The 461,373-nt window shown below is 35.0% G+C and carries 400 protein-coding genes, 2 tRNA genes, 3 rRNA genes, 6 pseudogenes and 6 riboswitches (1 of these 417 only partly in view); of the genes and pseudogenes, 349 read left to right on the plus strand and 62 right to left on the minus strand.

From position 1 onward, the window contains the following. The 19 genes from ACZ42G_RS02605 to hisIE all read left to right on the plus strand — a co-directional run. On the plus strand, positions 1-956 hold the 3' portion of the coding sequence (locus tag ACZ42G_RS02605) for a Gfo/Idh/MocA family protein (protein WP_085113563.1). It extends 169 nt beyond the left edge of the window; only the last 956 of its 1,125 coding nucleotides appear in the window; its start codon lies beyond the left edge, outside the window; it ends in the stop codon at positions 954-956. Positions 957-1,234: 278 nt separating this feature from the next. Then, positions 1,235-2,746, plus strand: a 16S ribosomal RNA gene (locus tag ACZ42G_RS02610). A gap of 333 nt (positions 2,747-3,079) precedes the next feature. Then, positions 3,080-6,302 (plus strand): 23S ribosomal RNA (locus ACZ42G_RS02615). 272 nt (positions 6,303-6,574) lie between these two features. Then, positions 6,575-6,683: ribosomal RNA gene (gene rrf / locus ACZ42G_RS02620) — 5S ribosomal RNA — on the plus strand. The 16S, 23S and 5S rRNA genes sit together here, the layout of an rRNA operon. A 126-nt stretch (positions 6,684-6,809) precedes the next feature. Further along, positions 6,810-8,171: an RsmF rRNA methyltransferase first C-terminal domain-containing protein gene (locus ACZ42G_RS02625; protein WP_274894136.1), complete on the plus strand. Its 1,362-nt coding sequence runs from the start codon at positions 6,810-6,812 to the stop codon at positions 8,169-8,171. Positions 8,172-8,398: 227 nt separating this feature from the next. Further along, the gene (locus ACZ42G_RS02630) at positions 8,399-16,966 is read left to right on the plus strand and encodes a glycoside hydrolase family 94 protein (protein ID WP_464851242.1); all 8,568 of its coding nucleotides are present in this window, start codon (positions 8,399-8,401) and stop codon (positions 16,964-16,966) included. A gap of 120 nt (positions 16,967-17,086) precedes the next feature. After that, entirely contained in the window at positions 17,087-17,467 is a 381-nt protein-coding gene (locus tag ACZ42G_RS02635; RefSeq protein WP_464851244.1) for a GntR family transcriptional regulator, read from the plus strand. A 12-nt stretch (positions 17,468-17,479) separates the two neighbouring features. After that, positions 17,480-18,568, plus strand: coding sequence for a DUF1648 domain-containing protein (locus tag ACZ42G_RS02640; protein ID WP_464851245.1), 1,089 nt, complete (start codon positions 17,480-17,482; stop codon positions 18,566-18,568). 126 nt (positions 18,569-18,694) lie between these two features. Beyond that, complete coding sequence (locus ACZ42G_RS02645; protein WP_464851247.1) at positions 18,695-19,654, plus strand: slipin family protein; 960 nt, start codon at positions 18,695-18,697, stop codon at positions 19,652-19,654. Between the two features lie 114 nt (positions 19,655-19,768). Further along, positions 19,769-20,449 carry an endonuclease/exonuclease/phosphatase family protein gene (locus ACZ42G_RS02650; RefSeq protein ID WP_464851249.1) on the plus strand — a complete coding sequence of 227 codons (681 nt, stop codon included), beginning with the start codon at positions 19,769-19,771 and terminating at the stop codon, positions 20,447-20,449. Between the two features lie 103 nt (positions 20,450-20,552). After that, positions 20,553-21,713 carry an ATP phosphoribosyltransferase regulatory subunit gene (hisZ, locus tag ACZ42G_RS02655; RefSeq protein ID WP_464851251.1) on the plus strand — a complete coding sequence of 387 codons (1,161 nt, stop codon included), beginning with the start codon at positions 20,553-20,555 and terminating at the stop codon, positions 21,711-21,713. Then, positions 21,706-22,350, plus strand: coding sequence for an ATP phosphoribosyltransferase (gene hisG / locus ACZ42G_RS02660; RefSeq protein WP_464851252.1), 645 nt, complete (start codon positions 21,706-21,708; stop codon positions 22,348-22,350). Before hisZ ends, hisG begins: the two co-directional genes overlap by 8 nt. Before the next feature lie 25 nt (positions 22,351-22,375). Continuing rightward, positions 22,376-23,659, plus strand: coding sequence for a histidinol dehydrogenase (gene hisD, locus ACZ42G_RS02665; protein ID WP_464852088.1), 1,284 nt, complete (start codon positions 22,376-22,378; stop codon positions 23,657-23,659). Next, positions 23,659-24,714, plus strand: a complete 1,056-nt coding sequence (hisC, locus tag ACZ42G_RS02670) for a histidinol-phosphate transaminase (RefSeq protein ID WP_464851253.1) — start codon at positions 23,659-23,661, stop codon at positions 24,712-24,714. Before hisD ends, hisC begins: the two co-directional genes overlap by 1 nt. Continuing rightward, the gene (hisB, locus tag ACZ42G_RS02675) at positions 24,711-25,295 is read left to right on the plus strand and encodes an imidazoleglycerol-phosphate dehydratase HisB (protein WP_464851254.1); all 585 of its coding nucleotides are present in this window, start codon (positions 24,711-24,713) and stop codon (positions 25,293-25,295) included. Before hisC ends, hisB begins: the two co-directional genes overlap by 4 nt. Positions 25,296-25,311: 16 nt before the next feature. Beyond that, on the plus strand, positions 25,312-25,914 hold the full coding sequence (gene hisH, locus ACZ42G_RS02680) for an imidazole glycerol phosphate synthase subunit HisH (protein WP_464851256.1): 603 nt from the start codon (positions 25,312-25,314) through the stop codon (positions 25,912-25,914). Between the two features lie 22 nt (positions 25,915-25,936). Further along, positions 25,937-26,644, plus strand: coding sequence for a 1-(5-phosphoribosyl)-5-[(5-phosphoribosylamino)methylideneamino]imidazole-4-carboxamide isomerase (gene hisA, locus ACZ42G_RS02685; RefSeq protein WP_464851258.1), 708 nt, complete (start codon positions 25,937-25,939; stop codon positions 26,642-26,644). Then, entirely contained in the window at positions 26,644-27,408 is a 765-nt protein-coding gene (hisF, locus tag ACZ42G_RS02690; protein WP_464851260.1) for an imidazole glycerol phosphate synthase subunit HisF, read from the plus strand. Before hisA ends, hisF begins: the two co-directional genes overlap by 1 nt. Next, a complete protein-coding gene (hisIE, locus tag ACZ42G_RS02695) occupies positions 27,408-28,088 on the plus strand; it encodes a bifunctional phosphoribosyl-AMP cyclohydrolase/phosphoribosyl-ATP diphosphatase HisIE (RefSeq protein WP_464851261.1) in 681 nt (226 codons plus the stop codon). Before hisF ends, hisIE begins: the two co-directional genes overlap by 1 nt. 20 nt (positions 28,089-28,108) lie before the next feature. Here hisIE and ACZ42G_RS02700 read toward each other — a convergent pair whose 3' ends face one another. After that, positions 28,109-29,533 (minus strand): PIG-L deacetylase family protein, encoded by a 1,425-nt coding sequence (locus tag ACZ42G_RS02700; RefSeq protein ID WP_464851263.1) that lies wholly within the window; start codon positions 29,531-29,533, stop codon positions 28,109-28,111. A gap of 148 nt (positions 29,534-29,681) precedes the next feature. Here ACZ42G_RS02700 and ACZ42G_RS02705 point away from each other — a divergent pair, with 148 nt between their 5' ends. Then, on the plus strand, positions 29,682-30,617 hold the full coding sequence (locus ACZ42G_RS02705; RefSeq protein WP_464851265.1) for a dipeptidase: 936 nt from the start codon (positions 29,682-29,684) through the stop codon (positions 30,615-30,617). 273 nt (positions 30,618-30,890) lie between these two features. Next, positions 30,891-32,123 carry a serine hydroxymethyltransferase gene (locus tag ACZ42G_RS02710; protein WP_464851266.1) on the plus strand — a complete coding sequence of 411 codons (1,233 nt, stop codon included), beginning with the start codon at positions 30,891-30,893 and terminating at the stop codon, positions 32,121-32,123. Positions 32,124-32,137: 14 nt separating this feature from the next. On the opposite strand, the gene ACZ42G_RS02715 is transcribed toward ACZ42G_RS02710, so the two are convergent. Together ACZ42G_RS02715 and ACZ42G_RS02720 are read right to left on the minus strand one after the other, a co-directional pair. Then, positions 32,138-33,232: a GerAB/ArcD/ProY family transporter gene (locus tag ACZ42G_RS02715; RefSeq protein WP_085112355.1), complete on the minus strand. Its 1,095-nt coding sequence runs from the start codon at positions 33,230-33,232 to the stop codon at positions 32,138-32,140. A 61-nt stretch (positions 33,233-33,293) separates the two neighbouring features. After that, positions 33,294-34,226 carry a Na/Pi cotransporter family protein gene (locus ACZ42G_RS02720; protein ID WP_464851267.1) on the minus strand — a complete coding sequence of 311 codons (933 nt, stop codon included), beginning with the start codon at positions 34,224-34,226 and terminating at the stop codon, positions 33,294-33,296. A gap of 129 nt (positions 34,227-34,355) precedes the next feature. Between ACZ42G_RS02720 and ACZ42G_RS02725 the strand changes: the two genes are divergently transcribed. From ACZ42G_RS02725 to ACZ42G_RS02775, 11 genes are all read left to right on the plus strand, one after another. Beyond that, complete coding sequence (locus ACZ42G_RS02725; protein WP_085112353.1) at positions 34,356-36,701, plus strand: sugar phosphate nucleotidyltransferase; 2,346 nt, start codon at positions 34,356-34,358, stop codon at positions 36,699-36,701. A 105-nt stretch (positions 36,702-36,806) separates the two neighbouring features. Continuing rightward, on the plus strand, positions 36,807-37,076 hold the full coding sequence (locus tag ACZ42G_RS02730; protein WP_085112352.1) for a hypothetical protein: 270 nt from the start codon (positions 36,807-36,809) through the stop codon (positions 37,074-37,076). Then, positions 37,073-37,645 carry a CRISPR-associated protein Cas4 gene (gene cas4 / locus ACZ42G_RS02735; protein WP_464851269.1) on the plus strand — a complete coding sequence of 191 codons (573 nt, stop codon included), beginning with the start codon at positions 37,073-37,075 and terminating at the stop codon, positions 37,643-37,645. Before ACZ42G_RS02730 ends, cas4 begins: the two co-directional genes overlap by 4 nt. 66 nt (positions 37,646-37,711) lie before the next feature. Beyond that, positions 37,712-38,677 (plus strand): delta-lactam-biosynthetic de-N-acetylase, encoded by a 966-nt coding sequence (gene pdaA / locus ACZ42G_RS02740; protein ID WP_464851271.1) that lies wholly within the window; start codon positions 37,712-37,714, stop codon positions 38,675-38,677. A 15-nt stretch (positions 38,678-38,692) separates the two neighbouring features. Next, a complete protein-coding gene (locus ACZ42G_RS02745) occupies positions 38,693-39,727 on the plus strand; it encodes a lysylphosphatidylglycerol synthase transmembrane domain-containing protein (RefSeq protein WP_464851272.1) in 1,035 nt (344 codons plus the stop codon). An 84-nt stretch (positions 39,728-39,811) separates the two neighbouring features. Beyond that, on the plus strand, positions 39,812-40,096 hold the full coding sequence (locus tag ACZ42G_RS02750) for an ArsR/SmtB family transcription factor (RefSeq protein ID WP_464851273.1): 285 nt from the start codon (positions 39,812-39,814) through the stop codon (positions 40,094-40,096). A gap of 149 nt (positions 40,097-40,245) precedes the next feature. After that, the gene (locus ACZ42G_RS02755; RefSeq protein WP_014758088.1) at positions 40,246-40,452 is read left to right on the plus strand and encodes a 4Fe-4S dicluster domain-containing protein; all 207 of its coding nucleotides are present in this window, start codon (positions 40,246-40,248) and stop codon (positions 40,450-40,452) included. 64 nt (positions 40,453-40,516) lie between these two features. Continuing rightward, complete coding sequence (locus ACZ42G_RS02760; protein ID WP_274894113.1) at positions 40,517-40,873, plus strand: heterodisulfide reductase subunit A-like protein; 357 nt, start codon at positions 40,517-40,519, stop codon at positions 40,871-40,873. Positions 40,874-41,021: 148 nt separating this feature from the next. Then, complete coding sequence (locus ACZ42G_RS02765) at positions 41,022-41,936, plus strand: cation diffusion facilitator family transporter (protein ID WP_085112346.1); 915 nt, start codon at positions 41,022-41,024, stop codon at positions 41,934-41,936. 42 nt (positions 41,937-41,978) lie between these two features. Then, positions 41,979-43,064 carry a glycosyltransferase family 2 protein gene (locus ACZ42G_RS02770; RefSeq protein WP_464851276.1) on the plus strand — a complete coding sequence of 362 codons (1,086 nt, stop codon included), beginning with the start codon at positions 41,979-41,981 and terminating at the stop codon, positions 43,062-43,064. Positions 43,065-43,082: 18 nt separating this feature from the next. Then, complete coding sequence (locus ACZ42G_RS02775; RefSeq protein WP_464852089.1) at positions 43,083-43,712, plus strand: glycerol-3-phosphate acyltransferase; 630 nt, start codon at positions 43,083-43,085, stop codon at positions 43,710-43,712. 45 nt (positions 43,713-43,757) lie between these two features. Here the strand turns inward: ACZ42G_RS02775 and ACZ42G_RS02780 are convergent, their stop codons facing one another. Beyond that, positions 43,758-44,168 carry an arsenate reductase ArsC gene (locus tag ACZ42G_RS02780; protein WP_464851277.1) on the minus strand — a complete coding sequence of 137 codons (411 nt, stop codon included), beginning with the start codon at positions 44,166-44,168 and terminating at the stop codon, positions 43,758-43,760. A gap of 253 nt (positions 44,169-44,421) precedes the next feature. Here ACZ42G_RS02780 and ACZ42G_RS02785 point away from each other — a divergent pair, with 253 nt between their 5' ends. From ACZ42G_RS02785 to ACZ42G_RS02860, 16 genes are all read left to right on the plus strand, one after another. Then, positions 44,422-44,991 (plus strand): glycerol-3-phosphate responsive antiterminator, encoded by a 570-nt coding sequence (locus ACZ42G_RS02785; RefSeq protein ID WP_464851278.1) that lies wholly within the window; start codon positions 44,422-44,424, stop codon positions 44,989-44,991. A gap of 73 nt (positions 44,992-45,064) precedes the next feature. Beyond that, positions 45,065-45,799 carry an MIP/aquaporin family protein gene (locus ACZ42G_RS02790; protein ID WP_085112339.1) on the plus strand — a complete coding sequence of 245 codons (735 nt, stop codon included), beginning with the start codon at positions 45,065-45,067 and terminating at the stop codon, positions 45,797-45,799. Between the two features lie 42 nt (positions 45,800-45,841). Next, on the plus strand, positions 45,842-47,332 hold the full coding sequence (gene glpK / locus ACZ42G_RS02795) for a glycerol kinase GlpK (protein WP_085112338.1): 1,491 nt from the start codon (positions 45,842-45,844) through the stop codon (positions 47,330-47,332). A gap of 145 nt (positions 47,333-47,477) precedes the next feature. After that, positions 47,478-48,959: an NAD(P)/FAD-dependent oxidoreductase gene (locus ACZ42G_RS02800; RefSeq protein WP_274894138.1), complete on the plus strand. Its 1,482-nt coding sequence runs from the start codon at positions 47,478-47,480 to the stop codon at positions 48,957-48,959. A gap of 3 nt (positions 48,960-48,962) precedes the next feature. Beyond that, a complete protein-coding gene (locus ACZ42G_RS02805; protein WP_464851281.1) occupies positions 48,963-50,231 on the plus strand; it encodes an NAD(P)/FAD-dependent oxidoreductase in 1,269 nt (422 codons plus the stop codon). 1 nt (position 50,232) lies between these two features. Beyond that, complete coding sequence (locus ACZ42G_RS02810) at positions 50,233-50,598, plus strand: DUF1667 domain-containing protein (RefSeq protein WP_085112336.1); 366 nt, start codon at positions 50,233-50,235, stop codon at positions 50,596-50,598. 53 nt (positions 50,599-50,651) lie between these two features. Beyond that, positions 50,652-52,283 carry a sigma 54-interacting transcriptional regulator gene (locus ACZ42G_RS02815; RefSeq protein WP_085112379.1) on the plus strand — a complete coding sequence of 544 codons (1,632 nt, stop codon included), beginning with the start codon at positions 50,652-50,654 and terminating at the stop codon, positions 52,281-52,283. Positions 52,284-52,445: 162 nt separating this feature from the next. Beyond that, positions 52,446-53,444, plus strand: coding sequence for a dihydroxyacetone kinase subunit DhaK (dhaK, locus tag ACZ42G_RS02820; protein WP_464851282.1), 999 nt, complete (start codon positions 52,446-52,448; stop codon positions 53,442-53,444). A 26-nt stretch (positions 53,445-53,470) separates the two neighbouring features. Beyond that, on the plus strand, positions 53,471-54,112 hold the full coding sequence (gene dhaL / locus ACZ42G_RS02825) for a dihydroxyacetone kinase subunit DhaL (RefSeq protein ID WP_464852090.1): 642 nt from the start codon (positions 53,471-53,473) through the stop codon (positions 54,110-54,112). A 17-nt stretch (positions 54,113-54,129) separates the two neighbouring features. Then, entirely contained in the window at positions 54,130-54,522 is a 393-nt protein-coding gene (gene dhaM / locus ACZ42G_RS02830) for a dihydroxyacetone kinase phosphoryl donor subunit DhaM (protein ID WP_085112333.1), read from the plus strand. 79 nt (positions 54,523-54,601) lie between these two features. Beyond that, a complete protein-coding gene (locus ACZ42G_RS02835) occupies positions 54,602-56,545 on the plus strand; it encodes an MBL fold metallo-hydrolase (RefSeq protein WP_085112332.1) in 1,944 nt (647 codons plus the stop codon). 43 nt (positions 56,546-56,588) lie between these two features. After that, positions 56,589-58,208 (plus strand): Hsp70 family protein, encoded by a 1,620-nt coding sequence (locus tag ACZ42G_RS02840; RefSeq protein WP_464851283.1) that lies wholly within the window; start codon positions 56,589-56,591, stop codon positions 58,206-58,208. Next, a complete protein-coding gene (locus ACZ42G_RS02845) occupies positions 58,195-59,775 on the plus strand; it encodes a HEAT repeat domain-containing protein (RefSeq protein ID WP_464851285.1) in 1,581 nt (526 codons plus the stop codon). The genes ACZ42G_RS02840 and ACZ42G_RS02845 overlap by 14 nt, the downstream gene beginning before the upstream one ends. Further along, positions 59,772-60,752, plus strand: coding sequence for a zinc ribbon domain-containing protein (locus tag ACZ42G_RS02850; protein ID WP_464851287.1), 981 nt, complete (start codon positions 59,772-59,774; stop codon positions 60,750-60,752). Before ACZ42G_RS02845 ends, ACZ42G_RS02850 begins: the two co-directional genes overlap by 4 nt. Before the next feature lie 15 nt (positions 60,753-60,767). Further along, a complete protein-coding gene (locus ACZ42G_RS02855) occupies positions 60,768-62,258 on the plus strand; it encodes a hypothetical protein (protein ID WP_274892305.1) in 1,491 nt (496 codons plus the stop codon). A gap of 3 nt (positions 62,259-62,261) precedes the next feature. Continuing rightward, positions 62,262-62,942, plus strand: a complete 681-nt coding sequence (locus ACZ42G_RS02860; RefSeq protein ID WP_274892306.1) for a TIGR01906 family membrane protein — start codon at positions 62,262-62,264, stop codon at positions 62,940-62,942. A gap of 12 nt (positions 62,943-62,954) precedes the next feature. Here ACZ42G_RS02860 and ACZ42G_RS02865 read toward each other — a convergent pair whose 3' ends face one another. Further along, positions 62,955-64,475, minus strand: coding sequence for an ATP-dependent metallopeptidase FtsH/Yme1/Tma family protein (locus ACZ42G_RS02865; protein WP_045409132.1), 1,521 nt, complete (start codon positions 64,473-64,475; stop codon positions 62,955-62,957). 129 nt (positions 64,476-64,604) lie between these two features. Between ACZ42G_RS02865 and ACZ42G_RS02870 the strand changes: the two genes are divergently transcribed. Then, positions 64,605-65,591, plus strand: coding sequence for an acyl-CoA dehydratase activase (locus ACZ42G_RS02870; RefSeq protein ID WP_464851290.1), 987 nt, complete (start codon positions 64,605-64,607; stop codon positions 65,589-65,591). A 39-nt stretch (positions 65,592-65,630) separates the two neighbouring features. Here the strand turns inward: ACZ42G_RS02870 and ACZ42G_RS02875 are convergent, their stop codons facing one another. From ACZ42G_RS02875 to ACZ42G_RS02905, 7 genes are all read right to left on the minus strand, one after another. Continuing rightward, entirely contained in the window at positions 65,631-67,385 is a 1,755-nt protein-coding gene (locus tag ACZ42G_RS02875; RefSeq protein ID WP_464851292.1) for a cell division FtsA domain-containing protein, read from the minus strand. Between the two features lie 171 nt (positions 67,386-67,556). Further along, positions 67,557-68,450 (minus strand): DUF4340 domain-containing protein, encoded by an 894-nt coding sequence (locus tag ACZ42G_RS02880; protein WP_464851294.1) that lies wholly within the window; start codon positions 68,448-68,450, stop codon positions 67,557-67,559. Continuing rightward, the gene (locus ACZ42G_RS02885) at positions 68,447-69,829 is read right to left on the minus strand and encodes a GldG family protein (RefSeq protein ID WP_464851296.1); all 1,383 of its coding nucleotides are present in this window, start codon (positions 69,827-69,829) and stop codon (positions 68,447-68,449) included. Before ACZ42G_RS02885 ends, ACZ42G_RS02880 begins: the two co-directional genes overlap by 4 nt. A gap of 12 nt (positions 69,830-69,841) precedes the next feature. Then, positions 69,842-70,549 (minus strand): ABC transporter permease, encoded by a 708-nt coding sequence (locus ACZ42G_RS02890; protein WP_464851298.1) that lies wholly within the window; start codon positions 70,547-70,549, stop codon positions 69,842-69,844. Continuing rightward, positions 70,515-71,498: an ABC transporter ATP-binding protein gene (locus ACZ42G_RS02895; protein WP_464851300.1), complete on the minus strand. Its 984-nt coding sequence runs from the start codon at positions 71,496-71,498 to the stop codon at positions 70,515-70,517. Before ACZ42G_RS02895 ends, ACZ42G_RS02890 begins: the two co-directional genes overlap by 35 nt. A 118-nt stretch (positions 71,499-71,616) precedes the next feature. Then, entirely contained in the window at positions 71,617-71,973 is a 357-nt protein-coding gene (locus ACZ42G_RS02900; RefSeq protein WP_464851302.1) for a hypothetical protein, read from the minus strand. 97 nt (positions 71,974-72,070) lie between these two features. Next, positions 72,071-72,460: a YmaF family protein gene (locus ACZ42G_RS02905; protein WP_464851304.1), complete on the minus strand. Its 390-nt coding sequence runs from the start codon at positions 72,458-72,460 to the stop codon at positions 72,071-72,073. 197 nt (positions 72,461-72,657) lie between these two features. On the opposite strand from ACZ42G_RS02905, the gene ACZ42G_RS02910 reads away from it, so the two are divergent. Next, a complete protein-coding gene (locus ACZ42G_RS02910; protein ID WP_085112318.1) occupies positions 72,658-72,840 on the plus strand; it encodes a type II toxin-antitoxin system HicA family toxin in 183 nt (60 codons plus the stop codon). A 58-nt stretch (positions 72,841-72,898) separates the two neighbouring features. Further along, positions 72,899-73,315 carry a type II toxin-antitoxin system HicB family antitoxin gene (locus tag ACZ42G_RS02915; protein ID WP_464851306.1) on the plus strand — a complete coding sequence of 139 codons (417 nt, stop codon included), beginning with the start codon at positions 72,899-72,901 and terminating at the stop codon, positions 73,313-73,315. 142 nt (positions 73,316-73,457) lie between these two features. Here ACZ42G_RS02915 and ACZ42G_RS02920 read toward each other — a convergent pair. After that, positions 73,458-73,533, minus strand: a tRNA-Arg gene (locus ACZ42G_RS02920). Between the two features lie 137 nt (positions 73,534-73,670). On the opposite strand from ACZ42G_RS02920, the gene ACZ42G_RS02925 reads away from it, so the two are divergent. Then, positions 73,671-74,270, plus strand: a complete 600-nt coding sequence (locus tag ACZ42G_RS02925; protein ID WP_464851308.1) for a 50S ribosomal protein L25/general stress protein Ctc — start codon at positions 73,671-73,673, stop codon at positions 74,268-74,270. Positions 74,271-74,317: 47 nt separating this feature from the next. On the opposite strand, the gene lysA is transcribed toward ACZ42G_RS02925, so the two are convergent. After that, positions 74,318-75,640, minus strand: coding sequence for a diaminopimelate decarboxylase (lysA, locus tag ACZ42G_RS02930; RefSeq protein ID WP_464852092.1), 1,323 nt, complete (start codon positions 75,638-75,640; stop codon positions 74,318-74,320). 131 nt (positions 75,641-75,771) lie between these two features. Further along, a riboswitch (Lysine riboswitch) is annotated at positions 75,772-75,964 on the minus strand. Positions 75,965-76,087: 123 nt separating this feature from the next. Between lysA and ACZ42G_RS02935 the strand changes: the two genes are divergently transcribed. Together ACZ42G_RS02935 and ACZ42G_RS02940 are read left to right on the plus strand one after the other, a co-directional pair. After that, complete coding sequence (locus tag ACZ42G_RS02935; protein WP_464851310.1) at positions 76,088-76,543, plus strand: CBO0543 family protein; 456 nt, start codon at positions 76,088-76,090, stop codon at positions 76,541-76,543. A 224-nt stretch (positions 76,544-76,767) separates the two neighbouring features. After that, a complete protein-coding gene (locus ACZ42G_RS02940; protein ID WP_013787311.1) occupies positions 76,768-77,883 on the plus strand; it encodes an ABC transporter ATP-binding protein in 1,116 nt (371 codons plus the stop codon). Positions 77,884-77,928: 45 nt separating this feature from the next. On the opposite strand, the gene ACZ42G_RS02945 is transcribed toward ACZ42G_RS02940, so the two are convergent. The 5 genes from ACZ42G_RS02945 to ACZ42G_RS02965 form a co-directional block, all read right to left on the minus strand. Then, the gene (locus ACZ42G_RS02945; protein ID WP_274892315.1) at positions 77,929-78,660 is read right to left on the minus strand and encodes a GltB/FmdC/FwdC-like GXGXG domain-containing protein; all 732 of its coding nucleotides are present in this window, start codon (positions 78,658-78,660) and stop codon (positions 77,929-77,931) included. Position 78,661: 1 nt separating this feature from the next. Beyond that, positions 78,662-79,927: an NAD(P)/FAD-dependent oxidoreductase gene (locus ACZ42G_RS02950; protein WP_464851312.1), complete on the minus strand. Its 1,266-nt coding sequence runs from the start codon at positions 79,925-79,927 to the stop codon at positions 78,662-78,664. Then, on the minus strand, positions 79,928-80,368 hold the full coding sequence (locus ACZ42G_RS02955; RefSeq protein ID WP_014758125.1) for a 4Fe-4S dicluster domain-containing protein: 441 nt from the start codon (positions 80,366-80,368) through the stop codon (positions 79,928-79,930). A 63-nt stretch (positions 80,369-80,431) separates the two neighbouring features. Continuing rightward, positions 80,432-81,937, minus strand: coding sequence for a glutamate synthase-related protein (locus ACZ42G_RS02960; RefSeq protein WP_013787315.1), 1,506 nt, complete (start codon positions 81,935-81,937; stop codon positions 80,432-80,434). Then, the gene (locus tag ACZ42G_RS02965; protein ID WP_013787316.1) at positions 81,934-83,058 is read right to left on the minus strand and encodes a class II glutamine amidotransferase; all 1,125 of its coding nucleotides are present in this window, start codon (positions 83,056-83,058) and stop codon (positions 81,934-81,936) included. The genes ACZ42G_RS02960 and ACZ42G_RS02965 overlap by 4 nt, the downstream gene beginning before the upstream one ends. Positions 83,059-83,370: 312 nt before the next feature. On the opposite strand from ACZ42G_RS02965, the gene ACZ42G_RS02970 reads away from it, so the two are divergent. The 13 genes from ACZ42G_RS02970 to uvrC all read left to right on the plus strand — a co-directional run bounded on the left by ACZ42G_RS02970 (position 83,371) and on the right by uvrC (position 100,326). Continuing rightward, on the plus strand, positions 83,371-84,420 hold the full coding sequence (locus ACZ42G_RS02970; protein ID WP_464851315.1) for a PucR family transcriptional regulator: 1,050 nt from the start codon (positions 83,371-83,373) through the stop codon (positions 84,418-84,420). Positions 84,421-84,452: 32 nt separating this feature from the next. After that, positions 84,453-85,139, plus strand: a complete 687-nt coding sequence (gene ftsE / locus ACZ42G_RS02975; protein ID WP_013787318.1) for a cell division ATP-binding protein FtsE — start codon at positions 84,453-84,455, stop codon at positions 85,137-85,139. Continuing rightward, positions 85,129-86,016, plus strand: a complete 888-nt coding sequence (ftsX, locus tag ACZ42G_RS02980; protein WP_274892319.1) for a permease-like cell division protein FtsX — start codon at positions 85,129-85,131, stop codon at positions 86,014-86,016. The genes ftsE and ftsX overlap by 11 nt, the downstream gene beginning before the upstream one ends. Positions 86,017-86,028: 12 nt before the next feature. After that, the gene (locus ACZ42G_RS02985) at positions 86,029-87,168 is read left to right on the plus strand and encodes a peptidoglycan DD-metalloendopeptidase family protein (RefSeq protein WP_464851318.1); all 1,140 of its coding nucleotides are present in this window, start codon (positions 86,029-86,031) and stop codon (positions 87,166-87,168) included. A gap of 123 nt (positions 87,169-87,291) precedes the next feature. Beyond that, positions 87,292-88,491 (plus strand): S41 family peptidase, encoded by a 1,200-nt coding sequence (locus tag ACZ42G_RS02990; protein WP_085112308.1) that lies wholly within the window; start codon positions 87,292-87,294, stop codon positions 88,489-88,491. Between the two features lie 9 nt (positions 88,492-88,500). Continuing rightward, positions 88,501-89,733, plus strand: coding sequence for a PDZ domain-containing protein (locus tag ACZ42G_RS02995; protein ID WP_274892320.1), 1,233 nt, complete (start codon positions 88,501-88,503; stop codon positions 89,731-89,733). A gap of 12 nt (positions 89,734-89,745) precedes the next feature. Next, on the plus strand, positions 89,746-90,462 hold the full coding sequence (locus ACZ42G_RS03000; protein ID WP_274892321.1) for a 2-phosphosulfolactate phosphatase family protein: 717 nt from the start codon (positions 89,746-89,748) through the stop codon (positions 90,460-90,462). 100 nt (positions 90,463-90,562) lie between these two features. Continuing rightward, positions 90,563-92,548: an excinuclease ABC subunit UvrB gene (gene uvrB, locus ACZ42G_RS03005; RefSeq protein ID WP_464851320.1), complete on the plus strand. Its 1,986-nt coding sequence runs from the start codon at positions 90,563-90,565 to the stop codon at positions 92,546-92,548. A gap of 42 nt (positions 92,549-92,590) precedes the next feature. Continuing rightward, positions 92,591-95,371: an excinuclease ABC subunit UvrA gene (gene uvrA, locus ACZ42G_RS03010; protein WP_464852095.1), complete on the plus strand. Its 2,781-nt coding sequence runs from the start codon at positions 92,591-92,593 to the stop codon at positions 95,369-95,371. Positions 95,372-95,383: 12 nt separating this feature from the next. After that, positions 95,384-95,785 (plus strand): FHA domain-containing protein, encoded by a 402-nt coding sequence (locus tag ACZ42G_RS03015; protein ID WP_014758136.1) that lies wholly within the window; start codon positions 95,384-95,386, stop codon positions 95,783-95,785. Between the two features lie 11 nt (positions 95,786-95,796). Next, complete coding sequence (locus ACZ42G_RS03020; protein WP_464851321.1) at positions 95,797-97,041, plus strand: FtsW/RodA/SpoVE family cell cycle protein; 1,245 nt, start codon at positions 95,797-95,799, stop codon at positions 97,039-97,041. After that, entirely contained in the window at positions 97,013-98,440 is a 1,428-nt protein-coding gene (locus tag ACZ42G_RS03025) for a peptidoglycan D,D-transpeptidase FtsI family protein (protein WP_464851322.1), read from the plus strand. The genes ACZ42G_RS03020 and ACZ42G_RS03025 overlap by 29 nt, the downstream gene beginning before the upstream one ends. Positions 98,441-98,475: 35 nt before the next feature. Beyond that, the gene (gene uvrC, locus ACZ42G_RS03030) at positions 98,476-100,326 is read left to right on the plus strand and encodes an excinuclease ABC subunit UvrC (RefSeq protein ID WP_464852096.1); all 1,851 of its coding nucleotides are present in this window, start codon (positions 98,476-98,478) and stop codon (positions 100,324-100,326) included. A 210-nt stretch (positions 100,327-100,536) separates the two neighbouring features. Here uvrC and ACZ42G_RS03035 read toward each other — a convergent pair whose 3' ends face one another. Further along, complete coding sequence (locus ACZ42G_RS03035; protein ID WP_464851324.1) at positions 100,537-101,913, minus strand: RNA-guided endonuclease TnpB family protein; 1,377 nt, start codon at positions 101,911-101,913, stop codon at positions 100,537-100,539. 185 nt (positions 101,914-102,098) lie between these two features. After that, a complete protein-coding gene (locus ACZ42G_RS03040) occupies positions 102,099-103,079 on the minus strand; it encodes a biotin--[acetyl-CoA-carboxylase] ligase (RefSeq protein WP_464851326.1) in 981 nt (326 codons plus the stop codon). Between the two features lie 154 nt (positions 103,080-103,233). On the opposite strand from ACZ42G_RS03040, the gene hprK reads away from it, so the two are divergent. From hprK to ACZ42G_RS03180, 28 genes and pseudogenes are all read left to right on the plus strand, one after another. Next, on the plus strand, positions 103,234-104,148 hold the full coding sequence (gene hprK, locus ACZ42G_RS03045; RefSeq protein ID WP_014758144.1) for an HPr(Ser) kinase/phosphatase: 915 nt from the start codon (positions 103,234-103,236) through the stop codon (positions 104,146-104,148). A gap of 59 nt (positions 104,149-104,207) precedes the next feature. Further along, entirely contained in the window at positions 104,208-104,930 is a 723-nt protein-coding gene (locus tag ACZ42G_RS03050; protein WP_464851327.1) for a PHP domain-containing protein, read from the plus strand. Between the two features lie 21 nt (positions 104,931-104,951). After that, complete coding sequence (locus ACZ42G_RS03055) at positions 104,952-105,887, plus strand: ROK family protein (protein WP_464851328.1); 936 nt, start codon at positions 104,952-104,954, stop codon at positions 105,885-105,887. Positions 105,888-105,903: 16 nt separating this feature from the next. Further along, positions 105,904-107,376 carry a long-chain-fatty-acid--CoA ligase gene (locus tag ACZ42G_RS03060; protein ID WP_464851329.1) on the plus strand — a complete coding sequence of 491 codons (1,473 nt, stop codon included), beginning with the start codon at positions 105,904-105,906 and terminating at the stop codon, positions 107,374-107,376. Between the two features lie 600 nt (positions 107,377-107,976). Further along, positions 107,977-109,680 (plus strand): response regulator transcription factor, encoded by a 1,704-nt coding sequence (locus ACZ42G_RS03065; protein ID WP_464851331.1) that lies wholly within the window; start codon positions 107,977-107,979, stop codon positions 109,678-109,680. Positions 109,681-109,686: 6 nt separating this feature from the next. Then, on the plus strand, positions 109,687-110,466 hold the full coding sequence (locus ACZ42G_RS03070) for a sensor histidine kinase (RefSeq protein WP_464851333.1): 780 nt from the start codon (positions 109,687-109,689) through the stop codon (positions 110,464-110,466). Continuing rightward, on the plus strand, positions 110,463-111,932 hold the full coding sequence (locus ACZ42G_RS03075) for an ATP-binding cassette domain-containing protein (RefSeq protein WP_464851335.1): 1,470 nt from the start codon (positions 110,463-110,465) through the stop codon (positions 111,930-111,932). The genes ACZ42G_RS03070 and ACZ42G_RS03075 overlap by 4 nt, the downstream gene beginning before the upstream one ends. A gap of 396 nt (positions 111,933-112,328) precedes the next feature. Then, entirely contained in the window at positions 112,329-113,594 is a 1,266-nt protein-coding gene (locus tag ACZ42G_RS03080; protein ID WP_464851337.1) for a substrate-binding domain-containing protein, read from the plus strand. A gap of 102 nt (positions 113,595-113,696) precedes the next feature. After that, positions 113,697-115,175: a sugar ABC transporter ATP-binding protein gene (locus tag ACZ42G_RS03085; protein WP_464851339.1), complete on the plus strand. Its 1,479-nt coding sequence runs from the start codon at positions 113,697-113,699 to the stop codon at positions 115,173-115,175. Positions 115,176-115,198: 23 nt separating this feature from the next. Continuing rightward, complete coding sequence (locus ACZ42G_RS03090; protein WP_464851341.1) at positions 115,199-116,188, plus strand: ABC transporter permease; 990 nt, start codon at positions 115,199-115,201, stop codon at positions 116,186-116,188. A gap of 28 nt (positions 116,189-116,216) precedes the next feature. Then, a complete protein-coding gene (locus ACZ42G_RS03095) occupies positions 116,217-117,329 on the plus strand; it encodes a Gfo/Idh/MocA family protein (protein ID WP_464851343.1) in 1,113 nt (370 codons plus the stop codon). A 12-nt stretch (positions 117,330-117,341) separates the two neighbouring features. Next, on the plus strand, positions 117,342-118,403 hold the full coding sequence (locus tag ACZ42G_RS03100; protein ID WP_464851345.1) for a Gfo/Idh/MocA family protein: 1,062 nt from the start codon (positions 117,342-117,344) through the stop codon (positions 118,401-118,403). 48 nt (positions 118,404-118,451) lie between these two features. Next, a complete protein-coding gene (locus ACZ42G_RS03105; RefSeq protein ID WP_464851347.1) occupies positions 118,452-119,366 on the plus strand; it encodes a sugar phosphate isomerase/epimerase family protein in 915 nt (304 codons plus the stop codon). 80 nt (positions 119,367-119,446) lie between these two features. Next, complete coding sequence (locus ACZ42G_RS03110) at positions 119,447-119,917, plus strand: C-glycoside deglycosidase beta subunit domain-containing protein (RefSeq protein WP_464851349.1); 471 nt, start codon at positions 119,447-119,449, stop codon at positions 119,915-119,917. Beyond that, positions 119,917-121,047, plus strand: a complete 1,131-nt coding sequence (locus tag ACZ42G_RS03115; protein WP_464851351.1) for a sugar phosphate isomerase/epimerase family protein — start codon at positions 119,917-119,919, stop codon at positions 121,045-121,047. The genes ACZ42G_RS03110 and ACZ42G_RS03115 overlap by 1 nt, the downstream gene beginning before the upstream one ends. A gap of 264 nt (positions 121,048-121,311) precedes the next feature. Further along, entirely contained in the window at positions 121,312-122,061 is a 750-nt protein-coding gene (locus ACZ42G_RS03120) for an amidohydrolase family protein (RefSeq protein ID WP_464851353.1), read from the plus strand. Between the two features lie 302 nt (positions 122,062-122,363). After that, positions 122,364-123,417: pseudogene (locus ACZ42G_RS03125) on the plus strand (transposase). 302 nt (positions 123,418-123,719) lie between these two features. Continuing rightward, positions 123,720-124,925, plus strand: coding sequence for a benzoate/H(+) symporter BenE family transporter (locus ACZ42G_RS03130; RefSeq protein ID WP_464851355.1), 1,206 nt, complete (start codon positions 123,720-123,722; stop codon positions 124,923-124,925). Positions 124,926-125,006: 81 nt separating this feature from the next. Next, positions 125,007-125,942 carry an ROK family protein gene (locus tag ACZ42G_RS03135; protein ID WP_464851357.1) on the plus strand — a complete coding sequence of 312 codons (936 nt, stop codon included), beginning with the start codon at positions 125,007-125,009 and terminating at the stop codon, positions 125,940-125,942. A gap of 126 nt (positions 125,943-126,068) precedes the next feature. Beyond that, a pseudogene (locus tag ACZ42G_RS03140) lies at positions 126,069-126,218 on the plus strand (AMP-binding enzyme); the annotation flags it as partial. A 930-nt stretch (positions 126,219-127,148) separates the two neighbouring features. Then, positions 127,149-127,892 carry a GH39 family glycosyl hydrolase gene (locus ACZ42G_RS03145; RefSeq protein ID WP_464852098.1) on the plus strand — a complete coding sequence of 248 codons (744 nt, stop codon included), beginning with the start codon at positions 127,149-127,151 and terminating at the stop codon, positions 127,890-127,892. 353 nt (positions 127,893-128,245) lie between these two features. Then, entirely contained in the window at positions 128,246-129,238 is a 993-nt protein-coding gene (locus ACZ42G_RS03150) for a LacI family DNA-binding transcriptional regulator (RefSeq protein WP_014758148.1), read from the plus strand. 14 nt (positions 129,239-129,252) lie between these two features. Beyond that, complete coding sequence (locus ACZ42G_RS03155; RefSeq protein WP_464851359.1) at positions 129,253-130,344, plus strand: Gfo/Idh/MocA family protein; 1,092 nt, start codon at positions 129,253-129,255, stop codon at positions 130,342-130,344. 5 nt (positions 130,345-130,349) lie between these two features. Further along, entirely contained in the window at positions 130,350-131,078 is a 729-nt protein-coding gene (locus ACZ42G_RS03160; protein WP_464851361.1) for a sugar phosphate isomerase/epimerase family protein, read from the plus strand. Between the two features lie 13 nt (positions 131,079-131,091). Beyond that, the gene (locus ACZ42G_RS03165) at positions 131,092-132,012 is read left to right on the plus strand and encodes a sugar phosphate isomerase/epimerase family protein (RefSeq protein WP_464851363.1); all 921 of its coding nucleotides are present in this window, start codon (positions 131,092-131,094) and stop codon (positions 132,010-132,012) included. 76 nt (positions 132,013-132,088) lie between these two features. Continuing rightward, positions 132,089-133,132 carry a Gfo/Idh/MocA family protein gene (locus ACZ42G_RS03170; RefSeq protein WP_464851365.1) on the plus strand — a complete coding sequence of 348 codons (1,044 nt, stop codon included), beginning with the start codon at positions 132,089-132,091 and terminating at the stop codon, positions 133,130-133,132. 158 nt (positions 133,133-133,290) lie between these two features. Next, positions 133,291-133,545, plus strand: coding sequence for a DUF2281 domain-containing protein (locus ACZ42G_RS03175; RefSeq protein ID WP_464851367.1), 255 nt, complete (start codon positions 133,291-133,293; stop codon positions 133,543-133,545). Beyond that, positions 133,538-133,957: a putative toxin-antitoxin system toxin component, PIN family gene (locus ACZ42G_RS03180; protein ID WP_464851368.1), complete on the plus strand. Its 420-nt coding sequence runs from the start codon at positions 133,538-133,540 to the stop codon at positions 133,955-133,957. Before ACZ42G_RS03175 ends, ACZ42G_RS03180 begins: the two co-directional genes overlap by 8 nt. Positions 133,958-134,080: 123 nt before the next feature. Here ACZ42G_RS03180 and ACZ42G_RS03185 read toward each other — a convergent pair whose 3' ends face one another. After that, positions 134,081-136,780, minus strand: a complete 2,700-nt coding sequence (locus tag ACZ42G_RS03185; RefSeq protein WP_464851370.1) for a sigma 54-interacting transcriptional regulator — start codon at positions 136,778-136,780, stop codon at positions 134,081-134,083. A 300-nt stretch (positions 136,781-137,080) separates the two neighbouring features. Here ACZ42G_RS03185 and ACZ42G_RS03190 point away from each other — a divergent pair, with 300 nt between their 5' ends. The 21 genes from ACZ42G_RS03190 to ACZ42G_RS03290 all read left to right on the plus strand — a co-directional run bounded on the left by ACZ42G_RS03190 (position 137,081) and on the right by ACZ42G_RS03290 (position 166,240). After that, positions 137,081-137,413, plus strand: a complete 333-nt coding sequence (locus ACZ42G_RS03190; RefSeq protein WP_013787345.1) for a PTS lactose/cellobiose transporter subunit IIA — start codon at positions 137,081-137,083, stop codon at positions 137,411-137,413. 29 nt (positions 137,414-137,442) lie between these two features. Continuing rightward, on the plus strand, positions 137,443-137,973 hold the full coding sequence (locus ACZ42G_RS03195) for a glycine/betaine/sarcosine/D-proline family reductase selenoprotein B (protein ID WP_014758155.1): 531 nt from the start codon (positions 137,443-137,445) through the stop codon (positions 137,971-137,973). A gap of 168 nt (positions 137,974-138,141) precedes the next feature. Continuing rightward, entirely contained in the window at positions 138,142-138,450 is a 309-nt protein-coding gene (locus ACZ42G_RS03200; protein WP_303264028.1) for a PTS sugar transporter subunit IIB, read from the plus strand. A gap of 59 nt (positions 138,451-138,509) precedes the next feature. Next, positions 138,510-139,835: a PTS cellobiose transporter subunit IIC gene (celB, locus tag ACZ42G_RS03205; protein ID WP_014758157.1), complete on the plus strand. Its 1,326-nt coding sequence runs from the start codon at positions 138,510-138,512 to the stop codon at positions 139,833-139,835. A gap of 79 nt (positions 139,836-139,914) precedes the next feature. Next, positions 139,915-140,424, plus strand: a complete 510-nt coding sequence (locus ACZ42G_RS03210; RefSeq protein WP_464851373.1) for a hypothetical protein — start codon at positions 139,915-139,917, stop codon at positions 140,422-140,424. After that, positions 140,408-141,802 carry a glycoside hydrolase family 1 protein gene (locus ACZ42G_RS03215; RefSeq protein ID WP_464851375.1) on the plus strand — a complete coding sequence of 465 codons (1,395 nt, stop codon included), beginning with the start codon at positions 140,408-140,410 and terminating at the stop codon, positions 141,800-141,802. Before ACZ42G_RS03210 ends, ACZ42G_RS03215 begins: the two co-directional genes overlap by 17 nt. 229 nt (positions 141,803-142,031) lie before the next feature. After that, the gene (locus ACZ42G_RS03220; RefSeq protein WP_274892340.1) at positions 142,032-143,042 is read left to right on the plus strand and encodes a LacI family DNA-binding transcriptional regulator; all 1,011 of its coding nucleotides are present in this window, start codon (positions 142,032-142,034) and stop codon (positions 143,040-143,042) included. Positions 143,043-143,066: 24 nt separating this feature from the next. After that, positions 143,067-144,545, plus strand: coding sequence for an ABC transporter permease (locus ACZ42G_RS03225; RefSeq protein WP_274892341.1), 1,479 nt, complete (start codon positions 143,067-143,069; stop codon positions 144,543-144,545). Positions 144,546-144,556: 11 nt separating this feature from the next. Then, complete coding sequence (locus tag ACZ42G_RS03230) at positions 144,557-145,516, plus strand: carbohydrate ABC transporter permease (RefSeq protein ID WP_464851377.1); 960 nt, start codon at positions 144,557-144,559, stop codon at positions 145,514-145,516. A gap of 79 nt (positions 145,517-145,595) precedes the next feature. Continuing rightward, positions 145,596-147,344 carry a type 2 periplasmic-binding domain-containing protein gene (locus ACZ42G_RS03235; RefSeq protein WP_014758163.1) on the plus strand — a complete coding sequence of 583 codons (1,749 nt, stop codon included), beginning with the start codon at positions 145,596-145,598 and terminating at the stop codon, positions 147,342-147,344. Positions 147,345-147,422: 78 nt separating this feature from the next. Continuing rightward, positions 147,423-149,189: a hypothetical protein gene (locus tag ACZ42G_RS03240; RefSeq protein ID WP_014758164.1), complete on the plus strand. Its 1,767-nt coding sequence runs from the start codon at positions 147,423-147,425 to the stop codon at positions 149,187-149,189. Positions 149,190-149,242: 53 nt separating this feature from the next. After that, positions 149,243-150,514 (plus strand): alpha-L-fucosidase, encoded by a 1,272-nt coding sequence (locus ACZ42G_RS03245; RefSeq protein WP_464851380.1) that lies wholly within the window; start codon positions 149,243-149,245, stop codon positions 150,512-150,514. 51 nt (positions 150,515-150,565) lie between these two features. Beyond that, positions 150,566-152,644: a beta-galactosidase gene (locus ACZ42G_RS03250; RefSeq protein ID WP_464851382.1), complete on the plus strand. Its 2,079-nt coding sequence runs from the start codon at positions 150,566-150,568 to the stop codon at positions 152,642-152,644. After that, entirely contained in the window at positions 152,644-154,968 is a 2,325-nt protein-coding gene (yicI, locus tag ACZ42G_RS03255; RefSeq protein ID WP_464851383.1) for an alpha-xylosidase, read from the plus strand. Before ACZ42G_RS03250 ends, yicI begins: the two co-directional genes overlap by 1 nt. A 390-nt stretch (positions 154,969-155,358) precedes the next feature. Continuing rightward, positions 155,359-156,843, plus strand: coding sequence for an alpha-N-arabinofuranosidase (locus ACZ42G_RS03260; protein ID WP_464851384.1), 1,485 nt, complete (start codon positions 155,359-155,361; stop codon positions 156,841-156,843). Positions 156,844-157,253: 410 nt separating this feature from the next. Further along, entirely contained in the window at positions 157,254-158,933 is a 1,680-nt protein-coding gene (locus ACZ42G_RS03265) for an ABC transporter substrate-binding protein (protein ID WP_464851385.1), read from the plus strand. A 93-nt stretch (positions 158,934-159,026) separates the two neighbouring features. Next, complete coding sequence (locus ACZ42G_RS03270) at positions 159,027-160,004, plus strand: ABC transporter permease (RefSeq protein WP_143588989.1); 978 nt, start codon at positions 159,027-159,029, stop codon at positions 160,002-160,004. 31 nt (positions 160,005-160,035) lie between these two features. Further along, positions 160,036-160,941 carry a carbohydrate ABC transporter permease gene (locus ACZ42G_RS03275; RefSeq protein WP_085113010.1) on the plus strand — a complete coding sequence of 302 codons (906 nt, stop codon included), beginning with the start codon at positions 160,036-160,038 and terminating at the stop codon, positions 160,939-160,941. 44 nt (positions 160,942-160,985) lie between these two features. Then, positions 160,986-162,158 (plus strand): serine hydrolase domain-containing protein, encoded by a 1,173-nt coding sequence (locus tag ACZ42G_RS03280; RefSeq protein ID WP_274892349.1) that lies wholly within the window; start codon positions 160,986-160,988, stop codon positions 162,156-162,158. 114 nt (positions 162,159-162,272) lie between these two features. Next, the gene (locus ACZ42G_RS03285; RefSeq protein WP_464851386.1) at positions 162,273-164,510 is read left to right on the plus strand and encodes a glycoside hydrolase family 95 protein; all 2,238 of its coding nucleotides are present in this window, start codon (positions 162,273-162,275) and stop codon (positions 164,508-164,510) included. Between the two features lie 296 nt (positions 164,511-164,806). Further along, positions 164,807-166,240 (plus strand): GH39 family glycosyl hydrolase, encoded by a 1,434-nt coding sequence (locus tag ACZ42G_RS03290; RefSeq protein WP_274892351.1) that lies wholly within the window; start codon positions 164,807-164,809, stop codon positions 166,238-166,240. A 242-nt stretch (positions 166,241-166,482) separates the two neighbouring features. Here ACZ42G_RS03290 and ACZ42G_RS03295 read toward each other — a convergent pair whose 3' ends face one another. Beyond that, the gene (locus ACZ42G_RS03295; protein ID WP_274892352.1) at positions 166,483-166,881 is read right to left on the minus strand and encodes a transposase; all 399 of its coding nucleotides are present in this window, start codon (positions 166,879-166,881) and stop codon (positions 166,483-166,485) included. A 294-nt stretch (positions 166,882-167,175) separates the two neighbouring features. Between ACZ42G_RS03295 and ACZ42G_RS03300 the strand changes: the two genes are divergently transcribed. From ACZ42G_RS03300 to ACZ42G_RS03350, 11 genes are all read left to right on the plus strand, one after another. After that, on the plus strand, positions 167,176-168,450 hold the full coding sequence (locus ACZ42G_RS03300; protein ID WP_274892353.1) for a glycoside hydrolase family 27 protein: 1,275 nt from the start codon (positions 167,176-167,178) through the stop codon (positions 168,448-168,450). Positions 168,451-168,514: 64 nt separating this feature from the next. Continuing rightward, positions 168,515-168,658: a hypothetical protein gene (locus ACZ42G_RS03305; protein ID WP_274892354.1), complete on the plus strand. Its 144-nt coding sequence runs from the start codon at positions 168,515-168,517 to the stop codon at positions 168,656-168,658. Then, positions 168,618-168,773 (plus strand): hypothetical protein, encoded by a 156-nt coding sequence (locus ACZ42G_RS03310; RefSeq protein WP_274892355.1) that lies wholly within the window; start codon positions 168,618-168,620, stop codon positions 168,771-168,773. Before ACZ42G_RS03305 ends, ACZ42G_RS03310 begins: the two co-directional genes overlap by 41 nt. Beyond that, positions 168,722-169,126, plus strand: a complete 405-nt coding sequence (locus ACZ42G_RS03315) for an alpha-L-arabinofuranosidase C-terminal domain-containing protein (protein ID WP_274894018.1) — start codon at positions 168,722-168,724, stop codon at positions 169,124-169,126. The genes ACZ42G_RS03310 and ACZ42G_RS03315 overlap by 52 nt, the downstream gene beginning before the upstream one ends. Before the next feature lie 77 nt (positions 169,127-169,203). Next, complete coding sequence (locus tag ACZ42G_RS03320) at positions 169,204-171,144, plus strand: glycoside hydrolase family 127 protein (protein ID WP_274892356.1); 1,941 nt, start codon at positions 169,204-169,206, stop codon at positions 171,142-171,144. A 133-nt stretch (positions 171,145-171,277) separates the two neighbouring features. Then, complete coding sequence (locus ACZ42G_RS03325) at positions 171,278-172,675, plus strand: L-fucose/L-arabinose isomerase family protein (RefSeq protein ID WP_274892357.1); 1,398 nt, start codon at positions 171,278-171,280, stop codon at positions 172,673-172,675. A gap of 13 nt (positions 172,676-172,688) precedes the next feature. After that, positions 172,689-174,383, plus strand: coding sequence for a ribulokinase (locus tag ACZ42G_RS03330; protein ID WP_274892358.1), 1,695 nt, complete (start codon positions 172,689-172,691; stop codon positions 174,381-174,383). After that, positions 174,352-174,993, plus strand: a complete 642-nt coding sequence (locus ACZ42G_RS03335; RefSeq protein WP_464851389.1) for an L-ribulose-5-phosphate 4-epimerase — start codon at positions 174,352-174,354, stop codon at positions 174,991-174,993. Before ACZ42G_RS03330 ends, ACZ42G_RS03335 begins: the two co-directional genes overlap by 32 nt. A gap of 36 nt (positions 174,994-175,029) precedes the next feature. Then, positions 175,030-176,511 carry an L-fucose/L-arabinose isomerase family protein gene (locus tag ACZ42G_RS03340; RefSeq protein ID WP_464851391.1) on the plus strand — a complete coding sequence of 494 codons (1,482 nt, stop codon included), beginning with the start codon at positions 175,030-175,032 and terminating at the stop codon, positions 176,509-176,511. A gap of 185 nt (positions 176,512-176,696) precedes the next feature. Then, positions 176,697-177,809, plus strand: a complete 1,113-nt coding sequence (locus ACZ42G_RS03345) for a GntR family transcriptional regulator (protein WP_013787360.1) — start codon at positions 176,697-176,699, stop codon at positions 177,807-177,809. Then, entirely contained in the window at positions 177,806-179,092 is a 1,287-nt protein-coding gene (locus ACZ42G_RS03350; protein WP_464851393.1) for a sn-glycerol-1-phosphate dehydrogenase, read from the plus strand. The genes ACZ42G_RS03345 and ACZ42G_RS03350 overlap by 4 nt, the downstream gene beginning before the upstream one ends. Before the next feature lie 23 nt (positions 179,093-179,115). Here the strand turns inward: ACZ42G_RS03350 and ACZ42G_RS03355 are convergent, their stop codons facing one another. Next, positions 179,116-181,977, minus strand: coding sequence for a cation-translocating P-type ATPase (locus ACZ42G_RS03355; protein ID WP_464851395.1), 2,862 nt, complete (start codon positions 181,975-181,977; stop codon positions 179,116-179,118). Between the two features lie 160 nt (positions 181,978-182,137). On the opposite strand from ACZ42G_RS03355, the gene ACZ42G_RS03360 reads away from it, so the two are divergent. From ACZ42G_RS03360 to ACZ42G_RS03410, 11 genes are all read left to right on the plus strand, one after another. Then, positions 182,138-182,374, plus strand: coding sequence for a hypothetical protein (locus ACZ42G_RS03360; RefSeq protein ID WP_013787363.1), 237 nt, complete (start codon positions 182,138-182,140; stop codon positions 182,372-182,374). A 32-nt stretch (positions 182,375-182,406) separates the two neighbouring features. Continuing rightward, positions 182,407-184,602 (plus strand): heavy metal translocating P-type ATPase, encoded by a 2,196-nt coding sequence (locus tag ACZ42G_RS03365; protein ID WP_464851397.1) that lies wholly within the window; start codon positions 182,407-182,409, stop codon positions 184,600-184,602. Beyond that, positions 184,544-184,771, plus strand: a complete 228-nt coding sequence (locus tag ACZ42G_RS03370; protein ID WP_464851399.1) for a hypothetical protein — start codon at positions 184,544-184,546, stop codon at positions 184,769-184,771. Before ACZ42G_RS03365 ends, ACZ42G_RS03370 begins: the two co-directional genes overlap by 59 nt. A gap of 65 nt (positions 184,772-184,836) precedes the next feature. Then, entirely contained in the window at positions 184,837-185,196 is a 360-nt protein-coding gene (locus tag ACZ42G_RS03375; RefSeq protein ID WP_464851401.1) for a hypothetical protein, read from the plus strand. Positions 185,197-185,322: 126 nt separating this feature from the next. Next, complete coding sequence (galT, locus tag ACZ42G_RS03380; RefSeq protein WP_464852100.1) at positions 185,323-186,882, plus strand: UDP-glucose--hexose-1-phosphate uridylyltransferase; 1,560 nt, start codon at positions 185,323-185,325, stop codon at positions 186,880-186,882. A 17-nt stretch (positions 186,883-186,899) separates the two neighbouring features. Beyond that, positions 186,900-188,057 carry a galactokinase gene (locus ACZ42G_RS03385; protein WP_464851403.1) on the plus strand — a complete coding sequence of 386 codons (1,158 nt, stop codon included), beginning with the start codon at positions 186,900-186,902 and terminating at the stop codon, positions 188,055-188,057. Positions 188,058-188,074: 17 nt separating this feature from the next. Beyond that, complete coding sequence (galE, locus tag ACZ42G_RS03390; RefSeq protein WP_464851405.1) at positions 188,075-189,064, plus strand: UDP-glucose 4-epimerase GalE; 990 nt, start codon at positions 188,075-188,077, stop codon at positions 189,062-189,064. Between the two features lie 11 nt (positions 189,065-189,075). Then, a complete protein-coding gene (locus ACZ42G_RS03395; RefSeq protein ID WP_464851407.1) occupies positions 189,076-190,266 on the plus strand; it encodes an ROK family transcriptional regulator in 1,191 nt (396 codons plus the stop codon). 84 nt (positions 190,267-190,350) lie between these two features. Further along, entirely contained in the window at positions 190,351-191,076 is a 726-nt protein-coding gene (locus tag ACZ42G_RS03400) for a YesL family protein (RefSeq protein ID WP_085112255.1), read from the plus strand. A 78-nt stretch (positions 191,077-191,154) separates the two neighbouring features. Continuing rightward, positions 191,155-191,790 carry a ferritin family protein gene (locus tag ACZ42G_RS03405; protein ID WP_464851408.1) on the plus strand — a complete coding sequence of 212 codons (636 nt, stop codon included), beginning with the start codon at positions 191,155-191,157 and terminating at the stop codon, positions 191,788-191,790. A 46-nt stretch (positions 191,791-191,836) separates the two neighbouring features. Then, entirely contained in the window at positions 191,837-193,120 is a 1,284-nt protein-coding gene (locus ACZ42G_RS03410; RefSeq protein WP_464851410.1) for an ABC transporter substrate-binding protein, read from the plus strand. Here the strand turns inward: ACZ42G_RS03410 and ACZ42G_RS03415 are convergent. Both ACZ42G_RS03415 and ACZ42G_RS03420 read right to left on the minus strand, forming a co-directional pair. Further along, positions 193,117-193,662 (minus strand): YkoP family protein, encoded by a 546-nt coding sequence (locus ACZ42G_RS03415; protein WP_274892371.1) that lies wholly within the window; start codon positions 193,660-193,662, stop codon positions 193,117-193,119. The two genes, ACZ42G_RS03410 and ACZ42G_RS03415, sit on opposite strands and share 4 nt — an antisense overlap. Before the next feature lie 14 nt (positions 193,663-193,676). After that, positions 193,677-194,387 carry a polysaccharide deacetylase family protein gene (locus ACZ42G_RS03420; protein ID WP_085112251.1) on the minus strand — a complete coding sequence of 237 codons (711 nt, stop codon included), beginning with the start codon at positions 194,385-194,387 and terminating at the stop codon, positions 193,677-193,679. 164 nt (positions 194,388-194,551) lie between these two features. Here ACZ42G_RS03420 and ACZ42G_RS03425 point away from each other — a divergent pair, with 164 nt between their 5' ends. Both ACZ42G_RS03425 and ACZ42G_RS03430 read left to right on the plus strand, forming a co-directional pair. Next, entirely contained in the window at positions 194,552-195,601 is a 1,050-nt protein-coding gene (locus ACZ42G_RS03425) for an FAD:protein FMN transferase (protein ID WP_085112373.1), read from the plus strand. Next, positions 195,588-195,956 (plus strand): NusG domain II-containing protein, encoded by a 369-nt coding sequence (locus ACZ42G_RS03430; RefSeq protein WP_085112250.1) that lies wholly within the window; start codon positions 195,588-195,590, stop codon positions 195,954-195,956. Before ACZ42G_RS03425 ends, ACZ42G_RS03430 begins: the two co-directional genes overlap by 14 nt. Positions 195,957-195,982: 26 nt before the next feature. Here ACZ42G_RS03430 and ACZ42G_RS03435 read toward each other — a convergent pair whose 3' ends face one another. From ACZ42G_RS03435 to ku, 3 genes are all read right to left on the minus strand, one after another. Next, on the minus strand, positions 195,983-197,644 hold the full coding sequence (locus tag ACZ42G_RS03435) for a peptidoglycan D,D-transpeptidase FtsI family protein (protein ID WP_464851412.1): 1,662 nt from the start codon (positions 197,642-197,644) through the stop codon (positions 195,983-195,985). Positions 197,645-197,711: 67 nt separating this feature from the next. Continuing rightward, positions 197,712-198,635 (minus strand): ATP-dependent DNA ligase, encoded by a 924-nt coding sequence (locus tag ACZ42G_RS03440; protein WP_464851414.1) that lies wholly within the window; start codon positions 198,633-198,635, stop codon positions 197,712-197,714. Between the two features lie 2 nt (positions 198,636-198,637). Continuing rightward, complete coding sequence (gene ku, locus ACZ42G_RS03445; RefSeq protein WP_085112247.1) at positions 198,638-199,447, minus strand: non-homologous end joining protein Ku; 810 nt, start codon at positions 199,445-199,447, stop codon at positions 198,638-198,640. Positions 199,448-199,604: 157 nt separating this feature from the next. Next, positions 199,605-199,722: riboswitch (cyclic di-AMP (ydaO/yuaA leader) on the plus strand. Between ku and ACZ42G_RS03450 the strand changes: the two genes are divergently transcribed. From ACZ42G_RS03450 to ACZ42G_RS03470, 5 genes are all read left to right on the plus strand, one after another. Then, positions 199,719-200,408 (plus strand): C40 family peptidase, encoded by a 690-nt coding sequence (locus ACZ42G_RS03450; RefSeq protein WP_464851416.1) that lies wholly within the window; start codon positions 199,719-199,721, stop codon positions 200,406-200,408. It overlaps the preceding riboswitch by 4 nt. Before the next feature lie 265 nt (positions 200,409-200,673). Then, positions 200,674-201,240, plus strand: coding sequence for a sigma-70 family RNA polymerase sigma factor (locus tag ACZ42G_RS03455; RefSeq protein WP_464851418.1), 567 nt, complete (start codon positions 200,674-200,676; stop codon positions 201,238-201,240). A 25-nt stretch (positions 201,241-201,265) separates the two neighbouring features. Then, on the plus strand, positions 201,266-201,688 hold the full coding sequence (locus tag ACZ42G_RS03460) for a PaaI family thioesterase (protein ID WP_085112244.1): 423 nt from the start codon (positions 201,266-201,268) through the stop codon (positions 201,686-201,688). A 40-nt stretch (positions 201,689-201,728) separates the two neighbouring features. Further along, positions 201,729-202,475, plus strand: coding sequence for a cysteine hydrolase family protein (locus ACZ42G_RS03465; RefSeq protein ID WP_085112243.1), 747 nt, complete (start codon positions 201,729-201,731; stop codon positions 202,473-202,475). Between the two features lie 213 nt (positions 202,476-202,688). Continuing rightward, on the plus strand, positions 202,689-204,596 hold the full coding sequence (locus tag ACZ42G_RS03470) for an acyltransferase family protein (protein WP_464851421.1): 1,908 nt from the start codon (positions 202,689-202,691) through the stop codon (positions 204,594-204,596). A 35-nt stretch (positions 204,597-204,631) separates the two neighbouring features. Here the strand turns inward: ACZ42G_RS03470 and ACZ42G_RS03475 are convergent, their stop codons facing one another. After that, positions 204,632-205,984 carry an APC family permease gene (locus ACZ42G_RS03475; RefSeq protein ID WP_274892381.1) on the minus strand — a complete coding sequence of 451 codons (1,353 nt, stop codon included), beginning with the start codon at positions 205,982-205,984 and terminating at the stop codon, positions 204,632-204,634. A 144-nt stretch (positions 205,985-206,128) separates the two neighbouring features. Continuing rightward, complete coding sequence (gene metA, locus ACZ42G_RS03480) at positions 206,129-207,046, minus strand: homoserine O-acetyltransferase MetA (protein ID WP_085112240.1); 918 nt, start codon at positions 207,044-207,046, stop codon at positions 206,129-206,131. Between the two features lie 63 nt (positions 207,047-207,109). Further along, positions 207,110-207,217: riboswitch (SAM riboswitch) on the minus strand. A gap of 188 nt (positions 207,218-207,405) precedes the next feature. Between metA and ACZ42G_RS03485 the strand changes: the two genes are divergently transcribed. From ACZ42G_RS03485 to ACZ42G_RS03530, 10 genes are all read left to right on the plus strand, one after another. After that, on the plus strand, positions 207,406-208,551 hold the full coding sequence (locus tag ACZ42G_RS03485) for a geranylgeranyl reductase family protein (protein WP_464851423.1): 1,146 nt from the start codon (positions 207,406-207,408) through the stop codon (positions 208,549-208,551). A 93-nt stretch (positions 208,552-208,644) separates the two neighbouring features. Further along, the gene (gene copZ, locus ACZ42G_RS03490) at positions 208,645-208,869 is read left to right on the plus strand and encodes a copper chaperone CopZ (RefSeq protein WP_464851425.1); all 225 of its coding nucleotides are present in this window, start codon (positions 208,645-208,647) and stop codon (positions 208,867-208,869) included. A gap of 157 nt (positions 208,870-209,026) precedes the next feature. Continuing rightward, entirely contained in the window at positions 209,027-209,959 is a 933-nt protein-coding gene (gene cysK / locus ACZ42G_RS03495) for a cysteine synthase A (RefSeq protein WP_464851427.1), read from the plus strand. A 313-nt stretch (positions 209,960-210,272) separates the two neighbouring features. Further along, on the plus strand, positions 210,273-210,662 hold the full coding sequence (mntA, locus tag ACZ42G_RS03500; protein ID WP_303264097.1) for a type VII toxin-antitoxin system MntA family adenylyltransferase antitoxin: 390 nt from the start codon (positions 210,273-210,275) through the stop codon (positions 210,660-210,662). After that, the gene (gene hepT / locus ACZ42G_RS03505; protein WP_464851429.1) at positions 210,655-211,083 is read left to right on the plus strand and encodes a type VII toxin-antitoxin system HepT family RNase toxin; all 429 of its coding nucleotides are present in this window, start codon (positions 210,655-210,657) and stop codon (positions 211,081-211,083) included. Before mntA ends, hepT begins: the two co-directional genes overlap by 8 nt. A 5-nt stretch (positions 211,084-211,088) precedes the next feature. Next, positions 211,089-212,795, plus strand: a complete 1,707-nt coding sequence (gene polX, locus ACZ42G_RS03510; RefSeq protein ID WP_464851431.1) for a DNA polymerase/3'-5' exonuclease PolX — start codon at positions 211,089-211,091, stop codon at positions 212,793-212,795. Positions 212,796-212,868: 73 nt separating this feature from the next. Continuing rightward, positions 212,869-212,971: riboswitch (SAM riboswitch) on the plus strand. Between the two features lie 133 nt (positions 212,972-213,104). Beyond that, a complete protein-coding gene (locus ACZ42G_RS03515) occupies positions 213,105-214,397 on the plus strand; it encodes a homocysteine synthase (RefSeq protein WP_464851433.1) in 1,293 nt (430 codons plus the stop codon). A gap of 125 nt (positions 214,398-214,522) precedes the next feature. Continuing rightward, positions 214,523-215,242, plus strand: a complete 720-nt coding sequence (locus ACZ42G_RS03520) for a PspA/IM30 family protein (protein WP_464851435.1) — start codon at positions 214,523-214,525, stop codon at positions 215,240-215,242. A 6-nt stretch (positions 215,243-215,248) separates the two neighbouring features. Continuing rightward, complete coding sequence (locus ACZ42G_RS03525) at positions 215,249-215,899, plus strand: coiled-coil domain-containing protein (RefSeq protein WP_464851437.1); 651 nt, start codon at positions 215,249-215,251, stop codon at positions 215,897-215,899. Positions 215,900-216,059: 160 nt separating this feature from the next. Then, the gene (locus ACZ42G_RS03530) at positions 216,060-217,331 is read left to right on the plus strand and encodes an Nramp family divalent metal transporter (RefSeq protein WP_464851439.1); all 1,272 of its coding nucleotides are present in this window, start codon (positions 216,060-216,062) and stop codon (positions 217,329-217,331) included. Between the two features lie 49 nt (positions 217,332-217,380). Here ACZ42G_RS03530 and ACZ42G_RS03535 read toward each other — a convergent pair whose 3' ends face one another. Together ACZ42G_RS03535 and ACZ42G_RS03540 are read right to left on the minus strand one after the other, a co-directional pair. After that, positions 217,381-217,671 carry a hypothetical protein gene (locus ACZ42G_RS03535; RefSeq protein ID WP_464851441.1) on the minus strand — a complete coding sequence of 97 codons (291 nt, stop codon included), beginning with the start codon at positions 217,669-217,671 and terminating at the stop codon, positions 217,381-217,383. Positions 217,672-217,763: 92 nt separating this feature from the next. Then, positions 217,764-218,390, minus strand: coding sequence for a class I SAM-dependent methyltransferase (locus tag ACZ42G_RS03540; RefSeq protein ID WP_464851442.1), 627 nt, complete (start codon positions 218,388-218,390; stop codon positions 217,764-217,766). A gap of 118 nt (positions 218,391-218,508) precedes the next feature. Between ACZ42G_RS03540 and sigY the strand changes: the two genes are divergently transcribed. The 6 genes from sigY (at position 218,509) to ACZ42G_RS03570 (ending at position 221,734) form a co-directional block, all read left to right on the plus strand. Further along, entirely contained in the window at positions 218,509-219,039 is a 531-nt protein-coding gene (gene sigY, locus ACZ42G_RS03545; protein ID WP_464851443.1) for an RNA polymerase sigma factor SigY, read from the plus strand. Then, positions 219,036-219,401, plus strand: a complete 366-nt coding sequence (locus ACZ42G_RS03550; RefSeq protein ID WP_464851444.1) for a hypothetical protein — start codon at positions 219,036-219,038, stop codon at positions 219,399-219,401. Before sigY ends, ACZ42G_RS03550 begins: the two co-directional genes overlap by 4 nt. An 8-nt stretch (positions 219,402-219,409) precedes the next feature. Continuing rightward, on the plus strand, positions 219,410-219,745 hold the full coding sequence (locus ACZ42G_RS03555) for a zinc ribbon domain-containing protein (protein ID WP_464851445.1): 336 nt from the start codon (positions 219,410-219,412) through the stop codon (positions 219,743-219,745). Positions 219,746-219,748: 3 nt separating this feature from the next. Beyond that, on the plus strand, positions 219,749-219,955 hold the full coding sequence (locus tag ACZ42G_RS03560) for a PLDc N-terminal domain-containing protein (protein ID WP_464851446.1): 207 nt from the start codon (positions 219,749-219,751) through the stop codon (positions 219,953-219,955). A 119-nt stretch (positions 219,956-220,074) separates the two neighbouring features. Further along, positions 220,075-220,995, plus strand: coding sequence for an ABC transporter ATP-binding protein (locus ACZ42G_RS03565; protein ID WP_464851447.1), 921 nt, complete (start codon positions 220,075-220,077; stop codon positions 220,993-220,995). Further along, positions 220,982-221,734 carry an ABC transporter permease gene (locus ACZ42G_RS03570; protein WP_464851448.1) on the plus strand — a complete coding sequence of 251 codons (753 nt, stop codon included), beginning with the start codon at positions 220,982-220,984 and terminating at the stop codon, positions 221,732-221,734. The genes ACZ42G_RS03565 and ACZ42G_RS03570 overlap by 14 nt, the downstream gene beginning before the upstream one ends. Positions 221,735-221,912: 178 nt before the next feature. Here ACZ42G_RS03570 and ACZ42G_RS03575 read toward each other — a convergent pair whose 3' ends face one another. Beyond that, positions 221,913-222,065 carry a DUF1540 domain-containing protein gene (locus tag ACZ42G_RS03575; RefSeq protein WP_464851449.1) on the minus strand — a complete coding sequence of 51 codons (153 nt, stop codon included), beginning with the start codon at positions 222,063-222,065 and terminating at the stop codon, positions 221,913-221,915. A 174-nt stretch (positions 222,066-222,239) separates the two neighbouring features. Here ACZ42G_RS03575 and ACZ42G_RS03580 point away from each other — a divergent pair, with 174 nt between their 5' ends. The 10 genes from ACZ42G_RS03580 (at position 222,240) to ACZ42G_RS03625 (ending at position 238,240) form a co-directional block, all read left to right on the plus strand. Continuing rightward, entirely contained in the window at positions 222,240-222,554 is a 315-nt protein-coding gene (locus ACZ42G_RS03580) for a DF family (seleno)protein (RefSeq protein ID WP_464851450.1), read from the plus strand. Positions 222,555-222,571: 17 nt separating this feature from the next. Further along, the gene (locus ACZ42G_RS03585) at positions 222,572-224,968 is read left to right on the plus strand and encodes a heavy metal translocating P-type ATPase (protein ID WP_464851451.1); all 2,397 of its coding nucleotides are present in this window, start codon (positions 222,572-222,574) and stop codon (positions 224,966-224,968) included. Between the two features lie 341 nt (positions 224,969-225,309). Then, positions 225,310-226,215, plus strand: coding sequence for a UDP-N-acetylmuramate dehydrogenase (gene murB / locus ACZ42G_RS03590; protein ID WP_464851453.1), 906 nt, complete (start codon positions 225,310-225,312; stop codon positions 226,213-226,215). A gap of 7 nt (positions 226,216-226,222) precedes the next feature. Continuing rightward, on the plus strand, positions 226,223-226,954 hold the full coding sequence (locus ACZ42G_RS03595) for a PHP domain-containing protein (protein ID WP_464852102.1): 732 nt from the start codon (positions 226,223-226,225) through the stop codon (positions 226,952-226,954). Between the two features lie 5 nt (positions 226,955-226,959). Beyond that, complete coding sequence (gene rapZ / locus ACZ42G_RS03600; protein WP_014758223.1) at positions 226,960-227,814, plus strand: RNase adapter RapZ; 855 nt, start codon at positions 226,960-226,962, stop codon at positions 227,812-227,814. A 44-nt stretch (positions 227,815-227,858) separates the two neighbouring features. Further along, the gene (locus tag ACZ42G_RS03605; RefSeq protein ID WP_464851454.1) at positions 227,859-228,830 is read left to right on the plus strand and encodes a YvcK family protein; all 972 of its coding nucleotides are present in this window, start codon (positions 227,859-227,861) and stop codon (positions 228,828-228,830) included. Positions 228,831-229,153: 323 nt separating this feature from the next. Continuing rightward, positions 229,154-234,733 (plus strand): alpha amylase N-terminal ig-like domain-containing protein, encoded by a 5,580-nt coding sequence (locus tag ACZ42G_RS03610; protein ID WP_464851455.1) that lies wholly within the window; start codon positions 229,154-229,156, stop codon positions 234,731-234,733. A gap of 390 nt (positions 234,734-235,123) precedes the next feature. Beyond that, positions 235,124-236,464: an ABC transporter substrate-binding protein gene (locus tag ACZ42G_RS03615; RefSeq protein WP_014758226.1), complete on the plus strand. Its 1,341-nt coding sequence runs from the start codon at positions 235,124-235,126 to the stop codon at positions 236,462-236,464. 73 nt (positions 236,465-236,537) lie between these two features. After that, positions 236,538-237,416, plus strand: coding sequence for a carbohydrate ABC transporter permease (locus tag ACZ42G_RS03620; RefSeq protein WP_464851456.1), 879 nt, complete (start codon positions 236,538-236,540; stop codon positions 237,414-237,416). Further along, a complete protein-coding gene (locus tag ACZ42G_RS03625) occupies positions 237,416-238,240 on the plus strand; it encodes a carbohydrate ABC transporter permease (protein WP_274894024.1) in 825 nt (274 codons plus the stop codon). The genes ACZ42G_RS03620 and ACZ42G_RS03625 overlap by 1 nt, the downstream gene beginning before the upstream one ends. A gap of 138 nt (positions 238,241-238,378) precedes the next feature. On the opposite strand, the gene ACZ42G_RS03630 is transcribed toward ACZ42G_RS03625, so the two are convergent. Further along, complete coding sequence (locus ACZ42G_RS03630; RefSeq protein WP_464851457.1) at positions 238,379-240,472, minus strand: methyl-accepting chemotaxis protein; 2,094 nt, start codon at positions 240,470-240,472, stop codon at positions 238,379-238,381. A 926-nt stretch (positions 240,473-241,398) separates the two neighbouring features. Here ACZ42G_RS03630 and ACZ42G_RS03635 point away from each other — a divergent pair. The 7 genes from ACZ42G_RS03635 to ACZ42G_RS03665 all read left to right on the plus strand — a co-directional run bounded on the left by ACZ42G_RS03635 (position 241,399) and on the right by ACZ42G_RS03665 (position 249,357). Further along, the gene (locus ACZ42G_RS03635) at positions 241,399-242,661 is read left to right on the plus strand and encodes a sugar ABC transporter substrate-binding protein (RefSeq protein ID WP_464851458.1); all 1,263 of its coding nucleotides are present in this window, start codon (positions 241,399-241,401) and stop codon (positions 242,659-242,661) included. Positions 242,662-242,710: 49 nt separating this feature from the next. Continuing rightward, a complete protein-coding gene (locus ACZ42G_RS03640) occupies positions 242,711-243,631 on the plus strand; it encodes a carbohydrate ABC transporter permease (RefSeq protein WP_013787422.1) in 921 nt (306 codons plus the stop codon). Positions 243,632-243,635: 4 nt separating this feature from the next. Then, the gene (locus ACZ42G_RS03645) at positions 243,636-244,517 is read left to right on the plus strand and encodes a sugar ABC transporter permease (RefSeq protein ID WP_464852104.1); all 882 of its coding nucleotides are present in this window, start codon (positions 243,636-243,638) and stop codon (positions 244,515-244,517) included. A gap of 119 nt (positions 244,518-244,636) precedes the next feature. Beyond that, entirely contained in the window at positions 244,637-245,620 is a 984-nt protein-coding gene (locus tag ACZ42G_RS03650; protein WP_464851459.1) for an acyl-CoA dehydratase activase-related protein, read from the plus strand. After that, positions 245,617-246,687: a hypothetical protein gene (locus tag ACZ42G_RS03655; RefSeq protein ID WP_464851460.1), complete on the plus strand. Its 1,071-nt coding sequence runs from the start codon at positions 245,617-245,619 to the stop codon at positions 246,685-246,687. The genes ACZ42G_RS03650 and ACZ42G_RS03655 overlap by 4 nt, the downstream gene beginning before the upstream one ends. Positions 246,688-246,799: 112 nt before the next feature. Next, on the plus strand, positions 246,800-247,618 hold the full coding sequence (locus ACZ42G_RS03660) for a helix-turn-helix domain-containing protein (protein ID WP_464851461.1): 819 nt from the start codon (positions 246,800-246,802) through the stop codon (positions 247,616-247,618). 14 nt (positions 247,619-247,632) lie between these two features. Continuing rightward, entirely contained in the window at positions 247,633-249,357 is a 1,725-nt protein-coding gene (locus ACZ42G_RS03665; protein ID WP_464851462.1) for a glycoside hydrolase family 13 protein, read from the plus strand. A gap of 62 nt (positions 249,358-249,419) precedes the next feature. On the opposite strand, the gene glgP is transcribed toward ACZ42G_RS03665, so the two are convergent. Further along, the gene (glgP, locus tag ACZ42G_RS03670; RefSeq protein ID WP_464851463.1) at positions 249,420-251,039 is read right to left on the minus strand and encodes an alpha-glucan family phosphorylase; all 1,620 of its coding nucleotides are present in this window, start codon (positions 251,037-251,039) and stop codon (positions 249,420-249,422) included. 185 nt (positions 251,040-251,224) lie between these two features. Between glgP and ACZ42G_RS03675 the strand changes: the two genes are divergently transcribed. The 30 genes and pseudogenes from ACZ42G_RS03675 (at position 251,225) to ppsA (ending at position 280,563) form a co-directional block, all read left to right on the plus strand. Continuing rightward, on the plus strand, positions 251,225-251,461 hold the full coding sequence (locus ACZ42G_RS03675; RefSeq protein WP_333510435.1) for a hypothetical protein: 237 nt from the start codon (positions 251,225-251,227) through the stop codon (positions 251,459-251,461). An 88-nt stretch (positions 251,462-251,549) separates the two neighbouring features. Beyond that, the gene (whiA, locus tag ACZ42G_RS03680; protein WP_333510434.1) at positions 251,550-252,515 is read left to right on the plus strand and encodes a DNA-binding protein WhiA; all 966 of its coding nucleotides are present in this window, start codon (positions 251,550-251,552) and stop codon (positions 252,513-252,515) included. Then, positions 252,508-252,774: an HPr family phosphocarrier protein gene (locus ACZ42G_RS03685; RefSeq protein WP_014758240.1), complete on the plus strand. Its 267-nt coding sequence runs from the start codon at positions 252,508-252,510 to the stop codon at positions 252,772-252,774. The genes whiA and ACZ42G_RS03685 overlap by 8 nt, the downstream gene beginning before the upstream one ends. Before the next feature lie 50 nt (positions 252,775-252,824). Next, positions 252,825-254,132, plus strand: a complete 1,308-nt coding sequence (locus tag ACZ42G_RS03690) for a DRTGG domain-containing protein (protein ID WP_464851464.1) — start codon at positions 252,825-252,827, stop codon at positions 254,130-254,132. A 10-nt stretch (positions 254,133-254,142) separates the two neighbouring features. Then, positions 254,143-257,577 carry a DNA polymerase III subunit alpha gene (locus ACZ42G_RS03695; protein ID WP_464851465.1) on the plus strand — a complete coding sequence of 1,145 codons (3,435 nt, stop codon included), beginning with the start codon at positions 254,143-254,145 and terminating at the stop codon, positions 257,575-257,577. Between the two features lie 73 nt (positions 257,578-257,650). Continuing rightward, positions 257,651-257,848: a hypothetical protein gene (locus ACZ42G_RS03700; protein ID WP_013787433.1), complete on the plus strand. Its 198-nt coding sequence runs from the start codon at positions 257,651-257,653 to the stop codon at positions 257,846-257,848. A 70-nt stretch (positions 257,849-257,918) separates the two neighbouring features. Next, on the plus strand, positions 257,919-258,884 hold the full coding sequence (gene pfkA, locus ACZ42G_RS03705; protein ID WP_274892416.1) for a 6-phosphofructokinase: 966 nt from the start codon (positions 257,919-257,921) through the stop codon (positions 258,882-258,884). Between the two features lie 11 nt (positions 258,885-258,895). Beyond that, positions 258,896-260,647 (plus strand): pyruvate kinase, encoded by a 1,752-nt coding sequence (gene pyk / locus ACZ42G_RS03710; protein ID WP_274892417.1) that lies wholly within the window; start codon positions 258,896-258,898, stop codon positions 260,645-260,647. A gap of 45 nt (positions 260,648-260,692) precedes the next feature. Beyond that, positions 260,693-261,115 carry an acyl-CoA thioesterase gene (locus ACZ42G_RS03715; protein ID WP_464851466.1) on the plus strand — a complete coding sequence of 141 codons (423 nt, stop codon included), beginning with the start codon at positions 260,693-260,695 and terminating at the stop codon, positions 261,113-261,115. A gap of 149 nt (positions 261,116-261,264) precedes the next feature. Next, positions 261,265-263,376, plus strand: coding sequence for a glucan 1,4-alpha-glucosidase (locus ACZ42G_RS03720; protein WP_464851467.1), 2,112 nt, complete (start codon positions 261,265-261,267; stop codon positions 263,374-263,376). 101 nt (positions 263,377-263,477) lie between these two features. After that, positions 263,478-264,842 carry a 23S rRNA (uracil(1939)-C(5))-methyltransferase RlmD gene (gene rlmD / locus ACZ42G_RS03725; RefSeq protein WP_464851468.1) on the plus strand — a complete coding sequence of 455 codons (1,365 nt, stop codon included), beginning with the start codon at positions 263,478-263,480 and terminating at the stop codon, positions 264,840-264,842. Positions 264,843-265,178: 336 nt separating this feature from the next. Further along, complete coding sequence (locus ACZ42G_RS03730) at positions 265,179-266,021, plus strand: Hsp33 family molecular chaperone HslO (protein WP_464851469.1); 843 nt, start codon at positions 265,179-265,181, stop codon at positions 266,019-266,021. Then, the gene (locus ACZ42G_RS03735; RefSeq protein WP_464851470.1) at positions 266,014-266,727 is read left to right on the plus strand and encodes a MerR family transcriptional regulator; all 714 of its coding nucleotides are present in this window, start codon (positions 266,014-266,016) and stop codon (positions 266,725-266,727) included. The genes ACZ42G_RS03730 and ACZ42G_RS03735 overlap by 8 nt, the downstream gene beginning before the upstream one ends. A 510-nt stretch (positions 266,728-267,237) precedes the next feature. Beyond that, positions 267,238-267,600: pseudogene (locus tag ACZ42G_RS03740) on the plus strand (BlaI/MecI/CopY family transcriptional regulator). Beyond that, on the plus strand, positions 267,590-267,808 hold the full coding sequence (locus tag ACZ42G_RS03745) for a PadR family transcriptional regulator (RefSeq protein WP_464851471.1): 219 nt from the start codon (positions 267,590-267,592) through the stop codon (positions 267,806-267,808). Before ACZ42G_RS03740 ends, ACZ42G_RS03745 begins: the two are co-directional and overlap by 11 nt. A gap of 63 nt (positions 267,809-267,871) precedes the next feature. Then, complete coding sequence (locus tag ACZ42G_RS03750; protein WP_464851473.1) at positions 267,872-268,048, plus strand: hypothetical protein; 177 nt, start codon at positions 267,872-267,874, stop codon at positions 268,046-268,048. A gap of 192 nt (positions 268,049-268,240) precedes the next feature. Then, positions 268,241-269,294: pseudogene (locus tag ACZ42G_RS03755) on the plus strand (transposase). Between the two features lie 77 nt (positions 269,295-269,371). Continuing rightward, positions 269,372-270,598 (plus strand): MFS transporter, encoded by a 1,227-nt coding sequence (locus ACZ42G_RS03760; RefSeq protein WP_464851475.1) that lies wholly within the window; start codon positions 269,372-269,374, stop codon positions 270,596-270,598. A gap of 137 nt (positions 270,599-270,735) precedes the next feature. Further along, positions 270,736-271,395, plus strand: coding sequence for a response regulator transcription factor (locus ACZ42G_RS03765; protein ID WP_464851476.1), 660 nt, complete (start codon positions 270,736-270,738; stop codon positions 271,393-271,395). Further along, positions 271,392-272,423, plus strand: a complete 1,032-nt coding sequence (locus ACZ42G_RS03770) for a HAMP domain-containing sensor histidine kinase (protein WP_464851478.1) — start codon at positions 271,392-271,394, stop codon at positions 272,421-272,423. The genes ACZ42G_RS03765 and ACZ42G_RS03770 overlap by 4 nt, the downstream gene beginning before the upstream one ends. Before the next feature lie 64 nt (positions 272,424-272,487). Then, positions 272,488-273,447: an ATP-binding cassette domain-containing protein gene (locus ACZ42G_RS03775; RefSeq protein ID WP_464851480.1), complete on the plus strand. Its 960-nt coding sequence runs from the start codon at positions 272,488-272,490 to the stop codon at positions 273,445-273,447. Continuing rightward, positions 273,425-274,261, plus strand: coding sequence for an ABC transporter permease (locus ACZ42G_RS03780; protein ID WP_464851481.1), 837 nt, complete (start codon positions 273,425-273,427; stop codon positions 274,259-274,261). Before ACZ42G_RS03775 ends, ACZ42G_RS03780 begins: the two co-directional genes overlap by 23 nt. Positions 274,262-274,350: 89 nt before the next feature. Further along, positions 274,351-274,473 carry a hypothetical protein gene (locus tag ACZ42G_RS03785; RefSeq protein WP_464851483.1) on the plus strand — a complete coding sequence of 41 codons (123 nt, stop codon included), beginning with the start codon at positions 274,351-274,353 and terminating at the stop codon, positions 274,471-274,473. 244 nt (positions 274,474-274,717) lie between these two features. Next, entirely contained in the window at positions 274,718-274,951 is a 234-nt protein-coding gene (locus tag ACZ42G_RS03790) for an SWIM zinc finger family protein (RefSeq protein ID WP_464851484.1), read from the plus strand. Beyond that, positions 274,952-275,239 (plus strand): hypothetical protein, encoded by a 288-nt coding sequence (locus ACZ42G_RS03795; RefSeq protein ID WP_464851486.1) that lies wholly within the window; start codon positions 274,952-274,954, stop codon positions 275,237-275,239. Positions 275,240-275,276: 37 nt separating this feature from the next. After that, positions 275,277-275,933 carry a hypothetical protein gene (locus tag ACZ42G_RS03800; RefSeq protein WP_464851487.1) on the plus strand — a complete coding sequence of 219 codons (657 nt, stop codon included), beginning with the start codon at positions 275,277-275,279 and terminating at the stop codon, positions 275,931-275,933. Between the two features lie 89 nt (positions 275,934-276,022). After that, entirely contained in the window at positions 276,023-276,292 is a 270-nt protein-coding gene (locus tag ACZ42G_RS03805) for a hypothetical protein (protein ID WP_464851488.1), read from the plus strand. A gap of 119 nt (positions 276,293-276,411) precedes the next feature. Further along, positions 276,412-276,990, plus strand: coding sequence for a methyltransferase family protein (locus tag ACZ42G_RS03810; protein ID WP_464851489.1), 579 nt, complete (start codon positions 276,412-276,414; stop codon positions 276,988-276,990). 289 nt (positions 276,991-277,279) lie between these two features. Next, positions 277,280-277,894 carry a TetR/AcrR family transcriptional regulator gene (locus tag ACZ42G_RS03815; protein ID WP_464851490.1) on the plus strand — a complete coding sequence of 205 codons (615 nt, stop codon included), beginning with the start codon at positions 277,280-277,282 and terminating at the stop codon, positions 277,892-277,894. Between the two features lie 53 nt (positions 277,895-277,947). After that, positions 277,948-280,563 (plus strand): phosphoenolpyruvate synthase, encoded by a 2,616-nt coding sequence (gene ppsA, locus ACZ42G_RS03820; protein WP_464851491.1) that lies wholly within the window; start codon positions 277,948-277,950, stop codon positions 280,561-280,563. 83 nt (positions 280,564-280,646) lie between these two features. On the opposite strand, the gene ACZ42G_RS03825 is transcribed toward ppsA, so the two are convergent. Next, entirely contained in the window at positions 280,647-281,522 is an 876-nt protein-coding gene (locus ACZ42G_RS03825) for a nitroreductase family protein (protein ID WP_464851493.1), read from the minus strand. A gap of 293 nt (positions 281,523-281,815) precedes the next feature. On the opposite strand from ACZ42G_RS03825, the gene ACZ42G_RS03830 reads away from it, so the two are divergent. After that, positions 281,816-282,715 (plus strand): DUF1848 domain-containing protein, encoded by a 900-nt coding sequence (locus tag ACZ42G_RS03830; protein WP_464851495.1) that lies wholly within the window; start codon positions 281,816-281,818, stop codon positions 282,713-282,715. A 23-nt stretch (positions 282,716-282,738) separates the two neighbouring features. Here the strand turns inward: ACZ42G_RS03830 and ACZ42G_RS03835 are convergent, their stop codons facing one another. Continuing rightward, positions 282,739-283,701, minus strand: a complete 963-nt coding sequence (locus ACZ42G_RS03835; RefSeq protein WP_464852105.1) for a small ribosomal subunit Rsm22 family protein — start codon at positions 283,699-283,701, stop codon at positions 282,739-282,741. 52 nt (positions 283,702-283,753) lie between these two features. On the opposite strand from ACZ42G_RS03835, the gene ACZ42G_RS03840 reads away from it, so the two are divergent. Genes ACZ42G_RS03840 through ACZ42G_RS03850 form a run of 3 tightly spaced genes read left to right on the plus strand, consistent with a single transcriptional unit; the run spans position 283,754 to position 287,640 of the window. Continuing rightward, on the plus strand, positions 283,754-286,162 hold the full coding sequence (locus ACZ42G_RS03840) for a helicase C-terminal domain-containing protein (protein ID WP_464851496.1): 2,409 nt from the start codon (positions 283,754-283,756) through the stop codon (positions 286,160-286,162). Beyond that, a complete protein-coding gene (locus ACZ42G_RS03845; RefSeq protein WP_464851498.1) occupies positions 286,162-286,830 on the plus strand; it encodes a 4'-phosphopantetheinyl transferase family protein in 669 nt (222 codons plus the stop codon). The genes ACZ42G_RS03840 and ACZ42G_RS03845 overlap by 1 nt, the downstream gene beginning before the upstream one ends. A gap of 36 nt (positions 286,831-286,866) precedes the next feature. Continuing rightward, positions 286,867-287,640 carry an alpha/beta hydrolase gene (locus tag ACZ42G_RS03850; protein ID WP_085112876.1) on the plus strand — a complete coding sequence of 258 codons (774 nt, stop codon included), beginning with the start codon at positions 286,867-286,869 and terminating at the stop codon, positions 287,638-287,640. Positions 287,641-287,666: 26 nt separating this feature from the next. Here the strand turns inward: ACZ42G_RS03850 and pepT are convergent, their stop codons facing one another. Together pepT and ACZ42G_RS03860 are read right to left on the minus strand one after the other, a co-directional pair. Further along, complete coding sequence (pepT, locus tag ACZ42G_RS03855; protein WP_464852106.1) at positions 287,667-288,893, minus strand: peptidase T; 1,227 nt, start codon at positions 288,891-288,893, stop codon at positions 287,667-287,669. Positions 288,894-289,013: 120 nt separating this feature from the next. Continuing rightward, entirely contained in the window at positions 289,014-289,511 is a 498-nt protein-coding gene (locus tag ACZ42G_RS03860; RefSeq protein WP_274892442.1) for a nitroreductase family protein, read from the minus strand. Between the two features lie 121 nt (positions 289,512-289,632). Between ACZ42G_RS03860 and ACZ42G_RS03865 the strand changes: the two genes are divergently transcribed. The 4 genes from ACZ42G_RS03865 to ACZ42G_RS03880 all read left to right on the plus strand — a co-directional run bounded on the left by ACZ42G_RS03865 (position 289,633) and on the right by ACZ42G_RS03880 (position 292,975). Then, positions 289,633-290,133 carry a hypothetical protein gene (locus ACZ42G_RS03865; protein WP_464851500.1) on the plus strand — a complete coding sequence of 167 codons (501 nt, stop codon included), beginning with the start codon at positions 289,633-289,635 and terminating at the stop codon, positions 290,131-290,133. A gap of 33 nt (positions 290,134-290,166) precedes the next feature. Beyond that, positions 290,167-290,664, plus strand: coding sequence for an HD domain-containing protein (locus tag ACZ42G_RS03870; RefSeq protein ID WP_464851502.1), 498 nt, complete (start codon positions 290,167-290,169; stop codon positions 290,662-290,664). 64 nt (positions 290,665-290,728) lie between these two features. Next, complete coding sequence (locus tag ACZ42G_RS03875; protein ID WP_085112871.1) at positions 290,729-292,084, plus strand: glucose-6-phosphate isomerase; 1,356 nt, start codon at positions 290,729-290,731, stop codon at positions 292,082-292,084. Between the two features lie 78 nt (positions 292,085-292,162). Beyond that, positions 292,163-292,975, plus strand: coding sequence for a sugar phosphate isomerase/epimerase family protein (locus tag ACZ42G_RS03880; RefSeq protein WP_464851504.1), 813 nt, complete (start codon positions 292,163-292,165; stop codon positions 292,973-292,975). Between the two features lie 25 nt (positions 292,976-293,000). Here ACZ42G_RS03880 and ACZ42G_RS03885 read toward each other — a convergent pair whose 3' ends face one another. Then, positions 293,001-293,930 carry a DUF362 domain-containing protein gene (locus tag ACZ42G_RS03885; protein ID WP_464851505.1) on the minus strand — a complete coding sequence of 310 codons (930 nt, stop codon included), beginning with the start codon at positions 293,928-293,930 and terminating at the stop codon, positions 293,001-293,003. Positions 293,931-294,079: 149 nt separating this feature from the next. Further along, positions 294,080-294,174, plus strand: a riboswitch (SAM riboswitch). Between the two features lie 54 nt (positions 294,175-294,228). On the opposite strand from ACZ42G_RS03885, the gene ACZ42G_RS03890 reads away from it, so the two are divergent. Then, positions 294,229-295,107 (plus strand): methylenetetrahydrofolate reductase, encoded by an 879-nt coding sequence (locus ACZ42G_RS03890; protein WP_464851506.1) that lies wholly within the window; start codon positions 294,229-294,231, stop codon positions 295,105-295,107. 37 nt (positions 295,108-295,144) lie between these two features. Further along, the gene (locus tag ACZ42G_RS03895; RefSeq protein WP_464851507.1) at positions 295,145-297,553 is read left to right on the plus strand and encodes a homocysteine S-methyltransferase family protein; all 2,409 of its coding nucleotides are present in this window, start codon (positions 295,145-295,147) and stop codon (positions 297,551-297,553) included. An 18-nt stretch (positions 297,554-297,571) separates the two neighbouring features. Here the strand turns inward: ACZ42G_RS03895 and ACZ42G_RS03900 are convergent, their stop codons facing one another. From ACZ42G_RS03900 to ACZ42G_RS03910, 3 genes are read right to left on the minus strand one after another with little or no spacing between them, the layout of a single operon-like run. Further along, complete coding sequence (locus ACZ42G_RS03900) at positions 297,572-298,144, minus strand: manganese catalase family protein (RefSeq protein ID WP_464851508.1); 573 nt, start codon at positions 298,142-298,144, stop codon at positions 297,572-297,574. A 12-nt stretch (positions 298,145-298,156) separates the two neighbouring features. Next, positions 298,157-298,417, minus strand: coding sequence for a spore coat protein CotJB (locus ACZ42G_RS03905; protein WP_464851509.1), 261 nt, complete (start codon positions 298,415-298,417; stop codon positions 298,157-298,159). A 2-nt stretch (positions 298,418-298,419) separates the two neighbouring features. Then, entirely contained in the window at positions 298,420-298,602 is a 183-nt protein-coding gene (locus tag ACZ42G_RS03910) for a spore coat associated protein CotJA (protein ID WP_085112864.1), read from the minus strand. Between the two features lie 144 nt (positions 298,603-298,746). Between ACZ42G_RS03910 and rlmD (ACZ42G_RS03915) the strand changes: the two genes are divergently transcribed. The 3 genes from rlmD (ACZ42G_RS03915) to ACZ42G_RS03925 all read left to right on the plus strand — a co-directional run bounded on the left by rlmD (ACZ42G_RS03915) (position 298,747) and on the right by ACZ42G_RS03925 (position 301,589). Next, positions 298,747-300,108 carry a 23S rRNA (uracil(1939)-C(5))-methyltransferase RlmD gene (gene rlmD / locus ACZ42G_RS03915; protein WP_464851510.1) on the plus strand — a complete coding sequence of 454 codons (1,362 nt, stop codon included), beginning with the start codon at positions 298,747-298,749 and terminating at the stop codon, positions 300,106-300,108. A gap of 263 nt (positions 300,109-300,371) precedes the next feature. Beyond that, the gene (locus ACZ42G_RS03920) at positions 300,372-300,782 is read left to right on the plus strand and encodes a type II toxin-antitoxin system HicB family antitoxin (protein ID WP_274892451.1); all 411 of its coding nucleotides are present in this window, start codon (positions 300,372-300,374) and stop codon (positions 300,780-300,782) included. A 384-nt stretch (positions 300,783-301,166) separates the two neighbouring features. Continuing rightward, on the plus strand, positions 301,167-301,589 hold the full coding sequence (locus ACZ42G_RS03925) for a cupin domain-containing protein (RefSeq protein ID WP_464851511.1): 423 nt from the start codon (positions 301,167-301,169) through the stop codon (positions 301,587-301,589). A gap of 128 nt (positions 301,590-301,717) precedes the next feature. On the opposite strand, the gene ACZ42G_RS03930 is transcribed toward ACZ42G_RS03925, so the two are convergent. Both ACZ42G_RS03930 and ACZ42G_RS03935 read right to left on the minus strand, forming a co-directional pair. Beyond that, a complete protein-coding gene (locus tag ACZ42G_RS03930; protein ID WP_464851512.1) occupies positions 301,718-302,128 on the minus strand; it encodes a PIN domain-containing protein in 411 nt (136 codons plus the stop codon). Next, positions 302,112-302,339 (minus strand): type II toxin-antitoxin system Phd/YefM family antitoxin, encoded by a 228-nt coding sequence (locus ACZ42G_RS03935; RefSeq protein WP_013297379.1) that lies wholly within the window; start codon positions 302,337-302,339, stop codon positions 302,112-302,114. The genes ACZ42G_RS03930 and ACZ42G_RS03935 overlap by 17 nt, the downstream gene beginning before the upstream one ends. A gap of 328 nt (positions 302,340-302,667) precedes the next feature. Here ACZ42G_RS03935 and ACZ42G_RS03940 point away from each other — a divergent pair, with 328 nt between their 5' ends. The 26 genes and pseudogenes from ACZ42G_RS03940 (at position 302,668) to ACZ42G_RS04065 (ending at position 324,739) form a co-directional block, all read left to right on the plus strand. After that, entirely contained in the window at positions 302,668-303,219 is a 552-nt protein-coding gene (locus tag ACZ42G_RS03940) for a flavodoxin (RefSeq protein ID WP_464851514.1), read from the plus strand. 61 nt (positions 303,220-303,280) lie between these two features. Continuing rightward, positions 303,281-304,184, plus strand: a pseudogene (locus tag ACZ42G_RS03945) (aldo/keto reductase). Positions 304,185-304,224: 40 nt separating this feature from the next. Continuing rightward, positions 304,225-305,070 (plus strand): aldo/keto reductase, encoded by an 846-nt coding sequence (locus ACZ42G_RS03950; RefSeq protein ID WP_464851515.1) that lies wholly within the window; start codon positions 304,225-304,227, stop codon positions 305,068-305,070. Positions 305,071-305,161: 91 nt separating this feature from the next. Continuing rightward, positions 305,162-305,641: a flavodoxin family protein gene (locus tag ACZ42G_RS03955; protein WP_464851517.1), complete on the plus strand. Its 480-nt coding sequence runs from the start codon at positions 305,162-305,164 to the stop codon at positions 305,639-305,641. A 254-nt stretch (positions 305,642-305,895) separates the two neighbouring features. Beyond that, positions 305,896-306,180: a hypothetical protein gene (locus ACZ42G_RS03960; protein WP_464852108.1), complete on the plus strand. Its 285-nt coding sequence runs from the start codon at positions 305,896-305,898 to the stop codon at positions 306,178-306,180. Between the two features lie 118 nt (positions 306,181-306,298). Then, positions 306,299-306,451, plus strand: coding sequence for a hypothetical protein (locus tag ACZ42G_RS03965; RefSeq protein WP_464852188.1), 153 nt, complete (start codon positions 306,299-306,301; stop codon positions 306,449-306,451). Then, complete coding sequence (locus tag ACZ42G_RS03970) at positions 306,411-306,557, plus strand: hypothetical protein (protein ID WP_464851519.1); 147 nt, start codon at positions 306,411-306,413, stop codon at positions 306,555-306,557. Before ACZ42G_RS03965 ends, ACZ42G_RS03970 begins: the two co-directional genes overlap by 41 nt. After that, a complete protein-coding gene (locus ACZ42G_RS03975; RefSeq protein WP_464851520.1) occupies positions 306,538-306,912 on the plus strand; it encodes a flavodoxin in 375 nt (124 codons plus the stop codon). The genes ACZ42G_RS03970 and ACZ42G_RS03975 overlap by 20 nt, the downstream gene beginning before the upstream one ends. A 307-nt stretch (positions 306,913-307,219) precedes the next feature. Further along, positions 307,220-307,603, plus strand: a complete 384-nt coding sequence (locus ACZ42G_RS03980) for a MerR family transcriptional regulator (RefSeq protein ID WP_464851521.1) — start codon at positions 307,220-307,222, stop codon at positions 307,601-307,603. Between the two features lie 121 nt (positions 307,604-307,724). Further along, on the plus strand, positions 307,725-308,558 hold the full coding sequence (locus ACZ42G_RS03985) for a deoxyribonuclease IV (RefSeq protein ID WP_464851523.1): 834 nt from the start codon (positions 307,725-307,727) through the stop codon (positions 308,556-308,558). 57 nt (positions 308,559-308,615) lie between these two features. Beyond that, positions 308,616-309,491, plus strand: a complete 876-nt coding sequence (locus ACZ42G_RS03990; protein ID WP_464852109.1) for a ribonuclease Z — start codon at positions 308,616-308,618, stop codon at positions 309,489-309,491. 121 nt (positions 309,492-309,612) lie between these two features. Continuing rightward, a complete protein-coding gene (gene tig / locus ACZ42G_RS03995) occupies positions 309,613-310,911 on the plus strand; it encodes a trigger factor (RefSeq protein ID WP_014758294.1) in 1,299 nt (432 codons plus the stop codon). 4 nt (positions 310,912-310,915) lie between these two features. Further along, positions 310,916-311,500, plus strand: a complete 585-nt coding sequence (clpP, locus tag ACZ42G_RS04000; protein ID WP_014758295.1) for an ATP-dependent Clp endopeptidase proteolytic subunit ClpP — start codon at positions 310,916-310,918, stop codon at positions 311,498-311,500. 20 nt (positions 311,501-311,520) lie between these two features. Continuing rightward, entirely contained in the window at positions 311,521-312,795 is a 1,275-nt protein-coding gene (gene clpX, locus ACZ42G_RS04005) for an ATP-dependent Clp protease ATP-binding subunit ClpX (RefSeq protein WP_013788585.1), read from the plus strand. Between the two features lie 61 nt (positions 312,796-312,856). Next, complete coding sequence (locus ACZ42G_RS04010) at positions 312,857-313,717, plus strand: sigma 54-interacting transcriptional regulator (protein WP_464851525.1); 861 nt, start codon at positions 312,857-312,859, stop codon at positions 313,715-313,717. 70 nt (positions 313,718-313,787) lie between these two features. Then, positions 313,788-316,112 carry an endopeptidase La gene (lon, locus tag ACZ42G_RS04015; RefSeq protein WP_464851526.1) on the plus strand — a complete coding sequence of 775 codons (2,325 nt, stop codon included), beginning with the start codon at positions 313,788-313,790 and terminating at the stop codon, positions 316,110-316,112. Then, a complete protein-coding gene (gene yihA, locus ACZ42G_RS04020) occupies positions 316,109-316,708 on the plus strand; it encodes a ribosome biogenesis GTP-binding protein YihA/YsxC (RefSeq protein WP_464851527.1) in 600 nt (199 codons plus the stop codon). The genes lon and yihA overlap by 4 nt, the downstream gene beginning before the upstream one ends. Before the next feature lie 242 nt (positions 316,709-316,950). Then, complete coding sequence (locus ACZ42G_RS04025) at positions 316,951-317,607, plus strand: F0F1 ATP synthase subunit A (RefSeq protein ID WP_464851528.1); 657 nt, start codon at positions 316,951-316,953, stop codon at positions 317,605-317,607. A gap of 82 nt (positions 317,608-317,689) precedes the next feature. Then, entirely contained in the window at positions 317,690-317,914 is a 225-nt protein-coding gene (gene atpE, locus ACZ42G_RS04030) for an ATP synthase F0 subunit C (protein ID WP_013788580.1), read from the plus strand. 22 nt (positions 317,915-317,936) lie between these two features. Next, on the plus strand, positions 317,937-318,425 hold the full coding sequence (atpF, locus tag ACZ42G_RS04035; RefSeq protein WP_013788579.1) for a F0F1 ATP synthase subunit B: 489 nt from the start codon (positions 317,937-317,939) through the stop codon (positions 318,423-318,425). Then, positions 318,413-318,946, plus strand: coding sequence for an ATP synthase F1 subunit delta (gene atpH, locus ACZ42G_RS04040; RefSeq protein WP_464851530.1), 534 nt, complete (start codon positions 318,413-318,415; stop codon positions 318,944-318,946). The genes atpF and atpH overlap by 13 nt, the downstream gene beginning before the upstream one ends. A 28-nt stretch (positions 318,947-318,974) precedes the next feature. After that, complete coding sequence (gene atpA / locus ACZ42G_RS04045; RefSeq protein ID WP_014758301.1) at positions 318,975-320,495, plus strand: F0F1 ATP synthase subunit alpha; 1,521 nt, start codon at positions 318,975-318,977, stop codon at positions 320,493-320,495. Beyond that, on the plus strand, positions 320,495-321,352 hold the full coding sequence (atpG, locus tag ACZ42G_RS04050) for an ATP synthase F1 subunit gamma (RefSeq protein WP_014758302.1): 858 nt from the start codon (positions 320,495-320,497) through the stop codon (positions 321,350-321,352). The genes atpA and atpG overlap by 1 nt, the downstream gene beginning before the upstream one ends. 38 nt (positions 321,353-321,390) lie before the next feature. Beyond that, a complete protein-coding gene (gene atpD, locus ACZ42G_RS04055) occupies positions 321,391-322,776 on the plus strand; it encodes a F0F1 ATP synthase subunit beta (protein WP_014758303.1) in 1,386 nt (461 codons plus the stop codon). Between the two features lie 10 nt (positions 322,777-322,786). Then, on the plus strand, positions 322,787-323,200 hold the full coding sequence (locus tag ACZ42G_RS04060; protein WP_464851532.1) for a F0F1 ATP synthase subunit epsilon: 414 nt from the start codon (positions 322,787-322,789) through the stop codon (positions 323,198-323,200). A gap of 81 nt (positions 323,201-323,281) precedes the next feature. After that, the gene (locus ACZ42G_RS04065) at positions 323,282-324,739 is read left to right on the plus strand and encodes a PepSY1/2 domain-containing protein (RefSeq protein WP_464851533.1); all 1,458 of its coding nucleotides are present in this window, start codon (positions 323,282-323,284) and stop codon (positions 324,737-324,739) included. Positions 324,740-324,750: 11 nt separating this feature from the next. Here the strand turns inward: ACZ42G_RS04065 and ACZ42G_RS04070 are convergent, their stop codons facing one another. The 5 genes from ACZ42G_RS04070 to ACZ42G_RS04090 all read right to left on the minus strand — a co-directional run bounded on the left by ACZ42G_RS04070 (position 324,751) and on the right by ACZ42G_RS04090 (position 329,994). Beyond that, complete coding sequence (locus ACZ42G_RS04070; RefSeq protein ID WP_014758306.1) at positions 324,751-325,617, minus strand: DMT family transporter; 867 nt, start codon at positions 325,615-325,617, stop codon at positions 324,751-324,753. Positions 325,618-325,636: 19 nt separating this feature from the next. Further along, complete coding sequence (locus ACZ42G_RS04075) at positions 325,637-327,274, minus strand: NAD+ synthase (RefSeq protein ID WP_464851535.1); 1,638 nt, start codon at positions 327,272-327,274, stop codon at positions 325,637-325,639. Positions 327,275-327,361: 87 nt separating this feature from the next. Then, positions 327,362-328,171, minus strand: coding sequence for an ABC transporter permease (locus tag ACZ42G_RS04080; RefSeq protein WP_464851536.1), 810 nt, complete (start codon positions 328,169-328,171; stop codon positions 327,362-327,364). Continuing rightward, positions 328,164-328,910, minus strand: a complete 747-nt coding sequence (locus ACZ42G_RS04085) for an ABC transporter ATP-binding protein (RefSeq protein ID WP_464851537.1) — start codon at positions 328,908-328,910, stop codon at positions 328,164-328,166. Before ACZ42G_RS04085 ends, ACZ42G_RS04080 begins: the two co-directional genes overlap by 8 nt. A 67-nt stretch (positions 328,911-328,977) precedes the next feature. Beyond that, positions 328,978-329,994 carry an ABC transporter substrate-binding protein gene (locus ACZ42G_RS04090; protein WP_464851538.1) on the minus strand — a complete coding sequence of 339 codons (1,017 nt, stop codon included), beginning with the start codon at positions 329,992-329,994 and terminating at the stop codon, positions 328,978-328,980. A gap of 186 nt (positions 329,995-330,180) precedes the next feature. On the opposite strand from ACZ42G_RS04090, the gene ACZ42G_RS04095 reads away from it, so the two are divergent. The 40 genes and pseudogenes from ACZ42G_RS04095 to ACZ42G_RS04290 all read left to right on the plus strand — a co-directional run bounded on the left by ACZ42G_RS04095 (position 330,181) and on the right by ACZ42G_RS04290 (position 375,490). Next, positions 330,181-332,688, plus strand: coding sequence for an O-antigen ligase family protein (locus ACZ42G_RS04095; RefSeq protein ID WP_464851540.1), 2,508 nt, complete (start codon positions 330,181-330,183; stop codon positions 332,686-332,688). A gap of 155 nt (positions 332,689-332,843) precedes the next feature. Further along, entirely contained in the window at positions 332,844-334,010 is a 1,167-nt protein-coding gene (locus tag ACZ42G_RS04100) for an RNA-binding domain-containing protein (protein WP_464851542.1), read from the plus strand. A gap of 114 nt (positions 334,011-334,124) precedes the next feature. Beyond that, on the plus strand, positions 334,125-334,529 hold the full coding sequence (tnpA, locus tag ACZ42G_RS04105; protein ID WP_464851544.1) for an IS200/IS605 family transposase: 405 nt from the start codon (positions 334,125-334,127) through the stop codon (positions 334,527-334,529). Then, entirely contained in the window at positions 334,526-335,623 is a 1,098-nt protein-coding gene (locus ACZ42G_RS04110) for an RNA-guided endonuclease InsQ/TnpB family protein (protein ID WP_464851546.1), read from the plus strand. Before tnpA ends, ACZ42G_RS04110 begins: the two co-directional genes overlap by 4 nt. A gap of 288 nt (positions 335,624-335,911) precedes the next feature. Next, positions 335,912-336,790: a pyridoxal 5'-phosphate synthase lyase subunit PdxS gene (gene pdxS, locus ACZ42G_RS04115; RefSeq protein WP_085112832.1), complete on the plus strand. Its 879-nt coding sequence runs from the start codon at positions 335,912-335,914 to the stop codon at positions 336,788-336,790. A 1-nt stretch (position 336,791) separates the two neighbouring features. Further along, positions 336,792-337,358 (plus strand): pyridoxal 5'-phosphate synthase glutaminase subunit PdxT, encoded by a 567-nt coding sequence (gene pdxT, locus ACZ42G_RS04120; RefSeq protein WP_274892476.1) that lies wholly within the window; start codon positions 336,792-336,794, stop codon positions 337,356-337,358. Between the two features lie 300 nt (positions 337,359-337,658). Then, a complete protein-coding gene (locus ACZ42G_RS04125; protein ID WP_464851548.1) occupies positions 337,659-338,255 on the plus strand; it encodes a DUF4351 domain-containing protein in 597 nt (198 codons plus the stop codon). Positions 338,256-338,280: 25 nt separating this feature from the next. Further along, positions 338,281-339,183 carry a DUF4351 domain-containing protein gene (locus ACZ42G_RS04130; RefSeq protein WP_274892478.1) on the plus strand — a complete coding sequence of 301 codons (903 nt, stop codon included), beginning with the start codon at positions 338,281-338,283 and terminating at the stop codon, positions 339,181-339,183. A 346-nt stretch (positions 339,184-339,529) separates the two neighbouring features. Continuing rightward, the gene (locus ACZ42G_RS04135) at positions 339,530-340,492 is read left to right on the plus strand and encodes a DUF4351 domain-containing protein (protein ID WP_274892479.1); all 963 of its coding nucleotides are present in this window, start codon (positions 339,530-339,532) and stop codon (positions 340,490-340,492) included. Between the two features lie 25 nt (positions 340,493-340,517). Next, entirely contained in the window at positions 340,518-341,432 is a 915-nt protein-coding gene (locus ACZ42G_RS04140; protein WP_464851550.1) for a DUF4351 domain-containing protein, read from the plus strand. Between the two features lie 651 nt (positions 341,433-342,083). Further along, complete coding sequence (locus tag ACZ42G_RS04145; protein ID WP_464851551.1) at positions 342,084-343,190, plus strand: hypothetical protein; 1,107 nt, start codon at positions 342,084-342,086, stop codon at positions 343,188-343,190. Then, the gene (glf, locus tag ACZ42G_RS04150; RefSeq protein ID WP_464851553.1) at positions 343,180-344,286 is read left to right on the plus strand and encodes a UDP-galactopyranose mutase; all 1,107 of its coding nucleotides are present in this window, start codon (positions 343,180-343,182) and stop codon (positions 344,284-344,286) included. The genes ACZ42G_RS04145 and glf overlap by 11 nt, the downstream gene beginning before the upstream one ends. 121 nt (positions 344,287-344,407) lie before the next feature. Then, positions 344,408-345,544: a glycosyltransferase gene (locus tag ACZ42G_RS04155; RefSeq protein ID WP_464851554.1), complete on the plus strand. Its 1,137-nt coding sequence runs from the start codon at positions 344,408-344,410 to the stop codon at positions 345,542-345,544. Then, positions 345,519-346,991 carry an O-antigen polymerase gene (locus ACZ42G_RS04160; RefSeq protein WP_464851555.1) on the plus strand — a complete coding sequence of 491 codons (1,473 nt, stop codon included), beginning with the start codon at positions 345,519-345,521 and terminating at the stop codon, positions 346,989-346,991. Before ACZ42G_RS04155 ends, ACZ42G_RS04160 begins: the two co-directional genes overlap by 26 nt. Continuing rightward, positions 346,988-348,067: a glycosyltransferase gene (locus tag ACZ42G_RS04165; protein ID WP_464851556.1), complete on the plus strand. Its 1,080-nt coding sequence runs from the start codon at positions 346,988-346,990 to the stop codon at positions 348,065-348,067. Before ACZ42G_RS04160 ends, ACZ42G_RS04165 begins: the two co-directional genes overlap by 4 nt. A 78-nt stretch (positions 348,068-348,145) precedes the next feature. After that, positions 348,146-349,270: a glycosyltransferase family 4 protein gene (locus ACZ42G_RS04170; protein ID WP_464851558.1), complete on the plus strand. Its 1,125-nt coding sequence runs from the start codon at positions 348,146-348,148 to the stop codon at positions 349,268-349,270. Then, positions 349,263-349,787 carry a hypothetical protein gene (locus ACZ42G_RS04175; protein ID WP_464851560.1) on the plus strand — a complete coding sequence of 175 codons (525 nt, stop codon included), beginning with the start codon at positions 349,263-349,265 and terminating at the stop codon, positions 349,785-349,787. The genes ACZ42G_RS04170 and ACZ42G_RS04175 overlap by 8 nt, the downstream gene beginning before the upstream one ends. A gap of 176 nt (positions 349,788-349,963) precedes the next feature. Beyond that, complete coding sequence (locus tag ACZ42G_RS04180) at positions 349,964-351,379, plus strand: sugar transferase (RefSeq protein ID WP_464851561.1); 1,416 nt, start codon at positions 349,964-349,966, stop codon at positions 351,377-351,379. Between the two features lie 11 nt (positions 351,380-351,390). Then, the gene (locus ACZ42G_RS04185; RefSeq protein ID WP_464851562.1) at positions 351,391-352,341 is read left to right on the plus strand and encodes an SDR family oxidoreductase; all 951 of its coding nucleotides are present in this window, start codon (positions 351,391-351,393) and stop codon (positions 352,339-352,341) included. Positions 352,342-352,359: 18 nt separating this feature from the next. Beyond that, positions 352,360-353,433 carry a mannose-1-phosphate guanylyltransferase gene (locus ACZ42G_RS04190; RefSeq protein WP_464851563.1) on the plus strand — a complete coding sequence of 358 codons (1,074 nt, stop codon included), beginning with the start codon at positions 352,360-352,362 and terminating at the stop codon, positions 353,431-353,433. Between the two features lie 116 nt (positions 353,434-353,549). Further along, a complete protein-coding gene (locus ACZ42G_RS04195) occupies positions 353,550-354,158 on the plus strand; it encodes an RAMP superfamily CRISPR-associated protein (RefSeq protein ID WP_430350335.1) in 609 nt (202 codons plus the stop codon). Between the two features lie 11 nt (positions 354,159-354,169). Then, positions 354,170-354,580, plus strand: coding sequence for a protein-export chaperone SecB (locus tag ACZ42G_RS04200; protein WP_430350336.1), 411 nt, complete (start codon positions 354,170-354,172; stop codon positions 354,578-354,580). Between the two features lie 8 nt (positions 354,581-354,588). Then, positions 354,589-355,287: a hypothetical protein gene (locus tag ACZ42G_RS04205; RefSeq protein WP_464851564.1), complete on the plus strand. Its 699-nt coding sequence runs from the start codon at positions 354,589-354,591 to the stop codon at positions 355,285-355,287. A gap of 86 nt (positions 355,288-355,373) precedes the next feature. After that, entirely contained in the window at positions 355,374-357,005 is a 1,632-nt protein-coding gene (locus ACZ42G_RS04210; RefSeq protein ID WP_464851565.1) for a MotA/TolQ/ExbB proton channel family protein, read from the plus strand. Beyond that, on the plus strand, positions 356,995-357,687 hold the full coding sequence (locus tag ACZ42G_RS04215; protein ID WP_464851566.1) for an OmpA family protein: 693 nt from the start codon (positions 356,995-356,997) through the stop codon (positions 357,685-357,687). The genes ACZ42G_RS04210 and ACZ42G_RS04215 overlap by 11 nt, the downstream gene beginning before the upstream one ends. Next, positions 357,684-358,862, plus strand: a complete 1,179-nt coding sequence (locus ACZ42G_RS04220; protein ID WP_464851568.1) for a hypothetical protein — start codon at positions 357,684-357,686, stop codon at positions 358,860-358,862. The genes ACZ42G_RS04215 and ACZ42G_RS04220 overlap by 4 nt, the downstream gene beginning before the upstream one ends. Further along, positions 358,859-361,651 (plus strand): DEAD/DEAH box helicase, encoded by a 2,793-nt coding sequence (locus ACZ42G_RS04225; protein WP_464851570.1) that lies wholly within the window; start codon positions 358,859-358,861, stop codon positions 361,649-361,651. Before ACZ42G_RS04220 ends, ACZ42G_RS04225 begins: the two co-directional genes overlap by 4 nt. Positions 361,652-362,368: 717 nt before the next feature. Beyond that, a complete protein-coding gene (locus ACZ42G_RS04230; protein ID WP_464851572.1) occupies positions 362,369-363,289 on the plus strand; it encodes a hypothetical protein in 921 nt (306 codons plus the stop codon). A 216-nt stretch (positions 363,290-363,505) separates the two neighbouring features. Then, positions 363,506-363,757, plus strand: coding sequence for a hypothetical protein (locus ACZ42G_RS04235; RefSeq protein ID WP_464851574.1), 252 nt, complete (start codon positions 363,506-363,508; stop codon positions 363,755-363,757). A 322-nt stretch (positions 363,758-364,079) separates the two neighbouring features. Further along, positions 364,080-364,625 carry a YwgA family protein gene (locus ACZ42G_RS04240; RefSeq protein ID WP_464851575.1) on the plus strand — a complete coding sequence of 182 codons (546 nt, stop codon included), beginning with the start codon at positions 364,080-364,082 and terminating at the stop codon, positions 364,623-364,625. A 122-nt stretch (positions 364,626-364,747) separates the two neighbouring features. Further along, positions 364,748-366,616 carry an AbiA family abortive infection protein gene (locus ACZ42G_RS04245; RefSeq protein ID WP_464851577.1) on the plus strand — a complete coding sequence of 623 codons (1,869 nt, stop codon included), beginning with the start codon at positions 364,748-364,750 and terminating at the stop codon, positions 366,614-366,616. 82 nt (positions 366,617-366,698) lie between these two features. Beyond that, positions 366,699-366,878, plus strand: a pseudogene (locus tag ACZ42G_RS04250) (mannose-1-phosphate guanylyltransferase); the annotation flags it as partial. A gap of 86 nt (positions 366,879-366,964) precedes the next feature. After that, on the plus strand, positions 366,965-368,902 hold the full coding sequence (locus ACZ42G_RS04255) for a TerB N-terminal domain-containing protein (RefSeq protein ID WP_464851578.1): 1,938 nt from the start codon (positions 366,965-366,967) through the stop codon (positions 368,900-368,902). Continuing rightward, on the plus strand, positions 368,899-370,230 hold the full coding sequence (locus tag ACZ42G_RS04260) for an ATP-binding protein (RefSeq protein ID WP_464851580.1): 1,332 nt from the start codon (positions 368,899-368,901) through the stop codon (positions 370,228-370,230). The genes ACZ42G_RS04255 and ACZ42G_RS04260 overlap by 4 nt, the downstream gene beginning before the upstream one ends. Positions 370,231-370,302: 72 nt before the next feature. Next, positions 370,303-372,438, plus strand: coding sequence for a DEAD/DEAH box helicase (locus tag ACZ42G_RS04265; RefSeq protein ID WP_464851581.1), 2,136 nt, complete (start codon positions 370,303-370,305; stop codon positions 372,436-372,438). 110 nt (positions 372,439-372,548) lie between these two features. Continuing rightward, positions 372,549-372,860 carry a helix-turn-helix domain-containing protein gene (locus ACZ42G_RS04270; protein WP_464851582.1) on the plus strand — a complete coding sequence of 104 codons (312 nt, stop codon included), beginning with the start codon at positions 372,549-372,551 and terminating at the stop codon, positions 372,858-372,860. A 20-nt stretch (positions 372,861-372,880) separates the two neighbouring features. After that, on the plus strand, positions 372,881-373,042 hold the full coding sequence (locus tag ACZ42G_RS04275; protein WP_430348590.1) for a hypothetical protein: 162 nt from the start codon (positions 372,881-372,883) through the stop codon (positions 373,040-373,042). A gap of 80 nt (positions 373,043-373,122) precedes the next feature. Next, positions 373,123-373,602, plus strand: coding sequence for an N-acetyltransferase family protein (locus ACZ42G_RS04280; RefSeq protein ID WP_464851583.1), 480 nt, complete (start codon positions 373,123-373,125; stop codon positions 373,600-373,602). Between the two features lie 77 nt (positions 373,603-373,679). Beyond that, entirely contained in the window at positions 373,680-374,267 is a 588-nt protein-coding gene (locus ACZ42G_RS04285; RefSeq protein WP_464851584.1) for a YdcF family protein, read from the plus strand. Between the two features lie 56 nt (positions 374,268-374,323). Next, entirely contained in the window at positions 374,324-375,490 is a 1,167-nt protein-coding gene (locus tag ACZ42G_RS04290) for an RNA-binding domain-containing protein (RefSeq protein ID WP_303264321.1), read from the plus strand. A 68-nt stretch (positions 375,491-375,558) separates the two neighbouring features. On the opposite strand, the gene ACZ42G_RS04295 is transcribed toward ACZ42G_RS04290, so the two are convergent. Next, positions 375,559-375,939: a carboxymuconolactone decarboxylase family protein gene (locus ACZ42G_RS04295; protein ID WP_464851586.1), complete on the minus strand. Its 381-nt coding sequence runs from the start codon at positions 375,937-375,939 to the stop codon at positions 375,559-375,561. A gap of 260 nt (positions 375,940-376,199) precedes the next feature. Between ACZ42G_RS04295 and asrA the strand changes: the two genes are divergently transcribed. The 18 genes from asrA to ACZ42G_RS04385 all read left to right on the plus strand — a co-directional run bounded on the left by asrA (position 376,200) and on the right by ACZ42G_RS04385 (position 397,352). After that, entirely contained in the window at positions 376,200-377,246 is a 1,047-nt protein-coding gene (gene asrA, locus ACZ42G_RS04300; RefSeq protein WP_464851588.1) for an anaerobic sulfite reductase subunit AsrA, read from the plus strand. Beyond that, the gene (gene asrB, locus ACZ42G_RS04305; protein ID WP_464851589.1) at positions 377,239-378,027 is read left to right on the plus strand and encodes an anaerobic sulfite reductase subunit AsrB; all 789 of its coding nucleotides are present in this window, start codon (positions 377,239-377,241) and stop codon (positions 378,025-378,027) included. Before asrA ends, asrB begins: the two co-directional genes overlap by 8 nt. 17 nt (positions 378,028-378,044) lie before the next feature. Then, positions 378,045-379,058, plus strand: a complete 1,014-nt coding sequence (gene asrC / locus ACZ42G_RS04310) for a sulfite reductase subunit C (RefSeq protein WP_464851590.1) — start codon at positions 378,045-378,047, stop codon at positions 379,056-379,058. Between the two features lie 80 nt (positions 379,059-379,138). Continuing rightward, positions 379,139-379,238, plus strand: a riboswitch (TPP riboswitch). Between the two features lie 112 nt (positions 379,239-379,350). Continuing rightward, positions 379,351-380,655, plus strand: a complete 1,305-nt coding sequence (gene thiC / locus ACZ42G_RS04315; RefSeq protein ID WP_464851592.1) for a phosphomethylpyrimidine synthase ThiC — start codon at positions 379,351-379,353, stop codon at positions 380,653-380,655. Positions 380,656-380,682: 27 nt separating this feature from the next. Next, positions 380,683-381,165, plus strand: a complete 483-nt coding sequence (gene thiW / locus ACZ42G_RS04320) for an energy coupling factor transporter S component ThiW (RefSeq protein ID WP_085113025.1) — start codon at positions 380,683-380,685, stop codon at positions 381,163-381,165. A gap of 89 nt (positions 381,166-381,254) precedes the next feature. After that, a complete protein-coding gene (locus tag ACZ42G_RS04325) occupies positions 381,255-381,557 on the plus strand; it encodes a ferritin family protein (protein WP_013297471.1) in 303 nt (100 codons plus the stop codon). Positions 381,558-381,766: 209 nt separating this feature from the next. Then, complete coding sequence (locus ACZ42G_RS04330; RefSeq protein ID WP_464851593.1) at positions 381,767-382,339, plus strand: Uma2 family endonuclease; 573 nt, start codon at positions 381,767-381,769, stop codon at positions 382,337-382,339. 351 nt (positions 382,340-382,690) lie between these two features. Beyond that, on the plus strand, positions 382,691-383,377 hold the full coding sequence (locus ACZ42G_RS04335; protein ID WP_464851594.1) for a GntR family transcriptional regulator: 687 nt from the start codon (positions 382,691-382,693) through the stop codon (positions 383,375-383,377). Between the two features lie 41 nt (positions 383,378-383,418). Further along, positions 383,419-384,492: a mannonate dehydratase gene (gene uxuA / locus ACZ42G_RS04340; RefSeq protein WP_464851596.1), complete on the plus strand. Its 1,074-nt coding sequence runs from the start codon at positions 383,419-383,421 to the stop codon at positions 384,490-384,492. A gap of 81 nt (positions 384,493-384,573) precedes the next feature. Next, positions 384,574-385,542, plus strand: coding sequence for an ABC transporter permease (locus ACZ42G_RS04345; RefSeq protein ID WP_085113021.1), 969 nt, complete (start codon positions 384,574-384,576; stop codon positions 385,540-385,542). Between the two features lie 15 nt (positions 385,543-385,557). Then, positions 385,558-386,430, plus strand: coding sequence for a carbohydrate ABC transporter permease (locus ACZ42G_RS04350; protein WP_014758324.1), 873 nt, complete (start codon positions 385,558-385,560; stop codon positions 386,428-386,430). A gap of 133 nt (positions 386,431-386,563) precedes the next feature. Then, a complete protein-coding gene (locus ACZ42G_RS04355; protein ID WP_274892527.1) occupies positions 386,564-388,231 on the plus strand; it encodes an ABC transporter substrate-binding protein in 1,668 nt (555 codons plus the stop codon). Between the two features lie 117 nt (positions 388,232-388,348). Next, complete coding sequence (locus ACZ42G_RS04360; protein ID WP_464851597.1) at positions 388,349-390,436, plus strand: alpha-glucuronidase family glycosyl hydrolase; 2,088 nt, start codon at positions 388,349-388,351, stop codon at positions 390,434-390,436. Positions 390,437-390,525: 89 nt separating this feature from the next. After that, positions 390,526-391,686 (plus strand): Gfo/Idh/MocA family protein, encoded by a 1,161-nt coding sequence (locus tag ACZ42G_RS04365; protein WP_274892529.1) that lies wholly within the window; start codon positions 390,526-390,528, stop codon positions 391,684-391,686. 18 nt (positions 391,687-391,704) lie between these two features. After that, the gene (locus ACZ42G_RS04370; protein ID WP_464851598.1) at positions 391,705-392,775 is read left to right on the plus strand and encodes a Gfo/Idh/MocA family protein; all 1,071 of its coding nucleotides are present in this window, start codon (positions 391,705-391,707) and stop codon (positions 392,773-392,775) included. Between the two features lie 30 nt (positions 392,776-392,805). Continuing rightward, positions 392,806-394,848 (plus strand): glycoside hydrolase family 52 protein, encoded by a 2,043-nt coding sequence (locus ACZ42G_RS04375; RefSeq protein ID WP_464851599.1) that lies wholly within the window; start codon positions 392,806-392,808, stop codon positions 394,846-394,848. 17 nt (positions 394,849-394,865) lie between these two features. Then, positions 394,866-396,368 (plus strand): GH39 family glycosyl hydrolase, encoded by a 1,503-nt coding sequence (locus ACZ42G_RS04380; protein ID WP_464851600.1) that lies wholly within the window; start codon positions 394,866-394,868, stop codon positions 396,366-396,368. Between the two features lie 21 nt (positions 396,369-396,389). After that, positions 396,390-397,352 (plus strand): acetylxylan esterase, encoded by a 963-nt coding sequence (locus ACZ42G_RS04385; protein WP_464851601.1) that lies wholly within the window; start codon positions 396,390-396,392, stop codon positions 397,350-397,352. A gap of 20 nt (positions 397,353-397,372) precedes the next feature. Here the strand turns inward: ACZ42G_RS04385 and ACZ42G_RS04390 are convergent, their stop codons facing one another. Beyond that, positions 397,373-398,980, minus strand: a complete 1,608-nt coding sequence (locus ACZ42G_RS04390) for a response regulator (RefSeq protein WP_085113013.1) — start codon at positions 398,978-398,980, stop codon at positions 397,373-397,375. Between the two features lies 1 nt (position 398,981). Beyond that, positions 398,982-400,730, minus strand: coding sequence for a sensor histidine kinase (locus tag ACZ42G_RS04395; protein WP_464851602.1), 1,749 nt, complete (start codon positions 400,728-400,730; stop codon positions 398,982-398,984). Positions 400,731-401,269: 539 nt separating this feature from the next. Here ACZ42G_RS04395 and ACZ42G_RS04400 point away from each other — a divergent pair. The 4 genes from ACZ42G_RS04400 (at position 401,270) to ACZ42G_RS04415 (ending at position 408,363) form a co-directional block, all read left to right on the plus strand. Further along, on the plus strand, positions 401,270-402,949 hold the full coding sequence (locus ACZ42G_RS04400; RefSeq protein ID WP_274892534.1) for an ABC transporter substrate-binding protein: 1,680 nt from the start codon (positions 401,270-401,272) through the stop codon (positions 402,947-402,949). A gap of 93 nt (positions 402,950-403,042) precedes the next feature. Then, positions 403,043-404,020 carry an ABC transporter permease gene (locus ACZ42G_RS04405; protein ID WP_464851603.1) on the plus strand — a complete coding sequence of 326 codons (978 nt, stop codon included), beginning with the start codon at positions 403,043-403,045 and terminating at the stop codon, positions 404,018-404,020. A 31-nt stretch (positions 404,021-404,051) separates the two neighbouring features. Further along, complete coding sequence (locus ACZ42G_RS04410; protein WP_085113010.1) at positions 404,052-404,957, plus strand: carbohydrate ABC transporter permease; 906 nt, start codon at positions 404,052-404,054, stop codon at positions 404,955-404,957. A gap of 130 nt (positions 404,958-405,087) precedes the next feature. Next, complete coding sequence (locus ACZ42G_RS04415; protein WP_464851605.1) at positions 405,088-408,363, plus strand: endo-1,4-beta-xylanase; 3,276 nt, start codon at positions 405,088-405,090, stop codon at positions 408,361-408,363. Between the two features lie 52 nt (positions 408,364-408,415). Here the strand turns inward: ACZ42G_RS04415 and ACZ42G_RS04420 are convergent, their stop codons facing one another. Further along, positions 408,416-409,657 carry an endo-1,4-beta-xylanase gene (locus ACZ42G_RS04420; protein ID WP_274892535.1) on the minus strand — a complete coding sequence of 414 codons (1,242 nt, stop codon included), beginning with the start codon at positions 409,655-409,657 and terminating at the stop codon, positions 408,416-408,418. Between the two features lie 258 nt (positions 409,658-409,915). Here ACZ42G_RS04420 and ACZ42G_RS04425 point away from each other — a divergent pair, with 258 nt between their 5' ends. The 21 genes from ACZ42G_RS04425 (at position 409,916) to ACZ42G_RS04525 (ending at position 438,437) form a co-directional block, all read left to right on the plus strand. Then, on the plus strand, positions 409,916-411,238 hold the full coding sequence (locus ACZ42G_RS04425; RefSeq protein ID WP_085113007.1) for an extracellular solute-binding protein: 1,323 nt from the start codon (positions 409,916-409,918) through the stop codon (positions 411,236-411,238). 185 nt (positions 411,239-411,423) lie between these two features. Continuing rightward, entirely contained in the window at positions 411,424-412,740 is a 1,317-nt protein-coding gene (locus ACZ42G_RS04430) for an extracellular solute-binding protein (RefSeq protein ID WP_464851607.1), read from the plus strand. Between the two features lie 110 nt (positions 412,741-412,850). After that, a complete protein-coding gene (locus ACZ42G_RS04435; protein ID WP_085113005.1) occupies positions 412,851-413,735 on the plus strand; it encodes a carbohydrate ABC transporter permease in 885 nt (294 codons plus the stop codon). Positions 413,736-413,748: 13 nt separating this feature from the next. Beyond that, positions 413,749-414,609, plus strand: coding sequence for a carbohydrate ABC transporter permease (locus ACZ42G_RS04440; RefSeq protein WP_085113004.1), 861 nt, complete (start codon positions 413,749-413,751; stop codon positions 414,607-414,609). Positions 414,610-414,656: 47 nt separating this feature from the next. Beyond that, positions 414,657-415,463, plus strand: a complete 807-nt coding sequence (locus ACZ42G_RS04445) for a polysaccharide deacetylase family protein (protein ID WP_464851609.1) — start codon at positions 414,657-414,659, stop codon at positions 415,461-415,463. Positions 415,464-415,576: 113 nt separating this feature from the next. After that, positions 415,577-416,227, plus strand: coding sequence for a copper amine oxidase N-terminal domain-containing protein (locus ACZ42G_RS04450; RefSeq protein ID WP_464851611.1), 651 nt, complete (start codon positions 415,577-415,579; stop codon positions 416,225-416,227). Between the two features lie 154 nt (positions 416,228-416,381). Next, complete coding sequence (locus ACZ42G_RS04455) at positions 416,382-416,984, plus strand: TetR/AcrR family transcriptional regulator (RefSeq protein ID WP_464851613.1); 603 nt, start codon at positions 416,382-416,384, stop codon at positions 416,982-416,984. Between the two features lie 122 nt (positions 416,985-417,106). Continuing rightward, entirely contained in the window at positions 417,107-417,811 is a 705-nt protein-coding gene (locus tag ACZ42G_RS04460) for an ABC transporter ATP-binding protein (RefSeq protein WP_464851615.1), read from the plus strand. Then, entirely contained in the window at positions 417,812-421,063 is a 3,252-nt protein-coding gene (locus ACZ42G_RS04465; protein ID WP_464851616.1) for an FtsX-like permease family protein, read from the plus strand. It abuts the gene before it with no gap. Between the two features lie 137 nt (positions 421,064-421,200). Beyond that, entirely contained in the window at positions 421,201-421,551 is a 351-nt protein-coding gene (locus tag ACZ42G_RS04470) for a phenylpyruvate tautomerase MIF-related protein (RefSeq protein ID WP_274892540.1), read from the plus strand. A gap of 12 nt (positions 421,552-421,563) precedes the next feature. Then, complete coding sequence (locus tag ACZ42G_RS04475; protein ID WP_464851618.1) at positions 421,564-423,048, plus strand: TIGR02677 family protein; 1,485 nt, start codon at positions 421,564-421,566, stop codon at positions 423,046-423,048. 17 nt (positions 423,049-423,065) lie between these two features. Beyond that, positions 423,066-424,202 carry a TIGR02678 family protein gene (locus ACZ42G_RS04480; protein WP_464851620.1) on the plus strand — a complete coding sequence of 379 codons (1,137 nt, stop codon included), beginning with the start codon at positions 423,066-423,068 and terminating at the stop codon, positions 424,200-424,202. Then, a complete protein-coding gene (locus ACZ42G_RS04485; protein ID WP_464851622.1) occupies positions 424,195-428,367 on the plus strand; it encodes a TIGR02680 family protein in 4,173 nt (1,390 codons plus the stop codon). The genes ACZ42G_RS04480 and ACZ42G_RS04485 overlap by 8 nt, the downstream gene beginning before the upstream one ends. Continuing rightward, positions 428,368-429,645, plus strand: coding sequence for a TIGR02679 family protein (locus ACZ42G_RS04490; protein ID WP_464851624.1), 1,278 nt, complete (start codon positions 428,368-428,370; stop codon positions 429,643-429,645). Positions 429,646-429,759: 114 nt separating this feature from the next. Further along, the gene (locus ACZ42G_RS04495) at positions 429,760-431,130 is read left to right on the plus strand and encodes a phosphomannomutase/phosphoglucomutase (RefSeq protein WP_085112994.1); all 1,371 of its coding nucleotides are present in this window, start codon (positions 429,760-429,762) and stop codon (positions 431,128-431,130) included. 98 nt (positions 431,131-431,228) lie between these two features. After that, positions 431,229-431,840 carry an antiterminator LoaP gene (gene loaP, locus ACZ42G_RS04500; RefSeq protein WP_240495856.1) on the plus strand — a complete coding sequence of 204 codons (612 nt, stop codon included), beginning with the start codon at positions 431,229-431,231 and terminating at the stop codon, positions 431,838-431,840. Positions 431,841-431,858: 18 nt separating this feature from the next. Then, positions 431,859-432,755: a UTP--glucose-1-phosphate uridylyltransferase GalU gene (gene galU / locus ACZ42G_RS04505; RefSeq protein WP_274892545.1), complete on the plus strand. Its 897-nt coding sequence runs from the start codon at positions 431,859-431,861 to the stop codon at positions 432,753-432,755. Positions 432,756-432,777: 22 nt separating this feature from the next. Then, the gene (locus tag ACZ42G_RS04510; protein ID WP_464851626.1) at positions 432,778-433,716 is read left to right on the plus strand and encodes a YveK family protein; all 939 of its coding nucleotides are present in this window, start codon (positions 432,778-432,780) and stop codon (positions 433,714-433,716) included. Positions 433,717-433,872: 156 nt separating this feature from the next. Next, the gene (locus ACZ42G_RS04515) at positions 433,873-434,922 is read left to right on the plus strand and encodes a YkvI family membrane protein (RefSeq protein WP_464851628.1); all 1,050 of its coding nucleotides are present in this window, start codon (positions 433,873-433,875) and stop codon (positions 434,920-434,922) included. A gap of 97 nt (positions 434,923-435,019) precedes the next feature. Next, positions 435,020-435,673, plus strand: a complete 654-nt coding sequence (locus tag ACZ42G_RS04520; protein WP_274894029.1) for a DUF2225 domain-containing protein — start codon at positions 435,020-435,022, stop codon at positions 435,671-435,673. A gap of 64 nt (positions 435,674-435,737) precedes the next feature. Continuing rightward, on the plus strand, positions 435,738-438,437 hold the full coding sequence (locus ACZ42G_RS04525) for a calcium-translocating P-type ATPase, SERCA-type (protein ID WP_464851630.1): 2,700 nt from the start codon (positions 435,738-435,740) through the stop codon (positions 438,435-438,437). A gap of 1 nt (position 438,438) precedes the next feature. On the opposite strand, the gene ACZ42G_RS04530 is transcribed toward ACZ42G_RS04525, so the two are convergent. The 3 genes from ACZ42G_RS04530 to ACZ42G_RS04540 are packed head-to-tail and all read right to left on the minus strand — an operon-like array spanning position 438,439 to position 440,649. Then, complete coding sequence (locus ACZ42G_RS04530) at positions 438,439-438,771, minus strand: hypothetical protein (RefSeq protein ID WP_085112988.1); 333 nt, start codon at positions 438,769-438,771, stop codon at positions 438,439-438,441. Positions 438,772-438,822: 51 nt separating this feature from the next. Continuing rightward, positions 438,823-439,239 carry a nucleoside-diphosphate kinase gene (gene ndk / locus ACZ42G_RS04535; RefSeq protein ID WP_085112987.1) on the minus strand — a complete coding sequence of 139 codons (417 nt, stop codon included), beginning with the start codon at positions 439,237-439,239 and terminating at the stop codon, positions 438,823-438,825. Then, entirely contained in the window at positions 439,240-440,649 is a 1,410-nt protein-coding gene (locus ACZ42G_RS04540) for an MFS transporter (RefSeq protein ID WP_085112986.1), read from the minus strand. A gap of 174 nt (positions 440,650-440,823) precedes the next feature. Between ACZ42G_RS04540 and ACZ42G_RS04545 the strand changes: the two genes are divergently transcribed. From ACZ42G_RS04545 to ACZ42G_RS04560, 4 genes are all read left to right on the plus strand, one after another. Next, positions 440,824-441,633, plus strand: coding sequence for a lipid II flippase Amj family protein (locus tag ACZ42G_RS04545; protein WP_085112985.1), 810 nt, complete (start codon positions 440,824-440,826; stop codon positions 441,631-441,633). An 82-nt stretch (positions 441,634-441,715) separates the two neighbouring features. Further along, complete coding sequence (locus tag ACZ42G_RS04550; RefSeq protein WP_038069401.1) at positions 441,716-442,192, plus strand: ribonuclease H-like YkuK family protein; 477 nt, start codon at positions 441,716-441,718, stop codon at positions 442,190-442,192. A 171-nt stretch (positions 442,193-442,363) separates the two neighbouring features. After that, positions 442,364-443,551 (plus strand): FprA family A-type flavoprotein, encoded by a 1,188-nt coding sequence (locus ACZ42G_RS04555; RefSeq protein ID WP_085112984.1) that lies wholly within the window; start codon positions 442,364-442,366, stop codon positions 443,549-443,551. A 67-nt stretch (positions 443,552-443,618) separates the two neighbouring features. Further along, on the plus strand, positions 443,619-444,809 hold the full coding sequence (locus ACZ42G_RS04560; RefSeq protein WP_464851633.1) for an NAD(P)/FAD-dependent oxidoreductase: 1,191 nt from the start codon (positions 443,619-443,621) through the stop codon (positions 444,807-444,809). 18 nt (positions 444,810-444,827) lie between these two features. Here the strand turns inward: ACZ42G_RS04560 and ACZ42G_RS04565 are convergent, their stop codons facing one another. Continuing rightward, on the minus strand, positions 444,828-445,691 hold the full coding sequence (locus ACZ42G_RS04565) for a phosphatase PAP2 family protein (RefSeq protein ID WP_464851635.1): 864 nt from the start codon (positions 445,689-445,691) through the stop codon (positions 444,828-444,830). A 165-nt stretch (positions 445,692-445,856) separates the two neighbouring features. On the opposite strand from ACZ42G_RS04565, the gene ACZ42G_RS04570 reads away from it, so the two are divergent. The 6 genes from ACZ42G_RS04570 (at position 445,857) to larC2 (ending at position 449,731) form a co-directional block, all read left to right on the plus strand. After that, the gene (locus ACZ42G_RS04570) at positions 445,857-446,327 is read left to right on the plus strand and encodes a hypothetical protein (protein WP_085112981.1); all 471 of its coding nucleotides are present in this window, start codon (positions 445,857-445,859) and stop codon (positions 446,325-446,327) included. 82 nt (positions 446,328-446,409) lie between these two features. Further along, a complete protein-coding gene (locus ACZ42G_RS04575) occupies positions 446,410-446,925 on the plus strand; it encodes a CDP-alcohol phosphatidyltransferase family protein (RefSeq protein ID WP_464851637.1) in 516 nt (171 codons plus the stop codon). A 68-nt stretch (positions 446,926-446,993) separates the two neighbouring features. Further along, a complete protein-coding gene (larE, locus tag ACZ42G_RS04580) occupies positions 446,994-447,821 on the plus strand; it encodes an ATP-dependent sacrificial sulfur transferase LarE (protein ID WP_464851639.1) in 828 nt (275 codons plus the stop codon). Then, a complete protein-coding gene (larB, locus tag ACZ42G_RS04585; protein ID WP_464851641.1) occupies positions 447,808-448,563 on the plus strand; it encodes a nickel pincer cofactor biosynthesis protein LarB in 756 nt (251 codons plus the stop codon). Before larE ends, larB begins: the two co-directional genes overlap by 14 nt. Positions 448,564-448,568: 5 nt before the next feature. Then, complete coding sequence (gene larC / locus ACZ42G_RS04590) at positions 448,569-449,300, plus strand: nickel pincer cofactor biosynthesis protein LarC (protein WP_274892557.1); 732 nt, start codon at positions 448,569-448,571, stop codon at positions 449,298-449,300. A gap of 35 nt (positions 449,301-449,335) precedes the next feature. Then, positions 449,336-449,731 carry a nickel pincer cofactor biosynthesis protein LarC2 gene (gene larC2, locus ACZ42G_RS04595; protein ID WP_464851643.1) on the plus strand — a complete coding sequence of 132 codons (396 nt, stop codon included), beginning with the start codon at positions 449,336-449,338 and terminating at the stop codon, positions 449,729-449,731. Between the two features lie 19 nt (positions 449,732-449,750). Here larC2 and ACZ42G_RS04600 read toward each other — a convergent pair whose 3' ends face one another. Beyond that, a complete protein-coding gene (locus ACZ42G_RS04600) occupies positions 449,751-450,296 on the minus strand; it encodes a biotin transporter BioY (RefSeq protein ID WP_464851645.1) in 546 nt (181 codons plus the stop codon). 385 nt (positions 450,297-450,681) lie between these two features. Between ACZ42G_RS04600 and ACZ42G_RS04605 the strand changes: the two genes are divergently transcribed. From ACZ42G_RS04605 to ACZ42G_RS04630, 6 genes are all read left to right on the plus strand, one after another. Further along, positions 450,682-453,318, plus strand: a complete 2,637-nt coding sequence (locus ACZ42G_RS04605; RefSeq protein ID WP_464851647.1) for a valine--tRNA ligase — start codon at positions 450,682-450,684, stop codon at positions 453,316-453,318. Positions 453,319-453,346: 28 nt separating this feature from the next. After that, a complete protein-coding gene (locus tag ACZ42G_RS04610; RefSeq protein ID WP_085112974.1) occupies positions 453,347-453,883 on the plus strand; it encodes a GNAT family N-acetyltransferase in 537 nt (178 codons plus the stop codon). Positions 453,884-453,940: 57 nt separating this feature from the next. Then, positions 453,941-455,218 carry a bifunctional folylpolyglutamate synthase/dihydrofolate synthase gene (locus tag ACZ42G_RS04615; protein ID WP_464851649.1) on the plus strand — a complete coding sequence of 426 codons (1,278 nt, stop codon included), beginning with the start codon at positions 453,941-453,943 and terminating at the stop codon, positions 455,216-455,218. Between the two features lie 50 nt (positions 455,219-455,268). Continuing rightward, positions 455,269-455,502 carry a hypothetical protein gene (locus tag ACZ42G_RS04620; RefSeq protein WP_013788445.1) on the plus strand — a complete coding sequence of 78 codons (234 nt, stop codon included), beginning with the start codon at positions 455,269-455,271 and terminating at the stop codon, positions 455,500-455,502. Between the two features lie 71 nt (positions 455,503-455,573). After that, positions 455,574-455,648 (plus strand) — tRNA-Pro (locus tag ACZ42G_RS04625). A gap of 63 nt (positions 455,649-455,711) precedes the next feature. After that, positions 455,712-456,623, plus strand: a complete 912-nt coding sequence (locus ACZ42G_RS04630; protein WP_464851652.1) for a YncE family protein — start codon at positions 455,712-455,714, stop codon at positions 456,621-456,623. On the opposite strand, the gene ACZ42G_RS04635 is transcribed toward ACZ42G_RS04630, so the two are convergent. Further along, entirely contained in the window at positions 456,607-457,125 is a 519-nt protein-coding gene (locus ACZ42G_RS04635; protein WP_274892563.1) for a DUF4364 family protein, read from the minus strand. The genes ACZ42G_RS04630 and ACZ42G_RS04635 overlap by 17 nt on opposite strands. Positions 457,126-457,219: 94 nt before the next feature. Further along, complete coding sequence (locus tag ACZ42G_RS04640) at positions 457,220-457,516, minus strand: alpha/beta-type small acid-soluble spore protein (RefSeq protein ID WP_085112970.1); 297 nt, start codon at positions 457,514-457,516, stop codon at positions 457,220-457,222. 123 nt (positions 457,517-457,639) lie between these two features. Between ACZ42G_RS04640 and ACZ42G_RS04645 the strand changes: the two genes are divergently transcribed. From ACZ42G_RS04645 to ACZ42G_RS04655, 3 genes are all read left to right on the plus strand, one after another. Beyond that, positions 457,640-458,317, plus strand: coding sequence for a 4Fe-4S double cluster binding domain-containing protein (locus ACZ42G_RS04645; protein ID WP_464851654.1), 678 nt, complete (start codon positions 457,640-457,642; stop codon positions 458,315-458,317). A 72-nt stretch (positions 458,318-458,389) separates the two neighbouring features. Further along, entirely contained in the window at positions 458,390-460,207 is a 1,818-nt protein-coding gene (locus ACZ42G_RS04650) for a WD40/YVTN/BNR-like repeat-containing protein (RefSeq protein WP_464851656.1), read from the plus strand. A gap of 151 nt (positions 460,208-460,358) precedes the next feature. Beyond that, positions 460,359-461,369 carry a LacI family DNA-binding transcriptional regulator gene (locus tag ACZ42G_RS04655; protein WP_464851658.1) on the plus strand — a complete coding sequence of 337 codons (1,011 nt, stop codon included), beginning with the start codon at positions 460,359-460,361 and terminating at the stop codon, positions 461,367-461,369. Positions 461,370-461,373: the final 4 nt, after the last annotated feature.

Below are 461,373 nucleotides of genomic sequence, written 5' to 3' on the forward strand. Positions count from 1 at the left end.
GTGTAAAAACCGTTGACGAATTGTTAGAAGATAAAAACTTAAATGCTGTTGATATATGTACTCCTAATTTCTTACACAAACAACAAGCCATCGAAGTAATGAAAAGAAATTTGAATGTGTACCTTGAAAAACCTATTGGATTAAATGGTGAAGAAGCGTTAGAGCTGGCAAACATGGCAAATGATAAAAATATAATAAATCAAGCAGCTTTGATGTACAGATTTATGCCTGCAATAAACCAAGCAAGGGATATGATTAAAAATGGTGAAATAGGAGATGTGCTTAATTTTAAAGCTTTAATGTTGCACTCCGGATATTTGGACCCGAAAAGACCTATGTCGTGGAAAATGCGCTTTGATACATCTGGTGGCGGTTCAATAATAGATCTGGGCATACATCTTATTGATGCTGTTCGATTTATGTTAGGAGAAGTAGATGAAGTTCGAGCAAACTCAAAGACGTATTTTAAAGAAAGGCCTGTATCGAAGACTGTAGGCGATTACGAAGAAGTAGACGTAGACGATTGGACAGAAGTGCGAATAACCATGAAAAATGGTGCTTGGGGTACTGTTGAGACATCGAGGATATCTGCAGAAATTGAGGAAGAAACACAATTTTTAATATATGGTACAAAAGGTTCAATAAAAATATCTACAAAGGAGCCCAGATATGCTCATCTATATGTAAAAAATGAAAATCAATATACGATTGGCGCTTATAAAAATAAAAGTATATTTTCAAAATACTTAGAAACTATATATCCAGATCCTAAGTATTCATTGGGATTTATGGTAGACATGCATTTAGCAAGCCTTATGAATTTCTTCTTAAACATTGTAGAGGGGAAAATAGTACATAAAGAAACACCAACTTTTGATGAAGCTTATAAAAGTCAGTTAGTGATAGACAAAATAATAGAATCCGCGAAAGATGACGGTTCTTTGATAAAACTTTAAGTCGTAAAAAGGAGAATAGACGAGAAAATTGCGGTAATTTCTGCATTATCTCGTCTATTTTGATTTATATAGACATATTTTAATGTTGATATATTTTTTTAGAAGTGGTATATTAACATACGTCGCTTCTTTGAGGAGCGAATAAAGACACCACAAAATACCAGACAGAAAGCAGTTGACAGAGAGAAGATAATGTGGTAAGATAGACGATGTCGCGATAAGCGGCGAGGGAGACGAACCTTGAAAACCGAACAGTGAGATATAAGAGCAAAGGATATAAACATGAGAGTTTGATCCTGGCTCAGGACGAACGCTGGCGGCGTGCCTAACACATGCAAGTCGAGCGAAGGGAGTACTACGGTACGAACTTAGCGGCGGACGGGTGAGTAACGCGTGGACAATCTACCCTGTAGACTGGGATAACACCTCGAAAGGGGTGCTAATACCGGATAATGTCAAATGATGGCATCATCATTTGAAGAAAGGAGAAATCCGCTATAGGATGAGTCCGCGTCCCATTAGCTAGTTGGTGGGGTAAAAGCCCACCAAGGCGACGATGGGTAGCCGGCCTGAGAGGGTGAACGGCCACACTGGAACTGAGACACGGTCCAGACTCCTACGGGAGGCAGCAGTGGGGAATATTGTGCAATGGGGGAAACCCTGACACAGCGACGCCGCGTGAGCGAAGAAGGCCTTCGGGTCGTAAAGCTCAATAGTATGGGAAGATAATGACGGTACCATACGAAAGCCCCGGCTAACTACGTGCCAGCAGCCGCGGTAATACGTAGGGGGCGAGCGTTGTCCGGAATTACTGGGCGTAAAGAGCACGTAGGCGGCTATAAAAGTCAGATGTGAAAAACCTGGGCTCAACCGAGGGTATGCATCTGAAACTAAATAGCTTGAGTCAAGGAGAGGAGAGCGGAATTCCTGGTGTAGCGGTGAAATGCGTAGAGATCAGGAAGAATACCAGTGGCGAAAGCGGCTCTCTGGACTTGAACTGACGCTGAGGTGCGAAAGCGTGGGGAGCAAACAGGATTAGATACCCTGGTAGTCCACGCCGTAAACGATGGATACTAGGTGTGGGTGAGGAATCATCCGTGCCGGAGTTAACGCAATAAGTATCCCGCCTGGGGAGTACGGCCGCAAGGTTGAAACTCAAAGGAATTGACGGGGGCCCGCACAAGCAGCGGAGCATGTGGTTTAATTCGAAGCAACGCGAAGAACCTTACCAGGGCTTGACATCCACAGAATCTGGTAGAAATACCGGAGTGCCTCGCAAGAGGAGCTGTGAGACAGGTGGTGCATGGTTGTCGTCAGCTCGTGTCGTGAGATGTTGGGTTAAGTCCCGCAACGAGCGCAACCCCTGTTGGTAGTTACCAGCGTAAAGACGGGGACTCTACCGAGACTGCCGTGGAAAACACGGAGGAAGGCGGGGATGACGTCAAATCATCATGCCCTTTATGCCCTGGGCTACACACGTGCTACAATGGCCTGAACAGAGGGCAGCGAAGGAGCGATCCGGAGCGAATCCCAGAAAACAGGTCCCAGTTCAGATTGCAGGCTGCAACCCGCCTGCATGAAGACGGAGTTGCTAGTAATCGCGGATCAGCATGCCGCGGTGAATACGTTCCCGGGCCTTGTACACACCGCCCGTCACACCACGAGAGTTTACAACACCCGAAGTCAGTGACCTAACCGCAAGGGAGGAGCTGCCGAAGGTGGGGTAAATGATTGGGGTGAAGTCGTAACAAGGTAGCCGTATCGGAAGGTGCGGCTGGATCACCTCCTTTCTAAGGAGCAATCCTTACATTAAGGAAAAAAAGAGTATTTATTTTAAGAGCGAACGCATAGCGAAGTGTTCGAAATGTGTCCGATGAATGAAGCGAGTGAAGCGTGCGAGCGTGAAGGACCACGCGAGAGGCACTACGACAGGACGTCGTTAAGTGCCGTTAGCGAAACGAGCTGAAAGAATCGAAGACACATAGAACACGGAGCCTATGTGAGCGATAAAATAAATACGAATATCTCACTGTTCAGTTTTGAGGGTTTAGACCCTCAGGAAAGTGAACCTTGAAAACTGCACAATGCAAATATGGGTAACGAAGAAAAACGAGGAAACAATAGGTCAAGTTAGAAAGGGCGTATGGTGGATGCCCAGGCACTTAGAGCCGAAGAAGGACGCAGCAAGCGGCGAAACGCTCCGGGGAGTCGCAAGCAGACGCAGATCCGGAGATCTCCGAATGGGGAAACCCGCTTAAGGTAATACTTAAGCATCCCATGGTGAACACATAGCCATGAGGAAGGGACACCGCGTGAACTGAAACATCTAAGTAGCGCGAGGAAAAGAAAGAAAAAATCGATTTCCTGAGTAGTGGCGAGCGAAAAGGAAAGAGCCCAAACCCGGCACTCAATTAGAATTGTTAAAAAAGCAAAAATAGAGAAATAGCAGTTCTAATTGAGTGCCGGGGGTTTAGGACCACAAGAAGGTATGAAAAGCGAAGCCGAACAGACCTGGGAAGGCAGGCCAAAGAAGGTGAAAGCCCTGTAGGCGTAGGCTTTAAATACCGAGTGGGATCCAGAGTACCACAGGATAGGCAACCCGGTGGGAAGACGGGAGGACCATCTCCCAAGGCTAAATACTCCTAAGTGACCGATAGCGCATAGTACCGTGAGGGAAAGGTGAAAAGAACCCCGGGAGGGGAGTGAAAGAGAACCTGAAACCATATGTCCACAAGCAGTGGAAGCGAAAGCGACCACGTACTTTTTGTAGAACGGACCGGCGAGTTATAGATATGCAGCGAGGTTAAGCGAAAGCGGAGCCGAAGCGAAAGCGAGTCTTAAAAGGGCGAAAGTTGCATATCATAGACCCGAAACCGTGCGACCTACCCATGATCAGGGTGAAGCCGGAGTAAGATCTGGTGGAGGCCCGAACCACGTTGACGTTGAAAAGTCATGGGATGAATTGTGGGTAGCGGAGAAATTCCAATCGAGCTCGGAGATAGCTGGTTCTCCCCGAAATAGCTTTAGGGCTAGCCTCAGGGGGAAGGAAATATGGAGGTAGAGCACTGAATGGACTAGGGGCCAAAGAGGTTACCGAACCCTATCAAACTCCGAATGCCATATTGAGACCCTGGGAGTCAGACTACGAGTGATAAGATCCGTGGTCAAAAGGGAAAGAGCCCAGACCGACAGCTAAGGTCCCAAAGAGCATGTTAAGTGGAAAAGGAAGTAGGATTTCCAAGACAACCAGGATGTTGGCTTAGAAGCAGCCATACATTCAAAGAGTGCGTAATAGCTCACTGGTCGAGAAATCCCGCGCCGAAAATAAACGGGGCTAAAACATGCCACCGAAGCTACGGATTCTAGAAAGAATGGTAGGGGAGCGTACTGTACAGGACGAAGGATAAGCGAAAGCGAATCTGGACAGTACAGTAGAGAGAATGCCGGTATAAGTAACGAGAGTAAGGCGAGAAACCTTACCGTCGAAAGCCTAAGGATTCCTGGGGAAGGATAATCCGCCCAGGGTAAGTCGGGACCTAAGCCGAGGCGAAAGCGTAGGCGATGGAGAACCGGTAATAAATCCGGTACCACCGAAATCCGCTAAAAGAGAAGCAAGGACGCAGCGAGATAAGAAAAGCGTGCGGTTGGTAGAGCACGTCCAAGCAGCGACGAAAAGAGCTTTGAGTGAAGTACCAAAGCTCATAAGAGCTGTGACGGGGAGCCGAAAGGCGAAGTTTCGAAGGGGCTGCCAAGAAAAGTTGCTATCGAGGATGAGGTGCCCGTACCACAAACCGACACAGGTAGGCGAGGAGAGAATCCAAAGACGAGCGGGAGAACCCTCATTAAGGAACTCGGCAAAAAGACTCCGTAACTTCGGGAGAAGGAGTGCCGAAAGGCCGCAGAGAAGAGGCCCAAGCGACTGTTTACCAAAAACACAGGTTTCTGCTAAGTCGAAAGACGAAGTATAGGAGCTGACGCCTGCCCGGTGCTGGAAGGTTAAGGGGAAGGGTCATCCGGCACTCAACTATACCTATTAGGAGTGAAAAAAATGTATTATGTCTATATAATAAAGAATGAAAAAGGAGGCATATATACAGGCTATTCAGAGAATATAAAGGGAAGAGTAGAAGCTCATAATAAAGGACTAAACAAATACACAAAAGGGCATAAATGGGAACTAATATACTATGAAGCATATAAAGCAAAAGAAGATGCCCAAAAGAGAGAAAAGCAATTAAAAAAATCTCATAATGCAAGAAGATGGTTAAAAGAAAGAATAGCCAAAAGCATAAACTCTTAGTAGATAGAGTTGAGTGCCGGAGAAGCTCTGAACTTAAGCCCCAGTAAACGGCGGCCGTAACTATAACGGTCCTAAGGTAGCGAAATTCCTTGTCGGGTAAGTTCCGACCTGCACGAAAGGCGTAACGACTTGGGCGCTGTCTTGAAGGGGGACCCGGTGAAATTGTAGTACTCGTGAAGATGCGAGTTACCCGCGACAGGACAGAAAGACCCCATGGAGCTTTACTGCAGCTTGTCACTGAATTTTAGTAATATCTGTACAGGATAGGTGGGAGGCTAAGATGTATGGGCGCCAGCCTATATGGAGCCGACGTTGGGATACCACCCTGATATTACCGAAATTCTAACATAGGAGCCGTAAACCGGCATATGGACACTGACAGGCGGGCAGTTTGACTGGGGCGGTCGCCTCCTAAAAAGTAACGGAGGCGTCCAAAGGTTACCTCAGCGCGGAAGGAAATCGCGCGAAAGAGTGCAAAGGCAGAAGGTAGCCTAACTGCGAGAAAGACAATTCGAGCAGGGACGAAAGTCGGGCTTAGTGATCCGGCGGTAGAGAATGGGATTGCCGTCGCTCAACGGATAAAAGCTACCCTGGGGATAACAGGCTGATCTCCCCCAAGAGTCCACATCGACGGGGAGGTTTGGCACCTCGATGTCGGCTCATCGCATCCTGGGGCTGAAGTAGGTCCCAAGGGTTGGGCTGTTCGCCCATTAAAGCGGTACGCGAGCTGGGTTCAGAACGTCGTGAGACAGTTCGGTCCCTATCCGTCGCGGGCGCAGGAAATTTGAGAGGATCTGCCCTTAGTACGAGAGGACCGGGGTGGACAAACCGATGGTGTACCAGTTGCAAAGCCTTTTGCACAGCTGGGTAGCCAAGTTTGGAAGGGATAAACGCTGAAAGCATCTAAGCGTGAAACCCACCTCAAGATAAGATTTCCCATCCGAAAGGAGTAAGACACCTTGAAGAAGACGAGGTAGATAGGCCGGAGGTGTAAGAGTAGAAATACTTTCAGCTGACCGGTACTAATAAGTCGAGGACTTGACCTTTAGCATTGTGCAGTATTCAAAGTTCATTTAGAAGCATATATGTGAAGAATCCAAAGAAGAAAATATTATTGTAGAGAGCGATTAATTGCGTTTTCGTAATATACTCGGCGAACGGAGTGAAGTGAGGCGTAAAAAGCCGTCACAACGCATAGACGGCTTTAGCCGAACAAACGAAGAGAGCCGAAAGTATATAGAAAACACAATTTGCGAACGGAAATAATATTTTCAAAGAGAAGAATCAGCATATATGCAAAGAAAATGAACGAAAGATTTCCGGTGGCAATAGCGGAGGTTAAAAACCCGTTCCCATACCGAACACGGAAGTGAAGCCCTCCAGCGCCGATGGTACTGATTACTCGGGAGAGTAGGTCGCTGCCGGTAAAAATTTATAAAAGAGGTAGTCTGTTTTAAATGGACTATCTCTTTTTTGATTTTTATGATTATTAAAGGACATGTGTAAGGGATTAGGGTATAATAATATTAAAGTATTGTGATTAAGGTGATGAAATGGTTATAAAGATTAAGGAAGAATTCGCAAAAAAGATGAAGCTCCTTTTAAAGGATGATTTTGAGAAGTTTATGAAGGAATATGAAAACGAGCCATATAAAGCACTTAGAGTCAATACGTTAAAGATTTCAGTTGAAGAGTTCTTAAAAATATCGCCATTTAATTTATCTCCAGTGCCATGGTGTGATTCTGGTTTTTACTATTCTAACGATGATAAGCCAGGAAAGCACTATTACCATGATGTTGGTTTGTATTATATTCAAGAACCAAGTGCTATGGCGGTAGTAGAAGCCTTGAATCCTGTGCCAGGTGATATGGTATTAGATTTAAGCGCGGCCCCAGGCGGTAAGTCTACACACATAGCTTCAAAGCTCAATGGGGAAGGCTTATTAGTATCTAATGAGATAAATTCCAAAAGAGTAAAAGTTCTTGCAGAAAATATCGAGAGAATGGGTATAAGAAATGTCGTAATTTTAAATGAATCACCTGAAAGATTAGAAAATAAATTTTCAGGATTTTTTGATAAAATACTCGTTGATGCTCCGTGTTCAGGTGAAGGTATGTTCAGAAAAGATGAAACAGCTATAGACGAATGGTCTTTGGAAAATGTATTAAGCTGCTCACTTAGACAGAAGAAGATATTAGATAGTGCAGCAAACATGCTAAAGTCAGACGGAATTATTGTATATTCAACATGCACATTTTCGCCGGAAGAAAACGAAGGTGTAATCGACCATTTTCTAAAAAATCACTGTGATTTCGAATTAATAGAAATTTATAACTATGAGGGATTTGATAATGGTCATCCTGAATGGGTCAATGGATGCAGCGATTTAAAAAAATGTGTCCGCCTTTGGCCACATTCAATTAAAGGGGAAGGACATTTTATAGCTAAATTGAGAAAGAAAGGGAGTTTTAACGATGGTAACAAAGCAAGTAAGAAGCTTAACATAAAAAAAATTGCAGCAAAAGATCTTTTTTATGATTTTTCAAAAAAGTACCTTAAAGCAAGATTAGATGATTTAAACTTACACCAAATTGGTCAGCATGTGTATCATGTTCCTTATGAAATGAACTTATCAGGCTTGAAGGTTTATAAACCAGGATTTGATTTGGGACAATTTAAAAAGGAAAGATTCGAACCGTCCCATTGGTTGGCTATGTCATTAAAAAAAGACGATGTAAATATGATTTATAATTTAAAAGATGAAGAAATAGAGAGGTACATTCACGGTGAAACATTAAATGATGATGTTGACGATGGATGGGTACTTTTGACGGTAAATGGTTATTCTATAGGTTGGGGAAAAGCTGTAAAAGGAGTTATAAAGAATTTTTATCCTAAATCTTTAAGAAAATAAAAAAATTTTATTTTTGTATAAGGTGATGCATATAACTTTGCATCATCTTTTTTTGTGTAATATTATTGCCTATGATTTTGAGTTTTTTATTTCTGATGAGAAAAAATAATGTGAAATTGGGAATAATAATTTTGTAAGTATTTTGGGATAAAGGAGATGTGTTTTTCTTGGAGTTGACTACTTTTTTACACATGCTAATTGGAGCTTTGTTTACGCTTTTTTTACTTATGATTTATGATAAATTGAAAAGTAAAAGTAATCATTATGATGAAGAAGTAAATTTACACGATATTTTATTAAATCAGGATGAGCTTAAAAAACACGCCCAAGAATTAGCACAAAACCACTACATAATGAGAGATACTAAGTTAAATTACATGCTTATACCTCGCATGAATAAAAGTTATAATTACATAAAATCCGTATACAAAAATATCAACATGGCAGAAAGGACGCAGTCTATATCGCAAGATGCCGAATGGCTTTTAGACAATTTTTACATAATCGAAGAACAAGTTAAAGAAATAAGAAAGAGCCTATCAAAAGGCTATTATTCAGGGCTTCCTGGACTTAAGAATAGCATATTGAAGGGTTATCCGAGAGTGTACGCTATTGCCATGGAATTAGTGTCCCATACAGACGGGAAAATTGATGAAGACACAATTATAGATTTTATCACTGCTTATCAATCCAAGTCCCTATTGTCAAGCGGTGAATTATGGGCTCTTGGACTTATGATAAAAATTGCTTTAATAGAAAACATAAAAAAGAGCTCTGAGAAAATAACCATAACTCAGAAACAGTGGAGCAAAGCAGATGAAGTAGCAAATATAATATTTTCAAATAAAAATATGGCATTTGACGATATTAAAAAGTTAATACATGATAAAGTCATGACTATTGGGAAGATTCCTACGTCTTTTTTTGAAAGATTGCTTCAAAGGATTAGGATGGAAGGCGATGATTCAACGGTAATTGTCCAGTACATCGATAGGATTCTTCAAGAATATGATACAAATATTACAGACATTGTTGAATTAGATCATCAGATATTAGCCGCAAGACAAGTTTCAATTGGCAATGCAATAACAAGCCTTAAATACGTATCGACTTTGGATTGGTCTCAAATATTTGAGAAGCTTAGCAGTGTTGAACAGATTTTGCGGCAAGACCCTGATGGTACGTATGAAATGATGGATTTTGAATCAAGAGATTATTACAGACATCAGATTGAGGAAATAGCCAAAAGGTATAAAACATCTGAGACATTTGTAGCAAGGAAGGCTTTAGAGTGTGCGAAAGAAGTTCTAAATGACAATAGCAAGCCGGAGTATATAAATCATGTAGGATTTTATATAATTGGCAAAGGTAGAAGCATATTGGAAAGCAAGATAGGACATAAGAAAAATTTTGTGAAAGTAAGTCGTGTCGTAAAAAGCAATATGGCTATTCTTTATATAGCATCTATAGTTGCTTTGACACTTTTTGCGTCTGTTGCTTTATGGGCTTTGTTAATATTTAATGGTTTGGCAGCTATATATGCATTTATCTTGGCAGCTATTTCGATAATTCCTATAAGCGAGTTTGTGGTGCAGGCAGTAAACTGGGCGATAATACACATTAAAAGACCTACGATAATACCTAAAATTGAATTAAAAAGTGGAATACCTAAAGAAGCCGCTACAATGGTTATAGTTCCTGTACTTTTGACAAGTGTAAAAAGAGTTAAAGAGCTTTTAGCACAATTAGAAGTAACATATATCTCAAATAAGGAGGACAACCTTTATTTTGCTATCGTAGGCGATTTTAAAGACACAAACAAGGAGAAAATGGAGGATGACGAAGAAATAGTAAATACTGCTCTTGGTGGAATAAGAGAGCTTAATGAAAAATACGGTGGAGGAAAAGACATATTTTTCTATTTTCACAGAAAACGTGTATATTGTCAGACACAAAATGCTTACATGGGCTGGGAGAGAAAAAGAGGTGCTATAGTAGAGTTTAACGAACTATTAATGGGTTCAAAAGATACCAGCTTCTACATAAAAAGCGCCAATATCGATGACCTGCCAATGATAAAATACGTCATAACACTTGATGCGGATACAAATTTGATCATGGATACAGCAAAACGGCTTATTGGTACAATGATGCATCCGCTAAACAAGGCAGTTGTTGATAATGAGAAAAATGTAGTTGTTGAAGGATATGGGCTTTTGCAACCAAGGATAGGAGTCGATATTTTGTCTTCGTCAGCTACTGTGTTTTCTTCTATTTTTGCTGGCAATGGTGGCATTGACCCATATACAACAGCTGTATCTGATGTTTACCAAGATCTATTTGGAGAAGGCATTTTTACTGGAAAAGGTATTTACGATGTAGAAGTATTTAGAACTATACTTAAAGATTTAATACCTGATAATTCTATCTTAAGCCATGACCTTTTAGAAGGTTCTTTTGTAAGGGCTGGACTTGTGACTGACATACTGCTTATTGACGGTTTTCCGTCGAAATACAACTCATATATGATGAGAATGCACAGGTGGGTTAGAGGGGACTGGCAGCTTTTGCCGTATCTTTCAAAAAGAATTAAGACGAGACAAGGCAACTATATTGAAAATCCTCTTTCTATTATTTCAAAATGGAAGATAATTGATAATCTAAGGAGAAGCCTTGTTGCTCCATTTGCTTTGGCTTTGCTTCTTTTAAGTAACCTTGTGCCTTCTAAAAGCATCATCATGTACGGAGTGGTGATATTAGCTTTATTTGAACCATTTATGGCGGCAGCAATTGATGCAGTTTTGGAAAAATCAAAAGAGATGAGTAACCACAGCATTTTGCTTGCAAATAGCTTGAAAAACACATTTTACGCAAGTTTGTTGCAGTTTGCTTTTTTGCCTTATCAAGGCTACTTAATGATAGATGCAGTGGTTAGAACTATCTACAGAGTTTATGTATCAAGAAAAAAACTATTAGAATGGGTTACTGCGGCTGATATGGAAAGGCAACTTAAAAATGATTTTATCAGTTTCTTAAAAAGAATGTGGGTGTCTATCCCTATTGGCGCTATTTTAATCTTGGTGAGCATGTACTTTAAACGTGATATGCTGCCATACTCAATCTTGATTTCTCTAATATGGTTTGCGTCGCCGTACATTGCGTATCGGATAAGCAGTCCTATTGTTGAACATGAGTTTGTGATAGAAGAAAATGACATTAAAGAGCTAAGAAAGCTGTCCAGGAAAATTTGGAGGTATTTTGAGGATTTTGTAACTGGAAATGACAATTATCTGCCTCCTGATAATTTCCAGTTAGATCCGTATGCGGGTATTGCCAGAAGGACTTCGCCTACCAACATAGGCTTATACTTGACTTCTACAATATCAGCAAGAGACTTTGGATATATCACTACTTCAGAAATGGTTGATAGAATAGATAAAACGGTCAGCACTATTGAAAAGATGGAAAAATGGCATGGACATCTTTACAACTGGTACAAGACAGATGACTTAGAGCCATTAAAGCCGTACTATATTTCTACGGTAGATAGCGGAAATCTCGTTGGGTACATGATAGCGCTTAAAGAAGGCCTTAAAAAAGTTCCAGACACACCACTAACTGAGAAATTGCCAGCAGGTTTATCAGACTTAATTGAGATCGTGAATGATGAATTAAAAAGTAAAAAGATAAAATATGAGATGCTTGAAGGAGATTACACCATTGAAGACTGGCATAGAAGCTTGAAACAACTTAAAGACAGCTTAAGCAGTATTAAATATAGTGATGATGATGGATGGTATATGAAAATTGTCGATACAATTGATTCTGATATAAAAGAATTGGAGGATCTTGTGCCAATTTATGATTATGACGAATATGAACAAATGCTTAAGTCAAACAAAGATATTACGCTAAATAATTTGAAGGCAATGTATGAAAAAATTTTAGAAATGCCGTCATCTGATAAAGAAAAGTTTATAAAGCCTTACGAAAATGTGAAGCATTTAATAGAAAAAGTAGAAGATTTGATAATTAGATTAAATATTCTTATAGAGAAAACAGAGTTTAGGCCATTGTTTGATGAGAAAAGGCAGCTTTTTTCAATAGGTTACAATATAGAAGATGAAAAATTGACTAAATCGTATTACGATTTATTTGCCTCTGAAGCAAGACAAGCCAGTTTTATAGCTATAGCAAAGAAGGAAGTAGACGCAAAACATTGGTTTAGAATGGGGAGAATGGTGACAGGAGAAAATGCTCACAGAGGGTTAATTTCGTGGTCTGGTACAATGTTTGAATATTTTATGCCGCTTTTGATAATGAAAAATTTTAAAAATACTATTTTGGATCAGACGTACAAATTTGTCGTAATGATGCAAAAAAAGTATGCAAAAAAATACAGGATTCCATGGGGAATATCGGAGTCAGGCTTTTACTCGTTTGACATTAAGCTTAATTACCAGTACAAAGCTTTTGGTGTTCCTTGGCTGGGGCTTAAGAGGGGACTATCTCGAGATGTTGTCATAGCGCCTTATGGTGCTATTCTATCACTTAGGGTAGATCCGAAATCTGTTGTTGAAAATATTAAAAGATTGAAAGACCTTGGAGTTGAGGGTAAGTATGGGCTTTATGAGGCTGTTGACTTTACGCCAGAAAGAATTCCTTATGGGAAAAAGTATGCTATAGTGAAAAGCTTCATGTCCCACCATTTAGGCATGAGCATGCTTGCACTAAACAATTTTATAAATAAAAACGTGATGCAGGAAAGATTTCACTCAGATCCATATATAAAATCTGTGGAAATATTGCTGCAGGAGAAAGTACCCAGTGGTCCAATGATTCTTAGAGAGGAAGTAGAGGCGCAAAAGGAGTTTGAAGAGCAGAAAAAAGAAGAAGTAAAAGCTGTAAGGATTGTAGAAGAGATAGATGACATTCTTCCTCAGGTGCATATTTTGTCAAACGGAGATTATTCTGTTGTTTTGACGGATAGAGGAACAGGTTACAGCAAAAAGGAAGGAATAAACATAACCAGGTGGAAAAATGCTTTAGATGAAATTCATGGGACATTTATATTTGTACAGAATGTAAACTCAAATACCACTTGGTCTGCAACTTATGCTCCACTTTTTACAAAAGATGAAAAATATAAGGTTGTATTTAAGCAGGATATGGCTAAATTCATCAAAAAAGTCGGGAATATCGATACAGAAACGGAAGTCATTGTATCACCGGAAGATGACGTTGAGATAAGGCGTGTTACGTTAAAAAATCACAGCGATCATGATAGAGTGCTGGAAGTTACAAGTTATTTCGAACCGGTCTTAAGTGACATTAATGCAGATATTGCACATCCTGCTTTTAACAAGCTATTTATCAAAACAGAGATTTTGTTTGACAGCGACATGATAGTCGCAAACAGAAGACCCAGAGATTTAAAAAAGCCATATTTATGGATTGCTCATGCTGTATACGTAGATGGTGGCGAGATTATAGGCGATACTCAGTTTGAGACAGACAGGGCTAAATTCATTGGCAGAGGACGGACATTAAGAAATCCTGTTGCTTTAGAGACGGATAGACCGTTGTCAAATTCAGATGGCTCTGTTTTGGATCCTATCATGTCATTGAGAAAGAGGATTAAGTTGAATCCAAATGAGACGGTGAAGGTCGTATACTTAACGGCTGTGGCAGAATCAAAGGCAGAAGCAGTGAAATTGGCGAATAAGTACAAAAATGCCAGTGCGACGGAAAGAGCCTTCGAAATGTCAATATCCAGAGGCAAAGTCGAATTAGACTATCTAAACCTTAAATCAGATGAATTAGGGCTTTTCCAAAGGATGCTTCCACATATAGTATTTTCAAGCCCTGTCAGGATAGCAAAAAAGGATACAATATTAAAAAACCAAAAAGGTCAATCTGGGCTGTGGGCATATGGAATATCTGGAGATATACCGATAGTGCTTTTGGAAATATGCAAAAAAGAGGAATTGCCTGTATTAAAAAAGCTTCTTAAGGCTCATGAATATTGGAGGATGAAAGGATTATACGTAGATTTAGTGATTTTAAACAATGACAAAGGTGGATATATTGATGCATTGGGCGATAAAATCAAAGACGTAATAAATGGAAGTTTTGCATATAACATAATGGGGCAGTTTGGTGGAGTGTTTTTGGTAAACAGAAGCAGTTTAAAAGATGAAGATTACATTTTGCTAAATACAGTTGCAAAATTATCTCTTACTGCTGATATGCCTATTGAGAAGCAAATTGAATATGATGAAGCAAAAAATAATCAAAAAGCTAAATTGCTTAATATAGAGGAAAGCAACACAAGAAAGGCGTATCCAGTTCCACTTAGAGAGAATTTGCAATTGCATTACAGCAATGGATATGGTGGATTTTCTTTAGATGGACATAAATACGTTATAAATTTAGATGACGACAAGGTAACGCCTATGCCTTGGATAAATGTTGTATCAAACTATAAATTTGGATTTCAAGTTTCAGAATCAGGAAGCGGTTTTACATGGGCAGAAAACAGCAGAGAATATAAAATTACTCCATGGTCAAACGATCCTGTTCTGGATGAAGGTGGGGAGATTCTGTACTTAAGAGATGACTTTACAGGTGAATATTGGACGATAACGCCAAAGCCACTAAGGGATAAGGGACAATATGTGATTGAGCATGGATTCGGATATTCTTCATTTAAACATGGATGTTCGGGGATTAACCATGAGATGTTAGAGTTTGTGCCTATGAACGATACCGTCAAAATATCGCTTGTAAAATTAAAAAACGTAAGTGGAGAGAAAAGAAGGTTGAGCTTGTATTATTTCATAAAACCTGTATTAGGCGTTTCAGAAAGCATAACATCCCCTTATGTGGTTACAGAGATGAATGAAGAAATCGATGGGCTCCTAATAAGAAATGTGTACAACGAAGATTTTAAGGACAGGATTTCCTTTATAAGCTCATCTGTCAAAGTTCAGTCATATACAGGAAACTTGTCGGAATTTCTGGGATCTGATTTTGACACTAAACGACCTGAAGCATTAAAAATGGAAGCCCTATCGAATAATGTAGGAATTGGTTTAAGTCCATGTGCCGCGATTCAAGTTGTTGTCGAATTAGAAGAAAACGAAGAAAAAGAGCTGTCATTTTTGTTGGGAACAGGAATCTCTTTAGATGATGTCAGACGGATTGTAAGTTATTACAAGAATGTCAATAATGTAAAAGAGGCATTGAATTACGTCAATACGTTCTGGAACAACTTTGTCGGCACAATAAACGTAGCAACACCTGACAAATCTTTCGATTTGCTTTTAAATGGCTGGCTATTGTATCAGACTATATCGTGTAGGATTTGGGCCAGGTCTGCATTTTATCAGTCGGGTGGCGCATACGGATTTAGAGATCAACTACAGGATACTATGAATGTTGTGTACGTTGCACCAGAGCTTACGAGAGCGCAAATATTAAACGCTTGTGCACATCAGTTTAAAGAAGGTGACGTACTCCATTGGTGGCATCCTGGCACTGACAAAGGAATACGCACGAAGTACTCAGATGACCTTTTATGGCTGCCATACGCTGTAGCGGATTACATTGATGTAACAGGTGATGCAGAAATATTAGATATACAAATTCCGTTTTTAGACGAGGAACCTTTAAAAGACGATGAAGATGAAAGGTATGGCAAACCCAGAGTATCAGATGAAACAGCCACAGTTTATGAACACTGCATAAGGGCCATAGAGCATTCACTGAAATTTGGACAGCATGGAATACCGCTGATGGGATCTGGAGACTGGAACGATGGTATGAATATGGTAGGCAACAAAGGAAAAGGTGAAAGCGTGTGGCTTGGTTGGTTTATGCATGTAACACTAAAGAAATTTTCTAAGATATGCATTGAGAAAAATGACCATGAAAGGTGTGAAAAATATGAAGGAGTTGCCAATGACATAATAAAATCAATTGAAGAATATGGCTGGGATGGAAGCTGGTATAGGAGGGCATATTTCGATAATGGAATTCCGCTTGGTTCAAGTCAGAATAATGAGTGCAAAATAGATTCTATAGCGCAATCATGGGCTGCAATTTCAGGAGCAGCCAAATGGGATAGAGTGAAAGAAGCACTTGATGCACTTGAAAATTACTTGATTGACTACGACAATGCCATAATTAAGCTTCTATCGCCGCCATTCGATAAAGGAGATTTGAATCCTGGCTATATAAAAGGGTATGTGCCTGGTGTAAGGGAAAATGGCGGTCAGTACACACACGCTGCAATATGGGCTATAATGGCCTATGCAATGATTGGCGATGGTGACAAGGCTTATAGGCTTTACTCTATGATAAATCCTATAAACCATTCAAGGACGCCTATAGAAAACTCCAGGTACAAAGTAGAGCCTTATGTTATGGCAGCCGATGTATATGCCGTAGAGCCAAACACAGGCAGGGGAGGTTGGACGTGGTATACAGGTTCCTCTGGATGGATGTACAGAGTTGGCATTCAGCATATTTTAGGGTTTGAGAAAGAAGGTGACACGATTGTCATCAATCCATGTATTCCAAAAGATTGGGCAAAGTATAAAATAGAGTACACGTACAAGAATGGCACGAAGTATGTAATCGAGGTAGAAAATCCTGAAATGGTAAACAAAGGCGTCCGTGAAATTTCTGTAGATGGGAATACAATTGATGACAATAGAATCACTTTAAAAGATGACGGGCAGGTACATCGTGTTTTCGTGGTTATGGGTTCGAAAGTGCCTGTAAAGGCATAAAAATCAGCAGATGAAACATATCTGCTGATTTTTCGTTGATTTAATAAAGGCGATTGACTTTTTGTGACACTTGTTATATTATATATATAACAGATATTACAGTGGAGGTGAAGGTGGACATTGCTATTAAAGATAGAATTTGAGTCAGATGTTCCCATATACACGCAAATAAAAAATCAAATAATAGAAGGCATAGCTTTAGGATTGCTTAAAGAGGGGGATGAGATGCCATCAATACGGCAATTGGCAAGTGACTTTGGCATAAATCTTCATACGGTGAAAAAGGCTTACGATCTTTTGAAAGACGAAGGATTTCTAAAAGTTCATAGAAGGAAAGGCTATGTCGTAACTAAAAATGCTTTTGCCGATGATAATTTTATAGAGAAATTGGAGAAAGATCTTCAGCCAATATTGGCAAATGCGTATTCCAGAGGGATGATGCAAGATGAAATATTGAAGATATGTGAAAATATACTGCATAAATTTAAAAACAAAGAATAGGAGGTCTTTTAAGTGAAGGGATTGTATTTTATCAATCTTTTGATGCCATATTTCATATTAATCATAATGGGTGTCATTACGCCATTCATTACTCGCAAGACTATTGTATTTGGTGTCCATGTTCCTAAAGATTTTTTAAATGATAAAGAACTTCAGAGGATTAAAACTTCTTATATAATAAATTTTTTGACTATAAGCTTAGTCTTTTTGATTCTTGTCGTCATCAGAATGAGAAATATAAGTTTTGCCGTTGGTGGTATTTTTGTTGAGGTAATCATAATGCTTGCAATGTATATGAAAGCTCACCATGAAGTGGCTGCATTGAAATCAAAAAAAGAGTGGAGCAAAGGGAAAAAAGAAGTAGCAGTTGTAGACATAGATTTCAGAAAGGAAAAGATAGTTGTATCGCCTTTATGGTTTTTATTGCCTGCGGCAATAGTAATTTTGACATTAGTTGTAGGCATTTATATGTATCCAAAGATACCGCAAAGAATACCTATGCATTTCAATTTTCGAGGTGAGGCTGATTCATTCGCAGACAAGTCAATTTTGTCAGTATTTTCAGTATGCATAGTACAGACAGTTATGACAGTTTTGATGTTTTTCGCATACAAGATGATTGAATTAGCTAAACAGCAGATAGATCCTTCAGATCCAGAGATTTCGAAGGAAAAGAACTTAAGGTTTAGGAGAATATGGTCAGGCTTTATTGTGTTTACATCTATCTTAATTAACGCTATGTTGATGGCAACGGCATTTATTATGTACGGAGTAGGTAAGGGTTGGCAAAATATTATGGCTGTGTTTTCACTGGTACTGTCATTGATCATATTGATTATTGTGATAGCCTTATCTATAAAGACGGGTCAGGGAGGTGAAAGGATAAAAATAGGCAAAGAAAATGATAAGCTGACATCAGTTGACAGAGATGATGATAAATATTGGAAGGGAGGCCTCATTTATTACAATCCTGATGATCCAGCGTTGTTTGTAGAAAAACGATTTGGCGTAGGCTGGACTTTCAATTTTGCAAGGCCAGCAGCGTGGCTATTTATATTATTTGTCATATTGATAATTTTAGTGACAGCATTAATAAAATGATTTACAATTTGTTCCATATGAAACAATTAAAAATTAATGTAAAATTTATATTTTAGCGCTTGAAATTGAAAATTAATTGGGTAATATTAGAATTGAAGATGATTTTTAGAAAGGAGATGCAATAGTATGGATGCATCGGTAATCTCAATTTTAAGCACTGTCTTTATTGGTGTTTTTGCTATTGAAGGTATTTGGTGGATTGTATGGATGGCAATAGCAGCATCAAGAAAGATCATGGCAAATTTCTACTTCATGCTGGTGACGTTTGTAATTTGGTGTGGCCTGGATATATATGCGGTAATAAATATGAACGTCAATTTTGCAGTGATTGGCATTGTATTAGTCATCGTACCGTTTATAATACTGCCTGGCATGGTGAAAATAATTACGGAGTACCAAAGGGGAGTCCTGTTTCGATTTGGAAAATTGTCTGGACTCTTAGGACCTGGATTTAATGTTATATTTCCATTTGGGATAGATAGAGTAATAAAAGTAGATTTAAGGACTTTTACAATCGATGTTGCAAAGCAGGAAGTCATTACAAAAGACAATGTTCCTGTAAATGTTGATGCTGTTGTTTACTTTAATGTGTTTGATCCTATATTGGCTATCACGAAAGTTGCAAATTACACTCAAAGCACTACACTCCTTGGGCAAACAATATTGCGCTCAATACTTGGTCAGCATGAACTTGATGAAATGCTGGCAAAGAGAGCAGAGCTTAACGAAAAGCTTAGAGAATTGTTGGATGAAGCTACGGATCCTTGGGGAATCAAGGTTACGGCAGTTGAAATAAAGAGCATTGAACTTCCTGACACGATGAAAAGAGCTATGGCAAAACAGGCGGAGGCAGAAAGGGAGAGACGGGCGAAAGTCATTTTTGCGGATGGCGAGTTTCAAGCATCTCAAAAACTTAAAGAAGCTGCCGCCGTCATATCCACAGAACCTGCGGCATTGCAGTTGAGATACCTTCAGACACTTCCTGAAATAGCTGCTGAAAAAAATTCTACTATATTGTTCCCTATACCAATAGAGCTTTTTAACGTTTTTACGAAACTTGTTGAGGATAAGAAAGAAAAGCAATAAATATGATGATAAAGCGGAATCTCGAGAGAGGTTCTGCTTTGTTTATTTATTAAAGCATATAATATTATTGGAACTAATTTAGTGAAATGAAGGGATATTATGGTCATTAACGTTATGACATACAATATTCATGGTGGAAAGGATATAGAAGGAAATTTGACATTGTACGGGATTTCTAATTTGATAAAAGAAACAGGTGCTGACATTATCGGCTTGCAGGAGATTGACGTGTTTTTAAAGCGTTCATATTTTTTAAATGAGATTAAGTATCTGGCAAACAGGCTTAAGATGCATTATGTTTTTGGGCCGAATTTAAGAATGGGGTTTGGATCGTTTGGCAATGGAATTCTTTCCAGGTACCCTATTGCAAAGAAAAAGAATTATCACATTTACTCAGTAGGTGAAAGAAGGGGTGTATTGACAGCGCTGATACAGCTAAACGAAAACAAAAAAATATGGTTTTTGACTACTCATTTAGGACTTAATCGTAAAGAGAGGCTGACGCAATCACAGGAAATATTGAAGATCGTTTCGAACTTGGAATATCCGGTGATTATGACTGGGGATTTTAATGAGGCACCGGGAGAAGAAGCTTATTCCACCATAAGCAGAGTGCTTAAAGATGCTGCAAATGCTCAAAATTCCGTTTTTCACACTTATGTAGATGGTTGTGAAAATGTCAGAATAGACTATATAATGCATTCGAAAGGTGTGTGGGCTGAATCGATAAAGGCCATTGACTCTACTTTATCAGATCATTTGCCGGTAGTAGCTTCTTTAAGGTGTGATTTTTAAAAATGTACTTGACACATAGACAAAAATAAATTATTATTTAAATAACAAGTTATTACTTTATCACTTTACAAAGACAAAGTAAAGTAATAGAAGAGGTGCTTTGATGAAGAATCTACCTGATGGAGTACAGGATTTTTTGCCTGATGAGTTGAGGTTCAAGCGAAACATAGAAAATATATTGAGGAATACATTTGAATTATCTGGGTACGAAGAGATAATGCCGCCTACATTTGAGTACATTGACAACTTTTCCGTCACATCGGGAATCTTTTTCGATGAAAACAATATTTACAGGTTTTTTGATAAAAAGGGAGATCTTCTGGCATTAAGGCCTGATGTTACGACACAAGTGGCGAGAATAGCATCTACAAAGTACCACGAATATCCGCTTAAATTTTCATACATTGCTAATGTTTTTAGATATGATAATCCGCAAGTAGGCAGGATGAGGGAATTTACGCAGGCAGGAATAGAGCTTATAGGGAGAAATCATGAGTATTCTGACGCAGAGTGTATATCTGTTGCGATTGAAGCTCTTAAAAATATTGGGATAAAAGATTTTAAAGTAGATATTGGTCAAGCAGAATTTTTTAAATCGATACTTTATGAGTTGAGGCTGACTAATGAGGAAGAAGACATTTTAAAAGGGCTTCTTAAAGACAAGAATCAGTCAGAGATCGAATATTTTTTAAAATACAACAATATTACAGGGCGTAACTATGAATTGGTAGCTAATTTGCCACTTTTCTTTGGTGGTATAGATGTCGTAGAAGACGCTAAGCGCGTATACGGATTTGAAAGTGCCATGAAAGCTTTAAGCTATCTTGAGAGAGTTTATGACATTTTAAAAGATTTTGGCATGGATAGTTACATTACATTTGATTTAGGCATGGTTCAAAGTATCGATTACTACACTGGACTAATATTTAGAGTATTTGTAAAAGACCTTGGTTATGCAATTTGCGCAGGCGGCAGATATGACAACTTGTTGAAAAATTACGGCAAAGATTTGCCGGCTACTGGTTTTGCCATAAGCGTTGAAAGAGCCATGTTAGCAGTTCAAAGCCAAAGCGGCATAACCACTAAAAGGCCTAAGAGGGTGGCAGTGGTTTTTGATGAAAGAAACAGAAAAGTTGCATACGATATTGCAGTGAGACTGAGAAGGCAAGGGAATATAGCTGAACTTGTAAATATGGACAACAGCGAATATGCTAACAGAGGAAAATTTGATGAGATTATCAAGGCAGGTGTGCAAAATGGATAGCATAACAGTAGCACTGCCTAAAGGGAGATTGGCAGAAAAGTCTTTTGAAGTATTTGCATCGTGTGGCATAACTACAAACATTCAAAATGAAATATCGAGAAAACTATTTATATACGATAATGAAAATAATCTCGATTTTATACTTGTAAAGCCATCTGATGTGCCCACTTATGTAGAGCATGGTGCTGCAGATCTGGGCGTTTGCGGAAAAGATGTGCTTTTGGAATTGAAAAGAGACTGTTACGAGGTTCTTGATCTGGGATTTGGCAGATGTAAAATGGTCGTTGCAGGCCCTCTAAATAGGAAAGATAATTTTTTAAGCAACAAGAGGGTTGCGACGAAATTCCCAGCTATAGCTGAAGAATTTTACAAAAAAAAAGGAGAAAATGTGGAAATCATAAAATTAAATGGCTCTGTAGAATTGGCTCCATTAGTAGGGCTGTCTGAAGTCATAGTGGATATTGTAGAGACTGGCACAACCCTAAAGGAAAATGGCCTTACAGTGTATGAGGAGATATTTTCTTCCAGTGCGAGGCTTATCGTAAATAAAGCCAGCATGAAGACAAAAAGCGAAAGGATAAAGGAAATAATATACAAATTAAAAAGCGCTGTAGAAAGCGATGTGTTTAAGGGTTAGTATTGATTTGAAGGAGCTGATGATGGTGATAGAAATTTACGATTTTAGAAGCTCAATTGATTACAAAGTCATAGAAAAGTTGACTAATAGATCAAAATTAGAAGATAAAAAGATAGAGGACACAGTTTATGAAATAATTCAAAATGTAAAGATGAATAAAGATAAGGCTTTGTTTGACTACACATTGAAATACGATGGCGTTGAAATAGACGAGAGCACCGTAATGGTATCACAAGAAGAAATAGATGATGCCTACAGCAAAGTAGATGGCGATTTTTTATCGTCTTTGAGGAAAGCCATAAAAAATATTGAAGATTATCACAAGAATCAAAAACAAAAGACGTGGATGGATTTTAAAGATGGTATAGTATACGGTCAGAAAATCAGACCTTTAGAAAGAGTAGGTATTTATGTGCCTGGTGGAACTGCTTCTTATCCATCTTCTGTCATCATGAACAGCATTCCGGCAAAAGTTGCTGGAGTTGAGGAGATTATTATGGTTACGCCCATAAAGGTGGGGATAAGTCCATTCGTGTTGGTTGCTGCTAATGAAGTGGGAATTAAAAAAATATATAAAATCGGTGGAGCTCAGGCAATTGCGGCATTGGCATTTGGAACAGAATCTGTGCCAAAGGTGGATAAAATAGTCGGACCAGGAAATATATTTGTCGCGATGGCTAAGAAAGCTGTTTATGGATTTGTAGACATCGACATGGTGGCAGGACCAAGTGAAGTCTTAATATTGGCGGATGAAAGTGGCAATCCCTCCTATCTTGCGGCAGATCTTTTGTCGCAAGCAGAGCACGATGTTATGGCATCTGCGGTTTTAATCACTACTTCGATTGAGGTTGCAGAGAGTGTAAAGATGGAGATAGAAAGACAAATTCAGTATCTTGAAAGAAAGGAAATAATAGAAAAATCAATAAATGATTATGGAGCCATAATCGTCGTTGATGACTTAGATGTGGCATTAAGCATAGCAAATGAAATAGCACCTGAGCACTTAGAACTTGTTTTAGAAAATTCATTTGAGATGATAGGAAAAGTAAAAAATGCAGGTGCGGTTTTCTTAGGAGAAAATTCGCCAGAGCCTTTAGGAGACTATATGGCAGGTCCTAACCATGTGCTTCCTACCAGTGGAACATCGAAGTTTTTTTCGCCGCTTTCCGTTGATGATTTCATTAAAAAGATGAGCATCCTCTACTATGACAGAAAATCGCTGATGAAAGTAGCAGATGACATAGTAAGGCTTGCAGAATCAGAAGGGCTTACTGCCCATGCTAATTCCATAAAAGTGAGGTACAGATAATGATATACGATTTGATTAGGGATGAGATAAAGGGTTTTAAGAATTATGATGTCCCCACAATAGAATGTATGTATAAAATGGACGCAAATGAGACCCCTTTTGGCCTTCCTGAAGCTACTATGAATAATCTTCAGGAAATAGTAAAAAGTGCGAATGTCAATAGGTATCCGGACCCTGTAAGCTTAAAATTGAGAGATAAATTAGCGGAATACTGTGGCACAACCAGAGAAAATATCTTTGTAGGGAATGGTTCTGATGAGATAATTCATATATTGATGAATGCTTTTGTCTCAAAGAATGATTGTGTCGTATACCCCGTACCATCTTTTAGCATGTACAAAGTGTATTCTCAAATAGCTGGTGCAAGAAATGTAGAAGTGGCTTTGAAGGATGATTACAGTTACAATGTGGATGAAATCATAAATACAATAAATAGATTTAAGCCTAAGATGGTCATTCTATGCAATCCCAACAATCCCACAGGCACTACATTGGATAAAGACGACATAGTAAAAATACTGGAAGTCAATGATGGAATTACAGTTGTTGATGAAGCTTACTATGAATTTTATGGAGAGACAGTGGTTGATTTGATCGGAAAATATGAAAGGCTTATTGTCTTACGAACCCTTTCAAAAGCGTATGGACTTGCAGGGTTGAGAGTTGGATATGCAGCATCAAATTCTGATGTGGTTAATTGCCTTAATATGGTCAAATCACCCTACAATGTAAACAGCATATCGCAAGCAATTGCATTAAGTGTTTTAGAAGAAGGACGAGTTGACGAAAAGGTTGATTACATCAAAAATGAGAGGAAATTTTTACAGGACGGATTGAAAGAAATAGGCGGTCTAAAAGTGTACGATTCAAAGGCTAATTTTTTGCTTATAGAATTTGAGGATGCTTACTATGTTTACAATAAACTATTAGAAAAAGGCATACTTGTTAGAAATTTTTCGGGAGACAAAAATCTCTCTAATGCACTTCGCGTGACGATTGGGACGAGAGAGGCAAATAGCTATTTTTTAAAATGCCTTAAGGAGATATTAGTATGAGAGAAGCGGAAATTAGAAGAAAAACAAATGAAACAGATGTATATGTAAAAATAAATATTGATGGGAAAGGAATTGCATCTGTTGACACTGGAATAGGTTTTTTAGATCATATGCTAACTCTTTTTTCGAAGCATGGTCTTTTCGACTTGCAAGTGGTTGCAAAAGGCGATTTGCACGTTGATACCCATCATACTGTTGAAGATGTAGGCATAACGCTGGGACAGGCTTTCTCAAAAGCTTTAGGCGACAAGATGTCGATTAAGCGTTATGGTGTTTCATACGTTCCTATGGATGAGGCACTTTTGAGAACGGTGGTTGACATAAGTGGAAGGCCATACCTTTATTACAAAGTGAAGCTTAACTCTACTTTCATTGGGAACTTTGAAACAGAGACTGTAGAAGATTTTTTCAGAGCATTTGCATTTAATTCTTTGATTACGCTTCATGTGGAAATGCTGCATGGAAGAAATGCGCATCACATAATAGAAGGGGCTTTTAAATCGTTAGGACGTGCATTAGATGAAGCAACAAAAATAGATGATAGAGTAGATGGAGTACCATCAACGAAAGGTTCATTATAATTAAGGCGGTGTTTAAATGATAGGCATTGTAGATTATGGAATGGGGAATTTAAGAAGCGTAGAAAAAGCATTCCAATATATGGGATATGATGCAAAAATCATTGATGATATAAAAGACATCAAAGATGCTGCAGCACTGGTATTGCCTGGGGTAGGAGCTTTTCCGGATGCTACGGAGATATTGAATAAAAGAGGAATTTCAAATGCCATAAAAGAAGAAGTAAAAAAGGGGAAGATGCTGTTAGGTATATGCCTTGGCATGCAGCTTTTGTTTGATAGAAGCTTTGAAGTCATGGAGACTGAAGGATTGCACATATTGAAAGGCGAAATATCTGAGATTAAGACGGATTTAAAAGTGCCACATATAGGATGGAATTCTCTTATCATAAAAAAGGATAATCAGCTTTTAAATGGGGTAAGGGATGGAGACAGCGTATATTTTGTCCATTCGTATTACCTTTCAAATGGAGATTTAGATGATATATGCGCAACAGTTGATTATGGAATTTCAATACCTGCCGTTGTATGCAAAGACAATGTGTTTTCTTGTCAATTTCATCCTGAAAAAAGCGGTGATGTTGGACTTAAGATATTAAAGAATTTTGCAGAGATGATATGATTTTGGTTTTTGGAGGGATTTGATGCTTATTATACCTGCTATAGATATAATAGATGGTAAATGTGTAAGGCTAACAATGGGCGATTATGAGAAAAGCACAGTGTACTATGAAAAGCCTGATGATGCAGCAAAGGCTTGGAAGGATCATGGTGCTAAGAGAATTCATGTGGTGGATTTAGAAGGGGCGAAGGAAGGACGCCTTGTAAATCTGCCGTCTATAGAGAAAATAAGAAAAGTATTCGATAAAGAGATAGAAGTCGGTGGCGGAATAAGAAACATTGAAACTGTTTCAGAGCTTTTTAATGTAGGTGTTGATTACATTATTTTAGGCAGTGTAGCAGTACACGATAGGCGTTTGCTATTAGAGATTGCTGAAAAATATAAAGATAAAATCATAGTAGGAATTGATGCAAAAGACGGATATGTTGCTACGAAGGGATGGCTTGAAAAAAGCCACATAAAAGATGATGAACTTGCAAAAGAGATTAAGGATATGGGTCTTAGTACGGTCATATACACAGACATTAAAAAAGACGGAATGATGAAGGGGCCTAATTTTGGCGCAATAAGAAATATCGTCAATACACAGTTGAATGTCATTGCTTCTGGAGGCATTGCCACTTTGGATGACATACTGAGACTAAAAGACATTGGAGCATTTGGGGCTATAATAGGCAAAGCTCTTTATACAGGCAGAATAAGTTTAAAGGACGCATTGGAGGTCGTATAATGATTTCAAAAAGGATTATACCTTGTCTTGATGTAAAAGATGGGCGAGTCGTTAAAGGCGTGAATTTTGTGAATTTAAAAGATGCCGGAGATCCTGTAGACATAGCGGAGGAATACAATAAGGCTGGTGCTGATGAGATAGTCTTTTTAGATATTACGGCGTCTTATGAAAAGCGCGATATAATGATAGATGTAGTTAAGAGAACATCGGAGAAAGTATTCATACCCCTTACTGTAGGTGGAGGAATAAGGACTGTAGATGATTTCAGGCGGATACTGAAGGCAGGTGCTGATAAAATTTCAATAAATTCTGAAGCGGTTAAGAATCCAGACCTTATAAGAGATGCTGCAAAGAAGTTTGGCAGCCAATGCGTCGTTGTTGCAATAGATGCCAAGAGAAAAAGCGATGGCAAAGGTTTTGACGTGTATATAAATGGAGGACGTGTTAATACAGGGTACGATGTATTGGAATGGGCAAAAAAGGTAGAAAGCTTGGGAGCTGGTGAGATTTTGCTTACAAGCATGGATGCAGATGGGACGAAAAACGGCTATGATATTGAATTAACGCGAATGGTTGCTGAAAATGTAAGGATACCTGTTATAGCATCAGGCGGTGCAGGTTGCAAAGAACACTTTAAAGAGGTTTTTTTAGAGGCAAAAGCCGATGCAGCATTGGCAGCTTCCCTATTTCACTATGGAGAGCTTGAGATAAATAGCCTTAAAAGCTATCTTAAAGATAACAACATACCAGTCAGGATGATTTGATGGAAAGGATCGTGCTTATGTACATTGATGAATTGAAATTTGATGACAATGGGTTGATACCTGCAATTGTCCAAGACTACAAGACAAAAGAAGTTCTTATGATGGCTTACATGAACAGAGAAAGCCTTGAGAAAAGTTTAGAAACTAAGGAAACGTATTTTTTTTCAAGAAGCAGGCAGTGTTTATGGCATAAAGGCGAGACATCCGGCAATATTCAACATATTAAATCCATCAGATATGATTGCGATGGCGATTCGATACTCATAGAAGTTGAAGCAGATGGACCTGCTTGCCATACAGGCAATAGAAGCTGCTTTTACAGAAGCATTTTAGATCTTTCAGAGGATGAAAATGAATCAATTTTAGATAATCTCTACAGAAGGATAGAAGGCAGAAAAGAAAAACCTGTAGATGGGTCTTATACAAATTACCTTTTTTCCAAAGGCTTGAATAAGATTTTGAAAAAGATCGGGGAAGAAAATGCGGAGATATTGATCGCATCAAAAGAAGGTGACAAGGAAGAAATAATATATGAAATAGCTGATTATATTTATCACTTGTTGGTTTTGATGGTAGAAAAAGAAATAGGTCTTAAAGATGTGTATGATGAACTTTCAAGAAGGTATTACAAAACAAATGAATTTCAAGAACAACACAAAATGAGAAAAGAGACAAAATAAAGATGCATCGCAAACTTCCATTAAGTAGTTTGCGATGCATCTTTATTTTCGATTTTGTAGACGTTCCAAGGAATCTTGTCTATCAATTTGTTTTTGTATATTGAATCAGCTCCCATAAATATATAATTCAAATTTTGCGTATTTGGAATGTCAATCTTAATCCAGACTACATTTTTGTTAAAGACTGGATTTGAAATTGGGACATTGTAGATGGAGTTTTTAGCCTTTCTGTACTCGTAAAGTTTTCCGCCTATCAATCCTATATCTATTCTTTTTATATCACCGTTGTAAAATAGCCTCATTTCCAAATGATAAGCTACTTTTTTTGATATAGGTGCCAATGATTTCATTCCTACGTAAAGCTCATTTCCTTTGTAGCAAAATGATGCCATCTCAGTGAGGTCTGCGCTTCTGTATATCTCTTGATTTAATACGCCTCCTGCAGGAACTTTAAACAATGTGTACGGCATTTTCGGCTGATTTAAGTTTGGCAGCGTGCTGACATCCTTTATATTTATTACAGGTTTCGTGCCAAAAAGCTCGTTTTGCCTTACAAATCCCATTAAAAATGGTTCCATCACAGCGATTTGAGATTTGTATTTCTTAAGTGCAACTTCCTTCTTCTGGATTTCGCTCGGCGTCAATTTAAACACCTGCCATTTTGTATTGCTGTCAGCCATATCAACAGGTGGAAGAAGCGGTCTGTTTGGCTCTAAAAGCCATGGGACAGGCCATTGTGGATGATGAATCAAAAACATATGCTCTCGTACATTTAAGTTCATGGCTACGATGGCATATCTTACAAAATTGCTTACAGCCCAATGATCAGGGTGTACGTCATCTGCCATTGGATAATAAATATCTGTAGGATTGAAAGATTTTATGATTTCTTGTATACAATTTTCAAGATTGTTTCCTGTATATGCTATGCCAGGTTTATACACATTTTTATAGGGGGAAACTGCGGATTTTGTTCCGCCACTGATTCTGGGAATGTTATTGTCCCAAAAATCGCTCCATAAAAAACGAGTGCTACCATCAGCAAAACCCAAAAATACTACATCATTTTTTGGAAGACCAAGTTCTGCCATTGCAGCTATGCTTTCACTCTGTCTTTGAAGGCCAAGCTTATAAAAATCTGATGGCGTAGGATTTACATGACCGGTAAGTACGGCAGCAGCCTTTTTGTAGCTATCTCCATTTGTAACTATGACTACTTTTACCGGAATGTTTTGGCTTATTGCTCGCTGTATGACTCCTGCCATCCCTAAAGATTCATCGTCAGGGTGTGGTACAATAACAAGTATCCGTTGCCCAGGATTTTTAAATTCCGGCTCCGGCTTTTTTTCCGTAAGATTTGCGAAGGTGGTCTTTAAATTCATAACATATGATACCAATAGCAATAATACAATTATAGTAATTATTAAATATTTCTTCACCTTCATCGTTTCACACCTCCAATTATGTCATAATTGTAGCATATATTTATTAATAATTTGTTAAAAAATTGAGATTTTATGTGAAAAATTTTTTGTAATGTATAACCATAAGCGTAAAATATTATTTGAAAGAAAATTTTTAGGAGGCATTGGCATGATAGTTGATTTTCATTGTGACACGCTGTACTTGGCTGAAAAATACGGAAGAGATATGACGATAAAAAATACTGATGGGCATGTTGACTTAGTCAGATTAGAAGAAGGATTGGTACATCTTCAAGTATTTGCCACTTTTGTTGAACCAGAATTTATGAAAAAAGATGCTGCAGCAAAAACGTTAAAGATGATCGATAAACTGTATCAAGCCATAGAAAAAAGCGACAGAATCAAATTAATTTTAAGTGGTGATGATATTGACGAAGCAAAAAATAAAAACAAATTAGGCGCATTATTGTCAATAGAAGGCGGTGAAGCAATAGAAGGAGATTTGTCCCTTTTAAGGATGTTTTATAGACTGGGTGTGAGAGCTATGACGCTTACTTGGAGCCTAAGAAATGACATAGGTGATGGCGTATTAGGATGCAAAGATTGCGGCATCACGCAATTCGGCGAAAGGGTCGTAAAAGAAATGAACAGGTTAGGAATGATCGTAGATGTATCACATCTAAATGAAAGAGGATTTTGGGATGTTGTAGATTTGTGTGATAAGCCATTTATAGCGTCCCATTCTGACTGTAAAGCTCTTTGCAATCATCCGAGAAATCTAAGTGATAAGCAGATAAAGGCTATTGCTGATAAAAATGGCGTCATAGGAATTAATTTGTGCCCTGATTTCTTAAGAGAAGATGGCAATGCTACAATAGAAGACGTACTTGATCATGTGGAATATATTGCGGAATTAATAGGTGCAGAGTATGTTGGATTTGGCTCAGACTTTGATGGCATAGAAAAAACACCTGTTGGGCTTCATGATGTATCGTGCTTTCCCAAGGTACTTGAAGGACTCAAAAAAAGAGGCTTTAACGATGACGAAATAGATTTAATATCACACGGCAATTTCGAAAGAATAATAAAAGAAATCTTACATTGATTATTTTTACAATAAAAAATAGCCCCGATGATTTAATTGGGGCTTGCATATGTTAAAGGGGGAGTCATTGTTTTGACCAAGAATACATTATACATATAATTCAAATAAAAATCAAGAGGTTATTAAAAAATTATTTGATAAATAAATTTTCAGAAGATTATATTTTAGTGTCAACTTTTATACTTTTTTGTTGAACAATTTAGCTTCAGTAATTATAATAAAAATATAGCACTTTATTGCTGTATAGTGAAAATAAAAATTGGAGGTAAGACAATGAATATCGATATTATAAGAGAAGTAGATCCTGAAGTGGCTGATGCAATTTCTAATGAGATCAAAAGGCAGAAAAATAAAATTGAACTGATCGCATCGGAGAATTTTGTAAGCCCTGCAGTCATGGAAGCGATGGGTTCACCGCTTACAAACAAGTATGCTGAGGGGTATCCTGGAAAGCGGTATTACGGAGGTTGCGAGTACGTCGATGTAGTTGAGGAGCTGGCAAGAGAGAGGCTTAAAAAGCTTTTTGGAGCAGAGCATGCAAATGTACAGCCTCATTCTGGCGCTCAAGCCAACATGGCAGCTTATTTTGCATTGATAAATCCAGGTGATACAGTATTAGGCATGAATTTGGCACATGGCGGACATTTAACACATGGCAGCAAAGTAAATTTTTCTGGCAAGTTGTACAACATCATACCTTATGGAGTAAGGGAAGACACAGGCTATATAGACTACGATGAGGTAGAAAGGTTAGCAAAAGAGTACAAGCCAAAGCTTATTGTAGCTGGTGCAAGCGCGTATCCCAGGATAATAGATTTTAAGAGGTTTAGAGAAATTGCAGATTCAGTTGGAGCATATTTAATGGTAGACATGGCACACATTGCAGGACTTGTAGCGGCGGGACTTCATCCTAATCCTGTAGAGTATTCAGACGTTGTAACATCTACAACACATAAGACTTTAAGAGGGCCAAGAGGCGGCATAATCTTATCTAAAGAGGTTCACGCAAAGGCCATCGATAAATCTGTTTTTCCAGGAGTACAGGGTGGTCCACTGATGCACGTAATCGCTGCAAAAGCGGTATGCTTTAATGAAGCATTAAAGCCAGAATTTAAAGAATATCAAAAGAAGATCGTGAGAAATGCAAAAGCCTTGGCAGATAGCCTTATGGACAGAAAAGTGAACTTAGTTTCAGGTGGTACAGACAATCATTTGATGTTATTGGACTTAAGAGGGACTGGCGTCACAGGCAAGGAATTAGAAAAAAGGCTTGACTATGTAGGAATAACGGCAAATAAAAATGCCATACCAAACGATCCATTAGGTCCTAATGTCACTTCTGGTCTAAGGCTTGGCACACCGGCGGTTACTACGAGAGGCATGAATGAAAGTGACATGGATGTGATTGCTGATATAATCTATAATGTTTTAAAAGATGAAAATTACGTTGATGTAGCTAAAAAGAGAGTAAGTGAACTTCTTGACAAATATCCACTTTATGAATAAGCCTGCAGTTAGGCTTATTTATTTTTACGTGTTTTAGGATTTCTTATGAATGATAGTATCAATGCTATAAGCGGTATGATTATTTGCAGCGGCACATGAATATAAAGCGTCGTCAATTTAAGGCCAATCAGAATGTGAAGTGGGTATGAATCAGCTATTAATATAGATAAGGCGTATACGATAGTGCCCACAGGTATTAGCAAAAATTTATACTCTTTTAAGTTGAAGATCGTCTGTATTGTCTTTATGGCTGCATATGTAAAGACAGTTATTTTTATGACACCTCCTATAACAGTTACTATTGCATAAAATGGGTCAAGATTTCTAAAAGTTCCAAATTTCATTATAAGTGCAAGCTCATAAAATGGGAAATTTGCCCTTGTGGCTTCTGCAACTCCAAGGACTGAAAATATTTCCACTGTGTTTAATGCAAGCCAAAGACCTGTTACTATAACCAATGTAAAGCAGTATTTAGTCAATTTATTTGTGTTAAACTTGAATTCTGGGAACACCATCATAAATGTGATAAGTTCCCCGTATGGAAATGTAAGTATATTTGGGAAAGCAGCTTTTACAACAGGCATAAATCCATTTCCTAAAATGGGGAATATTTTTTTTATAGTTACACAATTTACGCTGAATACGCCAATGAATTGAAAAAATGCCATGATGATAAAAGTAGGCAAAAGGGCGTGTGACGATTTTATCATAACGCTTATGTCGAACATAAGGTAGTAGATGACTACAACTAAAATTGCAATTGAAAAGGCCGATACAGGTGCTTGCTTGTATATGGTGCCTATATTAAGCTCGGCAAAATCTCTTGTGACGCGGGCAGCTATGTACAAGAAGTAAAAGGCGTAAATGGCAGAAAGAACTTTGCCAAATGCCTTTCCAAATGCGGCTTCCAAAATTTGAGGAAGATTTCCATCGTGCATTTTATAAAGGGTTACGTATAAGTAGACCAGTGGCAGTGCAGCGACAGTTGCCAGCAATATGGATATCCATGCGTCTTGCTTTGCAGATGCGCCTAATACAAATAATACAGCACTTCCTAATTCAAATACCAGCATTGCAGAAAAAAGTTCCTTGTACGTTATTTTATTCATTAGTTTCACATCCTAATCTGATATTCTTGCTATTATGTTGTGAACAATTTTGTATTTTTACTCACTTAGTACCATTTTCAAACATAATTTCTATAAAATAAAACAGGTATTTTATTATAGGTATTACCAGCAATGTTGAAACAATGTTAAAAAACATATGACTATTTGAAATTTGCAAAGATACATTGCCTGGAGTAATAAATTTCAAAAATTTATAGTAATAGTGTGTCAAAGGGAGAAACACGATTGTTCCTATTAGATTAAAAAGCACGTTAAAAATGGCTATTTTCTTTCCTTCTTTGTTTGTGGCTATGCTCATCAATAAAGCTTCAGAACACGTACCTATATTAAGTCCATACACGATGTAGATGGCATTGTACACAGGCATTATTTTAACATTTGCAAGAACTTGAAGCATTGCGATGCAAAATGTGCTAGACTGCATGATAAGTGCCATGATAATTCCAGTTATTATGCCATAAAATGGGTTTTCTGTCATGGCGACAAAATTCTTTATGGCAGAAAAATTTCTAAGTGGTGAAACGGCTATATCGATTATTTTTAGCCCTGCAAAGATGATTCCAAAGCCTAAAAGTATATTGCCTATGAACTTAAGGGTCTTTTGTTTTTGAAATCTGAAAATGGAGCCTAAAAATATCAAGTAAGGTACAGCACTATAAAGGTCAAATGCGTAAAGTTGAACGGCAATTGTTGTTCCGATATTTGCTCCCATTATTATGCCTGCTGCGCTGTACAAGTTTAAAAGTCCCGCATCAGCCATACTGACAGATACTATTGTAATCATGCTGCTGCTTTGCATCATTATAGCCAGAATGAATCCAATAAATATTGATACATATATATTCCCTGTGTATTTTTCAATAAGTGTCTTAACTCTGTGCTTTGAAATGATTTTTAACGATGAAGTTAAGAATAAAAGTCCGAGAAGAAAAACTGCGATGCCTAAAGCTATAAGAAAGATCGTATTTACCATTTCGACCTCCAGCGTTTTTTTAATACATATTTACTTTGATTTTGAAATATTACTACTAAATATGACTTTGTATAAAATGAATTTTTTTCTGGATACTAATTAGTAGTAATAATCATAGAAGGTGATGATATGAAAGCGATAATAATGGCTGGTGGTGAGGGTAGCAGGTTAAGGCCATTGACATGTGGAATTCCTAAGCCTATGGTACCTATGGCTGGGAAGCCAGCTATTTGGCATATTATAAACCATGTTCAAAAGCATGGCATAAATGATGTGGGTGTAACCCTTTTTTATTTGCCTCACAAGATAAAAGATTATTTGTATGAACAATACGGTGACTTGATAAAGTACTATATAGAAGATAAACCTCTTGGGACAGCAGGCAGCGTAAAAAATGCTGCTGAATTTCTTGATGATACATTTGTGGTAATAAGCGGCGATGTGATAACAGATATAGATCTAAAAAAAGCTTATGAATTTCACAAAAACAAGGGTTCGAAAGTGACATTGGTGCTTACAAAAGTAGATATTCCATTGGAATATGGCGTTGTAATAACAGATAATGAGGGAAAGATCGTGAAGTTTTTAGAAAAACCATCATGGGGAGAGGTGTTTAGCGATACTGTAAATACAGGTATTTACATCATAGAGCCTGAGATACTAAATTTCATACCTGAAAACAAGCAATTTGACTTTAGCAAGGATTTGTTTCCAATGCTGCTTGAAAAAAATGTTCCTGTGTACGGATACATCAGCAACGATTACTGGTGCGACATAGGGAATGGGGTTCAATACCTTAAAAGCCACCTTGATCTCCTAAGTGGGAATATCGATCTTGGATTTAAAGATAAGATAATCAAAGATGGGATGATTTTTGGTAAAAATGTGTTTGTATCTCAGAGTGCCAAGCTTGTTCCACCTTTAATAATAGGCGACAGTGTTATTATAGATGATGGTGCAGTAATTGGGCCAAATGTAATAATTGGAAGTGGAAGCTATGTAGGACCTATGTCAACATTAAAAAACAGCGTACTTTGGGACAATGTAAAGATTGGCAGAAACAACGAAATCAGAGGAACTGTATTTTGCAGTGGAGCAATTACCGAAAATAACGTCAGGACTTTTGATAATTCAATAATAGGTGAAAAATCTAAGCTTCAATCATTTTGTGAGATTAAACCAAACACGAAAATATGGCCCAATAGAATTATATCAACAGGGAATATAGTGGAAAGAGATGTTGTGTGGGGAAATAATGATGAAGCATCATTGTTTGGAGATAGAGGGATAAAGGGGAACTTGTATGATAATCTTGTGCCTGACAATTTGGTAAGATTAGGTGAAGTAATAGGCAGCGTATTTGATGGAGATATACTTGTGGGATGTGTGGATGATTCTTATGCAAGATTGGCTTTAAATCTTTTAAAAGATGGGATAATATCAGCGGGAAGAAAGGTGTACAATGCTCATTCTACCATATTGCCTGCCATGAGGTATTCTATCAAAAAAAATGGATATAAAGCAGGCGTATTTGTAAAAAAATTAGATGAAAAAGCGGTAAATATTATTTTAATAGATGAGAATGGGTGTGATGTTGACAGAAATGTAGAAAAAAAGGTATTGAATAAATACAAGATCAACGATTATAGTATAGCCCATGTTATAAATGACGAAGTTATAGTAGATGTAAACAAGGAGTACGCTGAAAGTTTATCTTTAAATGGCGATTCATTTGAAAATTTAAATGTAAATTTTATTGGTCAGGCCACAAAAAGTTTATTAAGTGTGTTGAATCAAAATCGCAGTTATGAAAAAGCTGTGGCAAATTATGATATAGGCATTAAGATTTCAGATGATGGGGAAAATGTTGAAATTTATGATGATGAAGGATATTTGCTTGATGAAGATGAATTGGATTATTTGAGGATACTTGTCGGTAAGGAAAATGGGAAAAGTAAGTTTATAATACCATTCAATAGCTCTCAGTTTTTAAGTGAAATGTCAAAAGAGCTTGGCATCGAGACGAAGTTTAGTAAAATCTCTCAGAGCGAAAAGATGAAAAGAATGTTTGAGATTGAAAGCAATAATAGTGATGAGAATTCTCAGTTTAACCTTAGTTTTGACGGCATAAATTTTACATTGAGATTAGTTGAATATTTAAGCAAAAACAAGCTTAAATTGTCTGATTTAAAGAAGTCTATACCACAGAGGGTGAAACTAAATAAAGTGATAAACTGCGATTGGAAGGACAAGGGCTTGATAATAAGAAAGTTTTACGAAAAAAAGGATGAAAAATCGATGTTTTTAGATGGGATAAGATTTAATTATGGCGATGCTTGGGTTTTGTTAGTTCCAGATTCAGAGCTGCCTGCATGCAGAATATATTCAGAGGCTCCCACAAAGGAAAAAGCAGAGTCACTTTTAAACAAGTATGTGGAATGTGTGAATGAAATAATAAAGTCTAAAGACAGTTAATAAAAAATTAATGTCTAAAACATTGCAGATGAACCTAAAAATTGATATAGTTAATATTGTGGAATGATCTGCAATGTTTTTATTTTTGCTTAGAATGGTGATAATATGTCAAACAAATACATATCTGCTTCTGAGATAAATCAATACTTGTATTGCCCATATCAGTGGTACTATGAGAAAAAGTACGGACATAAATATATAAATGAATTGAGAGAAAAAAACGGCATAAGGTATGAAGATAGCAACTTTAAAAAAGGCATTGAGTATCATGAGAAATACTATAGAGATATTGTAAGGTTAAAATACAAGAAAATAGCCATTGCCATATTGATTCTCTTGGCTTTGGTAGCTATTGTAATAGGGTTTTTGAAATGATAGTGTTAAATTTTGTCTTTACACTTTTAATACTTTACGTCATCTTGAAGGAGATTGCAGAAAAAAGACCTCCTTATAAGGAGATGAAAAGGACAATCGGTTTCAAAAGAGGAAAGCTTATATACATAGATAAGCAGGAAGAGGTAAAAAAGGACGGCGTTATGTACAGCAAGCTTTTAAAATCTCCAAAATATGGCATAAGTGGAAAGCCAGATTATATTTACGATGTTGGGAATGAATTGATACCGTTGGAGCTAAAAAGTTCAAAAGCCGAAGGACATTCCCCATTTTTGAAAGATGTCATGCAATTGACTGCTTATTTTTTGATAATAGAAGAAGAATTTGATAAAAAAGTAAGACGGGGTAGAATCGTCTATCAAAATACGATGTTTGAAGTATATAATACGAAAAGTCTTAGAAGAGAACTTATTAAAATTATAAAAGAGATGAGACTCTTAGAAGAAGAAAAGTTTTTCCCTGATGTGGAAGGGGATTTTCTAAAGTGCAGATTTTGCCCATGTAGAGACACTGTGTGCGAGATATATAAAGGAAGCAAAGTAAAAATCTGATAAGAATACAAAACATCTGAATGCAAAAAATACATAAGAAGATATTTTTGAAATGAGGATGATAAAATGTTAAAAAAGTTAGGTGTTTTATTTTTTGTCATAGTAGTGGCTTTATCGACAGTATCTTGCAGCTTTTTAAAAACCAAGAATCCAACAAACGTGGAAAAGAAGTCTGTTCAAAAGCCAAGTGTGAATGTGAAGACAAATAGCAGTGTGGCAAGCAATAATGGGAAAGAAAATTCAGTTAAAAATACTTCTAACGATGTTAGTAATGCTAAGACTGCGGAAAACAACACCGTGAATAACGATGTGTACAGTAATTCTTTGATAAATACACAAGGCCTTGATAATACATTGTACGGATGGGGTATGAGGGTGTTACCTGATCACAAGACGCCTGAGATTACATCGAAAGCTATGAGTCTTATAAAAAAATACGATGGAATATTTACAGGCGACACAACAAAAAAATACGTGTACTTGACATTCGATGAAGGATATGAAAACGGATATACACCAAAAATTCTTGATATATTAAAGGCAAATAATGTAAAAGCGGCTTTTTTTGTAACGGGTCCGTATATTAAAGAGCATGGTGATCTTGTAAAGAGAATGGTGGCTGAGGGACATATAGTAGGCAATCATACGGTAAATCACCCTAGTCTTCCTAAGCTTTCAGATGAAAAAGTTAAAACCGAGATAACTGGTCTTGCTGAAATGTTTAAAGAGCTTACGGGAAAAGATATGCATTATTTGAGGCCACCTATGGGTGAGTACAGCGAAAGGACATTGTATATAGCAAAGTCTTTAGGGTATAAGACGGTGTTTTGGAGTCTTGCTCTTGCTGATTGGCAGCCACTGCCAGGAGGTCCTGATGAAAGCTACAATACCGTTATGGCCAGAATTCATCCAGGAGCAGTAATACTGCTTCATGCTGTCTCAAAAGATGATACGATGGCTCTTGATAGGATATTAAAAGATATAAAAGCGCAGGGATATGTATTTAAGACTTTAGATGATATAAGCGAATAAAGCGAGGGGATAATTTTGAATCATATATTAGAGAGGAAGAATTTTTACATGATGGCTGTTGCGTTCATTTTAAGCTTTGGCGCTATAGCCATCATAATGAAATTTTCGGGGTATCAGGGCTTAAAAGATGTTATGAATATAAATCCTATATACATTGGCATCATGCTGCTTTTTATTTTTTTAAGCTTGATGGTTGATACTTATAGGATAAGGGACTTACTTTTGGCGTTAGGAGAAGATCTAAGCGTTGGATATCTATTTAAGTTCAATTTGGCTACTTTTTTCTTCAGTTATATAACTCCATTTGGTTCAGGTGCACTTCCAATAACTATTTACCTTTTAAACAAAAAAAAGATACCACCAAATAAAAGTCTTATGATTTTTACAGCCAAGATTTTGTTTTCAGGTATTTTTTTCGGCACCATACCTCCTATTCTGCTGATTTTCTTTAGAAAGCAGTTGGAGCTTACACATGCTTTGTCTATATTTGCTATATTGGTTTCATTTATACTTTTGCTTTTATTGATAGCTCTTGTCTATATAATATTGAGGCCAGCTTTTTTGATCTCTGTAGTGAATTTGATTGCTGGCATAAGGTTTTTTTCAGGTGAAAGGTATAAAAAGTTTTTTGAAAATACAAAAACTGAAATTATTGAATACAATCACAGGTTTAATGAACTTTTCATGGTAAGTTCGGGAGGAAAGCTTTTAATATCACAGCTTTTGTACGCTATGCTTTTCTGGACTTTGTTTTACAGCATTGCACCAATTTTGATGGTGGCCATGAACATAAAGTTTAACATTTTAGCTGTCATATCAAGGCAAATTATATTTTACGATATTCTTGCTTATAATGTGATACCAAGTGGGGCAGGATTTGTTGAAGTTGGCTTTGCCAGCATATTTTCAAATATCGTGCCACATCATTTGTTAGGAGTATTCATAGGCATATGGAGGTTTTTCACATACTATGTATACTTGATTGCATCAGGAATAGGATTTTTCTTAATGATGAGAAAAGACACAGACAAGCCGTTAGGCGCTGAATGATTGTTTTAAATCATTGCGCCTTAAAAAATCTTTTATTGACTTTATTCGAAAAAACGAATATAATTAGTTGGGAAGGGTGATAACATGGTAACAATTGATTTGTACGACAAGACGGCTGAGTACTTTAAAGCATTGTCACATCCGACAAGAATCAAAATTATTGAACTTCTAAGCAGAAATGAGATGTGCGTTTGTGAAATGATGGCTGTTTTGAATCTTGACCAATCCCATATTTCAAGACATCTTATGGTGTTAAGAGCAAATGGGATAGTAAAAGATTCAAGGGAAGGGACGAAGATTTACTATACTCTTAAAAACAAGGACATCGTTAAAATCATAGATGAAGTTAAGAAAATAATTAAGGAGTAGGCAAATATTTATCCGATATATTCGAATAACCGAATAAAGAAATAAAATTTATTTATACGTTTGGAGTCAAATTAGTTATTTTTTTATCGGTTTAATCTGAAAAACCGAATAAACAGATGAAAATAGTGATATGAGAGGAGGTGAAAAGCATGGCTAAAAATTGGTATCCAATCATTGACCATGATAAATGCATACAATGCTACCAGTGTGTTAATTTTTGCAAACACGATGTTTACACAATAGGTGATGATGGTTTTCCGCTTGTCATAAATCCTGATAATTGTGTAGAGTTTTGCAGAGGTTGCCAGAAGATATGCGATAACGATGCTATATCTTATTTTGGCGATAATAAGTAAGCTTAATTCATAATCTCGCATAAGGATTTAAAAAATTATAAATTTAATTGGAGGGAATGATAAAATGAGTAAAAAAGGATTGCTTTTATGCGTATGCCAAGGCACATGTCCTTCATTTCAGGATATGGACACATTTGAAGTTTTAAACACATTAAGAAGAGAAAATATATTTGAGTGGGTAGGATTGCATCCACAGCTTTGTGCAGAAGATGGGGATAGGTATTTGCGTGAACTTTTGAAAGGTGCAGATATAGATGAGTTATACGTTGCTGCATGCGATCCAGTGATGCAGAGAAAAATGTACAGAGATGCTTTTGATGCCGTAGGATTCGACAGAGAAAAGCATATTGGCATAGAAATAAGAAATATGAACACAGAGCAAGTAATCAATGAGATTAAAAAGGCTGTTAAAGAAAAATGAGTTGTAAAAAATAAGTTATATGTAAAAAAGTGCTGCAGGATTTTTAGATGCAGCATTTTATTTTTTAAGATAATGTAAAGTGAAAGTAGTATGCTATAATATAAAACAAAGATTTTAATATAGTTTAAAAAATTGGGAGGTTGTTAAAATGGCTCATCATCATGAACATGAAGTTAAAACTAAGAAAAGCTTAATAACAACGATGTTTTTGAATTTTTCAATAACAGCAGCAGAAATTATTGGAGGGTTATTTTCAGGAAGTCTATCCCTCATATCAGATGCGCTGCACAATTTTAGCGATGCTATATCTATTATAATTAGTTATTTTGCTATGTTAATATCACAAAGGGAAAATAATGAAAGAATGACGTTTGGATATAAGAGAGCGGAGATTCTTGCAGCTCTTTTCAATTCAGTTGTTTTAGTTGTAATATCTGTATTCTTGTTTAAGGAGGCTTATATAAAGTTTTTCAATCCAGAGCCTATCAATGGAGCTATAATGATTGTAGTCGCACTAATAGGTCTTTTGGCAAATGCACTATCAGTATTTCTGCTTAAAGAAAATGCAGAAGAAAATCTCAACATTCGTTCTGCCTATGTACATCTTCTGTCAGATGCATTGTCTTCTGTAGGAGTGGTCATTGGAGGAATATGTATATATTTTTTTAAAATTTATTGGATAGATCCGCTATTGACGGTTTTAATTGGCATATATATAATTAAAGAAAGCTTTGAAATAATCAACGAATCCGTAAGCATACTTATGCAAGGCACACCTGAAAACATAAATTTAGAAATCGTAAAAAGAGAAATTGAGAAATTACCAAATGTAAAAAATATTCACCATGTTCATGTTTGGCAGACAAATGACGACGATGTACATTTTGAATGCCATGTAAATTTAAAAGATGATGTTAAAGTAAGTCAATCAAAAGAGGTGATGGAACAGATTGAAATTGTTTTAGATGAATTGTTTGACATACACCATGTTACATTGCAGATGGAGTACGAATGTTGTGAAGATGTGGGATTGATAAAAAAGGTTGATGATACTATTAATTAATCCATTTCTGCAATTCAAAGTGGGAGAGGAATGTGATGCGAAATGATAGTCAGTGCTTTTTTGTTTTTAGGCATTATTTCTGGTTTTGTTTTATTTAGAAATTTGAAGGTGCCGTATGACAATCAGCCTCTTGAAAAGCAGTATAAAATTTCTGTCATAATCCCTGCAAGAAATGAAGAAAAAAATCTTCCTTATATACTCGATTCTTTAAAAAATCAGACGTATAAGCCTTATGAAATAATTGTAGTTGATGACTTTTCCTCAGATAGGACTTTTGAAATCGCTGAAAGTTATGGTGTAAAAGTGATGAAAAATACTGAAATGCCTGATGGCTGGACTGGGAAGACGTGGGCTTTGTGGAATGGATACAAAAATTCTACAGGTGATGTACTTGCATTTATCGATGCGGATGTTAGGCTATTACCTCATGCTTTAGAATCATTGGTGAAGGCAAAAGATAAGGCAAATGGAGCAATATCTGTCGTTCCATATCATCGCCCTGAAAAATTTTATGAAAAGCTTTCATTGATACCATATATTTTGGGGATTTTTGCCTTTACATCACCGTTTGAAAAATATAATCCGCGAAAAGGAATGTATGGATCTTGCATTATTGTGTCTCGCACAGATTATGAAAAGGTAAACGGCCACTACAGCATAAAAGGAGAACTTTTGGATGACTTGAATTTAGGAGAAAAATTTACATCAAGCGGTATAAATGTTCAGAATTTTATAGGATACAATCTTGTATCATTTAGGATGTACCCATACGGTGTAAGAAGTGAAATAGAAGGATTTGGGAAAGGGGCGGTATTAAGCACATCCAAATTAGAAGTTATGACGACAATTTTTATTGCGCTATGGCTTATAGGCTTATTGGCGGTAGAGTTTATTACTCCATTTCTTGCATTTTATAAAAGTGATTTGTTTGGTTTGTTTTTGGTGCTTTACATTATGTACACATTGCAGATAATTTATATAGACAACTGGACAGGGCGTTATGGCATCATAGTTCCTTTATTTCATATATTATCATCGCTATTTTTTATATACATCATGTTTTACTCATTGTACCAAGTTTTCTTTTTAGGATATGTCACATGGAAGGGGAGAAGAATTAAGGTTTAAGGGGGGATTGCGTTGATAATGCTTTTTGTCTTAATAGGATTTCTAAGCGGTTCAATGATGTTTTCGTACTGGTTAGGATTATTGGCTTTAAAAGATATACGTCATTACGGTGATGGAAATCCCGGTGCTTTTAACTTGTGGCATGCGGCTGGATATAAATTTGGTATTTTAGGAGTTGTCCTTGACTTTTTAAAGGGGTACTTTCCATTGTCATTCATGATGGCAAAGGGATACATTAGTGGTACCGAAATAGTTCCTGTGGCTGTCGCTACTATATTAGGTCATGTTTTTTCTCCTTTTCTAAAATGGCGTGGTGGTAAGGGAATAGCTGTTACGTTTGGCGTATGGAGTGCTTTAACATCGTTTAGAGTGTCTATTGCATACGCCGTCATATTGGCGATATTGTATGTCATAGCCGTCATTTTAAACAAGGGAAAAGCTACATCATCTGAACTAGATGGATTGATGGCTGTGGTTGGGATGTTGACTTTGGTATTATTTCTTTATTACAAATCATACCAGATGTATATTTATGATATATGGTTTGCTAATCTTCTCATCATTACATATACAAATAAGGAAAAGCTCTATAAGCTTTATAAAGATTTTTACGAGAAACGTCATGAAAAAAACGCTGTTACGAGATAAGCCAGCAAGAAAACTTGCTGGCTTAAATAGAATTGTGGATATGCGTTAATTTAAGTTTATTTCATTATTTTTAATTCTTTTGATGAGTTCTTTAACTTTTGATTCGATTATGTCTCTTGTCTTTCTAAACTCATCTATTGGTTTCCCATCGGGATCATCTAAGCCCCAGTCTTCTTTTAACTTGCAAGGTATATACGGGCATTCTACATTGCATCCCATAGTAATCAAGATGTCCACTTTTGGCGGTATCTCATCTAAAAGTTTTGGATTGTGATTACTTATGTCGATGCCTACTTCTTTCATGACTTCAACCGCATTTGGATTTACCCTTTCAGCAAGTTTTGTGCCAGCGCTATAGGCTTCTAATATATCTGACCCTAAATGTTTTGCAAAACCTTCTGCCATTTGACTTCTGCATGAATTTGCTACACAGATGAAAGCTACTTTTACTTTCATAATTTTGTCCTCCTGTTTAGAACTTTATAATCGTAATTTTCATATAGTCATGTTTGATAATATTCATATTATAATTTATAATGTTTACTACGTCAATTTTAGAAAACAAAGAACTTTGAAAAATTGATATTAAATACCATGTAAAAGCATAAAATTGATAATATATATCAACTTATTAATTCCGTATATGCTAAAATAAATGAAGATGTGTTGGCATACAATTTGCATTTATAAAATGATAGGAGGAATTGAAGTGGAGAATTTTATTATCGAAAGGATCAAAAATTTTCCCATTATCGCAGCCATAAGAAATTTAGAGGATTTAAAAGATGTTTACTCATCTAACTGTGAAGTAATATTTTTGTTGACAAGTAATATATTGATATTGAAAGATGCAATTGACGACATTAAATCACATGAGAAAACAGCATTCATTCATTTTGATTTAGTAGAAGGGCTTGGTAAAGATTATAAGGCGGTGGAGTATCTTAAGGAAGTAGTAAAACCAGATGGCATAATTTCTACGCGTACTAATATACTTACATATGCTAAGGAGTTGAATATTCCTTGTATTGAGCGCATTTTTCTACTGGATACGCAAGCGCTAAAAACAGGTTTAAATTCAATTAAGCAGATTGAACCAACTGCAATAGAAGTGATGCCAGGTGTTGCACATGATGTGACGAAAAAGCTTACTACGGAAGTGTATCAACCTATCATTGCAGGCGGTTTAGTTAAAACAAAAGAAGATGTGATAAATGCTCTTTCTTCTGGTGCAGTAGCAGTTTCTACAAGCGAAAAAAGTCTTTGGTTTGTCGACTGACAAGGAGGTGGTGGTATTGAGAGCATAGATCAGATTTTAGGAAAAATTTAAAAATTTAAACGGAGGGGTTTTTATGGAAATATCATTGTTTGGCAAGATTTTGTCCGAGTTTTTTGGTACCATGATACTCATTCTCCTTGGTGACGGCGTTGTTGCAAACGTTGTACTAAATAAGACAAAAGGTCAAAATAGTGGTTGGATAGTCATAACAGCAGGATGGGCTTTTGCAGTTGCTGTACCTGTGTATATTACGGGATGGATAGGTGGAGCTCATTTTAATCCAGCAGTTACAATATCATTGGCAGTTTTAGGTAAATTCCCTTGGTCGCAAGTTCCGGGATATATTGTGGCTCAATTTTTAGGAGCATTTGTAGGAGCTTTGCTTGTATATGTGGCATATAGAGATCACTTCCATGCTACAGAAGACAAGAATTCAAAACTTGGTGTTTTTTGCACAATTCCAGCCATCAGAAATCTGTTTTACAATTTCTTGACAGAGGTCATTGGAACTGCAATGCTATTAGTTGGAATACTGGGTATAACAAATGAGCACAATCAAGTTGGGGCATTAGGTGCATTCTTAGTAGGTATTTTAATTTGGGTTATTGGTCTTACACTTGGTGGTCCAACAGGTTATGCTATAAACCCAGCGAGAGATTTAGGACCAAGGCTTGCACATGCTGTATTGCCGATACCAGGCAAGAGAGATTCTGATTGGGGATATGGTCTTATTGTTCCGTTATTTGGACCTATAGTAGGAGGTATTTTAGGAGCTTTGATATATCAGGCATTCATAAATATGTTGTAAAATTTATAAAGGATGAAATATAGAATATAGGGGGAACGTAGCATGTCAAAGTATATAATGGCATTAGATCAAGGCACCACAAGCTCAAGGGCAATAATCTTTGATCACAGTGGAAACATAGTTGCATCACAAAACAAGGAGTTTACGCAGATTTACCCTAATCCGGGATGGGTTGAACACGACCCTATGGAGATTTTGGATTCTCAGATAGAAGTGGCTAAGGCGGTGCTTGAGAAAACTGGGATTAAAGCAGAAGACATTGCAGCAATCGGCATAACAAATCAAAGAGAGACGACTGTGGTTTGGGATAAAAATACAGGCAAACCGGTGTACAATGCGATAGTCTGGCAGTGTAGGAGGACTGCACCTATCTGCGATGAAATCAAAAATAGTGGGTTTGACAAAGAAATTCTAAAAAAGACAGGTCTTGTAGTTGATGCTTATTTTTCAGGTACGAAGATAAAATGGATACTTGATAATGTAGAAGGCGCAAGGGAGAAAGCAGAAAATGGCGATCTTTACTTTGGAAATATTGATAGCTGGTTAATTTGGAATTTGACTGGTGGAAAGGCACATGTGACAGACTATTCTAATGCTTCTCGTACGATGCTTTTCAACATATACGAATTGAAGTGGGATAAGGACATATTAGAATATCTTGGCATTCCAGAATCGATGCTTCCTGATGTTAAACCGTCCAGCTATGTATACGGATACACGGACAAAAACATATTTGGCGTTGAAATACCTATAGCAGGTGATGCAGGTGACCAACAAGCAGCACTATTTGGTCAGACCTGCTATGACAAAGGAATGGCTAAGAATACTTATGGAACCGGATGCTTTATGCTTATGAATACAGGTGAAAAGGCTGTACCGTCTAAGAATGGGTTGCTTACCACGATAGCATGGGGCATCGACGATAAAGTTGAATATGCCTTAGAAGGAAGTATATTCATAGCTGGTGCTGCTATACAGTGGCTAAGAGATGAGCTTAAGATAATTGACAATTCACCGCAAAGTGAAGAATACGCTCAAAGGGTCAGTGACACAAATGGAGTATACGTAGTGCCGGCATTTGTGGGATTAGGTGCACCATACTGGGATATGTATGCGAGAGGCGCGATTTTGGGATTGACAAGAGGTGTGAAAAGAGAGCACATAATAAGAGCAACGTTAGAATCTTTGGCGTATCAGACAAGAGACGTCTTAGAGGCTATGCAGGATGATTCTGGCATAAAGCTAAGTGCATTAAAAGTTGACGGAGGAGCATCAGCAAATAACTTCTTGATGCAATTCCAGGCAGACATACTTGGCGTGCCTGTAGATAGACCTACTGTCATAGAGACGACTGCATTAGGCGCATCATATCTTGCGGGTATTGCTACAGGCTTCTGGAGCGGCAGAGAAGAAGTAGCAAAGAATTGGGGCGTTGACAGACATTTCGAGCCTAATATGGACGATGAAACAAGAGAAAAACTTTATGCGGGATGGAAAAAAGCCGTAGAAAGGTCTATGAATTGGGCTAATTAAGTGGTATAATTAAATTGATAAACAAAAGATACAATTGAATATTAGGATGGCGGAGAATAGGAGAGCCATATATAACCGGAGAGCCGGCTATATATGGCTTTGTCTTTTTTTAAGATTAATTTTGGTAGCTGAAAGGGATGGTAAAATGTACGATGTCATAATAATTGGCGGCGGTGTAGTAGGTTCATCAATTGCCAGAGAATTATCTAAATACGACATTAAAGTTCTGCTTATAGAAAAAGAAGATGATGTTGCGTCAGGTGGTGCATCAAAAGCCAATAGTGCCATACTTCATGCTGGATACGACCCAGTGCCTGGCACATTGAAAGCCAAGCTAAATGTAAGAGGAAACGAAATGTTTGATGAGCTTTGCAAAGATTTGGATGTTCCAATGAAAAGAGTTGGTTCACTTGTTGCCGCATTTTCACAAGATGAAGTAGATAGCCTTTATAAATTGTATGATAGAGGGCTAAAGAATGGCGTCAAGAATATGTCTATTATATCTTCAGATATGGTTAAGGAAATTGAACCAAACATAAACGACACAATTGTTGCTGCTTTATATGCAAAGACAGCAGGCATTATATGTCCTTACGGTTTTGTAATAGCTTTGGCTGAAAACGCTGCACAAAACGGCGTCGAATTTGTATTTAATCAAGAAGTCGTATCTATAGATAGAGAAGACGATGTTTTTAGGGTAAAAACGCAAGACAGTGAGTATTTTAGCAAATACGTAGTAAATGCGGCGGGGCTTTATGCAGATGTGATAAACAACATGGTAAGCGATAAACATTTCTCGATTCATCCAAGAAAAGGCGAATATTTGATTTTAGATAAAGAAGAAGGTTATTTGGCAAATACAGTTATATTTCAGGTTCCTACAAAGATGGGGAAAGGAATACTGGTGTCGCCAACTGTTGATGGAAATTTGCTTATAGGGCCTACATCTGAGGATATAATCAATAAGGAATTTCGAAAGACTACTTACAAAGGATTGGAGAAGGCCATAAAAGGTGCCAAAAAAAGCGTTGAAAAATTTAACGAAAGGAAGACGATAACACAATTTACTGGCGTAAGAGCTGTGCCAGATGTGGATGGGGAAGATTTTATTATAGGCGAATCAGATGTTAAAGGGTTTATAAATGTAGCAGGCATTGAATCACCTGGTTTCACATCATCACCAGCAATTGCGGAGATGGTAAGAGAAATTCTTAAAGATGCAGGACTTAAAATGGCTGAAAAAGATAATTTTAATCCCAAGAGAAAGCCTGTCATACGCTTTAATGAATTGACAGATGAAGAAAGAAATGAACTGATAAAGAGAGAGCCTGCTTATGGAAAGATCATTTGCAGATGTGAAACAGTTACTGAAGGTGAAATAATCGATGTCATAAGAAGACCTGTTGGAGCAAAAAGCATTGATGGTGTAAAGAGGCGTGTTAGAGCTGGCATGGGCAGATGTCAAGGTGGATTTTGCAGTCCCAGAGTGTTAGAGATTCTGTCAAGAGAGCTTAATGTAGATCCCCTTAGTGTCACAAAGTTTGGCGGCAATTCAAATATTTTAACAGCCAAAGCGAAAGAATACGTCGCAAATTTGTACAAAGAACTATTAAAAAGCGAGGTGTAGATGATGATGGAATACGATATAGTAATAATTGGTGCAGGTCCTGCAGGACTTGGAGCAGCAGTTGAAGCATATGAAAAAGGTGTAAAAGACATTTTGATAATTGAAAGAGACAGCTATCCAGGAGGAATACTTCAGCAGTGTATACACAATGGATTTGGACTTATCGAATTCAAAGAAGAATTATCTGGTCCGGAATACGCAGAAAGATTTATAGAAAAGGTAAATAAATATGGGATAAAGATTATGCTTAATACGATGGTATTAAACATATCAAGCGATAAAGTAGTTAAAGCAGTAAATCAAGAAAATGGCGTCATGGAGATTAAAGCTAAGGCGATAATACTTGCGATGGGCTGTAGAGAAAGGCCAAGAGGGGCAATCAGCATACCTGGCACAAGACCCGCAGGGATATTTACGGCTGGGACGGCACAAAGGTATGTAAATATGGAAGGATACATGCCTGGCAGAGAAATTGTAATATTGGGTTCTGGCGATATCGGACTTATAATGGCCAGAAGGTTTACACTTGAAGGTGCTACAGTAAAAGCCGTTGTTGAACTTATGCCTTATTCCAGTGGACTTACCAGAAACATTGTTCAGTGTTTAGATGATTTTGGCATACCGCTTCTTTTAAGTCATACTGTGATAGAAATACGCGGCAAAGAAAGAGTTGAAGGCGTGACGATAGCACAGGTAGATGAAAACAAGAGGCCAATATTAAACACTGCTAAATACTTAAGTTGTGATACTTTAATATTGTCTGTAGGTTTGATTCCTGAGAATGAACTGTCAAAAAGCGCAGGCATAATATTAGATCCCGTTACTGGGGGACCGCTTGTAAATGAAAGCATGGAGACGAATGTGGAAGGGATATTTGCCTGTGGCAATGTGTTGCAAGTGCACGATCTTGTGGACAATGTTACAAAAGAAGCAAGGCTGGCGGCTGATTCTGCAGTAAAGTACATTAATAATATGTTAATAAAAGAAGGCCGATATATCGTCGCGAAAGCTGGTTCAGGCATTAGATATGTGGTGCCGCAAATAGTAAATTATGAGAATATAGATGCAAAAGTTAAATTTCACATGAGGCCTACTGATGTGTATAAAAACGCTTATATCGCTGTGAAATCAGGTGGCAGAGATATAGTCAGGAAAAAAATGCAGAGGCTAACACCAGGAGAGATGATATTAATAGATGTGCCAAAAGAGAAATTTTTAAGAGATGATCTATCTCCAGCAGATGAAATCACATTCGAAGTAGAGGTGGTGTAAAATGATAAAAAAGGAGTTAACATGTATTGTCTGTCCCAATGGTTGTCGCTTGGTTGTGGAAATAGAAGGAAAGGAAATTGTAAATATCACAGGATATGAGTGCAAAAGGGGATTAAAGTATGCTGAAGATGAGATAGTTGCACCCAAAAGGACTCTGACTACAATAGTAAAGGCTGAAATGGGTCATCTTCCAGTAGTTTCTGTCAGGACTAAAGAGCCAATTCCAAAAGAGCTTATCGGCAAAGCCGTATTGGAGCTATCTAAAATAACTTTAAAGCCACCGATTAATGTAGGAGATGTCGTTGTCAAAAACATCTTAAATACTGGTGTAGATGTTATTGCAACGAGAAATCTTTACAGCAAATAATTGTTTTTGGTTTATCAATTATGACACATTTTAATGAGGAAGGAATGCAAAGTATGGAGAAAATTTGTGAGAGAATAAAGTCTCCAATTAATATACACTCGCAAATATCTGCAATGATAGTCAGGAGAGTAAATGACGTATGCAAAAAGGACAATGTCAAAGTTATGCTTAAAAAAGCTGAAAGCGCAAGGCTTGTGCCTGCCAATAGCATGCTTTCCATGATAACTTTTTTTGCATCAGAAGGCGATGATATCGATATAATCGTAGAAGGAGATAACTGCATTTCTTCAATGGAAGAGATTAAAAAGATTTTTTTAGTGGATTTAAAAAAGGTAAATGACGAGAGTGGAACATATGAGCTTTTAAAGAATACGTCTATTGCGTACGAAGAAATATTTAACTCCATTGCAGTTGGCATAATTGCTACGGACGATAATGGAATCATAACTATATTTAATAAGGCGTCTGAAAAAATAACAGGCTTTAGCCTTGATAAAGCAATTGGCAAAAATATAAGTGAGGTTATGACAGATATAGATGTAAGTCAAGTCTTAAAATATGGAAGTGAGTTTTTAAACAAAAAATACGTCATAGGTGAAAAGACGCTTTTTTTAAACATGACTCCTATTTATGCTGGAGGCAACATTACTGGATCATTGGTGGTATTTCAAGATTTTCCGCAAATCGAGTACCTTGAAGGAGAACTTAAAAGAAGCAGAAAACTTGATAAAGCCTTTGACATAATAGTAGGTAACAGTGGAAAATTGAAAGATGCATTGACGGTGGCATCTAAAGCGGCAGAAACGGATTCTAACGTCATAATACGTGGTGAAAGCGGGACAGGAAAAGAATTAGTTGCTAATGCGATACATTATTCAAGCAAAAGACACGATAAACCTTTTATAAGGGTAAATTGCGCTGCTATACCAAGCACACTTTTAGAAAGTGAGCTTTTTGGTCACGAAAAAGGAGCGTTTACTGGCGCAATAATGCAGAAAATAGGGAAGTTTGAACTTGCTGACGGAGGGACGATCTTCCTGGATGAAATAGGAGATATTCCAATTGAAATTCAAGCAAAACTTTTAAGGGTTCTTCAAGATAAAGAGTTTGAACGAGTTGGCGGGATAAGGACTATAAAAGTAGACGTAAGGATAATTGCGGCAACAAACAAAAATCTTGAAGAAGCCATGAAAAATGGCACATTTAGGGAAGACCTCTATTACCGGTTAAATGTTATACCTGTATTTTTGCCAGCCTTAAGGGATAGAAAAGAAGACATTCCCGTTTTGGTAGAGCATTTTATAAGAAAGATGAACAAAAAACTTGGAAGAAATGTTCAGTTTATTACAAATACAGCCATAAAAGCCTTGATAAAGTACGATTGGCCGGGAAATATAAGAGAGCTGGAAAATCTCATTGAAAGATGTATTACATTAAGCGATAAAGAGTACATTGACTTCGATGATCTTCCATCGTATATAAAAAATGTGAAAGACAGCAAAGACGATGAGGTAATATATTTAGGCGACAATTACGATATTGAAAAGATGGAAAATTATGAGTATAAAATAATCAAAGCCGCATTATCCAGGTATAAAAGTTTTAACAAAGCTGGAAAAGCTTTAGGATTGACACATAAAACTGTAGCTGCAAAGGCAAGGAAATTTCATTTGGTTGAAAATTAATATCAAAATGTATTTATGATTGATACTTTTTACCAAGAAAAACAAAAAATCTTTTCAGTTAAGTGGTCATATGCTGATATTTTCATCTGCATATGACCTTTTTTATTGGCATAGAATTTGCAATAGATATAAAAAAATAAAAAAAATATGGGGGTTAATATCATGAAAAAGCTCATTAACAATCCTGAAGAAGTTGTAAAGGAAATGGTGTCAGGACTTCTTTACGCATATCCAACTTACTTGAGAAAGCTTGATAATGTAGATGTAGTAGTAAGGAAGTCATCTCCTGTTGAAGGGAAAGTCGGGCTTGTAAGCGGTGGTGGCAGTGGACATGAGCCTGCACATGCAGGGTATGTGGGGAAAGGTATGTTGGATGCGGCTTGTTTAGGTGCTGTTTTTACGTCGCCAACGCCTGATCAAATCTATGAAGCTATAAAAGCTGTAGATGGAGGAAAAGGTGTTTTGCTCATAATCAAAAACTATACAGGCGATGTAATGAATTTTGAGATGGCAAAAGAGATGGCTGAGATGGATGGCATAAAGGTTTCAGAAGTGATTGTAAATGATGATGTGGCTGTTGAAAACAGCACATATACGCAGGGAAGGAGAGGTATTGCTGGCACTGTTTTCGTTCATAAAATAGCGGGAGCTAAAGCTGAAAAAGGGGCTGAACTTGAAGAAGTCAAAGAAGTTGCGGAAAAGGTCATAAAGAATTTAAGGTCTATGGGAATGGCATTTACACCATGCATTGTGCCTGCAGCAGGAAAGCCAAGCTTTACGCTTGATGAAGATGAAATTGAGATAGGAATTGGAATACACGGTGAACCTGGCACACATAGGGAGAATATAAAGAATGCGAAAGAGATAGTTGCAGAACTTATGGACAAAATTGTTTCTGATTTGCCGTTTAACGACGGTGATGAAGTAGCATTGATGGTAAATGGCCTTGGTGCTACACCTATTTCAGAGCTTTTCATAGCAAACAAAGAAGTGAATGAATACCTTATGGGAAAAAATATCAACATTTATAAGACTTTCGTTGGTGAATACATGACATCCCTTGAGATGAGCGGATTTTCAATAACACTTTTAAAACTTGATGATGAGCTTAAAGCGCTTTTAGATGCATCAGCCGATACACCTGCATTTAAGCAATTATAGGATATAAGCTGAAAGGGATGATGATATTGTTGTTGACAAAAAGTGATGTAGTAAACATTTTAGATGACATAGTAAAGATAGTAGAGGACAATAGACAATACCTTACGGAATTGGATGCTGCAATAGGAGATGCTGATCACGGCATAAACCTTGATAGAGGGTTTAAAGCGGTGCGAGATAAGATGCCACAATTTTCAGACAAAGACATAGGCGCAATACTTAAAAATGTTGGCATGGTCTTAGTTTCTACTGTAGGTGGAGCATCTGGACCGCTTTATGGAACATTCTTTATGAGAATGGGCAATGTAGTATCAGGTAAAAACACATTAGATGAAAATGATATTGTCGCGATGTTTGAGGCTGGCCTTTCTGGAATAAAAGAAAGAGGAAAAGCGCAAGCTGGAGACAAGACTATGATCGACGCGATGGAACCTGCCTTGAATGAGTTAAAGAGTACATTAAGTGAAGGACGCGGTTTAAAAGAAGCTATAGAAGCGGCGGCAAATGATGCATACAATGGTGTTCTAATGACTAAAGACATTGCTGCCAAAAAAGGCAGAGCAAGTTATCTTGGCGAAAGAAGCATTGGACACCAGGATCCTGGAGCGACATCGGCTTATTTAATGATAAAAACTGTTGCTGATTATGTAGATAAGTTGCAACAATGAGGAAAGGATTGGATCTAATGGTAGGTATAGTTATTGTGTCTCATTCAAAGAAGGTGGCGGATGGCTTGTACGAATTGGCTGACCAGATGACAGGAGGAAAAATTAGAATAGGTAGATCTGGAGGCACCAAAGATGGGCGATTAGGCACAAATGTAGACGAAATCGTAGAAGAAATAAAAAAGTGCGAAAGCGGTGACGGCGTTTTAATTTTAGTTGATTTAGGAAGTTCTGTCATGAGTGCTCAAATGGCGTTAGAATTTCTTGACGAAGAATACGCGGGAAAAGTTGAGATAGCAGATGCGCCTCTTGTTGAAGGAACGATTGCGGCAAGCGTAGAAGCTTCAATAGGCAGTGACATATTAAAAGTTAAAGAAGTGGCAGAAGCAGCTAAGAATCTTGTTAAGATTTAATTGCCTGGATGAAACCAGGCTTTATTTTTTTGTAGAAATTTTTATAAAAAAATATTAAAATATATAATATACAGAGGGGGTGAAGCCAATTTACGATCATATAGTTTCTGAATACGATACCAAGCTTAAAGCATACGTAGAAGAAAGGAGGTATATGGATGCGTATAAATACATTTTCAAACAAAAGAATCTTGTCAGCGATCTCGATAGAAGTATTTACTTATACTTAATTTTATGGCAAGTTAAAGTTGAAATTTATCTCGGTATTATTGAAGATGCGAAAGAGCACTTTTTGAACATTTTTGATAATATTATTTTATCTAAGAATAACATACCATTATTTATTGAATGTGTGCTACTGCTTGACATGTTTGAATTGTCGTTAAAAAAAGATGGCATATATGAGCAATTGATAAACTATGATGAAGAAAATAATTGGATAAATTTATATATTTTTATATTAAGTTTTAAAAATAAAAGCAGGAATTATTCAATTGAGGACGAACTACTATATATGGCAGAAAAAAATACTGACAGATTTTTTCGGTCGTTAATACATACTGTATTGGCAGAGGCATATAAAGATGATGATGATGCGAGATGGCGCATTGAATTGAGGAAGGCTTATGAGCTTAATCACGACAATTTGAGAATGATTAGGCTTATGATACAATGGGGCGTCAAAGGAGATGATGAGCTTAGAAAGGTTAAATATTTTAGGTATTTTCCTGAAAATAAATTTATTTTAAAGAAGTATTACCAGCTTTACAGCGAAGTAGATGGTAAAGGTCGTGATTTTAATCTGTTTAAATTTAATTTATTAGAAGGTGGTGGTACAGGTGGCAGTAGTTACTTAATAACGTACGATGGTGTCAATGTATTATTAGATTGTGGCATTAACTTTAAAGATGATAACGTATATTATGATAATTTAAAAAAAATTGGCGTTGATATTAAAGATATTGATTTGCTTGTTATTACCCATTGTCATCTTGATCATTGTGGAGGAATTGTAAACCTTATAAAAAGCGGATTAAGCTGCCCTGTAATTATGTCTTATGAGACAAAGTATATATTGAACGGATTTTTTTCTAAAAACAGCAATATGCAGGATTTGAACCTAAATGATGCTGATTATAAGTTGCTGAATAAAATAAACAGCATGACATTGACCGATTGCCTTTTTGACGAATCTGTGAAAGGCAGAAAAGTCTTAGTGAAACTTATGCCGTCTGGGCATATATTGGGAGCTTGCGGGGCTTATGTAGAAATCGACGGTTTTTCGGTGTTTTATACAGGTGATTTTACTGTAAAAGATGTTGAGACAAATAGTGGTCTTACGATTCCAGATGGAATGCACGCTGATGTGCTGATTACTGAAGCTACGTTTGGATATACGTCAAGCTTTAGCGTATACGATAAGGCAATTCAAGATAAGTTGATTCTGGAAGTGATAAGGGAATTAGCCAATCATGGCGTTGGCTTTATACCTGCATTTGCTGTAGGAAAAGCTCAGGATCTATTGATTCTTATGAAGAAAAACTTTGAATACATGCCGTACAATGTGTATGTAGATGGAGCATTGTCACATATAACCATGCTATATGAAAAATTAATGGGCCCCATTTACGGAAATGGCGTGTTAAATGCAAACGACATAAAATTGTATGATAGCAAAAGGGAATTCATACGAAAAGAAATTTCTCTTGGAAATTGTCTGGTAATGACCAGCTCGGACAATCTAACCGAAGGCAGCACTTCTTTTGTGTACGGACGGGAGTTGATGTCATTTGACAATGCGATTTTGCTTAACATAAGCAACAACATAAAGAAACCTATATCTATGTTGCAGGAGAATATTCCTATTATAAATCATGGGATACTGCAGGATATTTTAGAAGTATTTTTGAAATTGACGCCTAAAAAGGTTTATATTGTTCACAGAGGAGCAAAGACAAATAGTACATTTAATATTGAGGAGATTTTGAATTTGTTTGATGATGTAGACGTTGTGGCTCCTTAGTGTGTCTAAATTTATTTTACCATGAGGGAGTAAAGGAGGAAAAATGAAACCATATATTGGCATTGACCTTGGGACTACTAATACAGTTGTAGCGTGTGCTGATTATATAGAAGATGGCAATGTGAAGATTGATATTTTAGATATAGAGCAAATTTCCGATAAGAACGGCAGTATAACAACAAAAAAAACGTTGCCATCCTGCATTTATGTGGATGATAATGGGAATGAATTTATAGGCCAATTGGCTAAGAATATGAAAAACATTGAATATGATCGCGTAATCTACAATAGCAAGAATTACATTGGTAATAGGAATCATGTTTGGCAAATTGACAGCAAAAAATACACTCCAGAAGATGTGGCGGAAAAAATTTTGTCTGTTGCTAAGGCAAGCGTTGAAAGATTTTATGGTGAAAGAGTAGACGGTGCTGTCATAACAGTTCCGGCGTCTTTTAATCATGATCAAATTGAGTCTACTAAAAATGCAGCTAAATCGGCAGGATTTTTAGAGGATCGGCTTATCTTTATATCAGAGCCTACAGCGGCATTATTGGATCTAATTTATGAAGAAAAATTAAGCGATAAACGATACGCTATCCACGATTTTAGCAAGCCAAAAAAAGTTTTGGTATTTGATTTAGGTGGAGGTACTTGTGACGTATCCATAATGAATGTGGAAATAAATGGTGATGATTATAAAGTTGAAGAATTGGCAATATCTCCACACACACAGCTTGGAGGCGTTGACTTTGATGTATGTGGTGTTTTGTATTTATTGCACAAGTATTCTATTTTAAACGATATCGACCATAAGCGAATGCCGCATCATGTTGATGTAAAGCGATATATATTTAGCGTATTGTCGCTGGAGATTGAGAAAGCCAGAATCATGTTTTCAACTATAGGCAGTGGTTTAACAGGTGAAGAATACGGCGATGTAGTGTATAAGAATAGTTTGAAAAATTTCTATAGTGGGCAGTCATTTGAATTTGAAATAAGTAAAAAAGAATATGATGAGTGTATAAAGCCTTTACTTACAAAAGGAGGCAATTTAGGATTCAATATAATAGATCCCATAATTGATACTCTCAATAAAGCTAATTTAGGCAAAGAAGATATTGACGAAGTCTTCTTAGTTGGAGGCATGACGGCTTACAGCACTGTTAGGGAAACGATAGAGAACTTTTTTGGCAAAAAAACTATAAGCTACTTAGATCCTATGTATTCGGTAGCAAAAGGTGCTGCATTGTATAATTATTACAACGAAAACAAAAAGAAAATTGAAAAAGGGAAAATCATCATATATCCCGTGGTAGCAGAGAATATTTACCTTGATGTGAAAAATAATTTGCCAGTTCTATTAGTAGGACAAGGAACGAAAGCACCTTATGAAAAAGTGTATGAAGGCATTGTGAAAGTAGACAATGCTACAGGAATAAAGCTTGACATTTTATCAGGGAAAAGCATTTACGATCCAAAGATGAAAAGGCTTAAATCAGTTCAATTGACGTTTACTGACATTATAAAGCCAGGTACGCCTATTTCTATAAAAGTGACTTTTGACAAAAACAGGATATTGCATTTAGAAGCATGGGTTACTGGAAATTTTAAGCAGAGAATAGATGTCACATTTGATAAAGAGGTGTTGTATGATGGCTGTTAATTGGAGAGCTTTGCTTCAAGAAAACAGAGATTTGTTTTTTAATATACACAATGAAGAAATCAAAGAAGGCAAAGGATATTTAGGAGCTGCTACAAATGCTGAAAAAGTGGAATCAGTTAAAGAACAGGTTTTTGAATACTATATATCTGATGTAAATGCACGGCTTATCTATGAAAAAACGCTTAAATTAGGTGCAACAAGCGAAAAAGGAGTGAATTTAATAGAAGTTGAAATCATAGATTTATTTAAAAGCATATTAGAGGAAGGGCAGAACCCTATCGAAATGTTTTTATACTGCACTAAAGCACTGAATTTAAATGATAGGAATATTTACCAATCTATATTGAGGATCTTAGTATCTGTGTGCAATTTAAGCAAGGCAGGGAGAGATGCTCTTATAAGCGTATTAAAGAGTTGGTCATGGGATATTCAGATGAAAATAGCAATAGAAGTCATAAGAACTATTAAGGAGAAGTCTGCTTTTGATACGCTTTTGCTTTTGTTTGACAATGAAAGTTTAAAAATCGAAGCTGCGGAATGTCTTTTGGACATTGGTGATGAAAGATGTGTAAGGCCTATTTTAAACATGGTGAATAAATTCAATGGGTTCAGTGTGAATGAAAGAAATGTGGCATTTAGACTCATAGATAGACTTTCGCGATTTGGAGAAGATGCACTGTCTGAAATTTTGAAGTGCTACATGAACAACGAGAATAAAAGCCTCAACACAGTCTATTCAAATGTTATATCTCGTTCAAAGGAGATGGCGATAGAAAGCTTGTCGAAGATGCTTTACAATGATGAGTACAATCAAAAAGCCGCTATAACATTAGGAAAGATGAGGATTGAAAGTGCAACAGATAGGCTTATTGAGGCATTGGAATCTCCTTTGATAGAAGATAAAATAAATATCATCATAGGTTTAGGATATACAAAGGACAAAAAGGCTGTAAAATATTTAATGAACATGTTGGAGAATGAGAATTTCAAAAGTGATGTTAAGGCTTGTATCATAACGTCATTGGCAAATTTGGAAGCTTTTGAGGCAAAGGACATAATCAAAAAGTATATGAATGACAAGGAGCTTAGAATAAATACTATGTCTGCATTAGTGCAGTTAGGAGAGTTAAAATACTTGGGAGGATTATTTGAGTATTTAATATCTTCAAGTAATTCTTACAACGATATATCATGCGCAATCAAAGAGCTTAAAAGGCTTAAGGGTTTTAAAGACAGCAAGATAAGCAAGGAAATAACCAATGGCGTCAGATACTTAATAAGAAATAATGACGGCTTTGCATGCCTAAATGCATTAAGGATTTTAGACACCAACATTGATGATAGCATGGCTGAAGAGTTGATTTTAAAGCTCAAGACAACAAAGAAAGAGGAGATTCAATACACAATTTACAAAATTTTAGGCAAGAACACAGGTTTATTAAGTAATATCATAAATGAGAGGATTTTTATTGATGCGTCATTTAACGATAGCACCAGAATCAGATATCTTGCACAAAAGATTATTGAGAGGAATTACAAAGGAAAAGATAAACTTATAAAAGCATGAAGGGAAGATGTGCCTTGTTAGACAAAAATGGAATAGATATTGCCAAATGTTTAGATATATTTTTGTATTCTTTACCATACAACGTATTGATAAAACCCTTTAATAAGGACAAAAATCTCCAGAAGAAGCTTGCTGGATTTAGACTAAACGAAAAATCCAGCCCTCCATCAAAAATCGTTCCTATACTAAGGCAAGAAATATTAAAAGGAAATTTTAACTATGATGAGTTGATAGATGCATGGAAGGTTCTAAAAAAAGATCTTTATGAGAAGATAAGCCAGATGGATGTCGACGAAATAGGAGAAAACATCGTTGAGTTATGCCGCAATTATGGACGTGAAAATGTCGTTTCTGCACTTCTTATTGACAATAGGTGGGAACTTGGTGATATAATTAATAAAGCCATGGAGCTAAATGTGGATGTGGCTGATGAAAAATTGGTAGAAGACGATGATAGAATAGTGAATCAAAAAGATAGCGTAGACTTACTCAAAAAGGTCAAAAAACTTGAAAGAGAAGTAGAAAAATTGCAGGACAAATTGATAAAAGAAGAAAAAAAGAATATAATTGAGGTGGACAATTTAAAAAAGGCGTTGGAAAATAAGGACAAGGAAATAGCATCTTTAAACAAAAGATTGGAGGATTTAAGACAGGAAAAAAGGCATTTGGAAATGACTCTGGAGCATATAGGTGTAGAATTCGATAAACACGTAGTAAAACTCATTAATGAAAGCATGGCTAAGGAGAAAAAAAGTGAAAATTTAAAGGTTTCTTTAAATAAAATATTGATGGATTTACAACAAGACAATCAGGAAATAAAGAAAAACTTCTCTGAAATCAAGGAATTGATATTTAACATTGAGAAGAAGATTGCATCTAACTATGGAGGAACCGCTCACTTGCAATCGGCAGTAAGTTTAGAAGACGATGATTACTCTTTGTTGGACGATCTATCAAAAATGCTTAAAAATTCATAATTGCGAGGTGTAACAATGCATCATGATGAGATTCAAAAACTTAAAAAGATACTAATTGAAGATAACAATGATGAAACTAATATTTCGAGAGCTCTTAAAGAAGTATTTAAAAGGCAAAAAAGCATAATCATGACAATTTGCGTCTTAGAACTTATATATGAATCTGTATATCTATATGACATCATTTTAAAGAGAAGTGGTGTTTTAAAGTTTATAAAAAGTGTAGATAACCAACTGTACGTTACTGTTGAAAGTTACAGAGATATTGTCAGTAGGATTAGGCATTATAGACAGATAGACATGAAGATTAAAGATAACATCATAAAAACGCTTCAAGAGGAAAAGGATAAGTTAGAAGCAGATCTTGAAGTGCTATTTGGGTATTTTGTGGAAGCAAGGTATTGCAGTGATGTGTTTAATGACAAATTAAAGATTTTTAATCAGAATGAAATTAATATAAGCATTGATGAGTTTTACGATAAAATTAAAGAGTTTGTATTTGAAAATGAAGATGAGAAATTTGAGAGGATTCAGGAAGTCATATCAGCTATACCTTTTGCCCTTTCCAGAAAGAGGTTTTTTGATTACATGAAAAGTGGTTTGATCCATGAATACACTGGCTACGAGAAACTTTTAGAGAGCATTTTTGAGATAGAGGAAAATTTTTATGGAAAATTGGTAGAAGGTTATGGGGATAAATTTGCAGAGATAGCCAACAAGATAGATGAGCTTCAGACATTGGACTTAAAGAATGCTGCAAAAGATGATTTGGAGATGTATTTAAAAGATACAATCTTGCTTTTAAGCAAGATACAGGATGTAAGAGAAATAGTTTATTCGCTCATTAGGATCGTAAATAGACTTTTAATATTTTATAAATCAGACAAAAAGATAGAAGATATTATGCATGAGGAACCTAAAATAAAAATCTTTTTTGACATTTACAGCAGTATATACGAAGAAAGATATACAAAAAAGAAAGTCAAAGACTTTTTAAAGATGTTGAACGAAAATATTTCTAATTGGTATTTTGAGCTTTACAATTACAATAGACTGTTAAGTGATGTGAATTATCTTGAAAATGAGATAGATACATTGATAGATGAAGATATACTGAATGATATAGAAATTTTAGCTGAGTACGAAAATCTGATGAATGATGACAGCGACGAATTTGACGATATCACAGGCGATATAATAGATGGAAGCATTGTTGAAGACGAAATAAATAACCTTGTTTCCATGATAGATGATATAATAAAGTTCATGAATCCTGATTACAGAAAGGTGCGCATGAGGCGACTTTTAGGAATTATACCTGTTCCTGGGAATTTTGAAAATGAGTTTTTAAACTATTTAAAAAGCTCTTTGGAGTTTGAGACGACGTCAAATGTTAAGGCTGCCATAATGGAAAGTGTCGACAAAAGGATAAAGTTGTACAAGGACATGAAAAACAGCAAGCTTTTGTATGAAGCTCTTTTAAAAAACGTCAAGGAAGGATTGTAGTGAATGAAAGTTACAAATAAAACTGTATCTATAATTATGACTGTGCTTTTATTTTTGATTGTCTTACTTTCGAATTTGCAGTACTTGGCGTTTAATTTGAATTTCTATATAAATGAATTTGACAAATACGGTGTTAAGTACGTTACAGGTATGGATAAATCGCAATTAAGCAAAGTTGCATTAAGAATTCAAGATTATCTTTATGGGAAATCTGAAAACCTTCAAATAGACGCTGTAATAGATGGACAAAATCAGAAGGTTTTTAACGATAGGGAATTGGAACATATGAGAGATGTCAGAAAGCTTTTTGAGAATGGCTTTTTGATTAGAAACTTAATGATATTTATTTATATTTTGGCTTTTTTGTTTCTGTATTTTAGAAAAGAGGATGTTTTTTATCATACATATCGAGGTATGCTTTTTGTGATATTGTTTTTATTCGTTACAGGAGCCATAGTTTCATTGGATTTTAACAGATGGTTTATATATTTTCATCACATTTTTTTTGACAACAATTTATGGCAATTAGATGTAACTCGAGATAGGTTAATTCAGATGCTTCCAGAAGGTTTTTTCAGTGATATATCGTATTTGACTTTCAGGAATTCAATCATTACATACATTATAATTGGATTTGTATCTTTTTTATTAAAAGGGAAGAAAGACAGTAAAATAGGCCTATAATGAAGGCCTATTTTATATGCACATTTGTTTTTCGTCTTTCATCAATTCGTCTATTTCTTCTCTCGTTATCGTCTCGTTAGACAGTAATCTATCTGCAATCAAGATTATCTTGTCTTTTTTCTCTAAGAGGATTTTCTTTGCATTAGTGTAGCAGCTATTGATTATTTTATTTACTTCAGCGTCAATTTTATCCGTTGTTTTTGTCATTCTAATGTCATATATTCTGTGACCTAATTCGCTCATGCCGTAATTGCAAACCATTTGATATGAAATATTTGTAGCTTCCTTTAGGTCGTTTTCTGCACCAGTTGATACTTCATTAAACATTATCTCCTCAGCGGCACGGCCACCTAAAAGCATGGTTATCTTATTTTTTAAATCTGTCTTTGTCATCAAGAAGGCATCGTCTTTTGGGAAATTTAAGACGTATCCTAAGGCTTCTCCTCGAGGCACGATGGATATTTTTTCTACTGTGCTGGAGTTTAATATTTTTCCGATTATGGCATGACCTGCTTCATGGTGTGCCGCAATTTTGCGCTCTTTCTCCAATACTTCTGGATTTTTCTTTTGAAGGCCTGCGACGACCCTCTCTATTGCTTCATCAAATTCTTCTCTTCCTATTCTCTGCTTGTGCCTTATTACAGCGAGAATGGCAGCCTCATTGCATATAGACGATAAGTGTGCACCTGTCATGCCGTGAGTTTTTTTAGCAATTTCATCTAACGATATGTCAGTGTCTAAAGGCTTATTTCTCGTATGTACTTTCAGTATTTCCAATCTGGCTTTTACGTTTGGATTTCCTATGTGAATAGTCCTGTCAAATCTTCCTGGCCTTAAAAGGGCTTCATCCAGCATGTCCAGCCTGTTTGTAGCACCTATTACGATTATCCCGTCATTGCTGTTGAACCCATCCATTTCAACTAATAGCTGATTCAATGTTTGATCTTTTTCAGAATTGTTGTCGTTATTTCGCTTGCTTCCTACTGCATCGATTTCGTCTATGAAGATAATGCTTGGTGTTGATTTTTTAGCTCTTGCAAACAACGCTCTTATGCGGCTGGCTCCAACGCCTACGTATTTTTCAACAAATTCTGAACCTGATGCAGATATGAATGTAGAATTTGTTTCACCTGCTAAAGCAGTTGCCAGCAAGGTTTTGCCTGTGCCTGGCGGACCGTAAAAAAGTATTCCCTTTGGTATTTTAGCACCCATCCTGTCATACTTTTCAGTGTTGTTTATAAAATCGATGATGATTTTAAGCTCGTCAATAACCTCGTCAAGTCCTGCTACATCTCTGAATGTAATATTGATCTTTTTGCTGGATTCCTTTTCTTTAGGTGGGAATTCATTTTTTAGGTTTACAGGCATCATTTCAGATACTTTGTTTTTGTAAAGCATGTACCCTATAAGCAAAAGGGTCAGCATTGAAATTATTATAAGCGCTGAATTTCCATTTTTGCCATGCAACATGCCTAAAACAATGTTTATTAACAGTGATAGTGTCAATAATATTATATATAAGTTTTTTTTCATAGCCATCGCCCCCAGTGATTTACTAACAATAGTTTTTGCCCACAATTGTAAATTATGCGTAAATAATAATTATAAAGATTGAGGGTAATTTTGGATATATAGTAAATTGTTGCAAAGGAGGTAATTTAAATGGATGTATACATGGGAATTGACGTCGGATCTGTCAGTACAGATGTGGCATTGATTGACGCAAACAATGAGGTTATTGATTATGTTTATATTAGAACACAAGGACAGCCGATTAAAGCAGTTCAAAAGGCTTTGATGGAAATTAGAGACAGGCTTTATGGTGATGTAGATGTAAAGGGAGTCGGTACGACTGGAAGTGGAAGACAGTTGACAGGTCTTATGGTAGGTGCAGATATCATCAAGAATGAGATTACTGCTCATGCAATTGCGTCATCCAGCTTGATACCAGACGTTCATACGATTTTTGAGATAGGTGGTCAAGATTCTAAGATAATTATTTTAAGGGATGGTATTGTAGTCGATTTTGCCATGAATACTGTTTGTGCCGCAGGTACAGGTTCGTTTCTGGACCAACAGGCGTACAGGCTTAACATACCAATAGAAAGATTTGGAGATTTGGCGTTGGAGTCAAAAAATCCTGTAAGGATAGCAGGCAGATGCGGAGTGTTTGCCGAGTCTGACATGATACATAAGCAACAGATGGGATATCCGCTTAACGATATAATAAACGGTTTGTGCGAAGCATTAGTTAGAAATTATTTAAACAATGTAGGGAAAGGGAAGGATATAAAAGAACCGATTGTATTTCAGGGAGGTGTAGCGGCCAACAAAGGCATAAAGGCTGCCTTTGAAAAAGCTTTAGGCATGAAAGTATACGTGCCAAAATATTATGGAGTGATGGGTGCAATAGGTGCTGCGATACTTGCCAAAGAAGCTGTAAAGAAAAAAGGATATACACAGTTTAATGGATTTGAAATTGCCGATTTTGATTATAAGGCGCAGGGGTTTATATGTTCTGGATGTTCAAACAATTGTGAAGTTGTTGAGTTTATAAAAGACGAAGAAGTCGTATCACGCTGGGGAGACAGGTGTGGCAAATGGTCAAATTCAACAAACAAAAATATCTTTTCACAAAGTGTATCGTGATGCTTATTATAATATAAGGGCCGAATTTGGCCCTTATTATCAAACAAGTATTTCTATTTTATCTCCTTTTTTTAAGATGTCCGTATACGATGCTTTTTTGCCATTTAAGGTCATCTGAGGAATTTTGTTTTTAGGCATTTCAAAGTCTACAGTGTTAAATATATCCACAAAAATATATTGTTGTTTACCTGTGAGAATTTTTTTATCGCCATTTATGTATACGTAAAAGCAATCTTCTTCATCTATGATTGTTTTAATTGCGTCCCCATCTTTTACCATATAATCGTCATCTACAATTTTATCATTGACAGTGACTTTAGATGCGTTGTACTTTTCTTTTATTTCTCGAATCGAGATAGATGCATCACTGCCATTTATGCCACTTTCGACGACTATTTTGTCTCCGTTTTCAACTTTAGATTTAAGATTTGCGACTTTGCCATTTTTTAAGATTTTAGCTGGTATTCCTATTTGACCTTTTATGATTATATTTTCACCGTTAAGGGAAAATGACAAATTTTTACCTGGCTTTGCGATTAATCTTTTTGAATCAAAGTTGGTTTTTAAAAGTACGTCCATTATTGTCATTTCTTTCAGGTTTAATAATTCTAATTTTTCGTCGTTGAAGTAAACTGTTATGAAATCTTTTTTTCTGTCCATCATGGTGGAGTATGCTATGCCTATAGGTGTTATGTACTCTGGGCCCTTTAATTTTTTGCATTTGTAATCCACTACAGTTATGGTGCTGGCATCTCTTACTGAAACTCTCTCTATCGGTATAGATAGATTTTTTGCTATTTCCTCTGCTATGTTGGGAAGATTGCTGCTGCCTCCGACTAAAAATACAGCAGATGGACTTTTTCCATTGTACTTTACGATTTCATCGCAGATTTTCTTTGCGAGATTTTTGACAACAGGCGATATTAAATCTAAAACATCTAAGCGGGATATTTGGTGCTGCAGCCCTATGACGTCTTTGAATTTTATATCTTTTTTAGATGTGGTTTTGATTTTTTCTGCTGTATTAAAGTCAGTAAGGTAATGTTGCTGTATGGTTTCAGTTACTTCATCGCCTGCAAATGGAACCATTGAGTATGATATGATATTCCCGTCTTTTGAAATGGCTATGTCAGATGTACCTGCTCCAATATCTACAAGCGCTATGTTAAGCATTCTAATTTGTGGCATTATTGCAACGCCGATTGCGGCAATCGGCTCCAATGTAAGATACGATACTTCTAATCCTGCTTTTTTTGCCACTGAGTATAAGCTTTCTACTACATCGTACGGCAAGAATGTGGCTATTATCTCTACAGAGATTTCCTTGCCTGTGTGGTCTTTTAGGTTTGTTATAGGCAGGCCATCTAAGTAAAAGCTTTTTATGGAGTATCCTACCATGTGGTACTTTAAAGTGTGGTTTTCTCGAGATATTTCTTCTTTTGCTGTGTTCAATGCAGACAGTACTAGGTTATCTATGTCGCTGTCTTTCACTATGTAGTTTTCTTCAATGTTTTTTTCGACTCTTACTATTTTAGTTTTCAGCGATCTTCCTGCCGCAGCAAGGCTAACGCTTTTAAGTGTTATTCCAAGCTTTTTTTCCAGTTTTTCTTTTATCTTGATTGCGACAGATGCCACCTTGTCGATGTCGTGAACTTGGCCGTCAAACATAACTCTATCTGTATGCTCCATTTGTTCGACAGCTAAGACTTTCAGCTTATCATTTTCTGGCACGCCTACTATACCTACAACAATTCTTGTACCTATGTCAAGTGAAAAAATCAAATTATCGTTCATCAAAATTCCCCCGACAAATATATCGTAAAACAAAAATATATTTTAAATAATCATATTATACATTATACAATTTTTTTATTTACCTTAAAAGTAAATTTTATGGAGAAACAGATAATACGATTAAAGAAGATGACATTTAAGTGGCAAAGAAATAAGGAGTACAACGACTCCTTATTTTATCACTTTTTTTATATCGCTTAATAAACTACTTAATTGGTCTTTTGATATATACAATCCAATCTGAGTTGAATTCTTTTGCAAATAATATGTGGCATTGTCATCAGTCAAAAATTTTACTTCTTCACTTTTATTTCCGTCAGATATTGTCAGTGTAAAACTTGAATTGTTTCCAACAATTTTTTTGTTTGGATCGATGCCTGTCGGACTCAACAAAACAATGTCATTAAGGAGAGCTTCTGAATTATCGCTGCTTATTTCTTTGCCATTGTAAACCCATTTTCCACTTTTGTTTTTTTCTATATCGTAAGTTCCAGTAGAATCTGTGTATATTATCTTTGAAATCTTGTCTTTTGATATTGTGTACACGTCTTTGTCCAAGTAATTAAACAAAGTGTCGTTGCTGGTTATTTGCAAATTTTCTATTGAGCTGGCATCTACAACGTATATATAATTAGAATTTTTAAGCTTCGCGTAATACGAATTTCCCACAGGCGATTTGTTTCCTACAATCAAATCTTCCTTTTTTCCATCATTAGATGATACTGATATTATAAAAACAGATTTATCTAAACCGTATTTTTTTACATCAGTATCTGTAAATTTTCTGCTGTATTTAAGGCCTGAAATCGAATTAAACAGGTCGTCTGTGCTGGTGCTATCTGCCTTATAACTGACAGGCTTTGTGACATTATAAGTGCTGCCATTTTTTTTAATAGCCAATTCATTGCCTGCATCTTTTATGTCTACATAAGATATTTTGCTTTTGCTTATGCTTATTATATTTGTAGACGGCGCAGGCTTTTTTGTAGATTTTGCGTAGTAATAGTATCCTGCAAGTACGCCGAGAATTAAAAGCATTATTATAGTGTTTCTAAAAGTCTTCATAAAGCTCTCCTCCTGAAGAAGACGTAGCCGCCTATGATCCAGATAACTAAAGGTATAACTATAACTGTGACTATGAACATGTAATCAGCTTGTTTTCCGGTCATAAACACTGTTGCGTAGTCGAGAGATTTAGGACTTATGGAAATCTGCACTGTCTTATTTGTAAGCCAGTTTGCGCTGTTCATAAGGAGATCTCTATTGCCTTCTAAACCTATAACTCTATCTGTAGCCATAAGGTCGTTTCCCAACACTACTATCTTCATACCTGTTTTGCTGTCAGAGATGGTAACGCCTAATGTCAAAGGTCCTTTTATGTCGTTTTTGTCGTAAGATGCCTGCTTGCTGTTGAAATTCGTTTCTCCCCACGCTTTATCGCTGGTGGTCAAGAATGATTGAATCGAGATATTGCTGCTACTTGACGCTTTGTAAGTAATACTTCTGGAGCTTGGAGCAACAGTTGCTAAATTAGCTGATTCCAGTTTGTCAGTGATGTCATGGTATCCATATTCTGGTACAGGCGATAAAGCGTCCATAAAATAGTTTCTTGAAGGATCCACAACTATGTCATTGTCAATTTTCACATTCCAATTTGACAAAATATCATTGATTGATTTTTCAGTAAGAGGGCCATTTTCAGCTCCCATCATGATGAAGGCCTTTCCGCCTTTTTTCAGATAATCCATTATAGCATTCATTTCTTGCTGAGTGTAATCTGATTTTGGATTGGCAATGATTATAAGCCCTGCATCTTTTGGTATGCCACCAGCTTGACCAATATTAAGGTCGTTTACGCTGTAGCCTTCACCTTGCAATGCCGACTTAAACGTAGTAAGTGAATCTGTGCTGTTTACTTCATTATGGCCTTGGATGATGTAAGCATTTGTCTTGTTGACTTCGGTGACATTGATTATTGCTTGAGTAAATTGTTGCTCACCGCTGAAGATATTCTGGCCGGTTTCTTGAGATTGTGTGAAAATGTCGTATGAATTTACGATCTGCCTCTTGCTGTCATCTTTGCTGTTTAAAAACAACGTTGTATCGTAATCTGTAATTCCGTACTTTTGCGCCAGCGATGGATTTTTGTCAGGATCGATGAATTGCACTTTTATCCTTTTTGACAATGCTGTGTATTCATCTAAAAGATTTTGAACTTGTGTCTTTGCACTGTCGTTTTGGAAAAATGCGTAGACTGTCACATCTGTCTTTAGATTTTTCAATACTTGTTTCGTCTTATCAGAAAGGGTATACTGTTTTGACTTAGTGAGATCCCATTTTACAGGTTTTTGAGCCAATACTAAATTGCCAAAGATCAATATGCCAAGTAAAATAACAATAGATAAAACCATGTTGCTTCCGTATTTTAATCTAAGTTTGTTCAATAGAATTACCTCCTAACTCCAGCGTCTTTTGTCGACTACCATTATAGTGACAAATACAAAGAATATTATCACACTCAAGTAGAAGACAACGTCGTTTAAGCTTAAAACACCGTTTTGAAAGTTAGTGAATCTTTGCAGAAGTGAAATGTTGTCTACAATGTTTTTTGCTGTTCCCTGAAAAACATCTCCCAGCCAGCTAACGATCCAAAAGAGCAGTAATATTGAAAAACCTATGACGCCTGCAATTAGCTGATTTTCGGTTAAAGATGAAGCAAAAATGCCTATTGCGATAAATGCTGCACCCATCAAAAATGTCCCAATGTATCCTGTCAAAATTGGGCCAAAGTCAGGTGTGCTGTATATTTTAAGGTACAAAGGATATATTAAAGAAATCACCAAAGATAATGTATAAACAGTCAATGCAGCAAAGTATTTTCCTAAAACCATGTCGGTTATCCTAAGAGGTGATGTCATAAGTAGTTGATCTGTGCCATTTTTCATTTCTTCCGATATTAGCCTCATGGTCAAAATAGGGCTTACAAACATGAATACAAACACCATATTTCCAAAAACTGGTGACATTAAGGCGTATTGCGTTGAAAGGACAAATGTTGCAAAGAAATATCCAGATATAAGCAGCAAAAAGCCTACCAGTACATACGCAAGAGGCGAAAGAAAGTAGGACTTAAGCTCCCTTTTGTATATTGTCAGTATTTTCATTATCATTTACCTCCTCATCTGTTGTAAGCTGTAGGAAGACTTCTTCTAAGCTGTAGTTTACAGGCCTAAATTCAATGATAGGCAAACTTTGGTTTGCAAAGGAAAAGAAAATCTCTTTTCTTAGGTCATGGTCTACATCTGTTTCAACATCTACGTCGATGCAATTTTCTTTAGAATCCACTTTTGATTTAAAGTTTTTAATTCCATTTATTCCTCTTAAAGTAGTCGATATTTTTTCTACAGAACCTATTACTTTTATGAAATATCTTTTTGATTTTCCTATGGTGTCTGTCAAATTTTCAGTTGAATCTACCGCTACAATCTTGCCTTTGTTTATGATTATAACTCTATCGCATATCATGCTTACTTCTGGCAAAATATGCGTACTTAGAATTATTGTATGTTTTTTTCCTAATTCTTTTATGATATCTCTTATTTCTTTGATTTGTTTTGGATCTAAACCTACCGTTGGCTCATCCAGTACCAATACATCTGGATCTCCTACGATTGCTTGTGCAAGACCTACTCTTTGCTTATAACCTTTTGAAAGGTTTTTAATGATCCTTTTTCTTACGTCTGACAAACCAACTTCACCTATGACTTTATCTACTGTAGCTTTTTTCTTGTCATTTGGGACTTCTTTCAATTCGCAGACAAAGGCCAGATATGCTTCAACAGTCATATCCAGGTACAATGGTGGAACTTCTGGAAGATAGCCAATATGTTTTTTGGCTTTTATAGAATCTTCTATAATATCGTATCCAGCAATTTTTATTGTGCCTGATGTTGGCGGCATAAAACCAGTTATCATTTTCATCGTTGAGCTTTTTCCAGCTCCATTTGGGCCTAAGAACCCTACGATTTCTCCGCTATCAACAGAAAAGCTTATGTTGTCAACGGCTTTGCGGCTTCCGTAAACTTTGGTAACGTTGTTTACTTCAATCATCATACGCGGCTAAACCTCCTTTTTGTATATACTACTTAATTATAACCAACTTTTATTAACAAATTGTTAATAAAATGTAAGAGAATTTTAAAATAAAAAAATCATAGAGCTTTAAAAAGCCCTATGTTAAGCCGCCAAAAGAACTGATAACTTTTACTACATCGTTTATCTTATCATCACTGACTTCTACATTAAGCTGTATATTTGCATCGGCAGTTTCATCGTAATAGCCCATTTCGCTTATCATGGGATCTGACATCAACATAGGACTTTTTCTTATGTCGAAAGTGTGTCCTGATTTTAAGACAAGAGATGCCAGTGTAGGTCCTGTTTCTGTGCCAGCTATATTTTGCTTGTCATTATAAGTATCTGCATATTTGTCGATAATGTCGATGTACGCCTTATATCCCATACTTTTTAAATAGGCAGAAGCTTTATTGGCCTTTTCTAAACTGTAAAAATATCCATTTATTTTCATAAAATCACCCAAATATATTTTGGGCTTAATTAAGATAAATATGTATTATGAAAAAATACCCGGTTTTACCGGGTACATTAAAATCTCGATTCAAAACTTAACAATGTTTATGCTTTGAAATCGGATCTTCTATCAAAGTTGCAAAGACGAATTTATGATAGTGGTCGTCATCCACAGTAGTCTTGCCTTCTACAAAATGAACATGCTTACCCTCACCGACGTCAATAGCTGGCCCTGTTATTACACCAATTTCGTGATGATGATCTTCATAAAAATCCGTGCTTACTAAGATTGCATGGACATGACTATCACCATCTTTTATCACTTGGCTTGTGACACCAGCAAATCTGTGATTGTGCTCTTCTTCTTCGTGTTCACCTGCTAACATGGTACTTCCTAAAAATTCGTGGTTATGAGTTTGACCTTCATCTTTTTTATTGTTATAAAGATCAAAATAGTTTTTAATTTCTTCAATTGATAATTCCATAAATTCAACCTCCAAAAATTATTGAGTAATGACAATGATATAATATGCAAATGTAATATAATATGTGCTTAAAAAGTCATTTTAGAAGGTTTAATATTTATAAAAAAATATAATGCTAAGGTTTTTACAATTTTTACAAAGTATATTGACACGTGTGATATGCACGTGCTATAATATAATTGTCAGGAGTGAGGGAAATGAAACCCAAGGAATTAATAAAAATGCTTCAGAAAGAAGGATGGATAATAAAAAATCAGAGAGGCTCTCATGTACATATGATACATTCTTCAAAACCAGGCAAAATTCAAATTCCATATCACAACAAAGACTTAAAGCCTAAAACATTGAATTCAATCCTAAAGCAAGCAGGGTTAAAATAAAAAATTCTGTTTGCATAAAAGGCTAACATAAAATAAAAATATAAAAGGAGGTTTTGTTATGGATAGATATATTTTCCCAGCTGTATTTGAGTCTGATGGAAACGGCGGTTATACTGTAACTTTTCCAGATTTGCCAGGGTGCATAACTGAAGGTGATACACTTGATGAAGCATTATACATGGCTAAGGATGCTTTAGAGCTTTATATATACAATTTGGAAGAGGATAACGAAACAATTCCAATACCAACAGCTCCAGAAAAGATAAAAGTTCCTGAAGGTGCTTTTGTAAATCTTATCGAGGTTTACATGCCTCCTGTTCGTGATGAAATGGCCAATAAAAGTGTAAATAAAACAGTAACAATCCCACGATGGTTAAATGAGGCAGCAGAAAATGCAAACATAAACTTTTCACAAGTACTTCAATATGCACTAAAAGAACAATTAAAAATAACAGATAGATATAAAGCACTCTAAAATGGGTGCTTTATTTCATGACAATCCAAGACAATCTTTTTATGTTTCTAATCTAATTTTTATTTTTAGTGTGGGAAAAGTGTGGGAATAAAAGAAAAATGAAAATCATATATTGCTTAAAATCCAGTATTTTCAAACATTATGGTGCGCCTGACAGGAATCGAACCTGCGACCTCCCGGTTCGGAGCCGAACGCTCTATCCACTGAGCTACAGGCGCACAAACTTCATATTACATTATATCCTTTTTAAAAGGCATAAGTCAACCGTATTAGCCGACATAAATTTGATATTTCTGCTGCATAGTGCTATAATTAATTAAAAATTGAATAAAATAAATACGAAGGAGGAGAGACAATGCAAAATGTCGAACTTGAAGCTGTATTGAGAACACCGGGTAAGAATGCGGCCCGCAGGCTGAAGGAAAAAGGCTACATTCCTGCCATACTATACGGGAAAGGCATGGAGAGCATTCCACTAGCTGTTGAAACCGGTAAGCTTCGCACAATAGTACAAAAACACGGCAGGAATGTCCTCCTCAATTTGATAGTTAACGGTGCTACACATCAAGCAATACTGAAAGATGAACAAAAGGATGAGTTGACTGGAAAGCTGATACATATAGATTTTCAGCGAGTATCTATGAATGAGAAGGTTGAAGCAGCTGTACCGCTTAAATTTGAAGGTGTAGGCGTTATTGAAAGCAAAGGTCTTTTAGTGCAGCATCAGAAGTGGGAGCTTAATGTTGAGGCTCTGCCAACGGTTATTCCAGAAGAGATTGTAGTAGATGTATCTAATTTAGGAATAGGAGATACGATACTTGTAAAAGATGTAGTTGTCCCTGAAGGTGTTGAGAAGGTAGATGATTCTGACGAAGTCATATTGACAATAGTAGCGCCAAAGAATGCTGATGTGGAAGTAGAAGAGTCTACGGAAACGGCTTCTGGAAATGAATAAGAATATTTGAGAAAAATTAAAAGGAGCATTTTGCTCCTTTTAATTTTTCAATAGTTTATGATCTTTTTCTTTTCACTTAAAAGTCTTTCTGGTATTACATCATTTTTGATTAAGTCATCATATGTTTCCCTGGCTACTATTAAATCTGATTCGCCATTATTTAGAAGTACAGCAGCAGGGCGGGGAAGGCGATTGTAATTGCTTGCCATTGAGTAATTGTAAGCGCCTGTACATGTGACAGCTATTATATCGCCACTTTCAAGTTGTGGCAAATCTATGTCCCATATAAGCATGTCACCAGATTCACAACATTTTCCTGCAATAGAAACTTTCTCAAGATTTATTTTGCGAGCTTTATTAGCCACAATTGCATTGTATTTAGCACCGTACAAAGCTGTCCGTATATTGTCAGCCATACCGCCGTCAACTGAAACGTACTTTCTTACGCCAGGGATGTTTTTTATTGCTCCAACAGTGTAAAGCGTAGTGCCTGCATTGCCAATTATAGAGCGACCTGGCTCTACGATTATGTGAGGCCTTTTTATATTTAATTCTTTTGAAAATTCTTCAACTGTCTTCAATATCTCGCTTGCTATTAACTCTATAGGTTGTGGGTCATCTTCTTCAACGTAAGCTATTCCAAATCCGCCACCTAAATCCAGATTTTCGACTTCCCAACCTGTAGTATCTTTTACTTTTTTGAGGAAGTTCATCATTATATCTATTTCTGCCTTATACGAATCATAGCTAAAAATCTGTGAACCTATATGGCAGTGTAAACCGGTTAGATTTACATTATCCAGCGTCAAAGCGTACTTTATTGCATCGAGAGCATCCCCGTTAAAAAGAGGGAATCCAAACTTAGAGTCTATTTGACCAGTTTTAATGTATTCGTGGGTATGGGCTTCTACACCGGGTGAAATTCTCAAGTATATATTGGGTTTTTTGCCCATCTTTAAAGCCAGTTCGTTTAGCATATTGAGTTCAAACCAATTGTCGACTATAATGCAGCCTATGTTGTATTCCAATGCCATTGTTAGCTCATCCATTGATTTGTTGTTACCGTGGAAATATATATTTTGAACAGGAAAATCGGCTTTTAGCGCTGTATAGAGTTCACCACCGGATACTACGTCTAATCCTAAATTTTCTTCTTCTATGATTTTACATATAGCTGTTGTCATAAATGCCTTGCTGGCATAAATCACTTCATTTCCTGGATAATTTTTCTTAAAACCGTTGTAGAAGGAACGGCAATTTTCTCTTAGTAGTTCTTCATCTATGACGTAAAGGGGAGTACCGTATTGCTTTGCTATCTTTACAGTATCACACCCAGCAATTTCTAAATGACCTTTTGAATTTATACGCATGTTCTTTTGAAACACAAAACCATCTCCATCACTTTATTAATTTAAAATATCAAAATCAATGTATAAATAAAAACAGCTAAGGTATTTTCTTTAGCTGTGCGTCAATAGACATAGAAATACCTCCTTTCCCTTAGCGAGATAGCTCATCACAAATAGTCCGGGTTAACTACTTGTGACAGTCCTATACATCTTATGCATAGGCCCAGCTATGTAGATATTAAGGTATCTACATGCTTCGGCGGATTTATCCCTTTCACATGCAATCATCGGTTCCTTAAAACCTATTGCATGTTACTCTTGATGCTCCGCTCCTCTACCTCACCTTCAAGGAAGATGAGGTACATAGTATTTATTTTTTAATATGATATCATTAAAAACTGAATGTGTCAACATATTTATAAATCATTGAGGGAATAATCAATAATGAGACTTTGAAGGGGTGATGTTATGCAGTGGTTGATGACTTTTATAGCATCTTGGTTAATTTTCATCTTGCTTATTGATTTTAAACAGATAAAATATACGATATGGGCAGGAGTCATGGCTTCTATTTGCCAGTTAATAATTGACAATATGGCATTTCACTTAGAATTATATGATTTTAGGTACGATATTTTAAAAATTTTCAATTCATCATTCTTTTTTACATTTGGTGCGCCATTTACGATAGGCATATTATACGCACAGACTTATCCGGAGAATAGAATATTGAGGCTTATAAATGTTTTTGTATCTACTGCTTTGTTTTTTGGATTAGAGTACGCATTAAAGCTGTCTGATGCTCTTAAATACGTGCATTGGCATTACTTTTACAGCATTACGATAGATGTCTTGGCATTGATGTCTTTAGGCAATCTGATTACAATATTTAGATTGGCACCGTGGATGAGAAATGAAAGATAATTGAATGGAGGATAAGCGTGCTTAAATTTATCTTAATTGTTTCTATAGATTCAATACTTGTTTACATGTGGTTTAGATACTTAGATGGCTTGAGAAAAAACAGATGATTAATAATGTACAAAAAAAAGATGTAAATATCATAGGTATTGTATATTTGAAATACTGAAAAATAATATTATAATATAAGTATCAAACGTTTACCATTTTAAGGGGGATATCGAAAGATGGCTGATGTTATTCTTAAGCATGTATACAAAACATATCAGGGTGGAGTGACGGCTGTTAAAGATTTCAACTTGGAGATTAAAGACAAAGAATTTATAGTCTTAGTTGGACCATCTGGATGCGGAAAATCTACTACATTAAGGATGGTTGCTGGTCTTGAGGAGATAAGTCAAGGAGAGTTATATATTGACGGGAAATTAGTAAATGATGTGCCACCAAAGGACAGGGATATAGCGATGGTGTTCCAGAACTATGCTCTGTACCCGCACATGACAGTCTATGACAACATGGCTTTCGGCTTAAAGCTTAGAAAAGTGCCAAGGGCAGAGATAGATCAAAAAGTAAAGGAAGCAGCCAGGATACTTGGCATAGAAGATTATTTAAAGAGAAAGCCAAAGGCATTGTCAGGAGGACAAAGGCAGAGGGTTGCTTTAGGACGTGCTATAGTTCGTAATCCTAAGGTGTTCCTCATGGATGAGCCTCTTTCAAACTTGGATGCAAAGCTTAGGGTTCAGATGAGGACAGAGATTGCAAAGCTTCATGACAGATTACAGACGACATTTATATATGTAACACACGATCAGACAGAGGCTATGACGATGGGATCAAGAATAGTAGTCATGAAAGATGGCGTTATACAGCAGGTAGATAAGCCGCAAGTAATATATGAGCATCCTGATAATTTGTTTGTTGCAGGTTTTATTGGAAGCCCACAGATGAATTTCATAGATGCAAGGCTTGAAAGTGAAAACGGAAAAGTTTATGCATCTTTCAAAGGCTTTAAAGTTGTGGTTCCAGATGGAATCGTAAAGAGGTTAAAAGATGAAAGCTATATAGGTAAAGAAGTTGTATTGGGCATAAGACCAGAAGATCTGCATGACGAGGAAGTTTTCCTTGAAGCATATCCAGATAGCGTTATTGAGACTAAAGTAGATGTTACAGAGCTTATGGGTTCTGAAACATATCTCTACCTTGATTTGCAAGGACAGCCGCTTACAGCGAGAGTTGATCCAAGATCGACAGCAAAGGCTGGCGATATAATCAAAATCGGTCTTGATACAAATAAACTCCATCTGTTTGACAAGCAGACAGAGCAGACGATATTAAATAGATAAAGCAATAAAACCCATAGGAGAGATTATTCTTCCTATGGGTTTTATTTATGCATACAGTTTTCCGTACGGTCTATGACCTGCAGGATGCAGCTTTATAAACTTGTGGTTCATGATTTTATCGTAGTCGTACTTGAAATACGATGAAAAATTTTTGATGTATTTGCTTATTTCCTTTAAATCTTCTTCTGTCGCTTCTTCTTTTATTACTTCTTTTCCAAGCTTGTAATCTTCTACGTCGTTGCACCTTAAATATATGACACCGCCGTGCATTCCTGTTCCGCAGTATTCACCGACGATATCTTTCTTGTTGCTTAAATTTAACACTATCATGCATCCACCTGCCATGTATTCACCAAAGAAGTCTCCCGGCGTTCCACCTATTACGACTACTGGAACTTTGTCTTTGTACTGCTTCATGTGGATACCTACTCTGTATCCGGCATCGTTTTTTATATACATGGAACCGCCTCTCATGCCGTATCCAACAACATCTCCAACGTGACCGTGGACTATTATGCTTCCGTCGTTCATGGTGTTTCCGATGGCGTCTTGGCCATTGCCAAACACTTCAATCGTCAATCCGTCCATAAATGCGGCTAAGTCATTTCCTGGCGTACCTTCTATGTTTATTTTTGTACTGCCATTTAAGTTATCTCCTATATACCTTTGTCCGTTTACGTTTTTTAAGTTTATTACATCTTCTCCTGCATTGACTAGTTCTTTTATCATTTCGTTTAAGTCTTTGTAATGCATATCTTTTGCATCGATTGTCTTCACATTAATGCACCTCCAGATCCAACATTTTTGACTTTCTTAAGTCTTTAGGGAAATACACGTATCCGAAATCATCTTTCATAAGATGATCTTTAAATGGCGAAACATCGATTTTATCTCTTATTAGTCCGGTGTATATTCCTGCTCTATCAACATCGTTTATCAGTATGAAGCCTACAATATTGTTACCTTTAAGCACAATTTTTTTATAAGAGTTTTTGTCATAATCAGCTTTTGTTATCACATCGTAAGAGCTATCTGGAGGATTTATGATTCCGGCTGTAATGATGTAGGTATCTTTGTATCCTATGGAATTCATAGGGAATGTACCTTTTGTGGTACTTTCAACGCCTACCATGTTTAGACCAGCTATCTCTCCTTGCATGTATGCACTGGGCCATATGGGCACGACTCTATTTGAATCGATAAGCATATCGTATCCTTCAGCGACATCTCCAGCAGCGTATACATCGTCAAGATTAGTCTTCATATTTTTGTCTACCAATATACCCCGGTTGACTTTTATAGCTGTTCCTTTTACGATGTCTGCATTTGGAGTTACGCCTATTGCAAATATGAGATGGTCGGCAGGCAATGTTTCACCATTTTTTAGATGGACTTCTTTTACATAGTCGTCACCTATGATTTCATCTACTGTTGTGTTTAACTTGATCTTTATACCGTCGCCTGTAAGCCTCTTTGTTACTATAGACGCAGATTCATTGTCAAGGATAGTGCTTAAAATTCTATCGGCAAGCTCGACGATAGTGACGTCTGCTCCTAATTCATGAAGTCCTTCTGCAGCCTTGAATCCTATAAGTCCGCCTCCGACGATGACCACTTTTGAGTTTGGTTTGACGCTGGATTTTAAGCTTTTTGCTTCGTCAAGTTTTATAAATGTCTGGATGTTCTTCTTTTCAAGGCCGTTTATCGGAGGGACGAAAGGTTTGCCACCTGTTGCTATAAGCAATTTATCGTACGATACAAAATCGCCATTTTCAAGCATGACATTTTTTTTATTCTCATCAATAGATACTGCTTTTACACCAAGAATGGCTTTCACATTGTTTTTTTGGTAAAAATCCTTGTCTCTGTAAGCCATTTTTTCTTCTGTAACTGTTCCCGCAAGATAGTACGATATTAAAGGTCTGGAATACACGTGGTATTTTTCATCAGATATGACGGTTATATTTGACGTTTTGTCGTACTTTCTGATGGCTTCCACTGCTCCAACCATTGCAGCGGAGTTTCCGATTATTACTATATTCATCTATATACCTCCTTCATAGACGAGAGCTTCGTTAGGACAGTTTTTTACACAGGCAGGCTCACCAGCTTCTGCACACAGATCGCACTTTGAAGCAATTTTATTGTTTGTGTCTCTTACGATTGCTCCAAATCCACAGACGAGGACACATGTCCAGCATCCTACACACTTATCGGTATCGCAAGTTACAACACCTGTTACAGGATCTTTTTGCATTGCACCTGTTATACAAGCCTTTACACATGGAGCATCATCACAGTGTCTGCATTGCAGCGAGAAGGATAATGGACGATTTTCTTCTACAACGATTCTTGGAGCTGGACGGTTGCTGTCGAGTTTGTATGCCTTCAAAACATCTTTATACTTGGAGTGGGATGTTATACAGTATACCTCGCAAAGTTTGCATCCGACGCAAACTTCTTCCTTGGCATAAACCTTCTTCATATATTTCAATCCTTTCATTCAATATGATAGATTAATAGTTGATAAATGTAATATTAAAAGATTTTATTCTCCGGCTGCCAGTATGCCTAATACATCCAGTTCTTTCTGTGTCATGCCTATTCCTCTTAGCATAAGCCTGTTGCCTTTTAGGCTTTCAATGTCGTTTATACCCATACCGCCAAGCATCTCCTGTATCTCATGGCCCCAAGCTGTAATGAGGTTTATAAGCCTTTTGTATCCTATTTCAGGGTTTAATCTTTTTACGAGATTAGGATCTTGAGTAGCTATTCCCCAATTGCACTTTCCGGTGTAGCATTGTTGGCACATGTGACAACCAAGTGCGATGAGTGCCGCAGAACCTATATAGACTGCATCAGCGCCTAACGCAATAGCTTTTATTATGTCAGCACTGCTTCTTATGCTGCCTGCTGCGATGAGGGAGATGGTGTGTCTTATACCTTCTGAGCGAAGCCTTGAATCTACTGATGCTATGGCAAACTCGATGGGAATGCCTACATTATCCCTTATGCGCTTTGGAGCCGCACCTGTACCGCCTCTAAAACCATCTATAGCGATGTAGTCAGCACCAGCCCTTGCGATGCCAGATGCTATGGCTGCCACGTTGTTGACTGCAGCTATTTTCACACCGACAGGCTTTTTGTAGTCTGTTGCTTCTTTTAGCGAATATATCAACTGACTTAAATCTTCAATTGAGTAGATGTCATGGTGTGGTGCAGGTGATATGGCGTCGCTGCCTACAGGTATCATTCTTGTCTCGGAAATGTCTTCGCTTACTTTTTCACCAGGCAAATGACCGCCAATTCCGGGTTTTGCCCCTTGACCAATCTTTATCTCAACTGCCGCAGCAGTTTTTAAGTATTCCCTATCAACTCCAAATCTACCTGATGCCACTTGAACGATTGTATTAGGACCGTATTTTCTAAAATCCTTATGAAGACCGCCTTCACCAGTATTATAGTATATTCCTAATTCTTTTGCTGCTCTTGCCAGTGATGCGTGAGCGTTGTAACTTATTGAACCATACGACATGGCGGAAAACATTATAGGGTAATTTAATGTTAGCTGTGGAGGCATTTTTGTCTTCACGTTTAAATTTTCGTCTAATTCTATTTTATCTGGCTTTCTCCCTATGAAAATTTTTAACTCCATTGGCTCTCTTAATGGGTCTATAGAAGGGTTCGTAACCTGACTTGCATTAATCACCATCTTGTCCCAGTAAATAGGGTATGGCCTGTCGTTTCCCATGGCTGACAGAAGAACTCCTCCTGTTTCTGCTTGCCTGTATATATCTCTTATGGCATCGTAAGTCCAATTGGCGTTTTCTCTGAAAACTTGAGGATGTTTTACTATTGTTAAAGCATGTGTAGGACACATTACGACGCATCTTTGGCAATTTACGCATTTATAATCGTCAGCTACCATTTTGCCTAAATCTTCATCGTAGCTGTGTACTTCATTTGCGCATTGTCTCATGCAGACTTTGCAGTTTATGCATTTATCGTAATCTCTTATCACTTTAAATTCTGGTGTAAGGTAATTAAGGCTCATGCAGTAACCTCCTTTTTATTGAAAATCTCAGAGACGTTTTGCTGATCCATCTCTGCAATTACAGGCTCTCCACCTTTAGGTATCCATACTCTATCAGGATTTTTGCAGACTTGCCTTATAGCTGATTCTTCGCTTGCGACGTAAATTACATCACCGTGGCTTGCGGCTGTTAATGGTCTTAATTTTATCCTGTCATTGATGGCGATGAAGCCATTATCGTATGTTACGATGAGTGAGAAAGGACCATTCAATAAAGCTTTGCTGTATATCATTTTGAGACTGTGATAAAGTTCCCTTTCCTTTTGAGGCATGCGTTCAACTTGATTCCACAGAGGTGACGCTACGACTTTTGCCGCCAAAGACACAGGTAGATTGTGCTTTCTTAACAGTAGATCGAAGATGTACGCAGCGACTTCGGTATCTGTCTGAAGTGTGCAAGAATATCCGAATTCTTCTAAATACTTTCTGTTTGTGTCATAAGAAGAAAGCTCTCCATTGTGTACTACTGATATGTTTAAGAGATTGAAAGGATGTGCACCGCCCCACCATCCAGGAGTATTAGTAGGAAATCTGCCGTGAGCTGTCCACATGTAGCCATTGTAAGTTTCTAATTTGTAAAACTCAGCTACGTCTTCTGGATAACCAACTGCTTTAAAGACACCCATGTTTTTGCCGCTGGAGAAAATATACGCTCCATCCACGTTTTTATTTACATTGAAGATAAATTTAACGACGAAATCTTCATCGGTAATTTCATTGGCATTTAACACTTCAAGTTTAGGCAATGCAAAGTATCTGTAGATAAGAGGAGCATTTTTTATGCTTTCTGTTTTTCTTGTAGGTATTTTTTCCTCGTAAGCTATGACGAAATTTGCTTTAAGCAATTCTTCAGTTTCCTGTTTTGCCTTTGTGTTGTCGTAAAACATGTGGAATGCGTAATGCTCTTTAAACTCAGGATAAATGCCATAGGCAGCGAAACCACCACCAAGGCCGTTTGATCTATCATGCATCGTTGCAATCGAATCGGCAATTATCTGGCCAGAAAAAACCGCTCCAGATCTATCTATTATGCCGCTAATAGCGCACCCAGAAGGTATCCTTATATTTCCTTCTTTCAACATTTTATAACCCCCTTAAAATTTTTTATGTGCAATATTTTTTTTGTAAACTGCAATTTTTAGAAAAAGTTTACTGCAGCATATTCTTACAGTAAACCGTTTGAAGCCAAATTTTTAGCTCGATAAGAGTGTTATCAATATTATATTACATTTTTTGAAAATTGCAATACAAAAATGTAGAAATTCATAAAGTAGTTTTGTCAAAAATCGCTTGTGACATTTTACGGCAAAATTTTGTTAATTTCTACAATACCTATTTTTTCTACTACAAAATATTGTATAATTATTATATACTTTATATTAAGGTGGTATTGTATGAGTATTTACGATAATATTAAAAAAGCCGTTAGAGATTTTCAAAGATATGTAGATGTTCCAATATATCTCATCGATAAAGATGGCAAGTTGATCTTTTCAGGTGAAGAAAATTCTTTAAAAAAAGAAGGAATTTTTGTCGTAAATAGAGAATTTATAGATAAAAAGGATGTATACGAATGTCAAGCCATGACTTTCTACAACATATTTGTAAACGGATGGCGTTTTTTGACTGTCGGCGTTAAAGGTACTGGCGAGAAGGCTCGAAACATTGTCATGCTGTTGTCAATGAGCTTTGAACACATGTCAAATCAGTTGTCGAAAGATGACTTGCTTTTAAAGCTTCTTTTAGGTGATTTAAAAGGCGATGAGATGGAGTATTACTTTCAAAAATTTAAAATTGAGGAAAAAGAACTTTATAGAGTTATAATAATTGAGTCAAGTGAGCAGATTTATGATGCCTATAAAATGGTGGGGCACATATTTGAAAAGAACAGCTATCAAACCATCATTCTAAGTGAAAATAGATTTGCCGTTTTGCTTGTAGAGACAGCTTTAACAGATATTGATATGGCTGCAAAAACTTTAAAGGATACAATAGAATCCGAAATATATATTAGGATAGATATGGGTGTTTCAAACAAAGCCTACAATTTTAAAGAGATAAGCAAAGGCTATGATGAAGCGTCTACAGCATTGAAATTTGGGAAAAAAATTGATAACAATGAGAAGGGGATTTACTTTTACAGAAACTATGCCTTAGAGGAGCTGTTATTGAAGCTTTCAGATGATGAGATTAAGAGGTTTCTCTTGGCTTTTACAGATAGCAATTTGGATTATTTCAATGACGATGAACTTGTTACGACTCTCAATGCTTTTTTCAGGAATAGTTTGAATTTAAGCGAGACATCAAGAGATTTGTACATCCATAGAAACACTTTAGTTTATAGATTAGATAAAATACATAAGTTGACAGGATTTGATCCTAAACAGTTTAATGATGCCGTAATACTTAAGGTTTTAATGACGTTTGCGAAATTTTTGCCATAGTAAAAATAATTTCGAAAGGAATGTTGCAGGAAATGATTAAATTTGTTGGGGTTTCAAAGAAGTACAAAAATGACATTATCGCTGTTTCAAATATCAATTTTACGATTGACAATGGCGAGTTTGTCTTTTTGGTGGGGCCAAGTGGTGCGGGGAAATCTACGATATTAAAGCTTCTTTTGAGAGAAGAAATTCCTACTACAGGAAGTATCTTTGTAGATAAAAAAGATATAACAAAGTTGAAAAGAAAAGAAGTGCCGTATTTAAGGAGAAATATTGGCGTAGTGTTTCAGGATTTTAAACTTTTGCCGAATAAAACAGTGTATGAGAATATTGCATTTGCACTGCAGATTGTGGAAGCTGAGCCTAAGTATATAAGAAGAAGGGTACCGATGGTTTTGTCTTTAGTTGGATTAAGCGAAAGAGCCAATTCATATCCGCAGCAATTGTCTGGTGGCGAACAGCAGAGGGTGTCAATTGCAAGGGCGATTGTAAATGAGCCTTCGATTCTTGTGGCTGATGAACCTACGGGTAATTTAGATCCTGATACGTCTTGGGAGATAGTAAAGTTGCTGTCTGAAATCAATAAAAGGGGAACAACTGTAATAATGTCTACACATGCGAAAGATATTGTTGATTCGATGAAGAAAAGGGTCATTGCTCTTGAAAAAGGGAATATAGTAAGAGATGAGATGAGAGGTGTTTACGGATATGAAGCTTAATACTGCAGCATATTACATAAAAGAAGGTCTTACGAATGTCAAAAGAAACAGAGCGATGACAGTTGCATCTATTACTTCTGTTACGGCGGCACTGCTGATATTAGGGCTGTTTTTGATAATCATACTTAACGTGGATTCTATGGCCATCCAAGTTGAATCGCAATTGGAGCTTAAAGCATTCATAAATGATAATTATGATGCTGCTAAAGTGGCAAAAGTGGGTGAGGAGATAAAGGCAATAAGCGGTGTAAAATCCATAACGTTTGAGTCTAAAAAAGACGCTCTTAATAATTTTAAAAAACAGTTGGGCGACAAAAGCTATTTAGTAAATGGCTTGGAAAATGACAACCCGATGCCGCAGTCTTTTATAGTCAAAGTGACAGATGCAAACATGATGAAGCAAGTTTCAGAAGAGATAAAAAAGATTGACGGTGTAACGCAGGTAAGCTATGGACAAGATGTGGTAGATAAACTGCTGGGAATTATAAAAATAATAAGGATTGTTGGCCTCTTTGTGATACTTATTCTCTTTATAATTTCAGTTGTAATAATTTCAAACACAATTAAATTGGGAGTGTTTGCACGCCGCAGAGAGATTAACATCATGAAGTATATTGGCGCTACAGATTGGTTTATCAGGTGGCCATTCCTTGTAGAAGGCATTGTGTTAGGGCTTGTCGGTTCAGTGCTGGCTATAGCTATATTGGGCTTTATATACGGATATGCTTCAGACCTTGTGAACAACAAATTGATTATATTTACGCTTCTTCCTGCAGGTGTCGTGATAAAGCAATCACTTGTGTACTTTTTGGCTATGGGTTCTTTAATAGGTGCCATTGGCAGTGGCATATCTATAAAGAGATTTTTAAATGTCTGAGGAGGTATATTATTGAGGAAAGGAAAATGGAGGAAGATAATTTTTACATTATTAATTTCAGTGATGCTTCTTACGACATCATTTCCCAGAGCTGACCAACTGCAAGACGCAAAAAACAAATTAAACAATGTTCAAAGCGCTATAAGTCAAAACAAGGCTAAGCAGAACCAGATTGCAAGTCAAAAGCAGGATATACAAAAGGAAATACAAGATCTCGATATGAAATTGAACGATACTACGAAACAGCTTAACGATGCAGAGGCGAAATTAAATGATGCGATAGTAAAATTAAATAAAGCACAGCAAGAGCTTGATACGGCCAAAAAGACGGAAGAAAGTCAAAGGGATGTATTGAAAGAAAGAGTAAGGGCCATGTACATAAGCGGTGGAGAAACAGGTTATCTTGATGTGCTTTTAAGTGCAAAAAGCTTTGCTGACTTTGTAACAAGGCTTGATTTAGTAGAAAGGCTTGTTGGGTTTGATGTCAATCTCCTAAATTCGTATCAGCAGCAGAGAAAGACTGTTGAGGAAAAGACGAAGCAATTAGCTATAGCAAAGCAGGATGCAGAAAATTATAAAAATCAGGTAGAGGCCAGAAAAAGAGATATTCAAGTTGCCTTGTCATCAAGGGAAGGATTCATGAGAGATTTAGAGAGGCAACAAGAGCTATATGAGGAGCAAGAAAAGGCTCTTTTAGAGCAGTCAAAGCAATTGGAGAGCACCATAGCCAAATTGCAGTCATCTAACACTGTTTATACAGGTGGAAAGCTTGGATGGCCTGTTCCCAGCAGTTCAACAATAACATCGCCATTTGGGACAAGATATCATCCTATTTTGCATGAGTATATAATGCATACAGGGATTGATATAGCTGCATCATATGGAGCCGCCATAGTTGCTGCAGCAGATGGCAAAGTCATATATGCAGGATACTATGGTGGATACGGAAACGCAGTTATAATTGACCATGGCGGCGGCATAACCACTTTATACGGTCATAATTCTGAACTTTTAGTTACAGTCGGTGAAACGGTGAAAAGAGGCCAACAGATAGCGAAAGCCGGTAGCACTGGGCTGTCAACAGGGCCTCATTGCCATTTTGAAGTAAGGAAAAATGGAGTGCCCGTAAATCCTTTAGACTGGTTAAAATAACCAGTCTATTTTTTTTGTCACCATATTATTGTATAATAAGATGTAACATCATATAATTTAGAGAACTGTTTTGATGCTTGGCAGTTTAATATTTTGGCTTTAAAGAAAGGAATGGATAAATATATGAACAAAAAAAGAATGGTTGCTGGCGCGATTTTACTTGTATTTGTAAGCAGCATAATGACTTTCTACCTTACAAGGCTTATTCCACTTGCGTACGGCGGTTCGGTGATTGTGCCGAGAGAAGAGTACAACCTTATTAAGCAGTACAGCAAGCTTTTTCAAGTTGAGAACATACTGACAAATGATTATGTTGATAAGATAGATCAATCTAAACTTGTTGATGGCTCAATAAAGGGCCTTGCCAGTTCTCTTGGAGATCCATATACGGTTTACATGGATAAAAAAGATTACCAAGATTTCACTACACAGACGACAGGCTCTTATGCAGGTGTTGGCATCGTGGTTTCAGTTGACAAAGATGGGCATATCGTAGTTGTCTCGCCAATGAAAGGAACGCCGGGAGAGAAAGCCGGAATAAAATCTGGCGACATAATAGTATCTGTAGACAATGTCAAGGTTAATGGAAATAATTTAGATAAAGCTGTTTCTTTGATGAAAGGGCCTCAAGGCACGAAAGTATCACTTGTTTTGATGAGAGACAATAAGCTTATTACTAAGACTCTGACGCGAGAGATAATCAAACTGCAGACGGTAAGCAGCACTATGCTGCCAGGCAACATAGGTTACATTAAGATGACGATGTTTGATGAAAACACATCTGCTGATTTTACAAAAGCTCTCGATGGTCTTAAATCACAGGGCTTAAAAGGACTTATCATAGATTTAAGAGACAATCCAGGCGGCATATTGGAACAGTGTGTAAATATTGCTAATGAACTTTTGCCAAAGGGGCTTATAGTATCTACAAAAGGCAGACAAAGCAAGGACAATCAAGTGATATATGCAAAAGGGCCAGGGTTGCAAAAGCCGATAGCTGTCCTTGTTAATGGCGGAAGTGCCAGTGCTTCTGAAATACTGTCAGGCGCAATAAAAGACAGAAAGGTTGGAGTGCTTGTGGGCACAAAGACATTTGGCAAAGGTTTGGTACAGTCTGTCATAGATTTTGGCGATGGTACTGCTCTTAAGTACACATCTGCAAGGTACTACACGCCAAGCGGTGTAAACATCCAAGGGAAGGGCATTGAGCCAAACTACGTTGTTGAGCTTCCAAAAAACTATGTCGTGACGGACACACCAGATTTGAAAGGCGATACACAGCTTATAAAAGCATACGACATAGTAAAATCAGAGATCAAATAAGGTGTTTATATGATATATATTAATTTAATATGGCTTATAATTAAATCTATTGCGTTGATGATCTTAAACCCTTTCGTGTGGCTTGTCGTCGCTTTTATCTACTTTCAGTACAAGAGGAATGTAGAGATTGAAAGGCAGATGGTGGGAAAAGAGCAAACATCCCTTAAAGATCAGGTTTTGGATTCTGTCATATATGGCTTTTTGATAGGCATTTTGGGTAGCATAGTGATAGTTTTTTTAGGAATAACAATAGATAATATTGGCATAGAGTACGTATTTCCGCTTGCAATACTGCTTATGCTGATAAATCCGAGGTATATATGCTTTTCTTACGCTGGTGGGATTGTATCACTTATTAGCTTGATGATTGGATATCCAAACGTAAATGTATCGGGGCTTATGGCTATAGTAGGCATTCTCCATCTCATGGAAAGCATACTCATTTACCTGGATGGTTCAGCAAACAGCATACCTGTGTTTGTAAGGCTAAAAAACGGCAATGTTGCCGGTGGATATACGATGCAGAAATTTTGGCCTATACCTTTTATTGCCTTGTCAACGACGACAGCCATATTAGGTGGTGCATCATCCATAAACATGCCTGATTGGTGGCCTCTATTAGGGCCTTCTTCGAATCTGAAAAATATCGTATTTATCATGATGCCTGTAGTTGCTGCACTCGGATATGGAGATATAGCTCTTACAGAGATGCCTAAGAAAAGAGCCCATAGATCGTCCATAAGGCTTCTGGGCTTTAGCTTAATATTAATAGGCTTATCTCTTTTAAGCATTAAAATATATATTTTCAAATGGATTGCGGCTATCTTTGGACCATTGGCGCACGAGTTAATCATTATAATTGGGCAGAGGGAAGAAAAGACGAAAAAACCGCTTTTTGAATACCAAGATACTGGTTTGATGGTGCTGTCTGTAGTAAAAAATTCTCCTGCTGAACAAATTGGGATAAAGCCAGGCGATGTAGTTTTAAAGATAAATGATATTCAGATTAACAGTGAAGATGACATTAAAAGACTGCTTTCAACAAATCCAACCATATTGTTTATTACAGTAAGAGAGACTGATGGCAGTTTTGTCAGATATGAATACAGAAATTGTAAAGGGATAAATTGGCTTGGACTGCTTATCGTACCGCAGTATCCGGATAATTTATACAGCATAAGTGAGATGGAAAATGGAGGTTTGATAAAAAGCTTGTTGCGGAAGTTTACGAAAAAGCATTAGGAGGTAAAGCGGATGTTTGTAGAAACTTATGAAACATACAATGCTGTTTCTGATAAAACATTGAAAGGTAAATTGGTGGTTGTGATAGATACGCTTAGGGCTACCAGTGTCATAACGACAGCCCTTGTCAATGGTTCAAAAGAGGTCATACCAGTAGCAGATATTGAAGAAGCTGTAAACCTGTCTTACAATTTTGACAAAGATGAAATATTATTAGGTGGGGAGAGAAATGCCGTCAAAATCGATGGGTTTGATCTTTCCAACTCGCCTTTGGAATATTCAAAAGATGTTGTAGAAGGAAAAACTATCATATTGACGACTACTAATGGTACGAGGGCTTTAAAAAAAGCTTCTTCATCAGATGATGTCGTTGTTGGGTGCCTTTTAAATGTTTCATCTATTGCAGAATACATCCAAAGAGAAGATAAAGATGTAGTAATCATCTGCGCTGGCACCGAGGGAAAATTCTCTATCGATGATATTATAACTGCTGGCGCTATTTTGCATAAGCTTAAAGAACTAAAGCCGTATGAAAGCGATGATTTGTCAAAGGCGTCATATTTTCTATATGAATCATTTAAAGACAATGTTTTAGACATAATGAAATACGGTTATCATTTAAACAGGATAGAAAAATTAGGTTATCATGATGATGTGGAGTTTTGCACAACGATAGATATGTTTTCAATTGTTCCCAAATACATAAATGGTGTAGTAAAGATATGTTGAAAGCCGGCCCGTGCCGGCTAAAAACATATGTTTGTGTTGATTTTTTATATATGGTATAATATTATAAAATGCTTGGGAATGTTTATAGAAGGTGTTTGTAATGAGTGAGTTCAAACTTGTATCAGATTATAAGCCTACAGGTGATCAGCCGGAGGCAATAAGAAAATTGACAGAAGGCGTAAACATGGGCCTTAAGTGTCAGACGCTATTGGGGGTCACCGGTTCTGGCAAGACATACACTATGGCAAATATCATAAAGAATGTCAATAAACCTACACTTGTAATTGCACATAATAAGACGTTAGCGGCTCAGCTTTGCGCAGAGTTTAAAGAATTCTTTCCAGAGAATGCTGTAGAATACTTTGTAAGTTACTATGACTACTATCAACCAGAGGCTTATGTTCCACAGACAGATACTTACATTGAAAAAGATGCGTCCATAAATGAAGAAATTGATAAACTGAGGCATTCAGCTACTGCAGCGCTTTTTGAGAGAAGAGATGTTATTATCGTTGCCAGCGTTTCATGTATATACGGATTGGGTGATCCGGAGGATTATGAGGAGCTTATGCTTTCTTTAAGGCCTGGCATGATAAAAGATAGAGATGAAATTTTGAAGAAACTTGTTGACATCCAATATGAACGAAATGACATCAATTTTGTGAGAGGCAAGTTTAGAGTAAGAGGTGATGTGATAGAGGTTTTTCCAGCATCATCATCTGACAAAGCAATAAGGATCGAGCTTTTTGGCGATGAGATCGATAGAATCACAGAAATAGATGTATTGACTGGAGAGATAATCGGCGAAAGAAGCCATGTGGCTATCTTTCCAGCATCACACTATGCTACATCGAAAGAAAAGTTGAAAAAAGCCATAGAAAGCATAGAAAAAGAGCTGGAAGAAAGGTATAAAGAGCTTAAAGATCAAGGGAAAATTTTAGAAGCTGAAAGGCTTAAACAGAGGACTAATTACGACATCGAGATGCTTCAAGAAGTTGGCTATTGTTCCGGTATAGAAAATTATTCGAGGCACATATCAGGCAGGGCTGCTGGAAGCCCACCTTATACGCTGTTAGATTATTTCCCTGATGATTTTTTGATGTTCATCGATGAATCCCATGTTACAATACCGCAGATTAGAGGCATGTACAATGGTGATAGAGCAAGAAAAGAGTCTTTAGTAGATTTTGGATTTAGGCTTCCGTCTGCATTTGACAATAGGCCTCTGAAATTTGAGGAATTTGAAGAAAGGATAAATCAGCTTATATGTGTTTCTGCTACGCCAGGGCCATATGAATTAGAGCACTCTGAGAGGGTTGTTGAGCAAATAATAAGGCCAACAGGGCTTGTAGACCCAGAAGTAGTTGTTAAACCTGTTAAAGGGCAAGTAGATGATCTGCTAAGCGAGATAAAAATGACTGTTGAAAAAGGATACAGGGTATTAGTCACGACTTTGACGAAAAAGATGGCTGAAGACTTGACAGATTATTTTAGGGACATGGGCGTAAAAGTGAAATACCTCCATTCGGATATTGAGACGATAGAGAGAATGGAGATAATAAGGGATTTGAGGCTTGGCAAGTTTGACGTCTTAATCGGAATAAATCTATTGAGAGAAGGCTTGGATTTGCCTGAAGTGGCTTTGGTTGCCATTCTCGATGCAGATAAAGAAGGATTTTTGCGATCTGAAACTTCACTTATACAGACTATAGGCCGTGCTGCGAGAAATGCCGATGGTAGAGTCATCATGTATGCGGACACTGTAACAGAATCTATGAAAAACGCCATAAACGAAACCAACAGAAGAAGAGCCATACAGATGGAATACAACAAAAAGCACGGCATTACGCCAAAGACGATTGTAAAAGGCATAAGAGATGTGATAGAGGCTACAAAGGTAGCTGAAGATAATGGCACTTATAAAGTGAAGAAGGCAGAAGTAATAGATAAGGTGTCTATTGAGAAAATGATAAGTGAGCTTGAAAAAGAGATGAAAAAAGCTGCAAGAGACCTTGAATTTGAAAAAGCCGCAAAACTCAGAGATAAGATATTTGAACTTCAAAAGATGATGAAAAATGCTATATGATTGCTATTGCAATTTTTCACACACATGAAAGGAAGAAGCAAATTGACAATAGATAAAATCGTAATTAAAGGTGCAAAAGTCCACAATTTAAAAAATATAGATGTTGAAATACCGCGTGACAAGTTTGTCGTCATAACAGGGCTTTCTGGTTCAGGGAAATCGTCGCTGGCATTTGACACGATATATGCGGAAGGACAGCGTAGATATGTAGAGTCTTTGTCAGCCTACGCGAGACAATTTTTAGGCCAGATGGACAAACCAGATGTGGAGTACATCGAAGGTTTATCGCCTGCAATATCAATAGATCAGAAGACTACCAACAGAAATCCTCGCTCTACAGTAGGGACGGTTACAGAAATATACGATTATTTGAGGCTATTGTACGCAAGGATAGGTATACCACATTGCCCTAAATGCGGCAGAGAGATCTCCATGCAGACAGTTGATCAGATGGTAGACAGAATAATGAAGTTGGATGAAGGCACCAGGATACAAGTCCTTTCGCCTATCATAAGAGGACGTAAAGGCGAGTACCAGAAGCTCATGGAAGATATTAAAAAAAGTGGATACGTCAGAATGAGAATAGATGGAATAATGTACGATTTAAGCGAAGACATAAAATTAGAAAAAAACAAAAAACACACCATAGAGGTTGTTGTAGATAGAATAATTGTAAAGCCACATATCGAGTCAAGGCTTACAGATTCAATAGAATCTGCACTAAAGCTGTCAGATGGAATCGTCACAATTGACGTCATAGGTCAAGAAAGCTTTACAATGTCTGAGAAGTATTCATGCCCTGACTGCAACATAAGCATTGAAGAGCTTTCTCCAAGGATGTTTTCTTTTAATAGCCCTTACGGTGCTTGCCCTACGTGTGCTGGTTTAGGAGAATTTATGAGAATCGATCCAGAGTTGCTTATAAGGGATAGAAGCAAGTCGTTAAAAGATGGAGTGTTTTCTGGATTTATCGTATCACAGGAAAGTTACACGTATCAAAATATTTTAAACCTTGTAGAAAGCTATGGATATAGTGAGAATACTCCATTAGAAGAGTACAGTGACGATTTGATAAATGTGCTGCTGTATGGGAAAGATAAAAACGGCAAGAGGCATGGATTTGAGGGAATAGTAAATAATTTGGAGAGACGGTATAATTCCACTAATTCAAGCTTTATGCGGGAAGAAATAGAAAAGTACATGAGGCCAATCGTATGTCCTGACTGCCACGGCGCTCGCCTAAAACCAGAAGTGTTGGCTGTCACTGTAGGCGGCATACCTATAAACAAGATGACAGATTTTTCTGTGACAGAACTTCTCCAATTTATGGATGAGCTTAAATTGACAGAAAGGGAGGAGTTTATTGCATATCAAATAATTAAAGAGATTAAAGCAAGGCTTAATTTCTTAAAAGACGTAGGGCTTGATTACCTTACTCTTTCAAGGAATGCAGGCACATTGTCAGGCGGAGAGTCTCAGAGGATAAGGCTTGCCAGCCAGATAGGCTCAGGGTTAGTAGGGGTCACTTATATACTTGACGAACCCAGCATAGGGCTTCACCAAAGAGATAATGAACGGCTTTTAAATTCACTTAAAAAGTTGAAAGACCAAGGGAATACGTTGATTGTGGTTGAGCACGACGAGGATACCATGTTTGCTGCAGATTACATCGTCGACGTAGGGCCAGGGCCCGGAGAGCACGGCGGTAAAATCGTTGCTGCGGGAACAGTGGAAGACATCATGGCATGTGAAGAATCTCTTACTGGTCAATACTTGAGTGGGAAGAAAAAAATCGATGTTCCTAAGACGAGGAGAAAGCCCAATGGCAACTACTTGACAATTCGCGGTGCGGCTGAAAACAACTTGAAAAATATAGACGTCACGTTTCCGCTTGGCATACTTATATGTATAACGGGTGTGTCTGGATCAGGCAAAAGTACCCTTATAAACGAAATTCTCTACAAAGCGTTGGCACAAAAATTGTACAAAGCAAAAGACTTGCCTGGGAAATATGATGCATTAGAAGGAATCGAGAATATAGACAAAGTCATAAACATTGATCAGTCACCTATAGGAAGAACCCCCAGATCAAATCCAGCTACGTATACTGGTGTATTTGATCCTATTAGAGAGCTGTTTTCAAATACGCCAGATGCCAAGATGAGAGGTTATAAACCTGGCCGCTTTAGCTTCAACGTCAAAGGTGGAAGGTGCGAGGCTTGCAGTGGTGATGGCATAATAAAGATTGAGATGAATTTCCTCCCGGATGTATATGTGCCATGTGAAGTATGCAAAGGCAACAGGTATAATAGAGAAACTTTGGATATAAAATACAAAGGTAAGAATATATCTGATGTTTTAAATATGACAGTGGAAGAAGCATTGGAGTTTTTTGCCAATATACCCAGGATAAAAAGTAAGTTAGAGACATTGAATGATGTCGGATTAGGTTATATTAAGTTAGGGCAGCCTTCTACGCAGCTTTCTGGTGGTGAGGCACAAAGGGTAAAACTGGCGACTGAATTATCAAGGCGTTCTACAGGCAAGACGGTGTATATACTTGATGAGCCTACTACAGGTCTTCACTTTGCAGATGTCGATAGGCTTTTGGATGTGCTAAACAGACTTGTAGATGGCGGCAATACCGTAATTGTGATAGAGCACAATCTTGACGTCATTAAATCTGCTGATTACATCATCGACATGGGGCCTGAAGGCGGAGACAGAGGAGGAACTATTGTGGCTACTGGAACACCAGAGGAAGTGGCTGAAAACAGCCTGTCGTATACAGGGCAATTTTTGAAAAAAATTCTTGCCAGATAATGAGGTGTTTTTATGTATCAACTGGCAGCAAACATATTAAAATATGTATTATTACTGCTTATATATCTTTTTTTGTACAGAGTTTTTAAGATTATTTACCTTGACATTAAGGGTGTAAGAAAAGAAAGAGAGATTACAAAGGCAAAGTTGGTTTCTCTTTCAGGCATGGGCAGTTTTAATCTTTTTGAAGTGACGACAATTGGCAGAGCCGATGATTGTGATATAGTCGTTGATAATCCTTATGTATCCAGCAAACATGCCATGATCAGAAAAAAGGGCAAAAAATACATCATACAAGATCTAAATAGCACAAACGGGACATTTGTAAATGGTAGGCGCGTAAAAAACATCGCCAGATTGAAAAATGAAGATGTAATAAAATTGGGGAATGAAGAGTACAGATTTTTGATTTAAGGTGGTATTTGATGGAAGAGTATGTTAAGACTGGCTCGAAGGCTATGAAAGATATTTTTTTGATATTTGTAATTGCGTTTATGTTGCTTTTTATATATCATAAACCTAAAGGGTTTGACACGATTTACTTCACGTTAGCCTTTTTGCCGCTTATTTACATCGTTTATTATTTGCACGTGAGGCTTTTTCCGATGGGAGAAATTCAACTTATCATATTAAGCTCTTTTTTGGCAGAGATGGGCCTCATAATGATATACAGAGTAGCACCTGATTTGATATTGAAGCAAATTGCCTGGATATTTATAGGCTTTATTTTGTACTTCGCCTCATCATACGCTTCTCTGCATTATGATTTTTTTTACAAAGTTAAGTACGGCGACTACGTGTATTTAGCAATATCCTTTATTTTGCTTTTTTCTACGTTTATATTTGGAAAGGAAATAGGTGGCTCTAAAAACTGGCTTACGTTTGGTTCCGTTTCAGTACAGCCGTCTGAAGTGGTAAAGATAATTTATATCATATACCTTGCAAGGTATTTAAAAGACCATAAGACTACAAATGACATAATAAAAATAGGCGCAATAACAATTTTAATTGTAGGAGTTTTAGTGATTGAAAAAGACCTTGGCACTGCGCTATTATTTTACCTTACAACGATGTTTATGATATTTGTGGCAACTTCAAGCGTGCTTTACACAGGCGTGGGGACAGCTTTTTTAGGAATTGGAGGCGTCATTTCATATTTTCTTTTTAACCATGTTCGAGTAAGGATACAGGCATGGCTAAATCCGTGGATGGATGTTCCTGGTAAAACATACCAAATTGCCCAGTCTCTCTTTGCAATAGGTGCAGGTGGCTTTTTTGGTACGGGTCTTGGCATGGGGCATCCCGAATATATTCCGGTTGTGGCCAGCGATTTTATTTTTTCAGCCATCAGTGAAGAGTTTGGAATGTTGGGAGCTGTCGCTATAATCTTGGTCTACTTTGTGATAATGTATAGAGGCATAAAAGTCGCTCTCGATGCCAAAGATGAATTTGGTGCTTTGATCGCCATAGGACTTATCAGTATATTCAGTTTACAGGTGTTTACAATAATAGGCGGCGTCATAAAATTCATACCACTGACAGGCGTAACACTTCCTTTTGTAAGCTACGGCGGAAGTTCAATGGTAATGAGCTTTATAACATTGGGCATGTTAAACGGCATCGCAGTAAGAGAGGATGAGGATGTTGAACAGTATGAACCGCAACATTAAAATACTTTTTGCCGTCTTTTCAATTCTTTTTTTTAGCCTCATAGCGTACCTTTCGTACTTTCAATTGTATGAAAAGAATAAACTTATTACAAGCTCATACAGTGTATATAACAAAAGGCTGATTGAACAGGAAAAAAAGATTTTAAGGGGAAGCATTTACGATAGAAATGGCAATGTCCTGGCAAAAAGCACTATCGTGAATGGTGAACAAATTAGGCAGTATCTCGATGGCGTGCCTTTTGCAGATATAATCGGCTACAGCAGGAGGATATATCAACAAGGCAGTACAGGCATAGAAAACACGTACGACAGAGAACTGTTGGGAATGATCAATACAGATCCTATGACTTTTTTAAGAGAGACTGTATTAGGTAAAAGTCAGGTTGGGGATGATGTGGTACTGACTGTAGATAAAAGACTGCAGGATTTGGCGTATAGCCTTTTAGGTGGAAGAAAAGGTGCTGTGGTGGCTTTAGATCCGAAGACAGGCGCGGTGTTGGCGTTAGCATCGTCCCCATCCTACGACCCAAATTCTTTAGGCGAAAACTGGAGCAGCGTGATGAACAGCCCTGATCACGTCGTCTTAAACAGAGCCACGCAGGGATTGTACCCTCCAGGTTCAATATTTAAAATTATAACGGCCTCTGCTGCTTTGACGTACAAACCTGACATTTACAATCAAACATTTAATGATATAGGGTATGTAACAGTTGATGGGAATAAGATCACAAACTATGACAACATAGCGTATGGGACTATAGGGTTTCAAAAGGCATTTTACGTTTCTTCCAATACCTCTTTTGTAAAGATAGGACTTCAACTGGGACGTTCGAATTTAGAAGCGATGGCTAACAAGTATGGACTGAATGACAGCGTTCCATTTGACATACCTGTTGAAAAAAATCAGTTTCCATCAATTCCGCTGATAAACGGCAAGGTTCAATTAGCAGAAAGCTCCATTGGTCAAGGCAAGATTTTAGTCACGCCGTTGACGATGGCTTTGATGGCTTCGGCACCTGCGAATGGCGGAGTTATCATGAAACCATATCTTATGGATTACGTCAAAAATCCAGTCACTGGGGAGATATTAGAAAAGACGACACCCGAAAAATATCTAAATCCGATAACAAAAGATGTAGCTGATAAGATAAAACAGCTTATGATAGGGGTTGTACAGCAAGGTACAGGTACGGCGGCGCAGATACCAGGCATTACTGTCGCAGGCAAAACAGGTACTGCAGAAAATCCGCATGGGCAAGCACATGCTTGGTTTGTAGGATTTGCACCTGCTGACGATCCAAAGATCGTCGTCTCAGTAATCATAGAAAATGGCGGCGCTGGTGGAGCTACTGCTGCGCCTATTGCCAGAGAAGTCATTAAGGCGTATTTAGGCTATTGATATAGTGTAAATATACCATTTAAGGTGATGATATGATAAACATTGAAGAAAAATTAAAATTGTTGCCTGACAAACCAGGCGTCTATATAATGAAAGACTCAAGCGGCAAGATAATTTACGTTGGAAAAGCTGTCATCTTAAAAAATCGCGTAAGGCAGTATTTTCAAAATCAGTCAAATCAGCTTCCAAAAGTCAGAACAATGGTAAAGCATGTTGCAGATTTTGAGTACATTGTGACAGATACAGAATTGGAAGCCCTAATATTGGAATGCAACTTAATAAAAAAGTATAAGCCTAAGTACAACATATTGCTTAAAGATGATAAAAACTACCCCTATATAAAGATAACTGTAAATGAAGACTATCCAAGGATTGTATTCACCAGAAGAGTTGAAATGGACGGTGCTAAGTATTTTGGACCTTACAGCAGCGCATTTGCGGTAAGGGAGACGATAAAACTTTTAAGACATATGTTTCCTTTAAGGTCATGCAACAGAAACATAGAGAGAGATATGGGCAAAGGCAGAGAATGTCTGTATTATCACATTGGATTGTGTTCAGCACCGTGTACAGGCCGTATAACAAAAGAGGAATACAGAAAACTGACAGATGATGCCTTGATGTTCTTAGAAGGCAAGCGGGATGTGCTGCTTAAAAAGCTAAAGGAAGAGATGGAAAAGGCAGCGGAAAACATGGAATTTGAGAAGGCTGCAAAATTAAGAGATCAAATATACGGAATCGAGAAGACATCAGAGAAGCAGAAAATAGTTTCTGCATCTTTAGATGATCAAGATGTAATATCTATGGCAAGAAGCGCAGAGGATGCTTGTATTCAAGTGTTTTTTATAAGAGATGGAAAAGTAAGCGGAAGAGAACATTATTTTATGAAAAATACTGATGACATGGATAGAAGCGATATTATGGCGTCTTTTATAAAGCAATTTTACGACAGTGCACCTTATGTACCAAAAGAGATCATATTGGATGTAGACATGGAAGAAAAGGATGTTTTGATGGAATGGCTTTCTGAAAAGCGTGGAAACAAGGTGTCTATCGTCGTTCCATCAAGGGGTAAGAAGAAAGAGCTGGTAGATATGGTATATGAGAACGCCCTTGAAGCTTTAAAAAATGACGTAAACTTAAAGATGGAGAGGCATAAAAACGATGCTGTATCAGAATTATCTAACCTTGTAGGAATTGACTATGCCGAGAGAATTGAGGCTTTTGACATATCAAACATAAGGGGAACCGATAATGTAGCGTCGATGGTCGTATTTGTAGATGGAAAACCTCATAAATCGTCGTACAGAAAGTTCATCATAAAGACGGTTGAGGGGCAAGATGATTACGGCAGCATGAGAGAAGTCATCTCAAGAAGAATATCTCACGGGCTTAAGGAACAAAAACAGATTGAGACTGGTGAGCTTAAAGAGGAGAAGGCTAAGTTTCACATTATGCCAGATCTCATTCTTGTTGACGGTGGACTGGGGCATGTCAAGACAGCAATAGAAGCGTTGCAGCAATTAAATGTTGACATTCCTGTGTATGGAATGGTAAAGGATTCAAAGCACAGGACGAGAGGATTAGTTTCGCCTGATGGAGAAATAGATATGCCTATGACTGGTAGGGCTTTTAGGCTTGTGGCTGAAATTCAAGATGAAGCCCACAGATTTGCCATCACATTTCACAAAGATACAAAAAGCAAGAAGCTAAGAAGCGATCTTTTAAATATACCAGGAATTGGTGAGAAGCGGATGAAAGCGCTGTATGAGGCTTTTAAAACAATCGATGGCATTAAAAATGCTACAGTCGATGAGCTTAAAAAAGTTGAAGGAATGAATGAGAAAGCTGCTAATGCTGTATATGATTATTTTAGAAGTCATTGATAAACGGAATTAAAAAGCATTGATAATTTTCCATAATCATTAGCAAAAATTATCTATTCTATGGAAAAGGCGATAAATAACTTTTACTTTATGTTAGTGAAGCCTCTCCATCTAAACACAAAGTGTTATAGATGGAGCTTCCTACTGCATTAACAGTAGAACTACCTGTCATAAATACAGTCTAATCACGTAATATAACCACAAATGTGATTATATAACTTTAACTAGACTAATTAATGTAGACAGGGTCTGCTGACTTCCCGCTGCAATCTCAGGAACTTTTGCCTGATATTGCAACCTCTCCTTTTCAGAAAGAGGTTTTAATATTTCTCTTATGAAATATCTTGCACCTATGTTGTATGATGCATTTAAATCCGCATGATATTTTTTACCTGTTGCAAATTCACATATGTCTTTTTTATCATTTCTTGTTACTTTTCCTGTACCATCAAACGCTAATGCTGATGAGTTTTTAGGATTGATCCACGATACTCTTATTCCATAACTGTGTGCTATGTCACAGACTTTCTCTTGTATTTTTTGCTTTGCCCAATATTGCAGTTTTATCCTCATTCTTCGTGCATAATTGCCTTTTGATTTTAATTTTCCTAAATGCTCAAATACTATTACATCGGCTTTATTGTCTACTGCAAATTTTATTATTTGATGGACAGTATCATTGACGATCTGATTTTTTATGTTGTTTATTTTTCTCCACAGGTTAGGCTTTCTGCCAATGCCTGATATTCTTTGTGCTTTTGCTAGCTTGTTGATTTTATGATACAGACGGTCTTTTTCTATAGGCTGGTTTATGAATATCCTTCCTATGACAGTTCCGTCATATTTCATTGCACTGCATACGGCAGAATTGGTTAATCCTAAATCTACTGATATTATTGTTCTGTCTTTAAGTGGAACATTGTTTAATTTAACTGTCTTTTTATATGTGAAATAAAGATAATATTTCCTTCCGCTTTTTACTAATGTCGGATTCATTTCTTTGAAGTTTGTCATGTCTCTATGATTAAGATTTTTTGTATTGAATTCTATATAATTCCATACCCAGTCATTGTTTTTGTAAACTTTAATTTTTGCTGTATTGTTTCCTGTACGCTCAAACATATTGTCTTTATAAAACACTGGATATGAATATCTTTTTGTTCCTAATACAGGCATTTTGTCTTTTAGTATTTTTCCTTTTGCCTCATAGTCAGCTTTTTTCTTAAGGTAGTTTTCTAAATTTGAATAATAGCTTTTTACTGCACCAAGTGATTCGGCTGTAGCTGCTCTTCTTAAGTATGAAGGAAACTTGTAAAATCTATCGTCAAAATCATATTTTGCTTTGTTTTTCTTTGTGTTGTGTATTAATTTTTCTATAAAGTTTAATTGTTTTTCTACAGTCGCCAGTGTTGATATGGCATTCCATTCAGCATTTATTATACCGATTATATACGACAGTGCTTGATTGTATATGACTATAGTATCATTAAATGATTTGTCTGTTATTTTGATTTTAAATTTTACTGTTTTAATGCATTCCATATCAACACCATCTTTACAAATTCTTCTTATTATCAATAATATCATAAATTTATTTTGAAAAACAAATGATTTAGTACTTTGTTAGTCTAAACTTTTGTTATAAGTGGAAAATAGGGTTACTGCTTATATATTCAATAAACAAATAAATAAAAGGTTCTATCAAATGTTAATAAATTCGACTAAAAAAAATTGATTCTTCAGTGTGTAGTGCGTATATTTGAAAGTATATATTATACGTAATCAATTAGACCTCTTATCGACACTTCACCAGATGTTATCGCTTTTTTTTCGCCATTTTTGAATGCGACGATGAGACTGCCATCATCGCCTATGTCAACAGCTTGCCCTACATATTCTTTATTGTTCATGATGACTTTTACATCATTCCCCAATGTCAATGAGTATTTTTTGCACAGATTTCTAATGCTGAAAAATCCCTCATCAAGGAATGTACGATAATACCTTTCAAAATTGTTTAACATAGACGCCGTTAAAAGCTTTCTGTCTATTTTTTTCGAAGCCTCAATGGAAAGGGATGTGGCCTTATCCTGCAAACCAACTGGAAAACTGTCAATATTGACATTTACTCCTATGCCCACCACTATAAAATTTATCTTGTCTATTTCGCCATTCATTTCTGTCAGGATTCCACAAGCTTTTTTGCCATTCACGATAATATCATTTGGCCATTTTATGTAAGACGTCAAATTTGTCGTTTCTCTTATTGCGTCTACCAATGATACTGCTGCGACTTGCGTCAGTTTAACTGCATCATTAGGTGCTATATTCGGTTTGAGTATAATGGACATCCATATGCCTTGTTTTTTGTAAGAAACCCACTGCCTTCCCATGCGACCTCTTCCAGATGTCTGTTCTTCTGCAACAATCGTCGTCCCGTCAGGAGAGTCTAAAGCTATTTCTTTTGCATAGTCATTTGTGGATGATATGCTGTCAAAGTACAGATAGCTTCTTCCTATAAAATCAGTTTTTAGATGTGGAGATATTTCGGTGTAGTTTATTACGTCAGGTTCTTCTATCAGAATATATCCTGATTTGTGCTTGGAGTCTATGATGTAACCATCTGACTTCAACTCATTTATGCACTTCCACACTGCTGTCCTTGAAACATTTAACTTGTCGCACAGCTCTTGACCTGATGTATATTTTCCTTTATTTGATTTCAAAATCAACAAAACATCATTTCTTAGCAACATTGCTCACCCTTAATTTTAGATTCAAGTCTATTATACAAGAAAAATAATTAGCGACAAATAGTTTATTAAATAAGGTAATTTATTTACATATTTGATATAAAATAATATAATTAATGTAAAGGTCAGCAGTGCCGGTTAGGAGGTAATAGATTTGTTAAGTGTTTCTGTTGAGGATTTAATTAAAGATCTGAACTTAGAAGTCATAGTAGAAGCTAAGGAAAAGATCGATATAACCACAAGTGATGTAAATAGACCGGGTCTTCAATTTTCGGGATTTTATGAGCATTTTGCTAAAGAGAGAGTTCAAGTCATAGGGATGGTGGAAACGGCTTTTATAGACGAAATGCCTCTCGATTTGTTAGCCGAAAGGGCTGATAAATTTTTTGAATACCCTGTGCCTTGCGTAATCGTCACAAGGGGATTGAATATTAAAAGAGAAATCGTAGATGCGGCACAAAAGCATGGCCGTTATCTGTTAAGGACAAAGGAATCATCTACAAAATTCATAAGCAGACTTATTAATTATTTGGAAGAAAAATTGGCACCGCAGATTACTATTCATGGAGATCTTGTAGATGTATATGGCGTTGGTGTGCTTTTATTGGGAGAAAGCGGCATAGGTAAAAGCGAGACAGCCCTTGAGCTTATAAAAAGAGGTCACAGGCTTGTGGCTGATGATGCAACAGAGATCAGGAAAATCAGTGATTACGTCTTGCAAGGAAGTTCACCCGATATAATACGACATTATATAGAGATAAGGGGAATAGGAATACTTGATATAAAGACGCTTTACGGTGTTGGCTCAGTCAGGGATAACATGAACATCGATTTAGTGATACAATTAGAGGAATGGGATGAAGACAAGTACTATGATAGGCTGGGACTTGATGACGATTACATAAAGTTTTTAGACATAAAAGTTCCAAAATTAACTATACCTGTAAGGCCAGGGCGAAATCTTGCCATAATAGTTGAAGTCGCGGCCATGAATCATAGGCAGAAACAAATGGGTTACAACGCTGCCCATGAGCTTAATAAAAAATTGTTGAAACAGATTTCCACATAAAATATAATTGTTGTAGTGATTGTTTTAAATTTTTATATTCGAAAGGGATGCAAAGTCTGATGAATCTTTTACTTGATACACATACACATACAGTGGCAAGTGGACATGCGTACAGCACGATAATGGAAAATGCCAAAGCAGCATCTGAAAAAGGTCTTAAGCTTATCTGCATGACTGATCATGGGCCAAAAATGCCTGGTGGGCCACATATCTTTCACTTTGGCAATTTAAAAGTCATGCCAAGAGAGATATATGGCGTTGAAATATTAAGAGGTGTTGAAGCAAATATAATGGATAGAGATGGAAGTCTCGATGTTCCAGATGAAATCTTAAAAAAGATGGATGTCGTCATTGCCAGCCTTCATGATGTGTGTTTTCCTTACAGGGATGTAGAATCAAATACTGAAGCCATCATTAATGCGATGAAAAATCCATATGTAGATATCATCGGTCATCCCGGCAATCCTTTGTTTGAGATCGATGTTGACAAAGTATTAGAAGCGGCATTGGAACATGATACGTGTATAGAGATAAACAACAGTTCTTTTGTATCTTCCAGAGTCGGAAGCTATGATAATTGCCTTTTGATAGCCAAAAAGGCTTCAATGAAAAATGTAAAGATTTGTGTCGGAAGCGATGCGCATATATCGTTTGATGTAGGAAGATTTGACAAGGCTTTAGAAGTAATCGAAAGCGCAAATATTGAAGATGAATATATTTTGAATACAGATGTAGGCAAATTTAAAGATTATTTAAAATCGAAGGGGAAACTTAGATATTGAGTTAAAGAGGAGGAGTGTAATATGAGGATTGGTGTTGATATAGGAGGGACAAACATAGCTGTTGGATTAGTCGACAAAGACGGTAAGATAGTAGCCACAGGATCAAGGCCTACAGAGCCTAAGAGAGGATATGCCGCCATTGCTAAAGATATTGCTGAAATTTCATTGGAGCTTGTGAAAAGATGTGGGCTTGATGTATCTCAAATTGAGGCTATGGGAATTGGTGTTCCAGGTGTTGCTGATAATGAAAAAGGCATTGTTTTAAGAGCTGTAAATCTCTATTGGACGAAGGTGCCGTTAGTAAAGGAGATACATAAATACATCGATGTGCCTATAAACATGGATAACGATGCAAATGTAGCTGCACTTGCAGAAGGCATATTTGGAGCTGGAAAAGGTACAAATTCGTCTGTCACCATAACATTAGGCACAGGTGTAGGCTCTGGATATATATTAAATGGCAAGGTGTTTAACGGGTCGCACCATTTTGCTCCTGAGCTGGGTCACATTGTGATTGGCGACAATGGGGTTTTGTGCAATTGCGGCAAGGTTGGCTGTCTTGAGACTTTTGCTTCTGCGACGGCTTTAATCAGAGAAGGCAAAAAAGCCGTCATGAAAAACAGCGATTCGCTTATACTTAAATTGGCTGGCGGTGAGATTGAATCCATAACGGCTAAAAATGTAATTGACGCTGCAAGACAATTTGACGAAACGGCAATGCTCATATTTGATGACTACGTAAAGCATCTTGCCATAGGAATCGTTAATATCATAAACATACTTGATCCAGAAGTTGTCATCATAGGCGGCGGCGTTGCCAATGCTGGTGATTTCCTTCTAAAGCCACTTAAAGAAGAAGTAAGCAAAAATATACTTTTCAAAGATCTGCCGTATGCTGACATCAGAAAGGCAGAGCTTGGAAATGATGCAGGAATAATAGGTGCGGCAATTCTCTAAGAAAAGGGGTTTTAATGTGAAGATTTATGAATTTTATGAAAAAAACGCAAATTTAAAGGATCACGTTGCCATAAAGTTTAAAGGTGAGACAATAACATACGGCGATTTGCCTAAATACGTAAATAGCTATGCATCCTATCTTCAATATTTAGGTGTCAAAAAAGGCGATAGAGTCATACTCAGTATGCCAAACTGCCCTGAATTTGTTTTTGCGTATTTAGGTTCCGCTAAGGCTGGAGCTATCACAATTCCTTTAAACCTCATGTACACTATGGAAGAAATCCAGTACGTCGTCAAAGAGTCTGGAGCGGATACGATTATAGTGCATCCAGTTGTACTTAAAAATGTGGATGTATCAGCTTTCGGCAAGCTAAATTTAAAAAACATAGTAGTCTTAAATGATGAAACAAAGCAAAAGATAATGAAACATGACGATTTTAAGCAAGTTGAGATAAATGATGATGAGGTCTGCACATACCTATACACATCTGGGACAACTGGTAAGCCAAAAGGCGCTATGCTTACGCATAGAAATTTTGAAGCTGATGTGGTAGCTATGGATGAAATATCTGATTTAGGTCCAGATGACAACTTTTTGTGTGTGCTGCCGCTTTTCCACAGCTTTTCATGGACGGTAAATGTACTGCTGGCACTGTACCTTGGAAGCACAGTTACTATCAAAGACAGCTTCATGCCGAAGGATACGTTGGAGACGCTTTTAAATGAAGATATAACGGTATTTTGCGGTGTTCCATCTATTTTTGCATTTTTGATTAGGATGGTGGAAAAAGGACAGTTTAAAGCATTAAGGCTTGCTATCTCAGGCGGTGCGCCGTTAGCGCCAGAAGTGCAAAGGGGATTTGAGGAAAAGTTTAATTTCCCTTTGGTTGAAGGATACGGATTGTCAGAAGCTGCGCCGGTGGCTTTGCTGAATCCGCTTGGAGCTGATGAAATAAGAAAGCCAGGCTCCATAGGACTTCCCCTTCCATGCAATGAAGCTAAAATAGTAGATGAGAATGACAATGAAGTGCCAGTTGGTGAGGTGGGAGAGCTTATTTTAAAAGGTTCCAACATAATGGTGGGATATCACAACATGCCTGAGGAAACAGCGAAAACCTTGCGAAATGGATGGCTTCATACAGGCGATCTTGCAAAAAAAGACGAAGATGGCTATTATTACATAGTTGATAGATTGAAAGACATGATCATCTTGGGAGGATTTAATGTATATCCAAGAGAAGTAGAAGAAGCCCTTATGGAGCACCCTGCAGTAAGAGAAGCTGCGGTCATTGGAGTTGGCGATAAATACAAAGGAGAGGAAGTAAAGGCGTTTATCGTGTTGGAGGATGGAAAGACTGCAGACAGAAAAGAGCTGCAAAGCTTCTTACACGACAAATTGGCAAAATATAAGATACCTAAGATATTTGAATTTGTCAATGAACTTCCTAAGAGCCCAACAGGAAAAGTGCTAAAGAAGTTGCTTAAATGATAAAAGCCACGTCATGAGCGTGGCTTTTTTTAGGACAAGTTTCAATTACGCAAAAATGGAAGCAAATAAAAGTTATTTGAAGGTAGATACGTCAAATTGCTGGAAATACAAAATTGGAAACAGCTATTGAAATTGACATGATGGAAAACTTGATTTATGATATTGATGTAATCCGTTACGTAAAATAGTTTTAGCAAGAGTTATTAATGGATTAAAATCAAGGAAATTTCACCAAAAATTATAGTAATCAATTACGAAGGAGCTGCCATGATAACGATAAAAGATGTTGCGCATAAGGTAAGAGGCGTTTAAAATGGCCATGTTATATAAATTATTGTTAAAAATATTATCAAAAATAAGGGTATAAACTTATTTATCTTTTTAAATTATTTCTGTTGATCTGTTGAAAAGAAGAGATATTTCATAAATAGTTTTGAATATTTATATAATAGTAAATGAAATGGTTTTATCTTGACAAGCTTAGTAATGTAATATATACTTTAATATATATTTATTACTAAATTACTAATATAAAATCTAACAAAAAATTTAAAAGGTTGATAAATAAATTCAGTTAATATATTATATTTCCTATAAAAAATGGCTATAATAATATACGCTTTTAAGAAATTAATTTCCTCATTAATGCTTAATCAAAAAATGTTATTTTTGAGGAGTGAAAATGAAGTTATGGATGATAAGTTGAAAATTGTAATTGCTGATGACGAACCTATGGTATGTGTGGTAATTCAAGATTCGATTGATTTTGATAAAATAGGTCTTGAACTAATAGGAGTAGCGTACGATGGGTTAAGTCTTTTAGACATTATTGTTCAACAAAAGCCAGACATTGTTATTACAGACATATGTATGCCTGGTATGGATGGACTTGATCTGATTGAAGAAGTTTCCAAAAAAAAGATTGAATGTAAATTTATTATAATAAGTGGTTACTCAGAATTTGATTATGCACATAAAGCTGTGAAATATAAAGTTGAAGATTATTTATTAAAGCCTATAAATGAGAACGAATTAAATGAAACACTTATAAATTTAAGAAATTCTATCATAGTACAACGTGAGCATCAAAACGCTGATTTATGGCTAGTAGAAGATAACAAGAAAAATAAAGAAGCACTTAAAAAATTGCTTATTTCCAATATTATCAATAACCGTAATTTTTCAAAAGACTTAGATTTAATTTCAAACGAATATGGGGTTTCAGCTTATGGTGGTATTTTCCAAGGTGTGATTGTAAAACTAGATATTTTAGAAAATACTTTGGAAAATGGAGTTGGTTTTGAAACATTACAATCTAAAATAGTAAAAATTTTTAATCAAATTTTCGGTTCGTATTGTTACGAGATTTTTGATTTGGTTGATAATAGTATCCTTTATCTTGCTATTAATTATGACATTAAGTTACAAAAAACTATATTTGAGGCTTATAAAGAGTTTTTTAATTATGCAAAGAACATAACTGATATTTTTAAAGGTTTGAAGATCACATTGGGAATAGGAAACCCTTATTCTGATATTTTAGATTTAAAAAAATCATTTGAAGAAGCAAAAAAGACAATCTATTATCGTATTACAATGGGTCTTGATCGAATTATATATTATTCACAAATACATTTCAAATCAAATTGTCTTGATATTCATGAAAGAACTATGCTTTTAGAGCGTGTTCGAAAGAGCTTTGAATCAATAAATATTGATGAATATGAAAAATGTATTACTAAGTTGTTTAATGATGCGTCATCAAATGTAGAAGAGATTGTTGAATTGTGCTTTGAAATTGTATCAATGTTTTTTGATATAAATCAGAGTTTAGGGAATGAAATAGAGAAAATAGAATACCAACGGTCTTTAATGCATCAAGGGATTATAAATTCTGTTTCGCTAATTCAGTTACGGAAACATATGATAAATGAAATTAAGAATTTAATGCTAAAATTATTAGATGATGTAAGAGAGAAAAATTCTAAACCGGTACGCGAGACTATTCGTTTCATTAAAGAACATTATCATGAAGATCTTGATCTTGAAAGTGTTTCTAAAGCTATTTATTTCAATCCAGTATATATTTCAAATATTTTCAAAAAAGAAACTGGTGAAAATTTTATTGACTTTCTTAATAAATATCGCATTGAGGTTGCAAAGGAAATGCTCCGTACTAGCAATTATAATATTAACGAAGTATCAAAAGCGGTGGGATTCAATGATTCTAAGTATTTTTCAAAGTTATTTCGAAAATTTGTAGGTTTGAAACCATCAGAGTATCGTAGAATTTATGGTGGGTGATTGATAATGGGTAAAATATATATTCTAACTGAAAAAAAATTAAAAAAAATAATTTCTGAAGAAATTGAGAAAAGCAATCAACAGTATGCAACTGATTTACAGAGAAATCTTGCAAACAAACAGATAAGTTTAGCAAGTTTGCAAAGTCAAATAAATCCACATTTTTTGTACAATGCTTTAGAATGTGTCAGAGGACGTGCGATTATTGATAGAGCTCCTGTAGTTGCAGATATGGTACAAGCTTTAGCAAGATATTTTCGATATAGTATCAATTCAAAGAACAATATTGTAACTATTGAAGAAGAGCTAGATAGTATTAAAAATTATGTAAAAATTCAGCAATTTAGATTTAATAATCGTTTTTATATTGACATTACTTATGACCCAGAGGATAATGTTCTTGAGGCAATAATTCCAAAATTAACGCTTCAACCTATTGTTGAAAATTCCATTCTTCATGGCTTTAAAAAAAAGATTGGTGATGCCCATATTAAGATTGAAATTGTTGCAACAAGAAAAAATATTAATATTGTAATTTCAGATGATGGTATTGGTATTAGTAAAGATAAACTTAAAATGTTAAATGAAAAAATATATCAATATAACATTTTAGAACAAGACAATAATCATGTTGGGATTGCGCTGCCAAATATTGATAAACGATTAAAGCTTTTTTTTGGTAATGAATATGGAATATATATATCAAGTATTGAAGGTGTTGGAACTGATGTTGAGGTTCATATACCTTATATCTTAAACTATGAAAAGGATGACGATAATATATGAAAAAAGAGATTCTTCGGGTTCAAAAGTTAAGCAAATCTAATCAAGGAAAGTATATTCTAAACAATTTTCACATGAATCTGTACGAAGGTGAGATACTTGGAATGATTGGTTTAAATGATTCAGGAAAGTCTCTCCTTCTGAATATTCTAAGTGGTAAAGAGCCTTGGGATAGTGGGATGATATTTTATGATGAGGAACCAATATCATGGTTGCAATTAAATAAAATAAATAAAATTCAATTGATTGATGATCAAGCTATATTAGTTCCAACGCTATCTGTGTTAGAAAATATTTTTATAATTCAAAAACATGCACATAAAAAGATTTTTATACGTTGGGGATTGTTAAAAAAACAATTCATTTATTATCTTGTTGAAGACTTAGGTATTAACATAGACTTAAAAAGAATTGTATCAACTTTATCAAATGCTGAACAACTTATGGTTAAAATAGTTAAAGCATATATTCTTGGCGCAAAAATTATAATAATTGAAAATATGATAGATTTTTTAACAAACGAGGAACAAAAAAAATTTCAATTTTTAATTAATAGGCTTAAGCAAAAAAAAATTTCATTTATTATAACAGGATATTATCTTGCTTTACTACGAAAATATGCAGATAGAATTTTATTTATTGATAAAGGTTCGAATGTGAAAATTTTTAAAAAGGTTGATATTGGAAATTTTGATGAGGATTTAATACTTTTAGGTGATACATCTCCAGAAAGTAAGCATTTTATAAAGAATACAAAAAAAAGGTTTGATGAAATAATATTTGAAGCATGTCATATTTCTACATGTCCTGAAGAAGATATTTCTTTTCAAATAAAACGTGGTGAAATAACAGTCATTTTAGATCTACATCATTCAACTAATGTTAATATAATAAATGCAATTTTAGGGAAAATAGAATACGATGGAAATTTTTGTTTTAATGGTAAAGTCACTTATAATATTGCTAAAAAACGGTCTTCAATAGTCATTGTTGATAATAAATTACGTGAGATTGAAGTTAAGAGTCTTGATTTAAAAGACAATTTATGTTTGTCTGCATTTCCTAGAATTTCGCGGTTTGGTTTTATTAATTTCAGACAAAGGAAACAAATTATGAATGATTTTTTAAAGATATATCGTGAACATGGCTTTCAATACGAGTTTGATATTCATAGTTTAACCCAATCTGAAGCGGTTGCTATATATATATATAGGATTCTAATACAAAAATGGAAATTACTTTTATGCACAGCTCCTGAATTACTGTTTAGCTATGAAACAATGAATTTAGTTAACGAGCAACTTCGCCTTATGACTGAAAATGGGCGGGCGATTTGCATTTTTGCATCTTCGATTGAACCATATATAAACTTGGCTGATTATTTTTACATTATTCAAAACGGTAAAGTTCAAGGGAAATATTCTTACGATGAATGTCAGCGGATTTTATTGTCTTCATTCAACAAATAAAAAATATTATCATATTTAAATAGTATTAGTATTTAGAAATTTTAATTTGTTACTTATAGACATTTGATGTGCTGTATACATTTCTCTAGTCTTTTGATGTAAATTCACGTCGATAATCATACCCTTCAATTTCCTGTAAAATTTATCTTGTATAATAAATTTTACAGTTTTTTTGTGAAAAGTGGATTACTTTTTCGTTAATACAGAACCACTTTTTAGCTCACTTTTATATTATTAACATATATTATTTTACTGTTTGTTTATATTATATCATAATAAATCTTTAATTTGGACACCTATTCTGTAAATAGATACCTTGTTGTGGAGAACAGTTTTGATAAAATAAAGGTGTCAAGTGAAATTAATCAAATTATTATTAAAGGAGGGAGCCAATGAATGAAAAGGATTTTTTCCTTAATAGTTGTGTGTTTTATGATTTTAGGACTTGTTACTGGATGTGCTTCTGGTACAAACAAAACAAATAATAAAACGAGCACTTCTTCAGAAAACAATTCCAAAAACTCCGGAACATCGACTAATGGTAAGATTGACGTTGCTGTATCTTTAGCTGATGCGAGCGACTACTACATTGGAACAATGGTGGGTGCAAAAGTTGTTGATGCGTTTAAAAAAGCAGGTGCAAATGTTGATGTACTTGACGCTGCGTCTCAAGTGACAACTCAGTTACAACAAATCCAGAATGCTGTTACTAAAGGTGCAAAAATTATCTATGTGTTTCCGGCTGGCAATGGGGAAGCGTACACAGATACATTACGTAAGGCTCGTGAAGCCGGTGTGAAAGTAATGGTAAGCAACAATAAACCTGGCGATGGTTCTTATGATGTTTATGTTGGTAGCGAGGAATTTTACATGGGTGCAATGCAGGCAGCTATGGTTACTCAATGGATAAACAATACTATGCCACAAGCTAAAGAAGTTAAGGCATTAATTTTAGAAGCCCATTTAAATCAAACTATGGCCCGTCGCTGTCTTGGTATGAGATTGATCAGCGAAAAGTTTTTGAGGAAAGCAGATCTTACAAATATGAGGTTTGTAAAGACTCAGGGGCCAACTGTGTATTATAAAGATTCCGATGGAACTGTGAAAAAAGTTGATGAACCTACAGGTGGTCTTATACTTGATAAGAATGGTTATGCAATTCTAAATCCTTTCTACGATCCGCGCGTTAAATTAATAGAGACAGCTAACAGAACGTCTGTTGGTTATACTGCAACTGAAGCACAGGCAGCATTAGATAATGCTGTTACTAATGGAAATAATGATATACAAGTAATTATGGCTTATGGAAATATAGGAATTCCTTTAAGTGATAAAGTTATTCAAATGAGCAAAGCAGGTAGATTTAAGTATGACTTAAGCAAGATGGCAGTATTTTGCTCTGATGCTACGGATGCAAATTTGAAAGCTATTTCTCAAAGTTCTAATAATACTACAGTCTTGCGTGGTGTAATGGCTTCGGGTGATTTGGTGAAAACCTTATGCGATTATGCGGCAAAGCTAGTTAAAGGTCAACCTGTTCTGAGAATAACTATGGAGCCTCTAAGCTATGTGATGGCTGATTCTACAGGCCAAGTAAAAACTGTATACTATCATGATCAGTTGACACCTTATATTGAGCAAATATTTGGTCAAAGTAACTAATCATTAAAAAGACTACTAATATAGTTGATGAAAATCCTGCTGTATAATGATTGTTAAGTTTTTACGATTGTTATGCAGCAGGAAAGTAAAAAGGGGGTAACTATGAAGAAAAAAGTATTATCTTTAAAGAATATTAGAAAAGAATTTGGAGGTGTTATTGCTCTTGATGATTTCTCGATCGATTTTTATGCAGGTGAAGTACATGCTTTATTAGGAGAAAATGGTGCTGGTAAGTCAACTTTAATTAAGATAATTGCTGGAGCTATTGCTCCTGATGGTGGAACTATTGAGTTCACAGATGGGATTATTCACAGTGCTCTTGATCCATTTATGGCTAAAAAATATGGAGTGGAAGTAGTTTATCAAGAATTTAATTTAGTTAATTGTCTTTCGGTAGCAGAGAATATATGTTTTGGAGAAAGACATGGAAAATTTGTTGATTATCAATATATGAATAAGGTGGCTCAAAAGGCATTTGAATTATTTGAAGTCGATATTGATCCGAGTGAATATGTATATGAACTTCCATCTTCAAAGCAGCAGATTGTGGAGATTTCGAAAGCTATATTTCGGAACGCAAAGATATTAATTTTAGATGAACCTTCGGCCCCCCTTACGAATGCAGAAGTTGAAAAAATGTTCAAAGCTGTTAGACAACTCAAAGAAGAAGGTGTATGTATAATTTATATAACTCACCGTATGGAAGAGCTGTTTCAGATTGCAGATAAGGTAACTATAATGAGAGATGGTAAATATATTGCTACTGTTTCTACTGAGAATACAAGCCGTGAGGAACTTGTTAAATACATGGTTGGTAGAGAATTAAAGGAGTGTTTTCCACAAAGATCTATACCTTCTGAAGAAGTGGTTTTAAAGGTAGAAAATATGAGTGGAAATGGGTTTGAAAATGTATCTTTTGAGCTTCATAAAGGTGAAATTTTAGGAGTGGCAGGATTAGTAGGTGCAGGTAGGAGTGAATTAGCAAGAGCAATATATGGGGCTGATAAAAAAAGATCTGGTAAAGTGTATGTTAAGGGGAAACTTCTTAATATATCTTCGCCTAATAAAGCAATAAATTATGGAGTTGGGATGATTCCTGAAGATAGAAAGCGTCATGGGTGTTTGTTAACGAGGAGTGTCTTAACTAACGTTTCATTATCAGTTCTAAAGAAAATAAGTAGATTAGGTTTTGTTAATAAAAAGAAAGAAAAGGCGATTGTTGAGAAATACGTTAGAGAACTCAATATCAAAACACCTAGTTTAGAACAAAATGTAGGAAATCTTTCGGGAGGTAATCAACAGAAAGTAGTTTTAGCTAAAGTGCTGGCAACAGATTGTTCAATTATCATTTTTGATGAGCCAACACGTGGCATTGATGTAGGAGCAAAGCAGGAAATATATAGATTAATGGCAGAGATCGTAGCAGAAGGAAAAGCTATTTTAATGATAACTTCTGAAATGGAGGAACTTATTGGGATGAGTGATAGAATTTTAGTGCTTTATGAGGGGAAAATGCAGGGTATACTTGATAAAAATGAATTTAGCCAAGAGAGGATTCTTGAAATGGCTTCAGGTATTTAATTTAGAAAAGTGAGGGAGAGCTTGTGAATAAAAGTGCATTAATGGGTTATTTTAATAAGTTTGTGAAAAAGTATGCATTATTGTTTAGTTTCATATTTATAATAATTATTTTTGGTATTGTAAATCCGAGATTTATGTCTTGGATGAATATCAGTAATGTTATTATACAATATACTTATATAATGGTAATTGCTGTAGGTATATCATTTGTTATGATGGGCGGTTCACTGGACCTTTCTGTTGGGTATCAGATTTCAGTAATAGGTGTTTTAACTGGACGCTTAATGACAGCATTAAATATGCCTGTATGGGTTGCTGTTATTGTTGGTATTCTTGCAGGTATGGCAATGGGATTATTTAATGGTGGAGTTGCAGTAATGCTAAAAATTGATCCTTTGGTTGTTACAATTGCATCAATGTCGATATTTAAAGGTATTTCCAATTTAATTTCTTTAGGTTTATCTTATAACAATTTTCCTAGTTCTTTCAGATTAATAACTGAAGGAGTGTTTTTAGGGATCCCTTTTGATGTATGGACCGCTATTATTGCTGTGGCTATTGCGAGTATAGTTTTTAACTTTACGTATTTTGGCAGATATGTTAAAGCGGTAGGCGGAAATATTGAAGCAACAAGACTTTCAGGTGTTAATGTAAATAAAGTTAGGATTTTAACTTTTATGATAAGTGGTTTCTTTGTTGCGATTGCTTCCTTCATATACATGTCAAAATTATCAACAATGAATTCTTCGTATGGACCTGGTAATGAAATGACGGCAATAACTGCAGCGATTTTAGGTGGTATTTCGTTTAATAGTGGTGAAGGTAAAATATGGGGCTTGGTAGTTGGTGTCTTTATGCTTGCAGTTATTGAAAATGGCATGCAGTTAGCTGGCTGGAATCAATATATTCAATATATATTAGAAGGGCTAATTCTTATTATAGCAATTGGTTTTGATATATATCAACGTAGTACTCAAAAAACAAAAAAAATAAGAGTAAAAAATAATAAATAAAAATAAAAAAAATTAAAATTTGGAGGTTATGATTATGAGAAAGGTTAAAATTGGAATCATTGGATGTGGTGGAATAGCAAACCATAAACACATGCCTTCTCTTGTAAAATGCGGTGATATGTGTGAAATAATTGCATTTTGTGACATTATTGAAGAAAGGGCTGTTAAAGCAGCAAAAGAGTTTGGTGGACCTGATGCAAAAGTTTATACTGATTACCGAGAATTGTTAGAAAATAAAGAAATTGAGGTAGTCCATGTATGTACGCCTAATGTATCACACAGCCAGATAACAGTCGATGCTTTTGCTGCTGGAAAACATGTATTGTGTGAAAAGCCAATGGCACATAATACTGAAGATGCTCGAAAAATGATTGAAGCATGGAAAAGGTCTGGTAAAAAATTTACTATTGGGTATCAAAACAGATTTAGACCAGAAGTTCAAATGTTGAAAAAATGTGTTGATAATGGAGATTTAGGAGAAATATACTATGGAAAAGCACATGCTATTAGAAGAAGAGCAGTTCCTAATTGGGGAGTATTTCTTGACAAAGAAAAGCAAGGTGGAGGTCCTCTTATTGATATTGGCACACATGCATTAGATCTTACACTCTGGATGATGAATAATTATGAACCTGTGAGTGTTTCTGGAACTGTATTTTATAAATTAGGTACTATGGCTGAAGCGACTGAGGGAAATTTGTGGGGACCCTGGGATTACACGAAATATAATGTTGAAGATTCTGCGTTTGGCTTTGTTAAAATGAAAGATGGTTCACTTGTTAATATTGAAGCATCTTGGGCATTAAATGTACTTGACTCTAGAGAAGCTTCTACAACTTTATGTGGTACAAAAGCAGGTGCAGAAATTCGCTCAGGAATGAGTTATCCTACGGATACGGTAATATTTAATAGAAGTAGAGCTGGAATGCTAGTAGAGGAGACACTAAGTCCAAAAGGTAATGTTGCTTATTTTGAAGGAATAAATTTACCGCCTGGAATTGCAGAGGCAAAACAATGGCTTGAAGCAATTATATATGATAAAGAACCATTGGTTAAGCCGGAGGAGGCATTTGTAGTTACTCAAGTTTTAGATGCAGTTTATAAATCAGCAAAGGATGGAAAAGAAATTATTTTAAGATAAGGGTTGATATTTATGAAAATGAGATTAGGTGTTGTTGGTCATGGCTTTGTTGGTTCGAGACATGTTACATTGATTAATAGTTTTGATGAATTAGAGTGTGTTGCAGTTTGCGATGTGGATTTTTCTAGACTTGATGGACTGGATAAAAAAATCAAGCGTTATACTGATATTGATTCATTGTTAGCAGATGATTCAATAGATGGAGTTGTTATAGCTACTCCTAATAAATTTCATAAAGAACATGTAATTAAAGCAGCAAATGCTGGAAAGCATATTATATGTGAAAAGCCTGTCGCTCTTTCTGTATCAGATTTTGATGAAATGATGAGAGCTGTAAAAAGTAATGGTGTTATGTTTACGGCTCATCAGCAACGTAGGCTTGATGCGGATTTTCAAACTGTGAAGCGAATTTATGATAATGGACTTCTTGGAGATGTTTATCTTATCAAGAGTACTCTGTATGGGTTTTATGGATACATGCATGATTGGCATGTATATAAATCTGAAGGTGGTGGTATGCTGCTTGATTGGGGTGTACATTTAATTGATCAAATATTATATATGATTAATAGTCCTCTTAAGACAGTCTTTGCAGATATTCGCAATATAATTAACTTTGAGGTAGATGATTATTTTAAAATCATATTAAGATTTGAAAATATGGTAACAGCCGAAATTGAACTTGGAACATATATGCTTTCAGACAAAGAAGGGTGGTTTCCAAGGCACTGGTATATGTGTGGAAATAAAGGCTGTTTGTATGTTGACAAATTTATTCCACAAGGTCGTATAGTACGTACTTCAAGGCTTTTGACTGATATACGCGATGAAGCTGGTAGATACTGTGGACCAACTCGTTCATTTGGTGAGCCGGAGGAAGGGGTAATTATTACTGAGGAGATTCCAGAGGTAAAAACAGATCCTATGAGAGATTTCTACGTCAATTATATCAAGGCTGTTAAAGGCGAAGAAGATTTTCTTATCAAACCTAATGAATTACGAAGAGTATTAAAAGTTATGGAAGCTGTTAGAGAGTCTGCTGCTACAATGAGTAGTGTTGCTTTTGACGAGTAGCTTATTCAATGAAAGATTATCATTTTATAAAAATGTAGGGGGATGGCTATGAAATTAGGATTTGTTAGTGCGATTTTTAGCTTGTATACATTTGAGGAAGTAATTGACTTTGCAGCTGATAATGCCTTTGAGTGTGTTGAAATAGCATGTTGGCCTAAAGGAAAAGCAGAGAGAAGATATGCGGGTGTATCACACATTGATGTAGATGAAATTGACGAACAAAAGGTTGAGTATATTAAAGATTATTGCCGAAGGAAAAATGTAAAAATTTCTTCTCTGGCGTATTATCCTAATATAATGGATTCGAACCTTGAGAAAAGAGCATTATCTATTGATCATCTAAAGAAAGTTATTTTAGCTAGTGCCAAATTGAATGTAAATATGGTTACGACGTTCATTGGAAGAGATCAGAATAAAAGTGTAGAAGAGAATTTAGAATTATTTAAAGAAATTTGGCCTCAGATTATTAAATTAGCAGAAGAAAACAAAGTAAAAATTGCAATTGAAAACTGCCCAATGCTATTTGGGCGTGACCAATGGCCTGGAGGACAGAATCTGGCAACGACTCCAAGGATATGGCGAGAGATGTTTGACGTAATTCGAAGTGACTATTTTGGTTTAAATTATGATCCATCCCACTTTGTATGGCAGATGATGGATTACACAAAACCGATTTACGAATTTAAAGATAAGATTTTTCATGTTCATTTTAAAGATATTAAAGTGTATAAAGATAAATTGAATGATGTGGGAATAATGTCATATCCTTTAGATTTTATGACACCGAAGATACCAGGATTAGGTGATGTCAATTGGAGCAAGTTTGTAAGTACACTTACTGATATTGGTTATAATGGTTATGCGTGTATAGAAATTGAAGATAAGGCATTTGAAGGAAGTGATGAAAGAATTAGAGATTCTCTTATTTTAAGCCAGAGGTATTTGAAGCAGTTTGTTATTTAGTCACGAGAGATATGAGCCAGAATTAGAAAGTTGAGTAAAAACATGAACGAAAATATTACTATAAATAGGAGGGAAAGATTTTGTTTGATAATTATCTTGTGAGGCGTGATAGCCTTGAGAACGTATATGATGAAAATGGCAGAGCGGTTGGTTTCAAATTTGCAGTTAGAAATGCAAATTATAGAGGTGTTTTTCTTTCATTGCATAATGGTTATTATATAAAAATGGATGGAATTTTATATCCTAGAGAAAAACAGAAATTTGAGATAAATGGAAAGCCTCCTCGCGATTTTGAGGAGATAAAGAAGGCAGTTTATGAACATTGGGATTTTGATGATGAAGGAATAGTTTATGTTGAAAAGGATGGAGGGTTAGCTCCTGGGAAACATATATTAGAAATTCAACAATCTGTTCTGGCTGCTTATGGATATATGCCTACAGATGAAGAATGGGTTAAAAATCCACCGATTCCTGGATCTGGGGCAGGTTCAGATAAAACTGTATCTATTGTAACTTTTGAATTGGAATTAAAAGAAGGAGGTGGTAAATGATGAGTCAAATAAAAAGAGGAGTATCTTTTTATAGCTATCAACAAACGCAATTTTTCAAACAGTTGAATTTAGAAGGAATGATTAGGGAAGTTTCGGAGAACCTTTATGGTGCAGATGGGATTGAAATTCTTGATGAAATGTCTATTAGAAAATATCCAACTCCTACCGAAGAATTTATTGAACAATGGCATTCATGGCTTGAAAAATATAAGGTAGTTCCTGTTACAATGGATGTTTTTATGGATGTTTTACAGTTTCGTGATCATGTAATGACATATCATGAGTGTGCAGAGAGGCTGAAAGGAGATATTCGCCTTGCTAAAAGGCTTGGATTTAAAAATGTAAGAACTTTAGCAGTTGTTCCTATTGAAATACTGATTGAAGCGTTACCAGTTGCTGAAGAATGTGATATTAAAATCGGAAAAGAAATACACAATCCTATTCCATTAAACGGTAAATATGTACAAGAAATTGTCGAATTTGTTAATAAAACAGGGACAAAACATTTAGGAATAGTTCCTGACATGGGAATTTTTCAACATCAACCATCGGATGTTAAATTAGATTGGATGATACGCCATGGTGCAAGTAGAGAATCTGTAGATGTAGTTATGGAGGTATGTGAAGATATTCGTGCAAATAAGGGACCTTTAAGTGGCATTGATTTATCATTTGAATCTGCAGGAAATATTGAAGTGAATTTTCATAGATACTTAAAAACAGGTGAGGTAGGAAAAGACTTTAAAGAAGCTTTTGAGGCTGTTAAGGCATTAACGGATTCTAAAATAATCAGTCCGACAGAAATGGATTATGAAGTTGTGTTCCAATCATTGTTATTTTCTCGTACTAAGCCTGAAGATCTAAAACCGTTAGTACCGTATGTAGTAAGCATACATGGTAAATTCTATCACATGACCGAAATTCCTGGTCAACCTGGAGAATACGAAGACAAATCCATTGACTATGATGGGCCAATATCTGTTCTAAAAAGCGCAGGTTATAATGGATATATAAATTCGGAATATGAGGGACAACGTTGGTTTCAAGATTTGCCTTTTGAACAACTTGCGAATGAAGTAGATGAAGTACGTAAGCATCAGAAAATGTTAAAAAGATTGCTTGGAGAATAATTGACATAAAATTGTGTAGTAAAATTTTAAAAGCAATGAATATAAAATTTTAAGATAAAAATAATAGTCAATTATGGGATTTCCTCTTTTAATGTCTGATGATGTTATAATAAAAGATTTCGCATTAAAAGCGGGAAATCCTATATATCAGCAAAATTGTATGGTTATAACAAAAATATATATCTTAAAATAATTTTAATCAAGGTTTAGAAACATACATAGGTTTAATGCTTTATAGATGAAGATGAAAGGAGGAAAAGTTAAATGGTTATTGATGCTCATGTTCATATGTCTACAAGAAAAGAAGGAAAGGGACAAACTTCTAATCCAATTTCACAAGTTGAAAATATGATAAAAAAAATGAATGAAAATAAAATAGACAAAGCTATTGTATTTCCATTTGCAGGAGAATTAGAAGAAAATAAACTTCTTGCAAATATAATTAAACCTTATGCAGATCGATTTATTCCATTTGCTTTTATTTCTCCAAAGCAAAAAGATGCAAAAAATCAGTTTTTATACTGTATTAATGAGTTGGGATTTAGGGGATTAAAACTTCATCCGTGGTTTGGAGATTTTCATGTTGATGACATTGAATTATTGGGACCGATACTTGAAATTTGTAATGAAAATAAACTCCATGTAATTATTCATTGTACTTCAGATGATCATCGCATGCATCCTTTTCGAATAGAAACAATTGCCAGAATTTTTCCTAAAGCGACATTTCAGATAGCGCATATGGGGACAATGTGGGCTACTGAGCAAGCTATAGCTGTAGCCAAAAGAAATCATAATGTTTATGTAGATACTGCTGCTGTGTCTTTTGAAGAAGTGAGGACTGCTTTGTTGCAGATTCCAGATAAAGTGTTAATGGGAAGTGATTTTCCGTTTTACATGTTTGAAATGGAAAAATTAAAACTAGAATTAGCTGCTAAGGCTATAGGAAATCAAGAAGCATTAGAAAAAGCTGTGGGGAAAAATGTTGCACGTATATTAAACATAGAACAATAATATATATATTTTTTTTGATAAATAAAAGAAGATTGAATTTATTATTTGCTTAATATATTGAGTAATTTTGTTTTTCTAATATATTTGATATATTAAGAATTTGTATTTTTGCGTTTTTAGGTATTAACAATAAGTATACGAAATTTTAAAAATTAACTATAGATGAGAAAATTCACTGACATAAACTACCATAATAAACTTACATGAAAAAATTTAATAAAAAATAGAGACAAATGCTCACTTCTATGGTGTTAATATATTGTTGTCACACTATAACAATATTAATCATAGGAGTGGAGCAAATGTCTCATAATAATAGAATAACAGAAAATTCATCAATAATCCAGTACTTAATGAAATTAAATTTTGCATTATATTTTACTAAACCTGTTATTCGTCATATTTTAGAATTTATAATTGCTGCCACTCAAAAGGGCTATAGTGGTACTGTTACTGACATAATTAATTTAAGCCTTGCTAATTGCCATAGAACTACCTTTGGCAAATTCTTAAGCCAAGGTGTTTGGAATATAGAGTATGCATGGATTCCATCAATCGCATTTAAAAGGGAAACAAGTTTGGGGACATCAGCTTCTTACCATGATGCTATCCTGCGGCAAAGTAGTATTACCTTACTGTATTGAACGCTATGAAAAAGGCAGCAAAAGCAAAATCGAAAGAATATGCGAAATGGTATCTATGCTTCCAATATCTAAAGGAGCAGTATATGGTTTATCTGATTCATGGTACATAAACAAAAAAGTAATAGAAGCACATTTTGAAAGAGGATACCATCTCATAGGAGCACTAAAGACTAACAGAATTATCTATCCACAAGGCATCAGAATACAGATAAAAGACTTTGTCCAATATATTGAAAAGAACGAAGTTTGCCTCGTTACAGTAAACGGTTCCAGATACTGGGCATATCGTTATGAAGGAGCCTTAAATGGCATAGATAATGCTGTAGTAGTATTGTGCTGGCCTGAGAAAGCTTTTAAAAATGAAAATGCTCTACATGCATTTATCTGTACTGATACTGAATTAGATACCGAGACAATTCTAAATTATTACAGTCAGAGATGGCCTATAGAAATATTCTTTAGGCAGACAAAGAATAATCTTGGACTAAATACGTATCAAGTCCGCTCAACAAAATCAATAGACAGATTATTATGGCTTATATCATTGACATACCTGTATTGTACGACTTTGGGCGATGAATATTGCAAATTTGGGCAAGGAATAAAAATGGTACGCAAAGAGGTACAAAGACAGCGTATTCAATGGATATATGAACAAGCTGATAGCAATGTGTCTATCGATGAAATTTTAAAACAATTACAATTAGCATAGGTGTAGTGTATCTACTCTATGGTAATATTTGTTATCAATTTTTCTCATCTATAGAAATTGACAAAATAAAACTTTGCCAAATTGGCTGAAATTTTTATTATTTTGATGAAAAAAATAAATAAAAATTTTTCAAAATAAGTTCACTTTTATTATAATAATTGGATTATTATTTATAAACTTTAGATTTAATGTGAACTTATTTTTTATTACTACTAAAGCAAAGAATATAAATCTTGAATTACTTAGCATATAATACAACATTAAAATTTTCAAAATATAATAGGTGAATGGAGGACTTATATATGAAAAGATTATTCAAGATGTGTTTTAGGTTAAAAGAGATATTTCGTGAGTTTGAAGTTAATATTTCTAATATCACTGCATTTATAGCAGCTTGTGTTTTTCACATAACAGGGGCATTGATTATTTTTGCTAGTGTTGCAGCAAATGCCAACTTAACTACTAATCAAGCAGTTTCATGGATTATGATGGGTTCTGTATTTGGAGCAATTACGACTATTTTTCTTTGTGTATTTTATAAACAGCCCATTGTTATAATGCCATCATTAGCTGCATTATTAGTTATGGGACCAATGTTTAAAATGTTCGGGATAAGTGAAATGGTAGCAGGTTATATTCTGGCAGCAATCATCATATTTTTCATTGGTTTTTTTAGGATCATTGAAAAAATCGGCAGCGTACTACCTATTCCAATTATTATGGGAATGATTGCAGGTGTTTTTATGAATTATGGGTTGCAAATGGTGGATGCTGTAAAAAAACAACCAATAATTGGAGGCTTGACTATTCTTGCCTTTTTAATTGCACATGTTCTATTTAAAAAAATTCCTCCATTGCTTATCGCTTTAATCACAGTGATCGTTTTGACATTATTATTTGTACCTTATAACATCAAAAGTTTATCATTTCATTTATATTTTCCTGTATTTGTGATTCCTAAATTTAACTTTAGAATATTTTTTTCAGTTACAATTCCATTGGTTTTGCTTTCTTTGGCTGATATATTGAAAGGATATGGAGTTCTTAATGCAAATGGGTACAAAGTGCCATTAAATACTTCTACTCAAGTGGCAGGAATTATTTCGATTGTAGCAGCTCTTTTTCTTTCCCATCCTATAGTGATGGCGGGACCTATAACAGCAATTGTTGGTGGTAGCAGTGCTGGAACGAAAGAAAATCGTTATGTTTCAGGTGTACTTTATGGTTTTGCAATGATATTTATAGGAATTTTATCTGGAATCATACTAGTTTTAGTAAAAGCCATACCGCTGGAAATTAGTCACATTATTGCGGGTTTGGCAATGCTAGGACTATTTACAAGCTCTCTAGAATTGGCGTTTGGCTCAAAAAAGTATCAAATAGGAGCTTTTACAGCTTTTATCGTTGGGATGTCAGGTATTTATATTTTGGGTATTGGAGCGCCATTATGGGCAATATTAATAGGAATTACGGTATCGCTTTTTATTGAGCCTAAATATTCATTTTAAATTATATTTTCAATATTTTGTTAATTCATGAGTTATGTATCTGTAATTTACCATATTTGCAAAATGAAGGAGGAGTGTAATATGAGGATTGGTGTTGATATAGGAGGGACAAACATAGCTGTTGGGTTAGTCGACAAAGATGGCAAGATAGTAGTCACAGGATCAAGGCCTACAGAGCCTAAGAGAAGATATGCCGCCATTGCTAAAGATATTGCTGAAATTTCATTGGAGCTTGTGAAAAGATGTGGGCTTGATGTATCTCGAATTGAGGCTATGGGAATTGGTGTTCCAGGTGTTGCTGATAATGAAAAAGGCATTGTTTTAAGAGCTGTAAATCTCTATTGGACAAAGGTGCCGTTAGTAAAGGAAATACATAAATACATCGATGTGCCTATAAACATGGATAACGATGCAAATGTAGCTGCACTTGCAGAAGGCATATTTGGAGCTGGAAAAGGTACAAATTCGTCTGTCACCATAACTCTAGGAACAGGTGTAGGTTCTGGATATATATTAAATGGCAAGGTGTTTAACGGTTCGCACCATTTTGCTCCTGAGCTGGGTCACATTGTGATTGGCGACAATGGGGTTTTGTGCAATTGCGGCAAGATTGGCTGTCTTGAGACTTTTGCTTCTGCGACGGCTTTAATCAGAGAAGGCAAAAAAGCCGTCATGAAAAACAGCGATTCGCTTATACTTAAATTGGCTGGCGGTGAGATTGAATCCATAACGGCTAAAAATGTAATTGATGCTGCAAGACAATTTGACGAAACGGCAATGCTCATATTTGATGACTACGTAAAGCATCTTGCCATAGGAATCGTTAATATCATAAACATACTTGATCCAGAAGTTGTCATCATAGGCGGCGGCGTTGCCAATGCTGGTGATTTCCTTCTAAAGCCACTTAAAGAAGAAGTAAGCAAAAATATACTTTTTAAAGATCTGCCGTATGCTGACATCAGAAAGGCAGAGCTTGGAAATGATGCAGGAATAATAGGTGCGGCAATTCTCTAAGAAAAGGGGTTTTAATGTGAAGATTTATCAATTTTATGAGAAAAACGCAAATTTAAAGGATCACGTTGCCATAAAGTTTAAAGGCGAAACAATAACATACGGCGATTTGCCTAAATACGTAAATAGCTGGAGGATGGAAAGACTGCAGACAGAAAAGAGCTGCAAAGCTTCTTGCACGACAAATTGGCAAAATACAAAATTCCTAAGATATTTGAATTTGTCAATGAACTTCCTAAGAGCCCAACAGGAAAAGTCATGAAAAAACTTCTCAAATAAATTAATAGAAAACTTGAAAGTCATGCTTAATACGGCGTGGCTTTTCTTTTTTAGATAAGATTGGTATTAAAATAAATATAGATAGAATATTTTAAAATTAATTCGATGATATATCAGTTTGAATCAAATATTTAGATAAATTATTTAGGATAAACATATGTAAAATTTGTTTTAATTTTATCACAAGACTATTTAATCTAGTAATTTTTCGATTTTGGAGTAAATCAATTTGAAAAGTTACATTAAAAAAACATATTTAAAATTTAATTTTTCTTTTTTTTAATATGAAATAAAATTGGAAAGTTTTAAAATTTCATATTAAATCGTTTAAAAAATTTATATTTTAAAAAAGAAATTTATCTTATTATTTTAATAGACATTATATTTAGCTTATTAAAAATATTATAAAATGAAGCAAATAAAGTTATAAAACTCAATTCAAAAATTCGAAGATTGACAAAGAGAGCCGGAATTGTCAGATTGGTAATTTCACCATAAGGGCTTAAGACCCAGCAATGGAGCATAACTGACATCCACTTCATGTAAGGCAAAACGAAGGAATTAAGGACAAAGATCCTGTGAGACATGGGAGGGTATGCCACATGAGCTTAAGTGGGATCCATAGGCTAAAATATGGAAAAAACAACAGAAGCTTATTTGGGTTACCTATCACATGTAAAATTCATGAATAAATAGCATTGATATACATGAGGGCTTCTTTGAAGATCGTGAAAATCTGAGAATGAGTGAGATATTAAAAGAAAATCAAAGATTATAGAGGGGGGTGAATATGAAGTTCATCCGGATTTCTTTTCCGTAGTTTTATATCCTTATCAACTAGTTGATGAGAAAAAATCCGATATAGATGATAGGTCATTGAGACTCATACCTTCAATAAACAAAGATTTTAATAAATATTATTTGAATAAAGTGTGTAAAATTTTAAAGACTTTAGGAAGTCATATTCCAGAGGTTCATGTTACAGAATGGAATTCCACGATTTCACATCGACATCCAGCTAATGATACTACATTTAAAGCTGCATATATAGTAAAAAATATTATTGACAATTTAGATAATTCTAATAGCTTTGGGTATTGGTATTGTTCAGATCTTTCTGGTGAATTAAATGATTCTAAAGCATTACTTTATGGAGATATGGGCCTTATAAGTAGAGATGGCATAAGAAAACCTGGATTTTTCGCTTATTGGATGTTATCAAGATTAGGAAATATGTTAATAAAAAAAGGAGAAAGTTATATTATAACAAAAAAATCAGACTATAAATATGTGATTATAACATATAACTATAAGCATTTTGACTATTTTTATTGTTTAAATGAAGATACTATAATAAGTATGAATGAGTATTACGATATTTTTGAAGATAACAAAAAATTAGTTTTAAACATTAGTATGAAAGGTGTAAAAGATGGGCGTTACCGTGTAAAAAAATATATTCTCAATAGAAAACATGGAAGCATTTTAGATGAATGGATAAAAATGAATGCGATTTACAATCTTAAAAATGATGAAATTAATTATTTAAAACAAATTTGTATTCCGAAACAAACAATTTTTTACTTAGATTGTAAAGATGAACTTAGAATAAATAGTATACTTGAACCACATGAAATAAATTTATATGAAATAGAATATGATTATGAGTCTTGAACCCTGAACTGTTTGCTGCATTTATTTACATTACCCATTTGACATTTCCATCATTTCATTTTTACTAATGAGCCCTGACCGGCAACTACAAAAATCGGTCAGGGTTATTTTTGAATCAATAAAATTTAATGAGCAACATTGCTTTTTAATAATTTCTTTTCGGCAAATTCAACAAATTTTCTGCTTTATAATTTGTTGAATAAATATCTAATTGCAAATTGACATGATGGAAAACTTGATTTATGATATTTATGTAATCCGTTACGTAAAATGGTTTTAGCAAGAGTTATTAATGGGTTAAAATCAAGGAAATTTCATCTAAAATTATAGTAATCAATTACGAAGGAGCTGCCATGATAACGATAAAAGATGTTGCGAAAGAAGCTGGTGTTTCAGTTGCTACAATATCGAGGGTTTTGAATAACAGTCCTGGCGTCTCGGATGAGACGAGAGAAAGAGTCTTATCTGTCATAAAAAGGCTAAACTACAATCCTAATCTTTTAGGCAGAAATCTCCGCAGGATGGAGACCAAGATGGTTCTGGTATTGCTTCCTACAATATCAAATCCATTTTACGCAAGAATAGTAAAAGGCATAGAGGATGTGGCCCAAAAGAATGGGTATGGTGTGATGCTTTGCAATACAGATTCCAACATTGAAAGAGAAAAGATGTACCTGGAGCTTTTAAAGAACAGGTTGTCTGACGGCGTAATCTTCATGGCGCCTGAGATGGATAAGGATGAGCTTAACGAGATAGGAGAAAGATACGCTGTTGTGCAGTGCTGCGAGTACAAAGAAGGTGCAAATGTCTCACACGTCTCTATAGATAACTACAAAGCATCGTACAAGGCGGTAAAGCATCTGATTGGATTAGGGCATAAGCACATCGGACTTATTAGCTGCAAAAATAATTTTTTGTCCACAAAACACAGAGAAGAAGGATATAAAAGTGCTTTAGAGGATTCAGGAATTCCTTTTAATCCCGACTACATAAGGTACGGCGATTATTCATTTAAAAGCGGCTTCAGGGCAGCACAAGGTCTCTTAAATGATCACAAAGAGATTACAGCAATATTTGCCATATCAGACATAATGGCTATTGGAGCAATTAAATCATGTTGTGAAAATGGTTTGAAGGTACCTGATGACATTGGCATTGTTGGATTTGACAATATAAGTTTTGCTCCCATGTACAATCCGTCTCTTACAACGGTGTCTCAGCCAAAGTACGATATAGGTTGTACTGCGATGGAGCTACTCATAAAGCAAATAGAAAATAAAGGAGGTAATAAAGAAAACATAGTTTTAGAACATGAATTGATAATAAGGCATTCTACTGTAAAATGAAGGAGGAAATTTTTATGGGAGAGAAGATAAGAGTTGGAATAATAGGTTGTGGAGGCATAGCAAATGGCAAGCACATGCCATCCCTATCAAAGCTTGACAATGTAGAAATGGTTGCTTTTTGCGATGTAAAAGAGGAGAAAGCATTAAAGGCTGCAAAAGATTATGGTGTAGATGGTGCTAAAACGTATAATGACTACAGAAAGCTTTTAGAGGATAAAAGCATTGATGTGGTGCACGTGTGTACACCAAATAAATCACATTCAGATATAACAGTTGAAGCATTAGAAGCTGGAAAGCACGTCATGTGCGAAAAACCTATGGCGAAGACTGCTAATGATGCTAAAAAGATGCTGGATGCTGCAAAAAGAACTGGAAAGAAGTTGACAATAGGGTATCAAAACCGCTTTAGACCGGACTCTCAGTATCTGCACAAATTATGCCAAGACGGCGTCTTAGGTGAGATATACTTTGCAAAGGCACATGCCATAAGGCGGCGTGCTGTTCCTACATGGGGAGTATTTTTAAACGAAGAAGAACAAGGCGGAGGACCTCTTATAGATATTGGCACACATGCACTTGATTTGACCCTTTGGATGATGAACAATTACAAACCTAAATACGTTGTCGGAAATACATACCGTAAATTAGCTGAAAAAAGAAATGCAGCGAATGCTTGGGGACCATGGGATCCTGATAAATTTACGGTGGAAGATTCGGCCTTTGGCTTTATAACAATGGAAAATGGTGCAACGATCGTTTTAGAATCCAGTTGGGCCTTAAATTCTCTCGATGTGGATGAAGCCAAGACCACATTGTGCGGGACAGAAGGTGGAGCTGACATGAAAGATGGGCTTAGGATCAATGGAGAGATGAATGGGCGATTGTACACTACAAAAATCGATTTAAGTTCAGGCGGCGTAGCATTTTACGAAGGAAAGGCAGAAGATGCTGCTGACTTAGAGGCAAGGTTGTGGATAGAAAGTATTATAAACGATACGGAACCTGTTGTAAGGCCAGAGGAAGCATACGTAGTATCACAGATATTAGAGGCAATATATACATCTTCAAAAACTGGTAAGCCAGTATATTTTAATGAAATCAGGTGATTTATATGGATTTGCCGTTGTCATTACAGCTATACACTGTAAGAAATGAATTGAAAGACGATTTCGTAGGTACTTTGGAAAAAGTGGCTGAGATAGGGTACAAAGGCGTAGAATTTGCAGGATACGGTGGCTTAAAGGCAAATGAAATGAGAAGACATTTAGAACGGCTTGGATTGACTCCGACTGGAAGTCACATAAGTTTAGATGCGCTAAAAAGCAATCTCGACAAGGAAATAGAGTACAACCTTGAAATAGGAAACAAATACATTGTATGCCCTTGGAACAAATACGAGGCGAAAGAGGATTTCATTGAAACTGCAAAACTTTTTAATGAAATCGGAGAGAAGTGTGCAGAAAAAGGATTGATTTTTTGTTATCACAATCATAATCATGAATTCGTTAACTTTGACGGAAAATACGGATTGGATCTGATCTATGAAAATTCAAATTTTTTGAAGGCGGAGATAGACATGTATTGGGTCAAATATGCTGGAGAAGATCCTGTAAGTTACATTAAAAAGTACAGTGGTCGTGTGCCCTTGGTACATCTAAAGGACATGAATGGGGCAACAAAGGATTTTGCTGAGATTGGCGAAGGCATTATGAATATTAAGGATATTATAGACGCTTCACTCGAGGCAGGTGTCAAATGGTTTATAGTTGAACAAGATGTTTGCAAAAGACCGCCCCTTGAAAGTGTCAAGATAAGCTTTCATAATATAAACAAAATGTGAGGAGAGATAGATTATGCATCTTGGATTTTTAACAGTTTGTTTAGGAAATATGCCACTTTTGGATAAGGCAAAGTGGGCATCAGAGAATGGTTTTAAATCATTAGAGATCGCTTGCTGGCCACAGCTAAACGACAGAGACTATTCCAGTTGTGACATAGATGTAGAGACGCTGACAGAAGAAGAAGCTCAAAAGATAAAAGAATACATGAGCGATTTAGGTCTTTCCATATCATCTTTGGCATACTACGATAATAATTTACATCCTAATCCTGAAAAGAGGGCATTTATAAACAATCACACCAAAAAGTGCATAGATGCTGCAGCAATGTTAGGCACATCTATGGTTGGAACCTTTATAGGGAGAAATCCCGAGAAAAACTTAAAAGAAAACTTTGACGAATTTGAAGAAGTCTTTGGCGATATAGTAAGCTATGCGGAAAGCAAAGGTGTAAAAGTCATAATCGAAAATTGTCCAATGGAAGGTTGGCAGAGAGAAGGACTTCCTGGTACAATATCATTTACTCCAGAGCTTTGGGAGGAAATGTTTAGGCGAATACCGTCTATGAATTTTGGACTTAATTTAGATCCGTCCCATCTTTTATTTCAGCTAATTGATTATGTAAAAGTTGTGCCAGCATTTAAGGATAGAATTTTCCACGTACATGCAAAAGACGCTGAAATCTTCAAAGATAAGCTTGAATGGTATGGCGTATTTAACAGGCAATTTCATAAAAAAGGCGAAACAGGCTATTGGAGGTTTAGGATGCCTGGCCTTGGCCAAGTTGATTGGAATAAGTTCATAAAAGCCTTAAAAGATGTAGGATACGATGGAGTTATAAGCATCGAGCATGAAGACCTACTGTATGAAGGCAGCGAGGAAAAAGTAAAAGAGGGATTGAAATTAGGGTTTGATCATTTGAAACAATTCATATAAATACTTCACATAGGCAAGTAGTCGAGTCTACTTGTCTATAAAATGTTTTTATTTAATCACAACAGGAGGTAGAAAGATGCCAATAAAACTTGGAATAATAGGCTATGGTGGCATGGGAATGTGGCATCATAAAAATGCCCCAAAGGTTAAAGGTGTTGATGCAGTAGCGGCGTACGATATTGATACATATCAAGTCGATGTAGCGAAAAAGGCTGGACTTAGAGGATATGATAATTTGGATAAATTTTTAAAGGATGATGAAGTAAATACTGTATTAATCGCAACTCCCAACGATGTGCATAAGGATCTTGCAGTTGCATCAGCCAATGCTGGAAAGAATGTCATAGTTGAAAAGCCTGTTGCAATGTCGATGAAGGAAATAGATGAAATAATAGAGGCTGCAGAAAAGAATAATGTAGTATTTACAGTACATCAAAACCGCAGATGGGACAAAGACTTTAATAAAGTGAAAAAAGCCGTAGAATTAGGCATGATTGGCGATGTCTATACGATCGAAAGCAGAGTACACGGTGCAGGTGGATTGATTTACGGTTGGAGGAATAAAAAAGAGTGCGGCGGTGGGATGCTTTTAGATTGGGGTGTCCACCTTATAGACCAAATTTTATATATGATTCCCAATAAAGTAGTTAGAGTATACGCTGAACTATTTAGCGTATTAAACAAAGATGTAGACGACTATTTCAAGCTATTGATGAAATTTGACAATGGGTTATCTGCACAGATAGAAGTTGGAACATTTTGTTTAAAGCCGTTGCCGAGATGGTTTGTTGGTGGAGACAAAGGGACATTGGTAGTAGATGATTTTGAAGGGCATGGCGAAATTGTCAAGTTAAATAAGCTTGCAGACAAATTTGATGCGGAAATAGTAGAGACAACAGCAGGACCGACCCGTACATTTGCGCCGAGGCCAGAAGAAGTAAAAGATCATTTTGAGCTTCCAGATGTAGATACAGAGTGGATAGAGTTTTATGCAAATGTCCGCGATACGATCGAAGGAAAAGCGGAGCTTATAGTAAAACCAGATGAAGTAAAAAGAGTTTATTCGATAATAGAAGCTGCATTTAAATCAAGCGAAACAGGAAAAGCTGTTGAACTATAAAATAAAATATATCGAGGGAAGCGATGATAATTGATCACAAAGCTTTTGTTTTAAACAAGATTAACTAGATGGCAATGTATGTGTTTTGCAATGTTTTTGCTGTACACATACCTTTTTATATTTTTAAAAAATGATATAATTAAAGAAGGGAATAATAAATGGTGGTGATAAAAATGTCAAACTCAATCAATGACAAATTAGATAATATAATATATGAGAAAGTAAAAGCAATGCCTAAAGATGAACAGAAAGAAGTTTTAGATTTTGTAGAGTATCTAATACAAAAGAGGTTAAAGATTGTAAGAGATATGTTTGAAACGACGAAGGAAACTAAAAAGATATTAGAAGGATACGGTTATTCAGAAGAAAATATTTCTGATTTGGTAAAAGAAATAAGGTATACAAATGATTAGAGCTGTAATTGACACTAATATATTTGTATCAATATTGTTTAGTAGTCCCACCATGGAAGAACTTTTTGAAAACTGTGCAATGCACAAATTCACGTGGGTAATATCTGAGAATATATATTATGAATATAGAAAAGTTGTGGAATATAAAAAATTTCATTTTCGTAAGGAAATCAAAGAAAAAATGTTTTATTTTATTGAAAATCTTGCAGAATTTGTACATGTAACAAGCAATGTATCGGTATGTCGGGATAAAGATGATGACAAATTCATTAACTGTGCAATTGATGGTGATTGCAATTATATAATATCTGGAGATAAAGATTTGCTAGAAATAAAAGAATATAAAGGAATACGCATTGTAACAGTTAAAGAATTTTTACAAATTATAAACAATATGTACAATAAGCACTGAAGATTAAAACAATGGCATAAATGGTGTGATAATTTTATCTATAATGATTTTTTAGAAGAAATTAAAATCAATATAAAAATTAATTGAAATAAAATCCCCTATGCACAATGCACAGGGGATTGTTCATATCATATTGAAAAGAGCATCTTTTTCCTGGAAAAATCTCATTATATAGCATATTTCATCATCTGGTATTATTATAGAATATTTTGTGTTTAAATGCGTCAATGCTTTCTTTACTGCGTTGTACAATGATTTGTTGTTTTTAATATATTCTTCTTTTCCTATATATTCAATGCTTTTTTCTCCTTTTTTGATTCTGCTTACCATAAAAGCAAAGTGAAGTATTATGCCAAGCAGCATGTCATCATCAAAGCAAATCGACAGCGTGTCGCAAAGCTTCATTATAGTGTTTTGTATATCGATGTAGAGTTCCTCGCCATCGATGTTATGGATGTTTTCTTTCAATACATTGCCCATCTTGATAAGGGTTGTCTTAATATCCACTATCTCCTGCAATTCTTTCATGACTTTTAAGCTTAAGACGTCATTCATGCTGTACTGTTTAATATTAGTATCCAATGGAAAAGACGATACGATAAAAGCTATTTCCATGTTTTCCTGGATTTCATTTATTTTCTTCATTGTCATGTGTTTATCAAGGCTGTCAATTGGTATTATCTCAAATAAATCTTTGTCGTACTTTAAGTTGTTTTTTAAGAAACTTTTGATTGCAACAGAGGCACCTTCCCCAGTGAGACATGCTGTTATAATTGCGATTTTCTTTTTGTCGCTTATCAGTGGAGCAAAATCCATGTTGTTCTCCATGTACGAATTTATCGACTGTACGCTCATGTAAATATTGTTAAGAGGCATGCCTAACAGCGCTTTTCTGGTAGCTTCGATGACGTGGAGAGTGGAAATAAGCGGTATAACTTTTACTGGCACATTAAACTCTTTTTCAATCGTTTCGCCAAATGTTGTAAGGGAGCCCATGTCTACTAAGAGAAGGTATCCTGCCTGATTCATATCATTCCTCACGTAGTCTTTCAAACTTTCTAATACTTCAAGAGGACTTTTGTCAAGATGGGCGTCTAAGCCTATTGCATAATTTTCACCCAACAATTTATTGGCCACATCTGCCATGGATGTAGCAGTAGAATTGCCATGGGCAATTATTATCACCTTGACTTTCTCGCTTTGCTTATTGATGTATTCCTTATCGGACATGAGAAATATTGCGATAAATCCAGCTTCATCTTCTGGAATCGAAACATTCAAATATCTCTCTATGATTTTTTTGGCTTCAATAGCAACTTCAAATTCCCTTGGGTATAATTGCTTTATTTTTGATAGTTGAGGATTTACAATAGGCTTATTTTTATTGACCCTTTCAATAAGCGTGTTTAAGTGCAAAGCAAGTGCAGTATAGCTGTTTTGACTGAGATCTTTTCCCAGTAGTTCGGATGCCAGTTCTGCAATCCTATCTGTAATGCTTATTATGTCTTCTCCTAAGATGTGAATCAAGTTTTGCTTGTTTTTCTCCTCAGTTATACCATATATCTGCTTGTGGAAGTACTTTGCTATGTCTTTTTCCAAAATTGATTCAATGTCTATATCAGATATACCTTTTGCTTTAAGCTGCCTTAGCCTATCATTTATTATCTCGTAAATGCTGTTATCATTAGAGGCAGTTGGAATCTCCTCTATTTCATTTGTAGGAGAAAACTTAAAGAACTCTATATCATCACCTATGACTTCATTCCACAGCATTCTATGCTGTTTATCTGTGTATAATCCCTTCTTTATATAATCAGGCAAGTCTCTGCTACAGATCCTTATGTCGTTTTTCTTGTTAGTCAAAAATTCTGAATAGACCTTTGCGCATATAAGCTTGACATCACTTTCTAATTGACCGATGTTGTTTGGACAGTCATATGAACAAAACGCTCTCATGGAATTAAGCGACACGAATATATCCCTGTTTAGCTTTATGCTTTCGTGCTTAAAGAACCTTTTTAAAAGGTAAAACCTTTCTTCCAAAGTCCTTTCTCTAAGTGGCGGTATTTTAATTATCATCGGTATTCTTCTGGTAAATGTATTTAAAAGAGATGAAGAAGGATCTTCAGTTGTAGCCGATATGATTAGTACGTCAGATGTCCTGTTTTCCACATCGCCAACTCTTCTAAAATACCCAGTATCGAGGAAAGTGAATAAGATCTCCTGTCCTTCAGGCGGCAAGCGATGGACTTCATCAAGGAATAAGATTCCTCCATTTGCCTTCTCGATTAACCCTTCTTTATCTGTATCAGCGCCTGTGTAAGCACCTTTTTTAACCCCAAATAGCTGCGCTGTCAAAAGCTGAGGATTGTTGCTATAATCTGCGCAGTTAAAAGCTATAAATGGAGCGTCAGGCTTTTTTACCCCCATATCTATGGCATACTTGTGCATTATTCGTGCAAAAGTGGATTTTCCTACACCTGTTTCACCTAATATTAAACAGTGGATTCCCTTGGGAGGATATAAAATAGCAGCTTTTGCCTGTTCGCCAGCCTGTTTTAGGCTTATATTGTTTTTAATAAGCATGTCCAACTCATACAATTTGCTGTCGCTGGAATCGCTTTTGACGCTTTCAAACACAGGTGAAAACATCACTGGCCTGCCATCTGATTTTACGACTTTTCCCTCTTTACACAAAAGATTTAACTCATGACTAACGTTTGCTCGCGACATATTTAGCTCATTTGCCAATGTCATGGCATCTACGCCGTTTCCTCTATTTAGCTCTATCAACTTTTTTAAAATTAATTCTTTTCTTTTCAACTTAAAGATCCCCTTTACCACAAATAACTTTCTCTACCTATATCTTATTATATATTTCGCAATAAGTTTTTCAATAGTGATTTAATGGATTAAACACTATTGAAACATTAAAACACTAATAAAAAACAATAAAACGATATGCAGATTTTTATTAAACACTAAGAAACACTATTTGTTTTAAAGCATCTGGACAGCATAAATTGCGGCTTTTTTATGTAGTTTAGTGTTTTGGCATGGTTTTTGCATATATTATTTAGTGAACCCCAAAATAGATAAAACCAATTCAAGGAGGAAAATAATATGGATTTGCAGCAAATAGTTATGGAAATCATTATACAATCAGGTGAAGCAAGGGCATATGCACACGAAGCGCTTAGAAAGGCGTATGACGGCGAATTTGAAGAAGCTGAAAAACTTATGTCCCAGGCTAATGAGGCTATAGAAAAAGCACATAATGTTCAGACCAGCATGTTGCAAAAAGAAGCATCAGGTGAAAAATTAGATTTTTCTATATTATTTGTGCATTCACAAGATCATCTTATGACTGCTATATCAGAGAAAAATCTCATATCAGAGATTATTGAGCTTAGGAAGATGTTGGAACCAGTTCTTCATACATGTGTTACAAAATAAAAAAATTAAACACTAATTAGGAGGATAAAATGATTAAAGCGGTACAATTTTTAAATCAAGTTCAAGCAGGATACGGAACAGATGAGAAAATGAATATGGAACCTCAATCTCAGTTTGGTGCTATAGGATTGGGTATGCTTTTGAAAAACACCATGATGAGAAACGGCGGTGACATAATTGGCACCGTAATTTGTGGTGATAACTATTTTCTTGAAAATAAGGATGAAGCTATTGAAAAATTATTAAGCATGATAAAGGCGTTTAATCCAGATGTTGTTATATGCGGCCCTGCATTAAACTACAAAAGATACGGTGATTGCTGTGGATATTTGACAGAAGCTGTCATAGAGAAATTAAATATTCCTGCGTTTGCGGCTATGTCAAAAGACAACACAGGCACAGAATTGTTCAGAAAAAAGATATATATCATAGAGACTCCAAACAGGGGCGGTATAGGACTAAACGATTCATTAAGAAAGATATCAAAGTTTGCAGTAAAGTTGGCTCAAGGGCAGCCTATAGGATCTCCTGAAGAGGAAGGATATTTTCCGCAAGATTAAGGGGTGATGCCGATGTTTTTGGATTGATTACTTTTGCTTTCAAGGGATTTCCCTCTTTTTAAGATGTTTTAATAGTTCTTGTCTTGATATGTAGTAGGGAAATCCTTGAAGATAAAATGAAAAATTGCTTTTACAAACAAAGTTTTTTTGAAAGGAGGGAAAACGTTAATGCTTAAGATTATTCTATTTTGCTCTTCAGGTTCATCCACAAGCATGTTGATTGGAAAAATTGAAGAAGCAGCAAAAGCGAGAGGCATAGAAGTTGCTGTCGATGCATACCCTGAGGCACAGATGGAAAAATACGTAGAAGAAGCTGATGTGGTTCTCTTGGGCCCACAGGTAAAATTCATCTTGCCAAAAGCAAAGAAAATATGCAGTGAAAAAGGTGTGCCTGTAGATGTGATAAATCCAGTCGTCTACGGCATGATGGATGGGGAAAAAGTGTTAGACCAAGCTTTAAGCATGGCTAATAAATAGTTCTCATTTATAAGTTTTAAAACCAAAAATCTAAATTTAAGATAAGGAGTGTTATAAAAATGAGTAAGTTTACAGATTCGCTTGAAGAAAAATTGATGCCTATAGCAGGCAAAATCTCCGAAAATAGGTACTTGACATCAATTCGTGATGGCTTTATGCTTGCTGTTCCACTCATTACAATAGGTGCTGTTTTCTTGTTGCTGGCGTTTTTGCCCATACCTGGATACTCTGATTTTATGGCAAAGGCTTTTGGACCAAACTGGAATACATTCTTTATGAGGCCCTTTGAGGCTACAATGTCAATAATGAGTATATTTGTAGTATTTGGCATTGCGTATAGCCTCGCAGGGCATTATAAGATTGATGGTTTAAACACGGCTGCAACTGCACTCGTTGCATTTTTGATATTTACACCGTTTATAGTTAATTATACACCTGAAGGAGCTAAAAAAGCAATTCAAGTAAGTGGTGGCATACCAGTTGATTGGATGGGCTCAAAAGGTCTATTTGTAGGTATTTTGACGGCGATACTGTCAGTAGAAATCGTAAGATTTGTTATAAAAAGAGGCTGGGTAATTAAGATGCCAAAAGGTGTTCCACCTGCAGTTGAAAGAGCTTTCTCTGCATTGATACCTGCGGCTATAGTTGCTATCATCATCGATGTTATAAGAATGCTGTTTGCTATGACATCTTACGGTACAATACATCAATTTATCTACACAGTATTGCAGATACCTTTGACAAGACTTGGAGATACACTGCCTGCTACGCTGATTGCTAACTTCTTCGAAGGACTTTTCTGGTCATTTGGTATACATGGTGCAAACGTAGTTGGATCTGTTATGGGACCAATATGGCTGGCACTCGCAGCAGAGAACTTGCAGGCATTCCAAGCTGGTCATCCAGTTCCACACATCATAACACAGCAGTTCCATGACATGTACATGCTGGTAGGTGGCTCAGGCAGCACATTAGGACTTGTACTTGCTATGCTTTTCTTCTCAAAATCAAGACAGGTTAAGACTGTTGGAAAACTTGCTATAGTCCCTGGTTTATTCAATATCAATGAACCTGTAATATTCGGACTTCCAATCGTTTTAAATCCAATAATGGTAATACCCTTCATATTGACACCGATGATTTTGGCTACTTTGACTTACATCGTCATGTCAATAGGTCTTGTTGGGCACCCGACAGGTGTTGTAATACCATGGACTACACCACCTATTATCGGAGGACTTTTGGTATCAGGCTTTAGCGGTGCTGTATGGCAGATAATTGAATTAGTGATTTCGTTCTTCATATACTTGCCGTTCTTAAGAGTCGTAGATAGACAGTACCTTGAGCAAGAGCAAGCAATGGCTGTTGAAAGCCAAAAAGGCTGATATAATTGCAATTAGGCGGTTACAGTCGTAATCGTCTAATTGCTTTAAACATTTTAAAAGGTGTAAGGAGATAAAATTTATGGGTGTTTTGGAAGAACTAAAAATAAGCCTGTTTATGCCTCAAAACTACAAAAGATTAAAAGGCGAATCTATAGTTAAACTTCTCAGGTTTGACCTTATCTTGACGATTTTTGGAGTTGTCTATTTAACACTTATTAAACTTATAATATCATTGTTTACAGGCAATTTTTCAGTGTTTTTAAATAGCTATTTAAAACTATCAATAAAAAATATTGCATCCTCATTACTATTTCTGTACATTGGTTTGATAGCGTCGTCGCTTGTGCTATCACTTGTCTTTTATGTTGTGGCACTTATAAAGAAGCAAAGAGAATTGAACTATTACGACTTGATAGTTTATGCGACGCATGCACTGGCGATATGTATTGTATTAGAAGAATTCTTCGGTCCATTAGTGATAATATTTTCCGTAGGATATTTTCTAATATCATTAGGTGGGGAAAAATTTATTGCAAGCTATGTGACTAACAAAACAAGAGGAGGAAAGAAAAATGGCAAAAGAGTATAAATTTCCAGAAGGTTTTTGGTGGGGTTCTGCCACATCTGCAACACAGATAGAAGGTGCTGCAAGCGAAGACGGGAAAGGAATGAATGTATGGGATTATTGGTACAAGCAAGTGCCAAACCGCTTTTTTAATGGTGTAGGACCTGAAGTGACATCTGATTTTTATCATAGATATAAAGAAGACATAAAATTGATGAAAGAAATAGGACACAATTCATTTAGATTCTCTATATCATGGTCAAGATTGATTCCAGGCGGAGTAGGAGAAGTAAACAAAAAGGCAGTAGATTTCTACAATAACGTCATAAATGAGCTTTTAGAAAATGGTATTATGCCTATAGCTACTTTGTTTCACTTTGATATGCCTATTGAAATGCAGCACATAGGAGGATTTGAAAGCCGTCAAGTCTTGGAGAATTATAAAAACTATGCCAAGACATGCTTTGAGCTTTTTGGAGATAGGGTAAAAAGATGGATTACTTTCAATGAACCTATAGTTCCAGCAGAGGGAGGATACCTTTATAACTTTCATTATCCTGATATCGTGGATTTTAAGAAAGCTATACAGGTATGTTTCAATACAGTTTTGGCAAGCGCAATGGCAATAAACGAGTTTAAAAAGTTAGACATAAAAGATGGAAAAATCGGGATTGTATTAAACCTTACTCCATCATATCCTCGAAGCAATCATCCTGCAGATCTTAAGGCGGCAGAAATAGCTGATCTTCTTTTCAATAGAAGCTTTTTAGATCCATGTGTCAAAGGAGAATATCCTGAGAAACTTGTAGAGCTTTTAAAGAGTTACAATCATTTACCGGTGTATACTGAGGATGATCTTGAGCTCATAAAGAATAATACGGTTGACTATCTTGGAGTAAATTACTATCAGCCAAGAAGGGTTAAAGCAAAGGAAAACATGCCAAATCCTTATGGAGTATTTACACCTGATTGGTTTTTTGATGAATATGTAATGCCAGGAAGAAGGATGAATCCGTACAGAGGATGGGAGATATACGAAAAAGGAATATATGACATTTTGATAAATGTAAGGGACAACTATGGAAACATTGAATCGTATATTTCAGAAAACGGCATGGGCGTGGAAGGAGAAGAACGCTTCATAAAAGACGGTATAATTCAAGATGACTACAGAATAGATTTCATCAAAGGTCATTTAATATGGCTTCATAAGGCTATTGAAGAAGGGTGCAATGTAAAAGGCTATCATCTTTGGTCTTTCATGGACAATTGGTCATTCTTAAATGCGTATAAAAACCGCTATGGGCTCGTATCGGTTGACATATCAACACAAAAGAGGACCATCAAGAAAAGTGGATATTGGTATAAAGAATTAGCAAAAAACAATGGGTTTAGCGAGTAAAATGTTCCCTCTTTATGAGGGATTTTTTTATTTATTATAGAAATTGTTATCTATAAAATTATTTTCTTAACAAATGTTTCAAAATAAAGGCAATAATGATGATACGGTTAATCTGCGATTTGCTACGTTTTTAAAGATAAAAAATTTTTTTGTAACAAAGCAGGAATTTTTAAATTTTTGTAGAATAAATATTATAGTATAGAAATTGATTACTATGGAGGTATTTGATTTGGAAAATGTAACGATAAAAGATGTTGCAAAGCATGCACAAGTGTCAATAGCAACTGTCTCAAGAGTTCTAAACGAAAATTATCCTGTCAGTAAAGAGACTAAGGAAAAAGTTTTAAAAGCAATGAATGAGTTAAATTTCAAACCTAATAGTATAGCCAGAAGTTTAAAGAGCAATATTACTCATTTAATTGGTGTAGTTCTCCCTGACATTTCTAATTCGTTTTTTATGGAAATAATAAAAGGGATCGATAGTGTTGTCAGTAAAGAAGAATACAGTTTAATTCTATCATACACAGATGAAAATTTTGAGAGAGAGTTAAATGTTCTTAAAAGATTGTCACAAAAACGTGTTGATGCAATAATTTTGGCATCTTCAAATACGGATAATAAATATGTTGATGATCTAATTAAGGAGAATATTCCTGTTGTATTGATAGATAGAAAGATTAAAAACAGCAATGTGGACGTTATTGCAAGTGATGATTTTGGAAGTGCTTATACATTGACTAAATATTTAATAGAAATGGGACATAAGGATATTTGCATTGTAAATGGCAATTTAAATGTTAGCACTGGTATAGAAAGGTATGAAGGGTTTAAAGCTGCAATGATGGATCACAATATTGAGATTAAAGATGATTTTATCCTCAATGGGTATTATTCTTGGGAAAAAGCATATGAAGAAGTAAAAAAGTTGATTGTGGATAAAAAGATTGTACCATCAGCTATTTTTGCAGCTAATAATAGGATGGCAGAGGGTACGATGCTAGTGTTAAAAGAGAATCATTTAAAAATTCCTGATGATGTTTCACTTGTGACTTTTGAAGAAATTGAAAATCAGAAGCTGATAGAACCAAAACTTACTTGTATTAAACAAAATGCTTTGTTAATGGGGAAAAAAGCCGGACAAATGATTTTAGAGAGAATAAAGGATAAAGAAGCGAATCCTAAAGAAATAGTTGTAGTGTCTGATCTCGTTATTAATGGTTCTGTCAAAAAAATAAATTAAATTAAACTATAGGTGGTGAATATAATGCCTGGAACAAATAGCATTTTAGTGGTATCAAAAAATCAGCTTAACAAAATCAACACTTGGATGTTTTTGCTACGTGGATGTGCGATTCTGATTTTGATATCAACATTTATTCCTGCATTGAACCCAGCGATGGTCAGTGGTTTGATTGATAAGAATTCTGCTTTATTTACTATGGCAGTGTCTTATAGTTCGCTTGTAGAAGGATTTACAAGAGCAATAAACAGAGGATGGGTTAATAGTGGTACAGTGCTAAATATATATATTTCTTCTCTTCTAACCTTTCTTAGTGTTACTGCAATTGTGGCAGGTTGTTGCATGACGCTGGGTAAGTTGAAATTGCAAAGATTAGGTATAAAAATTATTATTATAGGGTGTGGAGCAGCTATAATTTCTTTGCTTCTTTTGTTTCCGGCGTATTATGCTCTTTGCGGAAGTGCTAACCTTAACGCAGTTCAACCTATTATATCATATTCATATTTGATTTTTGATATTTTTTTAATCGTTTGTGCTATATTAGGGTTTGTTAATATAAAATTACTGCCCAAACCTTCGGAAAACGATAAGTATGAAATGGAAGCAAAGTACAAGTTGTTTTTAATGGCGCTTCCGTTTGTAATCCTTTGCTTTTTGTTCTCGTATTTGCCTCTTTGGGGATGGCGTTATGCATTCTTTGATTATACTCCAGGACTTGGATTAAGCTGGAATAACTTTGTTGGGCTTAAATGGTTTGAATTTTTGTTTAAAAATGCGGCTAGTAGAGCTGATATCATAAGGGTTATGACAAATACTCTTGCGATGAGTGGAATTGGCATCGCAACGTCATTCTTACCAATGGCTTTCGCAATTTGCCTTACAGAAATCAGATCACTAAAATTGAGAAAATCAATTCAGGTTGTTACAACGATACCGAATTTTATCAGTTGGGTCCTGGTGTACAGTTTGGCTTTTGCTATGTTTTCTACGGAAGGATTTGTCAACACAGTTTTGATAAAATTAGGATTGGAAAAAACGGCCACTAATTTTCTAATGAGTGGAAGTCATATTTGGCTTAAGATGTGGTTATGGGGGACATGGAAAGGTCTTGGATGGAGTGCAATCATATACATAGCAGCCATCTCAGGTATAGATCAGCAACTTTATGAAGCAGCTACTGTGGATGGTGCAGGACGATTTAAGAAGATATGGCATATTACTATACCGGGTCTTATGCCAACATTTTATGTGTTGCTTCTCTTGAGCATTGCAGGCATTCTTTCAAATGGAATGGACCAATATTATGTATTCAGGAATGCGGCAAATCAAAATTCAATTGAAGTGTTAGATTTATACGTGTATTTATTGGGGCTTGGCAGTGGTGGAACTGGAAATATACCGTTGGCAACGGTCGTTGGCATGTTGAAATCTGTAATCAGTATTACGTTATTAATGGCTGCAAATTGGTTTTCCAAATTGTTACGTGGTGAAAGTATAATTTAGGGGGATTAATAATGAATGCAGATAGTGTAAATAAGACTAATTTGCCATCAAAAAAATTTAAGATATTTAAGGTCAGAAGTGATAGAGGTCTAGGTGATATAATTTTTGATTTCTTTAATCATGTGTTTTTCATATTGTTTAGTTTAATTTGCTTATTCCCATTTTATTATCTTTTTATAAACACTATAAGTGATAATAATTTAGTAAGCTCAGGACAGATATTATGGTATCCTAAAGGAATTCATTTTGATAATTACTTAGCTCTGCTACAAGTACATGATCTTGCAACTGCAACATTTGTATCTGTAGCCAGGACTATTTTAGGAACGGCTTTAATGGTATTGGCATCGGCTTTTGTTGGATATTTAGTGACAAAACAAAAAATGTATGGTCGTAAGTTCATTTATCGCTTTATAGTAATTACCATGTATTTTAATGCTGGTTTAATTCCATGGTATTTGAATATGTCCATGCTTGGCTTAACTAATAATTTTTGGGGTTATATAATTCCTGGAATAGTATCGCCATTTAATATTATATTAGTAAAAACATATATTGAGTCAATACCACCAGATCTTGAAGAAAGTGCCGAAATTGATGGAGCGGGATATTTTACTATATTTTGGAAAATTATTTTGCCGCTATCTAAGCCCATTTTAGCTACTATTGCCATATTTGGTGCTGTTGGCAATTGGAATAGTTTTACCGATTCTATGATATTAATGTCTGGGAATCCATCATTATATACATTACAGTATAGGTTGTATATATATTTGACAAGTACATCAGATTTAGCGACTCTCATGAATTCAGGCGGTTCAGTTTCTCAAAATGTCATAAATTCAGTCATGAATATGAGGACGATGAGAATGACTGTAGCGATGGTTACTCTTATTCCAATTTTGCTGGTATATCCATTTATGCAGCGATACTTTGAGAAAGGAATTATGATTGGTGCTGTTAAAGGATGAGATGTTTGGATAAGTTAAAAATTAATATTTTAAAAATATTAATTTTTATAAATATCATAATTTTAAAGGAGGTTTTAATGTGAAAATCAGGAAATTTGTAGCCGTTTTAGCAGCCAGTTTCATGGTATTATTTACGTTGGCTGGCTGCACACCTAAAGTAACTCAAACAAAATCAAATAATTCAAATGCTGTTTCAGCTAATTCAAAAGAAGGCGACATAGCATCAATCAGACCTATGAACCCTATAACACTTACTGTCTATAGCCAGCTGGCGAATTTTCAAGGTGAACAAACAGGATGGTTTGCGAAGGTCCTTTTGGACAAATTCAATGTAAAATTGAATATAGTTAAGGATGGCGACGGTGTCTTTGCTACAAGGCTGGAATCAGGCAATCTTGGTGATATAGTGGTATTTGGAAATGACTCTACAGATTACCAGACAGCAGTGAAAGCAGGCGCATTGCTTGATTGGAATAAAGACAATTTACTTGATGATTACGGTCCTTATATTAAAGCACATATGCAAATGGCATTGGAAAAGAATAAATCCATTTCTGGAGGACATATATATGGTTTTGGACACGATGTAGGCAGTAGTGCTACAGAACATTCAGCTCCATTTTATGGTCCGTTTATTAGATGGGATTTGTATAAACAGTTAGGATATCCAAAGATAAATACATTAGAAGATTTTATTCCTCTTTTAGAAAAAATGCAGCAATTAGCGCCAACATCTGATACAGGGAAGAAAACATATGGAGTCTCTTTATTTAAAGACTGGGATGGAAATATGGTTATGTTTGTAAAAGCAACGGCAGCTCTATACGGTTGGGATGAATTTGGATTTGGATTGTATAATGTGAATACAGGAGAGTATCAAGATGCACTAAAGCCAGGCGGAGAGTACTTAAGGATGTTAAAGTTCTACAATACTTTATATCAAAAAGGGTTACTTGATCCAAACTCCATGACGCAGACTTTTGACGATGTAACACAGACTTACAAAACAGGTGGTGCATTCTTTAATATATTTGACTTTATGAGCAGTGCAATATACAATACACCAGATCATCTGAAAGCAGGAAAGGCCATGATGCCTTTAGTAGCTTCTGATCAAAAAAATGTAGCTTACGGTTTAAATATGTATGGAGGAAATCGTGTCTGGACTATTGGTGCAAAAACACAATATCCTGAATTATGTATGGCTATTATAAATTGGCTATCGACACCTGAAGGTGTAATGACAAACAACTATGGACCGAAAGGAGTGACTTGGGATTACGATAAGGAAGGCAGACCGATTTTGACACAATTAGGTGAAAAAGCCATGAGTGATGGCAATACAGAGCTTCCCGCTCCATACTCGGGAAAATTCAGCGATGGTGTTGATGAAATAAATAACACTACTTGGGCAATAGATTCGAAAAATCCAGATGCGAAAAATGGAGATACTTACAACTATAAATTCTGGGAAACTCGACAATCATTGCCTGTAAGTTCAATTGAACAGGATTGGAGAGACAAAATGGGCGTTCCTAACTTGGATCAATATTTGGTGAAAAACAATCAATTAGCAATTTCCCTTGGAACTACTTATTCTGCTACACCTATGTCTAATGAATTAACTACTACCTGGAACCAAGTAAAGCAAATAATTGTAAATGGTTCTTGGAAAGCAATATATGCAAAATCAGATGCAGAATTTGACTCCATTGTAAAAGATATGACGAATCAAGCATATGCACATGGATATGAGGATTGTATAAAGTATCAACAGCATGAAGCACAGATACGTAAGTCATTAGATGACAAAGTGAGAAATAAATAAGCAGTATTGGGGTCTTACGCTTATTTGGTAAGATCCCAATTTTTCAATCAATTTAAACGAAAGGAGCATTTATCAATCATGAACATTGAAGGAAACAACCATTCTTCAGATAAAGAATTTGGTACGAAAAGTTATAACAATTTTAAAGCTGCAATATACTGCCCTGTCGGCGATTTAATAGGCATTACAGATATAGAGCTATTTGCAAAAAAATTTGAATGGATTGAGAAACATATAAACATAGGAAAAGTCTACTTGGAAACATATCGGCAAGGTGTTACTATTTCTAATGAACAAATCATAAAGTTAATAAACTTTTTTAAAGAAAAAGGAATTGAGACTGCAGGAGGGATTACGACTGACAATGCTCAAAATGGGGAAGGAGGTTTTAATCCACTATGCTATACCAATCCTGATACAGTTCAATTTCTAAAAGATGTGGTGGAATTTACGGCTTCACTATTTGATGAAATAATTTTAGATGATTTTTATTTTACAAATTGTAGATGTTCATCATGTATCGAAGCAAAAGGGAATAGATCGTGGAAAGATTTTAGATTAGAGTTGATGAAAGAAATCTCTGAGAAAATAATAGTCGGTGCAGCTAAAGCGGTAAATCCAAATGTAAAGATGATTATAAAATATCCAAATTGGTATGAACATTATCAGGAGACAGGATATAATCTTGAAGAGGAACCTAAGATTTTTGATGGAATTTATACAGGCACAGAAACGCGAAATCCTACATATACTCAACAGCATTTGCCAAAGTATCTAAGCTATTTTAATTTGCGTTATATGGAGAACGTAGCACCTAAGCGGAATGGTGGCGGTTGGTATGACCCATTTGAGTGTTCATACAATCTTACATCATACGCAGAGCAAGCTTACTTGACGTTGTTTGCAAAAGCAAAAGAGGTGATGATGTTTAGTTTAGGGTCATTATTGAATCCAGAGTTTTCGCTATGTGTGCCTGTAAATGGCCAAATTTTTACGGATTTGGATTCTTATTTAGGAGATATAGGTGAACCGATTGGTATTGCTACGTACTTGCCATATCATAGCCATGGGGAAGACTATTTGCATGACTATATAGGTATGTTGGGAATTCCACTTGAGCCATATCCTAAGTATCCCGAAAATGCCAAAACAATATTTTTAACAAAAACTGCAGCTATGGATAAAGATATTGTCTTTAAAGTAGCTAAAAGCTTAGAAAATGGTGCAGATGTTATAGTTACTTCTGGTTTTCTTGAAGCAGCTACAAATCTTGGATTTCAGAATGTATTGGCAAATGTTACAATAACAAATAGAAAGACAAGTATTAACAGTTACGCTTACTCAAATGATGGAGGAATTACATTTGGTGGCTGTGAAGAATCGTCAAAATCAATCGAAATACCACAAATAGAATTTCAGACTAATGATACTTGGGAACTTATTGCAGGCCTTGGACAGGATAATAACTTTCCTATATTGTTAAAAACAGTTTATGGGAAAGGACATCTATATATACTTACTATACCTGAAGATTATGGGGATTTATACAATTATCCCAGAAAAATTCTCTATATAATTCGAACTGTATTTTTGAAAAATAGTCCCGTAATGTTAGATTCTGTTTCAAAGATAGGATTGTTTCTTTATGATAATGACTGCTTTATTTTACATTCTTTTATACCTTGGTACGATGAAGTTTGCTTGATATTAAAAAATGGGTATACATCTGTAAAGGATTTGGTGAATAAAAAGATTTTAAAGGCGGAAATTGAGAAAGGAAATTATGTTATAAGACTTCGTGTTTCTCCAGGAATAAATAAAGCATTTAAGCTTATAAAAGAATGAATAATGTCTAACTGTGGTTTTAAATTCAAAGTTAACGAAAAGGAGGTTTTGTTATGATACCAAAAAAAGCGAAATCTATTAACTGGTTTACAAATGCCCGTTTTGGTATGTTTATACATTGGGGATTGTATGCAATTCCTGCACGAGGCGAATGGGTACGCAGTCAAGAAAGAATATCTAACGAAGACTATGAAATATATTTTAGAGAATTCAATCCTACAAATTATGATCCTCAGAAATGGGCTAAATTGGCTAAATATGCAGGCATGAAATATGCTGTAATGACTGCGAAGCATCATGACGGATTTTGTTTATTTGACAGCAAATTAACTGATTATAAGTCCACAAATACGCCTGTTAAAAAAGATTTAATAAAAGATTACTTAGATGCTTTTCGAAAGGAGAATTTGCGCGTTGGATTATACTATTCGTTGCTTGATTGGCATCATGATGAATATCCTGCATATAATGATCCCTATCATCCCATGAGAGGAAATGAATTATTTAGAAACAAGGAGTATGATTTTTCTAAGTATGTAGATTACATGCACAGTCAGGTGAGAGAGCTTACAACAAATTACGGTAAGTTAGATATTATGTGGTTTGACTTTTCTTATGATGACAAAACAGGGGATGCATGGGGAGCATCAGAGCTTGTCAAAATGGTTCGTTATAATCAACCGGAAATATTAATAAACAGTAGATTAGGTGGCAATTTAAAGTCAATAGATCCCGAAGTATATGCAGGTGATTTTGCAACACCTGAGCAGATGATTCCAGCAGAAGGTGTTTTTGATGAATTGGGCAATCCTGTGCCATGGGAAGCATGTATAACAATGAATGATCATTGGGGGTATTGTGCAATAGATAAAAATTTTAAATCTGCAAAACAAATTATAAGACTTTTGGTAGAATGTGTGAGTAAAGATGGCAATTTGCTTTTAAATGTTGGCCCAAATGCAAAAGGGGAAATACCAGAAGAATCTGTAGAGGTGCTTTTGCAAATAGGCAAATGGATGAATAAAAATAGCGATAGTATTTACGATTGTGGGTCATCTGAACTGCCAAAACCAGAATGGGGAAGGTACACGAAAAACGGAAAAAAACTATATGCACATATTTTTGAAAGAAGTTTAGGACCGATAGTGTTGAAGGGATTAAAAGGGAAAATAAATAAAGCCAGATTGCTATCTGATCTTTCAGAAATTAAAGTTACTGATTACTGGCATAACAATTTAGATGATCAAGATAGTGCATTTCTTGACGTTCAATGGGCAGGACTCCCGGACGAAATTGATACTGTAATCGAGTTGGAACTAAAATAATGAAAATACATCTTAATATATGATTATATATAGTTAAATGGAGGTAATTTTATGGGGAAATATAAACCAATAAGCGGGAAATATCCACATTTTCTCCATGGAGGTGATTATAATCCAGATCAATGGTTATATTATCCTAAAATTTTAGATGAAGACATAAGATTGATGAAATTAGCTAATTGGAATGTGGTAAGTCTAGGCATATTTGCTTGGGCCGCTTTAGAACCAGAAGAAGGAAATTATCAATTTAAATGGTTGGACAGTATAATGGACAAGTTGTATGACAATGGAATATATGTCATACTTGCAACACCTAGTGCTGCACCTCCTGCATGGCTTCTTGAAAAGTATCCAGAAGTAGCGAGGGTTGATTCAAATAGAATAAGACATCTTTTTGGAGGGAGGCAGAACCATTGTTTTACATCTCCAATATACAGAGAAAAAGTGAGAAATATCAATAGAAAACTTGCAGAGAGATATAAGGACCATCCAGCTTTGATTGCTTGGCATGTATCAAATGAATACGGAAATGATTGTCATTGCAATTTATGTCAAGAAGCATTCAGAAATTGGCTTAAGAAAAAATACGATAATGATATAAAAAAATTAAATCATGAATGGTGGAGCTACTTTTGGAGCCATACATTTACAGATTGGTCACAGATACAAACGCCATCACCAATTGGCGAAACAACTATACATGGATTAAACTTGGATTACAAGAGATTTGTAACAGATCAGACTATAGATTTTATTGAAAATGAGATTGCACCTTTAAAAGAGCTAACACCAAATATCCCTGTAACAACTAATTTTATGGGGACTTTTCCGGGACTTAACTATTGGAAATTTGCAAAACATCTTGATGTCATATCATGGGACAGTTATCCAACTTGGCATGGAAATGAAGAAGATTGGGTAGTTGCATATAAAACAGCATTTGTTCATGACATAAATCGCTCCCTTAAAAGTGGGCAGCCATTCATGCTGATGGAAAGCACACCAAGTGTTACAAATTGGCAGCCTGTCTCAAAATTAAAAAGACCAGGAATGCATGTTTTATCATCAATACAGGCAGTTGCCCATGGAGCAGATACTGTTCAGTATTTTCAATGGAGAAAAAGCAGGGGAGGATTTGAAAAATTTCATGGTGCAGTAGTAAATCACTGTGGACATGAGAACACAAGAGTATTTAAAGATGTTAAAGAAGTGGGAGAAATACTAAAAAAGTTAGATCCGATTATAGGTACAACTGTAGAACCAGAGGTGGCTATAATTTACGATTGGGAGAATAACTGGGCGATAGAAGATGCAAAAGGCCCAAGGCAAGAAAAAAAAGATTACCTTTTGACGTGTCAATCACATTATAGGCCATTTTGGAGTAAAGGTGTTCCGGTAGATGTGATCGACATGGAAAGCGATTTTAATAGATACAAGCTGTTGATAGCTCCAATGCTTTACATGATAAAAGAAGGTGTAACTGAAAAAATAAAACAATTCGTAAAAAGTGGTGGAACTTTTGTAACGACGTATTTAAGTGGCATAGCAAACGAAAATGATCTTTGTTATCTAGGTGGTTTTCCAGGACCGCTAAAAGAGGTATTGGGGATTTGGAGCGAAGAAATAGATGCATTGCACGATAAAGATGAAAATTATGTAGTTTTTAATGAAACTAATGAATTAGGTATTAAAGGTGAATATAAGGCGAAAGAGCTTTGCGAAATTATTCATCTTGAAGGAGCAAGAGATTTAGCCAAGTATAAAGGAGACTTTTATGCAGGTTATCCTGCTGTGACAGTTAATAATTATGGCAATGGAAAGGCATATTATATAGCATTTAGAAATAATGATGATTTTGTGGATGATTTCTATGACAAAATAATAGAACTTTTAAATATAAAAAGAACGATAGATATTGATTTGCCAATGGGAGTTACTGCTCAATTACGAACAGATGGAAATAGAGAATTTATATTCTTGTTAAACTTCACATATGAAGAAAAGAAATTAGATCTAAAAGACATTGAATATATAGATATAGTAGATAATAGCATGTTAGACGGAAAAGTTATGTTGCCGCCTTATGGATTTAAGATTATAGAAAATAGAAAACAAGGGGTTGATAGATAATGAAATTTACAGATGGAAATTGGCTTGTTAGAGAAGAATACAAGATTTATGGAGCCACTGAAGTAAATGATTATGAGATTAGTGATAATAGTGTAATTTTATATGTACCTACGTTTCATGTAAACAGTAGAGGAGATACATTAGGCGGTCCTCTTCTGACTGTAGAAATAAGTTCGCCTATGGAAGATGTGATTAGTGTTAAATTATATCATTTTAAAGGTAAAGCAAATAAGAGCCCTAAATTTGAGATAAACAGAAAAGATGACATAGAAGTAGGTATCAAACAAGATGATAGTCATATTACTTTTACAAGCGGAAATCTTACGGCTAAGATAAAAACTAAAGGAGATTGGTCAATTGACTTTTTTATAGGCGATAGACGAATTACTGGTACAGGTTTTAAAAACATGGCATATATAACATCGCAAAATGGAAAAAATTATTTAAGAGAGCAATTAGACTTGGGTGTTGATGAATATATATATGGCTTAGGAGAGAGGTTTACGCCTTTTATTAAAAATGGTCAACAGGTAGATATATGGAATAGGGATGGTGGTACCAGCAGTGAGCAAGCGTATAAAAATATACCACTTTATGTAACAAACAAAGGATATGGTGTTTTTGTAAATGATACTGGACTCGTATCATACGAGATAGCTTCTGAGAGAGTTTCAAAAGTGCAGTTTAGTGTAATGGATGAAGAGATGGAATATTTTATAATCGGCGGAGGAACCATAAAAAACGTACTTATAAATTATACTTCTCTAACAGGTAAGCCATCATTGCCTCCTGCGTGGTCATTTGGATTGTGGCTTACAACATCATTTTTAACAAATTATGATGAGAAGACGGTTAGCTTTTTTATAGATGAAATGCTAAGGAGGGACATACCACTTAGTGTATTTCACTTTGATTGTTTTTGGATGAAGGAATTTCAGTGGTGTGATTTTGAATGGGACTCAAGATACTTTCCTGATCCTGAAAATATGTTAAAGAGGTTAAAGGAAAAGGGTGTTAAGATATCTGTTTGGATAAATCCATATATAGCTCAAAAGTCGAAACTATTTGCTGAAGCAGCAAAAAACAGCTATCTCCTGAAAAAGGCAAATGGGGATGTATGGCAATGGGATCTATGGCAGCCTGGAATGGGAATAGTTGATTTCACAAATCCTTATGCGTGCCAATGGTTTTCATCAAAATTAGAAAAACTTGTTGACATGGGCGTAGATTGCTTTAAGACAGACTTTGGTGAGAGAATCCCAACAGATGTTGTTTACTATGATGGCTCTGATCCTGAAAAAATGCACAACTATTATACATTTTTATACAACAAAGTAGTTTATAATACACTTGCTAAAAAATTTGGGAAAGATAAAGCGATTGTTTTTGCAAGGTCAGCTACAGTAGGTAGTCAACAGTTCCCAGTTCATTGGGGTGGAGACTGCAATGCTACATATGAATCAATGGCAGAAACCTTACGTGGTGGTTTGTCATTAAGCATGTCTGGATTTGCTTTTTGGAGTCATGATATAGCAGGATTTGAAAGTACAGCCACGCCAGATATATATAAAAGATGGACGGCTTTTGGACTTTTGTCATCACATAGTAGACTTCACGGTAATGCAGCATATAAAGTGCCATGGGTATACGATGAAGAAGCAGTTGATGTATTAAGGCATTTTACAAGATTGAAAAACAAATTGATGCCTTACCTTTATTCAAAAGCTTATGAAGCATCAATTACTGGCATACCAATAATGAGGACAATGGTTATGGAATTTCAAGATGATCCAACTTGTGCGTACATTGATAGACAATATATGCTTGGAGATTCTCTATTAGTTGCTCCAATATTTAACGAAGAAGGAATTGCAAAATACTATTTGCCAAATGGGAAATGGACTAATTATTTAAATGGCGTGGTCATAGATGGTCAACAATGGATTCAAGAGAAACATGGCTACATGAGCATACCTCTTATGGTTAGACCAAATACGATTATCGCAACAGGAAATATTGACAGTAGACCTGACTATGATTATTTGGACAATGTAACTTTTGAGATATTCCAGTTAGAAGATGGTTTAGAGACATCTACAATAGTTTATGGAATGAACGGAGAAGATAAAGTGACCGTAATTGCTAAAAAAGAAAGAAATTCAATTGAAGTGAATGTAGATGGTGCCCAAAAACCTTGGACTATATTGCTGAGAGGAATTTATAATGTAAATGAAGTAGTAGGCGATTCATATGATAATTGTGAGTTTGGCGTAAGGATAATACCTGAGAAAGATAGTTCAAAAATAAATATCATATTGTTATGAAATATTATCAATAAACAAAAGGTTTCCATTAATAAACTTATAATGTGGAAACCTTTTATTTTATTTTCATAAAAAATTTTTAAAATCAAAGAAGGAATTTTAAAAATGACGTCGAATATAATATATTAAGATGTACGTACAATAATAAAATCACATACAATTTATAAGCACGTAAAAAGAATTGCCTTAAAATGACTGATAATCTAAGGGAATATGTTAGCATAAAAATTTTTTTAAAAAAATTTTAAAATAGAAGGAGGAATTTTAAAAAACATGTAGAATATATATTAATATGAGATGTACGTATAAATCAAAATCATAATGTCAAATGTATAGATAAGTATTGCGGTTATTCGATAAAAGTAAACTTTATATTAAAGGAGCATTTATATGTTAGCCAAAATCGTTATCAATGCGGATAATAAAAAAGGCAAGATCAGTAAAAATATTTACGGCCATTTTGCAGAGCATTTAGGAAGATGTATTTATGGTGGATTTTGGGTTGGAAAAGATTCAGAGATACCCAATATAGATGGAATCAGAAAAGACGTCGTTGAAGCATTAAAGAAGATTAAAATACCTGTGTTGAGATGGCCTGGTGGATGTTTTGCGGATGAATACCATTGGAAAGATGGCATAGGACCTTACGAATCAAGACCAAAGATGATCAATGTACATTGGGGCGGTGTAATCGAAAACAATCATTTTGGTACACATGAGTTTTTTGAATTATGCGATCTTTTGAATGCAGAGCCATATATTTGCGGTAATGTAGGCAGTGGTACAGTCCAAGAGATGAGAGAATGGATAGAATACATGACATTTGATGGAGAGTCGCCAATGGCAAATTTGAGAGCTTCAAATGGTAGAAAAGAACCGTGGAAGCTTAAATACTTCGGTGTTGGCAATGAAAGCTGGGGCTGCGGTGGTAATATGCGTCCAGAATATTATGCTGATGTATATAGAAGATATTCCACATATGTAAGGAATTTTGGCAGCAATAAGATATTTAAGATTGCTTGTGGACCCAATACAAACGATTATAATTGGACAGAAGTGTTGATGAGAGAAGCTGGAAAGTTTATGGATGGTCTTAGCTTGCATTACTATACAGTACCAGGCACATGGGAAAGAAAAGGATCAGCTACTAATTTTGACGAAGAAGAATGGTTTATCACCATGAAGAAAGCGTTGTACATGGATGAATTAATAACAAAACACTCTACGATAATGGATAAATATGATTTTGAAAAAAGTGTTGCGTTAGTTGTAGATGAATGGGGCACATGGTACGATGTAGAGCCTGGTACAAACCCTGGGTTCTTGTATCAACAAAATACAATGAGAGATGCTCTAGTTGCAGGCATTCACTTTAACATATTTAATAAGCATTGCGATAGAGTCAAAATGGCTAATATAGCACAGACCGTAAATGTTTTACAAGCCGTTATTCTTACAGATGGGCCTCAAATGGTACTCACACCGACATATCATGTATTTGACATGTATAAGGTTCATCAAGATGCAGAATTATTAGATTTTAATATTGATACACCTGAATATATGGTAGATTCAGAAGAAAGCATACCTCAAGTGACAGCAACTGTTTCTACTGATGATAGTGGGAAAATTCATATTTCTCTGTGCAATCTAAGTCCTAAAGAATCAATAACAGTGGAGTGTGAACTTAGAGGAGCAAATGTAAACAAAGTAACAGGGACAATATTAACTGCTGATGAAATGAATGCACATAATACTTTTGACAATCCTAATAAAGTTGTACCCAAAGAATTTGACGGTATTAAAATTGCTGAAAATAAGATAGTCGTAACAATGCCTAAGATGGCGATTGTAGGGGTAGAAATTGATGGGTAATGGAAAATTTGAAATTGAAATATTGTAAAAGCTATAAAAACATAAGCGATGAAAATCCATACAAAGTAAAATTTTTGAGGATATTAACATAAATTTACGTTAAAAACTAAAAACATAAAGTTAAATTAATTTAATCTGATAAAGACAAAAATAATATTAAAAACTTGTTGATGCTGATATATGTAGGGTTTAATGCTTAATAATGTTATCAAGATACTAATTTGACATAGAAAGCATGGAATCCTACATATCAGATAAAAATTTACGGTGATCAGAAAAAAGCATATCTTAAAAATAGCCTAAATCAAAGCTATTGAGATGTGCACAAGTCTAAAACTTATTAAAAAGAGAGGTGATTGTTTTAAAAAAAATTTTAAGATATTAAATTTATTTTGTTAGGAGGGGAAATGATGAAAGGGAAAAAATTATTTATTTTAATTCTGACGATTGTAATGGTTATCTCAGCTCTTTTGACAGGCTGCAGTAACACAAAAACAACCAGCAATAATACAAGCAAAAACACATCTAGCAATAATACTAAAGAAAAGAAGACATTCACACTTTTCTACGATACATCAACAGCTACGCCATATGACTATACAAAAACACCTGTCTGGAAAAAGCTTTCTGATTTAACAGGTGTTAATTTACAAGTAAGTTATCTTGTTGGTACAGATGAAACATCAAAAGCGACACTTATGATAAGTGGTGGCGATTTGCCTGATTTAATTGTGGCAAGTAATAACACATTTGAACTTTTTAGAGAAGCTAATGATCTAGTGCCTCTTGATGATTTGATCGACAAATACGGAACAAACATTAAAAGATGGTATTCTCAAGAAGATTTAAACAAGATGAGAGACCCAAAAGATGGACATATTTATTATTTGACACCGGCAAGAAAAGCACAATACCTATATCCATATTCTGGTTTCTATCTTCCATTAGAGGTTTTAAGAGATGCTGGATGGCCTAAGAAATTAACGCTTGATCAGTATTTTAATATAATCGAAGATTATGTTAAAAAGCATCCGACATATAATGGACAGCCAGTAATAGGATTTACTGCTCTTACTGACAGTTGGAAGATATTTACGTTAACTGGTGTTCCGAGTTACTTAGCTGGAAATGCAAATACAGGCGATGTATGGGTTGATGAAAACAATAAAGCACATCCATTTGCAATAAGCCAATGGGCACATGATTACTACAAGAAGTTGAACGAAGAATGGAACAAAGGCATACTTGACAAGCAGATGTTTACTAGAAATTATGATTCATATCTATCTTTGATTTCATCAGGAAGAGTTTTAGGATTTTACGATCAACGTTGGGATATCCAAAATGCAATTAATTCACTCGAACAGCAAAAACTTTATGACAGAGTACCTTTTGCTTTGCCTGTTACCTTCGATGGTGTTACAAAAGAAGACTATAATAGCATGAATATGACAGGAAATAGTGCAGGCATTGTTATAACAAAGAGCTGCAAAGATCCTGTTGCTGCATTCAAATTCTTAGATGCTATGTGCAGCGATGAAGCTTTGAAGCTTGAAAACTGGGGCATCGAAGGCAAAGATTATTCAGTAAAAGACGGAAAGATGTACATGACACCAGACCAATTAACTCAATATAAAGATAGCAATTATACTAAACAAGAAGGAATCGGACAATATTGGTATTTCCCACATCCAAATGACGGTGAAAAACTTGCAGATGGAAATTTTGCATCACCGCAAGATACTCCAGAATATATAGCAAGTTCATACAAACCATACGAACAAGAAGTATTAAAAGCATATAATATAACCAATTTGTCGCAAATGATGGCACCACCAATTGAAACACCTTATGGCTTTGTATACGATATAAGCATACCGGATAGTGAACAGCAGATTAAGATTGCAAACCAAAAAGCATCTGACCTTACAAGAAAATATGTAGCACAAATGATACCAGCAAAACCAGATCAGTTTGAAAGCATTTGGAAAGAGTACGTTTCTGAAATGCAGAAAGCCAATTACGATCTTGAAGTGCCATATATCCAGAAGCAAATTGATTGGAGAATACAGCATTGGGGCGCGAAATAATAAATCAATATAATTAAAATAATTAAAAAATCTTGTAATGAAGTACGATTTTCGTACTTCATTACGCTTAAAATATTATTTGGAGGATTGAACATGGCTGTTACAGATGCTAGAGTAGAAGTTTTATCAGAAGAAAAGATGGTAAATGATAAAAAAGACAAGAGAAAGAAGTTTTTTAGAAAATTAGCTCAGCAAAAGGAACTGGTATTGATTGTAATACCGTTTCTTGTATTGCTGATTATATTTAGCTATGTGCCGTTGTGGGGATGGATAATAGCATTTAAAAATTTTAATCCAGCTGTTGGAATAAACCAATCTCCTTGGGTCGGACTTGAAAATTTCAAAATGTTGTTTGAAGATCCAACTTTTTATCAATCAATACGAAATACGTTAGGAATTAGTATTTTAAAATATTTTCTTGGATTTTTTTCTTCAATAACATTGGCGATTCTGATAAATGAAGTTAGAAATGTGAAATTCAAAAAGACGGTGCAAACTATATCATATTTGCCTCATTTCGTTTCATGGGTTGTTGCAGCAAGTATCGTCCTTGATGTCTTATCACCAGATGGAGTTATAAATCAACTACTTCTAAAATTTCACATTATAAAGCAGTCTATAAACTTTATAGGAGTTCCACATCTTTTCTGGCCCTTGATGGCGCTTTCAGATATGTGGAAAGAAGTTGGATGGAATTCAATAATTTACCTGGCGGCAATGACTGCCATAGACAGTGAGTTATATGAGGCGGCAAGTATAGATGGAGCAGGCAGAATAAGAAGGATTTTCTCCATAACATTACCATCAATAGTGCCAACCATAAAAATACTTTTAATATTAAATGCAGGATGGATATTAAACGCAGGATTTGAACAAGTATTTCTATTATCAAATCCGATGGTTATAGACTACTCACAGACATTGGAATTGTATGTATACAATTATGGTATACCAATGGGGAGATTTTCATTTGCGACAGCAGCCGGTATATTTAACTCAGTTGTTTCTTTAGCAATGGTTACATTAGCAAATAGAATATCGAAGGCACTTAGTGGTGAAAGTGCATTTTAATCTAATTTACAAAATTTCAGGAGGTTATAAAGTGGCTAGAAATAATAGAATAAGGTTGAGTACAGAAGACATTGTATTTGACACAATCAATTACATTATTCTCACGATTGTAATAATAGTCACCCTGTATCCATTTGTACATGTATTAGCAGTTTCATTTAACGATGCTATAGATACAGTGAGAGGTGGAATTTATCTGTTTCCAAGGAAATTTACGACTTTTAATTACGTTTCAATTTTAAATGATTCTGAGATTTACAATGCAACGATAATCTCTGCATTAAGAGCTATCATAGGTTCTGTTTTAAATGTTATTGCAAGCATAATAGTCGCATATGCCATAAGCAGAAGGGATTTTGTTTTAAGAGGAATCGTTTCGAAAATTTTTACTTATTCAATGTATTTTACAAGTGGCTTAATTCCATATTACTTGTTGATCAGAGACTTACATCTTATGAACAATTTTTGGGTTTACATCTTGCCAGGGATAGTAAGTGCATGGAATATAATGGTTGTAAGAAGCTATATTGATGGTTTACCAGCTAGTCTTGTAGAATCAGCGAAATTAGATGGTGCAAGCGAACTAAGAATAATATTTTCTATCATATTTCCACTTAGTGTACCAGTATTAGCGACGATAACGCTTTTTGTTGCAGTTGGACAATGGAATTCATGGTTTGATACAATGCTTTTTTGTTCAATGAATCCAAATTTAAGCACATTACAGTATGAATTGCAGAAAGTTTTGCAGTCGACTCAGCAGTTTACACAGCAAGCATCATTTGATATGGGACTAAGAAACAATTCCAATACAGTTACCCCAGAAAGCATAAGAGCAGCTATGACGATAGTAGCGGTTGTTCCAATTATGATGGTTTATCCATTCTTGCAGAAGTATTTTGTGAAGGGTTTAACTATTGGCAGTGTTAAGGGTTAATATGTTTTTGATTTATATAAATCCTGAAAGGGTGAAAAAATGTTATGGCCAAATTTGATGATTTATCTAATCTGTTAAAAAAATTTGTAGATGATGGACTTCCAGGATGTGGTTGTGCAATTGCAAAGGATGGAAAAATTTTGTATGAAGGATATTTTGGGTATTCTGATTTAGATAAGAAAACACATATAACTGAAGACAGTGTTTTCCGTATTTTTTCTATGACTAAGGTAATAATCTGTACTGCTGCTTTGATACTTTTTGAAAGAGGAAAGTTCTTATTACATGAGCCAATTTACGAATATTTTCCAGAGTACAAAGATACTAAGGTATTTGTTACAGATTCTAATGGGAATGTGCATGTGGAGAGAGCAAAGAATCCTATGTTAATCAAGCATGCTTTTACTATGGCGGTAGGAATGCCGTATCCATTTTTAGATGATTCACCGACGGCAAATGAAATGAGAAGAATAAAAAAAGAGTTAAGCGAGAAGTATGGGAAATATGATATTGTAACAGAAGTTAAAGCGATGGGTTCAGTCCCAATTGCTTTCGAGCCAGGTACTCATTGGCTATATGGATATGGACATGATATAATTGCGGGGTTAATTCAAGTAATATCTGGGAAATCTGTAGGAAAGTTTTTATATGATGAGATATTTGGTCCCTTGGGTATGGATAGTACAGGATACCGTTTCCACGATGACATTGAAGAAAGAATGGTTTCTTGCTATAAGAAGAATGAAGATGGAACATTAGAGAAGGCTTCGGGGATATTTGATGAGTATCATCAGCCTGATGCTATTTATGAATCTGGAGGTGCGGGTCTTTATTCTACAGTAAGGGACTATTTAAAGTTTTCACAAATGCTTGCAAATGATGGATGCTACAATGGACAAAGGATCATCGGTAGAAAAACTATAGATTTGATGAGGGCAAACCAGTTAAATGAACGACAGCTAAAAGACTTTAATTTTAATAATCCTTATTTGGCTGGATATGGATATGGTTTGGGAGTTAGAACTTTAATGAATCCTGCTGAAGGCAATTCTAATGGTTCAATTGGAGAATTTGGGTGGACTGGAGCACTTGGGACTTATGTCACAATCGATCCAAGCGAAAGATTTTCAATGGTTTATATGCATCAAATGATTCCTAATATGGAAGTGTACCATCATTTACGTGTAAGAGCAGTTGCAAATGGTTGCTTGGTATAATGTGACGGAATATATTGAAACAATAGAGATGTTTACCAACTGAAAAATGGAAAAACGCATAGGACGGAAGGATAAAAATTTAATTTTGTTAGAAGCGTGATGATATTGAGAAGATTGTGGTACAGAAATCCTGCAAGGGATTGGAATGAGGCAATTCCTATTGGTAATGGGCGCTTGGGTGCCATGGTTTTCGGAACAATTGAAAAAGAACACTTTCAATTGAATGAGGATAGCATTTGGTATGGGGAACCTATTGATAGGAATAATCCTGATGCCATTAAATATTTACCTAAGATAAGGGAATTGATATTTAGTGGTAAGATTTCTGAGGCAGAAAAGTTGGCAAAGCTTGCACTTTCTGGTACACCCGAAAGCCAGCGCCCATATCAAACTATGGGGGATCTTTATCTTTACTTTACCCATCCAGACGAAGAAGTAAAAGAATATGTACGAGAACTCGATTTGCAGAATGCTGTTGCAAAAGTACGATATACTTTAGGTTCTGCAAATTATATTCGCGAATACTTTGCTAGTGCAGTCGATCAAGTTATAGTTGTGAGAATCACATCGGATACGCATGGCGGTATCTCATTTACCGCATGTTTGCGCAGAGGTAGGTATCTCGATGCAGTTGGGCGATTGTCTTCAGATACTATTTTTATGGATGTAAGTTGCGGTGGTGGTAAAGCTGTTCGCTTTCGTACATTGGTTCGTGCAGTGGCTGAAGGAGGTACTACTTATACAATAGGGGAGAATCTTATTGTTGAAAAAGCAGATGCTGTTACGATATTTATTGCTTGTGCAACATCATTTAGACATGAAGATTATCAAGTGATGTGTTTGCAGCAATTGGCGAATGCGTCCCAGAAACCATATGCTGAATTGTTAGAAAATCATATAAAGGACTACTCATCATTTTTTAATAGGGTAGAGCTAAAACTTTGCTGCACGGAACAAGAGTGTGAATTTGATAAGATTCCTATCGACGAGCGTCTGGAACGGTTAAAAGCTGGTTTCGAAGATTTGGGGTTGATCAGTATTTACTTTCAATTTGGACGTTATCTGCTTCTCTCTTGTAGCAGGCCAGGGACATTGCCTGCAAATTTGCAAGGCATTTGGTGCAAGGACATGACGCCGCCGTGGGATAGCAAGTATACGATTAATATTAACACACAGATGAATTATTGGCCTGCCGAGGTATGCAACCTGGCCGAATGCCATTTGCCGTTATTTGACCATATTGAACGTATGAGAGTATCAGGACGAAAGACCGCCAGAGAGATGTATGGTTGTCGAGGGTTTACTGCTCACCATAATACCGACATCTGGGCTGACACCGCGCCGCAGGATATCTTTGTTCCTGCGACATATTGGCCAATAGGAGCAGCCTGGCTCTGTTTGCATCTGTGGGATCATTATGAGTTTAGTCAGGATGTTGAATTCCTGCAAAAAGTTTATCCCACAATGAAAGAAGCTGCGGAGTTTTTTGTTGATTTCCTCGTGGAAGATTCGAAGGGCATACTTGTTACATGCCCTTCAGTGTCGCCTGAAAATACTTATATCCTTCCAACCGGAGAAAAAGGATCTCTCTGTGCTGGTCCTTCAATGGACAGCCAAATTTTGCAACTTCTTTTTGCTTGCTGTATTAAAGCAGCTAATATTCTGGGTATTTCAGATGAATTTACCGATACCATTAGGACAATGTTGAGAAAACTTCCAGCACTACAGATCGGAAAATTCGGCCAGATTATGGAATGGTTAGAGGATTACGAGGAAGCTGAGCCAGGGCATCGACATATTTCACATTTGTTTGCATTATATCCTGGTAATCTTATTACAAATACGACTACACCTGAACTTGCTCAAGCGGCAAAGGTTACATTAGAGAGGCGGCTTGCCCATGGCAGCGGGTATACCGGCTGGAGCAGGGCGTGGATTATTAATCTGTGGGCGAGGTTGGATGATGGTCAAAAGGCGTATGAAAATTTACTTGAGCTATTGAAAAGTTCTACATTACCTAACCTTTTCTGCAATCACCCTCCATTCCAGATTGATGGGAATTTCGGAGGTACAGCTGGGATTGCCGAGATGCTATTGCAAAGTCATGCGGGATGGATAAGCCTTCTTCCTGCATTACCATCGGCGTGGTCAGATGGGTATGTAAAAGGTTTACGTGCTCGAGGAGGAATAGAGGTGGACATTGAATGGGAGCAAGGGAAGCTTACTAAGGCACGATTGAAGGCGTCTTGTTCGGGAAAATATACCATACGGTATAGAAATTTAAAAACATTAGTTGATATTGAAGCTAATAGTTTTGTTGTCATTGATGATCAGCTTCATGAAATTTATTGAAGAAGAATGTTGCTTTTAGAAATGATTAGAAAATATTTTACAAATAAATTGATGGAAAGAATTCTTTAAATACTAATTGCTAGTTTACTTATTATATCAACAAATATGGCTTTGCAAAGTTAGAGAACTAAAAGGTAAATATTAGTTACTAAATGTTGGTGGGATAAAAAAATTATTATAATACATTGCTTATGGCTTTTGATGTGAACTCAAACCTATTATATGTGCTTTATATCATATAGCGGAGTATTTTGAAAAATAGGAAATATAGAAATAAAGAAAGGGTGTTCTTAAGCATGAAAAAATTTATTGTTGATTTAAATAGTGATAAAATTGACTTTCCACATTATTTTGAAGAGTGTGTTGGAAGTTGCCATGCGGCAACAGCACTTAGAGAGGATTGGAGAATTCAATTAAGAAAAGTTAAAGAAGAGTTGGGATTTAAATATGTGAGGTTTCACGGATTATTAAATGATGATATGAGTGTATGCTCAAAAGAAGATGGTAAGTATATTTATTCATTTTTTAATATAGATTCAATATTTGATTTTCTTTTAAGTATTGATATGAAGCCATTAGTTGAATTGAGCTTTATGCCTGAAGCATTGGCATCTGGTGAAGAAACAGTTTTTCATTATAAAGGCAATATAACACCCCCCAAAGATTACAAGGAATGGGGAAATTTAATAGAAGCACTGGCTAGACATCTTGTAGACAGATATGGCATTGAAGAAGTTGAAAAATGGTATTTTGAAGTTTGGAACGAACCTAATCTTAAAATGTTTTGGTCCGGTACGAAGGAAGAATACTTTAAGTTGTATAAGACAACTGCACATGCTATTAAAAAAGTTTACAAGAATTTGAAGGTAGGTGGACCGGCCACAGCCTGTGATGAATGGATACCAGACTTAATTAATTTTTGCAGTACCGAAAATGTTCCATTAGATTTTATATCCACACATCATTATCCAACCGATGAACCTTTAGGACATGGTCTTAATATGGAAGAGGCATTGGCTAAAGCTCCTCGTGGGATTACTAAAATAAGGGCTGAAAAAGCCAGAAAAGAAGCTGGAGATTATCCTTTGTTTTATACTGAGTGGAATAGTTCTCCAAGTTGCAGAGATATTTATCACGATGAGCCTTTTGCAGCTGCCTTTGTAGTTAAGTCAATATTTGATAATGTTGGGCTTGTAGATATATATTCTTTTTGGACATTTTCAGACATCTTTGAAGAATTGCCTCAATCTTCAATGCCTTATCATGGTGGATTTGGCCTTTTAAACATTTATGGCATACCAAAACCGACATATAGGGCTTTTGAACTTTTACATCGAACGGGAAATAAATTGCTTACTGTAAATCAAGAAAAAGATTCTCTTGTTGAGCTTTCTGCTGTAATTGATGATAAAAAGCTTATGTTATTTATATATAACCATAATATGCCATTAAATCCTATAGAAGATGTGGAGGTTAGTATAGAAATCAGAGGTTTGGATAGATGGAAGTGCGCATATGCAGAAAGGATAGATGAAGATCATGCAAATCCAAAGAAAGAGTGGATTAAAATGGGTTCACTTGAGTATCTAGATCAGGATATGATTAAAAAACTTATTAATAAGTCGAAGTTGGAAAAAGAATGCGTGGGAATTTCTAACGAAGGAGACAAAAAAATTATAAAACTTTTTCAGCCTAAACATGGTGTTACTGCAATTACTATTGAGTTTTAAAATAAATCTTGAGTTTATTGAAAATTTCATATAATTTATGATAAAAGTTACTATTTTTTAAAGAATAATTTATTTGCTGCAAGTAAGAAAACTAGACGGACAAAAATGCAAAAATAAGTTGGAATATAGTTATGAATAAAAGAAGAAATTTTACACCAGAACAAAGAGCATAAATTGTATTATAGGTATAGAGAAGAAAAAACGTTTAATGAAATCGCTGCTGAATATGAAATAAGTAGTAGTTACTTCAGCAATAGGAAGACCAGACAAACAATCAATAATAATGTGATTTTTATATCCTCAATAAAACTCATAATTTTTATTAGAAGAATCATTAGAAACAGTATGAACACAAAGTTTACAATCCTTTTAGTAATATCAAAGCCGCATAGATGAGCAATAATAAGATTATTACTAAGATAATCAATGAGATCAGAGATTTCGCCGAATTTTTCAGCTTTTATAACAATGATGGCTCTAAAGAGAGCGTGACGAGAATAATCCGTAGGACCAAATTTAGAAGGCGGGAATTCAGGAATAGAAGATAGATCAAGATTACTAAATAAAGAAGTATAAAAATCAATTTTAAGCTTAGAAGTAAAAGGGTCAATAATGTTCAAAACTTGTTGAAGCTGGTACATATAGGGTTTCCTCCTTTAATGTTTAATGATGTTAATAATACAGTAGTTCGACATAAAAGTAATGAAATCCCACATATCAGATAAAAATTTTTAGGGTGATAAGAAAAAAGCATATCTTAAAAATAGCTTAAATCAAGGCTTTTGAGATATGCACAAGTCTATATATTAATTCAATAAAAGCGGGGGAAAGCCTTTGAAAATATAATGCGAAACATCAATATTTTAGAGTTTTTTGGGGTTTGGCAATAGTCTAAAAAAATATAGGGGGTATTAAAAATTAATGATAAAGTTGCTATGACACCGCCAATGGGCTGGAATAGTTGGGATTGTTATGGCGCAAGTGTTACAGAAGATGAGGTAAAAGGGAATGCTGAATATATGGCAAATCATATGAAAGAATGTGGATGGGAGTATGTTGTCGTTGACATACAATGGTATGAGCCAGGAGCAAAGAATTCAATTTATAGACCTTTTGTTCCATTACAAATGGATGAATATTCGCGTTTAATTCCTGCTCCCAACAGATTTCCTAGTTCAAAAAATGGGAAAGGTTTTAAACCATTAGCAGACTATATTCATGATCTTGGACTAAAGTTTGGCATACATATAATGAGAGGTATTCCAAGACAAGCTGTTCATGCTAATACACCGATATATGGGACAGAAGTAAAAGCAAGGGAAATTGCACATATGAATTCTATTTGTTCATGGAATACAGATATGTATGGAGTTGATCCTACTAAGGAAGGTGCACAACAATATTATGACTCTCTTTTTAAATTGTATGCTGATTGGGGAGTAGATTATGTTAAAGTTGATGATATAGCTTATTCAGATATAGGGTATGAGCAATATCATAGTGGAGAAGTAGAACTAATTCGAAATGCTATAGATAAATGTGGTAGAGAAATGGTATTAAGTTTATCACCAGGTCCAGCGTTATTAGAATATGCTGATCATTTAAAGCAGTATGCTAATATGTGGAGAATATCAGGAGACTTTTGGGATAGATGGGATGATTTGTATAATACATTTGAAAGATGTAACCAATGGAGCAAATATGTGGGACCAGGACATTGGCCAGATGCTGATATGTTGCCAATAGGGCATATAGGCATTAGATCATGTGAGCATGGCTTAGGTGATCGATGGACTCGCTTTACAAAAGATGAACAAATGACATTAATGACATTATGGTGTATATTCCGTTCTCCACTTATGGTTGGCTGTGAGTTGAGAGATAACGATGAATGGACTCTTTCTATATTAACTAATGAAGAAGTACTTAGGGCACTTAAACATTCTCATTCAGGACGTCAAGTTTTGCGTTATGGACAATATATTGTATGGTCAGCATTGGATGAAGATGGTAGTTATTATCTTGCAATTTTTAATATTGGACCAATTATAAGCAATTTAGTTTTCCAATTAAATAAAGCAGATATTCCATCAGGTGATTACTTAGTTAGAGATTTATGGAGGCATCAGGTTATTGGAATAGTAAATCAAAACATGAATTTAGAAATTCCATCCCATGGAGTGAGACTTCTTAAGCTTATAAAGAAATAAATTAAAAATGATTATTTTTGATTATCATTTTAAAGTAACAATTAATAAACAGGAGGAGATTTGAATGCAGAAGAAAGCAAAAATGATTTTGGATAAAGATTTTAAAATAAGTAAGGTGGATAAACGTATCTATGGATCGTTCATTGAGCATTTAGGACGTGCAGTTTATGATGGAATTTATGAACCAGATCATAAAAAAAGCGGATGAAATGGGTTTTCGAAAAGATGTAATAGAATTAGTTAAAGAATTAAAAGTTCATGGCGCCAAACAATTTACTATCCTTATTTACATGCTTCTACTTATGGCAGAGGGGAAGTATTAGCATCTGTTATCGACTCTCCCAAATATGATAGTAAAGATTTCAGCGATGTACCATTTTTAGAATCTACTGCCGTAACAAATGATGAAAATGATGAAATTACAATATTTGCTGTAAATAGAGACAAAGATGATTCGATGCTTTTTGAATGTGAATTAAAAGGTTTTGAAAACTATAGATCTATCGAGCATATAGTACTTGAAAATAATGATATAAAAGCAACTAATACAAAAGAAAATCCAGACAATGTTGTTCCTCATAGTAAAAATGATGTTGTAATTGAAGATGGATTGGTAAAGGTGATTTTGCCTAGATTATCATGGAATGTTATTCGGTTGGGAAAAGTTAAAAAATAATTTTTTATGGATAACCAAAATAATAATGTTTTTGGTTATCCATAAACTAAAGTTTGTAAAAAGGTATGGTGGCGACAATGATTAATAATCAAAATTTCATATCATTGAAACAGATTTCAATTAATAAAGGTTTTTGGTCATATTATATAAAACTGATAAAAGATGCGATGATACCATATCAATGGGAAGCATTAAATGATCGTGTTCCTAATGCTGAACCTAGCCATGTTATTAAAAATTTCAAGATAGCAGCAGGTGAAATACAAGGTGAATTTGCTGGAATGGTATTTCAAGATAGTGACTTGTATAAATGGCTTGAAGCAGTTAGCTATAGTTTAATTGTATTTCCGGATACGGAATTAGAAAAAACTGCTGATGAAGTTATCGATTTGATTGCAAAAGTGCAACAAAGTGATGGCTATTTAAATACTTATTTTACAATTAAAGAACCTGACAAAAAATGGACGAATTTAAGAGATTGTCATGAGCTGTATTGTGCTGGACATTTGATAGAAGCAGCAGTTGCTTATTATGAGGCTACAGGAAAGAAAAAATTGCTTGACGTAGCTTGTCGTTTTGCCGATCATATAGATTCAGTCTTTGGACCGGAACCAAATAAGAAAAAAGGTTATCCTGGACATGAAGAGATTGAATTAGCATTAATTAAATTATATAGAGTAACTAACAATGTAAAGTATTTAAACTTAAGCAAATATTTTATTGATGAACGAGGTAAAAGGCCACTCTATTTTGAAATTGAAGCAAAAGAGAGAGGAAACACAAATTTCTTTGATTTATGGGATAAATTAGGACCTAAATATTTTCAAGTGCATTTACCTGTGAAAGAACAAACTACTGCTGAAGGACATGCTGTTAGAGCTGTTTACTTATACTCAGGTATGGCTGATGTTGCATTAGAGACAGGGGATCAATGCCTAATTGATGCTTGTAAAAGATTATGGGACAATTTAACGAAGAAGAGAATGTATATTACAGGAAGTATTGGCTCTATGTCGATAGGGGAGTCTTTAACTTTTGATTATGATCTTCCTAATGATACTAATTATTCAGAGACATGTGCATCCGTAGGGCTTGTGTTTTTTGCATATAGGATGTTACAGATTGATGCTGATAGACAATATTCTGATGTAATGGAGAGAGCTTTGTATAATACAGTTATAAGTGGAATGTCATTAGATGGTAAGAAATTCTTTTATGTAAATCCACTTGAAGTATGGCCGGAAGCTTGTGAAAAGAATAAAGTTAAATCGCATGTGAAATATACAAGACAACCATGGTTTGGATGTGCATGTTGTCCACCTAATATTGCGAGATTGCTGACATCGTTAGGTAAATATATATATTCTAAGAAAGACAAAGAGGTATTTGCTCATTTATATGTTGATAGTGAATTAAAAGAAAAGATTTCAGAAAGTCAAGTAAGTATTAAACAGAGCACCCAATATCCATGGGATGAGAAGATAGATATAGAGGTTGTTTGTGAGAAAGAAACAGAATTTACATTGTCTTTGAGAATACCTGGTTGGTGCAAAGAGGCTAAAATCAAAGTTAATAATGAAGAAATTGATTTAAATAATGTTATGATAAAAGGATATGCAAAAATCAATCGCATATGGAAACATGATAAGGTAGAAGTATATCTTTCAATGCCTGTTATGAGGATAAAAGCTAATCCTAATGTAAGGGAAGATGAGGGTAAAGTTGCTATTCAAAGAGGACCGATTGTATATTGTCTTGAAGAAGTTGATAATGGTAAAAATCTAAATAATATCGTATTACCAACTGATAGTAAGTTTGAAATAAAAAAAGATAAAGATTTAAATGATGTATGCGTTATTGAAACGGATGCTTTTAGAGAGAAATATGATGATTGGAATGATGAACTGTACAAATCTGACGTAAAAGTTTCTTATGAAAAAACAAGAATAAGATTTGTGCCATATTTTGTATGGGCAAATCGTACACCTGGTGAAATGGAAGTTTGGGTACGAGAATGATAAGAAGTTTTTTAATTAGCAGGAATTTTGGATGTGATGTAGAATATAAATATTATAAATGTACGTACATTTATAATAATGGATAGATATATCCGAATGTATGACATTATTTTAATCCAAAGGAGTGATTATTGTGTACAAAGATGAAAAGCCCAGGATAGGCTTTCTAGGTATTATGCAGGAGTTATACGATGATATGTTACCGGGTATCACCGAAAGGCAAGAGATGTATGCACAACAGGTTATAGGCAGATTAGGTGATATTGCGGATTTTTATTTCCCGGGCGCTGCAAAAAACAGAAATGATATAGAAAGGATAGTTAAAGAATTCAATGATAAAGATCTTGACGGAATAATGATCGTGATGCTGACATACGGGCCAGCCACGAATCTTGTGAATGCTTTAAGAAATAATAGGCTTCCAATTATGCTGGCAAATATACAGCCAGAAAGCACTGTGACAGACGATTGGGATATGGGGGACTTGACATACAATCAAGGTGTTCATGGTGCGCAGGATACTTCAAATATTATCCTGAGAATGGGCATAACTTGTCCTGTTATAACAGAGGATTGGCATTCTGATGCATTTAAAGATTTTGTGAATGATTGGGCTAAAACTGTAAAGACAGTAAAAGCTTTGAGGAATATGAAGATAGCACAATTTGGAAGAATGCATGGCATGTATGACATAATGGGTGATGATGCAGCTTTTACAAGAAAATTGGGGCCGCAAATAAATCAAGAGTATATTGGCCAAGTTTTTAGATACATGGAAGAAGCTACCGATGAAGAAATCGACAAAGTCATAGAGGAAAACAAGAAGAATTTCTATATAGATCCTAAATTAAGTGATGAGAGCCACAGATATGCTGCAAGGCTTCAAATAGGATTTAAGAAATTGCTTGAGGAGAAAGGATACGCTGGCTTTAGCGCCCATTTTGATGTGTTTAAAGGCGATGGAAGGTTTAAACAGATACACATGATGGCGGCATCAAACTTGATGGCAGAAGGATATGGCTATGCGGCAGAAGGCGATGTAGTTACGGCAAGCCTGGTGGCAGCAGGTCATGTTTTGATAGGCGATGCACACTTTACTGAGATGTATGCGATGGATTTTAAGAGAGATTCAATTTTGATGAGCCACATGGGAGAGGGCAATTGGAAGATAGCCAGAAAAGATAGACCTATAAAATTAGTCGATCGAGAGCTTGGAATAGGAAAGCTTGATAATCCTCCAACAGTGGTGTTTATGGCTCAACCAGGTATTGCGACACTGGCATCGTTGGTGTCATTGGAAGGCGAAAAATATAGACTTGTTGTTTCAAAGGGAGAAATTTTAGATACAGAAGAAGCAAAGAATATAGAGATGCCGTATTTCCACTTTAAACCTGAAAGTGGAGTTAGAGGATGCTTAAACGGTTGGCTTAAAAATGGTGGTACGCATCATCAGTGCTTGACATTAGGTGATGCTACTAAAAGATGGAAGCTTTTATGCGAGTTATTAGATATCGAGTATGTTGAAGTGTAAAGGGGTTGGTAACATGGCAAAATTTTCAATAGGTATCGATTACGGCACAGAATCTGCAAGAGCATTGCTTTTAAATCTTGATACGGCAGAGGAAGTAGCTTCTTCAACGATGAACTATCCACACGGAGTTATGGATGAGAGACTTCCAGATGGGACAGTATTACCACAGGATTGGGCATTAGAGCATCCAGATGATTATATTGAAGTTCTAAAAAAGATAATTCCAGATGTGATAATAAAGTCTGGTATAAATAAAGATGATGTTGTTGGAATTGGCATAGATTTTACAGCATGTACGATGCTTCCCATAAAAAAAGACGGGACGCCTTTGTGCGATTTACCAGAATATAAATCAAATCCCCATGCGTATGTCAAACTGTGGAAGCATCATGCAGCACAGCCTGAGGCAAATATGTTAAATAAAATTGCATCTGAAAGAGGAGAGGATTTCTTAGCAAGATACGGTGGGAAGATTTCCTCCGAATGGCTGATACCGAAGATATGGCAGATTTTAAATGAGGCTCCAGATATCTATGAAGAAGCAGATAAATTCATAGAAGCGACTGATTGGGTGATATTGAAGCTTACTGGCAATGAAAGGAGAAATAGCTGTACTGCAGGCTATAAAGCGATTTGGCACAAAAGAAAAGGATACCCTTCAAAGGAATTTTTTAAAGCATTAGATGAAAGGCTTGAAAATGTAGTAGATGAAAAGCTGTCAAGAGACATATATCCGTTAGGTACAAAAGCAGGTGAATTAACTGAGGAAATGGCTAATACGATCGGCTTAAACCCTGGTGTTGCTGTTGCGGTAGGCAATGTCGATGCACATGTTTCGCTGCCGGCAGTAGGTGTAGCATCCCCGGGAAAGATGGTTATGATAATGGGCACGTCTATATGCCATGTAGTCTTAGGCGACAAAGAAGTTGAAGTTCCTGGTATGTGTGGAGTGGTTGAAGACGGCATTGTGCCAGGATTTTATGGATATGAAGCTGGACAGTCAGCGGTAGGGGATATATTTGCGTGGTTTGTAGATAATTGTGTTCCAGATGATTACAAAAAAGAAGCCGAAGAAAGAGGCATATCTGTACATCAGCTTTTGACAGAAAAAGCTTCAAAGTTAAAACCGGGGGAAAGCGGACTTCTTGCACTGGATTGGCTTAATGGAAACAGGTCTGTCCTGGTTGATGCGGATCTTACCGGTTTGATTTTAGGATTGACACTTAGGACGAAACCTGAAGAGATATACAGAGCTTTGATAGAGTCAACAGCATATGGTACACGTATGATAATAGATACATTCAATGAGTATGGCATAAAGATAGATGAGCTTTACGCATGTGGCGGACTTCCTGAAAAAAATCCGATGCTTATGCAGATATACGCTGATGTGACAAACTTAGAGATTAAAGTTTCCAAGTCCAATCAGACGCCTGCATTAGGTGCAGCAATGTTTGGTGCAGTGGCGGCAGGAAGGGAAAATGGAGGATTTGACAGCATATTTGAAGCAGCTAAAGTCATACCAAAGTTAAAAGATGAGACGTTCAAGCCTATTTCTGAAAATGTCGAAATTTACGAGAAACTCTTCCAGGAGTACAAACTGCTTCATGATTACTTCGGGAGAGGAGCAAATGATGTGATGAAGAGGCTTAAAAACATAAAAGAGGTGGTTTCAGATGTTAGAGAACCTAAAACAACGTGTATATAAAATGAACATGATGCTTCCTAAAAACAATTTGGTCACAATGACAAGCGGCAATGTCAGCGGAAGAGACCCTGAGACAAATCTTGTAGTCATAAAGCCCAGTGGAGTTTTGTATGATGAAATGACGCCAGAAGACATGGTAGTCGTGGATTTGGATGGCAATGTTGTTGAAGGTAAGCTAAAACCATCTGTTGATACTGCTACGCATCTTTACGTCTACAGACATAGAAGTGACGTAAATGGAATTGTCCATACACACTCACCGTATGCTACAAGTTTTGCAGCACTTGGCCGGTCAATTCCAGTTTATCTTACAGCCATTGCAGACGAGTTTGGATGTGCAATTCCTGTAGGGCCCTATGCCAAGATTGGCGGAGAAGAGATAGGGAAGGCTATCGTAGATTATATAGGGGAAAGTCCTGCAATACTTATGAAAAATCACGGCGTTTTTACCATTGGCAATTCACCTGAGGCAGCTTTAAAAGCCGCTGTTATGGTAGAAGATACAGCTAAGACAGTGCACTTATCACTGCTTTTAGGCACACCTGATGTGATACCAGATGAAGAAGTGAAAAGAGCACATGAGAGATATATGACGAAATATGGTCAATGAAAAATATGATGTCAGTTTAATGAAGGAGGATTTTGCATGATAAACATACCAGAAGTTAAAGTAGGAGTTGTAGCTACCAGCAGGGATTGTTTTCCCATCACTTTAAGTGAGAAAAGAAGAGATGCGGTAGTAAAAGCATGTATTGAAAAAGGCATATCTATAAGTGAAATCACCAAAACTGTAGAAAATGAAATAGATGCGATGAATGCACTGAAAGAAGCTTACGATTTAGGCGTAAATGCGCTTGTCGTATACCTTGGGAATTTTGGCCCTGAAGGACCAGAGACGATGCTTGCCCAAAAGTTTGATGGTCCAGTGATGTTCGTAGCCGCAGCGGAGGAGACGAAGGACAATCTTTACGATGGGCGTGGAGATGCATATTGCGGAATGCTTAATGCATCATATAACCTGAATTTGAGAAATTTGAGGGTTTATATACCAGAATATCCAGTAGGATATGCAGATGAAATAGCTGATATGATATCCGATTTTAAAGATATTGCGAGAGTGGTACTTGGACTTAAGAAGCTAAAAATAATGAGCTTTGGTCCAAGACCGCAGGATTTCCTCGCTTGCAATGCCCCCATAAAGCCTTTGTATGACTTGGGGATAGAGATAATGGAGAACTCAGAATTGGACCTCTTTGAGGCTTACAATAATCATAAAGATGACAAAAGGATTCCAGATGTCATAAAAGATATGGAAAAGGAATTAGGTTCTGGCAATATGTTTGGTGGGATATTGCCGAAGCTCGCCCAGTATGAACTTACATTAAAAGATTGGGTAGAAAAAAATATAGGTGCATCGGAGTACGTTGTGTTTGCAAACAAGTGTTGGCCAGCGTTTCAGACACAGTTTGGATTTGTGCCATGTTTTGTGAATTCAAGGCTTGCAGCAAATGGCATACCTGTGGCTTGTGAGACAGACATCTATGGAGCACTTAGCGAGTACATCATAACATGTGCTACAGACTTACCAGCTACGCTTCTTGACATAAACAATACAGTGCCCAAAGATATGTACGAAAGCAATAAGGAAATCATAGGCGATTATAAAAATAGCGATCTTTTTATGGGATTTCATTGCGGCAATACCAGCAGTTGCATGATGAAAAATTTCTCTATGAAGTATCAGAGAATAATGCACAGATTGTTAGAACCTGATAAAGAGCCTGATATAACGAGAGGAACATTGGAAGGCACTATAAGGCCTGGCGATATAACTCTGTTTAGGTTGCAAAGCACTGCAGATACTAAGCTTAGAAGTTACGTGGCCGAAGGTGAAGTGCTGGATATAGATCCTATGTCTTTTGGAAGCATTGGAGTATTTGCAGTTAAAGAGATGGCTCGCTTCTACAGGCATGTATTGATAGAAAAGAATTTTCCGCATCATGTTGGAGTCGCATTTAAACATGCAGGTAAAGTCTTGTACGCTGCTATGAAGCTATTAGGCGTGGATGATGTTTCATTTAATCAACCAGCTTCAATGTTGTACAAAAGCGAGAATCCATTTAAATAAGATGTTTTAAAATTATCACCTGTTAAGATGATTTCAGGTGATAATTTTATTACCTTACTTAAAAAAATAAACTAATTGTGACGAATATTTAATAAATATTTTGTCAGATTTGAAATTTAGTTATATTCTAAGTAAGCGATATAATTATATATAGATGGATATGATGTGAGGGAGGATGTTCTATTTTGGAAGAAAATGTGCCAAAATATCAAATAGTAAAAGACTATATTACCAATTTAATAATAAAAAACAATATAAACATAGATGATCCACTGCCGACGGAAAGCGAATTAATGGAAATATTCGGTGTAAGCAGACATACTATTAGGAAAGCTCTTGATGACCTTGAAAATGAAGGGTGGCTTTACAGGAAGCAAGGTTTGGGGACTTTTTGTGCTGATAGAAATTCTGTGAAAAGCTATGATAATAAAAATATTGCAGTTATAACAACGTATATAAATGACTATATATTTCCTAGGATCATAAAAGGAATTGATCAAATATTAGCCAAAAACGGATACTCTATATTGCTTTTCAATACGAATAACCGCATTGAAACTGAAATGGACATATTGGAGAACGTCTTGACGAAGGACATTAGAGGACTGATCATCGAGCCTACAAAGAGCGCACTGCCCCATATCAATCTAAATTATTTTGATGAGTTAAAAAACAAAGGGATACCGTACATTTTTATCAATAGCTTTTATGAAGAATTAAATCCATCTTACATCATTCAAGATGATGAAGGTGGAGGATACATGGCAACAGACCATCTTATAAAGCTTGGACACAAAAACATAATAGGCATATTTAAAAGCGACGATAACCAGGGGCTTAATAGGTACAAAGGATATGTTAAAGCCTTAAGGGAACACAATATTAAAATCAAAGAGGACAACATAATCTTTTACACGACAGAGGAAATGAAGACAAAGCCAAGGGAAAAAATATACGAGATATACTCGAAGTGGGTCAATAAACCGACGGCTATTGTCAGCTACAATGATCAAATTGCCATGTGGATATTGGATCCAATAAGAGAATTGGGCTACAGTGTGCCTGATGACATTTCAATCGTAAGCTTTGATGATTCTGATTATGCAGAGCTTTCCAATGTAAAGCTTACGTCCATCATACATCCTAAAGAAGAGATGGGAAGGCTTGCTGCTTCAACACTATTCGACCTTATAAAAAAAGGGAAAAAGGCTTTTGCAAATCCTGTTAATATTCGCATAAAGCCTGAAATAAGGATTAGGAATTCTACTAAAGAGATCGAATTGGAGGAAGTGCGATGAATGATGGCACAAAGATAAAGGAGATAGAAATCTGCAGTGGTGCCTTGTATGATGTTCCGAATATATTGAATAAAGTAGGTATAAATTCTAAAGTATTGCTCGTATGCGATAAAAATACTTACGAAGCGGCAGGATTGACTCTAAAAGATGTATTAAAAGATAAAAAGTACGATGTATTGTTGTGCAATCTGAATAGAAGTGGAAATTTAGTGCCTGATGAAAAAGCAGTAGGTGAAATGCTGATACATCTTAAAGATGATATCGAGGCTATGATTGCTGTTGGAGCAGGCACAATAAACGATGTTGTGAAATTTGTAAGCAGCAAGATAAAGATACCTTACGGAATAGTTGCGACAGCCCCATCGATGGATGGTTATGCGTCATCTGTGTCGCCTCTTATCGTAAATGGCTTTAAAAGGACTTACGATGCTACGTATCCCATATTTATTGTGGGTGATACTAAAGTGCTTAAAGATGCACCATATGACATGATTGCATCAGGATTTGGAGATATAATCGGTAAATTCACCTCATTAGCAGATTGGTATATAGGTAGCATCATAACGGGAGAGGACTACTCTGAAGAAATCGCAGATGATGTAAAAAAGTCCCTTTATAAATGTGTGGATGTCAGCAAAAGCTTAAAAAGCAAAGATGAAAGTGCTGTAAGCAAGCTTATGGATGCGCTAATTTTGTCAGGCATATCGATGCTTAAGTTTGGAAATTCCAGGCCTGCATCAGGTGCTGAGCACCATTTGTCACACTTCATCGAGATGAAAGAACTTTCAAACGGAGAAATTCGTCACTCCCATGGTGCAAAGGTAGGCATCATGACGAAAATTGTTGTCAAACTTTACAATACTGTATTTTCTTTTGACAAAGATGATATTATTGAAATGATGAAGGAAAGAAAAAGTGAATCAAAGGAAGAGTTTGAATTTAGGATAAATAAAAATTTTGGAAACTTATCATCGGAGATTTTTGACGATATAGGTTATTACTATTTGGATGAAAATGATAGAAAGACGAGACAGGAAAGGATTTTGGACAACTGGGATAATATGCGGAAGTGGGTATCAGAAAATGTGCCGACGGTGGAGTATGTTGATGAGCTTTTAAATGATGCCGGTGCACCAAATGATATCACCTATCTTGAGCTTAAATATGATGAACTTAAAGATGTTTTATTGAATGCAAAAGAGGTAAGAAAGAGGTACACCATATTAAGGCTTGCTGAAGATATAAATATTGACAAGATATTTGACATAGCGATAAAGAATTGAGGCCAAAAGCTCTCAATTCTTTATTAAATTCTGCTAATTATGCCGGAGCTTACAAGTACGATGAGCCAATCCATAAGGCTAAGCCTTGCATTTCCAAATATATTTGCAATAGGGTTTACGTATATGGTTGCCAATAGCGTTGCAATAGATACTGCCACAGATGGCACCAATAATTTATTTTGTGAAATCGGTGTAGCCATTTCTGTACGTCTTGCGTCAAATACATTGAACATCTGTGCCATGACTAAGTTTAAGTATGCCATAGTTTTGGCGATGGCTGGATTTCTAAATGCTTCACCGTATTTAAACGCAAATAGCGTCGTAAATCCTATTAAGGAGCCTCTTTTGAGTATGTAGTTGTATAGTTTGCTGTCAAGCAGTTGTGCATTTTCATTTTTTTTAAGTTTTAATGATGATGGTTCTACGCCTAATGCCAGTGCAGGTATTCCTTCAGTGACGAGATTTATGCTTAAAATCTGGCTTGATGTCAGTGGCATCTCCATGCCTGTCATGGATGCCATGGCTAAAGCTATTATTTCGCCAACATTTCCTGACAAAACGTATCTTAGAAATTTTTTTATGTTTTCGTTGATGCCGCGACCTTCTTTTATAGCAATGACAATTGTAGTGAAATTGTCATCAGCCAGTGTTATATCAGAGGCATTTCTTGTAACATCTGTTCCGCCTTTACCCATTGCAATGCCGATATTTGCTTCTTTTACCGCTGGTGCATCGTTGATGCCATCTCCTGTCATGGCAACGATGTACCCTTTTTTTCTCAAAGCTCTGACGATCTTTAGCTTGTGATGGGGTGAAGTTCTGTAAAATATGTTTACATCATCTATAAGGTTTATTAACTCATCGTCATCCATTTTATCAAGCTCCTGACCTGAAATTGCTTTTTTGTCCTTTAAAAGTCCGATTCTCTTTCCTATTGACATAGCAGTGTTTTTTTGGTCTCCTGTTATCATGACGACGTTAATTCCACTCCTAAGGCATTCTTCAATAGTCTGACTGACTTCATCTTTTGGCGGATCTTCCATGCCTATAAGACCGGCAAATATAAAATCACTGTCAACGTTATTGTCTTCATCGTTTAAAATCTTGTAAGAAACAGCTAAGACTCTTAATGCTTTGTTAGACATTTCATCGTTTTGCTTGATGATCTTGTTTTTGTTTATTTTTCCTAATTTTATAGCTTTGCCTGACCTTAAAAAGTAGCTGCATTTATTTAAGATCACATCAGGAGCCCCTTTTGATATGACCAATTTGTATGAAACAGCATCGACTACGACAGTCATGAATTTGTTTGATGAGTCAAAGGGTATCTCATCAATTTTTTCGTATTCCTCACTTTCAATGCCAGCTTTTGAAGCTGCAACAATTATAGCACCTTCTGTTGGATCACCAGATACTGTCCAATCATTTCCTTTTTTTATTAATTTTGCATTGCAGCACATAGCACCGTATTGCAAGATTGAATATAGGTCTTCATCATCTTTTGGGTTTATCTTGACATTGTCACGATAAAAACTACCTAATGGCGAATACCCAATTCCTGAGACGGTCCATACTTTGTCAAGTGTTCGTATTTCTTTTACGGTCATCTCGTTTTTTGTAAGTGTACCAGTTTTATCGGTGCATATTACATTTGCTACTCCCAATGTTTCTACAGAATTAAGTTTTCTCACTATAGCATTTCTTTTTGCCATTCGCTGTACACCGTAAGCTAAAGCTATTGTCACGATAGTAGATAAGCCTTCCGGTATGGCTCCTATTGCAAGGCTTATGCCTATTCCAAGCATCTGTGAAAAAGATTTGCCTCTTATTATGCCGCTTAAAAAAATACTGAAGCTGATCGTTACGATTGCTACTGTTATGTTTTTTCCTAAAACATCAAGGCTTTTATTAAGCGGCGATAAAGCATTTCTTTCTTCGTTTAGCATTTTTGCAATTTTGCCTATTTCTGTTGACATTCCGGTTGAGACTATGATAAGTTTGCCGTATCCTTTAGTTATGCTTGTTCCCATGTAAGCCATGTTTTTTCGTTCAGCTAATGGAATATCATCTTTTAGTATTACCAAATCGTGTTTTGACGATGGATGGGACTCACCTGTCAAACAGCTTTCATCAGCTTCAAGATTTTTACATTCAACGATGCGGGCATCGGCAGGGACAATGTCGCCTGGATTTACGATCACTACATCTCCTGGTACAAGTTCTGATGAGCTTAACAATGATATTTTACCGTCTCTTAAAACAGATGATCGGGGCGATGTCAACTTGTGCAGCGATTCTAAAGATTTTTCTGCATTGTACTCTTGAAGTACTCCAAGGCTTGATTCTATTACGACAATCGATATTATCACGATAGAATCAGCTACATCTCCAATCAAAAAAGAAATACCGCCTGCAAAAAGAAGTATCTTAAATAGATAATTGTTTACCTGATTTAGCATCATTTTAAAGAAGGATGGTTTATTTCCGCTTATCAGTTGGTTTAAACCGTATGTATTCAATCTTTTTTTAGCTTCAACTGTTGACAGTCCACTGTCAATGTCAGTGTTTAGGACTTTCTCTATTTGCTTTTTTGTCATGATGTGCCAAGGATATTGAGCTTGCTGTTTCACAGGAAAATTATCTTTTGTGTCCCTTATATTGAATTTTATCTTGTATATTTCTTTCTTGATATCTTCGGCTTTTAAACTGCTGTCAAAGGAAATGATGATGTTTCCTGTCATTGGGCTTGCTGTTACACTTAGTATTCCGCTTTTGAGGGATAGATTTTTTTCCAGCCTTTTCGCCAACAATTCATTTCTGTATAGGCCGTTTACGGAGAATCTTATTCGCTTTGTATGTGGTGCATATTTTCTTATGAGTTCCATCTTCATACCTCCAGAACGTCTTATAATAAAAATATTTTGTCCAAAATTTTTTATTTCACAGAAGGAAAAATTATGAATGATGAAAGCTTTCGATGACTTTTATTAATATTATTTGTAAATGCCGGTTAAAATAAATAAAAATAGACAGGAGGTTTTTAAGATGAGCAAAGAATTTTGGATTGGTGTAGGAGCATTGGGAATAGCACTTTTATTGGCGAAGCCGGCAAAGAAATTAGCGGTAGGGCTTGTAGGCACTGCCATGATTCTTGCCGATAAAGGCAAAGAATTGGCTATAAATGTGAAAGAAGAAGTAGAAGACATAATAGCCGAAGCCCAGTATCAACATACTCAATCAAAAATAAAGACACAGCCTGAAACAGCAGATAATCCCTCATAAGAGGGATTATGCATGTATTTGGAGGATTTGACATGATAAGAGAGATTTTTTCGCTGCCTGGATTAGCACGATTAAGCTTTGATGCACTTTACAAAGACAAAGTCATTGAGAAGAAGATTAATCATTATTTAAAAAGCTCTAAAGGGATCAAATATATAAGTGCCAACAGTGTTACTGGAAAAGTACTTGTCAAATACGAAGGTAAGACAATAGAAGAAATAAAAAGAGAAATCATAAATGCGATTTTTAAAGATGATGTAGATGATAATGTAAAGCCGTATGAGCCAGAAGATCTGCCGCTTAAGACTCAATTTGTGATGGTATCTATGCCATTGGCTGCTACGATTTACACCGCATTAAAGCGCATATTCGCTGGTAAATCGCCGTTAAGCGGTCATTATGGGTTATTAAGCATGTCATCAATTGTGTCGATTGTGGCTGGATATCCAATATTTAGAAGCGGCATAAATACACTGTTTAAAGAACACAAAATAAATGGCGATTTGATGATAACAATTGCCACTACCATAATGCTTTTTATAAGAGAAAGTATATTAGGGCTTGTGGTAATTTTTCTCGTCAATTTGAGTGTCCTTATTCACTCGTTAAACATACACTATAATAAAAAAGCACTTGAAAGCTTTCTTAAGTTAAAACCGGGGAAAGTATGGATGGCATTAGAAGGTAAAGAAATAGAAGTGCCTGTAGAGGAGCTTAATGAAGGCGATGTGATTTCGCTTAAAAAAGGTGATGTGGCGCCGTATGAATGCGAAATAGTTGAAGGTAGTGCAATTGTAGATGAAAAGTATATACGAGGAAAAGTAAAGTACGTCCAAAAGCAAAAAGGCGATAAAATAATAGAATCGTCTTTGATTGTTGATGGAGAAGTAAAGGCCAGAATAACTGACATTGAGGCAAATGAAAGCATAGAAGATCTGTACAAGATTGTGGAATTGGAATCAAAGGAGAAGTATATTACAAATACTGCTGATGTATATATTAACAAAATTATACCGCTATCTTTTATCATTACAGGTCTTGTGTCACTTTATACAAAGGATATATTGAAGGGAATATCATCAATGCTTGTTTTATGTCCATGTACTTTTGCACACGGTTCTACTGGTGTCTATGGTATGGCTGTCAAAAATGCGGCAAAAAGAGGTATTTTGATAAAAAGTTCTTCTGCAATCGAAAATATGTCAAAAGCTGACGTGCTGATTTTTGACAAGACGGGAACTCTTACGGAAGGTAGGCCTATTGTAAGCGAAATTTTGCCGTCATCAAATACTGACAAGAATCATATATTAAAGATAGCTGCGTCTGCAGAATACGGTGTCGTACATCCTGTAGCATTGTCTATAATTAAAAAAGCGGACGATATGGGAATAAAAGTAGAGGATTTTTCTCATGGCAAAGAAGTCAAAAGCATGGGTGCTTTTGCTTGCGTAGATGGGAAACAATTGTATGTTGGCAATGAGAGATTTATGGAGATAAACAATATTGACTTACATGATGTAGATGATCTCAGCAATGTTTTAAAAAACCTAAATAGAGGTGTGATATACGTTGCTGTTGATGGGAATGCTATTGGAGTCATCGGAATGAAAGACGTGCTTAAGAAGAAAAGCAAAGCTGCAGTAGAACTTGCTCGATCGTTAGGCTTTAACGACGATAGCATTTATATTTTATCAGGCGATGATAAGGAGCCTACAGATAGAGTTGCTTATGAGTTAGGCATAGCAAATGCGTTTAGCAGTGTTTCGCCTGATGAGAAAAAGAATTTTGTAAAAAGGCAAAAAGACGATGGTAAAACTGTCGTAATGGTCGGCGATGGGCTAAATGATGTGAAGGCGATGAAAAGCGCCGATGTTGGAATTATCTTAGGAAGGCCCATAAGTAAAAAAATATTAAAAGTGCTTGATGTAGCGGTAATCGACGAAAATCCTTTAAAAATACCGTATTTGATAGAACTATCAAGGTATTCAAAAGAAGTAATAAATCAAAATCATGTTATAGCATCAATGATGAGTTATATAGAATACGTAATGACGCTTTTTGGTAAGGTGAGTCCATTTACGGCAGCAATGTTACACAGCATGAATCAGATGATCGTGCTGGCGAATTCGCTTAAAGTCTATAAATATTCATCAAGGAGGATTATTTCTGATGGAAGAAATGAAAAAGAGATTCGAAGAAGCCTCGAAAGTTTTAAGACAGACGGTTGACATATCTTTTGCGGAGTATGCAAAGGATAAATCAACTAAAAACGAAATTGTAAAATTATGGCAAGAAACAATTAACGATTTTTTACAGTATGCGGTAAAGATGAGCGAAAAACATCAGGCTAAAGAATTGTACAAATCGATTGCAAGGGCACTCATTTTTGGAAAATAGCGATTTAATAATATATTTTTTTCGGGATAAAATAATAGAAGAACCTATGAAGGGAGGAAACTTCAATGGGTATCGCTAAAACTTTAGGAAGTAGAAGCTTTTTCTGGGGAATTGGTGTTGCTGCATTAAGTTATATTTTATTTCCAAAAGCAAAAGAGAAAGTGAAGCCAGTTCTAATAAATGGTGTAAAAAGCACTTATGATATGGCTGATAAGGCATCTTCAGTAATCAATAAAGGCAAAGACAGAATAGCAAAAATGTTTAACGACAATGAGAGAAACGGCGTTGAAGGTGAAAACTTGTATCAAAGTGAAATAGACAGCTTAGAAGAAGAGAGAGAAAAGGCTATAAAAGAAGTAAATGAGCTTAAAAGCAGGATAGAGATGTTAGAAAGTGAATTAAGTAGATTAAAAACTGCTGAATGATTAAAAAACCCAACTAAACGTTGGGCTTTTTTTAGTGTAAATTAACTTTATTAAAATATTGAAAAAAGTTAAAGAATGTAGTATCATGTTATTAAGATGACAATGAATATGAAAGGAATGTGTACTATGGATGCTAATACAGCTTCGCTAAAAATCGAAGAACTGCTTTTATATGCTTTGAAGCATGGCATGATAGAAGGTACAGATTATATCCAATGTCGCAATTCATTGATGGATTTGTTTGAGATACAGGAGCCATACAATGGCATTGTAGATGATATAGATTTAGACGATCCACACGATATTCTCGATTCTCTTTTAGATTATGCATACGAAAAAGGTTTTTTTAAGGAAAATACGATTACAAATAGAGATCTTTTTGATACGAGGATTATGGGTTTATTGATGCCGAGACAGTCTGAAGTTATAAGAAAGTTTAATGACATAAAAAGATCATGGGGTATTGAAAGAGCCACAGACTATTTTTACAGCTTATCAAAAGATTCATATTATATACGGATGGATAGAATTGCAAAAAATAAATACTGGAGGACAGATACAGAGTACGGCAGTTTAGAGATTACAATCAACCTTTCAAAGCCGGAAAAAGATCCAAAAGACATAGCGGCGGCTAAAGCATTAAAAGAGACAAATTATCCTAAGTGCCTTTTATGCCTGGAAAATGTAGGCTTTAGCGGTAACCTAAATCATCCAGCAAGACAAAATCACAGGGTAATACCAGTAAAGGTTGCAGATGAGCAGTGGTATTTTCAGTATTCGCCTTATGTTTACTACAATGAGCATTGCATATTGTTTTACGAAAAGCATGTGCCGATGCAAATATCAGAAAAGACGTTTATAAGGTTATTGGATTTTATAGATCAGTTTCCACACTATTTTATAGGTTCTAATGCTGATTTGCCGATAGTAGGTGGCTCCATCTTATCCCATGAGCACTTTCAAGGTGGGCGCCATGTATTTCCTATGGAGGAAGCAAAGGTAGAAGAGTGGTATAAAAGTGAAATGTTTAAAGATGTAGATGTGGGAATCTTGAAGTGGCCTCTATCAGTAATAAGGCTTTCAAGCAAAAACAGAGATGGATTGCTGAAGGCGTCATCCATGATTTTAAGAGAGTGGAGAAATTACAGCGATCCATCTGTTGATATAATAGCTTATAGCACAGTTGGTAGTGAGAAGGTACCACATAATACAATAACACCTATTGCGAGGAAAAATGGTGATAGCGCGTATGAGATGGATTTAGTCTTGAGAAACAACCGCACTACTGATGAGTACCCTTATGGTATTTTTCATCCACATGAGGAACTTCACCATGTAAAGAAGGAAAATATAGGGCTTATTGAAGTTATGGGGCTTGCTGTGCTTCCTGGAAGGCTAAAAAAAGAACTTGATGAGATAGAAATGATATTATCCGGTGACAGAAAATACGACAAAAAAGAGATTTCTGCAGATGATCCGCTTTTTAAGCATGTACCATGGATTGATGAGCTTGTAAATAAATACGGTGTGAATCTTAAGAGGGAAGAGGCAGAAGTAATAGTAAAAGACGAGGTAGGTGAAATTTTCTTAAAAGTGCTGCTGGATGCAGGCGTATTTAAGCGTGATGAGAAGGGGAAAGCGGCATTTGATAAGTTTTTAGATAGCATACATTTTAAAAAAATTTAATAAAGGAGAGGAATTAAATGGCAACAAAAATTGTGGAAGAATTTAAAAGAATCTACGGCAGTAACGAAGGAGTAAGGCTATTCTATTCGCCAGGCAGGGTAAATTTAATAGGGGAGCACACAGATTACAATGGTGGATATGTATTCCCATGCGCTCTTGACTTTGGAACGTTTATGGCCATAAGAATGAGGGATGATGGAAAGGTACGCCTTTCTTCACTAAACTTCGATCTTAAAGTCGAAGTGGACATAAACGAATTAATCTATGATAAAAAAGATGATTGGGCAAATTATCCAAAAGGTGTATTAAAAGTTTTGCAAGATGAAGGTTATAAGCTAAGAGGGTTTGAAGCGCTATACGAAGGGAACATACCAAATGGAGCAGGACTTTCTTCTTCTGCATCCATAGAACTTGTGACTGGTGTGGCTATGAATGAAATTTTAAATTTGGGAATTGATAGAGTTGAATTAGTTAAAATGTGTCAAAAAGCTGAAAATAATTTTGTCGGCGTCAATTGCGGTATAATGGATCAATTTGCTGTAGGAATGGGCAAAGCTGACTATGCTATATTTTTAAAATGTGATACAATTGATTATAAATACGTTCCACTTAAATTAGATGGCTATAGGATAGTTATATCGAATACAAATAAGCGAAGGGGGCTTCAAGATTCTAAGTACAACGAGAGAAGGAGTCAGTGTGAGGCTGCATTAAGCTACCTTAAGAAAGAATTGGATGTAGACAATCTTGGGCAGGTTACACTGGAAGAATTCGATAAGTACAAATACTTGATACCGGATGATGTGTTAGTAAAGAGGGCAAGACACATTGTGACAGAAGATGAGAGAGTTTTAGATGCTGTTGAAGCGTTAAAAAATAATGACATTAAAAGGTTTGGTCAACTGATGGTACAATCTCACAATTCGTTAAGGGATGACTATGAAGTTACCGGCAAGGAATTGGATGCTTTAGTCGATGAAGCGCTTAAATTAGATTACGTTTTAGGCTCAAGAATGACAGGCGCAGGATTTGGTGGATGTACCGTCAGCATTGTCAAAGAAGAATTTGTAGAAGACTTCATTAGAGAAGTGACGAAAGGATACAAAGAAAGAATAGGTTATGAGCCATCAATGTATGTGACGGGTGTAGGAGACGGAGCAAAAGAAATAAAATAGAAAGGGGTATATATTGTATGTCTATTTTAGTGTGCGGTGGCGCTGGATATATTGGCAGTCATACTGCCTATGAGCTTTTTAAAAGAGGAGAAGATGTAATAGTTGTTGACAATCTCATAACAGGCCATGAAAAAGCGGTAATTGGAGGTAAGCTTTACGTTGGCGATCTTAGAGATAGCGAATTTTTGGACAAAGTTTTTGAAGAAAATGATATAGAAGCTGTCATAGATTTTGCGGCATTTTCTCTGGTGGGAGAAAGCGTCGGTAAACCTCTGGACTATTATGAAAACAATGTGTATGGGACGATGTGCTTATTAAAAAAAATGGTTAAATACGGCGTTAGGAAGATAGTTTTTTCATCAACTGCTGCCACATATGGAGAGCCTGAAAGAATACCGATAAAAGAAGATGACAAGACATTTCCTACGAATCCTTATGGCGAAACTAAATTGGCTGTGGAAAAGATGCTAAAGTGGTGTGACAATGCTTATGGGATAAAGCATGTTGTGCTTAGGTATTTTAATGTGGCTGGCGCCGATGAAAGTGGAGTCATAGGAGAAGATCATAATCCTGAAACACATCTTATACCGCTAATATTGCGAGTGCCATTAGGGAAAAGAGAGTTCATAGAAATCTACGGGGATGACTACGACACAAAAGATGGTACTTGTGTAAGAGATTATATACACGTTACAGACCTTGCTGATGCCCACATCTTGGCATTAGATAAGCTAAGAAGGGATAGCAGTAGTGCAATATACAACCTGGGAAATGGAGAAGGGTTTACAGTCAAGGAAGTGGTTGAAACAGCAAGAAAGGTGACCGGACATCCTATACCAGCGAAAATTGCCGCAAGGCGACCGGGAGATCCTGCAAAATTGGTAGCATCATCGGAAAAGATTATAAATGAGTTAGGCTGGAATCCTAAGCACAATTCACTTGAGGAGATTATAGAGTCTGCGTGGAAATGGCATAAATCAAATCCTTATGGATTTGGCGATAAATAGAGGTGGTAATTTTGGCAGATTTGATTCCAGTAAGTTACAAATTATTAAAGGGCATGAATGAAAGTCTCATATTGAATGTGATACGTCACAACAAATACGTATCAAGGTCTGAAATAGCAAAGATAACGAATTTGACGCCACCTACAGTTACGAATATCATAAACAAGCTTTTAGAGGACGGACTTGTGAAAGAAGACAAATTAGGAGAATCCAGCGGTGGAAGGCCGCCTGTCATATTGAAGATAAACAATGAAGCTTTTGATATAATCGTTATAATAATCGGGACAGATATAATGGAAGAGTACCTGTTGGACGCTGAACTTACCACAAAAGAATCAAAAGTTGACAACATAAAAAAGGAAGATTCGGAAAGCATATTCAAGCTTTTATTCGATAGAATAAGGCATTTAAAAGATATTTCAAAGAAAGAGATAGCTGGGATCGGCATAGTAGTTAGAGGTCCTGTAAAGTCAAGCGAAGGTATATCCGTATTTTCTCCTAATATAGGGTGGAGAAATGTGCCTATAAAGGACATGATAGAAAAAGAATTTGGAATTCCTACGTTTGTTGAAAATGACGTCAGAGCCATGGCTTTAGGGGAATTCTACAACGGAATTGCTAAAAATGTCGGCAATGTTGTGTTTTTAAAAGTAGGACATGGAATAGGTTCAACAATAATATTGGATGGCAAAATATACAGAGGAATTAACGACATGGCTGGTGAGATAGGACATACTACAATCGACGTTGCCGGTCCTAAATGCAGTTGCGGCAATTACGGATGTTTTGAAGCTTTGGCATCTGAGAAAGCATTGGTAAACAATGTGGTAAAAAGAATAAAAGAGGGATCTTATTCTCTTGTGTCTGAATACGTCAACGGAGACTTGGAAAATATAACAACCAGATTTGTGTACAAAGCCGCGGAAGAAGGGGATGAAGTTGCTTTATCTGAGTTAAACAAAATCGCTATTTACTTAGGCATAGGCATTGCGAATATAGTTAATGTCTTTAGCCCAGAGTTGGTGCTCATATCAGGTGGAATAGTGAGAGGTCGAAAGTTTATAGAAGACGTTGTATTGGAGACTATTAAAAAGAGATCTTTTGAAGCAAATTATTCATCCTGCAGCATTGCCTTTTCAAATCCAGATTATAATACAGCCTTGATGGGTATATCAAATATAATATTAGATAGTATTTTGTAATGCTATCTAATATTTTTTTGTCATTGAAAATTCTCAGCATACCATTTATAATTGAAGTATAGACTGATATAGGAGAGGTAAACGATGTTTGGAAATTTTTTTAATAGAATGTACTATGGCGATCCACATAGACCCGATTTAAAAGCTGATGATATTCCTAAGAAGGGTATGTCTTTGTTTCTTGACATTTTAAAAAACAACTTCTGGCAACTTATAAGCCTTAATCTTTTATTGATTGTGTCGTGCATACCTATCGTGACGATAGGACCTGCTTTGGCTGGATTCAATAATGTGCTTAGGAATCATGCACTTAATAGAAATGTATGGCTTTGGAATGATTTCAAAGACGGGTTTGTTAAGAATTTCAAGCAAAGCTTTATAATTACGTTGATAAACGCTTTAGCAGCTTTTATATTAATCAATAATTACAAAATTTATTCTTCATACAGTACAGGCTTTATAAAAATTGCGGGCAGCTATATTACCATATTTATTGGCTTTATACTTGTTCTCATGAATGTGTATATTTATCCTTTGATGGTTACGTATGATTTAAAGATAAAGCATATATATAAAAATGCTTTGATATTTTCAATCATAAAGTTGCCTCAGACGATAGGCATAGTGCTATTAAGCTTATTATTGTTTGGACTTTGCATTTTATTTGCGTTCATTCCGCTTATTGTCATCGGATTTAGCTTAGTTGGGCTTGCCATAAACGTATATGATAGAGGTGTGTTTGAGAAGTACATTGACAGCAGAGTCAACCAAGAAAACAAAAAAATGGAAGATGAACCTGAAGATCAGTAGGATGTATAAAATCTTCCATAATGGATAATATAACTAACGTTAGCTTATATTACACGTTATGGAAGGAGCAAAATATATATGGAAAATAAGGAAAGCTTAATGAAAGTTTTATCAAATGGCATAAGCAGTGAATCGCTGGCGATTGAACAGTACATGGCTGATTTAGACAAGATTCGCAATCCTTACGTGAGAAATATCTTTAAGAAAATCTTGTCTGATGAGAAATCACATCAAAATAGCTTTAAGAGAGCTTATGATTTTTTTGGTAAGACTCGCAACAATGAGCTTACATGGCAAGACAATGTATTGATGAGATTTAAAATGTTAGGCAATTTTATGGGTACAAATACTACAAAAGGTTTTTTATTGGGGATAAGTGCTGCTTTTATACTTGCATCTATAGGTCCAAATATAAAAAGGGCTTTGAAGCCAGTAGCTGTTGGTGCTGTCTCTGGTGCAATGACATTGTCTGAAAAGATGAAGAATTTAGCAGATGCAGCGAAACAGAACATCGATGGCATAGCAAAAGATGCTGTAAAATACAAAGACGAGCAGTTGTCAAAAATGAGAAGTGATAGCGATGAGATTGCAAAAAGCATCATAGAAGAGCTGCAGAATCAAAGGGATGCAGCCTTAAAAGAAGCACAAGATTTAAAAGCCAGGATGGATGCATTAGAAAAAGAAATAAGTGAACTTAGTAAAAATAAAGAGTGATATGGAATGTTTAATGTGAATATAGATAGAGTAAGAGGTGAATCTTATGAAAAAGCCTTTTGCTCTTTTTTTAATTTTATTGATTGTTGTTTTTTTAGTCACATGGCCATATTACATGTACTTGTATGAAACAGGCAAAATAAACTTTACACAGACAGATGATGAAGATTACAGGGGGATAATTACATTTTGCGATTTTCCCCATTGGTCAACCGATGATCCTATTGGTTTTAATTTTATAAAGAAAAAGATACAGGATTTCGAATATTTGCATCCAGGGATTATAATTGAATTTGAGCCAATTAGAAATGGAAATTTTTATTATGATGTCAATGATATAATTGGCACGGATAAACCTGATATAATCCCTATAACTTCAGACAGTCCATTTATTTACAATGATAAATTAGAGCCACTTGACAAATTTTTTGGTAAAAGTTATAAGAATTCATTAAAAGAAGATGTCCTCAATGGATTTATGTATAATAATAGTGTTTATGGCATTCCTTTAGGGATGTACACAAGTGTCCTTTACATAAACAGTGATTTGTTCAGCAAAAAAGAAGTGGAAGTTCCTCAAAATGGAGAGTGGAGCTACGAAGAGTTTCTAGATGATATGGCTAAGCTTACATATCAAGAAGGCAAAAAAGAAAAAAAGGATTTCTATGGAATAACTATGTATATGGAAAGAAGCTATAATCTTTGGGGGTTTTTGATGGCAGACGGTTTAAATATAATCAACGATAAAGGGACAGTTTCCTTTAAGGGGCTGCAGGCGGAGTCTGGCATTAAAAAATTGATAGAATTGTACGCAAAAAGTGCGATAGATCCTGTGTCTTTTGGTGGTGATTACAGCAAAGTGTGGGATAGTTTTACAGTCAATAAAGAAAGCGCTGTCTTGGTCGATGAAAGTTACAAAGTCCAATACCTCAAATATCTTGAAAATAAGAATAAACTTTTTCAGTTTGATATTGCGTTGTATCCAGAAGGAGATGGCGATGTGCCTATCACAATATCTCCAAAAATTTACGGTTATGGCATCACAAAGCAGAGCGACAAAAAGAAATTGGATATGGCGTTTAGATTTGTAAAATTTATTGCAGATTCTCAAGAAAGCGTAGAGAAAATAGGGTTTATACCAGTCAAAAAGGATGTACCTATAACCGACGAAATTATGAAAAAAATTGACATGGCAGTGAAATACACTGATAATATACCGAAGAATTGGCATGACAAAAATATCATGTTTAATAAAGCATTAATAGATGGATTAAAAAATAAAGAAAGCGAGAAAATGATTTTGGAAAAAATCCAAAAAGCATTAAATTAGTAGCGGCTGTTTATCGTCTTTTTCGTAATCAAAACCATCTTTGCCGTGAATTTATTGTTGCGAAGCCGCTTAAATCCTTCAGGGTGAAATATGCCCAAAAGAAAGCTTTCATAATGGGTTATTATGAATCTTTCAAGAGGTGATTTCATGTCCATTACTTCAAAGCCAAGCATTTCCACACCTTGATTGAAAAGTGTGTATCCCATAAATACATTTACATCTTCGAAATCATGATTTTCATTGATGTAAGCTTTTAATGCTTTTAAAGATTTTTTAAACCTTTTTAGTGCTATGATGCCAATAGCAATAGGTGAACTGCTGCTGGAGGTTATTTCTGTAAGGACTTTATTGTTTAAGTGAAGCTCAGCAAATTTATCGCCTCTATCTAAAACTGTGCCATCTTTCAGCACGATCCTCTTACCTCTGTATTTTTTTAATGCGATTCTTATTTCAGAGTCGTCTCCACCTACTGTATGGATATTATTTAATTTTGCAAATACAAGTTCCCACAAAGACCAAATATACATAAAAATCTTCTTCATAATGATTACCCCGTTTACGAAAAGATAAATTTATTTATGTCTACAATCTCTAAGTTCTTCTCTTTTATTCCACTTATTATCTTATCAAGAGCTATAAGCATTGTCTCAGGAGCTTCTTTGTCTGACCCTATGTTGTCGCTGCTGTCGTGAAATATTAAAATGTTTCCGCCCTTTACTTTGTTTAATACGCGATTTACTATCAGATTTGGGTCTTTTACTTTCCAATCCCAGCTCATGTAACTCCATAAAATTATTTTGATGCCTAATTTTTTTGAGTACCGGTAGATAAAAGTTGTAAACAATCCCCATGGTGGTCTATAATATGAAGGATACTTTCCGGTAATCTGAGAGATAATTTCAACCGATTTTAATAATTCCTTGTACGTAGCAATAGGTCCTAAAAACCAGTTTATGTGATGCTTATAACCGTGTATGCCTATCTCATGACCTCTATTTACGATTTCTTTGGCTAAATCTGGATACTTCTCAACTTTGTCTGCCAACAAAAAAAAGCACGCTTTAACATTGTATTTATCCAGAAGGGACAAAAGTGTAGGCGTGTATTCGGGATCTGGACCGTCATCAAAAGTAATCGCTATCCATGGCACTTTCTTTTTTCTGCTTGTATAGATTACATTGTAATGGAAAATACGGCCCAGCATGGTAGGAAGCAGTGCTACTAAGACTAAGTAAAGTATGTAAATTTTTATCATGAATTTTATCATTCCGCTAATTTCCCCCTTACAATAAGATTATATACGTAAAAAATGAATCTTACAAGTTTATAGAGCTTGAAATGAATGCTAATGCTATTTTGCTTGAAGAATTTAGAAAAAAAATTTATAATAAAAGAGGCGAATTTAACTTAATTGAGAGGATTGTTTAGATGATGAATCATTTTATAAAAAAATTTGTAGCAATTATTGTGACAATGCTTATCTCTGTATCCGTTGTAGGGTGTGGCAACAACGATCAACAGTATACACGTACTGATTTTATGATGGATACTGTCATGCAAGTTACTGCATACGGCAGAAATGCCAAAAAAGCAGTTGACGAGTCCATGAACAAATTGAAAGAAATCGACAACCTTATGAGCAGCCAGAAAAGCGGTAGCGACATACAAAAGATAAACGACAATGCTGGTGTAAAGTATGTGAAAGTAAATCCAGAGACATTTTACGTCATAAAGACGGCTTTAAAGTACAGCAAAATAAGTGGTGGATATTTCGATATAACTATCGCTCCGTTGGTGAATTTATGGGGTATCGGCACTGATCATGCCCATGTTCCGACGGAAAGCCAAATTAAGGATGCCATGAAATACATAAACTACAAAGACGTCTTGCTGGACGAAAAGAACGATGAAGTTAAATTAAGCAGAAAAGGCATGGCAATCGATTTGGGAGGAATTGCTAAAGGCTTTGCTGCTGATGAACTGGAAAATATCATGAAAGAAAATGGTGTAAAGCACGCGCTTATAAATTTAGGCGGCAGCAGCGTATACCTTTATGGTTCAAAGCCAGATGGCTCCAATTGGAATATAGGAATACAGAATCCTTTTGGAGATAAGGGTACGTATTTCGCCATTGTTTCAGGCAAAGATATGCTTATTGACACATCTGGCAATTATGAAAGATATTTTATTCAAAACGGAAAAAGATACCATCACATATTAAATCCTTTTACAGGGTATCCTGCAGAAAGCGGCGTCGTCAGTACAACAATAGTTTCTACTAATATTAAATCTATTGATGCTGATGCGTTATCTACAATCACCTTTATTTTAGGTGTTGATAAAGGGATGAAATTGATAGAGAGTATGCCTGGTGTTGATGCGATTTTTGTTACACCGGACTATAAGGTATATGCAACATCAGGACTTAAAGGCAAATTAAAGATAACAGATTCGAGGTTTAAGCTGTATGAAAATAGGTGATAAGATTTTAATAGGAGTGCTTTTGATTATTTCTTTTGCTTCTGCCTATTTTACTTATGACAAGGCGCTATCAAGAACTGGCACAGATGTTGTAATTGAAGTAAATGGTTCTAAGTACCAAGAATTGCCTTTAAATGTTGATAAAACAGTGACAATTCACAATGGCCAGCATTTAAATGTGGTTGAGATAAAAGATGGTAAGGTAAGAATGGAAGAAGCCAATTGTCCAGATCAGATATGTGTCAAAACAGGCTGGATAGAAAAAGAAGGCCAGCAGATAGTATGTCTCCCTAATAGAGTAGTGGTGAGAGTTACAGGTGGCAAAAAAGGAGAAGTAGACGACGTAGTATATTAAATAGCCGCACACTTTAAGATGTACGGCTATTTTTTTATCATTAGATATCTTAATGTGTTTGAGAGTATGTCTTTTACAACAGGTGCTGCAATTTCGCCACCCATATGGCCATTTTTAGTAGGATTTCTTATGACTACTAAGACGGCTACTTGAGGGTTGTCCACAGGTGCAAATGCAGCGAAAGATGCTGTGTATTTACCGGGTGAGTAATTTTCAGTTGTGCCTGATTTTCCTCCTACAGTAAAGCCAGGTATTTGACATGCTGTTCCTGTACCCTCATCGACGACTTTTTTAAGCAGTTCTTTCATTGTGTTTGACGTGTCCTGCGATATAACTTGCCTTATGACTTGAGGTTTAAATTCTTTTATGACTTTATCACCTGATTTTATTTCTTTTACTATATTTGGCTTCATCAAGTATCCACCATTTATAGTTGCTGAAAAAGCATCTATCATTTGAAGTGGTGTTACTGCTATGCCTTGTCCAAAAGACATGGATGCAAGGTCTACAGGATGAACGTTTTTCTCTGGTATTATCATGCCAGACGCTTCCCCCGGAAGCTGTATTCCGGTTGGGCTTCCAAATCCAAAGGCATTTATGTACTTGTACAATGTATTTAATTTAAGCCGTTCTACGATTATCTTCATGAATACTGTATCGCTGGACATTGCAACTGCTTGTGAAAAATCGATATTTCCTAATTTTGTCCAGCTATTTATCCTGTGGCCTGATACTATGTAGTAACCTGGATCGTAAAATTGCTCATTTGGCGTGACTAAAGATTCTTCTAATGCAGCAGATGCTGTTACTACTTTAAATACTGATCCTGGTTCGTACAGATAAGACACAGCAGGATTTGACCATGTGTCGATGGAGCTGACCTTATTTGGCTCGTTTGGATCAAAATCAGGAATATTTGCCATGGCTAAGATATCGCCCGTCTTCGGATTCATCACGATTGCTGAAATGCCGTTAGCTGGACTGTAAGTTTCATAAGCTTTTTCTATGGCCGTTTCTGCATATCCTTGAATAACCGAATCGACAGTAAGGACTAAGTCATCGCCTTTTTCTGGTTCGTACAATTTTTCGGGAAGTCCTATTACATGACCTATTTCATCAGTTGTGGCTACTTCTAATCCCGATGTTCCTTTTAAATATTTATCAAATGAGTATTCTAAACCGTATAGACCATTTCCGTCTACACCAGTGAATCCTAATGTCTGTGACAATAGACTGCCGTCAGGATAGCTTCTAATGCTGGTATCTTCTACGTATATGCCTGCAAGGTTTAACTTTTTTATCTTGTTTACATTGTCCAGTGATACATTTTTTTTAAGGACAGTCCACTCAGAATTTTTATTGCTTAGAAGCTTATACAGTGAATCTTTTTTCATGCCTAATAAGCTGTACAATTTGTCTGCGACTGCATCTGGGTGTGTTATATTTTTAGGCGCAGCATATACATCGCCGCCGCTTACATTAGTGGCCAGGATATTTCCATTTGCATCGTAAATAATTCCTCTTTCTGGCTTTAGTACTATCTTGGATGTGGTTTGATTTTTGACGGCCAGTGAATATTTTGGAGCCATTACAATCTGTAGCCATATTAATCTTGCTACAAGACATGCGATTAAAAATAAAAATGTAATTAGTACCAGCAAAATGCGCTTTTTGTTTATTGATGCCAATTGAAAGTATCCCCCTTGTACGTTTATAATTTTATTTTAAATCAATAATGTGCACATTTCAATTAGTTTACATGAATCTGCATTCGATTGGTTTTACATCTAAAGCAAATTCTAAGAAAGATGGCGCTCTCATTTTGAAATTTTCTGACCATTCCATGAATTTAACCTTACATACAATAAAAGGCATTATCCATTGAACATTGTTAATGGCAAGACCGTAAAATTCAGGGTTGACCTTCAGATCATTGGCAACCTCTAAGAACGATGATAATTCTTTTTGCGATATTCCAGATTCTACATTTCCAATGTGCACAAGTTTGTCATCATCGTTGTAAAGGCCCAAGACTAACGCCGTTTTATCTACCTTATAACCCAATATTACAGCGTTTAGTACTATGTGATGTTTGAATTTTTGCCATAGATTACTTCTTTTTCCTAAGTAATATTTTGAGTCTGCCTTTTTAGCCATTACTCCTTCCAGTTGTTTTTTACCAGTTTCCGCAAATAAAGTTTTGCCGTGTTCAAAAATATAATCAGATATCCTTATTAGATTGCTTTCACTGACGATTTTACTTAAGATTTCTTTGCGCTTAATAAGTGGGTAGTTTAATAGTTCTTTTCCATCAACATATATTACATCCCATGTTATAAATATTGCGGGATTGGATTTACTTAAAAGTTCGATTTTTAGTTTGTTTTGCTGGTGTTTTCGCATCATTATGTTTCTGTAGCTTGGTTTATTGTCTTTTATAACGATTAGTTCGCCGTCAAGTATGGCTTCATTTGATTTTAGACATTTATTTACATCTATAAGTTCTGGGAATTGGTGGCTTATATCTACAAGCCTTCGGTCTTGAAGTTTTGTATAAGATGAAAGAAATGCTATTGTCCTTGAACCATCCCATTTGATTTCATATACCCAATTTGGATCGTCAAATACATTTCCTGATACAGCCAGCATAGGAGGGATTTTTTCATCCATCAGGGACATCTTTATGCACCTTTTTTCTTTTTTGATTTTTTTGCCGTGTTTTCTTCTTTTACTGATTCGATGCTGGCTTTTAATGCGCTTACAAGGTCCAGGACATTTTCTTCCTTTGGCGATTCAGGTATTTCAATTTTTCTATCTTGAATTTTCGACTCGATTATTTCGATCAGGGCTTTTCTGTAGTTGTCATCGTACTTTTCGGGAGAAAAATCAGATGTCAGAGTATCTACAAGCTTTATAGCCATTTTCACCTCATTTTCGTGAAGATCTACATTGCGGATAGGTGGAAGTTCGTTTGTGCTTCTTATTTCATCAGGGAAGTGCATTGTTTCCATTACCATATAGTTGTCATTGAAAACTCTTATGCAGGCTAAATCTTGTCTTGATCGTATGACGACTCTTGCAACTGCTACACGGTTTAATTTCTTCATAGAATCTCTTAAAAGTACGTATGGTTTTGCACCTATTTCATCTGGTGCGATGTAGTATGTCTTATCGAAATATATGGGATCTATTTGACTTAAATCTGTAAAATCGATAATATCTATCGTTTTAACTGTTGACTTTGGAATTCTCTCTAAGTCTTCTTCATCTATGATGACAAATTTTCCTGGTTCATATTCGTAACCTTTTACGATTTCTTCATCAGAAACTTCTTTATTGCAAACAGGGCAGATCTTCTCGTATTTTATGGGTGATTTGCAGTCTTTGTGAAGCTGTCTAAAATGTATAGAGTTGTCTTCTGTGGCTGCATACAGTTTTATGGGGATGCTGACAAGGCCGAAACTAATGGCACCTTTCCACATTGAACGCATTTTTTCACCTTCTTTCGATATTCATTAATTAGTATAACCATGAGAAACTCACAATCTTCAGGTAATTTATGGAATGTGGTTGACTTTGATACAATTTGCCTATATAATATTAATTAATTATTAAAAATATAAATTTTTTATTAAATTTATTAAAATAAAATAAAACATGCCTAATCGAAAGAGCGGGGGATATCTTTGGGGTGAATCCGCGTATGCGGTAGGGTTGCTCTTTACCGAACCCGTCAACTAACCTCGTAGGCATAAAGAGAGGATGAATGAGTTGAATTACAAAAAAATAGTTGCAACAGCAGTAGTGTCAATAACACTTATGCAAGCGCCAAGTGCATTTGCAATGGAGCTTTTGAAATACGGTTCAAGAGGACAAGCGGTGGTTAGCTTGCAGCAAACGTTAAACAGGCTTGGCTATAGCACAGGTGGTATTGACGGAATATTTGGCCGTATGACAAAGAATGCAGTGATTGCACTGCAGAGAAGGTACGGACTATCTCCGGATGGAATTGTAGGACCAGCTACAGAGGCTGTATTAAATAGGACGACTGTAACTGGCGTTTCATCAAGGGGTGGCTATGAGCGCCCATCAAATTTTGACGTAGTAAGCATTGCAGAAAGATATCTTGGAGTGCCCTATGTTTTTGGTGGTACTACACCTGCAGGTTTTGATTGCTCTGGATTTGTTCAATACGTGTTTAGGCAGGCTGGAAAAAGCATTGGTAGAACTACGTATGACCAGTATGCAGGTGGTAGAGTTGTAAGCTTATCTGAACTTCAGCCAGGCGATATATTGTTTTTCTCTACATCAGGCGGTGGTCCTACGCACGAAGGTATATACATAGGTGATAACCGCTTAATACACATGAGCGATTCACTTGGTAAGGCTGCTATTGCGGATTTTAGCGGTTGGTTTAGGACGTACTATATTGGTGCAAGAAGGTATTATTAAGGTTAAAAGAGAGCATCTATATAGAGGCGTATATGTTTTTTGATTTAACATATGCGCCTCTTTTATTTTTAGAAGTTCAATAAAGTCTTAAATGGAAATCTTTGCTTTGCTGACAAGTAATGCCACAAATAACTGATTATTATAAATTTTCTGCGATGACTTTTTATAACTCGCAATTACCAAAACGTTTGTTCGTTTAATATAATTAAGGCACAGTGCTGCACTGAAAGGGACCGGTCCTCACTTTATGTGAGGTGTGTAGTAGATGATAAGTTATAATGAACTGTGCTTTAAGGCTAAAAGTGGTGATAAAGATTCTGTCTATGAGATTTTAAAAAAGTTTCATCCTCTTTTGATAAAATTAGCAAAAAAGTTTCCATACGACAGTTTTGATGATATGCTTCAGGACGGAAGAGAAGTGCTTATTGCTGCTATCTATCAGTTTGATGAGAAAAAAGGCAAAGAATTCATAGCATATGGAAGTATGCAGCTTAAATTTTACTTTTTAAATGCCTACAGGAAGAAAAAATCTTTTCTTTCTTTGAATGCAAAGGCAGATGATGATGAAGATGAAATCATCGATTTGATGGTAGCCGATGAACTTACTCCGGAAGAAAAATTTTTTAATGATGTCATGAGAAATGATTTAAAGGAAGCTTTGAATAGACTTACTGCAAAGCAGAAAAACATAATAATGCTTTACTTTTTCGAAAGGAAGACACTTGTTGAAATATCAAAAGAATTGGGAGTAGGTTACCAGAGTGTTGTTAAACTTAAAGACAGGGCTTTAGATAGATTAAGATTTTTGATAAAAAATGATATAATTATGTAAAACGGCTTGAAAGGATGATGTATACTTGGAAGCTAAAAATCTCGGCATAAATGAAGAATTATTCAAAGAAATAATCGAGTTGAATCAAAAAGCCCAGTTTCACAATCTAATCGGCATGGAGATTGCTGAGCTTGGCAGTGGTAGAGTGACGATGGAAATGACGATTTCCGAGAAACATCTAAATATCTTTGAGATTGCTCACGGCGGTGTACTTTTTTCTCTCATGGATACAGCTATGGGAATTGCCGCAAAGACGATGGGGAAAAACATGGTGACTCTGGAGATGAATATAAACTATATAAAGCCCTTAAAAGCCAAAGACAGAATCAAGGCAATAGGGAAGATCATCCACATGGGCAAGACGACTGCTGTTGCAGTATGTGATGCATACAATCAGGATGGCAAGCTTGTGGGATCTTCCCGCGAGACATTTTACTGCATAGATTAAATGGTATACAATAAAAATAAGATGAAAGGAGGCTGTGAAAATGAATTTTGATAGCTTTTTGTACAATACAAGACCTTTTTTAAATTATCTGTTTGATTTTTATAGCAATTTAGATGACATGAAGTTAAGCACCGTCATAAAAGATGCTGGAAATGCTGACAATGTGTCGATTATCGTCGTTGACATGATAAACGGTTTTTGCAAAAGTGGGGCTTTGTCAAGTCCTCGAATAGGAGGGATTATAGAACATATAAAGAGCCTCATTAAAGCTTCGTACAGGATGGGCATAAAGAATGTGATGTTTGTAAATGATGCCCATGCGAAAGGTGCAACAGAATTTGCTGCTTATCCAGAGCACTGTATCAAAGGAACAGATGAAAGCCGTATCGTAGAGGAGCTTTTAGAGGTAGTCAAAGACAAGCCAAATGTGTACGAGAAAAATTCGTTAAATGTGTTTTTCGGCGGAGAAGATGGTGATGGAAATAAGTTCTTGAGAAAGATATTTGATATGATAAAAGGAGGCAAATCTACATTTATTATCGTAGGCAATTGCACTGATTTGTGTGTATATCAGACAGCGATTTCTATAAAGATGATTGCAAACGCCAATAATTTAAGCGCCAATGTGATTGTGCCTGAAAATTGTGTTGAGACTTACGATATAAGCGTGAAGACAGCGGAAAGGCTTAAAATAGTTCCACACGATGGTGACTTAACGCATACTATGTTTCTATACCACATGAAGCTTAATGGCATAAATATCGTAAAAGAACTGCTGGAAGAATAAAATAAAAAGTTTTAAAGAGCTCTTTAACGTATAAAGGGCTCTTTTTATTAATAAATATTTATAAGATATTTATATTTTATTTATCAGTTGTAATGCTTTTGTAATATTGATAATATATAATGGATTTATAGAAAAATGGCTGTTTTAGATGAATGATGAAGAATTTTGTTGCAAATTGCTTTTTATTGTGAGGGATCTTAGGAGGGGATTTCAGTGCCAAAACCTTTAAACGAAAACGCAAGATACATGGCAGGACTTGACGGACTACGTGCTTTAGCTGTGCTTGCTGTCATTGGATATCATCTTAATCTGACTTTTTTGCAGGGTGGTTTTTTTGGCGTCAGCATATTTTTTGTGTTGTCAGGGTACTTGATAACAAATATAATTGCATCAGAATGGGAGAAAAACAATAAAGTTGATTTAAAAAATTTTTGGAAGCGCAGAATGTTGAGGTTGTTTCCAGCTCTTTTTATTATGGTAATTGTAGTCGTCTCTTATGTTACGCTTTTCGATGCTTCAAGGCTTTCATCTATTAAAGGCGATGCTATAACAAGTTTGCTTTATGTCAACAATTGGTGGCTTATATTTCATAAAATATCTTACTTTGCTAAGTTTGGACCACAATCGACGTTTGGCAATCTATGGTCACTGGCTGTTGAAGGACAGTTTTACCTTATTTGGCCGTTAGCATTGATTGTGGCATTTAAGTATATAAAGAAGAAAAAGTATATCTTTGTTATCACTTTGCTGCTTTCTGCGCTTTCTGCTTTAGCAATGGGTATGATGTACATTCCAGGAATGGATCCCAGCCGTGTATATTATGGCACTGATACGCGCGCTTTTGGGCTTCTTTTAGGTTCAGCTTTAGCGTTGATTCTGCCCAGCAACAAATTTTCCAACAATGAAGCTAAAAGAAAAGTATTGATTTATGATATGATTGGCTTTTTGGCAATAGTTTCGATTTTTGCTATGCTTATGTACGTCAATCAATACGATCCGTTTGTATATAGAGGTGGCATGTATTTGCTATCTGTAATAACTGCTGTGGTGGTAGCTGTGTCAGCACATCCTAAAAGCTTGTTGGGGAAAATATTAGGATGCGCTCCATTAAGATGGTTGGGGGCAAGATCGTACGGAGTATATCTTTGGTACTTTCCGGTGCTTATTTTGACGACACCAACTGTGGACACGAAAGGCTTTGATCCTATTCGGGCGCTGCTGCAGGTATTTATGATCATTGTTATTTCTGCCTTTTCATGGAAATACGTGGAGGATCCAATAAGACACGGCGCACTTAAAAAAATCATAAACGACTTAAAATCATTGAGGTTTGAAAAAGGGAAAATACTACCTACACTTAAAACATCTGCTTTAGTTTCATTATCCGTATGCTTAATGGGCACTTTTATTGCAGGTATGAGTGGAATCATACCTGCCAGCGCATCAGTTGCATTAAATTCAGGTTCATCAAATATTGCATCAGATTCACCATCTTATGTAGGAAGTAGTAGCAATATTGGCAGTGATGTGCAGGACTACAATGATAATTTGCCAGATAATAGGAGAGATATTAAGTACTATCCGTATAAAGGCGGAAATTCAAACTCAGCAGTATCAAATAGCGGTGATTCCACAACCAGCAATGTGCAGGATGGAAAGGGTATAGCCATAATAGGTGACTCAATATTGATAGATACAAAGCCTTACTTGGAAGAGATGTTGCCGGGAATCACGATTGATGGCAAAGTAGGAAGACAAATGTATCAAGCAAAAGATGTCGTGAAAAACCTCAAAGCGAAAGGAAAAATAGACACATTGATAGTTGAGTTGGGGACAAATGGGCCTTTCACTGAAGACCAGCTTTTATCGCTTTTAAAGAGCGCAGAACCTGTAAAACGCGTAATATTGGTAAATGTCCGCGTCCCACGCCCTTGGGAAAGCATCGTCAATGAGACGTTGTCAAAAGTGTCTTCAGAATATCCCCACACTACTTTAATTGATTGGTATAAAGCCAGCTATGGACATGATTCATTCTTTTCACCCGATGCGGTTCACTTAGAGCCCAGTGGTGCGAAGTATTTTGCTTCACTTATAGCAAATGCGGTAAAAGAAGAAAATTAAAACGATGTAAAAAGGCTGCATTTTGCAGCCTGTAATTATTCTAAGACTTTTCGAATCTCGTTTAGCTTTGAGTTATTTTTGTACTTCATGTATATATAGAAGGGTATGCCGCACATAAGCATTATAAATCCGTACATGACAGTCTCGGCTCCAGACCCGTATATTGTCCACATGGCGTATGCAAAGCCTAAAAGTGGAATAATGGAATTCTTTATAAAGCCTAATACGCTGACGTTTTTGTCTCTTTTTATAAGAAGCATCATTTCAGATGCGGCTGTAAAAGCGTACACAGGTAGGAAAGACAAAGTTGCCAGCAGTATTATAAAATTAAACGCAGAAACCAGAGATTTTGTATAGTTCATCAGCAATAGCAGATTTACAAGCACCGATCCTATGATCAATGATACGTGAGGAGTCTTGTATTTAGGATGTACTTTTGAAAAAATCTCTGGAAATAGACTGTCTTTACCAGCCGCATAAGCCACACGAGCTGTAGATAAAAGCCATCCGACAGTTGTGCCAAGCACACTTACGACAGAGCCTACTATTATGACATTCGCAATGTTTTTTCCTAAAAACTGTTTGAGGATGTCGGCTATTGGAGAAGCACTTTTTGCAAGCTGGCTTTGTGGCATTGCACCCATTGCCGAAAGGTTTATGGCAAGGTACATCACTACAGCTATTAATATTCCGAATATGGTGCTTAACTTTACGTTTCTTTCAGGGTTTTTAATTTCTTCAGCGGTTATTGACGCAGTTTCAAGTCCTACAAACGCCCACAGCGTTGAAGTTGCTGCTGCAGACAAAGTATTCATGCCTTTTCCTGCAGGGAACAATGGCATTACATTGCTTGACTTGAAATGTACTGCTGATACGATTATGAAGAATAAAAAAAGACATACTTCAAACACAGTTATTGTTGTTTGAGTTGAGCCAGCCTTTTTTACACCTATTATATTGATTATCGTAAAAATCCATAAGATTCCACTGGTGTACAGAAAAGCGGCTAAATGATTTTGCGATAAAATCGGGAATAAAGCGCTTGAGTAACTGGCAACTGCAATGACAACGGCAGCGTTTCCGATCCATGAACCATTCCAGTATAACCACGCATTGATAAAACCTATAAAGTCTCCAAAAGCTAATTTTGAGTATTCATACGGGCCACCGGCTTTTGGAATCCTTGAACCTAAATTTGCAAATGATAATGCCAACAATATTGATCCGATGCCTGTAACAAGCCATGCCAGTATTGTTGCGCCAGGACCTGATTTAGATGCAAGTGTAGCAGGAAGCATGAATATGCCGGAACCCATCATGTTACCTGTCACAAGTGCTGTGGCGATAAATAGGCCAATGTCTTTTTTGAGCTTTTGTGTTTTGTCCATATAGTACAATTCCTTTCTATAAATTTTTGAAATAGCATAATTAAATTAGCACAGGAAAGTGAAAAAGTCAATGAATAATTTTGCAAAAATGATATAAAAAATGCAGGATATAAAATCAAGTTTTATAACCTGCATAAATCATATTTATTCAATTGAATTCACATCGTATGGTGTTTTTTGGTATACATAGTAATTTAACCAGTTAGAAAACAATAGATTTGCATGGCTTCTCCATTTTACAATTGGCTCATTGTTAGGGTCATCTCCCGGGAAATAGTGTTTTGGTATTTTTATAGGAATGCCTTTTTTTAAATCTCTTTCGTATTCAGATTTTAGAGTCAAAGGATCGTATTCAGAGTGACCTGTCACAAATATCTGCCTGCCAGATTTTGATGCAACTATGTATACGCCTGCCTCATCTGATTCAGAAAGTATTTCAAGGTCATCTACAAGCTCTATATCTTCTTTTCTGACTTCCGTGTATCTTGAATGGGGCGCATAAAATTCGTCGTCAAATCCCCTTAATAAGTCGACATTTTTTTTGGAAACCTTATGCAAAAATACGCCAAACATTTTTTCTTTCAGTGGGTATTTAGGAATCCTATAATGGTAATAAAGACCAGCTTGAGCACCCCAGCAAATGTGAAATGTTGAAAATACATTGTGTTTGCTCCATTCCATTATTTCTTCAAGCTCATGCCAATAATCAACATCTGAAAAGTCCAAAGTTTCCACTGGTGCTCCGGTTATTATGAGACCGTCAAATTTTTCATGTTTTACGTCATCAAATGTTTTGTAAAAAGCTTCTAAATACTCTGGCGCAGTGTTTTTAGATTTGTGTGATGCTGCATAGAGAAATTTTAGATCGATTTGCAGTGGATTGTTGCTAAGTAGCCTTAATAGCTGTGTTTCTGTCACACTTTTTGTAGGCATCAAGTTTAAGATGGCGATCTTAAGAGGGCGTATATCTTGATGAATTGCCCTTTCTTCAGCCATTACGAATATATTTTCTTTAGCTAAAATATCGATGGCAGGTAGGCCATTTGGTATATTGATGGGCATTTGCAAACCTCCTTCAATGTAAAAAATAAAACGCCTCAGAGATGAGGCGTAGATAATCACATCTACTCATCTCCCAAAGCTATAAGCTTTGCAGGAATTAGCACCATTTTCATAAAATATGACGGTTGCCGGGTTTCACAGGGCCAGTCCCTCCACCACTCTTGATGAGTTTTGATTTACGATATTAAATTGTTAAAATAATTATATATTTATTGAAGTTTGATGTCAATAATATGAAGGACACTTTTCGCTAATTCTTATATTGACAACTGTTTGTTTATGAATAGCTTAAAATAATCCAATTTGTGGCTTTTATTTAGTATGTTTTGCAATTATAATTGAATTTAGAGGTGAAAAAAATGTATGATGCAATAATAATAGGTGGAGGACCTGCAGGATCCACATTAGGAAGAAAGCTGTCTAAAGAAGGATATAAGGCATTGTTGATAGAAAAGCATGTTTTTCCAAGGTACAAAGCTTGCGGTGGTGGAATAACGAAAAGGTGTTATAAGTTATTAGATATTGATATAAGCCAATATGTAGAAGATATTACCAATGAAATTGTCTTTAAATTTCCAAACGGCAAACAGACTGTTTTACAAACCGATGAACCTATAATATATCAGGTAGACAGGGTTAAATTTGACAAATATTTGATCGATATGGCAGCTTATTACGGGTGTGAAATACATGATGGGGAAACATTTTATGATTTTTATGATAATGGCAAAAGTCTTGTTGTGATGACAGACAAAGGCGAGTATGAAACGAAGATTTTAGTAGGTGCAGATGGGATAAACAGCAATGTGGCTTATAAAACAAGATTAATAAACGGTAAAAAAGGTATAGCACTTGAAGGCGAAGTATATGTCGATAGTAGCTTAATAGATGGATTAAAAGGAAAAGTTGTGGTGGATTTTAATGCGATAAAATATGGATATGGATGGGTATTTCCTAAAGGTGATAGATTGTCTATTGGTGTCGGGACTTTTTTAAATAAGATTTCAAATATAAAGGAAATACTGTCTAAAATGATAGAGGGAAATGTGGACGAAAATATAAAAGACTGTAAAATTTACGGTCATCAATTGTCGTTTCCTGATGGAAGCGATGGAGTATTTAATGATGATAAAATAATACTAATTGGAGATGCTACAAGGCTTGCCGATCCATTTACAGGTGAAGGGATATACAATGCTTTGCTTACCGCAGACATCTCTTTTGACGTTATAAAAAAGCATTTCGATGGAGAATGTGGATTGGACGAATATACATATAGGATAAACAGAGAAATTGTGCCAGATGTCGGTTGGGCGTACAGATTAGCGCAATTCACATACAATAATATGGACTTCATAGAGAAATCTGTAAGGCATTTTCCTAATGTGCTATCATACTTTGTAGATATTATGATGGGTGATAATACATATAAGAATTTTAAAGTAAAAGTTCCAATGTATTCACTGCGCATAATGAACTCTAAGACGAAAATCAAAGTAGAATGAGATGCTATCAGAAAATAATTGACTTTCATGTTCAGGTAAATTAAACTATGTATAGGTAATACCCCTTATGAGTATAGAAAGGAGAGTTTAAACATGAGTTTATTTGGTCCAAAAGGTGAAACTGTGACGATCGATGTAAGAGGTATGTCGTGCAATCATTGTAAAATGACTGTAGAAAAAGCATTAAAAGGCCTTGATGGAGTGTCAAAAGCGACAGTAGATTTAGATAAGGCCAATGTCACCGTAACATACGATCCTAAAAAAGTTACTATAGATGACATGAAAAAAGCGATAAATGATGCAGGATATGAAGCTTAATATTTTATTATATGATTAATTAACCGCTAATGCGGTTATTTTTTTATGTTTAATGTATAATAAAATTGAAAAATGCTGTTTACAAAAAGCTTCATTTGATATATAATAATTACATAAAATCCAATCGGAATAGTATATTTTAAAAGGAGAGGATACAATGTCAAAGATTGCAAAAAATCTAACGGATTTAATAGGCAATACGCCGCTATTAGAATTGTCAAACTACAATAAAGAAAATAACCTTGAAGCAAGGCTTATAGCAAAATTAGAGTATTTTAATCCGTTAAGCAGTGTGAAGGACAGAATCGGATATGCTATGATAAAGGATGCAGAAGAAAAAGGGCTTATAAATAAAGACACTGTTATAATTGAGCCAACAAGCGGCAATACAGGAATAGCATTGGCTTTTGTTGCAGCGGCTAAAAAATACAGATTAATATTGACTATGCCTGAAACCATGAGCATTGAAAGAAGAAATTTGCTTAAAGCGCTTGGCGCTGAAATAGTGTTGACACCTGGTCCAGAAGGCATGTCTGGAGCTGTAAGAAAAGCTGAAGAGTTGGCTAAACAGTATGGCAATGCATTTATACCGCAACAGTTTAAAAATCCCGTCAATCCAGAGATACACAGAAAGACGACAGCAGAAGAAATATGGAGAGACACTGATGGCAATGTAGACATATTTGTTGCAGGCATTGGCACAGGTGGGACAATAACAGGCGTTGGTGAAGTTTTAAAATCAAGAAAACCTGATGTAAAGATTGTAGCAGTTGAGCCTGCTGATTCTCCAGTTTTATCTGGTGGAAAACCTGGACCACATAAGATACAAGGAATAGGAGCTGGATTTGTGCCTGATGTTTTGAATAGAGAGATCATTGATGAAATATACCAAGTCAAGAACAATGAAGCATTTGAAACTTCAAGGGCATTGGCAAAATCTGAAGGCTTATTAGTTGGCATATCATCAGGTGCAGCCGCATTTGCAGCGACTCAGATTGCAAAGAGGCCAGAAAACAAAGGCAAGACGATAGTCGTATTGCTTCCTGATACAGGAGAAAGATACCTTTCCACATCATTGTACCAAGATTGAACAAAATACTTTAACATAGAGAAATAAAATGGTATAATATCCTGACTTTTATAGCAAAACTCAAAAATCTAAATGAGAACTTTTGGGCTTTCTGATTTTGCTAATAATGCAAGACAATGTCAAGGTTGTAAATGATGGAGTATGCTCAATATTAGCTGTAATTTTTATAACTATCTTTAGAATAGAAAAGTAAACAAACTATAAATCAAAGTATGGTTTACACATGAACCATACTTTATTGTTTTTGTTTTACAGTTAAAATGATATAATATATTAAGAATACATTGGCAATTATTTAGGTTGGGTGATATTTATGAATTATTTATCAATACTCAAAGAATTTTTCAAAGATAGAGAAGATATTATTATGGCTTTTTTATTTGGCTCTGTTGCAAAAGGAAAGAGCATGAAAGAGTCTGATATAGATATTGCGGTATATTTTAAAAATTATGATGAAAAGTTGGTATTTAAGTTGTGGAACGATTTAGAAGATTTGCTCAAAAAAGATGTCGATCTCGTAGTGCTAAACATTGCAAATGCTACAATCGCATGGGAAGCATTAAGAGGTAAAAAGATAGTAGTAAACGATGAAAATTTTTATTTAAATTATATGCTTAACGTATCTATGGAAGCCGAAGATTTTAGAGAAGTAGTTTTAGACATATATAAAATAAGGCAAGAAAGAAGGAAAATAAATGCTTAATGAATCAGATAAATTGAATATATTGAAAAGAATAGATTTTATACAAATAGAGTTAAATGATTTAGATGAATACAAAAAATTAACATACGAAGTGTACAATACTGACAGAATTACCAGAAGGAATGTGGAAAGAATAATCGAAAATATATCAAATGCTTTAATAGATATTTCAAAAATAATAATTGCAAATGAAAATATCCATATACCTAATTCTTATAGAGAAATTATTTTAAAGCTCGGTGAAATAGAAACAATAGATGAAGAACTTGCAAAATCGATTGCCGAAATAGCCAGGTTACGTAATGTACTTGCACATCAATATCTTGACATTAAATGGAGTTATGTAAAGACATTTATAACAGATAAAATAAATGATGTCTATAAATTTATCGACGCAGTAAATAAATATATAGAGATGTGATGTATGTGGATAAAAAAACTGTTGTCAATATACTAAATGAAATAGGGCTTTTATTAGAATTAAAAGGTGAAAATCCTTTTAAGTCGAGAGCGTATTATAATGCTGCTCGTACAATAGAAGTCCTTGATGACGATATTGAAAAATTAATAAAAGAAGATAGATTAAAAGATGTAAAGGGTATAGGTGATGCGCTTAATAAAAAGCTTACTGAGCTTGTTACTACAGGTAGACTTGAATACTACGAAAATCTTAAAGCATCGATACCTGAGGGCCTCATTGAGATGTTAAAAATACCAGGTCTTGGACCTAAAAAGATAAAAACATTGTATGACAAACTTGATATAAAGACGGTTGGTGAGCTGGAATATGCCTGCATTGAAAATAGACTAGTTGAATTACCTGGATTTGGTGAAAAGACGCAGAAAAAAATCTTGGAAGGCATACAATTTATAAAACAGTTTAGTGGTAAGCATCTGTTTATGGATGCATATATAGAGGCTACATCATTAAAACAATACCTTGTTGATAGTGGATTGACAATAAGATGCGAGATTGCTGGAAGTTTAAGGCGGAGAAAAGAGATAGTTAAAGACATAGATATTCTTGCTACGTGTGATAATCCTGAGAGGCTTATGGATGTATTTACAAGGTATGAAAGTATAAGGGATATTGTAGCTAAGGGTGAAACCAAGACCAGCATAACATTGAGATCTGGCATAAATGTAGACTTAAGGGTTGTCAAAGATGAAGAATTTCCATATGCATTGCACCATTTTACAGGCAGCAAAGAGCACAATACAGCTATGAGGCATAGGGCAAAGCAAATGGGAATAAAGATGAACGAATACGGTCTATTTAAAGATGAACTGCTTATTAAATGCCGTGATGAAGAAGAGATATTTAATAATCTCAATTTATCGTATATTCCTCCAGAACTTCGTGAAAATATGGGTGAAATTGAAGCAGCAGAAAAAGGGCTACTTCCAGTATTAATAGAGGAAAAAGACATCAAAGGGGTTTTTCATGTACATACGATATACAGCGATGGTGCAAATACACTTTCTGAGATGGTGAATGCGGCAAGAGATCGCGGTTATAAAATCATTGGTATCACAGATCACAGTAAATCTGCATTTTATGCGAATGGACTTAAAGAAGAAGATGTTTTAAGGCAATTGGATGAAATAGATGAATTGAATAGCAAATACAGTGATATAAAGATATTAAAAGGCATAGAATCTGATATATTAAAAGACGGTTCGCTTGATTATGACGAAGATATTTTGAGAAGATTTGACTTTGTCATTGCGTCTGTTCATTCCAACTTTAAAATGAGCAAAGACGACATGACAGAGAGAATAATAAAAGCTATAAAAAATAGATACACAAAAATCATTGGACACATGACAGGGAGACTACTTCTTGCAAGAGATGGTTATGACATCGATGTGCATAAAGTTATAGATAGTGCTGCTGAATATGGCAAAATAATTGAAATAAATTCGAGCCCTTATAGACTGGATATTGATTGGAGATACATAAAATATGCAAAAGAAAAAGGTGTAAAATTTGCAATCTGTCCAGATGCACATAGGATAGAAGGGCTTGATGACGTAAAATATGGTATAGGCATTGCTCGTAAGGGTTGGCTTGAAGCGAAAGATGTGATAAATACGTATGATTTTGATGAATTAAAAATGGTTTTAAAATAAAATTCCAAGAAAACATATTGACATTAATGATTTAAAGTGTTAATATAAATAAAAATAAAATAGAATATGAAACCTCTTATCAAGAGTGGTGGAGGGACTGGCCCGATGAAACCCGGCAACCGGCATATATTATGCGTTTGGTGCCAAATCCTGCAGGGAAACCTGAGAGATGAGAGGAGCGGCGTAAATTTAGCCCTCTTCTACATCGAAGAGGGCTTTTTAATATTCTAAAAAAGTGAAGAGGGGTGAATTGTAAAGAAAGAATATTTTAATTTTTTAAAATTAAATTAAAATAGAGGAGAGATTTAGATGAGTGAAGAAAGAAAGTTAAAATTTGACACATTGCAGGTACATGCGGGACAAGAACCAGATCCAACTACAGGTGCAGTGGCAGTGCCAATTTATCAAACATCGTCGTATATATTTAAAGATACTGAACATGCCGCTTCTTTATTTAGCCTTAAAGAACCAGGTAATATTTACACACGAATTATGAATCCAACTAATGATGTATTTGAAAAGAGAATAGCAGCCTTAGAAGGCGGTGTTGGTGCTGTTGCGACAGCTTCTGGCTCTGCTGCTATAACATACGCTATTTTAAATATAGCAGGTGCAGGCGATGAAATAGTATCTGCCAGCACATTATACGGTGGAACATACAATCTATTTGCTTTGACACTGCCTAAACTTGGCATTAAAACGACGTTTGTAGATCCAGATGATCCAGAAAATTTTAGAAGAGCAATAACAGACAGAACAAAGGCATTGTATATAGAGACAATAGGAAATCCCGGGATAAATATACCTGATTTCGAGGTTATCGCGAAAATAGCTCATGAGAATAAAATCCCACTTATCGTAGATAATACATTTGCAACACCATATCTCTTCCGTCCGTTTGAATACGGAGCAGATATAGTAGTACATTCAGCTACAAAATTTATAGGAGGCCACGGGACATCAATAGGCGGAGTAATAGTAGATTCAGGAAAATTTGATTGGGCAGGAAGCGGAAGATTCCCTGAATTTGTAGAACCAGACCCCAGCTACCATGGACTTAAATACGTTGAATCATTTGGACCGGCCGCATATATTACAAAGTTAAGGGTACAGCTTTTAAGAGACACTGGTGCATCATTAAGCCCGTTCAATGCATTTTTGTTTTTACAAGGATTAGAGACTTTGTCATTAAGAGTTCAAAGGCATGTAGAAAATGCACAAAAAGTAGCAGAATTCTTGGCAAAAAATCCAAATGTGACGTGGGTAAACTATCCTGGGCTTAAAGAAAACAAATACCATGAACTTGCAAAGAAATACTTGCCGAAAGGCGCTGGAGCGATATTGACATTTGGAATAAAAGGTGGAATAAATGCTGGAATCAAATTCATAAACAGTCTTGAATTATTCTCATTGCTGGCTAATGTTGGTGACGCAAAGTCTTTGGTAATTCATCCAGCAAGCACGACACATTCGCAATTAAGCGAGGAAGAATTGGCATTAGCAGGTGTAACTCCTGACCAAATAAGACTTTCGATAGGCATAGAAGACATCGACGACATATTGTATGACCTTGACCAAGCACTTAAAAAAGCAGCAGAATAGTCATTATGGAGCCCTTTTCGTAGAAGAGGGCTCTTGATATTTTTTAGCAAAATAGATATTTTTCACAAGATCTTCACATTTTTAAGGTAATATTAAAATATAAAATTGTAAAGGAGAGATTAATTATGAGTTTAGTAAAACGCATATCTAATATTTTTAGAGCTAAAGCAAATGACATAGTAGAAAAGATGGAGGATCCTGAAGACACTTTAAATTACTCATTAGTAGAGATGAGAGAAAATTTATCTAAAATAAAAAAATCTATGATAGATGTGGCAACATTAAAGAAAAAATTAGAAAATGAATTAAGTGACATCAATATTAAAATATCAGAATACGGTAAAAATGCTGAATTAGCTTTAGAAAGCGGTAGAGAGGATTTAGCAAAAGCGTCAATACAAAATAAAAATGATTTAATAGAAAAAAAGACAAACCTTGAATCACAGATAAAAAGCATAGAGGAGCAGCTTAAGAATATAGAAAAAAGTAAGGAACAAATGGAAGACAATTTAATAAAATTACAGAGCAAAAAAGAAGAACTTATCACTATGAAAAAAGTATCGGATGCACAGGTAATGATAAAAGAAACGCTGACAGGTATTGCAAATGATACAAGTGATTTAGGTGAAAGAATAAGAAATGCAGAAGAAAAAATTAAAGAAAAATATGCAAAATCACAAGCCATTGATTATATGGTTGATGCAGGCATGCTTGATAACATATTAGATGATGAAGATAATGTAGAAAAAGAATTAAAAGAAATTGAAAAGCAAAAAAGAGCTGAAGAAGAATTTGAAGAACTTAAAAAGAGAGTAGCTGCAAAGAATCAAGCAATTAAGGAGTGAGCTATAGTGGGATGCGGCGGAAGAGGTTTTTATAGGTTCTTTGACTTAATTGATGATTTTGGATGCTGCGGAAATAGAGGATTCTACCATGAAAGACATTACGAATACGACAAATACGATGAGATGATAACTGTAATAGATAGATTGTACGCAGAGGGTAAAATAGATACTGAATACTACCAAAGATTGAGGAAAGAAGCTGCTATTGGCAATCTAACGATGGACGATTTAATGAGAATTGAGATTAATAGCCAAAAGAAATTAAACCGTGAATACAAAGATATAGAGCCAGAATTAAACAAATATTATGATAAGTTGAATCGAATTGATAAGGCCAAAGAAGAATCAGAGAAGATAAAAAATGATTTATTATCAGAGATTGAGAATTTGAAAAGAAGATCTGAAAGATTAGAGAAAGCTGCAGAAACGATGATTTCTGTAGACGAGGCTTCAACAAAAGATTATATTAAAGAAAAAATAGAAATTGAGAGTAGAATATCGACTCTTGAAAAGAGAAAACAAGATCTTGAAAAAGATATTTCTGATATAGACGAACTTAAAAATGAATTAAACCTTAAAATCCTTGAATTAAAATCATTAAAGCAAAGAGAAAGGCTAAATGACTTAAAATTTGATATAAAGGATATGAATAAATAAATAGAACTCTAAAAGGGTTCTATTTATTATTGCAGTATAGGGAAATATATTGTATAATCTAATTGAGAATGAATTTCAAAATCAAAGAATTGTAAAAATAAGTTTACATTTCTTATGCTTTATTGAATTCATAAAAAACTTATGTATAAGGGGTGCTTAAATGTCTTTAAACGAAAACGAACTTACACTATCTCATGAATTTGAAGGATCAAAAAAGAAAAAATCTGCTATTTTATTACTACTTGCAACAATAGGTCCAGGGCTTACTGTCATGTTAGCAGATACTGATGCAGGATCTATTATAACATCGGCGCAATCTGGTGCAAGATGGGGTTATAGTTTGTTGTGGCTGCAATTTTTACTTATCCCGATTTTGTATTTTGTGCAGGAGCTTACAACGCGTATTGGAATAACAACTGGTAAAGGGCATGGTGAATTGATCAAAGAAAAGTTTGGTGCAGGTTGGGCATGGTTTTCAGTTTTAACACTTGTGGTTTCTGCTATAGGTGCTTTAGTCACAGAATTTTCCGGTATTGCCAGTGTTGGCTTATTGTTTGGCATACCAAAGTGGATAAGCATATCACTTGCATCAATCTCCTTAATATTAATAACAGGCTTTGGACGTTATACTATTGTTGAACGCATAGCTATATTTATTGGACTATTTGAACTAAGCTTTATACCAGCGGTTGTACTTGCACATCCCGATACTTCGTCAATAATAAATGGGATTATCGGACAGAAGCCTTTCTACGATGAATCTTATAGGCTTCTTATAGCAGCAAATGTTGGAGCGGTAATAATGCCTTGGATGATATTTTACCAACAAGGCGCTGTGATAGACAAAAAATTAACAGAAAAATCCATAAGGTTTAGCCGCATTGACACTGCTGCCGGATCAGTCGTGACTCAGGTAATCATGGCGGTTGTACTTGTATTAACGGCTGCCACTATTGGACGGATAAATCCAAATGTTTCACTTACGAATATTCAGCAGATTGCTGATTCACTTATACCATTTGTAGGTCAGGTTGGTGGCAAAATCTTATTTTCAGCAGGTATTATTGGTGCTTCCTTGATAGCAGCTGTCGTTGTTTCATTGGCAACTTCATGGTCGTTAGGTGAAGTTATGGATTTTAAACGAAGTCTTAATTCATCATGGAAAGAAGCTCCAATATTTTATGGATTATATGCTGCAGGGATTGTCATTTCCGCCATTATCGTCTTATCAGGAGTACCCCTTGTAACATTGACAATTTCAGTTGAAATAATGAATTCGTTGCTTTTGCCAATTGTCCTTGGTTTTTTGATAGCACTGGGATGGAAGGCATTACCTGAAAAATATAAATTAAAAAATTGGGAAAAAATCGTGCTTGCGATAATATACGTACTTGTATGTTCTTTAGGAATTCTTACATTGTTTCAGATATGATTTTAAATATGAATTAACTGTGTAAAAAAGGAGCCATTTGGCTCCTAAATTACTTTTGCTGTTCATTGATTTCATTCTTTAGCGCATTTGTGCATGCATTTAACATATTTTGCGCATCTTTTTCATCTATATTTCCACCCATCATATTTTGCACATCTTTTGCTGTCAGTCCTTTCATGTAGTTGTACATGGCACTATAGTTGAAATTTGAACCCATCATGTTAAACCCATAGCCGTTATTAATTGTATCGGCTTTTGCTCTTAATGCAGGTATTTGCGTAAATGCTATAGCACCTATTATTAGCACGCCTGCGAATATAGCTATAACTTTCTTTCTCATTTAAGATTCCTCCTTGTTTTTTATTGTGATTTTATTATACAATGCAATTATAAAGATCTTATGAAGATTGAGAAACTTTTTATAGAACTTTTTTATTTGCCTGCAATTATAAGTTTCATTATGTCAAGAGCCAGGTTTTCTTCTTTGAGTATTTTAAATCCTGAAATCTTCAAATTTTTTACAGTATCTCTATTTATGTTTGCACCCCATGTGTTTACTGTAAGAGGATTGAGGATATCCATTAGTGTACCTAAGATTAGTTTTTTGCTTCTTACGTGCTCAAGCATAAAAAGCTTCCCATCATTTTTTAATACTCTTTTAAGTTCTTTTAATCCTTTTATAGGATCCGGCACAGAACAAAACACACAGCTTGTTACGACAGCATCAAATGTATTATCATTAAACTCAAGGCTTTCTATATCCATTACTCTAATATCGACATCTTTGCCATATCTTTTGGCTTTATCTTTTGCTATTTCTACCATTTTAGGTGAAAAATCAATACCATAAATATTTTTACCTTCAGGATAATATAAAATATTACTGCCAGTGCCAATACCTGCTTCAAGTATGGCGTTTCCTGAAACCTCGGACCAAAGCATATTTCTCCACCTTTTACCACCTGAAGACTCCATAAGGCTTTCCATCAGATCATAATATTTTGCAATTCTTTCATATCTTCTTTTAATAATTTCAGTTCTATTCGTTGAGCTTCCCATATTGAATCAACTCCTTCATGCAATATTATACCTAAATCTATTTTTCTGATAAATCTGTTAAAATAAATGTGAACTTTTTTAAAATTTATGCGTTACATTTATGAGAGGTGGGCATGTGATGGATGAGAGCAAACTTATAAATGATGCAAAAAACGGCGATAAATATGCATTAAATCTGCTTATAACTGAAAATTATAATATTGTTCTCGGGTACTGTATTAAAATGACAGGAAATATATCACTTGCCCAGGACATAGCACAGGAGGCTATGTTGAAAGCTGTATTAAATATTAATAAGTTTACACCGGATTTTAAATTTTCTTCTTGGTTAATAAGAATTGCCATCAATGTTTACAAAGATTTTTTAAGAAAAAACAGAATAACTGAATGTATAGATGATATAGATATATTTTATGAAAATAATGTAGAAGATGATATTATAACCAAGGTCCATTATAAGGAAGTTATGAAAATATTGTTAAACCTTCCATATGAAAAAAGGGCGGTATTTATATTGAAACACTATTATGGATATAAATACGAAGAAATTTCTAAAATAATGAATTGCCCAGTTGGAACGGTGCGTTCAAGGTTGCACTACTGCATTAAGTATATTATGAATGAGATGGAAAGAAGGAAATGGATATGAAGAAATATCATAATGATATAGACCCTAAGCTTATAGATTCTTTTTATAATGAGTCAGATAATAAAAACATAGATAATGATGCATTTAATAAACTCAACAAAATTTCAGATATGTTTGATATTTTTAATGAACCTAACGTAAAAATTAATACATTTGAATTTATCCAAAAAGCTAATGAAATACGTAATAAAAAAAGAAATAGAAAAGAGCTTGCAATCTTCATACTTGTTTCAATTACGTTTATAGTATTTTTGATTTTAGCTGCATCTAAAAATTTTAAGTTAATAATCATTTGGCAAATTATAATTTATATATCTTTGCCATTGACTGTTGTGCCACTATTAAAATTTAGAGAGGAGTAGAGGCTAAAATGAAGTATCTATTATTTGTTCTATTGATTATATTACTTGTATTACAGGCGACATGGATATTTATAGATGCAAAAAAAAGAGGCGAAAAATATTATTGGCTTTGGGGTTTGTTTGGACTTTTAAATGTGCCATCATCGTTAATAATCTATATTTTAGTGACACGCTATGAAGTTTCCAAATGTCTGAAATGCGGTGCGTTGATAAAAAAAAGTTACAAGTATTGTCCATACTGCGGCGATATGTTAAAGACTTCATTATGTCCGCATTGTGGCAGGGAGATTAAAGATGAATGGGTATATTGCCCTAATTGCTCAAAAAAATTGAGGGAGGAATAAATTATGTTTGATAATTTAAATACATCTGAAATAATAAGACTTTTTGCTCCATTAATAATTATTCAATTAGGTCTTATGATTTTCTCAATATATCGTCTTACCAAGGATAAAGTCAGATTTTTGCCGAAATGGGTCTGGCTTATAATTATAGTGTTTGGAGAAATTTTAGGACCGCTTATGTTTCTCATCATCGGAAGGGAAAAAGAGTAGACAATTTGTCAATCAATCTATCTATCATATTATTCTGATTCCAAATGCAAATAGGTGAAGAATATTTGACCACAATGAATGTAGAAGTTATAAATTGATTAGAGAGGAATGTTTTTTATATGATTGAAGTAAATAATTTAACTAAAAGCTATGGAAATAACACAGTTTTGAAACAAATATCTTTCAAAATCGATAGAGGCTCAATTTATGGTTTTTTAGGGAAAAATGGTGCTGGTAAGACAACAACAATGAATATTCTTACAGGTTTTACCAGATATGATAGTGGCGAAATATATATTGATGGTCTAAAATTTAGTGAAAATAAAAGAAAACTATTAAAAAAAATCGGTTATCTGCCTGAAAATCCCGAGTTTTATAACTATATGAACTCAGAAGAATACTTAAACTTCATAGGTGAATTAAGCAATATGAAAAGCAAAGATAAACGTATTGAGACCATTCTTGAAAGTGTAAATCTAAAATATGCAAAAAAAAAGAAAATTGGGGAATATTCGAGGGGTATGAAGCAGAGACTTGGTATAGCTGCAGCATTGTTGAATGATCCAGAGATAATATTTCTCGATGAACCAACATCTGCACTTGACCCAGAAGGCAGAATTGATGTATTGGAAATAATAGCTGAATTGAAAAAACGAGGGAAAACAGTGTTTTTATCAACACATATTTTAAATGATGCTGAAAGAGTTTGTGATTATATAAGTATACTGGATAAAGGTGAAATCATCATATCTCAAAATCTGAATGAGCTTAAAAAGAAATATATCCAGCCTATTTATGACATTGAATTTGAAAATCCATGTGGTGATTTAAGTAATAGATTTGCTGATATAAAGTGGATTGATAGCATAATAATAAATAAAAATACTGTAAGTATATATGTAAATGACATTTATGAAGCAAAGACAAAACTGATAAGAGAAATCGCAAAACTTGATAATCCTGTAATCTCATATAAAATCCGTGAAGCAAGTTTAGAAGATATATTTATAAGGATGGTGAAGCAAAATGCCAACATTTAATGCATATTTTAAGAAGGAAATAATTGAGTCAATAAGACAATATAAATACCTTATTCTTGCCATTGGTATAATACTTTTTGCGATGCTCGACCCTATCATGTTAAAGGTGTTACCATTGATGCTTAAGAATAAGATTCCAGGTGATATCAGTGCATTAATAAAAATAAACTTTAGTACTGCTATTCAAAACTATATAAAGGATTTAAGCCAAATATCTTTTCTAATCGTAATATTGACATTGATGGGGATATTAAGTGATGAGATATCATCGCATAAATTACTTTTTCCATATTCAAAGGGCTTGAATCCTGCTGCAATGGTCGCATCAAAAATATTGCATTATTCAATTGTATTGATAATATTCATATTTTTGGGATTCTCCATTAACTATTATTATGCAGATACTTTATTTAAAGATAATACAATACCTTTTAGTAAAATCATGTTTTCTGCAACATTGATATCACTTTTTTATATCTATACAGTAATATTGCTTACATTTTTGAGCAGTCTTTTTAAGAAATCAATCGCTGCAGCTGTCGCATTGTTGATTATAAATTTTGCGGCTTCAGCACTAATGAATATTGAAAAATTATCCGTATATATACCAAATAAGCTTATTGCATTAGCAAGTACATTTAATACATCAGATATTATAAAACCGCTAATATCTACTTTAATGTTAAGCATAGTATTTTATATCATTTCTATAATTAGAATGAACAAAATTGAAATATAAAAAATCATTGTTTACTTCCCAAACAAAATAGTCGTATCATTTAGTAAAAGAAATACTGATGTCAATGATGTAGTGTATTAATGCGATAAACTGACAATGGGATGATTTTAAAAAATTAAGCGAACAAAAGAAAGCGTTGTATATACGCTTTCTTTTAACACTAAAAATAGACTATTTTTTATCTTGACCTGAATGTGGTACATTCGGTTTCTGCGCTGGTCTTTGCTGTGGGGGTCTTTGGATTTACTTCTATCGATTGTGCATGGCATTTCATATCTTTCCAATATGTGCATGTGTTAACACCGCATTTTACTACGCTTTCTGCATTCATTAAAAACACCTCCAAATAATTTTAATCAAAATTATTATCTGCATGTATGATGTAGTTATGCATAAACTACTAAAAAGCCACTAAAATAATATTGACATAAACATATCGGAATTATATAATAAAATTGCAATACCCGTAAGGGGTATAAAACGGTTAAACAGGAGAGTGTTGTTAATGCAAATTCGTTTTTTATATTTTGAAGGATGTCCTAACTCAGAGCCAGCTTTAAATCTTTTGAAAGATGTTTTGAACGAAAAAGGTATTAAAAATGATATTGAAATAATAGAAATAAAATCTGAAGAGGATTCTCATAAGTACAACTTTTTAGGTTCGCCATCGATTCATATAAATGGAAAAGATATTGAAAAAGAGAGAAGGAATGATGAACCATTTTATGGTTGTAGGATATATAAAGTAAATGGACATAATTCGGGTGTGCCACCTAAAGAAATGATTTTAAAAGCTATTGATGAAGCATTAGGAATATAATTAAGGGGATGACTTATATGCCTGAAAAAGCTACTTTAAAAATTACCGGCATGACATGTGCATCTTGTGCTGCACGTATAGAAAAAGGTCTTAAAAATTTAGAAGGAATTGATGATGCAAATGTCAACTTGGCAGTCGAGAAGGCAACAGTTGTGTACGATCCAGAAAAAGTTGACATAGATGATATGACAAGAAAAATTGAAGATTTAGGATATGGCGTAGTAAGAGATAAAGCTGATCTTGTATTGATTGGCATGTCATGTGCTTCATGTGCTACTAAAATAGAAAAGACTTTGAATAAATTGCCTGGAGTATATAAAGCAAACGTTAATTTTGCTACAGAGGAGGCATCTGTGGAATATAATTCAGACGCTATAAGTGTAGAACAGATGACAAAAGCCATAAGAGATATCGGCTATGATGCGAAACAAAAAAAAGATAGTGCATTAGACTATGAAAAAAATGAGAGAGAAGCCGAGATAAAAAAGACAAAAGCTATGGTAATTATATCTTCGATTTTGACTTTTCCACTTCTTCTTGCTATGGTATTAAAAGTTTTTAAATTACCTGCAGGCATTTTGGAAATGCCGTGGTTTCAAATACTTTTAGCTACACCAGTCCAATTTATTATTGGATATAGGTACTATAAAGGCGCTTGGCATAATTTAAAAAACTTGTCTGCTAACATGGATACATTAGTTGCTCTCGGTACATCTGCTGCATATTTTTATAGCTTGTACAATGTATTTACCAAGCCTATGTCAGAAATACACAATTACTTGTATTTTGAAGCGTCGGCTGTTGTAATCACTCTTATTACATTAGGGAAAATGCTTGAAGCTATAGCAAAAGGCAAAACATCTGAAGCAATAAAGAAACTTATGGGACTTCAGGCGAAAACTGCAAGAGTCATAAGAAATGGAGAAGAAATAGATATACCGATTGAAGAAGTAAAAGTAGGAGATATAGTTGTAGTAAGGCCTGGTGAAAAAATACCTGTAGACGGTGTAATTGTAGAGGGAAGTACTGCTGTAGATGAATCAATGATAACAGGAGAATCCATTCCTGTTGATAAAAATGTCAGTAACGAAGTAATAGGTGCAACAATAAATAAGACAGGTACTTTCAAATTTAAAGCGACAAAAGTCGGAAAAGATACGGTACTATCACAGATAATAAAGATGGTTGAGGATGCACAGGGATCTAAAGCACCTATCCAAGAGATTGCTGATAAGGTGTCAGGAGTTTTTGTACCTGTAGTGATTGGAATAGCAGTTATCACATTTTTAATATGGTACCTTATTTTAGGGAATCTTAACGCAGGTATAATCAGTGCAGTATCTGTTCTTGTCATTGCATGTCCTTGTGCATTAGGTCTTGCAACGCCCACATCTGTTATGGTAGGTACAGGTAAAGGTGCAGAAAATGGGATACTTATAAAAGGTGGCGAATATTTACAAAAGGCCAAAGAGATTAATGCAATTGTGTTGGATAAAACTGGTACTATCACAAAAGGAGAACCAGTAGTCACTGATGTCATATCATTTAGCGAATTAAGGGAAGATGATTTGTTGTATATTGCTGGAATAGCTGAAAAAAATTCTGAGCATCCGCTTGGTAAAGCAATTGTGAATAAATCAAAGGAAAGCTGCGAAAAATTGCCAGATCCGAGCAAATTTGAGACTATACCAGGCTACGGTATTTGTGCTATAATTAACGAAAAAGAATATTATATTGGGAATAGAAGGTTGATGGACAGGCAAAATGTAGATATATCTGACATAAAATCTTCTTTAGAAGAGCTTGAGAATGAAGGCAAAACCGTTATGATTTTATCATCTGAAGGTAAAGCCTTGGGTGTAATAGCGGTTGCCGATGTGCCTAAGGAAGATTCAGCAAAGGCTATACAAGAATTAAAAGCTTTAAACATAGATGTATACATGATAACTGGTGACAACGCAAAAACTGCTGAGGCCATTGCAAAGCAAGTAGGTATTGCACACGTGTTAGCAGAAGTTTTGCCAGAAAAAAAGGCGGAAGAAGTCATAAAATTACAAAAACAGGGTAAAATAGTTGCAATGGTTGGAGATGGCATAAACGATGCTCCAGCGTTAGCACAATCAGATTTAGGTATTGCCATAGGCACAGGAACAGACGTAGCGATTGAGACGTCAGACATTACGCTTATAAGCGGTAGTCTAATGAGTTTGGTGACAGCGATAAAATTAAGCAGAGCTACTATGAGAAATATTTATCAGAATCTGTTTTGGGCTTTTATTTACAATACAATAGGAATTCCATTTGCTGCAGCAGGTCTTTTAAATCCAGCTATTGCAGGGGGTGCAATGGCATTTAGTTCAGTATCAGTTGTGTCAAACGCCTTAAGGCTGAGGAGGTTCAGATCAGCTAATTAGTGAGGTGAGTTATATGGAATGCCCAAATTGCAAAAGCACTAATGTGGGTAAGATAGGCAATAACCTATATTTTTGCAGGGATTGCAATTGCGAGATTAAGATCAAAAAGTGTACGGCTGTTGTTAGTGTTTATGACTCTGAGGGCTGCATTAGTAAAAGATTTAAAGTATGTTACAATGTTTGAAGAAGGTTTAAAAGGCCTTCTATTTTTTTATCTTTTTTATGCCTAAAAAAAGTGCTATACTCTTAAGGGGAAAACAAAATGGAATTAAACATGTTAATAGTTGATAAAATATTACTGAATGAAGGTTTCCTGTAAATACATGTAGGGAGTTGATATATTGGAAAAGATTGTAGAAATGTTAAAGAAAGTAATTTCAGATGAAAATATATACATAAAAGAGCCTATGTGGAGACATACATCTTTTAGGATTGGCGGTCCGGCTGACGTGCTGATTATACCTCAAAGTGTGGATGAGCTGATAAAAGTTATGAATTTAATTAAATCAGAAAACATACCTTACTTTATACTGGGAAATGGAACAAACGTCATAGTCTCAGATAAGGGAATAAGAGGCGTAGTGATAAAACTGACCGCTATTAGAAAAATTTCAGTAGATGGCGAGGTAATAGTATCGGAAGCTGGTGCATTGCTTTCGTCGATTGCAAATACAGCATTGGATAATGAACTTACAGGGTTTGAATTTGCCAGCGGGATACCGGGAACATTAGGTGGTGCAATAACAATGAATGCTGGCGCGTACGGTCCTGAAATAAAAGATGTAGTTGAGAAAGTAGAGGTTATCGATAGAAACGGTTCTATATATGAAGTAAAAAATGGCAATATGAGATTTGGGTATAGAAGTAGTTTAATACAGTCAGATAATTTGATTGCACTAAGAGCATGGATTCATTTAAAAAAAGGAAATTATAAAGATATAAAAGCTAAAATGGATGAATTAAATGGATTGAGGAAAATGAAGCAACCGCTGGAGTATCCAAGTGCTGGAAGCGTATTTAAAAGGCCAGAAGGATTTTATGCAGGAAAATTGATTCAAGATGCTGGACTTAGTGGATTTACAATCGGTGGTGCGCAAGTGTCGAAAAAACATTGTGGTTTTATCATAAACAAAGGCAATGCAACTGCAGATGATGTTTTAAATCTAATTGCATACATTAAAAAAACAGTCAAAGACAAATTTGGCGTAGATCTGGAGACGGAAGTAAAAATAATTGGTGAAGGGTAATTTGATGATGGAAATTTTTGCTGATTATCACACACATACTGTATTTAGCCATGGAAAAGGCACAATTGAAGACAATGTAAAGGCCGCAATTAAAAAAGGACTTAAAGAAATTGCTATTACTGATCATGGACCAATGCATATATTTTTTGGCATAAGAAGCCGTAATTACAGGAAAATCAGAGACGAAATAGATAGAATGAACGATAAATTTCCTGATATAAAGGTTTTAATGGGAGTAGAAACAAATCTTATAAGTTTAAATGGTGATATTGATGTCGATGATGAGCTTCTAAAATATATAGATATACTGCTTATGGGTTATCACACAGGTGTTTCGCCATTTGATTTCTATAACCTTGTCAATTTGTTTGGGAAAAATACAGCCAGCAAATATTTTATATCTTTAAAACCCATCGTTAGAGAACAGAACACAGATGCGATGATAAAAGCCATAAATAAATACGATATAAATATAATTACACATCCTGGAGCAAAAGTCGATATAGATACTAAAAGACTTGCTTTGGCGGCTAAAGCAAGAGGAACGGCTCTTGAGATAAACTCAAGCCACGGATACATGACTGTAGAATACGTAAAAATAGCAAAATCTGTTGGTGCAAAATTCGTAATTGACAGCGATGCACATACACCATCGAGAGTTGGCGATTTTGCGAGAGGAATCGAAATTGCGAAAAAAGCAGGACTTACAACAAATGATATAATAAATGCTAAGGAGTGATACAAATGAGATTTGTAATAATTACCGGCCTTTCAGGTGCAGGGAAAAGCCAAGCATTGAAATCTATGGAGGACATCGGATTCTTTTGCATTGACAATTTTCCTCCAGCGTTGATACCGAAGTTGGCTGATCTCTTTTATGGTTCTAAAGACATAGATAAAGTGGCGCTCGGTATGGATCTTAGAGGTGGACAACTATTTAAAGATATTTTTTCTGCTATAGACTATTTAAAGAAAAATAAGTACGATTATGAAATAATCTTTTTAGAGGCTTCAGATGAAGCTTTGATAAAGAGATTTAAGGAAACAAGGAGACGACATCCACTTACAGATGGTGGCTCAATAATAAACGGAATAAAAGACGAAAGGCAAAAACTTGCGGAAATAAGAAAAATGGCAAACAGCATCATTGACACGACGAATTTAACTGCAGCTCAGCTTAAACAAGAATTGTACAATATTTTCATCGAAGGAAGAAAATTCAAAGGTTTAATCGTAAATGTAATGTCATTTGGATTTAAATACGGTATACCACTTGATGCCGATCTTGTATTCGATGTGAGGTTTTTGCCGAATCCTTATTATATAGATGAACTTAGACCACTTACAGGAAATGATAAAAAAGTAATGGATTATGTCATGAAGTGGGAAGAAGCAAAACAATTTTTGAACAAATTGGAAGACATGATAGAGTTTTTACTGCCATTTTATATAAGGGAAGGCAAATCACAGCTTGTAATAGCTGTTGGGTGCACAGGCGGTAAGCATAGATCTGTGACTATTGCAAATGCACTGTACGATCTGCTTAGAAAAAGGGATTACACAGCTATAATAAATCATAGGGATATTAGAGAAGAATAAGTGATATTTTCATTTATATGACTTATTGCAAAGGGGTTGCTCGTATGAAGAATTTTGCTTACTTAAATGGACCAAAAGTCGTGGTTATTGGCGGTGGTACAGGATTATCAACAATGCTTAGAGGACTTAAGAAGTACACCCACAACATTACTGCAATCGTAACAGTTGCAGATGATGGAGGAGGTTCTGGTGTATTAAGAGAGGATTTAGGCATGTTGCCGCCTGGTGATATAAGAAACTGTATACTGGCGTTAGCAAATACTGAACCTACAATGGAAAAGCTTTTACAATACAGGTTTACTGATGGTATGCTTAAAGGGCAAAGCTTTGGAAATCTTTTTTTAGCTGCTATGAATGGCATATCAAATAGTTTTGAAGAAGCTGTAAAGAAAATGAGTGAAGTTTTAGCTGTGTCAGGAAAGGTTTTGCCTGTCACATTGGATGATGTCAAACTAAAAGCTAAGTTAAAAAACGGTATAGTCATAGATGGAGAATCTTTAATACCGAAACTTCAAATGAAAGAAAAAAGCCCGATAGAAAGAATATTTTTGGAGCCGAAAGATGCAAAACCAGTAAAAGAAGCCTTAATAGATATCATAGATGCTGATGAAATTATATTAGGTCCTGGGAGTTTATACACCAGTATAATACCAAATCTATTAGTCAATGATGTGTGTGAAGCAATAGAAGATTCAAAAGCAATTAAGGTATATGTGTGCAATATAATGACACAGCCTGGTGAGACAATTGGCTACGATGCCAATGCACACGTTGATGCGCTTTTTCTGCATGGGTTAAAATCTCTTGACTATGTCATCGTAAATAATGGTGAAATTCCTTATGAGTACAAAGATAGATATAAAGAAGACATGTCGCAACCTGTAAGTTATGATGTAGAAAGCTTTAAGCAAAAGGGAATAAAAGTCATCGAAAAAGATGTGTTAGCAATAAGAAACAATTATATAAGGCATGATGAGCAAAAGCTTGCAGAGATACTAATGGGACTACTTGAGTGATTTATTCAAGGTCCTTTTTTTTAACAATAAAAATGATAATAAATTTATTCTTATAAAAAGGGTATGAATAGAGTTTGAAAATTATTAAATACTTCACGCATTAAAATTTGATTGACATTATTGACATTCTTTAGTAAAGATAATATAATATTACTCAAAGGAAAACCGGTTGCGCAAATTTTTTGCACATTCATTTCGTTACAGCAATCTCAAACTATTTTGTTCTAATTTCAGTGGATAAACGATTTTGAAAGGAGGTCGATTGTAGGACAATACGTTAATTTAAATTTGTTTCAATTCAAAAAATAATGGGAGGCTTTGATATGAATAAAAAGCTTTTTACCAACAGATTCATAAGCTTTAATATGTCGCTTTTATTAGTATTGACAGCGGTATTTTCTTCAATACCACTTCACAGTGTACATGCTGCTGATAATGCAAGCGTTGTAGCAAATATCGTAGGGGAATTTCAAGATCAACTGGGTGATTCTAACTGGAATATTGATAGTAACATTACCATAATGCAATATATGGGAAATGGACTGTATGAATTTACTACGCCAACTCAACTAAAAGCTGGTAGCTATCAGTATAAAGTTGCATTAAACCATTCATGGGATGGTGGAGGTGTCCCATCTCAAGGAAATCTAACGCTGAACTTAGCAAATGATTCATATGTTACATTTTGGTTTGACTATAATACACAATCTGTAACTGATTCTACTAAATATACTCCAATAGCTAATGACAAATTGCCCAGATTAGTTGGAACAATTCAATCGGCCATTGGGGCAGGTAATGATTGGAAGCCTGAAACATCTACAGCAATAATGACAGATGATAATTTTGACAACGTTTATTCATATACTGCGCATGTCCCAAAGGGTGACTATCAATACAAGGTGACATTAGGAAATACATGGGATGAAAATTATGGTGCAAATGGTGTGAAAGATGGTTCAAATATACAAATAAATGTCACAAACGATGCCGATATAACGTTTTATTATGATGCAAATACTCATAATATTTGGACCAATTATAGTCCCATCCTCACTGGTTTAGATAACAACATATATTATGATGACCTAAAGCATGATACACATGATTCGTTTTTTAGGAATCCTTTTGGCGCTGTAAAAGTAGACCAAACTGTCACATTAAGAATTCAAGCAAAAAATCATGATCTCGAGTCTGCCAGAATATCGTATTGGGACGATATAAATAAGATTAGGACAGAATTACCTATGACAAGAATAGGTGAAAGTCCTGATGGTAATTTTGAATATTGGGAAATAAAGTTGAGTTTTGATCATCCAACGAGAATTTGGTATTACTTTATATTAAAAGATGGAACTAAAACAGCTTATTATGGCGACAATGATGATCAACTTGGTGGTGTTGGAAAAGCAACAGATACTGTAAATAAGGATTTTGAATTAACTGTATATGATAAAAATTTTGATACGCCTGATTGGATGAAAGGCGCTGTCATGTATCAAATTTTCCCTGACAGGTTTTATAATGGCGATACATCTAATGATCATGCAAAGACATTAAGCCGTGGCAATGATCCAATAGAGTTCCATAATAATTGGAATGATCTGCCGGATAACCCTAATAATGCTGGAACTCCAGGTTATACTGGCGATGGTATTTGGTCAAACGACTTTTTTGGTGGTGATTTAAAAGGAATCGATGATAAACTTGATTATCTGAAAGGACTTGGAGTATCTGTAATTTACTTAAATCCAATATTTGAATCACCTTCAAATCATAAGTATGATACTGCTGATTATACAAAGATTGATGAGATGTTTGGTACTACACAAGATTTTGAAAAGTTAATGAGTGATGCACATGCTAAAGGTATAAAAATAATTCTTGATGGTGTATTCAATCACACCAGTGATGATAGTATATATTTTAATAGATACGGCAAGTATCCGGGATTAGGTGCATATCAAGCTTGGAAAGAAGGAAATCAGTCTTTATCGCCGTATGGTGATTGGTATACTATAAATTCCGACGGTACTTACGAGTGCTGGTGGGGTTATGACAGTTTGCCTGTCATAAAATCATTAAATGGCAGTGAATATAACGTTACAAGTTGGGCCAACTTTATAATAAACGATGAAAATGCCATTTCCAAGTATTGGCTAAATCCAGATGGGAATTTAAATGATGGTGCTGATGGTTGGCGTTTGGATGTGGAAAATGAAGTTGCACATGATTTCTGGACACATTTTAGGAATGCTATTAATACCGTAAAATTTGAAGCGCCAATGATAGCAGAAAATTGGGGAGATGCGTCCCTTGATTTACTTGGCGATTCTTTTAATTCAGTTATGAATTATCAGTTTAGAAATGACATCATAGATTTTTTGATTGGGCAATCTTTCGATGATGGAAATGGTCAACACAATCCTATAGATGCAGCAAAACTTGACCAAAGGCTGATGAGCATATATGAAAGATATCCGTTGCCTGCTTTTTATTCAACGATGAATTTGCTTGGTTCTCATGATACAATGAGAATATTAACAGTGTTTGGATATAACTCTGCAGATCCTAACGAAAACTCAGACGCTGCTAAACAACTGGCAGAACAAAAGCTAAAATTAGCAACAATTTTGCAGATGGGATATCCTGGTATGGCGGATATTTACTATGGCGATGAAGCAGGAGTTTCTGGCGGTAAAGATCCAGATGATAGAAGAACATTCCCGTGGGGAAATGAAGATACGACATTACAAGATTTCTTTAAAAATATATCAAGCATAAGAAATAACAATCAAGTATTAAAAACTGGTGATTTGGAAACTTTATATGCACAAAATGATGTTTATGCCATTGGTAGGAGAATTATAAATGGTAAAGATGCTTTTGGCACTTCATACCCTGATAGCGCTGCAATTGTTGCAATAAATAGAAGCAAGTCAGATAAACAAATAGCTATTGATACTACAAAGTTTTTAAGAGATGGAGTTACTTTTAAAGATTTAATTAACAACAATGTATCGTATTCAATAAGTAATGGACAGATAGTTATAGATGTACCTGCTATGAGCGGTGTAATGCTTATATCAGATGATGGGCAAGATTTAACTGCTCCACAAGCTCCTTCAAATGTTGTTGTTACTTCCGGCAATGGTAAAGTTGATTTATCGTGGTCGCAATCTGATGGTGCAACAGGATACAATATATATCGTTCGTCAGTAGAAGGTGGTTTATATGAAAAAATAGCATCAAATGTAACTGAAACAACGTTTGAAGATGCCAATGTTACAAATGGATTAAAATATGTATATGCAATATCAGCAATTGATGAATTAGGCAATGAAAGCGGAATTAGTAATGATGCAGTAGCATATCCAGCGTATCCTATAGGGTGGGTAGGAAATCTTACACAAGTATCTGATAATCATATAATAGGTGTTGATAAACCAACAGAAGATATTTATGCGGAAGTTTGGGCAGATGGACTTACAAATAGCACTGGTCAAGGTCCAAATATGATAGCGCAATTAGGATATAAATATGTTAGTGGAACTGTTTATGATTCAGTATATGGAAGTGTATATAACAGCGTATATGGCGTAGATGATAGTGGCTTTACCTGGGTAAATGCTCAATATGTAGGAGACATAGGAAATAATGATCAGTACAAAGCAAGTTTTACACCTGATAAAATAGGTCAATGGGAATATTTGATGAGATTTTCCGACAATCAAGGGCAAGACTGGATTACCACAAGCACATTATCATTTTATGTTGTTCCTTCTGACGATTTAATAAAGCCAACTGCACCTTATTTGAATCAGCCAGGTACAGAATCATCGAGAGTCTCGCTTACATGGAATCCATCTACCGACAATGTCGGTATATACGATTATGAAATTTATAGGTCCGATGGTGGAACATTTAATAAAATAGCTACTGTATCAAATGAAGTTTATAATTATATTGATACGAGCGTAATTAATGGTGTAACTTACAATTATAAAGTTGTTGCTGTTGATCTATCATTTAATAGGACAGAATCTAATGTGGTTACAATAAAACCAGATGTAGTACCCATAAAAGTTACTTTTAGTGTAACTGTACCTGATTATACACCAGATGCTGTTAATTTGGCAGGAACATTCCCTAATGCTACTTGGGATCCATCAGCACAACAGATGACAAAAATAGATAATAATACTTATAGCATTACACTTACGCTTGATGAAGGAACACAAATAGAATACAAATATGCCAGAGGTAGTTGGGATAAGGTTGAAAAAGACGAATACGGAAATGAGCTTGCATCAAACAGAAAAGTAACGATTGTAAATCAAGGCAACAATGAAATGACGATAAATGATACAGTTTATAGATGGAGAGATATTCCAATATTTATATATTCTCCAAGTAGCAATATGACAGTTGATTCTAATATAAGTACAATGGAAGTCAAAGGTAATACGTATAAAGGTGCTAAAGTTACAATAAATGGTGATAGTTTTGTTCAAGATAAAAATGGGGTATTTACTAAAGATGTTTCTTTAAATTATGGGGTAAATAAGATTAAGATACATGTTGAACCAAATGATGGTAGTGTTTATGGTAACGATCAAGGCAGAATAACTGAACTTACAAAGGATATTGAGATTGATGTAATTAGACAAGAGAATAATAGTGGAAGCGGAACAGGAAATAATAATACGAGTACAAGTGGGAGCAATTCAAGCAGCACAGGCAGTGGTAGTACTGGAAGTACAAGTATAACAAGTAATATCAGCAATACAAGTAATACAATAGGTGTAATCACAAAGAATGGCAACGTTATTACATTGACGCTTGATGCGGGAAAAGCTAAAGACATTATAGTAAATTCAAAAGACAAGAAAGTCGTATTTGACATAACAACAATAGGTGAGGGACATCAGAAAGTTGTACAGATTTCTAAGGACATTTTAGACACAAGTGCTGCCAACGGCAAAGACATCGTCATAAAATCAGACAATGCATCGATAGCACTTACGAAAGATGCACTTAATCAAAACCAGATACAAAACGGTGTCAATGTATCAATAAAAGACAATGGAAAGCCTAATGTGACAAATTATGTGTCGCTTTCTAATGTAGTAGACATAACAATAAGCGGTAGCAGTGGGAATGTAGCATTGGCAAAACCAGTAGAGGTAACATTAAATATATCAAAAGCTAACGATCCAAGAAAAGTAGCAGTTTACTACTACAACCCAACGACAAACCAATGGGAGTACGTAGGGGGTAAAGTAGACGCATCATCTGGAACAATAACATTCAATGCAACGCACTTCTCACAATATGCGGCATTTGAGTATGACAAGACATTTAATGACATAAAAGACAATTGGGCGAAAGACGTAATAGAAGTATTAGCGTCAAGGCACATAGTAGAAGGGATGACAGATACACAGTATGAACCAAACAAGACAGTGACGAGAGCAGAATTCACAGCAATGATACTGAGGCTTCTAAACATAAAAGAAGAAGCATACAGCGGAGAATTTAGCGATGTAAAAAGTGGAGACTGGTATGCAAACGCGATAGAAGCAGCATACAAAGCAGGGATAATCGAAGGTGACGGAAAGAACGCAAGGCCAAATGACAACATAACAAGAGAAGAGATGACAGCAATAGCCATGAGGGCATACGAGATGATGACACAGTACAAAGAAGAGAATATAGGTGCGACAACATTTAGCGACGACAAATCCATAAGCGATTGGGCAAGAAATGTAGTGGCAAATGCAGCGAAATTAGGAATAGTAAATGGTGAGCCAAATAACGTATTTGCACCTAAAGGAAATGCCACGAGAGCAGAAGCAGCAGCTATCATATACGGCTCATTAGAAAAAAGCGGAAACATATAAAATTGTATAAATTAGTTATGATGAGAAAGATATGATTTTAATTGTTTACTTTTATATCTTTCTCAAAATATAATTTAAGATAACCTTTTTAAATTTTTTTGATTTAATAAATAAGTCTATTGACTTTTGTAATCAAAGGATATAAAATATAATTAAGCAAAGCGCAACCGGTTGCAAATATTCTATGAAATACTATGATAAGGAGGGATGTCTGTTAACTTTAAATTAAATTACATGAAAACGCTTATATATGTAGATAAAAAGAAAAAATAAAAGATTGATAAGATTCATTAAACATTTTTTATCAATATGGAACTGCATAAATTTTATAATTAAAAATCACATAAGTCAATGGAAAAAATTGGCTTATTGAAGAGGAGGATTTTGATTATGAGGAAAACCTCAAAAGTAATTGCGCTGCTTTTAGTGCTTTTAATGGCATTTTCAGTGCTTATAACAGGATGCGGAAATAGTACAAAATCTGATCAAAGCAAAACTTCAGAAAATAGTTCAACTCAAAATAAGACTGAGACTACAAGCCAACCTGTAACATTAGACATTTTCCAATTTAAAGTTGAAATAAAAGATGCCCTCCAAAATGCTATAAATACTTACATGAAAGAAAACCCTAATGTTAAAATCAATTTAGAAACTGTAGGCGGAGGACAAGATTACGGTGCTGCATTAAAAGCTAAATTCAATTCAGGTTCAGAGCCAGCAATATACAATGTAGGTGGACCACAGGATGTTGCTACATGGAAGCCAAAATTGGCTGATCTGTCAGATACAAAAGCTGCAAAAGCCGCTCTTCCTGGTACTCTTACTGGTGTGACGCAGGACGGTAAAATTTATGGTTTACCATTTGATTTAGAGGGATATGGATTAATCTACAACAAACAGATATTCAGCAAAGCAGGTATTGATCCATCCAGCATTAAAACTTTTGATGCATTGGTGAATGCTGTAAAGACTTTGGATTCAAAGAAGAAAGAGTTAGGCATCGAAGCTGTTTTCGCATTCCCGGCAAAAGAAACTTGGGTTACTGGACTCCATCTATCTAATGCATTCTTGTCACCAGAATTTGATGGAGATGTCATGAAAGCATTTAATTCTAAGACAGTAGACTTCAAATATGGTGATGCAATGAAGCAGATGATTGATCTTCAGAATAAGTATTCAGTACAACCTACAGCAAGTCTTGACTACAGCACGCAAGTTGAAAAGCTTTTTGGAACTGGAAAAGTTGCGATGATTCAACAAGGTAACTGGGTATATCCTACATTAGAGTCACTTGATAAGAACTTTGCACAAAATGATATTGGCATGTTGCCATACCCTGTTCCAGGATATAAAGAAGACTCATATCCCGAAGGTGTCCCAATGTATTGGGCAGTTAACAGCGACAAACCAGCGGATGTTCAAAAAGCTGCTAAAGATTTCTTAGATTGGTTGTATACATCAGATGAAGGAAAACAGATAGTTACTCAGCAGTTTAAGTTTGTCCCAGCATATACTGGGTACAATTCAAATAGCATATCTGATCCGCTTGGAATGCAGCTTTTTGTGGCAGCAAGTCAAGGCAAGACATATGGATGGGTATTCATGGGGTATCCAAACAATTGGGGTCAAAATGTCCTTGGTGCTGATATACAGCTTTATGTGAATGGTTCATTAAGTTGGGATAAAGTGATTTCACATGCTAAACAGGCTTGGGCAGATGCGAGAAAATAATTAAAAATTGTAGTGGGAGAGTATAATTGTATTCTCCCACTTTGCAAATATGAACAAGAAGGAAGGTAATACAATGGCAAAAAAAACGAAATTTTTTAAAAACGGGATTTGGTATTGGCTTTTTATAGCTCCAACACTATTGTCACTTATTATTGTCGTATTAATACCATTTATTATAGGAATATATTATTCATTTACAGATTGGAATGGAATAAATCAACCTGTATTTATTGGATTAAAAAATTTCATGACACTTAGAGACGATGCTGAGTTTTGGAATTCAATAATTTTTACAGCTAAATTTGCAGTCGCGTGTATCGTGATTATAAATGTGGTAGGCTTGAGTCTTGCCATGCTTGTAACAAGAAAAATATTTGCCAGAAATTTCATGCGTACAGCATTTTATTTGCCTAATCTAATAGGTGGACTCATATTAGGATTTATATGGAATTTCATTTTTGTGGATGTGTTTCAAACAATTTCAGACGCTACACATATTAAATGGCTTGGAGGCTGGTTATCCACAACTAATACTGGCTTTTGGGGGCTTGTGATTGTGACATCATGGCAAATGATAGGCTATGTTATGGTGATTTATATAGCATATATTGAAAGCATTCCTACTGATTTAATAGAAGCTTCAAAGATTGATGGCGCAAATTCATGGCAACAATTTAGGAATGTCGTATTTCCGCTTATAGCGCCAGCGTTTACAGTGAGTTTATTTATTACGCTTTCAAATTCATTTAAACTATTTGATCAAAACTTATCATTAACTGCTGGAGCGCCTGGCAATACCACACAAATGATAACACTTAATATATACCAAACGGCTTTTTCAGCTCAGGAAATGGCTGTGGGACAGGCAAAAGCGGTAATAATGTTCTTAATAATTGCTGTTATTTCTGTCATTCAAGTTTACTTGACACAGAAAAGAGAGGTTGAGATGTGATGAGAAAAGTTCATGTTCAAAAATATTTATTGACATTTTTAGGAATTGTGCTTTCGCTTTTATGGATATCTCCTTTTTATATAATACTTGTCAACTCTTTTAAGACAAAATTAGAGCTGTTTACAAATACATTGTCACTTCCAAAGAGTTTGATGCTGGATAATTATAAAACGGCAGCCGCAAACTTAAATTTAAGTGAAGCATTTTCAAATACATTAATAATAACGGTTTTTAGCATATTGATTATTGCAATATTTTCATCTATGACGGCATATGCACTTCAAAGGGTAAAAAGAAAAAGCAGTGTAATTATATATATGATTTTTACAGTGGCTATGCTGATTCCGTTTCAATCAGTCATGATTCCTTTGGTAGCGGAATTTGGCAAATTTCATTTTCTTACAAGGTCAGGGCTTGTATTTATGTACTTGGGATTTGGATCAAGTTTAGGCGTGTTTTTATACTATGGTGCATTAAAAGGAATACCGACATCTTTAGATGAAGCAGCTTTAATAGATGGTTGTAGCAGATTTAGAATTTACTGGAATATCATATTGCCCTTATTAAATCCTACTACGATCACTTTGGCTGTATTGGATATCATGTGGATATGGAATGACTACTTATTGCCATCTTTAGTCATAAACAAAGTGGGTTCCAGGACTCTCCCATTAATGATTTTTTACTTCTTTAGTCAATACACAAAGCAATGGAATCTCGGTATGGCAGGGCTAACTATAGCAATTTTACCCGTTGTAATTTTCTACTTCTTGGCGCAGAGAAAATTGGTTACAGCCATAATAGCTGGTGCTGTTAAACAGTAAGCAATAAAATCACCATACTTATACAGTTCCATCATCTGGTACAGGTACTGTAATTGTAAACTGGCAACAATAGATTAAAATAATAAGGGTCAAGAGATCTAATCGTTATGATTTCTTGACCCTTAATTTACTTTTAATTTATTTACTTATCTTAAAATTGTTAACAGCAGCCATTAATGTATTAGCAATAGTATTTAAATCTCTTGCATATTTTGATATTTCATCTATTGCTTCTTTTTGAGTTTCAGCAGATGAAGAAATCTCCTCAGTAGATGCTGCTGTTTCTTCAGTTACAGATGCTATATTTTCAATAGATGTTATCATATTAGTTTTACTTTGCGATATCCTTTCCATCGAATCGTTTAATTTTTTTAGTTCACTGACAATACAATTTACAGCTGACTGAATATCATGGAAAGTATGTATGGTTTTGTCCAATGCTTTATTTTGTTCTTCTATTGATGATGTAGCATCTTCAACAATTTTATATGTTGTATCTATGTTAGCTTGTATCTCTCTTATTATCTGTTCTATGGTATTAGCTGCTTTTGATGACTGACTTGCGAGTTTTCTGACTTCATCGGCAACAACAGCAAATCCTTTTCCGCTTTCACCGGCTCTTGCTGCTTCTATAGCAGCATTTAGTGATAGAAGATTAGTTTGATCTGCAATTGAAGTAATTGTTTCTACTATATTGCCAATCTCTATTGATTTTTTCTTAAGGTATGAAGTCGATTCTTTTACTTTATTCTGCATTAAATCAGTTAATTTAGATTTTTCACTTAAATCTTTTATATTTTCAATCCCTTGATTAGTAGCGCAAATTACATTATTTGTTTCATTATTTATGTTTTCCGAATTCTTAATTGCAATGTCTACATGTTTACTTAATTCATCCGTAAGTGACGCACTGTTTTCAGCATCTTTAGCTTGTTCTTGAGCTCCTTTTGCAATTTCTTTCATTGCAATAGCGACTTCATTTGTTATTATTTCGGCTTTTTGTGATGAAGAAGTTAATTTTTCGGAATACAAATTAACATTGTTTGCGGCATTAAATACTTCCATTATGAGATTTTTAATGCCATCAATCATTTCATTAAAACCATTTGCAAGTAATCCAATTTCATCTTTTGCTTTTATATTTATTTTTTGAGTTATGTTTCCTTTTGAAGCTTCATTCATGATTTGCATGATCTTCTTTATATTGGATGTAATGCCTTTTGAGAAAAAATATGCTATTAGAAGCCCTATCAGGAGGCATATTAAGCTAAACAAAATTATATTGTATTTTATTTGTGCCACACTATCATTAAGTTCTGAAGAATTCATATCAACAACTGCTTTCCAACCGAAGTTGCTGAGATTTTTTATAGTTGCAAATTTTACTATTCCGTTATCAGTATATTGAAAGGTGGTATCATTTGAAGAAATCATCTTTTTGCCATAATCTCTTTTGGTTATATATGTAAAAAGGCTATTTTTATCTTTACTTGCTAATATGATACCATCATTTGATAGAATATATACATTTCCAGTTTTACCTATCGCAATTGATGAAATCATATTGGAAAGGGAATCAAGGTTAATGTCAAAGGCTAAAACACCTATTACATCAGATGAAGCAGATGTTAATGAACTTTTAATAGCTTTTGAGACAGTGAAAACTGCACCGTTTGTGCCATTGTTGCTGTAGGGCCCTGTCCACATTATTGAGTCAGGATTTTCTATTGCATCTTTGTACCATTTTTGTGCGGTTGGGTCATAATTTGAATCAAGAGGCAAATCTGGCGATTGAATCATTTTTTTGTCAGGTGTTGCAAAATAAATTATTGATATTTTACTATTCTTTGCATTTAAAATATTTGTAAATAGATCTTGAAGATTTTGCTTATCTGTTGTGAAATCTGCTTTGCCGTAATTTAATAATTGACTGTTGTCAGATAGAATGGTAAGCTGAGTTTCTACATCATTTTTAAAAAGATTTACGTAATTATTTATAAGCCCAAGAGTATCCTTGTTAGAAACGTCGATACGAGCTTTTAGAATTTGAGTAGATTTGTTTGAAGACATATAACCTGTAAATGTAAGTGGCAAAATTATAATTAAAGCGATAAAAATCATTAACTTAGTAAAAATGCTTTTGTTATTTATTACAAGTTTTTGAAAATTTGGTTTAACTAAAGTTGATTTTTGCTTATGAGTGGTTTGAGGTGTTAACAACTTTTTCTTCATAATTACTCCTCCCTCCAAGTTAAATAAGCAAAGAACACAAACGATTGCATAATAATATTATAGCATTAATATATAAAATTGCAAATGAAATATATAGAATAGTTTGAACTTAATATCATTTTGATCGAGCATAATAAGATTTAATTAAAATCGTAATTGTAAAAATTTAACTGTATTTTTATAATGGTATTAATTGTATATTTAAAATATATTGTTTGAAAATTGCGTAAAAATTAAGATAGAAGTTTTGATGTGGCTGATGAAAATTAATCTAAAATTTTAAAAAGACAGTTATAAAATTTGCTCTTGATATGCCTGCATATATGGCTGTTGGAACTGGTATACACTTTAGGTGGACCTATAATTCATACGGGACGTTGTAGAAGATAGACTGACAGAAACCAACTTTTAATATAAATGGATTATTGTTGTTACATTAATTGATATGTTAATTTATAAATTGGAAATGTTGAGCAACCTTTATAAAACAAAAACAATATTTTTATAAAAAGCATATTGACAATTTTTGAATCTGGATATACAATTATATTAAAGGTGGCGCAAGCGATTGCAAATTTTATTTGCAGTTAAGCGCTTTTAAAAATAGCGCCAAAGAAAGCGATTGCTGTAATTTAATAGTAATCACTAAGGGGATGATACTAGTAAAAGATTATGATTATGAAGTTTGTCTTCAGCATTTTTAGTTAATATACATCAATTTGTTATTATGTTGGAGAAAAATAAAATGCATTATTGTTTTATTTGGTTGTAAAACTGATATGGAGAAAATCGATGCAGGGCGATGCTATATATACAATAACTATATATGTAAACATTGTAGCAAGAGCTTAGATTGAGGTTTGAAATAAAATTTTGGGATATACCCAAAAAAATCATAAAAATTTTATTTTGTGAGGAGGATTTACATGAAAAAGTACACAAAAATTTTTGCAATACTTACTGCCATGGTATTGCTATTATCAGTTGCTTTAACAGGCTGTGGAAGCAGCAAGACAAATGAATCAAAGTCTTCAGATAATAGTTCTAATAACACTTCTCAGACACAGCAAAAAAAGGAACCAGTTGAATTGACGGTATGGTCACATTTGACAGATCCTGAAATAGCCAAGGTGCAAGAAATCGCTAACAAATGGGCTCAAGAGACAGGCAATAAAGTAAAAGTATTGGCTGATCAAAGCGACTTCCAGGCGTTTTCTACGGCAGCTCAGAGCGGTAAAGGGCCGGATATTATGTTTGGATTGCCGCATGATAATCTTGGAACATTCCAAAAGGCTGGGCTTTTAGCAGAAGTACCTGATGGAGTTATTAATAAATCTGATTATGTCCCGATGAGCATAGATGCAGTTTCATATGATGGGAAGATGTATGCAATACCATTATCAATGGAGACATACGGACTTTTCTACAATACAAGCAAAGTTCAAACTCCTCCAGCTACACTTGATGACTTGATTAAGGTTGGGCAGCAAGTTGGATTCCAATATGATATAAATAATTTCTACTACAGCTTTGCATTTATGGCTGCTTATGGTGGTTATGTATTTAAAAATAATGGAGGCGCTCTCGATCCAAATGACATAGGTTTAAATAATGATGGCGCAAAAAAAGGTTTGTCTTTGATAAGAGATTTTGTAAAAACTTATAAGTTTATGACTGCTGATATTAAAGGTGATATAGCTAAAGGCAATTTCCAAAATGGAAAGATAGGCCTTTATATAAGTGGTCCATGGGATGTTGATGGATTTAAGAAAGCAAATGTTCCTTTTAAAGTGGCTCCACTTCCAGCAGTTGATGGGAAGCCGATGCCTTCATTTGCTGGTGTACAGGCAGCTTTTGTAAGTGCTAATTCTAAACATCAACAAGAAGCATGGGATTTATTAAAATATCTTGCTCAAAATACGGCATTGCCTCTTTTTGAAACAGGCAATAGAATTCCGGTTCTCAATTCTGTGTTAAACAATGATGAAGTTAAAAACAACGATATTTTGAATGCATTTGCTGAGCAAGCTAAGAATGCTATTCCTATGCCAAACATTCCTGCCATGACAGCAGTTTGGACACCGGCTGGTAATGCACTGCAGCTTGTAACATCAGGTAAAGCAACTCCTGATAAGGCAGCAGATGATATGGTCAATCAGATAAAGCAGGGTATTGCTACTCAGCAATAAATAAAGGGGCAAAGTGCCCCTTTCCAATTATTTTAGAGGAGGACATTTTATGAAGACAGGAACAAAAATCAGAGACAAATTGACACCATATGCGTTTTTGTCACCTGCAATATTATCAATGACGGTGTTAAGTTTTTTACCTATTGCATATACCATATATATTGCGTTTACCAATTTTAGCCTGAATCACTTTAAACAATATCAATTTGTAGGATTTAAAAACTTTATCGATATTATCAATGGTCCGTTAAGAACGGTTTTTTTGCCAGTGCTTTTATGGACGGTTGTTTTTGCAGCGATAGCAACATTGGCTAATTATGTTATAGGTTTATTTTTGGCGGTTTTACTCAATAACAAAAATATGTGGGAAACGAATATTTATAGAGCCATACTCATAATTCCATGGGCATTGCCATCAACAATTGCAATATTAGCTTGGCAGGGTCTATACAATCAAGATTATGGTGGAATAAATACTTTGCTAAGTTACTTGCATATTTCAAAAATACCTTGGCTTACGGATCCATTCTGGGCAAGAGTGGGAATAATAATTGCCAGTGCGTGGATGGGATATCCTTTTATGATGAATGCATCTTTAGGGGGATTACAAGCTATACCACCAGAGTTATATGAAGTAGCAGATTTGGATGGTGCTACTTGGTTTCAAAAGTTAAGGCTTATAACACTTCCTATGCTTATGTCATCAGCGCTGCCACTTATTATATCATCATTTGCTTTTAATTTTAATAATTTTGGTTCTGTGTTTTTGATAACTGGTGGAGGCCCTCCAAGAACAGATACAGCTTTTGCTGGTACTACAGATTTACTCGTAAGTGCAGCTTACAAAATGACAATGCAATTTAATAGATACGATTTGGCGTCAGCATTGTCAATAATTATATTTTTGATAATTGGAACATTAAGCTATGTGAATATGAGAATGACGCATGCATTTGAGGAGGTGGACTAAAGTGATGACGTCAGCTAATGCAAATATGAATAAAAGCAAATTAAAAGAAGATCGAAAAATGCGTCCAAACGAGAAAGTAACTTTGTGGGTTAGCAGAGTTATAATTTGGATTTTCATTATAATAATTCTTTTTCCTGTGGCATGGGTTGTAGGTGCTTCCTTGGGGACAGGTGATGCTTTCTTTTCCGGTACAATTTTTCCAAAGCATATAAGCTTTCAAAATTATATAGACTTGTTTCAAAAAACACAGCTATTAACATGGATAAAAAACAGTATGATCTTGTGTTTTGGAGTGGCTATCATACAATCTATTTTAACATCTACTTCCTCATATGCATTTAGCAGAATGAAATTCGTCGGAAGAAAAAATGGATTAATGACTCTTTTGATTTTACAGATGTTTCCAACATTTATGTCTTTGCCAGCGATATACGGAATTTTGGCAAAATTAGATTTGCTTGATAATTTATATGTATTTGTTTTGGTGCTTGCAGGTGGTAGTGCTTTTAATATATGGCTTTTAAAAGGGTATATAGATGGATTGCCAAAAGAACTTGATGAAGCGGCATTGGTTGATGGCGCGTCATATTGGCAAATATTTATTAGAATAATATTGCCACTTACTGCACCTATGCTTGTTGTAATATTTTTGTTTAGCTTTATAGGGACATATAGCGAATTTATATTGTCAAGTGCTGTACTAAAATCACCTGAAAGTTATACTGTGGCACTTGGACTTCAAAGATTTATTACAAATCAATTTTCAGCCCATTGGACATTATTTGCGGCAGCGTCTGTTGTAGCTTCATTGCCACTTGTAATTATATTTATGGCATTGCAAAGGTATTTGCAACAAGGGCTTGCAGCTGGTGCTGTAAAAGGATAAAATGTTGCACATGGAACAAATTGTAAACACTGGAATACATTCCAGTGTTTTTTGTATATTATGGTCGTTTAATGTTAAAAATAATATTGTTTTATTATTAAATTATTTGGAGGTAAGAGATGAGTAAAAAGGTTGGTATTCCAAAAGGGCTTTTATACTACAACTTTTATCCTATGTGGAAAGCATTTTTTGAAGAACTGGGCGCTGAAGTGGTTACTTCCAGTGATACATGCAAAAAAATAATTGATGATGGTGTCAAGACTTGTGTTGATGAAACGTGTCTTCCTGTAAAGACATTTATGGGCCATGTGATTGATTTGAAGGAAAAAGGTGTTGATTATATTTTTGTTCCCAGAGTCATAAGCGTAGAAAGACATAGATATCTCTGCTCAAAATTTTTGGGGTTGCCTGACTTAGTGAGAAATCTTGTTTCTGATTTGCCACCAATAATAGACATGAAGATTGATTTTTATCGTGGCGATGATTTTATGAAAAGAGAAATATTGAGAGTTGGTAAATTGTTCATCAACGATGTCAGTAAAATTAAATACGCATACGAAAAATCTTTAAAAATGCAAAGGACTTTTGAATGCATCGTTCGAGAAGGTTTTTCAAATACAGAAGCAATAAAGATTATGGAAGGGAAAAAATTAGATGCAAATGCAAAAGGGGATTTAAAAATAGCTTTATTAGCCCATCCCTACGATATAATGGATGATTATTTATCTATGGGGTTGATAAATAGACTTAAGAATATGGGAGCTTATGTGCTTACTACAAATATGATAGAAAGAGATAAAATTGAAAAAGGTGCCGGTAAACTTCAAAAAGATTTGTTTTGGACTTATGGAAGGGATATTTTAGGTGCAGGTAAATATTTTATTGAAAGTGAAGACATAGATGGTGTAATATCTGTTTCAGCATTTGGATGTGGACCAGACTCTATCACTGAAGATCTTTTAGAAAGGGATTATAAAAGAGATGGTAGGATTCCATTTATGTCAATAACTATTGATGAGCATACTGGTGAGGCTGGTCTAAATACCAGATTAGAAGCATTTATTGATTTATTAAGATGGCGCAAAGGAGAGATTATGGCATGAAAATAACATATCCACATATGGGTTCATTAAATATGATATTAAAGACGATGTTTGAAGGAATCAATGTAGAAGTTGTGGAGCCACCACCTGTTACTAATAAGACTCTATCAATTGGAGTAAAATATTCACCTGAGTTTGTCTGTCTTCCGTATAAGATAAATCTGGGAAATTTTATAGAAGCACTTGAAAATGGTGCTGATACTATAATAATGTTGGGTGGTATAGGCCCTTGCAGATTTGGCTATTATGGACAAGCACAAAAAGAAACATTGATAGATTTAGGGTATAAGTTTAATATGATAATATTAGATCCGCCTCATGGAAGGCTAGTTGACTTTTTAAAAGAACTTTCATCGTATTTTCCAGACGTATATTGGAAAGATGCTTTGAAGGCTTTTATTTTTGCTGTTCAAAAAATGATAATTGCTGATAAATTCGAAAAGAAGCTTTTGATTTTAAGAGCACATGAAAATAGAGCAGGAGTTACGACTAAAATCTTTGAAGACTACATGAAAAAAATAAAAAATGCGAAAAACAAAAAAGAGTTAGATAGCATTTACAAAGAAGGCTTGGAAAAGTTAAGACAAAATGCAACTACAAAAAGGGAAATTCAGCTTAAAGTTGCTTTAGTCGGAGAAATCTACCTTATGCTGGAGCCTTTTTCTAATTTGGATATTTGCAGATCATTGAATGAATTAGGCATAGAAGTCACTAAAACTGATTTTCTCTCGGATTATTTGATAAACAGCGCTTTTAAATTGCCTCAGAGAATGGAATTTAAAAAATATGCACATGGATATTTAGAAAGGGATATTGGCGGTCATGGCTTAAATACTGTTGCAAACACTGTAAAATATGCAGAAAAAAATTACGATGGCATAATACAGATTTTTCCTTTTACTTGTACACCTGAAATTGTCGCACAGGGAATAATCGCCAAAGTAAGCAGAGATAAAAATATACCGGTTATGTCATTAAGCTACGATGAAAAAACCGGTGAAGCTGGCTATCAGACGAGATTAGAAGCGTTTAAAGATTTATTGGAGAGGCGGAGATTGAAAATATAAAAAAATATTAAATTTTTTATCTGGATATCGAAAAAAATATAAATTATTGGTATACTTATATTTGTATATAAATAGATTATTTTTTATGGAAGATCGACGATGAGGTGATTTTATGAATGAACTTGGTGATATACTTAAAAATGCGCGATTAAAAAAAGGCATGACACTTGACGATCTTCAGGAGATTACTAAAATTCGCACAAGATATTTGAAAGCCATAGAAGATGGTGATTTTAATGTTATCCCAGCTTTAGTGTATGCAAAGGGCTTTGTGAAGAGCTATGCAGAGGCCGTAGGTTTAGATGCGGGTGAACTGTTAAAAAAGTATAGTTATCTTTTTGAGGAACCCAAAGAAAAGGATGATGTAGTGCAACATGTAAATGCACCTGTAGAGAAAGAAAGTTCTTTTGATTTATCAGCACTCCTTAAAAGACTTATAAAGCCATTTATAGGGGTTTTGGTGGTATGCCTTTTTGCATTTGGCGTATATTATATGATAAATCAAATAAATAAAGGATTGGCGCCTCTTCCAAGTACAGAGCAAAGCGCGAATAACACTACTAATAAATCGCAAAATCAAAATAAGGATAATACTACTTCAAATGATGTATATAGCAATAATCAAAAAACGACTACGTTTAACTTGGTAAACAGCACAAAAAGCGAAGTTGATTATAAAGTTTCACCTGTTGCTGATTCATACAAAGTCGATCTATCTATACCTGGAGAGAAATGCTGGGTTAGTGTGAAGGTGGATGGTGTCAATACCTATCAGTATTTGATGACATCAGGAATGGTAAAAACATTTGATGTCAAAAATGACATAGAAATCTTGATGGGAAATCCGCCAGATGCTAAAATAACAGTAGATGGCAAAGAAATACCACACATTGATATTCCAGCACCAGTAACTGTAAAACTTGAAAAATGAGAGAGGGGTATTGTATGATAAGACAAGCTATATATCACAAAAGTGATGTTCCGTTTGCATATCCTTTAAATAAGGATGAGCTTCATATAGTCTTAAGGACTGCTTCTACAGATATAAAAAGATGTTACATTTTTTATCGTGACAGATATGATTGGATGGGTAAGTTCAAAGTAAAAGAAATGTTTTTAACTCAATCAAATGAGTTATTCGATTATTATGAAACGACACTTAAATTAAACAAAAAATTTGTATACTTTTTTTACTTAATATCTATGAAGGATGAAAGAGTCTACTATACGGAATCAGGTTTTTATGAGGAGAAGCCAGAGAATAGCTTTCATGGTTTTTTTCAGTTTCCTTATATATGCGATATGGATGTTTTTTTTGCACCAAAATGGACAAGCGATTGCATTGTATATCAAATATTCCCTGATAGGTTCAACAATGGAGATAAATCAAATGATCCAGAGAATGTGAGACCTTGGGGTGAGAGACCTGGACCAACTACATTTTTTGGGGGAGATATTCAGGGGATTATTGATAAAATTGAATATCTTAAGGAACTTGGAATTAATGCAATATATATGACGCCAATATTTTTGTCACCGTCTACACATAAATACAATACAACAGATTATTATAAAATAGATCCTCATTTTGGTGATACACAAAAGGCAAAAGAATTAATAGATAAATGCCATAAAAATGAGATAAGAGTGATTTTTGATGCTGTCTTCAATCATTGTGGCTATGACTTTTTCGCATTTCAAGACGTAATTAAGAATGGGAAAGATTCAAAATATTGGGATTGGTTTAACGTATATGAATGGCCTATAAAAACAACACCTCTTCCATCATATGAGGCTTTTGCGGATCATGAATGGAGAATGCCGAAGCTTATGACTAAAAATCCTGATGTGCAAGAGTACTTGCTTAATGTTGCTGAATATTGGATTAAAGAAGTAGGCATTGATGGTTGGAGGCTTGATGTTGCAAATGAAATAGATCATCATTTTTGGAGAAAATTTAGGGAGATTGTGAAAAAAGCGAAGCATGATGCTATAATTGTCGGTGAGGTTATGCATGATGCATCACCTTGGCTTTATGGTGATCAGTTTGATAGTGTCATGAATTATCCTTTTAAGAATGCTCTTGTTGACTTTTTTGCAAAGAGAAGCATAGATGCAAAGCGATTTAACACTATTATGACTGAACAATTGATGAGGCACATGGACGGTGTTAATAGAGCTATGTTAAATCTAATAGGGAGCCATGATACTGAAAGATTTTTGACAATGTGCAATGGCATGGTAGTGCGAATGAAGCTGGCGTTGGTTTTTCAATTTACATATATTGGAGTTCCGTATATATATTATGGGGATGAAGTTGGCATGGTTGGTGGATATGACCCTGATTGCAGAAGATGTATGATTTGGGACGAAGAAAAACAAAACTTGAAGTTATTCAATTTTTATAAAAGGCTTATTTCTTTGAGAAAGGAAAATGAAGAACTAAGATATGGAACATATAAAACACTATATGCAAAAGATGGAGTTATAAGTTTCAAAAGGGAATACAAAGGTAAATCGATTATTGTGATAATAAATAATAGCAGCAAAGAGAACTCAATATTGTTAAATGGCGTACAAGGAAAGGCAGATATTTTAGGAATGGGCAAGATAAAGATAAGGGGTAAAATTATATCATTAGAGCCAAACTGTGCCTATATTCTAAAATAAATTAGTGTTATCCTTTATATGACTTAAGCCGGACTATTTGTCCGGCTTAAAACATGGAAATTTTAACGTTTTGTATACATTAATTCGTAGTATTCTTTAAGCATTCTATTTGCAGAAAAGGCATCATAGGTTGTTCTAACGCTTTCTCTCATCATATTTTCCCATTTTTCTTTATCGTTATAATATGTTGGTACCACTTTATTTAACAGTACATCGTACAATGCTTCAAGGTCGTGCTTGTCTAAAATTTCTACATCATCAGATTCAAATCCATCGCCAAATTGCCAGCCATTTACACCGTCAATGCAAGCTTCAGGCCACCAACCGTCTAAAATACTTAAGTTTAATACACCGTTCATAGCAGCTTTCATGCCAGATGTACCGCTTGCTTCCTTTGGCCTTCGAGGATTGTTAAGCCAAACATCGGAACCTCTTGTCAACATTTTACCTATTGTCATATCATAATCTGGAAGAAATACGACGCTTTCTGGGTATTTTTTGGTCATCTCAATTAACTTTGCTACGATTTTTTTTCCAACATCATCTAAAGGATGTCCTTTTCCCGAAAATACCATTTGTATTTTTCTTGATTTTAAGTATTCACCTATAACTTCATCATTTGTGAAAATAAGGTCACTTCTCTTGTAAGGGGCAGCTCTTCTTGAAAAACCTATTAGCAATTTGTCTGAATCAAGCTTTACACCAGTGCGTTCATATACAAAATCAATTAATTCTTGTTTTATTACATTATGTGTTTTCAGGAGATTTTCACCTTTATTGTATGCTTCCGTGATTCTACTGTCTACCCATGTTTTTCTGTCAATACCGTTTGTAATTGATATGATTGGAGCAGCATTATCAACATGTGCCCACATTTTATTTGCAGTCTGTCCGTGCAATTTTGCGACACCGTTTGCAATTCGTGAAAGTCTTAGCCCTGCAACAGTCATATTAAATGGAACTCCGCCTATTTGAGCCATTTGCTCAATTGTTAGACCGTTGTTTGCGCCCATGTACATGAGAAGCTCTATGTTGTGAGATTCGTTCCCTTCAATTACAGGTGTATGTGTTGTAAAGACAACTTCTTGTCGTGTTGCATTCCATGCTTCATCGAACGTCATATTTTTATTTTCCATTTTTTCTCGTATAAGTTCCAATGCTGCTAATGCGGCATGGCCTTCATTAAAGTGATAGACATCGATGTCGATTCCCAATGCTCTTAAAGCTCTTACACCACCGATGCCAAGCACGATTTCCTGTGCAACTCTTTCTTCGCCAAACCATCCGTAAAGTTGTCCTGTTATCCATCTATCTCCATTTTCAGGTATATCCGTATCTAAAAGGTACAGTGGTGCATTGTCAAAACTATCTACGAGCCAGACTTTGCAGTATACATCTTGATTTCTAATTTTAACTTTTACTTTCACACCTGTATCTTTTAGAAAATCGTACTTGTAGTTATGATATGCGTCATAAGGATAACCGTCTTCGCCTATATGTTGTTCTGTATAACCTTGTTTCCATAGGATGCCGATGCCTACAAGAGGCATGCCAAGTTCTTTCGCGGCTTTCAAATGATCACCTGCTAAGATTCCAAGGCCTCCAGCGTAAAGCTTAAAATCCGAATGAAGTCCGTATTCCATGCAAAAGTATGCCACTCTTGGAAGTTTTTCTCTGTCCATTTTATACCTCCTTATAAAACTTTTAAGTATATTATAATATTAAAAAATCAACAATGCAATGGGTTGCACAAAATTTCATAACCGATGTACGCTAAGTAACCTTATTTGAGATTTGTGAATATTATGCAGTATATATCAAAATATGGCTAAATGCCATCTTTCCATATTGTAATTGGGGTGAGATTATGGAGGCAAATGGGAGATACGGAAGAGATTATCACTACTATAAAGAATACGAAAAGCTGTATGGAAGCCTTGATATTTTTAGATTTTTAGCTGCAAAAAGATTAAATGAACTTGGTGAATACGAAGAGTGGAAAGATTACAAAGAGTTTAAAGATTGGCTTTCATCAAAAGAAATATCTGATTGGAAAACTTCGAAAGATTATTTAGAGTGGGAAAGAAAAAAGTTAGATTTTTAAATTATTTTTAGACTCCTATAAAAAATTTATAGGAGTTTTTTTAAAATTATGTAGTATAATAGATATAGGACCCGGCGAGGTGATTTGTATGTCCTTTTCGTCTATTACAAAAAACGAGTTATCAAGAATATACCCCGATGATAGCTGTTGCAAATTAGCTGAACTTGCTGCTTTGATAAGAACCATAGGTTCAATATCTATATATGGTCATCAGAGAATCAGCTTAAGCCTTGTAACTGAAAATGCTTCTGTGGCAAGATTAGTATTTAAGCTTTTAAAAGATATATTCAATGTCGTAGCAGAGGTGATGGTTAGAAGAAATAGCCAACTAAAAAAATCTTTAAGCTATTTAATTTTAGTGTCTGACAAGACTGCAGCCGAGAATATATTGAGAGAAGTGGGACTTTTAAAGTACGATGGTGAAGGCATAAAGCTTAATTATGGCATCGATAAAAGTATTGTCAGCAAAAAGTGTTGTAAGAAAGCCTATATTAGGGGGGCTTTTCTTGGAGGTGGTTCGATCAGCGATCCAGAAAAGGCTTACCATTTAGAGTTTATAACACACAATTTAGATCATGCTAAGGACTTAAGCAAGTTAATAAATAATTATCATTTGCATTCAAAAATTATTGCAAGAAAAAATAATTATGTAGTATACTTAAAAGAGGGAGAACAAATAGTAGATGTCCTAAACATAATGGGAGCACATAATTCCTTATTGAACTTAGAAAATATACGCGTATATAAAGATATAAGGAATAATGTAAATAGGCTTGTTAATTGTGAAACTGCTAATCTTACAAAGACTATCAATGCATCATTGAGGCAGATAGAGAATATAAATTATATAAAAGATAACGTAGGGCTTAATTATCTCCCGGATAATTTAAAAGAGATTGCAGAAAAAAGGCTTAAATATCCAGATATAAGCCTTAAAGAATTGGGTCAGATGCTAGATCCTCCTGTTGGAAAATCAGGAGTAAATCATAGATTAAGAAAAATTGAAGAAATAGTATCAAAATTAAAAGAGAGGAGAGTCAACAATTATGACTGAAAAGACAGTAGAAATTAAAAATAAGACAGGTCTTCATGCGAGACCAGCAGCTTTGTTTGTACAAGCGGCTAGCAAATTTTCATCACAGATTTGGGTGGAAAAAGAAAATAAAAAGGTAAATGCAAAAAGCATCATGGGCATTATGTCATTAGGTGTTGCACAGGGAAATACAGTGAAACTTATCGCTGATGGCAGCGACGAGCAAGAAGCAATTAAGACACTTGTTGATTTAATTGATTCAAAATTTGGAGAAGAATAATCTAAAAAGGTTTCTTAGGAAACCTTTTTTGCATGAAGGATGATTTTTTTATGACTAAAAATGAGAGGGTGCTGGAGTATCTTAAAAGTCTGCCAGAAGGAACCAAAATATCAGTAAGGAGTTTAGCACAGGCTTTAAAGATAAGCGAAGGCACTGCGTATAAAGCCATAAAAGATGCAGAAAGCATGTACATTGTGACAACTATTCCGAGAGCAGGTACCATACGAACAAAGCCTAAAAACAAGTTATTTGATAGGCTAACATACGAGGAAATAAAGAATGTTGTCGATGGAATAGTTTTAGGTGGAGAAAATGGGCTCAATATAGAGCTTAACAAGTTTTTGATAGGTGCCATGACAACCGAAGAAATGGTAAAGTACATTCAACCTGGTGATCTTATAATTCTTGGAAATAGAGACAATGCACAGATGGCAGCATTAAAAGCAGGTGCTGCCGTGCTCATAACAGGTGGATTTGATGCTAAAATAGAAGTTAAAACTTTGGCAGATCAACTTTCATTGCCTTTGATATCAACTACTTATGATACTTTTACCGTGGCAACCTTAATAAACAAAGCAATCAATGAGAGAATGACAAAGAAAAGGATACTGCTTGTAAGCAATATTATGTCATCTAATCCCATCTACATGACGACAAAGCAGACAGTAAATGATTGGAAGGTGTTGTTGAATAAGACAAGCCATACCAGGTATCCTGTTGTGGATGAAAGCGGTGCTTTAGTTGGAATAGTTACATCCAGGGAAATAGCTAAAGCTGACGATGAAGATAAAATAGGAGATATAATGGCCAGAAATCCAATATACGTCACTGAAACTACGACTGTAGCGTTTGCGGCCCATCTAATGATATGGTGGAATATAGAGGTATTGCCTGTTACTAATAATAAAGAACTTGTTGGCATCATAAGTAGAGAAGACGTGATAAAAGCCCTTCAATACATGGCAAAACAGCCTCAGATCGAAGAAACTATCAATGACACATTGTTAAAAGACTTTCATGCTGAGAAAACACAAGATGGAATGAAATTTTATGGAACGATACCGCAAAACATGGTAAATCAATTAGGAACGGTCAGTAGCAGCGCCCTCATGATGCTTATGAGCGAATGCGGCATATCGTCAGTGACGAGAAATAAAAGATTTGATGCTGTTGTAGATAATTTTTTAGTTTATTTTATAAGGCCTCTACAGACAGAAAAGACGATTGAAGTAAATACTGCTATCATAGATTATAGCGGCAATTTCTGCAAAGTTGAGATATCAGTTTTATACGAAGAAACAATGATTGCAAAAGCACTGATGTCTTTGAGGCTTTTAAAGAACAAAAAACTTTTTTAAGGTGATTGTAATGTTTGTACATTTGCACGTTCACAGCGAATACAGCCTTCTCGATGGTTCATGTAGGATAAAAGAGCTTATAAAGAGGACGAAAGAGCTTGGAATGAATTCCATAGCTATTACGGACCACGGCGTCATGTACGGTGCCATAGATTTTTACAAAGAGGCCGTATCTTATGGTGTAAAACCTATAATTGGGTGTGAAATTTACGTTTCTCCAAGGTCTTTGTACGATAAAGAATACGGCATAGATAATTTGAATTATCATCTGATTTTGCTGTGCAAAAACATGACTGGATATGAAAATTTGATGAAAATTGTCTCAAAGGCATCTATCGATGGTTTTTACTATAAGCCGAGGGTTGATCATCAATACTTAAAAGAACACAGCGAAGGATTAATAGCGCTTAGCTCATGTCTTGGCGGTGAAATACCATCGTATCTCCTTTCTGATGAATATGAAAAAGCTAAAGAGACTGCTATTTTTTATAACTCCATTTTTGGGACAGGCAATTTTTATCTTGAGCTTCAATACCATGGTTTAAGCCAGCAGGAAAAAGTAAATGCGGAATTGATAAAACTTTCAAAAGAGCTAAACATACCTCTTGTGGCCACAAATGATGTTCATTATCTTAATAAAGAGGATCATTTGGCACATGAAGTCCTTTTGTGCATTCAGACAGGCAAAAACATGGATGATGCTGATAGGATGTCATTTCCAACAGATCAGTTTTATCTAAAGTCCCCTGATGAGATGTATGAGATGTTTTCATATTGCAAGGAAGCCTTAGAAAACACTGTAAAAATTGCTGATATGTGCAATCTTGAATTTGAATTTAATAAAACGAAGCTTCCTAAGTATGAAGTGCCAGATGGCATGAAATCAGATGAATACTTGAGAAAGCTTTGCATCGATGGATTATATAAAAGATATCCAAATCCAAGTGATGAAGTAATCGAAAGGCTAAACTACGAGCTTTCTGTGATAGAAAAAATGGGGTATGTTGATTACTTCTTAATCGTTTGGGATTTTATAAAGTTTGCCCGCGACAATGGTATAATGACTGGCCCTGGGAGGGGTTCGGCTGCTGGAAGTCTTGTGGCATACTGTCTCGGAATAACAAAGATTGATCCTATAAAGTACAATCTTCTTTTTGAAAGATTTTTGAACCCTGAAAGAGTAAGTATGCCAGATATAGACTCTGATTTTTGTTATGAGAGAAGACAAGAAGTAATTGATTATGTGGTCAAAAAGTATGGGGAAAATAGAGTGGCGCAGATAATAACGTTTGGTACAATGGCTGCTAGGGCTGCCATAAGAGATGTAGGCCGTGCTTTGAACTTCCCGTACGCTGAAGTTGACGCTATTGCCAAAATGATACCTTTCGAACTCGGTATGACTATAGATAAAGCAATTGAATTAAATCCAGAGCTAAAAGATAAGTACGAAAATGACGAAAAGATTAGGCGGTTAATTGATATATCAAGATCTCTTGAAGGTCTTCCGAGGCATGCTTCTACACATGCTGCTGGCGTAGTTATATCCAGTGAACCACTGGTGAAATACGTGCCGTTGCAAAAAAATGAAGGCTCTATTGTTACACAGTTTACGATGACGACTTTGGAAGAATTAGGCCTTTTAAAGATGGATTTTTTAGGTTTAAGGACACTTACTGTCATAAGAGATACTTTGAATATCATAAAAGAAACTAAGGGAATTGATGTTGACATAGACAATATTGACTTTGAAGATAAAGAAGTTTATGCACTAATAAGCAAAGGTGATACTGAAGGTGTATTTCAATTAGAGTCATCTGGAATGAAACAGTTTATGACAGAACTAAGGCCAGAAAAGTTGGAAGATGTAATAGCAGGTATATCGCTGTATAGACCGGGGCCGATGGATCAAATACCCAGATACATAGAAAATAAAAATAACCCTGAAAATATAAAGTATGAACATCCACTTCTTAAACCAATTCTTGATGTCACTTATGGTTGCATGGTTTATCAGGAGCAAGTTATGCAGATAGTGAGGGATTTGGCAGGGTACTCGTTGGGAAGGTCTGACTTGGTTCGCCGTGCGATGGCGAAGAAAAAAATGAAAGTCATGGAGGAAGAGAGAAAAAACTTCATTTATGGAATCAAGGATGAAAATGGAAATTACATTGTACCGGGAGCTGTAAATAGAGGCGTCGATGAAGCTACAGCCAACAGGCTTTTTGATGAAATGATAGATTTTGCTAATTATGCATTCAATAAATCTCATGCTGCGGCTTATGCTGTTGTGGCATTTCAAACGGCATATTTAAAACGGTATTATCCCGTTGAATTTATGGCTGCATTGCTTAATAGCTTTGTTGACAATACAGATAAAGTGGCTTTTTATGTACAAGTTCTAAAAAAGATGGGCATACAGATTTTACCGCCAGACATAAATGAAAGTTATTCCTATTTTTCTGTCGTCAATGGCAAAATTAGATTTGGCCTTGCTGCTGTTAAGAATGTTGGATTAAACGCTACTTTAGAGATTGTGGAAGACAGAAGGAAAAATGGCAGATATACGTCTATCATAGACTTTTTTGAGAGAATAGACGAAATGCAATTAAACAAAAAAGCTGTTGAAAGCTTAATAAAAGCCGGTGCATTTGATTCATTTGGCGTCTACAGATCTCAATTATTAGCAGTTTACGAAGGCATAATGGAAAGCATCCATAGAAGCAGAGAGAGGAATATAAAAGGGCAGATATCATTATTTGAAAGCGATGCGGAAAGCTATAAAATCGATTATTCGCTTCCAGACATCAAAGAATTTTCTAAAGACGTAATACTTTCTATGGAAAAAGAAACTATGGGGCTTTATATTAGCGGACATCCACTTGATGAATATCAAGACGATATACGAAGAATAGCAAATTGTACAACGAGGGACTTGAAAAATAGCGATGACTCATTTGCAAAAAAAACGGCCTTTGATGATCAAGATGTTGTTTTGGTAGGGATTGTAGAAAGCAAGAAAATAAAGTTTACAAAAAACAATAATATGATGGCTTTTGTAAATCTTGCAGATCTGTACGGTACCATCGAAGTCATCGTATTTCCTGCTGTGTACGAAAGATACTCAAAATTTTTAAGTGAAGATTTGCCTGTTGTAGTAAAAGGCAAAGTAAGTTTAAGGGAAGATGAAGAGCCAAAGATTTTATGCGATGAAGTTAAGCCGCTTACACACATGATACGAGAAAAACTGTGGCTTAATGTGAAGGAACAAAAGGATGTGGAAAAGATTAAAGGAATTTTAGTCAAATACAGAGGAAACATTCCTGTTTTTATAAGATATGCAAATAAAAATCTGGCAGCTCAAAAAGATCTTTGGGTAAATGGTGCAAATGAGCTTTTGGACGAACTTGCAAGTGTACTGGGAGAAGAAAATGTTAAAATTGTATAACGTGTAAATATATATTGATATTATACAAAAAATAAATTAAAATAGTAGTTAGAATATTCAAGGAGGCCTTTTTATGTGGACTGTTATATATATGGCGCACAGCATGGAAGTTGCAGAAAAGGTCAAAGATGTGCTGACAAAAGAAGGCTTTTTAGTGAAATTAAAACCATTGAAAAAAAATGTAGACAATAACGACGGCTACTGTGAAGTTATGGTTCCTAATTCAGAAGCTCAGGATGCACAGAATATTATTATTGAATATGGTCTTTAATTACCCCTTATAAGGGGGACTTTTAATAAAATGGGACATATAATGACCCGGTTGGTAAGGAGGATATATTATGAGAACAATAGGAGTTTTAACAAGTGGTGGAGATGCACCAGGCATGAATGCTGCCATAAGGGCAGTGGTAAGATGCGGCATATATAACGGGCTGACAGTAAAAGGCATCATGAGAGGCTATCAGGGGCTTATAGACGACGAGATAGAAGACATGACATTGTCATCAGTAGGTGACATAATTCAAAGAGGCGGTACAATACTTCGTACAGCCAGAAGTGCAGAATTTAAGACAAAAGAAGGAAGAGCCAAGGCTGCAGAGGTATTGAGAAAGCACAATATTGAGGGGCTTGTGGTCATAGGCGGAGATGGCTCTTTTAGAGGTGCACAGCTTTTAAGCAATGAACATGGTGTTAATACGATCGGTATTCCAGGCACTATCGACAATGACATACCGTGTACAGATTATACAATCGGTTTTGATACAGCCTGCAATACGGCTATAGATGCCATCAACAAGATTAGAGACACGGCAACGTCACATGAAAGAGCAAATATCATAGAGGTAATGGGAAGAAATGCTGGGTACATAGCGCTTTATGCAGGACTTGCTGGAGGAGCAGAGATTATAATAATACCGGAAGTCAAGTTTGACATAGATGAAGTGTGCGAAAAAATTTCGTACGGCATAAAGAGGGGCAAGCTGCATCACATAATTGTACTGGCAGAAGGTGTAATGAGCGGTCTGGAGTTATCAAAGATGATTCAAGAGAGACTTCCTAAGCTTGATTTAAGGCATACGACTTTGGGCCACATACAAAGGGGTGGCGCGCCTACTGTCATGGACAGAGTTATCGCAAGCCAAATGGGATCAAGAGCTGTAGAGCTTCTGTTAGAAAACAAATCTCAAAGGATAATAAGCATAAGAAATAACCAGATTGTGGATGATGATATTGACACTGCTTTGGCAATGAAAAAAGAGTTTAATTTAAAGCTTTATGAACTCAGCAAAATATTATCAATTTAAGGAGTGAAGATATGCGTAGAACTAAGATAATATGCACGATTGGTCCTGCCAGTGAAAAATATGAGATATTGAAAGAGCTTATAGAAAGCGGTCTTAATATTTGCAGGTTGAATTTTTCACATGGGGATCATGAAGAGCATGGAAGCAGAATAGACAATATTATAAAGATTAGAGAAGAACTTAAGCTGCCCATTGCAATTATGCTTGATACAAAAGGGCCTGAAATAAGGACTGGCAAATTTAAAGGCGGTGTTGCAGAGCTTAAAGAAGGCCAGACATTTACGATAACATCAAGGGAAATTGAAGGAGATAACACTATTTGTTCTGTTTCATACAAGGGGCTTCCTCAAGATGTGGAGAGAGGTTCTCGCATATTGATTGATGACGGATTAGTATCATTGAAAGTCAATGACGTAAAAGGTGAAGATATAGTATGCACTGTGGAGAATTCTGGTACAATAGGTGATCACAAAGGTGTAAATGTGCCTGGTACAAAGCTTAATTTGCCTGCCATAACGCAAAAAGACGTGGATGACATAGAGTTTGGAATAAAAAAAGGAATCGACATGATTGCAGCGTCTTTTGTCAGAAAAGCAGCAGATGTAATTGCCATAAGGAGATTGTTAGAAGACAATGACGCTGGCCATATACTTATCATATCAAAAATTGAAAATCGCGAAGGCGTAGAAAATATTGACGAAATAATCAAAGTCTCTGATGGCATAATGGTTGCCCGAGGCGATTTGGGTGTCGAAATTCCTATAGAGGAGATACCTATCGTTCAGAAAAGGATAATTGAAAAATGCAACAAAGCAGGTAAACCAGTAGTTACTGCTACACAGATGCTTGACTCTATGATAAGAAATCCAAGGCCAACAAGGGCAGAAGTAACAGATGTAGCCAATGCTATATTGGATGGCACTGATGCAATAATGTTGTCTGGTGAAACAGCGCAAGGCAAATATCCTGTAGAGGCTTTTAAGACGATGTCAAAGATAGCTGAAAAGATTGAGACGTATATAAATTACAAAGAAAATTTAGATAAAAATGTGGATTACAATATTTCTATGACAAATGCCATAAGCCATGCTACGTGCACTACCGCGAGAGATATAGGCGCAACTGCCATTATTACATCTACAATATCAGGTTATACTGCGAGAATGGTGTCTAAGTATAGACCGTCAGCACCTATAATAGCAGTGACGCCAAACAAAGATGTGGCGAGAAGGCTTAGCATCGTGTGGGGTGTTCATCCATTGATATCACAGGAAGTCAATTCTACAGATGAAATGATAGAAGTATCAGTAAATACGGCTTTAAATGAAGGATTAATTCGAAATGGCGATATTGTAGTAATATCGGCAGGAATACCTGTCGCGACTACAGGCACAACAAATATGTTGAAGGTTCATATTGTGGGAGATGTAATAGTAAAAGGCACAGGCATAGGCACTAAATCCATAAGTGGTGTTGTTTCCATCATAAGAGATCCATACAAGGACAAAGATAAGTTCAGAGAAGGAGACATCATCGTTGCTCAAAAAACTGAAAGGGATTATATGCCTATAATTGAGAAGGCTTCAGCTATCATAACAGAAGAAGGTGGACTAACGTCCCATGCTGCAATAGTTGGATTGAACTATGGATTACCTGTCATTGTAGGCTGTGAAGGAGTAACTTCAAAGCTTAAAGATGGAATGACGGTAACTCTCGATACTGCCAGAGGATTGGTCTACAAAGGCATAGTGAATATAAAATAGGACAGGAAGTCATCTTCTTGTCTTTATTTTTTGAGGTGATAATACATGTATACTTACGACGTAAAAGTAAGGGTCAGATATGGCGAAACAGATAAGATGGGCATAGTGTATCATGCGAATTATTTAAACTGGTTTGAAATAGGCAGGACAGAATTTTTCAGATCTTTAGGCATGACTTATCGAGAATTAGAACAGAACAATATCATGCTTCCGGTGATAGAAGCCAATTGCAAATACTTTTGGCCTGCAGAATATGATGATGTAATAATTATAAAGACAAAAATAGGTTTATTGAAAGGCTCAAGGATAAGATTTGAGTACGATATAATGAAAGAAGATGGAAATAAGCTTTTGGCACAAGGCATGACAGAACACCCATTTACGACACTTGACAGGAAACCTGTAAATATAAAGAAGGCTTTGCCACATGTTTATGAAATGCTGAATAAATGCTTTGAAGGTGTATGAAGTTTGAATATAATTCAATAAATTGGTTATAATGGTATTGGTAACCGATTATATCAATGGGCGGCATTCGCCCTATTTTTTTTGCCTTTATATAAAATCGGTTGCACAAACCTCAGATATAATGTAAAATAGTATTGGAGGCGATGAAATTGAATAGAAAACTTATAAAATACCTACCTGTATTATTTCTTGCATCCAGTGTGCTAAGCGGATGTGGAAACAATAATATATCAAGTATGAAAATTGAAAGATTAAATAATGTGCAAGCAATAAATGGCCCGGGAGAGGCCGATACATGGGCAAAAGCCCAGAAACAAGGTGTAGGTACTGCAAACAACTATACTTCCAAAGTGTGGTTTACACTTGCAGACGGAGCGATATCTGAGGTTTACTATCCCACTATAGATACTGCTGATGTAAAAGATATTAAATTTTTTGTGACAGATGGAAAAACGTTTGTCTCTGACGAGACAAAAGACACAATGACCAAAGTAGAAAAGTTCACTGAAAAATCGTTAGGTTATAAAATCATTAACACAGATAAAGATGGGAGATATAAGATAACTAAAGAAGTATTTACTGATGTAAAGCGAAATTCTCTCATAATTAAGACGAAATTTGAAGCTTTAAAAGGCAATGTTGATGATTACAGACTTTATGTAATGTGTGATCCTCATGTAAAAAATCAGGGCAAATACAATGAAGGATACGCAGTTAAGGCAAATGGCAATGTTGCGCTAATTGCTGAAAGAGATGGGATTTATACTGCATTGTCGTCTGATGTAGGCTGGAAAAAGTATTCGATAGGTTATTATAAAGTAAATGATATTGAGACCGATCTTTATAAAAACATGCAAATGACTTACAATTACAATAGTGCAAAAGGCAACATCATAGAAGGTGCTGAGATAGATCTTAAGAAAAATACTCAATTTGAAATCGTATTGTCTTTCGGACAAAGTGAAAATGAAGCGGTAAGGACAAACATGGAAACTTTAAATGATGATTATGGTAGTTTAAAGAAGGCGTATATAGACGAATGGGAGAAGTATTGCAATAGCCTTAATGATTTTGGCGGAAAAGCAAATTCACTGTATTTCAATAGCATGATGATATTAAAAGCCAGTGAAGACAAGACAAACAAGGGTGCTTATATAGCATCGCTATCAATCCCATGGGGTGATGGCCAAGAAGATGACAATATCGGTGGTTACCATCTTGTATGGTCACGAGATCTGTACCATGTAGCAAATGCATTTATAGTTGCTGGCGATACTGATTCGGCAAACAGAGCGTTGGATTATTTAGTCAAAGTAGTAAAAGACAATGGAATGATTCCACAAAATACATGGATAAATGGAAAGCCTTATTGGACAGGCATACAGCTTGATGAGCAGGCAGACCCAATAATATTAAGCTACAGGCTTAAAAGATACGATCTCTATGAAAGCCTTGTTAAGCCTTTGGCGGATTTCATCGTGAAAATAGGCCCTAAGACGGGACAGGAAAGATGGGAAGAAATAGGAGGATATTCACCAGCGACGCTGGCTTCAGAAGTAGCAGGACTTACATGTGCTGCGTATATAGCTGAACAAAACAAGGATTTTGAATCTGCTAAAAAGTATCAAGAAAAGGCGGACAACTGGCAAAGGCTTATTGACAGCCTAACTTACACAGAAAAAGGTCCTTTGGGAAATGGTCAATACTATATAAGGATAGCAGGACTTCCAGATCCAAATGCTGATTTCATGATAAGCATAGCGAATGGCGGTGGTGTATACGACCAAAAAGAAATCGTGGATCCAAGTTTTCTGGAGCTTGTAAGGCTTGGAGTAAAATCAGCAGATGACCCTAAAATACTAAATACACTGAAAGTCGTAGATGAAACAATAAAAGTCGATACTCCGAAAGGACCGTCGTGGTACAGGTATAATCATGATGGATATGGCGAGATGTCTAAGACAGAACTATATCATGGGACAGGGAAGGGAAGATTGTGGCCACTGCTTACAGGTGAGAGAGGCATGTACGAGATTGCTGCAGGAAAAGATGCGACATCTTATGTAAAAGCCATGGAGAACTTTGCAAATGAAAGCGGCATAATATCTGAGCAAGTATGGGAAGATACTGGGCTTCCTACAGATTCAGCATCACCGCTTAATTGGGCACATGCCGAATACGTAATATTGTTTGCATCGAATATAGAACATAAAGTGCTTGACATGCCAGACATAGTTTATAAAAGGTATGCTTCGAAGTGATACACAGATTTTCCGGGTGACTATATCCGGGAAATCTGTTTTTCATTGTTTAAATAGAGTATAATTGTGTATGTGAAAATATTAATTTGGAGTGATAATTCTTGCAAAATTTAAACATTGGCGATATATACGAAGTATTCATTGACAATATGGCGCATGAGGGCCAGGGCGTCGGAAGATTAGATGGAATTGCTGTTTTTGTAAAAGGCGCTTTAAAAGGAGAGAAGGTCTTAGCCAAAATTGATGAAAAACATAAAAATTATTTAAATGCACATGTAGAAGAAATATTAGAGCCATCACAGGAAAGAATTATGCCTAAATGCCAATATGCTGATAAATGTGGGGGCTGTACGCTTCAACATTTAACATACAGCGGACAGTTAGAATTTAAAAAACATGTTGTTGAAGAAAGCTTGAAAAGAATTGGGGAAATTGATGCTTTTGTATTTGATACGATAGGCATGTATGACCCACTGCATTACAGGGATAAAGCGGAATATCCATTGAGCTTTAGAGATGGTATGGTAGAAGGTGGATTTTATGCATCTAAATCACATGAAGTGATTGGCATAGATTCCTGCATGATTCAAAATAGCGTCAGCGTCAAAGCGATGAAAACCGTTGTAGAATGGGCAAACGACTATAAGATTACAGTTTACGACAAAAAAACTGGGAAAGGGCTTTTAAGGCATGTGATAACTAAAGTTGGTTTTGCAACAAAAGAAGTCATGGTTATCATTGTGGCAAATGGCAGAGACGTTCCACACAAAAAAGAACTTGTAAGCCGGCTTAAAGGAAATATTGAAAACTTAAAAAGCGTTGTTTTAAATGTAAATAGAAGCAGCGGAAAACAAGTCATGGGTAACGAAAATATTGTCATATATGGTGATGATTATATTACTGATTTTATTGGAGATAAAAAATTTGAAATATCTCCTTTGTCGTTCTTTCAAGTAAATCCTGTTCAGACTAAAGTATTGTATGAGAAAGCGTTGGAATATGCAGATTTAAAAGGTGATGAAACCGTCTTTGATGTGTACTGTGGCATAGGAACGATATCGATATTTTTTGCAGAACATGCAAGAAAAGTCTATGGGATAGAGGTAATACCAGATGCTGTAGAAGACGCGAAGCGAAATGCAACCATAAACGGAATATATAATGCAGGATTCATTGCTGGAAAAGCAGAAGATGTCATGAAAAAGCTTTTCGGCAAAGGTCTAAATCCTGATGTCATAGTGTTTGACCCACCAAGAAAAGGCCTGGATAAAGATGTTGTGAAAACATCCATAGAGATGAATCCTGAAAAAATAATTTACGTCTCCTGCAACCCGACTACACTGGCAAGGGATTTAAGGATTTTTGAAGATAATGGATATAAAACAAAGAAAATACAACCAATAGATATGTTTCCGTACACTTATCATGTTGAGTGCGTAACATTGATGTCAAGGGTTGAGAAATAAAGAGCTGAAAAGCTTGTAAATAAAGGGTTTCCAGACATTTAGCTTTTCTCCAGGCTGCTTTGCCGGATGTGGCAATGTCAGGAAACCCTTATTTTTATTGATTGCGGGAACATATCAACTACCCTTAAAGTGATAGGGTTGAGTTGACAGGTTAGATATATTAACAGGGTTGAGGAGATGGGATAGATTAGTTGTAAAATACTTATCTCTAACGTCAATCAGGAGATACTTTTTCTTGGTTGACGGTTTTTAAATTATATAAGAATTTTATTCAAAAAAAACACTTGAAACTCACGTTACGTTATGTTATATAATGCGTGTATGGAGGTAATGGATATGAGAAAAAATTTAGTAAAACTATTAACGAAAGATAAGGAAATCAGACTTTTTATTATTGATGCAACAAATATTCTGGAGGGTAGCAATTTAAAAAATATGAAGACAGATTTTGCAAGGCAGCTTTATACAAACATATTTATCGATTGTTGTCTATTACGTGGCTTTTTAACCGAAGTCGAACAGCGTATAAGTGTAAGTGTTCGGTTTAAGCCAGCAGGACATACAGCTCACTGTGATGTAGATGGTTACGGTAATGTTAATTGTACTTTTTCTTCCCGGTTAGCAGCTTTTAATGGCAATTTTGCCGATTTAGTCGGAGAAGGGACATCTCTCTCTATTACTAGAGGGAGTTGGACAGGAGGAATGTTTACTGGAACGGTAGAATTAAAGTCTGATTCTATAAATTCGTGCTTTTCATATTTCTATTATAAAAGTGAGCAGACAAAAACAATTTTTCGAACATGGATTGAAAACGGAATTGCAAGAGGTTGTTTGATACAACCACTGCCTTTCTATAATATTAATCATTTAAAATTTGTGACGGATAGTATTGATAGTGCAGAGAAATACATGGTCACAGAGCAATGGGGAGAACTGCCTTTGAAGGTTTTTCCATATGCAACAGTAGTAGATGAATATATGGTACAAAGCGAATGCAATTGTTCAAAAGATATGTTTTTTGGTATTCTAATGTCGATTGAAACCGATGAACTAAAAAATTCAATTAAAGCAGGGAGAAATGAAGAACTGGAATGTGGTATATGCGGTAAGAGGTATATATTTAGTATAAATGATTTAGAGACTATTGTTAAAATGAGGGAAAGTGAACAAGATGGATAGATTGCTTAAGATTGGGGAATTAGCGAGTATGACAGGCATAACTGTTAGAACATTGCATTATTATGATGAAATAGGTTTATTAAAACCATCTAAGATTACTGAAACAGGGCATAGATTATATGACATACAGAGTGTTACAACATTATATCAAATAATTTCTTTGAAAGACATGGGATTTAACCTTGATGAGATAAAGGATCTGATTCATGATAGATATATAGATATTCGAAAATTCGTTGAGATCCAAATTTCAAAAGTTCAAGAGGAAATTGCCCAGAAGCAGTTACTTTTCAGTAAGCTATTAAAACTAAAACAGGAGCTTAAAGATAATAAGAATATCTCATTAGATGATTTTAAAGCAATCGTCCCATTTATTAATTCCTCAGCAGACAAATATATTACTAAAGAACAGTTAGATAAAATAAAAAATAACTTAGAAAGAGATAAAGCAGAATCAGAAGGAGCAACAGAATGGCTGGAATTCATTTCAAAACTTAATTATTGTTACAAGAACAAATTGCCTAATACAGATTTAAATGCAATTGAATGCATTAATTACTGGAAAGATTTTATGAACAAGTCAATAGGTGAAGATGAGAAACTTAAGAATTCCATATTCTCATTTCATGCTTCTTTGGATAATTCCCAGCTTAGATATGGACTTACTGATGATCTATACAAATATCTAATGGAGTTAATGAAATAAATAAAGGTTTTGATCGACATTTTCTAATTTACCCTTAGTGTAAAAACTATCGTGGATATGTTTCCTATGACTGACAGTTCGAAAAACATTCATTCTATCCTCTTGCCCCACGTTGAGTGCGTGGTGCTGATGACAAATGTAAAAAACAAATAAGCGCCTGAAAAACGGCTTGAATACAAGGTTTTCCGGTGATTTGCCATCTGCCGAAAATGTGGTTTTGGGTGGCGGTTGAGATGCCGGGAAACCCTGTATTTTTATGTGCGTGTTTGTTTGCAGAAACACATTTACAGCCTTTCGGGGCGAATTATGGCGACAGGGGTTGTGTTGGCGGAAAAGACGGGGTTTGACTGCTTGAGGAAATATGTTTATAACTTGAATCTTTTTGTGATTTAGCAAGCTCAATATGATCTGCAGAAATGTAATCAACTCATAATTTGCTATTGACATATCAGGTCTACCGTGATAGACGTTGATTAAGTCTATTAAAACAAACCAAAGGAGCACAATTGCATGGGAAAATATAAGCTGTTTGATACGGAATACAAATTTGTTAGCATTATCTGGGACAATGAGCCGATAAATTCCACTGAGCTTGTAAAACTATACGGGGATAAACTCGGCTGGAAAAAGTCCACTACATACACTATATTAAAAAAGCTTTGTGAACGCGGTATCCTGTAAAACAGGAACGCGACTGTTACTGCATTGGTTAAACGCGAAGATGTGCAGAGATATGAAAGCAGGGCTGTGTTGGAAAAAACATTTGACGGGTCGCTGCCGAAATTTCTGACTGCCTTCCTGAGCGGTCGCAAGCTTTCCGAACAAGAGGCTGAGGAACTGAAGCGTATTATAGAGGAGCTTATTGGGCTTTGATGAGATTGCAGAAGCGACGATTTACGCATTACTATTAAGGCTTGAAAAAAACAAGCTGGTTAACATAACAAAAAAACCTTCGGAAATAGATCCGACAAGGAAATTTTATACGCTAAACGAGCGAGGGCTTGAAAAACTATCTTCTTTTTGGGCAAGATGGGATTTTCTAAGCGAGCGTATCGAAATTATAAGAAAGATAGATTTGTAAAATAATTATAAGAATTATGATCTAGCTGATTATGAGGTCATCGGTCTATTTGATGCAGGATTCATGTTTCTTGGACTTTCCATTGGTGCACTTTCAGGATTTATCATAAGTGGTGGACTGGAGATATTCTTCTCAGGAGGATGGATAGATACACTGGTTAGTGGCATAGCTGGTGTTATAATTGGATTGGGAATAGGGCAAATCAGTCATGCAATTATTGTATTAAAGAAAAGAAGATGAAATAAGGAGTGATTGTATGTCAAATGTTATTTAAATTGTAAGATTAAGACTATAGATGAGAAAATTCACTGACATAAACTACCATAATAAACTTACATGAAAAAATTTAATAAAAAATAGAGACAAATGCTCGCTTCTATGATATTAATATGTTGTTACACTATAACAATATTAACCTTAGGAGTGGAGCAAATGTCTCATAATAATAGAATAACAGAAAATTCATCAATAATCCAGTACTTAATGAAATTAAATTTTGCATTATATTTTACTAAACCTGTTATTCACCATATTGTAGAATTTATAATTGCTGCCACTCAAAAGGGTTATAGTGGTACTGTCACTGACATAGTTAATTTAAGCCTTGCTAATTGCCATAGAACTACCTTTGGCAAATTCTTAAACCAAGGTGTTTGGAATATAGAGTATGCATGGATTCCATCAATCGCATTTAAAAAGGAAACAAGTTTGGGAACATCAGCTTCTTACCATGATGCTATCCTGCGGCAAGGTAGTATTACCTTACTGTATTGAACGCTATGAAAAAGGTGGCAAAAGCAAAATCGAAAGAATATGTGAAATGGTATCTATGCTTTCAATATCTAAAGGAGCAGTATATGGTTTATCTGATTCATGGTACATAAACAAAAAAGTAATAGAAGCACATTTTGAAAGAGGATACCATCTCATAGGAGCGCTAAAGACTAACAGAATTATCTATCCAAAAGGCATCAGAATACAGATAAAAGACTTTGCCCAATATATTGAAAAGAACGAAGTTCACCTCGTTACAGTGAACGGTTCTAATTACTGGGTATATCGCTATGAAGGAGCCTTAAATGGAATAGACAATGCTGTAGTAATATTGTGCTGGCCTGAGAAAGCTTTTAAAAATGAAAATGCTCTACATGCATTTATCTGTATTGATACTGAATTAGATACCGAGACAATTCTAAATTATTACAGTCAGAGATGGCCTATAGAAATATTCTTTAGACAAACAAAGAATAATCTTGGGTTAAATACGTATCAAGTACGCTCAACAAAATCAATAGATAGATTATTATGGCTTATATCATTGACATACCTATATTGTACGACTTCGGGCGATGAATATTGCAAATTTGGGCAGGGAATAAAAATAGTTCGCAAAGAAATACAAAAGCAGCGTGTTCAATGGATATATGAACAAGCTAATAATAAAGTACCTATTGATGAAATTTTAGAACAACTACAGTTAGCATAGGTGTAGTGTATCTATTTGATGGTAATATTTGTTATCAATTTTTCTCATCTATAGTATAGTTATTTAAAAAAGATTTTATGCTTCTTGTGTTAGGCCAAATTATTTCTATATTTGGTAATCAGATATTAAGATATGCTCTGCCGCTTTACCTGCTAAATCAGACAGGCTCATCTGTTTTATTTGGAACAATTTTGGCGTCTTCTTTTATTCCTATGCTTTTACTGTTTCCGATAGGCGGAGTAATTGCTGACCGGGTAAATAAGAGAAATATTATGGTGATTTTGGATTTTAGCACAGCAATACTTATTTCTCTATTTTATATACTGGTAGGTAAAATAAATATAGTTCCACTTATGGCAATTACAATGATTATTTTGTATGGCATACAAGGTGCTTATCAGCCAGCGGTTAAAGCAAGCGTACCTGTGCTAGTAGAATCGGAATATATTATGAAAGCAAACTCGGTTGTTGATATGATTAGCTCTCTTGCCAGTATGGTTGGACCGGTAATCGGAGGTTTTCTATTCTCTGTTTTGGGATTAACACCTATTTTATACGCAAGTATTAGCTGTTTTTTCGCGGCCGCTGTGATGGAGATTTTTATTCATATTCCATTTAAAAAGAAGAAGACAATCGGGAATATATTTACTATCGGGTTTAGCGACATTAAAGAAAGTTTCGGCTTTATGTTTATGGAACGGCCTGTACTCTGGAAAATATCCTTAATATTCGGTTCTTCTAATTTATTATTGATTTCATTGATTATGATTGCGCTTCCTGTATTAATTACGCAGCGTTTAGGTTTTGCTTTGGACACTGCTAACCGATTATATGGCTATTCGCAAGGTGTAGTAGCTACAGGTGCTGTCTTAGGTGGACTACTTGCCGGAGTTTTATCAAAAAAATTAAAAGCAAAGACTAGTCCACTTCTTTTAATCGGTTGTGCTTTATCTATATTTTTAGAAGGTATTGCTCTACATACGCTGAGGACATCTATGGTAATTTACATTATTTTACTAATTAATTCAGGACTGTTATTGATGTTACAAACATTATTTCAAATTCAGATGTTGACATATATGCAACTTTTAACGCCAAAAGATTTAATAGGAAAAGTTATTTCATGTTTTATGTGTATTGTTATAGGTACAATTCCATTAGGGCAATTTATCTATGGATTTGTTTTTGAACATATAGGAAATTTTACGTATATTCCTTTTTATATAGCCGCATTTATAATGATAGCAATTAGTATCTTTACCCGTCGCATTTTCTATGAAATTGAGTATCTTATAGAACAATAAAAAGTACATGAAGAGAAATTTGACTTTTCGAGGTTACCATGCCATGAAAAAGAAAGCTCTATGTATAGGAAGCTGACATTGTTCAATTTAAATTTTGTTTACATTTAAAAGATATAATAAATTCGAGGTGGTGAATGATGACGAAAATTCTCATCGTAGATGATGACCCGTTTATCAGGGAGCTGGTGGGAAAAATATTGCAAAACGGCGGATTTGAAGCTATTGAAGCCTCTGACGGGCGGGAGGCGCTTGAAAAAATCAACGGTTGTGACTGTGCCATCGTTGACATAATGATGCCAAAAATTGATGGATATCAACTTGTTGAGAAGATACGCAAATACTATGAAAACTTACCCGTGCTTATGCTGACAGCAAAGAGCAGTTTAACCGATAAGGCCAGAGGCTTTGAACTAGGCGTGGACGATTATCTCACAAAGCCATTCGAAGGCGAAGAACTGTTAATGCGCATCAAAGCGCTGTTGCGTCGTTATAAAATTGCATCGTCTCAGATTATTACAATTGGAAGGTTGGCGATCGACCGCAATGGATTTAGCGCAAATGGTGAAACTATTCCCATGAAAGAGTTTGAATTGCTGTTCAAATTGGCCAGTTCCCCTGGCCGGACATTTTCAAGAGACAAGTTGATAGAAGATATTTGGGGATATGATTTCGACGGCAACGAGCGGACGCTTGATGTTCATATTGGGCGGCTTCGCGAGCGCTTTCCAGAGGAGAAATACGGCTTTAAAATCACGACCGTACGAGGCATTGGATATAAAATCGAGGTGACGGTATGAATAATGGAGAAAGCAGAAAGCCCGGCAAAATCAGCGTAGTTTTTGGATTTTTGGTGTTTTTTATTGTGTTCTGTGTGTTTATAGCATTGGCATATATTATCGTTAGATACGCAGAACTTTCCGAATTTGCGACGGTGATGTTATCGGGAATAGGCGGATTAATATTTTTTTGTGTGTTTGTCGTGCTTATTAACTTTATCCGGATGCAGCGCTTTAAGCATACCGGACGTTTTCCACATGATATTTTGCTTGACGCTTTTGAACAAGTTTCACATGGAAATTTTAACATATTTGTTGAATCAAATCCTAACGATCCGCACTCGGAAATAGCGGATGCATTTAACGAAATGGTGAAAAACCTTGGCTCCATAGAAACTATGCGACAGGATTTTATCAGCAACGTCAGCCACGAAATCCAGTCGCCTCTTACGTCGATAAAAGGTTTTGCTGCGATGCTTAAAAACGATGATTTGCTGCCGGAGGAACGCCGGCGATATGCAGAGATTATAGAAATAGAAAGCCAGAGACTTTCAAGTTTGAGCGATAACCTATTGAAACTCTCCGTCCTTGATAGCGAAAAGAAACCGCTAAACATCCACAAATATAGGCTTGACTTGCAGCTTCAATCTGTTGCACTAATGCTTGAACCGCAGTGGTCAGCGAAAAATATCACGCTTGAGGCAGATTTAGAGAAAGTAACAATCGATGGTGATGAGGAGCTTTTATTACAAGTATGGGTTAATCTCCTGCACAACGCGATTAAATTCACGCCTGATGGCGGCTCAATAAAAGTCACCGCAGGTAATGAAAAAGTTACTATCAGTGATACAGGCTGCGGCATAAGAAAAGAAGACTTGCCTCATATTTTTGAACGGTTTTACAAAGCCGACAAAGCTCGTGACCGTTCACTTGGTGGAAATGGATTAGGACTTGCACTTGTTAAAAAAATTATTGATCTGCATGGATTTTCGATTGATGTGAAAAGTGAAGAAAATAAAGGTACTCGGTTTACAATCCGTTTAATTTGAGTTTAACCTCCGTTTAAGTGGCAGTTATAAGATATGACTGTAAAGAAAAAACGGAGGTGTTTTTATGGACAAAGTAAAAAATAGTGAATACGCAGTCGAAGTTGTGGAACTAGTAAAGATGTTTGACAAAAAGAAAGCTGTAGATGGAATAAGCTTTACAATTCGGACCGGGACAATCTGTGGCCTACTTGGTCCTAACGGTGCTGGAAAGACAACCACCATTAATATGCTTGCAACGCTCATTAAGCCCGATGGAGGAACAGCAAAAATTTTCGGATATGATGTGAAGAAAGATGTGCAGAAGGTGCGAAAACTTATCGGCTTGACGGGTCAATACGCCACATTAGATGAAAGTCTGACAGCGATGGAGAACTTAAAAATATTTGCTCGTCTATTAGGTTTTTCACGCATTGATGCAAAACGCAAAGCCGAAGAATTGTTGGAGGAGTTTTCATTGACAGAAGCGGCAAACCGCAAAGTTTCCATGTTTTCCGGTGGTATGCGTCGACGGCTTGATATTGCGGTCAGCTTGTTGTCTAATCCGCCGCTTATTTTCCTTGACGAGCCGACGACGGGGCTTGATCCCCGCACAAGAACACAGATGTGGCAGACTATTCGAACACTCGTCAAAAATGGCTCTACCATTTTACTGACAACACAGTATCTTGATGAAGCTGACCAACTTGCCGACGATATTGTTGTTATCGATAAAGGCAAAGTTGTTGCTCACGATACCCCAACTGGGTTGAAACGCTCTATAAGTGCCTCAAGTCTGCAATTAACAGTAAAAAATCCCGATTACGCTCCTAAAGCCGCTCAAATCGTGGAAAAAGTTCTTGGAGGCAAGACACAAATATCGGAAGCGGCGGAAATCACCATACCACTTGCGGATACTGCCAAACTTGTGGATGTTTTGAACAAATTAAAAGAAATGGAAATCGACTTAGCCGCCATAAATGTCCGCGAACCGTCGCTTGACGAAGTTTTCTTTACTCTTACAGGTGACAAAAAGGAGGCTGTTTAAAATGAAAAAAACTGCTATTATCCCTGCTAACGAGTGCGATTTAAAAAACCGCGTAAGTTTAGATATAGCTATTGAAAACACGTTCACTTTTGCATACAGGACACTTCTTAAAACTGTGCACAATCCTGAAAGCCTTTTGGATGTTACGATTATGCCAATACTGTTCACGCTGATGTTCACATATTTGTTTGGCGGCGCGATTTCGGGCGACATCACAAGCTATCTTCCGATTATAATTCCGGGAATTTTAATCCAGACTTGTATCACGTCCTGCGGCAACGCTGGATCACAACTGAGGGAGGACATTGATAAGAGCATATTTAACCGTTTCAAATCCATGCCAATCGCAAGGATATCACCTCTGGCTGGTGTACTGACTGCCGATCTTTTGCGCTATGTCATAGCGGGCGCGATTGTGTTCACAGTCGGTGCAATTATCGGATATAGACCAAGCTTTTTGAAGGTTGTAATTTCCATCGAATTTATGATGTTTGTCGGTTGGTGCTTAAGTTGGCTGTTTGCGTTTGTGGCTTTGACGGCAAAATCCGTATCATCTGCATCAATGTACGCAATGCTTATCATGTTTCCACTGACGTTTCTGTCAAATGCCTTTGTTCCAACAAAAACTATGCCTAAAGTAGTTCGCTACTTTGCCGAACATATCAATCCTGTATCCAAAGCAATAACGGCTGTGCGAGAGATATTGGGAAATGGAACAATCGGCACGGATTTTTGGATTGCACTAATAGGTACTTTTACAATCTTCATAGTATCTGTACCGCTTACGCTGTGGGCATATAATCGGAACATGTAAGGATTTTTAAGAGAGCAACATATGAAGTGGAATAATTCAAATAAAAATACAAATGAACAGCACCATAGCTTGTCTTCAGGCGAGCTGTGGTGCTGTTAAGACTTAATTCAAGGATACCGACATCTGTTGAAATAGATGATTGGATTGATGAGACTTGGATGAAACATCAGGTAAATCTTCTTGCTTTTGCTTGTCGTCTCGTGTTACATTGATGCAGAAAGCAGGACTGAAATTTTCTGTTGGGAATATCGAATATGACTAAATAGAAATGTTATTTACATAATATTGCTTATAAATTGCATTATGCAATACAATCGCATATAATATTCTATAAAAGAAGGCATTTTAATATAGAAAGGATAGCGAATATATTTGTTCTTGTTAAACCTGAAATCGCAAAATTCCTTTTAATATGAAACTAAGTTGCCATTTTAGAAAGAAAGCGAGGAACTATAAGTGAATATAAACAATTTTGAAAATCATGTTGACAAAACTATTTTAGATAGAGGATATGATTATTATATTAGTGACAATATAGTTGAAGTCTATAAACGCGGAGATAACGAATATGTATTTCAAATACAGGGAAGTGATGATTATGAGGTAATAGTAAAGATAGATAACGATGGAGAAATTATTTATTCAGAATGTGATTGCTCCTATGATTTTGGGCCAATATGTAAACATTAAGTGGCGGCATATTTTAAGCTATTTGAGATAATAAATAACAAAAACAATATAATACATATAAAGGAAAATGCGATAAATCAGTTTTCGATTAGAGAAGTACTAAATAATCTTTCTAAAAAAGAATTGATTAAAATAATAATGGACATAACCGAAAATGATGAAGCTTTAAGAAACAGTCTCATTGTAAGATATTCAAAAGGTAGTTACGAACAAGAACTTGAAAAATGCAAAAAGCTTATTAATTCCATTGTGAAAAAATATAGGCAGAGAAGGCTTTATATCGTATAAAAAAACTTACAGCTTTGTAAATGATATGGAAGATATATTGCGGAAATCAAGAAATACCGATAATATATTATTAGCTCTGGATGTTGCATTTCTTCTGCTTAACGAGTCTATAAGAGCTTTTCAATACGCCGATGATTCCAATGGCGATATAGGTTTCCTCGTATCTGAAACTATAGACTTAATAGGAGATATAGTAACAGATGGTAGTTATTTAGATGATGATTTAAAAGAGGAGATATTTAATAAATTGCTTACGCAAATTGACAATGAAATTTTAGACGAATGGAATGATTATAAAATTGATCTTCTTAGACTATGTATTGAGTTTGCAGATGTTGAAAAGCTAAGGAATGAGCTTATAGCGAAAATAAAGTCTATTATTACTATGAATTCAGGTGATGAGTATAAAAGATACAGCAATGAGAAGATGTTGCAAATATTGTTTGAAATAATTGACACTTATGGTACTGATGAAGAAGCTTTAGAATTTATAGAAAAAAACTTAAATTATACCTCATTTAGGGAGTTACTTATAAGTAAGTTCATGAAAGAAAAAAATTTTAATAAAGTTATAGAATTAGCTTTAGAAGGCGAAAAGAAAGATAAACAATATGCAGGATTGGCATTGAAATGGAAGAAAATAAGATATGAAGCCTATAAAAAACTCTCTCTAAAAGAAGAACAAAAAAATTAGCCAAAGAACTTCTTTTTGAAGGTAACTTTGAATATTACAATGAACTTAAAGAACTAATTACAGGTGATAAGACAGAATTTTACAATAACTTGAAACAAGAATTAAAAAAGAATGAGGGATGGGTCAGCAGGAATATTTATCTTAAGTTTATAGTAGAAGAAAAAGATCTTGATGAGATAATGGAATTTGTGAAAGAAAATCCAAGTATCATAGAAGGATATGCCGAAATGTTGCAAGAAAAATTTAAAGATGAGGTGATTGAGGTATATAAAAAGCATATAATGGCAGTTGCAAATTATCATCTAATAGAAAAGAGTATAAAAAAGTATGTGAAGTTGTTAAAAAGTATAAAAAGATAGCAGGCAATAAAAATATGGAGGAAATAGTTGATAAGCTAATTGCTTTATACAAAAATAAGCCAGCATTTGTAGATGAACTAAATAAAATTAAATAGATCGAAAAAAAGGAGTGGGTCACTTTGATAATTATTTATCTACTTGTGTACGCATTTATCATTTTCTTTTTTTTTATTGAAAGAAGACTTCGCAAAGATAATGATGCTAAGACACTTGAAAAATCTAAGTACGATAAAAGAACTACTAACGTTATAGGACTTTCTTTTCTCGTGGCAATATTGTTATTAATAATTACACCATTATTCAACTATTATAAAATTGGAATTGTTAATTCTGGCTTACGATTTAATTTCGTTGGCCTTGTTATTATCCTTACAGGTCTTATCATAAGGATAACGGCTGCCATTACACTTGGAAGATTCTACACAAGGACATTGAAAATAACTGAAAACCATGTAGTTGTATCAAATGGGATTTACAAATATATTAGGCATCCTGGATATTTAGGAACTATTTTGTTCTTTATTGGTGCGGGTATTTTTATGGGTAATACTATTAGTATCATAATAATTTCTGCATGTATTTTACCGGCATATATTTATAGAATAAAGATAGAGGAAGAAATGTTAATTGAAGCATTTGGCGATAGATATAAGATTTATGCTAAAAAGACAAAAAAGTTAATACCTTTCATTTGGTAATATATTTTATTGTAGTGGAGATACATATAGGCTCTGTATTGTTTTATAAACTATGTGTATTTAAACCTGCTTTTTAGAGGCAGGTTTTTTTATATTGTTATGAGAAATGTTATTAAATCAGGTGATTAACTTTAAGAACTTTGATTGAAGTAATTTGATGGATACCGTCATCTAAGTGATTCTCATAAAAATTGTGTTATATGAGTGACTTTATATTGTTGACCAAATCGGTTAGTAATGTTACAATATTATTAACCGATTTGGTTAATATATTTGTGAGGTGATGCTTTTGGATAAATTATTAAATTTACATGCGAAAAAACGAAAAAAAATAATCGATGCTGCCATGACATGTTTTGCTGTTAACGGATACAAAAAGACATCAATAAATGACATTGCTAATGTTGCTAAAGTTTCAAAAGCATTGATATTTCATTATTTTGGATCGAAAAAAGCCTTATACTTATATTTGATAGAATTATGTGGCAATATCTTCCTGAATGAAATAAATGAAAAGTTTGATGTCAGTGTTACTGATTTTTTTGACAGAATTAAGCATGTTACAGAAATAGAAATTTCTATTTTAAAAAAATATCCTTCGATGCCTTCTTTTTTAAAGAGCGCATATTTTGAAAATGATGACGAAGTAAAAGACGATATAAAGGCTATTTTATCTAATAAAGAACTTGAAAATTTGAGAAATAAAATTGCTTTTGGCGTCGATACTTCAAAATTTAAAGATGGTATTGATCCAAAAATGATTATGAAAATATTCACATTGTTAACAGATGGATATTTAAGTAAATTACCTACAATTGAGATTGATCTTGATGCATTATGTCATGAATTTTATGGATATATAGACCTCTTTAAAAAGAATTTCTATAAAGAGGAATATACCTGATTTATTAGCAATGATTTATAAAACAAAATATCTATGTAGAAAGGAGAAAATGTATGAATCCATATATCATTAGTTTTCATGAAATTGATAATACCAAACTTGCACTTGTCGGTGGCAAAGGAGCAAACCTTGGAGAACTATCAAGAATTGAGGTGATACATGTACCAGAGGGCTTTTGTGTTACTACAGAAGCGTATAAAGAAATTATTAAGGCTAACAAGGAGCTTAGTTCACTGCTGGATCAATTGTCACTTCTAACAGCAGACGACAGGGAATACATTGCTGAAGTCAGTGCCAAAATACGAAATATCATCGAAGAAATATCTATACCCGAAAACATTGAGGGTGAGATTATTTATTACATTGCAAAACTTGGTGAACAAAATGCTTATGCTGTACGTTCCAGCGCCACGGCGGAGGATCTGCCGACAGCCTCATTTGCAGGTCAGCAAGATACGTATTTAAATATTATTGGGAAGGAAGATATTATTAAGCATATTTGCAAATGCTGGGCATCGCTGTTTACAGATCGTGCTGTGACTTATCGTATTCGAAATGGTTTTGATCATCGTAAGGTTTATCTAGCTGTGATCATCCAGAAGATGGTTTTTCCAGAGGCGTCTGGGATCATGTTTACTGCTGATCCTATTACTGGAAATAGAAAAGTTTTATCTATCGATGCAAGTTTTGGGCTTGGTGAAGCGCTGGTTTCTGGGTTGGTAAATGCAGATAACTATAAAGTACGGGAAAGCAGGATAGTTGATAGGAAAATTTCAATCAAGAAATTGGTTGTTTATCCTATAAAAGATGGAGATACAGAAAAACATCAGATCGAGACCGAACGACAGAATATGCAGACGCTTACAGACGAACAAATATTACAACTTGAAAAAATTGGCAGAGCAATTGAGGCTTATTTTGGTTGTCCACAGGATATCGAATGGTGCCTGAGTGAAAATAAATTCTTTATTGTCCAGAGCCGTCCCATAACCACTTTATACCCTATTCCAGACGTACAGGATGGGAAAAACCATGTGTATATGTCTTTTGGTCATCAGCAGATGATGACTGATGCTATGAAACCATTGGGATTATCCCTTTTTAAGATATTGTCCGACGAGTTTCCACTGATTGAAATCGGAGGGAGGCTGTACTTCGATATCGCGCCCGATTTGGCTTCCTTCACGGGACGAAAGACCGTGGTCGCAGCCACGCGCGGTATGGATCCTCTCATGCACAGTGCGATCATGAATATAATAAAGCGAAAAGAATTCATGAAATCATTGGCACATGGTGTAAAGGCCTTTAGTATGAAGGGGTATTTCTCATGGTCGATACCCATTCAGTTTATCAAGCTGTATCGCAGCAACGACGTGTCCATTGTTCGAACCCTGATGTCCCGGAATGAGGCAGTAGTTAGAGAGCTACAGCAAAGGATCTCAAACCTGCCCGTAGACGAACTGTTTGACTTCATTTTAAAGGCGATTAAACAAATAAAAGAAGTCATGTCGCAAGGTATGGGCGTGGTTTTTGTCGGAATATATGCAACTAGTTGGATTAACAAGAAAATGGAAAAATGGCTGGGTGAAAAAAAGGCGGCAGATTCACTTTCTCGATCGGTAGCCAACAACGTTACCTCTGAAATGGGACTGGATCTGCTTGATGTAGCAGATGTTGTTCGAAAATATCCTGAGGTGATGAAGTACTTAGAGCATGCCAATGACGAGACTTTTTTTGAAGATTTGAACAGCCTGGAAGGTGGCGATTCTGTTAGTAAATCAATACAAGCTTATCTTCAAAAATACGGTATACGCTGTCCTGGTGAGATAGATATCACCAGCCCTCGCCTTAATGAAAAACCGACTGCCCTTGTCCCTATAATTCTTAGCAACATCAAGAACTTTGAGCCGGGTGCTCATAAAGCTATATTTGAACAGGGCCTAATGGAAGCAGAACAGAAGGAACAAGAACTCTTGACTCGTTTAGAAAAATTGCCTGGTGGGAAACAAAAGGCAAAAAAGACAAAGAAGATGATAAGCATTTTGCGTAATTTTATTGGATATCGGGAGTACCCGAAGCACTTGATGATGAAGTATTTCTGGATCATTAAGCAAGCTTTGCTGAGGGAGGGCGCCCAGCTCGTGCAAAATGGAGTTATCCGTGAGAAGGAAGATATTTATTATCTGTCTTTTGATGAACTCTGGGAAACCGTTCGTACAAATCGTTTTGATTACAATATCATAGAGAAGAGAAAAGAGGAATACAAAATTTATGAAAAACTGACGCCACCAAGGATAATGACCTCTGAAGGTGAGGTTATATCAGGTGAATATGATACTGCTAAAATTCCTAAAAATGCACTGGCCGGTATACCAGCTTCATCTGGTATCGTTGAGGGTCGAGCGCGTGTTATTTTAAAAATGGAAGATGCTGATCTAAAGGAAGGAGATATTTTGGTCACTGCTTACACTGATCCAAGTTGGACGCCAGTATTTGTATCTATAAAAGGCTTGGTAACAGAAGTAGGTGGAATGATGACCCACGGTTCTGTTATTGCAAGAGAATACGGTTTACCTGCTGTTGTAGGCGTAGAAAATGCTACGAGGCTTATAAAAGATGGGCAAAGAATACGAGTAAATGGAACAGATGGATACGTAGAAATTTTATAGTGGGGAAGATGTTTTCTTCTCCACCATTTGAAATGAAGTAGATTAATATATTGAAAATAAGATACTATAATAGAAGAATGTAATTATTTCACATCCAGCCTATTAATGTGAAATGTTTCATCTAGAAAATCAAAGCCTTGTTCTTTGAAAAAATTCCATATCCATTGATTCATACCTATCATTTGTATTGGGTTGTAATGAAAGCCAAACAATTTTTGTGCTGGATTTATGTAGCCGTTTTTTTCAACATTTGTTTTCACTTTGTCTGCAAAGTCTTTTCCACTAACTGCTGAAGCGATATTGTAAAGTTCATCTATCAAATAGTTATTTTTGTCATTTATGAACGTGTTGCTGTTTTGATATTTTTCTCCATAATATCTTTCAATTTCCTCATCGCTTAATTTCTTGTACTTCTCATCAAAAACGACTGCATCTTTTTGAAGCTTTTTTCTGGAATTCAGTGTACCTTTTATATTTCCGAGGCACATAGCGAGAATGGGTATAGTAAGTTCTGGTAATTCTAAAAGTTCTTTTATTTCCTCATAACGTAGATTTGGCGTACCTAAATAAACACTGCCTATACCTTTTAAAGTACATGCACATTCAATGCTTTGAGCAACACACATTACATCTTCTAATGAGATAATAAATTCTAAAAAAGATCTGTTTCGCCCGTAAGGCGCTGCATTTATTTCGCACCATCTTTTTTGCTTGTAAAAATCCAAAAGAAATACTAAGACGGTATCAGATTTTTCGATAAAATTTTGTCCAAAAAGATCTTTAAGTTTTGATTTTCTATCTTTGTCTCTTATCTTAATTATAGTACATGGTTGAGTATTTCCTCCGCTGGCGGCATTTAAACCAACCTCAAGAATGTCGTTCAAAACTTTATCGTCTATTGGGACATCAGAAAAGTTTCTGCAACTTCTTCTATTTTTCAATAATTCGATTGCATCCATTTGGCGATCCTCCTATTATCTTTGTTAAATGGAAATTATCCTACCATACTGTACTTACCATATAGTATTATATTAACACTAAAGTCAAGTATTTTCTTTAATAAGTTTTTATAGACTAACGGTCGGTAAGAAAGATAACTATTTAAAGACTGACTTATTACATGGATTTCATGATTTGAGAAGATATTTTAAATTGACAAAGATCATAATGAAAAGTATAATTTTTGTACAAGATAAAAACACAAGTTTGTACGCAATTTGTTAGTGGTCTTTATAAAAAGGATGGATAATACATGATAATAAGTGTCAGTAGAAGGACAGACATACCTGCATTTTATAGTGATTGGTTTTACAGTAGAGTCAAAGAAGGTTATGTTTTAGTCAGAAACCCATTTAATTATCGTCAAGTAAGTAAGGTACCTTTAACACTTGACGCTGTAGATTGTTTTGTGTTTTGGAGCAAAAATCCTGCAAATATGATTGATAATCTTCAAATTATTGATAGATATCCGTACTATTTTCAGTTTACATTGAATCCTTATGATGATAAGATTGAGAAAAATGTCCCAAAGAAATCAAGAATAATCGATACATTTAAAAAATTGTCAGACAAAATAGGACCAAATAGGGTCATCTGGAGGTATGACCCCATCATCATAACCAAAGCTGTTAACGAGGAGTACCACTATAAATATTTTGAAGTATTATCATCGAAGCTTCAAGGTTACACATCAAAGTGTATCATAAGCTTTGTGGATTTTTACCCTAAAGCAAAGAAAGGCCTTGAGAAGATAGGCGCTTTTGAGATTAGCGATGAAGATAAAGTAAGGATAGGCAGGAGGCTTGGAGAAATTGCGGAGGCATATTCTCTCAAAATTGAAACGTGCGCAGAAGAAATAGATTTGTCTCAATTTGGAATAGAGCATGGAAGATGCATCGATCCCCATTTGATTGAGGAAATTTCCGGTCGCAAAATCAAAGATGGAAAAGACAAAAATCAAAGAAAAGCATGTGGTTGTGCTGCTAGTGCAGATATAGGAGCTTATAATACGTGTATGCATGGGTGCGTTTATTGCTATGCAAATTACAGTAGTAGTGTCGTCAATGGCAATATGACTTTATATGATGTCAATTCTCCATTATTGTGCAGCAGTATAACAGATGAGGACGCAATAACGGGAAAAAACAGTTAGTTATTTGACACCAAGCCTAAAATTCATTCAAAAACAGAACCCCATTTCATATTTCTGGCTTTCTTATAAATATCTCCATCGCTTTTTTTGACTGTGACTTTCTTGATGCCATCATTTGTGCACAAATCCAGTATTATGTGGCCTTTTCTTATCTGTGGGTGCCTTATGATTCTGCCTTTTATCGTTTTGCAAGGCTTTTTTGACACACAGATGTATGAGAATTTTTCATCTTCATACGAAAGTTGTCCGTTTTTGACTTTTCTGTGTATGCTTGTCCGTTGTATGCGGGATGAAAAGTGACACCAGTCATCATCATTTATTGGACATCCATTAGCGTGAGAACACGGGGATATTACATGGGCACCAAAGGATACTAAAATTTCCCGTGCTCTTTTTATATTAGAAAAACCGATTTTAGTTCCTGGCTCTATGATGATCAGCATGTCATTAGCGCTTTCCCAAAGCTTTTTTATTATTTCACCCTGCACATCGTCATTTAGCTCACCGATGGAATACGACGCAATTACAATATCATGTTTAGGCAGTTCAGATAAATTTTCTAAGTCAGCTTCCATCCAAATAGAATTCTTAATAGAGCTATTGTTTGAGTTTGCTGACAGCTTTTTGCCGATTTTTATCATGTTTATATTTCTCTCTAAAAGCGTTATCTTATCTAAACCATTCCATATAGAAGTTGCTGCCCATATTGCAGTACCTGGTCCAGCCCCTACATCTAAAATCGATTTTGGTTTTAAATCATCACCACATATATCTTTTACATCTTTCAAAACTGTGTAGATGGCTTCGAATGTAGCAGGCATCCTGTATGAAATGTATGCAACGGCTTCTTCGTATGTAGAAATGTATTTGTCATCAGTATTTCTGTATCGATTAGAAATGTCAGAAACTAAAGAAATCAATCTATTTACGGGTATTCTGCTTGATTCTTCTTCTATGCCATTTAAAAGCTCTGCTGGTATTTCCATCAAAAGAACAGCCCTTTCTATGCGTATTTACTCATATATTATACCATCTTAAATGAATTTATGTTATAATTCAATTCGAGAAATTTTCTACTTCCATAGATGTGTTAAAGGACTTGATGCGATGGTTAAGGAAAAGATAAAGATTTCGGTCAGAGATTTGGTTGAATTTATATTGAGGTGTGGAGATTTAAACAATGAGTTTTTAGGCAGCAGCAATTTAAGGGCATTGGAAGGGACAAAAATTCACAAGAAAATTCAAAGTTCCAAAGGCGAGAATTACAAAAAGGAAGTAACGTTAAGGTATGAAAGAGAATTTGATGAGTTTATCATTGCTATAGAGGGTCGTGCGGATGGCATCATTGTAGATGACGACAATGTGGTAATTGATGAGATAAAGACTACGAGTGCTAATTTAGATGAAATAGATGAAGGCTATAATCCTTTGCATTTAGCACAGGCAAAATGTTATGCATACATTTATTCAGTTCAAAATGGCTTGAATACCATAGGCGTTCAACTTACGTATTATCAAGTCGACAATGATGAGATTAAATATTTTAGATATACATATTCTATAGATGAGTTAAAAACTTTTTTTGATGACCTTGTTAAGAAGTATTGCAATTGGGCAAGCATGTCATACAATTGGATAAAGGAAAGAAACAGCTCTATAGAAAAAATTGATTTTCCATATAAAGATTTCCGAAAAGGGCAAAAAAAACTTATGGCATCTGTCTACAAATCGATTGAAAGTGGGAAAAAACTTTTTGTTCAAGCTCCAACAGGGATAGGGAAAACCATATCTACAATTTTCCCATCTTTGAAGGCGATGAAAAAAGGGTTAACTCCAAAGATATTTTATCTTACAGCAAAGACGATAGCCAGAACGGTGGCAGAGGAGACATTCAATACGCTGAGAGGCAAAGGGCTTAAAGTAAAGACATTGGTTTTAACTGCTAAGGAGAAAATATGCTTTAATGAAAAAAACGAATGTACGCCTGAAGCATGTGTGTATGCAAAAGGTCACTTTGATAGGATAAACGATGCTATAATGGATATATTTTTAAATGAAGACAATTTTAATCGTGCAAAAATTGAGGAATACGCCCAAAAACATATTGTATGCCCCTTTGAGCTATCACTTGATTTGTCTTTGTGGGCAGATGTCGTAATCTGTGATTACAATTATGTCTTTGATCCAAACGTTGGACTTAAAAGGTTCTTTCAAGACAAAACTGATTTTACACTTCTTGTGGATGAAGCCCACAATTTAGTGGATAGATCAAGGGAGATGTTTTCAGCGGAATTATACAAAAAAGATTTTTTGTCGTTAAAGAAGGAGATTAAAGGTAAAAGCATCAAGGTTGAAAGGGCATTGTCAAAAATCAATTCAGCGTTTCTCAAATTGAAGAAGCAGTGTAACGAAAATAGCTATCTTGTGACTAATGAGATGTTTAGCGATCTAAATGGATATTTAAGACAGTTTATAGGGGAAGCGGAGTTGTTTCTTTTAAATGAAATAAAGCCGATTGTTAAAGATGCAATCATTGATCTGTATTTTGAAGTGATTAGATACTTGAAGGTTTCTGATATGTATGATGAGTCATATACGACTTATGTTGAGAAAAAAGGCGATGATGTGAAAGTCAAATTATTTTGCTTAGATCCTTCCAAGTTGCTTAGTGAAATACTTGAAAAAGTGCGAAGTACTGTGTTTTTTTCTGCAACGCTTATTCCTATAACGTATTATATGTCTTTATTAGGTGGTAGTCGAGAGGACTATGGTGTTTGCCTTGATTCGCCATTTGATACTAAAAATAGGATGGTACTTATTGCGAATGATGTGTCTACAAAATACAAGGATAGAAAGAAAACTTTGGAAGAAATAGTTGAGTACATACATACAGCAGTATCAAAGAGAAGCGGAAATTATATTGTGTATTTTCCATCTTATGAATATTTAAACATGGCGTACGAGATTTACAAAGAGAGGGCTACTGGCTATTTACTTAAACAGGAAAGTACAATGAAAGAAGACGAGAAAGATGATTTTTTGAGAATGTTTGAAGACAGTCAAAATGATGTTTTGGCCTTTTGTGTACTGGGTGGAGTTTTTTCGGAAGGCATTGATTTAACAAAAGACCGCTTGATAGGTGTTATAATAATTGGTGTAGGCATACCGCAGATATGCCTTGAAAGGGATATTATTAGAGAGTATTTTGAAAGGAAATATGGACTGGGCTATGAATTTGCTTACCTTTATCCTGGTTTTAACAAAGTCATGCAGTCAGCAGGGCGTGTCATAAGAACTGAGGAAGATAAAGGCATAATTTTACTTATAGATGAAAGATTTTTGCAAAAAAATTACATTAGGATATTTCCTAAAGAATGGTTTCCATATACAAAGGTGAATAAATGCAATTTGGGATTTCATCTTGATAGTTTCTGGAGGAATTTTTAATGGTAGATGTATACGCTGTAAAAGTAACGAGAGATATCGAAGATGGTGAATACAGTAAATTGTTAGCTTTTGTCTCAGAAGAAAAGAGACGAAGGGTAAGCAAGATTAAAAAGCGTGAAGATGCTGTAAGGACGCTTTTGGCAAATGTAATGCTTAAGATTATATTGATTGAAAAATTTGGATTAAATAATGAGGATATTGTAATTTATAATAATGAATATGGGAAGCCTTTTTTGAAAGACAAAAACATATTTTTCAGCATATCCCATTCATGCCAATGGGTATCTGTAGCCGTTGATAGAAAAAACCTTGGCTTAGACATTGAAAAAATTAGAGATGTCAACTTGAATGTGGCTAAACGGTTTTTTTCCTGCGATGAGTTTGAAGACATGTTGAGGGCACCGGATAAAATAGACTATTTTTTTACTCTTTGGACTTTAAAGGAAAGCTATGTAAAGATGTTAGGAGTGGGGCTTCATATACCGTTAAGTTCTTTCACTATAAAGATTGGCGATGAAATTAAGCTTTTAAGCGAGAAAGATAACAAATATCATTTTAAACAGTTTTGCGTAGATGATGACTATAAAATGGCTGTATGTGCTGAAAGTGATTTGTTTTGCAATGAAGTTAACATTGTAAGCATTGATGAAATTTTAAATTTTATATAATTTATGGTATAATTTAGAAAAAAGAGAGGTGATATTATGCAAAAGTCAGTTGAGCTTACGTATGGATCTAAGACATTGAGAGGTATGATGCACATTCCTGATAGTGCAAGCGGAAAAGTACCAATGGTAGCTATATTTCACGGCTTTACTGGCAACAAAGTAGAGTCCCATTTCATATTTGTAAAATTGTCGAGAGAGCTGGAAAAGGTAGGCATTGGCAGCGTCAGATTTGATTTTTATGGTTCTGGAGAAAGTGACGGAGATTTTATGGATATGACATTCAGCGGTGAAGTAGAAGATGCAAGGCATATCTTAGAATTTGTCAAAAATCACCCGGCTACAGATGTTGATAATATAGGAATATTAGGACTTAGCATGGGTGGTGCGATAGCTGCGATTATTGCAAATGAGCGCAAAGACATCGTCAAGTCATTAGTGTTATGGGCCCCTGCTTTCAACATGAGAGATATAATTATACTCCAATCTCAAAGCGAAGCCGGAAATTTGCTTAGCCAACATGGATTTGTGGACATAGGAGGTCTTGCCTTAGGGAAGGGATTCGTATCCGATATAATTGACATCGATATTTTCCAATCTGCAAGAGGATATGACAAAGATGTACTTATAATTCATGGGACTAAAGATGAAGCTGTTCCATACACCGTATCTGAGGAAATTTTAAAGACGGTTTACAAAGAAAAAGGTCATAGAGTATCAATAGATGGTTCAGACCATACGTTTAATAGGCTTGATTGGGAGAAAAGAGCCATAGATGAGTCTGTAGCTTTTTTAAAAGAGAAATTAAGCTAAAAGGGCCAGTTATTGGCCCTTTAAAATTATACTTCCGCTACAAGTTTTACAATATTCAATATTACCTCCACAGCTTTTTCGATAGCAAAAGCAGGTATGTATTCGTATCTGCCATGGAAATTGTGACCGCCAGTGAAGATATTGGGAGTAGGAAGGCACATGTATGAAAGCCTTGCACCGTCTGTTCCTCCTCTTATTGGGGAAATATTAGGCTTAACATCAGATAGTTCCATGGCCTTTACTGCAATATCGACTACCCTCATATCTTTTTCTATTATTTCTCTCATGTTGTAGTATTGATCTTTTAAATCTATTTCAACAGTATTTTCGCCGTATTTTTCATTTAAGTTGTTGATCAAATTTATCAGATAATTTTTTCGGTTTTCAAAGTTTTCTTTGTCGAAATCCCTTATTATGTATTGCATGTGGCTTTCTTCTACGTTTCCATCAAAATTGGTCAGATGATAGAAGCCTTCATATCCTTCCGTATTAGCAGGTGTTTCCTCAAGTGGAAGCATGGAAGCAAGTTCTACCCCAATCAATACTGAATTTTTCATCTTACCCTTTGCCATACCTGGATGGACGTTTCTACCGTGTATTGTTATTTTGGCTGAAGCAGCGTTAAAATTCTCGTACTCTAACTGTCCAATGCTTTCACCATCGATTGTATATGCAAAATCTGCTCCAAATTTTTCTACATTGAATTTATCAGCACCTCTTCCAATTTCCTCGTCTGGCGTAAAGCATATTTTTATCGTGCCATGTTTTATTTCAGGGTGCGAAATAAGATATTCACAAGCTGTGATGATCTCTGCAATGCCTGCTTTGTCATCAGCGCCTAATAGAGTCGTCCCATCTGTTGTAATCAAAGTTTTTCCTATGTACTGCTTTAATTCAGGGAAATCATTTGGCGACAAAACTACATTAAGATCTCTATTTAGGACTATATCATTTCCATCATAGCTTTCTATAATCTGAGGATTTACATTTTTTCCTGACATATCAGGACTTGTATCCATGTGTGCTATAAATCCCACAACAGGCACATTTTTATCAATGTTTGATGGTATCACGCCCATTACATAGCCATTTTCATCAACAGAAACGTCTTCAAGCCCTATGAATTTCAATTCGTCAGATAAGACTTTTGCAAAAACCATCTGGCCTTCCGTGCTTGGACATTTCGAAGAGTTTTCATCAGATGTCGTTTCATATTTTACGTACCTTAAAAACCGTTCAACTGCAGTTTCCAATATTACCCCTTCTTTCACAAAATATTCTACAATTTAATTTTATCACTTATAAAAAAATTTTAAAAGAATTAAAGCCTGGGCTGTTACCAGGCTTTAATAAAATTATACAGAAGTTAAACATCAAAACTTCTCCCAATGGATTACATCTTGCAATGATTTTTTGTTTCTTGGGGCTGGATTGTCTTGACTGTATCCTAATGGAATGATAGAAATCATCCTTAGATTAGAAGGAACGTTTAGCCGCTCATTAATGTCATTTTCGTAACTGCGGTCATATCCAGCGACCCAGCATGAAGAAATGCCGTGTGCCTTTGCTGCTAACATTATGTTTTCTGTTGCAGCTGCTCCGTCTTCCAGATGATGTCTATTGTCTTTCTCGCAGTATACTACGACACATGCTGCCGCATCTTTTATAAATTTACCGTATGTAGCCTTCTCTGATATAAACTTTAGAGTCTCTTTATCAGTGACAACCACAAAATGCCATGGTTGAGCGTTGTTTCCTGACGGAGCCAATCTTCCGCAATCGATTATGTCCTCTAAAATATTTTTTGGTATTGGCTTATCTTCAAAAGTTCTGACAGCTCTTCTTTGTTTTAATACTTCTATTGCATCCATTTAAAACACCTCCATCTATATTATAACCACAATAAATTTGATTTCAAAATTTATAAAATATTTATTGACGTAAAACTATCATTATGCAAAAATAATAGTAAAGATAAGGGGGAGATATGTGATGGGTAGCATTGAAGGCAGAATCGGCGGTGTATTTGCAGGATATGACATATATGCGCTGTTAGAAGATGGAAATGTTAATGGAAGAATTGGAGGTTCTGTCATTGGTGATGATATAAACATAAAGTATTCTTTGACTGATGGTACTATCAATGGCAGATTTGGGGGAGCGATTTTTGGAAAAGACATATCTGGCAATATCGGAAGTGATTTTGTAGATGCCAGGATTGGCGGTAGTATTGATGGGCATGACCTGAAACTGAAACATGAAGGGAATACAGTTTATGGCAGATGCGGAGGCATTGTTGATGGATTTGACGTTCTCATAAATTTTCGAGGGTCTACCGCAACAGGTAGATTAGGCGGCACATTCGATGGTTTTGACGTTGAGTGCCAGTGTGTAGATATAGAGCCAATAGTGTCAGCTGTGATAATTGCATCAGCATATTATCTTTACAAGAAAAAACAGAATCACGGTTCTGCAGGTGTAAATACTAATTAATTGAATTCAATTAAATTTATGGGAGATGATTTTATGTCGAGGCTTAAATACATCATTGAGCTTAAAGAATACTATGGCACTGACTTAAAGAGGATAAATCACGCGTTGAAAGTGCTTAACTACGCTGACAGGATTGTTTACGGTGAGAATATTGCAGATGAAAAGATGAAAAAGGTCATATACATAAGTGCAATTTTGCACGATATTGGCATCAAAAAGGCTGAGGAGAAGTATGGCAGCTCATCTGGCAAATATCAGGAGATAGAAGGACCACCGATTGCAAGAGAAATAATGCTAAAAAATAATGAAGATGAGGATATTATAGATAGAGTTGCATACATTATAGGTGGACACCATACGGCGTCTAAAAATGATGGAATCGATTTTCAGATAATATGGGAATCAGATCTTTTAGTCAACATCGAAGAAGACGAATTGTACAAGGATAAAGAAAATGTGGCAAGTATTATTGAGAAAAATTTTAAGACACAGACAGGCAAGATGATTGCAAACGATATGTTTCTAAGCTAAAGCTTGATAATATGTATCATATGGTATAAAATATGAGATGTAAAAAAAGATTGGAGGTTTACATATGACAAATGTATTAAACTTTGATTATTCAAATGCGCTAAACTTTGTCAATGAGCACGAAATATCATATCTTGAGAAGCAAGCGCTTCTATCATTAGATATGGTGCTTAACAAGACAGCTCAGGGAAGCGATTTCCTTGGATGGGTTGATTTGCCTAAAGATTATGATAAGGAAGAATTTGCTCGCATTAAAAAAGCTGCAGAGAAGATAAAATCAGATTCAGATGTACTTGTGGTTATCGGTATTGGTGGTTCATATTTAGGTGCAAGAGCAGCGATTGAGATGCTTACACACTCGTTTTACAATGTTTTACCGCAATCTGTTAGAAAAGCACCAGAGATATACTTTGCAGGAAACAGCATAAGCTCTACATATCTTCAAGATTTATTAGAAATATTAGAAGGAAAAGATGTTTCTATAAATGTAATATCGAAATCTGGCACTACTACAGAACCAGCTATAGCTTTTAGAGTTTTCAGAGATTTCCTGGAGAAAAAATACGGAAAAGAAGAAGCAAAGTCAAGGATATATGTTACGACAGACAGGCAAAAAGGTGCCCTTAAAAAACTGGCTGACGAAGAAGGATACGAGACTTTTGTGATTCCTGACGATGTAGGTGGAAGATACTCGGTTTTGACGGCTGTAGGTCTGCTTCCTATAGCGGCTGCAGGAATAAATATCGATGAAATGATGAAAGGTGCATACGATGCATCTATAGTCTTCAAAAAGCCGGACATCAAAGAAAATTTAAGTATGCAGTATGCTATTGTAAGAAATGCTCTTTACAGGAAAGGAAAATCAGTTGAAATTTTAGTCAACTATGAGCCAAGGCTTCACTATTTTTCAGAGTGGTGGAAACAGCTTTTTGGTGAAAGTGAAGGAAAAGATCACAAAGGAATATATCCTGCTTCAGTTGATTTTTCTACAGATTTGCACTCAATGGGACAATTCATTCAAGATGGCAGCAGGATAATGTTTGAGACTGTCATAAATGTTGAAAGACCACTTAAAGAAATAACTATAAATGAAGATAAAGATAACATTGACGGGCTTAATTTCTTGACAGGCAAGACAGTTGATTTCGTAAACAAGAAAGCTTTTGAAGGTACGGTGCTTGCTCACAATGACGGCGGAGTGCCTAACCTGATTGTGAATGTGCCTGAGATATCGGCTTACAATTTTGGATACCTTGTATACTTCTTTGAGATGGCTTGTGGCATAAGCGGTTATTTAAATGGCGTTAATCCGTTTGATCAACCAGGCGTTGAAGCGTACAAGAAAAACATGTTTGCACTTTTAGGCAAACCAGGTTATGAAAAAGAGAAAGAGGAATTGGAAAAGAGGCTAAAGAGATAGTTATGAAAGATATGCCGATTGGCATATCTTTTTTTGTCAGAATGATTTCATGTATAATATTATATATGAGAATTGTTTTTGGATGGTGATGAAATGGAAGTTGGCATATCGACGGCTTGTTTTTATCCTGACTATCTTACAGAGGAAACGATTCCTATAATAGCTAAAATGGGCATAAAGAGTGTGGAAGTTTTTTTGGAATCTTACAGCGAATATGATGAAGATTATTGCAAAGCTATGAGGGATGATTTAGATAGATACGGCATTGAAGTTAATTCAATACATGCTATAGGCACTCAGTTTGAACCGCAGCTTTTTTCAGCAACTGAAAGGCAAAGGAACGATGCCTCAAAGATGCTTATTAAAGTCTTGAAAGCGGCAGAGATACTTAAGGCAAAGATTTACGTTTTTCACGGACCTGCTGTTAAAAAAGATACGACGCCTAATATTGATTTTGACAAGATTGCGAAATATGTAGATTATATAGCTGATACATCAGGAGAATATGGGGTTAAATTTTCTTGGGAAAATGTCTATTGGTGTTGGTTTGCATATCCAGAATTTGCTACATTCATAAGACAGTCTGTGAAAAGCAGAAATGTTTATTTTACATTGGATATAAAGCAGGCGATGAAAAGCAAGAAAGATCCATTTGGATACTTAAAATCAATGGGAGATAAACTCGTCAATGTCCATTTATGCGATTACGATGATTGCGGCAGTTTGTACCTTCCAGGCAGAGGAAGTTTTGACTTTGCAAAGCTTAATAGAGAGTTAAAAAAATTGGATTACAATGGATCTATCATAATGGAAGTCTACAGAAACAACTATAAGGATATTGATGATTTAAAAGAAGGCATTGAATACCTAAAAAGCATCTTTGAAAAATAAAGATAAGGGAAGTAAACCCTTATCTTTAGACTTTTCCTGGCACCATCTGCTTTATTCCGCTTGAATCTAAGGCGATGCCATAGCCATACGCCTGCGTAGAGAAATTCAGTTCAGCTTGTTGCAATGGTATGCCTTTGATAGTGACATTTTTAAGCTCACCTGTGCCTATACCTCTTTTAGCACATTGAAACAAGTAGTTGACGCCTTGAGGCATAAGTCCAAACATTCTGGCACCTACTGTATCTGTTGCTACAGGATCTGTTCCTGCTATTATCATGTTTGCATTGATAGGCTTTCCTTCTGATGGCCCTGTGCCTATCATCGCTTCTTGACCGCTTAATATCGTAAGATCTATAGATATTTTTTCAGCCATAGCCCTTATGAAATTGTGAAGGTCATCGTGTATGCCTAAATTTTTTTTGGGAAATCCGTGTATTTCTGCGGGAGGCCAGCTTAAAGCTATGTTTTTTATTCCAAGCGATACTGTAGCTTCTTCGTGTATTTTCATTTGAGTGAATGAAATTAGTACATCCATTTTTTCATAAAGTTCATTTACTTTTGTTGATTTTAAAAGACAGTCGTCCAGCAGCAATTCTACGTAAGGACCGTAATTTAGATCTACAAATTCTACGCCTTCTTCTGAAATGACTTTATCAAATCCATTGTCAGATAAAACTTTAGGCGTAGGATCTCCACCAGAGCCGGCGGCAATCACAATCCTGCCAGGATTTTTAGACTTTACGTATCTTATAAGGGCTCTCAATGTATCTGGTCCTACTATCGTACCGCTTTGAGGAGGCTTGCTTTTAACGAAATTTGGCGTTATTACAACGGTATTACCCGTTTCGATTAGATTTTGCAAAGGTAATAAGTTTAAAGCGGTATTTAAGTTTTGTATCTCATCAGGGCCAGATGCTATTGCTACTACTGGTTCTACAATTTTTCTGTACCTCATAAAATCACCTCATATATATGATTTGCATTTTATCAAAAATTAAAATATCTAAGCAAAAAGCCTAAGTAATTTTAACATTTCAACAAATATTTCATTGACAATTGTACCAGAGGACGGTATCATATAATTTAATAAATTAATATAGTAAACTCTTATCAAGAGCAGCGGAGGGACTGGCCCTATGAAGCTCGGCAACCGGATATCACGGTGCCAATTCCAGCAGCATATCGCTGAAAGATGGGAGCAAAAATATCTCTTCTTTTGGCGAAGAGTTTTTTTATTTTAAGGAGGGGTCGTTTTGCGAAATTCTGAAAATTTGTGCCAGAAACTTAAAAATAAGCAATTTGTCATAACCGTGGAGATATCGACGCCAAAAGGAGCTGATATTTCGAATTCTATTGAAGAAGCAAAAAAATTATATGGAATAGCAGATGCTTTAAATATAACTGATTGTCCTATGGCAAATATGAGAATGAGCCCTATTGCATTGGCACATCTTTTGCAAAATCATCTAAATATAGAAACCATATTTCACTTAACGTGTAGGGACAGAAATCTTATTGGCCTTCAAGCAGAGCTTTTGGGTGCGTATGCTCTTGGAGTCAGAAATATCCTTGCACTTACAGGAGATGATCCAAAACGAGGTGATGTGCCACAGGCAACAGGCGTGTACGACGTAGATTCTGTAGGTCTTGTGAAGATAGCAAAGTCGCTAAATGATGGCTTTGACTACAACGGAAATAAATTAGAATCATCTACAAATTTCTGCATAGGGACAACAGCAAATCCAAATGATTTAAGACCTGAATCAATAGAAAAATTAAGGACGAAAATAGAATGTGGAGCATCTTTCATACAGACTCAGCCTGTCTACGATGATGAGATTTTATACAGATTTCTTGATGCCGTAGAGCAATTTGATATTCCGGTTTTAGTAGGGGTGCTACCCCTTAAAAGCTATAAGATGGCTGTTAACTTGAACGAAAAGGTGCCTGGCATCGAGATACCTGAGAAAATAATAGACAGGTTGAAAAACGGTGAAAAAGGTGAAGGGACAAAAATTGCAATAGAATTTATAAACAAGATAAAAGATAAAGTGGGTGGTGTTCATATCATGCCACTTGGCAAGACAGATATAGTTGTTGACATTGTAAATGGCGTAAAGAACATGAGATAAAATGATATAGAAGAAGTATTGTAGTCATCATAAGGAGATGTTGCAATTGGATATTTTTAAGAATTTAAAGAATAGCATAATCGTCTTTGACGGAGCAATGGGCACTATGCTTCAGAAAAAAGGACTTAAATCAGGAGAATGCCCTGAATATTACAATCTCTTACATCCGGATATTGTGTACGAAATCCACAAGTCGTATATTGATGCAGGGGCAGATGTTATTGAGACAAATACATTTGGCGCCAATAGGATAAAATTAAAATCTTACAATCTTTCAGATAAATTGCCTGAAATAGTCAAAAGCGCAGTACAGATAGCCAGAAAAGCTGCTGGTGATAAAGCTGTTGCTCTTTCTATAGGGCCTATTGGCGAATTGATGGAACCTTTTGGCAAGCTGACATTTGACGAGGCTTATAGTGCCTTTGCAGAGGTTGCTGTAGAAGGGGAAAAAGCCGGTGCTGATTTGGCACTTATTGAGACTATGTCAGATATATTAGAAGCGAAGGCGGCTATTCTTGCTGTAAAGGAGAATACTAATTTAAAGGTAATTTGTACCATGACGTTTCAAGAAGATGGAAGGACGCTTATGGGGACAGACCCTGTTACAGCAGTAGTAAGTCTTCAAGGGCTTGGCCTTGATGCCATAGGTGTCAATTGCTCTACGGGACCTGACATGATGGCAGACATAGTGAAGAAGATGGCTGAAGTTTCAAGGATACCAATTTTGGCGCAGCCAAATGCAGGAATGCCTCATTTAGAGGATGGATTGACTCTTTACGACATTACGAAAGAGAAATTTGCCGTCGAGACAAAAAAGCTTTTAGAATGCGGGGCATCTATTGTTGGTGGTTGTTGTGGGACGACTCCAGAATTTATTAAGCTTTTGAAAGCTGAGATACATGATACAGAGAAAAAAACTGCCGTGAAAGAATACACAGCAGTTTCATCAAATACAAAGACTGTTTTCATAGGCAGCGATTATCCTGTGTGTGTAATCGGCGAAAGGATAAATCCTACAGGAAAGAAGAAATTGAGTGCAGCTATCAAAGAAGGCAATTATAATCTGATCTACGACGAAGCTGTATCGCAGGAAAAGCTTGGGGCAAGCGTACTTGACGTGAATATTGGTGTGCCTGGCATAAATGAAGAGGAATTGATGCCTAGAATCGTTTCGCAGGTACAGAACATCGTCAATGTGCCATTGCAGATAGATAGTAGCAATGTAAAGGCAATTGAAAAAGCAGTAAGGATAGTAAGAGGTAAGCCTATTATAAATTCTGTTAGTGCAAAAGAGAAAAGTTTACAAGAAATATTGCCTATTGTCAAAAAATACGGCACAAGTGTTATAGGACTTACAATAAGTGATGACGGTCTTCCTAAAAATGCAGATGAAAGGCTTAGAAACGCTGAAAAGATTGTAAAAGCTGCTTTAGAGTATGGAATACCAAAAGAAGATATAATAATTGACTGTATCGCACTTACAGTGTCATCTGAGCAGACAGCAGCAATGGAAACATTAAAAGCCATCAATCTTGTTAAGTCTAAGCTTGGAGTAAGTACGGTCATAGGACTTAGCAACGTATCTTATGGATTGCCTGAGCGGCAACTTATAAATACTGCATTTCTTGCGATGGCGATATCATACGGCTTAGATGCTGTTATAGTCAATCCAAATGATAAGATAACAATGGATATATTGAACGCTTCGATGGTCTTATCATCAAGGGATAAAAGATGCGAAAGATACATAAATACATATAAGAAAGATGATGGGATAAATAAGACGCAAGTATTATCTGTAGGGAAAAAAACAGATAGTAATGCAAGCGAGATGCTTTACAGAAATATATTAGATGGCAAAAAGGCTGATATAGATAGATTAGTGATGGAAATACTTAATGAAGGATTAGAACCATTAAGCATAGTAGATAATACGATAATACCTGCGCTTAAAGATGTAGGAGATAAGTATGACAAAGGGATATATTTTCTTCCACAGCTTTTAAATTCTGCTGAAGTTGTGGAAAGCGCTTTTAAGGTTTTAAAGGAAAAAATGCCTAAAGGGATGGGCTCTAAAGGGAAAATAATACTGGCAACAGTTGAAGGCGATATACACGATATAGGGAAAAATATAGTAAAAGTGCTGCTTGAAAATTATGGCTATGAAGTCATAGATCTTGGTAGAGATGTCAAACCATCTATAATTGTAGATGAAGTAAAGAGGACAAATGCAAAACTGGTAGGGCTTAGCGCCCTGATGACAACTACGCTAAATAATATGGAAAAGACCATTAAAATATTAAGAGAAAAATATGATATAAAAATAATGGTAGGCGGTGCCGTACTTACAAAAGATTATGCTATGAAAATCGGAGCTGATTACTACGGCGCAAACGCACAAGAAGCTGTAAGGATAGCAGATAAGGTGTTTAGTGAAACAAATTAAAGCCGGAATGACCGGCTTTTAAAATATCTTTTTGCTTCTTAGGTGTTCTTGCACCAGATCCAAAGTCTCTCCAAATCTCTGGAAGTGTACAATTTCTCTTTCTCTTAAAAATCTTAATGTATCTTTTACACAAGGATCGTCAGTTAGATTTATAAGGTGTTCGTACGTTGCTCTCGCCTTTTCTTCTGCTGCCATGTCTTCATGAAGATCCGCGATTACGTCGCCTTTGGCCTGGATATATGCAGCGGTCCATAGCATACCTGTCGTATCGCTATAGAAAAGAGCTCTATCGTGCTCTGTGTACTGTTCTCCGAGGCCTTCTCTCCTTAGCTCTTCTACTGGTACGCCTTTTAACAGTTTAAAGACCAATGTGGCAATTATTTCCAAGTGGCCAAATTCTTCTGTGGATATGTCTGTCAATGTTCCCTTTGCTTGTCCTGTAGGCATTGTGTATCTTTGAGTTTGGTATCTCAATGCCGCAGCTAATTCGCCATCTGGTCCACCATACTGTGCAATTAAGAATTTAGCCATCTTAACATCTGGTTTACACACATTGGCAGGATATTCTAACTTCTTTTCATACACCCACATAGTATCACCTCTTTAATATTGAATTTCCCATGGCCATGGGTCATCTACCCATTTAAACCTGTTGCATTGTGAAGGTGTTTCACCAAAAGACATCAACGGACCATAAAGCTGCTCATATTGTGCCTTTAGAGATCTTGACTGTTGGCTATAGTAATTGTAGTCTCTTAATGCTTTTTGGTCATCAGGATGTGTGTCAAGGTAGAGATTTAAGTCAATACAAGCAAAATCCAATTCCATTATTTTTTTGATGAGAGCTACTTGATTTGCGTCCATTGTCAGTACCCCCTCGCTTTTTCTTCCATGTACGGCTTATCCAATTCTGGAAAAATCGTCCCACGCTTTAAACCTTGTTCAGGAGGATATGATGATACATACCTTTGCATGGGTATATATGCTTCGGCTAAGCCTTTTTGTCCCGCGTCATAACTTTGTATATAAAACCCATTATACTCATACATATATAAAACCCCCATTTAATGTTTTCAATATATAATATTCATAAATATATATTTGTGTGATAAAATGCGGATGCAGGTTGTTTTGACGTATTTTGCTTTGTATGGTATATATATTGTATATAAATAGGTTAGGGGTAATGCGATATGAAGAAAAACGAAGAAATAATAATTAATATAGATGATATGAATTTAGAAGGTTACGGGTTATCATATTTAGATGACCGTATTATTAAAGTGAGAGGTGCCATTAAAGGACAAAATGTAAAGGTGAAAATAAAAAGAATAAAAGGTAAGGAAATTGAGGCAGACGTTGTAGATATACTTGAGAGATCACCGTTGGAACATGGTAATGTATGTAATCATTTTGGCAAATGTGGCGGTTGTGCATATTTAAATATAAATTACGAAGATCAATTAAGGTTAAAAGAAGATTATGTAAAAAAGCTTCTTGATGAAGCAGATGTAAAAGATTTTGAATTTTTAGGGATTGTAGGGAGCCCTGATATTTTTTCGTACAGAAACAAAATGGAATACACATTTGGAATAGATGACAATGGTGAGATGCAGTTGGGGCTTCACGTAAAAGGTAGATTTTACGATATTATAACGACGGATGACTGCAGGATTGTAGACAGCGATTTTATTGCATGTTTAAAAAATGTTTTAAATTATACAAGACAGCAAGGTTTACCACATTATAATATAAAGACACACGAAGGTTATATGAGAAACTTAGTCATTAGAAAAGCAACAAATACAGGCGAAATCCTCTTAAATATTATAACAACATCCAAGATAGAACACGATTTTAGTAAACTAATAGATGAACTTAGAAGTATAAAATTAAATGGTAAACTTGTAGGCATATTGCACACTGTAAATGATAGCTATTCTGATGCAGTTAAGTGCGAAAAACTTACAGTTTTGTACGGCAGAGACTATATAATGGAAGAAATACTTGGTCTTAAATTTAAGATAAGCGCATTTTCATTTTTTCAGACTAATTCAAAAGGTGCAGAGAAGCTCTACAGCATAGCAAGGGAATTCGCAGGTGAAATATCCAATAAAGTTTTATTTGACTTGTATTGCGGCACTGGGACTATAGGGATGATAATGGCTCCATTAGCTAAAAAAGTAGTAGGCATAGAACTTGTCGAAGAAGCTGTCGATGCTGCACGTGAAAATGCGCGATTAAATGGGCTTAGTAATATACAGTTTATAGCAGGCGATGTCGCACAAAAGATAAGGGAAATAAACGAAAAGCCAGATGTGGTTGTGCTAGATCCTCCAAGACCAGGAGTAAACCCAAAGGCTATAATGGACATCATAAAGTTGAACCCAGAAAAAATAATCTACGTATCTTGCAATCCTGTGTCCCTGGCGAGAGATTTAAAGATGCTTACTGAAAGACAGTACAAAGTGGAAAAAGTAAAATGCGTTGACATGTTTCCTCACACACATCATGTGGAGACGGTGGCGCTGTTGACAAATGTAAAAAACAAATAAGCACCTAAAAAATGATTTAAATACAGGGTCTTTCGGTGATTCGCCATTTGCCGAAAATGTGCTTTTTGGTGGTGGAGATACAGAGAAACCATGTATTTTTATGTGTATCTCCAGGTCCTGTTGAAATAAACTAAAAAATTTACATTGATTTATCTGTTTTTTATCCTTTTAAAACTGCAAAAAGTATTTTGGATCAGGTAGGACTTAAACTTGATTGAGTTTTACCCCCCCTCCCTGAAAACAAGCCAAAAGGAGGCTTTTAGATGAAAGAAACATATATTTATCCTGCTATATTTGATTATGCCTCTGACGGTATTTCTGTCAGTTTTCCCGATTTACCTGGCTGTTTTACATGTGGAGATAATGAAGAAGAAGCTGTAAGAAATGCAAAAGAGGCTATGGCACTTCATATTTCAGGTATGGAAGATGATGGAGATGTTATACCAGAGCCAACTCCTATTTCTAAAATAAAAGTAGAAGATAATCAAATTGTTGTTCCGATAGAAGTATGGATGCCATACTATAGAAGTAATATTAAAACTGTTTATGTAAAGAAAACACTGACAATACCATCATGGCTCAATAGTATCGCCGAAAGAAGCAAAATAAACTTTTCACAGGTGCTTCAAGAAGCTCTTAAAGAAAAATTAGGGATTAGAGAATATAAGCAATAGGCACTCTAAATGGGTGCTTTATTTTTTTATGATTATTCACTATTAAGAGATTATCACAACAAAATAACTTTCATAATTTTCATAGAAGATGGCTACAAGATTTTAATAATTTCTTGAGGCGTTTAAAAAAATGAAAAACATCTTGACTTGGAGTTGACTCAAAGGATTATCATGATATTAACATGTAACAAATGATGTACCTATAAATGTTTTTATAGGCGGAGCACCTGCAAAAAAATAATTAAGAAAATATAAAAGTATTTAGGAGGGAAGTTTTACGATGAAAAAACAAACGGCAGGCAGAGATGCCCTTGGCTCATTTGCCCCAAAATTTGCTGAATTAAACGATGATGTTCTTTTTGGAGAGGTTTGGTCTAGAATGGAGTGAATTTTATTAGGGATAGAAATGAATTAGAAAAGATATCTGATTTTCCATTAGGTGAGGAAAATGTAGCATTTGCACAATATTTTACTGGAAAGAGCTATTTAAGCCTCTTAAATGATAAAGAAGTAAATATTCATAATGTTACGTTCGAACCTGGATGCCGAAACAATTGGCATATACATCATGGCTGTGGTCAGATACTTATATGTGTTGGTGGGCATGGCTTATATCAAGAAGCTGGGAAAGATGCACGACTATTAAAAAGCGGCGATGTAGTATATATACCACCGGAGATTAAGCATTGGCACGGCGCTGTCAAGGATGAAGGGTTTGCACATCTATCATTAACAGTTCCGACGGAAGGAGCAAACACTGAATGGTGTGAACCGGTTACCGATGAAGAATATGACAAATTACTTTGAAATTTTTAAATAAAGTGTTTGTTTCTGAATGCATTAAATGCAGACTATGATTGGAATCGACGAATGGTTGTTTGTGATCCTAAATGTTGGGAAGGAAAAGCCATCCGGTAAGCTAGATGGCTGAAGTCTTATATGCTTTTCAGAAAGTCGCCGGGTAATACAGCTCTGACTGGCGAGTTGACGAAGTCCTTAATGTTCCGGGTAATGATGCATTCCATTTTCCTGCGCTTGGCGCATGCGGCAAGCAAGGCATCATCATAATCTTCAATGGGCAGCTCAAGCGCCTTCTCGCAGTCGGAGCCAGTGACGTCAAGGATGTTGAAGATTTTTATGATTTTATATATTTCCTGCTTGCACCGCTTCTTGTCGTGCAGATATTTGTGTAGAAGGTAATAGATATCCGTAATGGAGCTTGCGGTTATATGCACGTTGATTTTTTCCTCGGCGGCCATAATAAACAATTTTTGCGCGTCTTCAGCGAAAGGCGAGCGGGAAAGCATGGCGTCCAGCATGACGTTGGTATCAATTAATACGTTCATGACGGCTCAAGCGCTCCTCTCTCGCCTGCTCCAAAGAAGCATCGGCAGGCAGTATACCAAACAAGGATTTTGCCATTTCAACTTTGTCCTGTTTTGTGTTTGTAAGCTTGGCAATGGCTTTGCCGTTTTTTGTAATATATATGTCCTCTTTGGAGGCAAGGGCGAGATACTTTCCAATATTGTTCTTAAATTCGGTTGCTGTTATTTGCATAGTGATACCTCCTTGTACAAAATTCATTATTTCAATTTCCTAATATTATTATACAAAGATAAGATTAAAATTATCAATAATAATCGAACAATTTTATTTTTACAATCGTACAGTATATGTGATCAAAATTTCAGAGGATAGGTTTCCTACAATGAGTGTGAGGCATGCGCAAAAACTGGGTATATAACATATCATAAAAATTATTTTTTTATGATAACTCAAAGAATATTTGTTGAAAACCTCTTGACTTAGAGTTAACTCAAAGGCTTATCATTATATTAATACATAATTATATCCTTAAAGTATTGATTTAAAGAGGTGAGTAGAAATGAATAAATTTAATGACAAAAAAATTTTAATAGCCTATTTTTCAAGAGAAGGAGGCAATTATGTCAGTGGTCGCATTGTGAATTTGTCAGTTGGAAATACGGAAGTTGTAGCTAAAATGATTCAGAAAATAACCGGCGGTGAACTGTTCCGCATTAACACGGTAAAAAAATATCCTGATGATTATACAGAAGCTACAAAAGTTGCTCAGCAAGAATTACGTGATAATGCAAGACCTGAGCTTTCAGAATATCTTGATAATATTGACGACTATGAAATTATCATATTATGCTATCCCAATTGGTGGGGAACTATGCCTATGCCTGTATTTACTTTTCTTGAGAAATATGACTTTACCGAAAAAACCATTCTTCCGGTCTGTACACATGAAGGAAGTGGTTTGGGACACAGCGAAAGCGATATAAGAAAGACTTGTCCAAATGCAAGGCTTGAAAAAGGGCTTGCTATAAAAGGTAGCAATGTACATTCAGATCAGCCTGAGATTGAGAAATGGCTGCAAAAATACATAAATAATTTTGAGGAGGAAAAGTAAAATGGAATATTCAAAATTAGGAAATTCTGATATTCTTGTTTCTCGTATTTGCGTAGGTTGCATGAGCTTTGGTGATACGTCAAGTAATTTTCATGCATGGACACTAAACGCTGAAGATAGTGAAGCAATAATCAAACATGCTCTTGATCTTGGCATAAATTTTTTTGACACTGCAAATGTATAATTCTGGCGGTACCAGTGAAGAATATCTTGGCCGTGCGATAAAGAACAATATAGCTCGTGATAAGGTAGTTATAGCTACTAAAGTTTATTTTAACGAAGGCAAACTTTCAAAAAAAGCGATACTTCGTGAGATTGACGGCTCACTAAAACGTTTGGGCACAGATTACGTTGATCTTTACATTATACATCGGTTTGATTACGACACACCGATAGAGGAAACGATGGAAGCACTTGACAGTCTTGTCAAGGCAGGAAAGGTGAGAGCTCTCGGCGCTTCAGCAATGTATGGCTACCAATTTTACAATATGCAGCTTTCTGCCGAGAAGAACGGTTGGACAAAGTTTGTTTCAATGCAGAATCACTACAATCTGCTTTACCGTGAGGATGAGCGGGAACTTATTCCGATTTGCAAGCAAATGAATGTTGCACTTACTCCATACAGTCCACTTGCTGCTGGAAGGCTTTCACGTCTTGAATGGAAGGCAGATACGAAACGAAGCCAGACAGATAAAACTGCAATGTCAAAGTACGATAGTACCCAAGAGACAGACTATGGAATAGTGCTTCGCGTAAATGAACTTGCTAAGAAGTATGATGTAACAATGACGCAAATTTCTCTTGCATGGCATTTTGCTAAGGGAGTTACAGCGCCAATTATTGGTGCAACAAAGGCAAAGTATTTAGACGACGCTGTAGGTGCTCTCAATGTAAGACTTACAGACGATGACATTGCTTACCTTGAGGAACTGTATGTTCCACACAAAATAGTCGGTGCACTTTAATTCTTGATTTTAAATTAATGTATTTGAAAGGGGTATTTGTATGCAAAAAGTAGTTTTAAATAATGGCGTGGAAATGCCAATTTTAGGATTTGGCGTTTATCAAATAAATGATGCTAACGAGTGTGAACGTTGTGTTCTGGATGCAATTGAAGCAGGGTATCGTCTTATTGATACTGCTGCATCATACGGCAATGAAGAAGCTGTAGGAAAAGCAATAAAAAAGAGTGGTGTTCCGAGAGAAGAACTTTTTATTACTACAAAACTTTGGGTTCAAGATGCCGGTTATGAAAACACTAAAAAAGCTTTTGAAAAATCGCTTAAAAATCTTCAGCTTGATTATCTTGACCTTTATTTGATTCATCAACCGTTTGGCGATGTCTATGGCTCATGGCGTGCTATGGAGGAGCTGTACCGTGAGGGGAAAGTCAGAGCAATTGGAGTAAGCAACTTTTATCCAGACAGGCTTGTTGATTTAATCCTCAACAATGAAATACTTCCCGCGGTAAATCAAGTAGAAACGCATCCATTTTGCCAGCAAATTGACAGCCAAAAAATAATGAAAGAATACAAAGTACAAATAGAATCATGGGGTCCTTTTGCCGAGGGCCGAAACAACATGTTTCAAAATGAAGTGCTGGTATCGCTGGCCCAAAAGCACGGTAGATCGGTTGCTCAAATTATATTGCGTTGGCTTGTACAAAGGGGAGTTGTTGCAATTCCAAAATCAGTGCGTAAGGAAAGGATTATTGAAAATTTCAACATATTTGATTTTGAACTTTCTGCAGAAGATATGGATAAAATTGCGACACTGGATAAGAAAGAAAGTGCATTCTTTTCACACAGGGACCCTGAAGTCGTAAAATGGATTTGTTCATTAAAGAGATAAGCTATTAAAGTGGGTATTGAAATGGAACTTTATGCGAGGGAAATACAAAGGCTATAGCAAAAAAGATTAGTTGAGATTAGGAGGAAATAGTGTGAAGGTATTACTTATTAACGGAAGCCCTAATGAGAAAGGATGCACATATACAGCTTTGAGCGAAGTAGTGAAAACTTTGACAGAACAAGGAATTGAAACAGAAATTGTCCATGTGGGGAATAAGGATATCAGAGGATGTATCGGATGCCGCAGATGCAAAACCACGGGCAAATGCGTGTTTAATGATGTTGTAAATGAAATAGCACCTAAATTTGAGGAAGCCGATGGCGTTATAATTGGATCACCTGTATATTACGCATCGGCGAATGGAACGCTTATATCTTTTTTAGACCGTCTTTTTTATAGTGTGCCATTTGATAAAACCATGAAGGTAGGAGCCGCAGTTGTTTCGGCAAGGAGAGGCGGATGTTCAGCAACCTTTGATGAAATCAATAAATATTTTACAATTTCAGGTATGCCAATTGCTTCAAGTCAATATTGGAACAGTGTTCATGGATATACGCCAGATGATGTCTGAAAAGACGAAGAAGGACTGCAAACAATGCGCACACTAGGCAAAAATATGGCATTTTTAATCAAGAGTATTGCATTAGGCAAAGAAAAGTTTGGATTGCCAGAAAAAGAGCAGCGGATTGCTACCAATTTTATTCGATGAAAAAATTTAAAAGAGAAATGAATGTGATCGCGATGTAAGAATATATAAATGGACAAAAGTGAGTTTAGCTTTTTGGAGCTTTTACCGATTGTAACCATGGTCAAGGGCTGGCTGTTATCCACCCTGCCTACTATCGCCATATCGTGAAAGATGCGGAGGAAAAATTTACTCGGTTTGCAAAGATCGTGTTTAATGTTGATAATGCTAAAGCAGGTATTGACGCTCTGACCGACTTTATCAAGGAGTGCGGATTGCCAACAAAAATGGGGCATCTGAAATCTAAAGTGGAGATTACACCAGAGGTGCTGCGTAAAGTAGCCGATACCTGCAATATCATAAAATATAATCTGCGTGAACTGAGCAGGGATGAAATTTATGAAATCCTGATGGAATGCTTGTGATGAAGGAGTATTGTGTCAACAGAGCAAATGCTTATCTTTAGTATGATAATGTTTTTTTAAAACCTAAAAATACTTGAAAATATATTTGAAGCTTTAAAAAAGGAGAGAATAAAACATTATGAAGAAATTAGGCTTTGGATTGATGCGCCTGCCATTATTAGACAATAACGATCAGTCAAGTAAAAAGGCACTCTCGCGACAGTTTTACTTTGACAACAAAAATGCCCACAATGTTTCTGAAAACAAAACAAGATATGGAGCGTATTTTTAATGAACAGCTTGAAAAATGCGGCGTTGAGTATTTTGATTATTATCTGCTTAGTAGCTTATTTTTCATGTACTGGTACAACAAAAAGTGTGGCGGAAATTCTTGCTGATGTAGCTGGAGCTGACCTTTATGAAATCAAGCCTGAGGTACCTTATACCAATGCAGACCTTAATTGGATGGACAAGAAAAGCCGTAGTTCGGTGGAAATGAAAGATCCGTCCTCACGGCCTGCTATTGCAGGCAAAGTTTCCAACATGATGGAGTATGAAGTTGTCTTTGTTGGATTTCCCATATGGTGGTATACGGCACCAAACATTATAAATACATTTTTGGAAAGCTATGATTTTTCAGGGAAAACTATCATACCATTTGCCACTTCTGGAGGAAGCGGTTTTGGGAAAACGGTGGAAAAACTTAAAAATAGTGTTTCGCAGAGGCAAAAATTAAGGAAGGTAGGATTTTAAATGGCAAGCCATCCAGAGGAGAGCTTGCTTCATGGGTAAAACATCTTGGTTTGTAAATAAAATAAAAAGATGATTTTGCTACTTGATAACAATTAGTTTTTATTCACAAACAGTTAGATTGTTATTAAAAACCTTCTGTATGCAGGGTTTTTCTTGATGCACAATTTTTGTTGGTATAAAGAATAACCCTGTTTTTTATATATTGACAAATAAAAACATGAAGGGGGTTAAAGAATTTTACATTCTCACGGCTGACTTTAAACACTGTAATTATGATATAATATTTGTTATTAGGAGGTAATAATTTATGACGATTGCAGAAGTAAGTGAAAAATACGATATATCACAAGATACACTTCGCTATTATGAACGGATTGGATTGATTCCTCCTGTGAACCGCAATAAAAGCGGAAACAGGGATTATACAGAGGAAGACTGTAAGTGGGTTGAATTTATCAAATGTATGAGGAATGCAGGTCTTTCAATTGAAGTATTAATTGAATATGTTTCGCTGGTGGAAAAAGGTGACGAAACTATTGAGGCAAGGAAAGAACTTCTAATTGAGCAGCGCAATCATCTAATAAAAAAAATAGAAGACATGAATAAAACATTAGAGCGATTAAACTATAAAATTGAAGTGTATGAGAGATTATTGGTTGAGAAAGAGAAAGAGCTAAAAAATGCGAAATAGAAATAAATTGAGATTTATTGTAAATGGGGATCTTTTAATGTTGTTTTATTTGGAGAAATTGCAGTCATATATTATAATGAAGAAAAAGGCATCTGTCTAAATGCACTTTAGGAGGAAATTTATGTTATATATAGGATGTCACTTATCAGTTTCAAATGGATATAAAGCAATGGCGGAGGAAGCGTTAAAGCTTGATGCCAATACACTGCAATTTTTCACGAGAAATCCAAGGGGTAGCAAGGCGAAGGATATTGATGAGAATGACTGCAATTCGTTTTTAGAAATTGCGGACAAAAATAATTTTTCTAAGGTTGTCGCACATGCACCATATACTCTGAATCCGTCTTCACCAGATGATAGGACGAGGGAGTTTGCCAAAGAAGTAATGGCGGACGATCTTATGCGGTTAGAGTATCTTTCAGGCAATCTTTATGATTTTCACCCGGGAAGCCATGTGAAGCAAGGTGCTCAAAAGGGCATAGACTATACTGTTGAAACGTTAAATCAAATATTAAAGCCAAATCAGTCTACGATTGTACTTTTAGAGACGATGGCAGGAAAAGGGACCGAAATAGGCCGGTCTTTTGACGAACTGAAGCAGATTTTAGATAGAGTAGAGCTTCAAGAAAAAATAGGTGTGTGCTTTGACACATGCCATGTTTATGATGCAGGTTATGACATAGTAAATAATCTCGATGGAGTGTTAGAGGAGTTTGACAAAATCATAGGGTTAGATAAACTTTTTGCTATACACTTAAATGATAGCAAAAATCCTATAGGCAGCCATAAAGACAGGCATGAGAAGATCGGCAAAGGATATATAGGTATAGATGCTATAGCAAAAGTCATAAATCACCCAAGTTTAAAACACCTGCCATTTATATTGGAGACGCCCAATGATCTTGAAGGTTACGGAGAGGAAATAAAGCTCTTGAGAAGCCTTTATAATGATTGATTTTTGATTTGAGGGATTTGTATGTTTGACGTATGTTTATTGGGTACAGGAGGTATGATGCCTGTGCCAGGAAGAAACCTATCCTCTTTAATATTGAGGTATGGTGGTGTTTCTATATTGGTGGACTGTGGTGAAGGCACACAAGTTCCACTTCAAAAATTAGGATGGGGTTTTTTGAATATAGATACGATATTTTTCACTCATTATCATGCAGACCACATTATGGGGCTTCCTGGCATAATATATCAGATGATAAACCAAGAGCGGAAAAAGAAGCTTAATTTAATAGGGCCTGAAGGGATAGATGTATTGAAAAATCTTTTAAATGTTCTTTTTGTGGAGATGCCGTTTGAAGTTGAATATACTGAATTAAAAGATGAAGATTCATTAAATGTGGGTGGAATAGCAGTAAAAAATGCTGTAATGCAACATACATCATTGTGCTTCGCTTACAGCTTTGAAGTCAAAAGACTTCCGAAATTTGATGCAAAAAAAGCGAAGGAATTAAACATACCCGTTGAATACTGGCACAGACTTCAGCACGGTGAAAGTATTGCAAAAGATGGCAACATCATGTATACACCTGAAATGGTGTTAGGTTCCGATAGAAAGGGATTAAAGGTAAGTTACTCTACCGACACTCGCCCTACAAAAGACCTCATAAAACTTGCTGAGAATAGCGATCTTTTCATTGGGGAAGGAATGTACGGCGATCCGTCAGATGCAGAAAAAGCAGTAAAAAAATACCATTCCACGTTTTTAGAGACGGCTTTGGTGGCGAAAGAAGCCAATGTGAAAGAGCTTTGGCTGACGCATTTTAGTCCTTCATTGAAAAATCCAGACAAATATCTAAAGTACGCTAAGGATGTATTTGAAAATAGCGTTGTCGGATTTGATATGATGACAAAAGAACTGCGCTTTAAAAACTCATAAAAATAGTTTCATTTATGTTGGAAAATGATAAAATAAAGTATAGACATTTGCTTAAAATAATTTTTATGATATAATAAATAGAAGTTATTAACGCAAACAAATGAATAGGAGGATTTACTTAATGAGCAGTAATCTTAAAAAAATAGAGAACAGTGTTGCAACAATCGAGTTAAATATTCCAAAGGAAAAATTTGAAGAAGGATTAAACTTTTCATACAAAAAAAATGTAGGTAGATTTAATATACCAGGCTTTAGGCGTGGAAAGGCTCCGAGGATTATCGTAGAGAAGTATTACGGCGAGGGTGTGCTTTATGAAGACGCTATAGAGCACGTATTTCCAGATGCATATCAAGAAGCTATTGACTCTTTTAAATTGGAACCGATAGACAACCCAACAATTGACATTTTGCAGATTGGGAAGGGTCAAGATCTTATCATAGAGGCAGTAGTGCCAGTATTGCCCGATGTAGAGCTTGGACAGTACAAGGGTATAGAAGTCAAAAAAGTAGAGTATAATGTTAAAGACGAAGACATTAATAATAGACTTGAACAGATGAGACAGAGGAATGCGAGAGTAGTACCAGTAGAAGACAGAGCAGCTCAGATGGGCGATATAGTTGACATAAGCTTTGAAGGCTTCTTGGACGGCGTTCCATTTGAAGGAGGCAAAAGTGATAATTACTCATTAGAGTTAGGCTCTAAGACATTTATTCCAGGGTTTGAGGAGCAAATAGTTGGACACAATGTTAATGAGGAGTTTGACGTAAATGTAAAATTCCCTGAGGATTACAGAGCTGAAGAGTTAAAAGGAAAAGATGTAGTATTTAAAGTAAAATTGCTTTCAATAAAGCACAAAGAATTGCCGGAGCTAAATGATGATTTTGCAAAAGACGTAAGCGAGTTTGATACATTAGATGAATTGAAAGAGGACATAAAGAGAGAATTACAAGAACAGTATGATTTTAGCGCTAAAGAAGAAATGAAAGAAAATGCTGTAAAGGCAGTTGTTGAAAATTCTAAGGTTGATATACCAGAAATAATGATAGATAGACAAATTGACATATCTTTAAGAGATCTCGATTACAATTTGAGATATCAAGGATTGGATCTCGACAAATACTTAGAGATAACAGGCAAGAGCAAAGAAGATTTAAGGAAAGAAATGCACGATGATGCAGCTTTAAGAGTTAAGACACAATTGGTAGTTGATAAGATAGGGAAAATAGAGAATATAACAGCTACAGATGAAGAAGTAGATAAGAGACTTAATGAAATGGCAACAAATTACAATGTAAAAGTGGAAGATTTGAAGAAAGAGCTGACTGAGTCTCAGATAAACAATATAAAAGACGATATAGTCTACTTTAAGACGATTGACTTTATTTTTGAGAATAGTAAAATTATAGATAAAGAGGAGTGATATTATGAGCTTAGTACCTATTGTTGTAGAGCAAACAAATAGAGGAGAGCGCTCTTACGACATATATTCGAGGCTTTTAAAAGATAGGATAGTCTTCTTGGGTGAAGAGATAAACGACGTATCTGCAAGCCTCGTCGTTGCTCAGCTTTTATTTCTAGAGGGAGAAGATCCTGATAAGGATATTTGGCTTTATATAAATAGCCCTGGTGGTTCTATAACATCTGCATTCGCAATATACGATACGATGCAGTATATAAAACCTGATGTTGTCACGATGTGCGTCGGCATGGCAGCATCTGCAGGTGCATTCTTGCTTGCTGCAGGTGCAAAAGGCAAGAGATTTTCGCTTCCAAACAGTGAGATAATGATACACCAGCCATTAGGCGGCACACAAGGTCAAGCTACAGACATAAAGATTCACGCTGAGAGAATCATAAAAATGAAGCAAAAACTGAACAAGATATTGTCTGAGAGGACTGGACAACCACTAGAAAAAATTGAAAGAGATACAGAAAGGGACTTTTTCATGGACCCAGAAGAAGCAAAAGCTTATGGGCTCATTGATGATATATTAGTTAAGAGAAAATAGGCCCCGGAAGAGGTGAAAAAATGGCTAAATATGATAATCAAAAACAGTTAAAGTGCTCTTTTTGCGGGAAGTCACAGGATCAGGTAAAAAGATTAGTTGCCGGTCCAGGCGTATATATCTGTGACGAATGTATAGAGCTTTGCCAAGAAATCATCGATGAAGAATTTGAAGAAAACATCGATGTAGAAATAGGTGAACTTCCGAAGCCAAAGGAGATAAAAGAGTTTCTTGATCAATATGTAATTGGCCAAGACAAGGCAAAAAAGGCGTTAGCAGTAGCGGTTTACAACCATTATAAGAGGATCAACAGCAGAGTAAAATCTGACGATGTAGAGCTGCAGAAAAGCAATATTCTCATGTTAGGTCCTACTGGTTCTGGTAAGACGCTTCTTGCACAGACATTAGCAAGGATGCTTAATGTGCCATTTGCAATAGCAGATGCCACGTCACTTACAGAAGCAGGTTATGTAGGTGAAGATGTGGAGAACATCCTTCTTAAGCTTATACAGGCGGCAGATTATGACATAGAGAAAGCAGAAAAAGGCATTGTCTACATTGATGAGGTGGATAAGATAGCCAGAAAATCAGAGAATCCGTCAATTACAAGAGATGTTTCTGGTGAAGGCGTACAGCAAGCATTGCTAAAAATTTTGGAAGGGACTGTGGCAAATGTTCCGCCTCAAGGTGGGCGTAAACACCCTCATCAAGAATTCATACAGATCGATACCACGAATATTTTGTTCATTGTCGGCGGTGCGTTTGACGGCATTGAAAAGATAATAGAATCGAGGATAGGTAAAAAGTCATTAGGCTTTGGATCAGAGATTCAAAGCAAACAGGAAAAGAAGATAGGCGAAATTTTAAAAAATATCATGCCTGAAGATCTCTTAAAATTTGGTCTTATTCCAGAGTTTATCGGAAGGCTTCCAATTGTTGTGACACTTGATTCACTTGATAAAGATGCTTTGATACGCATACTGACAGAGCCTAAAAATGCATTAACGAAGCAGTATGAAAAGCTGTTTGAGCTAGATGGTGTGAAACTTGAATTTGACAAAAAAGCCTTAAGCGTTATTGCTCAAAAGGCAATAGACAGGAAGACCGGTGCGAGAGGACTGAGGTCCATACTTGAAGAGCTTATGCTTGACGTAATGTATGAGATACCATCCAGCGATAATATTGAGAAGTGCATTATAACAGAAGAAACAGTCTTGAATAATGCTCCACCTACGATTGTTTACTCAGAGTCGCAAAAGACAAAAAAGAGAGTCAAGAAATCTGAGTCTGTATCATAGTTAGTAAGTATATAAAAACCTCCTTCTATCACATAATATCAGATGTAGAAGGAGGTTTTTTATGACGCAAAATACTGTGATGTCGTACGAAGCAAGACAAAAATTCATTCAAATGCATCTTGATGAACCTCTTAAAGAAAAGTGTCGAGTACAAAAAGTTGATGATATTTTAGGACAAGATGATGCTGTGTCAAAGATATTAAATAATTTGCGATGCAAAAATCCTAAAAGCATGGTGCTAACTGGTCCGGGAGGTTCATGGAAAAGAGATATTTTAAGAGCGTGCTTTAAAGAGGTTAAAAGTGATGAAGAAAACTTCTTTAAAAGCGGAGAGTTCGTTGAATACTACCCTGATAAAAAGTACAATGATGATTTTATTCGCGATTCATTGTTTGGATATGTATTTGAAATAGATTTTGGCTCCTGTAAGATAAAAAAGATAAAGATGGGCCTTGTCACAAGGGCGAATAAGGGAATTCTTTACATTAATAATTTAGAAAAGTTGACGCCAGCCACTATTTTAAAGCTTTTGGATGTATTGAAATTAAAAAAAATGTACTATGAAGATAAGATGGTTTTAGATGCTCCGGAACATGTGAAGCGCTTTTTAAGAGAAGGACTTCCAGCAGATTTTTGCCTTGCTACTAATGTAGATGATGCTAAATTTGTACCAGATGAATTGATAGATTTATGCGAAATTGTTCAATTTAAGGAATACGATAAAAGAGTATTGATAGAGATAATCAAAAATGCTGCGTATAAAGGAATGTTTCATGTAGATGATGAAGTATGCATAAAAATTGCTGATGTTGCAAAAAATGGAGAAGATGCTGTAGGTATGCTTCAGCATTTGGCTATTAATGCGTTAAAGCATGGTAGAGATGAAATAATTGCAGATGATTTAAAAAGTGTGATTTTATAACTTTTGAGATTAGAATATTTTAATGTATAATATATTTATCATAAGGCAAATAGACAAAAGAGGTGACTTTATGGACAAAAAGTACATACTACCGATGGTTCCATTAAGAGGTATAACAGTGTTTCCGTACATGGTCATGCACTTTGATGTAGGTAGAGGAAAATCGGTTAAAGCTATTGAAGAAGCTATGCTACGAAATCAGCTTGTTTTTTTGGTTACGCAAAAACAAGCCGATATAGATGAACCTTCAATAGATGATATATATAATGTTGGTACGATATCAAAAGTAAAACAGATGCTGAGACTTCCAGGGGAAGTTGTAAGAGTTCTGGTGGAGGGTATATCCAGAGCAGAATTGAAAAATTTGATTAGCGATGAAAGCTTTTTTGAGGTAGAAGTTTTAGAAAAAATAGATTCAAAGGTAGAAAAAGACAGTGAGTTAGAAGCATTGATGAGAAGTGTAACATCAGCTTTTGAAGAATATATAAGCATTTCTTCAAAAATACCGTTAGATAGTATCTACAATGTTGTAACGATTGAAGAACCTGGGCGGTTAGCTGATGTAATAGCAGAACATTTAAGCTTAAGTCAAGACAAGAATCAAGAGCTTTTGGAGTGCTTTGATCCAAGAGAAAGATTGGAAAAATTATTAGGATTTATCTTAAAAGAGCTTGATATACTGGAAATTGAGAAAAAGATCAACATGATGGTTCACAAGCAGATAGACAAAAGCCAAAGAGAGTACTATTTAAGAGAGCAATTAAAGGCAATAAGAGCAGAACTCGGCGAAGCTGACGAGATTGATCAAGAAATAGACGAGTATGAAGAAAAAATCGAATCAAAGGATTTGCCTGATTATGTAAAAGAGAAAGTAAGAGAAGAGCTAAGAAGGTTAAGCAGGATGGGACCAGGTTATCAAGAGGGTTCTGTCATAAGGACGTACATCGATTGGCTTTTGGATCTCCCGTGGAATGAAGAAACGAAAGATGTGCTTGATATAAAAAGAGCTGAGAAAATATTAAATGAAGATCACTATGGATTGAAGAAAGTAAAAGAGAGGATTTTAGAGTTTTTGGCTGTGAGAAGTTTCCATGAGAAAATGAAAAGCCCGATTTTGTGCCTTGTAGGACCTCCAGGTGTAGGCAAGACTTCTTTAGGAAAGTCAATCGCAAGAGCCATGAACAGAAAATTTGTGCGGCTATCATTAGGTGGTGTAAGAGATGAGGCTGAGATAAGAGGTCACAGAAGGACATACGTCGGAGCCATACCAGGTGGCATAATAAATTCTTTGAAGATAGCAGGTTCAAAGAATCCAGTATTCCTTCTTGATGAGATCGATAAAATGAGCTCTGATTTTAGAGGTGATCCAGCATCGGCCATGCTGGAAGTCTTGGATCCGGAGCAGAATTCTACGTATAGAGATCACTACATAGATTTGCCATTTGATCTGTCAAAAGTGCTATTTGTGACTACAGCAAATACGCTTGATACGATACCGGCTCCACTTTTAGACAGAATGGAAGTCATATACATTTCTGGATATACAGAAGAAGAAAAGCTGAACATAGCTAAAGAGTATTTGATTCCAAAAATTCTAAAAGAGCACGGTGCTACGGAAGACATCATAAAGATACAAGATTCAGCAATCGTAGGCATAATCTCTGAGTACACCAGAGAAGCTGGTGTAAGGTCACTTGAGCAAAACATTGCAAAAGTAGTGCGAAAATCCATAAAGGCTATAGTAGAAGATAAAGAAAAGTCTATAAAGGTAGGCAAGAAAAACTTACAAAAGTATCTTGGAAAACCAATATACAGGATAGACAAGGCTAATCTGAAAGATAAAGTAGGCATGGTGACAGGACTGGCGTGGACAAGGGTAGGTGGTGATACACTTACTGTTGAAGCAACTACGATGCCTGGAAGTGGAAAACTTACATTGACAGGTCAGTTGGGAGATGTCATGAAAGAATCGGCACAAGCAGGTTTCAGCTACATAAGGTCAAATGCAGATGCATTAGGTATAGACAGCGATTTTTACAAAAATTTAGACATTCACATACATGTACCTGAAGGTGCAATACCGAAAGATGGCCCATCAGCAGGCATAACAATGGTGACAGCTATGGTATCTGCAATAAAGAAAGTTCCTGTAAAAGGCGATATTGCCATGACAGGTGAAATAACTCTTACTGGTAAAGTTTTGCCGATAGGTGGCTTAAAGGAAAAAGTATTGGCTGCCCACAGAGCAGGCATTTTTAAAGTAATTGCACCAGAAGACAACAAAAGAGATTTAGACGAGATACCACAAAGCGTCAAGAAAAAGATGGAATTTAAGTTTGTCTCGAATATAGACGAAGTTTTAAAACTGTCATTAGTAGGTGATGAACAAATATGAAGGTAAAGTCTATCGAACTTAAGGTTTCAGCATACAACAAGACACAGTACCCGAATGATGGACTTAAACAAATTGCAGTAATAGGCAGGTCCAACGTGGGGAAGTCGTCTTTCATAAATGCAATAGTAAACAGGAATAATTTTGCAAGGGTAAGCCAAAAACCTGGGAAGACACAAGGTATTAATTTCTACATTGTGAACAATTCTTTCTACTTAGTTGATCTTCCGGGTTATGGTTACGCAGAAGTATCGAAAGAGCTTAAGAAACAGTGGTCCATAAACATTGAAATGTACTTAAATACATCAGCATACTTAGTAGGTGCTATAATGTTAGTTGATATAAGGCATAAACCTACCGATGACGATGTCTTAATGGTTAACTACCTAAAAAACAGAAATATAGATTTTCAAGTAGTTGCTACAAAGTCCGATAAGCTAAAAAGATATGAGATACAGATGTCTTTGAAAGTTATATCTGAGACGCTTTCGGTTGATAAGGATAAGGTCATACCATTTTCTTCACTAAAAAAGACAGGTGTAGATGATGTCTACACCTACTTAGATTCAATTATTGAAGCCAATGAGTCAATTCAGTAAAATTTTTAATAAAATTATTGATTCTAACAACAATAATATTAAAGTATATAAAATGATTGACGATATAATGGTTGAGGCGAAAAAGCCAGAATTTTTGTTTTAATTAAGCATATATAAGTAAATAGGCGAATAATGATAAAGAGAAAAAATTCATGTTAAATTATTGCATGAAAATAGGATTTGAAATTTACATCATGAAGTATTATAATTGTATTTATCAATGAGCGAAAGGGGTGATATAAGTGGAAATAGGACAATCGGTAGTGTTTACGATCCCCATATTTGGAGGAATTCCAGTTACCACCACAGTCGTAGTTACGTGGATAATAATGGCTATATTGACGATAGCTTCCCTTATCGTCACTAGAGGTTGGAATCAAGTTCCTACAGGTGTACAGAATTTTGTTGAGACCATCATAGATGGCTTAAATTCTTTTACAAAAGATGCATTAGGAGAGTACTGGTCATCATTTGCACCGTACTTAGGGACTGTTGCCTTGTATCTGATACTTGCAAACACTATCGATTTATTTGGTTTGACACCTCCTACAAAAGACTTAAGCGCAACTTCAGCTTTGGCAATCATGTCTATCATAGTAGTCATAATTGCGTCGATTAAAGCCAAGGGCTTGAAAGGCTATGCAAAATCATTTTTCGAACCAATGCCATTCTTTTTCCCTATGAAGATTCTTGATATGTTTACAAGACCACTATCACTTGCAGCCAGGTTGTTTGGCAACATCATAGCAGCTTTTATAATCATGGGCTTAATAAGCAAAGTAGTACCAATAGTCGTACCGGCCATATTCAGCATATACTTTGACTTATTCGATGGTGCACTGCAGATGGTGGTGTTTGTATTTTTGACCATGCTTTATATTGAAGAAGCAGTTGAATAGTAATATAATTTAGATGATTTGTTGATAATTGAAATGTTTTAGCAAAAAATATAATTAAAATTAATTAAAAGGAGAGATGAAAATGAATTTATTGGCTATAGGAGCAGGAATAGCTGCAATTTCAGGTATTGGTGCAGGAATAGGTATAGGTATTGCTACAGGAAAGGCGGTTGAAGCTGTATCAAGACAGCCAGAATCAAGAGGCAGTGTAATGCAGTTTTTACTCCTTGGAGGTGCTTTGTCTGAAGCAACAGCTATTTATGGTCTTTTAGTTGCCTTTTTGATTATATTCTTCATGAAACCATAATGATACGAAAGAAGGTAATAAATTGAGCCTTATAAATCCGTATACTTTCATTTTCACCATAATAAATCTTGTCGTCTTATACTTGATATTGAGAAAATTTTTGTTTAAACCAGTCACGCAATTCATGGAGGAAAGGTCCCAGCGGATAAAAAATTCTCTGGACGAAGCAGATAGAAAGGTTCATGAAGCTAACGAATTAAAAGCGCAATATGAAGAAATATTGAAAAAAGCAGATGATGAAGGAAAAGCCATCATCGACAGAGCAGAAAAGTATGCAAAAGAAAAGGCAGAAAAGATCATAGAAGAGGCAAACATAGAGGCAAAAGCCATAATAGAAAGGGCAAAAGAAGAAGCCGAGACTGAAAAGATAAAGGCGATGCACGATCTTAGGGTTAGTTTGTCACACCTTATAATAGAAGCAGCCTCAAAGGCTATTGGCAATATCAACATCGATGACGACAAAATAATAAATGAGGTGGTTAAGGAGGCAGGTGCATCTTGGAACAAGTAATAGCAAAAAAATATGCACGTGCTCTTTTTAACGCCGCCAGAGGAAATGACAGCATCGAAAAATACTACAGTGAGCTTAAAAGCATATCTGAAATGTTAAAAAATAGACAAATATACAAAATTATTACAACAAGGGGCATCTACATCAAACAAAAGATGCGCTTGATAGATGACATCTTAAATGGTTATGATAAAGAAGTCATAAATTTTATAAAGCTCATCATATCAAAACACAGAGAACACATCTTTCAAGAGATATTTAATGAATATGAGAAACTGTACTTAGATTACAAAGGTATCGTAAATGCCACAGTAGTTTCTGCACACCCGCTTGACTCAAAAACACTTGAAGATATAAAAAGCAGATTGGAGTCTAATTTCAAGAAAACAGTCAATTTGAATCCTACAGTTGATGAGTCTATACTGGGTGGATTGAAGATTATGATAGGAAACAAAGTCATTGATGGTTCTATAAAAGGAAAACTTGAAACAATGCTTAAAAATTTAGTAAGTGCAAGTTGAAAAGACTTTAAAAATAGAAGGTGAATATATGGATATAAAACCTGAAGAAATCACATCAATTCTGGAAGACAAGATAAAAAATTTTGATTTCTCGATTAAAACAGAAGATGTAGGCCGTGTTATAACAGCCGGTGATGGAATAGCAAAGATATACGGGCTTGACGAAGCCATATACGGTGAGATGGTAGAGTTTGAAAATGGCGTATACGGCATGGTGATGAACTTAGAAGAAGACAGCGTAGGCGTAATTGTCTTAGGAGAGCCTGAGTCCATAAAGGAAGGCACAGTTGTAAAAAGAACAGGTAAAGTTGTGGAAGTACCTGTTGGATACGGCCTTTTAGGTAGAGTCGTAAATCCATTAGGACAGCCTTTAGATGGAAAAGGACCTGTAAAAAGTGATGGCACAAGGCCTGTAGAGTATCCAGCACCACCTATAATAAAGAGGAAGTCTGTGGATACTCCGTTGCAGACAGGAATCTTAGCAATTGATGCCATGATTCCAATAGGCAGAGGACAGAGAGAACTTATAATAGGAGATAGGCAGACAGGTAAAACTGCCATAGCTGTAGATACGATAATCAATCAAAAGGATAAAGATGTCTACTGTATATATGTGGCAATTGGTCAAAAAGCTTCTACTATTGCTGGACTCGTAAACACATTAGAAAAATTTGGTGCAATGTCATATACAACAGTAGTTGCGTCAACTGCCAGTGATTCAGCGGCACTTCAGTATTTGGCACCTTATGCAGGTTGTGCGATGGCAGAGCATTTTATGTATGACAAAAAAGATGTCCTCATAGTGTACGATGACCTTTCAAAACATGCTGTGGCGTACAGGACGATTTCGCTTCTTTTGAGAAGGCCGCCAGGAAGAGAGGCATATCCTGGAGATGTATTCTATCTGCATTCAAGGCTTTTGGAGCGTTCAGCTAAGCTATCTGACGACATGGGTGGCGGATCGATTACGGCGTTGCCGATAATAGAAACACTTGCAGGCGATATTTCAGCATATATTCCTACAAATGTCATATCAATAACAGATGGTCAGATTTATCTGGAGTCAGAGCTTTTCTATTCAGGTATAAGACCTGCTATAAATGTCGGCCTTTCAGTGTCACGTGTCGGCGGTGCAGCTCAGAAAAAGGCTATGAAAAAAGTATCTGGAAGAATGAGATTGGAGCTGTCACAGTACAGGGAGTTAGAGGTTTTTGCACAGTTTGGATCTGATCTTGATAAATCTACACTTGATTTGCTAAGGCAAGGCGAGAGAATTGTTGAGATAACTAAGCAGCCAAGGTATCAGCCTATTTCAATGGAAGATCAGGTTATAATGATATACACGGTAATGAATAAGTACCTCATGGATGTTGAGCTTCAAGACGTTAAGAAATTTATAAAAGATTTGCTGGAGTTTATTGACATAAATCATCCTGATATAAAGAAAACTATCAGAGAAACAGGAAAGTTGGAAGATGATACGATCGAAAAGTTGAAGGCGGCTATTGAGGAGTACAGGAGCAAATACGCATCGAAAGGTGATGCATAATGGGAAAGAGAGACATTCAACTCAGAATAAAAAGCGTAAAAGAGACTCGCAAAATAACAAGAGCCATGAATCTCATTTCAGCCGCGAAGTTTAGAAAAGCAAAAACGATGCTGGACAATGTAAGGCCGTACTATGAAAAGATACAATCAACTATGGAAGATATACTTATTCATAGCGGTGAAGCGACTTCACATTATTTTGAAAGACAGCATGAAGCAAAAGGAAAAAGGAAAAAGGCAGTCATCGTCATAACTGGTGACAAAGGATTGTGCGGCGGATACAATCACAATGTCATCAAAAAAGCGGAGGAAGTCATAGATGGTGATACGCAGAATTTGATGGTTATTGGCGAAGTAGGACGCAGCTATTTTCTAAACAAGGGTTACAATGTGGATGTGGAATTTTTATACACAGCCCAAAATCCTACCACATCAGCAGCAGGTGAAATATCTGATTTACTTGTGGATATTTACGATAGAGGGATAATAGACGATATTTACGCTGTTTACACTGAGATGGCTGGATTAAGGCAGATTGTAAAAACGGTAAAAATCTTGCCTTTAGACATAAAGAATTTCAACAGCGATAAAGATGTCAAAATTTTAAGCGATATGATATACGACCCATCGCCGACAAAAGTTTTTAACCTTTTAGTTCCTGAGTACATCAAAGGTTTGGTGTACAGCTTTTTGGTAAATGCTTTTGCATCAGAGCACTTTTCGCGGATGGTTGCGATGGATGGTGCTACATCAAATGCTGACAAGATGATTGCGAAGTACACATTAGAGTACAATAGATTAAGACAGGCTTCTATAACGCAGGAGCTTTCGGAGATAATCGGAGGTTCATCCGTTTAAAGGCTTTGAAAAATTTTTTAGATTGAATGGAGGCTAATATGAATAAGGGTTATATAACACAGGTAATAGGACCGGTTGTTGATATACGTTTTGACGAAGATTTGCCGCCAATCAACAATGCCATAAGAATCCCATTTAAAGGTGATGAGATAATCGTAGAAGTATCTCAGCATACAGGCGACAACACCGTAAGGTGCGTTGCAATGTCGTCTACAGATGGACTAAAGAGAGGGATGGAATGTTTTGATACAGGCGGGCCAATTTCTGTACCGGTAGGCGAAGGAACGCTTGGCAGGATGTTTAATGTGTTGGGCAAGACGATGGACGAACTTGGCGAAGTAAAAGCAGACAAGTACATGCCTATACACAGAGATGCCCCCAGCTTTGAAGAACAAAGTCCAGTAACAGAAATCTTGGAGACCGGCATAAAAGTCATAGATCTTCTTACACCTTATGCAAAAGGCGGTAAGATAGGTTTGTTTGGTGGAGCTGGCGTTGGCAAGACGGTTTTGATTGAAGAGCTTATAAGGAATATAGCGACAGAGCATGGCGGATATTCCATTTTTACAGGTGTCGGTGAAAGAACGCGTGAAGGTAATGACTTGTGGCATGAAATGAAGGAATCTGGCGTCATTGACAAGACTGCATTTGTCTTTGGACAGATGAATGAGCCGCCAGGAGCCAGAATGAGAGTTGCTCTTACAGGTCTTACAATGGCTGAGTACTTTAGGGATGAAAAGCATCAGGATGTGCTTTTGTTCATCGACAATATTTTCAGGTTTGTCCAGGCAGGTTCAGAAGTATCTGCACTTCTTGGCAGAATGCCGTCTGCGGTTGGTTATCAGCCAACACTTGCAACAGAGTTGGGGGCACTTCAAGAGAGGATAACTTCTACAAGAAGTGGATCAATAACATCTGTACAGGCTGTCTATGTGCCTGCAGACGATTTGACAGACCCTGCACCTGCGACCACATTTACTCATCTTGATGCGACTACGGTTTTGTCGAGAAGCATCGTTGAGATGGGCATATATCCAGCAGTGGATCCATTAGATTCTACGTCAAGAATATTGGAGCCAAATATAGTCGGTGAAGAACATTACACTGTTGCAAGGCGTGTTCAGGAAATACTCCAGAAGTACAAAGAGCTTCAAGATATAATAGCAATACTTGGCATGGATGAATTGTCAGATGAAGACAAGCTTACAGTGTATAGAGCAAGGAAGATACAGAGGTTTTTATCACAGCCTTTCTTCGTTGCCGAGACATTTACAGGCATACCAGGAAAATATGTGCCACTTAAGGAAACAATAGAAGGATTTAAGAAGATCGTCAACGGTGAAATGGATGACATACCTGAAGCAGCATTTTTCATGGTAGGAAACATTGACGAAGTGTACAAAAAGGCTGAAGAAATGAAGTGAGGTGCATAACATGGACAATAAGTATCACCTCGAAGTATTGACTCCATATCGCAAATTTTACGATGGCGATGTGGAGGAGATCATTGTTACTACAAGTGCTGGTGAAGTAGGAGTCCAAAAGGGGCACATTCCGATGACTGTCGCATTAGGAATTGGCACGCTTAAAATAAAAAACGACAATGAATGGAAAGAAGCCAGCATTTCAAATGGCTTTATGGAAGTGAAGCAGGACAATGTCGTAATACTTACTAATGCTGCAGAATGGCCTGAAGAGATAGACATAAAAAGGGCTGAAGCAGCTAAAGAGAGAGCAGAAGAAAGGCTAAGGCAAAAGAAAAGTCAGAAAGAGTATCTTCTCGCTAAAGCAGCATTGAGGCGTGCTTTAGTGAGAATGACAATTGCAAAAAAATACAAAAATATATAAGAATTACCTCCACCATTGTGTATAAAAACATCCTATTTAGACCAAAATCTAAATAGGAGAAAATAGTGGAGGTGTTTTTATATGAAAAAATTAATAGCTTCTGTATTTGCATTTATAATTTTGACAGGAATATTTAATGTTTATGCAGCGGAAACTTCACCTGTTATTTCAAAAGAAGAAGCCATATCTATAGTAAAAGAAAAATTGGGAGACATAAAATACGACAGTGAGAATATTCAATACAGAGAATTTACAAACAAAGACTCTGTATGGATTTTAAGCTATACAAAGAACGATGTTTTTGAGAATACAACTGTCACTGTAGACGCTAAGACAGGTGAAATAATAAGGTACAATTTTATCACTGATTTTAAAGGCAATAAGAATATAAAGCGAAACGATGCGAAAAAGATAGCAGAGGAATTTTTGGACAGAGTAAATCCTAAGAACTTAGGCAAGTACAAGTATGATGCAAATTACAAAAACGACAGTTACAATGAATATAGTTTTAAATGGAAAAGAGAAGAAAATGGCATTGTGTTTCTGTACGACACAATAAATGTTTCTGTAGATAAAAGAACAGGTTTAGTCACTCATTACACATACGATTGGACAGATGGGGACTTGCCTACACTGAAAAACGTGATCGATATAAATGAAGCTACAAAACTTTTTAAAGAATACCTAAAACCCAGATTGGTTTATACGGTAATTTACAATAGGAATAAAGGCGATGTAAAACTTGTGTATGTTTCACCATCGCCTCAGTACATGATAAATGCGTATACAGGCGACATAATAGACATAAATGGAAACGCGGTAAAGTTAAGTGCTCCAAGCAATGTGGATATTAAAATGGATATGGAGCCTGTATTAAACAAAACACCTGTAAGCAAAGATGAAGCATTTAAGATAGCAGCAAAATATGCAGGAAGCGATTATGAATTGAAGGATACAGCCTACATTGAAAAATATGGTGGGCTTAATTTGAAAGTATGGACGTTTTCATGGAACAAATTAAATGGAATAGGCTATTTGTATGTAGCGGTAAATGCGGATACGGGAAATGTGGTGGATATTTTAAAAAGCAGTAAAAGTAGTTTTGATTCATCAATTTCCCGGGAAACAGCCCTTAATAAAGCAGAATCATTTGTAAGAGAAAATTTCAAAGAAGCATTGCCGTATATTGATTTTGGATTTAATGATGTTGATAATATGAATAGCAATATCTATGGATACCACTTTGTCTTCCCACTAAAACATTACAACATACCTTTTATAAACAATGGCATAACTGTAGATGTTGATGGAGATGGAAATGTATCTTCGTATACTTACAAAAACTACGATATACCTTATCCAAAGCCTGTTGACATTATGAATCAAGGTGACGTTACAGCTAAATACCTGAAGAAATGTAATTTTTCATTGAAATATTACAAAACGGAAAAAGGCATTATACCGGTTTATACAGTTGATGATCCTGTTGAATCAAGTTTAATAGATGCAAAGTCAGGTGAAATAATAAAACCATATTAAAAAAGGGCTTTTTAAGCCCTTAAATTATCTTTAGACGGCATTTCAGATAAAATCATGCTTAAAAGCATGAGAAAGCCTCCTATGATGGATCGCAATGTCATGATTTCTCCAGATACTAAATAAGCAGTTATGGCTGAAAAAACTGGTTCTAAAGAGAATATGATGGCAGCATGTGTAGCTGATGTATTAGCTTGCATAGTGTTTTGAACTGCCAATGCAAATGCTGTCGCAAAGATTCCTGTCAATATAAGTGCAAACCAAACGGTTTTGTCAGTCGGTATTGCAGGTTTCTCATAAATAAATGAAAAAATTCCGCTTAATATTGTTACGACAAATATCTGAATTATCGCAAATGATACGGTATCCACAGATGGTGCGTATTTTGCTATCAAAACTACTTGAAACGCAAAAGATACAGCACAAAGGAGAGTGAGAAAGTCTCCAAAGTTAATTTTTAAGTCAATATTGGCCGTCATTAGAAATAATCCACTAAGTGCTAATAATACGCTTAACCATGATGTCTTTGACAGTTTAGTTTTTAAGAAAAATGATTCCAATATAGGTACAAGCACTACATTAAATCCAGTAATAAAACCAGATTTTGATGCAGTCGTGTATTTTAAGCCTAATGTCTGAAAAGCATAACCTAAAAAAAGCATTATGCCTACCATGATAGAGACTGCAAATGTATTTTTATCAATGTGAAGCAGTCTCTTGCCGAACATTATGACAAGCACGATGAGCGCTATGAGAAATCTTAAAAACAAAAAATTGTAAACCGGCAATATACTTGTAGCTTTTTTTACTATGACAAATGTAGAACCCCAAATGATAGTCACTAAGACCAACATTATATCGCTTTTTAATTTTTTAGACAATATTTAAGCCTCCCTTAAATCATGGTCTGAAACGCTGTGCAATTGGCATCCGTCTTCCTACGCCAAATGCTTTTGTGGTAACTTTAAGACCCGGCGCTGCCTGCTTTCTCTTGTATTCAGCATTATTCACCTTCCTTATGACATCTTTTACTAATGCTTCGTCGTAGCCTTTTGATACGATCTCACTTACCGATTTATCTTCTTCTATGTACAGCTTCAATATATCGTCGAGTATCTCATACGGTGGCAGAGAATCTGTATCTTTTTGATTTGGCCTAAGTTCGGCCGATGGAGCTTTTTCTATAGTGGATATAGGGATTATTGTCTTTTCCTTATTTATATACTTTGCAAGCTCATACACCATTGTCTTTGGAACATCAGATATTACAGCAAGTCCACCACTCATGTCGCCATACAGTGTGCAGTATCCTACGGCTATCTCTGATTTGTTTCCTGTTGTCAAGACCATATGACCTTCTCTATTTGATATGAACATTAGATAATTGCCTCTTATTCTGGCCTGGAGATTTTCTTCCGCAAGGTCACCTACAGTATCGCCATTTCTATTAAAAATTGATATGTAGCTTTTAAAGACATCTTCAATAGGTATTACCCGATATTCTATATTTAGGTTTTGAGCAAGATCTCTTGCATCATCTTTGCTGCCTTCTGATGAATACCGAGATGGCATAGAAACACCCAGCACATTTTCATGCCCTAAAGCCTTTACTGCAAGTGCGCATGTGACAGCAGAGTCAATTCCTCCACTTAAGCCTACAACTGCCTTTTTAAAGCCAGTTTTCCTGAAGTAGTCTTTAAGGCCCAAGATCAGGGCATCGTGAACCCATGATATGTCTTCTTTTACATCTTTTAGAGGCGCAAGATATTTAAGCTCATCAGTATCGATAAAAACGAGATCTTCGCAAAAAGCTTTAAGGTTTGCTACTCTATCACCATTTGAATTTATCACAAAACTATTTCCATCAAAAATCAGTTCGTCATTGCCGCCTACTTGATTTACGTATATAAGAGGCAGTTTGTATTTCTTTGATATTTGTTTTACCATTTGTACTTTTAATTCATGTTTTCCAAGGTTATATGGAGATGCAGAAATATTTATAAAAATGTCTGGGTTTAACTTATACTGCTCTTCCAAGACATCTATATCGTACCTTGGTCTTTCCCAGAAATCCTTGTCGTTCCAGATGTCTTCACAGATATTGATTGCAAGCCGCATTCCTTTAAAGTCGATGCAAGTACGCTTTTTAGCTGGTTCAAAATACCTTTGCTCATCAAATACATCGTAATTTGGCAAAAGGGTCTTATCTGCTTGTCCCACTATTTTGCCATTGTAAAGGAGAAGCGCTGAATTGTGAAGCAAATAGTCTTTCTCTTCATCTCTTGTAACGGTTCCTACAATGACGCCAATACCTTCTGTTTCAGGCAGAAGCATATCATTAAGGGCTCTATATGATGTTTCTAAAAAATCAGGGTTGTATAATAAGTCCTTTGGAGGATAGCCGATTATAGACAATTCTGGGAAAACGATGAGATCTATATTGGCTTTTTTAGCCTCTTTTATATTCATGATTATCTTTTCGCAATTTTTTTTTATATCGCCGACAGTCGGATTTAATTGTGCTAATGCTATCTTCATTTAGTATCACCTCGAATTATTTTCATAAAGATATTTTAGCACATAATAAAAAAAAATACACCAGCATAAACGGTGTATCAATGAAAACTACTGCCACTTGATGATTTTCTTTTCGATGTAGACTAATAGCACGTACATAAGTGCGGCCAGGATAGACAGTATAAGGACACTTGTCATTACTATGTCTAACTTGAATACTTGCCCTCCATAGACGATAAGGTATCCCAATCCTGCTTTTGATACCAAAAACTCTCCTGTTATGACACCGACCCAGGATAAACCCATATTGATTTTTATAGCAGACATGATAGTTGGTATGCTGGCGGGCAGTATACATTTTGTCAGTATTTGAAATTTGGTGGCTCCAAACGTCTTTAGAAGTTTTATCTTATCTTCATCTACCTGTTTAAACCCTGTCTCAAGGCTTATAATAGTCACAATCAGCGATATGGCTAAGCCCATCGTTATAATTGGTGCTTCGCCATTTCCCATCCAGACTATAAATATTGGTCCTAAGGCGATTTTAGGGAGGCTGTTTAAGACGATCAAATACGGTTCTGCGACTTTTGAGGCAAAGTCAGACCACCAAAGCAGTATAGCTATCACTATGCCAGAAAATGTCCCGAGAGCAAATCCAATAAGCGTCTCGCTTAATGTGACCCATATATGCGTAAAAAGTGAGCCGTCTTCGCTTAAGTTTATTATGGTCTTTATCATGCGAGATGGTTGGCTGAACAGAAATGGATCTATGAGCTTTAGCCTTCCTGCTATTTCCCATAATGCGAAAAAAGCAACGAGTATGGATATTTGAGTGATTTTAATGGCGATTTCTTTTCTTTTCACTTTCTTCAGAAATTCTACATGCTCCTTTGACATGTTTTGAGTTGCTTCATACATGCACATCAAGCTCCTTCCATATTTCGTTGAAGTATTCTTTGAATTCAGGTGCTTTTCTGCATCCGATAGGCGATCGGTCGTCACACGTAAGATGTATCTCATATATGTTTTTTACGACTGCAGGCCTTTTGGACAAGACTACAATCCTGTCACACATTGCGATGGCTTCGGAAATATCGTGGGTTACTATTACCGCTGTCTTTTTAACATTTTTCAAAATAGTCCACACTTCATCAGATATGGCGAGCCTCGTTTGATAGTCAAGGGCCGAGAAAGCCTCGTCGAGAAGCATGATATCAGGCTTTAAGGCCAGTGTCCTAATTAGCGCTGCTCTCTGTCTCATACCACCGGATATTTGATTAGGATAATGGTACTTAAATTCTGATAATCCATATCTTTCTAATAGATCTTCTACGTTTTTTATAGAGTTTTCATTGACAGCGTTTTGTATCTCAAGACCTAAAATGACGTTTTGCATGATGTTTCTCCATTCAAAAAGATGGTCTTTTTGAAGCATGTATCCTACTTTTCCGTTTACAATTACGCTTCCATTTGATGGCTTTAAAAGACCAGCAATGATAGACAAAAGTGTGGATTTACCGCATCCAGAAGGGCCTATGACGCCTACGAATTCTCCTTCATATACGTTAAATGATACGTCTTTTATAGCTTCCGTCTCGCCTTTTATCGTATGATAGTTTAGAGATATGTTTGAAAGCTCAACCATTACTTTCCTCACCAGATGCACCTCCTGTCATATTTTAGACACGCTTACAGGGGACAATCTTTCGGTTGTCCCCAATTTATTATTTCTTTATTGTTGCGACAGCCTTGTCTGCAAAAGTATTGTCGATTAATGCGTTTGGATCTACCTTGCTGTCGATTTCACCTGCGTTTAATAAGACATTCTGAAGAGCATCAAAATCAGATGGTTTCATCTGTGGTGTAGTGCCCCATGCATCTATGCTTTTATACCTGTCGATTACTTTTGCAATTATATCAATATCAGTATCTGGGAAAAATGATTTTATGTCTTCGGCTACTTGCTTTGATGAATGAGACTGCACGTACAACATGCCTTTGTAAACCGCATTCGTAAAATGCTGAATGATATCAGGGTGCTCCTTTATATAGCTTTTTCTTGCGTTAAATGTTGTATACGGCACATCGTGTCCGGCGGCACCTATAGATGCCACGATGTATCCTCCTTTTTCGCTTTCAACTTGTGATGCGGTTGGTTCAAAAAGTGCCACATAGTCTGCATCTGATCTCATGAAAGCACCTGCTGTCGCTGTGAACTGAAGATTCGTTACAAGATTTACATCTTTTTTAGGGTCTATACCATGCTCTTTCAGTATATATTCAAGAGTCATTTCTGGCATTCCGCCGGGTCTTCCACCTATTATCTTTTTGCCCTTTAGATTTTCCCATTTGAAATTAGGCTCCGGTTTTTTGCCAACTAAGAAAGAGCCATCTTTCTTGGTAAGCTGTGCAAAATTCACAAGATAATCTTGTTTTCCTTCTTTGTACACATAAACGGTGGTTTCTGGACCTTGTAGTCCAATGTCAGCTTGACCTGAAACTACGGCAGTCGCAGCTTTATCGGAGCCTTGTGCAGTAGTTATCTCTAATTGCAGTCCTTCTTCTTTGAAAAAGCCCTTGTTGACAGCTACATAATATGGCGCGTAAAAAATTGAATGCACGGTTTCAATAAAGTTTATCTTTGTAAGCTTTTGCTCTTTTGCCTTGCAGCCGGTGAATAAGAAAGATGTAAGTACAAATATGAGTATAAGAGTGAAAATAAGTAATTTTCTGCCTCTCATGCGGATACCTCCTATTTAATTTGATTTCAGTTTATTATATTCTATCAATTGTAAATGGTGATTGAAAAAAGATGAAGTTTTTTTCACGCTGTATTTTGTTAAATGATTTCAAAAGAAGGAAATTAAGTTTTTTTGTCGAATATGATTATTTGTGCATTTTTATAAAATATATAAAGGAGAATCGATATGGCACAAAAAGCAGCAAAAAAGAACAAGGTCAACATTGATGTTTCTAAAAGAAGCACAGATTACACAAACGTGATGAATATTGTATTTTACATATCATTGCTTCTTCTTATAGCATTGCCGCCGTATTTTCGTGGCATGTACTTTGACAATGAGTTTTTGCCTACTATATGCATTACTTCAATTGTTGCCATAATATGGTCATTGATGAAGATTGTAAGAAAAGAGCCGATAATCTCTGAAAGACTGGATTATGCTGCAATATCAATAATAGGAGCATATCTCATCTCTACGTTTTTTGCTGTAAATGTAAGATCTGCAATAGGAGAAGTATTAAAGTACGTCGATTATGTTTTTATATACTTTTTGGTCAGCAGACTTGCCAATGACAAGAAAAAAATATGGATACTTTTGAATGTGCTTGTTTTAAGCTCATTTGGAGTAGCTTTAGTAGGCCTTTTATCTGCAGCAGGGTACGTAAACTACAATGGTTCATGGGTTGGAGGAAGGATTAATTCTACATTTCAATATGCTAATACTGCTGCATCGTTTTTGATGGCATTTTTGTTTGTAAATTTTGCACTCATATCGTACACAGAAAACAGGTATTTAAAAGCAGTTTACGGAGTAGAAGCTTTTATGCAGCTTTATGCTTATGTTTTTACGCTATCCAGAGGCGCTTGGGTGATGTTTCCTTTTCTGTTTTTATTCCTTATAATAATGATGCCAAAAGGGAAAAGGGTAGAGCCTTTTATTTACTTGATAGGTATAATCGTAGCGTCAGCGTTGCCAATACTTAAATTTAACTCTGTCGTAAATGGACCTAAGCCTCACAATTTGGTTATGTGGATACTTGTAGGATGCTTCTTAGCATTGTTATTTACGTACATTGTAAGTTTTTTGGTAGAAACGGTAAACAAGATAAGCTTAAAAATAGGCATATCCATAATTGTCATTGTTGGTGTGTTATCAACCGTAGCAGGTTATATGGTATTGACAACGGAAGTACCTCTTACGCTAAGTCATAGTCAAAACGAGGCAGATAGCGGTAAAAGTGTTACAAGATTTGTCGATGTTGATGCTGACAGAATATATGTGTTGAAGTACGATGTGATATCAAAGAATGGTGATAATAAGGATTGGGCGTACGACATTACCATAGAAAGCAGAAATGACCTCGATCAGCCTACAAAGATAAAAGATGTGTACGACAAAGAGACTTTCAGTGGTGAAAAGACGATAGAATTCTCTACTTTGAAAGACACAAAAAGACTAGCTATAACTTTTACAAACTACTTTAAAGGTACCTCTGTGACATTTGACAAGGCGTACATCTATCCTAAGAATGACCCAAATGCTGTTCAAAATATAATGCTTAAATATAAATACTTGCCTGAAAATGTGGCATCAAGGATACAAGACATAAGCTTGACAAGCCATAGTAGCTCAGAGCGAATGCAGTTTTACAAGGACGGATTCAAGATTTTTAAAGACTATCCGCTTTTTGGCGCAGGCGGAGGTGCTTGGGCGTCACTTTACTTCAAATATCAGTCATACTTGTACTGGACTACACAGACACATAATTACTTCATGCAGGTTTTGCTTGATACAGGTTTAGTTGGAGCAGCAGCAATGATTTTCTTCTTAATAACTCTCATATTATCAATATTTAGGCTTTATAAAGCTGAAATGGATGGATATGAGCGCATACTGCTGGCGGCGGCAACTTTAGGCATATTGAGCATATATGCCCATGCTGCTATGGATTTTGATCTTTCGCTGTCTGCTGTCACAATAGCCTTATATTCCCTTATCGGCATAATAAACAGCATGAACATAAGCAAAGCACCTAAAAATATAGCTGTAGTGAAAGGGAAGAAATTATACAAAGGATATTACAGTTTTGGCGTTTTGGCAGCAGGCATAGTTGTCATGTTTATGTCTTTCTCACTTTCCACAGCTTTGAGCTATGCAGAAAAAGGAGACCAATTTGCAAAGACTAACAATATTCCTCAGGCAATGCAGTACTACAAAAGCGCTGTTTCTTATGATCCGTGGAATGCGAAGTACAGGATGTCTTACGGTCAGACATTGGCAAGTATAGCAGATCAGACAAAAGATGGGGCTACTTATCAAGCAGCGATGACCCAAGAACAAAAAGCAGTCGATTTAGAACCGTACAACTCTCAGCTTTTGGCACAGCTTGGAGCATTTTATCTATCTCATGGTCAGATAGATAATGGGCTTAAGTATGTTAAAAAGGCCGTCGATGTACAGCCCTTAAGGCCAGAAAATTATCAGCAGTTGGCGGATGCTTATAATAAAGTAGGCATGTTTTACCTGCAAAACAATGATAAAACAAAAGCTAAGGAATATCTTGAAAAGGCTGTAGATGTTGAGAACTTGTTTAATAAGGCTAATTCAAAGTCAGAAGAGCCAAAACCCATGACTGATGTCACAAAGCAAATAATACAAAATTCAAAAGAAGTGTTGAAGGGGATACAGTGATGTATCCCTTTTTGTATTCATATTGTGTCTTCATTTTTAATATAATAAGTACATTTTTTTGTGATGTGAAAATGTTATAATTAATGTAAGAAGACAAAAATGTGAATGAATAAGCTAATAAGATTTGATATCTGTTAATATTGGGAGGTTTTTATATGACTGTAGAGGAAGTAAAAAATATAATACAAAATGGAGAAAATTCTTATATAGAGTTTAAAGAAGAAGAAATTAAAGCCAAAGATCTTGCCGAGGAAATTGTTGCTTTTTCAAATTCGGAAGGTGGTATAATTTTTATTGGAGTTGATGATGAAGGAAATATAAAAGGGATAAAAAACGACAAGATAGAAGAAACGGTAATGAATATCTGCAGAAATAACTGTATTCCAAATGTTGTTCCTTCATATGAAAGTATAGAAGTAGACGGTAAGACGATAGCAATTATTACTATCCCTAAAGGACTTAATAAGCCATATTATACGTCTGACCATAAATACTATATACGAGTAGGTACTACAAAGAGAATTGCGTCAAAAGAAGAATTGCTACGGCTCTTTGAAACAAGCGGAAGTCTTCATTTTGATATATCACCTGTGGAAGGAACATCTATTAATGATTTAAACATTGATATTATTAGAGACTATTTTATGAAATATAATACATTTGATTTGTTTGAAGAGTCTAAGGAAGTGGTTGAAAGGATACTTTTAAATGCAGATATATTAAAAGAATATAACGGGAAAAAGTTTTGTACTGTTGGAGGGCTATTGGTATTTGGTAAAAATCCAGAAAAGTATCTTCCGCAAAATGGAGTAAGTTTTGCTCATTTTAATGGTAATGAAATCACAGATGAATTAATCGATAAGAAAATAATAACAGGAAGAATACAAGATGTAGCGGAGCAGCTAATGGTTGTGATTAAGAATAATATGCTCACTCCGTCAGTGATTAATGGATTAAAAAGGGAAGAAAGAGAAGAATATCCTATGATCGTCATGAGAGAAGCTATTGTAAATTCTCTGGTTCATAGAAATTATAGTATAAGCGGCTCTAAAATAAGAGTTCTTATGTATAATGATCGTATAGAGTTCAGGAGTCCAGGAAGACTGCCAAATACAGTGACAATAGAGAAAATGAAAATAGGAGTATCGTATGCGCGGAATCCTTTCCTTGTTAAATACATGGAAAACATGAGGTACATTGATCAACTTGGAAGAGGTATTCCAATGATACTTAAAAAAATGAATGAATTAGGGGCAAGAGAGCCATTACTTATGGAACAGGGAGAGGAATTTATTTTGATAATTTACAGGCCAGATTTTTAACAAAAGCTTGAAAAAAGTCTCCCATCATCTATAGGTGGGAGGTGAATTTCTATTGTTTTCCATAACATTATATGTTATAATATTATCAGAAGTAAAAAGCAAAGTGGTGATATAATGCTAATATTAGATAATAATAATCATTCAGTATTCTTATTGTATTATCATCTTATAATGGTTGTAAAATACAGAAGAAAAGTAATAGACGATAACATATCAAATAGATTAAAGGAGATATTTGAGAATATATCATCCAATTATAATATATCACTGCAAGAATGGAATCACGATAAAGACCATGTACACATACTTTTCAAAGCAGAACCTAATTCTGAAATATCAAAATTCATAAATGCTTATAAAAGTGCATCGTCTAGACTTATAAAAAAAGAATATCCGCAGATAAAACAAAAACTTTGGAAAGAATATTTTTGGTCAAGAAGTTACTGTCTTCTTACATCAGGTGGTGCACCTATAGAAGTTATAAAACAGTATATAGAAAGCCAAGGTGAGAAAGAATGATGATATGTCAGCATTTTCTCATAGAACCAACAAAAGAACAAGAAGAAAAGCTTTTTTATACATTGTATTTGTGCCGCAAATTATACAACTATTCACTGGATCAAAGAATAAAACATTACAAACAATATGGCAAAGGACTTACATATAAAGAACAGCAGAACATGCTTCCAAAATATAAAAAAGAACATCCAGAATACAAATTAGTACAATCGCAAATATTACAGGATGTGTTGAGAAGATTAGATAGAGCATATAAAAACTTCTTTGACAAAAGAGCCAAATATCCTAAATTCAAAGATAAATATCACTACACATCAATAACACTTCCACAATGTGAAACAAAAAGAAACTTTGGGAAAGAAGGATATGTATACATAAAAAATATAGGGCATATAAAAATCAAAGCACATAGAAACTTTGACCCAAATAAAGTCAAAACAATAAACATAAAATACCATGCAGGAAAGTGGTATATAAATCTGTCAGTTGAAGTAGAAGAAGAAAAAGAAAAAACAGTCATAAGAGAAAAAGCAATAGGAGTAGACAAAGGAATAAACTCAATAGCTGCAACATCAGATGGAGAATTATACTCAAATCCTAGACGGCTACAAAAATCAGAGAAGAAACTAAAAAGACTGCAAAGACAACTTTCAAGAAAAAAGAAAGGAAGCAAAAACAGAGAAAAGCAAAAGAAAAGATTAGCGAAACTTCATGAAAAAATAGCGAATCAAAGAAGGGACTATCTACATAAGATAAGCTATAACATAGTAAAACATAATGACATCATATGCGTTGAAGATTTGCAAGTAAAAAATATGATGAAAAATCATAAACTTGCAAAATCGATAGCAAATGCAGGATGGGGAATGTTAGACAAATATCTCCAGTATAAAGCAGAAAAAGAGGGAAAAATCTTCGTAAAAGTAGATCCAGCATATACATCACAAAGATGTTCAAGATGCGGGAAAATAGTAGAAAAAGACTTATCAGTAAGAATACACAAATGCGAGTGCGGATTAGAGATAGACAGAGATGTAAATGCAGCAATAAATGTACTATATGAAGGATTAAAACAATTAGGCATAGCAGCATAAGAGTAATAATTTTGTAGGGAAGGTTCCTCCCGAAGTTACGCCTATGAAGATTGTGTAAGACCTGCTGTGAATAGCAGTAGGCAACGGTCTATGAAGTAGGAAGCTCCACCCTCTATAGGATGGAGTAGGTTCACTGAAAGTTTGAAATAAGAAGTTATAAATATTAAGGTACACATATGTGTATCTTTTTTTGTATCCATATTGTACTGATTGACATGTTCTTATTAAATAGATACAATTGATATAAATTAATAAAATTGTTATATAAAAATAGGGGGAATAAGTACAATGAATGAAAGATATGAGTTAAACAAAAACTTGGCACAGATGTTAAAAGGTGGAGTCATAATGGATGTTACGACGCCTGAACAGGCTGTAATTGCAGAAAAAGCTGGTGCTGTTGCGGTAATGGCACTTGAAAGGGTACCTGCTGATATAAGGGCACATGGCGGCGTAGCAAGGATGTCAGATCCCAAAATCATAAAAGCGATAAAAGAAGCTGTGTCAATACCTGTTATGGCAAAAGTCAGGATAGGACATTTTGTGGAAGCACAGGTTTTGGAAGCTTTGAAGATAGATTACATCGATGAGAGTGAAGTGCTGACACCTGCAGATGAATCATATCACATAAACAAATGGCAGTTTAAAGTTCCATTTGTTTGCGGTGCAAGAAACTTAGGTGAAGCATTAAGGAGAATTGGCGAAGGTGCTTCAATGATAAGAACTAAAGGTGAAGCAGGCACAGGAAATGTTGTTGAAGCAGTAAGGCATATGAGGACTATCAATGCTGAAATCAAAAAGCTTACGACTTTAAGCGAAGAAGAGCTTATGACGGCAGCAAAGGAATTGCAGGCACCTTATGAATTAGTAAAATATGTAGCAGAAAACGGAAAACTGCCAGTTGTAAATTTTGCAGCAGGTGGCATTGCAACACCGGCAGACGCTGCGCTTATGATGCAGCTTGGAGCAGATGGAGTCTTTGTAGGCTCAGGGATATTTAAATCAGAGAACCCTCAAAAGCGTGCTGAAGCAATTGTAAAAGCTACCACATATTACGACAAACCAGAGATAATAGCAGAAGTATCGGAAGGATTAGGAGAAGCAATGAATAGCATAGATATAAGGGATCTTTCAGAAAAAGATCTATATGCAACTAGGGGTTGGTAAAATGCGTGTTGGTGTTCTTGCTATACAAGGTTCTGTAGAAGAACATATAAATAAACTGAAAAGATTAGACAGTATAATACCAGTAGAGGCAAAAGATAAAGAAACTTTGAAAAACATAGATGCACTTATACTACCTGGCGGGGAAAGCACTGCCATAGGAAAAATGCTTAATGACTTTGACTTAAAAGATACCATAATAGATCTTTACAGATCGGGTGTGCCTATATGGGGAACATGCGCAGGCATGATACTGATGGCTAAACACATCGTAAATGATGATAAAGTTCATCTTGGTATTATGGACATAAAGGTGCGGAGAAATGCCTATGGAAGTCAGCTTGATAGCTTTACTGCAAAACTTAGTATGCCTGATGTATCAAAAGATAAAATAGATGCAGTGTTTATAAGAGCGCCTTATATTGAAGATGTGGGAGAAAATGTAAAGGTGCTATCTAGATACAATGGGAAAATAGTGGCTGCAAGGGAAGGCAACCTTTTTGCGACTTCATTTCATCCAGAGCTGACCAACGATTTAAGCTTTTACAAGTATTTTTTGGGGCTGCATTAGATGCAGCCTTACTTTATATTTTGCATACTTCAAGCTTTTGTTAAAAAATTTGATAAATAAAGAAGGATTTTTTTTAGTTTATGTCGAATAAATAGAAAGTAGTAATAATATCCAGTAACATTTATGCTGATGTTTCGGCACTCATAAATATTACTGGTGATCATAGAAGCTTTATGAGCGGAGGCAGTGAATTTAATTCACTGGTGTCCGTATGGCGAAGCTATACCTGTTTTAAGGGAAATGTGATATAATTTAAGGAGAAAGAAATAAAATGAATGATTGGCATAGCCGAAAAAACTCATGTCATTTTTAGAAGAACATAAAATTAGATTAGATAATTCTGATAATGGCATTTATTATATAGACAATGAATGGATACCGGTGCAGATAATAGTATTGTCAGAGTTAGAAAACGTAGAGAAAAATTATCCTTTGATGGTTTTATCAAATAACATTTATTTCAAAAATGCGATAGAGAAAATATTATCCGATATAAATGGAACAAAAGAATACGACAATAAAATAAGGTTAATTGAAGCGGCATTTAGAATAGATCCGAGTAAAGTTTCGGAGGTGATTAAGATGTATGCAGACAGATTAAATGAGGAACAGATGAAATATGTAATAAACAACCTAAAGGAAGCAAACTTCAAAATATATACTGAGGAAGAATTAAGAAAGAGTATGGAAAAAGGTATGGAAAAAGGTATTGAGAAAGGTATTGAGAAAGGTATGGAGAATCTCGTTATAAGATTGTTGAAGAAGAAATTTAATAATATACCTGAGAAATATATAAAGTTAATTGAAGATGCGGATGAGAAGACATTGCTTCAAATAGCAGACAACATATTTGAAATTAATAAGATAGAAGATATAGAGAAATATATTGTAAATTAACATTATTGATAAGAGGAGAAAAAGAGTGAAGGATAATAATTTAGACATATCTTATCAGAATAACGATATAATATTAAAATCAATGGCACAAGAGTTTAAAGATAAATCGCTTAAGTTTTACGGGATAAATGTACCTAAAATAGTAACAGTTATACCGGCGGATTTGCCGGTAATTGAAGTCAAAGAGGATAGGCTAGATTTTATATTTCTTTTAGAAGATGACTCATTGTTGCACATGGAATTTCAAACGACAAATAAAAAAGCTGATATAAAAAGATTTTTGCAGTATGATGCAAGGCTTTATGGCAAATATGAGAGAAAAATAAGAACTGTTGTAATATATTCTGGTAAAATAGAAGAAGCGATTAACAGATTAGACATTGGATCAATAATATATAAAGTAGATCAAGTATTTTTAGCAAAATATGATGGCGACAAAATATACAAAGAATTAAACGAAAAAATTGATAGGAAATTACAACTAACAGATATAGATAAATTGAACTTAATATTTTTGCCGCTGATGGGAAGCAAAAAAAGCAGTGATGAGATGGCAATAGATGCGGTAGAACTGGCGAAAAAAATAGAAGATGAAGATGAAAAGACATATATAATCGGTGCATTGATAGGAATAAGCGATAAATTTCTGACTGAGGAATATAAAAATAAATTGAAAGGAGCGATAAAAATGACTAAGATAGCCGAAATGTTGATACAAGAAGGTAAAGCTGAAGGCAAAGCTGAAGGTAAAGTTGAAGGTAAGGCTGAATTGATTATTAAACTTTTAAATAAAAAATTTAACAAAATACCAGAGTTGTATGTAAAAAGAATGTACGAGTTAAATATAGATAAATTAGAAAAGATAGGTGAGAATATATTTGATATAAAAAAGATAGAAGACCTAGATAAATACTTTAATGATAATTAGATCGATAAAGGTAATTAAGCCTTTTATTTTTTTATGCATGAATATCCATGGCAAATTGAAGGAATTAGAAAAACTTTAGGTGGAGCGGATCATGTCTTGCCGCAAATATTAAAAAATTTGATAAATAAAGAAGGATTTTTAAGTTTTATGTCGAATAAATCTATATTGTAAAGTAGTAATATTATCCATCAATATTCATGAGGTTGTTTCGGCACCCATGAATATTGATGGTGGTAATATTCCCATGTATAAGCGGAGGCGGTGAATTTAATTCACTGGTGTCCGTATGGCGAAGCTATGTCTGTTTTAAGGAAAATGTGATATAATTTAAGGAGAAAGAAATAAAATGAATGATTGGCACAGTGATTTTGTAACAGCCATAAGAGAAGAGCTAAAAGATGAAAAAGTAGAAATAAAACAAGAAGAATATCTATCAAAAGAGCCATTAAGAATAGATGTCATAATAATAAAGAAAGAAAAAGACGGGAAAATAAATAAAAGAGTAGGGCAAATATTTAAAAGATACAATATAATAGAGTATAAATCTCCAGATGATTATATATCAATAGATGATTATTTTAAAGGTTTAGGTTATGTATATCTATATAAATCAATAATGAATGCTTACGATAAATCACGAAAAGAAGTTGATGACATAAAGATAGATGAATTAACATTGACATTTGTATGTAGCAATCTTCCCAAAAAACTCATATCATTTTTAGCAGAACGTAAAATTAAATTAGACAATTCTGATAATGGCATTTATTATATAGACAATGAATGGATACCGGTGCAGATAATAGTATTGTCTGAGTTAGATAATGTAGAAGAAAATTATCCTTTGATGGTTTTATCAAATAACATTTATTTCAAAAATGCGATAGAGAAAATATTATCCGATATAAATGGAACAAAAGAATACGACAATAAAATAAGGTTAATTGAAGCGGCATTTAGAATAGATCCGAGTAAAGTTTCGGAGGTGATTAAGATGTATGCAGACAGATTAAATGAGGAACAGATGAAATATGTAATAAACAACCTAAAGGAAGCAAACTTCAAAATATATACTGAGGAAGAATTAAGAAAGAGTATGGAAAAAGGTATGGAAAAAGGTATTGAGAAAGGTATTGAGAAAGGTATGGAGAATCTCGTTATAAGATTGTTGAAGAAGAAATTTAATAATATACCTGAGAAATATATAAAGTTAATTGAAGATGCGGATGAGAAGACATTGCTTCAAATAGCAGACAACATATTTGAAATTAATAAGATAGAAGATATAGAGAAATATATTGTAAATTAACATTATTGATAAGAGGAGAAAAAGAGTGAAGGATAATAATTTAGACATATCTTATCAGAATAACGATATAATATTAAAATCAATGGCACAAGAGTTTAAAGATAAATCGCTTAAGTTTTACGGGATAAATGTACCTAAAATAGTAACAGTTATACCGGCGGATTTGCCGGTAATTGAAGTCAAAGAGGATAGGCTAGATTTTATATTTCTTTTAGAAGATGACTCATTGTTGCACATGGAATTTCAAACGACAAATAAAAAAGCTGATATAAAAAGATTTTTGCAGTATGATGCAAGGCTTTATGGCAAATATGAGAGAAAAATAAGAACTGTTGTAATATATTCTGGTAAAATAGAAGAAGCGATTAACAGATTAGACATTGGATCAATAATATATAAAGTAGATCAAGTATTTTTAGCAAAATATGATGGCGACAAAATATATAAAGAATTAAACGAAAAAATTGATAGGAAATTACAACTAACAGATATAGATAAATTGAACTTGATATTTTTGCCGCTGATGGGAAGTAAAAAAGGCAGTGATGAGATGGCAATAGATGCAGTAGAACTTGCGAAAAAGATAGAAGATGAAGATGAAAAAACATATATAATCGGTGCATTGATAGGAATAAGCGATAAATTTCTGACCGAGGAATATAAAAATAAATTGAAAGGAGTGATAAGAATGACTAAGATAGCCGAAATGTTGATACAAGAAGGAAAAGCCGAAGGAAAGGCTGAAGGTAAAGCTGAAGGTAAAGCTGAAGGTAAGGCTGAATTGATTATTAAACTTTTAAATAAAAAATTTAACAAAATACCGGAGTTGTATGTAAAAAGAATGTACGAATTAAATATAGATAAATTAGAAAAGATAGGTGAGAATATTTTTGATATAAAAAAGATAGAAGACCTAGATAAATACTTTAATGATAATTAGATCGATAAAGGTTATTGAGCCTTTTATTTTTTTATAAAAATATTAAAAGAATTATACGAAATCATAATTTCGTATAATGGGGTGGATGAGAGTTTTTTATTTTTTAGCAATTGAAAAATAAGAGATGAAGTTAAACAAAGAATTTAAATATTAATTATTGACATGAGTTATGGTGGTTTGAACATGAGAGTATTTTTGGTTTAGGAGGTATATGTATACAGCTATTTGTGTGAAATTTGCTTTAATATTCTATATTTCTTTACTGTATATACTAGATTATACATATTATACATACAGTAATGATATTATTGAAGGTGTGTACAGGGATATTGACTATAGAGATACTTTATATGAAGTAATCAATATTGAAAACTATTAAATTGTTAGTGTGTTGGAAGTGGTGAAAATATTAGAATAAGCTTTAGGAGTAAAGGCGTACTTTGAATTTTTATTCTTAGTTGGGTGACGTACCACAGTCTTAGGCGGATATGGTAAGTTGAGAAAGTTTTGAATTTTATGTCGAAGATGCTCTTTAAAAGGGGAGAGAGTAGTTTGCAAAGTGTTTTAACTATTATTTTACATATTAGTTAAATTTGATTTGTTGATATAAAAAAGTATTTAAAGCAAAATATGTGAAGGATGAATAAATATATGATAGATGAGGTGGATAGATTGCAAAAATATTTTTTGTCATTGGAATTAGCAGAAAATTACACTGCTGGTTCAAAGGCAAAAGTAGATGTGGAGTATTTTCTATATCAATGTGGCTTCAAAAAACTTAATTTATACGAAGGAACGGCTAAGTTACATAAACTAACTTCTTTTTTTTATAAATTACATACTTTACCTTTTGATAAAAAAGGCAAAGTAATACTTGCTATTCATTATCCTTTATTAAACTCAATTGTATTAAGAATGTTCGTTCGAATATTAAAGTTGCGTAGGTATGATATTACAATAGTAGGGATTATTCATGATATAGATTCCCTAAGATATTCATGCAATCACGAAACTATTAAGAGGGAAATAAAGATGCTTAATATGTTTGACTATATAATTTCTCATAATTCAGCAATGACAAGATGGCTTGTAGGACAAGGACTTAAGGGTAAAATTCAAGAATTGGAGTTGTTTGATTATCAAGTGAGTAGCAAGGAGATTACTGAAAAGATAGAGGTTATTAAGTCTGAAAAAAATTATAAGTCCAAATATATTATTTCTTTTGCTGGGAATCTTGATCATAAAAAATCAAGTTTTATCTATTCTCTAGATAATGTTGATTTTTCGAATCTTCTTTTTTATTTATATGGACCAGGTTTTAATGGATCCAAAATTTTAAAGAAAAATATTATCTATAAAGGTGTTTATGAATCGGATATACTTCCTTTATATATAGAAGGAGGTTGGGGGCTTATTTGGGATGGAGAGAGTATCGAATCTTGTAGTGGTGTTTTTGGTAATTATTTAAGATATAATAGTCCTCATAAATTGTCTTTGTACATCGTAGGAGGTCTTCCTATAATAGTATGGAGCAAAGCTGCAGCATCAGAAATAGTTAAGAAATATAAGATAGGTATTACAGTGGACTCATTAGAAGAAATTCACCAAAAACTGATTAATGTGACTGACGAAGAATATCAAGAATACAAAGAAAATGTGCTGACTTTAACTAAAAAACTAAAAGAAGGAGAGTTTATAATAGGAGCATTTAATAAAATTATAGAATCAGTGGAAGAGGTGCGAATAAATGCATTTTGATATTACGGTTGTCGGAGCGGGACTTGCAGGTGTTACTGCTGCTAGATTATTGGCGGAAGATGGGAAAAAAGTTCTTGTGATTGAAAATAGAAAACATGTTGCTGGAATGTGCTATGATGATTTTAATGAGGATGGAATTTTATATCATAAATATGGTCCTCATATATTTCATACTGACAATAAGAAAATTTGGGACTTTGTTTCACGATTCACTGAATGGAGATTTTATCAACACAAGGTACTAAGCTATGTGAATGGGAGATATGTGCCATTTCCGATAAACAGAGATACAATATGTGAGGTATTTGGAGTTAACGTTTCTACCACAGAAATAGAAGACTTTTTAAGAAAAGAAGTGGAAAATTCTACATATAATAATCCTTCTCTTAATTTTAAAGATGCAGTGGTATCTCAAATAGGCGAAAGATTATATAAACTTTTTTATGAAAATTATACAAAAAAGCAATGGAATACTTCTCCTGAAAATTTATCAAAAGACATAGCGAAAAGAATCCCAGTACGTAATTCACGAGATGATAGGTATTTTTCAGATAAATACCAAGGAATCCCTAAAGAGGGTTATAAAAAAATGTTTGAGAATTTATTAAGCCATGAAAATATTCATTTGTTATTAGGTTGCGATTGGTTTGAAATAAAAGAAGAAATAAAAACTAAATTTATAGTATATACAGGTGAGTTAGATAGATTTTTTGATTATTGTTATGGTAAATTAGAATATAGGTCGTTAGAATTCGATTTTAAAACACTAGATATAGAATACTATCAACCAGTAGCTGTTGTGAATTATCCTAATGAGTATGACTGGACAAGAATTACTGAGTTTAAACATTTAACTGGTCAGAAGCACAGTAAAACTACATTATGTTATGAATACCCAAAATCTGATGGAGAACCTTTTTATGTAGTTTTAAATGAGGAAAATATAAAAAAACGGGAGAAATATCTAAAAGAAGTAGAGGAACTTGTAAAAACAGGTAAATATATCTTTATAGGTAGATTGGCAGAATATAAATATTATGATATGGATGATATTGTAGAAACTGTAATAAAAAAAATACAAAGAGTACAAATTTAGACATAAAAAATAATTTTTTAGTATTTCTTTTTGTGAATTTGATGTTATTCAAGAGATTTAATTTATTTCTATAAATTCACAAAATAATATAAAAATAACAAAAGAAGGGGTTATTAAAAAAATGGAGACTAAAAGAAATCTTATTACCCTATTTCTTCCTTCCCTTCGCGGAGGTGGAGCAGAACGGGTTATGGTAAATCTAGCACGAGGTTTTGCTGAACAAGGCTTTAAAGTAGATCTTGTTCTTACTAAAGCCGAAGGGCCTTATCTTTCTCAAATCCCTTCCAATGTACGAGTGATTGACCTCAACGCTCATCGAGTTTTATATAGTATACTTGGACTTATTCGTTATTTACGTCAAGAAAAACCACAGGCTATACTTTCGGCATTGGATCATGCTAATGTTGTATCCGTGTGGGCAAAAAAACTCTCAAGAGTACCAACGCCTGTATTGGTGACTGTTCATAGTACCCTCAGTAGGGCAAGTGCCAACGCGACAAGTATACGTGTTAGGATTACTCCTTTATTGGTGCGTATTTTTTACCCGTGGGCAGATGCAATTGTTGCAGTTTCAGAAGGCATTGCAAATGATTTATCAGATCTAACTGGCATATCAAGAAAAAAAATAAATGTAATATATAATCCTATAATTAATGATGAATTAATTCAAAAATCAAACCAAAAAATTAATGATGAATGGGTAAATCAAAGTGAAGCTCCTGTTATATTATCTGTAGGCAGACTTACTGAAGCAAAAGATTTTGAAACTTTAATTCAAGCTTTTAAAAAGGTACATGATAAAATAAAATCGAAATTACTAATATTGGGTGAAGGAGAAAAGAGAAATGAATTGGAAAAGTTAATAAACTCTTTAAATTTAGAAGATGATGTACGAATGCCGGGTTTTGTTGAAAATCCATATGTTTATATGCGACGGGCTTCAATTTTTGTTTTATCATCGAAATTCGAGGGTTTACCTACAGTATTAGTTGAAGCGATGGCTTGCAATTTACCGATTATCTCAACTAATTGTACAAGTGGACCATCAGAAATATTAGAGAATGGAAAGTATGGGAAACTAGTTCCTGTGGGTAATATTGATATGATGGCAGAAGCTATTTTAGATTTTATAAATAATAAGCAAATTATGAAGTTAAAATATGACAATTTAGATAGATATACAGTAGAAAAATCTACAGAAAATTATATTAAATTATTAAGGATGATATTAAATGAGAAAAACATTAAATCTACATAAGAAAGATAAATATGGAAGTGTAAATTTAGTTATTATTGTTATTATTTTAATAACAAGTATATTACTGGGCATTAATTATAGTATTAATTATAGCGATTCTACAAGTATTTTTTTTATGGGTATGATCATAATATTATTTAGTTTACTTTTTATCAGCTATAAATTAAAAATATATGGAATTTCTGATCCTCTTGTTATTTTTTATATGGTTTTTGCTGGTTATAATGGTTTAATTCTTATCCAATTTTCCTTCTATATACAATCAGGATATTTGATAGAAAAACTTTATCCTATAGTTTTTGATTCGGAAACTGTTTTTTACTCTGGGTTTTTAGGTATTTTAGCAATTATAGGATTAAGTATTGGACAAGAAATCTCTAAAACATTTATGAAAAAAGAAATTGTTAACTTAGATCAAAATACAAAAAATCTTAATGGAAGTGTATCATATATAACGGGGCTTATATTATATATTATTGGTTTGATGTTATTTTTTATTAATTATCAAAAAATAGGGGGCTTTTTATATGCATTGTCATTACAACGTGGTATAATGATGAAGTTAATATCACAAGTACATGGAAATTTACCATTTAGTAGTTTTATCTATTCAGGGTTTGCTTTTATGTGTTATGGATATCTTTCATTAAAAAAAAATAAAAGATTTAATTTTTTTATTATAGCATTAACAATTTGGATTAGTTTAATGCTTATTCAAGGAGATCGGCGTTCACTACTTTATTCTTTAGTAATAATATTTGCCGTCTGGAGTACATTTAAAAAAGTAAAATATAATAAAAAAATTTTGATTATATTAATTAGTTTATATATTGCTTTTACGTTTTTTGCACAGGTAAGATTTATGCTTCCATCAATTATAAAAGGAGAAATGTCGATAAGTAATTCAATAAACTATATAAATAAAAATGTAAGTGTAAAATGGTTATTCCCCGGAGAAAATGAATTTGCAGGTCCATATTTTACTTTATTAGATTCTATAAAGGATAAACATGCTCCTTTATATGGATCTTCATATATAAATGCAATACCAAATATTTTACCAAGTAGTTTATATCCTGGAACTAAGCCACCAACGATAGCTGAAAAATTTGCAACTGATATTCATGATAAATATATGGCCGATTTACCTTTTGTAATTGGTTGGGGATATAGCCCGATTGCGGAAGCTTATAATAATTTTGGAAGTATTGGTGTTTTTATTATATTTATATTAATTGGAGTATTTTTATCCATAATTGAAAAAATTAAATATAAAAATAGTTTGATGTTAATATTGTATTCAATTTTTTTACCAGAAGTAATAAATTTCAATAGAATAGATTTTAGTTTAATGTTACAAGAACTAATTTTCAATATATGTTTTACAATTTTAGGTTATTTGTTATATTTAATTATCTTAGGGTTAAGGAGGGTGGAAAATAATTGAGGGTACTTCATGTAATTAATAGTCTAAATATAGGAGGAGCAGAAACATTAATAACAAATTATTTAGTGCATTCAAAAGAAAAAATTAATATAGAAAATGATTTATGTATATTATATGATACAAAAACATTTTTATATAAAAAATTAAAAGATAATAATATTAAAATATACAATTTAAAATCAAAAAATAAATATGATATACGAATTGTTCTCAAATTAGTTAAAATAATAAATCAGAATAAATATGATATAGTACATGTGCATCTTTTTCCAGCACAATATTTTTGTTCTTTAGCAAGTTTATTTACAAAAAATACTAAATACATTTTTACTGAACATAGTTCATTTAACAGACGCAGGAACTATGGAATATTTCGTGTTATCGATTATATTTCATATTTACCATATAGTAAAATAATATGTGTTAGTAATATATCTAAAATTGACTTATTAAATTGGATCCCATCTTTATCAAAGAAAGCTTTAGTAATATATAATGGTATTCCTATTGAAGGCAAAGAAGAAGTTAATAATAAATATGATTTAATATTAGTTGGTTCAATGAGAAGTAATGTGAAAGGTATTGATATTTTATTAAAAGCTATAAAAATTATTGATAATCATATAAATATAAATAAAGTGGCAATAGTAGGCGATGGAATTTTAAAAGATGAATTAATAAATTTGAGGAATAGTCTAGAACTAGAAAATAAAGTTGATTTTCTTGGAAATAGGAAAGATATTAACAATTTATTAGAACAATCTAAAATATTTGTTTTACCATCAAGGTGGGAAGGACTACCAATATCACTTTTAGAGGCAATGTCAAAGGCAAAACCAATTATATCTTCTAATGTTGGAGGAATTCCGGAAATAATAGAGGATGGTAAAACCGGCATATTGGTTGAGCCAGAAAATGAAATTGATTTAGCAAAGGCTATTGAAAGATTATTAGATGATTATGAGTATGCGAAAAATTTAGGCGAAAATGCATATAATGTAGTGAAAAATAAATTTTCAATTGAGATATATAATGATAATCTATATAATTTGTACAATAATTTACTTAAGATGTAATTGGTGTTAGTATAATAGTGAGTATTATAAAAGAGTTGTTACAATAAAAATTAGTTATCAAAATTTAGGGGAAATATTATGAGTAAAATTTTATTTATAGCAACAGTTGAATCACATATATTAAATTTTCATATTCCTTTTATACAGTATTTTCAAAATAAAGGATGTGAAGTTCATGTTGCGACGAAATTGGGAAATAGACAAGACGAACTAAAAAAGTTAGGAATAGTATATTATGATATTGATTTTGAGAGATCTCCATATTCGTTTTCTAATTTAAAGGCGCTTAATCAGTTAATAAAAATAATGAGAGAAAATAAATATTCTTTAGTTCATGTTCATACACCTGTTGGTGCTTTTTTAGGACGTTTAGCTGCAAAAATAACAGGGACAAAACCAGTGATTTATACTGCTCACGGTTTTCATTTCTATAAAGGAGCATCAATAAAGAACTGGCTTATTTATTATACCATGGAGCGTTTAGCTGCTCATTGGACTGATGGTCTTATAACAATGAATGATGAAGATTATAATGCGGCAAAGAGATTTAAACTAAGAAAAAGTAATGCTGTTTTTTATGTTCATGGTGTTGGACTGGATATTGATAAATATAATATAAGTGATAAAAATGAACGAAAACAAACGAGAAAAGTTTTTGGTTTTGGTGAGAAAGATATTGTGATATTAACTGTTGCAGAATTAAATGCAAATAAAAATCATAAACAGATATTAGATTCATTGATAAAATTAAAGAGTCTTGACAATGTATATTATTTAATTGTAGGGATAGGTGAATATGAGTGTTACTTAAAAAAGTATGTAGAGGAGAATGGGTTAAGCGGCAAAGTTAAATTATTAGGTTTTAGACTTGATATACCAGATTTATTAAATATTTCGGACATATTTGCTTTGACTAGCATGAGAGAGGGCTTACCAAGATGCATAATGGAGGCAATGGCAGCAGGAAAACCAGTTGTTGCAACAAACGTAAGAGGAAATAGAGATTTAGTGAGAGATGGGGTAAATGGCTATTTAGTGCCTTTAGAGGATGTAAATGCGACTGTTGATGCTTTGCAAAATTTGATTGAAAGTGAAGATTTAAGAAAGAAGATGGGAGATGAGGGGAGGAAAATTATTCAAAATTACTCTATTGACAAAGTCTTAAAGGAGATGGATGAGATTTATAAAAAATATTATGTGTAAAAATTATAGTTTTGAAGAAATTGAGATATTAGTAAAGAATGCTTTAGATAAGTTGTACTATAATGATAGGTATTTGTTAGAGCATGATGTCAATGAACAATCAATAACACATAGGCTTGCTATATATTTAGAAAATGTATTTTTCAATTATAATGTTGATTGTGAATACAACAGATATGGAGACGATCCGAAGAAGCTAAAGGGAAAGTCATTTAAGAAATATGATAAACTTTTTAAATACGAAATAGATAGACTTATAAAAGAAATAGATACTGATAAGCTAGCAAAACCCGATATTATTTTACATAAGCGTGGCAGAAATGATCAAAATTTATTAGCAATAGAGGTAAAGAAATCAGATAATAAAGACGATAATTATGATAGACTTAAGCTGATGATATATACAGATAAAGATTATGGCTTAAATTATAAATATGGGTTATTTATAAAATTAAACAAAAAGAAAGAACTTAATAAATTATGCTGGTTTAGTGATGGTAAGTGTATAAAATTTTAGTATATAATTTTTCATATATTATAAAATATTTTGTTTCTTGATTGTAGTTTTTAATAAAAATTCTTATAGGCAAATGGATATATATGATATATATGTTCAAAAATATTCAATTTTGTATTATGTATAAGATTATTTATAGATAAATAAAGTCGTTAGTATGTCATGGGGGTGATTATTTGAGAATACATATAAATAAATTTTTCAAGTTAAGTAAGTTTTTTGTTTTTATAGTTGACCTGTTATTAGTACATATAGGTTTTATAATTGCATATATATTAAGGTTTAGCTTACAACCGCCAATGATAAATTTTATGCCTTATTATCAATTAATACCGGTTATCACGCTATCAACAATTTTATTGTTCAATATTTATGGACTTTACACAATATCGAGAAAAGCATATAGTGATATATTGTTTTCACTGATAATTTCTTTGATTTTATTACAGATAATAACGACAGCATCAACATTTTTTACAAGGCAATTTGCTTTTCCGAGAAGTATTTTTTTTATTGCTTTTTTTATACAGCTAATTTCATTGTCAATTTGGAGATATTTTGTTCAGAATATAAGGAAGTATGTTCATGGCGAGAAAAATATAATGATCATTGGTGATGATGTGACAGCAGAGAAATTAGCAAAAAAATTGATAATAAGTTCAAAAGGTTGGTACGATATAAGATACATATTAGAACCTGAAAAATTTTTAAGTAATAAAGAATATGTTAAAGAAATAGATGCAGTATATATTTGCGATAAAATACATGAGGAGATTAAGTCGGTTATTATTTCAGAAGCTATTAAATTTAAAAAACACATATTTATTGTGCCAGATTTTAAAGATATTCTTTTGACTAAATCGCAATTTATTCAATTTGATGATGTGCCGACCATTAGCATTGATTATCCGATGCTTACAACAGAACAGAAAATAATAAAGAGAATAGGCGATGTGTTTTTGTCTTTGTTTGGATTAATAATTTCAAGTCCAATCATGCTTATAATTTCTTTATTTATTAAATTAACGTCTCCAGGACCGGTAATATATAGCCAGACAAGGGTTACTGAAAATGAACGGGAATTTAAAGTATATAAGTTTAGGACAATGGTTAAAGATGCTGAAAAAATGACGGGCCCTGTATTAGCTACAGACAATGATCCACGTATAACAAAAATAGGTAAAATATTGAGAGCAACAAGGCTCGATGAACTGCCGCAGCTACTAAATGTTTTAAAAGGCGATATGAGCTTTGTTGGTCCTAGACCAGAAAGGCCATATTTCGTAAGACAGTTTGAAGAGCAATATCCACCATATAGATACAGGCATAATGTTAAAGCAGGTATTACTGGACTTGCACAAGTTTTAGGAAAGTATACTACAGATGCTGATGATAAATTGAGGTTAGACCTTATTTATATTATGAATTATTCAGTATGGTTAGATATAAAAATATTACTATTGACTTTGAAAATAGCCTTGACGAAAGAGGCATCATCTGGAGTAAAAAATGATATGACTTTAGAAGAATTATTGAAATCTATGGATTATAATGTGTATAACGAATTTGGAGTAACAAAACTGGAGAAATAGGAGGTATCTAATTGAACATATTAGTTACAGGCGGAGCAGGTTTCATAGGATCAAATATAGTAGATCTTCTTATAGACAAGGGTTATAATGTCGTTGTTGTTGACAATTTGTCTACAGGCAAGAAAGAGAACATAAATAAAAAAGCTAGATTTTATAACATAGACATTACAGATGATAATTTATACAAGGCATTTGAAGATGAGAAAATTGACATTGTGATACATCATGCAGCTCAGATTGACATACAAAGGTCTATAAATGATCCAGTCTTTGACGCAAAGGCGAATATTATAGGCACGATTAATTTGCTAGAGTGCTGTAGAAAATTCGATGTTAAAAAGATTGTTTATGCATCTTCAGCAGCAGTATACGGTGACCCAGAGTATCTAGGAGTTGATGAAAAACACAGAGTTAATCCCATATCGTATTATGGCATATCAAAGCATACACCAGAGCATTACATAAAAGTGTACAATGAACTATATGGTTTAAAATATACGATATTAAGATATGCCAATGTATACGGTATAAGACAGGATCCTAAAGGCGAAGGTGGAGTAATATCTATATTTATAGATAAGATGCTTAATGGTGAAAGACCTGTGATATTTGGAGATGGAAATCAGACGAGAGATTTTATCTATGTAAAAGATGTAGCAAAGGCAAACCTTTTAGCCCTTGAAAAAGGCGACAATGAGATTGTAAATATAAGTACAAACAAAGCTACGACTATAAATGAACTTGTCAACATCATGAATAAAATCATGAATGCTACTTTAAAACCTATTTATGCTGAGCCTCGCAAAGGAGATATAGTACATAGTTATCTTGACAATAAAAAAGCAAAAGATGTGCTTGTATGGAAAGTAGATTATTCATTAGAAGATGGACTAAAAGAGACGATAGAATACTATAGACTAAAATATGCAAGCGATGAAGTGGCTGCGATGAAAGAAAAGTAGAAAAGGAATGGTGCACATATGATAACAGGTGTAATCATGGCAGGGGGAAAGGGCGAAAGGTTTTGGCCCAAAAGCAGGATAAAGATGCCGAAGCAGTTTTTAAAGCTATACGGTGATAAGACTATGATTCAGCAGACGGTAGATAGGCTAAAGAGACTTATGCCAATTGAAAATATTTTTGTCGTTACAAACTTAGATTATGCAGGCTTGATTAGCGACCAGATACCAGAGCTTCCAACAGGAAATATATTGATAGAGCCTATGGGTAAAAATACCGCAGCTTGTATAGGTCTTGCAGCCATACATACAGAAAGGCTTGATAGAGATTCTATTATGGTGGTAGTGCCATCAGATCACGTAATAAAAGATGAAGAAACCTATTTAGGAGTATTGAAAACAGCAATAGAAAAAGCAAAAGCAGGCAACAATCTTGTCACAATAGGTATAAAGCCGCAGCATCCAGAGACAGGATATGGATATATAAACTTTAAGAAGATTACAAATGAGATATTTTATAACAATCCTGTACATAAAGTAGAAAGATTCGTAGAAAAGCCGGATTATGATACAGCAGTAAAATATGTCGAGAGTGGAGATTACCTGTGGAATAGCGGCATGTTCATATGGAAGACATCAACAATACTAAATGCGATAAAAGAATATATGCCACAATTATACAGTACATTAAATGTCATAAGAGAAAACTTTGATTCAGATGAGATAGAAAAAATCTTATATAAGGAATACTCAAAACTTGAAAGCATATCGATAGATTACGGGATAATGGAAAAAGCCAATAATGTTTATGTAGTACCGGGAGACTTCGGTTGGGATGATGTAGGAAGCTGGACATCAATAGAGAGATTATACGAAAAAGACGAGAACGGCAACGTCATAAAAGGCAATGTCATAAGCGTAGACACAAAGAAATGCATCATAACAGGAAATGATAAACTCATCGCAACACTTGGCATAGAAGATGTGATTATCGTAGATACAGAAGACGCACTTTTAATATGCTCAAAAGATAAAGCACAAAATGTGAAAGAAGTATTGAAGGAGTTGAAGGAGAAAAAGAGCGAGTATTTGTAAAGGCCAAAATTATTCGATTAATCTTTCCCTTTCATAAGTTCATAGGTATATGAATACATTATATGGGAAATAATTATTATAAGGCGCTATAGACTTAGAAAGGGAAGTATGATAATATGGTGATTAAGGAACAATTATGTTTTGTTATAGAAGAAGGTGAAAATATGTTTAATTTGGAATTTTATATTACAGATTATGGATATACTGATTATAATGGAAATAAGTTTATTCCTGGATCAACTTTGAAAGGAATGTTGCGTAGTTATTTACTTAATTATGAACAACGCAGTATTAATGATGATATTAAAGACTTTTTTAATTGGCTATTGGATAATTTAAATAACGATATAAAGGCGATAAAAGAAAATAATTATGAATGGTTGTATGAAGAATATTGCAAAACCAAGAAATCGCTGAAAGATAAGAAAGATAAAGTTAGTAACTATTTCTATCTGAATTTTTTAGATTATGATTCAATACAAAGATTGAAAAAGATATTTTTGAATTATAAAGAGGAATATGAAATATTTAAAAATTATAAAAAAGATATTGTATTCTATAATGATTTATTGGGATGGTACAAAGACATACCTGATGATGTAATTATGTTTATTGAGAATTTGTATAAAAAACAATTTGAAAATTATATTGATACATATATAACTGAGAGCAAACAAATGAAGATGTTAAATTGTGATGATAGTGAAGGCAGCTATGCTGCATAAGGGTGAATAAAATGGAAGATAATTACAAAGAAATGATAAAAAATATAGAATTGGTTAATATTTACTTATCTAAATTAAATTGTATAAGAACGAGTGATCATAAGAAATTACTACAGGGAATAAATGTTAATTTTAATCATAATTTTGAATTAGGTGAATTACGAGGGGATAATTTCGATTGTAAAGCAAGTTTTAATGTAAAAGGAATTAAAGAGGATTTAGAAATATTGGAGATAAATGCCGAGTTCATAGCTACTTATCATTTAGAGAATGCTTCAAATATTGATAAAGAATTGATAGATAAATTTGTGAAAATAAATTTACCTTTAAATGTTTGGCCATATGGTCGTGAACTTATTTCTTCTATGACTGTTAGAATGGGGTTACCACCATTAATTTTAAGTACATATAAAATAGTTTAGGTGAAATTATGGGATATAAAATTATAAATAGAAAGATAGATTACCAGGCAGATCATATAATTAAAAAGCTTGGTGATTTTTTATTATCAGATAAAAAATTCCTAAATATATTTACAAAAATTATAATTGACGAAAAACGTAATTTAACCGAAAAACACATAAAAGAATTAATTCAAAGATATGTAGATGCAATGATTATTAGTGAGTATGAAAGTGAAATTTTTTTGGAATTGTGTAATGACTTTCTATGCTATGATATAAAAGGTAATTTATTAGAATACATAGTTCAAAAATTAGGGCCTTTTAAATTGGAGAGAAAAAATTGTGATTATACGTGTCGAACCATAATTTTCTATAATGAGAAAAAAATAAGTGACTTTGATTTTGATATAGTATTTTTTAATAAGGATTTTGTTGAATATACAAGCAAAGAATATATCTGTATTGATAAAAATGATGGAGAGTTTATTGAATGTAAGACAGATATTAAAACATTTATAAGTGAAGAAATTTCAGAAAGAAGTCGGAAAAAGTTAGATTTTATAAAAGAAGTATATAATTGTTTTAAACAAAATTCTTGTAGCTTTTTTTATATTATCACATTTAGAAGAGAGATTGCGATTTTTAAAAATATTTTGGAAGGAAATAATTATGGATTTATAAATATAATTGGCGGTAGGGAATTGTATGATAAAATTTCGATTTAACAAATGTCTGAATCAAAAATTTCTACAGAAATCAATTTGAAAAAATATAACTGATAAGAAAAGATAAAGAGAATAATAGTAGTGGGGTGAGATTTTTGATTTTTAAAACAATTGTACTTTTTCTAATAAAATCAATCCCGGATTTTAATGATGTTTTTTGCATTGGTATTGTAGTTTTTGCTTTTATTACTTACTTTTGGACTCATAGGAAACCTAAACGATATGTTAAACTTATTGATTCATACATAGAAAAAATTCAAAATACATCAGATAAAAATATGTTGCTAGAAGAACTTATTGAATTGACAGATGAAACGATAGAAAGAGAAAAAAATGACAAAGATATAACTGAGTTGCTTAAAAAGTTTAAAAGTATGTGCTATAGTGGCAATATAAAAAATGCTATAGATGTGTTTGATTATACTGCCCTGGTTGAGATTCCAGGCAAGCGAAAGATATTTAACATGATGCCGGGTGTATTTACAGGCCTTGGTATTTTAGGTACTTTTGTTGGACTTGTTTTAGGTTTAAGTGATCTAAATTTTTCAGGTAATACTCAAGTACTGGAGCAAGGAATAAATAATTTAATCTCGGGAATGTATCTTGCTTTTCTTACATCAATTGCTGGTCTTGTTTCTTCATTACTTTGGTCTCTTATTGATAGGAAGCTACTCAATTATTATAGAAAAAAAATAGACACACTTCATTCTTTGTATAAAAATATTTTTGATGAGAAGGGGATAGATTATTATCTTAAGGAAATAAGGGACATTCAAGAGGAACAAAAAACATACATGCAAAAATTTGTATCAGATTTATCTCTTGAGATCAGCAATGTATTTTCAAATATATTGGAGCAAAGAATATTTCCTGAGTTTGCTAATATCGTAAATCAATATGTCACATCTAAAATTGTGGAATCTTTTGATAATTCAATTGGTGAGATTAAACAATCCAGCGAAATATCTAAACAAATGATTGAAAAATTTGCTAATCTGGCGTACGAAAACCAGCTGGAAGGGGTTAATAAGATTATCGATAAGTTTATTGAAGGTATGGATACGTCACTAAAAGGAAAATTTACGGATCTTGCTGGGTCAATTGACGAGATGATAAAGTGGCAGCAAATGGTTAAAGAAGGCATGAATGAACTCATGGAAAAATTGTCAAATAATATACTGAATTTACAAGATGTTAATAAGGCTATTGAAAACGCAATTACAAATTTCTCTGATTATTTCGATAAAGTAAATGCAGCTAATGAACATCTTGTTGAAAACATATCGAAGTTGGAATCGGTCTCTTTGAATGTAAATATGCTTGTTGAAGATATGTTAAAAATGATGAATGAAATTAACCAGCAAAAGGATTTATTATTAAAAGACAAAACAGAACATATTCAAATTGTATCTAATTATATATCGGAGATTAATGAAAAGTTTGAGTTACTGCAGACGAGTTATGCCAATATAAGTAAGAATATCGATATTTTAAACAACAGCCTTAAACAATCAATGGACGAGTTTGCTAATAAGACGCATGATGGGCTTAAACGAAGTCTATCTCTATTCGATGAAGAGCTTGCCAATATAATAACGTATCTAAATTCAACATTGAGTGAAATTAAAGAATCTGTGGATGAATTGCCGAAAGTTATTATGGAGTTTAAGAGGACTTTGAGAAGTGAAGACAAGGAGATGAAAGCAATTGAAGGATGAAGATAATGTACATGACTATTGGCAGTCTTATTCGGACTTGATGGCAGCGCTACTTTTAATGTTTGCACTTTTAATTGTTATTATGATTTATAAATATGCTAGTATTGCTGTCGATCTAAATGCACAAAAGGCAAAAGTTGATGAAATAATTGGTGTTAGGGCTCGCATCATAAATCAGCTTTTAAATGAATTTAAAAATTCAGATCTTTCTCTTAGCATAGATCCTCAAACAGGTGCAATAAGTTTTAGCGAGGGAATATTTTTTGATAATGATAAATATGATTTGAAAGACGAAGGCAAAAGATATCTAAATGAATTTTTTCCTAAGTACATATCAATACTTATGGATCCGAAATTTAAAAAATACATTTCACAGATAATTGTAGAAGGGCATACTGATGATACTGGTGACTATGTGTACAATCTGGAGCTTTCTCAGAAGAGGGCTTTTGAAGTTGTTAGGTATATATTGCAATCTGATATAAAAGGTATCGATCCCAATATGAAATTGGATTTGATGCCGTATATAACAGCTAATGGTCGTTCATACAGCCAATTGATTATTGAAAATGGGAAAATAAATAGAGAAAAATCCAGAAGGGTAGAATTTAAGTTTCGCTTAAAAGAAGAAGAAATGATAATGGAGATGCAAAAAGTCCTAGGGAAGGGTTCTACAAAGTGAGTAAATATGATTTTCTTTATATACCTTATAAATTGATAGAAATCAAAAATTCTATAGTATCCAGTAATGTTAACAAAGTAGTATCTTTTAAGAAATATAATGATGCAGAAGAAAGGCTTTTGTTGTTACAAAAAATAGATAAGATGCCATATAATGATATACGAGATATGGCTTTTTCTCTTAATAATCGTGAATTGTATATTTTGATTAATTATCTTGCTGGCGATGATTTTACCATCGATCCTGATAAAGTTTATGAAATTATAAGATTGAGGTTTAAAAAGAAATTTGCAAATATCCTCTGGGAACTGTATCAAAATAATTATTTTAAAAAAACATATGTACATTATTTTACAAAGTTTTGCAATGAATTTAAAGAAGCTTTTATAGAACTTTTTCGAGATGAAAAGATATTACAATTTATTAATGAAATAGTAGTTAGAGACGATGTAATTAAATTTGTTTGTGTTAATATAAGTAAAACAAGACTTGATTTAGATAAATTTTTTAATACATTTAAAATTAGTGAAAAGTTAAGACTTGGATTGGATATAAAAAAATATTTTTATTTATATTGCGATAAAGAATCTTATATAAGGAGTAATCCAGAGGTTATTCTGGATATAATAAAATCTTATAATCAAAAAGAATTATTGATGTTTGTTGAAAACTACGTGATAAATGTCTTCTTTTCTGAACTTGACTCAAAAATAATGAAATATATATTGGAATATAATAAAATGCCTGAAAATAGAGAAATAGATTTTTTCTGGAGAGATGTTTCTGAACCAGTATGGAATAGATGTAGAAAATGGTATTTAGATAATTTGATGAAAGAACACCTTGATGGCCCCAGATATAATTTTTGGTCAGAATATATTGATTATATTAAGGATTTTAATGTGGTTAGAAGGAATAAGCGTAATCAAGCAATCTATTTTATATATTTTAATAAATTTGTAGTAGTTGAATTTGATCCTATTGGTGCTGCATATATATATAAATTAGATATTTTTAAGCAAAGGTTTGGACCATTTGCCAATGAAAGCAGTTCAAAAAGTGATAATTTTTTTAAAGATGAAAGCATTGCAATAGCTAGGATAATACACAAGGGAAAATGGGAATTAAGAGCTTATAACACTGTATTGTTGCTGTTAAAGGGTGGTTTAGATTGATAAATATATCTAATTCGTTAACTGATGAAGGCATCAAAATAGTAAGTAATGTTCAACAGAGAAAAAATATATTTGAAATAAAAATACCGCTTTTTTTAAACCCAGTAGAATACTTTAAAAACATCTCAACTAAAGAATTGGAAAAATTAAATGTACTTGAAGACTTATGGCAGCAAGGTATTTTACAGGATAAAGATAACTCATACATTATACCTTATGAATTTTTATACAATATTGATGAAGAAAAGAGGCGTATACTTAGTCTTCCCATTGAAGATAATGCTATTAAAGTTCATATAAAGGCGAGAGGAATTTTTGGGAGTAATGATTTTAAGTTGATACCAGAGGTATACGTAAAAGATGAGAAGATGGGGCCTTTGGATAGAAGAATTAATAATATAATATTACACAAAGGCTGTATGTATTTAATACCATTAAATCTCTATAGCCTTTTACAAGAAATAGACGCGTATAAGCCGACTGATGATCCTATTTCCCAAGCAAAGATAGTTGCAAAGGTTAAATATAAAGCTAAGACAGCTAATGTGACTTTTGATAGATTTTTAGAAAGCGAAGAAGTTTATTATTCTGAAAAATTGGATGTAGATATAATCAAGCATGATGATGATCACCTTCAGATTGTACCTGTTTTAGGGGATGAAATTGATAGCCTATTAAAGGACAGTAAAGATAAGGTGTTAAAACAGTACAATACTCTATACGGTGAGGGTATAAAAAGGAAAAGAATTTTTTTCGAAGATGAGGTTCTTAAGAATTATAATAAAATCGTTAATCGAGGACATCTTAGAGGATCTGAGATTCCTAAGTTTCTGACTGATCCATATTCAATTTTACCTGAAGATATAGATTTGTCTAATTTCAGCAAGCGAGTGAAGGAATTAGGTCTTAAGGTATACAGGGCTAATCCGTACATAAATATAAAAAAGGATAAAGATTCCGGATGGTTTGATTTTGAAGTGGGAGGAATCATACATGAAGATGTAGGCTCTTTTGATGAAGATGTTGATAATGTACAGGAGTATGGATTAACAGGTGATGATAAGATAGATGCTCTTGAATACAGTCAGTTGGTCCAAAAGGCAATTGAAAGTGGAGAAGATTATGTAAATTATAGGGGTAAGTGGATAAAGATTGATATAGAGCAGGCAAATAAGTTTTTAAATATAGCTAATAATGAATCATTTTCAAAGGTGCAAAAAATAGATATTACCAGATTGCCTTATGTCTTAAAAATATACGAAAATTTAGATGATCTGGAATACAATGAGACTGCATTAAACTTGAAAAAACAATTTATAGGTGATTTTAGCACAAGAGATTTTACATATCCTATGTATTTGAAGAATTGTCATCTGTATGAACATCAAAAAGAAGGATTTTTATGGTTTAAGGGCTTATACGAAAATCACCTCGGTGGGTTGCTTGCTGATGATATGGGCTTAGGCAAAACTTTACAAGTAATTAGTTTTTTATGTTATCTAAAAGAATGTAATGAACTAAAACCTACATTAATCATAGCTCCATATACTTTGTTAAATGTTTGGGAAAACGAGATACGAAAGTTTTCTGAAATTACTTCTATATATAGGCATTCTGGCTACCAAAGATATAAAACACCTGAGATACTTAAGAATTATGAAATTATATTGACGACTTATGAGACGCTTGTCAGAGATCAGCTGTTGCTGGGGCAAATAGATTGGAAGGCTATTGTTTGCGATGAAGCCCAAAGAATAAAAAACAGCACAACTTTGACTACTTCAGCTGTCAAAGCCTTAAAGGCCAATATCAAAATAGCCATGACTGGCACTCCAGTAGAAAATAACCTTGGTGAACTATGGTGTATAATGGATTATGTTCAACCCGGCCTTTTATCAAGTTACCATGATTTCAGAAGGACATATCAGATACCTATAGAGGATGCTATTGGTAATAAAAATGAAGAATATTTAGCAATAAAAAACAAGCTATTAAATACTATAAGACCTGTGTACCTTAGAAGAACAAAAGATGGCATTTTATCACTTCCTGCTAAGAATGAGATTTTTCCTGAAGTAGAACTTACGACTTTTCAGGAGAAACTATATTGTCAGTTGATAGAAAATTATAAAAATAACGAGAAAAAGGAATCGCCCCTTGGTGTCTTGCAAAAGTTAATGGAATTGTGTGCACATCCACGCCTTATACAAGATGACGGAGATGGGGATACCTATAAGTTTATAAATGAGTCTGGAAAACTTCAACGCCTAATAGAGATTATAAATGAAATAAAGCTAAAGGGCGAAAAAGCGGTAATATTTACCCATTATATAAAAATGCAGACGATATTGAGAAAAGTTATCATGGATGTTTTCGGAATAAATTGCCTTGTAATAAATGGTAACATCAAAGGTGATAGGATGAGCGTCATTGATAAGTTCAGAAAATCTCCGGGATTTAATATTATTATACTTTCTACAAGAGCTGCTGGCGTAGGCATTACTATAACAGAGGCTAACAATGTTATTCATTATACGAGGGATTGGAATCCAGCTGTTGAAAAACAGGCCACAGATAGAGTTTACCGAATAGGCCAGACTCGTGAGGTAAACATATATTACCCTATATGTACAAGCAGCAGAGGAAAAACAGTAGAAGAACGTTTAAATGAGGTGTTGCAAAAAAAGATTCAACTTCTTAATGAAGTGATTATACCATCGAGATACCTGAATATAGAAGAAGAAAATTACGATTATCTGTTGCAAGATTTTTCCGCTTGGTCTATGTAATTTGTTTTGACAAAAAACTTCGAGGTGAAGATTTTACAAATACACATTAAGGTCAAATATATGTTTCCAATGTCAAAATATAAAAATAATTAAAGCAAAAGCAAATGAGATAGATTTAAAGAATATAATTTCTTAAATTAATAAGAGAAATAGCATATTATTATTTTGAAAATTGTCTATTTAACTACTGATTAGAAATATACAGAACAGCAGTTTAATGCAGTTGTAATTACATATACATGAGTTAACAAAGATCTTATAGGAGATGGTGTTAACTAGTATTTTATTCTAATTACTTATAAATATAACTGCAAAAATGTATCAGAAGGTTACAAATAATCCTTAATTAAATCTGAATTGTGTTAGAAAAGTAGAATGATGTATTATAAAGAGTAGATTTTGGGATACCAATAAAGATTCCTTTTAATATAAGTCCCGGATATGAAGATGGGCCTTATTTATTTACAGAGATTAGAAATAGCATTGTTCATCCTGTAAAAAAAGAAAAAGTAAATGCCTTATCATTTAACGATAGGTGGAAAGCTCATGAATTGGGTCTATGGTATTTAGAATTAACCATATTACGTTTATTAAGGTACAATGGATATTATGTAAATAGGCTCAAGTCAATTGATTATAGTTTATGGGAGGGTAATATAGAAAAAGTACCATGGTATAAAGATGATGAAATGAGCAATAAATTTTATTCATTGAATTATGAAACGCAATAGAGAGAAAGAAATTGAGGATAAAGAAAGAAGTGAGACTTTGAATAACGAATTATTAGAATATTTGATTGAGAATAAAATGTTGATTATTGCCTATTATATTATAATAAATATATGCGGGTATTTTTATTCCATAGGTATTAATATGGTTTTTGATGCTATGAAAATTAAAATAAGAAAGACAAAAAATGTTACAAATGGATTAGTTATATTGATTACATCTTTATCAGCAATAATAGTGTTTTTTTTCATGAATTTTTTAAAGAAAATAGAATTTTATTTTTTTATTATAATAGGCTTAATATATATAATATGTTTAATAATTTCTACTATGAATATTAATGAAATTCTATTAAGCAATAAACCATATAAAAGAAGAAAAAAGCTGAGTAAAATATTATTGATAAGCAACATTGTTATGTTAATGGCATTTGGTTGTGTATATTTTGTAATATTTATATTTAATAACAATAGATATACAATAAAAACGGATAGTTTAAATTTATATTATATAATCATTATTTTAAAATTATTAATAAATATGTTTTATATATTTACTTCATTTGGCTTTATTAATTGCCTTAGTAATTTGTTTGATCTTAGAAAATATAGAATTAAAGGTAAAATTGTAAAAAGTATATATCTCACGATAAATAATGTTGAAATAGAAAATAATAAAATTTTTAATAAAGAAATAATTGAAGGTATAATTATAGCAGAGGATAAAAGAAATATAATTTTTAAGCCTAATAACTACTGTGCTATAAAAATAGAGAAAAAAGATATTGAACTTATGACTCCTTTACCTGAACATGTGGATTATAAATATGAATTTTACAAAATTATGATGAGAATTAAAGAATTTATTAAATTGAAGGGTAAAATAAAAACACAAAGAGTTCAAAAATAAAATACAATAAAACCGATTGAAAAAATTATTGCCAACATTCTTAAAATATATTACCCTTTACCATTTAGGCATATAACTGTTTAAAGGGAGAATATGCAGATTCAAAATGCCTAAGGCAATAAAATACACGCGATTCTTTAATGAACTACCTAATATTTAGAAGAATTACATAGATAATTAGAATGAAAAAGGAAAAAGAAAAGCATTAAAGTTCTTATGAAAAAGATAGAAAGGGATGATGCAGAAGGACTAATAAATGCAACAAAGGCTATAGAAAAAGCTCAAAATTGTGGCGTTAGTGACCGAGACAGCATTATTGAAACATATTACCGCATTAAGAACATGAATAAAGCTGCAATAAATAAAATAAATCTTAAAGATGGCATTCCAAAATTAAAAGAGAATATAGAGCGGATATTAGCATTTATAACAGAGATGTGTCAGCAATATGAACAAAGTTATAGTTAAAAAAATATAAAGAATTATTGCAAAACAATATTATAGCAAATAGAATAAGCAGACTTGCTAATATGTTTATCAAGTCATAGAAGTATGCTATTAAATGAAAAGCATAATATTAACCACAAATCTTAAATTCAGCAAAAGATTACGTGCTCAGTGGCACACTTATTTGTGCTTGAAAAGACAATCTATACATATAAAAATGCGGTCACTACGCAGGCGCAGCAACCCACTCACCTCCTCGTGATTTGTAGTTTACTGGTATCCCTATGACATAATTATAGAACAAAATTAGCTCGAAGTGGCACATTTCATTACGTTTTGTGCCTTGATCGAAGCGAAAGGAATGATTATAAAAATGAGTGATACATTGAATGAATATGCTAATATTATTGAGTTATTAAATATCGCCGGAGAAATTGATGGCCGTAAAAAGATTCAAAAAATAGTTTATATACTAAAAAGCTTAGGAGCAAATTTCGTGGAGAATTTTTATTTTCATTACTATGGTCCCTATTCGGATACTTTGACAATTGAGCTGGAAGAGCTTAAGACGATGAATATAATTGAGGAAGAGAAAAATGATAGTGGGTTATTTCCAAAGTATAAATATAAACTAAAAAAAGAAATAGATATACAACATAATCTTGACAAATATAAGGATTTAATTGAAGAACTAAACAATCAAAAATCCAGATTTTTGGAACTGGTTTCAACAATTATATATTTTGAACATGAAGGATATCCAAGAGATAAAATTGTTAATAAGATAAAAATCGTAAAATCTGACAAAAATTATACTTATGAGGAAATAGATTCAGCATTTGATTTTTTGAAAGTAATACATGACAAATATGGAGTTGATATTATTTAATTTTTTATAGGAAATAATGTTAAGTGACGGTTTAGCTTCCGTCAAAAATCCCGAATTTTAGAATTGGAAAAATACCTATGCCATGTAAGATAAAAAAGAAATTTTTTATGTGAGGTTTAGATATGTTTTTTATTACATATGATACATGGAAAGCGGTTTGTGATATGTATTTTAAGCAGAAAATAGGAAGGCTAAAATCATATATACAATGGTTTCCATTTTCTAAATTAAATATACATGATAAAGAAAAAATAAAAAGCAAAGAATTTTTTCAACAATATATTCAAAGTGGAGCAGCAGTTTTATTTCCTAAATTTTTATTAAGAACAAACAATTATATGCAAAAAAGTGATGGAAGTTTTAGAAATTCGAGTTTACTTTCTCCTTTAAGTTATCTTTTATTTGAATCGATCGGTAAGACAATATCTACTGTATATCATCCCAAACGTCCCAGCGATATTTCTGTTTTTTATGCTGGTAACTTTGACGAAATGAGATGTTTTTATAAATATGATTATGATGCATTTTGCAAAGAGATTAATGTAGAATTGGAGAATTATGATTATTTTATAAAGACTGATATTAGAGACTTTTTTAAAAATATCAATTTAAATAAACTATTTTCGAGAATAGATCAGGTATCTAATGAAAATTGTGTAAGTATTACACAGTATCAATTACATTTATATAAAGAATTCATTTATTATTGTGGAAATGGTAATTTTCCATTGATAGAGAACAGTGTAGCTACTTCATATTTAGCAACAATAGTATATTTAGATGATATAGATGTAAGATTGAGAGAATTTATTATAAACAAAATTCCAGAAATAAAAAGTTTTAAAATGGTCAGGTATGTTGATGATTTATATATATTGATTCAGACAGATCAAAATTGCAGTAATTTAAATAATGTTTTCAATGATATAATTAATGAATATTCGTCAATTTTATATGAATATGATTTAGCTGTTAATTCATCAAAGGTTACATTGAGAAAAGCTTCTGAACTGAATGAAGAGTTGAAAAAATCTCTATATGATGAATATTTTAATGGAATAAAGTTTGAAATTGGAGAACTAGCAAATGATAATGTAATTACCTTTTTAAATAATATTGAATCTGCACTATTATATGGCGATATAACTGTTGACGATTATAACGAAATAATTGAGAAATCATTTTTGATTGAGGATGTTGAATTTACACCACAAGAGATTTTTAATTATTTTATTTTTGAAAAATCTAATGTGTTTCAGAATAAAGAAGTAATAGAAACAATAAATAGAATAATATGTAAAAACATTTCTTTTATAAGTTTAGATCCCAAAAGATTAACTATTATGATTTTAAATACAAAAAGTAATATGGCAATAAAAGCTTTTTTAAATCAACTTTTTAATCGTCATAGAGCGAAAAAATGGAATTCATATGATACTACAATTGCCATAAATTATTTAATTCAAAGAGGATTTAAACATAGAGATCTATTGGATGTTATAAAATTATATTGTCCGGATTTATATAATTACTATGATTATTTTTGTAAAAATTCTTTTATTTCATCACTGAATGATGTTGACACAAATAAATTTTGTAATGCCATAAAACCTGATCATAAGACTTATTATCTGTATATTATGTATTTATTCGAAGAACAAAAAGGTAATATGATGTCAGCTTTTGCATTTTTTAAAAATTATTTTGATAGGGTAACTGCTCATATAGCATTTGCGTCCCATTATGATGATAGTAGAAAACCAAATTATAAATTATTTTATAAAGAAGGTGAACATAAAAAATTTTATGGCTCCATCAGTAAAGGAGTAGAAATTATTCATAAAGCACATGTTTTAAGAAATTCAAATCCACTTTCACATTCAAGCGCAGAATTAGTAGAAAATAATAATTCAACAGAAGAATTAAAGCAATCCATTAAAGATATGAAAGAATTAATAATTAGTATTTGTAAAGAAAAGGGATTAATTTAACCCATAAACACAAGGAGACGGTTCTTCTATGCATTAGCCACCTTTAGCATGACTCATAATCCTATGCGAAAAAGATAAATGCGGTAATGTTGTGAGCGTAGATACAAAGAAATGCATCATAACAGGAAATGATAAGCTAATCGCGATGCTCGGCATAGAAGATATCATAATCGTAGACACAGAAGACGAACTTTTGATATGCTCAAAGGATAAAGCACAGAACGTGAAAGAAGTGTTGCAGAAGCTTAAAAAAGAGGAAAGCGGAGTATTTATGATATATTTTTTGAGAAATATATCGAAATATTTTTGCTATTTGTATTGTTTTTTAGGAAAAGGAGGAACAATTTTGTGAAGCGGGGCAAATCAAAAACAGTTGGTTATATTTTAGCGCTCTTTTTTGGTGGTTTAGGTGCTCACCTTTTTTATTATGGTAAATATTTAAGGGGCATTCTTTACTTAGCATTTAGTTGGACAGGTATTCCAATATTATTGGGATGGATAGACATGTTTTTTATTCATAAATGGCATCAGCGATATCTCGAAAGCCAAGAGAATTCTTCAAAATTTTTACAGGAAAAGCCACTTCAATCAATTACTCCACGAGTGGAGAAAACCAGACCGGAGAAAGCCGAATCTGAAAAATCAGTTCTATCATATAGAGAAAACGAAATGATGTTTTACAGGGAAGAGGACATTATTTTGCCAGAATATGCACATCTCAAGACACCTTCTTACATCAAAGAAGAAATTCAGCAAATTAAAAAATCATTTAAGGCTAAAGATTTAAACAGACCGGTTATCGAAATTTCTATTCATACTCATGAGACTTATTTCATGGAAGATTCGATTAAATATGCTAATCAAATGGGTGTTAAAACTGAATTTGTTCCTTTGCAGGTTTATTGGACGACTTTTCGAGATCTCGATGAAAAACAAAAGAAATGGTATTTTTATTGGAGACACCAGACGTTAAAAGGGAATTATTTGGATACAGATTTAAGCTATGTGATTTTATTTGCTTATGAATTGATCAATTATACTTTTAATCAAAATGCAGCATTTAATGTCAGTATGATGGTTCGTTTACAACAGGCATATAAAGAAAGAATTCCCAACTTGGATAGATATCTTTCAGAGTGGATTAGAGATATGTTAATTGAGTTAAATGAAGTTGAGCTGGCTCGTAAATGGGGATTAGGAGCTGACCCTTATTATCATACAGATTTTTATCAAATATTTAAAGCCCATGAAAAAGATATTAGCCGAATACCTATTAAAGAATGGCAAAAAGTTATCAGAGGATATTCAGAAACCAACTTTTTCGAAATGAACAAACAAAAGGTTTATGCTACATTTAAGAAGGCATTAAAATTATTCCAAAAAATAAACATTGAAGAAGGGTTAGATTTAGAAAAGGCTTGGTTTGAACAAGAGAAAAAAACGGCAACGTATTATTTGTTTAAAAGTGCAGTGATTGGTCGAAATGTTGGAAGCCGAGTTATTGAATATACGGAATACGTACCGACAGAATATTTTTATAACGAGATCACTGTTTTATTTCGCGTTTCTGAAAATGTTACTCGATTGTGTAACGGTGTTAAGAGACAAATCCAAGCAAATGAAGAGTTACTTCCTCCTGGTTTCAAAAAACGTTTATTAGAAGAGATGAAGAACAAAAAAGTATATGAAATTGATGAAGATGTAAGAATCAAAAGTCGTTTTTCGCATATTGTAACAGATGAACTTGAGGAGAATGGGAGCCAAATTCCTCCAAAGCCCAATGAGACATTAGAAACAAAAACAGTTGATAATGATTCTGACAAATCCTGGATAACAGAATTGGACGGTAAACAAGTTGAAGTATTGAAACGAAGGCATCAGGCTTTTCTTTCAGAGTTTTCCAGTGATGAACAGGATGAGGATAAAAGTACAGAGAGAGAAATTAAACCAATGTCTAATGTAGAGAAAACAAAACTTGATATTCCCGAGCGGCCGACAATTACACTGAGTGACGATGATGTGGATGTTGAAGGATTTCTTTCCTTATTAACAGAAGAAGAAATTAAATTTATTAGCACATTCTCTAGCAAAAGGAGAGGAATCGACGTGGTGAATGATGAGATAAGAGATAAAGGCATTCCCGCTGCGGTTTTTATTAACGAAATCAATACAAAAGCAGAGGAATATTTAGATGATGTGTTAATTGAGCAGATAGGCGATGATTATGTGATAAACGAAGAGTTAGTATGTGTATTGGAGGAAATAGAGAGGAGTAAAGCAATATGAAAATTAAAAGGCGTGATTCAGCAGATATTTTAAATGCATTAGCTGGTGGGGTAGTTCCCAGTCGAGGCCTTCAATATATAATAGTTGGTCGTGAAGCTGAAATGAGACAGATAAAAGAGGATCTAAAGGATATTAAGGAAAATGGAAGTTCGTTAATTAAATTTTTTATTGGAGCATACGGAACTGGCAAAAGCTTTATGCAAAATTTTATTCGTCAGATAGGTCTTGATGAAGGGTTTGTCGTTGCAAAAGCTGATTTTACTCCACATAGGAGATTATACGGAAATGATAACCAAGCTGTTGCTTTGTACAGCGAGCTAATGAGGAACTTATCTACTAAATCAGTTCCACAGGGTAATGCTTTACCGACGATTTTGGACCAGTGGATAACAAATATTCAAAATCAGGTGGTACAAAAATTGGGCTATGACCGGCCTATTTTGAATGATCCTACTTTTATTCAAGCAGTTGAAAAAGAAATTATTGATGTTGTTTCACACTTGGATGAGTTAACGGGGGGATATGATTTTGCAAATGTATTAGGCATTTATTATCGGGGTTTTGTAGAGCAAGACAGGGAAAAGCAACGCCGTGCTTTGAGATGGATACGAGGGGAGTACCTGGCAAAAACCGATGCTATTCGTGATTTAGGAATTCGCGAAATTATCAATGACAACAATTATTATGGATATTTGAAGGTGCTATCGAAATTTGTACGCCAAATAGGATATTCAGGATTAATCATTAATTTAGATGAGGCAGTTAATTTATATAAAATTACGCACCGAGAAGCAAGAGAGAAAAATTATGAGTATATTTTAATGATATATAATGATATTTTACAAGGAGCAGTGGAAGGTTTATATATTACCTTCAGCGGTACACCTGAGTTTTTGAAAGATGAGCGAAGGGGACTTTACAGCTATAAAGCATTGGAACGTAGGTTAAAACCAGGTGTTCAAGGCGATGAATACCGTGATTTAAAGCAACCGGTGATTAAATTAACGCCAATTTCTCCTAATGAAACTCTGGTTTTATTAATGAATATCCGTGATATACACGCAGCTCATTACGGTTATGAACCAATGGTAACGGATGAAAAGATTCGTGATTTTTTGATTCATTTTTATGAACGACCGGGCGCTGAGAAGCATATCATCTTGGGGGACGTTATTCGACAGTTTATCAGTAGTTTAAATATTCTTATTGAAAATCCGATGGCAGATTGGAAAGAATTATTTGGTGTTTCTAATGAAACACCACAGGATGATAAGCTGGATCGAAAAGTGGTTAATATACATGATCGCTTTCAACGTGGTAATTTTTAGTGATGTAAAGTGTTTTTACATGTGAATGATACGGTGAATACGCCGTTTATGATGTGATACGAGGGGGATAAAATGAGTCAGACATTTTATATGTTATCTAATACTGTGCAAAAGAAAATATGGGATATGGGTTGGACAAGATTTACATCTATTCAAGAGAAAGCAATTCCGGTTATTATGAATACGCAAAAGGACGTGATTCTTTCGTCAGCTACAGCTTCTGGGAAAACAGAAGCAGCATTTCTGCCTATACTTAGCCAAATTGAAGAAACAGCGCCTTATACTCTTAAAGTTCTTTATATATCACCATTGAAGGCGTTGATTAATGATCAATTTGAACGCATTCAAAAGTTATGTGATCAAATGTATATTCCGGTTCATCGCTGGCACGGTGATGTTAGTCAATATAGTAAAAAGAAGTTTATTGATAATCCTGCTGGTATATTGCAAATCACACCTGAGTCCATTGAAAGCTTGTTTATAAATCGTACTTATGCACTGCCTTTGTTATTTCAGTATCTTCAATTTATTGTGATTGATGAAATTCATGTTTTTATTGATACAGAACGTGGAGTTCAGTTACGTTCATTATTGTCTCGCATTGAATGTTTTACCAAAGATCGACCACGTATTATTGGGTTATCGGCAACAATTGATAATTTTGAGTTAGTTAAGAACTGGGTTAATTACCGAGACCCAGATAACGTTGAAATTATCGAAGTAAGAGAAAATGACAAAGATCTTTATTATAATTTGATGCATTTTGACAGTGAGGGAATAAGGAGTTATCCTATCGAACTTTATGAAGATATCCGGGAATTGACCCGTAATCATTCTGCCTTAATTTTTTTTAATAGCCGAGGTGCTGTTGAAGAGGCAACAGTTATTTTAAATCGTTTGGCTGAACGAGATGGAATAGGGCAGATGTACTACGCACACCATTCTTCCATTGCTAAAGCGGAACGTGAATTTGTTGAGAAGATGATGGCTAAATCTACTGTGCCTAAAAGTATCGTAGCAACCAGCTCATTGGAGCTAGGAATTGATATTGGAGAAATAGATTTTGTTATTCAAGTGGATAGTACTTTTACTGTTTCATCTTTAAAACAAAGGTTAGGAAGGTCAGGCAGAAAACAGGGTAAAGATCAGTATTTGCAATTATATACGGCAGATAAGTACGGGTTATTACAATCTATTGCAGTGATGGATTTGTTATTACAAAATTGGATAGAGCCGAGTAAAGGTTATTCACACCCTTATGATATTTTGTTTCATCAAATTATTTCAATATGCCACCAAATGAATGGCGCTGCACCAGAAGATTTAATTATATTGTTGAAACGCAATGGTGCATTTTATGATTTACCGGAAACAGATATTTGCCTGTTAATTGAACATATGGTTAAGCAAGATTATTTGGAACAACTTAGTGATACAGGCCAGTTGATTGTCGGATTAGAAGGGGAACGACTGCTTAGAGGAAAAGATTTTTATTCTGTTTTTATGACTGAAGATTCATATGAAGTATTAGATGGAATTAAAAAAATTGGGGAAATTCAAAAAACGCCATTCGTAAATGAAGGAGATAACATTATCCTTGCTGGGCGATTGTGGACGATCAAAGAAGTAGATGCTAAACGCAGCAAGGTATATGTGCAGAAAGCAGTGGACGGGCATCCACCTAATTATTCAGGTGGGGGTGTGCGATTACACCGAAGAATTCCTGAACATATGCATGAGATATTATGTTCAGATTATATATTTGATTTTATTAATGATGATGGTCGCTATACTTTAGAAGAGTTACGTGCGCCTTATCGTCATTATAAAGTAAGACCGGATGAGAGAATAATATGGAGGATGGATGGTGAACTATTATTTGAAACATTTACCGGCACCAACATTTTTCAAACGTTAATTTGGATGCTTCGCTATTATGGTGTTAATGTAGATAAGACTGATGGTATTGGGCGTATCTCTATTTTGGACAATATTGATTTAATAGAAATATTAAAGGAGATTCGACAGAAAGATTGGTCTTTAAGTGATTTGTTACCTTATACAATGGACCACGAGTTTTTTGTGTCAAAATATAGCCCGTTTCTTCCTAAAAAATTACAGACTAAAATGCATGAAGCACATTATGTTGATATTGAAGGTGTACTCGATTTTCTAAATTGCTATTGTATTCGAGAAATCAGGCTGTAGAACAAAGTGGAATTTGCTTGTATCAACAACCTGAATGTTACATCTCAAGAAATAAGAGATCTGCTGGACTAGCCTTCTGTAACGCAATTAAAATGAGGAGGGATTTTATTATGGAGATTATAGACAATAAGTTTGAATTAAGAGATGCATGGAAGTTAATTGATGAGTTAGCTGATGAATCAACAAAAGAAAAGTTTGAATTAGATGATATATTATATGAGATTTCTATGAAGATATATGAATTTAGGATTAAAAATGATTTGACGCAAAAACAGCTTGCCGAAAAATTGGGAATTAAGCAATCGATGGTATCAAAACTTGAAAGTGGTCAATACAACCTATCCATTGAACAGCTTTGGAAAATTTCAAAAAAGTTAGGATGGAATTTTAAGGTGCATTTGTTTGGAATATTCAAAAGTTGAAACAAGAGGATTTTCTAGGTATGATAGAGTTAAATGGTTTAACGACACTTTCTCAGTTATCACGGACATATATTTTAACTGTTACATCTCTTTCTGGAATAAATCCGCCAGTAAAATTGCCTATGGTAAATATTTTTAAATTAATACAGCAGAAAAAGGATAATGAAACAAATAAAAAATAGGTAGTAGATAAGGAACTTGTTTATAGTTTGATATTTGGGGATATTTTGCCAATACCAAATAAAAGTGGAGAGAAAATCTAATGAATATAAAAATAAGAGAAGCAACGCAAAATGATTATGAATCTATAAGTACTCTTGTTAAAGAAGTACATAGTTTACATGTTAAAAATAGGCCAGATGTGTATGCAGATGTGGACAATCCATTTACAGAAGAGAGATTTAAGGAGATATTAGATGACGATAAAACAAAGATTTTTGTCGCTGAAGATTGTAATAATGAAATAATAGCTTACAGCATTATAGAGATAATGACTACGAGAAATATTCCAATTCTTATACAGAGAAAATTTGCCTATATAGATGATTTATGTGTTAGCTCAAATCATAGAAGAAAAGGTGTAGGAAGAATGCTATTTAGACATATTGTTGATTATGCAAAAAAATCTGGTTATGATGCGCTAGAATTAACTGTATGGGAATTTAACAGCGATGCTATTAAGTTTTATGAGGGATTGGGTATGACGACAAGAAATAGAAGAATGGAATTGAAGATTAATTGATTATTTTACTGGAAAATAGTAAGATTAAATTGTAAAAAGGCAAATATAGAAATTAAGAATAATTCTGGTGTTATATGATGAAACTTCTTATAAAAATTACTGCATTGCTAATAGGTTTTGTCCTGCTTTTAAATATCATAGCAGAGTTACAGGTGATCACATTTGCATATAATGCAAAACCGGTAAAATCTGATGCTATTATTGTCCTCGGCTGTGCAGTTTACGAGAAAAATCCGAGTCCTTTTTTTAAGGAAAGGTTAAATGAAGCTATAAAACTTTATAAAGAGGGACTTGGTAAGTACATTATTGTATCTGGCGGTGAAGGACCTGGTGAGGATATATCTGAGGCAGAAGCGGGGAAGGAATATCTTTTGAAAAATGGTATACCTGATAATACTATATTAAAAGACGACAAGTCGTATTCAACGTTGCAAAACCTCAAAAATTCTAAGAAAATTATGGATGAAAAATCGCTAAAGACAGCAATAATTGTATCAAACAAATTTCACCTGAAAAGGGCAAGCATAATAGCGAAAGAAGCAGGCATAAATGCAAGCTATTCAGGAGTATTTGTAAAAAGGTATTTTTATGAAGAAGTATACGGCTTTTTACGGGAAGCACCTGCATTATTGTATATGTATTTGAGAACTTTAGCTAATATTTGATATAATTATAATATATAGCATAGATTAAAACCATACATATATTTGGTGGTGTTATTATGGAAATTTTTAATGTTGATGAACTTATTAGACTGATTAAAAAAGGAGAAGATTCCTACACTCAATTTAAAAGCATGATAAATAGTCCGGATGCATTGGCATCTGAAATTTGTGCATTTGCAAATACTGATGGTGGAAAAATTGTTGTAGGTGTTTCGGATGATGGAGAAATTATCGGGGTTAGTGATATTAATTATTTAAATCAGATAATATCAAATGTTGCATCACAGAAAATTGAGCCTCCTATAAGTGTTCTGACTCAAAATATAATTTTTGATGATAAATTGGTTGTAATTATAGATGTGCCAAAAGGTGATAATAAACCTTATGCCGCAAATAGGACCGATTATTGGATAAAGGTTGGTGCTGACAAAAGAAGAGCAACAAGGGAAGAATTGAGACGGCTTATGCAATCATCCGGAAATATTTATGCAGATGAGATGGTAGTGCCCAATACTTCAATTGAAGATATTGATATGTATGCATTTAGGGATTTTTATGAAAAAGAATACGGCTCTGCAATTGAAGAAAATGGAATACCCGTGGAGCGGCTTTTAAATAATTTAAAACTCATGAAAGACAGCAGTTTGACATTGGCTGGATTATTATTGTTTGGCAAAAGGCCAGAACGCTTAAAACCGCAATTTATAATTAAAGCGGTAAGCTTTATAGGGAATGACGTAAGCGGAACTGAGTATCTTGACAATGAAAATATAGAAGGTACTATTTTTGAGCAGTATAAAAATACTATTGCCTTTTTAAAGAGAAATTTAAGAAAAATCCAGAAAGGACAGAATGTAAATCTGCAAGGAATAATAGAGATTCCCGAAATTGCTCTCGAAGAAGCAGTTATTAATGCAATTGTACACAGAGATTATTTTATCGAAAGCAGCATTAGAGTGTTTGTGTTTGATGACAGAGTAGAAATAATAAGTCCGGGTAAATTACCTAATACTGCAAACATAGAGAATATAAAAAGAGGAATACAGATTGCAAGGAATCCTATATTGCTATCATATTTGCCGAAATTAAAAATCCCATACAGAGGAATTGGCTCTGGCATAAGAAGAATGATTGCAGAATGTAGTAAAGCAGGTATCAAAGAACCTGAATTTATTGAAGATAAAGAAGCAGAATTATTCAAGGTTATATTTTACAGGCCGTAATATTGTGTAAAAGGCTTTCCTTTTGTCATAGGAGAAGGAAAGCCTTTTTTGGTGAAAGCGCACTTTATTTATTCGGTTGGTTTTATCATAAGCCCATTGTTGAAGTGGTTTAAACCGCTCATTAGATCGATAACTGATAAAAGCTCAACTATTTCTTCATCGGTTACGCCTGCTTCTTTTAATTTTTTGGTGTATGTGGTTATGCACATCTCACAATTGTTTAGAATTGACACGGTTAAAGCGACAAAAAGTTTTGTTTTAGAGTCGATTTTCCCCGGTCCCATTGCCACTTGAGATTTTTGAAGGAATAGCTTTAAATATTCTGGTTTATTTGCCATTGCTCGCATTGTTGGAGGAATAAATCCCATCTGCTTTTCTATTTGCTCAAATAATTGCTTTACTTCTGGACTTGCCTCTTCATTGCTAACTAATTTAACACCTATAGCCATACTATCACTCCTAAAAATGAAATAATATATACCCCCCTCTATGACGTGGTACAACATAATGATACTACTATTCGATTATGAATGCAAGTACGGTGAAAATTTCAGCTTATGTAAGCTTTGAAACAACTAAAGAGATATCAGACATATAAGTTCCTGTTATGGTTTCTATAAATTTTTATTATTATACTCGTTAAATATTTGATGTTATAATTATATCAAAATATGTTAAATAATTTTCAATTTTCAAAGGAGGAGAGAACTTGGGATATCTAATTGAGAATAAAGATTTTGACGATATTTTAAATCTACTGAAGAAAGATTATAAAATTTATGCACCGAAGCGCTTTGAAAAGCGTGGCCGGTATTCTGACACAGATCTTATAAGATACGATGAGATAAAATCTTTGAAGGACATTGTATACGATGAAAAATCCGATTTTTCACCAAAAGAAGTTATATATCCAATAACACAAGCTTTGTTTTATTTTACAGAGGATGAGTACAGAGAAAGCAAGGTATTTGATAAAAAAATACTATTATTTGTAAGAGCTTGTGATATAAATGGCATAAGAAGACTTGATACGATTTTCCTCCAAAATGGTGATACAGAAGATATTTATTACAAAAGACTCCGTGAAAAAGTAAAATTCGTTTTGATGGAATGTAAAGATGGCTGGGATACCTGCTTCTGCGTCTCTATGAACTCCAATAAAACAGATAACTATAGTCTAGCGATAAGATTTAATAATGATAATGTAATGGTTGACGTTAAAGATGATGAATTTATTGACATATTTAAAGATAAGAAAGAAATAGATTTTAAGCCTGAATTCGTAAAATCAAATCCGAAGGTTGTCCATGTTCCAGAAATAGATAATACAGATCTACTTAAAAAAGTATATGATTTTGACATGTGGGAAAGCTTTAATTCCCGCTGTATAAGCTGCGGTGCTTGTACTGCTGCTTGCATAACATGTAGCTGTTTTAATACAGTTGATTTAATTTACAGTGAAAATGCAAATGTTGGCGAAAGAAGAAGAGTGCAGGCAAGCTGTATGCACAAGGATTTTACAGAGATGGCGGGTGGTCATGTATTTAGAAAAACTGCCGGTGAAATGATGAGATTCCGTACACTTCATAAAGTATATGATTATAAAGCTCGCTTTAAAACGGAAAACATGTGTGTCGGTTGTGGTCGCTGTGATGAAAGATGTCCAGAGTTAATATCCTTTTCGACAACGATAAATCGCTTATACGATGAAGTTGAAAAGTTGAAGTCGGGTAAAGGAGGCAGCATAAATGAATAATATTTTCATGCCTAAGCCATATAAGATACTTGAAATAGTTCATGAGACGAATTTGGAATACACATTTAGAGTTGAAGTTGATGTAAAAGCAGAGCATGGGCAGTTCTTTCAGATTTCCATTCCAAAGATAGGTGAAGCACCTATATCGATAAGCGCTATGGGTGACAATTGGATGGAATTTACTATAAGAAAAGTAGGAAAAGTAACAAATGAGATATTTAACTTATCTCCTGGCGATAAGATATTCATGAGAGGACCTTATGGTAATTCATTCCCTGTTAACAAATATAAAGGAAAAGACTTAGTTGTTATAGCTGGTGGTACAGGTGTATCGCCTGTTAGAAGCTTACTTAAGTATTTTTATGATAATTCGGAAGAAATAAAATCACTACACTTTATAGCAGGTTTTAAAGATGAAAATAGCGTCTTGTTTAAAGACGATTTAAATAATTTTAAGACAAAATTTAACACTATATATACTCTTGATAAGAAAAAAGTCGATGGATTTGAAGTTGGCTTGGTTACAGAGCATATAAGTAAAATACCATTTGATAGCTTTGATGATTACAATGTCATTGTCGTTGGTCCGCCAGTAATGATGCATTTTACAGCATTAGAATTATTGAAAAATGGGGTACCAGAAGATAAAATTTGGGTTTCCTTTGAGAGAAAAATGTCTTGCGGAATTGGAAAATGTGGTCACTGCAAGATAAACGAGACGTATGTTTGCCTCGAAGGTCCTGTGTTTAACTACACAAAAGCGAAGGATTTACTTGATTAAATGTGGAGGTGTATGTAATGAACTATGATATAGATGTAAAAAAAGTCCGCAGAAATTGTTACAGGCAATCGAAAGTCCGCGGTGAATTCATGCTGCAGATGCGCGTTCCAGGCGGTGTAATGGATGCTAAATATCTGTCATATGTAGAACATATTGCAAAAACATGGGGAAATGGACAATTTCATCTTGGCGTTAGACAAACTTTATCAATACCTGGAATAAAGTATGAATATATCGATGAAGTCAATAAGTATATAAAGACGTTCATTAAAGAGATAGAAGTAGACCTTTGTGGTGTTGACATGGAAGTAGATGACAATGGATATCCAACGATAGGTTCTAGAAACATTATGGCTTGCATAGGAAATAAACATTGCATAAAGGCAAATATAGACACAACATTACTTGCAAGAAAAATTGAAAAAATCATCTTTCCAAGTGATTATCATATAAAAGTAAGCATAGCCGGATGTCCTAATGACTGTGCAAAGGCTCATTTCAACGATTTTGGAATTATAGGCATTACAAAAACAGAATATGATTACGATCGTTGTATAGGATGTAAGAAATGTATCGAGGCTTGTAAACAACATGCTACAGGTGTTTTATACATGGTAAATGGAAAAATCGAGAAAGATTCGTGCTGCTGTGTTGGCTGTGGTGAGTGTGCACTTGTATGTCCCACAGGTGCTTGGTCTAGAAATCCTAAGAAATTCTACAGAGTCCTCATTGGTGGTAGAACCGGAAAACAGACACCTCGCATGGGAAAGATTTTCTTAAATTGGGTAACAGAAGATGTAGTGCTGGGCATACTTAAAAATTGGCAAGATTTCTCAGCAGAGGTATTGAATCATAAACCAGTATATCTCCATGGAGGTCACTTGATAGACAGGGCTGGATACAATAAATTTAAAGAGCTTATATTAAAGGGTGTAGAATTAAACCCTGAAGCTATGGTTGCAGATAGAATATTTTGGTCAGAAACTGAATACAGGTCAAACATAAATGTTAAGCCTGTTTGTGAATGTTAAATAATTAGATTTTTAATCCCGATTACCTTTACAATTTTAGAGTTTTAAAGTATAATTAGATTAAATTTAATACTTGTGAAATTAGTTTGCGGGGGAACCATTTTGGTTGAGAAGGTAAAACCTGACCCTTAGAACCTGATGTAGTTAATACTACCGTAGGGAAGCAAGCTTTTGATTATAAAGCTTTACCATGCGGTAAGGCTTTTTTTATTCAATATTTTCGAATATAACCTTCTTCCTCCCTTCATTTTACAAGTATCAAAACAAAATAATTTATGAAAGGATGACTGCGATGAATTACACTACACAATTAGATGCAGCAAAAAAAGGAATTATTACAGAAGAGATGAATGTTGTGGCAGCAAAAGAAGACATTGAAGTGGATTTATTGCTGAGCAAGGTAGCTTCTGGTGAAGTAGTCATACCAGCAAATAAAAACCATGAAGCACTTAGTCCAGAAGGCGTAGGGACAGGGCTTAGAACAAAAATAAACGTAAACTTAGGTGTATCAAGGGACTGCAACAATGTAGATGCAGAATTAGAAAAGGCAAAAAAGGCGATAGAAATGAAAGCAGAGTCTATCATGGATTTAAGTTCATATGGCAAAACTTTCGAATTTAGAAACAGATTGATAGGCATTTCTACAGCCATGATAGGTACTGTTCCAGTATATGATGCTGTAGGATATTATGACAAAGATTTAAAAGACATTACTCCTTCAGAATTTATAAAGATCGTCGAAAGGCATGCACAAGACGGTGTTGATTTTATGACTATCCATGCAGGCATCAACAGAGAGACGGCGGAAATTTTCAAAAGAAATGAAAGACTTCTAAATATCGTTTCTCGCGGAGGCTCTTTGTTATATACGTGGATGGAATTAAATGATAAGGAAAATCCTTTTTATGAGTATTTTGATGATATTCTTGACATATGTGCTGAGTACGATGTAACGATAAGCCTTGGCGATGCATTGAGGCCAGGCTGCATAAATGATTCCACAGATGCATGCCAAATAAAAGAGCTTATAACCCTTGGAGAATTAGCAAAAAGAGCTTATGAAAGGAATGTTCAAGTGATTATTGAGGGACCTGGTCATATGAGGCTGAATGAAATCGAAGCAAATGTTTTGTTGGAGAAAAAGCTATGTAATGGTGCGCCGTTTTATGTATTGGGGCCAATCGTAACAGATATTGCACCTGGATATGATCATATTACAAGTGCAATTGGTGGTGCAATTGCTGCAGCAAGTGGAGCGGATTTCCTGTGTTATGTAACACCAGCGGAACATCTGAGACTTCCAACGATTGAAGATATGAAGGAAGGCATCATTGCTTCTAAAATAGCTGCCCATGCAGCGGATCTGGCAAAAGGTATACGCAATGCAGAAAAATGGGATAATGATATGTCTTATGCCAGGAGAAAGCTTGATTGGGATGAAATGTTTAGATTAGCTATAGATCCTGAAAAGGCGAGAAGGTACAGGAGTGAATCTCTACCACATGATAGTGAAACATGTACAATGTGTGGAAATATGTGTGCTGTGAGAAACATGAATAGAGTTATTACAGGAGAAGATATAAGCCTGTTAAAGTAGGATTTTTAAAAATTGGGAGGATTGTAAATGAATATAAAAAAGATTACTTATTCAGCTATGCTGATTGCAATCGGTGTAGTTTTTGCGAATTTTGTATTTTTCCCTGTAGGTGTTTCGAAAACGACCCCTATACAGCATATAATTAATGTCATATCTGCAGTGACACTTGGCCCAGGATATGCAGTACTAATTGCGTTTTCAATATCCATAATCAGAAACATAATGGGCACTGGAACACTATTGGCTTTTCCAGGTAGCATGATTGGCGCTTTATTGGCAGGAATTTTATATAAATTGACAGGGAAAAAGATTTTAGCTGCATTAGGGGAGGTTTTTGGTACAGGGATAATAGGAGGCCTTGTGGCATTTCCAATAGCCAAATACATCATTGGTAAAGATGTGGGAGCATTTTTCTTTGTAACTCCATTTTTAATAAATACAGTGACAGGAAGCATCATAGCCCTTATTTTGCTTGAGGTTTTGGATAAGTCGAAAAAGGTCTATAAATAAAATATGGTAATTCGGTAAATTCCTAATTTTGTGATATAATGAACTTACAATCAAATAATAACAAATAATAATAAAAAGGGGGCTATAGTATGCCTGATTTTGGTACTCCATTTGCTGGACTTGCAAATAAAAACAAAATTACACATGAGGAGCTTATAAGAGCTATACGATTTATGGTGGCAGCAGAGTATGAGGCTATACAGTTATACATGCAGCTAGCAGAGTCTACAGACAATAAATTAGCAAAGGATGTTTTAGTAGATATAGCAAACGAAGAAAGAGTGCATGCCGGAGAATTTTTGAGACTTTTGAAGGAATTATCTCCAGATGAAGAAAAACTGTATGAAGAAGGAGCAAAAGAAGTAGAAGAGATGATTGAAAAAAATAAATAAACTTTTATACATATATTGATATTTCAATGGAGGCTGTCTTTTTTACATTATGTAAAATGTCACAGCCTTTTTTCCTTATGTATTTACTTAAATATAATAAGCAATAATGTAATAAAAAGCTGATGCAAATGTACCAATTTGTAACAACTTAAAACTATTAAATAAAATATGATGCTTCTAAGTTTTATAAAGGATGGAGGGAAAAAATTATGGCTTTACCTGATGAAAATAAGACGTATACGTATCGCGATTATAAAAAATGGAAAGATGATAGACGCTGGGAGTTAATAAATGGGAATCCATTTCCCATGGCTCCGCCTTCAAGAATACATCAAGAGATCTTAAGAGAGGTATTAACTATTTTTTCTGTGTATCTGAAAGATAAATCATGTAATGTCTATAGTGCTCCGTTTGGAGTGAGACTTCCTAAAGCAAACGAAAATGATGATGACATAGAAACGGTTGTAGAACCTGATATTGTAGTAGTGTGTGATAAGTCGAAATTAGATGATGAAGGGTGCAAAGGCGCACCGGACTTAGTTGTAGAGATTGTTTCACCTTCTACAGCCAGAAATGATAAAATTAAAAAATTTAATCTATATGAGATGGCAGGAGTAAAAGAGTACTGGATAGTAGAACCGGATAACAAGATTGTAACTGTTTTTACGTTAGATGACGATAAAAGGTATGGAAGGCCTGGGATATATTCTGATGAAGATAAAATTAAAGTTTCAATTTTTGAAGATCTCATCATTGATCTAAAATCTGTTTTTACATTTTAGTTTAACCATCAAGACACAAGTGAAAACTCTCTTGTGCCTTATTTTTTTAACCTTAATTCTGTTTTATTTTTCCAGAAAAAATTTTTTTAAAACAAGAAGGATTTTTGAAATTTACGTAGAATATATTATAATATAAAAGCAATATATTAATATACTAGTATACAAGTTCAAAAATTTAAAGTGATTTTTACTTGACTCATTACGCTTTATGTCCCCTATGAATTTTTTAAACAGAAGAAAAATTAAATAAAAAAAGAAGGAATTTTAAAAATGATGTCGAATATATAAGAATATGAATATTAATATGCTAGTATACAAGAATACAAGTATTAAAATAGGGGATGTGAAGCGATGGGATTAGAGCTTTTGGAAAACAATACGTATGAGTCAAAAAAAGATTACATTTACAGAATGATTAGAAAGAACATAATCGACATCAATCTAAAGCCTGGAGAGGTTATATCAGAGAATGATATAGCTAATGCATTTGAAACCAGCAGGACGCCTATTAGAGAAGCATTTACGAGGCTGGCAAATGAAGAACTGATTGAAATTTACCCACAAAAAGGCACGTTTGTTTCTTTGATAGATATAAAGCGTGCTCAAGAAGCAAAATTCATGAGGGTAAATCTTGAAAAAGAAATCGTGAGACAGGCTTGTAGAGAATTTCCAGATGACATCTTGTTTCAGCTTGAAGCGAATATAAACCAACAAGAATTTTGTGTCATGAAAGAAAATTATATTACCATTTTTGACTTAGACAACGAGATGCACGAGCTTATATACAGAGGATGCAAAATGGATAGGATTTGGTCAGCCATAAGGTTTATAAGTGGCGATTATGACAGGATAAGGACATTGAGATTGTCATCTGATACTGATTGGGATGCTATCATAAGCGACCACAAAAATATCATAAGTGCCATAAAGGAGAAAGATGAAGAAAAAGGATTAAAGATAATAAGTGGACACTTGACGATGATAGACAGAGATGTAGTGCTTTTGAAAGAAAAATATCCAGAGTATTTTAAGCAATAAATTACATTGCAATAAAAATCTACAATAAGGGAGTAAGATATATGAAGATGACTTTTAGATGGTTTGGCGAAAAAGATGACAGTGTGACACTTCAGCAGATTCGCCAGATACCAGGTGTCTATGGGATTGTAGGGGCTTTATACGATGTACCCGTAGGAGAAACTTGGCCGATTGAAAAAATACGCGAATTAAAGACAAAAGTTGAGTCCTACGGCCTTAAACTGGAGGTGATAGAAAGTGTAAATGTTCATGAAGACATCAAGTTAGGGCTTCCGACAAGAGATAGATACATTGAAAATTACAAGGAAACAATAAAAAATCTTGGCAAGTTAGGGATAAAAGTCGTATGCTACAACTTCATGCCTGTTTTCGACTGGATACGCACGAATCTGAATGAAAAATTACCTGATGGATCATATGTAATGTCATACGATGAAGATATGTTAAAAGGAAAAGATCCGCTGAAGCTCATTGAAGACATGGACAATGGCTCAAATGGCTTTATACTTCCAGGTTGGGAACTTGACCGCTTAAAAGAATTGAAGATGCTGTTTGACATGTACAAAGATGTTGATGAAGAAAAATTATTTGAAAATCTTAAGTACTTCTTGGAGAATGTAATACCAACATGTGAAGAATACGATGTAAAGATGGCTATACACCCGGATGATCCGCCATGGTCATTATTTGGACTGCCAAGGATAGTCACTTGTAAAGAAAATCTTGAAAGGATTGTAAACCTTGTAGACAGTCCTTACAATGGATTGACGCTTTGCAGTGGCTCATTAGGTTCAAATCCTGAAAACAATATACCAGAGCTTATAAGGCATTTTGGCAGGATGGGAAGGATTCATTTTGGCCATGTAAGGAATATAAGGTTTATAGGCGAGAGGAAATTTTACGAATCAGCGCATTTATCAAGTGAAGGATCGTTTGATATGTTTGAAATCATGAAAGCTTATTATGATATAGGTTTTGAAGGATATATAAGACCGGACCACGGCAGGATGATATGGGATGAGAAGGCAAGACCGGGATATGGACTTTACGACAGAGCTTTAGGTGTGACGTATTTGAATGGGCTTTGGGAGGCTATAAATAAGATGTCTAAATGAACTATTATAAGAAAACAGTTGACAGTATTAAAGACCAAATTCAAAGTAATTTCTGTTTTACTGGGAAAGGAGAAAAAGCATATGGATTCTGCATTGGTTAATAAAGGTGGGGGTAAGGAGGCTAAACAAGGGAAAAATAGGGATTTTAAGAAGACGTTAAAAGCTATTAAAAAAGACTGGCAATTATATAGCCTACTTATACTACCCATAGCATATTACATCATATTTAGATATGTGCCTATGTACGGCAATATTATCGCTTTTAGGAGATTTGTTCCGGGTGGACCTGTTTACGGTACAGAATGGGTCGGACTTAGGTATTTTGACATGTTTATACATGATCCATCGTTTTGGCAGGTTTTTAGAAATACGATAATTTTGAGTGTGGAGTATTTGGTAATAAGCTTTCCATTTCCGATAATCTTTGCTTTGCTTTTGAATGAGATCAAAAGCAATTGGTTTAAGAGATTTACACAAACAGTATCATATTTGCCATACTTCATATCGACGGTTGTTGTGGCAGACATGATAATGCAGATACTTGATCCATCATCAGGCGTTATCAATATGATTGTAAAACATTACATTGGGCATACTATCAACTTTTTGGCAGAACCGCAATGGTTTAGGACTATATACATCGTCTCAGGCATTTGGCAAGGCATGGGCTGGGGCGCTATACTGTACCTTGCAGCGCTGACAAATATTAACCCGGAATTGTACGAGGCGGCTATAATAGATGGTGCCAGCAGATGGCAGCAGACAATATATGTGACTATTCCAGGTATATTGCCTACGATAATGATACTTTTGATACTAAACATTGGCGGACTTTTGTCAGTAGGATTTGAAAAGATACTGCTTCTGTATAATCCTCTGACGTATTCTACGGCGGATGTCATATCTACGTATCTATACAGAATGGGACTTGTATCAAATAACTTTAGCTATGCCGCAGCAATAGGCATGTTTGAAGCAGTTATAGGTCTTACATTAGTTTACACTGCAAACTACTTGTCAAGAAAATTCACAGAATCCAGTCTATGGTAAGGGAAGTGATGATAGATGAAAGAGTCAAAGCAATATAAAATATTTAAAGTAGTAAATACGATAATAATGATTTTAGTAATATTGGTGACATTGTATCCTTTCTGGTATCTATTAAGTGTGTCTTTAAGCGGCGAAAAATACGTTTATGCAGGTTTGGTGTCTTTATATCCAAAAGGTTTTACATTAAAGACGTATCAAGTTCTTTTGGCGGAAAAAGAATTCTGGACCAGCTATAAAAATACGATTATTTACACTGTTGTAGGTACGCTTGTTTCATTATTTTTGTCGACGCTTTTAGCGTATCCGTTGTCTAAAAAGCGATTAAAAGGTAGAGGAATTATTTTAGGCTTTGTGGTATTTACTATGTTTTTCAGCGGTGGACTTATACCGACTTACCTTTTAGTAAACGCTTTAGGCATGAGAAACACTATATGGGGTGTCGTGCTACCAGGAGCGGTCAGCACGTTTAACGTAATGGTTATGAAGACGTTCTTCGAAGGAATACCAGCGGAGTTAGAGGAAGCTGCAGAAGTTGATGGAATGAGCACATACGGCATCCTTCTTAAAATAATACTTCCGCTTTCAAAACCTATAATGTACGTTATGGCGCTTTTCTACGCAGTAGGTGTTTGGAACAACTGGTTTGGACCATTTATATACCTTGATGATAGCTCAAAATTTCCTGTCGCATTGTACTTGAGAAATATTTTAGCAGGTGCACAGCAGACGGCAGTTAGCAGCACATCTGACCAAAGCGAATTGGCTCAAATATCTGCGACTTTAAAATCAGCCAGCGTCATATTGACTTCAATACCAATAATGATGGTATATCCATTTATACAAAAGTACTTTGTTCAAGGCGTAATGATTGGCTCATTAAAAGGCTAAAAGGCATCATATTAAATTCAATAAAAAGGAGGGACTATCTGAGATGATTTTTAAGGAGGTGGTGGTCACATAAAAAATAAATTTTTATAATCATAAGCTTTTGATTTAATTAATTAAGAGGAGGATATTTCATATGAGTAAAAATGCAAAAAGATTGTTGTCGTTTTTGCTAGTTGTAGTTTTGGCTGTAGGTGTTTTGCTATCAGGCTGCGGAAATAAAAATTCTTCATCCAGCAGCAACAATACAAGCAAACAAACTCAGACTGCCACAAATAATAACGATCCACAAAACTTACATTTTAAATCAGATAAGCCATTGGAATTTACAATGCTGTATAGCGACCATCCAAATTATCCTTATAAATCAGACTGGCTTTTGTGGAAAGCCATAAAAGATGCTACTAATGTCACGCTAAAGCTTACTATAGTGCCAATGAGCGATTATGCTCAAAAGAGAAGCCTTCTTATTAGCTCAGGACAGGCGCCAGAGATAATACCAAAGACATATCCCGGGCAAGAAATACCATTTGTTTCATCAGGTGCTATACTTCCTATAAGCGACTATATAAATCAAATGCCTAATTTCTCAAGAGAAGTAAAAGAATGGGGACTTCAAAATGACATCAATTCATTAAAGCAAGCTGACGGAAAGTTCTACGTTTTGCCAATGTTGCATCAAACTTATACAATGCAGTACTCGTTGGCAATAAGACAAGATATATTTGAGAAAAACAATATACCGATTCCAAACACATGGGATGAATTGGAATCAGCATTGAAAAAATTAAAAGAGATATATCCGAACACATATCCATTGTCAGATAGATGGCAAGGTAAAGCTTTAATAGGTGAAGCACTGCCGACATTTGGTGTGCCGATTGCAGGTAGCGATGGACTATTTGATTGGACACAGACTTCAACTGTTTTGTACAACAGCGCAAAGGATGATTGGGAATTCTATCCAACTTCACAAGAATACAAGGATACATTGACGTACTTCAATAGACTTGTAAAAGAAGGGCTTCTTGATCCAGCCAGCTTCACACAGACAGACGATCAAGCAGTACAGAAGTTTGTAACAGGTAAGTCATTTGTCATCATGACAAATACGCAGGAAATCCAGAATATGATCAATCAGATGAATCAGACATTAGGAAAAGGTAACTTTAAAGTGACACAGATTTTGCCATTGGCAGGACCGAAAGGTGGAGTTATTGCAGGCAACCGTCTTGAAAACGGTATAATGATTTCAGCAAAAGCTAAAGACGATCCAAACTTCCCACAACTTCTTAAGTTCGTAGACTGGTTGTGGTACAGCGAAGCAGGTGAGACCCTTACAAAGTGGGGCGTTGAAGGCGTAACGTATCAGAAAGTCAATGGCAAGTTCCAGCTTATGCCTGACGTAAATTATATGAATCTGAACCCAAGTGGTACAAAGAATCTGCAGAAGGATTACGGCTTTTCTGGTGGTGTGTTCTGCTTATTGTATGGTGGACCAAAAGATCTTGCTGAATCAATGATGACTCCAGAAGTAGCAAATTTTGAAAACCAAGTGAATACTCAAAGAAAACTGTTACCAGTTGCACCGCCTGTGCCGTTTACTGAAAGCCAGAGAGAGCAAGCTAATATGCTTAGCCAGCCAATTTCTGACTATGTAGAACAGATGATGTTGAAATTCATAACAGGTGTTGCATCTATCGACAAAGACTGGAATAGCTATGTACAACAGGTCAATGCTAAAGGTGTAGATCAATTAGTTAAACTTACAAACGATGTATACAAAAGCAGCAAAAACAAATAATGGATGATGTTTATTCTATTTTCCCTTTGATGGCTTACGCCTTCAAAGGGAAAAATGTTAGTAAGGTAAATTTGATTAAATGTTCAAAATAATGGTATTATATTATATAATTGACTTGTGGAGAGTGATATTATGATTAGCGATAAGAAATTTGTTGGCAGAATGTATGACTGTTGGCTTAGGTATGAACTTTGCGATGAAAAAGTGCCTGATGGATATGAGGATTATTTTAAATATATTGTTGTTAAAGGCAATAATAGGATTATTAGTAATGCGGTTAATGAGCTAAAAAAAGCTTTATCGAATATTAAAGATGTCGACATAGAAATAATCGAAAATATACCAAAGTCAAATTGCATTTTTATAGGCACACTGGATGATTTTAAGGCAGAAGGATTAAAAGTGGATTTAGAAAGAGAACTTAAGAGTGAAGGCTTTGCATTAAATGTTGTAAAAAAGGATAATCACAATGTACTGTCTATAATCGGTGGAAGCGAAAAAGGCGTTTTATATGGTGTTTTTCACCTCATAAGATCTATATTTAGCGGTAAAAATCTGGAAGATGCATCGTGCATTGACAATCCTCAAAATGATTTTAGGATATTAAATCATTGGGATAATATGGATGGCAATATTGAAAGAGGATATGCGGGAAAATCTATCTTCTTTAAAGATAATTGCATAGTCCAAGACCTTTCCAGGATAAAAGATTATGCAAGGCTACTTGCGTCTATTGCAGTAAATGGAGTCGTAATAAATAATGTCAATGTTCATCAACAAGAGACTAAGCTTATTACAGATGAATTTTTGCCTGATGTGGCGAAGATAGCAGATGTATTTAGAGATTACGGCATAAAGACGTACTTAAGCATAAATTTTGCTTCCCCAGTCGAGATAGGTGGTCTTTCTACCGCAGATCCGCTTGACGATGAAGTTAAGAAGTGGTGGAAAGATGTGACATCAAAAATATACAGTTATATTCCTGACTTCGGTGGATTTTTGGTGAAGGCTGATTCAGAGTTTAGACCTGGACCATTCACATATGGCCGTAATCACGCCGATGGTGCAAATATGTTGGCTGAAGCACTAAAACCCTATGGCGGCATTGTCATTTGGAGGACTTTTGTATACAACTGCATGGTGGACTGGAGAGACCGCTCTACAGACAGAGCAAAAGCTGCCTATGACAATTTCAAGCCATTAGATGGGAAATTTATGGATAACGTGGTTTTGCAAGTTAAAAATGGACCGATGGATTTTCAAATCAGAGAACCGATTACACCATTATTTGGTGCAATGGAGAAGACAAATGTTTTTATGGAGTTTCAGATTACTCAAGAGTACACTGGACAACAGAAACATTTATGTTACCTTGTGCCACTTTGGAAGGAAGCTTTAGACTTTGATACATTTGCGAAAGGAGAAGGCTCGTTTGTAAAGAAAGTCGTAAGCGGCAGCTTGTTTGGTTCAAAGCACGGTGGAATTGTGGGGGTGGCAAATGTAGGAGATAGTGAGTGCTGGACAGGACATCCTCTTGCGCAATCAAATCTTTATGGCTTTGGAAGGCTTGCGTGGAGTCCAGATCTTTCATCAAGAGAGATTGCTGAGGAATGGGTGAGACTTACATTTGGATGTGATGAAGATGTTTTGAATACAGTCGTACCGATGCTTTTGGAATCGAGAGAGATATATGAGGAATACACAAGCCCTCTTGGGATAGGATGGATGGTAAACCCAGGCCATCATTACGGCCCTAATGTTGACGGATATGAGTATTCTCATTGGGGCACGTATCATTATGCAGATTTTAGGGGTATAGGCGTCGATAGGACTGTAGCAACAGGTACAGGTTACACAGCCCAGTACAAAGAGCCTGTTGCAAAGATGTACGAAAATATTGATACATGTCCTGATGAGCTTTTGCTATTTTTCCACCATGTGCCTTACGGCCACAAGCTAAAATCAGGTAAGACGGTTATCCAACACATATACGATACACATTTTGAAGGTGTAGAGCGAGCAGAAAAAATGAGGGATGCTTGGATAAAATTGAAAGGGAAAATAGACGATGAGGTATATGAAGTTGTGTTAGAGAAGTTTGACATACAGGTAGTTGATGCTAAAGAGTGGAGAGATGTTGTAAACACTTATTTTTACAGGAAGACTGGAATAAAAGATGAATATGGAAGGAAAATTTATGAATAGCTGCTTTAGAGGGAGATTGAGGCAGAAATACAGTGAAAATCGAAAAATTTAGATTAATAACTTAGTTGATTGATTGGAGGAAGTTTATTATGATTAATATAGCCATAATTGGGGCAGGTAATATTTCATCTGCCCACATACAAGGCTTTTTAGAGTTTAAAGACAGGTGTAAGATCGTCGCCATAGCCGATATCTACGAAGACAAAGCTTATGAAAAAAAGAAGCGGTTTGGCTTAGATGATGCCACTTTGTACAGCGATTACAAAGAAATATTGAAAAGAGAAGATATTGATCTGGTGGACATATGCACGCCACCTTATACACATGCAGTCATTGCAGTGGAAAGTTTAAATGCTGGAAAGAATGTAATCGTAGAAAAACCGATGGCATCATCATTAGAAGAATGCGACAGGATGATTGAGGCATCAAGGAAAAACAAAAAGCTTCTTTCAGTAATAGCGCAGAATCGCTTCAGGACTCAATTCATGAAACTAAAAAAGATCGTAGAGTCAGGCTTAGCGGGGGATATAGTACATGCACAAGTTGACTCATTTTGGTGGAGAGGTCATTCATACTACGATCTGTGGTGGAGAGGCACATGGGAAAAAGAAGGTGGTGGTTGCACACTAAATCATGCAATACACCATATAGACATGCTTATATGGCTTTTGGGGATGCCTGAAGAAGTGCAGGCTGTAATGAGCAATGTGGCACATGATAACGCCGAAGTTGAAGACATATCAATAGCCATACTTAAGTACAAAAGCAATGCATTAGCCCAGATAACCAGTTCAGTTGTTCATCATGGAGAAGAGCAACAAATTGTGCTTCAAGGGAAAAAGGCCAGGATATCAGTGCCATGGAAAGTATATGCATCTACAGCATCCAGTAATGGTTTTCCATCTGGAGAAGACGAAGAACTGGAAAAGAAAATACAAAGATACTACGACAGTCTTGATGTGACAAAGTACAGCGGGCACACTCCACAGATTGACGATGTATTAAAAGCGTTAGAATCAAACCATGAAATCTTGGTAAGTGGTAGCGATGGAAGAAATGCTATAGAGCTTATAACTGCCATATACAAAGCAGCTACAACAAAAGAAGCTGTCAAATTGCCACTTGAAAAAGATGATCCATTCTATACAGTAGATGGCATAATGGCAAGAGTGCCTCATTTTTATGAGAAAAAAACGTTTGTAGAAAATTTCAACGACGAACGCATAACATTTGGAAGGGAAATAAAGTAAATAAAGGAGGAACACCAAATGAGCAAAGAAAACGGTATGTACTATATGCCTGAAAGCAAAGCTAAAAAAGTCTGCAGTGAAGGAGAATTTAAATTTGCAGCCATTGGATTAGATCATGGGCACATATATGGCATGACAAAAGGACTAGTAGAAGCTGGTGCTGAAGTAAAGTGGGTCTACGACAAAGATCCAGAGAAAGTAGAAAAATTCATAAAAGCATTTCCTACTGCTAAAAAAGCTCGCAGTGAAGATGAAATACTGATGGACAGTGAAGTAAGATTAGTAGCAAGTGCAGCAATACCATCAGAAAGATGTGACATAGGATTAAAAGCAATGGATGCAGGAAAAGACTACTTTGCAGATAAACCTCCAATGACGACATGGCAGCAATTAGAAAAAGCAAAAGAAAAAGTCAAAAAGACAAATAAAAAATATGCCGTGTACTATGGAGAGAGGCTTCACAATGAAGCATCAGTTTATGCTGGACAGTTAATAGAAAAAGGAGCAATAGGCAGAGTAATACAAGTATTAGGGATGGGACCACACAGAGAAGGAAAAGGAAGGCCAGATTGGTTTTACGAAAAAGACAAATTTGGAGGCATACTATGTGACATAGGCAGTCATCAGATAGAGCAGTTTTTGTATTATACAGGTGCAAAAGACGCAAAAGTCCAATCATCAAAAGTAGCAAATTACAATCACAAGCAATATCCTACATTTGAAGATTTTGGCGACGTAACGCTAATTGGAGATAATGGTGCAACAGGCTATTTCAGGCTTGATTGGTTTACACCTGAGGGACTTGGCACATGGGGCGATGGAAGGCTGTTTATATTAGGCACAGAAGGCTACATAGAGCTAAGAAAGTATATCGATGTTGCCAGAGAAAATGCTCCAGATCATGTGTACTTAGTAAACAAAGATGGTGAATTTTTGATAGATGTAAAGGGGAAGGTAGGATTTCCTTTCTTTGGTGACTTGATACTGGACTCATTAAACAGGACGGAAAATGCCATGACGCAGGAGCACATTTTTAAAGCTATAGAGTTGGCGTTAGAAGCTCAAACAAAAGCTATAAAGGTTGAATGAAATTTATAATCTTAAGAAGAGGTGTTTTAAATGATAAGTAAATCTTTTTATGCGCACCACAGCGCATTTGGTGCTTTCTCAAGTTTTGTAATTGGTAAATGCGGTAAAGGTGGCGGCGTCGTATTAAATGATGTTCGGCCGCCTGAAAACAATGTCTACATTGGATACAAAAGAGATGGTGTTATAAGCTTATTGCCATTTATTAAAGATGATACAAAGAATGCAGAAGAGGAGTTTACAGGAGAAGTCTCTACAAGCAAGAAAGAAAAGAATATAAAAGTCTTTGGCGAAGATGAGATAGAGAGAGAGTTAGGTTGGGCATCAGATACTTGGACAGCGGGAGATTTTAAATTTTCTATCATTACTCCGTTTGGATACGTAAAAGATCCTTCTTTGATGAATGAAGACGAAAAGAAACTTGCACTGGCACCTGTGATTTTTATACAGTTGACGATGGACAACACTGGAAGCGATAAGGACGTTGAGATGATATTTGGCTTTGAAGGCCCAAAAAGGATATTATCCGAGCTTACGGATGGAAAGTACTTGGGAGGAGTGTACGGTAGAAAATACGGTTTTGCTGTCAAAAAGAGCGATGATGTAAGAGAGCTTTCAAGGCTTGATATTTTGACTTCATGGGCAAATGACAACTATCAAAATCATGGGCTTGGCAGAGCACCATCTTTGATATTTAAAGTACCTAGAGGGGAGAAAAGGACATATACTGTGGCATTGGCAACGTATCAAAGCGGCGTCATCACGACAGGAATCGATACTGAATTTTACTATACATCTGTTTTCAAGTCGCTGGAAGAAGTATTATCATTTGGACTGGACAATCAAGATTATTACTTAAACTTAGCGAGAGAAAGAGACGAAGAGCTTAAGAAAAGTGGCTTAAATGAATACAGGCAGTTTTTGTTGGCACATGCAGCCCACAGTTATTATGCCAGCACAGAACTTTTAAAGAGGGATGATGGTACACCTCTTTGGGTGGTAAACGAAGGCGAATACATTATGATAAATACGTTTGATTTGACAGTTGACCATGTTTTCTGGGAAATGAAGTTCCATCCTTGGACGATTACAAATACATTGGATCTGTACTATGAAAAGTACAGTTACAGAGATCAAGCAGGTCTTGCATTTACGCATGATATGGGCGTTGCAGATGGTTTTTTCAAAGAAGGTTATTCATCGTATGAGCTTCCAAATCTGACTGGGTGTTTCAGCTACATGGCACATGAGGAGCTTTTGAATTGGGTTTTGACAGGTTCTGTCTATGCAATAAAAATGAATGATAAAGAATGGTTAAAGAAAAACATTGGGGTATTTGAAGATTGTTTCGATTCTCTTGTGGCAAGAGATAAAAATAATGATGGTATAATGGATGTTGATAGTTCAAGGTGCGAGACAGGATCGGAAATAACGACTTACGATAGCCTTGACGAAAGCTTAGGACAAGCGAGAAATAATCTATACCTTGGGGTAAAGACATGGGCAGCTTACGTGATGTTACACGGCTTGTTTAAAGAAAATGATCTTGGTGAAAAGGCAGAAAAAGCTTTAGAAAAGGCAAAACAGGCTGCCAATACTATCGTCGGAAAATTTGACGAAGACAATCAGTATATACCTGCAGTGTTTGAAAAAGGCAATACATCCAGAATAATACCTGCTGTAGAAGCATTGGTATATCCATATGTTGTAGGATATACTGACTTTGTAAGTGAAGATGGTGTATTTGGCGAGCTTATAAAAATTTTAAAGAAGCATGTAATGACGATTATGAAGCCAGGTATATGCATAGATGAAGTGTCTGGCGGTTGGAAGCTTTCGTCAACCAGCAAGAATACATGGAACAGCAAAATTTTCTTGTGTCAATATGTGATAAAAGATGTGCTTAATATAGACTTTGGCGATAAAGAAATTGAGTGGGATAGGGTACACGCAATGTGGCAACAGGTGTCTTGCAGTGAAGATTGCGCAACAGATCAAGTAAACAGCGATACAGGTACGCCAAGAGGAAGTCGCTTGTATCCGAGACTTGTAACAAGTGTATTGTGGATGAAATAGACTTTGGGGGTCTTAGCATGATTAAAGTGAAAGTACCAGATTTCTCTAATAAGAAGTTTTCTGATAGGTGGAGATATTGCGTAGGGACAGGCAGGCTTGGCCTTGCACTTCAAAAGGAGTACGTTGATACATTAAAATTTGTGAAAGAAAACATAGATTTTAAGTATATAAGAGGACATGGCCTTTTGTGTGACGATGTAGGAATATACAGAGAAGATGTGGTAGGCGATGAAATAAAGCCTTTTTACAATTTTACTTATATAGATAGGATTTTCGACTCATTTTTAGAAATGGGTATAAGGCCATTTGTGGAAATCGGATTTATGCCTAAAAGATTAGCATCTGGTACACAGACAGTTTTTTATTGGGAGGGTAATGTTACCCCTCCCAAGGATTATGAAAAGTGGGAAAACCTTATAAAAGCTGTTGTTTCGCATTTCATATCAAGGTATGGCATAGACGAAGTGGTAAAATGGCCATTTGAAATATGGAATGAGCCAAACTTAAAAGGATTTTGGAAGGATGCTGATGAGAAGGAGTATTTTAAGCTGTACAAGGTTACTGCAAAGGCGATAAAAGAAGTAAATGAGAATTTGCAAGTCGGAGGACCTGTTATATGCGGTGGTGCTGACTATTGGATAGAAGACTTTTTGAATTTCTGCTATGAAGAAAATGTTCCTGTAGATTTTGTGTCGCGACATGCGTATACATCCAAACAAGGTGAATATACGCCACACCTTATATATCAAGAGATTATGCCATCAGAATACATGCTAAATGAATTTAAAACAGTGAGAGAGATCATAAGAAACTCACATTTTCCGAACCTTCCATTTCACATAACAGAATACAATACATCTTACAGCCCTCAAAATCCTGTACACGATACGCCATTTAATGCTGCCTATATTGCCAGGATTTTAAGCGAAGGCGGAGATTATGTCGATTCATTCTCTTACTGGACGTTTAGCGACGTTTTCGAAGAAAGAGATGTGCCCAGATCACAGTTTCATGGAGGATTTGGACTTGTGGCATTGAATATGATACCAAAACCTACCTTTTACACATTTAAATTCTTTAATGCCATGGGAGAAGAAATGCTTTATAGGGATGAGCACATGCTTGTGACGAGGAGAGATGATGGCTCTGTCGCACTTATAGCGTGGAATGAAGTTATGGATAAGACTGAAAATCCAGATAAAGAATATGAAATTGAGGTACCAGTTGGATTTAGAGACGTATTTATTAAGAGGCAGTTAATAGATGAAGAACATGGCAATCCATGGGGGACGTGGATACACATGGGTAGACCAAGGTATCCCAGCAAAAAAGAGATAAATACGCTTAGAGAAATTGCAAAGCCGGAGATAATGACAAGTTATGCTGTTACCAATGACGGATGCTTAAATCTAAAGTTTAAATTAGGGAAAAATGCGGTTGTGCTGTATGAGTTGACAGAAAGGATTGACGAATCAAGCACATATATAGGACTTGATGACAGCAAGATAAATGGATATTGAAATGCATTTGGAGGGATCGATATGGGGCTTTTTGACATGCCATTGCAAAAACTAAAAGAATACACTGGTACAAATCCATGCCCTGAAGATTTCGACGAGTATTGGGAGAGGGCTTTAGATGAGATGAGGTCAATTGATCCTAAGATTGAACTCAAAAAAAGTAGCTTTCAAGTGCCTTTTGCAGAGTGCTACGATTTGTACTTTACAGGTGTGCGTGGTGCAAGAATCCATGCAAAGTATATAAAGCCTAAGACAGAAGGAAAGCATCCAGCGCTGATAAGATTTCATGGATATTCATCAAATTCAGGTGACTGGAATGACAAATTAAATTATGTGGCGGCAGGTTTTACTGTTGTGGCTATGGACGCAAGAGGTCAAGGAGGGCAGTCTCAAGATGTAGGCGGTGTAAAGGGAAATACTCTAAATGGGCATATTATAAGAGGGTTAGACGATGATGCTGACAATATGCTTTTTAGGCATATTTTCTTAGATACTGCTCAATTGGCTGGAATAATTATGGACATGCCAGAAGTTGATGAAGATAGGGTTGCAGTCATGGGACCTTCTCAGGGTGGAGGTTTGTCGTTGGCATGTGCTGCATTGGAGCCAAGGATACGCAAGGTAGTATCTGAATATCCTTTCTTATCTGATTATAAAAGAGTATGGGATTTAGACCTTGCAAAAAACGCATACCAAGAGATTACAGACTATTTTAGGCTTTTTGATCCAAGGCATGAAAGGGAGAATGAAGTATTTACTAAGCTTGGATATATAGACGTTAAAAATCTTGCAAAAAGGATAAAAGGCGACGTCTTAATGTGCGTTGGACTTATGGATCAGGTGTGTCCACCGTCTACTGTTTTTGCAGCCTACAATAACATAAAATCAAAAAAGGATATAAAAGTGTATCCTGATTATGGGCATGAGCCTATGAGAGGGTTTGGAGATTTAGCGATGCAGTTTATATTGGAGATAAATTCATAAGGAGATGCTTATGCATCTCCTTAAATTGTATTTTTTATCAATTTTTTATATTCGCTTACGTTTAAGCCTGTGTATTTTTTAAAACACGATGAGAAGTAGTTTGGGTCTTGTATGCCTACGGCATTGGCGATTTCAAATGACTTCATGTTCTTCTCTTTAATAAGGCTTATTGCCTTTTCCATTCGCTTATTTGTCAAGTATTCTATGAAGTTTATGCCTGTTTCCTTTTTGAATGTCCGGCTTAAATAGCTGGGATTTAAATAAAAATGCTTTGCTACGAATGATAGTGACAAATTGCTGTCGCTAAGATTTTCATCTATGAACTTTTTAACATCATCAATCAAATTGTTTATGTTGCTAATCTGTTCTTTATTGACAGCCTTTATTGTGTTTATTACTATGGACGATAAGAATTCTACCATCTCAGGCAGCGTCTCTATATTCACTATCTTGTTGTAGGTGTTTATTTCGGATAAATATATATCGTCAAAATTCTCTTTTAATTCGAGAGAGACTGAGAAACAGACCGAAATAATGTTTAATGCACTTACGTGTATTAACTTAAGTGCGTTTTCACTTTTAACATCGATCAAAGAAAAAACTTCTTTTACAGTATTTATCGCATCGTCTTCTAATCCGGATTTCAGATAAAATTTTAATTCATTTAAAAGATGCATTGTGTCGCTTTCCGATTTACTTTCTTTAAATTGGACATCTCTATAATGTATTATATTGTTATTTCCAACTGCAATGTGATAATTTAATGCATCGATGGCTTCCATGTAGGACGTTCTAATTTCGCCGATGTGTTCTTTTATGTTGCCGATGCCGATATTTAAAGTACAATCAAGCTCTTTATTTATTTTGTTTTTAAGACGCATGCAAATTTTATATAGATCTATCTTCTCATCGTTGCTTAGGATGACGATTCTATTCATCTGGTCAGAGAATACAATGATATTTTTTAACTTTTTGAAATAGCTTTTGATATAGTTACTGACTTTAAAATTTTGAATCAAGCGAGATTCTTCACTCATGTTCGTTGAATTTACGATTTCTATTGCAGCAATTTGAAAATTTCCATTTTTAAAGTGAAATTTAAAGAAATCAAGCTTTTCATTTATTGAATTTTCAGATAAATTACTAGTAATCAGCTCATTCAAAAAACGCTCTCTTAGATAAGGTAGGTTTTCATATAATTGCTTTTTTAAATCTTCAAGTTCTCTCTTTTCTTTTTTCTTTTCTTCAATGTACGATTTCACTTTTTTTACTGTGTTTAAGACTTCATTTTCGTCAATAGGTTTAAGCAAAAAATCAAAGATACCTAATTTTACAGATTTTTGAGCGTAATTAAAATCATTGTAGCCTGTAAGGACTATAATTATTAATGATGGGTGTCTCTTTAAAATAAATTCACTAAATTCGATGCCGTCTATACCGGGCATTTTTATATCGGTAAAGACGATATCTGGTTTTAATTCATCGATTAATTTTATGCCTTCATTTGCATTTGAAGCTTCTCCCACAATCTCCATTCCTAACGATTCCCAATTTATGCATTGCTTCAAAAGACTTCTTTCCAAATATTCATCATCTATTATAAATACCTTAATGTTATTTTCAGACATCTTAGTCCTCCTCATTTATTGGAATAGTTATTACAATAGTTGTTCCTTCGTCTGGTTTACTTTGAATCTTCACAACATCGTTGTAATTGTAGTAGATTTTTAGCCTTTCAATTGTAGATCTTAGCCCAACTCCTTTTGATTGACCAGATTCTATTTCCCTTAGCTTTTTTTCACTCATGCCTTTTCCATTGTCAGAGACAATAAGGGTTATTTGATTTGAAGCGTAAAGAGATTTTATTGTTATTATGCCTTGCCCGTCTTTTCCTCTTACGCCGTGGTTTAATGCATTTTCTACTAAAGGCTGAAGTATCAGCTTAGGTATTTTATAAGGCAATGTTCTATCGTCAATTTCTTTTATAACGTCAAATTTATTGCCAAAGCGTATCTTTTGAATTGTAAGATAATTATCTATTATTTCTAATTCATCTTTTATCGTTATTTCTTCATTGCCGTTCATCAAAAAAGATCTATAAAACTTTCCTAAGGCTTTCACAATTTTACTGGCGTTTTTCGTGTCATTCATCAAAATCAACGCACTTATTGCATCAAAAGAATTAAACAGGAAATGAGGCTTTATCTGCGATTGCATTACTTCCAGTTCTAGCTTTCTTTTCATCTTCTGCTCATTTATTATATCGCCGATTAGCTTTTTTATTTCATCGATCATCTTGTTGTACACGTCTTTTAACATACCTATCTCGTCGTTTCCTGTGGCGATGTCTACTTTTTCAAATTTACCGTCTTTTATGCCTTTCATGGAGTTTACTAACTTTACTATAGGTTGTGATATAAAAAGCGATATAAAGAGAAGCCCCAGCAAAAGCAATACTATGTTTATGACTATGACAAAAAGAAGTATTATGTTGTAGATCCAAAATTGGCTATTAAGTTCATTAAACGGCGTTATGCTGATGATATTCCAGCCGAAGTCATTTTTCAAGTCTGATATTATATAGACTTTACCATCTATCTTTCTAACTGTTGAGCCATTTGGACTGATGAATGTATATATTTCACTGTTTAAATTTTTGCTGATGTTTGTCGGCTTAATTATTGTATTGCCCTTTTCATCTCTTATTATTATGCCAGACGTATAGGTATTTATTGAACTATTTATATACTTGTACAAATAAGATTCAGAAATATTTATTATCATGATTCCGGCTGGCTTCTGACTATTTATATCGTTTATGACTCTTATAAATGATACATATCCTTTATTGCCATTGCTTTGATCTATGAGATTTCCATCATTTGCTTCTAGTATATATTTTCCACTTAAACTTACAAGCCTGTCATACCATTTAGCTGTCTTTATTGTAGACAAACTGATGCTTTTAAAAGAGACATTATCAACAAAGTATTCGTTTCCTAAGTTGTCAAAAATATATATAGACGAAATAAAGTCATTAAAGTTTAAAAAATCTGACAAATATTTGCTCATTGGCTGTATATAGCTTGCATAGTTGCCTGCATTTCCATTTGCCAATGCTGACTGCAGAATTTGGCTAGATATTAATATTTTAGACTGATTGTCTACGGTGTTTATTAAAGACTCTATGTTGGAATTAATATTAGAGACAATTTCATTTGAAACTTGCATAACCTTGTTGCTGGTAATATTATTATTTATCTCTTGGTATGCAATCGAAAGAAAAGAAATCGAAATAATAAGCACAAACAAGTAATACAACACTATTTTAGAGGATATACTTAGATCTCCAAACTTTTTAATTACCTTGTCAAACATCTTATTTACTCCTTTGGAGCTAATTTTTTTAATGCATTGAATGACATAAAATTATATAACATCACTTTTGTGACATTTAAACAAAATACTTTATCTATATTTTATCACATTTTTAGAAAAAAAGTAACCAGTTTATTTGTTGATTAGACAAAGTAAAAAAATTAAAGAATCAGGTAAAAAAATTCTATTTGCTTAAAAATTTTTTGATATATAATTCTCTTATAAGTAAGAGTTAGAAATAAAAACAAGTATTAACACTAATTTATTTTTATTCCTTTATATTCTTTTGTTTTATTTAATTTCTTTTAAGTTCCTTTATTCAATACGAAGGTTTATTTGACAACACTAGTAAACGTTAAGTGCAAAATGATGGTATATATGGGTAGATATGTTGTAAATATTTAAACACTTGTTTGATTATTTAAAAATATTTTTCTACTCATATATAAAAAATATATTTGAACTATACGGAGGTGGTGTGTTATAAAAGATATCTTCAATATTTTCTAAATTTTTTAATATTTGTGGGAGGGGAAATGATGAAAGGGAAAAAATTATTTATTTTAATTCTGACGATTGTAATGGTTATCTCAGCTCTCTTGACAGGCTGCAGTAACACAAAAACAACCAGCAATAATACAAGCAAAAACACATCTAGCAATAATACTAAAGAAAAGAAGACATTCACACTTTTCTATGATACATCAACAGCTACGCCATACGACTATACAAAGACACCTGTCTGGAAAAAGCTTTCTGATTTAACAGGTGTTAATTTACAAGTAAGTTATCTTGTTGGCACAGATGAGACATCAAAAGCGACACTTATGATAAGTGGTGGCGATTTGCCTGATTTAATTGTGGCAAGTAATAACACATTTGAACTTTTTAGAGAAGCTAATGATCTAGTGCCTCTTGATGATTTGATCGACAAATACGGAACAAACATTAAAAGATGGTATTCTCAGGAAGATTTAAACAAGATGAGAGACCCAAAAGATGGACATATTTATTATTTGACACCGGCAAGAAAAGCACAATACCTATATCCATATTCAGGTTTCTATCTTCCATTAGAGGTTTTAAGAGATGCTGGATGGCCTAAGAAATTAACGCTTGATCAGTATTTTAACATAATCGAAGATTATGTTAAAAAGCATCCGACATATAATGGACAGCCAGTAGTAGGATTTACTGCTCTTACTGACAGTTGGAAGATATTTACGTTAACTGGTGTTCCAAGTTACTTAGCTGGAAATGCAAATACAGGCGATGTATGGGTTGATGAAAACAATAAAGCACATCCATTTGCAATAAGCCAATGGGCACATGATTATTATAAAAAGTTGAACGAAGAATGGAACAAAGGCATACTTGACAAGCAGATGTTTACTAGAAATTATGATTCATATCTATCTTTGATTTCATCAGGAAGAGTTTTAGGATTTTACGATCAACGTTGGGATATCCAAAATGCAATTAATTCATTAGAGCAGCAAAAACTTTATGACAGAGTACCTTTTGCTTTGCCTGTTACTTTCGATGGTGTTACAAAAGAAGACTATAACAGCATGAATATGACAGGAAATAGTGCAGGCATTGTTATAACAAAGAGCTGCAAAGATCCTGTTGCCGCATTCAAATTCTTAGATGCTATGTGCAGCGATGAAGCTTTGAAGCTTGAAAACTGGGGCATCGAAGGCAAAGATTATTCAGTAAAAGACGGAAAGATGTACATGACACCAGACCAATTAACTCAATATAAAGATAGCAATTATACTAAACAAGAAGGAATCGGACAATATTGGTATTTCCCACATCCAAATGATGGTGAAAAACTTGCAGATGGCAATTTTGCATCACCGCAAGATACTCCAGAATATATAGCAAGTTCATACAAACCATACGAACAAGAAGTATTAAAAGCATATAATATAACCAATTTGTCGCAAATGATGGCACCACCAATTGAAACACCTTATGGCTTTGTATACGATATAAGCATACCGGATAGTGAACAGCAGATTAAGATTGCAAACCAAAAAGCATCTGACCTTACAAGAAAATATGTAGCACAAATGATACCAGCAAAACCAGATCAGTTTGAAAGCATTTGGAAAGAGTACGTTTCTGAAATGCAGAAAGCCAATTACGATCTTGAAGTGCCATATATCCAGAAGCAAATTGATTGGAGAATACAGCATTGGGGCGCGAAATAATAAATCAATATAATTAAAATAATTAAAAAATCTTGTAATGAAGTACGATTTTCGTACTTCATTACGCTTAAAATATTATTTGGAGGATTGAACATGGCTGTTACAGATGCTAGAGTAGAAGTTTTATCAGAAGAAAAGATGGTAAATGATAAAAAAGACGAGAGAAAGAAGTTTTTTAGAAAATTAGCTCAGCAAAAGGAACTGGTATTGATTGTAATACCGTTTCTTGTATTGCTGATTATATTTAGCTATGTGCCGTTGTGGGGATGGATAATAGCATTTAAAAATTTTAATCCAGCTGTTGGAATAAACCAATCTCCTTGGGTCGGACTTGAAAATTTCAAAATGTTGTTTGAAGATCCAACTTTTTATCAATCAATACGAAATACGTTAGGAATTAGTATTTTAAAATATTTTCTTGGATTTTTTTCTTCAATAACATTGGCGATTCTGATAAATGAAGTTAGAAATGTGAAATTCAAAAAGACGGTGCAAACTATATCATATTTGCCTCATTTCGTTTCATGGGTTGTTGCAGCAAGTATCGTCCTTGATGTCTTATCACCAGATGGAGTTATAAATCAACTACTTCTAAAATTTCACATTATAAAGCAGTCTATAAACTTTATAGGAGTTCCACATCTTTTCTGGCCCTTGATGGCGCTTTCAGATATGTGGAAAGAAGTTGGATGGAATTCAATAATTTACCTGGCGGCAATGACTGCCATAGACAGTGAGTTATATGAGGCGGCAAGTATAGATGGAGCAGGCAGAATAAGAAGGATTTTCTCCATAACATTACCATCAATAGTGCCAACCATAAAAATACTTTTAATATTAAATGCAGGATGGATATTAAACGCAGGATTTGAACAAGTATTTCTATTATCAAATCCGATGGTTATAGACTACTCACAGACATTGGAATTGTATGTATACAATTATGGTATACCAATGGGGAGATTTTCATTTGCGACAGCAGCCGGTATATTTAACTCAGTTGTTTCTTTAGCAATGGTTACATTAGCAAATAGAATATCGAAGGCACTTAGTGGTGAAAGTGCATTTTAATCTAATTTACAAAATTTCAGGAGGTTATAAAGTGGCTAGAAATAATAGAATAAGGTTGAGTACAGAAGACATTGTATTTGACACAATCAATTACATTATTCTCACGATTGTAATAATAGTCACCCTGTATCCATTTGTACATGTATTAGCAGTTTCATTTAACGATGCTATAGATACAGTGAGAGGTGGAATTTATCTATTTCCAAGGAAATTTACGACTTTTAATTACGTTTCAATTTTAAATGATTCTGAGATTTACAATGCAACGATAATCTCTGCATTAAGAGCTATCATAGGTTCTGTTTTAAATGTTATTGCAAGCATAATAGTCGCATATGCCATAAGCAGAAGGGATTTTGTTTTAAGAGGAATCGTTTCGAAAATTTTTACTTATTCAATGTATTTTACAAGTGGCTTAATTCCATATTACTTGCTAATTAGAGATTTACATCTTATGAACAATTTTTGGGTTTACATCTTGCCAGGGATAGTAAGTGCATGGAATATAATGGTTGTAAGAAGCTATATTGATGGTTTACCAGCTAGTCTTGTAGAATCAGCGAAATTAGATGGTGCAAGCGAACTAAGAATAATATTTTCTATCATATTTCCACTTAGTGTACCAGTATTAGCGACGATAACGCTTTTTGTTGCAGTTGGACAATGGAATTCATGGTTTGATACAATGCTTTTTTGTTCAATGAATCCAAATTTAAGCACATTACAGTATGAATTGCAGAAAGTTTTGCAGTCGACTCAGCAGTTTACACAGCAAGCATCATTTGATATGGGACTAAGAAACAATTCCAATACAGTTACCCCAGAAAGCATAAGAGCAGCTATGACGATAGTAGCGGTTGTTCCAATTATGATGGTTTATCCATTCTTGCAGAAGTATTTTGTGAAGGGTTTAACTATTGGCAGTGTTAAGGGTTAATATGTTTTTGATTTATATAAATGATGAAAGGGGGTATTTAAAAATATTTATTTAGACAAAGTCATGCAAATTGCGAGGTGATAGTAAATAAATTTTTCAATAATTAACTTTAATGAGGGAGGAAGTAAGAATGAAGAGTATTGTAAATAAAGTTGTATCTATTATTACAGTTTTCATAATGATTTTTGGGACATCATTGTTTTTCCCACACATAAGAGCATTTGCGGATGATATTAATACAAATAATACAAATCTGGTTTCTAATGGAGACTTCGAAACCGGGAACGTAATTGCAAATGGGACTTTTGAAAATGGAAATACTTCTGGATGGGTTGGAACAGGTTCATCTGTTGTTAAAGCAGTATATGGAGTAGCTCATAGCGGAGACTATAGCTTATTGACGACAGGGAGGACAGCTAATTGGAATGGACCTAGTTATGATTTGACTGGTAAAATAGTTCCAGGGCAGCAATACAATGTGGATTTTTGGGTGAAATTTGTTGATGGCAACGATACAGAGCAAATTAAGGCTACTGTCAAAGCGACTTCTGACAAAGATAATTATATACAAGTTGATGATTTTGCTAATGTCAATAAAGGCGAATGGACAGAAATAAAAGGCAATTTTACTTTACCTGATGCAGATTACAGCGGCATTAGCATCTATGTAGAATCTCAAAATCCTACTTTAGAGTTTTACATTGATGATTTTTCTGTAATAGGTGAAATTTCAAATAATCAAATTACAATACAAAATGATATTCCGGATTTATATTCAGCATTCAAAGATTATTTCCCGATCGGTGTTGCGGTTGATCCAAGCAGATTAAATGATACGGATCCACATGCTCAATTGACGGCTAAACATTTTAATATGCTTGTTGCAGAAAATGCCATGAAACCGGAAAGCTTGCAGCCTACAGAAGGAAACTTTACTTTTGATAATGCTGATAAGATTGTTGATTATGCAATAGCACATAATATGAAGATGAGAGGTCATACATTGCTTTGGCATAATCAGGTTCCGGATTGGTTTTTCCAGGATCCATCTGATCCGTCTAAACCAGCTTCAAGGGATTTACTACTTCAAAGATTAAAAACTCACATAACAACTGTGTTAGACCATTTTAAAACAAAATATGGTTCTCAGAATCCAATAATTGGATGGGATGTAGTAAATGAGGTTATTGATGACAATGGCAATTTAAGAAATTCTAAGTGGTTACAAATTATAGGACCTGATTATATAGAAAAAGCTTTTGAATATGCGCATGAAGCAGATCCATCTATGAAATTGTTTATTAATGATTACAACATCGAAAATAATGGTGTTAAAACACAGGCTATGTATGACTTAGTGAAAAAGTTAAAAAGTGAAGGTGTGCCGATAAGTGGAATAGGCATGCAAATGCACATAAATATAAATTCAAATATAGACAATATAAAAGCTTCTATAGAAAAACTTGCTTCATTAGGTGTGGAAATACAGGTAACCGAATTAGATATGAATATGAACGGTAATGTATCGAATGAAGCACTGCTTAAACAAGCGAGATTGTATAAACAATTGTTTGATTTATTTAAAGCTGAAAAACAATATATAACTGCTGTAGTTTTTTGGGGAGTTTCGGATGATGTGACTTGGCTTAGTAAACCAAATGCTCCACTGCTTTTTGATTCAAAGTTGCAGGCGAAGCCAGCATTTTGGGCAGTAGTAGATCCAAGCAAAGCTATACCCGATATTCAATCTGCAAAAGCTTTAGAAGGATCACCTACGATTGGAGCAAATATTGATAGTTCTTGGAAACTTGTAAAACCATTTTATGCAAATACTTATGTTAAAGGTGTTGTTGGTGCAACTGCTACTGTTAAATCTATGTGGGATACTAAAAACTTATATTTACTAATACAGATTTCAGATAATACTCCATCTAATAATGATGGTATTGAGATTTTTGTAGACAAGAATGACAATAAATCCACTTCTTATGAAACTGATGATGAACATTATACAATTAAAAGGGATGGTACAGGGAGTTCAAATATTACAAAATATGTAACATCTAATAATTATGGATACGTAGCACAGATAGCCATTCCAATTGAAGATATAAGTCCTGCAGTCAATAGTAAAATTGGATTTGATATTAGAATAAATGATGATGAAGGTAGTGGCAATATAGATGCAATAACAGTTTGGAATGATTATACAAACAGTCAAGATACTAATACATCGTATTTTGGAGATCTAGTGTTGTCAAAATCTGCACAAATAGCAACAGCTATATATGGTACTCCTGTTATTGATGGCAAAGTAGATGATATTTGGAATAATATTGAACCTATTACAACAAATACATGGGTTTTAGGCTCAAATGGTGCTACTGCGACAGCAAAAATGATGTGGGACGATAAGTACCTTTATGTTTTGGCAGTTGTTACAGATCCAAATTTGAATAAATCTAGTGTTAATCCATATGAACAAGATTCTGTAGAAGTTTTTGTAGATCAGAATAATGATAAAACAACTTATTATGAAAGTGATGATGGACAGTTTAGAGTTAACTATGACAATGAACAGAGTTTTGGTGCAAGCACTAATTCAAATGGTTTTAAGTCGGCAACTAGCCTTACAGAAAGTGGATATATTGTAGAAGAAGCTATCCCTTGGACGAGTATCACTCCGTCAAATGGCACTGTCATAGGATTTGACTTGCAAGTTAATGATGCAGATGAGAATGGTAAGAGGACAGGTATTGTCACATGGTGTGATCCAAGCGGAAATTCATGGCAAGATACTTCTGGGTTTGGAAACTTGATGCTGACAGGTAAGCCATCTGGTGTCCTAAAAAAAGGTGTAACATTTAATGACATAAAAGACAATTGGGCGAAAGACGTAATAGAAGTATTAGCATCAAGGCACATAGTAGAAGGGATGACAGACAGCCAGTATGAACCAAACAAGACAGTAACGAGAGCAGAATTCACAGCAATGATACTAAGGCTATTAAACATAAAAGAAGAAGCCTACAATGGAGAATTTAGCGATGTAAAGAGTGGAGACTGGTATGCAAACGCAATAGAGGCAGCATACAAAGCAGGATTAATAGAAGGTGATGGAAAGAACGCAAGGCCAAATGACAGCATAACAAGAGAAGAGATGACAGCAATAGCCATGAGAGCATACGAGATGCTGACACAGTACAAAGAAGAAAACTTAGGTGCCACATCATTTAGCGACGACAAAACCATAAGCGACTGGGCAAGAAATGTAGTGGCAAATGCAGCGAAATTAGGAATAGTAAATGGAGAGCCCAACAACGTATTTGCACCTAAAGGAAATGCCACGAGAGCAGAAGCAGCGGCTATCGTATACAGTTTATTAGAAAAAACAAATAATCTGTAAGTAAAAAGACAGAGGGAAAAATTATTCCTTCTGTCTTTTGCTTTGTATTAACTTAGACTGTAATTTCTATTGATGTGCTTCTTTTATCGAGGTTAAAGTGAAATTTTCTATTGCCGACGATTAATTCATATTCTCCTAAAAAGCCTGTGAATTCGAATTCGCCTGTATTGCTTGTGACAAGTCGTGTAGGATGCGTCCACCATTCATCTTTTATAAGCTTTTTTAATTCATAGTATGATGGTTTGCATGAATTGTCACGTCTAAGAAGACCTGCAGGTGCACCAAGCCATGCATTTTCATCACAAAAATTCCACCATGTGATTGATTCTACCATTGGATGCACAAAAAGAGTCTTATAATGCTTTACAATTTCCATTGCTTGTCGTTCTTCACCATCAGGTGTTGACGGCCAATCACTTATTTGGTAGTCATTTAAATCCTCTATCTCGGGTGGCATCAAATGTCCGGATAACAACGTATTTTCTGTAAAATGCAATGGAATGTTGAAATGGGAAAATCTCTCAAGTACTTCTAAAGTCTTCTCGACGCCCCAATATCCTTGATGCATGTGTGACTGAATTCCTATGGCATCAATAGGGATTCCAGCTTCAAGGCATCCTTCTATGAGTATTTCGTATGAAATTGATGTATTAAAGTCATTTATAAGTAAAACTGCATCAGGATTAGCCTTTTTTGCTTCATTAAAAACTTCTTTTACAAGGCGAATGCGGCCTAATTCTTTGCATATCCTGGTTATTCCATTGTCGTACTTATCAAAAATAGGCATGATGACGACTTCATTTATTACATCCCATATGTCAACTAATCCTTTAAAATCGCTTACTTCACGTTTTATGCGTTCAAGCTGAGCTTTTAATATGTCTTCATTGCTCATATCTAAGAGCCAAGGTGCTGTTACGGTATGCCAGCAAAGTGGATGCCCTTTTACAATGCAGCCTTTTGATACAAGCCACTCTGATGCTTTTTTGAGTCTATTTGTATCTGGCTTTCCTTTTTCAGGTTCAAATCTACCCCAATAAAAGGGAATCGTGGCATAATTAAATACATCGAAAAATTTTTCAAAACGTTCCTCAATTTTTTCTTTATCGTTTTCTTCTAATTCACCATTGGCAAGTGGAAGAGAATCGAATGCTCCGCATCCAAATAAAAATTTATGCTTCACTTGCGACACAGTGACTTCAGCGTCTTTTATAGGTGAACCGTCTTTTTTAGTTAGCCTTATTTTAACGATTCCTTTGCGGTGGTTTAATTCATCTGAAGTATTTAGGCTCATTATAATCCCTCCAATGATATGTAATTGTTTATAAATAAAATTTACTCTCATACATTAGATAAGTCAATAAATTATGTATATAAGACTAACATAATATTAAAGCACTTTTTTGTCGTATTTGACGATGGACTATCTTTGTATTAAACAAGTAAAAATATTTAAGATTGTAGTAAAAAATTTATATTCATTCTAAATATATGGTATTTTATTATATTATTGTAAACAATTTAATCAAAGTAATAGAAAGGATGTGAAGGCATGAAGGTGTTTAAAAAAATCATGCTGGTTTTACTATCAATTATGTTGATAGTCAGCACATCAGCATGTAGTACAGGTTCAAAAGGTTCAAGTAATTCTAATGCATCTAAGTCTTCAAATTCATCTGGTACAACTCAAAAGATAACGCTTACATTCTGGAATATCTTCACTAACGACCCGCAAAAGACCATAGTCAAAAATATAGTAGACAAATGGAATCAAGAGAATCCTAACGTGCAGATAGAGCAAAGTATAACTGAGAATGATGCGTATAAGACGAAGATAAAGACTGCAATAGCAGCAAATGAAGCTCCTGATATTATATATGCTTGGGGTGGAGGATTTTCAAAGCCATTTGTTGATGCAGGAAAGATATTGGCTCTTGACGATTATTTAAATGATGGTACAAAAGATAAGATGTTACCTGGAGCGCTCAATAATATTACGTATAATGGAAAGGTTTACGGTCTGACATTTGCACAGCAAGCCAGCGTACTCTATGTAAACAAAGAGCTTTTTGACAAGTACAATGTAAAGATACCTACAACATTTAGCGAACTTATCGACGCTATAAAGACATTTAAGTCGAAAGGTATAACACCATTTGCCTTAGGTGAGAAAGATGAATGGCCTGGAATGTGGTACTATGACATGATAGCGCTTCGGGAAGCTGGAGCACAGCTTTCCAGAGATGCGCTAAATGGAAAAGCTTCTTTTGAAGATCAGGCATTCGTTGATGCGGCAGAAAAACTACAGGAGATGGTAAATGCTGGTGCGTTTGACCAAGGTGTCATGGGCCTTACGAGAGATGAAGCGACAGCAGAATTCAATCAAGGCAAGGCTGCTATGTACTTCGGAGGAAATTTTGATGCAGCTTCATTTGAAGTAGATTCTTCATTAGTTAAAGGCAAGGTTGAAGCTGTAAGATTTCCTACCATCGAGGGAGGTAAAGGAGATCCGACTGAATACATTGGCGGTGGCAGCGATGTTTTACTTGTAAATGCCAATACTAAATATAAAGACGAGGCTGTAAAGGCTGCAAAATATTTGGCTGAGAATATGTCTCTTGAGTTTTACAAAGTTGGAGCTGCTTTGCCTACATGGAAATACGATAGTGTAGATCAGTCAAAAGTCGATCCTTTAGAGATACAGATAATGAATAACATCGTGGCGAATTCTAAAGACAGCGTCCTTGCGTGGGATCTGTACCTTGAAGGGGATCAAGCACAGACACATAAAGATTTGGTAGCACAATTATTTGCAAAACAGATTACTCCACAGGATTACGCTAAACAGATGCAAGAAAAAATCAATGGAAAATAAAATGATGTATACCGCAAAGCGTTTTAGCTGCTTTGCGGTATTTTAAAATATGCATGAAAAATGAATAGGTAAATAAATTAAAGATTGTGGTAAAAAATTTGTATTCAATAAAGTTTAATGATGCTTTATCATATAAGTGAAAGATGTAAACATTACAATAACAAATTTAGAAAGGATGCGTGGCAATGAAAAGATTTAAAAAACTCATACTAGTATTGCTATCGGTTGTACTGATTATTTCAGCATCAGCATGTGGTACTAGCTCAAATAACTCTAATGCTTCTAATTCGTCGAAGTCATCAGGTTCATCTGAAAAGATAACGCTTACGTTCTGGAATCTATATACCGGTGAACCAGCAAAAACAAAAGTTAAGGAGATCATCGATCAGTGGAATAAAGAAAATCCAAACGTACAGATTGTAGAAAGCGTAACAGAAAATGATGCTTACAAGACGAAGATAAAGACAGCAATAGCAGCAAACGAAGCACCAGATATTTTTGAGACGTGGGCTGGAGGATTTTCACAACCTTTTGTAGAATCAGGCAAAATTCTCCAATTAGATAGCTATTTAAATGATGGAACAAAAGATCAATTGTTACCAGGTGCTTTTGATAATGTTACGTATGATGGCAAAATATATGGTATCCCATTTGATCAACAAGCAAGTGTACTTTATATAAACAAAGAGCTTTTTGATAAATACAATGTAAAGGTTCCTACAACATTTAGCGAACTTATTGATGCCATAAAGACGTTTAAGTCGAAAGGCATAACACCATTTGCTTTAGGTGAGAAAGATGAATGGCCTGGAATGTGGTACTATGATATGATAGCGCTTCGCGAAGGCGGTGTGCAGCTTACGAGAGATGCTTTAAACGGCAAAGCATCATTTGACAACCAAGCATTTGTAGATGCAGCTCAGAAGCTTCAAGACATGGTTAATGCAGGTGCATTTGATTCTGGATTTATGGGGCTTACGAGGGATGAAGCCACAGCAGAATTCAATCAAGGAAAAGCTGCTATGTACTTTGGAGGAAATTTCGATGCAGCGGCATTCGATTCAGACCCATCATCTCTTGTAAAAGGCAAGATTGAAGCAGTAAGATTCCCGACAATTGAAGGCGGCAAAGGCGATCCTACAGAGTATATTGGAGGTTCAGTTGGAGCATTAATGGTTAGTGCAAATTCAAAACATAAAGATGAAGCTGTCAAAGCCGCAAAATACCTTGCAAAACAACTATCAGACATGGAGTATTTGATAGCTGCTGGCTTGCCAGAGTGGAAATACGATAGTGTAGATCAATCAAAAGTTGATCCATTAGAGATTCAGATTATGAATAATATCGTTGCAAATGCTAAAGGCAGTGTTCCTGCTTGGGATATTTATCTTAATGGCGATGCTGCACAGATTCATAAAGATTTAGTAGCACAATTGTTTGCAAAACAGATTACGCCACAGGACTATGCAAAACAGATGCAACAAAAGATAAACGGAAAATAATGATATTTTCAATTTCCTGCTAATTAATCCATAATTAGCAGGAAATTGTTTAGCTATACAATGATTAGTTACTATTATTTGTTTCTATCATTTTTGTTAGGAGGTTTCCTATGGAAAAAATCTTAAGCGATAAAAAGGCTATATTCCTCTTTGTGTTTCCGGCGTTTTTAGTCTTTTTAGTCATCGTACTGCTTCCTATATTTTTTTCTTTCTACTACAGTTTGCTAAAATGGGATGGATTCAGCAAAGGGGTATTTATTGGGCTTCAAAATTATAAGAACCTATTTATAAACAATACAGATGGATTTATTATCTCGGTGAAAAATTCATTTATTTTAGCTGTGTTATCTGTTTTCATTCAGCTACCTATTTCTCTTTTACTAGCTCTTATTCTCTCAAGAGGGATTAAAGGCGAGAAGTTTTACAGGACTGTTTACTTCATTCCGGTCATTTTGTCCACTGTCGTCATAGGACAACTTTGGATGAAAATATACAATCCTAATTACGGGCTTTTGAATTTTATACTGACTAAGATAGGGCTGCAATCACTTACAAATCAATGGTTGGGAAATACTAAGACGGCCCTTGGGGCAGTATTTGTACCTATACTGTGGCAGTACATTGGCTATCACATGCTACTTATGTATGCATCGGCAAAGTCTATACCTACTGATATATACGAAGCTGCTAAAATTGATGGCGCCACAGAATCGCAGATTGCATTCAGGATAACAATACCACTTATGAAGCCGATACTAAAAGTCTGCGTCATATTTGCTGTCATTGGTTCTTTTAAAGCTTTTGATTTAATATACGTTTTGACAAATGGTGGACCGCTTCATGCCAGTGAAGTGCCATCAACACTTATGTACAACATGATATTCTTTAGATATCAGTATGGTTATGGCAGTGCTATGGCGATATTTATCATATTGGAATCACTGATTGGAACAGTTATCATACAAAAACTATTTGGAAAAGATGAAGCATATTAAAGGTGGTGTGAAAATGGAGATTGTAGCAAACAAAAAAAATAAAAGCGGTGGAAAAAAAATTGGTTTTTACCTATTGGAAGCTATGCTTGTTATCTGGGCTATAATACAGTTATACCCATTGTTTTGGCTGTTTTTGTTTTCTGTTAAAAACAATACTGAAATTTTTGGCGGCAATATTTTAGGCTTTCCACGTATATGGCAGTGGTCAAACTATTCTGAAGCATTGTCCAGCGGCAATGTAGGCAGATATTTTATAAATAGTTCTATTGTCACTATTTTGACCATAGTAATATCAAGTGTTTTAGTTGCAACAAGTGCTTATGCCATCGTAAGGATGAAATGGAAGTACAGCAAATTGGTTTTAACCATATTTTTGACGGGTATGATGGTGCCGATACACGCTACACTGCTTCCACTCTTTATAATATTGAAAAATTTGAACTTGCTTAACACGTACGCATCGTTAGTGATACCTTATGTGGCATTTGCTATACCGATGGGCATATTTATTTTGACTGGATTTCTCTATACGATACCAAAAGAACTTGAAGAATCTGCTTTTTTAGATGGATGCAGCATATATAAGTCGTTTTATTACATCATACTGCCGCTTATAAGACCTGCATTGGCGACAATAGCGATCTTTACCTATTTGTCGACGTGGAATGAGCTTATGTTTGCGAATACTTTTATAAACAGCGATGCCATAAAGACATTGACAGTTGGTATAATGTCCCTATCTGGACAATACCAGACGGAATGGGGTCCTATAGGTGCTGGACTTGTAATCGCTACGATTCCTACAATTTTAATATATGTCTTGCTTAGCGAACAGGTGCAAAAGAGCCTTGTAGTAGGAGCTGTAAAGGGGTAAAATTATATACAGAGGTTGCTTAGGATAGAAATTTTGAAAAGGAGATAATGAAAGTGAGAATACGCTTTGATTATTACCCTAACGGCAAAAGAAAAGCATTGACTATGAGCTATGACGATGGACAGGTTTACGACAGAAAATTGGTTGAGATCTTCAATAAATACGGCATAAAAGGGACGTTCAATCTTAATTCAGGTATGTTTGACTCTGAACCTTATGTATCAAAAGAAGAAATAAAGAAACTATATGAAGGACATGAAGTTGCTGTCCATACAGTAGACCACCCGTACCTTACCTTAATATCAAAGGAAGAATTGGTGTATCAAATAATGGAAGATAGAAAGAATCTTGAGGCATTGGTGGGCTATCAGGTACGAGGTATGGCATATCCATTTGGCGATTACAGTCATGCTTTGGCAAAAGAGCTTAAATCATTTGGAATTGAGTATTCAAGGACTGTTAATTCTACAAGAAGCTTTAGAATACCAAATGACTTTTTAGAATGGCATCCAACGTGTCACCATGATCAAAATGTAATAGGAAAGCTTAATGACTTTAAAAATGTGCCAGCGTGGGAGCAAATGCCTTTATTCTATGTTTGGGGACACAGCTTCGAATTTGAGAGAAATGGCAATTGGGATTTGATAGAAGAATTTTGCAAGATGGCATCATTTGACGAAGATGTTTGGTACGCTACAAATATTGAAATTGTGAATTATATAAATGCACTAAAAAACTTAAAATTTAGCGCTGATGGCAGCATTGTATATAATCCATCAGCAATACCTGTATGGATTGGAGTAGACGGTGAAGCAGTGAAGATAGATTCTGGTGAGACGAAGTTATTGAAATAACATTTATTTAAAATCATCCACTAATGTCGATAGTAAGACGACATGGTGGATGATTTTTTACGGCTTAAGAAAAAAATTTTTTAACCGAATATTAAATTAGAGGAGGTGATAGTGTGAAAAAGATAGTGGCATTTGCACTTTCAGCGGCGATTGTTATAGGTTCTGTATCGCTTGTTGCGGCAAAACCGAGGGAAAATCACAGAAATGCTTTAAGACAGGAAAGTGCAATAACTGTAAAAAGTGAAAGTAGAGAAGAAGTATCTTTTGGTAAAAGTAAAGAAGTAAATTACACGTTTTATCATGGAAAAGTCAGAGCAAAAGGTAGAGAAATCAAGTTTGATGTTCCTCCTGTAATCAAAAGCGGTACCATGCTTATTCCAGTCAGAGCTGTTGTTGAAAGCTTAGGAGCAAATGTAAATTGGGATGCTGCAACAAATACTGTTACTATAACAAAAGGTGGTACGACAATTGTATTTGACTTAAATGGATCAAAAGTGTATGTCAACGGCAGCGAAGTGACTTTAAGCATGCCAGCAATGGAAATAAGCAATAGGACTTTTGTGCCCATAAGGTTTATAGCAGAAACACTTGGAGTAAATATCAATTATGATGATAAAACAGGCGATGTCGATATAGAAGATGAAAGCCAACAAGGTAGTACAGTATCGCAAAGCGTTTATGGACAGACAAATGACACTGTATCGCAAGATGTCTATGGTTCTGATGATACGGTGACAAATAGTGTATATGGTGAACAGGATTAATCGTCATACGAAAAAGGTTGTAAGTCCATATTACAAAAATGGATTTACAACTTTTACTTTATTTTGAAGTAATTTTTGGAACTATATAAATTATTGAACACAGTTTTACATTATGATACTATATTTTTAGATTTTAGAGAAAGAGTGAATACTGATGAATGGGGAACAATTGGAAACAAAAGAAAAGATTTTAAATGCGACGATTGATATAGTTGGCATGAAAGGAGAGGCTACAATCAGAGAGATTACCGAAAAGGCTGGTGTTAATGTCGCGTCCATAAATTACTACTTTGGCAATAAAAATAACCTGCTAAAAGAAGTAGAGAACTACTACGCAGAGAAACTTTTAAAATCAGGTTATGATATTTTATTGGATACAACTTTGACACCTCAAAATAGGATTTTTAAGTGGGCACTAAATTTAATAGAGTACATGTACAAATATCCGGCATTGATTTCCATAATTGTCAAACTAACACATGATGATAAAAGTTACAATCCAGTAATAATTAAAAAGATATATTTTAATGATGAAGTACAAAAGATAGTTGAAAATATTATTAAAGACATAACAAAAATAGAAGACAGTAGAATTTTAAATTTCAAATATCTGCAGCTTTTTTCAGGAATTTTGGGTACTGTCATAAATCACGTTGTAGTGAGTATTTACGGTGATGAAAAAAGCATTTTAAATATAAGCGATTCTGAAGAATTAAGACAGTACTTAGTGCTTTTAATAGAAAGTATTTTAAGGTAAATGTTCTATTGTCATTTTTTTGCTTTTTAGACATAGAATATTGATTAAATAGTTTTATTGTGCTAAACTTAAAACAAGTATTTTAAACAGTTGTTTAATCATATAAATGGGAGTAGATATTAATGGGAAGCTTTGTAGAAGTTAAAAACCTTGTAAAAAGGTATAGGATGGGAGAAATAACCATTACTGCTGTATCTGGAGTAAGTTTCAATATAGATAAAGGGGAATTTACAGTTATAGTAGGTGAGAGTGGGGCAGGTAAGACGACAGTTCTTAATATGCTTGGTGGAATGGATACTTGTGATGAGGGTGAAATAATTGTAGATGGAAATGACATAAGCAAGTACAATCAGCGACAATTGACGACTTACCGCAGAAAAGATATTGGGTTTGTGTTTCAATTTTACAATCTGGTCCCCAATCTTACTGCTTTAGAGAATGTAGAACTGGCAACGGACATCTGCGATAATCCAATGGATCCTGTAGAAGTGCTTAGAGATGTAGGACTTTCTGAAAGGTTAAATAATTTTCCTTCCCAATTATCAGGTGGTGAGCAGCAAAGGGTGGCTATAGCAAGAGCATTGGCTAAAAACCCTAAATTGTTATTATGTGATGAACCAACAGGGGCATTAGATTATAAGACTGGCAGGGCAATTTTAAAGCTATTACACGATACATGCAGTAGATTAGGAATGACCATCATAATAATAACCCACAATAAAGCGATTGCACCAATGGCGGATAAAGTTATAAGCCTTAGAAATGGCAGCATAGATAAGATATCTATTAATGATTCTCCAGTGCCTATAGAAAGGATAGAATGGTAAATGGGAAAATCTTTGATGAAAGACATATTTAGAGAAATATCTAATACGAGAAAAAGATTTTTATCATTGTTTTTCATCGTGTTGATGGGAGTAGGTGTTTTTGGTGGAATAAAAGCTGCCAGCCAAGACATGAAGCTTACTGCCTCAAAATACGCTGCTGATTATAATTTGTTTGATGTACAAATTTTATCTACAATGGGTCTTACAAGTGATGATTTGAATAGCATCAAATCTGTAAAAGGTGTACTATCGGCATACCCATTTTACACAGTTGATGCTGTTGTTGATAAAAATAATAAGGGGTTTGTAGTAAAAGTCATAAGTGTAGATCCAGTCAAAATTAAGAATGATAAAAATTATGTAAATAAACCTAAACTTTTAGAAGGCAGATTTCCTGAAAACAATTCTGAGTGTGTGGTGGAGACAAAATTCCTTAAAGATTTAGGATTTTCAATAGGCGATACTGTAACTATAAATTTGGATTCTCAAAATCAAGACAATATAAAAAACAAAAAATTCAAGATAGTAGGTGTAGTCGAAACGCCTTATTATATATCAAGAGACAGAGGTTCCAGCAATGTGGGAAATGGCCAGATACAGGCTTTTATGATGGTACCTAATTCTGATTTTTCAATGGATGCCTACACTGAAATAGATGTGTTGGTAGATGGTGCAAAAAAATTTTCCACATTTTCAGATGAATACTACAATTTTATTCAACCTGTAAAAGATGATTTAACAAAATTAGGTAAAACTCGAAGTGAAATCAGATATGAAGAAATTAAAAATAAAGCGCAAAAGGAAATCGACGATGCTAAAAAAGCTCTGGAGGATAAAGAAACTAAGTACAACAAGGAATTATCTGATGCAAAAGCAAAGCTTGATGAAACAAAAACTACACTTCAAAATTCTCAAATCCAGTTAAATAAAAGACAAGCCAGTTTTAATGAGCAAATGGCTTTAAATCAGAAAAAAATTGATGATGGGAAAAATCAGATTGCTAATACTCAAGCTGCTATATCACAAAATGAGGTGGAATTAAACAGTGCAGAAGCTGAGATACAGGCAAAAGAAAAAGAATTAAATTACGATGAGAACATGAAAAAATTAAGTTCGACGTACGATGAGCTTAATAGTTCTCTGAATCAATTGAATTCTGAGATAAACAATAACCCGTCTTTGAAAGATCAGCTAAAACCAAAAGTAGATGAATTAAATGGGCAAATCGCAAGCATATCAAAACAAATAGATACACTTAATGCCAGCAAAAAAGCATTGGATGAGAATATGGTCCGATTAAGTGAAAAGAGATCGCAGCTTGAAAGTGCCAAAGCACAATTAGCTGCTTCGCAGGAAAGCATAAAAGAACAGGAATTAGTTTTAAGCAAAGCTAAGGCTCAAGGACAAATGCAGATAGATAATGCAGCAAAACAACTAAATGATGCCTTCTTAAAGCTTAATGATAATTATAAGAAATATGAGGCTAATAAAGCAGAATTTGACAAAGAGATAAGTGAAGCAAAAGCCAAAATTGCATCCTCGGAAGAGAAACTTAAAGATTTAAAAAAGCCTACATGGTATATATTAGATAGAAAATCTAACATAGGTTATGTGGAGTACGGGGACGAAGCAGACAGGATAAAAGCATTAGGCAATGTATTTCCGACCATCTTTTTCTTGGTTGCGGCTTTAGTAAGTTTAACTTCTATGACCAGGATGGTGGAAGAACAGAGGACCCAGATGGGAATTTTAAAAGCTTTAGGTTATGGCAGACTTTCCATAATGCTCAAATTCGTCATTTATTCATCTGTTGCCACAATATTAGGCGGATTTGCTGGTTTGCTTTTGGGTTTCAACATATTGCCGAGGATAATTTTCAATGCGTACGGGATGATGTATACACTGCCACCTGTGATTACAGAATTTAATTCATATTATGCTTTTGTGGGGATTTTTGCTGCGCTTGTTTCCACTACGGCTGTTGCAGCGCTTGTGTGTTTTAATGATCTGAGAGAAGTCCCTGCATCGCTAATGAGACTTAAAGCACCTATGGCAGGTAAAAGAGTTCTATTGGAAAACGTGAGATTTATATGGTCTCGACTGGATTTTATGCAGAAAGTGACTGCCAGAAACATATTTAGATACAAAAGGAGATTTTTAATGACTGTAATAGGGATAGGTGGATGCACTGCACTGCTGCTTACTGGATTTGGAATAAGGGACTCAATAAATATCATTGTTTCTAAGCAGTTCAATGAAATCTTCAAATATCAGATGATAACGACCTTTAAAAGTGACGCTTCTAAAGAAGATCTAAATGAGCTTACAAATGCTATAAATAATGACAAAAATATAAAAGAAAGCATTATGCTTAATCAATCCAGCATTGATGTTATAAAAGGAAATGTGAAAAAGACCGCATTTCTTGTCGTTACAGGAGATAAAAACAAGTTTAGAGATTTTATAGTCTTGAGAAATAGAAATACAGGTGCAGAGATACCTCTAAAAGATGATGGAGTTGTAATAACGGAAAAACTTTCTAATATGCTTAAAGTAAGAAATGGCGACTATATGTACTTGGATACAGGCAGTGGAGGAAAAGTAAAAGTTAAAATTGATGGCATAGCAGAAAATTATCTACAGCATTACGTTTATATGAGCTCATCTTTGTATGAGAAATTATTTAATAAGAAGATGTCATCAAACGAGATACTGTCGAAGCTCAATGATAGTTCAAATACAAAAGAAGATGAAATATCTCAAAAGATATTGAAATCAAAAGCTGTAATGACGGTCAATTTTATTTCATCTGTTAAAAAGACGTTTCAGGACGTCGTAAACAATTTGTTGTCAGTCGTATTAGTCTTGATTGTATCTGCAGGTACGCTTGCTTTTGTGGTTCTTTACAATCTGACAAATATCAATATAACCGAAAGGATAAGAGAGCTTGCCACGATGAAAGTTTTGGGATTTTACGATGAAGAAGTTTCTCTGTACGTCATGAGAGAGAATTTTATCTTGACAATCATAGGAATTTTATTAGGGTTTGTGATGGGCGTCTTTCTACACAGGTATCTCATGTCAACAGTAGAAGTCGACATATTGATGTTTGGAAGGAATATTGAACCGATGAGCTTTTTGTATTCTGCACTTATCACAATGGGATTTTCTATCCTTGTAAGCATTGTAGTGCACTTCCAGCTTAAGAAAGTCGATATGGTGCAGTCATTAAAAAGTCCAGAGATTGATTAATAAATGGTATTGTGCTATCATTTGATGAAGATTTCAATGATAGCACAATATTTTCTATTTTTATTGATGAATTCTGCACATTAATTTATAATTGTTAATAAGTTATTAAATTTCTATATGTAAAGGAGTGTATCTGCATGCCTATAATTAATTCAATAACAAAGGAAAAATTAAGTGACAACTTGAAAAATACTTTAAAGACAGAGTTTGCATCTATGATGATGGATGTAGCCGGTAAAAGCGAAAATTGGCTTATGGTGAGATTTGCAGAAGGTGACGACATATACTTTCACGGAGAACCTTTAGATAAGGGGGCAATCGTTGAGATACAGTTAATAGGAAAGCTTACAAGAGAACAAAAGGAGAAGATTTCAGCCAGAATCTGCGATATTTTTGAAAGTAATTTAAAATATCCTAAGGACAATGTGTACATAGTTATTCAAGAATTTGCCGGTGAAAATTGGGGATACAATGGCAGTACATTTTAAAGGTGAAAAATTATGTCTGATAAAATAAATTTTAATGTCATAAAACCTATTGATGAGGCAAGATACCTTACTGCTGATAATGCATCAAGGTATCGCCTCATCATGCGATATTTTTACCAAAATTATGAGCGGCTTAGATACTGGCTAACTAAAGAGGATGTGTATAATTATGTAAAAGGTTTTGATTTGTTCTACGACTATACATTGGATAAGTGTGAGCAGGATTTAAAGTCGCTGACTGAGTGGAAAAACTTGATAGCTGAGCAGGATACTGGAAGAGCTCAATCTGCAGAAGAATTTAAAAATAAAAAATTTAGATACATGCTTAGCGAGTATTCGATAGAAATAGAAAGGATGACAATTAATCTAGAAAAAATAAAAGGCTATGGTGGTTCTTTAGAGTCATCTTTATTCCAAAGATTGTATGAAAACTTAAAGAAAATTGATGATATATCTAAAAGCGATGACTTAGAAGTTGTATACAGATGGTGGAAAGATTTTACTTCAGATTTTGAAAATATTTATCATAACGCCATAGACTACATTGCCAGCTTGCAAAGTTCAAATGCAGATGAACTCATGAAAACTGACGCTTTCTTGATATACAAAGACAAGCTTACTGAGTATTTAAGAGGATATATAAAGGATTTGCAGAGGTTTTCTCAAGTTATCGTATCGCTTTTAAATAAGATTGATAAAAAGTCGTTAGATGGTATTGTAGAAAAATTGCTTATTTATGAGGAGAACATACCGAGGTTGGATAAAGATTTTGATATAAACGACATTAAAGAAAATATATTGAGCAAGTGGGACAACATAGTATTTTGGTTTAGAGGAAATGGCGATGAAGATAGTGAAGCGTACAGGCTTCTTGAAATATCAAATGAGATAATAAGAAAGATCACGATGTATGCGGCCAGAATCTCTGAAAACAGGTTAAAGACTGCCAGCAGGAAAAGTGAGTATATAAAGCTTTCTAAGATATTTGCAAACGCTGATGATATAACTTATGCACATAAGCTTTCATCAGTTGTTTTTGGAGTTTTTCACACGAGACATTTGTACGGCGATTTTGACAAAGGGACTGAAAGCATAAATGAAAGCGTATGGGATGACGTGCCGTGTAAATTCTCTATAAGGCCTAAGACCAGAAGCTATACACAATCCACAAAGACAAATGCTATAATAGATAGGGCAGAAGAAAAAGAGATGTGCTTAAAGCAGTACCTTGAAGAAAGACACAGTGAGATTGAGGAAATATCAAAGTATATTATTGACGGAAAGATAGTTTTAAAAGAGTTACCAATAATTAAGCCTTTTATAAGGACAACCCTTTTAAATTGGATAAGCAAATCTTTAAGTCAGCCTAAAAACATAGCAAAGTCAGAAGATGGAAGGACATACAAAGTCAACATTTCAAGGAACAAGACGATAGTTCTAAAATGTACAGATGGGATTCTTGAAATGCCTGATGTAACGATTGAGTTTTTAAATTGATACGGTGGTGTTTTTAGTTGGAAGAACTTAAAGTCCTTTTAGAAAACTTTTGGGTTACAAAAGAAGATACAGAAATGTTTAATAGAATACGTGACAATGAAAAGAAATTAAGATCATTTGTAGAGGATAAGTTAGGATATCGTCTTATTGTGAATCCGATTATTATAAAGTTGGAGAAAATACCTGGTGATGCTGAGGAGTGGATGGGAATTGAAGAATTTCAGAGCCCGATGGATTATGCGTTTCTATGTCTTCTCCTTGCATTTTTAGAGGACATGGGCATAGGTGATCAATTTATACTTTCAAATATAACGGAGTATATCGAGATGCAGTACGAAGGCATGGAAAGTGTTGACTGGACCTTATTTAAGCATAGAAAAGCCCTCGTGAGGGTACTCAATTTTGCAGAAAAGCTGAAAATGATAAAAGTGGATGATGGAGAGCATGAAAGATTTGCCGATAGTCGTGATGTAGAGGTTTTATATGAAAATACGGGGCTTTCAAGGTACTTTATGAGAATTATGAGCAGCGAAATAAATGAAGAGATGACGTTAGAAGATTTTATGAAAGACGACAGGTATGAGGACAACAAAGTCCTTGAGAGAAGACATAGAGTTTACAGAAAACTGCTTCTATCTCCAGCCGTCTACTATGATGGAACTGACGATCAAGATTTTATCTATATAAAAAACTACAGAAATACATTAGAAAAAGATTTTGACGATTATCTCGATGCAAAATTGCACATTCACAAAACGTCTGCATACATAATTTTTAATGAGAATAAATATGCTTCATCTTACTTTCCAGACAATAAAAATATATCTGACATAGTGCTTCAAATAGCCTATGTCTTAAGAGATATGATAGATTCTGGCAGTTTAAATGTAGGAATAGATGACTGTATTGAAATTACAGAGGGACAATTTATGAGCATCGTATCAGATGTAAAGAGTAGGTTTAAAAGCGGATGGAGCAAGATTTACACTGATATGAGTGATGAAAAATTATTTGATGAAATTACAGAGTTTATGAAAAGTTGGAAAATGGTAATATACAATGATGATACCCACTCATATACTTTGATGCCGATCTTAGGAAAGTTTATTGGTGAATATCGAAATGATTTTAAAGGAGCAATTCAAAATGAATGATAGATGGGTAATTAATAGAGCTGGTCTTCTTAATTTTTGGTACTATGATGATGAAGTGTTTGAATTTTCTGGAGGGAGGCTTCTTCTAAGAGGTTCCAATGGTTCAGGAAAATCTGTAACTATGCAGAGTTTCATACCTCTTCTTTTAGATGGCAATAAAAGCCCTGAAAGACTGGATTCATTTGGCTCAAGAGCCAGAAGGCTTGAGGATTATCTTTTAGGTGAAGAAGATGTAAATGGAATTGACGAGAGAACTGGCTATCTTTATATGGAATTTAAGAGGGAAAATAAAGATAATTATATCTCTATAGGCATAGGCCTTAAAGCAAAAAGACATCAAAGTATGGATTTTTGGGGATTTATCATTAAAGATGGACGGCGTATAGGCATTGACATATTGCTTTACAAGTTAGAGACAGGAATGGATGGGAAAAGAGTCAAAATACCTCTATCCAAAAAAGAGCTTAAAAATTGCATTGGAAGTGGCGGAGAAGTAGTTGACACACAAAGAGAATACATGGAATTAGTAAATAAAAATATATTTGGCTTTTCAAGCATTGATGACTATGATGAACTTATAAAGCTTTTAATACAGCTTAGGAGTCCAAAGCTTTCCAATGATTTAAGGCCAAGCCGTATTTACGACATATTGAATGCGTCTCTTTCAACTTTGACAGATGACGATTTAAGACCTATGTCTGAAACGATAGAAAACATGGATCAAATAAAGCTGCATTTGGATTCGCTGAATAAAAACATGAAATCTTTAAAGAAGCTTAAAAATGAATACGATAGGTACAATAGATTTATGCTTTATTACAAAGCAGAAAAGCTTCTGACGCAGAAAAATGAGCTTTCCAAAGTGCAAAAACAAAGCGATGAATTGTTGCAAAGTATTGAAAAAAATAATCAAGATGTTTTCTATGGTGAAAATAGGATATCAGAACTTGAAAGCGAGCTCCAAGCTTTGAAAAATAAAGAAATTCAACTAAGAAAAAATGATGCTTTTAATACACAAAGAGAGCTTGTTGAAGAAGAAAATATTTTGAAACAATATAGAAAAGACAAGGATTTAAAAGAGGTTCAGCTTAAAAAGAAACAAGAGAGATATTTCCAAATAGAAGAAGAACTAAAGGAGCTTTACGGTAGAGAATATAGTATTGATGAAAGAATAAGAGAAAATCTTTTAGATATGGCTTCTATATCTGAAGAAGTCAATTTTGATGAGCACAGCTTTTCAGAAGAAGAATTAAAAAAGTCTTATGGTAAAGATTTTGACTTTGACTTTTGGAACAATTCACTAAAAGAGTATACAGGAAAAGTGAGAAAGGCATTAGATGCTATCAATGAGGAGGCAGATGCAAACAAAAAATACAATGAAGCATTGTTAGAAGAAGATAGATTGAGAAAGGCAAATGAGCATTTAAAGCGAAAAATCAATGAAATTGAGATTTTGTTTGATGAAGAAAAGAACAGGTTTATTGATAAAATTTACGATTGGTCAGATACGAATAAATTTTTGAAGCTCAATAGAGAAAAAATCGAAGAACTTTCCAGAATAGTGCTATCATACGGGAAAACAAGTACTTATGAAGATCTTATTTCATTTGTAAGGAAGCCATACGAGGATATCAGAGAGAAGTTTCAGATGGACTTGATTAAAGTTAAAAATGAATTAGACTTAAAAAATTCTAAGCTGGATGAAAAAGAAGAGGAATTAAGAAAATGGAAAGAGACGGAGGATCCTGAGCCAGAGCGCAGTGAACAAGTTTTAGAAAACAGAAAAAGACTGGATAAAGCGGGAATTGCATATGTACCACTTTATAAAGCGATTGATTTTAAAAATGATATTGATGATGATACAAAGGGAAATATTGAATCAGCTCTTATAGACATGGGAATCTTGGATGCACTTATTGTGTCAAGAAGCGATTTAGACAGAGCAATGAAAATGGATAAGGACATGGCAGATAAGTATATCGTTCCGGGGACTTTTAACATGAAGCTTAATGTATTGCAGTATTTTAATGTTGTCGATTCAAATAGCGGTGTCGGATTAGACGAAATTTCAGATGCTTTAAGCAATGTATTTATCTATGAGGAAGAGAATGCAACATATATAAATTATGATGGCACGTATGGAATAGGAGTTTTAAAGGGAAAAGCTGCAGGGAATGTAAAGTCAAGGTATATAGGTTTTGAGTCGAGACGGCGTTTTAAAGATGAGATGATATCATCCATAGCTAAGGAAATAAGCATCATAAAAGATGAGATAAGAGAATTAAATGATAGACAATTGTTAATAAAATCTCAGCTAAGTGATTTAGACGTAGAATATAAAAATTTCCCAGGAAAAGATGATTTGGAAGAAGCGTTAAAGGAATTGAAAGAAGCCCAATCTAATCAAAAGTTTACTGAAAATAGATTAAACGACGCAATAATTGCTGCTAAGAAGCTTTTTGATGTGCTTCAAGAAAAGAAAGCAATTGTTAGAAAGTTGACGTCGGGAATTAGCATTCATGCAGACGCCAAATCTTACGAAAGTGCTTTAGAACAGTTAGATGAGTACAAAAATCTCCTGCAGAAATTACAGATAAACTACAATAGCTATATTACTGTCTTAAGAAGTGTAGAGACTAGAAAAATGCAGAAACAAGATATCGAGTATGACATTGATAATTACAATTTTGAGATTGATGTATTAGATACGAAGATAAAAAACAGCATAGAAAAGATCAATGTATTAAAAGAAACCATAGAAAAACTTGGTATAGAGGACCTTCAAAAGGAGCTTTCACAGTGCATAAAAAGGATTGAAGATATACCAAAGGAAATAAATGATTTAACTGCTAAAACTGCTGCGCTTAAAGAGAGAGTAGTCCTACAAGAAAAAGAGTATGAAAGATTGAGAGAGGAAATAAGGAAAAACCATGACATTTTGAACATATACCATAAAGGGTTAAAAGATGAGATAATATTTGGATTCGTTGATGAGATTAAAGATATAGACGACGTTTATAAAGCAGCGAAGACTATTCAATCACAGTACAAAGAAATGTTTGCAAAGTTTGATAAAGATAGTGCCACAGAAAAGATTAGAAATGCGTTTTATGTCTGTATAAATGAGCTTGTGGAATTTGGGCTTTCGTTAGATGTGGTTGAAAATGGACAAAGTGATTTGGATATTAATGATTATCAAGAAATATATAAAGATTTAAGAAGATATCAAATAACAGCGAAAGTAAATGACAAAAAGATATCCCTTTATGGACTTTATAACATGATAGATGAAGATATAAAGATAAACGAAAACCTTATGAAAGAAAAAGATAGGCAGCTTTTTGAGGACATAATCATGCACAATGTAGGGCGCAAAATAAGAAGCAGAATCTTTAAGGCAGAAGAATGGGTAAAAAAGATGAATGAGTTAATGTCACAGCGAGATACTTCAAGCGGTCTTAAGTTTCAATTGGAATGGAAGCCAAAAGCTGCTACAAACGAGCAAGAACTTAATACAAGGGAGCTTGTGGAGCTTTTAAAGCTTGACGCAGATATGATGAAAGAAGAAGATTTTAATTTAGTAGTAAATCATTTTAGATCAAAGGTTGAAAGTGCAAAGAAAATATATGAAGAAAACAGCAGCACTGATACATTCCACCAGATTATGAAAAGTATTCTCGACTATAGAGATTGGTTTGAGTTTAAGTTATATTTCAAAAAAGAAGGGGAAAATCGCAAAGAACTTACAAACAATGCCTTTTACAAGTTCAGCGGTGGAGAGAAAGCCATGGCTATGTATATACCTCTTTTCTCAGCCGTGTACTCCATGTATCAATCAGCGTCATCACAAGCTCCAAAGATTATATCGCTTGATGAAGCTTTTGCAGGGGTGGATGATAACAATATAAGAGATATGTTTAAGCTTATAGAAGACTTGGGATTGAATTTCATCATGAACTCTCAAGTACTGTGGGGCGATTACGATACAGTGCCAGAGCTATCTATATATGAGCTTATAAGACCTAAAAATGCAAGTTATGTATCGTTGGTAAGATATAAATGGGATGGAAAGGTTAGGCATTTAGTTACTGGAATTAAAAAAAGTGTTAAAGCGGCAGATGATTTTTCATACAATGAGGTTGCATTTACAAGAGTAGGTGAGTAGATGAAAGCCGATGATATAGCATTTTTTAGAAAAAACAAAGGGTATGAAAGGATATTTAAAGCTATTAAGGATAAATATAAAAGCATAGGAAGGATAGGTGGTGTAATCAAACTTGATGATTTGACAAATTCTGAGAAAGTAGTATTGTCTAACCATTTTAAGAAGGACTTTAGCAAACGAAAATCGATAAGTATTGATGTCAATAAATTTGCAGATACATTTTTAAATACGAGATTTGAAAAATACAGTTTGATTGATATATTAGAATCGTATTTTGATGAAAAGTTAACCAGTAAAAAAGAGGACATGTATCAGTATGAAAATGAAAAAGAAAAGTTCTTTAACAGGTTTTTATCCGAGTATGAAGGGACTAATTGTTGGCAATGGTTGAAATCTGTTTATGAAAATAAAGCTGTAGGAGTAAGAACGATAAACCAAAGATATGACAGTGATCGCATGTTGCTTAAAAGAGATATAAAATACGTATGTGATGCACTGAATAAACTTCCAGTTTATGAAGGAAAGAAATTAAGGTTACCAGTATTTTCATCGTACATCACTAGAGATCCACATAGATTCGATGTAAATACTGACTGCGGTAAAATGTTCATAAATGCACTGGCTACGATTTTCGGAGTCAATGATGTAAAAAATTCGGAAGAGATTGCTGAGCTTTTATATAGGGCTGGTATAGTGATTGACGAGATATCGAATTTCGTGACGCTTAAAGGACTTTTGGCTTATAGTGTAGACGAGTGTAACAAGGTATTTAAAGCTGCGTATGAGTGCAATGAAGTTTTGCAAGTACCGCTTTACAATTTGAGCGCGCTGGATATGGTCGAGAGCCCATCAAAAAAGGTATTTGTATTAGAAAATCCAGGTGTTTTTTTGTCCGTATGCGATTTTATTAAGAAGCCTATTCCGCTTGTATGCGCATATGGCCAACCTAGATTATCTCTGCTTGTCCTCTTAGATATGCTGTATAAAAATGGCACAGACATATATTATTCAGGTGATTTTGACCCTGAAGGTATACAAATAGCCCAAAGACTTTTTAAAAGATATCCTGACAGATTTCATTTTTGGAGGTATGATGTTGAGGACTACATAAAAGCCTTGTCAGATAAGACATTGACGGAATCAAGGCTTAAAATGCTAGATAAAATTGATACGGCTCAATTAAAGCCTTTGACTGACAAGATGAAGATATTGAAAAAAACTGGTTATCAAGAGCTTATTCTCGATGATATCATTAAAGATATATTGTCAATAATATAAGAAATATTTAAAACGCAATTGTTAATTTGACAGAATTTTATTGATGCGACTTGTGAATGTAATATTTTAGTATATAATATATTATGAAACGCTAATTTTAAAGGAGGGAGTTTTATGGCTCTAAATCAAAATATGTTCAGGATGTACGATATACGCGGTGTATGGAATGATGACCTTACTGAAGAAACAGCAGAGCTTATTGGTAAAGCCTTCGGTACATATATTCAAAATGAAAAAGGCATAAAAGATGTAATTGTAGGCAGAGACAACAGGATATCATCAAAGCCTATAAGAAATGCAGTAGTAAATGGACTTACATCTACAGGTTGCAATGTGTTGGATATCGGTGTTCTGTCGACGCCTGCTTTTTACTATTCCCGAATACTATACAATTACGATGCAGGGCTTATGATAACGGCAAGCCACAATCCACCGCAGTTTAACGGATTTAAAGTTGCATTTGGACCATCAACTATATATGGTGATGAGCTTAAGAAGCTCTATCATATTGCGGAAAAAGGCGATTTCAAGACGGGGATAGGTTCTTTGAAATACGCATATCCTATACAAAGCTACATAAAGATGATTCAGGATAAAGTAAAACTTGGCGATAAAAAGCTTAAAGTTGTCGTAGACTGTGGAAACGGTACATGTTCAAACATATATCCTGATATTATATACGGGCTGGGGTGCGAAGTATACCCACTGTACTGCGAATCAGATCCAACATTTCCAAACCATTTTCCTGATCCAGTGAACGCAGACAATCTGAAAGACTTGATAAGTGAGGTTAAAAGACTTGGCGCAGACGTTGGCATAGCTTTTGACGGTGACGGAGATAGAATTGGCGTCGTTGACGAAAAAGGCAATATAATATGGGGCGATATGCTGATGGTGCTTTACTGGAGAGAAATAATGAAAAAGCACCCTGGCGCAGATGCTATTGTTGAAGTTAAATGTTCAAAGGCACTGCCTGAAGAAATAAAGAAACTTGGTGGAAATCCGATCTTTTATAAAACTGGTCACAGCCTTATAAAGGCAAAGATGAAAGAAATCAATGCTGTCTTTACAGGTGAGATGTCAGGCCACATGTTCTTTGCTGATGAGTATTATGGCTATGATGACGCGGCGTATGCTGCAGCAAGGCTTTTAAGAATACTTTCTAATACGGATAAGACATTGTCAGAGCTTCTTTCTGATGTGCCAAAATATCCGTCAACGCCTGAATTGAGATTGCACTGCGATGATGATAAAAAATTTGACGTTGTAAAGGGTGTGACGGAACATTTTAGAGAAAAAGGGTACGATTTAATAGACATTGACGGCGCAAGAGTCATGTTTAATGGCGGATGGGGGCTTGTTAGAGCATCTAATACAGGCCCTGAATTGATTGTAAGGTGTGAAGCTGATACTGAGAAAAGGCTTGAAGAGATAAAAGATGAGCTTGCAGGTGTGCTAAAAGAATACGGTGTTGAGCTTAAATAGAAATGTACGAAGGGACTGTGAAAAATATCACGTCCCTTTTGTGTTGGAAAAATTTTATGATTTTTTTGTTGTAAACGGTCACTAAAGAAGGATTTTTAATGTCTCATGTCGAATACATCTTAAAAACACATCAAAAGGAGGCAGCATATGTGGAAGATGATGAAAAATGGTATGTCATATATACTAGAACGGGAGATGAACTGAAAGTAAAAAGGTTGATTGAATTGCTATTTTGTAAATTGAAAAGAAAATCTATTAGAGTGTTGATACCTAAAAGGGCAATAATTGAAAGAAAAGGCAAGAACCGTGTGGAGAAAATAAAGTTTTTATTTCCAGGTTACGTATTTATAAAGACGTGCATGAGCCACGAACTTTACAATGATATTAAAAGATTACCTCGCTTTTTAAAATTTTTAAAAGATGGGATTGAGCCTGCTGAGGTAAGAGAAGAAGAAATAAATATCATACTGGCACTTATAGGAGACTCCGATATAGTCGGATTTTCGACAGGCATAAAAGTAGGCGGAAAGGTAAAAATCATCGATGGACCGCTTAAAGGGTTTGAAGGTCTTATCGAAAAAATCGACAAACGGAAAGGAAGGGTAAAAGTTAGGCTAAATGTATCTGGAAATGTCAACCTGGTTGATTTAGGCATCCGAATTGTGGAAAATTTAGATAAAAACGAAGATAAGCTATCAGAAGTTTCGTGATGTGATGGAGGAATACGCATGAAAATAAGAAAAGCTATAATACCTGCGGCAGGACTTGGGACAAGGTTTTTGCCTGCAACAAAAGCACAGCCAAAGGAAATGCTGCCAATAGTAGACAAGCCTACGATTCAGTATATAGTTGAAGAAGCTGTAAACTCAGGCATAGAGGATATACTCATAATAACAGGAAGAAATAAAAGAGCGATAGAGGACCATTTCGACAAATCGATAGAATTGGAATTGGAGCTTAAGAAGAAAGGCAAAGAAAATCTTTTAAGCCTCGTTGAAGACATAACAAATATGGTTGACATACATTATATAAGGCAGAAAGAGCCAAAGGGATTAGGCCATGCTATTTACTGTGCCAGAGCATTTGTAGGAGATGAGCCATTTGCAGTTTTATTAGGTGATGACATAGTTGATGCAGAAGTACCCGTATTAAAACAGATGATAGAACAATACGAAAGGTACAACTGCTCTATAATAGGCGTACAAGAAGTGCCAAAGAGTGAAGTAGACAAATACGGCATAGTAGATGCCAATATGATTGATGATAGGCTGTATAGAGTAAACAACCTTATAGAGAAGCCAAGAATAGATGAAGCGCCATCAAACATGGCGATATTAGGAAGGTACATAATATCGCCAAGGATATTTGAAATATTGAAAGATGTAAAGCCTGGAGCAGGTGGAGAGATACAGCTTACTGATGCGCTTAAAGTGTTATTGGAGTATGAAGCCATATATGCATATAATTTTGAAGGGAAAAGGTACGACGTAGGAGACAAGATGGGGTACTTGAAAGCGACGGTAGAGTACGCCTTAAAGAGAGATGATTTGAAAGATGAATTTAGAAAATACTTGAAAGAAATTGCAGCTATTGCCGAAGAGGTAGCTACATACAGTGAAAAATAAATAACAATATAGGAGGAATAAGATGGAAGAAGAAATTTCTTTGAGAGAATTATTGGAGATTATATGGAAATGGCGAAAGACTATCGCTTTGATAACTATTGTATCTGTATTGATAGCTGGTTTATTGAGCTTTTTTGTGATAAAACCAACTTATGAAGCAACTACGACTTTAAGTGTGTCAGATATAACGCCACAGACAGGATTTTTTGGTTCAAATACAACAGTTGTTTTGCCTAATCAAAATAGCAGTGATGGGTCAATGATACAAAGCGATACGGCGGATAAAGATTTATCGTATTTATTATCTTCTATTTTAAAGTATCAAGATATGACAGTAAATACATATAAAGAAGAGGTCACGAATCCACAAGTATTGTTAAACACGATTAAACAATTAAAGCTTGACCCTAAAAGATACACGCTTGATAATTTCAAAAATGAAATTGACGTGCAAACAATTGATAACACTAATTTAATAACAATTACTGTAAAAGAGAAAGATCCCAAATTAGCGGCTAAAATAGCTGATGCTATTGCAGCAAATTTTAAATCTTACATAGTATCAAGAAACAATAGGCAGACAGATAAACTTATAACCACGATAGAGAACCTCATAAATCTTCAAAATTCAAAGATCGAAGCGGCCACAAATGAATTAAACAGTATAAATCCAGCAAACAAGACTGAATATGAACAAAATCAAACTAAATTGAATCTTTTAAAGAATACAAGAGATATAATGATGGAAAAGTACAATATGCTTCAACTTGTAAAAGCATCTAACTTAGGTGAGCAAGGCATAATGGTTACATCAAAAGCCATCGTTCCTGATAAACCTGTATCGCCGAAGAAATCATTAAATATAGCAATTGCCTTTATATTAGGTCTTATGGTAAGTGTGTTTGTGGTATTTTTTGCAGAATATTGGAAAAGTACCAGTGCCAAAGTTGAAAAAAAATAATAGAGTTAAACAATAAAAATCCCGCTTTGTTAAGATGGGATTTTTATTGTTATTGAAAGATTTTATAGAGAGTTTCATAATATTAAAAGTGATTATAAATAAAAATCGTTTAGGAGAATATATATATTAATGAAAAATCATTTAGGAGGCGCAATCTTGAAGAATAAAGGATTGTCGGTATTTTCAATTGCTGCAACATATATAGGTACTGTGGTGGGGGCTGGATTTGCGTCTGGACAGGAAGTACTGCAATTCTTTGGATACCACGGTGTTAAAGGATTCGTGGGTCTTTTTGCCGCAGCCATTATGTTTATCGTATATGGGTATTTTATTTTATTATTGGGCAATAGGCTTAATGCTTCTTCACATTATGAGGTTATTATGGATGTTGGAGGCCCTTTTTTTGGCAAAATAATGGATTATGTAATCATATTTTTTTTATTTGGAGCTTTTACGGCAATGCTGGCAGGTACGGCAGCGATTTTTAAAGAACAGTTTGGGCTACCATCTCAGTTTGGAGCTGTTTTGATGGCTGTGATATCTGTTATGACAGTGTTGACAGGAATAGCAGGTGTTATTTCTGCTATTTCTTTTGTGGTGCCGATTTTATTGCTGGGAGTATTTTTGATAAGTGCATTAGCTCTTTTTTATACACCAGATATTTTTGTGTTAAGTCGTATATCAATGCCATTTGATGCAGCAGTTAAAAATTTTTTTATATCAGGGGTTATCTACGCTTCATATAATTTATTGATGTCTGTAGCGATATTAGCACCTCTTGGGAATCAAACAACGAATAAATCGGATTTAAAATTAGGTGCTTTATTTGGAGGTTTAGGCTTGTGGGCCGGTGCTACGATGATCTTGGTGGCCATTCTTTTGAACATGCCTAAAGTTTCAAATTATCAAATACCTATGCTTTATATCGCCGGAAAGTTTTCAACGTTGCTAAAGCTAATATACAGTTTTATTTTGATTGCAGAAATTTATACGACTGCTGTTGGAAATCTTTATGGTTTTGTGGCAAGATTGACTGATACCAGAAGCATATTGTATAAAGTCTGTACAATCATTACAGGTGGTGTAGGACTGATATTAAGCGGATTTGGATTTTCAAAATTAGTACACTATATGTATCCGATTGCAGGTTATGCTGGAATTGTGATGCTGATTGGGATAACGTATGGTTTGATTAAGAAAAAATGATGTAAATGAGCTATTTTGCTAATGTTTTTTGCTTGTGTTTCGAAATATATATTGGATAAATAGTGTTGCTGCAGACTTTATAGACAGGAGTGAAAACATGAACTCTTTTTTGTACGATGCAAAGACAAAATGCCCAGTTTGTGGCAGAGAATTTACTTATACTAAAGTTAGAATGTCTCATTTAAGAGTTGTGGAAATCAGAAAGGATCTGTATACAAAATATGAAGGAATAGAGCCTTTTTTTTATGATCCTATTGTATGTCCCAATTGCGGTTATGCTGCATTAAACGAATCTTTTAACAATATTAATGAAGAAAGTAGAAAGGAGGTTCTTTCAAGAATCACTACAAATTGGACGAAAAGAAAGTTTTCTGGTGAAAGGACTCCTAAAAAAGCTTTAGAATCGTATCTTTTGTCTTTATATTGTTCAGAGATAAAAAACGATAAAGATATAATATTTGCTAAGACATGCTTGAGGATAAGTTGGATATACGACATATTAGGAGATACTGCAAATAAAATAAAGTTCTTAAAGATTTCATTAGACAAATATGAGAAAGCATATGAAGGAAATGATTCATTTGAAGGCGAGATACAGCTTATATATTTGATAGGTGAGTTAAACAAGATATTAGGCAATAGAGATGAAGCTCTAAAATGGTTTAACAAGGTAATAAATCATCCATTGAGAAGCAATTATTCTATGATAGTTGATTTTGCAAGAGATGAATGGCAAAGCCTAAAAATATGAGGTCATGTTTTTACATGTGACCTCATATTTTTATATGAGGAGAAATGTACAAAGGGGGATACAAATGTTTCAGACAAAAAAACCAGAAAATAGTACAATTTACTTCTTTAATAATGAATTTATCAAAAATGGGTTAAGCGAACAAGAAGCACGTAAGAGATTATTGAAATACGGTCCTAATGTTCTTGATGAAGGTAGAAAATTGACTGCTTTCGATATTTTTTTAGATCAATTTAAAGATTTTATTGTGATGGTTTTGTTAGTTGCAACGTTGATTTCTGCTCTAATGGGAGAAATAGCCGATGCTGTGACGATTACGGTTATTATAATCCTTAACGCAATTCTTGGTTTTGTGCAAGAATACAGGACCGAACAGTCGCTGGATGCTCTGAAAAAACTTTCTGCACCATCTTCAAAGGTTTTAAGGGATGGTGCTGTAAAAGAAATACCTTCAGAAGAGATAACAGTCGATGATGTAATATTGCTTGAAGCAGGCGACAAAGTTCCAGCAGATGCTATCGTATTTGAAGCTTATAACTTAAGGCTTGATGAATCTATTTTAACAGGTGAGTCTATTCCTGTAACAAAAGAACCTGTCGAAATAGGAAACAGGAAGGTGGCGCCAAAAAATAGCTTTATATACATGGGTACTGTAGTCACAAGCGGACGCTGCAAAGCTTTAGTTGTTGATGTAGGTATGAGGACTGAAATGGGAAAAATTGCAGGGATGATTAAGGATATTGACGACAGTATGACGCCACTTCAAAGAAGGCTTGATAAATTAGGGAAGATCCTTGTAACAGGTTCTTTATTAATTTGTGCTCTTGTGGTAGTTATGGGAATCATTAGAGGCGAGTCTATCTATTACATGTTTTTGTCTGGAGTCAGTCTTGCAGTAGCTGCCATACCTGAAGGTCTTCCTGCTGTTGTTACAGTGTCCCTTGCAATAGGAGTTCAAAGAATGTTAAAGCGAAATGCGATTGTCAGGAAACTGCCGGCTGTAGAGACCCTTGGATGTACAAATGTCATCTGCACTGATAAAACAGGCACTTTGACGGAAAACAAAATGACAGTTAAAAAGATTTTTGTAAATGATGGTGTTGTAGAAATTGAAGGAAAGTCAAACAACGTTAAATTTACAATAAATAGTATAAAAGTAGAGCCTATTTACGATCCCGCATTAAAAAGGCTACTAGAAATAGGATATATGTGTAATAATGCAGATGTAAAAATAGAAAAGATCAAAGTAAGAAATGAAGTTGTAGAAGATGTTAAATACGTTGGTGATCCTACAGAAGCTGCCATCATGTATGCTTCAGTTTTAGGAGGCGTATCTAAAGAATACGTAGAAAAAAAGATGAAACGAATTGAAGAAATTCCATTTGATTCAGACAGAAAAAGGATGAGCGTCGTAGTTGAGGAAAATGGCTTGATGTATGCATTTACGAAGGGTGCCCCAGATGTTGTAGTCGAACTATGCACTAAGGTTTTAAGGGATGGAAGGGAGGTTCCACTCAGCTCTTTTGAAAAAAAGAAAATACTTGAGACGAATGAAAAGTTCAGTAGGGATGCTCTTAGGGTGTTGGCATTTGCCTATAGGAGGCTTCCTAAAGGAGTTAGATACAGTGATCTATCAGTTATTGAGAGGGATTTGGTCTTTGTCGGATTAGAAGGAATGATAGATCCACCAAGAAAAGAAGCATACGATGCTGTATTAAAATGTAAATTGGCAGGCATTAAACCTATAATGATAACAGGGGATCATAAGTTAACTGCTGCAGCTATTGCAGATGAATTAAATATACACTCTAAAACTGATAACATCATGACAGGAGAGGAGATAGATAGATTAGATGATAAGAAACTTAATGAAGCGGTAGAGAATACGACGGTTTACGCGAGAGTTTCTCCAAAACATAAATTGAGGATTGTAAGAGCTTTAAAAAGCAGGGGATATGTTGTAGCCATGACTGGCGATGGTGTAAATGATGCACCTGCCATTAAAGAGGCTGATATTGGCATTTCTATGGGGAAAAGCGGTACAGATGTAGCGAAAGAGGCGTCTTCTATGATTTTGACTGATGACAATTTTGCTACCATTGTAGCGGCAATTGAAGAAGGGAGGATTATATACGACAACATAAGAAAATTTATAAGATATTTATTATCATGCAACATTGGAGAAGTAATAACGATGTTTTTAGCTGCTTTGTCATCTTTAGAGCTTCCGCTTGTTCCTATACAAATTTTGATGGTAAATCTTGTGACAGACGGGCTACCCGCATTAGCGTTGGGGCTTGATCCTGCTGATAAAGACATAATGAATTTAAAACCGAGAAAGGCAGATGAAAGCATCTTTGCAAACGGCCTTGGAATAAGAATAGGCATCGTTGGAACTTTAATGGCTGTTTGCACCTTGTCATCGTACATATTTGCATTGACTTACGGCACATTGGACAGAGCAAGAACGATTGCGTTTTCGACTTTAGTCATGGTAGAGCTTATACATTCGTTTGAATGTAGATCAGAGAGGCATTTGATATTTGAGTTAGGCTTATTTACTAACAAATATTTAGTAGTTGCAGTTACTGCATCATTCTTGCTTTTTCTCTCAACTATATACATACCATTTTTAAGCGCTGTTTTTAGGACTGTACCTTTGACTTGGTTTGATTGGTTGGTAGTAGTATTTTTTTCATCTATAGAATTTGTCTTTAATAATCTGTATACTGCCTTTGTACTTCCTAAAAAAGAGGCGAAGTAAGTTACTTCGCCTCTTTTAAAACTTTCAAAGAATATCTAAGTTCTAAGTAGTTTACAAGTTTTTTTACTACGTCTTTCTTATCGTCATTTATGAAATTCCATTTATGCCTGTAGTCTGCAATGATGGATTTTGATATTGTGCTTTGATTTAATTCATCTCTTTCAATGTCTTTGTATATAAAAAGCCTTGAAACCCTTCCAGCACCTTTTGACAATGTCTCCGGATTTATTCCGTAATCGACGACATCAGCTTGCACTAAAGCATACCAATTGTAGTCGTCTATCTTTCCATATATGATTCCATACTTGTTGGTTTTGCTGTATACTTTGATCATTGAATACTCCTCCAATAGAATTTTTCTTCTATTAGAGTTTATTTACTTGTCCTAAATTTTATTCGCGTATTCTGGAAACCATAAAAGTATTTCTCTTTTTGCACTTTCTAAGCTGTCAGAGCCGTGCACTATATTGAATGTCGTGTTTGTGCAAAAATCCCCTCGTATTGTACCTGGTTGAGCATCTTCAATTTTTGTAGGACCGTTTAAGAGCCTTACTATTTTAACAGCATTATCACCTTCTAAGACCATGGCGAAGACAGGTCCAGACATCATATATTGAATTAAGTCAGCATAAAATGGTTTGTCTTTGTGCTCCTCATAATGCTTTTGAAGGAGTTCCAAAGAAGGCCATATAACTTTTGCAGCCACAAGATTAAGTCCTTTGCTTTCGTACCTTTTTAATATCTCGCCTATGAGCCCGCGCTTTACACCGTCTGGCTTTACCATAGCAAATGTCTTTTCCATTTACATTCCATCCTTTTCTAAATTATTCTTTTTATTAATTTTATCCCTAACAAGGGATGTTAATGCACAGATTATGGAAAATATTCCTGCTACTATATATGCGTCTCTCAATCCAAATAAAAACGCACTGCTATTGTTTATTTTTATTGATTCATAAAACATCTGCCTGTTGGTAAATATTGCACTTCCCATTGCTATACCGAGAACCATTCCTGCATTTCTCATTGTGGCTAAGAAGGCAGATGCGATGCCGAGTCTATTTCTTGATACACTGCCCATTATAGAGCTGTTGTTAGGCGTTTGGAAGATTCCGTTGCCAACGCCGAAAATACCTAATCTTAACATTATTGATGCCATCGATGAATGTAATGTCAGCGTTGACATAGAGAAAAGTGCAACGGCTGTAATCAAAGCGCCAATAGTAGATAAAATTTGTGCTCCATATCTATCAGATAAAATGCCACTTAATGGTGCGACAACAAGCATTATAAGAGGAAAAGACGTCATTATGATACCGGATAAGTCTGTAGAATATCCGATTTTCTGCAAGAGAAAAGGTGTCAAGAATGTCATGGTGTTTTGCGCCATAAAATTTATTAGTGTACTTAAGTTTCCAAATGTAAATAACCTTATTTTAAATAGGCTTAAGTCCAACATTGGAAACTCTACTTTGTATTCTATTATTATAAATGCTATAAAAAATGTTATAAATGTTAATAGAGATATAATGCTTAGAATAGACGTCCAGCCCCAAGTGCCGCCTTCAGATATAAATAGGAGAAGTGCGGTAAGAAAGATAAATGCCGATAATGCGCCAAATGGGTCAAATTTCTCTGGCACTCCTTTATTATCTGGAACTACTATTTGAGCCCATATAAAGCCGATTATGCCTATTGGTATGTTTATATAAAATATTGATCTCCAGCCTAAGTATGTAAGCAAGAAACCGCCTAATGTGGGTCCTATCGAAAGCCCTATAGATACGGCCATTGCATTAAAGCCTAATGCTTTTCCTCTTTCGCTGGGAGGGAATGTAGCAGTTATTATAGCTGGAGCCATTGACATAAGCATACCAGCACCTACAGCTTGAAAAGCTCTTACAATGATAAGCATGTAAATATTGTTTGACATACTTAATATGGCGGAAGTGACGGAAAAAGTTATTAAACCGTACTGATACAGCTTTTTATAACCTACCATGTCTCCAAGCCTGCCAAATGTCAACATTAAACTTGAAAGCATTAATAAGTATGTCATGGAAATCCAACTGGTTGTGGTAATATCTGTGTGAAATATTTTTGCCAGTTGTGGCATTGCTATGTTTGTTACACTGCCGTCTATAGGTCCCATTACGGTACCTATAAGCACAGCAGATAAGATTATCCATTTATTAGTGCGAAGTTTTTCCATATGTGCCTTTCCTTTCTTGCGGTTTTTATAGTGGTTTTGACATAAAAAATTATAACACAGTTTTTACACAAAAACGAAATGAAGTGTGACTTTCAGAATCATGGTCATGTATTGCTTTTTTTGTCAAATATGTCTATAATTTAACTTGTATATTTTAGCTTAGGATGTGTGCAGATGGTAGATGTAAAGAGACTATTAATCGTTTGCTTTTTCACAATGATAATAAATTTGATCGATACATTATCGTATTCTATAAGGCCATCAGGTGTAAGGACCAGAAAGCTGGCAGTTTCATTATCATTGTTCAATATAATGGCTGTAATTTCAAGATTGTCAAACATGATTCAAGGACCATTTTTAGGAAGTCTTGTTGATATATCCATAAAGTACAAGCTGGTTTCAGCTTTAAGCATCGATATGAGATTTGTATTGTTGTCGGCTACATTAGGCGCTGTCATAGGCGCACCGTTAATGCCTACGTTTGTTTCAGTGTTTTCGTCTGCCATAAACGGCATGGAGAAAGCTGGATCTGTGCCGAAACTTGTACTCATGTCTTTAAAGTGGAGCAGCATAAAGAAAATAAGGACTAAGATAGTTTTACCTAAGTTTAGCATGTTAAAAGGCATTAAAGAGACGAAAATACCTAAGAGCTTTCTGGTTTACAATGTGATAATAACTTCTATATACACAACAGGCATTATATCGTCATTGTATGCAGGTGCATTGCTGCCAGAATTTAGAACTACAGCAAGTCTGCTTTCGGGAATAGTCAATGGCTTTGCTACAATCCTTTTGACAGTCATTGTCGATCCTGTTGCAGCACTTATTACAGATCAAGCACTGGCTGGGAAAAGGACACAGCAAGATGTAAATACAATGGTGATATTATTAGTATTCGGAAAAATAATAGGTACGCTATTGGCGCAAATAGTCTTTGTACCGGCATCTCATTTGATTCTCTTTGTCACAAAATTAATTGTTTAATGAAAATTTAACACAGAAGAAACAAAAATAGTGTATAATATATAAAAAGGATTCTTATGCGAATCAAAGGAGATGGATAGCCTTGAATTTTGTAAATCCGACAAAAGGCGTTTTGGATATTGATAAGATGTTTAATGATATTGTGGAGTTTATAAAAAGCGATAAAAATTCCAAGTACAAGCTTATGATAGGGACTGATTCACAACCTGGCAAAGTCATATGCTTTGTTTCTGCGGTAATCATATATCGCGAAGGAAAAGGTGCCAGATATTACTACAGGAAGTTTCAACATAAAAAAATTCCATCTCTAAGGCAAAGGATTTTTATGGAGGCTAATTACAGCATAGAGCTTGCAAATATATTGTCATCAAAATTTGAAAAAATGGGTAAGAAAGATTTTAATATAGAGATACATCTTGATGTTGGCGAGAACGGCATGACAAAAGACATTATAAAAGAAGTAGTTGGTATGGTTACAGGCTGTGGCTTTGATGCACAGGTAAAACCTGATTCATACGGAGCAAGCAAAGTAGCTGATAAACATACAAAGTCAATGTAAATCACGTTCAATGAAAACCTCTTTTGAGGTTTTTATTTTTTTGCGGTGCATTACATGTTAAATTTTGAAAAATTATTTTTTTAACTATTGCAATATTGGCAGCAAGTGGTATAATTAAGTTAAGGAAATAAAATATTAATTGATAATAATTATTATTTACGGGGTGATATTATGGATAAAGTCGTTAAAATAAAAAATGATGTTTACTGGGTGGGAGTTTTAGATCCTGATCTTGAGTATTTTGATATAGTATGGAGAACACCATGGGGAACATCTTACAATTCATATCTTGTAAAAGGAAAAGAAAAAATCGCATTGATTGAAACGGTAAAAGAGCCATTTTACGATGAGTACGTCGATAAGATAAAAAGCCTTGTAAATTTAAAAGACATTGATTATATCATTGTAGACCATACAGAACCTGATCATTCTGGTGCATTGCCGAAACTTCTCAAAGAGGCGGTAAACGCGGAAGTCATTGGCAGCAGGACGGCTATAACTTTTTTGAAAGGACAGATAAACCGCGATTTTAAGTTTAGAATAGTAAATGATGGTGACTCTATTGAATTAGGCGGTAAGACATTAAAATTCATCATGGCACCGTTTCTTCATTGGCCTGACACAATGTTTACTTATCTGGAGGAAGAAAGAATTTTATTTACATGCGATGCTTTTGGCTGCCATTATACACCTAAACATCTTTTTAACGATCTTGAAGATGATTTTAAAGAAGCTTACAAGCTTTATTTTGATTCCATCATAAGCCCATTTAAGCCAAAGGTTTTGGAGGCATTGGAAAAAATTAAGGATATTCCTCTTGATGTAATAGCAGTAGGACATGGACCTGTGCTGAGGGAAAATATCGATAAGTATTTGCAGGATTATGAGAAGTGGAGCAAAGAAGATGTAGCTCAAAAAAAGAAAGTGCTTATATACTATGTTTCTGCATACGGAAACACGAGAAAAATGGCTGAGGAGATTGGCAATGGCATAAAAGATTCTGGTGTCATAGATGTTGAAATATACAACGCAAAAGCTGTTGATTTAGATGATGTTAGAGATAAGCTTGAAAAAGCAGATGGACTTTTGTTTGGTTCTCCTACAATTACTGGTGATGCTGTTGAACCTATATGGAATGTCATAGATAGAATAAATCCAATAAAGAATAAAAATAAGCCTGCTGCAGTTTTCGGTTCTTATGGATGGAGTGGCGAGGCAATACCATTGATGGAAGAAAGGCTAAAAGGTCTTAAACTTAATTTGGTTGAACCGGGTCTTAAAGTTAATTTTATTCCAAGCGATGACGATATTGAAAGGTGCAGAGATTTTGGAAGAATATTTGCTTCATCGCTTGTATAACATAAAAGTGTTATATGCATCACGCATATAACACGGAGCTAAACTTTTTACATAGAAAGGACTGATGATGATGAAGTTCGTAATCATTGGAAACGGAATTGCTGCACTTCAAGCTGCTGAAAATATCAGAAAGAACGATGGTGAATCAAAGATTACGATGATCTCAAGGGAAAAATACAACACGTATTACAGGGTGAAATTGTCACATTTACTTGGCCAACAATTTGATTTGGGAAAATTATATGTAAAGCCTGATCAATGGTATGAAGATAACAATATAGACGTTTTGCTTAAGAGAAATGTGCTATCGGTAGATACAGATAAAAAAATTGTGAAGTTGGATGACGGCAGCATTTTAACATATGATGTTCTCATAGTCGCATCTGGAAGTCATAGTTTTGTTCCACCAGTTAAAGGAAACGATAAAAAAGGTGTTTACGCAGTGAGAAGCCTTGACGATGTGGAAAAATTAAACGAGTATATAAATGGCAAAAAACGAGGTGTAGTAGTGGGAGGTGGATTGTTAGGACTTGAAGCGGCCTGGTCATTAAGGCAAACTGGTTACGACATGACAGTTATAGAATTTTTTCCAAGGCTGCTACCTAAACAGTCTGACGAAGAAGGATCGAGGATTATTGAAAAGATCATTGAGAATAGCGGTATAAATCTTGTATTAGGTGCAGAAGTAGAGGAGATAATTGGTGATCCAGTTGACGGTGTTATGCTTAAAAATGGAATTAAAATTGATGCCGATTTTGTGATATTTTCAGCAGGCGTAAGGCCAAACTTGGATGCAATTAAGGATTCAGGCATTAAAATCAATAAAGGAATTGTAGTTGATGATTTTATGAAGACAAATGTTGACGATGTATATGCAGCAGGTGATGTCGCTGAGCACAACGGCAAAATATATGGCCTCTGGACTGTCGCTTTGGCTCAAGGAAGGACGGCAGGCTTAAACGCTGTTGGTATTAAGACGGTATACAAAGAAGTACCTCCGTCAAGCACTTTGAAGGTAACTGGTGTGGATGTTTTTTCATCGGGAGATATTTTTGATGAAGCTGCTGTATCCTACAGATATAAAGATGGAAATACTTATTATAAATTGTTTGCAAAAGAAAATAAATTAATAGGAGCAATTCTCATAGGCGATATAAGCTATTCTACAAAAGTAAAGAAAGCTATTGATTCTGGGCTTGATTTAAAAGAATTTTTAATTTCATCAAAAGATGCCAAGGAGATATTAGAAAAAATATAATACTTGGAAATCCAAGTATTATAAGGTTTTTTTGTTAAGCTTGAGTTTATTGAATAGAAGTGGTGCTCCAATTGAAATCCATAACCCTCCAATGAAATATCTAAATGCATTGAAAATTTCTGTATAAGGCAGCAAATATTTTAAAGTGCTTAATATCACAGCAAAAATTGACAAACCAATTATCAATTTTGCTATTTGACCTTTAATCGTATTATTTACGGTGAATTTAAAGTAATGTTGGTCAATAAAATATCCTATCATTGTACCAGATGATAATGCCATGTATTCGAAGTTTTCATTGTATGGAAACAAAATTATCAATCCTAAAGGCACAATTAGCGAAAGAATTATCTTATATATAAGCTTTATATCATACTTGCCTTCGATTATTATACTGTCTACAAGTTCCGCGACTATTATCACTAACAAAGCGATTAAAATTCCACCAACTATATCGACAGGCCAGTGAACGCCAAGGTACAACCGCGATATGGAGACTAATATTATTGCAGCTACGCCTAAAATTTTTGTGATTTTCTTATTGTATTTAAACATCATTGTGCCCCAAAACGTAGTTGTACCTTGTGCATGGCCACTGGGAAATGAATATCCGCCAGCGGATTGTGTGAAAATCGATCTGATACCAGGGTATCCAATTGGCCTTTGAACCATTGTTACGTTTTTTATTACTGTATTGACGTATATAGATGACAAAAGCACTAACCCTAATTTAAGCCCAAATCTTTTATCAATGCACCAATAAAATAAAGGCAGTGCTAAAAAATAAAATAATGAGCTTCCCATCATTGTTATACATATAAAAAAATAATCTAAAATTGGATTTGATATAAGCTGAATATCCTTTATTATGGCTGCTTGCATTTTATCACCTCGATATATATATTCTACAAGTTTGTAAATCTTCCTTCAACATCAAGTGAGTAGTTTATAAAATTTTTTAAAATCATCTTTGTCGAAAATTATTTTCTTTTAGAAAGAAGGATTTTTAAAATTTATAAAGAATAATAATATATAGGTGGTGTTAAAGTGAAAGCTGAAAAGATATTTTTGAGAGATGTGGAAAAGAGGGACAAAAAGTCATTTTCTATATGGCTTAAAGATGTTGATGTAGTGAAATTTTTGATAGACATGTTTAAGGTGTCAAGAAAAAGTGAAAATGTATTGAATATTCCCTTCGGGAAAAACAGAAAAATATTTATACTGCAAACAAATGAAGGAGAAAATATAGGTTTTTGTGGACTTTACAATATCAACTGGCAGCTTAAAAGATGCAGCATGTATGTTTACATCGACGATTGTGAAAATGTAAGCGATGATGTTATTAGCGATGCTATGAATTCTATAGTAAAAAGCATAGCTCTTTTGAAGAAATTCAGGATATTAGAAGTTCACGCTAAAGCTGATATCTTGAAAAAATATATAGAAAAAATGAACGATGGTAAAAAGTGCGATAATGAGTTTGTTTTTGAAATAGGATTAAACGGTAAAATTGTGTGAAGGCCTTGAAGGCCTTTATTTACTTTTTGTCAAATAAATAATATAATACAATACAAGCGATATTTATTTAAGAGGTGCTTTTATGAACATACCGAATACATTGACGTTGATTAGATTTGTACTTATACCTGTTTTTGTTTACAGTTTTTTTTACATATACAATGGAAATGTTTATGCCGCAGCAGTATTCTTGATATCTGGACTTACTGATGTGCTTGATGGGTATATTGCTCGCCATTACAACCAGATAACGAAAGTAGGTATATTGATGGATCCATTGGCGGATAAGTTGATGATTATAACTGTTCTGTTTAGCCTTTGGATCAAGGGAATAATACCATTCTTCATTATTTTGATTGTAATTATAAAAGAAGTGACAATGATAATAGGTGCATTTATTTTGTACAAAAGAAAAGATATTACAATACCTGCTAATAGATTTGGAAAAACTGCAACACTTCTTTTTTATGTAGCTATAATTTTTTCAATATTTGATTGGCCTTATGGTCTTACACTTATGATAATAGCCTTGCTATTGGCACTTGTAGCCTTTTTTATTTATTCAATAGAATTTAGGCTTTACAATAAAAAGCAATGAGACAAATCTAACTCGAAAGTTTTGTTTTTCGAGTTTTTTGTGTTATATTTTTCTGAGGGGGTATGGCTATGAAACTGGAAGAAAAATACGAAAATTTAAAGAAGTACATAGAGAAACTTGGAAGTGCTGTCGTAGCTTTTTCAGGGGGAGTTGATAGCACTTTTCTTGCAAAAGTCTGTTATGATGTGCTTAATGATAGATGTGTAGCTGTTACTGCTACATCTTCTACATATCCGCAAAGAGAATTTAAAGAAGCGCAGGAATTGGCAAAAGAAATTGGTATAAGGCATAGAGTCATAAGGTCTGAGGAGCTGGAGATAGAGGGATTTTCAAAAAATCCTATAGACAGGTGCTATTATTGTAAAAGTGAACTATTTTCAAAGTTAAAGAATGTGGCAGAAGAAGAAGGCATTGAGCATGTTTTGGATGGTACAAATTATGATGACACAGGAGATTTCAGGCCAGGAAGACGAGCTGCAAGGGAATTAGGCGTGAAAAGCCCTTTATTAGAGTGTGGATTTACAAAAAACGATATAAGAGAGATGTCTAAAATTTTAGGGCTTCCAACATGGAACAAACCTGCTTATGCATGCCTTTCATCTCGTTTTCCTTATGGAGAAGAAATAACAGATGAAAAATTGTCAATGGTGGATAAAGCAGAAGAATATCTTTTAAAATTAGGCTTTGTTGGTTTTAGAGTAAGACATCATGGGGATATTGCCAGAATAGAGCTTGATCCAAGACAGATTGACATGATGTTGGATGAGTCTGTGAGAAAAAATGTAGTTTCAAAATTGAAAGAGATAGGCTTTAAATATGTAGCACTGGATCTTGAAGGATATAGAACTGGAAGCATGAATGAAGCTGTGGCGGAGCTGATAAATGATGTACGATAATTACATAAAAGATGTACTTGAGAAATATGATAATGGTTTGATTAAGCTGGAAGATGCCGTTGAGGCATTAAAAAAACTTCCTTACGAGGATTTGGGTTTTGCAAAGATAGATTACAATAGAGAAGTAAGGCGTGGATACCCTGAAGTTATATACTGTGAAGGAAAAACTCCTGAACAAGTGAGAGAAATAGCAGTAAGAATGTATGAAAAAGGCAGCAATGTATTAGGTACAAGAGCATCTTTAGATCATTTTGAGGCAGTAAAGGAAGTATGTGATAAAGCTGTTTATTACGATGTAGCAAGGATAATATCAATTAGAACAGATGAGGTAAAAAAGACAAAGGGTGTAATAGGAGTTGTTGCAGCAGGCACATCAGATCTTCCTGTGGCGGAAGAAGCGGCTGTAACTGCTGAACTTATGGGTAATTCCGTAAAACGTATATATGATGTAGGTGTGGCTGGAATACACAGATTGATAAGCAAAATTGATGAACTAAGGAGCTTTAGAGTCATAATATGTATTGCAGGTATGGAAGGTGCTTTGCCTACAGTTGTAGGCGGACTTGTTGCATGTCCAATCATTGCAGTGCCGACAAGTGTTGGATATGGCGCTAATTTTCACGGGCTTTCGGCGCTTCTCGCTATGCTTAACTCATGTTCCAGTGGTGTCAGCGTAGTCAACATTGACAATGGGTTTGGCGCAGCGTATTCTGCAAGTCTAATAAATAAGATAGGAGAGTAGCTATTATGAAGCTTTTGTACTTTGATTGTTTTGCGGGAATTTCAGGCGATATGACAATTTCCTCTCTTTTAGGACATGGCATAGATGTAGATAAATTTAAAGAGGAGCTTAATAAGCTTTCATTAAGCGGATACAGCTTAAAAATTGGAACAACTACGAAGAATGGGATAACTGCAAATACCTTTAAAGTGGACTTTGATGAAGGACATCACCATCACAGGACTATGAAGGACATTGAAGACATAATAAATGGCAGTTTGCTAAATGATGATGTAAAAGGGATGAGCCTTAAAATATTTCGCAATTTAGCAGATGCTGAGGGAAAAATCCATGGCTTGCCGCCTCATGAAGTTCACTTTCATGAAGTAGGAGCAGTAGATTCCATCATTGATATAGTTGGGACATCTGTGCTTGTAGACATGATAAGACCTGATAAAATCATCTTTTCGAAGCTGCCTTTAGGGTCTGGGTTTGTGAAAAGCCAGCATGGCTTGATACCTGTTCCGGCACCAGCTACGGCAGAATTGTTAAAAGGCATACCTGTCTACGACAACGGAGTATGTGGTGAGCTTGTGACGCCTACAGGTGCGGCAATAGCTAAAACATTGGCTCATGAGTTTGGAGCGATACCGGAATGTGAATTTGAATCTATAGGATACGGCGCAGGACATAAAGATTTTGAAGTGCCAAACGTATTAAGGACGATTGTAGGTACTGTAGAACTAAAAAAAAAGTAGAAAACATTTATATCCTTGAGACAAATATCGATGACATGAGTCCGGAGTATTATCAGTACATATTTGATAGGCTTCTAAAAAACGGAGCGTTGGATGTCTACATTACTCCAATATTTATGAAAAAACAAAGACCTGCTAATATGCTTTCTGTGCTTTGCAAGGAAGAAAATTTAGAGAACTTAAGAAAAGTAATTTTCGAAGAAACATCTACATTTGGCTTAAGGCAGTATAAAGTTGATAGATATGCTCTTGATAGAGATTTTAAAGTCATTAGGACTCCATTTGGAGATGTAAGAGTCAAAATGGGTTATCTGAATGGCAAATTTTTAAAATCTCATATCGAGTCAGATGACGTAAAAAAAATAGCTGAAAAAACAGGCCTTTCTGTGCAGGCTGTTTTAAATGTTTTGCGTCAATATGATGGCACATAAAAACTGAAAGTGCTACCTTTCAGCTTTTATGTGTTTTTTTTAATATTGGCATCAATTTTAACGCCAAGTATGAAGATAGTAAAACTTTTATGAAATCACCTGGTATGTAAGGCAGTGCACCTAATAGAACTGCTTTTTTTAAATTTAATTGTGCTACAATGCTTAATTGCAGAACTCCCAAAAGATAGACTATCACTATGCCACCGATTATATTAGAAATAATCAGCTTTAAAAAGCTTATCTTTTCAGTTTTTAATATTGTAGATGTGACAAATGATGCGATTGGCATAGCCAATAAATATCCACCTGTCGGACCTAAGAGTATTCCTATACCACCGTGAAATCCTGCAAAAACAGGTATTCCTATTGCACCGAGTGCAAGATAGATAGCCATGCTTAAAAAAGCTGTTATTGGGTCCAAAAGGCTTCCAGACAACATTAATGCCAGTGTTTGACCTGTTATTGGCACAGGCGAAAAAGGAAGTGGTATGCTTATGAAGCTTAGTACTACAGTGATTGATGCAAACATAGATGATAATGTCAATTTTTTTAAATGGTAGTTCAAAAGATTCACCTCCAACGTAATTTATCTGTATTATACAAAATACGGCACTTATTTGTCAACTAAATATTTCGATATGGTTGACAAATAAGTGATATTGACAATTTGTAAGTTAATGTATATATTAATATTAATAAAATATTTTGCTATGATAGTGAGGAGTAAGTGTACCAGATAAAAGAGATGGATTCCCAAGGCTGAAAGGTTTCCTTATTGTTGAGTACATTGAAGGTAGCACTGGAGCAAGTAGGCTGAAACATAAGTAGGCTTAAACGGGTATGCCCGATACAGCTTAAGTTATAAAATAAGGTGGTACCGCGGAAAACCTTCGCCCTTTTGGGAAAGGTTTTTTTATTTTATCAAAACATAAAATCGAAAGGAGATAAAGATGGAAATTTCTAAGACGTACAATCCTAAAGAATTTGAGGATAGAATATACAAAGAATGGATGGAAAAAGGTTATTTTACGCCAAAGATTGATTTAAACAAGAAGCCATTTACTATTGTAATACCACCTCCAAATATCACAGGGCAATTGCACATGGGTCACGCTTTAGACAATACGATGCAGGACATAATAATCAGGTGGAAAAGAATGCAGGGCTTTGTCACTTTATGGATACCAGGCTCAGACCATGCCAGCATCGCTACAGAAGTTAAAGTTCTCGACCAAATCAGAGAAGAAACAGGGCTTACCAAAAGAGATATAGGGAGAGAAAAATTTTTAGAGAGAGCATGGCAATGGAAGGAAAAGTATGAAAACAGGATTTTAGATCAGCTTAAAAAATTAGGCTCTTCATGCGATTGGACGAGAAAGAGGTTTACAATGGATGAAGCGCTGTCGAAAGCCGTAAGAGAAGTCTTTGTTTCCCTTTACGAGAAAGGTCTTATTTATCGTGGCGACAGAATAATAAACTGGTGCCCCAGTTGCAAAACTGCATTGTCAGATGCGGAAGTAGAGCATGAAGATGAGTCAGGACATCTTTGGTACATAAAGTATCCTGTAAAAGGTGAAGAGGGATACATAACAATAGCTACTACAAGGCCTGAGACAATGTTAGGAGATGTGGCGGTAGCTGTCAATCCGAATGATGAAAGGTACAAACAGTTTATAGGCAAAGTTCTTATACTGCCAATTGTCGAGAGGGAAATTCCGGTCGTAGGGGATGATTACGTAGATCCTACATTTGGAACAGGAGCTGTAAAAGTTACTCCTGCGCATGATCCAAATGATTTTGAAATAGGAATGAGACATGGCCTTGATTTCATAAATATAATGAATGAAGACGCATCAATAAATGAAAATGGTGGAGAATACTCTGGACTGGATAGATATGAGGCGCGAAAGAAGATAGTCGAAAAGCTAAAAGATATGGGACTTTTGGTAAAGATAGAAGATCTAAATCATAGCGTAGGCCATTGTTATAGATGCCACACAACGGTTGAGCCATTTTTATCGAAGCAGTGGTTTGTCAAGATGGAACCACTTGCAAAGCCAGCACTTGAAGCTGTAAGGACAGGTAAAATAGAATTCATACCTGAAAGATTTGAAAAGATATATTTTAATTGGCTGGAAAACATCAAAGATTGGTGCATATCAAGGCAGTTATGGTGGGGTCATAGGATACCTGCATGGTATTGCGATGATTGTGGGCATGTGAATGTTTCTAAAAACGATCCTGTATGTTGCGAAAAATGCGGTAGCAAAAACATACATCAAGATGAAGACGTGCTTGATACATGGTTTAGTTCAGCATTATGGCCTTTCTCAACTATGGGTTGGCCTGATTATACTGAAGACTTAAAATACTTCTTCCCAACCGATGTGCTGGTGACTGGATATGACATAATATTCTTCTGGGTGGCCAGGATGATTTTCATGAGCTTAGAATTCATGAAAGAGGTGCCTTTCAGACGAGTTTTGATACACGGCCTTGTAAGGGATTCGCAAGGAAGGAAAATGAGCAAATCTTTAGGTAATGGCATTGATCCTCTGGAAATAATAGACAAGTACGGTGCTGATACGTTGAGATTTACGCTTATAACTGGCAATGCTCCAGGAAACGATATGAGATTTAGCGATGATAAAGTGGAAGCCAGTAGAAATTTTGCCAACAAGCTTTGGAATGCATCAAGGTATGTGATGCTTAACCTTACAAGTGACGATACGACGCTTTACTTGGAAAATCTCAACATTGCTGACAAATGGATTTTAACAAGGCTGAATGATGTAATAAAAGAAGTAACAGAAAACTTGGAGAAGTATGAATTAGGGATAGCTGCCGGAAAATTGTACGATTTTCTCTGGAGTGAGTTCTGTGATTGGTATATAGAGCTTAGCAAACCTGTCCTTTATGGCGATGATTTGGAAGCAAAGAAGATAACGAAGTCTGTATTAAGATATGTGCTTGATAATACATTGAGATTGTTGCATCCTTTTATGCCGTTTATAACAGAAGAGATATTTAAAAATATACCACATGAAGGCGATACGATTATGCTTAGCAAATGGCCTGAATACAGAGAAGATTTGATCTTTGAAAAAGAGGCAAAAGATGTTATATTAATAATGGACGCAATAAAGACAATAAGAAATCTAAGGGCAGAGGCTTCTGTAACACCGTCAAAAAAGGCGAGGGTTATAATCAATACAGACAAAGAGGATGTTATAAAAATATTTAAAGATGGAGAGAATTATATTACTAAACTTGCTGGTGCCAGCGAAGTGATGTATATTAAAGATAAAGATATGTTGCCTCAAAAAGCCATGTCAGGGTCAATTGAAGGTGCATTAGTCGTAATGCCTCTTGAAGATTTAATCGATATAAAAGACGAGATAGAAAGGCTTAGATCTGAAAGAGAGAGGGTTTTAAGCGAGATAAAGAGAGCTGAAGGTATGCTTAAAAATGAAAAGTTTATAGGTAAGGCACCAAAGCATGTTGTAGACGCTGAAAGAGAAAAGTACGAAAAATACAGTGAAATGCTTAAAAATCTTGATGAGCGTATTGAGTATTTGATGAAATGATTTTGATGCCTCTAAAGGAGGTAATATGGTGTTTACACTATTCAAAAGGATAGAAAAAAGTCCGACTTTAACAATACGAGAAGCAAATATCAAAGATGCCAAAGGAATAGTGAAACTAATCGAGAGTGTTGGAAAAGAGAAGATATACATGGTCTCAGAAGAGCCGGGATGGACGGAAGAAGAGGAAAGACAGATGATAAAGCGGCTTGATCGTGGGAAAGACTTGATTTTGGTCGCTGATTATGGTGGACAAATAGTTGGTTGCCTTACGCTTTTTAGATATTATGGCGGCAGATCTTCTAAAGTTCAACACGTAGGTGAGATTGGCATAAGCGTAGATGCTAAATACAGGAATATAGGCATTGGTTCGAAGCTATTTGAATACGCTATTGATTGGGCCAAAAAGAGAAGTTATTCAAAGCTGTGTTTAAGTGTATTTAGCTCTAATGCCAATGCCATCCATCTATATCAGAAATACGGCTTTGAAGAAGAAGGACGCAGAAAGAAACAATTTAAAATCGGGAATGAATACGTAGATGAAATAATGATGGGATTATTTTTATAAAACATCCCCAGACAATTGATGTCTTGTCTGGGGTTTTGAATTTCGGAGGATGATAATGTGAAATACAGTGATGCAATAGAATACATTCACAACACTAATAAATTTGGCATAAAATTAGGGCTTGATAACATAAGGCGTCTTCTTGAATACATGGGAAATCCTCAAAAAAATCTTAAATTTATTCATGTAGCAGGTACAAATGGAAAGGGTTCTACATGTGCCTTTATAAATAGCATCTTAATCAATGCTGGATATAAAGTAGGACTTTACACCTCTCCATATTTGGAAGAATTTGAAGAAAGAATGAGGATAAACAATGAAAATATTCCAAAGGATAAATTGACAGATTACGTTGAATATGTAAAAGATGTTGTTGACAGGCTGTTGGCTGACGGGTATCATCATCCGACAGAATTTGAATTGATTACTGCAATTGCATTTAAGTATTTTCGCGATGAAAATGTCGATTTTGTGGTGCTGGAAGTAGGATTAGGTGGACGCTTTGATGCGACTAATGTCATTGACAATTCTTTGGTTTCTGTGATTTCGACAATAGATTATGACCATATGGACAAATTAGGAGATACTTTAGAAAAGATAGCCTATGAGAAAGCTGGAATAATAAAAGAAAATGGAATTGTAGTAAGCTTTTACCAAAAAAATGAAGCGTTGCAAGTGATTAAAAGAGTGGCAAACCTTAAAAAAGCGTCTTTGGATATTTTAGATATCAATGATGTCGAAATAATAGAGTCCAACAGCGAATATCAGATTTTTAATTACAGAGATTATAAAAATCTTAAGATATGTATAATTGGCAAACACCAGATTTACAATGCTTCATTGGCTTTAATGGCTGTAGAAAAACTTAGATCTCAAGGTATAACTATAAGTGAAAATGCTATAAGAGTAGGGCTTGCTGATACAAGATGGCCTGGCAGAATCGAAGTATTAAGCAGATGCCCATTTATTGTGATAGACGGTGCCCACAATCCTCAAGGAATGTCGGTATTAAAAGAAGCTTTAAATCTGTTTTCTTATGAAAGATTGGTGCTTGTCATTGGCATGTTGAAGGACAAAGACACAGACAGAATGCTTAAGTTAATAGTGCCTCTGGCAGATATTGTGATAACGACAAAACCTGTAAGCGACAGAGCTTATACGGCAGAAGAATTAGCTGAAAAAATCAAAGACGTGAATCCATTATATTTTGAAAGCATAGATGATGCTATTAATGAAGCATTGAAAAAAGCCGGTGAAAAAGATTTGATACTTTTTTGCGGTTCACTTTATATGATAGGGCATGTCAGAACATATTTAAAAAAGGTAATAAAATAATAAAGACTATAATATAATATAAAAAACTACAGTCTCTAGAAGGTGGTTGTATGGAATATAACAGTGCAGATCTTTTACAGGAGATAGACAATGCACTAAAGAGGCTTAAAGAAAGCGAATTATACCTTGAAAGGGTGGAGAAAGACAACTACCTTAAAACAAAGCTTGCACAATTAAAATATGATTTTGCAAGGGAAGAATACTTAAGACTTTTGAGAATTGCCAGAGACGAACATATAAAGTACGATATAAAGGACTTATATAAAAAGATCATAGATATTTGATAAGATGAGAATTCAAATTCTTAAATTGTACTTGATATAATAATTTGTTTATGATAAAATTGTAGATGCGTCGGGGCATGGCGCAGAGGTAGCGCGCGCGGTTCGGGACCGTGAGGTCGCAGGTTCAAATCCTGTTGCCCCGACCATTTTTGTGACATTAATGCCTTCTGTGCATATTATAAATTAGCATATGCATGGGGGGATGAACATTGAAAATATTAGTTGCCAACAAAGGCGATGACACCATAAGCTATATAAGCGACAATCACACAAAGTCATTTCTTAAATTGATTAATGATGATTTTATTTATAAGAGTGATAAATTCCACATACCGCAAAAAGGACCCCATAGATTGCTTATTGATAGCAGAAGAAAAGAACTTTATTCTCTAAATGTGTTTGATGATTCGATGAGTATTATTGGCATTGATGACTTTCGATTGCATGATACTGTATATATTGGACCTTCTCCCAACGATGGTATGATTTTAAATAATCGTATATATGTTTTAAATGGTGATGCAGATTGCCTGAGCGTATTTGACATAATGGCAGGTAAGATAGTAGAGCAGGTTAATGTGGGATTTCAGCCACAATCTATAGTATATAGCGAAAAGCATAATAAAATTTTTGTATCAAATACAAATTCTGATTCAATTTCATTGATAGATCCAATTGATCTACATGTAGAAAAAACATTGTCTGTTAAGTCAAAGCCATTTGGAATGTGCTTATCAGACGATGAAAAATTTTTATTCGTGGCAAACTCATATTTAGAGACGGGACTTGATGGTTCAATATCCGTATATGACATAATTAATGATACATTTGCCGATGATATTAAATGTGGGAAATTACCAATATCTGTTGCATTTTTCAAAAAGTATATACTTGTTGTAAATTCATGCTCTAATACCTTGATGAAAATTGATTTGTACACAAAAAAACGTACAGAACTTTTTTGTGGTTATATGCCGGTTTATGTAAGGGTGTTTAAGAATCATGCATTAATAACAGTTTCTGGTGAAAATAAGTTGATTTTAGTGGATATAGAAAATCTCAAAATTGAAAGAAGGATAGAAGTTGGAAAAGAGCCCGATGGTCTCATTTTTGAGGCGTAAGGGCTTTTACAATATAATTATATACGTCATTTGATTTTTGCTTCCAGTTATCACAAACGATCTTTGCTTGTTGTGCATTGACTAAATTTAGATTTATCTCTATAAGGACAATGTCGTTTTCTACAACTTGTAAATTTGCGATGTATTCTCTGTCAGACTTCTTATAGTATGTGGCTACATACTGTGATTCTTGTCTGAATTTTTCCTTATTTATAACTATGTATTCATCTATTTTTTTTCTTGTTTCTTCCTGAATGTGCTTAAAGAATAACTTTAATGCATTTAAACCAAACTCAGTTAATACGTATTTATTTTCCCTAAGATCTACAAAATTGCTTTCTTCTAATTCGTTTAGGTATTGCTGAAGATAGAAATAATTCATAAGGTTGTTATCAGAAATTATTCTGTTTATCTGTTCACCTGTAATAGGCATATCTATTCTATTTAAAATGTACAAAATTATCAATTTGTTTTCTGCTAATTCTTGAATCTCATAACTCAACTTTCACACCTCTCACAACATGTTGTATGCTATTTATATTCTACCACAAAATATATATTAAAAAAAGAGAGTATTTTAAATACTCTCCAAAGCATCATTTGTTCATGTATTCTGCTTCACTGCCTGCTGCACCATTTCCAATTTTTGTCGTCTTTTCGCCGCTTATGCTAACACCATTTGACATGGCGGATTCAGCGTAGTGTACCATTCTTTTTAGCATATGTCCTCCGACAGCACCGCAATCGCGAGATGTAAGTGTGCCCCAATAATCTTCAGATCCTTGTTTTACGGGCAAACCTAATTCTTTTGCTACTTCGTATTTTAAATTATCCAGTGCTTGATGTGCTTCAGGCACTACTTTTGGTTTATCATTCCAACTTCCTCTTGCCATGTTTTTACCTCCTCAAAATTATTCCCATATCTAATTTTGCGTAAAAATATATGATTTATTCTTTTTTTACTTAACAACAATATGTTAAAATTATTTTGGAATAAAACTAAAAAGGTGATGTGAATGGACAAACAAATGATTATTTTAGAAAAAATTAAAGATTGGGGTGCATCGGATGTTGGATTCTCTTATCTTGGCGATGTGCTTCCTGAAAGTTTGCAAGATTTAAAATATGGTATAACTGTTTTGATAAAATTGTCGAATAGGATAATTAATGAAATTGATGATAAACCAACTTATACGTATTTTCATCACTACCGTTCTGTGAATACGTTGATAGACCAAATCACATTAAAAACTGTGCTTTTGCTGGAGGAATGGGGCTACAATGCATTGGCTGTGCCTGCATCTCAGTCCATCAAAGAACTTGGAGAGTACAGAGGGTTATTTCAGCATAAAACTGCTGCAACAATGGCTGGATTGGGATGGATCGGGAAAAATGGACTTTTGGTCACTGAAAAATATGGGCCAAGAGTAAGGTTAGGCACGGTATTGACTGATTTTAATTTAAATCCAGGTATTCCTGTTACTGAAAGCAGATGCGGTGATTGCAATTTGTGCGTAACAAGTTGTCCAGCAATGGCACTGCACGGCAGATTGTGGAAAGTTGGAATGGATAGAAAGGAAATTGTTGATGCACATGCATGCAGTGAGTACATGAACAAAAATTTTAAACACATAGGACGAGGGTCTGTTTGCGGAATATGTATCAGGGTATGCCCGTACGGCATCAAAATTTAATAATTTTTTTATAAAATCCTTTTAAATGTCTGCTAAAATTTATTTAGAAAGATAAAAAGGGGAGTCACGACTATGTGGCGATTATCGTATAGATTTGCAGTGCTATTTGTAATATTAATATTTTTCTTGACTGGCTGTGGCATAAACAAAAATCAGGAAAATGGCATTAACGATACTACGTATAAAATCAATAGAAATGTTGAATTTAGCTATAATCTAAACAATGCGCCCAAATTTGGTCTTCAGGCGATTTACTTTATAAATGGAAAAGATGGATGGGCTGGTGGACAAGGAATTATTTTGTCTACAAATGATGGAGGTAAAAACTGGACCGTTGAACATACAGGTTCTTTTAATATAATAGGATTTGATTTTGCCAATTCTATTTATGGTTGGGCCATATCATCTGACAGATCTATTTTGAAGACTACAGATGGTGGTAAGACGTGGATTGAATTGCCTAAAATGAATGTGAATATTGAAAACATAAAGTTTGTAACGGTGGATAGAGGCTATGGTACCCACGAAGGTAAACTTTATATTACTAACGACGGAGGACAGACGTGGGAAAGTATAAACACTAAAATAAAAATTGATTCCTATGATTTTGTCGATCAATACCATGGATTTGCATCGTACAATAATAGTATATATTATACAAGAGATGGTGGAATTTCGTGGAATTTTGTTTACAATCCATATTTGCAAGGACAATGGACCGTAGAGATCTATGCATTAGATGTAAACAATATATGGGCCGTTTATAGAGGAAAATGGACATCGGCAGAGGAACAGCCATATTTAGTCTTAAAAACTTCAGATGGTGGGAAAAATTGGACTGCTTTGGCTGAAGAAAAAAATTTTAGTAGTTTTTACGGTAGTCATAAAACCAATAATTTTTTAGGTTCATATTTAAGCTCGATAGATATTGTTGATAAAGAAACTGCTTTTGCCATTGGGCTAAATCCGAAAAATGACAGTGACAAGATTTTGATATCGAGAACTACCGATGGCGGAAATACGTGGAGCAGTTATCCTGTTCCGCAATTTGACTTAGAAAGCATAATTGAAGGGCCTATTCCGATGACGTTCGTAGATACTTACAATGGTTGGATTGCATCGACGAAAAATGGCAATGGACTAATATTAAACACACTTGATGGGGGGCAAACGTGGCAGCAGCAGTATCCTATAAGAAAGGACAATAATCAAAAAAATATTGAATATGTAAATCCGATTATCATAGATGCTTTAAAAGACATTGAAAGTAATGCAATAATTAAGATTTATGCTCCTACGGTTGTGCCTTTGCCAGAGGATAAAAAAAATATGTATGTAACTGCTGTGCCTGAAATGGGGAAGTTTAACGATAGCTACAATGTTGATTTGATTATATCTGATAAAACATATGATTTAAAAAATACTAAGATAGATTCGGCCAATATTGATGCTAACGATATTTTGGGCGATTTTGGAGGTTTTCTTTTCGCCTCAGATATTGATGCGGAAAATTATGTAAATGCGATTCGGCAGAATAATGGTTTTATAGTCGATAAACAGAGTCAAAAGCTTGATTATAAAGATTTTATATGGGGAGAGGTTTATCAAGGGAAAGGTAAGTACAGCGTACAATGGAGAGAGGGCAGATGGACTGTTGAAGTTAATTCATCTGACAAGCCTCAGATCGATTTGGCAAAGCAGATGGTAAAATATTTACAAAATTACAATTTGCCTGTTCCGCTAAACAAAGGCTTGATTGTTGTAAATGTATCTAAAAATAAAACTACAACTAACATTTACTGGACAAAGGAATCAAGTGTATACTATATAAATTACAATTTTAAACCTGTTGACGCATTGCAGATGGCAGTATCGATGAAGGAGAATTGAAAAAATAAGTATTCCAATTGTCGAAAGGTAAATAATTGCTTTTGACAATTGGAATTTTATTAAAAAATTTAAGTCACGTTCACTTGACATATAAAAAGAAATGGTATACAATAAAATTAAACCAAAACGTTTTGGAAAAGGTGGATATGTAATGGCAGTTACTATAAAAGATATTGCAAAATACGCAGGTGTTTCTGTAACTACGGTTTCCAGAGCTTTAAACGGATATCCGGATGTAAGTGAAGAAACAAGAGAAAAAATCAAGAAAATAGCTAAGGAGTTAAACTACTCTCCTAATTCTATTGCAAGAGGATTAGTGACCAATAAGACTCACACAGTAGGTCTGGTTGTTTCAGAACTTATTAAACCAGGTGCGTACCATCCGTTTTTTCTGGAGATATTGGCAGGTATAAAGGCGGGTTTAAGAAAAGATAAATACGACCTTATATTGTATACGGTTGATCCGGCTTCACAAGATGTGACGCCTTATGAAAAATTATGCTATGACAGGAAAGTTGATGGCGCTATTGTGGAGGGTTTAAAATTAAGCGATCCGTATATAGAGGAGATAAAAAACACAGATATTCCAACTGTGTTGATAGATATTCCTATATTAAATGATAAAGTAGGCTATGTCAGTTCAGATAATGTGCAAGCTGCTTTTGAGGCAACAAGCTATTTAGTAAAATTGGGGCATAAGAATATCGGTTTTATAAACGGGCATAATGATGCTGCAGTGAGTTTTGAAAGATTGGAAGGATATAAAAAAGCGCTTTACAAAAACAATATTCCTTATAAAGACGAATATGTTGTTTTTGATGATTTTACTCAAGATGGAGGATATAATTGTTTCAGAAAGATGATTTTTGAAAATCCAGAAATCACTGCAGTTTTTCACGCTTCAGATTTGATGGCTATAGGTTCATTAAAGGCTGCACAAGATCTTGGCATGCGTGTTCCTGACGATATATCTATAGTTGGTTTTGACGACATTGAATTATCATCACTGATAACTCCAAGTTTGACAACAATAAGGCAGGAAAATTATAAAATAGGTTATATGGCGGCCAGACATCTTGTATCGATAATAAAAGGTGAAAAACCAAAACATATCGTAGTACCCCATAGGCTTGTTATTCGGCAATCTGCAAAAAAAATATAATTTT

This window comes from Thermoanaerobacterium calidifontis (assembly GCF_055381745.1).

What these genes read in the sequence shown, in the direction of transcription:
- hisIE (WP_464851261.1), top strand. Translation starts at nt 27,408, where the DNA reads ATGGAAAGGATCGTGCTTATGTACATTGATGAATTGAAATTTGATGAC.
- ACZ42G_RS03485 (WP_464851423.1), top strand. Translation starts at nt 207,406, where the DNA reads ATGTATGATGCAATAATAATAGGTGGAGGACCTGCAGGATCCACATTA.
- ACZ42G_RS04325 (WP_013297471.1), top strand. Translation starts at nt 381,255, where the DNA reads ATGCCTGATTTTGGTACTCCATTTGCTGGACTTGCAAATAAAAACAAA.
- ACZ42G_RS02915 (WP_464851306.1), top strand. Translation starts at nt 72,899, where the DNA reads ATGGATAGATATATTTTCCCAGCTGTATTTGAGTCTGATGGAAACGGC.
- hisZ (WP_464851251.1), top strand. Translation starts at nt 20,553, where the DNA reads ATGAAGAATCTACCTGATGGAGTACAGGATTTTTTGCCTGATGAGTTG.
- ACZ42G_RS04370 (WP_464851598.1), top strand. Translation starts at nt 391,705, where the DNA reads ATGAGCAAAGAAAACGGTATGTACTATATGCCTGAAAGCAAAGCTAAA.
- ACZ42G_RS04275 (WP_430348590.1), top strand. Translation starts at nt 372,881, where the DNA reads ATGATAGAGTTAAATGGTTTAACGACACTTTCTCAGTTATCACGGACA.
- ACZ42G_RS03410 (WP_464851410.1), top strand. Translation starts at nt 191,837, where the DNA reads ATGAAAAAGCCTTTTGCTCTTTTTTTAATTTTATTGATTGTTGTTTTT.
- ACZ42G_RS04475 (WP_464851618.1), top strand. Translation starts at nt 421,564, where the DNA reads ATGTCTGATAAAATAAATTTTAATGTCATAAAACCTATTGATGAGGCA.
- tnpA (WP_464851544.1), top strand. Translation starts at nt 334,125, where the DNA reads ATGCTAATATTAGATAATAATAATCATTCAGTATTCTTATTGTATTAT.
- ACZ42G_RS04270 (WP_464851582.1), top strand. Translation starts at nt 372,549, where the DNA reads ATGGAGATTATAGACAATAAGTTTGAATTAAGAGATGCATGGAAGTTA.
- ACZ42G_RS04420 (WP_274892535.1), bottom strand. Translation starts at nt 409,657, where the DNA reads ATGAGCCTAAATACTTCAGATGAATTAAACCACCGCAAAGGAATCGTT.
- ACZ42G_RS04095 (WP_464851540.1), top strand. Translation starts at nt 330,181, where the DNA reads ATGGCACAAAAAGCAGCAAAAAAGAACAAGGTCAACATTGATGTTTCT.
- ACZ42G_RS03265 (WP_464851385.1), top strand. Translation starts at nt 157,254, where the DNA reads ATGAAAGGGAAAAAATTATTTATTTTAATTCTGACGATTGTAATGGTT.
- ACZ42G_RS04655 (WP_464851658.1), top strand. Translation starts at nt 460,359, where the DNA reads ATGGCAGTTACTATAAAAGATATTGCAAAATACGCAGGTGTTTCTGTA.
- glgP (WP_464851463.1), bottom strand. Translation starts at nt 251,039, where the DNA reads ATGGACAGAGAAAAACTTCCAAGAGTGGCATACTTTTGCATGGAATAC.
- ACZ42G_RS03770 (WP_464851478.1), top strand. Translation starts at nt 271,392, where the DNA reads ATGAATAATGGAGAAAGCAGAAAGCCCGGCAAAATCAGCGTAGTTTTT.
- ACZ42G_RS03875 (WP_085112871.1), top strand. Translation starts at nt 290,729, where the DNA reads ATGACAAATGTATTAAACTTTGATTATTCAAATGCGCTAAACTTTGTC.
- ACZ42G_RS03870 (WP_464851502.1), top strand. Translation starts at nt 290,167, where the DNA reads ATGTCGAGGCTTAAATACATCATTGAGCTTAAAGAATACTATGGCACT.
- mntA (WP_303264097.1), top strand. Translation starts at nt 210,273, where the DNA reads ATGAATTATTTATCAATACTCAAAGAATTTTTCAAAGATAGAGAAGAT.
- ACZ42G_RS03425 (WP_085112373.1), top strand. Translation starts at nt 194,552, where the DNA reads ATGAATCATTTTATAAAAAAATTTGTAGCAATTATTGTGACAATGCTT.
- ACZ42G_RS02730 (WP_085112352.1), top strand. Translation starts at nt 36,807, where the DNA reads ATGTCAAACAAATACATATCTGCTTCTGAGATAAATCAATACTTGTAT.
- ACZ42G_RS04645 (WP_464851654.1), top strand. Translation starts at nt 457,640, where the DNA reads ATGGACAAACAAATGATTATTTTAGAAAAAATTAAAGATTGGGGTGCA.
- ACZ42G_RS03055 (WP_464851328.1), top strand. Translation starts at nt 104,952, where the DNA reads ATGAGGATTGGTGTTGATATAGGAGGGACAAACATAGCTGTTGGATTA.
- ACZ42G_RS04190 (WP_464851563.1), top strand. Translation starts at nt 352,360, where the DNA reads ATGATAACAGGTGTAATCATGGCAGGGGGAAAGGGCGAAAGGTTTTGG.
- ACZ42G_RS03685 (WP_014758240.1), top strand. Translation starts at nt 252,508, where the DNA reads ATGACTGAAAAGACAGTAGAAATTAAAAATAAGACAGGTCTTCATGCG.
- ACZ42G_RS04440 (WP_085113004.1), top strand. Translation starts at nt 413,749, where the DNA reads ATGGAGATTGTAGCAAACAAAAAAAATAAAAGCGGTGGAAAAAAAATT.
- pdaA (WP_464851271.1), top strand. Translation starts at nt 37,712, where the DNA reads ATGTTAAAAAAGTTAGGTGTTTTATTTTTTGTCATAGTAGTGGCTTTA.
- ACZ42G_RS04235 (WP_464851574.1), top strand. Translation starts at nt 363,506, where the DNA reads ATGAAAAAGATAGAAAGGGATGATGCAGAAGGACTAATAAATGCAACA.
- ACZ42G_RS03475 (WP_274892381.1), bottom strand. Translation starts at nt 205,984, where the DNA reads ATGGACAAAACACAAAAGCTCAAAAAAGACATTGGCCTATTTATCGCC.
- ACZ42G_RS02875 (WP_464851292.1), bottom strand. Translation starts at nt 67,385, where the DNA reads ATGAACGATAATTTGATTTTTTCACTTGACATAGGTACAAGAATTGTT.
- ACZ42G_RS03885 (WP_464851505.1), bottom strand. Translation starts at nt 293,930, where the DNA reads ATGAGGTACAGAAAAATTGTAGAACCAGTAGTAGCAATAGCATCTGGC.
- ACZ42G_RS03940 (WP_464851514.1), top strand. Translation starts at nt 302,668, where the DNA reads ATGAATAAATTTAATGACAAAAAAATTTTAATAGCCTATTTTTCAAGA.
- uvrB (WP_464851320.1), top strand. Translation starts at nt 90,563, where the DNA reads ATGAGTGAGTTCAAACTTGTATCAGATTATAAGCCTACAGGTGATCAG.
- ACZ42G_RS03835 (WP_464852105.1), bottom strand. Translation starts at nt 283,701, where the DNA reads ATGGAAATACCAGCAGAGCTTTTAAATGGCATAGAAGAAGAATCAAGC.
- clpP (WP_014758295.1), top strand. Translation starts at nt 310,916, where the DNA reads ATGAGCTTAGTACCTATTGTTGTAGAGCAAACAAATAGAGGAGAGCGC.
- ACZ42G_RS04425 (WP_085113007.1), top strand. Translation starts at nt 409,916, where the DNA reads ATGAAGGTGTTTAAAAAAATCATGCTGGTTTTACTATCAATTATGTTG.
- ACZ42G_RS02700 (WP_464851263.1), bottom strand. Translation starts at nt 29,533, where the DNA reads ATGAAGGTGAAGAAATATTTAATAATTACTATAATTGTATTATTGCTA.
- ACZ42G_RS03075 (WP_464851335.1), top strand. Translation starts at nt 110,463, where the DNA reads ATGAAAAAAGAGATTCTTCGGGTTCAAAAGTTAAGCAAATCTAATCAA.
- ACZ42G_RS04385 (WP_464851601.1), top strand. Translation starts at nt 396,390, where the DNA reads ATGGGGCTTTTTGACATGCCATTGCAAAAACTAAAAGAATACACTGGT.
- ACZ42G_RS03430 (WP_085112250.1), top strand. Translation starts at nt 195,588, where the DNA reads ATGAAAATAGGTGATAAGATTTTAATAGGAGTGCTTTTGATTATTTCT.
- ACZ42G_RS04230 (WP_464851572.1), top strand. Translation starts at nt 362,369, where the DNA reads ATGAAACGCAATAGAGAGAAAGAAATTGAGGATAAAGAAAGAAGTGAG.
- ACZ42G_RS04010 (WP_464851525.1), top strand. Translation starts at nt 312,857, where the DNA reads ATGACGCAAAATACTGTGATGTCGTACGAAGCAAGACAAAAATTCATT.
- ACZ42G_RS02755 (WP_014758088.1), top strand. Translation starts at nt 40,246, where the DNA reads ATGGCTAAAAATTGGTATCCAATCATTGACCATGATAAATGCATACAA.
- ACZ42G_RS03200 (WP_303264028.1), top strand. Translation starts at nt 138,142, where the DNA reads ATGCTTAAGATTATTCTATTTTGCTCTTCAGGTTCATCCACAAGCATG.
- ACZ42G_RS04390 (WP_085113013.1), bottom strand. Translation starts at nt 398,980, where the DNA reads ATGTCTGAAAATAACATTAAGGTATTTATAATAGATGATGAATATTTG.
- ACZ42G_RS02950 (WP_464851312.1), bottom strand. Translation starts at nt 79,927, where the DNA reads ATGAATATAGTAATAATCGGAAACTCCGCTGCAATGGTTGGAGCAGTG.
- ACZ42G_RS04520 (WP_274894029.1), top strand. Translation starts at nt 435,020, where the DNA reads ATGAACTCTTTTTTGTACGATGCAAAGACAAAATGCCCAGTTTGTGGC.
- asrB (WP_464851589.1), top strand. Translation starts at nt 377,239, where the DNA reads ATGAATAATATTTTCATGCCTAAGCCATATAAGATACTTGAAATAGTT.
- ACZ42G_RS03155 (WP_464851359.1), top strand. Translation starts at nt 129,253, where the DNA reads ATGGGAGAGAAGATAAGAGTTGGAATAATAGGTTGTGGAGGCATAGCA.
- ACZ42G_RS03650 (WP_464851459.1), top strand. Translation starts at nt 244,637, where the DNA reads ATGAGTAAAAAGGTTGGTATTCCAAAAGGGCTTTTATACTACAACTTT.
- ACZ42G_RS04175 (WP_464851560.1), top strand. Translation starts at nt 349,263, where the DNA reads ATGTGTAAAAATTATAGTTTTGAAGAAATTGAGATATTAGTAAAGAAT.
- ACZ42G_RS02805 (WP_464851281.1), top strand. Translation starts at nt 48,963, where the DNA reads ATGATGGAATACGATATAGTAATAATTGGTGCAGGTCCTGCAGGACTT.
- ACZ42G_RS03100 (WP_464851345.1), top strand. Translation starts at nt 117,342, where the DNA reads ATGAAAATGAGATTAGGTGTTGTTGGTCATGGCTTTGTTGGTTCGAGA.
- ACZ42G_RS03230 (WP_464851377.1), top strand. Translation starts at nt 144,557, where the DNA reads ATGAATGCAGATAGTGTAAATAAGACTAATTTGCCATCAAAAAAATTT.
- ACZ42G_RS02715 (WP_085112355.1), bottom strand. Translation starts at nt 33,232, where the DNA reads ATGAATAAAATAACGTACAAGGAACTTTTTTCTGCAATGCTGGTATTT.
- ACZ42G_RS02760 (WP_274894113.1), top strand. Translation starts at nt 40,517, where the DNA reads ATGAGTAAAAAAGGATTGCTTTTATGCGTATGCCAAGGCACATGTCCT.
- ACZ42G_RS03340 (WP_464851391.1), top strand. Translation starts at nt 175,030, where the DNA reads ATGATAAACATACCAGAAGTTAAAGTAGGAGTTGTAGCTACCAGCAGG.
- cysK (WP_464851427.1), top strand. Translation starts at nt 209,027, where the DNA reads ATGTCAAAGATTGCAAAAAATCTAACGGATTTAATAGGCAATACGCCG.
- ACZ42G_RS03300 (WP_274892353.1), top strand. Translation starts at nt 167,176, where the DNA reads ATGACACCGCCAATGGGCTGGAATAGTTGGGATTGTTATGGCGCAAGT.
- ACZ42G_RS03330 (WP_274892358.1), top strand. Translation starts at nt 172,689, where the DNA reads ATGGCAAAATTTTCAATAGGTATCGATTACGGCACAGAATCTGCAAGA.
- glpK (WP_085112338.1), top strand. Translation starts at nt 45,842, where the DNA reads ATGTCAAAGTATATAATGGCATTAGATCAAGGCACCACAAGCTCAAGG.
- ACZ42G_RS03860 (WP_274892442.1), bottom strand. Translation starts at nt 289,511, where the DNA reads ATGGATGCAATAGAAGTATTAAAACAAAGAAGAGCTGTCAGAACTTTT.
- ACZ42G_RS03130 (WP_464851355.1), top strand. Translation starts at nt 123,720, where the DNA reads ATGAAAAGATTATTCAAGATGTGTTTTAGGTTAAAAGAGATATTTCGT.
- ACZ42G_RS03195 (WP_014758155.1), top strand. Translation starts at nt 137,443, where the DNA reads ATGATTAAAGCGGTACAATTTTTAAATCAAGTTCAAGCAGGATACGGA.
- ACZ42G_RS03615 (WP_014758226.1), top strand. Translation starts at nt 235,124, where the DNA reads ATGAGGAAAACCTCAAAAGTAATTGCGCTGCTTTTAGTGCTTTTAATG.
- ACZ42G_RS02955 (WP_014758125.1), bottom strand. Translation starts at nt 80,368, where the DNA reads ATGAAGAAGGTTTATGCCAAGGAAGAAGTTTGCGTCGGATGCAAACTT.
- ACZ42G_RS04445 (WP_464851609.1), top strand. Translation starts at nt 414,657, where the DNA reads ATGAAAGTGAGAATACGCTTTGATTATTACCCTAACGGCAAAAGAAAA.
- ACZ42G_RS03465 (WP_085112243.1), top strand. Translation starts at nt 201,729, where the DNA reads ATGAATTTTGATAGCTTTTTGTACAATACAAGACCTTTTTTAAATTAT.
- ACZ42G_RS04530 (WP_085112988.1), bottom strand. Translation starts at nt 438,771, where the DNA reads ATGATCAAAGTATACAGCAAAACCAACAAGTATGGAATCATATATGGA.
- ACZ42G_RS03990 (WP_464852109.1), top strand. Translation starts at nt 308,616, where the DNA reads ATGCCTGTGCCAGGAAGAAACCTATCCTCTTTAATATTGAGGTATGGT.
- ACZ42G_RS04435 (WP_085113005.1), top strand. Translation starts at nt 412,851, where the DNA reads ATGGAAAAAATCTTAAGCGATAAAAAGGCTATATTCCTCTTTGTGTTT.
- ACZ42G_RS04575 (WP_464851637.1), top strand. Translation starts at nt 446,410, where the DNA reads ATGAACATACCGAATACATTGACGTTGATTAGATTTGTACTTATACCT.
- ACZ42G_RS04405 (WP_464851603.1), top strand. Translation starts at nt 403,043, where the DNA reads ATGGCTGTTACAGATGCTAGAGTAGAAGTTTTATCAGAAGAAAAGATG.
- atpA (WP_014758301.1), top strand. Translation starts at nt 318,975, where the DNA reads ATGGATATAAAACCTGAAGAAATCACATCAATTCTGGAAGACAAGATA.
- ACZ42G_RS04380 (WP_464851600.1), top strand. Translation starts at nt 394,866, where the DNA reads ATGATTAAAGTGAAAGTACCAGATTTCTCTAATAAGAAGTTTTCTGAT.
- atpE (WP_013788580.1), top strand. Translation starts at nt 317,690, where the DNA reads ATGAATTTATTGGCTATAGGAGCAGGAATAGCTGCAATTTCAGGTATT.
- ACZ42G_RS03360 (WP_013787363.1), top strand. Translation starts at nt 182,138, where the DNA reads ATGAGCAAAGAATTTTGGATTGGTGTAGGAGCATTGGGAATAGCACTT.
- ACZ42G_RS02940 (WP_013787311.1), top strand. Translation starts at nt 76,768, where the DNA reads ATGGCTGATGTTATTCTTAAGCATGTATACAAAACATATCAGGGTGGA.
- larC (WP_274892557.1), top strand. Translation starts at nt 448,569, where the DNA reads ATGAAGCTTTTGTACTTTGATTGTTTTGCGGGAATTTCAGGCGATATG.
- ACZ42G_RS04490 (WP_464851624.1), top strand. Translation starts at nt 428,368, where the DNA reads ATGAAAGCCGATGATATAGCATTTTTTAGAAAAAACAAAGGGTATGAA.
- asrC (WP_464851590.1), top strand. Translation starts at nt 378,045, where the DNA reads ATGAACTATGATATAGATGTAAAAAAAGTCCGCAGAAATTGTTACAGG.
- ACZ42G_RS04145 (WP_464851551.1), top strand. Translation starts at nt 342,084, where the DNA reads ATGATAGATGAGGTGGATAGATTGCAAAAATATTTTTTGTCATTGGAA.
- ACZ42G_RS04345 (WP_085113021.1), top strand. Translation starts at nt 384,574, where the DNA reads ATGGATTCTGCATTGGTTAATAAAGGTGGGGGTAAGGAGGCTAAACAA.
- ACZ42G_RS04060 (WP_464851532.1), top strand. Translation starts at nt 322,787, where the DNA reads ATGGACAATAAGTATCACCTCGAAGTATTGACTCCATATCGCAAATTT.
- larC2 (WP_464851643.1), top strand. Translation starts at nt 449,336, where the DNA reads ATGAGTCCGGAGTATTATCAGTACATATTTGATAGGCTTCTAAAAAAC.
- dhaM (WP_085112333.1), top strand. Translation starts at nt 54,130, where the DNA reads ATGGTAGGTATAGTTATTGTGTCTCATTCAAAGAAGGTGGCGGATGGC.
- ACZ42G_RS04155 (WP_464851554.1), top strand. Translation starts at nt 344,408, where the DNA reads ATGGAGACTAAAAGAAATCTTATTACCCTATTTCTTCCTTCCCTTCGC.
- ACZ42G_RS04260 (WP_464851580.1), top strand. Translation starts at nt 368,899, where the DNA reads ATGAAAATTAAAAGGCGTGATTCAGCAGATATTTTAAATGCATTAGCT.
- ACZ42G_RS03580 (WP_464851450.1), top strand. Translation starts at nt 222,240, where the DNA reads ATGCAAATTCGTTTTTTATATTTTGAAGGATGTCCTAACTCAGAGCCA.
- ACZ42G_RS03355 (WP_464851395.1), bottom strand. Translation starts at nt 181,977, where the DNA reads ATGGAACTCATAAGAAAATATGCACCACATACAAAGCGAATAAGATTC.
- ACZ42G_RS02810 (WP_085112336.1), top strand. Translation starts at nt 50,233, where the DNA reads ATGATAAAAAAGGAGTTAACATGTATTGTCTGTCCCAATGGTTGTCGC.
- ACZ42G_RS04365 (WP_274892529.1), top strand. Translation starts at nt 390,526, where the DNA reads ATGATTAATATAGCCATAATTGGGGCAGGTAATATTTCATCTGCCCAC.
- ACZ42G_RS04200 (WP_430350336.1), top strand. Translation starts at nt 354,170, where the DNA reads ATGGAAGATAATTACAAAGAAATGATAAAAAATATAGAATTGGTTAAT.
- ACZ42G_RS03830 (WP_464851495.1), top strand. Translation starts at nt 281,816, where the DNA reads ATGATAATAAGTGTCAGTAGAAGGACAGACATACCTGCATTTTATAGT.
- ACZ42G_RS04290 (WP_303264321.1), top strand. Translation starts at nt 374,324, where the DNA reads ATGGAAATTTTTAATGTTGATGAACTTATTAGACTGATTAAAAAAGGA.
- ACZ42G_RS02750 (WP_464851273.1), top strand. Translation starts at nt 39,812, where the DNA reads ATGGTAACAATTGATTTGTACGACAAGACGGCTGAGTACTTTAAAGCA.
- ACZ42G_RS03865 (WP_464851500.1), top strand. Translation starts at nt 289,633, where the DNA reads ATGGGTAGCATTGAAGGCAGAATCGGCGGTGTATTTGCAGGATATGAC.
- ACZ42G_RS03295 (WP_274892352.1), bottom strand. Translation starts at nt 166,881, where the DNA reads ATGTACCAGCTTCAACAAGTTTTGAACATTATTGACCCTTTTACTTCT.
- ACZ42G_RS02895 (WP_464851300.1), bottom strand. Translation starts at nt 71,498, where the DNA reads ATGATGATTGAAGTAAACAACGTTACCAAAGTTTACGGAAGCCGCAAA.
- thiC (WP_464851592.1), top strand. Translation starts at nt 379,351, where the DNA reads ATGAATTACACTACACAATTAGATGCAGCAAAAAAAGGAATTATTACA.
- ACZ42G_RS04100 (WP_464851542.1), top strand. Translation starts at nt 332,844, where the DNA reads ATGACTGTAGAGGAAGTAAAAAATATAATACAAAATGGAGAAAATTCT.
- ACZ42G_RS04555 (WP_085112984.1), top strand. Translation starts at nt 442,364, where the DNA reads ATGGATAAAGTCGTTAAAATAAAAAATGATGTTTACTGGGTGGGAGTT.
- ACZ42G_RS04605 (WP_464851647.1), top strand. Translation starts at nt 450,682, where the DNA reads ATGGAAATTTCTAAGACGTACAATCCTAAAGAATTTGAGGATAGAATA.
- ACZ42G_RS03210 (WP_464851373.1), top strand. Translation starts at nt 139,915, where the DNA reads ATGGGTGTTTTGGAAGAACTAAAAATAAGCCTGTTTATGCCTCAAAAC.
- ACZ42G_RS03655 (WP_464851460.1), top strand. Translation starts at nt 245,617, where the DNA reads ATGAAAATAACATATCCACATATGGGTTCATTAAATATGATATTAAAG.
- ACZ42G_RS04170 (WP_464851558.1), top strand. Translation starts at nt 348,146, where the DNA reads ATGAGTAAAATTTTATTTATAGCAACAGTTGAATCACATATATTAAAT.
- ACZ42G_RS04560 (WP_464851633.1), top strand. Translation starts at nt 443,619, where the DNA reads ATGATGAAGTTCGTAATCATTGGAAACGGAATTGCTGCACTTCAAGCT.
- ku (WP_085112247.1), bottom strand. Translation starts at nt 199,447, where the DNA reads ATGCGTTCAATGTGGAAAGGTGCCATTAGTTTCGGCCTTGTCAGCATC.
- lon (WP_464851526.1), top strand. Translation starts at nt 313,788, where the DNA reads ATGGACAAAAAGTACATACTACCGATGGTTCCATTAAGAGGTATAACA.
- ACZ42G_RS03335 (WP_464851389.1), top strand. Translation starts at nt 174,352, where the DNA reads ATGTTAGAGAACCTAAAACAACGTGTATATAAAATGAACATGATGCTT.
- ACZ42G_RS03405 (WP_464851408.1), top strand. Translation starts at nt 191,155, where the DNA reads ATGGAAAATAAGGAAAGCTTAATGAAAGTTTTATCAAATGGCATAAGC.
- ACZ42G_RS03690 (WP_464851464.1), top strand. Translation starts at nt 252,825, where the DNA reads ATGACTAAAAATGAGAGGGTGCTGGAGTATCTTAAAAGTCTGCCAGAA.
- ACZ42G_RS02800 (WP_274894138.1), top strand. Translation starts at nt 47,478, where the DNA reads ATGTACGATGTCATAATAATTGGCGGCGGTGTAGTAGGTTCATCAATT.
- ACZ42G_RS03165 (WP_464851363.1), top strand. Translation starts at nt 131,092, where the DNA reads ATGCATCTTGGATTTTTAACAGTTTGTTTAGGAAATATGCCACTTTTG.
- ACZ42G_RS03560 (WP_464851446.1), top strand. Translation starts at nt 219,749, where the DNA reads ATGTTTGATAATTTAAATACATCTGAAATAATAAGACTTTTTGCTCCA.
- ACZ42G_RS03365 (WP_464851397.1), top strand. Translation starts at nt 182,407, where the DNA reads ATGATAAGAGAGATTTTTTCGCTGCCTGGATTAGCACGATTAAGCTTT.
- larE (WP_464851639.1), top strand. Translation starts at nt 446,994, where the DNA reads ATGAAACTGGAAGAAAAATACGAAAATTTAAAGAAGTACATAGAGAAA.
- ACZ42G_RS03905 (WP_464851509.1), bottom strand. Translation starts at nt 298,417, where the DNA reads ATGGACGCAAATCAAGTAGCTCTCATCAAAAAAATAATGGAATTGGAT.
- ACZ42G_RS02790 (WP_085112339.1), top strand. Translation starts at nt 45,065, where the DNA reads ATGGAAATATCATTGTTTGGCAAGATTTTGTCCGAGTTTTTTGGTACC.
- ACZ42G_RS02710 (WP_464851266.1), top strand. Translation starts at nt 30,891, where the DNA reads ATGAATATCGATATTATAAGAGAAGTAGATCCTGAAGTGGCTGATGCA.
- hisG (WP_464851252.1), top strand. Translation starts at nt 21,706, where the DNA reads ATGGATAGCATAACAGTAGCACTGCCTAAAGGGAGATTGGCAGAAAAG.
- ACZ42G_RS03085 (WP_464851339.1), top strand. Translation starts at nt 113,697, where the DNA reads ATGAAGAAAAAAGTATTATCTTTAAAGAATATTAGAAAAGAATTTGGA.
- ACZ42G_RS03775 (WP_464851480.1), top strand. Translation starts at nt 272,488, where the DNA reads ATGGACAAAGTAAAAAATAGTGAATACGCAGTCGAAGTTGTGGAACTA.
- ACZ42G_RS03375 (WP_464851401.1), top strand. Translation starts at nt 184,837, where the DNA reads ATGGGTATCGCTAAAACTTTAGGAAGTAGAAGCTTTTTCTGGGGAATT.
- ACZ42G_RS04110 (WP_464851546.1), top strand. Translation starts at nt 334,526, where the DNA reads ATGATGATATGTCAGCATTTTCTCATAGAACCAACAAAAGAACAAGAA.
- ACZ42G_RS03170 (WP_464851365.1), top strand. Translation starts at nt 132,089, where the DNA reads ATGCCAATAAAACTTGGAATAATAGGCTATGGTGGCATGGGAATGTGG.
- ACZ42G_RS03825 (WP_464851493.1), bottom strand. Translation starts at nt 281,522, where the DNA reads ATGGATGCAATCGAATTATTGAAAAATAGAAGAAGTTGCAGAAACTTT.
- yicI (WP_464851383.1), top strand. Translation starts at nt 152,644, where the DNA reads ATGAAATTTACAGATGGAAATTGGCTTGTTAGAGAAGAATACAAGATT.
- ACZ42G_RS03515 (WP_464851433.1), top strand. Translation starts at nt 213,105, where the DNA reads ATGAGTGAAGAAAGAAAGTTAAAATTTGACACATTGCAGGTACATGCG.
- galU (WP_274892545.1), top strand. Translation starts at nt 431,859, where the DNA reads ATGAAAATAAGAAAAGCTATAATACCTGCGGCAGGACTTGGGACAAGG.
- ACZ42G_RS03595 (WP_464852102.1), top strand. Translation starts at nt 226,223, where the DNA reads ATGGAAATTTTTGCTGATTATCACACACATACTGTATTTAGCCATGGA.
- thiW (WP_085113025.1), top strand. Translation starts at nt 380,683, where the DNA reads ATGAATATAAAAAAGATTACTTATTCAGCTATGCTGATTGCAATCGGT.
- ACZ42G_RS04075 (WP_464851535.1), bottom strand. Translation starts at nt 327,274, where the DNA reads ATGAAGATAGCATTAGCACAATTAAATCCGACTGTCGGCGATATAAAA.
- ACZ42G_RS04205 (WP_464851564.1), top strand. Translation starts at nt 354,589, where the DNA reads ATGGGATATAAAATTATAAATAGAAAGATAGATTACCAGGCAGATCAT.
- celB (WP_014758157.1), top strand. Translation starts at nt 138,510, where the DNA reads ATGAGTAAGTTTACAGATTCGCTTGAAGAAAAATTGATGCCTATAGCA.
- ACZ42G_RS03965 (WP_464852188.1), top strand. Translation starts at nt 306,299, where the DNA reads ATGAAGAAATTAGGCTTTGGATTGATGCGCCTGCCATTATTAGACAAT.
- ACZ42G_RS03540 (WP_464851442.1), bottom strand. Translation starts at nt 218,390, where the DNA reads ATGGGAAGCTCAACGAATAGAACTGAAATTATTAAAAGAAGATATGAA.
- ACZ42G_RS03635 (WP_464851458.1), top strand. Translation starts at nt 241,399, where the DNA reads ATGAAAAAGTACACAAAAATTTTTGCAATACTTACTGCCATGGTATTG.
- rapZ (WP_014758223.1), top strand. Translation starts at nt 226,960, where the DNA reads ATGAGATTTGTAATAATTACCGGCCTTTCAGGTGCAGGGAAAAGCCAA.
- ACZ42G_RS02630 (WP_464851242.1), top strand. Translation starts at nt 8,399, where the DNA reads ATGATTTATGATAAATTGAAAAGTAAAAGTAATCATTATGATGAAGAA.
- ACZ42G_RS03985 (WP_464851523.1), top strand. Translation starts at nt 307,725, where the DNA reads ATGTTATATATAGGATGTCACTTATCAGTTTCAAATGGATATAAAGCA.
- ACZ42G_RS03020 (WP_464851321.1), top strand. Translation starts at nt 95,797, where the DNA reads ATGGAAGAGTATGTTAAGACTGGCTCGAAGGCTATGAAAGATATTTTT.
- ACZ42G_RS03180 (WP_464851368.1), top strand. Translation starts at nt 133,538, where the DNA reads ATGATTAGAGCTGTAATTGACACTAATATATTTGTATCAATATTGTTT.
- ACZ42G_RS03760 (WP_464851475.1), top strand. Translation starts at nt 269,372, where the DNA reads ATGCTTCTTGTGTTAGGCCAAATTATTTCTATATTTGGTAATCAGATA.
- ACZ42G_RS04470 (WP_274892540.1), top strand. Translation starts at nt 421,201, where the DNA reads ATGCCTATAATTAATTCAATAACAAAGGAAAAATTAAGTGACAACTTG.
- ACZ42G_RS04265 (WP_464851581.1), top strand. Translation starts at nt 370,303, where the DNA reads ATGAGTCAGACATTTTATATGTTATCTAATACTGTGCAAAAGAAAATA.
- ACZ42G_RS04465 (WP_464851616.1), top strand. Translation starts at nt 417,812, where the DNA reads ATGGGAAAATCTTTGATGAAAGACATATTTAGAGAAATATCTAATACG.
- ACZ42G_RS03900 (WP_464851508.1), bottom strand. Translation starts at nt 298,144, where the DNA reads ATGTGGGTGTATGAAAAGAAGTTAGAATATCCTGCCAATGTGTGTAAA.
- hisC (WP_464851253.1), top strand. Translation starts at nt 23,659, where the DNA reads ATGATATACGATTTGATTAGGGATGAGATAAAGGGTTTTAAGAATTAT.
- yihA (WP_464851527.1), top strand. Translation starts at nt 316,109, where the DNA reads ATGAAGGTAAAGTCTATCGAACTTAAGGTTTCAGCATACAACAAGACA.
- ACZ42G_RS04195 (WP_430350335.1), top strand. Translation starts at nt 353,550, where the DNA reads ATGGTGATTAAGGAACAATTATGTTTTGTTATAGAAGAAGGTGAAAAT.
- ACZ42G_RS03570 (WP_464851448.1), top strand. Translation starts at nt 220,982, where the DNA reads ATGCCAACATTTAATGCATATTTTAAGAAGGAAATAATTGAGTCAATA.
- ftsX (WP_274892319.1), top strand. Translation starts at nt 85,129, where the DNA reads ATGAAGCTTAATACTGCAGCATATTACATAAAAGAAGGTCTTACGAAT.
- ACZ42G_RS03240 (WP_014758164.1), top strand. Translation starts at nt 147,423, where the DNA reads ATGAACATTGAAGGAAACAACCATTCTTCAGATAAAGAATTTGGTACG.
- ACZ42G_RS02725 (WP_085112353.1), top strand. Translation starts at nt 34,356, where the DNA reads ATGAAAGCGATAATAATGGCTGGTGGTGAGGGTAGCAGGTTAAGGCCA.
- ACZ42G_RS03910 (WP_085112864.1), bottom strand. Translation starts at nt 298,602, where the DNA reads ATGTATGAGTATAATGGGTTTTATATACAAAGTTATGACGCGGGACAA.
- ACZ42G_RS04065 (WP_464851533.1), top strand. Translation starts at nt 323,282, where the DNA reads ATGAAAAAATTAATAGCTTCTGTATTTGCATTTATAATTTTGACAGGA.
- larB (WP_464851641.1), top strand. Translation starts at nt 447,808, where the DNA reads ATGATGTACGATAATTACATAAAAGATGTACTTGAGAAATATGATAAT.
- ACZ42G_RS03555 (WP_464851445.1), top strand. Translation starts at nt 219,410, where the DNA reads ATGAAGTATCTATTATTTGTTCTATTGATTATATTACTTGTATTACAG.
- ACZ42G_RS03270 (WP_143588989.1), top strand. Translation starts at nt 159,027, where the DNA reads ATGGCTGTTACAGATGCTAGAGTAGAAGTTTTATCAGAAGAAAAGATG.
- ACZ42G_RS03735 (WP_464851470.1), top strand. Translation starts at nt 266,014, where the DNA reads ATGGATAGATTGCTTAAGATTGGGGAATTAGCGAGTATGACAGGCATA.
- pfkA (WP_274892416.1), top strand. Translation starts at nt 257,919, where the DNA reads ATGAGAACAATAGGAGTTTTAACAAGTGGTGGAGATGCACCAGGCATG.
- ACZ42G_RS03850 (WP_085112876.1), top strand. Translation starts at nt 286,867, where the DNA reads ATGCAAAAGTCAGTTGAGCTTACGTATGGATCTAAGACATTGAGAGGT.
- ACZ42G_RS03550 (WP_464851444.1), top strand. Translation starts at nt 219,036, where the DNA reads ATGAAGAAATATCATAATGATATAGACCCTAAGCTTATAGATTCTTTT.
- atpD (WP_014758303.1), top strand. Translation starts at nt 321,391, where the DNA reads ATGAATAAGGGTTATATAACACAGGTAATAGGACCGGTTGTTGATATA.
- ACZ42G_RS02900 (WP_464851302.1), bottom strand. Translation starts at nt 71,973, where the DNA reads ATGAAAATAAATGGATATTTTTACAGTTTAGAAAAGGCCAATAAAGCT.
- ACZ42G_RS03025 (WP_464851322.1), top strand. Translation starts at nt 97,013, where the DNA reads ATGTTGAACAGTATGAACCGCAACATTAAAATACTTTTTGCCGTCTTT.
- ACZ42G_RS02925 (WP_464851308.1), top strand. Translation starts at nt 73,671, where the DNA reads ATGCAAAATGTCGAACTTGAAGCTGTATTGAGAACACCGGGTAAGAAT.
- ACZ42G_RS03695 (WP_464851465.1), top strand. Translation starts at nt 254,143, where the DNA reads ATGTTTGTACATTTGCACGTTCACAGCGAATACAGCCTTCTCGATGGT.
- ACZ42G_RS03440 (WP_464851414.1), bottom strand. Translation starts at nt 198,635, where the DNA reads ATGTCCCTGATGGATGAAAAAATCCCTCCTATGCTGGCTGTATCAGGA.
- ACZ42G_RS02910 (WP_085112318.1), top strand. Translation starts at nt 72,658, where the DNA reads ATGAAACCCAAGGAATTAATAAAAATGCTTCAGAAAGAAGGATGGATA.
- whiA (WP_333510434.1), top strand. Translation starts at nt 251,550, where the DNA reads ATGTCCTTTTCGTCTATTACAAAAAACGAGTTATCAAGAATATACCCC.
- ACZ42G_RS02770 (WP_464851276.1), top strand. Translation starts at nt 41,979, where the DNA reads ATGATAGTCAGTGCTTTTTTGTTTTTAGGCATTATTTCTGGTTTTGTT.
- ACZ42G_RS03245 (WP_464851380.1), top strand. Translation starts at nt 149,243, where the DNA reads ATGATACCAAAAAAAGCGAAATCTATTAACTGGTTTACAAATGCCCGT.
- ACZ42G_RS03115 (WP_464851351.1), top strand. Translation starts at nt 119,917, where the DNA reads ATGAGTCAAATAAAAAGAGGAGTATCTTTTTATAGCTATCAACAAACG.
- ACZ42G_RS03120 (WP_464851353.1), top strand. Translation starts at nt 121,312, where the DNA reads ATGGTTATTGATGCTCATGTTCATATGTCTACAAGAAAAGAAGGAAAG.
- ACZ42G_RS03095 (WP_464851343.1), top strand. Translation starts at nt 116,217, where the DNA reads ATGATTATGAGAAAGGTTAAAATTGGAATCATTGGATGTGGTGGAATA.
- ACZ42G_RS03290 (WP_274892351.1), top strand. Translation starts at nt 164,807, where the DNA reads ATGAAAAAATTTATTGTTGATTTAAATAGTGATAAAATTGACTTTCCA.
- copZ (WP_464851425.1), top strand. Translation starts at nt 208,645, where the DNA reads ATGAGTTTATTTGGTCCAAAAGGTGAAACTGTGACGATCGATGTAAGA.
- ACZ42G_RS03400 (WP_085112255.1), top strand. Translation starts at nt 190,351, where the DNA reads ATGTTTGGAAATTTTTTTAATAGAATGTACTATGGCGATCCACATAGA.
- ACZ42G_RS04650 (WP_464851656.1), top strand. Translation starts at nt 458,390, where the DNA reads ATGTGGCGATTATCGTATAGATTTGCAGTGCTATTTGTAATATTAATA.
- ACZ42G_RS03305 (WP_274892354.1), top strand. Translation starts at nt 168,515, where the DNA reads ATGCAGAAGAAAGCAAAAATGATTTTGGATAAAGATTTTAAAATAAGT.
- ACZ42G_RS04335 (WP_464851594.1), top strand. Translation starts at nt 382,691, where the DNA reads ATGGGATTAGAGCTTTTGGAAAACAATACGTATGAGTCAAAAAAAGAT.
- ACZ42G_RS03415 (WP_274892371.1), bottom strand. Translation starts at nt 193,662, where the DNA reads ATGAAGAAGATTTTTATGTATATTTGGTCTTTGTGGGAACTTGTATTT.
- ACZ42G_RS02970 (WP_464851315.1), top strand. Translation starts at nt 83,371, where the DNA reads ATGAGTATTTACGATAATATTAAAAAAGCCGTTAGAGATTTTCAAAGA.
- ACZ42G_RS03420 (WP_085112251.1), bottom strand. Translation starts at nt 194,387, where the DNA reads ATGATAAAATTCATGATAAAAATTTACATACTTTACTTAGTCTTAGTA.
- ACZ42G_RS03895 (WP_464851507.1), top strand. Translation starts at nt 295,145, where the DNA reads ATGTTGCAATTGGATATTTTTAAGAATTTAAAGAATAGCATAATCGTC.
- ACZ42G_RS02995 (WP_274892320.1), top strand. Translation starts at nt 88,501, where the DNA reads ATGATATATATTAATTTAATATGGCTTATAATTAAATCTATTGCGTTG.
- ACZ42G_RS03000 (WP_274892321.1), top strand. Translation starts at nt 89,746, where the DNA reads ATGTTTGTAGAAACTTATGAAACATACAATGCTGTTTCTGATAAAACA.
- ACZ42G_RS04125 (WP_464851548.1), top strand. Translation starts at nt 337,659, where the DNA reads ATGTCATTTTTAGAAGAACATAAAATTAGATTAGATAATTCTGATAAT.
- ACZ42G_RS03665 (WP_464851462.1), top strand. Translation starts at nt 247,633, where the DNA reads ATGATAAGACAAGCTATATATCACAAAAGTGATGTTCCGTTTGCATAT.
- ACZ42G_RS02775 (WP_464852089.1), top strand. Translation starts at nt 43,083, where the DNA reads ATGCTTTTTGTCTTAATAGGATTTCTAAGCGGTTCAATGATGTTTTCG.
- ACZ42G_RS03280 (WP_274892349.1), top strand. Translation starts at nt 160,986, where the DNA reads ATGGCCAAATTTGATGATTTATCTAATCTGTTAAAAAAATTTGTAGAT.
- ACZ42G_RS03715 (WP_464851466.1), top strand. Translation starts at nt 260,693, where the DNA reads ATGTATACTTACGACGTAAAAGTAAGGGTCAGATATGGCGAAACAGAT.
- ACZ42G_RS02845 (WP_464851285.1), top strand. Translation starts at nt 58,195, where the DNA reads ATGATGGCTGTTAATTGGAGAGCTTTGCTTCAAGAAAACAGAGATTTG.
- tig (WP_014758294.1), top strand. Translation starts at nt 309,613, where the DNA reads ATGAGCAGTAATCTTAAAAAAATAGAGAACAGTGTTGCAACAATCGAG.
- ACZ42G_RS03070 (WP_464851333.1), top strand. Translation starts at nt 109,687, where the DNA reads ATGGGTAAAATATATATTCTAACTGAAAAAAAATTAAAAAAAATAATT.
- sigY (WP_464851443.1), top strand. Translation starts at nt 218,509, where the DNA reads ATGGATGAGAGCAAACTTATAAATGATGCAAAAAACGGCGATAAATAT.
- ACZ42G_RS02960 (WP_013787315.1), bottom strand. Translation starts at nt 81,937, where the DNA reads ATGAGCCTTAATTACCTTACACCAGAATTTAAAGTGATAAGAGATTAC.
- ACZ42G_RS04135 (WP_274892479.1), top strand. Translation starts at nt 339,530, where the DNA reads ATGAATGATTGGCACAGTGATTTTGTAACAGCCATAAGAGAAGAGCTA.
- ACZ42G_RS03920 (WP_274892451.1), top strand. Translation starts at nt 300,372, where the DNA reads ATGAAAGAAACATATATTTATCCTGCTATATTTGATTATGCCTCTGAC.
- ftsE (WP_013787318.1), top strand. Translation starts at nt 84,453, where the DNA reads ATGATTAAATTTGTTGGGGTTTCAAAGAAGTACAAAAATGACATTATC.
- ACZ42G_RS03310 (WP_274892355.1), top strand. Translation starts at nt 168,618, where the DNA reads ATGATGGAATTTATGAACCAGATCATAAAAAAAGCGGATGAAATGGGT.
- ACZ42G_RS03970 (WP_464851519.1), top strand. Translation starts at nt 306,411, where the DNA reads ATGTTTCTGAAAACAAAACAAGATATGGAGCGTATTTTTAATGAACAG.
- ACZ42G_RS02765 (WP_085112346.1), top strand. Translation starts at nt 41,022, where the DNA reads ATGGCTCATCATCATGAACATGAAGTTAAAACTAAGAAAAGCTTAATA.
- ACZ42G_RS03250 (WP_464851382.1), top strand. Translation starts at nt 150,566, where the DNA reads ATGGGGAAATATAAACCAATAAGCGGGAAATATCCACATTTTCTCCAT.
- ACZ42G_RS03160 (WP_464851361.1), top strand. Translation starts at nt 130,350, where the DNA reads ATGGATTTGCCGTTGTCATTACAGCTATACACTGTAAGAAATGAATTG.
- ACZ42G_RS03530 (WP_464851439.1), top strand. Translation starts at nt 216,060, where the DNA reads ATGTCTTTAAACGAAAACGAACTTACACTATCTCATGAATTTGAAGGA.
- ACZ42G_RS03225 (WP_274892341.1), top strand. Translation starts at nt 143,067, where the DNA reads ATGCCTGGAACAAATAGCATTTTAGTGGTATCAAAAAATCAGCTTAAC.
- ACZ42G_RS04545 (WP_085112985.1), top strand. Translation starts at nt 440,824, where the DNA reads ATGGTAGATGTAAAGAGACTATTAATCGTTTGCTTTTTCACAATGATA.
- hisH (WP_464851256.1), top strand. Translation starts at nt 25,312, where the DNA reads ATGATAGGCATTGTAGATTATGGAATGGGGAATTTAAGAAGCGTAGAA.
- ACZ42G_RS03610 (WP_464851455.1), top strand. Translation starts at nt 229,154, where the DNA reads ATGAATAAAAAGCTTTTTACCAACAGATTCATAAGCTTTAATATGTCG.
- ACZ42G_RS02625 (WP_274894136.1), top strand. Translation starts at nt 6,810, where the DNA reads ATGGTTATAAAGATTAAGGAAGAATTCGCAAAAAAGATGAAGCTCCTT.
- ACZ42G_RS03190 (WP_013787345.1), top strand. Translation starts at nt 137,081, where the DNA reads ATGGATTTGCAGCAAATAGTTATGGAAATCATTATACAATCAGGTGAA.
- ACZ42G_RS04395 (WP_464851602.1), bottom strand. Translation starts at nt 400,730, where the DNA reads ATGTTTGACAAGGTAATTAAAAAGTTTGGAGATCTAAGTATATCCTCT.
- ACZ42G_RS02780 (WP_464851277.1), bottom strand. Translation starts at nt 44,168, where the DNA reads ATGAAAGTAAAAGTAGCTTTCATCTGTGTAGCAAATTCATGCAGAAGT.
- rlmD (WP_464851510.1), top strand. Translation starts at nt 298,747, where the DNA reads ATGAAGAAAAACGAAGAAATAATAATTAATATAGATGATATGAATTTA.
- ACZ42G_RS03620 (WP_464851456.1), top strand. Translation starts at nt 236,538, where the DNA reads ATGGCAAAAAAAACGAAATTTTTTAAAAACGGGATTTGGTATTGGCTT.
- ACZ42G_RS03450 (WP_464851416.1), top strand. Translation starts at nt 199,719, where the DNA reads ATGAATGAGTTGAATTACAAAAAAATAGTTGCAACAGCAGTAGTGTCA.
- ACZ42G_RS03175 (WP_464851367.1), top strand. Translation starts at nt 133,291, where the DNA reads ATGGTGGTGATAAAAATGTCAAACTCAATCAATGACAAATTAGATAAT.
- ACZ42G_RS03260 (WP_464851384.1), top strand. Translation starts at nt 155,359, where the DNA reads ATGTTAGCCAAAATCGTTATCAATGCGGATAATAAAAAAGGCAAGATC.
- ACZ42G_RS03640 (WP_013787422.1), top strand. Translation starts at nt 242,711, where the DNA reads ATGAAGACAGGAACAAAAATCAGAGACAAATTGACACCATATGCGTTT.
- galT (WP_464852100.1), top strand. Translation starts at nt 185,323, where the DNA reads ATGGATGCTAATACAGCTTCGCTAAAAATCGAAGAACTGCTTTTATAT.
- ACZ42G_RS03135 (WP_464851357.1), top strand. Translation starts at nt 125,007, where the DNA reads ATGAGGATTGGTGTTGATATAGGAGGGACAAACATAGCTGTTGGGTTA.
- ACZ42G_RS03605 (WP_464851454.1), top strand. Translation starts at nt 227,859, where the DNA reads ATGAAGAATTTTGCTTACTTAAATGGACCAAAAGTCGTGGTTATTGGC.
- ACZ42G_RS04285 (WP_464851584.1), top strand. Translation starts at nt 373,680, where the DNA reads ATGAAACTTCTTATAAAAATTACTGCATTGCTAATAGGTTTTGTCCTG.
- ACZ42G_RS03320 (WP_274892356.1), top strand. Translation starts at nt 169,204, where the DNA reads ATGATTAATAATCAAAATTTCATATCATTGAAACAGATTTCAATTAAT.
- ndk (WP_085112987.1), bottom strand. Translation starts at nt 439,239, where the DNA reads ATGGAAAAGACATTTGCTATGGTAAAGCCAGACGGTGTAAAGCGCGGG.
- ACZ42G_RS03080 (WP_464851337.1), top strand. Translation starts at nt 112,329, where the DNA reads ATGAAAAGGATTTTTTCCTTAATAGTTGTGTGTTTTATGATTTTAGGA.
- pdxT (WP_274892476.1), top strand. Translation starts at nt 336,792, where the DNA reads ATGCGTGTTGGTGTTCTTGCTATACAAGGTTCTGTAGAAGAACATATA.
- ACZ42G_RS03535 (WP_464851441.1), bottom strand. Translation starts at nt 217,671, where the DNA reads ATGAGAAAGAAAGTTATAGCTATATTCGCAGGCGTGCTAATAATAGGT.
- cas4 (WP_464851269.1), top strand. Translation starts at nt 37,073, where the DNA reads ATGATAGTGTTAAATTTTGTCTTTACACTTTTAATACTTTACGTCATC.
- ACZ42G_RS04525 (WP_464851630.1), top strand. Translation starts at nt 435,738, where the DNA reads ATGTTTCAGACAAAAAAACCAGAAAATAGTACAATTTACTTCTTTAAT.
- pyk (WP_274892417.1), top strand. Translation starts at nt 258,896, where the DNA reads ATGCGTAGAACTAAGATAATATGCACGATTGGTCCTGCCAGTGAAAAA.
- ACZ42G_RS04090 (WP_464851538.1), bottom strand. Translation starts at nt 329,994, where the DNA reads ATGAGAGGCAGAAAATTACTTATTTTCACTCTTATACTCATATTTGTA.
- ACZ42G_RS03630 (WP_464851457.1), bottom strand. Translation starts at nt 240,472, where the DNA reads ATGAAGAAAAAGTTGTTAACACCTCAAACCACTCATAAGCAAAAATCA.
- ACZ42G_RS04245 (WP_464851577.1), top strand. Translation starts at nt 364,748, where the DNA reads ATGTTTTTTATTACATATGATACATGGAAAGCGGTTTGTGATATGTAT.
- ACZ42G_RS04375 (WP_464851599.1), top strand. Translation starts at nt 392,806, where the DNA reads ATGATAAGTAAATCTTTTTATGCGCACCACAGCGCATTTGGTGCTTTC.
- ACZ42G_RS03520 (WP_464851435.1), top strand. Translation starts at nt 214,523, where the DNA reads ATGAGTTTAGTAAAACGCATATCTAATATTTTTAGAGCTAAAGCAAAT.
- ACZ42G_RS03370 (WP_464851399.1), top strand. Translation starts at nt 184,544, where the DNA reads ATGGAAGAAATGAAAAAGAGATTCGAAGAAGCCTCGAAAGTTTTAAGA.
- ACZ42G_RS04330 (WP_464851593.1), top strand. Translation starts at nt 381,767, where the DNA reads ATGGCTTTACCTGATGAAAATAAGACGTATACGTATCGCGATTATAAA.
- ACZ42G_RS02865 (WP_045409132.1), bottom strand. Translation starts at nt 64,475, where the DNA reads ATGAAAAAAAACTTATATATAATATTATTGACACTATCACTGTTAATA.
- ACZ42G_RS03065 (WP_464851331.1), top strand. Translation starts at nt 107,977, where the DNA reads ATGGCTATAATAATATACGCTTTTAAGAAATTAATTTCCTCATTAATG.
- ACZ42G_RS03150 (WP_014758148.1), top strand. Translation starts at nt 128,246, where the DNA reads ATGATAACGATAAAAGATGTTGCGAAAGAAGCTGGTGTTTCAGTTGCT.
- ACZ42G_RS03575 (WP_464851449.1), bottom strand. Translation starts at nt 222,065, where the DNA reads ATGAATGCAGAAAGCGTAGTAAAATGCGGTGTTAACACATGCACATAT.
- ACZ42G_RS02860 (WP_274892306.1), top strand. Translation starts at nt 62,262, where the DNA reads ATGAAAGTTACAAATAAAACTGTATCTATAATTATGACTGTGCTTTTA.
- ACZ42G_RS04540 (WP_085112986.1), bottom strand. Translation starts at nt 440,649, where the DNA reads ATGGAAAAACTTCGCACTAATAAATGGATAATCTTATCTGCTGTGCTT.
- ACZ42G_RS04565 (WP_464851635.1), bottom strand. Translation starts at nt 445,691, where the DNA reads ATGCAAGCAGCCATAATAAAGGATATTCAGCTTATATCAAATCCAATT.
- ACZ42G_RS04280 (WP_464851583.1), top strand. Translation starts at nt 373,123, where the DNA reads ATGAATATAAAAATAAGAGAAGCAACGCAAAATGATTATGAATCTATA.
- ACZ42G_RS03980 (WP_464851521.1), top strand. Translation starts at nt 307,220, where the DNA reads ATGACGATTGCAGAAGTAAGTGAAAAATACGATATATCACAAGATACA.
- ACZ42G_RS02705 (WP_464851265.1), top strand. Translation starts at nt 29,682, where the DNA reads ATGATAGTTGATTTTCATTGTGACACGCTGTACTTGGCTGAAAAATAC.
- ACZ42G_RS03385 (WP_464851403.1), top strand. Translation starts at nt 186,900, where the DNA reads ATGGCAACAAAAATTGTGGAAGAATTTAAAAGAATCTACGGCAGTAAC.
- ACZ42G_RS02840 (WP_464851283.1), top strand. Translation starts at nt 56,589, where the DNA reads ATGAAACCATATATTGGCATTGACCTTGGGACTACTAATACAGTTGTA.
- ACZ42G_RS04400 (WP_274892534.1), top strand. Translation starts at nt 401,270, where the DNA reads ATGAAAGGGAAAAAATTATTTATTTTAATTCTGACGATTGTAATGGTT.
- ACZ42G_RS02905 (WP_464851304.1), bottom strand. Translation starts at nt 72,460, where the DNA reads ATGGAATTATCAATTGAAGAAATTAAAAACTATTTTGATCTTTATAAC.
- ACZ42G_RS02645 (WP_464851247.1), top strand. Translation starts at nt 18,695, where the DNA reads ATGGATGCATCGGTAATCTCAATTTTAAGCACTGTCTTTATTGGTGTT.
- ACZ42G_RS03765 (WP_464851476.1), top strand. Translation starts at nt 270,736, where the DNA reads ATGACGAAAATTCTCATCGTAGATGATGACCCGTTTATCAGGGAGCTG.
- ACZ42G_RS03350 (WP_464851393.1), top strand. Translation starts at nt 177,806, where the DNA reads ATGAATGATGGCACAAAGATAAAGGAGATAGAAATCTGCAGTGGTGCC.
- ACZ42G_RS02880 (WP_464851294.1), bottom strand. Translation starts at nt 68,450, where the DNA reads ATGAAGACTTTTAGAAACACTATAATAATGCTTTTAATTCTCGGCGTA.
- ppsA (WP_464851491.1), top strand. Translation starts at nt 277,948, where the DNA reads ATGAATCCATATATCATTAGTTTTCATGAAATTGATAATACCAAACTT.
- ACZ42G_RS04430 (WP_464851607.1), top strand. Translation starts at nt 411,424, where the DNA reads ATGAAAAGATTTAAAAAACTCATACTAGTATTGCTATCGGTTGTACTG.
- ACZ42G_RS02935 (WP_464851310.1), top strand. Translation starts at nt 76,088, where the DNA reads ATGCAGTGGTTGATGACTTTTATAGCATCTTGGTTAATTTTCATCTTG.
- ACZ42G_RS02990 (WP_085112308.1), top strand. Translation starts at nt 87,292, where the DNA reads ATGAACAAAAAAAGAATGGTTGCTGGCGCGATTTTACTTGTATTTGTA.
- ACZ42G_RS03035 (WP_464851324.1), bottom strand. Translation starts at nt 101,913, where the DNA reads ATGATATTATTGATAATAAGAAGAATTTGTAAAGATGGTGTTGATATG.
- ACZ42G_RS02965 (WP_013787316.1), bottom strand. Translation starts at nt 83,058, where the DNA reads ATGTTGAAAGAAGGAAATATAAGGATACCTTCTGGGTGCGCTATTAGC.
- ACZ42G_RS02815 (WP_085112379.1), top strand. Translation starts at nt 50,652, where the DNA reads ATGGAGAAAATTTGTGAGAGAATAAAGTCTCCAATTAATATACACTCG.
- galE (WP_464851405.1), top strand. Translation starts at nt 188,075, where the DNA reads ATGTCTATTTTAGTGTGCGGTGGCGCTGGATATATTGGCAGTCATACT.
- ACZ42G_RS03625 (WP_274894024.1), top strand. Translation starts at nt 237,416, where the DNA reads ATGAGAAAAGTTCATGTTCAAAAATATTTATTGACATTTTTAGGAATT.
- dhaK (WP_464851282.1), top strand. Translation starts at nt 52,446, where the DNA reads ATGAAAAAGCTCATTAACAATCCTGAAGAAGTTGTAAAGGAAATGGTG.
- ACZ42G_RS03700 (WP_013787433.1), top strand. Translation starts at nt 257,651, where the DNA reads ATGTGGACTGTTATATATATGGCGCACAGCATGGAAGTTGCAGAAAAG.
- hisA (WP_464851258.1), top strand. Translation starts at nt 25,937, where the DNA reads ATGCTTATTATACCTGCTATAGATATAATAGATGGTAAATGTGTAAGG.
- ACZ42G_RS03730 (WP_464851469.1), top strand. Translation starts at nt 265,179, where the DNA reads ATGAGAAAAAATTTAGTAAAACTATTAACGAAAGATAAGGAAATCAGA.
- ACZ42G_RS03930 (WP_464851512.1), bottom strand. Translation starts at nt 302,128, where the DNA reads ATGAACGTATTAATTGATACCAACGTCATGCTGGACGCCATGCTTTCC.
- clpX (WP_013788585.1), top strand. Translation starts at nt 311,521, where the DNA reads ATGGCTAAATATGATAATCAAAAACAGTTAAAGTGCTCTTTTTGCGGG.
- ACZ42G_RS03455 (WP_464851418.1), top strand. Translation starts at nt 200,674, where the DNA reads ATGATAAGTTATAATGAACTGTGCTTTAAGGCTAAAAGTGGTGATAAA.
- ACZ42G_RS04620 (WP_013788445.1), top strand. Translation starts at nt 455,269, where the DNA reads ATGGAATATAACAGTGCAGATCTTTTACAGGAGATAGACAATGCACTA.
- ACZ42G_RS04510 (WP_464851626.1), top strand. Translation starts at nt 432,778, where the DNA reads ATGGAAGAAGAAATTTCTTTGAGAGAATTATTGGAGATTATATGGAAA.
- ACZ42G_RS04350 (WP_014758324.1), top strand. Translation starts at nt 385,558, where the DNA reads ATGAAAGAGTCAAAGCAATATAAAATATTTAAAGTAGTAAATACGATA.
- pdxS (WP_085112832.1), top strand. Translation starts at nt 335,912, where the DNA reads ATGAATGAAAGATATGAGTTAAACAAAAACTTGGCACAGATGTTAAAA.
- ACZ42G_RS03935 (WP_013297379.1), bottom strand. Translation starts at nt 302,339, where the DNA reads ATGCAAATAACAGCAACCGAATTTAAGAACAATATTGGAAAGTATCTC.
- ACZ42G_RS02850 (WP_464851287.1), top strand. Translation starts at nt 59,772, where the DNA reads ATGAAGGGAAGATGTGCCTTGTTAGACAAAAATGGAATAGATATTGCC.
- ACZ42G_RS04455 (WP_464851613.1), top strand. Translation starts at nt 416,382, where the DNA reads ATGAATGGGGAACAATTGGAAACAAAAGAAAAGATTTTAAATGCGACG.
- uxuA (WP_464851596.1), top strand. Translation starts at nt 383,419, where the DNA reads ATGAAGATGACTTTTAGATGGTTTGGCGAAAAAGATGACAGTGTGACA.
- ACZ42G_RS03845 (WP_464851498.1), top strand. Translation starts at nt 286,162, where the DNA reads ATGGTAGATGTATACGCTGTAAAAGTAACGAGAGATATCGAAGATGGT.
- lysA (WP_464852092.1), bottom strand. Translation starts at nt 75,640, where the DNA reads ATGCGTATAAATTCAAAAGGTCATTTAGAAATTGCTGGGTGTGATACT.
- hisB (WP_464851254.1), top strand. Translation starts at nt 24,711, where the DNA reads ATGAGAGAAGCGGAAATTAGAAGAAAAACAAATGAAACAGATGTATAT.
- ACZ42G_RS03645 (WP_464852104.1), top strand. Translation starts at nt 243,636, where the DNA reads ATGACGTCAGCTAATGCAAATATGAATAAAAGCAAATTAAAAGAAGAT.
- ACZ42G_RS03675 (WP_333510435.1), top strand. Translation starts at nt 251,225, where the DNA reads ATGGAGGCAAATGGGAGATACGGAAGAGATTATCACTACTATAAAGAA.
- hisF (WP_464851260.1), top strand. Translation starts at nt 26,644, where the DNA reads ATGATTTCAAAAAGGATTATACCTTGTCTTGATGTAAAAGATGGGCGA.
- ACZ42G_RS03565 (WP_464851447.1), top strand. Translation starts at nt 220,075, where the DNA reads ATGATTGAAGTAAATAATTTAACTAAAAGCTATGGAAATAACACAGTT.
- ACZ42G_RS03950 (WP_464851515.1), top strand. Translation starts at nt 304,225, where the DNA reads ATGCAAAAAGTAGTTTTAAATAATGGCGTGGAAATGCCAATTTTAGGA.
- hepT (WP_464851429.1), top strand. Translation starts at nt 210,655, where the DNA reads ATGCTTAATGAATCAGATAAATTGAATATATTGAAAAGAATAGATTTT.
- ACZ42G_RS03840 (WP_464851496.1), top strand. Translation starts at nt 283,754, where the DNA reads ATGAATTTATGTTATAATTCAATTCGAGAAATTTTCTACTTCCATAGA.
- ACZ42G_RS02870 (WP_464851290.1), top strand. Translation starts at nt 64,605, where the DNA reads ATGGATGTATACATGGGAATTGACGTCGGATCTGTCAGTACAGATGTG.
- ACZ42G_RS03585 (WP_464851451.1), top strand. Translation starts at nt 222,572, where the DNA reads ATGCCTGAAAAAGCTACTTTAAAAATTACCGGCATGACATGTGCATCT.
- glf (WP_464851553.1), top strand. Translation starts at nt 343,180, where the DNA reads ATGCATTTTGATATTACGGTTGTCGGAGCGGGACTTGCAGGTGTTACT.
- ACZ42G_RS02890 (WP_464851298.1), bottom strand. Translation starts at nt 70,549, where the DNA reads ATGAAAATACTGACAATATACAAAAGGGAGCTTAAGTCCTACTTTCTT.
- ACZ42G_RS04355 (WP_274892527.1), top strand. Translation starts at nt 386,564, where the DNA reads ATGAGTAAAAATGCAAAAAGATTGTTGTCGTTTTTGCTAGTTGTAGTT.
- ACZ42G_RS04460 (WP_464851615.1), top strand. Translation starts at nt 417,107, where the DNA reads ATGGGAAGCTTTGTAGAAGTTAAAAACCTTGTAAAAAGGTATAGGATG.
- ACZ42G_RS03750 (WP_464851473.1), top strand. Translation starts at nt 267,872, where the DNA reads ATGTTTCTTGGACTTTCCATTGGTGCACTTTCAGGATTTATCATAAGT.
- ACZ42G_RS03105 (WP_464851347.1), top strand. Translation starts at nt 118,452, where the DNA reads ATGAAATTAGGATTTGTTAGTGCGATTTTTAGCTTGTATACATTTGAG.
- ACZ42G_RS04160 (WP_464851555.1), top strand. Translation starts at nt 345,519, where the DNA reads ATGAGAAAAACATTAAATCTACATAAGAAAGATAAATATGGAAGTGTA.
- ACZ42G_RS04080 (WP_464851536.1), bottom strand. Translation starts at nt 328,171, where the DNA reads ATGTATGAAGCAACTCAAAACATGTCAAAGGAGCATGTAGAATTTCTG.
- ACZ42G_RS04640 (WP_085112970.1), bottom strand. Translation starts at nt 457,516, where the DNA reads ATGGCAAGAGGAAGTTGGAATGATAAACCAAAAGTAGTGCCTGAAGCA.
- loaP (WP_240495856.1), top strand. Translation starts at nt 431,229, where the DNA reads ATGTCTCATGTCGAATACATCTTAAAAACACATCAAAAGGAGGCAGCA.
- ACZ42G_RS02650 (WP_464851249.1), top strand. Translation starts at nt 19,769, where the DNA reads ATGACATACAATATTCATGGTGGAAAGGATATAGAAGGAAATTTGACA.
- atpG (WP_014758302.1), top strand. Translation starts at nt 320,495, where the DNA reads ATGGGAAAGAGAGACATTCAACTCAGAATAAAAAGCGTAAAAGAGACT.
- ACZ42G_RS03050 (WP_464851327.1), top strand. Translation starts at nt 104,208, where the DNA reads ATGAATCTTTTACTTGATACACATACACATACAGTGGCAAGTGGACAT.
- ACZ42G_RS03015 (WP_014758136.1), top strand. Translation starts at nt 95,384, where the DNA reads ATGTATCAACTGGCAGCAAACATATTAAAATATGTATTATTACTGCTT.
- ACZ42G_RS02720 (WP_464851267.1), bottom strand. Translation starts at nt 34,226, where the DNA reads ATGGTAAATACGATCTTTCTTATAGCTTTAGGCATCGCAGTTTTTCTT.
- ACZ42G_RS03215 (WP_464851375.1), top strand. Translation starts at nt 140,408, where the DNA reads ATGGCAAAAGAGTATAAATTTCCAGAAGGTTTTTGGTGGGGTTCTGCC.
- ACZ42G_RS04495 (WP_085112994.1), top strand. Translation starts at nt 429,760, where the DNA reads ATGGCTCTAAATCAAAATATGTTCAGGATGTACGATATACGCGGTGTA.
- ACZ42G_RS04415 (WP_464851605.1), top strand. Translation starts at nt 405,088, where the DNA reads ATGAAGAGTATTGTAAATAAAGTTGTATCTATTATTACAGTTTTCATA.
- ACZ42G_RS04295 (WP_464851586.1), bottom strand. Translation starts at nt 375,939, where the DNA reads ATGGCTATAGGTGTTAAATTAGTTAGCAATGAAGAGGCAAGTCCAGAA.
- ACZ42G_RS03660 (WP_464851461.1), top strand. Translation starts at nt 246,800, where the DNA reads ATGAATGAACTTGGTGATATACTTAAAAATGCGCGATTAAAAAAAGGC.
- metA (WP_085112240.1), bottom strand. Translation starts at nt 207,046, where the DNA reads ATGCCCATCAATATACCAAATGGCCTACCTGCCATCGATATTTTAGCT.
- ACZ42G_RS02855 (WP_274892305.1), top strand. Translation starts at nt 60,768, where the DNA reads ATGCATCATGATGAGATTCAAAAACTTAAAAAGATACTAATTGAAGAT.
- ACZ42G_RS04485 (WP_464851622.1), top strand. Translation starts at nt 424,195, where the DNA reads ATGAATGATAGATGGGTAATTAATAGAGCTGGTCTTCTTAATTTTTGG.